General features: G+C 72.7%; 426 protein-coding genes, 3 pseudogenes and 1 riboswitch (1 of these 430 only partly in view). Of the genes and pseudogenes, 234 read left to right on the forward strand and 195 right to left on the reverse strand.

The window, feature by feature from the left end:
* Nucleotides 1-203, forward strand: a 203-nt coding sequence (locus ACGF3J_RS20045; RefSeq protein ID WP_393854427.1) for a glycerophosphodiester phosphodiesterase, incomplete at its 5' end; no start/stop codon positions are given.
* Between the two features lie 128 nt (nt 204-331).
* Nucleotides 332-676: a hypothetical protein gene (locus ACGF3J_RS20050; RefSeq protein ID WP_161331627.1), complete on the forward strand. Its 345-nt coding sequence runs from the start codon at nt 332-334 to the stop codon at nt 674-676.
* Nucleotides 677-692: 16 nt separating this feature from the next.
* Here ACGF3J_RS20050 and ACGF3J_RS20055 read toward each other — a convergent pair whose 3' ends face one another.
* Genes ACGF3J_RS20055 through ACGF3J_RS20080 form a run of 6 tightly spaced genes read right to left on the reverse strand, consistent with a single transcriptional unit; the run spans nt 693 to nt 6,958 of the window.
* Nucleotides 693-1,415 (reverse strand): sulfite exporter TauE/SafE family protein, encoded by a 723-nt coding sequence (locus ACGF3J_RS20055; protein WP_393854428.1) that lies wholly within the window; start codon nt 1,413-1,415, stop codon nt 693-695.
* Nucleotides 1,406-2,449: an ABC transporter ATP-binding protein gene (locus tag ACGF3J_RS20060; protein ID WP_161330970.1), complete on the reverse strand. Its 1,044-nt coding sequence runs from the start codon at nt 2,447-2,449 to the stop codon at nt 1,406-1,408. Before ACGF3J_RS20060 ends, ACGF3J_RS20055 begins: the two co-directional genes overlap by 10 nt.
* Nucleotides 2,442-3,455: an ABC transporter ATP-binding protein gene (locus ACGF3J_RS20065; protein ID WP_161330971.1), complete on the reverse strand. Its 1,014-nt coding sequence runs from the start codon at nt 3,453-3,455 to the stop codon at nt 2,442-2,444. The genes ACGF3J_RS20060 and ACGF3J_RS20065 overlap by 8 nt, the downstream gene beginning before the upstream one ends.
* A complete protein-coding gene (locus ACGF3J_RS20070; RefSeq protein ID WP_161330972.1) occupies nt 3,452-4,420 on the reverse strand; it encodes an ABC transporter permease in 969 nt (322 codons plus the stop codon). Before ACGF3J_RS20070 ends, ACGF3J_RS20065 begins: the two co-directional genes overlap by 4 nt.
* A gap of 14 nt (nt 4,421-4,434) precedes the next feature.
* A complete protein-coding gene (locus tag ACGF3J_RS20075; RefSeq protein WP_161330973.1) occupies nt 4,435-5,364 on the reverse strand; it encodes an ABC transporter permease in 930 nt (309 codons plus the stop codon).
* Between the two features lies 1 nt (nt 5,365).
* Nucleotides 5,366-6,958: an ABC transporter substrate-binding protein gene (locus ACGF3J_RS20080; protein WP_161330974.1), complete on the reverse strand. Its 1,593-nt coding sequence runs from the start codon at nt 6,956-6,958 to the stop codon at nt 5,366-5,368.
* 209 nt (nt 6,959-7,167) lie between these two features.
* On the opposite strand from ACGF3J_RS20080, the gene ACGF3J_RS20085 reads away from it, so the two are divergent.
* From ACGF3J_RS20085 to ACGF3J_RS20100, 4 genes are all read left to right on the forward strand, one after another.
* On the forward strand, nt 7,168-8,148 hold the full coding sequence (locus ACGF3J_RS20085; RefSeq protein WP_393854429.1) for a 2-hydroxyacid dehydrogenase: 981 nt from the start codon (nt 7,168-7,170) through the stop codon (nt 8,146-8,148).
* Between the two features lie 64 nt (nt 8,149-8,212).
* Entirely contained in the window at nt 8,213-9,496 is a 1,284-nt protein-coding gene (locus ACGF3J_RS20090) for a glucarate dehydratase family protein (protein WP_393854430.1), read from the forward strand.
* 16 nt (nt 9,497-9,512) lie between these two features.
* Nucleotides 9,513-10,535, forward strand: a complete 1,023-nt coding sequence (locus ACGF3J_RS20095) for a 2-hydroxyacid dehydrogenase (RefSeq protein ID WP_393854522.1) — start codon at nt 9,513-9,515, stop codon at nt 10,533-10,535.
* 10 nt (nt 10,536-10,545) lie between these two features.
* A complete protein-coding gene (locus ACGF3J_RS20100) occupies nt 10,546-11,454 on the forward strand; it encodes a 5-dehydro-4-deoxyglucarate dehydratase (RefSeq protein ID WP_161327295.1) in 909 nt (302 codons plus the stop codon).
* On the opposite strand, the gene ACGF3J_RS20105 is transcribed toward ACGF3J_RS20100, so the two are convergent.
* The 6 genes from ACGF3J_RS20105 to ACGF3J_RS20130 are packed head-to-tail and all read right to left on the reverse strand — an operon-like array spanning nt 11,451 to nt 17,897.
* Entirely contained in the window at nt 11,451-12,416 is a 966-nt protein-coding gene (locus ACGF3J_RS20105) for a formylglycine-generating enzyme family protein (RefSeq protein ID WP_393854431.1), read from the reverse strand. The genes ACGF3J_RS20100 and ACGF3J_RS20105 overlap by 4 nt on opposite strands.
* 26 nt (nt 12,417-12,442) lie before the next feature.
* Entirely contained in the window at nt 12,443-13,951 is a 1,509-nt protein-coding gene (locus ACGF3J_RS20110; RefSeq protein WP_161326512.1) for a sulfatase-like hydrolase/transferase, read from the reverse strand.
* Nucleotides 13,948-14,949, reverse strand: coding sequence for an aliphatic sulfonate ABC transporter substrate-binding protein (locus ACGF3J_RS20115; RefSeq protein ID WP_161326511.1), 1,002 nt, complete (start codon nt 14,947-14,949; stop codon nt 13,948-13,950). The genes ACGF3J_RS20110 and ACGF3J_RS20115 overlap by 4 nt, the downstream gene beginning before the upstream one ends.
* A gap of 20 nt (nt 14,950-14,969) precedes the next feature.
* Nucleotides 14,970-15,782 carry an ABC transporter ATP-binding protein gene (locus ACGF3J_RS20120; protein ID WP_161326510.1) on the reverse strand — a complete coding sequence of 271 codons (813 nt, stop codon included), beginning with the start codon at nt 15,780-15,782 and terminating at the stop codon, nt 14,970-14,972.
* Nucleotides 15,779-16,645, reverse strand: coding sequence for an ABC transporter permease (locus tag ACGF3J_RS20125; RefSeq protein WP_202557529.1), 867 nt, complete (start codon nt 16,643-16,645; stop codon nt 15,779-15,781). The genes ACGF3J_RS20120 and ACGF3J_RS20125 overlap by 4 nt, the downstream gene beginning before the upstream one ends.
* Nucleotides 16,632-17,897 carry an ROK family transcriptional regulator gene (locus ACGF3J_RS20130; protein WP_393854432.1) on the reverse strand — a complete coding sequence of 422 codons (1,266 nt, stop codon included), beginning with the start codon at nt 17,895-17,897 and terminating at the stop codon, nt 16,632-16,634. Before ACGF3J_RS20130 ends, ACGF3J_RS20125 begins: the two co-directional genes overlap by 14 nt.
* Nucleotides 17,898-18,099: 202 nt before the next feature.
* Between ACGF3J_RS20130 and ACGF3J_RS20135 the strand changes: the two genes are divergently transcribed.
* The 4 genes from ACGF3J_RS20135 to ACGF3J_RS20150 all read left to right on the forward strand — a co-directional run bounded on the left by ACGF3J_RS20135 (nt 18,100) and on the right by ACGF3J_RS20150 (nt 23,224).
* Complete coding sequence (locus ACGF3J_RS20135) at nt 18,100-19,440, forward strand: family 43 glycosylhydrolase (protein WP_393854433.1); 1,341 nt, start codon at nt 18,100-18,102, stop codon at nt 19,438-19,440.
* A 110-nt stretch (nt 19,441-19,550) separates the two neighbouring features.
* On the forward strand, nt 19,551-21,623 hold the full coding sequence (locus ACGF3J_RS20140) for a SpoIIE family protein phosphatase (protein WP_393854434.1): 2,073 nt from the start codon (nt 19,551-19,553) through the stop codon (nt 21,621-21,623).
* 94 nt (nt 21,624-21,717) lie between these two features.
* Complete coding sequence (locus ACGF3J_RS20145; protein ID WP_161331451.1) at nt 21,718-22,389, forward strand: CBS domain-containing protein; 672 nt, start codon at nt 21,718-21,720, stop codon at nt 22,387-22,389.
* Nucleotides 22,390-22,480: 91 nt separating this feature from the next.
* Nucleotides 22,481-23,224: a TetR/AcrR family transcriptional regulator gene (locus ACGF3J_RS20150; RefSeq protein WP_161331452.1), complete on the forward strand. Its 744-nt coding sequence runs from the start codon at nt 22,481-22,483 to the stop codon at nt 23,222-23,224.
* A 19-nt stretch (nt 23,225-23,243) separates the two neighbouring features.
* Here ACGF3J_RS20150 and ACGF3J_RS20155 read toward each other — a convergent pair whose 3' ends face one another.
* Nucleotides 23,244-24,185 carry a LysR substrate-binding domain-containing protein gene (locus tag ACGF3J_RS20155; protein WP_161331453.1) on the reverse strand — a complete coding sequence of 314 codons (942 nt, stop codon included), beginning with the start codon at nt 24,183-24,185 and terminating at the stop codon, nt 23,244-23,246.
* An 84-nt stretch (nt 24,186-24,269) separates the two neighbouring features.
* Here ACGF3J_RS20155 and ACGF3J_RS20160 point away from each other — a divergent pair, with 84 nt between their 5' ends.
* On the forward strand, nt 24,270-25,583 hold the full coding sequence (locus ACGF3J_RS20160; RefSeq protein ID WP_393854435.1) for an aspartate aminotransferase family protein: 1,314 nt from the start codon (nt 24,270-24,272) through the stop codon (nt 25,581-25,583).
* A 73-nt stretch (nt 25,584-25,656) separates the two neighbouring features.
* On the opposite strand, the gene ACGF3J_RS20165 is transcribed toward ACGF3J_RS20160, so the two are convergent.
* The 3 genes from ACGF3J_RS20165 to ACGF3J_RS20175 form a co-directional block, all read right to left on the reverse strand.
* The gene (locus tag ACGF3J_RS20165) at nt 25,657-27,876 is read right to left on the reverse strand and encodes an MMPL family transporter (protein ID WP_161326329.1); all 2,220 of its coding nucleotides are present in this window, start codon (nt 27,874-27,876) and stop codon (nt 25,657-25,659) included.
* 328 nt (nt 27,877-28,204) lie between these two features.
* Nucleotides 28,205-29,305 (reverse strand): winged helix DNA-binding domain-containing protein, encoded by a 1,101-nt coding sequence (locus ACGF3J_RS20170; protein ID WP_393854436.1) that lies wholly within the window; start codon nt 29,303-29,305, stop codon nt 28,205-28,207.
* Nucleotides 29,302-29,733: a VOC family protein gene (locus ACGF3J_RS20175; protein ID WP_393854437.1), complete on the reverse strand. Its 432-nt coding sequence runs from the start codon at nt 29,731-29,733 to the stop codon at nt 29,302-29,304. The genes ACGF3J_RS20170 and ACGF3J_RS20175 overlap by 4 nt, the downstream gene beginning before the upstream one ends.
* Nucleotides 29,734-29,875: 142 nt before the next feature.
* On the opposite strand from ACGF3J_RS20175, the gene ACGF3J_RS20180 reads away from it, so the two are divergent.
* Nucleotides 29,876-30,895, forward strand: a complete 1,020-nt coding sequence (locus tag ACGF3J_RS20180) for a helix-turn-helix transcriptional regulator (protein ID WP_393854438.1) — start codon at nt 29,876-29,878, stop codon at nt 30,893-30,895.
* A gap of 13 nt (nt 30,896-30,908) precedes the next feature.
* On the opposite strand, the gene ACGF3J_RS20185 is transcribed toward ACGF3J_RS20180, so the two are convergent.
* The 5 genes from ACGF3J_RS20185 to ACGF3J_RS20205 form a co-directional block, all read right to left on the reverse strand.
* Nucleotides 30,909-32,120, reverse strand: a complete 1,212-nt coding sequence (locus ACGF3J_RS20185) for a Cmx/CmrA family chloramphenicol efflux MFS transporter (RefSeq protein WP_161327759.1) — start codon at nt 32,118-32,120, stop codon at nt 30,909-30,911.
* 102 nt (nt 32,121-32,222) lie between these two features.
* Nucleotides 32,223-34,526 carry an FdhF/YdeP family oxidoreductase gene (locus ACGF3J_RS20190; protein WP_161327751.1) on the reverse strand — a complete coding sequence of 768 codons (2,304 nt, stop codon included), beginning with the start codon at nt 34,524-34,526 and terminating at the stop codon, nt 32,223-32,225.
* 46 nt (nt 34,527-34,572) lie between these two features.
* Complete coding sequence (locus ACGF3J_RS20195; RefSeq protein WP_161327752.1) at nt 34,573-35,091, reverse strand: SRPBCC family protein; 519 nt, start codon at nt 35,089-35,091, stop codon at nt 34,573-34,575.
* Nucleotides 35,088-37,604, reverse strand: coding sequence for an ATP-dependent Clp protease ATP-binding subunit (locus ACGF3J_RS20200; protein ID WP_161327753.1), 2,517 nt, complete (start codon nt 37,602-37,604; stop codon nt 35,088-35,090). Before ACGF3J_RS20200 ends, ACGF3J_RS20195 begins: the two co-directional genes overlap by 4 nt.
* A 129-nt stretch (nt 37,605-37,733) precedes the next feature.
* Nucleotides 37,734-38,384 carry a CatB-related O-acetyltransferase gene (locus tag ACGF3J_RS20205; RefSeq protein ID WP_161327754.1) on the reverse strand — a complete coding sequence of 217 codons (651 nt, stop codon included), beginning with the start codon at nt 38,382-38,384 and terminating at the stop codon, nt 37,734-37,736.
* Nucleotides 38,385-38,519: 135 nt separating this feature from the next.
* Between ACGF3J_RS20205 and ACGF3J_RS20210 the strand changes: the two genes are divergently transcribed.
* From ACGF3J_RS20210 to ACGF3J_RS20220, 3 genes are all read left to right on the forward strand, one after another.
* Complete coding sequence (locus tag ACGF3J_RS20210) at nt 38,520-39,728, forward strand: MFS transporter (protein ID WP_161327755.1); 1,209 nt, start codon at nt 38,520-38,522, stop codon at nt 39,726-39,728.
* Between the two features lie 84 nt (nt 39,729-39,812).
* Complete coding sequence (locus ACGF3J_RS20215) at nt 39,813-40,394, forward strand: sugar O-acetyltransferase (protein ID WP_161327756.1); 582 nt, start codon at nt 39,813-39,815, stop codon at nt 40,392-40,394.
* Nucleotides 40,395-40,404: 10 nt separating this feature from the next.
* Nucleotides 40,405-40,962 carry a TetR/AcrR family transcriptional regulator gene (locus ACGF3J_RS20220; protein ID WP_161327757.1) on the forward strand — a complete coding sequence of 186 codons (558 nt, stop codon included), beginning with the start codon at nt 40,405-40,407 and terminating at the stop codon, nt 40,960-40,962.
* 49 nt (nt 40,963-41,011) lie between these two features.
* On the opposite strand, the gene ACGF3J_RS20225 is transcribed toward ACGF3J_RS20220, so the two are convergent.
* From ACGF3J_RS20225 to ACGF3J_RS20250, 6 genes are all read right to left on the reverse strand, one after another.
* Nucleotides 41,012-42,310 carry a YeeE/YedE family protein gene (locus ACGF3J_RS20225; protein WP_393854439.1) on the reverse strand — a complete coding sequence of 433 codons (1,299 nt, stop codon included), beginning with the start codon at nt 42,308-42,310 and terminating at the stop codon, nt 41,012-41,014.
* Nucleotides 42,311-42,574: 264 nt separating this feature from the next.
* Nucleotides 42,575-44,476, reverse strand: a complete 1,902-nt coding sequence (gene htpG, locus ACGF3J_RS20230; protein WP_161326071.1) for a molecular chaperone HtpG — start codon at nt 44,474-44,476, stop codon at nt 42,575-42,577.
* A gap of 79 nt (nt 44,477-44,555) precedes the next feature.
* Nucleotides 44,556-45,095, reverse strand: coding sequence for a DUF4303 domain-containing protein (locus ACGF3J_RS20235; RefSeq protein ID WP_161326072.1), 540 nt, complete (start codon nt 45,093-45,095; stop codon nt 44,556-44,558).
* 99 nt (nt 45,096-45,194) lie between these two features.
* Nucleotides 45,195-46,175, reverse strand: a complete 981-nt coding sequence (locus tag ACGF3J_RS20240) for a TAXI family TRAP transporter solute-binding subunit (RefSeq protein ID WP_161326073.1) — start codon at nt 46,173-46,175, stop codon at nt 45,195-45,197.
* Nucleotides 46,176-46,281: 106 nt separating this feature from the next.
* Nucleotides 46,282-47,721, reverse strand: coding sequence for a sensor histidine kinase (locus tag ACGF3J_RS20245; RefSeq protein WP_393854440.1), 1,440 nt, complete (start codon nt 47,719-47,721; stop codon nt 46,282-46,284).
* A gap of 12 nt (nt 47,722-47,733) precedes the next feature.
* Nucleotides 47,734-48,393, reverse strand: a complete 660-nt coding sequence (locus tag ACGF3J_RS20250) for a response regulator transcription factor (protein ID WP_161328627.1) — start codon at nt 48,391-48,393, stop codon at nt 47,734-47,736.
* 246 nt (nt 48,394-48,639) lie between these two features.
* On the opposite strand from ACGF3J_RS20250, the gene ACGF3J_RS20255 reads away from it, so the two are divergent.
* The 3 genes from ACGF3J_RS20255 to ACGF3J_RS20265 are packed head-to-tail and all read left to right on the forward strand — an operon-like array spanning nt 48,640 to nt 51,983.
* Nucleotides 48,640-49,662, forward strand: a complete 1,023-nt coding sequence (locus ACGF3J_RS20255; RefSeq protein WP_161328628.1) for an amidohydrolase family protein — start codon at nt 48,640-48,642, stop codon at nt 49,660-49,662.
* 1 nt (nt 49,663) lies between these two features.
* Nucleotides 49,664-50,581 (forward strand): amidohydrolase family protein, encoded by a 918-nt coding sequence (locus ACGF3J_RS20260; RefSeq protein ID WP_393854441.1) that lies wholly within the window; start codon nt 49,664-49,666, stop codon nt 50,579-50,581.
* Between the two features lie 43 nt (nt 50,582-50,624).
* Nucleotides 50,625-51,983, forward strand: coding sequence for an MFS transporter (locus ACGF3J_RS20265; protein ID WP_161328630.1), 1,359 nt, complete (start codon nt 50,625-50,627; stop codon nt 51,981-51,983).
* Between the two features lie 7 nt (nt 51,984-51,990).
* Here ACGF3J_RS20265 and ACGF3J_RS20270 read toward each other — a convergent pair whose 3' ends face one another.
* Nucleotides 51,991-52,185 (reverse strand): hypothetical protein, encoded by a 195-nt coding sequence (locus ACGF3J_RS20270; protein WP_237552508.1) that lies wholly within the window; start codon nt 52,183-52,185, stop codon nt 51,991-51,993.
* A 161-nt stretch (nt 52,186-52,346) separates the two neighbouring features.
* On the opposite strand from ACGF3J_RS20270, the gene ACGF3J_RS20275 reads away from it, so the two are divergent.
* The 7 genes from ACGF3J_RS20275 to ACGF3J_RS20305 all read left to right on the forward strand — a co-directional run bounded on the left by ACGF3J_RS20275 (nt 52,347) and on the right by ACGF3J_RS20305 (nt 59,611).
* Nucleotides 52,347-53,222, forward strand: coding sequence for an SGNH/GDSL hydrolase family protein (locus ACGF3J_RS20275; protein ID WP_161328631.1), 876 nt, complete (start codon nt 52,347-52,349; stop codon nt 53,220-53,222).
* Nucleotides 53,223-53,252: 30 nt separating this feature from the next.
* Nucleotides 53,253-54,209, forward strand: a complete 957-nt coding sequence (locus ACGF3J_RS20280; protein ID WP_386928897.1) for a GlxA family transcriptional regulator — start codon at nt 53,253-53,255, stop codon at nt 54,207-54,209.
* 126 nt (nt 54,210-54,335) lie between these two features.
* Entirely contained in the window at nt 54,336-55,334 is a 999-nt protein-coding gene (gene gap, locus ACGF3J_RS20285) for a type I glyceraldehyde-3-phosphate dehydrogenase (protein ID WP_161331623.1), read from the forward strand.
* Nucleotides 55,335-55,383: 49 nt separating this feature from the next.
* Nucleotides 55,384-55,881, forward strand: a complete 498-nt coding sequence (locus ACGF3J_RS20290; protein ID WP_161331621.1) for a peptidylprolyl isomerase — start codon at nt 55,384-55,386, stop codon at nt 55,879-55,881.
* A gap of 142 nt (nt 55,882-56,023) precedes the next feature.
* On the forward strand, nt 56,024-57,502 hold the full coding sequence (locus tag ACGF3J_RS20295) for a glutamate-cysteine ligase family protein (RefSeq protein ID WP_161331620.1): 1,479 nt from the start codon (nt 56,024-56,026) through the stop codon (nt 57,500-57,502).
* Between the two features lie 23 nt (nt 57,503-57,525).
* The gene (locus ACGF3J_RS20300) at nt 57,526-58,368 is read left to right on the forward strand and encodes a class II glutamine amidotransferase (protein WP_161331618.1); all 843 of its coding nucleotides are present in this window, start codon (nt 57,526-57,528) and stop codon (nt 58,366-58,368) included.
* A 304-nt stretch (nt 58,369-58,672) separates the two neighbouring features.
* Nucleotides 58,673-59,611, forward strand: coding sequence for a TauD/TfdA dioxygenase family protein (locus ACGF3J_RS20305; RefSeq protein WP_393854442.1), 939 nt, complete (start codon nt 58,673-58,675; stop codon nt 59,609-59,611).
* 55 nt (nt 59,612-59,666) lie between these two features.
* Here the strand turns inward: ACGF3J_RS20305 and ACGF3J_RS20310 are convergent, their stop codons facing one another.
* The 4 genes from ACGF3J_RS20310 to ACGF3J_RS20325 form a co-directional block, all read right to left on the reverse strand.
* A complete protein-coding gene (locus tag ACGF3J_RS20310) occupies nt 59,667-61,490 on the reverse strand; it encodes a sugar-binding domain-containing protein (protein WP_161332867.1) in 1,824 nt (607 codons plus the stop codon).
* A 79-nt stretch (nt 61,491-61,569) separates the two neighbouring features.
* On the reverse strand, nt 61,570-62,469 hold the full coding sequence (locus ACGF3J_RS20315) for a carbohydrate ABC transporter permease (RefSeq protein WP_161332866.1): 900 nt from the start codon (nt 62,467-62,469) through the stop codon (nt 61,570-61,572).
* A 2-nt stretch (nt 62,470-62,471) separates the two neighbouring features.
* A complete protein-coding gene (locus tag ACGF3J_RS20320; protein WP_161332865.1) occupies nt 62,472-63,413 on the reverse strand; it encodes a carbohydrate ABC transporter permease in 942 nt (313 codons plus the stop codon).
* A gap of 22 nt (nt 63,414-63,435) precedes the next feature.
* Nucleotides 63,436-64,800: an extracellular solute-binding protein gene (locus ACGF3J_RS20325; protein WP_161332864.1), complete on the reverse strand. Its 1,365-nt coding sequence runs from the start codon at nt 64,798-64,800 to the stop codon at nt 63,436-63,438.
* 189 nt (nt 64,801-64,989) lie between these two features.
* Here ACGF3J_RS20325 and ACGF3J_RS20330 point away from each other — a divergent pair, with 189 nt between their 5' ends.
* Nucleotides 64,990-66,045 carry a LacI family DNA-binding transcriptional regulator gene (locus tag ACGF3J_RS20330; protein ID WP_161332863.1) on the forward strand — a complete coding sequence of 352 codons (1,056 nt, stop codon included), beginning with the start codon at nt 64,990-64,992 and terminating at the stop codon, nt 66,043-66,045.
* A 21-nt stretch (nt 66,046-66,066) separates the two neighbouring features.
* On the opposite strand, the gene ACGF3J_RS20335 is transcribed toward ACGF3J_RS20330, so the two are convergent.
* Nucleotides 66,067-67,551 (reverse strand): family 43 glycosylhydrolase, encoded by a 1,485-nt coding sequence (locus ACGF3J_RS20335; RefSeq protein WP_161332862.1) that lies wholly within the window; start codon nt 67,549-67,551, stop codon nt 66,067-66,069.
* A gap of 216 nt (nt 67,552-67,767) precedes the next feature.
* Between ACGF3J_RS20335 and ACGF3J_RS20340 the strand changes: the two genes are divergently transcribed.
* The 3 genes from ACGF3J_RS20340 (at nt 67,768) to ACGF3J_RS20350 (ending at nt 71,170) form a co-directional block, all read left to right on the forward strand.
* Nucleotides 67,768-69,255, forward strand: a complete 1,488-nt coding sequence (locus ACGF3J_RS20340) for an NCS1 family nucleobase:cation symporter-1 (RefSeq protein ID WP_393854443.1) — start codon at nt 67,768-67,770, stop codon at nt 69,253-69,255.
* Between the two features lie 387 nt (nt 69,256-69,642).
* Entirely contained in the window at nt 69,643-70,368 is a 726-nt protein-coding gene (locus ACGF3J_RS20345; protein ID WP_161332077.1) for an aspartate/glutamate racemase family protein, read from the forward strand.
* A gap of 127 nt (nt 70,369-70,495) precedes the next feature.
* Complete coding sequence (locus ACGF3J_RS20350) at nt 70,496-71,170, forward strand: GntR family transcriptional regulator (RefSeq protein ID WP_161332076.1); 675 nt, start codon at nt 70,496-70,498, stop codon at nt 71,168-71,170.
* 19 nt (nt 71,171-71,189) lie between these two features.
* Here ACGF3J_RS20350 and ACGF3J_RS20355 read toward each other — a convergent pair whose 3' ends face one another.
* Entirely contained in the window at nt 71,190-72,071 is an 882-nt protein-coding gene (locus ACGF3J_RS20355; RefSeq protein ID WP_161332075.1) for an MOSC N-terminal beta barrel domain-containing protein, read from the reverse strand.
* Between the two features lie 44 nt (nt 72,072-72,115).
* Entirely contained in the window at nt 72,116-73,066 is a 951-nt protein-coding gene (locus ACGF3J_RS20360; protein WP_161332074.1) for a LysR family transcriptional regulator, read from the reverse strand.
* 200 nt (nt 73,067-73,266) lie between these two features.
* Here ACGF3J_RS20360 and ACGF3J_RS20365 point away from each other — a divergent pair, with 200 nt between their 5' ends.
* A complete protein-coding gene (locus tag ACGF3J_RS20365; protein ID WP_161332073.1) occupies nt 73,267-73,653 on the forward strand; it encodes a hypothetical protein in 387 nt (128 codons plus the stop codon).
* Between the two features lie 49 nt (nt 73,654-73,702).
* Here ACGF3J_RS20365 and ACGF3J_RS20370 read toward each other — a convergent pair whose 3' ends face one another.
* Both ACGF3J_RS20370 and ACGF3J_RS20375 read right to left on the reverse strand, forming a co-directional pair.
* Nucleotides 73,703-74,749, reverse strand: coding sequence for a YihY/virulence factor BrkB family protein (locus ACGF3J_RS20370; RefSeq protein WP_161332078.1), 1,047 nt, complete (start codon nt 74,747-74,749; stop codon nt 73,703-73,705).
* A 200-nt stretch (nt 74,750-74,949) separates the two neighbouring features.
* Nucleotides 74,950-75,879 (reverse strand): GNAT family N-acetyltransferase, encoded by a 930-nt coding sequence (locus ACGF3J_RS20375; RefSeq protein ID WP_393854444.1) that lies wholly within the window; start codon nt 75,877-75,879, stop codon nt 74,950-74,952.
* 171 nt (nt 75,880-76,050) lie between these two features.
* On the opposite strand from ACGF3J_RS20375, the gene ACGF3J_RS20380 reads away from it, so the two are divergent.
* Complete coding sequence (locus ACGF3J_RS20380) at nt 76,051-76,485, forward strand: hypothetical protein (protein ID WP_161329012.1); 435 nt, start codon at nt 76,051-76,053, stop codon at nt 76,483-76,485.
* Between the two features lie 73 nt (nt 76,486-76,558).
* A riboswitch (cobalamin riboswitch) is annotated at nt 76,559-76,780 on the forward strand.
* Nucleotides 76,781-76,949: 169 nt separating this feature from the next.
* The gene (gene metE / locus ACGF3J_RS20385) at nt 76,950-79,268 is read left to right on the forward strand and encodes a 5-methyltetrahydropteroyltriglutamate--homocysteine S-methyltransferase (protein ID WP_161329011.1); all 2,319 of its coding nucleotides are present in this window, start codon (nt 76,950-76,952) and stop codon (nt 79,266-79,268) included.
* Nucleotides 79,269-79,333: 65 nt separating this feature from the next.
* Here metE and ACGF3J_RS20390 read toward each other — a convergent pair whose 3' ends face one another.
* Together ACGF3J_RS20390 and ACGF3J_RS20395 are read right to left on the reverse strand one after the other, a co-directional pair.
* Nucleotides 79,334-81,151 carry an RICIN domain-containing protein gene (locus ACGF3J_RS20390; RefSeq protein WP_393854523.1) on the reverse strand — a complete coding sequence of 606 codons (1,818 nt, stop codon included), beginning with the start codon at nt 81,149-81,151 and terminating at the stop codon, nt 79,334-79,336.
* A gap of 93 nt (nt 81,152-81,244) precedes the next feature.
* Nucleotides 81,245-83,044 (reverse strand): beta-galactosidase family protein, encoded by a 1,800-nt coding sequence (locus ACGF3J_RS20395; RefSeq protein ID WP_393854445.1) that lies wholly within the window; start codon nt 83,042-83,044, stop codon nt 81,245-81,247.
* Between the two features lie 202 nt (nt 83,045-83,246).
* Between ACGF3J_RS20395 and ACGF3J_RS20400 the strand changes: the two genes are divergently transcribed.
* Nucleotides 83,247-84,278, forward strand: coding sequence for a LacI family DNA-binding transcriptional regulator (locus ACGF3J_RS20400; RefSeq protein ID WP_161329877.1), 1,032 nt, complete (start codon nt 83,247-83,249; stop codon nt 84,276-84,278).
* Here the strand turns inward: ACGF3J_RS20400 and ACGF3J_RS20405 are convergent.
* The 4 genes from ACGF3J_RS20405 to ACGF3J_RS20420 are packed head-to-tail and all read right to left on the reverse strand — an operon-like array spanning nt 84,268 to nt 89,526.
* Nucleotides 84,268-86,202 carry a glycogen debranching N-terminal domain-containing protein gene (locus tag ACGF3J_RS20405; protein WP_393854446.1) on the reverse strand — a complete coding sequence of 645 codons (1,935 nt, stop codon included), beginning with the start codon at nt 86,200-86,202 and terminating at the stop codon, nt 84,268-84,270. The two genes, ACGF3J_RS20400 and ACGF3J_RS20405, sit on opposite strands and share 11 nt — an antisense overlap.
* Complete coding sequence (locus ACGF3J_RS20410) at nt 86,199-87,605, reverse strand: trehalase family glycosidase (RefSeq protein ID WP_393854447.1); 1,407 nt, start codon at nt 87,603-87,605, stop codon at nt 86,199-86,201. Before ACGF3J_RS20410 ends, ACGF3J_RS20405 begins: the two co-directional genes overlap by 4 nt.
* Nucleotides 87,602-88,402, reverse strand: a complete 801-nt coding sequence (locus ACGF3J_RS20415; protein WP_161331455.1) for a sugar phosphate isomerase/epimerase family protein — start codon at nt 88,400-88,402, stop codon at nt 87,602-87,604. Before ACGF3J_RS20415 ends, ACGF3J_RS20410 begins: the two co-directional genes overlap by 4 nt.
* Nucleotides 88,403-88,443: 41 nt before the next feature.
* Nucleotides 88,444-89,526: a zinc-binding alcohol dehydrogenase gene (locus ACGF3J_RS20420; protein WP_161331456.1), complete on the reverse strand. Its 1,083-nt coding sequence runs from the start codon at nt 89,524-89,526 to the stop codon at nt 88,444-88,446.
* Between the two features lie 134 nt (nt 89,527-89,660).
* Between ACGF3J_RS20420 and ACGF3J_RS20425 the strand changes: the two genes are divergently transcribed.
* From ACGF3J_RS20425 to ACGF3J_RS20445, 5 genes are all read left to right on the forward strand, one after another.
* The gene (locus ACGF3J_RS20425) at nt 89,661-91,064 is read left to right on the forward strand and encodes an ABC transporter substrate-binding protein (protein ID WP_161331457.1); all 1,404 of its coding nucleotides are present in this window, start codon (nt 89,661-89,663) and stop codon (nt 91,062-91,064) included.
* 30 nt (nt 91,065-91,094) lie between these two features.
* Complete coding sequence (locus ACGF3J_RS20430) at nt 91,095-92,114, forward strand: carbohydrate ABC transporter permease (RefSeq protein ID WP_161331458.1); 1,020 nt, start codon at nt 91,095-91,097, stop codon at nt 92,112-92,114.
* Complete coding sequence (locus tag ACGF3J_RS20435; protein WP_161331459.1) at nt 92,111-92,995, forward strand: carbohydrate ABC transporter permease; 885 nt, start codon at nt 92,111-92,113, stop codon at nt 92,993-92,995. The genes ACGF3J_RS20430 and ACGF3J_RS20435 overlap by 4 nt, the downstream gene beginning before the upstream one ends.
* An 18-nt stretch (nt 92,996-93,013) precedes the next feature.
* Nucleotides 93,014-94,213: an ROK family protein gene (locus tag ACGF3J_RS20440; RefSeq protein ID WP_393854524.1), complete on the forward strand. Its 1,200-nt coding sequence runs from the start codon at nt 93,014-93,016 to the stop codon at nt 94,211-94,213.
* Nucleotides 94,214-94,291: 78 nt separating this feature from the next.
* Nucleotides 94,292-95,185 (forward strand): Gfo/Idh/MocA family oxidoreductase, encoded by an 894-nt coding sequence (locus tag ACGF3J_RS20445; protein ID WP_161328210.1) that lies wholly within the window; start codon nt 94,292-94,294, stop codon nt 95,183-95,185.
* 28 nt (nt 95,186-95,213) lie between these two features.
* Here the strand turns inward: ACGF3J_RS20445 and ACGF3J_RS20450 are convergent, their stop codons facing one another.
* On the reverse strand, nt 95,214-95,621 hold the full coding sequence (locus ACGF3J_RS20450) for a RidA family protein (protein ID WP_161328211.1): 408 nt from the start codon (nt 95,619-95,621) through the stop codon (nt 95,214-95,216).
* Between the two features lie 118 nt (nt 95,622-95,739).
* Complete coding sequence (locus ACGF3J_RS20455; RefSeq protein WP_346346072.1) at nt 95,740-96,207, reverse strand: GtrA family protein; 468 nt, start codon at nt 96,205-96,207, stop codon at nt 95,740-95,742.
* Between the two features lie 194 nt (nt 96,208-96,401).
* Between ACGF3J_RS20455 and ACGF3J_RS20460 the strand changes: the two genes are divergently transcribed.
* The gene (locus tag ACGF3J_RS20460; protein WP_122617782.1) at nt 96,402-96,977 is read left to right on the forward strand and encodes a tellurite resistance TerB family protein; all 576 of its coding nucleotides are present in this window, start codon (nt 96,402-96,404) and stop codon (nt 96,975-96,977) included.
* A 90-nt stretch (nt 96,978-97,067) separates the two neighbouring features.
* The gene (locus ACGF3J_RS20465) at nt 97,068-97,991 is read left to right on the forward strand and encodes an aminoglycoside phosphotransferase family protein (RefSeq protein ID WP_161328212.1); all 924 of its coding nucleotides are present in this window, start codon (nt 97,068-97,070) and stop codon (nt 97,989-97,991) included.
* Here ACGF3J_RS20465 and ACGF3J_RS20470 read toward each other — a convergent pair.
* Nucleotides 97,988-99,451, reverse strand: a complete 1,464-nt coding sequence (locus ACGF3J_RS20470; RefSeq protein WP_161328213.1) for a S9 family peptidase — start codon at nt 99,449-99,451, stop codon at nt 97,988-97,990. The genes ACGF3J_RS20465 and ACGF3J_RS20470 overlap by 4 nt on opposite strands.
* A gap of 266 nt (nt 99,452-99,717) precedes the next feature.
* Between ACGF3J_RS20470 and ACGF3J_RS20475 the strand changes: the two genes are divergently transcribed.
* On the forward strand, nt 99,718-100,935 hold the full coding sequence (locus ACGF3J_RS20475; protein WP_161328214.1) for an alginate lyase family protein: 1,218 nt from the start codon (nt 99,718-99,720) through the stop codon (nt 100,933-100,935).
* Between the two features lie 22 nt (nt 100,936-100,957).
* On the opposite strand, the gene paaE is transcribed toward ACGF3J_RS20475, so the two are convergent.
* The 5 genes from paaE to paaA are packed head-to-tail and all read right to left on the reverse strand — an operon-like array spanning nt 100,958 to nt 104,689.
* Complete coding sequence (gene paaE, locus ACGF3J_RS20480; RefSeq protein WP_161328215.1) at nt 100,958-102,064, reverse strand: 1,2-phenylacetyl-CoA epoxidase subunit PaaE; 1,107 nt, start codon at nt 102,062-102,064, stop codon at nt 100,958-100,960.
* Nucleotides 102,064-102,573: a 1,2-phenylacetyl-CoA epoxidase subunit PaaD gene (paaD, locus tag ACGF3J_RS20485; protein ID WP_161328216.1), complete on the reverse strand. Its 510-nt coding sequence runs from the start codon at nt 102,571-102,573 to the stop codon at nt 102,064-102,066. The genes paaE and paaD overlap by 1 nt, the downstream gene beginning before the upstream one ends.
* Entirely contained in the window at nt 102,567-103,394 is an 828-nt protein-coding gene (paaC, locus tag ACGF3J_RS20490) for a 1,2-phenylacetyl-CoA epoxidase subunit PaaC (RefSeq protein WP_161328217.1), read from the reverse strand. The genes paaD and paaC overlap by 7 nt, the downstream gene beginning before the upstream one ends.
* A gap of 9 nt (nt 103,395-103,403) precedes the next feature.
* The gene (gene paaB, locus ACGF3J_RS20495) at nt 103,404-103,715 is read right to left on the reverse strand and encodes a 1,2-phenylacetyl-CoA epoxidase subunit PaaB (protein WP_161328218.1); all 312 of its coding nucleotides are present in this window, start codon (nt 103,713-103,715) and stop codon (nt 103,404-103,406) included.
* Nucleotides 103,712-104,689: a 1,2-phenylacetyl-CoA epoxidase subunit PaaA gene (gene paaA, locus ACGF3J_RS20500; RefSeq protein ID WP_161328219.1), complete on the reverse strand. Its 978-nt coding sequence runs from the start codon at nt 104,687-104,689 to the stop codon at nt 103,712-103,714. The genes paaB and paaA overlap by 4 nt, the downstream gene beginning before the upstream one ends.
* A gap of 176 nt (nt 104,690-104,865) precedes the next feature.
* Here paaA and paaI point away from each other — a divergent pair, with 176 nt between their 5' ends.
* From paaI to ACGF3J_RS20515, 3 genes are all read left to right on the forward strand, one after another.
* Complete coding sequence (gene paaI / locus ACGF3J_RS20505; protein WP_393854448.1) at nt 104,866-105,312, forward strand: hydroxyphenylacetyl-CoA thioesterase PaaI; 447 nt, start codon at nt 104,866-104,868, stop codon at nt 105,310-105,312.
* A complete protein-coding gene (gene paaK / locus ACGF3J_RS20510) occupies nt 105,312-106,658 on the forward strand; it encodes a phenylacetate--CoA ligase PaaK (RefSeq protein ID WP_161328221.1) in 1,347 nt (448 codons plus the stop codon). Before paaI ends, paaK begins: the two co-directional genes overlap by 1 nt.
* Nucleotides 106,659-106,770: 112 nt before the next feature.
* Entirely contained in the window at nt 106,771-108,069 is a 1,299-nt protein-coding gene (locus tag ACGF3J_RS20515; protein WP_393854449.1) for a flavin-containing monooxygenase, read from the forward strand.
* A 77-nt stretch (nt 108,070-108,146) separates the two neighbouring features.
* Here the strand turns inward: ACGF3J_RS20515 and ACGF3J_RS20520 are convergent, their stop codons facing one another.
* The 6 genes from ACGF3J_RS20520 to ACGF3J_RS20545 form a co-directional block, all read right to left on the reverse strand.
* Nucleotides 108,147-109,271 (reverse strand): tryptophan dimethylallyltransferase family protein, encoded by a 1,125-nt coding sequence (locus ACGF3J_RS20520; protein ID WP_393854450.1) that lies wholly within the window; start codon nt 109,269-109,271, stop codon nt 108,147-108,149.
* 207 nt (nt 109,272-109,478) lie between these two features.
* Nucleotides 109,479-110,825 (reverse strand): cytochrome P450, encoded by a 1,347-nt coding sequence (locus ACGF3J_RS20525; protein WP_161328002.1) that lies wholly within the window; start codon nt 110,823-110,825, stop codon nt 109,479-109,481.
* 15 nt (nt 110,826-110,840) lie between these two features.
* Nucleotides 110,841-111,434: an ATP/GTP-binding protein gene (locus tag ACGF3J_RS20530; protein WP_122617770.1), complete on the reverse strand. Its 594-nt coding sequence runs from the start codon at nt 111,432-111,434 to the stop codon at nt 110,841-110,843.
* The gene (locus ACGF3J_RS20535) at nt 111,409-111,786 is read right to left on the reverse strand and encodes a DUF742 domain-containing protein (protein ID WP_161328003.1); all 378 of its coding nucleotides are present in this window, start codon (nt 111,784-111,786) and stop codon (nt 111,409-111,411) included. Before ACGF3J_RS20535 ends, ACGF3J_RS20530 begins: the two co-directional genes overlap by 26 nt.
* Complete coding sequence (locus ACGF3J_RS20540) at nt 111,783-112,184, reverse strand: roadblock/LC7 domain-containing protein (RefSeq protein ID WP_161328004.1); 402 nt, start codon at nt 112,182-112,184, stop codon at nt 111,783-111,785. Before ACGF3J_RS20540 ends, ACGF3J_RS20535 begins: the two co-directional genes overlap by 4 nt.
* Nucleotides 112,181-113,344, reverse strand: coding sequence for a sensor histidine kinase KdpD (locus tag ACGF3J_RS20545; RefSeq protein WP_161328005.1), 1,164 nt, complete (start codon nt 113,342-113,344; stop codon nt 112,181-112,183). Before ACGF3J_RS20545 ends, ACGF3J_RS20540 begins: the two co-directional genes overlap by 4 nt.
* A gap of 331 nt (nt 113,345-113,675) precedes the next feature.
* Here ACGF3J_RS20545 and ACGF3J_RS20550 point away from each other — a divergent pair, with 331 nt between their 5' ends.
* From ACGF3J_RS20550 to ACGF3J_RS20585, 8 genes are all read left to right on the forward strand, one after another.
* Nucleotides 113,676-114,428 carry a sulfite exporter TauE/SafE family protein gene (locus ACGF3J_RS20550; protein WP_202557888.1) on the forward strand — a complete coding sequence of 251 codons (753 nt, stop codon included), beginning with the start codon at nt 113,676-113,678 and terminating at the stop codon, nt 114,426-114,428.
* 272 nt (nt 114,429-114,700) lie between these two features.
* Nucleotides 114,701-115,429 carry a trypsin-like serine protease gene (locus tag ACGF3J_RS20555; protein WP_161329910.1) on the forward strand — a complete coding sequence of 243 codons (729 nt, stop codon included), beginning with the start codon at nt 114,701-114,703 and terminating at the stop codon, nt 115,427-115,429.
* 268 nt (nt 115,430-115,697) lie between these two features.
* Nucleotides 115,698-116,537: an ABC transporter ATP-binding protein gene (locus ACGF3J_RS20560; RefSeq protein WP_161331844.1), complete on the forward strand. Its 840-nt coding sequence runs from the start codon at nt 115,698-115,700 to the stop codon at nt 116,535-116,537.
* Between the two features lie 87 nt (nt 116,538-116,624).
* Nucleotides 116,625-116,699, forward strand: a complete 75-nt coding sequence (locus ACGF3J_RS20565) for a putative leader peptide (RefSeq protein ID WP_356609822.1) — start codon at nt 116,625-116,627, stop codon at nt 116,697-116,699.
* Between the two features lie 48 nt (nt 116,700-116,747).
* On the forward strand, nt 116,748-117,821 hold the full coding sequence (locus ACGF3J_RS20570) for an ABC transporter substrate-binding protein (RefSeq protein ID WP_161331843.1): 1,074 nt from the start codon (nt 116,748-116,750) through the stop codon (nt 117,819-117,821).
* Nucleotides 117,818-118,675 (forward strand): ABC transporter permease, encoded by an 858-nt coding sequence (locus tag ACGF3J_RS20575; RefSeq protein ID WP_161331842.1) that lies wholly within the window; start codon nt 117,818-117,820, stop codon nt 118,673-118,675. Before ACGF3J_RS20570 ends, ACGF3J_RS20575 begins: the two co-directional genes overlap by 4 nt.
* Entirely contained in the window at nt 118,651-119,424 is a 774-nt protein-coding gene (locus tag ACGF3J_RS20580) for an ABC transporter ATP-binding protein (protein WP_161331841.1), read from the forward strand. The genes ACGF3J_RS20575 and ACGF3J_RS20580 overlap by 25 nt, the downstream gene beginning before the upstream one ends.
* Entirely contained in the window at nt 119,421-120,743 is a 1,323-nt protein-coding gene (locus ACGF3J_RS20585) for an LLM class flavin-dependent oxidoreductase (protein WP_393854451.1), read from the forward strand. Before ACGF3J_RS20580 ends, ACGF3J_RS20585 begins: the two co-directional genes overlap by 4 nt.
* 199 nt (nt 120,744-120,942) lie before the next feature.
* On the opposite strand, the gene ACGF3J_RS20590 is transcribed toward ACGF3J_RS20585, so the two are convergent.
* The 4 genes from ACGF3J_RS20590 to ACGF3J_RS20605 all read right to left on the reverse strand — a co-directional run bounded on the left by ACGF3J_RS20590 (nt 120,943) and on the right by ACGF3J_RS20605 (nt 124,871).
* A complete protein-coding gene (locus ACGF3J_RS20590; RefSeq protein ID WP_161330120.1) occupies nt 120,943-121,818 on the reverse strand; it encodes an oxygenase MpaB family protein in 876 nt (291 codons plus the stop codon).
* A gap of 80 nt (nt 121,819-121,898) precedes the next feature.
* A complete protein-coding gene (locus ACGF3J_RS20595) occupies nt 121,899-122,264 on the reverse strand; it encodes a transglycosylase family protein (RefSeq protein ID WP_161330119.1) in 366 nt (121 codons plus the stop codon).
* A gap of 99 nt (nt 122,265-122,363) precedes the next feature.
* Nucleotides 122,364-123,833 (reverse strand): sialate:H+ symport family MFS transporter, encoded by a 1,470-nt coding sequence (locus ACGF3J_RS20600; RefSeq protein WP_161330118.1) that lies wholly within the window; start codon nt 123,831-123,833, stop codon nt 122,364-122,366.
* Nucleotides 123,834-123,941: 108 nt separating this feature from the next.
* Complete coding sequence (locus ACGF3J_RS20605; protein WP_161330117.1) at nt 123,942-124,871, reverse strand: dihydrodipicolinate synthase family protein; 930 nt, start codon at nt 124,869-124,871, stop codon at nt 123,942-123,944.
* Between the two features lie 127 nt (nt 124,872-124,998).
* Between ACGF3J_RS20605 and ACGF3J_RS20610 the strand changes: the two genes are divergently transcribed.
* Both ACGF3J_RS20610 and ACGF3J_RS20615 read left to right on the forward strand, forming a co-directional pair.
* Complete coding sequence (locus ACGF3J_RS20610; protein WP_237552639.1) at nt 124,999-125,715, forward strand: FadR/GntR family transcriptional regulator; 717 nt, start codon at nt 124,999-125,001, stop codon at nt 125,713-125,715.
* 110 nt (nt 125,716-125,825) lie between these two features.
* Nucleotides 125,826-126,314, forward strand: coding sequence for a DUF5949 family protein (locus ACGF3J_RS20615; protein ID WP_161330116.1), 489 nt, complete (start codon nt 125,826-125,828; stop codon nt 126,312-126,314).
* 40 nt (nt 126,315-126,354) lie between these two features.
* On the opposite strand, the gene ACGF3J_RS20620 is transcribed toward ACGF3J_RS20615, so the two are convergent.
* Nucleotides 126,355-126,891, reverse strand: coding sequence for a cysteine hydrolase family protein (locus tag ACGF3J_RS20620; protein ID WP_125489705.1), 537 nt, complete (start codon nt 126,889-126,891; stop codon nt 126,355-126,357).
* An 82-nt stretch (nt 126,892-126,973) separates the two neighbouring features.
* Here ACGF3J_RS20620 and ACGF3J_RS20625 point away from each other — a divergent pair, with 82 nt between their 5' ends.
* Entirely contained in the window at nt 126,974-128,044 is a 1,071-nt protein-coding gene (locus ACGF3J_RS20625; RefSeq protein WP_161330115.1) for a nitrous oxide reductase family maturation protein NosD, read from the forward strand.
* Nucleotides 128,045-128,093: 49 nt separating this feature from the next.
* Complete coding sequence (locus ACGF3J_RS20630) at nt 128,094-129,122, forward strand: methyltransferase (protein WP_393854452.1); 1,029 nt, start codon at nt 128,094-128,096, stop codon at nt 129,120-129,122.
* A gap of 85 nt (nt 129,123-129,207) precedes the next feature.
* Here ACGF3J_RS20630 and ACGF3J_RS20635 read toward each other — a convergent pair whose 3' ends face one another.
* The 4 genes from ACGF3J_RS20635 to ACGF3J_RS20650 all read right to left on the reverse strand — a co-directional run bounded on the left by ACGF3J_RS20635 (nt 129,208) and on the right by ACGF3J_RS20650 (nt 132,622).
* Nucleotides 129,208-130,344, reverse strand: coding sequence for a SchA/CurD-like domain-containing protein (locus tag ACGF3J_RS20635; protein ID WP_393854453.1), 1,137 nt, complete (start codon nt 130,342-130,344; stop codon nt 129,208-129,210).
* A gap of 133 nt (nt 130,345-130,477) precedes the next feature.
* Nucleotides 130,478-131,191, reverse strand: coding sequence for a class F sortase (locus ACGF3J_RS20640; protein WP_161330045.1), 714 nt, complete (start codon nt 131,189-131,191; stop codon nt 130,478-130,480).
* Between the two features lie 112 nt (nt 131,192-131,303).
* Entirely contained in the window at nt 131,304-131,891 is a 588-nt protein-coding gene (locus tag ACGF3J_RS20645) for a hypothetical protein (protein ID WP_161330044.1), read from the reverse strand.
* A 263-nt stretch (nt 131,892-132,154) separates the two neighbouring features.
* Nucleotides 132,155-132,622: an ATP-binding protein gene (locus ACGF3J_RS20650; protein ID WP_161330042.1), complete on the reverse strand. Its 468-nt coding sequence runs from the start codon at nt 132,620-132,622 to the stop codon at nt 132,155-132,157.
* 120 nt (nt 132,623-132,742) lie between these two features.
* Between ACGF3J_RS20650 and ACGF3J_RS20655 the strand changes: the two genes are divergently transcribed.
* Nucleotides 132,743-133,705, forward strand: coding sequence for a LysR family transcriptional regulator (locus ACGF3J_RS20655; protein WP_346346172.1), 963 nt, complete (start codon nt 132,743-132,745; stop codon nt 133,703-133,705).
* A gap of 4 nt (nt 133,706-133,709) precedes the next feature.
* Here ACGF3J_RS20655 and pgm read toward each other — a convergent pair whose 3' ends face one another.
* The 3 genes from pgm to ACGF3J_RS20670 form a co-directional block, all read right to left on the reverse strand.
* Nucleotides 133,710-135,350: a phosphoglucomutase (alpha-D-glucose-1,6-bisphosphate-dependent) gene (pgm, locus tag ACGF3J_RS20660; protein ID WP_393854454.1), complete on the reverse strand. Its 1,641-nt coding sequence runs from the start codon at nt 135,348-135,350 to the stop codon at nt 133,710-133,712.
* A 103-nt stretch (nt 135,351-135,453) separates the two neighbouring features.
* Nucleotides 135,454-135,882, reverse strand: a complete 429-nt coding sequence (locus ACGF3J_RS20665; protein WP_260473973.1) for a hypothetical protein — start codon at nt 135,880-135,882, stop codon at nt 135,454-135,456.
* A 60-nt stretch (nt 135,883-135,942) separates the two neighbouring features.
* Nucleotides 135,943-136,878: a LysR family transcriptional regulator gene (locus ACGF3J_RS20670; RefSeq protein ID WP_125489714.1), complete on the reverse strand. Its 936-nt coding sequence runs from the start codon at nt 136,876-136,878 to the stop codon at nt 135,943-135,945.
* 94 nt (nt 136,879-136,972) lie between these two features.
* On the opposite strand from ACGF3J_RS20670, the gene mdlC reads away from it, so the two are divergent.
* From mdlC to ACGF3J_RS20685, 3 genes are all read left to right on the forward strand, one after another.
* A complete protein-coding gene (gene mdlC, locus ACGF3J_RS20675; RefSeq protein ID WP_161327631.1) occupies nt 136,973-138,553 on the forward strand; it encodes a benzoylformate decarboxylase in 1,581 nt (526 codons plus the stop codon).
* A gap of 60 nt (nt 138,554-138,613) precedes the next feature.
* Nucleotides 138,614-140,068, forward strand: a complete 1,455-nt coding sequence (locus ACGF3J_RS20680) for a benzaldehyde dehydrogenase (RefSeq protein WP_393854455.1) — start codon at nt 138,614-138,616, stop codon at nt 140,066-140,068.
* A 67-nt stretch (nt 140,069-140,135) separates the two neighbouring features.
* Complete coding sequence (locus tag ACGF3J_RS20685; protein WP_161332858.1) at nt 140,136-141,389, forward strand: aromatic acid/H+ symport family MFS transporter; 1,254 nt, start codon at nt 140,136-140,138, stop codon at nt 141,387-141,389.
* Between the two features lie 77 nt (nt 141,390-141,466).
* Here the strand turns inward: ACGF3J_RS20685 and ACGF3J_RS20690 are convergent, their stop codons facing one another.
* Together ACGF3J_RS20690 and ACGF3J_RS20695 are read right to left on the reverse strand one after the other, a co-directional pair.
* Complete coding sequence (locus tag ACGF3J_RS20690; protein WP_161332857.1) at nt 141,467-142,210, reverse strand: PepSY domain-containing protein; 744 nt, start codon at nt 142,208-142,210, stop codon at nt 141,467-141,469.
* Nucleotides 142,211-142,286: 76 nt separating this feature from the next.
* Nucleotides 142,287-143,273, reverse strand: coding sequence for a LysR family transcriptional regulator (locus ACGF3J_RS20695; RefSeq protein WP_161332856.1), 987 nt, complete (start codon nt 143,271-143,273; stop codon nt 142,287-142,289).
* A gap of 214 nt (nt 143,274-143,487) precedes the next feature.
* Between ACGF3J_RS20695 and snpA the strand changes: the two genes are divergently transcribed.
* Both snpA and ACGF3J_RS20705 read left to right on the forward strand, forming a co-directional pair.
* Entirely contained in the window at nt 143,488-144,171 is a 684-nt protein-coding gene (gene snpA, locus ACGF3J_RS20700; protein ID WP_161332855.1) for a snapalysin, read from the forward strand.
* A gap of 131 nt (nt 144,172-144,302) precedes the next feature.
* Nucleotides 144,303-144,563: a hypothetical protein gene (locus ACGF3J_RS20705; RefSeq protein ID WP_161332473.1), complete on the forward strand. Its 261-nt coding sequence runs from the start codon at nt 144,303-144,305 to the stop codon at nt 144,561-144,563.
* Nucleotides 144,564-144,575: 12 nt separating this feature from the next.
* On the opposite strand, the gene ACGF3J_RS20710 is transcribed toward ACGF3J_RS20705, so the two are convergent.
* Entirely contained in the window at nt 144,576-145,259 is a 684-nt protein-coding gene (locus ACGF3J_RS20710; RefSeq protein ID WP_393854456.1) for an adenosylcobinamide amidohydrolase, read from the reverse strand.
* 178 nt (nt 145,260-145,437) lie between these two features.
* On the opposite strand from ACGF3J_RS20710, the gene ACGF3J_RS20715 reads away from it, so the two are divergent.
* Nucleotides 145,438-145,788 carry a hypothetical protein gene (locus ACGF3J_RS20715; protein WP_161329015.1) on the forward strand — a complete coding sequence of 117 codons (351 nt, stop codon included), beginning with the start codon at nt 145,438-145,440 and terminating at the stop codon, nt 145,786-145,788.
* Between the two features lie 47 nt (nt 145,789-145,835).
* On the opposite strand, the gene ACGF3J_RS20720 is transcribed toward ACGF3J_RS20715, so the two are convergent.
* On the reverse strand, nt 145,836-147,032 hold the full coding sequence (locus ACGF3J_RS20720) for a globin domain-containing protein (RefSeq protein ID WP_161329016.1): 1,197 nt from the start codon (nt 147,030-147,032) through the stop codon (nt 145,836-145,838).
* A 72-nt stretch (nt 147,033-147,104) separates the two neighbouring features.
* Nucleotides 147,105-147,551 carry a nitric oxide-sensing transcriptional repressor NsrR gene (gene nsrR, locus ACGF3J_RS20725; RefSeq protein WP_393854457.1) on the reverse strand — a complete coding sequence of 149 codons (447 nt, stop codon included), beginning with the start codon at nt 147,549-147,551 and terminating at the stop codon, nt 147,105-147,107.
* 99 nt (nt 147,552-147,650) lie between these two features.
* Here nsrR and ACGF3J_RS20730 point away from each other — a divergent pair, with 99 nt between their 5' ends.
* Nucleotides 147,651-148,082 carry a hypothetical protein gene (locus ACGF3J_RS20730; protein ID WP_393854458.1) on the forward strand — a complete coding sequence of 144 codons (432 nt, stop codon included), beginning with the start codon at nt 147,651-147,653 and terminating at the stop codon, nt 148,080-148,082.
* A gap of 21 nt (nt 148,083-148,103) precedes the next feature.
* Here the strand turns inward: ACGF3J_RS20730 and ACGF3J_RS20735 are convergent, their stop codons facing one another.
* Entirely contained in the window at nt 148,104-149,840 is a 1,737-nt protein-coding gene (locus ACGF3J_RS20735; protein WP_161331838.1) for an MFS transporter, read from the reverse strand.
* 121 nt (nt 149,841-149,961) lie between these two features.
* Between ACGF3J_RS20735 and ACGF3J_RS20740 the strand changes: the two genes are divergently transcribed.
* From ACGF3J_RS20740 to ACGF3J_RS20780, 9 genes are all read left to right on the forward strand, one after another.
* A complete protein-coding gene (locus ACGF3J_RS20740; RefSeq protein WP_161331839.1) occupies nt 149,962-150,651 on the forward strand; it encodes a GAF and ANTAR domain-containing protein in 690 nt (229 codons plus the stop codon).
* Between the two features lie 165 nt (nt 150,652-150,816).
* A complete protein-coding gene (locus tag ACGF3J_RS20745; protein WP_393854459.1) occupies nt 150,817-152,796 on the forward strand; it encodes an ATP-binding protein in 1,980 nt (659 codons plus the stop codon).
* A complete protein-coding gene (locus ACGF3J_RS20750) occupies nt 152,793-153,200 on the forward strand; it encodes a roadblock/LC7 domain-containing protein (protein WP_161325856.1) in 408 nt (135 codons plus the stop codon). Before ACGF3J_RS20745 ends, ACGF3J_RS20750 begins: the two co-directional genes overlap by 4 nt.
* Nucleotides 153,197-153,544: a DUF742 domain-containing protein gene (locus tag ACGF3J_RS20755; RefSeq protein WP_161325855.1), complete on the forward strand. Its 348-nt coding sequence runs from the start codon at nt 153,197-153,199 to the stop codon at nt 153,542-153,544. Before ACGF3J_RS20750 ends, ACGF3J_RS20755 begins: the two co-directional genes overlap by 4 nt.
* The gene (locus ACGF3J_RS20760) at nt 153,525-154,142 is read left to right on the forward strand and encodes an ATP/GTP-binding protein (RefSeq protein WP_393854460.1); all 618 of its coding nucleotides are present in this window, start codon (nt 153,525-153,527) and stop codon (nt 154,140-154,142) included. The genes ACGF3J_RS20755 and ACGF3J_RS20760 overlap by 20 nt, the downstream gene beginning before the upstream one ends.
* Nucleotides 154,139-155,371 carry a cytochrome P450 gene (locus ACGF3J_RS20765; protein WP_161325854.1) on the forward strand — a complete coding sequence of 411 codons (1,233 nt, stop codon included), beginning with the start codon at nt 154,139-154,141 and terminating at the stop codon, nt 155,369-155,371. The genes ACGF3J_RS20760 and ACGF3J_RS20765 overlap by 4 nt, the downstream gene beginning before the upstream one ends.
* A complete protein-coding gene (locus tag ACGF3J_RS20770) occupies nt 155,368-156,591 on the forward strand; it encodes a cytochrome P450 (protein ID WP_161325853.1) in 1,224 nt (407 codons plus the stop codon). The genes ACGF3J_RS20765 and ACGF3J_RS20770 overlap by 4 nt, the downstream gene beginning before the upstream one ends.
* Before the next feature lie 121 nt (nt 156,592-156,712).
* On the forward strand, nt 156,713-157,111 hold the full coding sequence (locus ACGF3J_RS20775; RefSeq protein WP_161325852.1) for a hypothetical protein: 399 nt from the start codon (nt 156,713-156,715) through the stop codon (nt 157,109-157,111).
* A 117-nt stretch (nt 157,112-157,228) separates the two neighbouring features.
* Nucleotides 157,229-158,032 carry a ribonuclease BN gene (locus tag ACGF3J_RS20780; protein ID WP_161325851.1) on the forward strand — a complete coding sequence of 268 codons (804 nt, stop codon included), beginning with the start codon at nt 157,229-157,231 and terminating at the stop codon, nt 158,030-158,032.
* Nucleotides 158,033-158,056: 24 nt separating this feature from the next.
* On the opposite strand, the gene ACGF3J_RS20785 is transcribed toward ACGF3J_RS20780, so the two are convergent.
* Complete coding sequence (locus tag ACGF3J_RS20785) at nt 158,057-159,043, reverse strand: LacI family DNA-binding transcriptional regulator (RefSeq protein ID WP_161325850.1); 987 nt, start codon at nt 159,041-159,043, stop codon at nt 158,057-158,059.
* Between the two features lie 291 nt (nt 159,044-159,334).
* On the opposite strand from ACGF3J_RS20785, the gene ACGF3J_RS20790 reads away from it, so the two are divergent.
* The 6 genes from ACGF3J_RS20790 to ACGF3J_RS20815 all read left to right on the forward strand — a co-directional run bounded on the left by ACGF3J_RS20790 (nt 159,335) and on the right by ACGF3J_RS20815 (nt 166,413).
* Nucleotides 159,335-160,261 carry a carbohydrate ABC transporter permease gene (locus ACGF3J_RS20790; RefSeq protein WP_122617724.1) on the forward strand — a complete coding sequence of 309 codons (927 nt, stop codon included), beginning with the start codon at nt 159,335-159,337 and terminating at the stop codon, nt 160,259-160,261.
* Nucleotides 160,262-160,268: 7 nt separating this feature from the next.
* On the forward strand, nt 160,269-161,219 hold the full coding sequence (locus tag ACGF3J_RS20795; RefSeq protein ID WP_161325849.1) for a carbohydrate ABC transporter permease: 951 nt from the start codon (nt 160,269-160,271) through the stop codon (nt 161,217-161,219).
* A 73-nt stretch (nt 161,220-161,292) separates the two neighbouring features.
* Nucleotides 161,293-162,636, forward strand: a complete 1,344-nt coding sequence (locus tag ACGF3J_RS20800; protein ID WP_161325848.1) for an ABC transporter substrate-binding protein — start codon at nt 161,293-161,295, stop codon at nt 162,634-162,636.
* A gap of 37 nt (nt 162,637-162,673) precedes the next feature.
* Entirely contained in the window at nt 162,674-164,719 is a 2,046-nt protein-coding gene (locus tag ACGF3J_RS20805; RefSeq protein ID WP_161325847.1) for a beta-galactosidase, read from the forward strand.
* Nucleotides 164,720-164,875: 156 nt separating this feature from the next.
* A complete protein-coding gene (locus ACGF3J_RS20810; protein ID WP_161327583.1) occupies nt 164,876-165,511 on the forward strand; it encodes a sugar O-acetyltransferase in 636 nt (211 codons plus the stop codon).
* A gap of 110 nt (nt 165,512-165,621) precedes the next feature.
* On the forward strand, nt 165,622-166,413 hold the full coding sequence (locus ACGF3J_RS20815; RefSeq protein ID WP_161327582.1) for an SAM-dependent methyltransferase: 792 nt from the start codon (nt 165,622-165,624) through the stop codon (nt 166,411-166,413).
* A gap of 18 nt (nt 166,414-166,431) precedes the next feature.
* Here ACGF3J_RS20815 and ACGF3J_RS20820 read toward each other — a convergent pair whose 3' ends face one another.
* Nucleotides 166,432-166,608, reverse strand: a complete 177-nt coding sequence (locus ACGF3J_RS20820; protein WP_174532189.1) for a hypothetical protein — start codon at nt 166,606-166,608, stop codon at nt 166,432-166,434.
* Nucleotides 166,609-166,749: 141 nt separating this feature from the next.
* On the opposite strand from ACGF3J_RS20820, the gene ACGF3J_RS20825 reads away from it, so the two are divergent.
* The gene (locus tag ACGF3J_RS20825) at nt 166,750-167,928 is read left to right on the forward strand and encodes a spore photoproduct lyase family protein (protein WP_161327581.1); all 1,179 of its coding nucleotides are present in this window, start codon (nt 166,750-166,752) and stop codon (nt 167,926-167,928) included.
* 42 nt (nt 167,929-167,970) lie between these two features.
* Here the strand turns inward: ACGF3J_RS20825 and ACGF3J_RS20830 are convergent, their stop codons facing one another.
* The 4 genes from ACGF3J_RS20830 to ACGF3J_RS20845 all read right to left on the reverse strand — a co-directional run bounded on the left by ACGF3J_RS20830 (nt 167,971) and on the right by ACGF3J_RS20845 (nt 172,049).
* Complete coding sequence (locus ACGF3J_RS20830; protein WP_161327580.1) at nt 167,971-168,999, reverse strand: iron-siderophore ABC transporter substrate-binding protein; 1,029 nt, start codon at nt 168,997-168,999, stop codon at nt 167,971-167,973.
* A 53-nt stretch (nt 169,000-169,052) separates the two neighbouring features.
* On the reverse strand, nt 169,053-169,865 hold the full coding sequence (locus ACGF3J_RS20835) for an ABC transporter ATP-binding protein (RefSeq protein ID WP_161327579.1): 813 nt from the start codon (nt 169,863-169,865) through the stop codon (nt 169,053-169,055).
* 103 nt (nt 169,866-169,968) lie between these two features.
* Nucleotides 169,969-171,015, reverse strand: a complete 1,047-nt coding sequence (locus ACGF3J_RS20840; protein ID WP_346346015.1) for an iron chelate uptake ABC transporter family permease subunit — start codon at nt 171,013-171,015, stop codon at nt 169,969-169,971.
* Nucleotides 171,012-172,049 carry an iron ABC transporter permease gene (locus ACGF3J_RS20845; protein ID WP_161327578.1) on the reverse strand — a complete coding sequence of 346 codons (1,038 nt, stop codon included), beginning with the start codon at nt 172,047-172,049 and terminating at the stop codon, nt 171,012-171,014. The genes ACGF3J_RS20840 and ACGF3J_RS20845 overlap by 4 nt, the downstream gene beginning before the upstream one ends.
* 158 nt (nt 172,050-172,207) lie before the next feature.
* Here ACGF3J_RS20845 and ACGF3J_RS20850 point away from each other — a divergent pair, with 158 nt between their 5' ends.
* The 5 genes from ACGF3J_RS20850 to ACGF3J_RS20870 all read left to right on the forward strand — a co-directional run bounded on the left by ACGF3J_RS20850 (nt 172,208) and on the right by ACGF3J_RS20870 (nt 178,361).
* A complete protein-coding gene (locus tag ACGF3J_RS20850) occupies nt 172,208-172,771 on the forward strand; it encodes an MSMEG_1061 family FMN-dependent PPOX-type flavoprotein (RefSeq protein WP_161327577.1) in 564 nt (187 codons plus the stop codon).
* Nucleotides 172,772-172,873: 102 nt separating this feature from the next.
* Complete coding sequence (locus tag ACGF3J_RS20855) at nt 172,874-173,734, forward strand: ABC transporter ATP-binding protein (RefSeq protein WP_161327576.1); 861 nt, start codon at nt 172,874-172,876, stop codon at nt 173,732-173,734.
* Nucleotides 173,731-174,714 carry an iron-siderophore ABC transporter substrate-binding protein gene (locus ACGF3J_RS20860; protein WP_161327575.1) on the forward strand — a complete coding sequence of 328 codons (984 nt, stop codon included), beginning with the start codon at nt 173,731-173,733 and terminating at the stop codon, nt 174,712-174,714. Before ACGF3J_RS20855 ends, ACGF3J_RS20860 begins: the two co-directional genes overlap by 4 nt.
* A gap of 7 nt (nt 174,715-174,721) precedes the next feature.
* Complete coding sequence (locus ACGF3J_RS20865; RefSeq protein WP_393854461.1) at nt 174,722-176,791, forward strand: iron ABC transporter permease; 2,070 nt, start codon at nt 174,722-174,724, stop codon at nt 176,789-176,791.
* Nucleotides 176,792-177,014: 223 nt separating this feature from the next.
* Nucleotides 177,015-178,361 (forward strand): lipase family protein, encoded by a 1,347-nt coding sequence (locus tag ACGF3J_RS20870; RefSeq protein WP_161332399.1) that lies wholly within the window; start codon nt 177,015-177,017, stop codon nt 178,359-178,361.
* Between the two features lie 49 nt (nt 178,362-178,410).
* Here ACGF3J_RS20870 and ACGF3J_RS20875 read toward each other — a convergent pair whose 3' ends face one another.
* Complete coding sequence (locus ACGF3J_RS20875) at nt 178,411-179,376, reverse strand: DMT family transporter (RefSeq protein WP_237552842.1); 966 nt, start codon at nt 179,374-179,376, stop codon at nt 178,411-178,413.
* Nucleotides 179,377-179,588: 212 nt separating this feature from the next.
* Between ACGF3J_RS20875 and ACGF3J_RS20880 the strand changes: the two genes are divergently transcribed.
* Nucleotides 179,589-180,335 (forward strand): hypothetical protein, encoded by a 747-nt coding sequence (locus tag ACGF3J_RS20880; RefSeq protein WP_161332400.1) that lies wholly within the window; start codon nt 179,589-179,591, stop codon nt 180,333-180,335.
* A 16-nt stretch (nt 180,336-180,351) separates the two neighbouring features.
* Here the strand turns inward: ACGF3J_RS20880 and ACGF3J_RS20885 are convergent, their stop codons facing one another.
* The 4 genes from ACGF3J_RS20885 to ACGF3J_RS20900 are packed head-to-tail and all read right to left on the reverse strand — an operon-like array spanning nt 180,352 to nt 183,918.
* Nucleotides 180,352-180,840: an MSMEG_6728 family protein gene (locus ACGF3J_RS20885; protein WP_161332401.1), complete on the reverse strand. Its 489-nt coding sequence runs from the start codon at nt 180,838-180,840 to the stop codon at nt 180,352-180,354.
* A gap of 42 nt (nt 180,841-180,882) precedes the next feature.
* Nucleotides 180,883-181,764 carry an SDR family oxidoreductase gene (locus ACGF3J_RS20890; protein ID WP_161332402.1) on the reverse strand — a complete coding sequence of 294 codons (882 nt, stop codon included), beginning with the start codon at nt 181,762-181,764 and terminating at the stop codon, nt 180,883-180,885.
* A gap of 35 nt (nt 181,765-181,799) precedes the next feature.
* Entirely contained in the window at nt 181,800-183,419 is a 1,620-nt protein-coding gene (locus tag ACGF3J_RS20895; protein WP_161332403.1) for an NAD(P)/FAD-dependent oxidoreductase, read from the reverse strand.
* A complete protein-coding gene (locus ACGF3J_RS20900) occupies nt 183,412-183,918 on the reverse strand; it encodes an SRPBCC family protein (RefSeq protein WP_161332404.1) in 507 nt (168 codons plus the stop codon). Before ACGF3J_RS20900 ends, ACGF3J_RS20895 begins: the two co-directional genes overlap by 8 nt.
* A 207-nt stretch (nt 183,919-184,125) precedes the next feature.
* Between ACGF3J_RS20900 and ACGF3J_RS20905 the strand changes: the two genes are divergently transcribed.
* Complete coding sequence (locus ACGF3J_RS20905; protein WP_161332405.1) at nt 184,126-184,578, forward strand: hypothetical protein; 453 nt, start codon at nt 184,126-184,128, stop codon at nt 184,576-184,578.
* A 202-nt stretch (nt 184,579-184,780) separates the two neighbouring features.
* Nucleotides 184,781-185,941, forward strand: coding sequence for a S1 family peptidase (locus ACGF3J_RS20910; RefSeq protein ID WP_393854462.1), 1,161 nt, complete (start codon nt 184,781-184,783; stop codon nt 185,939-185,941).
* 87 nt (nt 185,942-186,028) lie between these two features.
* On the opposite strand, the gene ACGF3J_RS20915 is transcribed toward ACGF3J_RS20910, so the two are convergent.
* Nucleotides 186,029-186,466, reverse strand: a complete 438-nt coding sequence (locus tag ACGF3J_RS20915) for a hypothetical protein (protein WP_161332322.1) — start codon at nt 186,464-186,466, stop codon at nt 186,029-186,031.
* Nucleotides 186,467-186,664: 198 nt separating this feature from the next.
* Nucleotides 186,665-187,969 (reverse strand): cation:proton antiporter, encoded by a 1,305-nt coding sequence (locus tag ACGF3J_RS20920; protein ID WP_161332321.1) that lies wholly within the window; start codon nt 187,967-187,969, stop codon nt 186,665-186,667.
* A gap of 1,051 nt (nt 187,970-189,020) precedes the next feature.
* Between ACGF3J_RS20920 and ctaD the strand changes: the two genes are divergently transcribed.
* Both ctaD and ACGF3J_RS20930 read left to right on the forward strand, forming a co-directional pair.
* A complete protein-coding gene (ctaD, locus tag ACGF3J_RS20925; protein WP_202559020.1) occupies nt 189,021-190,709 on the forward strand; it encodes a cytochrome c oxidase subunit I in 1,689 nt (562 codons plus the stop codon).
* Nucleotides 190,710-190,805: 96 nt separating this feature from the next.
* On the forward strand, nt 190,806-191,180 hold the full coding sequence (locus tag ACGF3J_RS20930) for a peptidase M23 (RefSeq protein WP_161332319.1): 375 nt from the start codon (nt 190,806-190,808) through the stop codon (nt 191,178-191,180).
* A 57-nt stretch (nt 191,181-191,237) separates the two neighbouring features.
* Here ACGF3J_RS20930 and ACGF3J_RS20935 read toward each other — a convergent pair whose 3' ends face one another.
* Entirely contained in the window at nt 191,238-191,855 is a 618-nt protein-coding gene (locus ACGF3J_RS20935; RefSeq protein ID WP_161332318.1) for a hypothetical protein, read from the reverse strand.
* Nucleotides 191,856-192,063: 208 nt separating this feature from the next.
* On the opposite strand from ACGF3J_RS20935, the gene ACGF3J_RS20940 reads away from it, so the two are divergent.
* Complete coding sequence (locus tag ACGF3J_RS20940) at nt 192,064-193,245, forward strand: PP2C family protein-serine/threonine phosphatase (protein WP_346346320.1); 1,182 nt, start codon at nt 192,064-192,066, stop codon at nt 193,243-193,245.
* Nucleotides 193,246-193,272: 27 nt separating this feature from the next.
* Here ACGF3J_RS20940 and ACGF3J_RS20945 read toward each other — a convergent pair whose 3' ends face one another.
* The gene (locus tag ACGF3J_RS20945; RefSeq protein ID WP_161332317.1) at nt 193,273-193,584 is read right to left on the reverse strand and encodes a hypothetical protein; all 312 of its coding nucleotides are present in this window, start codon (nt 193,582-193,584) and stop codon (nt 193,273-193,275) included.
* A 141-nt stretch (nt 193,585-193,725) separates the two neighbouring features.
* Here ACGF3J_RS20945 and ACGF3J_RS20950 point away from each other — a divergent pair, with 141 nt between their 5' ends.
* From ACGF3J_RS20950 to ACGF3J_RS20960, 3 genes are read left to right on the forward strand one after another with little or no spacing between them, the layout of a single operon-like run.
* Entirely contained in the window at nt 193,726-194,448 is a 723-nt protein-coding gene (locus ACGF3J_RS20950) for a nucleotidyltransferase family protein (protein ID WP_161332316.1), read from the forward strand.
* Nucleotides 194,445-194,741 (forward strand): BON domain-containing protein, encoded by a 297-nt coding sequence (locus tag ACGF3J_RS20955; protein ID WP_161332315.1) that lies wholly within the window; start codon nt 194,445-194,447, stop codon nt 194,739-194,741. The genes ACGF3J_RS20950 and ACGF3J_RS20955 overlap by 4 nt, the downstream gene beginning before the upstream one ends.
* Complete coding sequence (locus ACGF3J_RS20960) at nt 194,741-195,466, forward strand: metallophosphoesterase (protein ID WP_161332314.1); 726 nt, start codon at nt 194,741-194,743, stop codon at nt 195,464-195,466. The genes ACGF3J_RS20955 and ACGF3J_RS20960 overlap by 1 nt, the downstream gene beginning before the upstream one ends.
* 23 nt (nt 195,467-195,489) lie before the next feature.
* Here ACGF3J_RS20960 and ACGF3J_RS20965 read toward each other — a convergent pair whose 3' ends face one another.
* The gene (locus ACGF3J_RS20965) at nt 195,490-196,125 is read right to left on the reverse strand and encodes a GNAT family N-acetyltransferase (RefSeq protein ID WP_202559018.1); all 636 of its coding nucleotides are present in this window, start codon (nt 196,123-196,125) and stop codon (nt 195,490-195,492) included.
* Nucleotides 196,126-196,248: 123 nt separating this feature from the next.
* Here ACGF3J_RS20965 and ACGF3J_RS20970 point away from each other — a divergent pair, with 123 nt between their 5' ends.
* Together ACGF3J_RS20970 and ACGF3J_RS20975 are read left to right on the forward strand one after the other, a co-directional pair.
* A complete protein-coding gene (locus ACGF3J_RS20970) occupies nt 196,249-196,782 on the forward strand; it encodes a DoxX family protein (RefSeq protein ID WP_161332313.1) in 534 nt (177 codons plus the stop codon).
* A 69-nt stretch (nt 196,783-196,851) separates the two neighbouring features.
* On the forward strand, nt 196,852-198,117 hold the full coding sequence (locus ACGF3J_RS20975) for an SLC13 family permease (protein WP_161332324.1): 1,266 nt from the start codon (nt 196,852-196,854) through the stop codon (nt 198,115-198,117).
* A 15-nt stretch (nt 198,118-198,132) separates the two neighbouring features.
* On the opposite strand, the gene ACGF3J_RS20980 is transcribed toward ACGF3J_RS20975, so the two are convergent.
* Both ACGF3J_RS20980 and ACGF3J_RS20985 read right to left on the reverse strand, forming a co-directional pair.
* Nucleotides 198,133-198,897 (reverse strand): maleylpyruvate isomerase family mycothiol-dependent enzyme, encoded by a 765-nt coding sequence (locus ACGF3J_RS20980; RefSeq protein ID WP_161332312.1) that lies wholly within the window; start codon nt 198,895-198,897, stop codon nt 198,133-198,135.
* 68 nt (nt 198,898-198,965) lie between these two features.
* The gene (locus ACGF3J_RS20985; RefSeq protein ID WP_125491581.1) at nt 198,966-199,289 is read right to left on the reverse strand and encodes a hypothetical protein; all 324 of its coding nucleotides are present in this window, start codon (nt 199,287-199,289) and stop codon (nt 198,966-198,968) included.
* 111 nt (nt 199,290-199,400) lie between these two features.
* Here ACGF3J_RS20985 and ACGF3J_RS20990 point away from each other — a divergent pair, with 111 nt between their 5' ends.
* From ACGF3J_RS20990 to ACGF3J_RS21005, 4 genes are all read left to right on the forward strand, one after another.
* A complete protein-coding gene (locus tag ACGF3J_RS20990; protein ID WP_393854463.1) occupies nt 199,401-200,258 on the forward strand; it encodes a fructosamine kinase family protein in 858 nt (285 codons plus the stop codon).
* A gap of 106 nt (nt 200,259-200,364) precedes the next feature.
* Entirely contained in the window at nt 200,365-201,045 is a 681-nt protein-coding gene (locus ACGF3J_RS20995; protein WP_185832274.1) for a TetR/AcrR family transcriptional regulator, read from the forward strand.
* Nucleotides 201,042-201,839, forward strand: coding sequence for an SDR family NAD(P)-dependent oxidoreductase (locus ACGF3J_RS21000; RefSeq protein ID WP_161327642.1), 798 nt, complete (start codon nt 201,042-201,044; stop codon nt 201,837-201,839). The genes ACGF3J_RS20995 and ACGF3J_RS21000 overlap by 4 nt, the downstream gene beginning before the upstream one ends.
* Before the next feature lie 43 nt (nt 201,840-201,882).
* On the forward strand, nt 201,883-202,923 hold the full coding sequence (locus tag ACGF3J_RS21005) for an NAD(P)-dependent alcohol dehydrogenase (protein ID WP_161327641.1): 1,041 nt from the start codon (nt 201,883-201,885) through the stop codon (nt 202,921-202,923).
* Nucleotides 202,924-203,073: 150 nt separating this feature from the next.
* On the opposite strand, the gene ACGF3J_RS21010 is transcribed toward ACGF3J_RS21005, so the two are convergent.
* On the reverse strand, nt 203,074-204,603 hold the full coding sequence (locus tag ACGF3J_RS21010; protein ID WP_393854464.1) for a helix-turn-helix domain-containing protein: 1,530 nt from the start codon (nt 204,601-204,603) through the stop codon (nt 203,074-203,076).
* Between the two features lie 160 nt (nt 204,604-204,763).
* Between ACGF3J_RS21010 and ACGF3J_RS21015 the strand changes: the two genes are divergently transcribed.
* Both ACGF3J_RS21015 and ACGF3J_RS21020 read left to right on the forward strand, forming a co-directional pair.
* Nucleotides 204,764-205,384 carry an L-threonylcarbamoyladenylate synthase gene (locus ACGF3J_RS21015; protein ID WP_161331483.1) on the forward strand — a complete coding sequence of 207 codons (621 nt, stop codon included), beginning with the start codon at nt 204,764-204,766 and terminating at the stop codon, nt 205,382-205,384.
* A gap of 94 nt (nt 205,385-205,478) precedes the next feature.
* Nucleotides 205,479-206,981 (forward strand): metallophosphoesterase family protein, encoded by a 1,503-nt coding sequence (locus ACGF3J_RS21020; RefSeq protein ID WP_393854465.1) that lies wholly within the window; start codon nt 205,479-205,481, stop codon nt 206,979-206,981.
* A gap of 8 nt (nt 206,982-206,989) precedes the next feature.
* Here the strand turns inward: ACGF3J_RS21020 and ACGF3J_RS21025 are convergent, their stop codons facing one another.
* Entirely contained in the window at nt 206,990-207,967 is a 978-nt protein-coding gene (locus ACGF3J_RS21025; RefSeq protein ID WP_161329228.1) for a TauD/TfdA family dioxygenase, read from the reverse strand.
* A 153-nt stretch (nt 207,968-208,120) separates the two neighbouring features.
* Here ACGF3J_RS21025 and ACGF3J_RS21030 point away from each other — a divergent pair, with 153 nt between their 5' ends.
* Both ACGF3J_RS21030 and ACGF3J_RS21035 read left to right on the forward strand, forming a co-directional pair.
* Nucleotides 208,121-208,951 carry an aldo/keto reductase gene (locus ACGF3J_RS21030; RefSeq protein ID WP_161329227.1) on the forward strand — a complete coding sequence of 277 codons (831 nt, stop codon included), beginning with the start codon at nt 208,121-208,123 and terminating at the stop codon, nt 208,949-208,951.
* Nucleotides 208,952-209,001: 50 nt separating this feature from the next.
* Entirely contained in the window at nt 209,002-209,619 is a 618-nt protein-coding gene (locus tag ACGF3J_RS21035) for a DNA polymerase ligase N-terminal domain-containing protein (protein ID WP_161329226.1), read from the forward strand.
* Between the two features lie 41 nt (nt 209,620-209,660).
* Here the strand turns inward: ACGF3J_RS21035 and ACGF3J_RS21040 are convergent, their stop codons facing one another.
* The 4 genes from ACGF3J_RS21040 to ACGF3J_RS21055 all read right to left on the reverse strand — a co-directional run bounded on the left by ACGF3J_RS21040 (nt 209,661) and on the right by ACGF3J_RS21055 (nt 213,639).
* Nucleotides 209,661-212,006 carry a SpoIIE family protein phosphatase gene (locus ACGF3J_RS21040; RefSeq protein ID WP_393854466.1) on the reverse strand — a complete coding sequence of 782 codons (2,346 nt, stop codon included), beginning with the start codon at nt 212,004-212,006 and terminating at the stop codon, nt 209,661-209,663.
* A gap of 60 nt (nt 212,007-212,066) precedes the next feature.
* Nucleotides 212,067-212,534, reverse strand: a complete 468-nt coding sequence (locus tag ACGF3J_RS21045; protein WP_161328877.1) for a peroxiredoxin — start codon at nt 212,532-212,534, stop codon at nt 212,067-212,069.
* Nucleotides 212,531-212,911, reverse strand: a complete 381-nt coding sequence (locus ACGF3J_RS21050; RefSeq protein ID WP_161328878.1) for a DoxX family protein — start codon at nt 212,909-212,911, stop codon at nt 212,531-212,533. The genes ACGF3J_RS21045 and ACGF3J_RS21050 overlap by 4 nt, the downstream gene beginning before the upstream one ends.
* A gap of 71 nt (nt 212,912-212,982) precedes the next feature.
* Nucleotides 212,983-213,639 (reverse strand): TetR/AcrR family transcriptional regulator, encoded by a 657-nt coding sequence (locus ACGF3J_RS21055; protein WP_393854467.1) that lies wholly within the window; start codon nt 213,637-213,639, stop codon nt 212,983-212,985.
* 230 nt (nt 213,640-213,869) lie between these two features.
* Here ACGF3J_RS21055 and ACGF3J_RS21060 point away from each other — a divergent pair, with 230 nt between their 5' ends.
* From ACGF3J_RS21060 to hemC, 4 genes are all read left to right on the forward strand, one after another.
* Nucleotides 213,870-215,324 carry an MFS transporter gene (locus ACGF3J_RS21060; protein WP_161328586.1) on the forward strand — a complete coding sequence of 485 codons (1,455 nt, stop codon included), beginning with the start codon at nt 213,870-213,872 and terminating at the stop codon, nt 215,322-215,324.
* A 98-nt stretch (nt 215,325-215,422) separates the two neighbouring features.
* Nucleotides 215,423-216,403 carry a non-homologous end-joining DNA ligase gene (gene ligD, locus ACGF3J_RS21065; RefSeq protein ID WP_161328585.1) on the forward strand — a complete coding sequence of 327 codons (981 nt, stop codon included), beginning with the start codon at nt 215,423-215,425 and terminating at the stop codon, nt 216,401-216,403.
* A 140-nt stretch (nt 216,404-216,543) separates the two neighbouring features.
* Nucleotides 216,544-217,320 (forward strand): NPP1 family protein, encoded by a 777-nt coding sequence (locus ACGF3J_RS21070; protein ID WP_161328584.1) that lies wholly within the window; start codon nt 216,544-216,546, stop codon nt 217,318-217,320.
* A gap of 101 nt (nt 217,321-217,421) precedes the next feature.
* Entirely contained in the window at nt 217,422-218,357 is a 936-nt protein-coding gene (gene hemC / locus ACGF3J_RS21075; RefSeq protein WP_161328583.1) for a hydroxymethylbilane synthase, read from the forward strand.
* A gap of 33 nt (nt 218,358-218,390) precedes the next feature.
* Here the strand turns inward: hemC and ACGF3J_RS21080 are convergent, their stop codons facing one another.
* On the reverse strand, nt 218,391-218,915 hold the full coding sequence (locus ACGF3J_RS21080) for a hypothetical protein (RefSeq protein ID WP_234959785.1): 525 nt from the start codon (nt 218,913-218,915) through the stop codon (nt 218,391-218,393).
* Nucleotides 218,916-219,216: 301 nt separating this feature from the next.
* On the opposite strand from ACGF3J_RS21080, the gene ACGF3J_RS21085 reads away from it, so the two are divergent.
* On the forward strand, nt 219,217-220,008 hold the full coding sequence (locus tag ACGF3J_RS21085) for a SigB/SigF/SigG family RNA polymerase sigma factor (RefSeq protein ID WP_161332874.1): 792 nt from the start codon (nt 219,217-219,219) through the stop codon (nt 220,006-220,008).
* A gap of 6 nt (nt 220,009-220,014) precedes the next feature.
* Here ACGF3J_RS21085 and ACGF3J_RS21090 read toward each other — a convergent pair whose 3' ends face one another.
* Complete coding sequence (locus ACGF3J_RS21090) at nt 220,015-220,335, reverse strand: ANTAR domain-containing protein (RefSeq protein ID WP_202559154.1); 321 nt, start codon at nt 220,333-220,335, stop codon at nt 220,015-220,017.
* A 227-nt stretch (nt 220,336-220,562) separates the two neighbouring features.
* On the opposite strand from ACGF3J_RS21090, the gene ACGF3J_RS21095 reads away from it, so the two are divergent.
* Nucleotides 220,563-221,366: a VOC family protein gene (locus tag ACGF3J_RS21095; protein ID WP_161332871.1), complete on the forward strand. Its 804-nt coding sequence runs from the start codon at nt 220,563-220,565 to the stop codon at nt 221,364-221,366.
* Between the two features lie 14 nt (nt 221,367-221,380).
* Here the strand turns inward: ACGF3J_RS21095 and glgX are convergent, their stop codons facing one another.
* A complete protein-coding gene (glgX, locus tag ACGF3J_RS21100) occupies nt 221,381-223,528 on the reverse strand; it encodes a glycogen debranching protein GlgX (protein ID WP_393854468.1) in 2,148 nt (715 codons plus the stop codon).
* Entirely contained in the window at nt 223,525-224,031 is a 507-nt protein-coding gene (locus tag ACGF3J_RS21105) for a pep a2 (protein WP_125494808.1), read from the reverse strand. The genes glgX and ACGF3J_RS21105 overlap by 4 nt, the downstream gene beginning before the upstream one ends.
* A 285-nt stretch (nt 224,032-224,316) precedes the next feature.
* On the opposite strand from ACGF3J_RS21105, the gene ACGF3J_RS21110 reads away from it, so the two are divergent.
* From ACGF3J_RS21110 to ACGF3J_RS21145, 8 genes are all read left to right on the forward strand, one after another.
* Nucleotides 224,317-224,589, forward strand: coding sequence for a DUF5133 domain-containing protein (locus ACGF3J_RS21110; protein ID WP_161330490.1), 273 nt, complete (start codon nt 224,317-224,319; stop codon nt 224,587-224,589).
* A gap of 51 nt (nt 224,590-224,640) precedes the next feature.
* Nucleotides 224,641-226,641, forward strand: a complete 2,001-nt coding sequence (locus tag ACGF3J_RS21115) for an alpha-1,4-glucan--maltose-1-phosphate maltosyltransferase (protein WP_393854469.1) — start codon at nt 224,641-224,643, stop codon at nt 226,639-226,641.
* Complete coding sequence (gene treS / locus ACGF3J_RS21120) at nt 226,638-228,356, forward strand: maltose alpha-D-glucosyltransferase (protein WP_393854470.1); 1,719 nt, start codon at nt 226,638-226,640, stop codon at nt 228,354-228,356. The genes ACGF3J_RS21115 and treS overlap by 4 nt, the downstream gene beginning before the upstream one ends.
* Before the next feature lie 28 nt (nt 228,357-228,384).
* Nucleotides 228,385-229,746, forward strand: coding sequence for a maltokinase (locus ACGF3J_RS21125; RefSeq protein WP_386929186.1), 1,362 nt, complete (start codon nt 228,385-228,387; stop codon nt 229,744-229,746).
* A gap of 3 nt (nt 229,747-229,749) precedes the next feature.
* Complete coding sequence (gene glgB / locus ACGF3J_RS21130) at nt 229,750-231,972, forward strand: 1,4-alpha-glucan branching protein GlgB (protein ID WP_161327990.1); 2,223 nt, start codon at nt 229,750-229,752, stop codon at nt 231,970-231,972.
* Between the two features lie 72 nt (nt 231,973-232,044).
* Nucleotides 232,045-233,136 (forward strand): glutamate--cysteine ligase, encoded by a 1,092-nt coding sequence (locus ACGF3J_RS21135; protein ID WP_161327989.1) that lies wholly within the window; start codon nt 232,045-232,047, stop codon nt 233,134-233,136.
* A 132-nt stretch (nt 233,137-233,268) separates the two neighbouring features.
* Nucleotides 233,269-235,179 (forward strand): long-chain fatty acid--CoA ligase, encoded by a 1,911-nt coding sequence (locus ACGF3J_RS21140; RefSeq protein WP_161327988.1) that lies wholly within the window; start codon nt 233,269-233,271, stop codon nt 235,177-235,179.
* 153 nt (nt 235,180-235,332) lie between these two features.
* On the forward strand, nt 235,333-235,767 hold the full coding sequence (locus tag ACGF3J_RS21145; protein ID WP_161327987.1) for an ATP-binding protein: 435 nt from the start codon (nt 235,333-235,335) through the stop codon (nt 235,765-235,767).
* 14 nt (nt 235,768-235,781) lie between these two features.
* Here the strand turns inward: ACGF3J_RS21145 and ACGF3J_RS21150 are convergent, their stop codons facing one another.
* Nucleotides 235,782-236,234 carry an ATP-binding protein gene (locus ACGF3J_RS21150; RefSeq protein ID WP_161327986.1) on the reverse strand — a complete coding sequence of 151 codons (453 nt, stop codon included), beginning with the start codon at nt 236,232-236,234 and terminating at the stop codon, nt 235,782-235,784.
* A gap of 51 nt (nt 236,235-236,285) precedes the next feature.
* Nucleotides 236,286-236,651, reverse strand: coding sequence for a PRC-barrel domain-containing protein (locus tag ACGF3J_RS21155; RefSeq protein ID WP_161327992.1), 366 nt, complete (start codon nt 236,649-236,651; stop codon nt 236,286-236,288).
* A gap of 310 nt (nt 236,652-236,961) precedes the next feature.
* Between ACGF3J_RS21155 and ACGF3J_RS21160 the strand changes: the two genes are divergently transcribed.
* The 10 genes from ACGF3J_RS21160 to ACGF3J_RS21205 all read left to right on the forward strand — a co-directional run bounded on the left by ACGF3J_RS21160 (nt 236,962) and on the right by ACGF3J_RS21205 (nt 252,697).
* On the forward strand, nt 236,962-240,960 hold the full coding sequence (locus tag ACGF3J_RS21160) for a HAMP domain-containing protein (RefSeq protein WP_393854471.1): 3,999 nt from the start codon (nt 236,962-236,964) through the stop codon (nt 240,958-240,960).
* Nucleotides 240,961-241,177: 217 nt separating this feature from the next.
* A complete protein-coding gene (locus ACGF3J_RS21165; protein WP_393854525.1) occupies nt 241,178-243,601 on the forward strand; it encodes a SpoIIE family protein phosphatase in 2,424 nt (807 codons plus the stop codon).
* Between the two features lie 115 nt (nt 243,602-243,716).
* Nucleotides 243,717-244,109: an STAS domain-containing protein gene (locus tag ACGF3J_RS21170; RefSeq protein WP_161329158.1), complete on the forward strand. Its 393-nt coding sequence runs from the start codon at nt 243,717-243,719 to the stop codon at nt 244,107-244,109.
* Nucleotides 244,110-244,260: 151 nt separating this feature from the next.
* Complete coding sequence (locus ACGF3J_RS21175; RefSeq protein ID WP_161329159.1) at nt 244,261-245,151, forward strand: STAS domain-containing protein; 891 nt, start codon at nt 244,261-244,263, stop codon at nt 245,149-245,151.
* Nucleotides 245,148-245,579, forward strand: coding sequence for an STAS domain-containing protein (locus tag ACGF3J_RS21180; protein WP_161329160.1), 432 nt, complete (start codon nt 245,148-245,150; stop codon nt 245,577-245,579). Before ACGF3J_RS21175 ends, ACGF3J_RS21180 begins: the two co-directional genes overlap by 4 nt.
* On the forward strand, nt 245,579-246,019 hold the full coding sequence (locus tag ACGF3J_RS21185) for an anti-sigma regulatory factor (RefSeq protein WP_161329161.1): 441 nt from the start codon (nt 245,579-245,581) through the stop codon (nt 246,017-246,019). Before ACGF3J_RS21180 ends, ACGF3J_RS21185 begins: the two co-directional genes overlap by 1 nt.
* A complete protein-coding gene (locus tag ACGF3J_RS21190; RefSeq protein ID WP_393854472.1) occupies nt 246,019-247,083 on the forward strand; it encodes an ATP-binding SpoIIE family protein phosphatase in 1,065 nt (354 codons plus the stop codon). The genes ACGF3J_RS21185 and ACGF3J_RS21190 overlap by 1 nt, the downstream gene beginning before the upstream one ends.
* Complete coding sequence (locus ACGF3J_RS21195) at nt 247,080-248,810, forward strand: PP2C family protein-serine/threonine phosphatase (protein ID WP_393854473.1); 1,731 nt, start codon at nt 247,080-247,082, stop codon at nt 248,808-248,810. Before ACGF3J_RS21190 ends, ACGF3J_RS21195 begins: the two co-directional genes overlap by 4 nt.
* 163 nt (nt 248,811-248,973) lie before the next feature.
* Nucleotides 248,974-250,350: an NAD(P)/FAD-dependent oxidoreductase gene (locus ACGF3J_RS21200; protein WP_161329384.1), complete on the forward strand. Its 1,377-nt coding sequence runs from the start codon at nt 248,974-248,976 to the stop codon at nt 250,348-250,350.
* A gap of 100 nt (nt 250,351-250,450) precedes the next feature.
* Nucleotides 250,451-252,697, forward strand: a complete 2,247-nt coding sequence (locus ACGF3J_RS21205; RefSeq protein ID WP_393854474.1) for an FUSC family protein — start codon at nt 250,451-250,453, stop codon at nt 252,695-252,697.
* A gap of 18 nt (nt 252,698-252,715) precedes the next feature.
* Here ACGF3J_RS21205 and ACGF3J_RS21210 read toward each other — a convergent pair whose 3' ends face one another.
* From ACGF3J_RS21210 to ACGF3J_RS21225, 4 genes are all read right to left on the reverse strand, one after another.
* Nucleotides 252,716-253,150, reverse strand: coding sequence for a hypothetical protein (locus ACGF3J_RS21210; protein ID WP_122618714.1), 435 nt, complete (start codon nt 253,148-253,150; stop codon nt 252,716-252,718).
* A 28-nt stretch (nt 253,151-253,178) separates the two neighbouring features.
* Entirely contained in the window at nt 253,179-254,012 is an 834-nt protein-coding gene (locus ACGF3J_RS21215) for a DUF1206 domain-containing protein (protein ID WP_161332457.1), read from the reverse strand.
* A gap of 101 nt (nt 254,013-254,113) precedes the next feature.
* Nucleotides 254,114-254,968 (reverse strand): SigB/SigF/SigG family RNA polymerase sigma factor, encoded by an 855-nt coding sequence (locus ACGF3J_RS21220; protein WP_161332456.1) that lies wholly within the window; start codon nt 254,966-254,968, stop codon nt 254,114-254,116.
* A 198-nt stretch (nt 254,969-255,166) separates the two neighbouring features.
* Nucleotides 255,167-255,601: an ATP-binding protein gene (locus tag ACGF3J_RS21225; RefSeq protein WP_393854475.1), complete on the reverse strand. Its 435-nt coding sequence runs from the start codon at nt 255,599-255,601 to the stop codon at nt 255,167-255,169.
* Nucleotides 255,602-255,769: 168 nt separating this feature from the next.
* Here ACGF3J_RS21225 and ACGF3J_RS21230 point away from each other — a divergent pair, with 168 nt between their 5' ends.
* Together ACGF3J_RS21230 and ACGF3J_RS21235 are read left to right on the forward strand one after the other, a co-directional pair.
* Complete coding sequence (locus ACGF3J_RS21230) at nt 255,770-255,985, forward strand: hypothetical protein (protein WP_161328881.1); 216 nt, start codon at nt 255,770-255,772, stop codon at nt 255,983-255,985.
* Between the two features lie 332 nt (nt 255,986-256,317).
* Nucleotides 256,318-256,773 (forward strand): cyclic nucleotide-binding domain-containing protein, encoded by a 456-nt coding sequence (locus tag ACGF3J_RS21235; RefSeq protein WP_161327463.1) that lies wholly within the window; start codon nt 256,318-256,320, stop codon nt 256,771-256,773.
* Between the two features lie 5 nt (nt 256,774-256,778).
* On the opposite strand, the gene ACGF3J_RS21240 is transcribed toward ACGF3J_RS21235, so the two are convergent.
* Both ACGF3J_RS21240 and ACGF3J_RS21245 read right to left on the reverse strand, forming a co-directional pair.
* Nucleotides 256,779-258,089 (reverse strand): MFS transporter, encoded by a 1,311-nt coding sequence (locus ACGF3J_RS21240; RefSeq protein ID WP_161327462.1) that lies wholly within the window; start codon nt 258,087-258,089, stop codon nt 256,779-256,781.
* Between the two features lie 70 nt (nt 258,090-258,159).
* Nucleotides 258,160-258,774 carry a LysE/ArgO family amino acid transporter gene (locus tag ACGF3J_RS21245; protein ID WP_161327461.1) on the reverse strand — a complete coding sequence of 205 codons (615 nt, stop codon included), beginning with the start codon at nt 258,772-258,774 and terminating at the stop codon, nt 258,160-258,162.
* 81 nt (nt 258,775-258,855) lie between these two features.
* Here ACGF3J_RS21245 and ACGF3J_RS21250 point away from each other — a divergent pair, with 81 nt between their 5' ends.
* The 3 genes from ACGF3J_RS21250 to ACGF3J_RS21260 all read left to right on the forward strand — a co-directional run bounded on the left by ACGF3J_RS21250 (nt 258,856) and on the right by ACGF3J_RS21260 (nt 260,480).
* Nucleotides 258,856-259,761: a LysR family transcriptional regulator ArgP gene (locus tag ACGF3J_RS21250; RefSeq protein ID WP_161327460.1), complete on the forward strand. Its 906-nt coding sequence runs from the start codon at nt 258,856-258,858 to the stop codon at nt 259,759-259,761.
* 114 nt (nt 259,762-259,875) lie between these two features.
* The gene (locus tag ACGF3J_RS21255) at nt 259,876-260,130 is read left to right on the forward strand and encodes a WhiB family transcriptional regulator (protein WP_114533654.1); all 255 of its coding nucleotides are present in this window, start codon (nt 259,876-259,878) and stop codon (nt 260,128-260,130) included.
* Entirely contained in the window at nt 260,127-260,480 is a 354-nt protein-coding gene (locus tag ACGF3J_RS21260) for a DUF488 family protein (RefSeq protein WP_161327459.1), read from the forward strand. The genes ACGF3J_RS21255 and ACGF3J_RS21260 overlap by 4 nt, the downstream gene beginning before the upstream one ends.
* Before the next feature lie 39 nt (nt 260,481-260,519).
* Here the strand turns inward: ACGF3J_RS21260 and ACGF3J_RS21265 are convergent, their stop codons facing one another.
* Together ACGF3J_RS21265 and ACGF3J_RS21270 are read right to left on the reverse strand one after the other, a co-directional pair.
* Complete coding sequence (locus ACGF3J_RS21265) at nt 260,520-262,193, reverse strand: FAD-binding dehydrogenase (protein ID WP_161327650.1); 1,674 nt, start codon at nt 262,191-262,193, stop codon at nt 260,520-260,522.
* A 34-nt stretch (nt 262,194-262,227) separates the two neighbouring features.
* Nucleotides 262,228-262,851, reverse strand: a complete 624-nt coding sequence (locus tag ACGF3J_RS21270) for a TetR/AcrR family transcriptional regulator (protein ID WP_393854476.1) — start codon at nt 262,849-262,851, stop codon at nt 262,228-262,230.
* A 126-nt stretch (nt 262,852-262,977) separates the two neighbouring features.
* On the opposite strand from ACGF3J_RS21270, the gene ACGF3J_RS21275 reads away from it, so the two are divergent.
* The 3 genes from ACGF3J_RS21275 to ACGF3J_RS21285 all read left to right on the forward strand — a co-directional run bounded on the left by ACGF3J_RS21275 (nt 262,978) and on the right by ACGF3J_RS21285 (nt 265,671).
* A complete protein-coding gene (locus ACGF3J_RS21275) occupies nt 262,978-263,607 on the forward strand; it encodes an alpha-ketoglutarate-dependent dioxygenase AlkB (protein WP_161326679.1) in 630 nt (209 codons plus the stop codon).
* A 75-nt stretch (nt 263,608-263,682) separates the two neighbouring features.
* Nucleotides 263,683-264,429, forward strand: a complete 747-nt coding sequence (locus ACGF3J_RS21280) for an MBL fold metallo-hydrolase (RefSeq protein WP_161326680.1) — start codon at nt 263,683-263,685, stop codon at nt 264,427-264,429.
* A gap of 9 nt (nt 264,430-264,438) precedes the next feature.
* Nucleotides 264,439-265,671 (forward strand): DUF4032 domain-containing protein, encoded by a 1,233-nt coding sequence (locus ACGF3J_RS21285; RefSeq protein ID WP_161326681.1) that lies wholly within the window; start codon nt 264,439-264,441, stop codon nt 265,669-265,671.
* Between the two features lie 28 nt (nt 265,672-265,699).
* On the opposite strand, the gene ACGF3J_RS21290 is transcribed toward ACGF3J_RS21285, so the two are convergent.
* On the reverse strand, nt 265,700-266,566 hold the full coding sequence (locus tag ACGF3J_RS21290) for a universal stress protein (protein ID WP_393854477.1): 867 nt from the start codon (nt 266,564-266,566) through the stop codon (nt 265,700-265,702).
* 61 nt (nt 266,567-266,627) lie between these two features.
* Between ACGF3J_RS21290 and ACGF3J_RS21295 the strand changes: the two genes are divergently transcribed.
* The 11 genes from ACGF3J_RS21295 (at nt 266,628) to ACGF3J_RS21345 (ending at nt 280,207) form a co-directional block, all read left to right on the forward strand.
* Entirely contained in the window at nt 266,628-266,996 is a 369-nt protein-coding gene (locus ACGF3J_RS21295; RefSeq protein ID WP_161325993.1) for a VOC family protein, read from the forward strand.
* Nucleotides 266,997-267,090: 94 nt separating this feature from the next.
* Nucleotides 267,091-268,767 carry an FAD-dependent oxidoreductase gene (locus tag ACGF3J_RS21300; RefSeq protein ID WP_161325994.1) on the forward strand — a complete coding sequence of 559 codons (1,677 nt, stop codon included), beginning with the start codon at nt 267,091-267,093 and terminating at the stop codon, nt 268,765-268,767.
* Nucleotides 268,768-268,778: 11 nt separating this feature from the next.
* On the forward strand, nt 268,779-270,236 hold the full coding sequence (locus ACGF3J_RS21305) for an ATP-binding protein (protein WP_202557381.1): 1,458 nt from the start codon (nt 268,779-268,781) through the stop codon (nt 270,234-270,236).
* Complete coding sequence (locus ACGF3J_RS21310; RefSeq protein ID WP_161325996.1) at nt 270,233-270,586, forward strand: UBP-type zinc finger domain-containing protein; 354 nt, start codon at nt 270,233-270,235, stop codon at nt 270,584-270,586. The genes ACGF3J_RS21305 and ACGF3J_RS21310 overlap by 4 nt, the downstream gene beginning before the upstream one ends.
* A gap of 88 nt (nt 270,587-270,674) precedes the next feature.
* A complete protein-coding gene (locus ACGF3J_RS21315; RefSeq protein ID WP_161325997.1) occupies nt 270,675-273,647 on the forward strand; it encodes an AAA family ATPase in 2,973 nt (990 codons plus the stop codon).
* Nucleotides 273,648-273,765: 118 nt separating this feature from the next.
* Nucleotides 273,766-275,070, forward strand: a complete 1,305-nt coding sequence (locus ACGF3J_RS21320) for a CAP domain-containing protein (RefSeq protein ID WP_393854478.1) — start codon at nt 273,766-273,768, stop codon at nt 275,068-275,070.
* Nucleotides 275,071-275,147: 77 nt separating this feature from the next.
* Entirely contained in the window at nt 275,148-275,825 is a 678-nt protein-coding gene (locus tag ACGF3J_RS21325; RefSeq protein WP_161332687.1) for an AIM24 family protein, read from the forward strand.
* 8 nt (nt 275,826-275,833) lie between these two features.
* Nucleotides 275,834-276,793 (forward strand): threonine/serine dehydratase, encoded by a 960-nt coding sequence (locus ACGF3J_RS21330; protein ID WP_161332689.1) that lies wholly within the window; start codon nt 275,834-275,836, stop codon nt 276,791-276,793.
* 309 nt (nt 276,794-277,102) lie between these two features.
* Nucleotides 277,103-278,695: a serine/threonine protein kinase gene (locus tag ACGF3J_RS21335; protein WP_393854479.1), complete on the forward strand. Its 1,593-nt coding sequence runs from the start codon at nt 277,103-277,105 to the stop codon at nt 278,693-278,695.
* 57 nt (nt 278,696-278,752) lie between these two features.
* The gene (locus tag ACGF3J_RS21340) at nt 278,753-279,745 is read left to right on the forward strand and encodes an LLM class F420-dependent oxidoreductase (RefSeq protein ID WP_161326698.1); all 993 of its coding nucleotides are present in this window, start codon (nt 278,753-278,755) and stop codon (nt 279,743-279,745) included.
* A gap of 36 nt (nt 279,746-279,781) precedes the next feature.
* Nucleotides 279,782-280,207: an SsgA family sporulation/cell division regulator gene (locus ACGF3J_RS21345; protein ID WP_161326699.1), complete on the forward strand. Its 426-nt coding sequence runs from the start codon at nt 279,782-279,784 to the stop codon at nt 280,205-280,207.
* Between the two features lie 7 nt (nt 280,208-280,214).
* Here the strand turns inward: ACGF3J_RS21345 and ACGF3J_RS21350 are convergent, their stop codons facing one another.
* A complete protein-coding gene (locus ACGF3J_RS21350) occupies nt 280,215-280,718 on the reverse strand; it encodes a DUF6328 family protein (protein ID WP_161326700.1) in 504 nt (167 codons plus the stop codon).
* 162 nt (nt 280,719-280,880) lie between these two features.
* On the opposite strand from ACGF3J_RS21350, the gene ACGF3J_RS21355 reads away from it, so the two are divergent.
* Nucleotides 280,881-281,222 (forward strand): hypothetical protein, encoded by a 342-nt coding sequence (locus ACGF3J_RS21355; protein WP_393854480.1) that lies wholly within the window; start codon nt 280,881-280,883, stop codon nt 281,220-281,222.
* Between the two features lie 16 nt (nt 281,223-281,238).
* On the opposite strand, the gene ACGF3J_RS21360 is transcribed toward ACGF3J_RS21355, so the two are convergent.
* From ACGF3J_RS21360 to ACGF3J_RS21380, 5 genes are all read right to left on the reverse strand, one after another.
* Complete coding sequence (locus ACGF3J_RS21360; protein ID WP_161328419.1) at nt 281,239-282,222, reverse strand: aldo/keto reductase; 984 nt, start codon at nt 282,220-282,222, stop codon at nt 281,239-281,241.
* A 4-nt stretch (nt 282,223-282,226) separates the two neighbouring features.
* A complete protein-coding gene (locus ACGF3J_RS21365) occupies nt 282,227-283,459 on the reverse strand; it encodes an FAD-dependent monooxygenase (RefSeq protein ID WP_161328420.1) in 1,233 nt (410 codons plus the stop codon).
* A gap of 92 nt (nt 283,460-283,551) precedes the next feature.
* The gene (locus ACGF3J_RS21370; RefSeq protein ID WP_161328421.1) at nt 283,552-284,253 is read right to left on the reverse strand and encodes a ribonuclease H; all 702 of its coding nucleotides are present in this window, start codon (nt 284,251-284,253) and stop codon (nt 283,552-283,554) included.
* A 31-nt stretch (nt 284,254-284,284) separates the two neighbouring features.
* Entirely contained in the window at nt 284,285-285,082 is a 798-nt protein-coding gene (locus ACGF3J_RS21375) for a VOC family protein (protein WP_161328422.1), read from the reverse strand.
* A gap of 99 nt (nt 285,083-285,181) precedes the next feature.
* Entirely contained in the window at nt 285,182-285,664 is a 483-nt protein-coding gene (locus ACGF3J_RS21380) for a VOC family protein (protein ID WP_161328423.1), read from the reverse strand.
* A gap of 210 nt (nt 285,665-285,874) precedes the next feature.
* Here ACGF3J_RS21380 and ACGF3J_RS21385 point away from each other — a divergent pair, with 210 nt between their 5' ends.
* Both ACGF3J_RS21385 and ACGF3J_RS21390 read left to right on the forward strand, forming a co-directional pair.
* On the forward strand, nt 285,875-286,528 hold the full coding sequence (locus ACGF3J_RS21385; protein ID WP_161328424.1) for an ATP-dependent Clp protease proteolytic subunit: 654 nt from the start codon (nt 285,875-285,877) through the stop codon (nt 286,526-286,528).
* A 1-nt stretch (nt 286,529) separates the two neighbouring features.
* Complete coding sequence (locus tag ACGF3J_RS21390; protein WP_125490397.1) at nt 286,530-287,132, forward strand: ClpP family protease; 603 nt, start codon at nt 286,530-286,532, stop codon at nt 287,130-287,132.
* A 44-nt stretch (nt 287,133-287,176) separates the two neighbouring features.
* Here ACGF3J_RS21390 and ACGF3J_RS21395 read toward each other — a convergent pair whose 3' ends face one another.
* On the reverse strand, nt 287,177-287,605 hold the full coding sequence (locus ACGF3J_RS21395) for a helix-turn-helix domain-containing protein (RefSeq protein ID WP_393854481.1): 429 nt from the start codon (nt 287,603-287,605) through the stop codon (nt 287,177-287,179).
* 257 nt (nt 287,606-287,862) lie between these two features.
* Between ACGF3J_RS21395 and ACGF3J_RS21400 the strand changes: the two genes are divergently transcribed.
* Complete coding sequence (locus ACGF3J_RS21400) at nt 287,863-288,750, forward strand: RNA polymerase sigma factor SigF (protein WP_161330463.1); 888 nt, start codon at nt 287,863-287,865, stop codon at nt 288,748-288,750.
* 59 nt (nt 288,751-288,809) lie between these two features.
* Here the strand turns inward: ACGF3J_RS21400 and ACGF3J_RS21405 are convergent, their stop codons facing one another.
* On the reverse strand, nt 288,810-289,265 hold the full coding sequence (locus ACGF3J_RS21405) for an ATP-binding protein (protein WP_161330461.1): 456 nt from the start codon (nt 289,263-289,265) through the stop codon (nt 288,810-288,812).
* 144 nt (nt 289,266-289,409) lie between these two features.
* Between ACGF3J_RS21405 and ACGF3J_RS21410 the strand changes: the two genes are divergently transcribed.
* The 3 genes from ACGF3J_RS21410 to ACGF3J_RS21420 all read left to right on the forward strand — a co-directional run bounded on the left by ACGF3J_RS21410 (nt 289,410) and on the right by ACGF3J_RS21420 (nt 291,786).
* Complete coding sequence (locus tag ACGF3J_RS21410; protein ID WP_393854482.1) at nt 289,410-289,994, forward strand: PRC-barrel domain-containing protein; 585 nt, start codon at nt 289,410-289,412, stop codon at nt 289,992-289,994.
* Entirely contained in the window at nt 289,991-290,410 is a 420-nt protein-coding gene (locus ACGF3J_RS21415; RefSeq protein ID WP_161331122.1) for a PRC-barrel domain-containing protein, read from the forward strand. The genes ACGF3J_RS21410 and ACGF3J_RS21415 overlap by 4 nt, the downstream gene beginning before the upstream one ends.
* 74 nt (nt 290,411-290,484) lie before the next feature.
* Complete coding sequence (locus tag ACGF3J_RS21420) at nt 290,485-291,786, forward strand: streptophobe family protein (protein ID WP_346346249.1); 1,302 nt, start codon at nt 290,485-290,487, stop codon at nt 291,784-291,786.
* 25 nt (nt 291,787-291,811) lie between these two features.
* On the opposite strand, the gene ACGF3J_RS21425 is transcribed toward ACGF3J_RS21420, so the two are convergent.
* Nucleotides 291,812-292,222, reverse strand: a complete 411-nt coding sequence (locus tag ACGF3J_RS21425; protein WP_161331111.1) for a hypothetical protein — start codon at nt 292,220-292,222, stop codon at nt 291,812-291,814.
* Between the two features lie 377 nt (nt 292,223-292,599).
* Here ACGF3J_RS21425 and ACGF3J_RS21430 point away from each other — a divergent pair, with 377 nt between their 5' ends.
* Complete coding sequence (locus ACGF3J_RS21430) at nt 292,600-292,986, forward strand: nuclear transport factor 2 family protein (protein ID WP_161331112.1); 387 nt, start codon at nt 292,600-292,602, stop codon at nt 292,984-292,986.
* 76 nt (nt 292,987-293,062) lie between these two features.
* Here the strand turns inward: ACGF3J_RS21430 and mgrA are convergent, their stop codons facing one another.
* Nucleotides 293,063-294,055 carry an L-glyceraldehyde 3-phosphate reductase gene (gene mgrA / locus ACGF3J_RS21435; protein ID WP_161331113.1) on the reverse strand — a complete coding sequence of 331 codons (993 nt, stop codon included), beginning with the start codon at nt 294,053-294,055 and terminating at the stop codon, nt 293,063-293,065.
* A 138-nt stretch (nt 294,056-294,193) separates the two neighbouring features.
* Here mgrA and ACGF3J_RS21440 point away from each other — a divergent pair, with 138 nt between their 5' ends.
* Both ACGF3J_RS21440 and ACGF3J_RS21445 read left to right on the forward strand, forming a co-directional pair.
* Nucleotides 294,194-295,078: a LysR family transcriptional regulator gene (locus ACGF3J_RS21440; protein ID WP_161331114.1), complete on the forward strand. Its 885-nt coding sequence runs from the start codon at nt 294,194-294,196 to the stop codon at nt 295,076-295,078.
* 25 nt (nt 295,079-295,103) lie between these two features.
* Entirely contained in the window at nt 295,104-295,616 is a 513-nt protein-coding gene (locus tag ACGF3J_RS21445; RefSeq protein WP_161331115.1) for a DinB family protein, read from the forward strand.
* Here the strand turns inward: ACGF3J_RS21445 and ACGF3J_RS21450 are convergent.
* The 3 genes from ACGF3J_RS21450 to ACGF3J_RS21460 all read right to left on the reverse strand — a co-directional run bounded on the left by ACGF3J_RS21450 (nt 295,601) and on the right by ACGF3J_RS21460 (nt 298,121).
* Nucleotides 295,601-296,677, reverse strand: a complete 1,077-nt coding sequence (locus ACGF3J_RS21450; RefSeq protein WP_161331116.1) for an adenosine deaminase — start codon at nt 296,675-296,677, stop codon at nt 295,601-295,603. The genes ACGF3J_RS21445 and ACGF3J_RS21450 overlap by 16 nt on opposite strands.
* 45 nt (nt 296,678-296,722) lie before the next feature.
* On the reverse strand, nt 296,723-297,115 hold the full coding sequence (locus ACGF3J_RS21455; protein WP_161331117.1) for a VOC family protein: 393 nt from the start codon (nt 297,113-297,115) through the stop codon (nt 296,723-296,725).
* A gap of 115 nt (nt 297,116-297,230) precedes the next feature.
* Nucleotides 297,231-298,121, reverse strand: coding sequence for a glycoside hydrolase family 19 protein (locus ACGF3J_RS21460; RefSeq protein WP_161331118.1), 891 nt, complete (start codon nt 298,119-298,121; stop codon nt 297,231-297,233).
* A gap of 256 nt (nt 298,122-298,377) precedes the next feature.
* On the opposite strand from ACGF3J_RS21460, the gene ACGF3J_RS21465 reads away from it, so the two are divergent.
* A complete protein-coding gene (locus ACGF3J_RS21465; protein ID WP_161331119.1) occupies nt 298,378-299,433 on the forward strand; it encodes an acyl-CoA dehydrogenase family protein in 1,056 nt (351 codons plus the stop codon).
* 28 nt (nt 299,434-299,461) lie between these two features.
* On the opposite strand, the gene ACGF3J_RS21470 is transcribed toward ACGF3J_RS21465, so the two are convergent.
* Nucleotides 299,462-300,622 (reverse strand): LLM class flavin-dependent oxidoreductase, encoded by a 1,161-nt coding sequence (locus ACGF3J_RS21470; protein ID WP_393854483.1) that lies wholly within the window; start codon nt 300,620-300,622, stop codon nt 299,462-299,464.
* Between the two features lie 92 nt (nt 300,623-300,714).
* On the reverse strand, nt 300,715-301,293 hold the full coding sequence (ssuE, locus tag ACGF3J_RS21475) for an NADPH-dependent FMN reductase (RefSeq protein WP_161326128.1): 579 nt from the start codon (nt 301,291-301,293) through the stop codon (nt 300,715-300,717).
* 512 nt (nt 301,294-301,805) lie between these two features.
* On the opposite strand from ssuE, the gene ACGF3J_RS21480 reads away from it, so the two are divergent.
* Both ACGF3J_RS21480 and ACGF3J_RS21485 read left to right on the forward strand, forming a co-directional pair.
* Nucleotides 301,806-302,246, forward strand: a complete 441-nt coding sequence (locus ACGF3J_RS21480; RefSeq protein ID WP_122618665.1) for an SPW repeat protein — start codon at nt 301,806-301,808, stop codon at nt 302,244-302,246.
* A 169-nt stretch (nt 302,247-302,415) separates the two neighbouring features.
* Nucleotides 302,416-302,685 carry a GlsB/YeaQ/YmgE family stress response membrane protein gene (locus ACGF3J_RS21485; protein WP_125490380.1) on the forward strand — a complete coding sequence of 90 codons (270 nt, stop codon included), beginning with the start codon at nt 302,416-302,418 and terminating at the stop codon, nt 302,683-302,685.
* Between the two features lie 11 nt (nt 302,686-302,696).
* Here ACGF3J_RS21485 and ACGF3J_RS21490 read toward each other — a convergent pair whose 3' ends face one another.
* Nucleotides 302,697-303,656 (reverse strand): NAD-dependent epimerase/dehydratase family protein, encoded by a 960-nt coding sequence (locus ACGF3J_RS21490; protein ID WP_161326129.1) that lies wholly within the window; start codon nt 303,654-303,656, stop codon nt 302,697-302,699.
* A gap of 155 nt (nt 303,657-303,811) precedes the next feature.
* Between ACGF3J_RS21490 and ACGF3J_RS21495 the strand changes: the two genes are divergently transcribed.
* Complete coding sequence (locus ACGF3J_RS21495) at nt 303,812-304,297, forward strand: nucleoside deaminase (protein WP_161326130.1); 486 nt, start codon at nt 303,812-303,814, stop codon at nt 304,295-304,297.
* Between the two features lie 75 nt (nt 304,298-304,372).
* Here ACGF3J_RS21495 and ACGF3J_RS21500 read toward each other — a convergent pair whose 3' ends face one another.
* Nucleotides 304,373-305,080, reverse strand: coding sequence for a chaplin (locus ACGF3J_RS21500; protein WP_393854484.1), 708 nt, complete (start codon nt 305,078-305,080; stop codon nt 304,373-304,375).
* Between the two features lie 257 nt (nt 305,081-305,337).
* On the opposite strand from ACGF3J_RS21500, the gene ACGF3J_RS21505 reads away from it, so the two are divergent.
* From ACGF3J_RS21505 to ACGF3J_RS21520, 4 genes are all read left to right on the forward strand, one after another.
* The gene (locus ACGF3J_RS21505; RefSeq protein WP_393854526.1) at nt 305,338-306,948 is read left to right on the forward strand and encodes an alpha/beta hydrolase; all 1,611 of its coding nucleotides are present in this window, start codon (nt 305,338-305,340) and stop codon (nt 306,946-306,948) included.
* Nucleotides 306,949-307,027: 79 nt separating this feature from the next.
* Nucleotides 307,028-308,122, forward strand: a complete 1,095-nt coding sequence (locus tag ACGF3J_RS21510) for a chemotaxis protein (RefSeq protein WP_161331599.1) — start codon at nt 307,028-307,030, stop codon at nt 308,120-308,122.
* A 124-nt stretch (nt 308,123-308,246) separates the two neighbouring features.
* A complete protein-coding gene (locus ACGF3J_RS21515) occupies nt 308,247-309,266 on the forward strand; it encodes a Gfo/Idh/MocA family protein (protein ID WP_393854485.1) in 1,020 nt (339 codons plus the stop codon).
* 271 nt (nt 309,267-309,537) lie between these two features.
* Nucleotides 309,538-310,866 carry a PP2C family protein-serine/threonine phosphatase gene (locus tag ACGF3J_RS21520; RefSeq protein WP_161327965.1) on the forward strand — a complete coding sequence of 443 codons (1,329 nt, stop codon included), beginning with the start codon at nt 309,538-309,540 and terminating at the stop codon, nt 310,864-310,866.
* Between the two features lie 15 nt (nt 310,867-310,881).
* Here ACGF3J_RS21520 and ACGF3J_RS21525 read toward each other — a convergent pair whose 3' ends face one another.
* Entirely contained in the window at nt 310,882-312,390 is a 1,509-nt protein-coding gene (locus ACGF3J_RS21525) for a hypothetical protein (RefSeq protein WP_161327966.1), read from the reverse strand.
* A 289-nt stretch (nt 312,391-312,679) separates the two neighbouring features.
* Here ACGF3J_RS21525 and ACGF3J_RS21530 point away from each other — a divergent pair, with 289 nt between their 5' ends.
* Nucleotides 312,680-313,825 (forward strand): aminoglycoside phosphotransferase family protein, encoded by a 1,146-nt coding sequence (locus ACGF3J_RS21530; RefSeq protein WP_161327967.1) that lies wholly within the window; start codon nt 312,680-312,682, stop codon nt 313,823-313,825.
* Between the two features lie 310 nt (nt 313,826-314,135).
* Complete coding sequence (locus ACGF3J_RS21535) at nt 314,136-316,022, forward strand: N-acetylmuramoyl-L-alanine amidase (protein ID WP_393854527.1); 1,887 nt, start codon at nt 314,136-314,138, stop codon at nt 316,020-316,022.
* A gap of 8 nt (nt 316,023-316,030) precedes the next feature.
* Here ACGF3J_RS21535 and ACGF3J_RS21540 read toward each other — a convergent pair whose 3' ends face one another.
* The 5 genes from ACGF3J_RS21540 to ACGF3J_RS21560 all read right to left on the reverse strand — a co-directional run bounded on the left by ACGF3J_RS21540 (nt 316,031) and on the right by ACGF3J_RS21560 (nt 320,106).
* Nucleotides 316,031-316,528 carry a hypothetical protein gene (locus ACGF3J_RS21540; RefSeq protein WP_234959260.1) on the reverse strand — a complete coding sequence of 166 codons (498 nt, stop codon included), beginning with the start codon at nt 316,526-316,528 and terminating at the stop codon, nt 316,031-316,033.
* Nucleotides 316,529-316,587: 59 nt separating this feature from the next.
* Entirely contained in the window at nt 316,588-317,187 is a 600-nt protein-coding gene (locus tag ACGF3J_RS21545) for a CGNR zinc finger domain-containing protein (RefSeq protein WP_393854486.1), read from the reverse strand.
* 83 nt (nt 317,188-317,270) lie between these two features.
* Complete coding sequence (locus ACGF3J_RS21550) at nt 317,271-318,173, reverse strand: universal stress protein (RefSeq protein ID WP_393854487.1); 903 nt, start codon at nt 318,171-318,173, stop codon at nt 317,271-317,273.
* Nucleotides 318,174-318,259: 86 nt separating this feature from the next.
* The gene (locus ACGF3J_RS21555) at nt 318,260-318,502 is read right to left on the reverse strand and encodes a DUF397 domain-containing protein (protein WP_122618732.1); all 243 of its coding nucleotides are present in this window, start codon (nt 318,500-318,502) and stop codon (nt 318,260-318,262) included.
* A 104-nt stretch (nt 318,503-318,606) separates the two neighbouring features.
* The gene (locus ACGF3J_RS21560; protein WP_161330024.1) at nt 318,607-320,106 is read right to left on the reverse strand and encodes an acyl-CoA synthetase; all 1,500 of its coding nucleotides are present in this window, start codon (nt 320,104-320,106) and stop codon (nt 318,607-318,609) included.
* Between the two features lie 160 nt (nt 320,107-320,266).
* On the opposite strand from ACGF3J_RS21560, the gene ACGF3J_RS21565 reads away from it, so the two are divergent.
* Complete coding sequence (locus ACGF3J_RS21565; RefSeq protein ID WP_393854488.1) at nt 320,267-322,042, forward strand: serine hydrolase; 1,776 nt, start codon at nt 320,267-320,269, stop codon at nt 322,040-322,042.
* Between the two features lie 26 nt (nt 322,043-322,068).
* Here the strand turns inward: ACGF3J_RS21565 and ACGF3J_RS21570 are convergent, their stop codons facing one another.
* From ACGF3J_RS21570 to ACGF3J_RS21580, 3 genes are all read right to left on the reverse strand, one after another.
* Nucleotides 322,069-322,803 carry a dienelactone hydrolase family protein gene (locus ACGF3J_RS21570; RefSeq protein WP_161326272.1) on the reverse strand — a complete coding sequence of 245 codons (735 nt, stop codon included), beginning with the start codon at nt 322,801-322,803 and terminating at the stop codon, nt 322,069-322,071.
* Between the two features lie 139 nt (nt 322,804-322,942).
* Nucleotides 322,943-323,866 (reverse strand): NADP-dependent oxidoreductase, encoded by a 924-nt coding sequence (locus tag ACGF3J_RS21575; protein WP_161326273.1) that lies wholly within the window; start codon nt 323,864-323,866, stop codon nt 322,943-322,945.
* Nucleotides 323,867-324,240: 374 nt separating this feature from the next.
* Nucleotides 324,241-325,311 carry a glycoside hydrolase family 5 protein gene (locus ACGF3J_RS21580; RefSeq protein ID WP_161326274.1) on the reverse strand — a complete coding sequence of 357 codons (1,071 nt, stop codon included), beginning with the start codon at nt 325,309-325,311 and terminating at the stop codon, nt 324,241-324,243.
* 271 nt (nt 325,312-325,582) lie between these two features.
* On the opposite strand from ACGF3J_RS21580, the gene ACGF3J_RS21585 reads away from it, so the two are divergent.
* Nucleotides 325,583-326,548: a nitrous oxide reductase family maturation protein NosD gene (locus ACGF3J_RS21585; RefSeq protein WP_161326275.1), complete on the forward strand. Its 966-nt coding sequence runs from the start codon at nt 325,583-325,585 to the stop codon at nt 326,546-326,548.
* Nucleotides 326,549-326,611: 63 nt separating this feature from the next.
* Here ACGF3J_RS21585 and ACGF3J_RS21590 read toward each other — a convergent pair whose 3' ends face one another.
* Nucleotides 326,612-327,823, reverse strand: coding sequence for an alginate lyase family protein (locus ACGF3J_RS21590; RefSeq protein WP_161326282.1), 1,212 nt, complete (start codon nt 327,821-327,823; stop codon nt 326,612-326,614).
* Between the two features lie 270 nt (nt 327,824-328,093).
* Here ACGF3J_RS21590 and ACGF3J_RS21595 point away from each other — a divergent pair, with 270 nt between their 5' ends.
* A complete protein-coding gene (locus tag ACGF3J_RS21595) occupies nt 328,094-328,480 on the forward strand; it encodes an SRPBCC family protein (protein ID WP_161326276.1) in 387 nt (128 codons plus the stop codon).
* Nucleotides 328,481-328,513: 33 nt separating this feature from the next.
* Here ACGF3J_RS21595 and ACGF3J_RS21600 read toward each other — a convergent pair whose 3' ends face one another.
* From ACGF3J_RS21600 to ACGF3J_RS21610, 3 genes and pseudogenes are all read right to left on the reverse strand, one after another.
* The gene (locus ACGF3J_RS21600; protein WP_346345941.1) at nt 328,514-328,969 is read right to left on the reverse strand and encodes a DUF427 domain-containing protein; all 456 of its coding nucleotides are present in this window, start codon (nt 328,967-328,969) and stop codon (nt 328,514-328,516) included.
* A gap of 60 nt (nt 328,970-329,029) precedes the next feature.
* A pseudogene (locus ACGF3J_RS21605) lies at nt 329,030-329,272 on the reverse strand (UBP-type zinc finger domain-containing protein); the annotation flags it as partial.
* A 265-nt stretch (nt 329,273-329,537) separates the two neighbouring features.
* Entirely contained in the window at nt 329,538-330,446 is a 909-nt protein-coding gene (locus tag ACGF3J_RS21610; protein ID WP_237552279.1) for an SDR family NAD(P)-dependent oxidoreductase, read from the reverse strand.
* Nucleotides 330,447-330,514: 68 nt separating this feature from the next.
* Between ACGF3J_RS21610 and ACGF3J_RS21615 the strand changes: the two genes are divergently transcribed.
* Complete coding sequence (locus ACGF3J_RS21615; protein ID WP_393854489.1) at nt 330,515-331,189, forward strand: TetR family transcriptional regulator; 675 nt, start codon at nt 330,515-330,517, stop codon at nt 331,187-331,189.
* 101 nt (nt 331,190-331,290) lie between these two features.
* Nucleotides 331,291-332,151, forward strand: a complete 861-nt coding sequence (locus tag ACGF3J_RS21620; RefSeq protein ID WP_161326279.1) for an alpha/beta hydrolase — start codon at nt 331,291-331,293, stop codon at nt 332,149-332,151.
* 70 nt (nt 332,152-332,221) lie between these two features.
* On the opposite strand, the gene ACGF3J_RS21625 is transcribed toward ACGF3J_RS21620, so the two are convergent.
* From ACGF3J_RS21625 to ACGF3J_RS21635, 3 genes are all read right to left on the reverse strand, one after another.
* Entirely contained in the window at nt 332,222-332,659 is a 438-nt protein-coding gene (locus ACGF3J_RS21625) for a hypothetical protein (protein ID WP_161326280.1), read from the reverse strand.
* Nucleotides 332,660-333,021: 362 nt separating this feature from the next.
* Nucleotides 333,022-334,596, reverse strand: a complete 1,575-nt coding sequence (locus ACGF3J_RS21630; protein ID WP_393854490.1) for a phytoene desaturase family protein — start codon at nt 334,594-334,596, stop codon at nt 333,022-333,024.
* Between the two features lie 43 nt (nt 334,597-334,639).
* Nucleotides 334,640-335,464 (reverse strand): Lrp/AsnC ligand binding domain-containing protein, encoded by an 825-nt coding sequence (locus tag ACGF3J_RS21635; protein ID WP_161327493.1) that lies wholly within the window; start codon nt 335,462-335,464, stop codon nt 334,640-334,642.
* Here ACGF3J_RS21635 and ACGF3J_RS21640 point away from each other — a divergent pair.
* Nucleotides 335,352-335,957 (forward strand): hypothetical protein, encoded by a 606-nt coding sequence (locus ACGF3J_RS21640; RefSeq protein WP_202557748.1) that lies wholly within the window; start codon nt 335,352-335,354, stop codon nt 335,955-335,957. The genes ACGF3J_RS21635 and ACGF3J_RS21640 overlap by 113 nt on opposite strands.
* 9 nt (nt 335,958-335,966) lie before the next feature.
* Here the strand turns inward: ACGF3J_RS21640 and ACGF3J_RS21645 are convergent, their stop codons facing one another.
* The 3 genes from ACGF3J_RS21645 to ACGF3J_RS21655 are packed head-to-tail and all read right to left on the reverse strand — an operon-like array spanning nt 335,967 to nt 339,442.
* Nucleotides 335,967-338,090, reverse strand: coding sequence for a tetratricopeptide repeat protein (locus tag ACGF3J_RS21645; protein ID WP_393854491.1), 2,124 nt, complete (start codon nt 338,088-338,090; stop codon nt 335,967-335,969).
* Nucleotides 338,091-338,148: 58 nt separating this feature from the next.
* Entirely contained in the window at nt 338,149-339,009 is an 861-nt protein-coding gene (locus ACGF3J_RS21650) for an oxygenase MpaB family protein (RefSeq protein WP_161329407.1), read from the reverse strand.
* A 55-nt stretch (nt 339,010-339,064) separates the two neighbouring features.
* A complete protein-coding gene (locus ACGF3J_RS21655; RefSeq protein WP_122618731.1) occupies nt 339,065-339,442 on the reverse strand; it encodes a four-helix bundle copper-binding protein in 378 nt (125 codons plus the stop codon).
* A 91-nt stretch (nt 339,443-339,533) separates the two neighbouring features.
* On the opposite strand from ACGF3J_RS21655, the gene ACGF3J_RS21660 reads away from it, so the two are divergent.
* Complete coding sequence (locus ACGF3J_RS21660) at nt 339,534-339,893, forward strand: DUF6479 family protein (RefSeq protein ID WP_161329408.1); 360 nt, start codon at nt 339,534-339,536, stop codon at nt 339,891-339,893.
* A gap of 9 nt (nt 339,894-339,902) precedes the next feature.
* Here ACGF3J_RS21660 and ACGF3J_RS21665 read toward each other — a convergent pair whose 3' ends face one another.
* From ACGF3J_RS21665 to ACGF3J_RS21675, 3 genes are read right to left on the reverse strand one after another with little or no spacing between them, the layout of a single operon-like run.
* A complete protein-coding gene (locus tag ACGF3J_RS21665) occupies nt 339,903-340,610 on the reverse strand; it encodes a hypothetical protein (RefSeq protein ID WP_393854492.1) in 708 nt (235 codons plus the stop codon).
* Nucleotides 340,607-342,118, reverse strand: a complete 1,512-nt coding sequence (locus ACGF3J_RS21670; protein ID WP_393854493.1) for an ATP-binding protein — start codon at nt 342,116-342,118, stop codon at nt 340,607-340,609. Before ACGF3J_RS21670 ends, ACGF3J_RS21665 begins: the two co-directional genes overlap by 4 nt.
* The gene (locus ACGF3J_RS21675; RefSeq protein ID WP_161330062.1) at nt 342,115-342,804 is read right to left on the reverse strand and encodes a response regulator transcription factor; all 690 of its coding nucleotides are present in this window, start codon (nt 342,802-342,804) and stop codon (nt 342,115-342,117) included. The genes ACGF3J_RS21670 and ACGF3J_RS21675 overlap by 4 nt, the downstream gene beginning before the upstream one ends.
* Before the next feature lie 113 nt (nt 342,805-342,917).
* Here ACGF3J_RS21675 and ACGF3J_RS21680 point away from each other — a divergent pair, with 113 nt between their 5' ends.
* Nucleotides 342,918-343,856, forward strand: a complete 939-nt coding sequence (locus ACGF3J_RS21680) for a DUF3152 domain-containing protein (protein ID WP_393854494.1) — start codon at nt 342,918-342,920, stop codon at nt 343,854-343,856.
* 52 nt (nt 343,857-343,908) lie between these two features.
* Here the strand turns inward: ACGF3J_RS21680 and ACGF3J_RS21685 are convergent, their stop codons facing one another.
* The 5 genes from ACGF3J_RS21685 to ACGF3J_RS21705 form a co-directional block, all read right to left on the reverse strand.
* Nucleotides 343,909-344,118, reverse strand: coding sequence for a hypothetical protein (locus ACGF3J_RS21685; RefSeq protein WP_161332245.1), 210 nt, complete (start codon nt 344,116-344,118; stop codon nt 343,909-343,911).
* A 73-nt stretch (nt 344,119-344,191) separates the two neighbouring features.
* On the reverse strand, nt 344,192-345,196 hold the full coding sequence (locus tag ACGF3J_RS21690; RefSeq protein WP_393854495.1) for a TerC family protein: 1,005 nt from the start codon (nt 345,194-345,196) through the stop codon (nt 344,192-344,194).
* A gap of 28 nt (nt 345,197-345,224) precedes the next feature.
* Complete coding sequence (locus ACGF3J_RS21695; RefSeq protein ID WP_393854496.1) at nt 345,225-346,271, reverse strand: SPFH domain-containing protein; 1,047 nt, start codon at nt 346,269-346,271, stop codon at nt 345,225-345,227.
* A 2-nt stretch (nt 346,272-346,273) separates the two neighbouring features.
* On the reverse strand, nt 346,274-346,705 hold the full coding sequence (locus ACGF3J_RS21700) for an NfeD family protein (RefSeq protein WP_125490356.1): 432 nt from the start codon (nt 346,703-346,705) through the stop codon (nt 346,274-346,276).
* A 121-nt stretch (nt 346,706-346,826) separates the two neighbouring features.
* Nucleotides 346,827-347,966 carry a winged helix DNA-binding domain-containing protein gene (locus tag ACGF3J_RS21705; protein WP_393854497.1) on the reverse strand — a complete coding sequence of 380 codons (1,140 nt, stop codon included), beginning with the start codon at nt 347,964-347,966 and terminating at the stop codon, nt 346,827-346,829.
* 113 nt (nt 347,967-348,079) lie between these two features.
* On the opposite strand from ACGF3J_RS21705, the gene ACGF3J_RS21710 reads away from it, so the two are divergent.
* A complete protein-coding gene (locus ACGF3J_RS21710; protein ID WP_393854498.1) occupies nt 348,080-348,934 on the forward strand; it encodes an alpha/beta fold hydrolase in 855 nt (284 codons plus the stop codon).
* On the opposite strand, the gene ACGF3J_RS21715 is transcribed toward ACGF3J_RS21710, so the two are convergent.
* The 3 genes from ACGF3J_RS21715 to ACGF3J_RS21725 all read right to left on the reverse strand — a co-directional run bounded on the left by ACGF3J_RS21715 (nt 348,931) and on the right by ACGF3J_RS21725 (nt 351,556).
* Nucleotides 348,931-349,506, reverse strand: a complete 576-nt coding sequence (locus tag ACGF3J_RS21715) for a dihydrofolate reductase family protein (protein WP_393854499.1) — start codon at nt 349,504-349,506, stop codon at nt 348,931-348,933. The two genes, ACGF3J_RS21710 and ACGF3J_RS21715, sit on opposite strands and share 4 nt — an antisense overlap.
* Before the next feature lie 95 nt (nt 349,507-349,601).
* Nucleotides 349,602-350,024, reverse strand: a complete 423-nt coding sequence (locus ACGF3J_RS21720; RefSeq protein WP_161332252.1) for a cupin domain-containing protein — start codon at nt 350,022-350,024, stop codon at nt 349,602-349,604.
* Nucleotides 350,021-351,556 (reverse strand): MFS transporter, encoded by a 1,536-nt coding sequence (locus tag ACGF3J_RS21725; protein WP_393854500.1) that lies wholly within the window; start codon nt 351,554-351,556, stop codon nt 350,021-350,023. Before ACGF3J_RS21725 ends, ACGF3J_RS21720 begins: the two co-directional genes overlap by 4 nt.
* 56 nt (nt 351,557-351,612) lie before the next feature.
* On the opposite strand from ACGF3J_RS21725, the gene ACGF3J_RS21730 reads away from it, so the two are divergent.
* The gene (locus tag ACGF3J_RS21730; protein ID WP_393854501.1) at nt 351,613-352,281 is read left to right on the forward strand and encodes a TetR/AcrR family transcriptional regulator; all 669 of its coding nucleotides are present in this window, start codon (nt 351,613-351,615) and stop codon (nt 352,279-352,281) included.
* A gap of 13 nt (nt 352,282-352,294) precedes the next feature.
* Here the strand turns inward: ACGF3J_RS21730 and ACGF3J_RS21735 are convergent, their stop codons facing one another.
* Nucleotides 352,295-353,194 carry a virginiamycin B lyase gene (locus tag ACGF3J_RS21735; protein WP_393854502.1) on the reverse strand — a complete coding sequence of 300 codons (900 nt, stop codon included), beginning with the start codon at nt 353,192-353,194 and terminating at the stop codon, nt 352,295-352,297.
* A gap of 320 nt (nt 353,195-353,514) precedes the next feature.
* Here ACGF3J_RS21735 and ACGF3J_RS21740 point away from each other — a divergent pair, with 320 nt between their 5' ends.
* The gene (locus tag ACGF3J_RS21740; RefSeq protein ID WP_237552740.1) at nt 353,515-354,657 is read left to right on the forward strand and encodes a phosphatidylserine/phosphatidylglycerophosphate/cardiolipin synthase family protein; all 1,143 of its coding nucleotides are present in this window, start codon (nt 353,515-353,517) and stop codon (nt 354,655-354,657) included.
* Between the two features lie 285 nt (nt 354,658-354,942).
* On the opposite strand, the gene ACGF3J_RS21745 is transcribed toward ACGF3J_RS21740, so the two are convergent.
* The 5 genes from ACGF3J_RS21745 to tsaD form a co-directional block, all read right to left on the reverse strand.
* Nucleotides 354,943-355,500 (reverse strand): dihydrofolate reductase family protein, encoded by a 558-nt coding sequence (locus ACGF3J_RS21745; protein WP_161331261.1) that lies wholly within the window; start codon nt 355,498-355,500, stop codon nt 354,943-354,945.
* Between the two features lie 118 nt (nt 355,501-355,618).
* A complete protein-coding gene (locus tag ACGF3J_RS21750) occupies nt 355,619-356,362 on the reverse strand; it encodes a hypothetical protein (protein WP_237552739.1) in 744 nt (247 codons plus the stop codon).
* Nucleotides 356,363-356,405: 43 nt separating this feature from the next.
* The gene (locus tag ACGF3J_RS21755) at nt 356,406-356,984 is read right to left on the reverse strand and encodes a dienelactone hydrolase family protein (protein ID WP_161331260.1); all 579 of its coding nucleotides are present in this window, start codon (nt 356,982-356,984) and stop codon (nt 356,406-356,408) included.
* A gap of 148 nt (nt 356,985-357,132) precedes the next feature.
* Entirely contained in the window at nt 357,133-359,778 is a 2,646-nt protein-coding gene (gene alaS / locus ACGF3J_RS21760) for an alanine--tRNA ligase (protein WP_161327413.1), read from the reverse strand.
* Between the two features lie 85 nt (nt 359,779-359,863).
* The gene (gene tsaD, locus ACGF3J_RS21765) at nt 359,864-360,934 is read right to left on the reverse strand and encodes a tRNA (adenosine(37)-N6)-threonylcarbamoyltransferase complex transferase subunit TsaD (RefSeq protein ID WP_202557728.1); all 1,071 of its coding nucleotides are present in this window, start codon (nt 360,932-360,934) and stop codon (nt 359,864-359,866) included.
* 201 nt (nt 360,935-361,135) lie between these two features.
* Here tsaD and ACGF3J_RS21770 point away from each other — a divergent pair, with 201 nt between their 5' ends.
* Complete coding sequence (locus ACGF3J_RS21770; RefSeq protein WP_346346004.1) at nt 361,136-362,104, forward strand: DUF3500 domain-containing protein; 969 nt, start codon at nt 361,136-361,138, stop codon at nt 362,102-362,104.
* A gap of 16 nt (nt 362,105-362,120) precedes the next feature.
* Here the strand turns inward: ACGF3J_RS21770 and ACGF3J_RS21775 are convergent, their stop codons facing one another.
* Nucleotides 362,121-362,546 carry a Rid family hydrolase gene (locus tag ACGF3J_RS21775; protein ID WP_161327411.1) on the reverse strand — a complete coding sequence of 142 codons (426 nt, stop codon included), beginning with the start codon at nt 362,544-362,546 and terminating at the stop codon, nt 362,121-362,123.
* 95 nt (nt 362,547-362,641) lie between these two features.
* Here ACGF3J_RS21775 and ACGF3J_RS21780 point away from each other — a divergent pair, with 95 nt between their 5' ends.
* Entirely contained in the window at nt 362,642-363,145 is a 504-nt protein-coding gene (locus tag ACGF3J_RS21780) for a MarR family winged helix-turn-helix transcriptional regulator (protein ID WP_161327410.1), read from the forward strand.
* Between the two features lie 13 nt (nt 363,146-363,158).
* Here ACGF3J_RS21780 and ACGF3J_RS21785 read toward each other — a convergent pair whose 3' ends face one another.
* From ACGF3J_RS21785 to ACGF3J_RS21795, 3 genes are all read right to left on the reverse strand, one after another.
* Complete coding sequence (locus tag ACGF3J_RS21785; protein ID WP_161327409.1) at nt 363,159-363,341, reverse strand: DUF6480 family protein; 183 nt, start codon at nt 363,339-363,341, stop codon at nt 363,159-363,161.
* A 148-nt stretch (nt 363,342-363,489) separates the two neighbouring features.
* Nucleotides 363,490-365,718: an MMPL family transporter gene (locus tag ACGF3J_RS21790; protein WP_161327408.1), complete on the reverse strand. Its 2,229-nt coding sequence runs from the start codon at nt 365,716-365,718 to the stop codon at nt 363,490-363,492.
* Nucleotides 365,719-365,891: 173 nt separating this feature from the next.
* Nucleotides 365,892-366,971, reverse strand: coding sequence for a DUF6215 domain-containing protein (locus ACGF3J_RS21795; RefSeq protein WP_161327407.1), 1,080 nt, complete (start codon nt 366,969-366,971; stop codon nt 365,892-365,894).
* A gap of 355 nt (nt 366,972-367,326) precedes the next feature.
* Here ACGF3J_RS21795 and ACGF3J_RS21800 point away from each other — a divergent pair, with 355 nt between their 5' ends.
* The 3 genes from ACGF3J_RS21800 to meaB are packed head-to-tail and all read left to right on the forward strand — an operon-like array spanning nt 367,327 to nt 372,344.
* Nucleotides 367,327-369,138 (forward strand): methylmalonyl-CoA mutase family protein, encoded by a 1,812-nt coding sequence (locus tag ACGF3J_RS21800; protein ID WP_393854503.1) that lies wholly within the window; start codon nt 367,327-367,329, stop codon nt 369,136-369,138.
* Nucleotides 369,138-371,318: a methylmalonyl-CoA mutase gene (gene scpA / locus ACGF3J_RS21805; RefSeq protein ID WP_393854504.1), complete on the forward strand. Its 2,181-nt coding sequence runs from the start codon at nt 369,138-369,140 to the stop codon at nt 371,316-371,318. Before ACGF3J_RS21800 ends, scpA begins: the two co-directional genes overlap by 1 nt.
* A gap of 12 nt (nt 371,319-371,330) precedes the next feature.
* Complete coding sequence (gene meaB, locus ACGF3J_RS21810; RefSeq protein WP_202558133.1) at nt 371,331-372,344, forward strand: methylmalonyl Co-A mutase-associated GTPase MeaB; 1,014 nt, start codon at nt 371,331-371,333, stop codon at nt 372,342-372,344.
* A gap of 123 nt (nt 372,345-372,467) precedes the next feature.
* On the opposite strand, the gene ACGF3J_RS21815 is transcribed toward meaB, so the two are convergent.
* Nucleotides 372,468-373,133 (reverse strand): TetR/AcrR family transcriptional regulator C-terminal domain-containing protein, encoded by a 666-nt coding sequence (locus ACGF3J_RS21815; RefSeq protein WP_202558132.1) that lies wholly within the window; start codon nt 373,131-373,133, stop codon nt 372,468-372,470.
* A 65-nt stretch (nt 373,134-373,198) separates the two neighbouring features.
* Here ACGF3J_RS21815 and ACGF3J_RS21820 point away from each other — a divergent pair, with 65 nt between their 5' ends.
* The gene (locus ACGF3J_RS21820) at nt 373,199-374,713 is read left to right on the forward strand and encodes a monooxygenase (protein ID WP_161328961.1); all 1,515 of its coding nucleotides are present in this window, start codon (nt 373,199-373,201) and stop codon (nt 374,711-374,713) included.
* 168 nt (nt 374,714-374,881) lie between these two features.
* Here the strand turns inward: ACGF3J_RS21820 and ACGF3J_RS21825 are convergent, their stop codons facing one another.
* Nucleotides 374,882-375,820, reverse strand: coding sequence for a LysR substrate-binding domain-containing protein (locus ACGF3J_RS21825; protein WP_161328960.1), 939 nt, complete (start codon nt 375,818-375,820; stop codon nt 374,882-374,884).
* A gap of 139 nt (nt 375,821-375,959) precedes the next feature.
* On the opposite strand from ACGF3J_RS21825, the gene ACGF3J_RS21830 reads away from it, so the two are divergent.
* Together ACGF3J_RS21830 and ACGF3J_RS21835 are read left to right on the forward strand one after the other, a co-directional pair.
* Nucleotides 375,960-376,970: an aldo/keto reductase gene (locus tag ACGF3J_RS21830; protein ID WP_161328959.1), complete on the forward strand. Its 1,011-nt coding sequence runs from the start codon at nt 375,960-375,962 to the stop codon at nt 376,968-376,970.
* Between the two features lie 28 nt (nt 376,971-376,998).
* The gene (locus ACGF3J_RS21835) at nt 376,999-377,418 is read left to right on the forward strand and encodes an SRPBCC family protein (protein WP_161328958.1); all 420 of its coding nucleotides are present in this window, start codon (nt 376,999-377,001) and stop codon (nt 377,416-377,418) included.
* Nucleotides 377,419-377,532: 114 nt separating this feature from the next.
* Here the strand turns inward: ACGF3J_RS21835 and ACGF3J_RS21840 are convergent, their stop codons facing one another.
* Entirely contained in the window at nt 377,533-379,422 is a 1,890-nt protein-coding gene (locus ACGF3J_RS21840; protein WP_161328957.1) for a right-handed parallel beta-helix repeat-containing protein, read from the reverse strand.
* Nucleotides 379,423-379,831: 409 nt separating this feature from the next.
* Here ACGF3J_RS21840 and ACGF3J_RS21845 point away from each other — a divergent pair, with 409 nt between their 5' ends.
* Nucleotides 379,832-381,007 carry a GntR family transcriptional regulator gene (locus ACGF3J_RS21845; protein ID WP_161328956.1) on the forward strand — a complete coding sequence of 392 codons (1,176 nt, stop codon included), beginning with the start codon at nt 379,832-379,834 and terminating at the stop codon, nt 381,005-381,007.
* Nucleotides 381,008-381,110: 103 nt separating this feature from the next.
* Here ACGF3J_RS21845 and ACGF3J_RS21850 read toward each other — a convergent pair whose 3' ends face one another.
* On the reverse strand, nt 381,111-381,893 hold the full coding sequence (locus ACGF3J_RS21850; protein ID WP_161328955.1) for an IclR family transcriptional regulator: 783 nt from the start codon (nt 381,891-381,893) through the stop codon (nt 381,111-381,113).
* Nucleotides 381,894-382,162: 269 nt separating this feature from the next.
* Between ACGF3J_RS21850 and ACGF3J_RS21855 the strand changes: the two genes are divergently transcribed.
* The 12 genes from ACGF3J_RS21855 to ACGF3J_RS21910 all read left to right on the forward strand — a co-directional run bounded on the left by ACGF3J_RS21855 (nt 382,163) and on the right by ACGF3J_RS21910 (nt 396,046).
* Nucleotides 382,163-383,014 carry a fumarylacetoacetate hydrolase family protein gene (locus tag ACGF3J_RS21855; protein WP_161328954.1) on the forward strand — a complete coding sequence of 284 codons (852 nt, stop codon included), beginning with the start codon at nt 382,163-382,165 and terminating at the stop codon, nt 383,012-383,014.
* Nucleotides 383,015-383,274: 260 nt separating this feature from the next.
* Nucleotides 383,275-384,525: a mandelate racemase/muconate lactonizing enzyme family protein gene (locus ACGF3J_RS21860; RefSeq protein WP_161328953.1), complete on the forward strand. Its 1,251-nt coding sequence runs from the start codon at nt 383,275-383,277 to the stop codon at nt 384,523-384,525.
* Nucleotides 384,522-385,541: a hydroxyacid dehydrogenase gene (locus ACGF3J_RS21865; RefSeq protein ID WP_393854505.1), complete on the forward strand. Its 1,020-nt coding sequence runs from the start codon at nt 384,522-384,524 to the stop codon at nt 385,539-385,541. Before ACGF3J_RS21860 ends, ACGF3J_RS21865 begins: the two co-directional genes overlap by 4 nt.
* Nucleotides 385,542-385,546: 5 nt before the next feature.
* Nucleotides 385,547-386,578: an aldo/keto reductase gene (locus tag ACGF3J_RS21870; RefSeq protein ID WP_393854506.1), complete on the forward strand. Its 1,032-nt coding sequence runs from the start codon at nt 385,547-385,549 to the stop codon at nt 386,576-386,578.
* Complete coding sequence (locus ACGF3J_RS21875) at nt 386,575-387,459, forward strand: amidohydrolase family protein (RefSeq protein ID WP_161332787.1); 885 nt, start codon at nt 386,575-386,577, stop codon at nt 387,457-387,459. The genes ACGF3J_RS21870 and ACGF3J_RS21875 overlap by 4 nt, the downstream gene beginning before the upstream one ends.
* A 25-nt stretch (nt 387,460-387,484) precedes the next feature.
* Nucleotides 387,485-388,930: a hypothetical protein gene (locus tag ACGF3J_RS21880; protein ID WP_161332786.1), complete on the forward strand. Its 1,446-nt coding sequence runs from the start codon at nt 387,485-387,487 to the stop codon at nt 388,928-388,930.
* 50 nt (nt 388,931-388,980) lie between these two features.
* Complete coding sequence (locus ACGF3J_RS21885; protein ID WP_161332788.1) at nt 388,981-390,249, forward strand: ABC transporter substrate-binding protein; 1,269 nt, start codon at nt 388,981-388,983, stop codon at nt 390,247-390,249.
* A 3-nt stretch (nt 390,250-390,252) separates the two neighbouring features.
* Nucleotides 390,253-391,164 carry a carbohydrate ABC transporter permease gene (locus tag ACGF3J_RS21890; RefSeq protein ID WP_161332785.1) on the forward strand — a complete coding sequence of 304 codons (912 nt, stop codon included), beginning with the start codon at nt 390,253-390,255 and terminating at the stop codon, nt 391,162-391,164.
* Nucleotides 391,161-392,003 (forward strand): carbohydrate ABC transporter permease, encoded by an 843-nt coding sequence (locus tag ACGF3J_RS21895; protein WP_161332784.1) that lies wholly within the window; start codon nt 391,161-391,163, stop codon nt 392,001-392,003. The genes ACGF3J_RS21890 and ACGF3J_RS21895 overlap by 4 nt, the downstream gene beginning before the upstream one ends.
* Nucleotides 392,004-392,131: 128 nt before the next feature.
* Nucleotides 392,132-392,473: an L-rhamnose mutarotase gene (locus ACGF3J_RS21900; protein ID WP_161332783.1), complete on the forward strand. Its 342-nt coding sequence runs from the start codon at nt 392,132-392,134 to the stop codon at nt 392,471-392,473.
* 27 nt (nt 392,474-392,500) lie between these two features.
* Nucleotides 392,501-393,292: an SDR family NAD(P)-dependent oxidoreductase gene (locus ACGF3J_RS21905; RefSeq protein WP_161332782.1), complete on the forward strand. Its 792-nt coding sequence runs from the start codon at nt 392,501-392,503 to the stop codon at nt 393,290-393,292.
* Nucleotides 393,293-393,394: 102 nt separating this feature from the next.
* Nucleotides 393,395-396,046: a right-handed parallel beta-helix repeat-containing protein gene (locus ACGF3J_RS21910; RefSeq protein WP_161332781.1), complete on the forward strand. Its 2,652-nt coding sequence runs from the start codon at nt 393,395-393,397 to the stop codon at nt 396,044-396,046.
* A 73-nt stretch (nt 396,047-396,119) separates the two neighbouring features.
* Here the strand turns inward: ACGF3J_RS21910 and ACGF3J_RS21915 are convergent, their stop codons facing one another.
* Nucleotides 396,120-396,869, reverse strand: coding sequence for a FadR/GntR family transcriptional regulator (locus ACGF3J_RS21915; protein ID WP_393854507.1), 750 nt, complete (start codon nt 396,867-396,869; stop codon nt 396,120-396,122).
* 126 nt (nt 396,870-396,995) lie between these two features.
* Here ACGF3J_RS21915 and ACGF3J_RS21920 point away from each other — a divergent pair, with 126 nt between their 5' ends.
* The gene (locus ACGF3J_RS21920) at nt 396,996-398,138 is read left to right on the forward strand and encodes a mandelate racemase/muconate lactonizing enzyme family protein (protein ID WP_161328801.1); all 1,143 of its coding nucleotides are present in this window, start codon (nt 396,996-396,998) and stop codon (nt 398,136-398,138) included.
* Nucleotides 398,139-398,195: 57 nt separating this feature from the next.
* A complete protein-coding gene (locus tag ACGF3J_RS21925) occupies nt 398,196-398,861 on the forward strand; it encodes a ThuA domain-containing protein (protein ID WP_161328800.1) in 666 nt (221 codons plus the stop codon).
* A gap of 62 nt (nt 398,862-398,923) precedes the next feature.
* On the opposite strand, the gene ACGF3J_RS21930 is transcribed toward ACGF3J_RS21925, so the two are convergent.
* Both ACGF3J_RS21930 and ACGF3J_RS21935 read right to left on the reverse strand, forming a co-directional pair.
* Nucleotides 398,924-399,967, reverse strand: a complete 1,044-nt coding sequence (locus ACGF3J_RS21930) for a LacI family DNA-binding transcriptional regulator (RefSeq protein WP_346346108.1) — start codon at nt 399,965-399,967, stop codon at nt 398,924-398,926.
* Between the two features lie 20 nt (nt 399,968-399,987).
* Nucleotides 399,988-401,160: a fumarylacetoacetate hydrolase family protein gene (locus ACGF3J_RS21935; protein WP_161328798.1), complete on the reverse strand. Its 1,173-nt coding sequence runs from the start codon at nt 401,158-401,160 to the stop codon at nt 399,988-399,990.
* A 242-nt stretch (nt 401,161-401,402) separates the two neighbouring features.
* Between ACGF3J_RS21935 and ACGF3J_RS21940 the strand changes: the two genes are divergently transcribed.
* From ACGF3J_RS21940 to ACGF3J_RS21965, 6 genes and pseudogenes are all read left to right on the forward strand, one after another.
* On the forward strand, nt 401,403-402,614 hold the full coding sequence (locus ACGF3J_RS21940) for a CaiB/BaiF CoA-transferase family protein (protein ID WP_161328797.1): 1,212 nt from the start codon (nt 401,403-401,405) through the stop codon (nt 402,612-402,614).
* Nucleotides 402,611-403,720: an ABC transporter substrate-binding protein gene (locus tag ACGF3J_RS21945; RefSeq protein ID WP_161328796.1), complete on the forward strand. Its 1,110-nt coding sequence runs from the start codon at nt 402,611-402,613 to the stop codon at nt 403,718-403,720. Before ACGF3J_RS21940 ends, ACGF3J_RS21945 begins: the two co-directional genes overlap by 4 nt.
* Nucleotides 403,717-404,523 (forward strand): enoyl-CoA hydratase/isomerase family protein, encoded by an 807-nt coding sequence (locus tag ACGF3J_RS21950; RefSeq protein ID WP_393854508.1) that lies wholly within the window; start codon nt 403,717-403,719, stop codon nt 404,521-404,523. Before ACGF3J_RS21945 ends, ACGF3J_RS21950 begins: the two co-directional genes overlap by 4 nt.
* A gap of 10 nt (nt 404,524-404,533) precedes the next feature.
* Entirely contained in the window at nt 404,534-405,280 is a 747-nt protein-coding gene (locus tag ACGF3J_RS21955; protein ID WP_161328794.1) for an SDR family NAD(P)-dependent oxidoreductase, read from the forward strand.
* Nucleotides 405,277-406,344 (forward strand): aldose 1-epimerase family protein, encoded by a 1,068-nt coding sequence (locus ACGF3J_RS21960; protein ID WP_161328793.1) that lies wholly within the window; start codon nt 405,277-405,279, stop codon nt 406,342-406,344. The genes ACGF3J_RS21955 and ACGF3J_RS21960 overlap by 4 nt, the downstream gene beginning before the upstream one ends.
* An 83-nt stretch (nt 406,345-406,427) precedes the next feature.
* A pseudogene (locus ACGF3J_RS21965) lies at nt 406,428-406,883 on the forward strand (SDR family oxidoreductase); the annotation flags it as partial.
* A gap of 12 nt (nt 406,884-406,895) precedes the next feature.
* Here the strand turns inward: ACGF3J_RS21965 and ACGF3J_RS21970 are convergent.
* On the reverse strand, nt 406,896-407,795 hold the full coding sequence (locus ACGF3J_RS21970) for a GAF and ANTAR domain-containing protein (protein ID WP_161328792.1): 900 nt from the start codon (nt 407,793-407,795) through the stop codon (nt 406,896-406,898).
* A 226-nt stretch (nt 407,796-408,021) separates the two neighbouring features.
* Here ACGF3J_RS21970 and ACGF3J_RS21975 point away from each other — a divergent pair, with 226 nt between their 5' ends.
* From ACGF3J_RS21975 to ACGF3J_RS21990, 4 genes and pseudogenes are all read left to right on the forward strand, one after another.
* Nucleotides 408,022-408,723 carry a maleylpyruvate isomerase family mycothiol-dependent enzyme gene (locus tag ACGF3J_RS21975; RefSeq protein WP_346346107.1) on the forward strand — a complete coding sequence of 234 codons (702 nt, stop codon included), beginning with the start codon at nt 408,022-408,024 and terminating at the stop codon, nt 408,721-408,723.
* Nucleotides 408,724-409,056: 333 nt separating this feature from the next.
* Nucleotides 409,057-409,899 carry an endonuclease/exonuclease/phosphatase family protein gene (locus ACGF3J_RS21980; protein ID WP_161328791.1) on the forward strand — a complete coding sequence of 281 codons (843 nt, stop codon included), beginning with the start codon at nt 409,057-409,059 and terminating at the stop codon, nt 409,897-409,899.
* Nucleotides 409,900-410,078: 179 nt separating this feature from the next.
* Nucleotides 410,079-411,011 (forward strand): serine hydrolase, encoded by a 933-nt coding sequence (locus ACGF3J_RS21985; RefSeq protein ID WP_202558088.1) that lies wholly within the window; start codon nt 410,079-410,081, stop codon nt 411,009-411,011.
* A 1-nt stretch (nt 411,012) separates the two neighbouring features.
* Nucleotides 411,013-411,381, forward strand: a pseudogene (locus tag ACGF3J_RS21990) (NmrA family transcriptional regulator); the annotation flags it as partial.
* A gap of 48 nt (nt 411,382-411,429) precedes the next feature.
* Here the strand turns inward: ACGF3J_RS21990 and ACGF3J_RS21995 are convergent.
* Complete coding sequence (locus ACGF3J_RS21995) at nt 411,430-413,049, reverse strand: cytochrome bc complex cytochrome b subunit (protein ID WP_161328789.1); 1,620 nt, start codon at nt 413,047-413,049, stop codon at nt 411,430-411,432.
* Nucleotides 413,050-413,598: 549 nt separating this feature from the next.
* Between ACGF3J_RS21995 and ACGF3J_RS22000 the strand changes: the two genes are divergently transcribed.
* The 3 genes from ACGF3J_RS22000 to ACGF3J_RS22010 are packed head-to-tail and all read left to right on the forward strand — an operon-like array spanning nt 413,599 to nt 414,606.
* A complete protein-coding gene (locus ACGF3J_RS22000; protein WP_161328788.1) occupies nt 413,599-413,925 on the forward strand; it encodes a PadR family transcriptional regulator in 327 nt (108 codons plus the stop codon).
* Complete coding sequence (locus tag ACGF3J_RS22005; RefSeq protein ID WP_161328787.1) at nt 413,922-414,278, forward strand: DUF1048 domain-containing protein; 357 nt, start codon at nt 413,922-413,924, stop codon at nt 414,276-414,278. Before ACGF3J_RS22000 ends, ACGF3J_RS22005 begins: the two co-directional genes overlap by 4 nt.
* Nucleotide 414,279: 1 nt before the next feature.
* On the forward strand, nt 414,280-414,606 hold the full coding sequence (locus ACGF3J_RS22010) for a DUF1048 domain-containing protein (RefSeq protein WP_161328786.1): 327 nt from the start codon (nt 414,280-414,282) through the stop codon (nt 414,604-414,606).
* Between the two features lie 55 nt (nt 414,607-414,661).
* Here ACGF3J_RS22010 and ACGF3J_RS22015 read toward each other — a convergent pair whose 3' ends face one another.
* The gene (locus ACGF3J_RS22015) at nt 414,662-415,123 is read right to left on the reverse strand and encodes a helix-turn-helix domain-containing protein (RefSeq protein WP_161328785.1); all 462 of its coding nucleotides are present in this window, start codon (nt 415,121-415,123) and stop codon (nt 414,662-414,664) included.
* A 77-nt stretch (nt 415,124-415,200) separates the two neighbouring features.
* Between ACGF3J_RS22015 and ACGF3J_RS22020 the strand changes: the two genes are divergently transcribed.
* The 6 genes from ACGF3J_RS22020 (at nt 415,201) to ACGF3J_RS22045 (ending at nt 420,973) form a co-directional block, all read left to right on the forward strand.
* A complete protein-coding gene (locus ACGF3J_RS22020; protein ID WP_393854509.1) occupies nt 415,201-415,899 on the forward strand; it encodes an SDR family oxidoreductase in 699 nt (232 codons plus the stop codon).
* Nucleotides 415,900-416,032: 133 nt separating this feature from the next.
* On the forward strand, nt 416,033-416,551 hold the full coding sequence (locus ACGF3J_RS22025) for a GNAT family N-acetyltransferase (protein ID WP_161328783.1): 519 nt from the start codon (nt 416,033-416,035) through the stop codon (nt 416,549-416,551).
* 396 nt (nt 416,552-416,947) lie between these two features.
* Nucleotides 416,948-418,363, forward strand: coding sequence for a cytosine permease (locus ACGF3J_RS22030; RefSeq protein ID WP_161328782.1), 1,416 nt, complete (start codon nt 416,948-416,950; stop codon nt 418,361-418,363).
* A gap of 565 nt (nt 418,364-418,928) precedes the next feature.
* Nucleotides 418,929-419,921, forward strand: a complete 993-nt coding sequence (gene dhaK / locus ACGF3J_RS22035; RefSeq protein ID WP_161328781.1) for a dihydroxyacetone kinase subunit DhaK — start codon at nt 418,929-418,931, stop codon at nt 419,919-419,921.
* Between the two features lie 49 nt (nt 419,922-419,970).
* Complete coding sequence (gene dhaL / locus ACGF3J_RS22040) at nt 419,971-420,570, forward strand: dihydroxyacetone kinase subunit DhaL (RefSeq protein ID WP_122614602.1); 600 nt, start codon at nt 419,971-419,973, stop codon at nt 420,568-420,570.
* Nucleotides 420,563-420,973, forward strand: coding sequence for a PTS fructose transporter subunit IIA (locus ACGF3J_RS22045; protein WP_161328780.1), 411 nt, complete (start codon nt 420,563-420,565; stop codon nt 420,971-420,973). The genes dhaL and ACGF3J_RS22045 overlap by 8 nt, the downstream gene beginning before the upstream one ends.
* A gap of 77 nt (nt 420,974-421,050) precedes the next feature.
* On the opposite strand, the gene ACGF3J_RS22050 is transcribed toward ACGF3J_RS22045, so the two are convergent.
* Nucleotides 421,051-421,902 carry a glycoside hydrolase family 75 protein gene (locus tag ACGF3J_RS22050; protein ID WP_393854510.1) on the reverse strand — a complete coding sequence of 284 codons (852 nt, stop codon included), beginning with the start codon at nt 421,900-421,902 and terminating at the stop codon, nt 421,051-421,053.
* Between the two features lie 384 nt (nt 421,903-422,286).
* On the opposite strand from ACGF3J_RS22050, the gene ACGF3J_RS22055 reads away from it, so the two are divergent.
* Together ACGF3J_RS22055 and ACGF3J_RS22060 are read left to right on the forward strand one after the other, a co-directional pair.
* A complete protein-coding gene (locus ACGF3J_RS22055) occupies nt 422,287-423,303 on the forward strand; it encodes a fibronectin type III domain-containing protein (protein ID WP_393854511.1) in 1,017 nt (338 codons plus the stop codon).
* 162 nt (nt 423,304-423,465) lie between these two features.
* Entirely contained in the window at nt 423,466-424,017 is a 552-nt protein-coding gene (locus ACGF3J_RS22060) for a hypothetical protein (RefSeq protein WP_161329737.1), read from the forward strand.
* Nucleotides 424,018-424,020: 3 nt separating this feature from the next.
* Here the strand turns inward: ACGF3J_RS22060 and ACGF3J_RS22065 are convergent, their stop codons facing one another.
* From ACGF3J_RS22065 to ACGF3J_RS22080, 4 genes are all read right to left on the reverse strand, one after another.
* A complete protein-coding gene (locus ACGF3J_RS22065; protein ID WP_161329736.1) occupies nt 424,021-424,584 on the reverse strand; it encodes a PadR family transcriptional regulator in 564 nt (187 codons plus the stop codon).
* A 40-nt stretch (nt 424,585-424,624) separates the two neighbouring features.
* Complete coding sequence (locus ACGF3J_RS22070) at nt 424,625-426,640, reverse strand: NADPH-dependent 2,4-dienoyl-CoA reductase (RefSeq protein WP_161329735.1); 2,016 nt, start codon at nt 426,638-426,640, stop codon at nt 424,625-424,627.
* Nucleotides 426,641-426,759: 119 nt separating this feature from the next.
* Nucleotides 426,760-427,131 (reverse strand): hypothetical protein, encoded by a 372-nt coding sequence (locus ACGF3J_RS22075; RefSeq protein ID WP_161329734.1) that lies wholly within the window; start codon nt 427,129-427,131, stop codon nt 426,760-426,762.
* A 56-nt stretch (nt 427,132-427,187) separates the two neighbouring features.
* Nucleotides 427,188-428,081, reverse strand: coding sequence for a hypothetical protein (locus ACGF3J_RS22080; RefSeq protein WP_161329733.1), 894 nt, complete (start codon nt 428,079-428,081; stop codon nt 427,188-427,190).
* A gap of 255 nt (nt 428,082-428,336) precedes the next feature.
* Between ACGF3J_RS22080 and ACGF3J_RS22085 the strand changes: the two genes are divergently transcribed.
* Entirely contained in the window at nt 428,337-430,415 is a 2,079-nt protein-coding gene (locus tag ACGF3J_RS22085; RefSeq protein WP_161328467.1) for a SpoIIE family protein phosphatase, read from the forward strand.
* Between the two features lie 54 nt (nt 430,416-430,469).
* On the opposite strand, the gene ACGF3J_RS22090 is transcribed toward ACGF3J_RS22085, so the two are convergent.
* Complete coding sequence (locus tag ACGF3J_RS22090; RefSeq protein ID WP_393854512.1) at nt 430,470-431,309, reverse strand: putative protein N(5)-glutamine methyltransferase; 840 nt, start codon at nt 431,307-431,309, stop codon at nt 430,470-430,472.
* Nucleotides 431,310-431,529: 220 nt separating this feature from the next.
* Between ACGF3J_RS22090 and ACGF3J_RS22095 the strand changes: the two genes are divergently transcribed.
* From ACGF3J_RS22095 to ACGF3J_RS22120, 6 genes are all read left to right on the forward strand, one after another.
* Nucleotides 431,530-432,012 carry a MarR family winged helix-turn-helix transcriptional regulator gene (locus ACGF3J_RS22095; protein WP_161332290.1) on the forward strand — a complete coding sequence of 161 codons (483 nt, stop codon included), beginning with the start codon at nt 431,530-431,532 and terminating at the stop codon, nt 432,010-432,012.
* Nucleotides 432,013-432,076: 64 nt separating this feature from the next.
* Nucleotides 432,077-432,682 (forward strand): sulfite oxidase-like oxidoreductase, encoded by a 606-nt coding sequence (locus ACGF3J_RS22100; protein WP_161332274.1) that lies wholly within the window; start codon nt 432,077-432,079, stop codon nt 432,680-432,682.
* The gene (locus ACGF3J_RS22105) at nt 432,675-433,451 is read left to right on the forward strand and encodes a ferredoxin reductase (protein ID WP_346346318.1); all 777 of its coding nucleotides are present in this window, start codon (nt 432,675-432,677) and stop codon (nt 433,449-433,451) included. Before ACGF3J_RS22100 ends, ACGF3J_RS22105 begins: the two co-directional genes overlap by 8 nt.
* Nucleotides 433,452-433,612: 161 nt before the next feature.
* Nucleotides 433,613-434,197, forward strand: coding sequence for a hypothetical protein (locus ACGF3J_RS22110; RefSeq protein WP_161332275.1), 585 nt, complete (start codon nt 433,613-433,615; stop codon nt 434,195-434,197).
* A 96-nt stretch (nt 434,198-434,293) separates the two neighbouring features.
* Nucleotides 434,294-435,262 (forward strand): acetylxylan esterase, encoded by a 969-nt coding sequence (locus ACGF3J_RS22115; RefSeq protein WP_161332276.1) that lies wholly within the window; start codon nt 434,294-434,296, stop codon nt 435,260-435,262.
* Nucleotides 435,263-435,457: 195 nt separating this feature from the next.
* Nucleotides 435,458-436,201 (forward strand): GntR family transcriptional regulator, encoded by a 744-nt coding sequence (locus ACGF3J_RS22120; RefSeq protein ID WP_161332277.1) that lies wholly within the window; start codon nt 435,458-435,460, stop codon nt 436,199-436,201.
* A gap of 9 nt (nt 436,202-436,210) precedes the next feature.
* Here ACGF3J_RS22120 and ACGF3J_RS22125 read toward each other — a convergent pair whose 3' ends face one another.
* Nucleotides 436,211-436,936, reverse strand: a complete 726-nt coding sequence (locus ACGF3J_RS22125) for a class I SAM-dependent methyltransferase (protein ID WP_161332278.1) — start codon at nt 436,934-436,936, stop codon at nt 436,211-436,213.
* A gap of 4 nt (nt 436,937-436,940) precedes the next feature.
* Nucleotides 436,941-437,543, reverse strand: coding sequence for a PadR family transcriptional regulator (locus tag ACGF3J_RS22130; protein ID WP_161332279.1), 603 nt, complete (start codon nt 437,541-437,543; stop codon nt 436,941-436,943).
* A 71-nt stretch (nt 437,544-437,614) separates the two neighbouring features.
* Here ACGF3J_RS22130 and ACGF3J_RS22135 point away from each other — a divergent pair, with 71 nt between their 5' ends.
* The 4 genes from ACGF3J_RS22135 (at nt 437,615) to ACGF3J_RS22150 (ending at nt 442,032) form a co-directional block, all read left to right on the forward strand.
* Nucleotides 437,615-438,025, forward strand: a complete 411-nt coding sequence (locus tag ACGF3J_RS22135; RefSeq protein ID WP_125490715.1) for a nuclear transport factor 2 family protein — start codon at nt 437,615-437,617, stop codon at nt 438,023-438,025.
* A gap of 376 nt (nt 438,026-438,401) precedes the next feature.
* Nucleotides 438,402-439,541, forward strand: coding sequence for a transcription termination factor Rho (rho, locus tag ACGF3J_RS22140; protein ID WP_161332280.1), 1,140 nt, complete (start codon nt 438,402-438,404; stop codon nt 439,539-439,541).
* A 144-nt stretch (nt 439,542-439,685) separates the two neighbouring features.
* Nucleotides 439,686-440,867 (forward strand): D-alanyl-D-alanine carboxypeptidase family protein, encoded by a 1,182-nt coding sequence (locus ACGF3J_RS22145; RefSeq protein ID WP_161332281.1) that lies wholly within the window; start codon nt 439,686-439,688, stop codon nt 440,865-440,867.
* Between the two features lie 106 nt (nt 440,868-440,973).
* Nucleotides 440,974-442,032 (forward strand): fatty acid desaturase family protein, encoded by a 1,059-nt coding sequence (locus tag ACGF3J_RS22150; protein ID WP_393854513.1) that lies wholly within the window; start codon nt 440,974-440,976, stop codon nt 442,030-442,032.
* 12 nt (nt 442,033-442,044) lie between these two features.
* On the opposite strand, the gene ACGF3J_RS22155 is transcribed toward ACGF3J_RS22150, so the two are convergent.
* From ACGF3J_RS22155 to ACGF3J_RS22170, 4 genes are read right to left on the reverse strand one after another with little or no spacing between them, the layout of a single operon-like run.
* On the reverse strand, nt 442,045-442,881 hold the full coding sequence (locus ACGF3J_RS22155) for an undecaprenyl-diphosphate phosphatase (protein WP_161332282.1): 837 nt from the start codon (nt 442,879-442,881) through the stop codon (nt 442,045-442,047).
* Between the two features lie 39 nt (nt 442,882-442,920).
* Entirely contained in the window at nt 442,921-443,295 is a 375-nt protein-coding gene (gene crcB / locus ACGF3J_RS22160) for a fluoride efflux transporter CrcB (RefSeq protein WP_161332283.1), read from the reverse strand.
* Nucleotides 443,292-443,711: a CrcB family protein gene (locus ACGF3J_RS22165; protein WP_161332284.1), complete on the reverse strand. Its 420-nt coding sequence runs from the start codon at nt 443,709-443,711 to the stop codon at nt 443,292-443,294. Before ACGF3J_RS22165 ends, crcB begins: the two co-directional genes overlap by 4 nt.
* 47 nt (nt 443,712-443,758) lie before the next feature.
* On the reverse strand, nt 443,759-444,046 hold the full coding sequence (locus ACGF3J_RS22170) for a helix-turn-helix domain-containing protein (protein WP_161332285.1): 288 nt from the start codon (nt 444,044-444,046) through the stop codon (nt 443,759-443,761).
* 181 nt (nt 444,047-444,227) lie between these two features.
* Here ACGF3J_RS22170 and ACGF3J_RS22175 point away from each other — a divergent pair, with 181 nt between their 5' ends.
* On the forward strand, nt 444,228-444,632 hold the full coding sequence (locus ACGF3J_RS22175) for a MarR family winged helix-turn-helix transcriptional regulator (protein WP_161332286.1): 405 nt from the start codon (nt 444,228-444,230) through the stop codon (nt 444,630-444,632).
* Between the two features lie 60 nt (nt 444,633-444,692).
* Here the strand turns inward: ACGF3J_RS22175 and ACGF3J_RS22180 are convergent, their stop codons facing one another.
* Both ACGF3J_RS22180 and ACGF3J_RS22185 read right to left on the reverse strand, forming a co-directional pair.
* Nucleotides 444,693-445,103 carry an SseB family protein gene (locus tag ACGF3J_RS22180; RefSeq protein WP_161332287.1) on the reverse strand — a complete coding sequence of 137 codons (411 nt, stop codon included), beginning with the start codon at nt 445,101-445,103 and terminating at the stop codon, nt 444,693-444,695.
* A gap of 116 nt (nt 445,104-445,219) precedes the next feature.
* Nucleotides 445,220-445,542: the 3' portion of an SRPBCC family protein gene (locus tag ACGF3J_RS22185; RefSeq protein WP_161332288.1), read on the reverse strand. Its footprint extends 148 nt past the window's final position; only the last 323 of its 471 coding nucleotides appear in the window; its start codon lies beyond the right edge, outside the window; the stop codon is at nt 445,220-445,222.

The raw sequence follows: 445,542 nt of genomic DNA on the forward strand, positions 1-445,542 counted from the left end.
AACTCCAGCAACTCAGCACATGGGCCGACCAGATCAACCCCCAGCACACCGTCACCGACCAGCCCCTCGTCGACCGCATCCACCAACTCGGCATGAACATCAACGTCTGGACCGTCGACGAACCCGGCGCCATCCGCAAAATGACCGGCCTCGGCGTCGACGGCATCATCACCGACTACCCCCAGACCCTCACCCAGCGCTGACCGGAGGCGGCCGGAAGCCGGTGCTTTGACACGCACCGGAATCGGGCGTTGACTGTCCGCACGGCGCAGAGCCATGCCGCTCCGGGGAATCCGGTGACCCACACGACCCAGGAAAGCGGCATACGATGATGTACGACCAGACGCGCGCACAGCAGCCGTCGGACCAGCCTCCGCGCCGCCCCGAGCACCACTCCACGGCACCGGACGCGCTGGTGCCGTCGGACGAGCGGGACGCGGTCCTGGCCCGCCTCCGCGTGGCGATCAACAGCTTCGCCGAGACTCCCCGCGAAGCGCTGGAGGAGGCGGAGGGTGCCTACGACGAGGCCGTCGCCCACCTCGTGGAGGCGCTGGCGGAGCGGCGCCGGGCCCTGCACGAGAGCTGGCAGGACCGGGACCCCGGGACGGGTTCGGAAGAACTCCGGGTCGCGTTGAGGCAGTACCGGGAGATCACCCAGCGTCTGCTCCGCACGTAGCGCGACGGCCCGGCGGTCAGACGAACTGCTGGAGGACGAGGGCCACGGCACCCGCGACCGCGAGTGCCGTGGCCGCCGCGCGGGTGCGCCGGACGTTCAGCCGCCGGGTCAGCGGCCCCGCGAGCAGCACCCCGGCCACGGCGGCGGGGGTGAGCAGGGCGGTGCCGCGCAGCGCGTGTGCGCCGACCGCGTCGGCCGCCGTCAGCGCGGCGAGGCTCATCAGGGAACCGGCGAGGAAGAACGCGCTCATCGTGGCGCGCAGTTCCGGTCCGCCGAGCCGCTGCCACACCATCGCCATGGGCGGCCCGCCGATGGAGGTCGCCGTGCCCATCAGGCCCGAGGCCATCCCGGCGAGGACCACCGAGGAGCGTCGTTGGCGCGGCACGTAGCCCGCCACGCTCACCGTGACGCCGGCGAGGACCACCGCGGCGACGAGCAGGGCCAGGTGGCGGGCGGGGAGGGCCACCACGAGCAGGGCGCCGGCCAGGACACCGGGCAGCCGGCCGGCCAGCGCCCAGCCGCAGCCGCGCAGGTCGGCCCGGCCCCGCTCGCGCACGAGCACCGCGGCGGTGACGCCGGTGGCGAGCAGCAGGACCGACGTGGGCGCGAGCGCCGGATCCACGAGGGAGAAGACCGGTGCGGCGATCATGCCGAGGCCGAAGCCGATGGAGACCTGGAGCAGGGCGCCGAGCCCCACCGTGACCGAGAGCAGGACGAACTCCGGGCCGGTCAGGCCCACGTCGTCGCCGCCTCCAGCGGGAAGTGGCACAGGGCCGTGTGGGGTTCGGCCCCGTCGGCCGTGTCCCGGGCCACGACGGGCGGCGCCTCGGTCGCGCACCGGTCCTCGGCCCGCCCGCACCGGGTGCGGAAGCGGCAGCCGGAGGGGATGTCGAAGGGCGAGGGGATCTCGCCCTGGAGCTGGATCTCCCGGCGGTGGGCGTCCCGGCCGGGGTCGAGGACGGGTGCCGCCGACAGCAGCGCGGCCGTGTAGGGGTGCTGGGGGTTCTCGAAGACGTCGTCCGTGGCCCCGTGTTCGACGACCTTGCCCAGGTACATGACCGACACCCAGTCGGAGATGTAGCGCACCACGGAGAGGTCGTGGGAGATGAACACGTAGGTGACGCCGAGGCGGGTCCGCAGGTCGGAGAGTACGTTCAGGACCTGCGCCTGCACCGACAGGTCGAGCGCGGACACGGGTTCGTCGCACACGATGAGGTCGGGGTCCAGGGCCAGCGCGCGTGCGATGCCGATGCGCTGGCGCTGTCCCCCGGAGAATTCGTTGGGGTAGCGGTGCGCGTCGCTCGCCCGCAGTCCCACCAGGGAGAGCAGCTCGCGGACCCGCCGCTCGCGGGCCTTGGCGTCCGGCACGACGTCCCGGTGGGTGCGCCAGGGTTCGCCGATCAGGTCGGCCGCCGACATGCGCGCGTTGAGCGAGGCGAAGGGGTCCTGGAAGACCATCTGCACCCGGCGCCGCCAGGCCAGCAGTTCCCTGCCGCGCAGGGCGAAGGGGTCGGTGCCGTCGAACCGGACGGTGCCCGCGTCCGGGCGCTCAAGGCCGAGCAGGACCCTGGCCAGGGTGGACTTGCCGCACCCCGACTCGCCGACGAGTCCGAGGGTCTGGCCCCGGCCGATCCGTACGTCCACCCCGTCCAGGGCGGTCAACCGGCGACGTCCGCTGCCGAAGGTCTTGGTGACCCCGAGTACCTCCAGCAGCGGCGCGTCCTCCTGCGGGGCGGGCCCGGGGGTGGCAGTGGTGGCGCGGGTGTCAGGCACGGTCGAGCTCCTCGGAGAAGTGGCAGGCGGCCGCGCGGCCCTCGCCGGTCGGGCGCAGGGACGGGCGTTCCCGGACGCAGCGCTCCCGTACCAGCGGGCAGCGGGCCTGGAAGACGCAGCCGGCGGGCACCGCGCTCAGCTCGGGCGGGCTGCCGGGGACGGCGGGCAGCGGCCGTCCGCGCACGCTGTCCTCGGGCACCGAGTCGAGCAGGCCCCGCGTGTAGGGGTGGCGGGGTGCGGCGAAGACGTCGCGCACGGGTCCGTTCTCGACGACCGTGCCCGCGTACATCACGACGACGTCGTCGGCGCGCTGGGCGACCACGGCGAGGTCGTGGGTGATCAGGACGACGGCCATGTCCCGTTCGTCCTGGAGGTCGCGCAGCAGCCGCATGATCTGGGCCTGCACGGTCACGTCGAGGGCCGTGGTGGGTTCGTCGGCGATGAGCACGTCGGGCGCGAGGGCGACGGCCATCGCGATGAGCAGCCGCTGCCGCATGCCGCCGGAGAACTGGTGGGGGTAGGACCGGGCCCGCTGCCTCGGTTCGGGGATGCCCACCCGGGTCATCAGCTCGATCGCCTTCTCCCGCGCCTGGCGGCGCGAGAGTTTCTGGTGGATGCGGAAGGGTTCGCCGATCTGGCGGCCCACGGGCTGCACCGGGTTGAGGGCGGTGAGGGCGTCCTGGAAGACGATGGAGAGCACGGGGCCGGCCAGCCTGCGGCGTTCCGCGGGGCTCATGCGGAGCGTGTCGTCGCCCCTGACGCGTACGGCGCCGCCGGTCACCGCCGCCGCCGGGTCCAGCAGTCCGACGACGGAGAGGGCGGTCATGGACTTGCCGCAGCCGGACTCGCCCAGCAGCGCCAGGGTGCGGCCGCGGTGGACGCTGAAGCTGACGCCGTCGACGGCCCGTACGGTGCCCGTGGGCGTGGTCAGGTCCACGCACAGGCCCTCGACGTCGAGGGCGGGGGTGCGGGTGCCGGTCGGTGCGGCGCTGGCGGTGGTCGTCACGGGATCATCTCCGGCGGTACGGGGGCCTGGACGGGGCGGCGCTTCCTGGGCAGCGTCAGCCGCCAGCGCTGGGCCGGGTCGGTGGCTATGCGGGCCCAGGCGGCGAGCACCGTCGCGGACACGGTCGTCAGGACGATGGCGAGGCCGGGCAGCACGGTGATCCACCAGGCGGTCTGTAGGTACTGCCGGCCCTGGGCCACCATGAGGCCCCAACTGACGTCCGGGGGCTGGATTCCGATGCCGAGGAAACTCAGCGACGACTCGGTGAGCATCACGAAGCAGAAGTCGAGGGTGGCCACGGTCAGCAGGGTGGGCAGGGCGATCGGCAGGACGTGCCGGTAGATGATCAGGTGGCTGGGGGTGCCGAAGGTCCGGGCGGCGTCGACGAACAGTCGGGTGCGCAGTTCGGCCGCCTCGGCCCGAGCGGTGCGCAGGTACACCGGGATGCGGGTCACGGCCAGGATCAGCACGAGGTTGAGCGCGCTGGGCGAGAAGACGTACAGCACCACCACCGCGATCAGCAGGGAGGGGAAGCTGAGGATCACGTCGGCGACCCGCATGGCGACGCTCTCGCGGCGGCCGCCGTGGTATCCGGCCCACAGTCCGAGGGCGGAGCCGATCGCGAGGGAGCACAGGACGGCGGGTACGGCGACGGACAGGGTGGTCGCCGCGGCCTCGATCAGCCGGGCCACCATGCTGCGGCCGAGGACGTCGGTGCCGAGCAGCCCGTACGCGCCGTCGCTCAGGGACGGCGGCCGCAGTGAGGCGTCGAGGTCCTGGCGCTGGGCGCGGTCGCCGATGACCAGCCGGCCGAAGAGGGCCACGAGGGCGACCAGGGTGAGGACGACGGCGCCGACGGCCGCGACCCGGTCCCGGCCCAGCATCCGCCAGGGACTGGGCCGGTGGTCGCGGGCCGAGGGCGTCTCGTCCGTGACGCCGGCGGCGTCGGTCTCTGCCTGGGTCATGGTGCTTCCTTCGCTCACGCCGGCACCGCCTGACGCACTCGGGGGTCGGTCAGCGCGTGACAGACGTCGACGAGGATGTTCAGCGCGAAGATCGTCACGGCGGTCGTCAGCACGGCCGCCTGGAGGACCGCGAAGTCGCGCTGGAGGATGGAGTCGATCATGAGCTTGCCGATTCCGGGCCAGCCGAAGATCGTCTCGACAATGACCGCGCCGTTGACCAGGCCCACCGCCAGGTCGCCGGCCACGGTCAGTACCGGCGTCACGGCGTTGCGCAGGGCGTGGCCGAAGACGACGCGCCGGGGGGTGGCGCCCTTGCCCCGGGCGATCTTGACGTAGGGCGCGGACAGTGCGGTGACCATGCTGCCGCGGACCACCTGGACCAGGACGCCGAACGGGCGGATGAGCAGGGTCGCGATGGGCAGCACCCATATCTCGGGGCCGCCGAGCGTGCCGGAGGTCGGGAGCAGGCCGAGGCTCACGCCGAAGACCAGGACGCCCATGATGGCGAACCAGAAGTCGGGGATGCTGGCGGCCGTCATGGACAGCAGGCTGGCGATCCTGTCGATCAGGGAGTTGGGGCGGTAGGCCGCGAGGCTGCCGACCAGGACGGCTCCGGTGAGGGCCAGCAGCATGGTGACGCCGGCGAGTTGCAGGGTGACGGGGAAGGCGTCGAGCACCATCGAGCCGGCCGGCTGTCCCGTCCGCAGGGAGGTGCCGAAGTCGAAGTGGGCGGCGTCGACGAGGTAGTTCCACAGTTGCGTGGGGACGGACAGGTCGAAGCCCTGCGCGGCGGAGAACTCCGCGCGCTGCTCGGGGGTGGCGCTCAGGGGGAGGTAGAGGTCGACGGGGTTGCCGGTCATCCGGGCCAGGAAGAACACGCCGAGGACGACGCAGACCAGGGGGACGGCGCTGGAGAGGATGCGTTTGCGCAGGAACGGGATCATGTCAGTGCTTCGCCCCCTCGGCCGGGCGGACCTCGGCCAGCCGGAGTTCGTCCCCGGTGGCGGAGTCGGGTCGGTAGCGGATCGACCGGGACAGGCCGAGCAGGCCGCTCATGTGGGCGAGATGGGCGTACTGGACGACGCTCTCGTTCTGCTCGGCGAGCAGGTCGGCGAAGGCCTTCTGCCGTGCGCCGCCGGACAGGGCGCCCGCGTCGGCGACGCGTTCGTCCAGCGCCGCGGTGCCGAACGTGGACTGGGGGCCGTCGGCGAGCAGGTACTGGCTGGTGGTGAAGCCCGCGTCACCGGCCTGGTTGCCGTGCATGATCAGCAGGGCGATCGGGCCGACGTCCTCGGGCAGCGGGCGGAGCTGGTACTGGAGGTGGGTGGCGGTGTCGGCCATGCGCACCTTCACGTTCAGCCCGATCCGCTGCATCTGGTACTGGAGCGCCTCGGCCGTCTCCGACACCCCTGAGAACATGCCGTTGCGGGCGACCAGGGTGATCTGCCGGTCGGTGGGCACTCCGTCGGCCGCCGCCTCGCCCACCAGGGCGCGGGCCTCGGTGACGTTCTGCCGGGTCGGTTCGATCGCGTCGTTGTGACCCACCACGCCGGGCGGCACGAGTTGGCCGGCCGGTTCGGCGAGTCCGCCGAGGAGCGCGTCGACGATGCCCTCGCGGTCCACGGCCAGGTCGATCGCCCGGCGCACCCGGATGTCGTCGAGCGGGGCCTCGCGACCGTCCAGCCGCAGCGCGGTCGTCTCGTTGTTGGGGTAGGCGGCGGTCGTGTCCTTCTCCGCTTCCATGGGGTCGAGGGCTACGGCGATCTCCGCCTCGCCCTTGTCGATCATCGCGGCGCGGACACTGGCGTCGCTGCGCCAGACGTAGCGGGCCCGCGCGAAGGCGGGGGCCTCGCCCCAGTAGCGGTCGTTGCGGTCGAGGGAGATGGCCGCCCCGGGCTTCCAGGACGTGACCGCGTAGGGGCCGGTGCCGACCGGGACGCGGACCTTGGCCTTCGGGTCGGTCGTGCGGGGCACCACCTCCACGAAGCTCAGGCGCAACGGCAGGATGGGGTCCGGCCGTTCGGTGGTGACGGTCAGTCTGCTGTCGTTCACCGCGTCCACTTCGAGGTCGTCGTCGCCGAAGACGTAGCCCTCGACGTTGCAGGCGAGGTCGGAGTTGACCGCCCGGTCGATGGAGAAGGCGGCGTCCTCGGAGGTGAAGGGCGCGCCGTTCTGGAAGGTCACCCCGGAGCGGATGTCGAAGGTCCAGGTCCGGGGGGCGGTCTGCTTCCAGCCGGTCGCCAGCAGGGGGTTCAGCTCACCGGAGGTGGGATCCCGTTCCACCAGCGGTTCGGTGATGTTGGACCGGACCACCACGCCGGTGCCGGTCAGTGATGCCTCGCAGGGTTCCAGGGTCGGCGGTTCCTGGGTGAGCACCACCCGCAGGGTGCGGCCGTCGGCGCGGCCGGTGTCGCCGCCCGCGCTGCCTGCCACGGCGCACCCGCTGGACAGGAGCACGACGCCCGCCAGCAGCAACGCGCTCTTCGTGCGGGGCCGCCTCGGTGCGGGGCGCCGGGTGGATGAAACGGAGGACTTCATCGTCGCGTGTCTCCGGGGAAGTGCTGATGTGTCACGTTCCGAACTCGGGGGTGTGGGGCGGACCTCCACGACTGTCTACACTTACGTACTCGGTCTGCATCTGTGAACGCGAAGCTAAACCGGTGCCGGGGCAGCGTCAAGACATGCGGAGGATCGGACATGCTCCGAGCGGCCCGCGTCCCGGCACCCCACCCGACGGGAGCGCCCCCTTGCCGAATTCCCCCACCCACCCCAGCACCCCGGACACCGTCCTGCAGGTGTCCCCGCTGCTCCCCGCCCTGGAGAGCGCGCTCGGCGAGCAGTTCCGCACGGTCCGCCTCTTCGAACTCCCTGACCCCGACGCGTACTTGCGCACGCACGGCGGCGAGGTCGCGGCCGCGGTGACGAGCGCGCGGACCGGGGTGGGCGACGCGCTGATGGACGCGTTGCCGCGCCTCGGGGCGATCGTCCACTTCGGCGTCGGCCACGAGACCACCGACGTGGTGCGCGCCCGCGCCCGGGGCATCGACGTGAGCAACACCCCGGACGTGCTCACCGACTGCGTGGCGGACCTCGCCGTCGGTGCGCTGATCGACGTCGTGCGGCGCCTGTCGGCGGCCGACCGGTACGTCCGCGCGGGGGCCTGGACGGCAGCGCCCTTCCCGCTGGCCGACCGGGTGAGCGGCAAGCGGGTGGGCATCCTGGGCCTCGGCCGGATCGGCCGGGCCGTCGCCCGCCGGCTCGAAGGCTTCGGCGCGGATCTCGCGTACTGCACGCGCACGCCGGTGCCCGGCGTCACCCACCGTCGTCTGCCGAGCGCCGAGGCGCTGGCCGAGGCGTGCGACGCCCTCGTCGTCACCGTCGCCGGGGGCCGGGGCACCCGGGGTCTGGTCTCGGCGAAGGTCCTGGACGCGCTCGGACCCGGGGGGTACCTGGTCAACGTCGCCCGGGGCAGCGTGGTCGACGAACCGGCGCTCGTGGCGGCCGTGACGGAGGGCCGGATCGCGGGGGCGGCGCTGGACGTCTTCGCCGACGAGCCCAACGTGCCGCCGGCGCTGCTGGCGTCGGACCGGGTGGTGCTGCTCCCCCACATCGCCAGCGCCACCCACGAGACCCGGGCGGCCATGGGCGACCTGGCGCTCCGCAACCTCCAGCGGTTCATGACGGAGGGCACCCTCCTCACGCCGGTCCCGGACCGGCCGGCCCATTGACACGGCCGTGGGGCCGTGCCTACAACTGGGTGTCCACACATGCGAACGCCGACTACATATGAGGATGAGAATGCGGGCAGGCACCTCCGAACGCATCGTCGACGTCACCGTGACCCCCGTGGCCTTCCGCGACCCTCCCCTGCTCAACTCGGTGGGCGTGCACGAGCCCTACGCCCTGCGCACCGTCGTGGAGATCACCACGGAGAGCGGCGTCAGCGGCATCGGGGAGACCTACGGCGGCACCCTGCACCTGGAACGGCTCCGCCGCACCGCCGGTGAACTGACCGGCATGGAGGTCTGGAGTCTCAACGACCTGATCGCCCGCACCACCCGGGCCCTGGGCACCGACACCGCGGGCGGCGACGGCATGGCCGGGATGGTCACCGGCAGCAGCACCGTGGACCGGGTCGTGTCGCCGTTCGACGTCGCGTGCCTGGACATCCAGGGCAAGCTCGTGGGCCGGCCGGTCAGCGACCTGCTGGGCGGCGCCGTACGCCCGGCGGTCCCCTACAGCGCGTACCTCTTCTACAAGTGGGCCGGACACCCCGGCCAGGAGGACGACGAGTGGGGGGCGGCGCTCGATCCGGCGGGCCTGGTCGAGCAGGCCCGCCGGATGATCGACACGTACGGCTTCTCCTCCATCAAACTCAAGGGCGGCGTCTTCCCACCGGACGAGGAGATCGCGGCGATCAGGGCGCTGCGCGCGGCCTTCCCGGACCATCCGCTGCGTCTGGACCCCAACGCCGTGTGGAGCCCGGAGACCTCGCTGCGCGTCGCCCGCGAACTGGACGGCGTCCTGCAGTACCTGGAGGACCCGACGGCCGGGATCGACGGCATGGCGTCGGTGGCGGCACGCACGGACACGCCGCTGGCGACCAACATGTGTGTGGTCTCCTTCGACGACCTGGCGCCGGCCGTGGCCCGGGACGCGGTGGGCATCGTGCTCTCCGACCACCACTTCTGGGGCGGCCTGCGGCGCTGCGGGCGGCTCTCCGCGATCTGCGACGCCTTCGGGCTCGGCCTGTCCATGCACTCCAACTCGCACCTCGGCATCAGCCTCGCCGCGATGACCCACCTCGCGGCGGCCACACCGCGGCTCACCTACGCGTGCGACACCCACTGGCCTTGGAAACGCCCCGACGAGGACGTGGTCGACCCGACGCCGCTGCGGTTCGCCGAGGGCTCACTCGCGGTGCCCACGGGTCCCGGCCTGGGCGTGGAGCTGGACCGGGACGCGCTCGCCCGGCTGCACCGCCAGTACCTCGACTGCGGACTGCGCGACCGGGACGACACGGGCTACATGCGCCGCGTCGACCCGTCCTTCTCGACCAAGAACCCCAGGTGGTGAACTCCTCGTGCGCATCATGCTCGCCCACCGCATCCTGAGCCGCTTCCACGAGCCCCTCAAAGCCCGTACCGAGGGCGGCCACGAGTGGCTCGACGCCTGCGACTGGGACGCGGCGCGGGTCTCCGAGGCCATACCGGAGGTGGAGGTGTTCGTCGGCTCCGGGCTGCGGGCCGAGGACGCCCGCCGGGCCGCCCGGCTGCGCCTTGTCCACGTGGTCGGCGCCGGCTACGACGGCATCGCGCTGGACGCGCTGGGCCCCGGCGTCACCGTCGCCACCACCCACCACCACGGCCGCTCCATAGCGGAGCACGTGCTGATGTCCGTCCTGATGCTCTCCCGCGACGTGCTCGGCGCCGACCGCGCCCTGCGCGCCGGGCGGTGGCGCAACGTGGCCGTGGACCCCGGGCTGCCGTTCGGACTCACGCTGAGGGGCCGCCGGGTGGGCATCGTCGGGTTCGGTGAGACGGGCACCGAGGTCGCCCGGCTGTGCCAGGCGGTGGGCCTGCGGGTGCGCGCCGTGCGACGCGATCCCTCGGCCCCGTTCCCCGACGACCTGCGGCCGGACTGGGTCGGCGGCCACGAGCGGCTGCCCGACCTGCTCGCCGAATCCGACGTCGTGGTGGTCACGGTGCCGCTCGGCCCCGCCACCCGCGGTCTGATCGGCGCGACCGAACTCGCCGCCATGGGCCCCGGATCGCTGCTGGTCAACGTGGCGCGAGGGCCCGTGGTGCGGGAAGAGGCGCTCTACGAGGCGCTGCGCGGCGGCACCATCGGCGGCGCGGCGCTGGACGTGTGGTGGTCCGGCCCGCCCGAGGCACCGAGCCGGCTGCCCTTCCACGAACTGCCCAACGTGCTCATGACCCCGCACCACTCGGGGCACACCGCCGACACCTTCGCCGCGCGTGCGGCGGAGATCGCCGACAACATCGGCCGGCTTCGCCGCGGGGAACCTCTCACGGGCGTCGTGCACCGGGGCGCCGACGCGGCCCCGGGCCCCGACCGCCCGGCAGACCGCTCCACCGACTCTCCGACCCGATAGGAAACCACTCGTGCTCGAAGGCGTTCTCTTCTTCCCCGTCACCCCCTTCACCGCCACCGGCGAGATCGACCTCGATGTCCTGCACCAGCACGTGGCGGCCGGTGTGGCCGCCGGGCCCGGCGGGGTGTTCGTCGCGTGCGGGACCGGCGAGTTCCACGCGCTGGACCGCGAGGAGTACGCGGCCGTCACCCGTACCGCCGTCGAGGCGGCCGCGGGACGCGTCCCGGTGTACGCCGGTGTGGGCGGCGCGCTGGGTCTCGCCCGGCAGTTCGCCCGCGACGCCGCCGAGGCCGGCGCGGACGGGCTGCTGCTCATGCCGCCCTACCTCGTCGAGTCGCCCGCCGCCGGACTCGTCGCCTACACCCGTGCCGTCGGCGGGGAGACGGACCTCCCGCTGATCGTCTACAGCCGGGCCAACGCCCGCTTCGACGAGCACGCGGCGGCCGAGGTCGCCCAGTTGCCGACCGTGACGGGTCTCAAGGACGGCACCGGCGACCTCGACCTGGTCGCGCGCATCGTCCCCGCCGTGCGCGCGGCGCTCGCCGGATCGGGCAAGGACTTCCAGTTCTTCAACGGCATGCCCACCGCCGAGGCCAGCCAACTCGCCTACCGCGCACTGGGCGTCGAGCTGTACTCGTCGGCCGCGTTCGCGTTCGCGCCGGATCTCTCCCTCGCCTTCCACCGCGCGGTCGAGGAGGGCGACACCGCGACGGTCGACACACTTCAGCGGACGTTCTTCCATCCCCTGGTGCGGCTGCGGCGGCGTGTTCCGGGGTACGCGGTGTCGCTGGTGAAGGCCGGGGTGACGCTGTCCGGGCTCAAGGCCGGTCCGGTCCGTCCGCCGCTGACCCCGCTCACCGCCGACGAGACCGAGGAGCTGGCGGCTCTCGTCGCCGGGGCGAGGGCGGCCATCGCCTAGGAGGACGGCGGGGCGCCGTCGTTGGCGCAGCGGAAGCCGAGGTTGCCGGACGAGGACTCCGGGGTGTTGGAGGACCGTGCGGCGACCCGGTAGCGGTTGCAGTAGGAGTCGTGGCACAGGTAGGAGCCGCCGCGCAGAACCCGCGTGGTCCCGGTCTCCGGGCCGTGCGGGTCCGACGCGGGCGACCGGGAGTAGTAGGCCGGCGAGAACCAGTCGGCGCACCACTCCCACACGTTGCCCGCGGTGTTCCACAGCCCGAAGCCGTTGGCCCGGTAGGACCTGACCGGGGCCGTGGTCAGGTGGCCGTCCTCCTCGGTGTTGACGTGCGGGAACCGGCCCTGCCAGATGTTGCAGCGCCAGTGGCCGCCGGGGGTCAGGTCGTCGCCCCAGGGATAGCGCCGGCCGGCCTGCCCGCCGCGCGCCGCGTACTCCCACTCGGCCTCGGTGGGCAGTCGTTTCCCGGCCCACCGGGCGTAGGCGGTGGCGTCGTTCCAGGAGATGTGGACGACGGGATGGTTCTGCCGGGTGCCGATGCCGGAGCGGGCGCCCTCGGGTCGGCGCCAGTGCGCGCCCCGCACGTTGATCCACCAGGGGGCTCCCGCGGCGTTGCCGAGCACGTCCGCGGACGCGGCGTCGACCACGAGGTGGAAGACCGCGGAGGAGCCGTGGTGTTCCGCGTCGGTCACGTACCCGGTCGCCTTGACGAAGGCGGCGAAGCGGGCGTTGGTGACGGCGGTCTCGTCGATGTGGAAGGGCCGCAGACGCACCGTGTGCACCGGTGTCTCGCCGTCGGCCGGATACCCCTCGCCGAACGCGTCCCCCATCGCGAAGCCACCGCCCGGCAGCAGCACCTGCCCTCGCGTCGAGCGCGCCCGGCCGGCCGGCCCGGACAGGGGCGGGGCGACCGGGGCGGCGGCGGGTGCCGCGGCAGGGGTGCAGCACGGGCGGTGATCGCTGGTCATGGTTCCTCGAAGGGGTCGCGGGCCCGCTAGGCCCGGTACGTGGACTCGTCGAGCCCGCTCAGGGTGGGGTCGTACCCGACCTCGCCGACGTCGTACATCGACGTCATCCAGTGGTGGAAGTTGTCACCGCGCTCGCGCAGGACGCCGTACAGCCGGCGCATCATGCGGGTGCGGACCTGCGCCTGCTCGGGATGGGCGTAGACGTTCTGGAGTTCGTCCGGGTCGGTGCGCAGGTCGTACAGCTCGTTGACGGAGTCGGGGTTGACGACGAGTTTGTACCGGTCCTCGCGCAGCATGCGCTGCGGATACGGGAAGTGGTGGCCGTGGAACTCGCAGACGACGTCCTCGTCCCAGTCCGGCGTCTCGCCCCGTACCAGGGGCAGCAGGCTGCGGGAGTCGACGGCGGGTTCCGGGTCGGCGCCCGCCAGTTCGAGGATGGTGGCGGTGCAGTCCAGGAGGCTGACGAACTCGTCGCGGACCTGGCCGCCGGGCGCGCCCGGCACCCGGACCAGGCCGGGGGTGCGGTAGATGTCCTCGTACATCGCCGGGCCCTTGTCGTGCAGCCGGTGGGAGCCGGTGAACTCCCCGTGGTCGCAGGTGAAGAAGACCGCGGTGTCGTCCACCAGCCCGAGCCGCTCCATGGCCGCCATGACGCGGCCGATCTCCATGTCGATGAGCGCCACGTAACCCCAGTAGACCGCGATGAGTTTGCGGGTGGTCTCGATCGGCATCGTGTCGAAGGTCCAGTGCGCGCTGTAGTTGCGCTGGACCGGGGGTTTGCCCTCGAACGTCTCGGCCACGGACCGCGGCAGCTCCACGTCGGCGGGGTCGACCAGGTCGAAGTACTCGTCCGGCAGGATGTACGGCAGGTGGGGGCCGAAGAAGTGCAGGGCGAGGAAGAACGGCCGGTCGTGTGCGCGGGTGTCCGCCGCGTACCGTTCCAGCGTCTCGATGGCGCGGGTGGCCAGGTAGTGCTCGAAGGTGGCCTCGACCGGCTGATGGAGCCGGGCCGCCAGCAGGTTGCCGGGGCCGCCGTTGGGCAGGGTGCCGCGGATCCGGTCGCCGATCTCGTACGGCGGCAGTCCGCGTTCGGCGAGGTACGCGAGGTAGTCGGGGTGGTCGACGGGATTGTGCCAGCCGGGGAGTTCGGGACCGTCGAAGCCGTAGTCGGCGGCGGTGCGCCGGCTGCCGGCGTGCCACTTGCCGATGAGACCGCAGTTGTAGCCCCGCTCGCGCAGCGCCCCGGAGAAGGTGAACTCCTCCTCGGCCAGGTCCTCCAGGTAGCCGACGTTGCGTTCGTGGTTGGCCAGGAGCTTGTGGCGGAAGGGTGCCTGGCCGGTCAGCAGACTGGCCCGGGCCGGGGTGCAGATCGCGGTGGGCGTGTACCAGCGGTCGAACCGGGTTCCCGTGGCGGCCAGTTCGTCCAGTACCGGGGTGTGCGCCAAAGGGTTGCCGTAGGCGCCGAGGGTGTCCGTCCGGTGCTGGTCGGTCATCAGGAAGAGGATGTTCTTCCGGGACGTGCCCGCCCGCGTCACTGGCCCGCTCCCGTGAAGAGGTCACCGGTGTAGTAGGTCTTCGGGTCGACGGGCTTCTTCAGCTTTCCGGTGCCGACGAAGTACTCGTTCATGCCCTCCAGCCAGGTGGCGACGGTGCCGTCCCGGGTCAGCCTGTCGAGTTCCGTGACGCCGAGCACCTTGTTGTTCGCGGCGTCGGCCTCGACCTGGTCGGCGGGGATCTTCAGTTTGTCCGCGGTGAGCCGGATCGCCTCGTCGGTGTGGTCGGCGCGGAAGGCCATGGCCTCGCGCAGCACCGCGAGGACCTTCTTGGTCCTGTCCGGCTCCTCGGCGACCAGCTTGTTGTTCGCCACGAACGCGGTGGGGAAGGAGATGTCCTGCTCGAAGTCGGCGTTCTTGGCGAGTTCGACCAGGTCGGGCACCTGCTTCTTGATGGTCGCGGCGGCGGGGTACCAGAAGCCCGCCGCGTCGACCTGCTTGGAGGAGAAGGCGGAGACGATGGTGGACGGGTCCATCGGGACGACCTTCACGTCCTTCTTGGTCATCCCGGCCTTCTCCAGGGCGAGGGAGAGGATCATGTCGCCGGAGGTGCCCTCGGGCACGGCGACGGTCTTGCCCTCGAGCTGTCGCATCGAGGTGATGCCCGGCTGGGCGAGGACCCGGTCGGAGTTGCCGAGCGTGTTGATGGCGACGACCTTGGCCTGGCCGGAGGCGGGCAGCCACATGGCGCCGGGGCCTATGTAGCCGAAGTCGAGGTTGTCCGTGCCGAGGGCCTGGATCTGGAGGGGTCCGTTGGTGAAGACCTTGCTCTCCGCGGACAGGCCGTGCTTCTTCCACAGGCCCTTGGCCTCGGCGATGGCGATCAGGCTGGCGCCGTTGAAGTCGTTGATGTAGCCGAAGCGGACCTTGTCGCCGGAGGCGCCGGAGGACGATCCGTCGCCGCACGCGGTGAGCAGCGCCAGCGCTGCCGCGCCGGCCAGGGCGGCGGTGAGGCGCCTGCGGGTGGGCGTGGTGGGCATGGAGGTGCGTCCCTTCCGGGTCATGACGTCGGGGAGTGGGTTCCGGAAACGGCGGCGGTGCGGCCTTCCTGGTGGTAGACGGAGTGCCACACCCGGTTGCGCAGTGCGGCGAACTCGGGGCTGAGCCGGAACGCCTCGTCGCGCACGAGGGCGGGGTCGACCTCGATGACGTCGTAGACCCGTCCGGGACGGGCTGCCATGACGATCACGCGGTTGGCCAGGAACACGGCCTCGTCGACGTCGTGGGTGATGAACAGCACCGTGCGCCGGTCCTGGCTCCAGGTCCGCAGCAGCTGCTCCTGGAGGGTGACCCGGGTGAGCGCGTCGAGGGCGCCGAAGGGTTCGTCCATCAGCAGGATCGAGGGGTCGACGGCGTAGGCGCGGGCGATGGCGCAGCGCTGGCGCATGCCTCCGGACAGCGTCTTGGGCAGGGCGTCGGCGAAGCGCTCCAAGCCGACCAGTTCGATGAAGTGCTCGGCGCGGGTGCGCCGTTCGCGTTTGGGGACGCCCGTGGTCCGGAGGCCGAACTCGACGTTCTGCCGCACGGTCAGCCAGGGGAAGAGGGCGTACTGCTGGAAGATGACCCCGCGTTCGGGTCCGGGCCCTGATACGGGCACCCCGTCGACCAGCGCGCGGCCCGCCGTGGGGGTCTCCAGACCGGCGAGGATGTTCATCAGGGTGCTCTTGCCGCAGCCCGAGGGGCCGACGACGGTGACGAACTCGTGGTCGGCGATGTCGATCGAGACGTCGTCGAGGGCGGTGAAGGTCTCCCGGCCCAGCGCGAAGGTCTTGGTGACGCCCTGGACGGATATCTTGGCCGGTTTGCTGGTCATCGGCGTTCCTGCCATCGGGTGAGCCTGCGTTCGGCGAGGAGGAGGACGCGGTCCATGAGGAGACCGAGGATCCCGATCGAGATGAGTCCGACGAAGATGGTCGGCAGGTCGTAGTAGAGCTGGGCGTTCTGCATGCGGTAACCGAGGCCCTGCTGGGCGGCGATGAGTTCCGCGGCGACCAGCGTGGCCCAGGCCGAGCCGAGGCCGACCCGCATGCCGACGAGGATGAAGGGCGTCGAGGCGGGCACGACGACGCGGGCGAAGATCGTGGCGTCCTTGGCGCCCAGCACCCGGGCGGCGTCGATCAGCGTGCGGTCGACGTTCACCACGCCCTGGAAGGTCGAGATCACACAGGCCAGGAACGCGGCGAGGAAGATGACGAAGATCTTCGGGGTCTCGTCGATGCCCATGGCGACCACGGCCAGCGGGATGATGGCCAGGGGCGGGATGGTGCGGAAGAACTGGATCCAGGGTTCGACCAGACCCCGCACGATCCCGTACCAGCCCATCAGGAAGCCCACGGGGACGGCCACGGCCGTGCCGAGGGCGAAGCCGGTCAGGACCCGGGTGAGGCTGGCCAGGGCGTCGTCGGCCAGGGTTCCGTCGCCGATCAGCGTCCCGGCCCGGGAGACGACCTCCGGCGGGGTGGGCAGTTTGAAGCCGGCCGACGCGGCGGCCCACCAGAGGGCGATGCCGGCCGCGACGGACACGGCGTTCAGGACGAGGGTCAGCCCGCGCCCGCCGGTCCGCGCACGTCCGGGCGCGGCCTCGGTGACCTTCCTGCCGGCGCCGGGCGGGGCTCCGGGCCGCTGCCCGGGCAGGGGGTGCCCCGGGTCGGCGCCCCGCTTGTCAAGGACGGACATGGGCGGCTGTTTCGGTGGCGGAGTCGGGTGCATCGGAACGGCCCTTCACTTCGGCGGTTTCGGGATACCTCGCCAGGAGGGGGGAGCTGTGGAAGACCGCCGCCAGCGCGCCCAGTGCGCCGTCGTCGTCCGACAGCCGCGCCGCGGCGACGACGGGACCGGCCGAGGCGGTCGGGAAGATCTCGGCGGCGAGGGTGGCGGCGACCTGTTCGACGATCACGGGCGCCAGCCGGGTGATCTCGCCGCCGACGACGACCTTCGCCGGGTTGAGCATCATGGTGGCGGCGCCGACGACCCGGCCCAGCGCGCCGGCGGCCTCCCGCAGCACCCGGTCCACGACCGGGTGGGCGCGGCGCACGGCGGCCGCCAGATCGTCGAGGTCCTCCAGCCGCAGGCCGAACTCCCAGCAGGCGGCGAGGATCCCGGGCACCGAGGCCACCGTCTCCAGACAGCCGCGCTTGCCGCACCGGCAGGGCCGGCCCGCCGGTTCCACGGTCACGTGTCCCAGCTCGCCGGCCAGCCCGGCGGAGCCGGTCACCAGCTGGCCGCCGACGACCAGGCCGCCGCCGACGCCGTCCGACAGACGGACGTACACCAGGTCGGCGACGCTGTCGGCGCCACTGATCGCCTCGGCGAGGGCGGCGAGCCGGGTGTTGTTGTCGACGATCACCGGTGCGTCGAAGCGTTCGGCGAAGGCCACGTCGACGCCCTCCGGGGCGGGCCGGAGCACCGTGGTGCCGGCGTTGGCGCCCGGCCATGCGGCCCCGTCGGGCGCCGGGTAGGGGCCCGGCACGCCGATGCCGATGCCCTGCAACGCGCCGTAGTGCACCCCGGCCTCGCTGCTCAGCCGGTCGACCAGCCCGAGGGCCAGCTCGGTCCGGGTACGCCAGGTCGCGGTGTCCTCGTACCGGACGGAGCCCGAGACCATGATCTCGTGCGAGGCGTCGGCGACGACGACGTGCACCCTCCGGTGCCCGAAGTCGACCCCCATGAACTGGGCCGACGCGGGATCGAGGGCGAGGCGCTCGGCCGGCCGCCCGCTGCCCTCGCGCCGGGAGGCGTCGGTGTCCACGACGACGATCGCCCCGCGTTGCAGGAGGTGTCCGGTGATCTCGGACAGGGTGGTGCGGGAGAGGCCCACGACCCGGGCGATCTCGCCGCGGCTCATGGCGCCGTTCTCCTGAAGCGCACGCATCACGCGCTCTTCGTGGGTCCGCCTGACCAGTGCGTGCACTCCGCTGGGCATCTGCATGCCGGTCAAGGTAGGGAGAGCCGATTATTCCGTCAACACTCCGACAGAAAGACGAAATGAAGCGTTCACAATGCCTGGTGGGGCAACTCCTGCACGGGCGCCGATTCCTTCGTCATTCGTCCGCACTGTTGACGTAAATGCGCGGACGTTCGCATGCTGTGCCGCACCCCTCGGACGGACACGACGAAGGAGAGCGCCACCGATGACCCATGCCGAGAACGGCCCGGACCGACGTTCCCTGCTGGCCGGCGCCGCCGGTCTCGGGGCGGCGTTCGCCCTGCCCGCCGGCGCCGCACGGGCGACCCCGGACACGGCGCACGGCGCGGCGCGGAGGTATCCGCCGAACTGGCCCGACCCCACGCCGTACGGCCTCGCGGACACCAGGGAGGACCTGTGGCCGCGGGAGGACAACTCGTTCGTCCTCCCGCTGGAGCTGCGGCCCCGCGACGAGGAGCGCGGCACGGTCTGGATGCGGGACACGTACGTCAACTGCTTCGTCGTGGGCGGCCGTACGGTCTACGTGGCCACCGGCACCACCCGGGTGCCCGGGCTCGAGGCCGCCGCCCCGTGGAACGACGGGATCTTCGTGTGGCTGGCGCCGTCCCTCAGGGGCCCGTGGCGCCTCGCCGACACGACCGGTATCCGGCCGGGCGCCGAGAAGGGCAAGGTGTGGTCGCCCGAGTTCGCCGGGGAGAACCGGCCCGGGCGCACCGTCGTGGCCCCGTGGCAGGAGTACTGGCACGACGACCGGTTCGGCAAGCGCGGCCAGGCCTGGGCCCCGGAGCTGCACCACTTCCGCGGTAGCTGGTACATCGTCGCCTGCATGGGCGACCACTCCCGCAAGGTCGGCTCGTTCATGCTGGTCAGCGAGGGTGGCGTGGAGGGCCCGTACCGGCTGGTCGAGGGCAATCGGGAGAAGCCCTTCGGCGACTCGTTCATCGGCGGCCCCTCGTTCATCGAGCCCGGCGCCTACCACCACATCGACGGCAGTCTCTACTCCGAGGGCGACGACGCGTGGCTCGTCCTCCACAACGACCTGTACGCCAGGTTCCGGGACGACATGGAGGACATCGTCCCGGCCACGGACCTGCCACGGTTCCGGCAGACGCCCTACTCCCCCGAGCCGTACCTCGAAGGCGCCTACGTGTTCAAGCACCGCGGCAGGTACTACCTGGTCCACGCCGCGTGGGACCGTACGTCGCGCAACCCCGACGGCAGCACGCGGTACGCCTACGACCCGCCCGGTACGGGGCGCACGCAGTACCAGTACGACGCGGTCGTCGCCGTCTCGGACCGCTTCGAGGGGCCGTACTCCGAGCGGTGGACCGCGGGGGTGGGCGCGGGGCACAACAACTTCTTCACCGACCGCCGCGGAGACCTGTGGGCGACGTTCTTCCGCAATCCCAACTTCGGGTACTGGGCCGACCCGTCGCGCGTCGACGACGCCGCCGTGCCCGGGGTGGTGCGCCTGGAGTGGACCGGGCCGAGGGACGGCCGCCTGTACGTGAAGCGCCGGTCCCGGGGGCACGGGCACGGCCACTGACCCTCTCGCATGCCGTCGCGCCGCTACGGGCGTAGTGTCCGTCATATGCGTGATGTGCGGTCCGGCCGGCGTCGGGCGGTCCCGCGGTGGTGGCGCCGGGCGGACGGCTGATGGACTCCGCGATGGCCGCCGTGGTGCGGGACAGCGGCGCCTACGGGGGGCTGCTGTACGTACTGCACCCGGGTGACGATGCCCTGTGGCAGGTCCTGGTGGCGGGGGTGCCCCGGGAGATGGCCGCTCCGTGGCGGCGGGTGGGACTGGCCGATCCGACGCCCGTGGCGGACGCCGTCCGCGAGCGCCGTCTGGTGTGGGGCAGCGGGCGGGAGGACATGGCCCGCCAGTACCCGCGGGTCGCCCTCGTCCTGCCCTACGACTTCGCGCTGGCGGCCGTCCCGCTCGTCTCGGAGAACGCCGTCCGGGGCGGGCTGGTGCTGCTGTGGCCCGGGGACCACGGCGCGCGGCTGACCGCGGGCGAACGCGAGGTCGTCGAGGAGGGCTGCCGTCGTCTGGGCCGCATCGTCCAGGAGGTGGTGGACCGTGACGGGCCGCTGGTGGCCGCGGACCGGCCCCGGGTGCTCCGGCCGCCCACTCCCCGCACCCCGGCCCCGTTCGAGGCGGCGGCGCGGTCCGCCTTCGTGGACCGCCTGCCGGGCGGGTCCTGCGCGCTGGACCTGGAGGGGCGCGTCACCTTCGTCACCCCGGGCGCGGCCGCGCTGCTCGGCGCCGACCGGGCCGACCTGGTGGGCGCCCTGCCGTGGGAGGCGCTGCCCTGGATGGACGTCCCTCACGTCGAGGACCGCTACCGGGCCGCGCTGGTCAGCCGCCTTCCGCAGGCCTTCACCGTGCTGCGGCCGCCGGACACCTGGCTGGCCTTCGAGCTGTACCCGGACGCCACCGGGCTCAGCGTCCGCGTCGTCCGGAGCGCCCCGGACGCCCCGGACGAGGAAGGCCCCACGGCCCGCTCGGTGCCGACCGCCGGGCCCAGCCGCTCCACTGTGCTCTACCACCTGATGCATCTGGCCTCCACCCTGACCGAGGCCGTGGCCGTGCAGGACGTGGTCGAGCAGACCGCGGACCAGTTGATGCCGGCGCTCGGCGCCCAGGCCATGGTGGTGATGGCCCCGGAGGACGGCCGGCTGAGGATCGTCGGCCAGCGCGGGTTCCGCGCCGAACTCCTGGAGCAGTACGACGCAGGCCCTCTCGACTCGGCCATCCCCGGCGTCGACGTCATGGCCACCGGCGTCCCGGGGTTCTGGACGACCTTCGACGAACTCCGCGAGGCCTACCCGGCCACCGTGCACGAGGACGGCATGGCCGCGTGGGCGGTACTGCCGCTGATCGCGTCCGGCCGCCCCATCGGGTCCCTGCTTCTCGCCTACGCGCGGCCGCACGTCTTCCCGCCCGCTGAACGGGCCGCGCTCACCTCGCTCGCGGGGCTGGTCGGCCAGGCCCTGGAGCGCGCCCGTCTCTACGACGCCAAGCACCACCTCGCCCACCGCCTCCAGTCCGCCCTGCTGCCGCACACCCTGCCCCGCGTGCCCCGGCTGAACGTCGCCGCCCGCTACCTTCCGGCCGCCAGTGGCCTGGGCGTCGGCGGCGACTTCTACGACCTCATCCGCCTCGACGAGCACACGGCGGCCGCCACCATCGGCGACGTGCAGGGCCACAACGTGGACGCCGCCGCGCTCATGGGACAGGTCCGCACGGCCGTGCACGCCAACGCCACCGCGGGGGTGCCCCCCGACGACGTACTGGCCCGCACCAACCGGCTGCTCACCGACCTGGACCCCGACCTGTTCACCAGCTGCGCCTACGTCCACCTCGATCTCGCCACGCACCGCGCCTGTGTGGCCCTGGCCGGTCACCCGCCGCCCCTCATACGCCACGCCGACGGGCGCATGGAAGCCCTTCGGGTGCCGCCGGGCCTGCTGCTGGGCATCGAGCCGGACACCCGCTACACGTCGCTGGAGTTCCCGCTCCCGCCGGGCAGCGTGCTCGCGCTCTACACGGACGGGCTCGTCGAGGCTCCGGGGGTCGACCTCGACGACGCGATAGCCGCCCTGGCCGGGCTCCTCGAGGCCGGTGACCCGGCCGACCTCGACGAGATGGCCGACACCCTCATACGGCACGCGCCGGCCCCCGACGACGACATCGCGCTGCTCCTGATCGGTCCCCGTGCCTGAGAGGAGGGCACTCGGGGGGCGGGCGGCACGTTCGCACAGGTAAGAAGGACGGACGCCGGCCGACTCGGGCCGGCAGCGGAGGAGAAGACCCTTCATGAAACACCAGAAGGTGCGCGACCTGATGAGCGACGCCGTGATCCGCGTCCAGCACGGCACACCGTTCAAGGAGATCGCCCACCTGCTGCTGGAGTACGACATCACGGCCGTCCCGGTGGTCGACGACGAGAACCGGCCCGTGGGGGTGGTGTCGGAGGCGGACCTCCTCCAGAAGATGTGGGGCACGGAACCCGACGGTTCCCCCGGCTACGAGGAGTGGTCCCGGTCGGCGGGGCGCAAGGCGTCCGCCACCGACGCGGCGGGGCTGATGACCTCTCCCCCGCTGTGCGCCCAGGAGGACTGGAGCGTCGTCGACGCCGCCCGGCTGATGGCGCGGCACGGCATCAAGCGGCTGCTGGTCGTCGACGCCGACGGGCGGCTGATCGGAGTGGTCAGCAGGAGTGACCTGCTGCGGGTCTTCCTGCGCGCGGACCGGGCCATCCGCACCGAGATCATCGAGGAGGCCCTGGTCAAGACGCTCGGTCTGGCCCCGTCGTCGGTGCAGGTGGACGTGGCTCACGGGCATGTCGTGCTCAGCGGCCGGCTGCCGGGCCATGTGTCCGCGCCGGCCCTCGAGGAGCACTGCAGGAGCGTCGACGGCGTCGTCGCCGTGGAGTTCCGGCCGGCCGGGGAGGCCGGGACCGAGGGGGCCGCCTCCACGGGCTCCTGAGGCCACGTCCGGGACCCGGAGGCCCGGGATCCCCCTGACAGTGTTCGAATTCTTGATGTGTCATCAGGTACCGGCGCCGTAGGGTCGCCCCATGCCCACAGAGCGACCCACACCGCCATCCCCCGCGCCCTCCCCCTCACTGCGCGAGCGGCGCCGGGCCGCGGCGGCCCGGGAGATCCTGGACGCCGCCGAGGAACACATCGGCCTGCACGGACCCGCGGCCCTGTCCCTGCGGGCGGTCGCCCGCAGTCTGGGGATGACGGTGCAGGCGCTCTACCACTACTTCCCGAACCGGGACGCCCTCGTGACGGCCCTCGTCACCAAGGCCTACGACGATCTGGCCGACGCGTTGCAGGCGGCCGCCGACAGCGAGGCCGAGGACCCGTCCACCCCGCGCCTGCTGCTGGTGACCGGGACGTACCGCGACTGGGGCATCGCCCATCCCGAGCGCTTCCAGCTCCTCTACGGGACGCCGCTCAGGTACTACGCCGCACCGGCCGAAGGACCGACCACCCGGGCCGTCCGCCGGATGGGCGCGATCTTCCAGCGCGAGCTGTTCGACGGCTTCACCACGGCGCAGCTGGCCGCGGCCGAGGTCCCGCCGCTCTCGGCCCCGTTCCAGGAGCGGCTGGCCCTCCTCCCCGCGGACGCCCAGGGGGGGCTGCCGCCCGCCGCGACGTCGCTCTTCCTGAGCGCGTGGGGCCACCTGCACGGCCTGGTCGTCCTGGAGGTGTTCGGGCACACCGGCTTCCTCGGCGAGCACCAGGCCGAGGTCTTCGAATCCTCGGTGCGGATGATGATCGAGGACATCCACCGGCGGATACCCGCCGCGTGACCGGGTGGGCGCGCGGCCTTCACGCTCGGCCGTCGCGCCGTTCGGGGACGGCTTGCGGGGCGGCGAGGGCGGGGATCTCGGGGTGGTCGCGGAGCGCGGCGATGACGGCGCCGACCGCCGCACGCCGGGGGGTGCCCCGGCGTACCACGACGACGACGTTGCGGTGCACCGCCGGGCTGAGCCGCCGGGTGAGCACGGCGTGTTCCGGTGTGACGGCCAGGGCGGGCAGCAGGGCGATCGATCCCGTCGTCTCGACGTGCCGCAGCAGCATCAGGTAGTTGCTGAAGCGGCAGGCCACCCGGGGTTCGAACCCCGCCTCGCGGCACAGCCGCAGCGTCAGGTCGGCCATGTACGACTGGGGCCGGTCGCACGCCCAGGTCTCCTCCTCGCAGGCCGCGAGGTTCACCGCCGCGCGGGAGGCCAGCGGGTGGCCCACGGGCAGGACCAGCACGACCGAGTCGCTGCCCAGCGAGACGATGTCGAGGTCCGCGCCCCAGGAGAGGCCGGTGTAGTCGGTGGTGGTGACGATGACGTCGGCGTCGCCCGAGCGCAGGGCGGGTCCGCTCTCGTGCGGCTCCATCTCGACGAGTTCGACGTGCAGGTGCGGGTGGGTGGTGGCCAGGCGGGCCGCCGCCGGGACCGCGAGGCTGTAGATCGCGCTCTGGAAGACGCCGAGCCGGACGGTGCCGATCGGCTCGTCGTTCAGCGCGCGCAGTTCCGCCTCGGCCTCGGCCATCCGGTCGAGGATCTCCCGGCCCCGGCGGGCCAGCAGGAGTCCGGCCGGTGTGAGCCGCACGCGCCGCCCGGTCCGCTCGATCAGCCGGCAGCGGGTCTCCGTTTCCAGCACCGCCAGCTGCTGGGAGACCGTCGACGCGCTCAGATGCAGTGTGTCGGCGACCGCGCGGACGGTACCGAGCGTGTCCAGCAGGCCGAGGAGGTGCAGCCGTCCCGAGTTGAGCACGCCGCGATTGTACGGGGATGACGTACAGCAGCGTCGAAACTGTGCGATGGACACGCGCAGTGCCGCGTCCCTACCGTCGGTCGCATGCCTTCCGAGACTCCCGGCACCGATCCGGGGCGCCACCTCATCCGCTACTCCGGCCACGCACCGTTCTCGCCGGAGGTCGTCGTCCGGGCCGCGGGCACCTCCGTCTTCACCGAGAGCGGTCGTGAACTGCTCGACTTCACCTCGGGCCAGATGAGTGCCATCCTCGGCCACTCCCATCCGGCGATCGTCTCGACCGTGCGCGAGCAGGTCGCCCACCTCGACCACCTGCACAGCGGCATGCTCAGCCGGCCGGTCGTCGAACTGGCCCGGCGGCTGGCGGGCACGCTGCCCGAGCCGTTGGACAAGGCGCTGCTCCTGACCACCGGGGCGGAGGCGAACGAGGCCGCCGTGCGGATGGCGAAGCTCGTCACCGGGCGGCACGAGATCGTCTCCTTCGCCCGGTCCTGGCACGGCATGACCCAGGCCGCCGCGAACGCCACCTACAGCGCCGGGCGCAAGGGCTACGGCCCCGCGGCGCCCGGCAACTTCGCGCTGCCGGTGCCGGACCGCCACCGCCCCTCCGTCGTCGGCTCGGACGGCGAGCTGGACTGGCGCCGCCAGCTCGACCTGGGATTCGAGATGATCGACGCCCAGTCGGTCGGGAGTCTCGCGGCGTGCCTGGTCGAGCCGATCCTCTCCTCGGGCGGCGTCGTCGAACTCCCGCCGGGCTATCTCGCCGCGCTGGCGGAGAAGTGCCGGGAGCGGGGCATGCTGCTGATCGTGGACGAGGCACAGACCGGGCTGTGCCGCACCGGCGACTGGTACGCCTTCCAGCACGACGGCGTGGTGCCGGACATCCTGACGCTGTCCAAGACGCTCGGCGCGGGGCTCCCGCTGGCCGCCGTGCTGACCGGCGCGGAGATCGAGCGGCGGGCGCACGAACGCGGGTTCCTGTTCTTCACCACCCACGTCAACGACCCGCTGCCGGCCGCCGTCGGCAACACCGTCCTCGACATCCTGGTGCGCGACCGGCTCGACGAGCGTGCGCGGCGGCTCGGCGGCGTACTGCGCGACGGCCTCGACGGGCTCGCCGAGCGCCACAAGGTGGTCGGCGACGTCCGCGGCCGGGGGCTGCTGCTCGGCATGGAACTGGTCGGGGACGACGTGCTCGGTGACGGCGGCGCCGACCGTCTCGGCGCCGCCGTCACCCGGCGCTGCTACGAGCTGGGGCTGCACATGAACATCGTCCAGCTCCCGGGAATGGGCGGCATCTTCCGTATCGCGCCGCCGCTGACCGCGAGCGACGAGGAGATCGCCCGCGGCGTGGCCGTCCTCGACGAGGCGCTCACCGACTCCGCCCGGGACCTCTGAGGCGACGCGAAGGCCCCGGTGCCCGAACCTCCGGGCACCGGGGCCGCACGCGTGAGGCGCGGGGCGCGCGGGGTCAGACCCCGGCCGTCTCCGGTTCGCGCGCGGGCTCCGCGGGCGGCGGGGTGTCGCCCAGTTCCTTGTGCAGCTTCTCGCCCTCCACGTCGACGTTCGGCAGGATGCGGTCCAGCCACTTGGGCAGCCACCACGCCTTGGTGCCGAGCAGGGCGAGCACCGCGGGCACGATGGCCATGCGGACCACGAAGGCGTCGAAGAGCACGGCGATGGCGAGGCCGAAGCCCATCATCTTGATCATGTCGTCGTTCTCCATGATGAAGCCGGAGAAGACGCTGATCATGATGATCGCGGCCGCCGCGACCACCCGGCCGCCGTGGGTGAAGCCGGTGGTGACGGAGTCGGCGGCGGACGATCCGTGGACGTACGCCTCCCGCATGCGGGTCACGAGGAAGACCTCGTAGTCCATGGCGAGGCCGAAGACCACGCCGATCATGAAGATGGGCATCATCGACATGATCGGGCCCGGCTGGTCCACCCCGAAGACGTCCGCGAGCCAGCCCCACTGGAAGACCGCGACCACCGCGCCGAGCGCCGCGGCGACCGACAGCAGGAAGCCCAGGGCGGCCTTGAGCGGGACGAGGATCGAGCGGAACACCAGCATCAGCAGCAGGAAGGCGAGTCCGACGACCAGCGCCAGGTACGGGATGAGCGCGTCGTCCAGGGTCTGCGAGAAGTCGATCGTCATCGCGGTCGCGCCGGTGACGAGCATGGTCGCGCCGGTGTCGGCCTTGATGTCGCCGGAGAGGGCGCGGATGTCCCGGACCAGCGACTCCGTGGCGGCGTCGCTCGGGCCGGTCTTGGGCACCACGGTGAGGACGGCGGTGTCGCCCTGCTCGTTGAACCTGGCCGGAGTGACGGCCGCGGCCTCGCCGAGGCCGGTGATCCGGTCCGCGACGCTGTCGGCGGCTGCCTTCGGGGCGTCGGCGTCCTTGGCGTCGACGGTGACCATCAGCGGACCGTTGAACCCGGCGCCGAACGAGTCGGACAGCATGTCGTACGCCTTGCGCTGCGTGGTGTCCGGTGCCGAACTGCCCTCGTCGGGCAGGCCCAGCTCCATGCCGGCGGCCGGCACGGCGATCACGCCGAGGCCGAGGACGGCGGTCAGCAGCACGGTCACCGGACGCCGCAGGACGAACCGGGCCCAGCGGGTGCCGAGCTTGGGCTTGGCGGGGGCGGTCCGCTCCGTGGCGGCCGCCTTGCGGTCCTTGCGGCTGAGCGCCCTGCGGCCGGCGAAGCCGAGCAGCGCCGGGGTGAGGGTGAGCGCGATCAGTACGGCGATGCCTACGGTGCCGGCGGCGGCCAGGCCCATCTTCGTGAGGATCGGGATGTTGACGACCGCGAGTCCGGCCAGGGCCACGACGACGGTGAGTCCGGCGAAGACCACGGCGGAACCCGCGGTGCCGACGGCGCGTCCCGCGGCGTCCTCGGGGGTGCGGCCCTCGGAGATCTCCGCGCGGTAGCGGGAGACGATGAACAGGGCGTAGTCGATGGCGACCGCGAGGCCGATCATCATGGCCAGCGTGGAGGTGGTGGCGGACAGCTCCAGCGTGCTGCCGAGCGCCCCGATGGCGGAGATGCCGATCCCGACCCCGATGATCGCCGAGAGCAGCGGCATGCCGGCCGCGACCAGTGAGCCGAAGGTCAGCAGGAGCACGATCGCGGCGACGCCGATGCCGATCAGTTCGGCGGTGCCGCCCATCTCCTGCTCCGCCATGACCGCGTCCCCGCCGGTCTCGACGGTGAACCCGCCCTCGCGCGCGTCGTCGGTGGCGGTGGTGAGCGCGTCCCGGGCCTCGTCGGTCAGCTCCATGGCGTTGACCTTGTAGGTCACGGAGGCGTACGCCGTGGTGCCGTCCTCGCTGACGGCGTTCGCCTTGAACGGATCGTCGACCGAGGCGACCTGCGGGCCGTTCCCGAGAGCGGCGACCAGTTCCTCGACCTGGTCCTTGCCGGCCGGGCCGGATATCTTCTCGCCGTCGGGGGCCCGGATCACGACCCGCGCGGTGGCGCCCTCGGCACTGGCGGCCGGGAACTGCTCGCCGAGCAGGTCGAACGCCTTCTGCGACTCGGTGCCGGGCATGGAGAAGGAGTCTTCGGGCGGGGCGGGCGCGGTGGACGCCGCGACACCGGCGCCCACGAGTATGGCCACCCACAGCAGGGCGACAAGGCCGCGGCGCCGGAACGCCCTTCGGCCGAGTCGATAGAGAAACGTAGCCACCTGAGACCAATCCGTCGGGTTACGAGCAGGACGAAGACCCGGCACATGGGGGGAAGGCCGAGGCGCTGACCGGGGTACTCATCCATGCTCGCCCGCAGATTTTCGAAATTGATCCGACCCTGGGGCTGGACCGGCGTACTGCGAGGGGTGTAGTGCTCCCCCGTTCTCCTCTCCCCCGGGTGTAGATCACGGCGGTCCGTGTACGCCGCATTCCGTTGCCGCGGGCAGCCGAAGTCCGTGACCGCCGAGGTGGCGGCGGCAGTCGACCCTCACCTCGGGGGGCCCACGGCACCGGTGGAGCCGGGGCGCGGCTTCGGCCGCCCGCCGTTCAGGGCGGTGCCGCGCCGACCCGGATCCGGTCGCCGTCCCCGTCGGAGAGGAAGGCAGCCAGGGCCCGCCCCTCCTCGGCGACCTCCGTGCGGTCCGCCCGGGAGAGGCGGCGCAGCGGGGTGACGCTCACCGTGCCTTCCTCGACGGTCCAGGTCGCGGAGACCCGGCCGTCGACCAGGACGACGCGGGCTCCGGCGACGGACAGGCCCCGGTGCTCGTCGTCGATGATCCGGCTCCGGTCCTGGTAGCCGAGGATCACGTTGTCGAACGCCGGGAGGAACCGCACCGGGGCGGGGGTGCCGGGGTCGGGGCGCGGGGCTTCGGGGAGGTCCAGCAGTTCCCGGCCCCGTTCGTCGCGGAAGGCGACCAGTTCCCCGCGTACGGCGGTGACCGCGGCCGGCAGTCCGGCGAGTCCGCACCAGGCGCGCAGGTCCGCCGAGGCGGCGGGGCCGAACGCGGCGAGGTAGCGCCGTACCAGCGTCTCCCCGACCGGGTCGGTGCCCGGCGGGGCCGGCGGGTCGGCGTCGCGGCCCAGCCAGGCGGTGAACGGGGCGTTGCGCACGCCCGCCCGGGTGCGCCACAGTCCCCGCGGGGGCAGCTGCACCATCGGGATCAGCGCGGCGACCAGCATCTCCCCCAGGGCCCGGGGTCCCGGTTCCGGCCAGCGGTCGGCGAGCGCCCGGGCCAGGTCACCCATCGAGCGGGGCTCGCCGTCGGACATCACGGCCCGCCCCGCCGCCGCCAGCTCGGCCAGGTCGACCCCTTCGAGTTCCCGGCGGTAGGTGCCGAGGACGCGGGCGCGCAGCATGGCGTCATGGCGGGGCCGCCAGGCAAGGGCGTCCTCGGCGGTGACGAGGTGGACGGTGCGGCGCATGAGGTGGGTGCGTACCACCCGACGTCCGGTCAGCAGGTCGGAGAGCTCCGCAGGCCGGAAGCCGCGCAGCCGCGACCAGAGCCCCACGAACGGTTCCTGCGGCTCCTGCGCCTGGAGGCCGCCGAGGTGCGCGACGGTGTCCAGGACGGGGGCGTCCGCGCGGTCGAGCAGCAGTTGCCGGGCGAGGGTCGCGCGGCCCAGTGCCCGGGCGTCGAGCACGCTCACGCCCGGTACTCGCCCGCGACGTCCAGGACCCAGGTGACGCCGAAGCGGTCGCGCAGCATGCCGTAGAGCGGCGCCCACTCGGCGGGTGCCAGGGGCCGCAGCACGGTCGCGCCCTCGGCCAGCTTCTCCCAGTACGCGCAGATCCCGTCGGCACCGTCGGGGCCGTCGCCCCGGAGCGAGACGAAGAAGGCGTTCTCGCCCTGGTTCCACGGCAGGCCGGAGGGCACGTCGTACGCCATCACACACGGGCCGTCGGCGGTGGACACCTGGCCCCACATCACCTGGTCCGCCTCGGCGGGGTCCTGGACGCTCCCGGCGTCCTTGTACGTCACCACGGCCACGTCGCCGCGGAACGCGGACGCGTAGAAGGTGAGGGCCTCGCGGGCGTCACCCCGGAAGTTGAGGTGGGTCACTGCTCTGACGGACACGATGGGCTCCTCGCCTGTCGCGGACACGGTCGGACACCCCACGCCGGTGGGCCGCCCGGGGGACCCGTTCGGACCCCGTGCCTCCCACTCTGGAGAACATAGCGGTCAGGATGTGGCCGCTACCTGCGGCAGCATGGCGGACATGCAGAAGACCTCGGCCCGGCTGCTCTCATTGCTCTCGCTGCTCCAGGCGCGCCGGGACTGGCCGGGGCCGCTGCTGGCGGAGCGGCTGGACATCAGCCCGCGCACCCTGCGCCGCGACGTGGACCGGCTCCGTGAGCTGGGCTACCCCGTCAGGGCGGTCAAGGGCCCCGACGGCGGCTACCGGCTGGACGCCGGCACCCGTCTGCCTCCGCTGCTGTTCGACGACGAACAGGCGGTCGCGCTCGTCGTCGCCCTGCGCACCGCCGCCGTCACGGGGGCCGGCATCGAGGAGGGTGCGGCACGCGCCCTCAACACCCTGCGCCAGATCATGCCGGAGCGGCTGCGGCACCGGATCGACGCCTTCCAGGTCACGGCCGTCGAGCGGTCCGCGACCGGGCCGGATCCCCGGGCGGGCACCGGGGTCCTCCTCGCGATCGGCGCCGCCGTGCGGGCCCGGGAGGTGCTGCGCTTCGACCACACCCCGGCGTACCCGGCCCACCCCGCGGACGCCGGAGACGCCGTGGTGGCGCCGCGCCGGGTGGAGCCCCACCACCTCGCCGTCCGCGGTGGCCGCTGGTACCTGGTCGCCTGGGACCTCGACCGGGACGACTGGCGCGTGTTCCGGGCCGACCGGATCACCCCGCGGACGCCCACCGGTCCCCGCTTCACACCGAGGCGGCTGCCCGGCGACGACGTGGCCGCGTTCCTGACGGGCAGGTTCCGGGGCTTGGAGACCTCCCCCGAGTGGCCCTGCCGGGGGGAGGCAGTCCTCCGCCTGCCCGCCTCCGCCGTGGTCCCCCACGTCGCCGAGGGCACCGTGGAGGAACTCGGCCCGGACCGCTGCCGGGTCGGCCTGGGATCCTGGTCGTGGCCCGCTCTCGCCGCCGCGTTCAGCGCCTTCGACGCGGACGTCGAGGCCGTCGGTCCGCCGGCGCTCCGGGCGGCGTTCGCCCGCCTCGCCGACCGCTGCGCACGGGCCGCGGACGATCCGGCGGTCCCACGGGAGGGGAACCCCTAGTCCACCCGGCGGGTCACGCCCGCTGCCGGCTCGGTTCCGCGCCCGCGGGCTCGGCGGTCGCGGAGCCCGCCACGATGCGCGACCTGCTGTGCAGGCGCAGCGAGACGGCGACGAAGCCGATCGCGACGACGGTCATGGCCGCGCCCGCCCAGGCGGTGGCGGCGTATCCGAAGTCGGCGTCGATCACGGTGCCGCCCAGCCAAGGACCACCGGTGTTGCCGAGGTTGAACGCGGCGGTGGTGGTCGCGCCCGCGAGGGTGGGTGCGGCGCCGGCGACGTTGAACATGCGCGCGTTGAGGGCCGGAGCCGTGTAGAACGCGGAGACGCCCAGCAGCAGCGACAGGACGATCACGACGGCCGGGCTGGACGCGAACAGGGCCAGCGCGGCCAGCAGTACGGTCGAGGCGGTGATGCCGGAGAGCAGGACGCCGAACAGGTGCGCGTCGGCGACCCGGCCGCCGATCGTGGTGCCGATCAGCGCGCCGACCCCGAACAGCGCCAGCACCGTGGGCACCCACCCCTCCGCCAGCCCGGCCACGTCGGTGAGCAGCGGCGACAGGTAGGAGAAGGCGCAGAACACGCCGCCGGCGGCGAGCGCGGTCACCACGATCGACAGCCAGACCTGACGGTCCCGGTAGATCGCCAGCTCACCCTTGAGCCGGGGGCGGCGCTCGGGCAGCGGGATGCGCGGGATGAGGGTCACCACACCGACGAGGGCGACGGCGGAGGCGGCGCCGACCGCCCAGAACGCGGACCGCCATCCGAGGTGCTCGCCGAGGAAGGCGCCCGCGGGGACGCCGAGGACGTTGGCGATCGACAGTCCGCCGATCATCACGGCCATCGCGCGGGCCCGGCTGGTGACCGGCACCATCGCGATGGCGACGGCGGCTCCCACGGCCCAGAAACCGGCGCAGGCGAGCGCGCTCACCACCCGGGAGACGAAGAGGATCTCGTACGACGTCGCGAGCGCGCCCGCGACCTGGCCGAGGCCGAACACCGAGATCAGCGCGACCAGCGTGGTCTTCCGGGGCAGCCGCAGGGTCGCGACCGCGAGCAGGGGCGCGCCGACCACCATGCCGATCGCGAACGCCGATATCAGCAGACCGGCCTGCGGGATCGACACGTCCATGTCGTCGGCGATGGGCGGCAGCAGCCCGGAAAGCATGAACTCGCTGGTGCCGAGCGCGAAGACGGAGAGGCCGAGGATGTAGACGGCGAGCGGCATGCGGGCGGCCGGGGTCCGTGCGGAAGATACGGGCATGACAGGTGCCAACGAAGCGGTCGATCATGTCATTCCCGCACGGGCGGCCGTCTCAGCATGCGGCGGTCAGGTCCCCGTGGGCGCCGCCCGTTCCAGTCTGACCAGGACCGCCTTGGAGGTGGGCTGGTTGCTGATGTCGGCCACGCTGTCCAGCGGGACGAGGACCTGGGTCTCCGGGTAGTACGCGGCGGCGGAGCCGCGTGCCGTCGGGTACGGGACCACCTCGAACCCCTCGGCGCGGCGCTCGGCGTCGTCGTGCCAGACGCTCACCAGGTCGACCCGGTCCTTCTCGGCCAGGCCGAGGGCGGTCAGGTCCGCCGGGTTGACGAGCACCACGCGGCGGCTGCCGTGAATGCCGCGGTAGCGGTCGTTGGGCGTGTAGGGGACGGTGTTCCACTGGTCGTGGGAGCGCAGGGTCTGCAGCAGCAGGTGGCCCTCGGGCACGTACGGCATCTGGCAGGCGTTGACGGTGAAGCGTGCCTTGCCGGTGCCGGTGCGGAACACGCCCTCGTTGACCGGGTTCGGCAGCCTGATGCCGCCGGGGCGTGCCACGCGCCGGTTGAAGTCGTGCAGGCCCGGCACGATCCGGGAGATCCGGTCGCGGACGGCGCCGTAGTCGGCCTCGAACTCCTGCCACGGCAGACCGGCGCGGCTCTCGTCGAGGGTGCGGCGGGCGAGCCGGCACAGGATCGCGACCTCGCTGAGCAGCAGCGGGGACGCGGGCTTCAGCCGTCCCCGGGAGGTGTGCACCTCGCTCATCGAGTTCTCCACGGTGACGAACTGCTCGCCGCCGGCCTGGTGGTCGCGTTCGGTCCGGCCGAGGGTCGGCAGGATGAGCGCGGTGTCGCCGCAGACCGCGTGGGACCGGTTGAGCTTGGTGGAGATGTGGGCGGTCAGGCGGCAGCGCCGCATCGCGTCCTCGGTGACCGCGCTGTCCGGGGCGGCGCGGACGAAGTTGCCGGCGACGCCCAGGAAGACCTTGACGCGGCCCTCGCGCATCGCCCTGATGGTGTTCACCGAGTCCAGGCCGTGGGCGCGCGGCGGGTCGAAGCCGAACTCGTCGCGCAGGGCGTCGAGGAAGGAGTCGGGCATCTGCTCCCAGATGCCCATGGTGCGGTCGCCCTGGACGTTGCTGTGGCCGCGCACCGGGCAGGCGCCGGCTCCGGCCCGGCCCAGGTTGCCGCGCAGGAGCAGGAAGTTGACGATCTCCCGGATGGTGGGAACGCCGTGCTTGTGCTGGGTGACGCCCATCGCCCAGCAGACGACGACCCGTTCGCTGCGCAGGACGTCGTCGCGGACGTCCTCGATCTCGCCGCGGGTCAGCCCGGTCGCGGTGAGCACGTCCGCCCAGGAGACGCCGCGCGCGTGCTCGGCGAACTCCTCGAAGCCGCTGGTGCTGTCGCGGATGAACTCGTGGTCGAGGATTTCGCCCGGTCGGGCGTCCTCGGCCTCCAGGAGCAGCCGGTTCAGCGCCTGGAAGAGGGCCAGGTCGCCGCCGGCGCGGATGTGGAGGAAGCGGTCGGCGATCTCGACGCCGCGTCCGATCACCCCGCTCGCCTTCTGCGGGTTCTTGAACCGCATCAGTCCGGCCTCGGGCAGCGTGTTCACGGCGACGACGCGGGCGCCGTTGCGCTTCGCCTCCTCCAGCGCGGACAGCTGCCGTGGGTGGTTGGTTCCGGGGTTCTGACCCACCAGGAAGATCAGATCGGCGTGGTGGAGGTCCTGGAGGCTGACCGTGCCCTTGCCGGTGCCGAGGGTCTCGTGCAGGGCGAAACCGCTGGACTCGTGGCACATGTTGGAGCAGTCGGGCAGGTTGTTGGTGCCGAAGGCGCGGGCGAACAACTGGAGGACGAAGGCGGCTTCGTTGCTGACCCGGCCCGAGGTGTAGAAGACCGCCTCGTCGGGGGTGCCGAGCTTCTTCAGCTCGTCGGCCAGCAGGCCGAGGGCGTCGAACCAGCTGATCGGCTCGTAGTGGTCGGATCCGGGCCGCTTGACCATCGGCTCGGTGAGGCGTCCCTGCTGGTTCAGCCACAGGTCGGAGCGGTCGGCCAGGTCGGAGACCGGGTGCTCGCGGAAGAACTCGGCGGTGATCCGCCGGGTCGTCGCCTCGTCGTTGATGTGCTTGGCACCGTTCTCGCAGTACTCGTTGCGGTGCCGGTGGCCCGGGGCGGGATCCGCCCAGGCGCAGCCCGGGCAGTCGATGCCGCCGACCTGGTTCATCGTCAGCAGGTCCACCGCGGTCTCCCGCGGGCCGGCCTGCTCCAGGGAGTACTCCAGCGCGTGCACCACGGCGGGGACACCCGCGGCCCACGTCTTGGGGGGCGTGACCTTCAGGTCGTCCCTGGGGTCTTCCCTGGGGGGCTTCTTCATCCGACGATCGCCTCTCGTTCCCTGTTCGTCCTGGGTCCTGCGACGTTCAGCCCACCGGCCAGCCCGCTACCCGGCTCCTGGGCGGCTCCGGCTCCTGCGGCCGGACCTGGCCGCCCCGGATGGTTCCCCGCCAGCCCCCGCCGGCCTGTCCGTGGCCCTCGATGAACGTCCCGAAGTTCGCCAGCTCCCGGCGCACCACCCGGCGCGCCGCCCCGGGCACGGCGGCGAGCAGGCCGAGGGGACCGCGCGGCTCGATCCACAGGCGCACCGTGATCGCCGTGCGCCCGTCACCGGCGGCCCGGAAGCGCACCTCGCCCCGGTGGCGGGGCCGGCGCCCGAGTCCGCGCCAGACGAGGTGCGAGTCGGGCACCTGCTCGACGATCTCGGTGGCGAACTCGCGGCGCACCGGCCCGCGGCCGACGACCCACTGGATGAGGGCGGGCCTGACCTGCTCGACCCGGAGCACGGTGGCCGTGAACCTCGGGAAGCTCTTGAACTGGGTCCACTGGTCGTAGGCGGCCCGCACCGGCACCGCCACCTCGATCGTCTCGTCGACGGCGGTCATGCCTCGTCCGCCTTCCCGGCCCCGGCGGCGTCGCCCTTGGTGACCGTGCAGTGGAGGGAGTCCTGGACGACATCGGCGACGATGGTGTCGCCGGGGTCGGCCTCGCCGCCCAGCAGCAGGTCGGCGATGCGGTTGTCCAGTTCGGTCTGGATGGTGCGGCGCAGCGGGCGGGCGCCGAACTCCGGCTGGTGGCCGTGGGCGATCAGCAGCTTCTTGGCGGCCTCCGTGACCTTCAGGGTCATGCCCTGCGCGTGCACCCGACGCTCGCTCTGGGCCAGCAGGTGGTCGACGATCCGGGAGAGGTCCTGCTCGGTGAGGCCGTGGAAGACGATGATGTCGTCGATGCGGTTGAGGAACTCCGGGAGGAACCTGGTCCGCAGCTCCTCCATCAGCTCGTCCTTGAGGTCGGAGACGTCGCCCTTGTGGTCGAGGATGCGGTGGGCGCCGATGTTGGAGGTCATGATGACGACGCAGTGCCGGAAGTCGACGGTGCGGCCCTGGGCGTCGGTGAGGCGCCCGTCGTCGAGGATCTGGAGCAGCGTGTTGAAGACGTCGGGGTGGGCCTTCTCGACCTCGTCGAACAGGACCACGCTGTAGGGCTGCCGGCGGACCTTCTCGGTGAGCTGGCCCGCCTCCTCGTAGCCGACGTATCCGGGGGGCGCGCCGACGAGGCGGGCGACGGTGTGCTTCTCCTGGAACTCGCTCATGTCGAAGCGGACCATGCGGCTCTCCTCGCCGAACAGCAGCTCGGCGAGGGTCTTGGCCAGCTCCGTCTTGCCCACGCCGGTGGGGCCGAGGAAGAGGAAGGAGCCCACGGGGCGGTTCGGGTCGCCCATGCCGGCCCGGTTGCGGCGCACGGCCCGGGAGACGGCGCCGACGGCCTCGTCCTGGCCGACGATCCGGGCGTGCATCTCCTCCTCCAGCTTGAGCAGCCGCTCCTTCTCGCCGGCCGTCAGCTGGGAGACGGGGATGCCGGTGCGCCGGGAGATCACGTCGGCGATGTCGTCGGCGGTGACCGAGACGACGCCCTCGCGCCGCTCCTCGATGCCGGCGAGTTCGCCCTGGGCCTCGGCGATCTCCTGCTTGAGGGTGCCCGCCCGGTCGTAGTCCTCGGCGGCGACGGCCTGTTCCTGTTCCCGGCGCAGTTCGGCGATGCGGTCCTCGCGGCCGACGACCTCGGTGGAGCGGGCGGCGCTGCGCAGCCGCACCCGGGCGCCCGCCTGGTCCATGACGTCGATGGCCTTGTCGGGCAGGAAGCGGTCGCTGACGTAGCGGTCGGAGAGTTCCGCCGCGGCCGCCAGGGCGCCGTCGGCGAAGCGGACCTGGTGGTGCGCCTCGTACGCGTCCCGCAGGCCCTCGAGGATCTGCACCGTCTCCTCGACGCTGGGCTCCGGCACCATCACGGGCTGGAAGCGGCGTTCGAGGGCCGCGTCCTTCTCGACGTACTTGCGGTACTCGTCGATGGTGGTCGCGCCCACCACGTGCAGCTCACCGCGCGCGAGGGCGGGCTTGAGCATGTTGCCGGCGTCCATCGAGCCCTCGCCGGTCGCGCCGGCCCCGACCACGGTGTGGAGTTCGTCGATGAACAGGATGATCTCGCCGCGGGCCTGCTGGACGTCCTCGATGACCTTCTTCAGGCGCTCCTCGAACTGTCCGCGGTACTGGGCGCCCGCCACCATGGCGGACAGGTCGAGCACGACGACCCGCTTGTCCTTGAGGGTGTCGGGGACCTCCCCGGCGACGATGCGCTGGGCGAGGCCCTCGACGATCGCGGTCTTGCCGACCCCGGGCTCCCCGATCAGCACGGGGTTGTTCTTGGAGCGCCGGGAGAGGATCTCGACGGTCTCCTCGATCTCCTCGGCCCGTCCGACGACCGGGTCGAGCTTCCCGGCCTTCGCCTCCTCCGTCAGGTCCCGCCCGAACTCGTCGAGCGTCGTGGCCGGCTGCCGGGCGCCGTTCTCGCCGGGGGCGGCCTCGGCGCGGCCGGCCTGCTCCGTCAGCCCCGCCAGTTTCGTGACGTCCTGGCCCTCCGCGCTCAGCAGCCGGGCCGCGCCGCTGTCGCCGCCGTCGAGCAGCGCGCCGAGGATGTGCTCGGGGCCGATGTAGGAGACGCCGGCCGCCTGGGAGCGGGCGTAGGCGGTGGCGAGGGTGCGTTTGGCGGCCGGGGTGAGGCCCGGTTCCGCGGAGGGCTCGACCGCCTCGCGGGGCAGCACCTCGGCGATCTGGGACCCGAGGGCGTCCGGGTCGGCGCCGGCCCGGGCGAGCAGGCCGCGGGCGGGCTCGACCTGCGTGGCCGCCCACAGCAGGTGCTCGGTGTCCAGGTCGGACGTCCCGTCCTCCAGGGCCCGCCGTCCGGCCAGGTTGAGCAGTTCCCGGGAGGACTCGGTCAGCAGCCGGCCGATCGGCACGCGCTGGACCGCCGGCGGCGACGAGGCGGGGGACATGCCGAAGAAGCGGTTCAGCAGGTCACTGAAGGGATCGGACGAGCCGAAACCGAACGACGACATCGACATGACAGCTCCCGGGACGGGCGACGCGACCACTCCACGGAAACCCGATGCCGGTACCTCCGCAAACGGAGCGGCGGCACCGGAGGGGCTGCCGGCCTGGTGCCGACCTGTTCGCGCGGGCGGGGCGCGCGGTCATCCACGCCTGCCGCGCGGAGCCGCCGCCTCCAGGTCCTCGATGGTGCCGGACATGATCGTCCGGACGTGCTCGGTGATGAGGGAGACGGGCCAGTCCCACCAGGCCACCGCGAGCAGCCGGGCCACGTCCTCGTCACTGAAGCGGGTACGCACCAGCCGGGCCGGGTTGCCGCCGACGATGCCGTAGTCGGGCACGTCCCGGGTGACCACGGAGCCCGCGCCGACGATCGCGCCGTGGCCGATGCGGACCCCGGGCATGACGGTGGCGCCGTGGCCGAACCAGACGTCGTTGCCGACGACGGTGTCCCCCCGGCCTGGCAGGCCGGTGAGCAGGTCGAAGTGCTCGGACCAGGAGCCGCCCATGCTGGGGAAGGGGAAGGTCGAGGGGCCGTCCATCCGGTGGTTGGCGCCGTTCATGAGGAACCGGGTGCCGGTGCCCAGCGCGCAGAACCTGCCGATCACGAGCTTCTCCGGGCCGTAGTGATAGAGCACGTTGCGGGTCTCGAAAGCCGTCGCGTCGTCGGGGTCGTCGTAGTAGGAGTACTCCCCCACCTCGATGAGCGGGGACTTCACCAGCGGTCTGAGGAGCACCACTCGCGGGTGCTCGGGCATCGGGTGGAGCACCGTCGGGTCTGCGGGCACGGGCATGGCGGTGGTTCCTCACGGTCGGGGCGGCATGGATCGGTCCCATGATCGCCGCGACGGCGCCGGCACGACATCGGTTTTCGGCAGGGACCCGGAGCAGAGTGTACGTTCGTACGCTCGCGCCTGTAGGCTCCGCGCATGACTGTCGACGTACTGCGCCGGGCCGCCCCGGCCGACCGGCGGGCCCGGGTGGCCGTCGCCGTGCTCTTCTTCACCAACGGGGCGCTCTTCGCCAACCTGCTGCCGCGCTATCCGCAGATCAAGGCGGACCTCGGGATCGGCAACGCCGCCTACGGGCTGGCCGTGGCCGCGTTCCCGGCGGGCGCGATCGCGGCCGGGCTCGCGGCCGGGATACTCGTCCGCCGGTTCGGCTCGGCGCGGGTGGCGGTCGGCGGCACGCTGCTGACCGGTGTGGGGATCCTGGCCGCCGGACTGGCGGAGTCGGTCGTGGTGTTCGCCGGGGCGCTGTTCCTGGCGGGCGCGATGGACGCGTTCACCGACGTCGCGCAGAACGCGCACGGCCTGCGGGTGCAGCGGCGCTACGGACGCTCCATCATCAACTCCTTCCACGCCATCTGGTCGATCGGCGCCGTCACGGGCGGTTCCATGGCCGCCGGCGCGATCGCGCTCGGCGTGCCCCGGGGCCAGCATCTGTTGTTCTCCGGCATGGTGTTCGCGGTGGCGGCCTGTGTGGCGCTGCGGTTCTGCCTGCCGGGCCCGGAGACCGAGACGGCCGAGGAGGAGGACGGCGGGGACGGGACGCGGCGGACGGCGCCGGCCCCGGCCACGGGCGCGCGGATCCACTACGCGCTGGCGGCGCTCGTCCTCATCGCCACGGCCGGCACACTGGTCGAGGACGCGGGCAGTTCGTGGGCCACCCTCTACCTCTCCGACTCGCTGCACTCGTCGGTGGCGCTGGCCGCCTCCGGCTATGTCGCCCTGGTCGGGGCGCAGTTCGTCGGCCGGCTGATCGGGGACCGGCTCGTGGACCGGTTCGGCCAGCGCGCCGTGGCCCGCTCCGGCGCGCTGATCGCCGCGGTCGGCATGGGTCTGGCGCTGGCCGTGCCCACGGTGCCCGGGACGGTGCTCGGGTTCGCCGCGGCCGGTTTCGGGGTGGCGACCCTGGTCCCTGCGGCGATGCACGAGGCCGACGAACTGCCCGGCCTGAAGCCCGGTTCGGGGCTGACGATCGTCTCCTGGCTGATGCGCCTGGGCTTCCTGCTCTCGCCGCCCGTCGTGGGCCTGGTCGCCGACGCGACGAGTCTGCGGGTGGGGCTGCTGGTCGTGCCGCTCGCCGGTCTCCTGGTGCTGCTGCTCGCCGGAGTGCTCCAGCCCCGGCGCCGCTGAGCGGCTCCGCCGTACGGGTCGGCCTCCGGGCTCCGCACCCGCCGAGAGTGTACGTTCGTACGCTTCAGGGGTAGGATCGTGCGCATGCCGACGGACCACTTCGCGGGCGACTCCCGCACGAACCTCGAACGCATGCAGGCGGGCGACCTCTACATCGCCGACGACCCGGAGATCGCCCGCAGGCAGCAGGAGGCCGTACGGCTGGCCGCCCGCTACCAGGCGGCGTACACGGAGGACGCCACGGCCGCCCGGCCGGTCCTCGCGGAGCTGCTCGGCTCGCTGGGCGCCGAGGCGCACGTACGGCCCCCGCTGTACGTCGACTACGGCAGCAACATCACGATCGGCGCGCGCACCTTCGTCAACTGCAACCTGACCGCGCTGGACGTCGCGGCGATCACCATCGGGGAGGACTGCCAGATCGGCCCGAGCGTGCAGTTGCTGACACCGACCCATCCGCTGGAGCCGGGCCCCCGGCGGGACAAGCTGGAGGCGGCGCGGCCCATCACCATCGGCGACAACGTGTGGCTGGGCGGCGGCGCCATCGTGCTGCCCGGCGTGACCATCGGGGACAACTCGGTCATCGGCGCGGGCGCGGTCGTCACCAAGGACGTGCCCGCGAACGTCGTCGCCGTCGGCAACCCCGCCCGGCCGGTGCGGAACGTGTAAGCCTGCTCCCATGGCTACCGGACACACGGACCCGCAGCGCCGCGAGCGCATCATCGCCGCCACCCTCGACCTGATCGCCGAGGAGGGCATCGCACGCGTCTCCCACCGGAAGATCGCGACGCGCGCGGGGGTCCCCCTGGGCTCGATGACGTACCACTTCAGCGGCATCGAGGAGCTGCTGCGGGAGGCGTTCGGCCGCTTCACGGACCACATCGTCGCCGTCTTCGACGCGTATCTCGGCGCCGCGGCCGACCGCGACGAGGCCCGCGCGGCGGTGGCCGACCTGGTGCACGAGCTGTCGGAGGGCAGCCAGCGGGACCTGATCCTCACCCAGGAGCTGTACACGCTCGCCGCGCGCCAGCCCGCCTACCGGGAGCTGACCCACGAGTGGATGCGGCGCAGCCGGGTGCACCTGGAGAAGCACTTCGACCCGGACACGGCCCGCCAGCTCGACGCGCTGATCGAGGGCCTGACACTGCACCGAGCCCTGGCCCGCGAGCCGCACGGCCGCGACCTCACCCTGGAGGCCGTCGCCCGCGTCACTACCACGGACCGGCACTCCTCTTAGCCGCCCGTGCGGCACAGGCCTGACCCCTGTGCCGCACGGGCTTTCCCGTTCAGCAGACGCCGTCGCCCGGCTTGGGGTTGCCCAGGCCGAACAGGGGGCGCAGCTTCAGACCCACCCAGGTGCCCGCCAGGGCGAAGGCACCCCACAGCCATCCGCTGAGGCTGCCCGAGGCGATGCCCGCCAGGTAGGCGCCGATGTTGCAGCCGCCGGCCAGCCGGGCGCCGACGCCCATCAGCAGGCCGCCGAGCACCGCGGCGAGGGCCGTGCGCCAGGGGATGCCCCGGTGCAGCGCCCAGGTGCCGCCGACCGCGGCGGCGACCGCCGCGCCGATCATGATGCCGATGTCGGTGAGGCTGGTCTTGTCGGCGAGGACCGGGCCCGCGAGCATCTCGGCGTTGCCGGGCTGCCGCCACCAGGTCCAGTTCTCCGGGTGCCCGCCGAGCGCGCCCACCAGTTCCGACCCCCACAGACTGAAGGCGCTGGTGACGCCCCAGGCGCCGCCGGAGACCAGCAGGACGCCCGCGCCGAGCACCGCCAGGGCGAGCGCACCGGCGGCCAGCGGCCAGGAGCCCCGGACGGCCCGCAGGGCGGCGCCGCGCGCCGAGGGCACGGTGCCCAGGGGCGGCGGGTTCCGGCGGGCCTGGACGCGCCGGGTGACCAGCACCACGAGGAGCAGCGCCCCGATGGTCACGGCCCAGGAGCCGAACCAGCCGATGTGGTCGGAGAGCACGACGGGTTCCCAGGCCGGGAGGTCCTTCCACAGGTCGAACTGCCAGGCGGCCAGCGTGGCGCCGGCGACGAAGCCGCCGAGGGTCAGCACGATCGACGTCTGTCCCGAGCCGACGGCGAAGAGGGTGCCCGAGGCGCAGGCGCCGCCGAGCTGCATGCCGATCGCGAAGAGCGCCGAGCCGGCGAACAGACCGACGCCGATCGGTCCGGCGGACGGGGCCGGCTGGGAGCCGAACAACCCGGTCCCGGTGCCGATGAGCAGGGCGAACAGGGTGGCCGTGGTGCCGAGCAGCAGGGCGTGGGCGCGCAGCCCGGCGCCGTTGCCGACGGCGACCAGCTGCCGCCAGGCCGACGTGAAGCCGAACCGGGAGTGGAAGAGGGCCACACCCAGGCCGAGGCCCAGCAGGAGCAGCACGCCCGGCTTGGCGCCGTGCGCGGACCACACGTAGGCCGTCAGGACGGTCGCGAGCAGCCCGGACACCACGAGGGGCGTTCGCCGCACCGGCGGCAGGGGCGGCGCCTCGGGCCGGTACGAGGAGGTGGGAGCGGGGGCGAAGAGGGAGGTGGACGCGCGCGGCGGCGCGGCCGGGGGCGACCCGGCAGGGGGTGCGGTGGTCACGGAAGATCTCCGGGGTGGTGCACGGGGACGGCGGACGGGCTGGCGGACCGGCGGCGCGGATCGCGCGGCCGGTCCGGTCTCAGCGGCGACAGAGGCCGTCGTCGACGCACCACGCCGAGCACGCGAAGAGCGCGAGGCACAGCAGCGGAGCCGGGGCAGACATGCGTGCGAATATACGGACCGGGGCGCTCCGGATGCCAGGCCGTCTCGCCATGCGGATGGCGGGCGGCAGGCGTGCCGAAGCGCCCCGGGCCGCGGGCGCCGCTAGACGGTGCGCTCCAGGCGGTCCGCCATCAGCTGCACGAAGCGGGCGGGTTCCTTCGGCCGGCCGCCCTCGGCCAGCACCGCGAGGGTGTGCAGCAGCTCCGCGGTCTCGGTGAGTTCCGTACGGTCCTGCCGGTCGGCGTAGGCCCGGTTGAGGGTCTTCACCAGCCGGTGCTCGGGGTTGAGTTCCAGGATCCGCTTGGCCTCGGGGACCTCCTGGCCCATCGCCCGGTACATGTTCTCCAGGGCGGGCGTGAGTTCGCCCGAGTCGGAGACGACGCAGGCCGGCGACACCGTCAGCCGGGAGGAGAGGCGGACCTCCTTGACGTCCTCGCCCAGGTGCTCCGTCATCCAGCCGAGCAGCCCGGCGTACTCCTCGCCCTGCTTCTCCTTCTCGGCCCCGCTCTTCTCCTCCTCGGTGCCGGACAGGTCGATGTCGCCCTTGGCGACCGAGCGCAGCGCCTTGCCCTCGTACTCCCCCACCGCGTCGACCCAGACCTCGTCGACGGGGTCGGTGAGCAGCAGGACCTCGACGCCCTTGGCCCGGAACGCCTCCATGTGCGGGGAGTTCTCGATGGCCCGCCGGGACTCGCCCGTCATGAAGTAGATGTCGTCCTGGCCGTCCTTCATCCGCTCCACGTAGCTCTTGAGCGTGGTCGGCGCGTCGGCGTCGTGCGTGGTCGCGAACGAGCAGGCGGCGAGGATCGCGTCCCGGTTCTCGGAGTCGGTGACCAGCCCCTCCTTCAGCACCGCGCCGAACTCCCGCCAGAACGTGGCGTAGCGGTCCGGCGCGGAGGTCCCGAGGTCCTTGACGGTGGCGAGCACCTTTTTGGTCAGCCGCCGCTGGATCATGCGGATGTGGCGGTCCTGCTGGAGGATCTCGCGCGAGACGTTGAGCGAGAGGTCCTGGGCGTCGACGACGCCCTTGACGAAGCGGAGGTAGGGCGGCAGCAGTTCCTCGCAGTCCTCCATGATGAAGACGCGCTTCACATAGAGCTGGACGCCGCGCTGGTAGCCCCGGCTGGACAGGTCGTGCGGGGCGTGCGAGGGGATGAAGAGGAGGGCCTGGTACTCGAAGGTGCCCTCGGCCTGGAGCCGGATCGTCTCCAGCGGGTCCCGCCAGTCGTGGCCGATGTGCTTGTACAGCTCGTGGTACTCCTCGTCGGAGACCTCGTCGCGCGGGCGCGCCCACAGGGCCTTCATCGAGTTGAGCGTCTCGGGCTCGCGGTCCTCGGCGGCGTCCTCGCCCGGCTCCGGCAGCAGGCGAACCGGCCAGGTGATGAAGTCCGAGTACCGCTTGACGATCTCCCTGATCTTCCAGGTGGAGGTGTAGTCGTGGAGCTGGTCGTCGGAGTCGGCCGGCTTGAGGTGCAGGGTGACGGCGGTCCCCTGCGGGGCCTCGTCGAGCCGCTCCAGGGTGTACGTGCCCTCGCCGCGCGAGGTCCACCGGGTGCCCTGGGTCTCACCGGCGTGCCGGGTGACCAGGGTGACCTCGTCCGCGACCATGAAGCCCGAGTAGAAGCCGACGCCGAACTGGCCGATCAGCCCGTCGGCCCCGGCGGCGTCCTGGGCGTCGCGCAGCTCTTGCAGGAACTTGGCGGTGCCCGAGTTGGCGATGGTGCCGATCAGCTGGGTGACCTCGTCGTACGACATGCCGATGCCGTTGTCCCGCACCGTCAGCGTGCGGGCGTCCTTGTCGATCTCCAACTCGACGTGCAGGTCGCTCACGTCGGCGCCGGGGGCGTCGTCGCGCAGCGCGGCGAGGCGCAGCTTGTCCAGCGCGTCCGAGGCGTTGGAGACGAGCTCGCGCAGGAAGACATCCTTGTTCGAGTAGACGGAGTGAATCATCAGCTGGAGGAGCTGACGTGCCTCTACCTGGAACTCAAACGTTTCGGTCGTCATGGCTGGTGAGTACCTCACAGGTCCGTCGTGCCACTGGCGGAAGTCACTCTAGAACAGGGCGGGATCGTGCCGGAGCCGGTCACACGTCCTCCGGCACCGCGGCCTCCTCGCGCCACTCCGTCAGGGCCTGGGGCGGGTTCAGCCGCAGCACCCGCTCGGCGTTGCCCGCTTCGGAGGGCACCTCGACGGTGACGACGACGGAGTGACGGTCGGCGCCCGTACCGAAGAGCCCTTCGGCGTCCAGCCGGGCCATGGCCGTCTCCATCGCCCGCAGCCGCAGGTCGAATTCCGCGTCCGCCTCGTCGTCGGGCAGGTCGAAGAGCTCGCCACGGGCCTCGAAGAGGGGGCGTACGGGCTCCAGGTGCCGTTCGCCGTAGCAGCAGAACGGGGAGTCGGCGTAGGACCACTTGAGGTCGAGCGGGGCGCAGCCCTGCCGTGCCGCCTCCGCCGCCAGGGCCTCCACGGACCATGCGGACAGCGCCGGGCCGTAGGCCTCCCCGGAGGTCACGAGGGTGCAGTAGTAGAACCGGTCGTCGGGGTGGTCCCGGAAGAGGTCGAGGAGGGCGGCGCGGGCCGCGCGGTGTACGGCGTCGGCGAGTTCGGCCTCGGTGGGCGGCATGGTGCGGCTCCCGGTTCGGAGGGTGCGAAGGGTGCGGGCGGCGGTGCGGGCGTGGCTCCGGGGAGCGTAACGACCGGCACCGACAACGGACCCGCGCCGTCAGCCGTGCATCGACCGGTACGCCGCCACCGCTCCCTCGTGCAGCGGCACACCCCCGGTGCCGATCAGGCTGCGCACGTCCAGGAACTGGGCGCCGACGGCGTGGTCGGGCACGAACTCGGGGGCGCGCCGGACCAGGAGGCGGGTGAGGGCGCCGGCCACGGCGGGGTCCAGGTCGGGGCGGCACACCAGGAGGTTGGAGACGCCGACGGTGGCGACGCCGGCCGAGGAGCGGTACGCGCTCTGCGGCAGGGTCACCTCCTCCAGACCCGAGGCGGCCATGCCGTCCCGGCCGCCGAGTCCGGGCAGGAGACCGGCGAGCGGGAGGAAGCGCAGGCCGGGGTCGCGGTCGAGGTCGGAGAGGGTGGGCAGCGGCACGCCACCGGCCACGAGCAGGCCGACGACGGAGCCGGTCCGCAGCGCCTCGGCCGCGTCGGCCAGCCGCAGGTGCCGTACCGGGACGTCGATGCCGGGCGACAGACCGGCGGCGCGGAGCAGACGGTCGCCGAGCAGGGCCGCGCCGGAGCCGACGGCGCCGAGCGAGACCGGGTGCCCGGCGAGGTCGGCCACCCCGCGCACCGGGGCGTCGGCGCGCACGGCCAGCTGGAGGTAGGTCTCGTAGACCCGGCCGATCGCCCTCAGGGGCACGGGGCGCGGGAAGAGACCGGTGCCCTGGGCGGCCCGCGCGGTGTCGGTCAGGACGAGGCCGAGGTCGGCGTGGCCGTCCCGGAGCAGTTCGATGTTGGTGACGCTCCCGGCGGTGGTGCGGACGCGGCAGCGCAGACCGGAGCCGGCCGCTTCCACCTGGGCGGCGAGGAGGCGGCCGAAGGCGGCGTAGAAGGCCGTCGGCTCACCCGTGGCCAGCCGCAGCACCCCCGTCGGACCGGACCCGCCGACCGCACCGTCCCCAGCGACCAGCCCACCGATCGCTCCGCCGGCGACCGCGCCGAGGGCGGCACGCAGGACGGCACGCCGGTTCATCGGGGACCTCCTTCGGACCGGGCGCGCGACGCGACGGCCCACGCCCGCGGCCGCCGGAGCCGCACGACCGCCGGCCCCGGACCGCCGCCCACCAGCGGTTCCCGGTTCACTGCGGGCCTCCTTCGGTGTCCGCCCGGGGCACGACCGCACGTGCCCGCAGCCCCCTGGGCTGGGCCGGGGTCAGTTCCAGCCGGCCGGTGCGGCCCGTGAGGAGCTGTTCGGCGATGGGGAGTCCGAGGCCCGTGCCGGATGTTCCGGTCTGCCGGGACGAGCGCCAGAAGCGGGTGGTGGCGTGGACGATCTCCTCGGCCCGCAGGCCGGGGCCGTCGTCCGTGACGGTGACGGCCGCGTACGGGTCCTGCGCGGCGCAGCGCAGCCGGACCCGGGCGCCGTCGCCCGCGTACTTGATCGCGTTGTCCAGCAGGATGTCCGTCACCTGGGCCAGCTCCCGGTCCGTGCAGGCCGCCGGCACGGATTCGGGGGCCTCGGCGGTCAGCCGGACCCCGGCGCGCCGTGCGACCGGCTCCCACAGCCGGTACTGGGTCAGCGTGACCTCGGCCGCGTCGCACCGGGCGCCCGAGCCGTCGGTCACGGTGAGTTCCCCGGCCCGGTGCTCGGCTGTGGCGAGGGCCAGCATGTCGTCGAGGAGGGTCTGCAGCCGGTCCAGTTCGGTGTTGACGCCGGTGTAGGTGCGCTCGCCCGAGGGCCGCAGGTGAGTGTGGAGGGCGTCGACCCGCAGCCGGAGCGCGGCCATGGGGTTGCGCATCTGGTGCGAGGTGTCGGCGACGAGCCGCCGTTGCTGTTCGAGGGCCGCGGTGACGGTGCGGGCCATGCGGTTGAATCCGGTCGCCAGCTGGCGCAGCTCGGGCGGTCCGCCGACGGAGGCGGAGCCGCGCCGGCCCGGCGGGGCCACGGGCGGGGTGTGCTCGGGTGGGAGTCCCGCGGCCAGTTCGCCGACGGCCCGGTCGAGGCGGCGCAGCGGGCTGACCACCCACCGGGTGGCGGCGCGGGCCAGGACCGTGCAGCCGAGGGCGACCAGCGCCGTACCGGCCAGCACGGCGGCCCAGCGCCGGGTGACGTCCTCCGCGGCCGTGGTGACGTCGGCGCGCAGTACGACGGCGCCGGAGACCTGGGTACCGGTCCCCGCCGGTTCCGCGAACATCCGGGGCGCCCGCGACCAGGGGCGCAGGGCGCCGCCCGGGTGGGCGGTCTGGTTGCGCAGGGCGGCGTCGATGAGCCGGGCCACGGTGGGGTCGGCGGCGTGCATGCCGCCGGTCTGCACGACGGGGTGCCCGCGGGTGTCGGTGACGACGAGGGGCTCGCCGTAGAGCCGGGTGTAGCGCACGGCCTCGGCGGTGATGGCCGAGGTGTCGCCGGTGCCCGCCGCCCGGTCCATGAGCGAGGCGAAGCGGTCCAGGTCGGAGCTGCGGGCGAGGACCAGCTGCTGGGTGCGGTCGGAGGCGGTGAACAGCAGCAGCGGCACGGCGAACGCGGCCACCGCGAGCACGCCGAACAGCAGCAGCACCGTCTGCACGCGGGTCCGCACGGGCCGGCCCGGTCAGTCGCCGAGCCGGAAGCCGAAGCCCCGGATCGTGCTGAGCAGCCGCGGGCGGCCGAGCTTGGCGCGCAGCTGGGTGAGGTGGACGTCCAGGGAACGGGAGACGGCGTGGTAGGCGTCGCCCCACACCTCGTCCAGGACCTGCTCCCGGCTGACCGCGGTCCCGGCCCGGCGGGCCAGTACGGCGAGGATGTCGAACTCCTTGGCGGTCAGCTCGACCTCCTCGCCGCCGACCCGGACCTGCCGGGCGTCGAGAGCGACCTCCAGGTCCCCGACGCGCACGGTCCTCGCGGCGGGTGGCGCCTGTGCGGCTGCGCGCCGCGTGACGGCCTCGATACGGGCGAGCAGCTCGGTCAGGCGCACCGGCTTGACGAGGTAGTCGTCGGCGCCGAGCCGCAGCCCGCGCACCACCGAGCGTTCGTCGCCGCGCGCGGTCAGCACCACCACGGACAGGTCGCTGACCGCCCGCAGCCTGCGCAGCACTTCCAGGCCGTCGACGTCGGGCAGGCCGAGGTCGAGGAGGAGCAGGTCGGAGCTGCGGTGGTAGGTCAGCACGTCATGGCCGCGGGTGACCCGCCGGGTGATGTGGCCGTGGTCGTACAGGACCTCCACGAGCGCGCCCGCGACCCCGTCGTCGTCCTCGGCCAGCAGTATGTGCATCCTGCCGTCTCCCTCCGGCGGCGTCGGCGCCGATGCCGCCCGCGTCCGGGAACTGGTGTCGGAATATCCCGGTCCGAATGTAGACCACGCCCGGCGGTGCGTTTCGCCTGGTCCGCAGGGTGGACGGCGGTGGCGTCCCGCTTTGTTAAGGCGAGGTTAGTTCTGTGTCCGGTCGTCTCCCGGCCCCCGCGCGGCCGGGGAGAGGCTGCCGCGGTCGACGACGACCCGACCCGGAGGACCCAGCCCATGATCATCGACTGTCACGGTCACTACACCACGGCCCCACCGGCGCCGGCCGCGTGGCGGGAGCGGCAGATCGCCGGTCTCGCCGACCCGGCGGCGCCCTCGCCCCCGGCCCCGCGGATCGGCGACGACGAACTGCGCGAGAGCGTCGGGCCGAACCAGTTGCGGACGATGGACGAGCGCGGCATCGACGTGACCGTCTTCTCCCCCAGGGCGTCGTTCATGGCGCACCACGTGGGTGACTTCCGCACGTCCGCCGCGTGGGCGGCGCTCTGCAACGAGCTGTGCCACCGCGTCGCCGCGCTCTATCCGGGGCGCTTCGCGCCCGCCGCCATGCTGCCGCAGTCGCCCGGCGTCGACCCGGCCACCTGCGTCCCCGAACTGACGCGCTGCGTCGAGGAGTACGGCGCGGTCGCGGTGAACCTCAACCCCGACCCGTCCGGCGGCCACTGGTCCGCTCCCCCGCTCACCGACCGCTCCTGGTACCCGCTCTACGAGAAGCTGGCCGAGTACGACGTACCGGCGATGATCCACGTCAGCACCAGCGTGAACCCGGCCTTCCACACCACCGGCGCGCACTATCTCAACGCGGACACCACGGCGTTCATGCAGCTGGTGCAGGGTGACCTGTTCCGGGACTTCCCGACCCTGAGGCTGGTGATCCCGCACGGCGGCGGGTCCGTGCCCTACCACTGGGGCCGGTTCCGGGGTCTGGCCATGGCGCTCGGCAAGCCGCCCCTGGAGGAGCACGTCCTCGGCAACGTCTTCTTCGACACCTGCGTCTACCACCAGGCGGGCATCGACCTGCTGTTGGACGTGGTGCCCGCCCGCAACGTGTTGTTCGCCTCCGAGATGATCGGCGCGGTGCGGGACGTCGACCCGCGCACCGGCCACCACTTCGACGACACCCGCCGCTACGTCGAGGCGTCCGCGCTGCCCGCGGAGCAGGTCGCCGCCGTCCAGGAGCACAACGCGCGTTCCGTCTACCCGCGCCTCGACGCGCTGCTGAAGCGGCAGGGGCGCTGACATGGCCGATCTCGCCCCGAAGACCCCGGGCTGGCTGGACTGGCACCCCGACCCGTCCGCGCCCGCCTTCCGGCTGCCGCCCGGCACGGTCGACGCGCACTGCCATGTCTTCGGCCCGCAGGCCGAGTTCCCCTTCGCCCCGGGCCGCAAGTACACCCCCTGCGACGCGGGCAAGGACCGGCTCTTCGCGCTCCGCGACCACCTGGGCATCGACCGTACGGTGATCGTGCAGGCCACCTGCCACGGCGCCGACAACAGCGCCATGCTGGACGCCGTGCGGGCGGGCGGCGGGCGGGCCCGCGGGGTCGCGACCGTCCGGCCGGACGTCGGGGACACCGAGTTGCGGGCGCTGCACGCGGCGGGCGTGCGCGGGGTGCGGTTCAACTTCGTGCGCCGCCTGGTCGACACCTCGCCGAAGGACGAGCTGCGCGCGATCGCACGGCGGATCGCCCCGCTGGGCTGGCACGTCGTCCTCTACTTCGAGGCCGCCGACCTGCCCGAGCTGGAGGGCTTCTTCGCGTCGCTGCCCACGCCGCTGGTGGTGGACCACATGGGCCGCCCGGACGTGACGCGGCCGGTGGACGGCCCCGGGTTCGCGCGCTTCCTCCGCTTCACCGAGCGCAACGACGTGTGGGTCAAGGTGTCCTGCCCGGAGCGGCTGAGCGTGACCGGGCCTCCCGCCCTCGACGGTGAGCGGGAGCCGTACGCCGACGTCGTGCCGCACGCCCGGCGTGTCGTCGAGGAGTTCGGCGACCGCGTGCTGTGGGGCACCGACTGGCCGCACCCGAACCTCACCGGCCACATGCCCGACGACGGGCTCCTCGTCGACCACGTCCGGCGGGTGGCCGTCACCGAGGAACAGCGGCACCGGCTGCTGGTCGACAACCCGACCCGCCTGTACTGGCCCGGCGAGCGGTGAACCGCCCGGTGCCCTCCCCGACCTCCTCGACAAGGACCCCGCCATGCGGCACGCCAACGCCCTGAACCGTCTGGACCGGCTGCCGATCTCCCGGTTCCACAAAGTCACCCTGCTCGCCGTGTCGTTCGCGTACTTCTTCGAGTTCGCGGACATCAACACCTTCGCCACGACCGCCCCGAAACTCGTCGACCTGTGGGGCATCACGGTCGACCAGATCGCCTACGTCACCTCGCTGTCGTTCGTCGGCATGTTCCTCGGCTCGGTCGTCGCCGGGGCCGTCGCCGACCGCCTGGGCCGGAAGCGGACCCTGCTGCTGACGACGCTGTTCTTCGGCGTCTTCTCCTTCGCCTCGGCGTTCGCCTGGGACCTGGTGTCGCTGACCGTCTTCCGGGTGCTGACCTCGGCCGGCCTGGCGGCGATGACCGTGGTCGCGGTCATCTACGTCAACGAGATGTACCCGTCGGCCGTCCGCGGCAAGTACCAGGCGTACGCCATCGTCATCGGCATCTGCGGCACCCCGGTCACCAATCTCGTCGCCAGCGCGGTGGTGCCGCTCGGCGACTGGACCTGGCGCCTGGTCTACCTGTGGGGTTCCCTCGGCATCCTGCTCGTCCTGTTCACCCGGCACCTGGCCGAGTCGCCCCGCTGGCTCGAGAGCCGGGGCGACCACGAGAGCGCGGAGGCGGTGCTGCGCGACATCGAGTCCCGGGTCGCCGCCGAGCACGGTCCGCTGCCCGAGCCCGAGCCCCCGGTCGAGGAGCAGCCGGTGACCAGGGCACCGCTGCGGCTGCTGCTCCAGCGCAGGTACCTGTACCCGACGCTGCTGCTCACGGTCCTGTGGGTCACCCAGACCATCGGCTTCTTCGGCTATTCGAGCTGGGCGCCGACCCTGCTGGCCAAGGAGGGCTTCAGCGTCGAGAAGTCCGTCTTCTACGTGGCGCTGACCACCGTCGGTGCCCCGCTCGGCTCCTATCTGGCGGCGCTGGTGACCGACCGGTTCGAACGCAAGTGGTGCCTGGCCGCCTTCGGCACGCTGATCGCGCTGTGCGGGCTGCTGTACGGCCTGACGTTCAACCCGGTGCTCATCATCGTGTTCGGCTTCCTGGTGAACCTCTTCGAACGCGGTTACACCGCCCTCGGGTACGCCTACTCGCCCGAGCTGTTCGACACGCGCGGCCGGTCGCTCGGGACGAGCGTCTCCTACGGCCTGGGCCGACTGTCGAATGCGGCGGGACCGCTGATCGTGGCGGCCCTCTACAACGCCCACGGCTACCGGAGCGTCTTCTACTTCATCGCCGGCACCTGGCTGGTCGGCGCCGTGGCGCTGAGCGTCTTCGGGCCGCGGACACGGCGGGCCCGGCTCGCGGCGCCGGAGCGGAAGCGGGACGCCGTGCCCGGCTGAGGCGGCGTCAGTCCATCGCGGCCATCTCGGTCTGCAACTGCGTGGCCCTACGCAGGAGGCCACGCATGACGACGACGAGCATCGCGAGGGCGGCAGCGATCCCCACGCCCACGACGGCGGCGCCCAGCGCGCCGATCAGCTCCATGCCGTCGTCGGGCGAGGGGATCTCGTCCATGGCCAGGTGGACGGCGGCCCGGTGCATAGGACGGGAAGAGTTCGACATCACCGAACGCCGGTTCTACTGCGAGAAGTTCTGTCAGCAACGTTGACTTGGAGTCAACGGCACTGCACATTACTTAAAAGTAGAACCGACCAGTAACCACCGGCCGCATCCCGCACCCCGCACTCCAGAAGAGGGAGCACATGCCGAAGCATGCTCTGCGCCGTGTCATGACCGCGACAATCGCTGCGGTCGGTGTGCTGGCCCTCGGCCTCGCCGACGCCAGCGCGCACGCCACCACCCCCACCCTCGACTACGTGGCCCTCGGCGACAGTTACAGCGCCGGCTCCGGGGTCCTGCCCATCGACCCCACCAACCTGCTCTGTCTGCGCTCCACGGCGAACTACCCCCACGTCATCGCCGACGCGACCGGCGCCCGCCTCAAGGACGTCACCTGCGGCGCCGCGCAGACCTCCCACTTCACCCAGGCCCAGTACCCCGGGGTCGCCCCCCAGGTGAACGCGCTGAGCGCCGGCACGGACCTGGTCACCCTGACCATCGGCGGCAACGACAACAGCACGTTCATCAACGCCATCACGGCCTGCGGCTCCGCGGGCGTCCTCAGCGGCGGCAAGGGCAGCCCCTGCAAGGACAAGAACGGCACGTCCTTCGACGACCAGATCGAGAACAACACCTACCCCGCGCTCAAGGCCGCCCTGCGCGAGGTGAGGGAGGCGGCACCGGGCGCCCGGGTGGCCGTCCTGGGTTACCCCTGGATCACACCGGCCGCCGCCGACCCGTCCTGCTTCGTGAAGCTGCCGATCGCCGCCGGCGACGTGCCCTACCTGCGGGGCATCCAGGCCCACCTCAACGACGTGGTCGAGCGCGCCGCCGAGGAGACCGGCGCGACCTTCGTCGACTTCGCCGCCGTCTCCGAGGGACACGACGCGTGCCAGGCCACCGGCACCCGGTGGATCGAGCCGCTCCTCTTCGGCCACAGCCTCGTCCCCGTGCACCCCAACGCGCTCGGTGAGCGGCGGATGGCCGAGCACACCATGGACGCCCTCGGCCTGGGCTGATTCCATCCGTGCCCCGCGTACGCTGGGCGCGTGCCGTCCTCCCGCCTGCGCCGCGTCGCCGTCCTCGTGCTCGAAGGCGCGAAGCCGCTCGACGTCGGCATCCCGGCGCAGGTGTTCACGACGCGCGCGAGCATGCCGTACGAGGTCCGGGTGTGCGGCGCGGCGCCCGGCCTCGTCACCGGCGGTGACGGCCTCTCGTACCACGTGGCCCACGGCCCGGACGCGCTGGCGTGGGCCGACGTGGTCTTCATCCCCGGCTACCGGTCCCCCGACCGCGACGACCCGCCGCCCGCCGTCGTCGAGGCGCTGACCGAGGCGCACGACGGGGGCGCGCGGCTGGCCGCCATCTCCACCGGCGCCTTCGCGCTGGCCGCCACCGGGCTGCTCGACGGCCGGCGTGCCACGACGCACTGGCACTACACACGGGCACTCGCCCGCAAGCATCCCCGGGTGCGGGTCGACGAGAACGTGCTCTTCGTGGACGAGGGCAGCGTGCTCACCTCGGCCGGCGCCGCCTCCGGCATCGACCTGTGCCTGCACATCCTGCGCGGCGACCTCGGAGTGGCCGCGTCGAACCACGCCGCCCGGCGCCTCGTCGCGGCCCCCTACCGCAGCGGCGGCCAGGCGCAGTACGTGCCGCGCAGCGTGCCCGAACCGCTGGGCGAGCGGTTCGCGGCGACCCGCGAGTGGGCGCTGCGCCGCCTCGGCGAGCCGCTCACCCTGGAGGCCCTGGCCCGGCACGCGGCGGTGTCGGCGCGCACGCTCTCCCGGCGCTTCGTCGAGGACACGGGCTACACGCCGATGCAGTGGGTGCTGCGGGCCCGCATCGACATGGCCCGTGAGCTGCTGGAACGCTCGGAGCGCGGGGTGGAGCAGATCGCCGTGGACGTCGGCCTCGGGACCGGCGCCAATCTGCGCCTGCACTTCCAGCACATCCTCGGCACCACCCCCAGCGAGTACCGGCGCACCTTCGCCCGCGGCGACTGACCGCCCCCGCGCACCGCCCGTGGCGCGATCCTTTCGAACCGTGGCACTCACGCCGCTGCCGTCGGCGGACGCGGCGCGCGAGCCTGGTGGCGAAGGACCTGGCCGCGCAACGAAGGGACAGCGCTCATGACGCGCATCGGCATCAACGGATTCGGCCGCATCGGACGGAACGTGCTGCGCGCACTGCTCGAACGCGACTCCAAGATCGAGGTCGTCGCCGTCAACGACCTCACGGAACCGGCCGCCCTGGCCCGGCTGCTCGCGTTCGACTCGACGTCCGGCCGGCTCGGGCGCCCCGTGAGCGTGGACGGGGACACCCTCGTCGTCGACGGCCGCCGGATCAAGGTGCTGGCCGAGCGCGAGCCCGCCCGGCTGCCGTGGGCCGAACTGGACGTCGACATCGTGCTGGAGGCCACCGGACGCTTCACCTCGGCCGCCGCCGCGGGCGGCCACCTCACGGCGGGCGCGAGGAAGGTCCTGGTCAGCGCGCCGTCGGACGGCGCCGACGTGACGCTCGCGTACGGCGTGAACACCGACGCGTACGACCCGGCCGCCCACACGGTCGTCTCGAACGCGTCCTGCACCACCAACGCCCTCGCGCCGCTGGCCGCGGTGCTCGACGAACTGGCCGGCATCGAGCACGGCTTCATGACGACGGTGCACGCCTACACGCAGGAGCAGAACCTCCAGGACGGCCCGCACCGCGACCCGCGCCGCGCCCGCGCTGCCGGGGTCAACATCGTGCCGACCACCACCGGTGCCGCCAAGGCGATCGGCCTGGTGCTGCCGAACCTGGACGGCAGGCTGTCGGGCGACTCGATCCGCGTCCCGGTCCCGGTGGGCTCCATCGTCGAGCTGAACACGACCGTAGCCCGCGACGTGACCCGCGAGGACGTGCTGGCCGCGTACCGCACCGCGGCCGAGGGACCGCTCGCGGGCGTCCTGGAGTACTCGGAGGACGCCCTGGTCTCCTCCGACATCACCGGCAACCCGGCCTCCTCGATCTTCGACTCGGCGCTGACCCGCGTCGACGGCCGGCACGTCAAGGTCGTCGCCTGGTACGACAACGAGTGGGGCTTCTCGAACCGCGTGATCGACACGCTGGAACTGCTCGCCACACGCTGAACGGGTAGCCGGTTCGGCATCACGGGGGCCCGCACGTCACAATGGTGGGATGAGCAATTCCAAGATTTACTTCGACATCGACATCGACGGCCAGGATGCGGGCCGCATCGTCTTCGAGCTCTTCGAGGACGTGACCCCCAAGACCGCCAAGAACTTCGTCGAGCTGGCCACCGGCGAGCACGGCTTCGGCTACGCGGGTTCCTCGTTCCACCGCGTGATCCCGCAGTTCATGCTGCAGGGCGGTGACTTCACCCGGGGCGACGGCACGGGCGGCAAGAGCATCTACGGCGAGAAGTTCGCGGACGAGAACTTCCAGCTGAAGCACACCGAGCCCTACCTGCTCTCCATGGCGAACGCGGGACCGAACACCAACGGCTCGCAGTTCTTCGTGACCACCGTGCCCACCCCGTGGCTGGACGGCAAGCACGTCGTCTTCGGCAAGGTCGTGGAGGGCACGGACGTGGTCGACAAGATCGAGGGCTACGGGTCGTCCCCGGCGGGCCGCACCTCCAAGAAGATCACGGTGCGGGCCTCGGGCCGCGTCTAGAACCGGTCGTCCGCGGCAGACCCGCGGCAACGGGGCCCACCGCGTACGCCGCGGTGGGCCCCGTCCCCGTCTGGTGGCGTGGGCCGGGTGGTGCGACTCTGGGGTGGAGAGGTGTCCGAGGACGGCAACCCCGGGAGGGCCGATGGGACGGGACGTCCCGGCGGTGGTCTTCACCCGCGAGGACCGCCGCCGGTACCGGATCAAGATGCAGGAGTGCCTGGAGGCCTTCGCGCAGATGCTGCGCGAGTCACGGTTCGAGACCGAGCGTCCCCAGGTGGGCCTGGAGATCGAGCTGAACCTGGTCGACGACCGGGGCGAGCCGGCGATGCGCAACAGCGACGCGCTCGAGGCGATCGCGGATCCCGCCTGGGCCACCGAGCTGGGCCGGTTCAACCTGGAGATCAACATCCCGCCGCGCAGGCTGACGGCGGGCGGCCCCGACGCCTGGGAGACCGAGATCCGGGCCGCCCTGAACCACGCCGAGGACCGCGCCGCGTCGGTCGGCGCCCACCTGATCATGATCGGCATCCTGCCCACGCTGCGCCAGTCGGACGTGGGCGAGGCGGCCCTGTCGGAGAACCCGCGCTACCGGCTGCTCAACGACCAGGTGTTCGCCGCCCGGGGCGAGGACCTGCACATCGAGGTGGACGGCGTGGACCGCCTGCGCACCTACGCGGACACCATCACGCCCGAGGCCGCCTGCACCAGCACGCAGTTCCACCTCCAGGTGGCGCCCGAGGAGTTCGCCGACTACTGGAACGCCGCCCAGGCGATCGCCGGGGTCCAGGTCGCCCTCGCGGCGAACTCGCCCTTCCTGCTCGGCAAGGAACTCTGGCACGAGAGCCGTATCCCCCTGTTCGAGCAGGCCACCGACACCCGGCCGCAGGAGATCAAGGCACAGGGCGTGCGGCCCCGGGTGTGGTTCGGGGAGCGGTGGATCAACAGCGTCTTCGACCTCTTCGAGGAGAACCTCCGCTACTTCCCGGCCCTGCTGCCGCTCTGCGACGACCAGAACCCCGCCGACACGCTGGACCGCGGCGACGTCCCCGACCTGGGCGAGCTGACCCTGCACAACGGCACCATCTACCGCTGGAACCGGCCCGTCTACGCCGTCGCCCACGACAAGCCGCACGTCCGGGTGGAGAACCGCGTCCTGCCCGCCGGCCCCACGGTGGCCGACACCCTCGCCAACGGTGCCTTCTACTACGGCCTGACCCGTGCCCTGGTGGAGGAGGAGCGGCCGGTGTGGTCGCGGATGTCCTTCTCGGTCGCCGAGGACAACCTGCACACCGCCGCCCGGCAGGGCATCGAGGCCCACCTCTACTGGCCCGGCATGGGCGAGGTCACCGTGCCCGAGCTGGTGCTGCGGCGGCTGCTGCCGCTGGCGCACCGGGGACTGGAGCTGTCCGGCATGGACTCGGCCTGGCGGGAGCCGCTGCTCGGCATCATCGAGCAGCGGTGCGTCACCGGCCGCAACGGCGCGGTGTGGCAGAAGGAGATGTTCCACCACATCGACGCCTCCGCCCGGCCGAGCCGTCACGAGGCGCTGCGCCGCATGACACAGCAGTACATGGACTACATGCATCTCAACGCCCCGGTCCACACCTGGCCGGTCGACTGACGACGCCAGGGAGGCGGCGGACGATGTGCCGATGGCTCGCCTACTCGGGGACCCCCGTGCTGCTGGAGACGATCCTCTACGAGCCGCAGCACTCGCTGATCGACCAGAGCCTGCACTCCCGGATGGGGGTGGAGACGACGAACGGCGACGGGTTCGGCGTCGGCTGGTTCGGCCCCGAGATGCGGACGCCCGCGATCGTCCGGGAGATCGGGCCCGCGTGGAGCAACCGCAATCTGCAGGAGATCGCCGGGCATGTCCGCTCGCCGCTGTTCTTCGCGCACATCCGGGCGTCGACGGGCAGCGCGGTACAGCAGACCAACTGCCACCCGTTCCGCCACGGACGCTGGATGTGGATGCACAACGGCGCGATCGCCGACTTCGGCAAGCTGCGCCGGGACCTGGCCCTGGCCGTCGCCCCGCGTCTCTATCCCGACATCGAGGGGTCGACGGACTCGGAGATGATGTTCTTCCTGGCCCTCACCTTCGGCCTGGAGGAGGACCCGCCGGGAGCCGTGGCGCGGATGGCGGGGCTGGTGGAGGAGGTCGGTCACGAGCACGGGGTGGAGTACCCGTTGCAGATGACGGTCGCGGTGACCGACGGGCGGCGCCTGTGGGCGTTCCGCTACTCCACCCAGGCCGAATCCCGTTCGCTCTACTACAGCTCACGGGTGGAGAGCGTGCGCGCCCTCCATCCCGACCTGCCGTTCCTGCGGGAGGCGTCCGACGAGACCCGACTGATCGTCTCGGAGCCCCTGGGCGACCTGCCGGGCGTCTGGAACAAGGTGCCCGAGGGCAGCTACGGCGTGGTCCGGCCCGAGGGCGACGGCATGCTCCCGTTCGTTCCCCGGCCGGTCCGGCGCCGTTGACAGGGACGAGCAGAGATCACACAATCGGCTCCATGACCACATACCGGTTCGGCACCACGGCGGAGTGTCCCCGCGTGCCCGAGCGAACCGGTTGTGAGCGCTCCGGCCGATAACGGCCGTCCCCCGCACCGCAGGCTCGACGCGCGACGCGTCAGGGCCCTGTCGGTTCTTCTTCCGGCGCGGCGTTCTCCGGCTGAACGGTGAAACGCTCCGGAACCCTCACATTTTTCCCGGCCGTCGGGCGACGACGTCGTACCGCCATGGCCCGGTACCGCCCAGACCACCGCACCAGGGGAGGACTCCCATGACCGTCACGGCCGCAGACCCGAGCACCGTCCTGCGCGAGACGCGCATCCCGGAGGACGGAATGTACGAGGGCCGGCGCGTCCTGCGCCGGCTGCCCGAGGGCTGGCGGGAGCGGCCCTACGAGCACTTCGAGGTCGTTCCGCAGGCGCGCACCATCGGCGCCGAGATCCGGGGCGTCGACCTCTCGCGCCCGCTCGGTGCCACCTTGCGCGAGGAGTTGAACCGCGCCCTGCTGGAGTGGAAGGTGCTCTTCTTCCGCGCCCAGCACCTCACCTCCGGCCAGCAGCGGGACTTCGCGGGACACTGGGGCGAGCTGGAGACCAATCCCCTGCTCAGCGCCGGTGCCAGTGCGGACGTCGTGCGGTTCGACAAGGGCGCCGGGGGTGCGCCGACGTACGAGAACGTCTGGCACACCGACGTCACCTTCCGTGAGCGGCCCGCGCTCGGCGCCGTGCTCCAGCTGCGCGAGGTCCCGCCGTTCGGCGGGGACACGATGTGGGCGGACATGGCGGCGGCCTACGACAACCTGCCGCCGGAGGTGAAGGAGCGCGTCGACGGCGCCCGCGCCGTGCACGACTTCATCCCCGGGTTCGCCAGGTTCTACGGGCCCGAGCGGCTGGCCCCGCACCAGGACCTCTTCCCGCCCGTGGAGCACCCCGTGGTGCGCACCCACCCCGAGACGGGGCGGCGCATGCTGTTCGTGAACACGTCGTTCACCACCCGCATCACCGGCATGGACCGGGCCGAGAGCGACCGGCTGCTGCGTCTCCTCTTCCAGCAGGCGCACGTGCCCGAGTACCAGGTGCGCTTCCGCTGGCAGGCCGGTGACGTCGCCTTCTGGGACAACCGGGCCACCCAGCACTACGCCGTGGGCGACTACGGCTCGGAGCGCCGGGTCGCCGAACGCGTCGCCATCGCGGGTGATCGGCCCTTCTGAGAAGAGGGGAAGGGGGCCGGAAGCGGTGTCCGCTCCCGACCCCCTTCGGGTCGCGCTACGCCTGGTCCTGCTCCTCGATCGCGGCCGGGCGGAGCTGCGCCTCCCGCACGCGGGAGACGTCGAGCTTCTCCCCGCGGTCGAACCGGTAGATGCCGTTCTGCTCCTGGAAGACGTCGGTCAACTGCGTGTAGCAGTAGCCGAACATGTCGCGGTCCTCCAGCAGCACCCCGGTGAGTCCGCTGAACCGCTCGTGGAACTCGTCCTCGTTGCGCACGCGTTCCCCGTAGCCCCAGGAGACCGTGCGGTCCTCGCCGGAGAGGTCGGCGGCGGCCTCGGGGTCCCACCAGATGCCGCCGAACTCGCTGACGAAGTACGGCTGTCCCCGGTAGGGCTGGGAGTAGGGCGCGCCGTTCTCGTAGGCGTTGACGAAGGGCGCGTCCTTGGCGAGGCCGGACATCAGCTCCCGGAAGGCGGCCGGGTCCTGCTCGTAGTTGTGGGAGTCGTAGATGTCGGTCTCGGCGACCCGGTGGGCGTAGCCGGACGCGTCCACGACCGGCCGGGTGGTGTCCATGGCCTTGGTCGCCAGGAACATCGCCCGGGTCACGTCGTCGAGTTGGGTCATCCGGTCGTGCAGCTTCTGGTAGGTCTCGTTCAGCGGGCACCAGCCGATGATCGAGGGGTGCGAGTAGTCGCGCTCCAGCGCCTCCAGCCACTGGGCGACGTAGGAGGCGTCGGGCTTCTGGTTGTCGCCCGAGGAACCGCCGGTCTCGCAGCCCCAGTCGCCGAACTCGCCCCAGACCAGGTAGCCGAGGCGGTCGGCGTGGTAGAGGAAGCGCTCCTCGAAGACCTTCTGGTGCAGGCGGGCCCCGTTGAAGCCGGCCGCCATGCCCAGCTCGATGTCCTTGACCAGCGCCTCGTCGGTCGGGGCGGTCATCAGCCCGTCCGGGTACCAGCCCTGGTCGAGGACGAGACGCTGGAAGAGTGGACGCCCGTTGATGAGGACGGCCTTGCCGCGCAGACCGACGGCGCGCAGACCGGCGTAGCTCCCGGCGCTGTCGACCACCTCGCCCGCCGCGTTGAGGAGTTCGAGACGCAGGTCGTACAGGTGCGGGTCGTCGGGGCCCCACTCGCGGCGCCGGTCGTCCGGCACCGGCAGGTGCAGGCGCGGGGCGAGGTCCAGGTCGGCGCGTGCCTCGGCGCGGCTCACCTCGCCGGCGGCGTCGCTGAGCACGGCGCGCACCTTGTGGCCGGGTCGGTTGCCGGAAAGGGGCAGTTCCAGGTGGAAGGCGGAGCCGGCCAGGTCGGGGGTGATCCGGGGGCGGCGCAGGTGGACGTCGGATACGGGCTCCAGCCAGACGGTCTGCCAGATGCCGGTCACCCGGGTGTAGTTGCAGTCGTGGTTGGCGTACTTGACGGCCTGCTTGCCCCGGGCCTGCGGACCGGACTTGGGGTCGCGGGCCCGGACGGTGATCACGACCTCCTCACCCGCCCCGGCGATGTCGCCGAGGTCGGCGGTGAAGGGGGTGAAGCCGCCGCGGTGCCGGACGACCTCCTTGCCGTCGGCCCACACGGTGGTGTCGTGGTCGACGGCGCCGAAGTGCAGCAGCACCCGGCGTCCCGCCCAGGCCGCGGGGAGGGTGAGGGCCTTCCGGTACCAGACGGCCTCCAGGAAGTCGGTGTCGCCGATGCCGGACAGCTCGGACTCGGGCGGGAAGGGGACGAGGATCTCGTCGCGCAGCTCGCGGTCGAGGAGCCCGCGGTCGAGGCCGCTGTCCCCCCGGTCGGTCTCGAACTGCCAGGCGCCGTTCAGGTTGAGCCAGTCGCGGCGCACGAACTGCGGTCGCGGGTACTCCGGGCGCGGTACGGAGTGAGTGGACACACATGCTCCAGTCGATCGGTGGGGCGGCGCTCGGACGCCGGACCCGGGTGTACAGCTGTGAGGGGATGAGAAAGGAGGGTCAGGAACCGCCGAGGCCGGTGGTGGCCACGGAGTTGACGATGCGGCGCTGGAAGAGGAGGAAGACGACGATCAGCGGCAGCGCCGCCAGCAGGGCGGACGCCATGGACTGCGCGTACTGGATGCCGTAGGCGTCCTTCACGGTGGCCAGCCCCACCGGGAGGGTCATCAGGTCGGGGTCGTTGGTGACGATGAACGGCCACATGAAGTTGTTCCAGGCCCCGATGAAGACGAAGATCGCGACCGCCGCCACGATCGGCCGCGACAGCGGCAGCACGATCGACCGGAAGACCCGGAACTCGGAGGCGCCGTCGATCCGGGCCGCCTCCTCCAGCTCCTTGGGGATGCCGTCGAAGAACCGCTTGAGGATGAACACCATCATCGGTGCGACGACCTGGGGCAGGATGACCGCCGCGTAGGTGTCGACCATGTTGAAAAGGAGCATCTGGTCGAACAGCGGCACGACGAGCAGCTGCGGCGGGATCATGATGGCGGCGACGGTGACGGCGAGCAGCGCACGCCGGCCGCGGAACGTGCCGCGCGAGAAGCCGTACGCGGCCAGCGTGGAGACCACCACGGTGATCAGGGTGACCAGCCCGGCGATCAGGAAGCTGTTGAAGGCCCAGACGGAGACGTTTCCGCGTTCCAGGATCTCCTGGTACGCGTCCAGGGTGAAGGCGCCCTTGAACGGGGACAGCCCGGTGCCGGCGACGTCCTTCTCGCTCTGCACGGAGGTGGCGATCGCCCACAGGAAGGGCACCAGCCAGACGACCGCGAGGACGACGAGCGCCGTGCCGGCCAGGACCCGGGGCAGCCGGCCGTGGCCGAGGAGCAGGGGGGCGCCGGAGGCTTCACGGGGTGGACGCCGCCGTGCGCGGACGGGGGTGGCGGTTGCGGACACGGTCAGTCCTCCCGGCGGAAGAGACGGAACTGCACGAGCGAGACGACGATGATCAGGGCGAAGAAGAGGTACGAGACGGCGGAGGCGTAGCCGAGGCGGTAGCCGGTGAAGCCGACGTCGTAGACGTACTCCAGGACGGGGCGAGTGGAGCCGTTGGGGCCGCCCTTGGTGAGGATGTAGATCTGGTCGAACACCTTGAGGGAGGCCAGGATCTGGAGCATGGCCACCAGCCCGGTGGTCCTGCGCAGTTGCGGCAGGGTGATGGACCACAGCCGCCGCCACGCGCCGGCCCCGTCGAGTGCCGCCGCCTCGTCGAAGGTCGTGGGCAGGGACTGGAGCGCGGCGAGGTAGAGCAGGAAGTTGAAGCCGACCGTCCACCAGACGGTGAGGGCGGCGATGGACCACATGGCGACGGACTCGTCGGACAGCCAGCCGACGGGCGCGATGCCGAAGCTGTCGAGGAGTTGGTTGCCCAGGCCCAGCTCCGGCTGGTAGAGCCAGGTCCAGATGAGGGTCACCACGGTGACCGGCAGCAGGTAGGGGGCGAAGAACGCCAGCCGCCACGCCCACTGTCCGGCGAGCCCGCTGTGCACGAGCAGCGCCATGGCCAGGGCGACCAGCACCAGCGGGACGCTGGAGATGGCGGTGAAGAAGACGGTGTTGCCGAGGCTGCTCCAGACGTCGGGATCGCCGAAGGCCTCGGTGTAGTTGTCGAAGCCGACGAAGCCGGTGTCGCGCAGGGCGAGCGAGGTGTCGGTGAAGCTCATCCAGAGCCCCTGCACGATCGGCCAGACCATGAAGAGGCCGAAGACGAGCAGGAAGGGCAGGACGAAGACGAATCCGCTGCCGGGGCGTATCCGGCGCAGGACGGCACGGCGGCCGTCCGCGGGGCCGGTGGCGGGGTCGGTCCGCTCTTCGGCGCCGAGCGGTGCGGTGGTGGTCACGTCGGTCACTCCTTCTGCTGGGTCAGGCCACCGGGTTGGGCTGCTGCAGCAGCGCGTCCGCCTCGCGGACCATCTGCCGCACCGCCTTCTCGGGGGAGGTGTTGCCCAGCAGCGCCGACTGGAGCGGCTGGCACATCCGGTTCTGGAAGTTCGAACCGGCTCCGACGAACCAGTTGGGCGGGTCGAGCACCGCCACCTTCGCGGCGTCGGCGTAGGACGACTGCGGTTCGAGGGCCGCGTACTCCGGCTCCGCGAGGACGGGCTGGTAGGCGGGGATGTGACCGGCGCTCGCCCAGGTGAGGCTCTGCTTGAGGATCGCCGCGATGTACCGGTGGGCCTCGCGGCGCCGTGCCGGGTCAGGGTCCTCCTGGTGCGGGAGGACGAAGCTGTGGCTGTCGGTGTAGACGGCCGGCTTGTCGAAGACCTGCGGGAAGGGCGCGGCACCCAGGTCGATGCCGGACTCCTTCAGCGTCGGCAGCTCCCATTCGCCGAGCATGGCCATGCCGCCGCGACCGCCGGTGAAGGCGGCCAGCGCGCCGTTGTAGTCCAGGTTGTTGGGGTTGGTCTTTCCGTCGAAGAGCCGCGTCATGAGGGTCACGACGCGGACGGCGGCGTCGACGTCGATCCGGGCGGGCCCGCCGTCCGGCAGGTCGAACTCCGCTCCGGTCTGCGCGTACAGGCCGGCGAACAGGCGCCAGTTCTGCGCGGTGTCGGTGACGTGGCCGAAGAGGATGCCGGACTGCCCGGTGGCCTTGGCCAGGGCCTTGCCCGCCTCCAGCAGGGCCTCGGGCGAGCCCATGGGGGCCAGGGCGCCGGAGGAGTCCAGGAGCCCGACCTTTTCCGCGGCCTTCTTGTCGTAGAAGACGATGAAGGGGTGCACGTCCAGCGGGATCGCGTAGACGGTGCCCTCGTGCCGCGTCCGCGACCACACCGCCGGCGTGAAGTCCTTCTCGGTGACACCGAACTCGGCGAGCAGGTCCAGGTCGACGGGGTCGACCAGGCCGCCGGGCGCGTAGCCCGCCAGCCGGGAGAGGTGCATGGCGGCCACGTCGGAGGCCCGGCCGCCGGCGGCGGACATGGCGAGCTTGGTGTAGTAGGACGGGCCCCAGTCCAGGATGGTGCGGTCGACGTCGAAGCCGTCGTCGCCCTTGGACACGGCGTCGATCATCTCGTCCATGAGCATGCCGTCGCCGCCCTGGAACAGGTCCCAGACGCTCAGGGCGGACGCCCCGGAGGCCGAGGCCGGTGAGGCGCAGCCGGACAGCGGCCCGGCGGCGAGCAGGGCTCCCGTCCCGGCCATGGCGTGGCGCAGCAGCCGTCGGCGGCTGAGGCGGCGTAGCGGGTCGGACACGGCCGGCACCCCCTGGAGGGGCGAACGAGAACTCATCGCGGACCTTTCGACGGCCGGAGCTCATGCGGTGGCTAGTTTTTACATCGATGTACATTGGCTGTAAAGAGCTGAGGCCGGGGAGCGGCGACCGAGACCGTGAGATCGGCGTCCCGGCGGCCCGTACGGAAACCGCCGGGGCCGCCGGGACATAGACTCATGCACCGCACGAGAGGCAGGGAGGTCTCGGTGGCACGGCCCAGGATCAAGGACGTCGCACGTCACGCGGGCGTTTCGGAGAAGACGGTGTCCAACGTCATCAACGACTACGCCCACGTCTCGGACCGGACGAGGCGGGTCGTGCGGGACTCCATCGAACAGCTCGGGTACCGGGTGAACCTGGCGGGCCGCCACTTGCGCAAGGGCCGGACCGGCATCATCGCGCTCGTCGTCCCGGAACTGGACATACCGTACTTCGCCGAACTGGCCCGGCACGTGATCCGCGAGGCGGAGGAGCGCTCGCTGACCGTCCTGATCCACCAGTCCGGTGCGGACCGCGCCCACGAGCTGGCGGCGCTGGCCGGGTTCGGCTCCACCTTCGTGGACGGGATCATCCTCAGCCCGCTCGCCCTGACCGCCGACGACCTGCGCGACCGCTCGGGCTTCCCGCCCACCGTCCTGCTCGGGGAGCTGCTGGAGGAGGGCGCCGACCACGTGGCCATCGACAACGAGGGTGCCGCGCGCGAGGCGACCCGCCATCTGATCGGCCTCGGCCGCCGCACCGTCCTGGCCGTCGGCGGGGTCGACGCCCCGGGCCTGGGCACGGCGGAGGCCCGCACCCGCGGCTACCGCGCCGCCCTGGCGGAAGCGGGCATCGCCTACGACCCGTCCCTGGTGATCCCGGTCGACTCCTTCCGGATGCCCGCCGGAGCGCGGGCGGTGGCGCGGCTGCTGCACGACGGGGTGCGGCCCGACGCGCTGCTCTGCCTCAACGACCAGTTGGCGCTGGGCGCGTTGCGCGCGCTGCACGAGCACGGGGTGGACGTGCCCGGGGAGGTCGCCGTGATCGGTTTCGACGACGTGGAGGGCGGGCGGTTCAGCGTGCCGACGCTGAGCACGGTGGCCCCGGACAAGGCGGCGGTGGCGAAGGTCGCCGTGGAGCTGCTGCAACGCCGCATCGAGGACGCGACCGGACCGGACGGCGTGCGGGCCGGCGCGGAGTCGGGGGTCCAGTCGCCCCAGGACCGCATCGTGGCCCACCGGCTCGTCCTGAGGGAGAGCACGGAGGGCCACGAGCGGCGCTGACGGGCGGTCGGCCCCGGCGGGTCAGTTCGTGTAGACCTCGGCGCGGTCGACGCTCACGAAGGACGCCCCGGACTGGGAGTTGTGCTCCCCCGTGACCCGGACGCGCAAGGTGTGCCTGCCGTTCGCGAGCCGTGGGCTGGTGTACTGCACCGCCTCACCGACGCGGATCGGGTTGTGGAAGTCCACCCGTTGTTCGGGACCGCCGTCGATGCTGACGGCCGCGTAGCCGTTGCCGGTGTCCTTGACCGAGAGCAGGGCGATGCGGGTGCCGGTGAAGGAGAAGGTGGCCGTGGCGCCGGCCCGGTCGCTCCAGTGGTCGTCGCTCCAGAAGCACTGCGTGGCGCAGCCCGAACCGGAGTTCCAGGCGCCGGTGTAGGTGACGCTCCCGGCGCCGCTGGAGCGGCCGTCGTCGTTGATCCAGTAGTTGCCCGAGCCGGGGTCGCCGGAGGGCAGGTTCTGGGTGGCGCCCATGGCGAGCGGACGGCCGAAGTCGGGGCTGCCGTCGGCGCGCCAGGTGAACTTCTGGGCCCGGGTGGTGCGGTTGCTGTACGTGTTCACCGACGTCGTCTTGGCGTGGTAGACGATCCAGTCCTCGGTCCCGTCCGGGGACTGGAAGAAGGCGTGGTGGCCCGGCCCGAACACGCCCCGGTCGTCGGCCCGGGAGAAGACCGCGCCCTGGTGCTGCCGCCAGTTGCCCGGCACCAGCGGGTCGGAGGTCAGCGGCATCGACATCATCCAGACCTGGTAGTCCGGCTTGCCCGTGTCACAGGCCGAGTACGTCATCCACACCCGCCCGTTGCGGTAGAGGAACTCCGGCCCCTCCCGCACCTCGGGGCAGCCGCCGGCCGCGTTGATCGCGACGGCGTCGCCGGAGACGGTGTACGGGTTGGACATCGGCGCGATGTTCAGCCCGTTGTGCTGGTACTGGTTGATGCCGCTGTAGGCGAGGTAGAGGCGCCCGCCGAGCTGGAGGATGCCGGCGTCGATGGCGAAGTCGTTCGCGTGGTTGGGCGGGGCGAGCTTGGCCTTGAAGTGGTACGGGCCGGTCGGGTCGTCGCGCTCCGACTCCAGGACGTACAGCCGGTGGTGCTCGTCGACGCCGTCGTCGGCGGTGTAGTAGAGGTACCAGCGGTCGCCGAAGCGGTAGAACTCCGGGGCCCAGATGTTGCGGTTGCGCGAGGGGTCGGTGTCCGTCCAGACGGTGACGGGGTCGGCCGCGGCCAGGGTGCCCAGGGACGGCGAGCGCCACATCTTGATGCTGCCACCCTGGGTGGTGGTCAGGTAGTAGTTGCCCTTCCAGCTGGTCATGAAGGGGTCCGGCCCGCTGTTGAGCGGGTTGCGGAAGGCGCCGGCCGCCGCGGCGGCGTCGGCACGGGGTTCGGGGGCGGACGGCGCGGCGCCGGCCTGGGCGGTGAGCCCGGGGAGCAGGCCGACGAGCAGCCCGAGGAGGGCGGCGACGAGCAGGCCGGCGTGCGCGCGGGGATGGCGTGAGGGGCTGGGGGGCACGGTGGGGTCCCTTTCCGCAGCTTTACATCGATGTAATGGCGGGGCGTCAGGTTAGGGAGACGCCGCAGGACTGTCAACAGGGCGAGAAATGGTATTCCATTTGCCGTAGACCTCTTGACGGTGCGGTTTGGCGAAAACTACGTTCTGTTCATCGGAAATCCGCTTCCACTTTGTGGAACTCTCCAACTCCCCGCATCCTGATCCCAGGAGTCCCGTATGACTGCCCTGGAAGACCGCCGCTCGTCCGCGGAGTCCAGCGACACCGCCACCAGCTCCGGCCTCTACACGTACGACCTGGCCCCGACCAAACGCGAAGGGCGCCGCTGGGGCGCGTACAACGTCTTCACCCTCTGGGCCAACGACGTGCACAGCCTGGGCAATTACGCCTTCGCCATCGGACTGTTCGCCCTCGGGCTCAACGTGTGGGGCATCCTCGCCGCCTTCGCGCTCGCCTCGGTCCTGCTCTTCCTCCTGCTCACCCTGTCCGGATTCATGGGTCACAAGACGGGCGTGCCGTTCCCGGTGATGAGCCGGATCGCGTTCGGCATCAAGGGGGCGAAGATTCCGGCGGTCGTCCGGGGCGCCGTGGCGATCGCCTGGTTTGGTATCCAGACCTATCTCGCGGCAGCGGTGCTGAGCGCCCTCCTGGTGGCCATGTTCCCCGGGCTGGCCCGCCTGGACACGAACTCCCTGCTCGGGCAGTCGACGCTCGGCTGGATCACCTTCCTGGTCCTGTGGGCGCTCCAGGTGCTCATCGTGAGCTACGGCATGCAGATGATCCGCCGGTACATGGCCTTCGCCGCGCCCACCACGCTGCTCACCATGTGCGCCCTCGCGGTGTGGATGTTCGTCCGGGCGGACGGCTCGATCTCCCTGTCCGTCGACGATCCGCTCACCGGCGGCGCGATGTGGCTCCAGGTGCTGCAGGCCGCCGCGCTGTGGGTGGTGATCTACGGGACGTTCGTGCTGAACTTCTGCGACTTCACCCGCTCCGCGCGCAGCCGGGGCTCGATCGTCCGCGGGAACGTGATCGGCATCCCGGTGAACATGCTCTTCTTCGCCGTGATCGTGGCGGTGCTCAGCGGCGCGCAGTTCAGCCTCGACGGGCACGTCATCACCAGCCCGACGGACATCGTGCGGACGATCCCCAACATGTTCCTGCTGGCCGTCGCCTCGCTCTGCCTGATCGCCCTCACGGTGGCGGTGAACCTGCTCGCCAACTTCGTCGCGCCGATCTACGCACTGGTCAACCTCTTCCCGCACCGGCTCGACTTCCGCCGCGCCGACCTGGTCAGCGCGGTGCTGGGCCTGGTGATCACGCCCTGGAACCTCTACAACAGCCCGGTCGTCGTCAACTACTTCCTCGGCGGGCTCGGCGCGCTGCTCGGCCCGCTGTTCGGCGTGATCATGGCGGACTACTGGCTGCTGCGGAAGTCCCGGGTGAACGTGCCGGCCCTCTACACGGAGGACGCGGGAGCCGAGTACCACTACCGCCGCGGCTACAACCCGCGCGCCGTCGCCGCGTTCGTCCCCAGTGCCGCCGTCGCCGTCGTGGTCGCCCTGGTCCCCTGGTTCCACGCCGCGGCCGGGTTCTCCTGGTTCGTCGGAGCGATCGTCGCCGCCGCGCTGTACGCGGTCATCGCGGACCGCGCCTCACCGATCCGCGACGTGGACGGCGAGGCCATCGCCGTGGCGGCGGAGTAGCCGCGGCACGGTCGGGGCGGGACGGGCCCGCGGTGGCGCCTCGTGTCCGCGGTCGCCGCGGGGCAGGCCCGCCGCGGGGCCGTCCGGCCCGCCGTCGCCGCCAACCGATGTCGCCGCACGGCAGCCACCCGCCCTCACCACGGAACACCCGCCGCAAGTCCACCGTCGCCGCGGAGCAACGCCGCCGTGGCGACACAGCCCCACCGTCGCCGCGAACCGCCGTCGCCGCACGGCAGCGCCCCGCCGTCAGCACGGAACACCCGCCGCAAGTCCCCCGCCGCCGCGGAGCAACGCCGCCGTGGCGACACAGTCCCACCGTCGCCGCGAGCCGGCCCCGCCACCGTGCGGCGGCCCGCGGAACCTCCCGCCCGAGCAGAAGGCCCACCCATGCGCATCCTCGTGGTCAACGTCAACACCACGCAGTCCATCACCGACGCGATCGGCAAGCAGGCCGCCGCCGCGGCCGCCGAGGGCACCGAGATCGTGCCGCTGACCCCGGCCTTCGGCGCGGAGTCCGTCGAGGGCAACTACGAGAGCTACCTGGCCGCCGTCGCCGTCATGGAGACCGTCCGGGCCCACCCGGAGCCGTTCGACGCGGTGATCCAGGCGGGCTACGGGGAGCACGGCCGCGAAGGGCTCCAGGAACTGCTCGACGTACCCGTCGTCGACATCACCGAGGCCGCGGCGAGCACCGCCCAGTTCCTGGGCCGCCGCTACTCCGTCGTCACCACTCTGGACCGTACGGTCCCGCTGATCGAGGAGCGGCTGGAGGTGGCGGGACTGAGCGCGCGGTGCGCCTCGGTGCGCGCCAGCGGGCTGCCGGTGCTCGAACTGGAGCGGGACGAGCAGGCCGCCGTGGACGCCATCACCGAACAGGCCGCCCGCGCGGTCGAGGACGACCGGGCCGAGGTGATCTGCCTGGGCTGCGGAGGCATGGCCGGGCTCGCCGAACGCGTGGTGGAGCGGACCGGCGTCCCCGTGGTCGACGGCGTCACGGCCGCCGTGACGGTCGCCGAGTCCCTGGTCCGCCTCGGCCTGTCCACGTCCAAGGTGCGCACCTACGCTCCTCCGCGCGCCAAGCGGATCGTCAACTGGCCCCCGCGGGTGGGCTGACCCCGCACCAAGTCCTCCCACGCCCCGGCCGGCGGCCGGCTCCGGGGTATTCTGACGGGCCGCCCGACCGCCGCTCCGCACGGCGCGGTCGTGCGGCTCGGAACGGGAAGAGGGACGAAGGACGGCGATGGCTGCGTCAGAGGGCTTCATGCCCGAGTCCGAGCGGGTCACGCGAAGGCTGCGGGACGAGATCGTGGACGGCGTGCGGCGACCGGGGAGCCGCCTGGTCGAGCGGGAGCTGGCCGAGGCACTCGGCGTGAGCCGGCTGCCCGTCAGGGAGGCCCTGAGGACGCTGGTGTCGGAGGGGCTGGTGACGCCGCGGCCGCGGTCCTGGGCGGTGGTGCGGGAGTTCACCACGAGCGACATCGCCGACCTCGACGAGGTCCGCTCGGGTCTGGAGACCCTGGCCTTCCGGCTCGCCGCCGGACGGCACACCCGCGACGGTCTCGAACGACTCCGTGCGACGGTGGACGCCGAACTCGACGCGGCCCGCGCCGACGATGCGGTGGGGGCCCGCCGGGCCGCCGCCGACTTCCACCAGACGGTGATCTCGCTGGCCGCCAACGAGTTGCTCAACGAACTCGAACGGGTCCTGCGCAGCCGCCTGCGCTGGCTCATGGGGCAGCACGACGACCTGATGGCGGTCGCCCTGGAGCACGAGGCCCTCTATCAGGCCATCGCGGAACGCGACGTGGAGCGCGTCCAGGACCTGGTCCTGCACCATCTGTCGACGAGCCGCAGCGCGGCCCTCGGCCACCACGCGCGGGAGCAGGCGCGGCGCGACGAGCGGCAGCAGAGCTAGCAACGCCGGCTCACCTTCGTCAGGGGTTCCACGGGCCGGCGTCGCCCCAGTCCCGGACGACCACCTCGTCGCCCACCGAGAGCTTCCCCGGCGTGATCACGGAGAACTTCGCGCCGAACACCACGCCGCCGCCCGCGGCCCGTCGGTAGCTCGCGAGTGTGCGCAGCGGCTCCGGCCCCCGCCTTGCTCCGGCCTCCTGCTCGACCAGGGTGACGGCACAGCGCACCGCGAGCTTGGCGAAGCCCAACTCGGCATCGCCGATGGTGATGCGGCGTGCGCGGTCCTCGGCGTGCGGTGAGGCGGACCGGTCGCCGCTGTCGTGGTCGTGACCGTCGTGGCTGTCGACGACGATGTTCGGGCGGAACCGGTTCATCGGCAGCATCGGGGCACCACGCTCGGCCATCCGCCGGTTGAGGAGGGCGAGGGAGGCGCGGGACAGCAGGTGCACCGCGCTGCTGTCGGCATAGCCGGTCGGGCCAGGGGTCAGGCCGTCGGCGATTCGGTCGTGCTCCGGCGGCACGCGGACCAGACGGCTGGGGGTGCCGAGGAACTCCGACAGCCAGGTGGCGGCTTCGTCACCCTGGTCGATCCCTTGGAAGGGGTTGCCGAACAGGTCGACGTCGCGGCGCGGCGCGGATGTCGTCACGTCGAGGCGCAGCGTGCCGAAGCGACCCGCGCCCTCGGCCGAGTCGAGGGTGAGCCAAGAGCCGTCGGTGCTGATGGCGGGCCGGATCAGGGCGAGTCGGGGCTGCCGGCGTTGCGTGCGGAAGATTCCGTCCTCGCCGATGACCATGAAGCTGCGGTCGTGGGCAAGGCCCGCCGGCGTCAGGAACGCATCGTTCACCGAGGTGCCCGCACACCCCTTGACGGGATAGCAGATCAGCTCCACGACGTTGGCCACGCGCCGCCCCCCCTAGGTCCGCGACCACCGTAGAACGTATGTCGTCATGAGGTGACGTCATCAGCCGTACAGCGCTCACCGAAGCCGCGTCTCGTGGCCTCCTGGGCAGCCAGCCGGACAGCCCTGACGGTGGCTTCGCCCCGCCGCACCCTCAGCCAGGCGAGGGCGGACGTGGAGGGTGCGAGGTCGGCCACGTCGACGTACTCGATGCCCGGCCGGGGGAAGTACTCACGAGCGGCGGCCGGCAGGAAACACATCGCTTCACCAGCGGCCACGGTGTGCAGCAACGATTCCATGTCGGTGACCACCGGACCGTAGCGCACGGGGCTGCCGTCGGGGCGCGGGTCGACCGCCCAGAAATCCCACCACAGGCGCGGTACCTGCCGCGGCATGTCGACCACCGGTACATCGGAGAGCCGGGCCAAGGTGAGACCGGGCAGGGCGGCCAAGGGGTGATCGGCGGCGAGACACGCCACTCGCGGCTCCGTGGCCAGGTGGTGCAGCTCGATGTCGTCGGTCACCGGAGGACGGAGGAAGACGACATCGGCCTCCTGCTGTGCCAGCGCGGCCAGATGATCGCCGAAACCCAGGTTGATCAGCTGCACGGTCATACCGGGGTGGCGACTCTGGAGCAGGCCGAGCACGGAGCGGGTGTGCTCCATGGATGCCTCGGCTCCCATGGTCCCCACGACGAGACGACCGGACGCCTGCCGCAGCTGGGCGTCGGCGACGCGCCTCAGCCGGTCCAGAGCCCCGATGGCCGCCCTGGCCTCGGGGAGTAGTGCCAGGCCCGCCTCCGTCAGGCGAACCGACCGGCCCGCGCGTTCCACCACGTCCACTCCCAAGCGCTTCTCCAGCTCCCTGATCTGCTGACTCAACGCCGGCTGCGTGATGAACGAACGCGCGGCGGCGCGCCCGAAATGCAGCTCCTCGCTCAGCGTGAGATACAGCCGAAGCTGATGAATGCTCGGCTCCCCCGCCCCGGACGCCTTCACGGGCCCCCTTCACCCCGTACGACCTGCACACATAACGTGCTCATTATCCATCGCAAGACATCATGCGTCCTCGGTTCGCTGACAGGCCCACATTGACCATGTGATAGTCGTCCCGCCCACCACGGGCTTGCCGACGGCACGTTGGGGTTCGCGGACGCCGGCCCGGCATCGTCGTTCAGACCATCCAAGGAGGACCGCACATGATTCGTTCGGTGAGAGCCGCCGCCGCGGCCATGGCTTCCACGGCCATCGCCGCCGCCGGACTCGTCTTCGGCACAGCGGGTTCTGCCCACGCGACGGGGCACGGCGAGGGCTACTACGGTGTCTGGGCCTCCGGCGTGAACGTCCGTGCCGGTGGTGGGGAGCAGTGCTATCTGTACCCGTCGGCCGCCAACTGCCCGTCTGTGCAGACGACGGTGAGCAGTCCGGCGCAGGTGTGGGTGTACTGCCAGCAGGAGGGCGCGCAGAGCGTCGGCGGCAACCCGTACTGGGTATGGGTGCTCACCCCGAGCGGCCATCGGGGCTACATGGCCAGTTACTACACCGACAACGCCACCAACTGGATCGACGGCGTGCCGAACTGCTGACGCGTCGCAGGGGCCGGGCAAGTCTGGGTCTCTCCCCCGGCGTACCGCACTACGAACCGCGGCGCGGCCTCCTCGCCGGCATCGTCGGCTGATCCCCGTCCCATCGCTGCCGGGGCAGTTGGCCGGTGGGGCCGGGCCCGGAACCTGGATCCGGGTGCACGGGCGCGGTGATGCCGGCTCGGGCGGCCTCCAGTTGGGCCGCGAAGGCCACGCCCAGGAAGAGCGCGACGCCGGCCAGGTTGGCCCAGAGGAACAGCGCCATCAGGGCGGTCAGCGGCCCGTACAGCGACCCGAAGGACCCGCTGTGCCCCACGTAGAGGGCCAGCAGCCAGGTCGCCGTGATCCACAGGAGGAGCTGTACGACGGACCCGAACACGAGCCAGGTGTAACCCGGTTGGTCGCGCCGGGGCGCCCATCGCAGGACGACGGCCGATGCCATGCAGGCGAGCGCCACGCCCACCGGGACCTTCCCCCAGTTCCACCAGCCGAGCAACGGTCCGGGCAGGCCGAACACCTCCGTTGCCGCGCTGCCCACCGCCCCGCCGGCCACCGTCACGAGAAATCCGAGCACCATCGGCCCGCCCGCACCGACCGCCAGCAGCAGGCTGCGGGCGTACTTCTCCCAGAACGGCCGGTCGCGCTCGATCCCGTAGATGCGGTTGCACCCCCGCTCGATCTGGCCCATGGCCGACGCCAGGTTCAGTACGGCGAAACCGAGGCCCAGCCACATGGCCAGGGTGCCCGCCGTGTCGGCACCGGCATGTGTGCGGGTCGCCAGCAGTCCCTCGCGCACGAGTTCGGCGCTGTCCGGCGGAACGATCTCGCGCAAGGTCAGTTCGATCAGTCGTCCGACGCTCTCCGTGTGGGTGGCCGCGGAGACCCCGACCAGGGCGATGGCGAGCGGGACCATCCCGATGACCAACTGGAAGGCGAGGGCACGCGCGAAACTGAATCCGTCCGCGTACCGAAAGCGCAGGAACGCGTCGGTCACCAGCCGGCGGCCCCCGTAGCGGCGCAGCGCGGTCCACGCTTCGTCTCCGGACAGCTCCTCACCGACCATGTCCCTTGTCTGCGGTACGTGCACCACGGTTCCCATGCAGGAGATGTGCTCCGCCAACCCGTTTCCATGCGGTCGGCGACTGCGTGCGCGGGGCGCTGTCCTCCGGAAAAGGGCAGTGGGGTCCGCGCCGCGATCTCGTGCAGCAACGGGGCGCTGCTCGGCGCGGTGACGGTCGCGATGGTGCTCTGACGTGCTCGGCCGACGGCACCGGCCGGCGGCCGGTGCCGTACCGGGCGTCAGCCGATGACGGCCTCCCAGGTGTCGACCGCGAAGTGGACGGTCATGCCGTTGCGGCCGTAGAGGCGCGGTGCGCCGGTGGCGTTGGCCGTGTCGACCCCGAGGCCCACCGTGTCCCGGCCCCGCGCGGCGAAGTGCGCGAAGGCGTGCCGCAGGAGGAATCCGCCCAGGCCCCTCCCCCGTGCCTCGCCCAGCACGCCGAGGGCGCGGATCCAGCCCATGGCCTCGCGGTCGTCCCGGGCCAGCAGGAAACCGGCGTCCCCCAGGTCGTCGGTGGCGGCGATCCACACCAGGGACCAGTCGAGCCCCTCGGCGTCGATGTCGCTGAGCCAGAGCCGGTAGGGGCGCGGCTGGAAGTCGAAGTGCCCGGCGAACGCCTGCTGGTACAGCTCGTGCACCCGGACCCGGTCCGCCTCCGTCGCGCAGGCGCGCACGCTCACCCCGGCCGGGGCACGCGGCGGCAGGTCGGCCGCGGGGTCCACCGCCCGGCGCAGGACGTGGTGGGACCGGACGACCCGCCAGCCCCGCTCCGCGAGGAGCGCGGTGTCGGTCGTGGGCCGGGCGTTGAGATGCAGGTGGACGACGGCCCGAGCGGCCCCGTTGGCCCGTGCCTTGGCAGGGGCGCGGTCCTCCATGGCGGCCAGCAGCCGCAGGCCGGTGTCCTGGTGGCCGGGGAGCACGTAGTGGTCGATGTCCACGCGCTCGCCGCCGGACTCGTCCCACAACAGCCCGTACGCCACCAGCAGGCCGCCGTCGAAGGCGAGCCACGAGTCCCGGCTCAGATCCGTCTCGGGATGCTTCAGGTCGGCCTCGACGGTGTGCTGGTCGGTCTCGGGGCGGCCGATCTCGATCCGGTCGATCTCGTTGAGGAGCTGGGTGATGGCGGGCGCGTCGGCAAGGGTGGCCGGCCGCAGTTCGGCGGTGGACATGAGAGCAGAATCGAGGGCGCCGGCGGGCGCCCGCAACGGAATTTCCGCCCTGCACGCCGCTGAGGACCGTCCGGACGCGGATGGGGCGCGACGGGTGGACGTAGGTCCGCGAACCGCGGGCATACGGGTGTCCTGAGGGCCTTCTCCGTCGCCGACCCACGGGAGTCTCCTGTGACACCGAGCCTGCGCACCGCACGCGGGTGCCGTGCCGCCGCCGTTCTCCTGCTCGCCGCCGCCTGGTACGGGGGCAGCCACCACCCCTGGCTCGCCCTGCCCGGGCTCTACGCCGCGGGGGTCATGGCCTGGTGCGCGGCCCGGGAGGGGGCCGAGCACCGGCGCAGGACCGTTCTGGCACGCCGGGCCGAACTCCTGGCCCGTCCGCCTCATCGGCAGCCGGTCGGTCTCGCCCCGTGCTGCGCCTTCTGGCGGCACTCCGACGGCGCCGTGCACGGCCCGGAGTGCACCCGCCCCGCCGCAGCCCGCGTCCCCGTGAGCGCCGACTGCTGCGAGGTGTGGTGGACCTCGCTGGGCTCGGCCCACGACACGGCCTGCCCGCGGCACGCCGTCGCGCCCGAGCGGGACCGCAGCGACTGGGCCCAGCAGTAGTCCGCCGGCGGTGTGTCCCGTCGCACCGTCCGCATGCCGGACGCGTCCGGCCGATTCCGGGGTGGTCCCCGGTAGGGTGAACGGTGCAGCTGGTTCGCCCCGTCCGCCAGGCGGGGTGTCGTAAGAGGGAACCCGGTGGGAATCCGGGACTGCCCCGCAGCGGTGAGCGGGAACGACCGCCGTCATACGCACTGGGTCCGACGTACCGGGCCCGGGAAGCGACGGCCAGTAGGTGTCCTCCGGACGGAGGGCGTGCCCGCGAGTCCGAAGACCTGCCAACTGCCCGCGTGCGGACCGTTCCGCGCGCGGACATCCCGGTGACCTCGAGGGCGGGTCGGCGTGCACCAGACGGAACGGCCGTGCCTTTGCCGCGCGGGGTCGTCACCGTCCGGCTGTCAGCCACACCTTCGCGCTCTCGTCCCGTCCCCGGGATCTCAGGGACTCATCTCGCGAAGGAGATCTCCGTGACAGCGAAGTCCGCAGCCGCGGCAGCACGGGCCACCGTGTACGGCTACCCCCGCCAGGGTCAGAACCGTGAACTGAAGAAGGCCGTCGAGGGCTACTGGAAGGGCCGCGTCACCGCCGACGCCCTCCACGCCACCGCCGCCGAACTCCGGCGCGACAACCGGCGGCAGCTCACCGACGCCGGCATCCACGAGGTGCCCACCGGTGATTTCTCGTACTACGACCACGTCCTCGACACCACCGTCATGGTCGGCGCGATTCCGGAACGGCACCGCGCCGCCGTCGTCGCCGACGCGACGGACGGCTACTTCGCGATGGCCCGCGGCACCCAGGACGTGGCGCCGCTGGAGATGACCAAGTGGTTCGACACGAACTACCACTACCTCGTCCCCGAACTCGGTCCCGGCACCGTCTTCACGGCCGACTCCACCAAGCAGGTCGCCGAGCTGAAGGAAGCCCTCGCCGAGGGCCTCACCGCCCGTCCGGTCCTGGTCGGCCCCGTCACGTACCTGCTGCTCGCCAAGCCCGCTCCCGGCGTGCCCGCGGACTTCGAGCCGCTCACGCTCCTGGACCGGCTGCTTCCCGTGTACGCCGAGGTCCTCGCCGACCTGCGTGCGGCCGGCGCCGAATGGGTCCAGCTCGACGAACCCGCCCTGGTCCAGGACCGCACCCCGGCCGAGCTGAATGCCGCGGAGCGCGCCTTCCGTGATCTCGGCGCCCTGTCCGACCGTCCGAAGCTGCTGGTCGCCTCGTACTTCGACCGGCTCGGCGACGCCCTGCCGATGCTGGCCAAGGCACCGGTGGACGGGCTGGCGCTGGACTTCACCGAGGCCGCCGCCGCCAACCTCGACGCGCTCGCCGCCGTCGGTGGACTGCCCGGCAAGCGCCTGGTCGCCGGTGTGGTCAACGGCCGCAACATCTGGATCAACGATCTGCAGAAGTCCCTGACCACACTCGGCACCCTGCTCGGGCTCGCCGACCGTGTAGACGTCTCCGCCTCCTGCTCCCTGCTGCACGTCCCGCTGGACGCGGCCCTCGAGCGGGACATCGACCCGCAGATCCTGCGCTGGCTCGCGTTCGCCCGGCAGAAGACCTCCGAGATCGCCACGCTCGCCAAGGGCCTCGCCCAGGGCACCGACGGCATCACCGGCGAACTCGCCGCCAACCGCGCCGACCTCGCCTCCCGGGCCACCTCACCCATCACCCGCGACCCTGCCGTCCGCTCCCGTGCGGAGGCCGTGACCAGCGCCGACACCCGCCGTTCCCAGCCGTACGCCGAACGGGCCGCGGCCCAGCGCGCCCACCTCCGGCTGCCCCTGCTGCCGACCACCACCATCGGCTCGTTCCCGCAGACCACCGAGCTGCGCACCGCACGCGCCGACCTGCGCGCCGGGCGCCTGGACGAGGCCGGTTACGAGGAGCGCATCAGGTCGGAGATCCAGGAGGTCATCTCCTTCCAGGAGAAGACCGGAATCGACGTCCTGGTGCACGGCGAGCCCGAGCGCAACGACATGGTCCAGTACTTCGCCGAGCAGCTGACCGGCTACCTCGCCACCCAGCACGGCTGGGTCCAGTCGTACGGCACCCGCTACGTCCGTCCGCCGGTCCTGGCCGGTGACATCTCCCGCCCGCAGCCGATGACGGTGCGCTGGACGAACTACGCCCAGTCCCTGAGCGACCGCCCGGTCAAGGGCATGCTCACCGGGCCGGTCACCATGCTCGCCTGGTCCTTCGTCCGCGACGACCAGCCCCTCGGCGACACCGCCCGGCAGGTCGCCCTCGCCCTGCGCGACGAGGTGAACGACCTGCAGGCCGCCGGCACCTCGGTCATCCAGGTGGACGAGCCCGCACTGCGCGAGACGCTGCCCCTGAGGGCCGCCGACCACGCCACCTATCTGGCGTGGGCGACCGAGGCGTTCCGGCTCAGCACGAGCGGGGTGCGTCCGGACACCCAGATCCACACCCACATGTGCTACGCGGAGTTCGGCGACATCGTCCAGGCCATCGACGACCTCGACGCCGACGTCATCAGTCTGGAGGCAGCCCGCAGCCACATGCAGGTCGCCCGGGAACTGGCCGCCCACGGCTACCCTCGCGAGGCCGGACCGGGCGTCTACGACATCCACTCCCCGCGTGTCCCGAGCGCCGACGAGGCCGCCGACCTCCTGCGTACGGGCCTGAAGGCCATCCCGGCCGAGCGGCTCTGGGTCAACCCCGACTGCGGACTGAAGACCCGTGGCTGGCCCGAGACCCGTGCGTCGCTGGAGAACCTGGTCGCCGCCGCCCGCACGGTCCGCGGTGAGCTGCCCGCCTCCTGACCGGAGCGGGCCGGCGCCGGGCCGGGACACCGCACGTGTCCCGGCCCGGCGCTCACCCCGTCACGTCAGCCGGCGCGCCCGCTCGGCGTCAGGGTGAGTGTCTGCTCGCCGGGGCCGCGCCGGCCGCCGACCCGGTCGCCGGTGCTGTCGGTCCAGGAGCGGACGGGCGTGGTCTCGGCGCGCCGGTGGGGGTTGCCGGAGACGCCGATCACCAGGCCGCTGTAGCGGTTGACCAGCCGGTACGTGCCGTTGGGGGTGCCGTCGGCGGAGGCTCCGGGGATCACGAACCACTGCTGTCCGACGGAGGGCCCGCCGCTGCCGGGGCGGGTGACGGTGGGCTTGGTGCCCCAGGCCCGGCCGGCCGTGGTGGTGGAGTCGACGCCGAGCAGCCCGCCGGTCGCGGCGTTGGCGATGCGGTAGGAGCCGTCGCCGTTGTCGGTGAAGTCCCACTCCGCCAGTCCGGACGGCTTCGAACCGCGCACCGACGTGGTGGCGGAGCCGTGCGCCGTCCGCTGGGCGAGGGCCCGGCCGTCCGCCCCGGTGATCCGGTAGGTCTTGTCCGTGTCGACCGGTGCCGCCGGATCGGAGGTGCCGATGCTGATGTCGACGTACTCGCTCGACGTGCCGCCCGAGCAGCCGAAGGAGCAGTACGAGCGGAACGACTTGCCGACGATGCCGGAGCCGGTCCTGTTCACACCGTCGAGGAACCAGCGGTACCAGGACGCGTTGGTGTGGTCGCCGGTGTCGCCGAGCGGGAACCACTTCTGCGTGGCGAGGTCGTCGGTGGCGTAGAACTGCTGCGGGGCGTCGCCGCTCTGGTCGACCGCCTGCGGCTCGCCCACGTACAGGCCCAGGTGGGCGTTGTAGGTGATGTCCATGACGAACAGGGGCGAGGTCGGGGGCATCTCGCCCGCGGCCACCTGCTCGTCGGCCTTGCCGGGCGTGGCCGGGTCGTACTCGTCCGCCACGGGTGTGTAGCCGGTGTCCCCGGAGCCGCCGACGGGCACCATGTTGCTCTCGCGGCCCCCGACGCCGGGCTCGGACCAGGCGCCGTCGTACCACTTCTGCCAGGTGCCGGGCGCCATCTTGCCGGACATCGGCGCCCGGGCCACGTGGGCGTGGAACGCCTTCCAGCTGCCGCCCTTGTCCACGATCCGCGAGCCGTAGTAGACGTAGAAGTACCCGGAGGCGGTGTCGGCGAACAGGCGGGGGTCGCCGTCGCCGTAGTGGTAGGTCTGCTGCGGGAACGCCCCGGTGTCACCGCGCTTCGTGCTGTACGGCGAGGTGATGACGTGGTCCTCGACGGACCAGGTCCGGCCCTGGTCGCGGGAGACCGCGTAGTCGATGCCGTCGTAGTGGAGGCCGTCGGCGAAGGGCTGCGGGGTGAACTCGTTGTGCACCAGGCCGTACCAGTCGCCGGTGTCCGGGTCCACCCACACACCGGCCAGGTCGCAGTAGTTCTTCTGCGCGTAGTGCGAGCCGGCGGGCGGGAAGGTGGACTCCTTGCCGGTCGGGCTGTTGTTGCACCGCCAGGTGGTGTCGTCGTTGCGGTCCCTGGGCTCGTCGGGGTCGACGGCGTCGCTGGTCGCGGACCGTTCGGCGGTGTCGAAGTCGGTGCCGGTGTAGAAGCTCCAGGCGCGGCTGTCCTCGGCGCCGTACAGCGCGTGGGCCTGCTGGTAGTAGAAGGTGCCGTCCTTGTCGATGTAGGTGGCTGCCGGGGTGTCGTCGGGCCGGGTCCAGGAGCCCTTGTCCCCGACCGTGACGGTGTAGGTGGTGCCGGGGCCGGACGCGGACGCGGGCGGGGACCCGAGGGACGCGCCGCCGGCGAGGGCGAGGGCGGTGGCGACGGCCGCGAGGGCGAGTCTGCTTCGGGGAGCGGTCAACCGTGACACGGGTACTCCTCAACTCGTGTTGCTGCCAGTGGGGGTTGGTGAACCGATTGCGGTGTGCGGGCCGGTGAGCTGGGTCGGGCGCGGTCAGTCGAAGGTCTCGACGTACTCCTCGGCCGGTCCGAGGTCGGGGCGGTCCACGAGGGCGACGTGGCCGCCGAGGCGTTCCAGCTCCAGGACGGTGAGTGTGTTGGGGCCCGGGCGGAGGAGGGGGCGGGGCAGGTACAGCGTGGTCTGCGGGCCCGCCTCCCAGTACCGCCCGAGCAGCATGTCGCCGACCCAGACGAAGCCCTTGGCGAATCCGGGGAGGGCGAGGAAGGTGTCGGCGGGTTCGGGGACGTCCAGCACGGCGGTGGCGAACCCGGCCGTGCCGCCGGGTCCGGCGGCCGACGTGGCGCGGGCGAGGTCGTGCGGGGACCATTCGTCCAGCGGGAGGGGGTGCATGGTCCAGCCGTGCACGAGCCGGCGCTCGATCCGTACGCCGCCGAGGATGCCCTTGCCCTGGCCGAGGAGCGGCCCGTAGTTGATCCGCCCCTGGTTCTCGACCAGCAGCTCCAGCCGGACGCGCGCGCCGGTGCCGGTCAGGGGGAAGGAGGCGGTCTCGCGGTCGAGTACGGCGACGGGCACGCCGTCGGCGAAGACCTGGGCCCGGTCGTGCAGTCCGCTGACGGTCACCTCGTGGCGGCCGGCGGGCAGCAGCGGGTGGGCCGTGTAGAGCACGAGGCCGGCGGACTGGCCGAGTTCGTCGAAGCCGAGCGGCACGGGCGCGTGCACGGGCTCGGCGGCGGCGCGCACTCCGTCCAGCAGGGCGGCCCGCCGGGTCACGGGCAGCGTCGCGGGCGGCAGCAGGGGCGGGTCGGCGGGCAGCGGCCGCGGGCGCGCAGGGACGCCGGGCACGGCGGCGAACCGCTCCCGCAGCGCGTGGAACTTGGGGGTGAGCGCGCCGTGTTCGGCCACCGGGGCGTCCGAGTCGTAGCTGGTGACCGTGGGCTGCAGGGACTCCCCGTCGTGGTTGGCGCCGGCCCACAGGCCGAAGTTGGTGCCGCCGTGCGCCATGTAGAGGCTGACCGAGCCGCCCGCGTCGAGGATGTCCCCGACGTCCCGGGCGGCGCTGTCCGAGGACCGCACGTGGTGCTTCTCGCCCCAGTGGTCGAACCAGCCGTTCCAGAACTCGGCGCAGAAGAAGGGTTCACCGGGCCGGCGTGCGCGCAGGAGCGCCGCCGCGTCCTCGGGCCGGGAGCCGAAGGTGGCGGCCGCCAGTTCGCCGGTCAGGCTCCCGCCGTCGAGCATGAGCGGGGTGGGGCCGTCGGCGGTGTAGAGAAGTTCGGTGATGCCGCGGCCGGTCAGGGCGTCCCGTACCCAGCGGACGTAGTCGTGGTCGTCGCCGTAGCTGCCGTACTCGTTCTCGATCTGCACGGCGACGACCGGTCCGCCGTGCGCGGCCTGGAGTTCGGCCAGGCGCGGGACGAGCACGTCGAACCAGCGGCCGACCGCTTCCAGGTAGGGGCCGTGGCTGGTGCGCAGCCGCATGCCGGGGGTGCCGGTGAGCCAGGCCGGCAACCCGCCGTTGTCCCACTCGGCGCAGATGTAGGGACCGGGCCGCACCATCACGTCGAGGCCCGTCCGCTGGGCCAGCCGGGCGAAGCGCGCGATGTCCCGCCAGCCGTCGAAGTCGGCCTCGCCGGGGCGGCGTTCGTGGAAGTTCCACGGGACGTAGGTGTCCACGGTGTTGAGCCCGAGGGCCGCCAGCCGGTCCAGGCGGTCGGCCCACTGCTCCGGGTGGACGCGGAAGTAGTGCAGCGAGCCGGACAGGACGCGGTGCGGGCGGCCGGCGCGCAGGAACGTGCCGTCGGCGTGGGTGAGTGCGGGCGTGCGCGGGAGGGTCACTCGACGGCTCCGGAGGTCGTGCCGGCCCCACCCCGTTTGTTATCGATCTCTGGGCGGAGGCGGGTGCTGTCCGGCATGACTATGGCAGAGAATGTTATCGATGCCAACAGGTTGGACGAGCGCGTCCCGAGGCCCTGGAAACAGCGGGTGGCTGCCCATGTCAGCGATACCATCGACCAGGAGGCATCCGAGGAAGGACCGCATGACGAAGCAACAGGGCGACGGCGGGCGACGGCCGCCGGGGATGACCGACGTGGCCCGCGCCGCCGGGGTGTCCGCGCAGACGGTGTCGCGGGTGCTCTCGGGCCATCCGCACGTGCGGGAGAAGACGCGGGCCGACGTCATGGCCGCGGTGGCCAGGCTCGGGTACCGGCGCAACAACGCGGCCCGCATGCTCTCCTCCGGGCGCAGCCGCACGATCGGCGTGGTCACCCTCCGCACCACGTTCTACTCACGCGCCCTGGTCACCTCGGGCATCGAGGGCGCCGCGCAGGCCGCCGGATACACGGTGAGCACCGCGACCACCGCCTCGCTGGACACCTCCGCCATCGAGGACGCGCTGTCCCGGCTCACCGACCAGGGCGTGGAGGGCATCATCCTGTCGGTGCCGCTGATCCACACGAGCCCGCGGCTCGAAGAGCTGACCCGTGCCACGCCCACGCTCACCATCGACGGTTCGCGCACCGACGCCACGGAGGTCGTCGCCGTGGACCAGTCCCTGGCGGCCCGGCTGGCCACCCGGCATCTCCTGGACCTGGGCCACGAGACCGTCTGGCACCTCGCGGGCCCGGAGCAGTGGCTGGAGGCCGCCAGCAGACGGGAGGGCTGGCGGACCACGCTGGAGGCCGCCGGGCGCGCGGTGCCACCACCCCTGGAGGGCGACTGGTCGCCCGCCTCGGGGTACCGGGGCGGCCTGGTCCTGGGCCGGATCCCGGACGCGACGGCGGTGTTCGTGGCGAGCGACGAGATGGCGTTCGGCGTCGTGCGGGCCCTGCGCGAACTGGGGCGGCGCGTCCCGGAGGACATCTCCGTGGTGGGCGTCGACGACATCGAGCTGGCGGAGTACTGCGCACCGCCCCTGACCACCGTCGCCCAGCCCTTCGCGCAGATGGGCGAACTCGCCGTCGCCCACCTGCTGCGCTACATCGCCGCCCCCGAGACGGTGCCCGAACCGGCGTCGGTGGAACCGCGCCTCGTCGTCCGCGCGAGCACGGCGGCGCCCGTCAGGGGCTGAGCGGCCCCTCTCCCAGCGCGGTCCGCAGGGCCAGCGGGGTGGCCGCCGCCCAGGCCTGCGGGGAGCAGGAGTGGGGGTACGGGACCGGTGCCGGGGTCGCGGCGCGGTCGTAGCCGGCCAGGACCTCGGGCAGCCGGTGGCCGTGGTGGGACGCCGCCGCGATCAGGCCGTCGGCGACGGTGCGCACCTCGTCCGCGAGTCCCTGGCGGGCCAGGCCCAGCGCGACGACCGCGTTGTCGTGCGGCCAGGCGCTGCCCCGGTGGTAGGAGAGCGGGTGGTACGGGCGCTGCCCGGCGGCCAGGGTGCGGATGGCCCAGCCGGAGAAGAAGTCCGGCTCCAGCAGCCGCCTGCCCACCCGGCGGGCGCGGTCCTCGTCGAGGATGCCGGACCACAGCAGATGCCCGGCGTCCGAGGCCAGCGCGTCGACCTGGCGGCCGTCGCCGTCCAGGGCGAGGGCCGGGAAGTCGGCGCCGGGCATCCAGAAGTCCGCAGCGAAGCGTGCGCGCAGCCCCGCGGCCGTCTCCCGCAGGCGGCGCGCGTAGGGTTCGTCGCCCCAGACGCCGGCGGCGAGTTCGGCGGTGCGCAGGAGCGCGTCGTAGGCGTAGCCCTGCGCCTCCGAGACCGCGATCGGCCCCCCTGCCTGGGTTCCGTCGGCGAAGCAGACGGCGCCCTCGGAGTCCTTCCAGTTCTGGTTGACGAGGCCGTTCGGGTCGGGGGTGTAGACGAGGTAGCCGTGCCGTTCGAGGCCGCCGTCGGTGAGCATCCAGTCGACGGCCCGCCGGGCGTGGTGCTCCAGGCGGACGGCGAGGGTGCGGTCGCCGGTCGTCTCGTGGTGGGCGTGGAGCAGCACCAAGAAGAGCGGGGTGGCGTCGACGGCGCCGTAGTAGCGGCCGTAGGGGACCTGCCGGAAGTGGGCGAGTTCGCCGTGCCGGGTCTCGTGGACGATGCGTCCGGGCTGCTCGCCGCTGAAGGCGTCGTGGCGCTCGCCCTGGACGGCGGCGAGCGCGCTCAGCACGGCGGCCGCCGTCGCGGGCCGGTACGGCAGCAGGAAGTACGAGGTCAGCAGCGAGTCGCGCCCGAACAGGGTCATGAACCACGGGATTCCCGCGGCGGGGACGCGTAGGTGCTCGCCGTCGACGCCGGTGACCGGGATGGTCAGCAGGTCGAGGTCGGCCAGTCCGCGTTCACAGGTGCGGGTGAGGTCGTCCGGCGCGGACGCCCGGTGGTGCGGGTGCCGTTGGCCGGTGGCGGGGGCGGAGGGGGTGGGCGCGGTGTGTCCGTGCGGGTGGGCACGGGCGGTCAGCCGCACCTCCGCCCGTCCGTGCGCGTCGAGCGGCAGCCGCCAGGACAGGGTCCGGACGGTGGCGTCCCCTTGCGGCTCGGCGGATCCGGCCGTGTCGGGTGCGGGGCGGCAGGTGAGTTCGGTACGGGCGTGCCATGCGTCCCGCCGGTAGGTGAAGACCGGCCCGTCGGCGCGGTCGTGGGTCTCGTACCCGGCGCCGGGCTTGGCGTAGTGGCGGTCGTCGGCGCGGAGTTCGAAGAGGTCGGCGAAGTCGGCGCCGACGGTCAGCTCGACGTGGGCGGTCACGGGGTCGGGGCGGTTGCTGACCAGGGTCAGATGCTCGGTGAACGCGCCCGCGGTGACGCTCTGCCGCCTGAAGACGGTGTAGGCGGGCGGGTGGTCCCGGGTGCCCTCGGGGGTCAGGACGCAGGCGGCCGTGTCGTCGCCGTCCGCCGTGGCGGGTACCAGGACGACCGGCTCGGTGCCGTCGACGGTGAGCCGCCAGCGGCTCAGGTGCCGGGCGTCCTGGAAGAACAGGCCGTCCGGGGCCGTGCCGCGGGTGCCGGTGATCCCGCCGTCGGTGCCGAGCCGTACGAAGGTGGCGTCGCGCACGAGTTGGACGCGGGTCTCGGCCGTGGTCATGACTGGGCCTCCGTCAGATCGTGTCCCGTCGGGTCGGACCCGGTCGGGTGGTCCGCCGCCGGGCCGGGGCTCAGCAGGTCGAGGGTGAGGGCGGCGGTCCAGGAGAAGTGCCGGGTGCCGCGGGCCGCGCCGGTGCCGGGGTCGACGTACTCGGCGAACCCCGAGTCTCCGGCCCGGGCGAGGAAGTCGGCGCGCAGCACCTCGGCGTCCTGCCGCAGGCCGTGGGTGCGCAGTCCCCGCTCGATCAGCCAGGCCGTGTTGAACCAGGCGGGGCCGCGCCAGTACCGGGTGGGGTCGAAGGCGGGGCCGGTCAGGTCGTAGCTCGGGACCAGCCGGGTGGCCGGGGCGCGGAAGTGCGGCCCGGTCAGCGTGGCGTGCAGGCTCCGGACGACGTCCTCGGGCAGGTGCGGGACGAGCAGCGGGACCAGGCCGCTGACGCTCCGCTCGTCGACGTGCGTGCCGGTGTGCAGGTCGCGGACGCGGAACAGCCCGGCCTCCGCGTCCCACAGCCGGTCCACGAGCGCCCGCGTCAGTGCGGCGGCCCGCTCCGTGTGCCGCTCCCCCGGCCGGCCCAGTTCGCGTGACATGGCGGCGAGCGCCAGTTCACTCACGGCCAGCAGCGCGTTGAAGGACGGGTCCTCCACGGCGAACCGGTGGGGTGCCGTCCGGTCGTCGTAGCCGGCCTCCCGGTACTCGGTGGCCAGCCGCACGTAGCGGCCGTAGTCGAGGTCGGTGGGCCGGTCGGCGGGGTGGCCGTGGTCGAGGTCGGCGCGCCGGAAGGTGCCGGGCGGGCTGGGCTCGATCCGCTGGAGCGCCCGGTCCCAGCAGGGGCTGTTGTCCATGCCGGGTTCCCACGGGTGCACGACGGCCGCGAGGCCGCCGCCGCCGAGGTCGCGGCGGTCGAGGAGGTAGTCGTGCCAGGCGGCGAGGCGCGGCTGGACGCGGGCGAGGAAGCCGCGGCGGCGGGACTCGTCCGGGTCGGCGCGGTGCACCAGCCAGGCCGCCAGGGCGTGCACGGGCGGCTGGACGATGCCCGAGGTCTCGGCGGCCGACGGTGCGCCCGCGGCGCGGCCGGCCCGGGAGGACTGCCAGAAGTCGGGGCTCGGGAAGTAGGCGTCGTGCGGCAGTGCGGGGTTGAAGACGATGTGCGGGACGCGGCCGTCCGCCCACTGCGCGGCCAGCAGGGACTCCAGTTCGCGCTGGGCGCGGCGCACCGACAGGTGGCGCAGCCCGATGGCGACGAAGGCGGAGTCCCAGCTCCACTGGTGCGGGTAGAGGGTGCGGGAGGGGACGGTGGACGCGCCGGTCCAGTTGTCGAGGAGGACCCGCGCCGCGCCGCGCCGCAGGGTCAGGTCTGCGGGCGCGGCGGGCGCGGGCCGGTCCAGGAGGTCGGGGGAGTTCACGCGCCGGACCTCGCGAGGAAGCCGGGGACGGAGCGCACGGCGTCCAGGGGGTCGCCGGTCAGCCGGCATTCGAGGGCGAGGTGGCCGTCGTAGCCGATGGTGTGCAGGGCGCCGAGCCAGGCGGGCCAGTCAAGGTGTCCGGCGCCGGGCTGGAAGCGGTTGGAGTCGGAGACCTGGGCGTGGCCGATGACGTCGGCGTGCGCGACGATCGCGGCGGCGGGGTCGGTCTCCTCGATGTTCATGTGGTAGCTGTCGATGCCGATCCGGACCGAGTCGAGGCCGACGGCGCGGATCAGGTCGGCGGCCTGGTCGAGCCGGTTGACCATGTGGTCCTCGTAGCGGTTGAGCGGCTCCAGGAAGAGCGTGACGCCCTCCTTGCGGGCGTGCTGGCCGAGTTCGGTGAGACCGGCGAGGAGCACCTCGCGGTCCTCCTCCTCGGTGCGCGGCGGCTCGAAGGGCGGCAGCCGGCGGGAGAACATGCCGTACGAGGCGGGCGTCTGGGCGCCCACGCCGCCGATCTCGGCGATGACGGTGAGCTGGGACTTCATCTGGGCGACGGCGTCGCGGCGGACGTCCTCGTCGAAGGCGCCCAGGAAGTGCAGCATGTCGACGCAGACGGTCGGCATGACGACACCGTCCTCGCGGGCCTGCTTCAGTTCACCGAGGCGGGAGGCGAAGTGGAAGTCGCCCTTGCCGCGCAGTTCGATCGCGTCGTATCCGGCCTGCCGGGCGAAGTCCCACTTGGCCTGGAGGGTGTCCCCGGGCAGCAGCTGTTCCTGGACGGCGGTCTTGAGCATGGGGGGCCTTTCGGAAAATACCGGTCGCGAAGGAGCGGGTCTCAGAATTCCAGGACGACCTGCAGCGCCTCGGCGGGCCGCTCGTCCAGCAGTACGTAGGCGTCGGCCGCGTCGGCGGCGGGGACGACGTGGCTCACCAGGGCGTCGACGTCGACCTGGCCCTCGGCGACCAGGCGCAGGAAGGTCTGCTGGAGGCGGTCGACGGTCCAGCGGTTGGAGAGCTGCGGCGGGACGCCGCCGATCTGGGAGCAGATCAGCTGGACCCGGTTGTGGTGAAACTCGTCGCCGAGCCGCAGGCCGATGCCGTCGCCCTGGTAGAAGCCGGAGGCCACCACCCGCCCGCCGGCGGCGACCGAGCGCAGCGCCTCGTGCAGGGCCGGGTAGGCGCCGCTGATCTCGATGGCGAGGTCGGCGCCGAGGCCGCCGGTGGCCTCGCGGACGCGTTCGGCGACGGCGTCGGTGCGGGCGTTGAGGGTGTGCTGGGCGCCGTACCGCTTCGCGGTCTCCAGGCGGCCGTCGAGGGCGTCCACGGCGGTGACACGGGCGCCGCTGAGCCGGGCGAGCCGGGTGGTGAGCAGGCCGATGACGCCCTGCCCGAAGACGGCGACGTCCTCGCCGAGGTGGATGTCACCGGCCAGGACGGCGTTGTAGGCGATGGCACCGACCCGGGCGAAGGCGCCGGCCAGGGGTTCGAGGCCGGCCGGGAGGGTGTGGCCGATCATGCGCTCGGCGGGCACGATGCCCTCGCTGCGGTGGCCCCAGATGCCCCACACCAGGTCGCCGGCGGTCGGCAGGCCGGGGGTGCCGGCCAGCTCCGGGGAGACCTCGACGACCTCGCCGACCTCGGAGTAGCCCCAGCCGGCCACCGGGTACTCGATGCCGGGCGCGCCGTCGCGGAAGAGCCGCGCCTCGGGGTCCCAGGTCCGGGTCAGATACGGGTTGGTGCCGCGGTAGGCGGTGAGTTCGGTGCCCGCCGAGATGCCCGAGTACCGGGTGCGGACCCGCAGGTGGCCGGGCGGCAGTTCGGCCCTGGCGTGCTCGGCGACCTCGACCTGGCGGGGGCCGGTGAACTGGACGACCCGCTCGGTGGACGGCACGGGCGACGCTGCGGACTTCGGTGACACGGATGACACGGAGGGCTCCGGAAGGGTTGCTGATGCTGTTGCGTCGACAATATCCGCAACTTATGTCTTGTCAACAAGCAAAAGTGATGCTGTGATGCGTGGCGAGCAGACATAAGCCGGAACGAGGACACTCAATGCGCATCAGGACCCTGCGGTCGAGGACGACCGCGGTCGGCGTCACGGCGGCCCTGGGAGTGGGGCTGCTCTCGGGCTGCGCGGGCAGCACCGGGCCCGGCAAGCCGGACCGTGAGATCACGGTCTGGACCCAGGAGAACCTCCCCGACCGTGTCGCGGCGACGCGGAAGGTCGTCGACGGCTTCGAGAAGAAGACCGGGATCAAGGTCGAACTCGTCGGGGTCGACGAGGCCCAGATGCCGCAGCTGATCATGTCGGCGGCGGCCTCGGGCACGCTGCCCGACGTCATCGGCGCCGCCCCCATGGGCCAGGTCTGGCAGATGTACACCAACGGCCTGCTGAACACCGACATCCCGAAGCGGATCGTCGGCGAACTCGGCCGGGACACCTTCAACGCCAACGCGCTGGAGCTGACCTCCGACGGCGCCACCAGCCTCGGTGTGCCCTCCGACGCCTGGCTGCAGTTGCTGGTCTACCGCAAGGACCAGCTGGCGCAGAAGGGCCTGCCGGCGCCCGACACGTACGCGAAGACGCTGGCCGCCGCCAAGGCGCTGACCACCAGGGGCCACGACGGCATCTCGGCGGCCACCGACCCCAGCGACGTCTTCACCTCGCAGAGCTTCGAGAGCGTCGCCCTCGCCAACGACTGCCAACTGGTCGACGACCGTCACGAGGTCGCCCTCGACTCCCCGCAGTGCGAGACCGCCTTCCGCACCTACGACCGACTGGCCCGCACCTACGGGGCGCCCGGCACCCAGACCGTGGACTCCACCCGGGCCACCTACTTCGCCGGCCGCTCCTCGATGGTCGTCTGGTCCTCGTTCCTGCTCGACGAACTGGCCGGCCTGCGCAAGGACGCCCTGCCGAGCTGCCCCCAGTGCGCGAAGGACCCCCAGTACCTGTCGGACAACAGCGGCATCGTCACCGCGATGAAGGGCCCCGACGCCGAGGAGGCGGCCCAGTTCGGCGAGATCACGTCCTGGGTGACCACCAAGACCGCCGAGACCGCGGCGTCCCGCGAGTTCATCGAGTACATGATGGGCACCGGCTACGAGTCCTGGTTCGGCATGGCGCCCGAGGGCAAGATCCCGGTCCGCAAGGGCACGGCCGCCGACCCTCGGCGCTACCTCGAATCGTGGCGCCACAGCGAGATCGGCGTCGACACCCGCAAGCCGCTGGACGAGGTCTTCCCCGACAGCCTGCTGGACCAGCTCGCCGACGGCGTCAGCAACATGCGCCGCTGGGGCATCTCCCAGGGCGAGGGAGCCCTCGTCGGGGCCACCAACGGCGAACTGCCCGTCCCGAAGGCGGTGGGCGCCATGACCAGCGGCCAGAGCTCGCCGTCCGAGGCGGCGCGCGACGCCGACGAAGAGGTCGCCGCCCTGAAGAAGTCCTTGCAGTAGCCGCCCGCCTGCACCTCACGAAGGTCCCACATGACTACAGCTCCAGCCGGCGCACCGCAGCGCCGGGACTCCAGCCCCCGGTCCACCGACCGGTCCGCCCCGTCGGGCCGCCGGCCGATGACCGCCAGCCGGCGGGCCAACCGGGCGGGACTCGCGTTCGTCTCCCCCACCTTCCTCGTCGTCCTCGTGGTGGTCGTGCTGCCCATCGCCTGGACCGTGCTGCTCGCCTTCCAGAAGGCCCGGCTCGTCGACATCCAGGGCATGAGCCTGTTCGGCAACTGGTCCCTGGACAACTTCGCGCAGGTCTTCGACTCGGCCGGCTTCTGGTCCAGCCTGGGCACCACCCTGCTGTACACGGCCGGCTCCACCGCCGGCTCCGTCGTCCTCGGCCTGATCGCCGCGCTCGCGCTGCGCAAGCCGTTCAAGGGACGCGGGCTGCTGCGCGCTGCGATGCTGCTGCCCTACGTCGCACCCGTGGTCGCCGTGGCCTTCGTCTGGGAGGTCGCGCTCAGCCCCCAGTACGGCGTGGTCAACGACTGGGGCAAGCGGTTGTTCGGCTGGGACGACCCGATCGCCTTCCTGTCCACCCGGGAGTACGAAGTCCACCTTCTGGGCCTGCACTTCGACATCCCGCTGGCGCTGCTGACCGTCATCGTCTTCGAGTGCTGGCGCTACTTCCCGTTCGCGTTCCTGTTCATCCTGGCGCGGCTGCAGGCGGTGCCCGACACCTTGGAAGAGGCCGCGCTGGTCGACGGGGCCACCCCGACCCAGCGGTTCCGGCACGTGCTGCTGCCCCAGCTGATGCCGGTCATCGCGCTGCTGTGCGTCCTGCGGTTCATCATGACGTTCAACAAGTTCGACGACGTGTACCTGCTCACCGGCGGCGGCGCCGGCACCGACGTGGCCGCCGTGCGCGTCTACGACTTCCTCACCGCCCGCTACGACGTGGGAGCCGCGGCCGCCCAGGCGCTCGTCCTGGCCGTCTCGCTGATGATCCTGCTGGGCTTCTACTTCAAGTTCTTCGGCAACAAGGTCCAGGAGGAAGCGTGACGCGCAAGGCGGCCCTGTCCCGGGCCCAGTTCGAGGAGCGGTTCTTCGGCGTACTGCGCTGGTTCGTCATCGCGTTCCTCGCGGTGATCACCCTGCTGCCGTTCTACTACATGGTGCTGCTGTCGCTGAAGCCCATCGACGCGCTCCTGCTCGACCCCGGATCCCTGTGGATCTCGGCGAAGGACTTCACCCTCTCCACCTACCAGGACGTGCTGCGCTCCAGCTCCGACGGCGGCCAGGGCTTCCTGAAGTTCCTGCGCAACTCCGCCCTGGTCTCCCTCGGCACGGTGGTGCTCACCCTGGTGGCGGCGGTGCCCGGCGCCTACGCGATCAGCCGCCTGAAGTTCTTCGGCCACCGCCAGGTCAGCGCGCTCTTCCTGGCCGTCTACCTGTTCCCGGCCACGCTGCTGGCGGTCCCGCTCTTCGTCATCTTCGCCCGGATCGGGCTCTCCTCCAGCCTGGTCGGCCTCGCCGTCGTCTACGTCGCCCAGACCGTGCCGGTGTCGATCTACATGCTGAAGAACTACCTCGTCACCATCCCGGCCTCGATCGAGGAGGCGGCGGCGCTCGACGGGTGCTCCCGGCTGCAGACCGTCCGCAAGGTGATCCTGCCGCTCGCGCTGCCCTCGCTGATGGCGACCGGGCTCTACGTCTTCATGATCGCCTGGAACGAGTTCCTGTTCGCGCTGCTGTTCCTGGCCGCCGACCCCGGCCAGTGGACCGTATCCCTGGGACTGGCGCAGCTGTCCAACGGCATCGAGGTGCCCAAGACCGTGCTGATGGCCGGTTCCGTGGTGCTGACGATCCCCGTGGTACTTCTGTTCTTCGCCGCCGAACGCCTGCTCACCGAGGGGCTGACCAGCGGCGCCGACAAGAGCTGAGCCGTGGGGGACTCCATGATGACGTCAAGTCAGGCCAGCGCGGGTGCGCTGCTGCAGCTGATCCGCAGCGGCCGCGCCAACACCCGCGCCGACCTCCAGCAGGCGACCGGGCTGTCCCGCTCCACCGTCGGACAGCGCCTCGACCTGCTCAACCGCGCGGGGTGGCTGCGCCACGCCACGGGCAGTTCCACCGGCGGCCGCCCCTCCCACCGGATCGTGTTCGAACCGGGCCACGCCTCGGTGATCGCCTTCGACCTGGAGACCCGGCACGCCCGGGCCGCCGTGCTCGACCTGGCGGGCACCATCCTGGCCGAGCACACCGCTCCGCTGGACGTCGCCGAAGGGCCCGAACACGTCCTGGACCGGCTGGCCGAGTGGTTCCCGGATCTCATCGCGGCGGCCGGGATCCCGGCCTCCCACGTGGCGGGCATCGGACTGTCGGTGCCGGGCCCGGTCGACTGGGAGTCCGGGCAGGTGATCGAGCCGCCGATCATGCCGGGCTGGGACCGGTACCCCATCAGGGAACGGCTCCAGAAGGCGTACGCCGCGAAGACGGGCCTGGACCCGGCGGCGCACGCGGTGCCGGTGCTCGTGGACAACGACGCCAACCTGATGGCGCTGGCCGAGTACCAGGCCAACCACCGGGACTGCGCCTCGTTCGTCCTGCTGAAGGTGTCCACCGGCATCGGCGCGGGGGTGGTCATCGGGGACAGCCTCTACCGCGGTATCGACGGCGGCGCCGGGGACATCGGGCACATCCGGCTGCACGACCGGTCCGACGCGCTGTGCATGTGCGGCTCCCACGGCTGCCTCGCGGCCGTCGCCAGTGGCCGGGCCATCGCCAAGGAGCTGTCCGCCCTCGGCCTCGACACCACGTCGGGCCGGGACGTGCGGCGGCTGCTCAACGAGGGGCATCCGGACGCGGTCCGGCTGGCCCGGGAGGCGGGACGCCGGGTGGGCGAGGTCCTGGTGACCGTCGTGACCCTGCTCAACCCCGGGGTGCTCATGATCGCCGGCGAGCTGTCCGGGGTGCCCTTCCTGACCGGGGTGCGGGAGCTGGTCTACCAGCGGGCCATGCCCCGCGCCACGGCCGGCCTCCAGGTCGTCACCTCGCGGCTCGGCGACCACGCGGGGCTCGTCGGGGCCGCCGCCATGGTCGTGGAGCACCTCTACTCCCCCGCCGGCGCCGACGCCCGGCTCGAACACCTCGCACCGTGAGCCCGGCGCCGTGACCACACCGCCGTGCCCCCGTGTGCCGTACTCCCGTGTGTCGTACCCCCCGAAGACAGGAACACCGTGAACGCTGTCCCCGCCCCCTGGACCGACCGGCCCGTCGAGGTCGGGCTCGTGGGCGCCGGCCCCTGGGCCCGCGCCATGCACGCCCGGGTACTGGCCGCCGGGCCGGAGACCCGGCTCGCCGCGGTCTGGGCCCGCCGCACCGAGGCGGCCCGTGAAGCCGCCGCACCCTACGCCGCCCATGTCGCCGCCGGTTTCGAGGAGTTGCTGGACCACTGCGAGGCCGTGGCGTTCGCCGTACCGCCCGCCGTCCAGGCCGAGCTGGCGCCCCTGGCGGCGAAGCGGGGCAAGGCGCTGCTGCTGGAGAAGCCGCTCGGCCCCGACCTGTCCGCGGCCCGCCGCGTCGCCGACGCCGTGGCCGACGCCGGTGTCGTCTCGCAGCTGGTGCTGACCAAGCGCTACCACCCGGCCACCCGCGCCTTCCTCGAGGCCGCGCGGTCCTTCGAGGCGACCGGGGCACGCTCCTGCTACCTCCACGGCGCCTTCCTGGGCGGCGAGTTCGCCACCGGCTGGCGCCTGGAGCACGGCGCCCTGCTCGACCTCGGCCCGCACCTCCTCGACCTGCTGGACGCCTCGGTCGGCCCCATCACGTCCATCCGCGCCACCGGCGACCCGCGTCGCTGGACCGAGTTGACCTGCACGCACGAGAACGGCGCCGTCAGCCAGGCCTCCCTGTCCGGCTCGGTGTCCGTCCCCCAAGCGCTCACCCGCGTCGAGCTGTTCGGGCCGGACCGGCCGCTGGTCTACGACACGGCAGGCATCGACCACGAGGAGTGCTGGCCGATCCTGCGCCACGACTTCGCCACCGCGGTCCGCACCGGCACACCGACTCCGGTGGACGCCCGGCGCGGGCTCTACTTGCAGGGGCTGATGGACCGGGTCACGTACGGCTGACCGGTCGCGTCACCCGTCCCGGTCCGCTTCAGTCGACGACCGCCGTGGCCTCCACCTCGACCAGGTGCTCGGGCACGTCCAGCGCCGCGACGCCCAGCAGGGTGGCCGGTGCGGCCGGGGTCGTGCCCAGTCTGGCGGCGGCGCGGGCGATGCCCTCGAGGAGCAGGGGCATCTTGTCGGGGGTCCAGTCGACGACGTGGACGTTCAGTTTCGCGACGTCGGCGAAGGTGGCGCCGGCCGCGGCGAGGGCGGTGCCGACGTTGACGTAGCACTGCTCGACCTGCGCGGCGAGGTCGCCCTCGCCGACGGTGGTGCCGTCGGCGTTCCAGGCGACCTGTCCGGCGACGAACACCAGCCTCGTGCCGGAGGCGACCGACACCTGCCGGTAGACGTCGACCTCCGGCAGGTCCGCGGGGTTCACCAGCGTGATGGCCATGGCTGCTCTCTCCTTGCCCGTGCTCTCCAGTGGTTACTCGGGAACCGTAGGAGAGTGACCCGTGACATGGAAGAACGCACTTTTTGGTGACCGGGGCACCTGTTGGTGACCCAGCAGGTCAGCGGCGGGCGCGGCCCCGGAAGACGGCGAGCCGCAGCACCAGGAAGCGCACCACGGTGACGACGACGGACGTGGCGGCGAGGACCGCGGTCTCCGCGGCGGGCGAGGCGGCCGGCTGCTCGTGCCGGAACCACAGCACGGCGCCGGACGTGACCAGGTAGCCGAGCAGGAAGAGCCCGCCGGCCCCCAGATGGGCACGGACCGGTCCGGCGTCGGCGTGCCGGAACGTCAGGCGTCGGTTGGCCTCCGTGTTGAGCACGGTGAGAACCAGCAGGGAGACCAGGTTGGCGACGGCCGGGGGCCACCACAGGCGCAGCGCCCAGTACAACGCCGCCTGTCCGGCGGTCGAGACGACGCCGATCGCGACGAACCAGCCGACCTCGCGCGACCACACCCTCCGCCGGGCGGCGGGAGCACGGGGCGGTCCGGCGGCCTCGGCGACCGGCGCCCCCTTCAGCCGAGCCACACTCACGCCTCCACCCGGCCGACCGAAACGGCAACTCCTGGTCGCGCAGCCTACTACGGCACCGGTAGGCTCTTTGCTCTGTCTTTGCCTTCCGGGAACCCTGTGGTCCCGGAAGGCGTTGATGCTGACGACCGCGAGAGATCGCGGCCGGGAACCATGACCGACAAGCAGCAACAGAAGCCGAGGTGGCACGAGTGGCGATGTGGGACAAGATCAAGGACCAGGCCAAGACCTTCCAGCAGTCCCAGGGCACTCGGGGAGCGACCGGATCGGGACACGGCGCGCAGGGGCACCAGCAGCCCGGCGGGACGGGCTCGTCCTCCGGCGGCTCCAAGGCCCAGCTGATGGGGCTGTTCAAGTCCCAGCTCGCCTCGGTCAAGACCGAACTCAAGAGCGGTTCCTACCGGGACGCGAGCATGGCCATGTGCGCGCTGGTCGCCGCGGCCGACGGCCAGGTGGAGCCGGCGGAGCGGCAGCGCGTGGAGGAGCTGATCGTCTCCAACGAGGTGCTGCAGAACTTCCCGGCGGACCAGCTCCGCCAGCGGTTCAACCAGCACGTGGACAAGCTTCTGGCCAACTTCCAGCTGGGCAAGACCGAGGCGCTCCAGGTGATCGCCAAGGCCGCCAAGAAGCCGCAGGAGGCGCGCGCGGTCGTCCAGACCGGCATGGTGGTGGCCGGGGCCGACGGCGTCTTCGAGCCGTCCGAGCAGCAGGCGATCCGCGAGGCGTGCACCGCGCTGGGCATCTCGCCGACGGAGTTCGGCGTCTGATTCACCTTCCGGGCCGGCGCCGGCAGCGCTGTCGGCACCGGCCCGGAAAGCGTTTGACGGCCGTCCGCGCCGAAGGGTCGGATGTGGCCCATGAGTTCAGGGCAGATGCACGTGGACGCGTACCCCCTCGACGAGCGTCTGGTGCGGCGGCTGGTCGACGGGCAGTTCCCGCACTGGGCGGGGCTGCCCGTCGAGCGCTTTCCGTCCGGTGGCACGGTCAACGCGATGTACCGGCTGGGCGGCGACATGGTCGTCCGACTGCCGCTCCTCGAGGGCGGCGTGGCGGACGTGACGGCCGAACGGCACTGGCTGCCCCGGCTGTCGCCCCTGCTCCCCGCCGCCGTGCCCGAGGTGCTCGGCCACGGTGAGCCCGCCGAGGGTTACCCGTGGCCGTGGTCGGTGTACCGGTGGCTGCCAGGGAAGATCCCGGAGGCGGGGGCGCTGACCGATCCCGTGGCGCTGGCGGGTGATCTGGCCGGGTTCGTCTCGGCGATGCGCACCGTCTCCCTGTCCGGCGCTCCCGGGGCACACCGCGGCGGCCCGCTCGCCACGCTGGACGCGGCGACGCGGACCGCCCTTGATGATCTGCGCGGCCTGCCCGAGGAGGACGTCGACTGCGACGCGCTGGCAGCCGTGTGGCAGGACGCGCTGCGGGCGCCGGCCTGGGACGGGCCGCCCGTCTGGCTGCACGCCGACCTGATGCCCGGCAACCTGCTGGTCGAGGGCGGCCGACTCACCGCGGTCATCGACTTCGGGTGCGCGGGAGTGGGCGATCCGGCCTGCGACCTGTTCCCGGCGTGGAACCTGCTGCCCGCGGGCGCCCGGGAGGTCTTCCGGGAGACGCTCGGCGTCGACGACGCGACCTGGCGGCGCGGCCGGGGCCGGACCCTCTCCCAGGCACTGATCGCGCTGCCGTACTACCGGAAGACCAACCCGGCGATGGCGGGCAACGCCCGCCACGTGATCCGCGCGGTGCTGACGGAGCGGGGGCAGGTCCCCCGGGGCGGGGCCTAGGGGGCGATCCCCACACCGTCGATCCTGCTCCACGCCCGCTCCTGGCCCGCGGTCATGGCGGGCCAGTGGAGTCCGCCGGGCCGGGGACGCACCCGGGAGGCGTACGGCGACGGGCGGAAGCCGGGGTCGTAGAAGCAGCCCTCGCCGTAGGTCGCGTCGAAGGTGGCGCAGGAGGCCGCGATCGAGCGCGCGCCGGGCTTGCGGCCCGTGCGTGCCCAGGTGTCCAGCGCGGCGATGGAGCCGGCGTACTCGGAGTCGCTCAGCGAACTGTGCTCGGACTCCTTCGTGAAGGTCTGGACGAGGTTCCCGCCCCGGCCGGCGCCCCGGAGAGTGGCCCGGTAGGCCGCCTCGTGCTCCACGAAGGCCGTCGGGTCGTCGATGGCGTGCAGGGTGAGGACGGGCAGGTCGACGCGGCCGGTGAGGTCGCTGTCGTAGGAGAGGTCGCGGCGTGCGGCGGGGTCGGCCGAGAAGCGTTCCACACCCGCGTTGAGCGCCTTGTCGTCGTGCGAACCGGAGTACCGCACACCGCGGTTGCCCCACGGGTTCCGCCCGTCGAGCCGGTTCGACACGATGTCCCGGAACGTGAACGTGGCGAACTTCAGATGCGACTCCAGGGTGCGCTCGGGGATGCGGGTGACGGCGAGGATGTCGTCGAGGTTGCGCTGCTGGAGGGCGGTCCGGTCGGCCGGGGCGGACTCGTGGCCGGTGCACTCCTGGAGACGGGCGGCGAGCCCGGCGCTCGTCATCGTGGAGCCGGGGCGCAGGCCCTGCCACAACGGGTACTGCGGCTCGGTCGGGCGCGGGTGGTTGTGGCAGTAGTACTGGTAGATGACCCGCAGGTCCACGCGGTAGTCGTAGCCGCGCGAACCGCCGCCGAGGACGCCGTTGGTGAGCAGCACCCCGTCGTACACGCCATGCCGCCGGCCGTAGGTCTCCGCGACCTTGGCGGCGACGTTGCCGCCCCAGGACTGGCCGTGCAGGTAGGTCCGTTCCGGCCGGCCGAACTCCTCGGTGAACAGGCGGCGTACGTTCTCGGTGTCCGCGGCGGCCATCCGGGCGCCGTAGCCGCCGCGCCGGTAGGCGGACGCGGCCCACGCGTACCCCTCGTCGACCATCACCGCCCACCGCTCCAGGTCCTCGGTGCTGCGGGCCGGGTCGGAGGCGTCGCCGAGGTCGGGGCCGCCGTGCGCGTGCACGACGAGGGAGCCGTTCCAGTCCTTCGGCACGGCCATCGTGTAGTACGCCCCGTTGGCGTCCCGGCCGGTGTAGCACGACGCCTTCTCGGCCAGGGCGGGCGGGCAGTCGGCGGCCACGGGCCGTTCGGCCGCCCGCGCGGGGGCGGCCGACACGTTGCCGAGGGTGCCGAGGAGGACGGCCGTGAGGGCGGCCGCCACCACCGCCGGACGGCTTCGGCGGTGCGCCGTCCGGGTGACGAGCGGGGGAGCGTCGGATCTGGTCAAGGTGCGGCTCCTGTACGTGCTGCGTGCCGGCGCGAAGTTGCGCTGCGAGCCGGGATGCTAGGAATCCGCCGCGGCCGGGGCCACCCCTTCGATCATTGCGTTCATAGTGTTCGCCCCACGCCACCGGTTCGGCGTCGGCCGGCGGTCCTCCAGGACTCCCTGCGCGGCCCCTTGACGACCCATTGGTCTCTACCTATCGTCACCGCGCAGTCGAACGTTCAGAACAACACTCAGCGTTCACATAGACGAACGGATGGACCCCCCACATGTCCTCTGCTTCCACACCTCGCCACCGCAGATCCCGAGCCGTCCTCCTCACGGCCCTCACCGCCGCGCTGGCCGGCACCCTCCTGGCGGGACCCGGCCCGGCCGCTCCTCGCGCGCAGGCCGCACCGGCCGCGTTCACCCACCCCGGAGTCACCGTCTCCGAGGGCCAGCTCGACTTCGCCCGCGCCAAGGTGCAGGCCGGAGCCCAGCCCTGGAAGGGCGCGTTCGACCAGATGATGAGGAGCAGGTACGCCGACCTGAACCGCGTGCCCAAGCCCCGCGCGGTGGTCGAGTGCGGTTCCTACTCGAACCCCAACATCGGCTGCACCGACGAGCGCGAGGACGCGATCGCGGCCTACACCAACGCGCTGGCCTGGTACCTGACCCGCGACGAGCGCTACGCCCGCAAGGCGATCGAGCTGATGGACGCCTGGTCCGCGGTGATCCGGGACCACACCAACAGCAACGCCCCGCTCCAGACCGGCTGGGCCGGCTCGTCCTGGCCCAAGGCCGCGGAGATCATCAAGTACACGTACACCGGCTCGTGGGCCAACTCCGGCCGCTTCGCCACCATGCTCCGCAACGTCTATCTGCCCGAGATCATCAACGGCTCCAACTCCAACGGCAACTGGGAGCTGACGATGATGGAGGCCGCCGTCGGCATCTCCGTCTTCCTGGAGGACAAGGCGTCGTACGACAAGGCCATGGCCAAGTTCCGCACCCGCACGGCCGCGTACGTGTACCTGGCCTCCGACGGGGACCTGCCCAAGACCGTGCCGAGCCAGAACCTCAACACGCGGGACAAGGTCGTCAAGTACTGGCAGGGCCAGTCCACCTTCGTCACCGGCCTCACCCAGGAGACCTGCCGGGACTTCACCCACACCGGGTACGGCATCTCGTCCATCGCGCACGTCGCCGAGACCAGCCGGATCCAGGGGCAGGACCTGTACGGCACCGACGTGGGCGAGCGGCTGCGGCACGCCCTCGGCTTCCAGGCCAAGTACGAGCAGGGCGCCGCGGTCCCGGGCTCGCTGTGCGGGGGCTCCGTGCACCTGGGGCTCGGCCCGGTCACCGAGGTCGGCTACAACGCCCTGCACAACCGCCTCGGCCACGCCATGGACAACACCCAGGCCCTGACCGAGCGCACCCGCCCGTCCGGATCGAACAACCTCTTCGTCGCCTGGGAGACCCTCACCCACGGCGACAACCCGGCGTGACGGGGCACCGGGTGACCGCGGCTCAGCTGTCGTAGTCCACGGTCAGCTTCTCGGAGACCGGGTACGACTGGCAGGTCAGCACGTACCCGGCGTCGACCTCGGCGTCCTCCAGGGCGTAGTTGCGGCGCATGTCCGCCTTGCCGTCGGTGACCAGGGCGCGGCAGGTGCCGCAGACCCCGCCCTTGCAGGCGAAGGGCAGGTCGGGCCGGGTCTGCTGGGCTCCGTCGAGGAGGGTCCGCCCGCGGGACAGGGAGGAGGTGGTGGACCGGCCGTCCAGGGTGATGGTGACCTCGCTGACGGGTCCCTGCGGGCCGGTCTCCTCGTGGCGGACCTCCCGCACGGGCTCGTCGTCGGCGAAGAACAGCTCCCGGTGGACGCGGTCCGCCGGGACGCCGAGGCCGGCCAGGACCTGCTGGGCGTCGGCGACCATGCCCTGCGGGCCGCACAGCCACCAGTGGTCGGCGGCCGCCACGTCCACCAGCGAGCCGATGAGCGCCGAGAGCCGCCCGGCGTCCAGCCGGCCGGAGAGCACCTCGGCCTCGCGGGGTTCACGGGAGAGCACGTGGGCCAGGTGGAAGCGGGTCGGGTGGAGGTCCTTCAGGTCGGCCAGGTCGTCGGCGAACATGACCGTGTCCGTGCGGCGGTTGCCGTAGAACAGGGTGACGGACGACCGGTCGTCGGCGGCCAGCACCGACTCGGCGATGGACACCATGGGCGTGATGCCCGACCCGGCCGCGATCAGCACGTGGTGGCCGGGAACGGTCAGGTCGGGGGTGAACAGCCCGGTGGGCGCCATGACCTCGACGGTGTCGCCGGGCCGCACCTCCTCGACCAGCCAAGAGGAGAACACCCCGCCGGGCACCACCCGGACCCCGATGCGCGGCACCGAACCGGCCGGTGCGCAGATCGAGTACGAGCGCCGCTCGTCCCGGCCCTCCACCTCGCGCCGCAGCGTCAGCGACTGGCCGGGCGCGAAGGCGAACTCCCCGGCCAGCTCGTCCGGGATCTCGAAGCTCACGGCCACCGCGTCCGCGCACAGCCGCTCGACGGCGGCCACGCGCAGACGGTGGAAGGCGGGCCGGCGGCGGACACGCACGGGCGCTGCCGGGACGGGGGCGGTCGGGGGCATCAGATCTCCTTGACGTACTCGAACGGCTCGCGGCAGGCCCGGCAGCGCCACAGGGCCTTGCAGGACGTGGCGGCGAAGCGGGAGGTCTCCTCGGTGTCCGCCGAGCCGCAGCGGGGACACGCCACCGCCGCCCGGGTGGGTGACAGCACGAGAGGAACCGGCCCGCCACGGGGTGCGGGGCCGGGCGGGGCGATGCCGTGCTCGGCGAGCTTGCGGCGGCCGGACTCGGTGATCCAGTCACTGGTCCAGGGCGGGTCGAGGACCGTGCGGATCTCCACGCGCTCGTATCCGGCGTCCCGCAGCCGGGCGGCGACGTCCGCGCGCATCTCGGCCATGGCCGGGCAGCCCGAGTAGGTGGGGGTCAGGCTCGCCACCACGGTGCCGTCCGCGCCGACCTCGACGCCGCGCAGCACCCCGAGGTCGGCGAGGGTCAGCATGGGCAGCTCGGGGTCCGGCACCCGCTCGGCGACGCGGCGGGCGCGGTCGGTGTCCGGGAGCACGGTCACCATGTCGCCTCCGGGTGGGCGCGGGCGACGCCCTGCAACTCGGTGAGCAGCGGCGCCAGATGCTCGGTGTGCTCGCCGGCGCGGCCGGAGCCGGGCAGCGGACGGTACACCGGCAGGGGCAGGCCGGCCGCCTCGGTGACCTGGCGCAGCACGTCGGCGACCTCGTCCCGTACGTCGTACGCCGTGTGCAGCTCGCCCAGGTACGGGGCGACCGCGTCCAGTGCCGCGTGCGTCCTGCGCCGCGACTCGTCGGTGCCGTCGCCCAGGCGGACGGCCCACTCGGCGGCGTACTGACGGTGGTAGGACAGTTCCTTGACGCCCTTGGCCGCGACCGCCGCGAGGACCGGGTCGGGGTGGTCCACCAGCCGCTGGAAGTGGGCCAGCCGCCAACTGGAGAGCACCAGCAGCCGCACCACGGCGAACGCGAAGTCGCCTCGCGGGAGTTCGGCCAGGGTCACGTTGCGGAAGTCGCCGGCGTCGCGGAAGTAGGCGAAGGCGTCCTCGTCGCGGCCGGTGCCGTCGGCCTGCCCGGCGCGCGCGTACAGCAGGCGGGCCTGGCCGAGGAGGTCGAGGCCGATGTTGGCCAGCGCCACCTCCTCCTCCAGCTCCGGGGCGCGGGTGACCCACTCGGCGAGCCGCTGGGCGCTGATCAGGGCGTCGTCGGCCAGCGCCACGCAGTCCGCGGCCAGTCCGGCCGCGTCGACGCCCTCGGGCACGGTGGTGTCGACGCCGTGCAGCGGGTCCTCGAAGCCGGTGCCGTAGGCCCAGCGGGTGTCGTCCTCGTGTCCCTCGGCCAGGGTGAGGTAGACGTGGTCGTCGCTCATGCCCGGCTCCTAGATGTGGGGGACGTCGTCGGGGATGTCGTAGAAGGTCGGGTGGCGGTACACCTTGTCCGCGCTGGGGGCGAAGAAGGGGTCCTTCTCGTCGCGGGTGGAGGCGGCGATGTGCTCGGAGCGGACCACCCAGATGCTCACGCCCTCGTTGCGCCGGGTGTAGAGGTCGCGGGCGTGGGTGAGGGCCATGGCGTCGTCGGCCGCGTGCAGCGAGCCGACGTGCACGTGGTTGAGGCCGCGCTTGCCGCGCACGAAGACCTCGTATAGAGGCCAGCCCTGCTTCTCGGGCTTCTCGCTCTTCTCGGCGGTCATGCCACCGCTCCCTTCGCCGCGCGGGCGGCCTGCTTGACGGCGTGCGCGGTGGCCGCCTCGCGCACCCAGGCGCCCTCTTCGTGGGCGGTCCGCCGCCGCTCGCTCCGCTGTGCGTTGCACGGGCCGTCGCCCTTGATGACCCGCATCAGCTCGTCCCAGTCCGGGGTGCCGAAGTCGTGGTGCCCCGCCTCCTCGTTCCACCGCAGCTCCGGGTCGGGCAGGGTGACGCCGAGCTTCTCCGCCTGCGGAACGGTCATGTCGACGAAGCGGCGGCGCAGCTCGTCGTTGCTGTGCCGCTTGATCTTCCAGGCCATCGACTGCGCCGAGTTGGGCGAGGCGTCGTCGGGCGGGCCGAACATCATCAGGGACGGCCACCACCAGCGGTCCACCGCGTCCTGGACCATCTCGCGCTGGGCCGCTGTGCCGCGCATCATCGTCATCAGCAGCTCGTAGCCCTGCCGCTGGTGGAACGACTCCTCCTTGCAGATGCGCACCATCGCGCGCGCGTACGGGCCGTACGAGCTGCGGCACAGCGGTACCTGGTTGCAGATGGCCGCGCCGTCCACGAACCAGCCGATCACGCCGACGTCGGCGAAGCTGAGGGTCGGGTAGTTGAAGATCGACGAGTACTTCTGCCGGCCCTCGATCAGGCGCTCGGTGAGGTCGTCGCGGTCGGCCCCGAGGGTCTCGGCCGCCGAGTACAGGTACAGGCCGTGGCCGGCCTCGTCCTGCACCTTGGCGAAGAGGATCGCCTTGCGGCGCAGCGACGGTGCCCGGGTGATCCACTCGCCCTCCGGCTGCATGCCGATGATCTCCGAGTGCGCGTGCTGGGCGATCTGCCGGATCAGCGTCTTCCGGTAGCCCTCGGGCATCCAGTCGCGCGGCTCGATGCGCTGGTCGTGCGCGATCGTCGCGTCGAAGTGCTCCTGGAGACCGTCCGGGGGCGGCGCCTCGGCGGCGTGTGTCGTGGTCATCGTCACCAGCTTCCCAACCGACCATTCGTTCGGTACCAGTGTGACGGGTTTCCGGGCGCCGGGCAAGACCCGGGACCCGCCGCTCACACTCTTGACAGGGCGCCCGCGCGGCTGGATTACTGGGCCGTGCCGCGAGCTAACCGAATGGTCGGTCGGGACAGAAGGTGGTGGGAAGGATGTCGCAGGCCACTGGGCCGACACCCACGGAGACGATGTTCTCCGCGGACGAGGCCTCCCGGGGGCTGGGCATCGAGCTGGTCGAGCACGGCGAGGGGGCCGCCGTGCTCCGGATGACCGTGACCCCGTCGATGGTGAACGGACACAGGATCGCCCACGGCGGCTTCCTCTTCCTGCTCGCCGACACCGCCTTCGCCTGCGCCTGCAACAGCCACGGTCCGGTGACCGTCGCGGCCGGTGCCGACATCGTCTTCGTCGCCCCCGCCCGCGAGGGCGACGTCCTCGTGGCCCGCGCCGAGGAACGGGCCCGGTTCGGCCGCAGCGGCGTGTACGACGTGAGCGTACGGCGCGGCGACGAGGTGATCGCGGAGTTCCGCGGGCGCAGCCGCAGCATGCGGGACACCACCGGGAGCCGGACGCCGGGCACGACGACGAAGGAGCCGTGATGAGCAGCGAGCCGACGACCGGGGCGGCCCCGGCACCCCGCCCGGGTGAGCCACTCCCCCACGACCTGCTGGACGACGCCGAGCGCCTGTCCCGGGAGCAGCTCGCCGAGCTCCAGCTGGACCGGCTGCGCGCGACCCTGCGGCACGCCTACGAGAACGTGGAGCTGTACCGTAAGAAGTTCGACGCCGCCGGAGTCACCCCGGACGACTGCCGCAGCCTGGCGGACCTCTCCAGGTTCCCCTTCACCACCAAGGCGGACCTGCGGGACACCTACCCCTTCGGCATGTTCGCCGTCCCGATGGAGGACGTGCGGCGGGTGCACGCCTCCAGCGGCACCACCGGCCGCGCCACCGTCGTCGGGTACACGGACAACGACCTCTCCATGTGGGCGGACGTCGTCGCCCGTTCGATCCGGGCCGCGGGCGGGCGCCCCGGCCACAAGGTGCACATCTCCTACGGCTACGGCCTGTTCACCGGCGGCCTCGGCGCGCACTACGGCGCCGAACGCGCCGGATGCACGGTGATCCCGGCCTCCGGCGGCATGACCGCACGCCAGGTGCAGATCATCCAGGACTTCAAGCCCGAGATCATCATGGTCACCCCCTCCTACATGCTCACCCTGCTCGACGAGTTCGAGCGCCAGGGCGTCGACCCGCGCTCCACCTCGCTGAGGGTCGGCATCTTCGGCGCCGAGCCGTGGACCGAGGAGATGCGCCGCGAGATCGAGGAGCGGATGGACATCCACGCCGTGGACATATACGGCCTGTCCGAGGTGATCGGCCCGGGTGTGGCGCAGGAGTGCGTCGAGACCAAGGACGGGCTGCACGTGTGGGAGGACCACTTCTACCCGGAGGTGGTGGACCCGCTCACGGACGCCGTCCTCCCGGAGGGCGAGGAGGGCGAGATCGTCTTCACCTCACTCACCAAGGAGGCGCTGCCGGTCGTCCGCTACCGCACGCGCGACCTGTCGCGGCTGCTGCCGGGCACCGCCCGGCCGGCCTTCCGCCGGATGCAGAAGGTGACCGGCCGCTGCGACGACATGATCATCCTGCGTGGGGTGAACGTCTTCCCCACCCAGATCGAGGAGATCGTGCTGCGCACTCCCGGGGTCGCCCCGCACTTCCAGATCCAGCTCTCCGAGCGCGGCCGGATGGACCACATGACCGTGCGGGTCGAGGCCCGTCCCGACGCCGGTCCCGGGCAGCGCGAGGCCGCCGCCCGGACGATCGTCCAGGGCGTCAAGGACGGCGTGGGCGTCACGGTCGAGGTGGAGGTCGTCGCGCCGGAGACCCTGGAGCGCTCCCTCGGCAAGATCCGCCGGGTCCAGGATCTGCGCGGCGCGTGAAACGTGAGGACGAACACGTCTGTTCGTTCCTCGTGCTGGTGTGCCGCGTGATGCGGATGGGCAGTCAATGCGTGATCGGGGGAGGTCTGGTCCGTCCTGGGGGGGAAATCCCGTGCGCGTGTGTGTGATCGGTGCAGGTCTGTCGGGATTGGCGGTGGCGCACTCCCTCAAGGAGCGGGACATCGGCTTCGTCTGCCTGGAGAGGGCGCCCGACGTCGGCGGGATCTGGCGGCAGCCGGAGGCCGGTGAGCGGGGGCCGGGCTACCTGTCGCTGCACCTGAACACCGCGAAGCAGCTGACCGGTTACGCCGGTTTCCCCATGCCGTCCTCGTATCCGCTCTACCCCCGGCACAGCCAGGTCGCCGCGTATCTGCGCTCCTTCGCCGAGTGGGCGGGCCTGCTCGACCACGTCGAGCTGCGCACCGAGGTGGTCGCCGTATGGCAGGCCCCGGACGGCACGTGGACGGTGGTCAGCCGCGACGCGGACGGCACCGAGTCCGCCCGCCGCTTCGAGCAGGTGATCGTCGCCTCCGGGCACCACACCGAACCCGCCCTGCCCAACCCTCTCCCGCCCGGCGCCGACTCCTTCGGTGGAACGATTCTGCACTCCCTCGACTACCGTGACGGCGCCGACTTCGACGGACGCCGGGTCGTCGTCGTCGGGCTCGGGGCGTCCGCCGTGGACATCGCAGCCGACCTCTCGCGGCACGCCGAGGAGACCGTGCTGTCGGTGCGGCGGGGACTGCACATCGTGCCCAAGCAGCTCTTCGGGATGTCGGTCGACGAGATCGCCGAGGCGCCCTGGTGGACCGAGATGTCCTTCGCCGAGCAACGCGGTTGGGTGGAGCGGTCGCTGCTCGTCGCACGCGGCAGACTGTCCGACTACGGCCTTCCCGAGCCCGACCACCCGGTCTTCTCCTCCGCCGTGACCCTCTCGGACGAGATCCTCAGCCGGATCCGGCACGGCGCCGTGACCCCGAAGCCCGCGATCGCCTCCTTCGACGGCGACCGGGTCGTCTTCACCGACGGCACCTCCACGACCGCGGACGCCGTCGTGTACTGCACCGGCTTCCACATGACCTTCCCCTTCCTGCCGGCCGGCTGCCCGGTCGCGGCGGACGGTTCGGTCGAGCTGTACCGACGGGTCGTCCCGGCCGGGCGGCCGGGTCTCTACTTCGTCGGGCTGGTCCGGCCCGTGGGCGCGATCACCCGGCTGGTGGAGGCGCAGGCGGAGTGGGTGGCGCGGATCATCGACGGCGAGGCCGAACTGCCGGCGGCGGAGGCGATGCGCGAGGAGATCGGCGCCTACCTCACCTCCGTGGCCCAGCGCTACGGCCGGCCCGAGGGCGCCTCGATCCAGGTCGACGTGGGACCGTATCTGGCGGAGTTCCGGGAGTCGCTGCCCGTGTGACCGCCCCGCCGGCCGTCGTGCCCAGGGGCTCCCGGTGACTTCGGCCGGGAGCCCTTGTGGTGTGCGGGGCGGCCGGCTCAGCACACCGCGACCGGATGCCGGACCGGCACCGCGGCGGGCGGCCGGACGGCGTACGCCTCCGAGGAGAGGTAGGCCGTCACCCGCGGCGGCCGGCCCCGCTGGAGGGCCAGTGCCAGGTAGGCGATGAGCCCGGCCCCGTCCTCAGGCCGCCGGTCGGTGACGGCGGCCAGCGCCCGGACCAGCACCGAGGCGTCCATGCCGTGCCGGCGCAGCAGCCGCGACGCCCGGGCCAGTGCCTCCCCGTCGTGCGGGGCGTAGTCCCTGACCGGGATGTGCAGGGTGAACCCGCTGGGCCGGGGGTCCGCCGGGCCGGTGAAGGAGTGGCAGGACAGGCCGGGCAGCCCGTCGAGTCCCGTCGCCCCGGGCCCGGCGCCCGCGACCGTGCGGAAGAAGCCTTCGACCTCGGCCGGAACCGGTTCCGGGATCATGCGGGACAGTCTCCCGGCGCGGGCGGAGGTCAGGCTGTCGTGGCGTACGTAGACCTTCACCCGGGGTTCCTCCCAGTCCCCCAGGTCCAGGGCGAGGAACGGATGGCCGCTGCCCGGGGGCAGGTTGGCGTAGGCCCGCCCGAGCCCCAGTCGGCGCAGCGCCTCCCGCACCGTCGCGCCGGAAAGGCCGTCCCCGTTGGCGGCGGGGTTCAGGTAGACCTTGACCTTGGGCACACCGCCGGGTGTCAGCTCCAGCGCGCACCACAGGGCCAGGGGGCCGTGCGGAGCGGACGGCAGGAAGAGGTCCGTCACCTCGTCGAGGGGGCCGGTGCCGAACCGCCACCGGCGCGCCATCTCCCGGACCGTCTCCAGTCCGACGCGGCCGTTGTGAGCCAGGCTGTCTGCGCCGCAGCCCGGTTCGATGAGCACCCGCAGAACGGGGGCGGCGTCCGGCCGGAAGGAGAGGGAGAACTCGACGGGGGTGTGGTCGTCGGAGAGGAAGGTGCGGTAGGGCGGCGGCAGGTGGAGCGGCCGTCCGGCCACCGGTCCCAGGGAGTCCGTCAGGACCCGGGCGTAGGTCTCGATGTCCGCTCCGGCGAGGCCGGCGACCGCGGCGAGTCTTCGCAGCTGGCCGCCGGTGAAGGCGCCGAGTGTCGGGATGCCCCGCGGGTCGGTGCCCGTCGGCGCGGTCACCGGCCCGTCCCCGGCCGGGGCCGCACAGAGTGATACCCGCCTGGAGAGGCGGGTATCGGGGGTTTCGGCGGCGGGAAAGCGGCGTTCGTGGATATGTGGTCCACGACACCTCCTTTTACTCGTAAGCAACTTGAATGCCGCGTTGCTCACTACCCGTGCCGTTCAACCTTCATGCGGAAGGGGCTGGTTGGGAGGGTGTTGCGCAGATCACCGTGTGAGCCAGTTGAGGAACTGGCTCCACATGCCGCTGCGTTCGGCCGGCCGGGCCGGGGTGGCGACCTCGGGCTCCGCCGCGCCCGGGGCGGGCCGCGGTTCGGCACCGCGTCCGGTGCGGGCCGGGGTGAAGCGGGCCGGCAGGGTGGCCAGGGCCCGGTTGAAGGGGCCCGGACGCCAGGTCAGGCTGTCCTCCGGGACGGCGAGTTCGACGTCGGGCAGCTCGTTGAAGAGGTGCTCGATGGCGGTGACCGTGATGTGCCGGGCCGGTTCCTTGGACGGGCAGGCGTGCGGTCCGGCGCTCCAGGCGAGGTGTGCGCGGTTGCTGCCTGCCTGGCGGGAGGCCCTGAGGGCCGGGCCGGTGTTGGCCGCGGCGAAGCTGACCAGCACGAGATCGCCCGCCTGGAGGTGCTGTCCGGCGAGTTCCGTGTCGGCGGCCGGGTAGTGCGGCGCGTAGTTCGCCATGGGCGGGTTCTCCCACAGCGTGTCGTCCAGCGCCTCGTCGATCAGGCCGCCCTCGCGCGCGTACCGCTCGTGGGTGAGGAGGCGGTGCAGCGTGTTGCCGATCAGGTTGCGCAGGGGCTCGGCGCCCGCGCCGAGGAGCAGGGCGAGCTGGTGGACCATCTCCTCGTCGCTGAGGCCCGCCTCGTGCCGCATCAGCCAGGAGGTGACGTCGTCGCCGGGCTTGCTCCGCTTGAGCGCGACGAGCTCCCCCACCGCCTGGAAGAGCACCTCGGTGGCCTTCTCGGCGTTGACGCCGTCGAACATGCCGGAGATGCCGAACAGCACCCGGTCGCCGATGTCGGCGGGGCAGCCGAAGAGTTCGTTGAACACGAACAGCGGCAGCTGCTTGGCGTAGTCGCCGAGCAGGTCGGCGGAGCCGCGGGCGGCGAACTGGGAGATGAGGTAGCCGGAGATCTGCTCCGTGCTCCGGCTCAGCCTCCGGGTGTCCACCCGCGCCATGCTGTCGGTGACGGCCTGGCGGAGCCTGAGGTGGTCGGCGCCGTCGGCGAACATGCAGTTGGGCCGGTAGGCGAGCAGGGGCGCGACCGGGCTGTCCGGGCCGACCTTGCCCTCGTTGAAGGCCCGCCAGCGCCGAGCGTCCTTGCGGAAGGACCCGGAGTCCTGGAGCAGCTGGAGGGCGGCGGCGTAGTCCGTGACCAGGGTCGCCTCGACGCCCGGGGCCAGTTCGACCGGCGCCGCGGCACCGTAGTGGCGCAGGTACTCGTAGTACGCCTGCGGGTCGGCGGCGAACTCCGGTCCGTGCAGCGGCACTCGGGCGCCGGAGCCGTGGGCCGGGCACCCGGGCGGCGGCACCGGGGCCGTGTCGTGAGCGTTCATGTCTGCTCCCAGCTCCTAGCGGGTGCGGTCCAGCAAGTAGCGGACGAGGGTGGTCAGTGCGGCCGCGGAGGACTTCTCGTCGCGGGCGTCGCAGGTGACGACGGGGGTGTCGTCGAGCAGGTCGAGCGCCTCGCGCAGCGCGTGTTCGTCGCGCAGCGGGGTGCCGTCGAAGTGGTTGACGGCGATGGCGTAGTCGAGCCCGTAGTGCTCGATGAGGTCGATGACGGGGAAGGAGTCCGCCAGCCGTTCGGGGTCGACCAGCACCAGGGCACCGAGGGCGCCGCGTGCCATGTCCTCCCACATCTGGACGAAGCGCTGCTGGCCGGGGGTGCCGAAGAGGTAGAGGACGACGCGGTCGCTGATGGTGAGGCGGCCGAAGTCCATGGCGACCGTGGTGGTGGTCTTGCCCTGGACGCCGCCCAGGTCGTCGACCGACTCGGCGGCCTGCGTCATCGTCTCTTCGGTGGACAGCGGCTCGATCTCCGAGATGGAGCCGATGAGGGTGGTCTTGCCCACCGCGAAGTGCCCGACGACGAGGATCTTGACCGCGGTCTGGGTCGCCCCGCCGCGTACGTAGTCCCGCTCATCCAAACTTGGCGCGGAGCCCATTGAGCACCTCCTCCAGGATTTCCCGGTCCGCGAGCCGGGCGCGGGCCACCGGCGGGCGGGTCATGAGGTGGCCGCCCTCCATCAGGGAGGCCAGCAGGATCCGCACCACGCCGAGCGGGAAGTGGGTGTGTCCGGCGATCTCGGCGACCGAGAGGTAGCCGGCCGAGCAGAGGTCCAGCAGGCTCTGCTCTTCGGGGGACAGCCGCAGCGGCCGCCGGGTGTCCTCGGCGGAGGCTGTGACGAGGGTGATGAGGGAGAGGTGGTCCTCGTCGGGCAGGCCGCGGCCCTTGGTGATGACGTACGGCCGTACTAACTCCGGCGCCTCGGGCTCCCAGCCGTCGTGGCCGGTCATGAGCGGACGCCGAGGTTCTCGCGCGGCGGTGTCGTCAGCCGTTTGCCGAGCTGGGCGACGAGCTGCTGCATCCGGAAGGTGATGTCGGCCATGTCCACCTCGGGGGAGGCGGAGACACCGAGGTAGGCGCCCTCGCCGGCGGAGATCAGGAAGACCCAGCCGCCGTCGAACTCGACCAGGGTCTGGCGCCAGGACTGGCTGGGGTCCTCACAGAAGAAGGCGAGGGTGCGGCTGAGCGACTGCACCCCGCTCATCGCGGCGGCGACCCGGTCCGCGTCGTCCTTGTCGAAGTCCTGCGTCCGGGCCATCAGCAGGCCGTCGGCGGATATCAGGACGGCGTGCAGGGCACCCGGAATCTCCAGGGCGCTGTCGAGCATCCATGACAGATCGTCGTTCACGAGACCTCATGTCCTTCGCTGCTGGCACCAGGTGTTCTGCGCGTCCGGTCGGTGCCCTCGGGGTCGGTGACCCGGCCGGACCGCGTTCCGCGCTGGAAGGCACCCATGACCTGTGCCTGCTCGGAGTCGGAGCGGCCCGCCGGGCGGGGGGTGGACTCGTTGCCCGGCACGATGGCCATCGGCCGCTTGCGGCGCCGCCGGGGCAGACCGTCGTCGGTCCGGGACGAGACGGGCGCGGCCTCGGGGCCGCCGTCCCGGACCGGCCGGGCGGTGGCGGGGGCGGGAGTCTTCTTCTCCGGCATGCCGGTGAGCAGTTCGTGCGGCAGGAGGACCACCGCCCGTACACCTCCGTAGGGGGACGAGGAGTCCACCGACACCTCGAAGCCGAATCGTTCGCACAGCAGGCCGATGACGGCGAAGCCGAACTGCGGCGGATTGCCGAGCCCGGCCACGCCCGAGGCGCGCTCGGTGGCGAGCAGCCGGTCGGCGCGGGCGCGCTCCTCGTCGCTCATGCCCACACCGGCGTCGTCGACGACCACGCAGATGCCCTTGGGCACGGTCCGGAGGTTGATCTCGACGACGGTGTCGGGGCTGGAGTAGCTGGTGGCGTTGTCGAGCAGTTCGGCGAGGGCGAGGGCGACGGGCTCCACGGCCCGGCTGGTGATGCCGAAGTCGACCTGGGAGAGGATGTCCACCCTGCGGAAGTGCCGGATGCGCCCCTGCGCGCTGCGCACCACGTCGTACACCGAGGCGGTGTCGCGCCGCCCGCCGAGCCAGCCGTCGCAGAGCACGGCGATGGACTGGGCCCGCCGGCCGAACTGCGAGTTGGTGTGGTCGATCTCCAGCAGGTCCTGGAGGAGGGCCGAGTCGCCGTACTTGGTCTGCAGGCGGGAGAGGACCAGCTGCTGTTCCGCGGCGAGGCCCTGAAGGGTCCGCATGGCGGACTTCAGGACGGTCTTGGTCTCGTCCTCGGCCCGCTCCTGGGCGGCCTGTACGGATTTTCCGTAATCGTTCTCCAGCTCGGTGTAGTGGTCCTTGAGTCCCTGCACCTGCTGCCGCAACGCCCGGGCCGCCCTGCGCTGGCGGCTGATGAGCACGGCGGCGGCCACGAGGGCGACTAGGGCCACCCAGAGCAAGGGGTTCCCTGTGTATTCCGTCATAAGACTCTCTTCAGGCGACTGACGGCCGGCTTGCTGAGTTCCCGTCTACGCGGACGGCCGGTGGACCGCCCGCACCGGGGTAGCTGTCCGGGCTGTCCCTGAAGTCGGGGATGCCGTCTTTCACCCATCCGCCCGCTCCGCAAACGCGGTGATCGTATCACCGCATGATCAGGTGAATTAACGTCAAGAAGCGTCCATCCAGGACCGGTTGGGTACCACGGGACGTACCACTTCTGCCGGTGGGTACAGTCGGCCCCGTGAAAGATGCACCAGACACCTTCCGGCCGGCCCGCGGCGCGGCCTCGGACGGCCCGGGGTGACGCCCGAGGCCATGGCCGCGGTGTTCGCGGCCGGCGTCGGGGCGGGCGCCATCAACAGCGTGGTCGGCTCCGGCACCCTGATCACCTTTCCCGTGCTGCTGGCCACGGGCCTGTCACCGGTCACCGCCACCGTCTCCAACGCCCTCGGCCTCATCCCCGGCTCCATCAGCGGCGCCATCGGCTACCGCGAGGAACTGCGCGGCCAGCGGCGGCGGGTCCTCAAGCTGAGCGTCGGCGCCCTGATGGGCGGTCTCGCGGGCGCCACACTGCTGCTCGCGCTCCCGGAGGACGCCTTCGAGACGATCGTGCCGGTCCTGGTGGGCCTTGCCCTGGTGCTGGTGGCGCTGCAGCCCCAGATCGGCAAGTGGGTGCAGCGCCGCCGTGCGCGCACCGGCGCCTCCCCGCGCCGGGACGGCGGTCCGCTGCTGTTCACCGGCCTGACCCTGGCCAGCGTCTACGGCGGCTACTTCACGGCCGCCCAGGGGATCATCTACCTGTCCCTGATGGGCATGCTCCTCGACGAGCCGCTGCAACGCCTCAACGCCGTCAAGAACGTCCTCGCCGCCGTCGTCAACACCGTCGCCGCGCTCTTCTTCCTCTTCGCCGCGGACTTCGACTGGACCGCCGTCGGCCTGCTGGCGGTCGGCTCGGCCCTCGGCGGGTACGGCGGGGCCAAGGTGGGCCGCCGGTTCAAGCCCGTCGTCCTGCGGACGCTGGTGGTGACGGTCGGCACCGTCGCACTCGTGCAACTCCTGCTGCGCTGACCCACGGGATCCGGGCCTTGTCGCCGACGGTCCGGCTCGGGGACGCCGCCCGCCCGGGCCGCCGGAGGCCACGAGCCGCGGCGACGTCGTGACCGTCTCCGTCCGCACGGCCGCGGACACGGGCGGCGCGCACCGCCGGCCGGGCCGCCCCGCGGCATAACACCGCGTTATGGGAAGCCGGGAGTGCCGGTGCCGCGGCCGGGCCCGGGATGCTGGGCGCCCCCACAGACCGAACACGCGCCCCGACGCGTGTCCGTCGGAATCGAGGAGCCTTGCGAACCTCCAGACTCGTCCCCACCCTGACGGCCGCACTCACGGCCACGCTGCTGTCCGCCCTCGCGCTCGCTCCGCAGGCCTCGGCGGCGGAGCCCCGCCCCGGTGACGGCGGACCCCAGCCGATCATCGGCGGCGGCTACGCGCAGAACGCCCCCTGGGCGGCCCGGCTGTTCTCCAACGGCGCCCAGACGTGCAGCTCGACCATCATCTCGCCCACCTGGATCCTGACGGCCAAGCACTGCGTCACAGGCGGCGGCCTGTCCTTCCGTATCGGCAGCCTCGACCAGGGCTCGGGCGGCACGGTGGCGAACGGAGCGCAGACCACCACGCATCCCTCGGCGGACCTCGCGCTGGTCCGGCTCGACCGCTCCGTCTCCGCCTCCTACGCGCCGCTCGGACAGCCGGGCACGGTGCGCGTGGGCCAGACCGTCCAGGTCTACGGCTGGGGCGCCACCTCACGGTGCGGTTCGGAGATCAACTGCCAGTCCCGGTACCTCAAGGTCGCCAACCTGAGCGTCACCAGCGGGTGCTACGACGCCTACAACGGCCGGGCGATATGCGCCCGCCCCGGCGACGGCATCACCGCGGGCGGCGACTCGGGCGGCCCGATGATGGCCGGAGGCGTCCAGGTCGGCGTCGCCTCGACCAGCGACCGGCAGTCCACCACGGCGTACACGAACGTGACCGCCTACCGGTCGTGGATCCAGTCGGTGGCGGGCGTCTGACCCTTCCCCTCCCGCCCGGGGAACCCGACCGGTTCCGGCCTGCCCCCGTCACGGCGGGGGCAGGCCGCCGTGTTCGGGGCGGACGGCGACGGGGGCGGCGTCACCGCCCTTCGGGTTCCCAGCCGGCGTGCGTGCCGCGAAGGAGTCCGCGGTCCGGTCGCCACCTCCGTCGGGTTCCGTCCAGGAACCGGACGGTCCAGCAGGCGCATGGTGAGTACATCTACTGTGTCGGGGGTACGGCACACGTCCCGCGCGAAGGAGACACGGCATGACCGGGCGCACGACCGGCTCGCAGGACAACGAGCGGGAGGCGGCGGTGCTCCGGCTCCGGGACGTGCACGTCCGGCGCCTCACCACCGACCAGCTGATCCTCGACGGCATCGACTGGACCGTCCGGCCGGGCGAGCACTGGGCCCTGCTGGGTGCCAACGGCGCCGGGAAGACCACCCTGCTGCGGCTGCTCGGCGCGCTGATGCACCCCACCACCGGGACGGTCGAGGTTCTCGGCAGCCGGCTCGGCCGGGTCGACGTGCGCGAGCTGCGGGCGCAGATCGGCCATGTCAACGCCGCCCAGCGGGTGCCGCAGGACCTCACCGCCCACGCGGTCGTGCTCACCGGCCACAGCGGCACCGTGCAGCCCCTGTGGCGGACGTACGACGACGAGGTCCGGGACCGGGCCCGCGACCTCCTGTCCGAGCTGGGCGTCAAGGAGCTGGCCGACCGGCCGTACGGGGTCTGCTCGGGCGGTCAGCGGGCGCGCGTCCTCATCGCGCGGGCGCTGATGGCCGACCCGGCGCTGCTCCTCCTCGACGAGCCGTTCAACGCCCTCGACCTGCCCTCCCGCGAGGACCTCGTCGAGGCCATGCACCAACTGGCCGAGGGCCGTCCGCACCTGGCCACCGTGACGGTCACCCACCATCTGGAGGAGCTGTTCCCGGCCGTCAGCCACGCCCTGCTGCTGCGCGAGGGCAGGATCCTCGCCTCCGGTCCCGTCGAGGGTGTCCTGACCGACTCGCGGCTGACCGCCTGCTTCGGCCGCGACATCACGGTGGCCAGGCGAGAGGGCCGCTGGTCCGCCTATTCGGGCCGCCGCGTTTCCGGAACATGACACGCCGACGAAGGCGTCGTTGCAGTCCCGGCGGAGCCGGCCGGTAGCCCTTGACCGGGTTTCAACCCCCTGGCTAGCGTCCACGGCATGCGGAAATTCCGGCAGTTCACGAAGCGACGGGCCATCGATCTGATGCGCGTCGCCACCGCGGTGTGTAGCTGAACCCCACCGCCCGCTGCCCTCTTTCCTCCGCTCCCCGTGAAGGCCGTGATGACCTCTCGCACACCCCTGCCCGGATTCCGGCGCTTTCCCGCCCTGGCCGCACTGGCCCTCTCCCTCACCGTCACCGGCTGTGTGGCCCCGGCGCAGACCGCGACCAGCGAGGACGTCTCGGACCAGAGGATCCCGGCCGCGGTCGCCCGGGACACCACGCTCACCGTCGGAGCGCCCGACCTCAAGGTCGCCCTGGAGCTGTCCGGACAGATCGACCAACTGCCCTTCAAGGTGAAGTGGGCCAACATCAGCGGCGGCCCCCAGTGCTCGGAGGCCTTCCGGGCCGGCGCACTCGACGTCTGCTCGGCCGCCGACATCCCGTCGATCAACGCCCACTGGACGGGTCTCGACACGAAGCTCGTGGCGGTCAGGTTCCGCGCGGACCCGTACAAGAACCCCATCTACGAGCTGGGCACCGCCCCGGGCTCCGGCATCAGGACCCTCGCCGACCTGCGGGGCAAGAAGATCGCCTACAGCCCGGGGCAGGCCCAGGGCGCTCTCGTCCTGCGCATTCTCAAGAAGGCCGGTCTCACCCAGCAGGACGTCGAACTCGTCGAACTCGCGAGCACCGGCGACGTCTATCCCACCGCGCTCGGAAACCACCAGGTGGACGCCGCGCCCATCGCGGACGTCAACATCAAGCGGTACCTGGCCAATTACGGCAAGGACGGCGGCGCGACGGTCAGGCACGGGCTCCGGGACGACCCGGCACACCTGTGGGCGCTGACCGAATCCGTCGCCGACGCGCAGAAGTCGGCCGCCCTCCGGGAACTCGTGAAGTTCTGGGCCCGGGCGCAGATATGGATCGACAGGCATCCCGAGGAATGGGTGGCGGGCTACTACGTCGAGGACCAGGGACTCAGCAAGGAGGACGGCGAATACCTGGTCCGGCGCATCGGCCACCCGGACCTTCCGGCGGACTGGACCGACGCCGTCCACCGGCAGCAGCAGACCATCGACCTGCTGGCGAAGGAGCAGGACCGCGAGCCGTTCGACGCGGAGCTCCTCTTCGACCGCCGCTACGAGCCGGTGGCCGCCGAGGCCGTTGCCGGTGAAGGGACGTCGCCATGAGCACCACGATCTTCGACAAGCGGGCGCTCCCGGCCGCCGAGGCCCCACCGGACCGGGTGCGTGCGCGCGGGCCACGACGACACCGCCCGGGCCCCGGCAAACCCGTGCGGTACGGCTGGGCGATCGGCCCGGCACTGCTGCTCGTGCTCTGGGCGGCGGGTTCCGGACTGGGCGTCTTCGACGTCCGCAGCCTTCCCGCCCCCTGGACCGTCGCGGGCACCGCGGGCGACCTCATCGACGACGGCAAGCTCCAGTCCCACCTCGCCACCTCCGCGCAACGCGCCCTACTGGGGCTGCTGTTCGGGGTCGCGGCCGGTCTGGTCCTCGCCCTCGTCTCCGGGCTCAGCCGGCTCGGCGAGGCCGTGATCGACGGCCCGGTGCAGATCAAGCGGTCGATCCCCTCGCTGGCCTTGATCCCGCTGCTGATCCTCTGGTTCGGCATCGGCGAGACGATGAAGGTGATCACGATCGCGCTCGGTGTCCTCGTGCCGGTCTACATCCACACGCACAACGGACTGCGCGCCATAGACAACCGCTACGCCGAGCTGGCGGAGACCGTGCGCCTGGGCAGGCTCGGCTTCGTCCGGCACGTCGTGCTGCCCGGCGCGCTGCCCGGCTTCCTGCTCGGCATGCGCTTCGCGGTGACCGGCGCCTGGCTGGCCCTCGTCGTGGTCGAGCAGGTCAACGCCACCAGCGGCATCGGCTACATGATGGAACTGGCCCGGACGTACGGGCAGACCGACGTCATCATCGTCGGCCTCGTGGTGTACGGCCTGCTCGGTCTGGTCTCCGACGCCCTCGTGCGTCTGGTGGAGAGGAGGGCCCTGTCATGGCGGCGGACGCTGGCGGGCTGAACACGGCGGACCACACGACGGTCCGCATCGAGAACCTGGTGCGTTCCTTCGGTGAGCGAAGGGTGCTGAACGGGCTCGAGCTGTCCATCGCGCCCGGGGAGTTCGTGGCACTGCTGGGGCGCAGCGGCTCCGGCAAGAGCACGCTGCTGCGCGCCCTGGCCGGCCTCGACCACGAGGTGGCGGGCAGCGGTGGACTGACCGCACCCGACCATGTGTCCGTCGTCTTCCAGGACGCGCGGCTGCTGCCCTGGAAGCGGCTGCTCGACAACGTCGTACTCGGTCTGAGCGGGCCCTTCGCCGAGGACCGGGGCCGGGCCGCCCTCGCCGAGGTCGGCCTCGCCGGACGCGAACGGGCCTGGCCGGTGGAACTGTCGGGCGGCGAACAGCAACGTGTCTCGCTGGCGAGGTCCCTGGTACGCGAACCTCGGCTGCTGCTGGCGGACGAACCGTTCGGCGCGCTCGACGCCCTGACCCGGATCAGGATGCACGCCCTGCTGCGGCGGCTGTGCGAACGGCACCGGCCGGCCGTACTCCTGGTGACGCACGACGTCGACGAGGCCATCGCGCTCGCGGACCGGGTGGTGGTGCTGGACCGGGGCCGGATCGCGGCCGACCTGCCCGTGCGGCTCCCGGCACCGCGGGACCACGCGGGCGCCGAGTACACCGCCCTGCGCGACCGGCTGCTGGCCCGCCTGGGCGTGCGGAACTCCGAGAGCGCCGGGCCGACCGAGGAGGAGACCGCGGCATGAGCGCCCGCACCCTGCACCTGAACCTGTTCGTCTATCCGGGCGGCCACCACGAGGCCGCCTGGCGGCACCACGGCACCGACCCCGGCCGCATTCTCGACATCGGCTTCTACCAGGAGCTGGCCCGCCGGGCCGAGGCAGCCACGTTCGACGCCGTGTTCTTCGCCGACGGCCCGTCGCTGGCCGACAACGTCCGCTACGCGAGCCGCTTCCGGCTCGAACCGTTCACCTGGTTGTCGGCGATCGCCGCGGCCACCGAACGCATCGGCCTGATCGCGACGGCCTCGACCACGTACACCGAGCCGTACAATCTGGCGCGCCTGTTCGCCTCGCTGGACCACCTCAGCAAGGGCCGGGCCGGCTGGAACATCGTCACCACCGGCGCCCCGCAGGCCGCGGAGAACTTCGGCCTCGACGGACATCCGGTGCACGCCGAACGGTACGACCGTGCGCGGGAGTTCGTCGACGTGGTGACGAAGCTCTGGGACAGCTGGGAGGACGAGGCACTGGTCGTCGACCAGAAGACCGGCGTGTTCGCCGACACCGACCGCATCCACGAGATCGGCCACTCGGGCCGCCACCTGAAGGTGCGCGGCCCACTGAATCTCCCCCGCTCCCCGCAGGGGCGCCCGGTGTACGTCCAGGCCGGGTCCTCCGAGGACGGCCGCTCCTTCGCCGCGGCCTACGCGGAGGCGGTGTTCACCGCGCACCAGACGCTGCGGAGCGGGCAGGAGTTCTACGCCGACCTCAAGGCGAGGGCCGCGGTCCTCGGCCGTGACCCCGGACGGCTGCTCGTCCTGCCGGGCATCAGCCCCTTCATCGGTGCGACCGAGGCCGAGGCACGGGCACTGCACGCGGAGTTCGACGAACTCACCCAGCCCGAGTACTCGCTCCAGCTGCTCCGGCGTCTGCTGGGTCTCGACCTCACCGCGGAGCAGCTGGACGGGCCGGTGCCGCGCCGGCTCATCGAGACCCGGGGCGAACGCGGCAACGGCAGCCGGTTCCAGCTCGTCCTGGACATCATCGACCGCGAACAGCCCACGGTGCGCGGGCTCATGCACCGCCTCGCGGGCGCGCGCGGCCACCGTGTGGTGGCCGGCACGCCCGAGCAGGTGGCCGACCAGATCCAGGAGTGGTTCGAGCAGGGAGCCGCCGACGGTTTCAACGTCATGCCGCCGTGGCTGCCGGGCGGCTTCGACCTCTTCGCCGACCAGGTGGTCCCGCTCCTGCGGGCGCGCGGTCTGTTCCGCACGGCGTACGAAGCGGCGACATTGCGCGGGCACTACGGACTGCCGCGGCCCGCGGCGGCGGCGCTCCGCTGAGGCAGTGAGGCACTGAGGGCCAGAGGCCGGCCCCGGACGGGTCCGCGTACCGGACGTCCGGGGCCGCCCCTCTGCTCCCCCGCCGGGGACTGCCCGTCCCCCGCCGCGGGGAAACACCGGGCGGCCACGACCGGGCACAGGTGCACACCCACGGGCTACCCCGGTCAACACGGCGTACCGTTCGGCCGGCCCCGCGTCCCTACGCGGCGTCCCGGGGTGGCGTCATCGCCCAACGGATGCCCGCGGTCACGGCCGACCCGAGCGGGCGCACGCACACGCCCTCGGCCGGGGGTACGCGCGGCAGCCCCAGGGCGCGTGAGGCCCAGACCGGCAGCAGGGACACCGCGTTTGCGGCGAGCAACCCGTAGGGCAGCCGCGCGAGCAGCGGGATGGGCGGCCTGAGCAGCAGGAAGCGGGCGGTGCTGCGCGCCTCGGCGGTCGCACGCAGTTCGCCGCGGTACGCGGCGATCCGTTCGGTGAGTCCGGCGCGGTCGACGGGCGGATCCGGCACGCCGAGCGCGGTGGCGATGCGCGCCATGTCGGCCACGTAGCCGTCGCACCCGTCGTCGTCCAGGGGGTGGGCGCCGTACCGCTGGTGGGCGCGCAGGAAGCTGTCGGCCTCCGCGACGTGCACCCAGCACAGCAGGTGCGGGTCGGCGGCGGCGTACTCCTCACCCTCGGCCGTGACGCCCCGCACTCTATCGTGCACGGCCCGTACCCGCTCGCACGCCTCCTGCGCACTGTCCGCCGTTCCGTAGGTGGTGACCGCGAGGAAGGTGCTGGTGCGCTGGAGCCGGCCCCAGGGGTCGCCGCGGAAACCGGAGTGCGCGGCGACCGCGGCCATGGCCAGCGGGTGGAGCGACTGGAGCAGCAGGGCGGACAGGCCGCCGATGAACATGGAGGCGTCCCCGTGCACCCGCCGGATCGGCCGCTCCGGGCCGAACCAGCGCGGGCCCGGTGTGTCGTGGATGCGGGCACGGTTGCCCGGACCCTCCGGGCCCGCCACGCGAGAGAAGATCATCTCTCCCAGCCGTGCGCGCGGGTCGGGGCGGCGGTCACCTGGGAGACGTGTCATGTCTGCCGAGCCCTCCTTCGCCCTCCTGCGGCCGGGCGGCTCACACCCCTACGTCTGCCCAGGACCGCCGGGCGGGAACATCAGGCGCAGCCCCAGGCGTTCATCCCCTGAATCCGGGCCAGGCGCTTGGCGACGGCGATCTGCTCGACGCGGCTGGCGAGGTCCGCGCGCGGGGCGTACTTGAGACCGCCGGCCGCGATCCAGCTCGACGTCTTGAACTGCAGTCCGCCGTAGTAGCCGTTGCCGGTGTTCGCGTTCCAGTCGCCGCCCGACTCGCAGGCGGCGATGGCGTCCCAGTCGGTGCGCAGGGGGACGGACGGTGCGGCGGTCGCTTCGGTGGCGGCACCCAGCGCGGTCGTGGCGAGCAGCGCCGCCACGGCGATCCGGACCCCACGGCGGTGCGCGCCGCACACGTCACTCCGATGAGCATTTCGTCTACAGATCATACTGGGACTGTTACCGCACGTGAGGATCCGACGACGCACCGTCCGACCTCTCCTTACGCCGGTCGGAGCAGGCGAACCACCCTCCGGCCGGCGTCCGCCTCACTTCGCCGTCGGTACGGACGGCGGGCTCTCCACCGCCGCCTCGGTGGCCAGGTAGTCCGGCACGGCCTCGGGGTCGACGAGACGGTTGAGCCGGCTCGGGACGTCGAAGCCGATCAGCAGGATGACCACCAGGGTCAGCGAGAAGGTGAGCACCGCGAGCGACTGTCCCAGCGACATGCTCGACGCCAGCCGGGCACCGAGCACGGGGGCGACGGCGCCGCCCAGCGCGCCGACGTTGTAGGTGAAGCCCAGGGACGCCGCGCGGGTCTCGGTCGGGAAGTGTCCGGCGATGTACTTCGGCAGCAGTCCGGAGATGCCCTGCATGCAGGCGAGCATGAGGAACAGCAGGATGCCCAGGCCGAGTTGGCTGTCGCGGATCGCGAAGACGGGGAAGACGAAGGCGATGCCGACGGCCAGGGTGCAGGCGTACGCCCTGCGGGTGCCGAACCGGTCCCCGAGGAAGCCGGTGACGATGCAGCCGGCCATCGTGCCGAACCCGGCGTAGTAGAGCGCGTCGCTGACCTGCGCGGGGGTGAAGCCGAGTTCGCTCTTGAGGTAGGTGGGCAGCAGGGCCTGGACCGGCCAGCTGTAGAGGAAGGCGCAGAAGACGGTGACGCAGAGCGCCACGAACAGCAGCCAGCGCTTGCGCCCGCCCAGCTGCACGGCGAAGGCGAGGAGACAGGCCGTGGCCACGACGGAGAGGACGGGCACCGCTCCCGCACCGAGGGGGGTGAAGACCGCGAACAGCGCTCCCGTCGCGACGACCGCGAGCACCGTGTTGACCGTCGCCCGGCGCCGGCCCGCGAACAGCGGCCGGAAGGGGTTGGGCCGCTCGCCGGTGGCGCCCACCCGGGCCTCCCAGTCGTCGGCCTCGGGCAGCGCCCGCCGCACCCACAGCGCGACGACCACCGGGAACAGGCCGATGTAGAACAGCCAGCGCCAGCCGTGCCCCGGCACCACGTGCTCGTAGACCTCGGCCGCCAGGACGCCGCCCAGGGAGAAGCCGGAGATGAGGAATCCGGAGGCGCGGTTGCGCAGCCGGGCGGGCCAGCTCTCCAGTACGTAGGTGGCGCTGGCGCTGTACTCACCGGCCATGCCCATGCCGATCAGCAGACGGGCGGTGAACAGGCTGGTGTAGTCCCAGGCGAAGCCGCAGGCGAAGGTGCCGACCGAGTACAGCAGGATGCTGGCCACCATGGCGCTCTTGCGGCCGAAGCGGTCGCCGAGCGCGCCGAGCACGGCGCCGCCGAGCCAGCGGGTGATGAAGGCCCCGGAGACCAGGCTCGCGGACTCGACGGTGGACAGCCCGAAGTCGTCGGCGATCTCGGTCAGCACGAGGGTGATGAGCACGAAGTCGAAGCCGTCGAGGAGGTAGCCGATCCAGGCGGCGAAGAAGGACTTCCACTTCTCCCGGGTGATCTCGCGGTACCAGGGCGGGGCGGTCGGGGTGGGGCGCGCAGATGACATGACGGATCCAATGCGGGTGGGAAGACGCGCGTGGGGGGACGGGCAGCGGGACGGAACGGGAGGTGCGGGGGTGGGACCGGGGCCGGACCGGCGGCCCCGGTCCGGGGATCACAGGAGTCCGGCCTCGGTGAGCCGGGTGCGGACGCGGGCCACGGCCGCCTCGTCGAGCGGCACCTGCGGTGCCGCGGTGGCCGCGCAGTCGATGAGGCCCAGCAGCCGGGCGGCGGCCTTGAAGGCGCCGAGCGCGCTGGAGCTGGGGCCCATCAGGGCGGGGTCGCCCGCGTCGGTGAGGGCGAACAGGGCCGCGAGCCGGTCCTGCTCCGCCCTGGCGGCGGCCCAGTCACCCGCCCGGGCGGCCGCGTAGAGGCGTACGTAGCCGTGCGCGTCGACGTTGCCGAGGCCGGGCACGACGCCGTCCGCGCCGGCGAGGAGCGCGCCGTCCACGGTGAGTTCGGAGCCGGTGAGCACCGAGAAGTCCGGGGTGTGCGGGCGCAGTTCGACCAGCAGCCGGCGCAGCGAGCCCTCGTCGCCGCTGGAGTCCTTCAGCCCGGCGAGGGTGCCGTCGGCGGCCAGGCCGAGGACCACGTCGCGGGGCAGTTTGGTGTGCACGGCGACCGGGATGTCGTAGGCGAACAGCGGCAGGTCCGCGCCCTCGCGGATCCGCCGGAAGTGGCCGGCGATCTCCACCGGGTGGGTGCGGGTGTAGAAGGGCGCCGTGGCCACGAGTGCGTCGGCGCCGGCCCGGACCGCGTCGGCCGCCCGGTCCAGGACGCGGGCCGTGGTGGTCTCGATGACCCCGGCGAGCACGGGGACGCGGCCGGCGGCGGCGTCCACGGCGGTTTCGAGCGCGGTCAGCCGCTGGGCGTCCGTGAGGTAGGCGGTCTCGCCGCTGGACCCCAGCAGGAACAGACCGTGCACACCGGCCGTGATCAGGTGCTCGGTCAGTCGGCGCACCGATCCGGTGTCGACCTCCCCTGCCGGGGTGAGCGGGGTGATGACCGGGGGGATGACGCCGTGCAGCGGCGTGGGGATGGGCATGCGGTGACTCCAGGTCTTGCCGTGTTTCCTTCTCGGGGGCAGGGGGCGGCAGCGCGCCCGGACTCCCGGAACCCGAGGACGTAGGACGTCCTACGTCCTGTTAGAGTGACACATGACGGAGCAGGGGATGTCAAGGGTCGAGAGGGGACGCCACATGGGCTCGGTCGCCGCCGACGCCGAGGAGCGGATCAAGGAGCTGATCGTCGAGGAGGGCCTCGGCCCCGGCGACCCGCTGCCCACCGAGACGGAGCTGATGGAGCGGTTCGGCGTCAGCCGTAACTCGCTGCGCGAGGCACTCAAGTCCCTGCAGGCCATGCACATCGTGGAGATCCGGCGCGGCTTCGGGACCTATGTCGGCACCATGTCGCTGGAGCCGATGACCGAGGCCATGGCGTTTCGCACCGTGGTCGGACACCGACGGGGCCAGGGCAGCCTGCTCGAACTGCTGCAGCTGCGCGAAGCGCTGGAGGCGGGGCTCATGCACCGGCTGGCGGGCCGGCTGCCCGACGCCGACCTGGCGGAGCTGGACGCGCTGGTCGAGACGATGCACACCGAGGTGCGCGAGGCGGGCGAGATCGCGGCCCGCACCGACCGCGCCTTCCACCGCGTGCTGCACCGCTCCCTGGACAACGAACTGCTCAGCGAACTCCTCGACGCCTTCTGGAACGCCTTCCACCGGGTGCGCACCCAGGCCCAGGGGCTGGGCGCGGCGGCCGACGGCGAGGAACTGGCGCGGATGCACGCCAGGATCGTCGACGCCGTGCGCGGGGGTGACGCGGAGGCCGCGGAGCGGGCGGTGCACCGGCACTTCGACGACATCCGCAGCCGACTGTCGCGGCGGTGAGCGGACCACTCGTCCGGCAGACTCCTCGTTCGTGTGAAGAAGGGCGCGGACGTCGTCCGGTCGGGTGACGGCCGTCCGGGGGCGCCCCGGCGCGCGCTTACGGTTTCGCGATGACCTCGATCTCTACCGACCCGCGTCCCCTGCGAACCGCCGACCTCGGCACGCTCGTCATCATGTCCTGGAGCCGTGAGACACCCGACGGCGACGTCCCCTTCCTCCTCGCCTGCTCCCTCGGCGACGGCGAGGGCGGCCCGGAGGCGACCCCGGCCGCCGTCGAGGGGCTGCTGAGCCGCTCCGGGATCGCCGTGGGCGACGGCGTGCTCGACGCCACCGGCCTGCCCGACCTGCCGGTCCGCCTGCTCGTCGTGCCCGGTGCGGCGGCGCTCACCATGCCGGGCGTCAACGCCCAGTTCGTGCCCACGCCGCAATGGCGCGAGGCGGTGGACGAGCGCGGCTACGCCTGCCTCGTCTTCGCCACCCGCCCGTGGTCCGGCGGCGAGCCCGGCGAGGCCGGGGCGGTCGCCGCCTTCGCCAACCACGAGGACACCCTGCGCACGGCGGCGCAGCTCGTCCTGCCCGTGCGCAGCCTGCGGACCTGACAGCGGCCGGCTCTCCCGGCGCGCCGCGCCGCGGATCGCCTCAGGTCCACAACTCGTCGCTGTCGCACACCCGGGCACCCATGTTGCGCTCCATCATGCGCAGGGCGGCGTCCGCGAGATCGGCGTGGATGTGGGCGACCGCGTCGCGCGGGACGATGACCTGGAGATGGCGGATGTGGGCGTCGAGCGCCGAGTAGAGCACACACTGCTCGGTCACCTGCCCGCACAGCACGAGCCGGTCGATCCCCTGCTGGTGGAGGAGATAGGTCAGCGGGGTCTCGAAGAAGATCGAGTGGCGTGCCTTGACCACGAAGAGGGACGACTCGTCGGGCCGCAGCGGCTCGACGAGTCCCGCGTGCGGTCCCGAGAGTGCCTTGTCGAGGATCTCGCCGTGGTGCGAGCGCCACTCCCCGAAGTTGTCGTTGACGTAGATCACGGGGACGTGGTGGCGCCGCGCCCGCTCCAGCAGCCCGGTCAGCTGCGGCAGTACCGACTCCGCGGCCGGGATCAGCGCTTCGGCGTCCTGATGGTCGTAGGTGTTGATCATGTCGATGACGATCAGTGCGGTCTTGCCCATGCCGCTCAGGTTGCCATCCTGACACGCCGTCGGATGGCTCATCCCGGCCGCGCCAGAATATGTCCGGCATATCTTTCCGAATATGAAGAAATGCCATGTCGTGTACCTGGTGTGCACCGCAGCGATGATCGGCACGGGACTCGGAGCGGCTCCGGCGTCCTCCGTCCCCATGACCCACGTGGTCAAGCCCGGAGAGTCGATCCAGAAGGCGGTGGACGCCGCCGAATCGGGGGACACGGTCCTCGTCACTCCCGGCACCTACCACGAGAGCGTCGACGTGAGCACCCCCGGGCTCACCCTGCGCGGCATGGGCCGCGAGACGATCCTCAAGCCCGGCACGGAGAAGGCTGCCGCCGGCACCTGTGCCAAGGGCGGCAACGGGATCTGCGTGACCGGCACCAAGGGCAAGAACGTCAAGGGCGTCACCGTCGCCGACCTGACGGTGACCGGCTTCACCCGCGCCGGCGTGTACTCGACGGCCACCGACGGGCTGACGGTCCGGAACGTGACGGCCGTCAAGAACGGCGTCTGGGGCATCGCCCAGGAGCAGTCGGTCCACGGCATCTTCCGCGGCAACGCCGCCCTCGACAACGGCGACGCGGGCATTTTCCTCGCCAACACGGTCACGGCCGAGAAGGGCGCGGCCGACACCGAGGGAACCCTCGTCGCGCGCAACCTCCTCGAGGGCAACCGGATCGGCGTCACGGTCCGGCGGCTGCGCAACCTCGCCGTCGCGGCCAACACCATCACCGGCAACTGCGCCGGCGTGTTCGTCGTCGGCGACGAGAACAAGCCCAAGGCCGGTGACCTGGTCGTGCGCGACAACCACGTCGTGGCCAACAACAAGTCCTGCCCGAAGACCGAGCGCCTCGACGCCCTCCAGGGCTCCGGCATCGTCCTGACCGGCACCGAGAAGGTGCTGGTCGCGGACAACACGGTGCGGGGGAACTCGGGCAAGTCCCCGCTGTCGGGCGGCATCGTCCTGTTCAAGAGCTTCGTGGGCGTCACCAGCGAGAAGAACGAGGTCAAGGGCAACTCGCTGCGCGACAACTCCCCCGCCGACCTGGTCGACACGGAGACGGCGGCCACCGGGAAGAACAACACCTTCGAGGGCAACACCTGCGGCGCGTCCAAGCCCGCGGGACTGTGCTGACCGGCCGGCCACAGCCACTCGTGTACCGAAGAAGGAAGGAAAGCGGCACATGACGACCGCCCAGACCGCCCCACCCCCGCCCATGCGGCTGAGGGAGCTCGTGTTCGGCGCGGCATGTGCCGCCGCCCTCCGCACGGCCGCCCGGCTCGGAGTCGCCGACGCCCTCGGGGACACCCCCATGACCGTGGACGACCTCGCGACCGCGGTGAAGGCCGAGCCCAAGCCGCTGCGCCGGCTACTGCGCGCCCTGACCTGCTACGGCGTCTTCACCGAGCAGAAGAACGGGACGTTCGCGCACACCGACATGTCCCGGCTGCTGCGCGAGGACGACCCGCACAGCCTGCGCTACATCACCCTGTGGTGCACCGAACCGTGGACCTGGGACGCGTGGCCCCTGCTCGACGAGGCGGTGCGCAGCGGCCGCAACGTCGTCGAGGGCCTGTACGGCAAGGAGTTCTTCACCTACCTCAACGAGGACGCTCCCCAGTCGGCCGAGGTCTTCAACCGCGCCATGACGACCTCCAGCCGGCAGTCGGCGGAGGACGTCGCGGCCCTCCTCGACCTGTCCGGCAGCTCGTCGGTCGCCGACATCGGCGGCGGCCAGGGGCACGTGGTGGCGAGTCTGCTGGAGAAGTACCCGTCCATGCACGGCACCCTGCTCGACCTGCCCAAGGTCGTGGAGAACGCCGACCCCCGGCTGCGCGAGGGCGGTTCACTCGCGGACCGAGTGCGGATCGTGCCCGGGGACTGCCGCGAGGACGTCCCCGTACGGGCCGACGTGTACGTCATCAAGAACATCCTGGAGTGGGACGACGACAGCACCGCCCGCGCCCTGCGGGGCGTCATGCGGGCGGGCGGGCCCGGGGCCCGGGTCGTGGTCATCGAGAACCTCGTCGACGACACCCCGTCGATGCGGTTCAGCACCGCGATGGACCTGCTGCTGCTCCTCAACGTCGGCGGTGCGAAGCACACCACCGACAGCATGGTCGGCCGGCTGACCGAGGCCGGCCTCGTCATCGACGACATCCGTCCGGTCAACCCCTATCTGCACGCCTTCGACTGCACCGTCCCCGAGTGAACTGACGCCCGGGCAGACGGCGACGGCCGCCGGACCGCGACATGCGGTCCGGCGGCCGTCGCGTGTCCGCGGCGTCCGGCGAGGTTCAGGCGTCGGGCGCGCACCGGTCGGTGACCGGTTCCATCCGGGCGCCCTCCAGGGCCCGGGCGAGTGCGTCGCCCGGCCGGTCCGGACCGTCCAGCAGGGTGGTCAGTTCGGTGACCGCGGTGGGGTCGGGGAGGCCGAGGGTGACCGCGGGGTCGCCGGCCCGGAGGTCGCCGCGCACATCGATCAGCCGCACCACGATCTCGTCGCGCTGGAAGATGGTGCTGCTCAGCACCGGGCTGCGCGGGTCGTCGGCCGCCGCCTCGTCGCGCTCGGCGAGGAGTTGCGCCAGCCGCATGCCCTGCCCCGGCCGGGCCGGGTAGGACAGCGCGTGGCGCTGTGCCGCCGGGTCCCGCTCCGCCGCCGTCACATGGTGCACGGCGGGCAGCGCCGCCCGCGTGTAGAACACCCGCGCGGACTCCGGGTCGCCGAGGTCCCGGTCCTGTTCCAGATAGGGGTTGAGGGCCTCCTCGACCGCTCGCACCTCGGGCTGGGCGGCCACGTGCCGCAGGGCCGCGAGCAGGTCGCCGCGCACCTCGATGGCCCGCACCACCCGGTTGCCGTGCAGGAACAGGGACGTACGGCACAGGCGCGTGGTGTCGTCGACGCGCGGCTCGGGCGAGGCGTAGTCGGCGAGGATCCCGGCGACCGTCTCCTCGCTGCCGGGCTTCACCGTGAAGGTGAGGGCGTGCCGGATCACGCCGTCACCGATCCGGGGGGCCGACTGGAGCCCGCCCCGGCCGGGTTCGGCGCCCGCCGCCGGCCGGCCGGTCTCCCGGACCACGTGGAAACGGAGCGACCGGGTGTGCCGGACACACTTGTGCAGCGGCTTGACCATCCGCACGTGTTCCTCACTGCTCACCCAGTTCAGGAACGGCGGTGCGCTCTCCCACTCGCTGGTGACGAGCCACTGCGAGGGGTTCTCGATGGACTGGCACAACTGCTCGCCGATGTGCCCCGGGACGGACTCGACGTGGCTGCGCAGGTTCTCGTACGTCTCCAGGAACTGCTGCTGGGCCCCGTCGTAGACCTCCACCAGCAGGACCACCCGGAGGCGGGAGCCGTCGAACACGGACTGGGAGACCTGGTGCGACACCTGACGTGCCGACGGGTCGGAAACAGGGGTGGTGATGGTCATCCTGCGCACTCTCCTTCGCGGAGGCGGAACTGAACGTCGCGAGTGCTGCTGCGACGCCGGCGTGTCTGACGATCTTCCGCCCGGCCCCGACGGCGCGCGACTCGTGTGCACTGCGCGGGTGACCCGCGCGGGCTCAGGTGAGGTGGGCGAAGACGACCAGGTTGTCCGTGTAGTCCTTGGCCTTGCGGTCGTAGTCTCCCGCGCAGGTGATGAGCCGTACCTCGGAGCGGTCGGTGTCCCCGTACACACGCTTGCTGGGGAACTCGTCCTTGGCGAAGGTCTCCACGCCGTCGACCTCGAAGGACGCCTTGCGTCCGTCGGCCCGCCGGACGTGGAAGACGTCTCCCTCGTCCAGTTGGCCCAGGCGGGCGAAGACCGCGGCGGACGTCTTGGTGTCCACGTGCCCCGCGATGATCGAGGTGCCCCGCTCCCCGGGGGAGACGCCCTTGGCGTACCAGCCGACGAGGTTGGTGTCGGCGGCCGGCGGGGGCTCCAGCTGTCCGCCCGCGCCGATGGCGAGGTCGGTGAAGGGGGCGTCGACGGAGATCTCCGGGATCAGCAGCCGCACCGGCTTCGACCGGGGCAGCACCGGTCCGGCCGGGCGGGTGCGGGACGGGCCGGTCGCGGACTGCCCGGTCGCGGACGGGCCGGCCTTGGGCGAGGCCGACGTCGCGGGCTGTGCGGGCAGTGGGGGGCGCGACGAGTCGGTCGACGTGTCGTTGCCGCCGATCAGGCTGACCGCCAGGATCAGCAGGGCCACGCCGCACAGCACCATCAGGCCGGGGCGGGATCCCTGCCCGGTCGGCGGCTTCTCGTCGTCGGCGGGGGTCGAAGGAGGGACTGTCATCGAGGACCACCTCGGTAGGGCACGGCGGCAGGGCGGACACGGAGGGGGAAAGCGAGCCGGGCCGCCACGGGGTTCCTGGTGGCGGCCCGGCCGCTATCGCGCCCGGCACGGCTCAGGCCATTCCGTTGACCGACTTCTTGCGTCGGACGGCGTACAGGCCGGCGCCGGCCACGCCCAGGACGGCGAGGCCGCCCGCGGTGGTGGTCGGCGTGTCGAGGCCACCGCCGCCGGTGTGCATACCGCCGTGCGGCTTCTCGTGGCCGCCGCCCCAGGACTTCTCGCCCTCGTCCTGCTTGTACTCGGAGCCCTCGTCCTTCTTGGACTCGCCGCCGTCCCAGCCGCCGTCGTCCTTCTTGGACTCGCCGCCGTCCCATTCGTTCACCGCGGTCAGCGCGCCGCCGCCGGTGTGCATACCGCCGTGCGGCTTCTCGTGCTTGCCGCCCTCCCAGGACTTCTCGCCCTCGTCCTTCTTGGACTCGCCGCCGTCCCAGTCACCCTCGTTCACCGCGGTCAGCGCGCCGCCACCCGTGTGCATACCGCCGTGCGGCTTCTCGTGCTTGCTTCCGTTGTCGTGCTCCTTGCTGTAGGAAGAGTCGTCGTGGTCCCAGTCGCCCGCGGAGGCCGCGTAGGCGCCGGGGGCACCGAGGACGATGACGGCCGACGCGGCCGCCGTGGTCAGGAGCATGCGAGCAGAACGCATCTCTGGTTCCTTCCGTCACGGCCGGGCAGCTGGTGCTTCGTCAGCTGAGTTGACCCGGCCCCGACGTGAATTACCGTCAGCCAGCCGTCCGACTCGCACCACTCAAGGCGCTCAGCCGGGTGAACGCCGGCCTCTCGCGAGAGCCCGCCGGAGCATGCAAGGCGCCCCGGACGTACGGCAGTTGATGGGCTTTCCGGTCCCGGTGACATGACGTCACCCGCGAGGGCTACTCCGCCGGGCCGACACGCTCACGGGGCGGCGGCTCAGGAGGTGTGTCCGAGGGCGGTGCCGTTCAGGTCGTCGGTGAGCATCAGTGCGGCCCGCATGCGCTTGCCGACGGGTTCCCGGTGCACCTCGAAGCTGTGGCACACGGCCATGACGATCTCGAGCCCGTGCCGGCCGACGCGCCCGGGGTCGGTGGCCTCGGCGACGGGCAGCACGGGTTCGCTGTCCCACACGGTGACCTCGACCAGGTCGTCGGCCAGCTCCAGGTCGACCAGCGAGGGGCCGGGCGCGTACTTGCAGGCGTTCGTCAGCAACTCGCTGACCACGAGCTGCAGCAGGTCGGACGCGCGGTCGGACACCGCGCGGTCCTGCACGGCCCGCACCCGGGCGAGAAATCTCCGGGCCAGCTCGCGGCCCCGGGCGATGTCGCCGGGAATGCCCTCGTACTCCGCCGAAACCTTGACCGGCTCACTTCGCCGGTCCTCATGCCGGGCAGCCCCGTCCATCCGATCCGCCCTCTTCCTGAGCCTTGACCGCTACGCCAGCCCGTCTACCCAGGAAACCGTGAAACATCACCGGCCGCAGCGACCACAAGGTGGCGGCGCCACGCTCGTACGATGGCCGTCGTGGATCTCAGCGCCGTACGCACCTTCGTCGCCGTCGCCGAGGCGGGGCAGTTCCAGGTCGCCGCCGCCCGGCTGGCCGTCACCCAGCAGGGGGTGTCCAAGCGGGTCGCCGCGCTGGAGAAGGAGCTGGGGGTGACGTTGTTCACCCGGACCGCGCGAGGGGCCCGGCTCACGATCGACGGGCAGGCGTTCCTGCCGCACGCCCGTGCGCTGCTCGACGCCGAGGAGCGCGCCGTCGCCTCGGTGCGGCCGGGACGCCGTGCGCTGCGGGTGGACGTGATCGGCAGACGGGCCGCGACGGCCGGTCTGCTGCGTGACTTCCACCGGGCCCGTCCCGACGTCGACCTCGACGTGGTCACCCTCCCCGACGCGCACACCGCCGTGGCCGCCATCGCGTCCGGGGCCATCGACGCGTCGTTCCGCTGCGTCACCATGCCGGGGCAGCGGCTGCCCGACGGGATCGAGGCCACGCCGGTCTTCGACGAGCCGCTGCAGTTGTTCACCGGGCCCGCCCACCCGTTCGCGAAGGCTCGGGCGGTGACCTCGGGGCAGCTCGCCGGGCAGCGTGTCTGGATGCCCGGGAACGTCCCGGGCACCGAGTGGTCGGCCTACTACGACGCGTTCGCGGCCGAGTTCGGGTTCACGGTGGACGCGGTCGGCCCGAACTTCGGCGTCGAGGCGCTCCTGGACACCATCTCCGAGTCGTCGACGGTGTCGACCTTCCTCAGCGAGCACACGCCCCTGGTCTGGCCGGCCGGCCACGACCTGCGGCGCATCCCGGTGCGCGATCCGGTGCCGGTCTATCCGCACTCCCTGCTCCGGCACGCCGACAACGCGCATCCGGGGCTGGCCGCGCTGCACGCGTACCTCGTCTCACGCCCGGCCGTCCGGCTCGACACGGAGGTCTGGTCGCCGGTCTGGGCCCTGCGCCGCGGGGCGCAGGGCGAAGCCGGCCGGAGGTGAGGTCTCAGCCGCCCAGGGCGCCGAGGACGACGAGCTTGGCCTCGTCCTGCACCTGCCGGAGATGGTCGGCGCCGAGGAACGACTCACCGTAGATCTTGTAGACGTCCTCGGTGCCGGAGGGGCGGGCCGCGAACCACGCGTTCTCGGTGGTCACCTTGATGCCGCCGATGGGCGCGCCGTTGCCCGGTGCCTCGGTGAGGACGGCGGTCACGGGCTCGCCGGCGAGGGTGTCGGCGGTGACCTCGGCCGGGGACAGCCGGGCCAGCCGGGCCTTCTCCTCGCGGGTGGCGGGGGCGTCGATGCGGGCGTAGGCGGGTTCGCCGAAGCGGGCGGTGAGCGCGGCGTAGTGCTCGGAGGGGCTCCGGCCGGTGACGGCGGTGATCTCGGAGGCGAGCAGGGCGAGGATGATGCCGTCCTTGTCGGTGGTCCACACCGAGCCGTCCCGGCGCAGGAAGGACGCGCCCGCGGACTCCTCGCCGCCGAAACCGAGGGAGCCGTCGAGGAGACCGCCGACGAACCACTTGAAGCCCACCGGGACCTCGACCAGCCGCCGGCCGAGATCGCCGGCGACCCGGTCGATCATGCCGGAGGAGACCAGCGTCTTGCCCACGCCGGCGTCGGCGGGCCACTCGGTGCGGTGGGCGTAGAGGTAGGCGATGGCGGTGGCGAGGTAGTGGTTGGGGTTCATCAGGCCGCCGTCGGGGGTGACGATGCCGTGCCGGTCGGCGTCGGCGTCGTTGCCGGTGGCGATGGCGAAGCGGTCGCGCTTCTCGATCAGGGAGGCCATCGCGTGGGGCGACGAGCAGTCCATGCGGATCTTGCCGTCCCAGTCCAGCGTCATGAACCGCCAGGTCGGGTCGGTCAGCGGATTGACCACGGTCAGGTCGAGGCGGTGGTGCTCGGCGATCCGGCCCCAGTACGCGACGGAGGCGCCGCCCAGCGGGTCGGCGCCGAACCGTACGCCGGCCGAGCGGATCGCGTCGAGGTCGAGGACGGCCGGCAGGTCGGAGACGTAGCGGTCGAGGAAGTCGTAGCGTCCGGTGCCGGGGGCGGCGAGCGCCCGGGCGTAGGGGATGCGCCGTACGTCCTTCAGGCCGGCCGCGATGATCTCGTTGGCCCGGTCCTGGATCCAGGAGGTGGCGTCCGAACCGGCCGGTCCGCCGTTCGGCGGGTTGTACTTGAAACCGCCGTCGGCGGGCGGGTTGTGCGAGGGGGTGACGACCACGCCGTCCGCGAGGCCCGAGTCGCGGCCCCGGTTGTGGGTGAGGATGGCGTGCGACACCGCGGGGGTGGGGGTGTAGCCGTCGCCGGTGTCGATGAGGACGGTGACGTCGTTGGCGGCGAACACCTCCAGCGCGGTGACCCTGGCGGGCTCGGACAGGGCGTGTGTGTCGGCGCCCAGGAAGAGCGGGCCGTCGGTGCCCTGTGCGGAGCGGTACTCGCAGATGGCCTGGCTGGTGGCGGCGATGTGGTCCTCGTTGAACGCCGTCGCGAGGGACGACCCCCGGTGCCCGGACGTGCCGAAGGCCACGCGCTGGGCGGGCTCCGACGGGTCTGGGTGCAGGGCGTAGTACGCCGTCACCAGCCGGGCGACGTCGATCAGGTCCTCGGGGCCGGCCGGCTTCCCGGCTCGGTCGTGCTGCATGCGCCCACTCCTCCGCATCGGTCGGGACTTCGCTCGCGGTCCCATCTTCCCCTGTCCGGGGAGCGGCGCTGTGGCTTCCGGCCGGGGCCGTCCGGTAACGGCGTCAGATCCGGCCGCCGGTCATGCGGGTGAGGGGCCCCTGCGCGTGGCGGCCCGACCGCCGGCCCACCGCGTACGAGGCCGCGCTCAGGGCGGTGATGCCGGCGCCGACGCCCGCGGCGACGAGCTTGCGGTGGGCGATGACCGTCCAGGCGGTCTTCGCCCCGGCAACGACCTGGCCCGAGGTGGTGATGACGGCCTGACGGCCCGCCTCGACACCCTTGGCCGCGGTCTGCACGGCACCGTTCGCGGCCTGGGCGGAACGCTGGGCGCCGGCCTTGGCGGCCGACGTGGCGTCACCCGCCTTGTCGGCGGCGGCCCGTGTCGCCCGGGAGGCGGGGGCGGTCGCCTTCTTGGCGGCGCTCTCGGCCTTGGCCTCGGCGGTCCGCGTAGTGGTGGGCTTCTTGTTCGTGTCCTTGTTCGGATCGCTCATGGACACCGCATTGCCCCTCACCGCGACCGCAAACACCCGTAGTTCGCGCGGCCTCAGGTCTCAGCGGGCGGCGGTGGGCGGCAGTTGGGCCGGGCTCACCTGTTCGCCCAGTACCTCCGCCATGAACTGGACCAGCCAGCGCTGCGCGGGAGCGCGCGAGGACTCGTGCCGTGCGTACAGGGCGATCTCGATCGGCTCGGTCTCGAACGGCAGGCGCACCAGGCGCACCCGGTGCGAGGCGGTGAAGACCTCGCCGACGAACTCGGGGACGATCGCGACGAGATCGGTCTGCTCCAGCAGGTAGGGCAGCATCGAGAAGCGGGTGGCGTCCACGGCGACCCGTTCCAGGAGTCCGTGCGCGGCCAGCACCGCCCGGGGCGCGACGTGCCCGCTCGGCCCGAACACCGTCGCGTGGTGCTCGGCGGCGAGGTCGGCCAGCGTGGCCGCGTCGCCCCGGATGCGCGGATGGTCCGCGGCGACCATGAGGACGTAGCGCTCCCGGAAGAGCGGGACCCGCACGGTCAGGTGCGAGGTGATCACCGGGGTGGCCACGAACACGTCGAGGTCGCCGCGGCGCAGCTGGCTCTCGGCGTCCTCCACGTCGAAGGGCCGGACGGTGAACGACACGCCCGGCGCCCGCTCGCGCGCGGCGGCGAGGAGCCTCGGCAGGAGCGTCGCCTCGCCGAGGTCGGACAGCGCGATGGTGAAGCGCCCGGACATGGTGGCGGGGTCGAACACGTCGCCCTGCCGGACCGTCCCGTCGATCTCCGCCAGGGCGCGCTGGAGCGGCTCGTACAGCCGCCGGGCGCCTGCGGTGGGCGTCAGCCCGCGCCCGTTGCGGCGGAACAGCTCGTCGTCGAAGTGGCGCCGGAGCTTGCCCAGGCTGTAGCTGACGGTGGGCTGAGTGACGTGCAGCGTCTCGGCGGTGGCCGTGACGCTGCCGGTCTCGTACAGGAGCACGAAGACCCGGGCGAGGTTGAGATCGAAGGTGCCCATATCGATGGACTCTATATCGCGGCACCGAAACATCTATTGGTGCCCATGTCGCGGGGTGCCTAGCGTGTCGGACGTCACTTCGAAAGGAACGTCCGTGTCATCCGTGCGTCGTGTCTCCCACGATTTCCTGGAGCGCCAGGGACTCACCACCGTCTTCGGCAATCCGGGCTCCAACGAGCTGCCGTTCCTCGCCGGACTGCCGGACGGATTCCGCTACGTCCTCGGCCTGCACGAGGGCGCCGTCGTCGGGATGGCCGACGGGTACGCCCAGGCGACCGGGCGACCGGTCCTGGTCAACCTGCACGCGGCCTCCGGTTCCGGCAACGCGATGGGCGCGCTGACGAACGCGGTGGCCGCGCGCACCCCGCTGGTGGTGCTGGCCGGCCAGCAGGTCAGGCCCGCGATCGGCCCGGAGGCCAACCTGGCCAGCGTGGACGCCCCCGCCCTGATGAAGCCGCTGGTGGGCTGGGCGGCGGAACCGGCGTGCGCCGAGGACGTGCCGCGCGCCCTCGCCCAGGCCGTCTTCGAGGCGCGGCTCCAGCGGCGGCCGACGTACCTCTCGGTGCCGTACGACGACTGGTCGGCCGAGGCCGGCGACAACGCGAAGGCGGTACTGGACCGGTGGGTCGAGCTGGCCGCCGTGCCCGGCGCCGGGCAGAGTCAGCGGCTCGTCGAGCGGGTCGCCGCCGCCCGTCGCCCCGCCCTCGTGCTGGGCGGCGACATCGACTCCGACGGCCTCTTCGACGACGCGGTCCGGCTGGCCGAGCGTCTCGGCGCTCCGGTGTGGGCGGCCCCCTCGCTGTTCCGGCTGCCCTTTCCCAACCGGCACCCGCAGTTCCAGGGGGTGCTGCCCGCCGGGATCGCACCCGTCTCGGCGGCGTTCGAGGGCCACGACCTCGTGCTCGTGCTGGGCGCGCCGGTCTTCCGCTACCACGAGCACCTACCCGGCCCCTACCTTCCCGAGGGCACCCGGCTGATCCAGGTGACCGGGGACGCGTCGGCCGCCGCGCGGGCGCCGATGGGCGAGGCCCTGGTCGCGGACCCCTCGGCCGTCGTCGAGCTGCTCCTGAAGTCGCTGGACGCGCCCGCGAGGCCCCCGGCGCCCTACCGGCCGGCGCCCGCACCGCTCACCACCGAGGGTCCCGGTCTCCACCCCGAGCAGGTCTTCGCCGCCCTGCGCGACGAACTGCCCGAGGACACGGCGTACGTCGTCGAGTCGACGTCGACCAACGCGGCCTGGTGGCGCCAGATGGATCTGCGCCGGCCCGGCTCCTACTACTTCCCGGCAGCCGGCGGCCTCGGCTTCGGCCTGCCCGGCGCGGTGGGGGTCGCGATGGCCCGGCCCGACCGCCCGGTCGTGGCGGTGGTCGGCGACGGCTCGGCCAACTACGGCATCACCGCCCTGTGGACGGCGGCGCAGCACCGGGTTCCGCTGACCGTCGTACTGCTGCGCAACGGCACGTACGGGGCGCTGCGCTGGTTCGGCGGGCTGCTCGGCGTGCCGGACGCCCCCGGCCTCGACATCCCGGGGCTGGACTTCACCCGTATCGCGGAGGGCTACGGCGTCGCCGCCCGGCACGCCGAGGGCGCCGAGGAACTGCGCGCCGTCCTCGCCGAGCCGACGGCCGGGCCCCGGCTGATCCAGGTGGACACGGCGCTCACCACGCCCTCCTGACCGCACGGGCGTTCCGGGCATCCCGAGAACGCGCACGAAGAGCACGAGGAAAGGGACACGATGACACTCCTGGACAGCGACGTCTGGGGCCGGAAGTTCTACAGCGACGGCTGGCGGGACTCCCCGGTCGCGCATCCGGTGACCGAGCCGGCCACCGGCGACCGGCTCGGCGCGGTCGGGCTGGCCACGGCCGAGGACGTGGGCCGTGCCGCCACCCGGGCCGCCGAGGCCCAGCGCGCCTGGGCGGCGACCGGGCCGCAGGAGCGGGCCGCCGTGCTGCGGCGCGCGGGTGAGCTGTTCACCGAGCACGCCGCCGAGATCGAGGACTGGCTGGTGCGCGAGGGCGGCTCGGTGCGGTCCAAGGCCGCCTTCGAGGTGGGGCTCGCGATCGGCGAGTGCTTCGAGTGCGCGGGTCTGCCGACGCACCCGCAGGGCGAGGTGCTCACCTCGCAGGAGGCCCGCTGGTCGCTCGCCCGCCGCCGCCCGGCCGGTGTCGTGAGCGTGATCGCGCCCTTCAACTTCCCGCTCATCCTGGGTCTGCGCTCCGTCGCGCCGGCGCTGGCCCTGGGCAACGCCGTGCTGCTCAAGCCCGACCCGCGGACCGCGGTCGGCGGCGGTGTGGTCATCGCCCGGATCTTCGAGGAGGCCGGGCTGCCCGCCGGTGTCCTGCACCTGCTGCCCGGCGACGGCGAGGTCGGACAGGCGGTCGTCGAGGCGCCGGAGGTGCGGGTCGTCTCCTTCACCGGCTCCACGCCGGTCGGGCGGGCGATCGGTGAGCGGGCCGGACGGCTCCTGAAGCGGGCCCACCTGGAACTCGGCGGGAACAACGCGCTGGTCGTGCTGCCCGGCGCGGACGTGCCGAGGGCGGCCTCGGCGGGCGCGTTCGGGTCCTACCTGCACCAGGGGCAGATCTGCATGACGACCGGCCGGCACATCGTGCACGAGTCGCTGGTGGAGGAGTACACCGCCGCGCTCGCCGCGAAGGCCGACGCCCTGCCGGTCGGCGACCCGGCCCGCGAGGACGTGGCGCTCGGCCCGCTGATCGACCGCCGTCAGCTGGAGCGCGTGCACGGCATCGTCACCGACAGCGTCGCGGCCGGCGCGAAGGTCGCCGCGGGCGGCCGGCCCGACGGTGCCGGTTACCGCGCCACCGTCCTCACCGGTCTGACGACCGACATGCCCGCGTGGCGCGAGGAGATCTTCGGCCCCGTCGCGCCGGTCATCGCCTTCTCCACGCTGGAGGAGGCCGCGCGCATCGTCGACGACTGCGAGTTCGGGCTGTCGGTGGGCATCCTCGGCGACGTCGGTACGGCGATGAAGCTGGCCGACCGGATCGACTCCGGCAAGGTGCACATCAACGAGCAGACCGTGAGCGACGAGCCCAACGCCCCCTTCGGCGGGGTCAAGTCCTCGGGCACCGGCTCCCGCTTCGGCGGCGCCGCGGCCAACGTCGAGGCGTTCACGGAGACCCAGTGGGTGACGGTCCGCCCGGACATCGCCGACTACCCGTTCTGATCCCTCCGGCCATCCCGGCCGTTCCGGCTCCGCTCACTCACACCCGTCCCCCGGGGGGAGAGTCACCATGGCTTCCACCACCACGTCCGACGCGCCCGCACAGGCCGGCCGCGCCGGCAACAGCTCCTGGACGGTGGTCCTCTGCTGGATCACCGTCCTGCTGGAGGGTTACGACCTCGTCGTCCTCGGCGCCATCATCCCCACCCTGCTCAAGACGCATCACCTCGGCATGACCGCGGGTGACGCGACCACCATCGCGACGCTGTCGCTCGTCGGCGTCGCCATCGGCGCGGTCTGCGTCGGTCCGCTGGCCGACCGGCTGGGCCGCCGCCGGCTGCTCATCGGCTCGGTCGTGCTCTTCTCGGTCCTCACCGTCGTCGTGCCGCTGGCGGACTCCGTCGCGATGTTCGCCGCGCTGCGCCTCCTCGCCGGTCTGGGCCTGGGCGCCTGCATGCCGGTCTCGCTGACGATGATGGCCGAGCACATGCCCGCCGACCGGCGTGCCCGGGCCAGCACCCTGACGATGACCGGCTACCACACGGGTGCGGTGATCACTTCGTTGCTGGCCCTCCAGGTGGCCGACGACTGGGAGGTCCTCTTCTACCTGCTCGGCGTCGTCGGCCTCGTGATCGCCGTCGTCCAGTGGTTCAAGCTGCCGGAGTCGGAGGCGTTCGTCCGGGCCAGGCAGGACGGCGCCCGGCGGCTGCCGTTCACCGAGCTGCTCAAACCGGCCCACCTGCGCGCCGGCGTCGGCATCTGGGTCGCGTCGTTCATGGGCCTGCTGCTGGTCTACGGCCTCAACACCTGGCTGCCGAAGCTGATGAACGACGCCGGCTACCCCGTGCCGACCGCCGTCACCCAGCTCCTCGTGCTCAACGTCGGCGGTGTCGTCGGCCTGGTCCTCGGCGGGTTCGTCGCCGACCGGCGGGGCATCAAGGGCACCACGATGGTCTGGTTCGCGGTCTCGGTGGTGATGCTGGGGTGTCTGAGCATCCGCATGGAGAGCGACCTGATGCTCAACGTCGTCGTCTTCCTCACCGGCGTGTTCGTCTTCTCGGCCATGGTGCTCGTCTACGCCTACGTGACGAGCTTCTACCCGGCGTCCGTGCGGAGCACCGCGCTCGGTTCCGCGTCCGGGATCGGCCGGATCGGCTCGATCGTCGGCCCGTCGATCACCGGCGCGCTGGTCGCCTCGGGGATCGGTCACCCGTGGGGCTTCTACTTCTTCGCCGCGGTCGCGGTCCTCGGCTTCCTGGCCGTCATGACGCTGCCCCGCGTCCGCGGGAACGACCCGGCTCGGGCCGCCGCGCCCTCGGGGTGACGGCGCGCACGGCACGCGGAACGGGAGCAGTGGGTCCGGTGACCCGCTGCTCCCGTCGGCGTCCGGGGTTCGGTGACTCAGTCGTTGTCGACGTCCTCGGTCAGGACCTTGCCGTTGGCCGCGTCGACACCGACGGTGGTCTTGTTCCAGTTGTCGGTGGAGACCACGTCGACGGCCCACACGACCTGCTGGTTGTCGTTGTCGCCCAGTTCGACGTGGGTGACGGTGCCCTTGGCCGCGCCGGTGGCCGCCTTGACCGCCTGCTGCGGTGACTGCTTGGCCTGGCCCAGCCAGTCGGCCGTCTGCTGCTTGTCGTCGGCGTCCTGGTCCGGATCGGCCTGGACGCGGAAGACCTTTCCGCTGACCGCGTCGATGTCGACGCGGTGCACGGTGCCGTCGGTCTCGGCGACCTTGGCCTCCCATTCCGGCGCGCCCTGACTGGGCGCCGGGTTCGGCATGCTGGGGCTCGGGGAGCCGGTCGGCGACGCGGTGGCGTCGGCCTCGGTGCGCTTGAGTTCGAGGTCCACGAGCTTGCCCTCGGGAACCTCCTTGACAGCGGTGTCGGCGGCCTTGTCCCAGGTGACCTTGGTCGCCGAGACGAGGTCCTTCCGCTCGGTCTGGTCCTCGTTCAGCGAGGGAGACCCGGAGGGGGACGCGGTGGAGGAATCGGTCGCGGTCGGAGACGCGGTCTGGGCCGCCTCCGCGACGCTCGAACGTGTCGTATCGGCGTTCGTGCAGGCGGTCAGCAACAGAACGGAAGTGCCCAGGGCACCCATCACGGCCAGCGAACGCAGCGGCGGAAGTCGTCGTGCAGAGCTCATGATGCTCTCCGTAACCCCTCCGTCACCCGGACACACCGACCCGTAGGAAAATCACTCCATCGGACGGATCGCGGGCTCAGCGGGCCCGGACGAACTCGACCCGGTCGGTGCCGCCCCCGGTCAGCGGGCGCCGGGGCAGCATCCGGATCCCCGCGCCCTCCAGCCACTCCCGGTACGCGGTGGACTGGCGGGCCACCTCCCAGTACGCCTCCTCCAGCGCCGGGAAGACGGCGTCCAGCTCGGCCCGGGTGCGCGCGGCCAGCAGCAGGCGTACGCCGATGGGGTCGCCGTACAGGCGCCGCACCGCCATGTCGGGACGGGACTGGGAGCTGGGCTGGCAGACGGTCACGACCTCGCCGGTGGCGACGAGGGACGCGGCGGTGTGGTAGTCGCCGTGCAGGACACGCGGGTTGAGGCCGACGGCGCGCAGCATGCGGTGCACGCCGTCCCACTCGCCGTCGACGGTGGGATCGACCATCCAGCGGTCGTCGGCCAGGTCGGCGAGCCGGACGACCGGGCGGGTGGCCGCGGGGTGGTCGGCGGGCAACATGACGAACTGGGGTTCCCGCTCGACGAGGACGCGCAGGCGCAGCCCCTCGGGGACGTGCAGGGTGCTGCCCTCGACCTCGTGCACGAAGGCGACGTCGAGCTGTCCCTCGGTCACCCGGCGCAGCAGCGCGTTGGCGGAGACGTCCATCTGGAGGGTGGGCTCCAGGCCCGGGCGTCTGAGCCGGCGCAGCCAGCCCGCCAGGGCGCGGCTGGCGGTGGAGCCGACCCGCAGCCTGCTGTCGCCGCCGGCCGCGGCGGCGCGGGCCTCCCGTACCAGGGTGCTCATGTCGGTCAGCAGCGGACGGGCCCGGCCGAGGACGGAGCGGCCGAGCGGGGTCGGACGGCAGCCGGTGCGTTCGCGGACGAACAGGGGGCCGCCCAGGGCCTGTTCGATGCGGCTCAACTGGGTGCTCAACGTGGGCTGGCTGACACCGAGTTGGCGCGCCGCCCGGTGCAGGCTGCCGGCGTCGGCGATGGCGCACAGCGCGCGTAGGTGCCTCACCTCGAGCTCCATGCTGGGAGCGTAAGGCGGAACAGTTGGTTGCGCCAGGTGAACAAAACGCGGCGGATCAGGGCGAGTTCTGCACTCCGGCCCAAGCGGCACCCAAGTCGCGGTGAACGGTGATAGCCCCGGCCTATCACCGGTTGCCATCATCACAGCGGGCTCCTGGGCGCTCCACACTCACCGGTGACGACTTCTCCCCACTCCCCCACTCTAGGAGTCATCGATGCGCATCAGCATGCCCCTCCTGTCCACCGCGGCCGGTCTCGGCCTGACGGCGGCCCTGCTCGGCAGCGCTCCCGCCGCGACGGCAGCCACTCCCCAGGAGCCGTCGCACGCCGCTCACCTGGGCTTCGAGCCCTCGGCCGGCTCGGGCGAGGACGCGGCGGCGAACCGGGCGTTCTTCGAAGCGGTCATCAAGTCCGTGGCCGAGAAGCGCGCCGCCAGTCCGTCGTCGGCGGCTGCCGTCACCGTCTACTACAGCGCCGCCAACGCGCCGAGCTTCCGCTCGCAGATATCCCGCTCCACCCAGATCTGGAACGGCTCGGTGTCCAACGTGCGGCTCGCGGAGAGAAGTTCCGGCGCCGACTTCGCGTACTACGAGGGCAACGACTCCCGCGGCTCGTACGCCTCGACGGACGGTCACGGCAACGGGTACATCTTCCTCGACTACCGGCAGAACCAGCAGTACGACTCGACGCGGGTGACCGCGCACGAGACCGGGCACGTGCTCGGCCTGCCCGACCACTACTCGGGGCCGTGCAGCGAGCTGATGTCCGGCGGCGGTCCCGGCCCGTCGTGCACCAACGCCTACCCGAACGCCGCCGAGCGCAGCCGGGTGAACCAGCTGTGGGTCAACGGCTTCAAGGCGGCCCTCGACAAGGCGCTGGAGAAGACCTCCGCGCGCTGACGGCCCGACGACACACGCGGGGGCGGCCCGGCCGGGGCCGCCCCCGCGTGCGCGTACGCCCGGCCCGCTTGCCCAAGCCCATCGCGGGTAACCGGAGTTCACATCTCTACGACCTCCGTGAGGAGTCCGACATGGACGAGCGGCAGACGCCCGCCGGCAGCGATCTCGGCGACCTGGAACCGGGCACACGGCAGCGCGCCCAGTTGCGCACCCGCCTGTCCGACATCGCCTGGACCGCGCTGTGCGTCGTGCTCGCCCTGTGGGCTGTGTGGACCGTCGTCGATCTCGCCCGGGGCGCGACCGCGTGGGCGTACAGCGCCGTGGCCTGGGTGCTGCTGGCCGCTGCGCTGGTCCTGCGGACGATGGCGATGCGGCGCAGGACGTCGTTGTAGCGGGGCGCCTGCTCACCCGAGGGCGGGCAGTGCCGCCCCTACGGCCCGGTGGACGGCGCGCGCCAGCCGCGCGCCCCATTCGGAACGGGGACCGGCGAAGGAGTGCGTGACCTCGGCACCGTGCGGCGCGCGGGCGGCGACGCACACGGCGTCCGTGGGGGTTCCCGAGCAGTCGAGTCCCGCGTCCAGCAGCGCCTGCACCTTGGCCTCGGTCGCCGTCATCACCGCGTTCACCAGTGCGGCGTCGCTCAGCGCGACCGGCACCGCGGCGACGATGTTGATCGTCCCGGGCGGGGCGGCGGCCGGGACGCCCTCCTCCGGCGAGGCGGCCCAGCCGCGTACCGAGATACCGGCGGTCACGACGGCTTCGGCCCCGCCGTCGCGCGCGCGGGCGAAGGCAGACACGTCGGCGGCCGTCATCAGCCCCACACCGGGCCCCCGGGCGCCGGCGGCGTGGGCGAGGTCCGTCAGGTGGCGGGCGGGGTCGGTGCGCCGGTACCCGTGGGCGACCTGGGCGTTGAGCACCCACGCGCGCTCGGCGATCCCGCCGCCCAGCACGGCGCTGCTGGCCATCCGCCAGCCGGGGCCCGGACGCCAGAGCAGGGCGTGCAGCCGTTCGCCGTCCTCCAGCCGCGTCAGGTGCTCCAAGGCCGGCAGTCGGTGCCCGGTGCGGGGCGGGGGCAGCAGGGCGGGCACGGGTCGGGGCTCCTCGGGGTGGCCGACGGGGGTCCTGGCGGACCGGACGATCGTACTCAGTGGCGGCGCGCCCCAAGCGGTGCCGGGTGCGTCGTGGTCCCGGGGTGCGTTGCGGACCCGGTTCCGGGGACCTTCACTGAACACAACTTCGCCACCAGGCGACGGATCGGAGGCCGCGATGCTGTCCCACACCCTGGAGCATGGGGTCCTGGTCATCACGGTGGACCGGGACCCGGGAATCGACGGGCGGGCCACGCTGACCACGCACATCACCAACCTGGTCGACGCCCATCAGCCGACCCCCGTCGTCATCGTGCTGACCGACGGTGCCGACGGCCACGCGGCGGTCAGTGCCGTACTCCGGGCCCATCAGTGGTGCGGCCGGCTCGGTGTCCTGATGTCCGTGGTCACCCACAGCGCGCCGGTCCGGCGGCTGCTGGAGAGCAACGCGGACACCTCGGGTACCCGGCTGGTGGTGCACGCCCGCGTCGACACCGCCATCACGACCGCGTTCACCGCTGCGGCCTAACGTCCGCGCGCGATTCCAACGTGCCGGTGCGCGTGGGGCGGCGCCCGCTACGAGCGTCCGAGCCAGAGGTCGGGCCCGAAGACCTCGTAGTGGACGGCCTCGGCGGGCACGCCCCGGCGCAGCAGGTCGCCGCGGACGGCGCGCATGAACGGCACCGGGCCGCACAGGTAGGCCGTGAGCCCCGGGGGCAGTTCGACTCCGGCGAGGTCGACGCGACCGGCCGTCGCCTCCGGTGCCGCCTCGCCGGGCTCCTCGTAGAACAGGTGCAGCCGGGCACCGGGCAGCGCGCGGACCAGGTCGCGCTGTTCCCGCCGGTGCGCGTGGTGGGCGGGGGCGCGGTCGGCGTGCACGACGGTGACCGGCCGGGTGGCGCCGGTGGCGGCCAGGTGGTCGAGCATGGCCAGCACGGGGGTGACGCCGATGCCGGCGGAGGCCAGCAGCAGCGGTCCGTCGTCCTCCGCGAGGGCGAGGTCGCCGAAGGGCGCGGAGACGGTGAGCACGTCGCCCTCGCGGGCGTGGGCGTGCAGCCAGGAGGAGACCTCGCCGTCGGGCCGTCCGTCGCCGTGCACGTGTTTGACGGTGACGCGCAGGTCGGTGCGGCCGGGTGCGGCGGAGAGGCTGTACTGGCGGATCTGGTGGGAGCCGTCGGGCAGTTCGGAGCGGACGCTGACGTACTGGCCCGGGCGGAAGGGAGCCGCGGGGCGGTCGTCGGCGGGCCGCAGGACGAGGCTGAGCGCGTCGGGGCTCTCCTCGCACCGTTCGACGATCTCCATCCGGCGCCACACGTCGCCCTCGGCCACGCCCGCCTCCGCGTAGAGACGGGCCTCGACGGCTGTCAGCGCGTTGGCCATCAGCCAGTAGACCTCGTCCCAGGCGGCGGCGACCTCGGGGGTCACGGCGTCGCCGAGGACGTCGCCGATCGCGGCGAACAGATGGCGGTGGACGGTCTTGTACTGGTCGGAGGTGATGCCGAGGGAGGCGTGCTTGTGCGCGATCCGGGACAGCATCACGTCGGGCCGGGTGTCGGGCCTCTCCAGCAGCAGGCCGGCGAACGCGGCGATGGAGCCGGCCAGGGCCCGCTGCTGCTCCCCGCTCGCCTGGTTGCCGCGGTTGAACAGGTCCCGGAGCAGCTCGGGATGGGCGTCGAACAGCTTCCGGTAGAACAGCTCGGTGATGTCGCCGATGGCCGCTCGGACGGCGGGCAGGGTCGCGCGGACCACGGGGACGGACTGTTCGGAGAGCACGGCGGCTCCTTAATTGGTAGTTGATATTCGTGTTTTAGGCCGCGGGTACCCGCGGCCGCGGGCGCGCGCCCGTCAGCCGGAGGGGCGGTCCGAGAGGCCGACGAGCAGCGGGCCGGTGGGCGAGGCGACCAGGTCGGCGACGGTCAGCGGGTCGAGGGCGGCGTAGAACGCCTCCTGGGCGTCGCGGAGCGCGGCCCGCAGGCGGCAGGCCGACCGCAGCGGGCACGGCGGGTCGCCTTCGCAGGCGACGACCTCACCGTCGCCTTCGAGCTCCCGCACCAGCCGGCCGACCGAGGCGTCGCGCCCCGCGCCGGTCAGCGCCAGCCCGCCGCCACGACCGCGCCGCGCCTCGACCACTCCGAGGTGCTGGAGCCGGGTGACGGCCTTCGCCGCGTGTGTGTACGGCACGCCCATCGCGTCGGCCACCTCGCGGGTGGTCAGCGGGTCGTCACCGTCTCTCACGACCGCCAGGCGCATGACGGAACGCAGCGCCAGGTCGGTGAACTTCGTCAGCCGCACAGCCGTGACGCTATCAAATACGCATAATGGATTCGTGTTTATTGACGGCTATGACCCTGTGGCACGCGTCACCGGGCGCGGAAGGCGCGGTGACCGCTGATGACAGGGCACGAAGACGGCTCCCCCGCACCGGCACCCGGCCCTCCCCTCCCCCGGGTCCTGTGCGACACGGCGCGACTGCTGTCGCCCGGCGACGAGGGGGCCACCGGCGCCCTGTGGCGACTGGCGGAACCCGGGCGGCAACTCGACGCCAACGTCGTCCGCATCCCCGCGGCCGGGCGGGTCGGCACGCACACCGAACCGGACCTCGACGTCCTGCTGCTCGTCCTCGACGGCGCGGCCTCCCTGGTCGGCGCCGACGGCGACCGCCCCCTGCACAAGGGCGTCCTGACCTGGCTGCCCCACGGTTCCGCCCGGGGTGTCCTCGCCGGCCCGGACGGGGTGACGTACCTGACCGTGCACCGGCGGCGTCCCGGCATGCGCGTGCAGCCGCCGGGCGCCGCCGAACGGCTCCGGCCCGGCGGAGACTGACCCCGGGCCGGCCGCACGGGCTCAGGCCCCGGCGCGCAGTTCCGTGAGGGACCGCGCGGTCAGGGGGCGCGGGGCGTCGTCCGGGTCGACGAGGACCACGGTGCAGGTGGCGGCGTGGGTGAGGGCGCTGGTGAAACTGCCGTCGGCGAACTGCTCCAGCGGCCCGCGCGGTGAACGGCCGACGGCGACCGTACGGGCCCGGGCCTCGGCCGCGTGCCGGGCCAGGGCGCGACCGGCGGCGGCGTGGTCGCCGACGCCGCCCAGGACCTGGCCGGTGGCGGCGACACCGAGGGCGCCCAGGCGGTCGAGGTGGGCGGTGACCGCGCGCCGGGCCTGCTCCTCGGTCTCGGTGTCGACGGCCTGTCCCTCCACGACGGCGGTCAGCCGCACGTGGACGACCTCCAGCGGACTGCCGGTGTCGCGGGCGAGGCGGGCCGCGCTGTCGACGATGACACCGGCCCGGTCGTGGGCGCCGACGGCGACGATGACGGGGTGCGCGGCGGCCGGGGTGCCGGACCCCACGGGGGTGAGCGACGGGGCCACCGCTTCGCCGTCGCCGGCGCCCGCCTCGGCCTCGCGCAGCAGCCGGTGGCCGCAGGCCAGGACCGGGATGGCGAGGAGGAAGGTGGCGGCACCGAGGTAGAACGGGACGCCGAGGTCGGTGGCGTCGGCGAGCTTCCCGGCGGCGTAGGGCGCCAGGCCGCCGCCGATGAAGCGGAGGAAGCCGTACGCGGAGGAGGCCACGGGGCGCTCGACGGGCGAGACGAGCATGACGGCCTGAGTGGTCAGGGTGTTGTTGATGCCGATGAACGCCCCGCTGACGATGACCGCGACGACGACGGTGGCGGGACTGGTGACGCCGGCCGCGATGACGGCCATCACGACGCCGAGACCGAGCAGGTTGGCGTACAGGACCGGTGCGGTGCCGAACCGGGCCTGCAGGCGCGGGGCGAAGAAGACGCTGAAGGCGGCGACCAGCAGGCCCCAGGCGGTGAAGACCAGTCCGAGCCGGTGGGCGTCCAGCTCCATCGGGTACGGGGCGTAGCCGAGCATGGTGAAGAAGCCCCAGTTGTACAGCAGGGCCATGATGCCCATGGTGAGCAGGCCGCGGTGGCGCAGCGCACGCAGCGGCGCCATGGGTGAGGTGCGCCGTGCGGGCCTGGGCAGGTCGGGGACGAGGGCCAGGGTGGCGACGAGCGCGACGGCCATGAGGACGGCGACGCCGAAGAAGGGGCCGCGCCAGCTGATGGCGCCGAGTTCGCCGCCGAGCAGCGGGCCGACGGCGATGCCGAGGCCCAGGGCGGTCTCGTAGAGGATGATCGCGCCGCCGAAGCCGCCGCTCGCGGAGGCCACGATGACCGCGAGGGAGGTGGCGATGAACAGGGCGTTGCCCAGTCCCCAGCCGGCGCGGAAGCCGACGATGCCGTTGATGGAGTCGGTGGCGCCCGCCAGGGCCGCGAAGACGACGATGATCGCCAGGCCGGTGACCAGGGTGCGTTTGGCTCCGATACGGCTGGACACCCAGCCGACGAAGAGCATGGCGACGGCGGTGACGATCAGGTAGCTGCTGAACAGCAGGCTGACCTGGCTCGGCGTGGCGTCCAGGCTGTCGGCCAGCGCGGGCAGGATCGGATCGACCAGACCGATGCCCATGAACGAGATGACGCAGGCGAAGGCGACGGCCCAGACGGCCCGGGGCTGGCGGAACGGGCCACCGGACCTGCCGGGTTCGCCGTCCTTGGCTCGCGATGGGTCCATGTGCGCATGATGCATTTAGATGTAACGTGAATCAAGATGTGTGCGGGCCGACTTCCGCTGTTGCTTCCCCGCTTCTGCGGGCACTCGCTCCCGGAAGCGAGGAAGCGAGGGAGGTGACGGCATGGACTGGCGCGGGTTCGCGCAACAGATGGCGTCCTTGGCCCGCGATCTGCTGGCACAGGAATCGGTGAACGACACCCTGGAGCGGATCACCGGCTCGGCCACGGAACTGGTGGACGGCTGCGACGCCGCGGGCATCCTCATCCTGCGTGGGCGCCGGGTGCGGTCACTCGCCCCCACCGACCAGGTGGTCGAGGAGAGCGACGCGCTCCAGGAACGTATGGGTGAGGGGCCGTGCTTCGACGCCGCGCGCACCACGGACGGGCAGCGGCAGTACCGGATCGCCGACTTCCGCGACGAGGCACGACGCTGGCCCAAGTACGTCCCCGAGGCCCGCAGGCTGAACCTCGGCAGCATGATGGGTTTCCTGCTCTTCACCGAGGACGAGAATCTCGGGGCCCTGAACCTCTACTCCTATCGCCCCGGCGCCTTCACCGAGGCCGACGAGACGGCGGGCTGGCTGCTGGCCTCGCACGCGGCGGTCGCCTTCTCCACCGCCCGTACGCACGCCCAGCTCCAGGAGGCCATCGGGACCCGGCACACCATCGGCGAGGCCATGGGCATCCTCATGGGCAGCCACCACCTCACCGAGGAGCAGGCCTTCGCCGCACTGCGCCGGTACTCGCAGGACAACAACGTCAAACTGCGCGATCTCGCGGCCCGCGTCTGCGAGTTGGGGCGCCTGCCCTGAGCGTCGTGCGCACGCATGAGCAAAGATTGACCGACTTCCTCTCGTTTCGATCACGAACTCTCGTATAGTGATCGTCCGTTGAGTGGCGTGTGACTACCTCCTGCTCGCACGCGCCCCGTTGGACGACACGAGGGCCGCTCCGGCGGCCTGGCGAGGACCCGATTGATGACCGCGCCCGCCCGCCCCGGCGACCGATCCGCTCCCCGCACCCTGGTGGCCGTGGCCCTGCCCTGCGCCGTGGTGTCGGCGCTCGCCGTCGGCGGCGCCGTCGCCGCGGCCCCCTCCTCGGTTCGCCTTCCACTCGGCCTGGGCGCGAGCGCGGCGGCGATCCTGCTCTGTGTCGCCGTGACGGTGGCCGTGCACGCCGTCCGCCGGGAACGGGCCACGCGCCGGCTGCTGGACGCCGCCCGCGCGGAGGCGGGAGCCCTCGCCCAGGAGCGCGGGCAGCTGTCCGAGCGCGCCCGGCAGGAGCGGGAGCGGCTGCGGGCGGAGGCCGACCGCGAGCAGGCCGACCTCGTCGCCCAGGCCGACCGGGAACGCAGCGGCCTGCTGGACGGGTTCGACCGCGAGCGGGAACAACTCGCCGCCGGTTTCGAGCAGGAGCGGATCCGGCTGGCCGAGCAGCACGCGCAGGAGGTCGCGCGGCTCGCCGAGGAGACCGGCCGGCTGCGGTCGCGGCTGGACCGGGCGCGCGGCGAACGTGCCGCCGCCGTCTCCGCGACCGCCAACGCGGCCGGCCGGATGCAGGCGCTGGCCACCGGGATGCTCGCGGACCTGCGCGCGATGGAGGAGCGGCACGCCGACGAGGACGTCCTCGCCGACCTGCTCCACCTCGACCACCGCACCGCGCAGGCGGGCCGGCTCGCGGACTCCGTCGCCGTCCTCACGGGGGCGCGCTCCGGACGCCGTTGGGCGCGGCCCATCGGCATGGAGTCCATTCTCCGCGGCGCGATGGGACGCATCGCCGGGTACCAGCGGGTGCGGGTGCACTCCGCCAGTGACGCCGCGGTCGCCGGGCACGCCGCCGAGGGCGTCATGCACGCCCTGGCCGAACTCCTCGACAACGCGGCGAACTTCTCGCCGCCCACCGCCGAGGTCCATGTCTACGTGGAGGCGGTGCCGGCCGGGGCGATCGTCTCCGTGGAGGACAGCGGTCTCGTCATGGGCGACGTGCAACTGCGCCGGGCCCAGCAGGCGGTGGCCGGTGAGACCGCCGGGCTCGGTGGTCTGACCGGCACCCGGCTCGGCCTCGCGGTCGTGGGCCGGCTGTCGGCCAAGTACGGCCTGAAGGTGTCCTTCCGGCCGTCGGCGCGCGGTGGCACGGGCGTGCTGATGCTCATCCCCCAGGACATTCTGAGCGGCCCCGGCGCTTCCGGCGGTCCGGCGGCCCCGCCGGTGGCGGCCCCGGCCGAGCGGCCGCGCGGCTCCGCGCCGACCGCGTCCGCTCCCGCGCGGGAACCGAGTCCCGGGGCGGACGCTGCCGAGGCCGCGCCCCTCCCGGAGACCGCATCCGTGGAGCCCGCGAGCGGACGGGAGACCGGGACCGCCCCTGCCGCGCACGAAGCGGATGCCGGGACCGCCCCGGTAGCGTCCGGCCCGGAAGCCGGGGCCGCCCCTGCCGCGCGCGAAGCGGATGCCGGGGCCGCCCCGGTAGCGTCCGGCCCGGAAGCCGGGACCGCCCCGGTGGCGTCCGGCCCGGGGACCGGGACCGCCCCGCGCGCCGCGCAGCCGGGGTCCGCCCCCGGCACCCCCACCCCGGAATCCGGGTCCGCCCCCGCCGCTTCCGAACCGCCGCCCACGCACGACCTGGCGGACTCGGAGCAGGACGACGGCGTCGCCGGGCTGCCCAAACGCCGCCGGGGCAGGACCCTCGCCGCGGCCGAACGTGCCCGGGCCACCGCCCGGGCCGCCGAACCGCGCCCCGCGCCGGCGCCCGACGACGCGAAGGTGCGCGCGGCCCGCTTCAGCAGCTTCCGCCAGGCCGTGCGCTCCGCCGACACCGGCGCCTCACGGACCGGCGACAACCCGATGCCGGACGGCACCAGCTCCACGCGGGGCGCGGCCGCCCCGCCCGCACCGGACGAGACCACCCCCGACCACTCCTCCCACTCGCACGCGCACCCGGAAGGCGACACCACTTCATGACCGGCTCGACCACCGCCGACGAGAAGCTCACCTGGCTCATCGAGGGCCTGCTGGAGCGCACGCCGGGCGCGCGGCACGCGCTCGTGCTCTCCCGCGACGGCCTCAAGCTGTGCCGCACCCCGGAACTCTCCGTCGACCAGGCCGACCAGCTGGCCGCGATCGCCGCCGGCATCCAGTCGCTGTCCCAGGGCGCCTCCGTGGAGTTCGGCGACGGCAGCGGCGGGGTGCGCTCGGCCATGACCGAGTTCTACGGCGGCATCCTGTTCATCGTCGAGGCCGGAGAGGGCGCGCACCTCGCCGTGGTCACCGCGGAGGACGCGGACGCGGGGCTGGTCGGACACAACATGAGCGAGCTGATCGAGCAGCTCGGGGAGCACCTCACCGCGCAGCCCCGCACGTCATGAGCCGCCCCGGCAGGGACGACTCCCCCGACCGGCTGTACACCGTCACCCAGGGGCGCAGCCGGTCCGCCTCCGACAACCCCTTCGACCTGGTCACCCTGGTGGTCGCGGAGTGCGAGCCGACGCGCGGCATGCAGTCGGAGCACACGGCGATACTGCGGCTGACCCAGGCGCCCACGGCCGTCGTGGAGATCGCCGCCGAACTGCGGCTGCCCGTGAGCATCACCAAGATCCTGCTCTCCGACCTGCACGCCGCGGGCCGGGTGAGCGCCCGCCATCCGTACACGGCAGCCGTCCCCGATCCCGACATCCTGGAGCAGGTGCTCGTTGGACTCCGCAATCTCTGACGCCCGCACCCCGCTGGGTGCGTCCGCCGACAACGGCCTCAAGATCGTGGTCGTGGGCGGGTTCGGCGTCGGCAAGACGACCCTGGTCCGCTCGGTCAGCGAGATACGTCCCCTCAACACCGAGGAGACGATGACGCAGGCCGGCGAGACGGTCGACGACATCAGCGAGGTGCGCGGCAAGACCGCGACGACCGTGGCCTTCGACTTCGGCCGCATCACCCTCGACGCGCGCAACGTGCTGTACCTGTTCGGCGCGCCCGGCCAGGAGCGGTTCTGGTTCCTGTGGGACCGGCTGTTCTCCGGCACGCTCGGCGCGGTGGTCCTCGTCGACACCCGGCGCATCGACGACTCCTGGTACGCCATCGACCGGCTGGAGCACCACGGCACGCCGTTCATCGTCGCGTGCAACGACTTCGGCGGCCCGCGGCACTCGCCCGAGTCGGTGCGCGAGGCACTGGACCTGGACCCGGGGGTGCCGCTGGTGTTCTGCGACGCCCGGTCCCGCGAGTCCAGCAAGCAGGTACTGATCGCGCTGGTCGAGCACCTGAGTGCCCGTTACGCCGGCCATGCCGCCCCGCCCCGACAGGAGTTCGTGTGAGCACCGACGCCACCGACGCCGTACCGCTCAGCGGCCCCCGCTTCCAGACCGAGCCCGCGCTGCTGTACCGGCAGATGCGGCGCGACCACGGTGCCGTCACCCCGGTGCTGCTGGACGGGGACGTCCCGGCCTGGCTGGTGGTCGGCTATCGCGAGCTGCACCAGGTGACCGGCGATCCGGTGCTGTTCAGCCGGGACTCGGAGCTGTGGAACCAGTGGGAGAACATCCCGGAGGACTGGCCGCTGCTGCCGATGATCGGCCGCAGGCAGCCGTCGATCCTCTACACGGTCGGCGAGCGGCACCGGGAGCGCGCGGCCATGATCAGCGACGCGCTGGAGGCCGTCGACCCGCACGTCCTGCGCGGCCACGCCGAGCGGTTCGCCGACGAACTCGTCGACCGGCTCTGCGCCAAGGGCGAGGCGGACCTGGTCGCCGACTACGCCATGCTGCTGCCCGTACGCGTCCTGGCCCGGCTGTACGGGTTCTCCGACGAGCAGGGACCGGCACTGGTCACCGCCCTCAACGACATGATCGACGGCAGGGAGCGGGCCATCGCGGGCCAGACGCACCTCGGTACGTCGATGGCGCGGCTCCTCGCCGACCGGAAGACGGCGCCCGCCGACGACGTCGCCTCCCGGATGCTGGCCGACGAGAGCGGCTTCACCGAGGAGGAGGTCGCCCAGGACCTGATGGTGATGATGGCCGCGGGCCACCAGCCGACGGCGGACTGGATCGGCAACTCGCTGCGCCTGATGCTCACCGACGAGCGGTTCGCGGCCTCGCTGTTCGGCGGCCGCAACAGCGTCGCCGAGGCCATGAACGAGGTGCTCTGGGAGGACACTCCGACGCAGAACGTGGCCGGCCGCTGGGCCTCCCGCGACACCCGGCTCGGCGACCGCCGGATCCGCGCCGGCGACCTGGTGCTGCTCGGCCTCCAGGGCGCCAACTCCGACCCGCAGGTGCGCACCGACGGCTCCGCCCTCACCGGCGGCAACAACGCGCACTTCTCCTTCGGCCACGGCGAGCACCGCTGCCCCTTCCCCGCGCAGGAGGTCGCCGAGGTCATCGCGCGCACCGGCATCGAGGTGGTCCTCGACCGGCTGCCGGACATCGACCTGGCGGTACCCGCCGCGTCCCTCACCCGTCGCCCCTCGCCCTGGCTGCGGGGGCTGACCGAGTTGCCCGTGCGGTTCACCCCGACCACTGCCCTGGGAGGCACGTCAGCATGACGACCGGCACCGAAGAAGCCCGCATACCGCTGGACCCGTTCGTCACCGACCTCGACGGCGAGGGCGCGCGGCTGCGCGCGGCCGGACCGCTCGCCGCCGTGGAGCTGCCCGGCGGGGTCCCCGTCTGGGCGGTCACGCACCACGCCGAGGCCAAGTCCCTGCTGACGGACCCCCGGCTGGTCAAGGACATCAACGTGTGGGGCGCCTGGCAGCGCGGGGAGATCCCCGCCGACTGGCCGCTGATCGGGCTGGCCAACCCCGGCCGTTCGATGCTCACGGTGGACGGCGCCGAGCACCGGCGGCTGCGGATGCTCGTGGCGCAGGCGCTCACGGTGCGCCGGGTGGAGCACATGCGGGAGCGGATCACGGAGCTGACCGGGCGGCTGCTCGACGACTTCCCCGAGGACGGCGGCGTGGTCGACCTCAAGTCCGTCTTCGCCTACCCGCTGCCCATGTACGTCGTCGCCGACCTGATGGGCATCGAGGAGGCGCGCCTGCCGCGCCTGAAGGTGCTGTTCGAGAAGTTCTTCTCCACCCAGACGCCGCCCGAGGAGGTCCTCGCGACCCTCACCGAGCTGGCCTCGATCATGGCGGAGACGGTCGCGGCGAAGCGGGCCGCTCCCGGTGACGACCTGACCAGCGCGCTGATCGAGGCGTCCGAGAACGGCGACCACCTCACCGACGAGGAGATCGTCTCCACGCTCCAGCTGATGGTGGCCGCCGGCCACGAGACCACCATCTCCCTGATCGTGAACTCGGTGGTCAACCTGTCCACCCATCCCGAGCAGCGGGACCTGGTGCTCTCCGGGAAGGCGGAATGGTCGGCGGTGATCGAGGAGACGCTGCGCTGGTCGACCCCGACCTCGCACGTCCTGATCCGCTTCGCGACCGAGGACGTGCCGGTCGGCGACCGGGTGATCCCCGCCGGGGACGCGCTGATCGTGTCGTACGGCGCGCTGGGCCGGGACGAGCGGGCGCACGGTCCGACGGCCGGGGCGTTCGATATCACCCGCACCTCGGAGAACCGGCACATCTCGTTCGGGCACGGCCCGCACGTGTGCCCCGGCGCCGCCCTGTCCCGGCTGGAGGCCGGCGTGGCGCTTCCCGCCCTCTACGCCCGCTTCCCGGATCTGGACCTCGCGGTGCCCGCCGCCGAGCTGCGCAACAAGCCGGTGGTCACGCAGAACGACCTGTTCGAGCTGCCGGTCAAGCTGGCCTGACGCACTCGACGGCCCGCGGGGCGTTTGCTTCCCGCCCCGCGGGCAACTCCGACATTCCGGACGTCGACCCCGTTCCGGCAACCGGCGTCGACACTGCTGTGTGGCACCCCCGGGAGTCGCCATGTGGAAGCGCAAGGGCAGGAAGGACCGGACCCCGCGGCCGGTCCCGATGGAGCTGTGCGACCTGTGCGCCAGGGTCTTCCCCCAGGACGAGTCCGTGACCGGCTACGTGCCGGACTCCTCCGCGGTGCAGGCCGCCCATGAACGGTTCGACGGGCTTCGGCTCATCACCGCGTGCTCGGACGACCACTTCGACGTGATCAAGGAGGGCTACTCGCACCGGCCCTTCGTCGAGGAGGAGCTGTGGGCCGCCAAGCTCACCCGCGCCCTGACGCAGGGCCCGTCGGCTCTCTCCATGGACCAGCTCGGCTCCCGGACCGGTCTCCAGGAGCCGCAGATACGCGCCGCCATCGCCTGGCACAACGACTGGCTGCGTGAGCAGCAGGGCATGGACCCCTGACACCGCGGTGACCCGTGCCCAGGGGGCCGTCCGGGTGGCGCGACGTTTGCCCGGACGTCCCCGGGGTCACTCAGTTCCCCGTCGGCGAGCCATCGAAAGGACGCCCGAGGAGCACCCGTGAACCGGTTGTGGCGGCCGTTCCACCGTGTGTGGGACCGGCTGGCCGCGTCGTCCCTCGTCCGGCGCGGCCGGGACCTGGAACTGATGCACAGGGCGATGGGCTTCGCCACGCTCGCCCTGGTCACGCTGGCACCGCTGCTGATCGTGGTGGCCGCCGCGGACCCGCTGGGCCGCGGCGGCTTCGCATCCTGGCTGGCGGACGGGATGGGGCTGTCGGGGCGCTCCGCCAAGGTGCTGACCGACATCATCAGTCCCCCCACCAAGGTCGTGGGCACCACGAGCGTCTGGGGCGGCATCCTGCTCGCCGTCTTCGGCGTGTCCTTCGCGGCGAGCGTCCAGAACGGCTACGAACGCATCTGGGAGCTGCCCTCCGGCCCGTGGCACCGCGTCTGGCGCCAGGCGACCTGGGTGATCGCGCTGACCGCGTACCTCTACCAGGAGGTGCAGACGCGGACCGCGCTGCACGGATCGGCCCGGATCGCGCTGTCCACGGCCACCGGCATGCTGTTCTTCTGGTGGGGCCAGCACTTCCTGCTCGGCAGCCAGATCCGCTGGCGCGACCTGCTGCCGGGGGCGGTCGCGACCATGGTGGGCCTGATCGGGCTGCGTGGTTTCTCGTACCTGTTCTTCACGCCGCTGATCCTGGACAACGCGATCAGCTACGGCACGGTCGGCATCGTGCTGGTGGTGGAGTCCTGGCTGATCGGGGTGGGGTTCGTCGTCTTCGGGGGTGCGATGGTCGGGCACTGGTTCTGCGAGCACCACTGGTGGACCCGGAACATCGACCGGCAGCCGGACTGACCCCGCACCGGCGACCGGGCGCGGCTACCCCGGCGGTGGCGCCGTGCTCGCGCGGGTCACCAGCCGGGTCGGTACGAGCGTCGTGCCCCGCTCCGGGGCGGCCTCGCGCATCTTGCGGAGCACGGCCCGCACGCAGAGCCGCCCCACCTCGGCGAAGTCCTGGTGGACGGTGGTCAGCGGGGGCAGGAAGGAGCCCGCCTCGGCGATGTCGTCGAAGCCGATGACGCTGACGTCCCGGGGCACGCCGCGGCCGTTTTCGTGCAGGGCCCGCATCAGACCGAGGGCCATCTGGTCGTTGGCCGCGAAGACGGCCGTGCACTCCGGGCGGGCGGCCAGCTCCAGGCCGGCCCGGTACCCGGACTCCGCCGACCAGTCGCCCCGCACGAGCGGCGGCACGGCACGGCCGGCCTCGGTGAGCGTGTGCCGCCAGGCGTCGGTGCGGCGCTGCGCGGCGAAGGAACCCTCGGGGCCGCCCAGGTGCCACACCGTGTCGTGCCCGAGGTCCAGCAGGTGCCGCACGGCGGTGCGGGAGCCGCCGGCCTGGTCGGTGTCGACGACCGTGTAGTGGTCGCCCGCGTCGGAGTCGACCACGACGACCTGGACGTGGGGCGGCAGGGTGAGGCTCGCCGCGTCCAGGAGGTGCACCTCCATGATGACGATCACGGCGTCGACGGCCAGTTCCTCCAGCCGGGAGAACGCGCCCCGCACCTCGTCCTGGGTCGGCACGGCGACCGGCAGCAGCGTCACCGCGTAGCCCTCGCTCGCCGCGGAGGTGGCGATGGCCTCCAGGGTGCGCACGTTGCCCGTGGTGGCCAGCGTGAAGGTGATGACGCCGATGGTGCGGAACTCGCCCCGCTTGAGGGCCCGGGCCGCACTGTTGGGCCGGTACCCCAGCTCCTTCATGGCCGCCAGCACCTGCCGCCGGGTCTCCTCGGTCACTCCGGCATAGCCGTTGGAGACGCGGGAGACGGTCTGCGAGGAGACCCCCGCCAGCCGGGCCACGTCCGCCATGGACGCCGTCGGTACCCGGCCGCCGCGCCGGCGCCGCGGAACCGTGTTCGCGGCCTCTCTCGCGTCCGCGGCCCCCTCAGCGGTGTCCACTGCGTTCCGCCACCTCTCCGCACTCTTCCGGTCCCCGGCCCCGAAGGACCCTTGACCGTCGTCCTCGGGGCAGTGTAGACATGCCGCCATCAAATGTTTACGTAAACATAACAGCAATCCTCCGGCCGGACCGCCTTCCGCGCCACCCGATGTTTACGCAAACACGCCAGGGCTCCGGGACGTGGACGAGCGAGGACCGACATGACGACGCTGCAACCGCCGGCCATCGCCGAGCCGCGGCCCGCCCCGCCCCCGGCGCGGCGCGACCGCCGCTCCTGGACGGGGTGGGGGTTCCTCGGCCCCTTCGTGGCCGTGTTCGCCCTGGTGTTCCTCGCACCGATCGCCTACTCGGTCTACCTCAGCCTCTTCCGCGACCAGCTCATCGGCGGGACCACCTTCGTCGGTCTGGACAACTACGGTCAGGCCCTGACGGACGACCGCTTCTGGGCCTCGCTCGGCCGGGTCTCGCTCTTCCTCGCCGTACAGGTGCCGATCATGCTGGGCATCGCGCTGCTGGTGGCGCTGGCGCTGGACAGCGGGCGCCTCTACGGCCGGGACTTCTTCCGCGTCTCGATCTTCCTGCCGTACGCCGTGCCCGCCGTGGTGGCCACGCTGATGTGGGGCTTCATGTACGGCACCCGCTTCGGCCTGGTCGGGGACATCAACGGCGCGCTGGGCGTCTCGCTGCCCGACCCGCTCTCCCCCGACCTGGTGCTCGCCTCCATAGGCAACATCGTGACCTGGGAGTTCGTCGGCTACAACATGCTGATCTTCTACGCGGCCCTGCGGGTCGTCCCGCACTCGCTGTACGAGGCCGCACAGATCGACGGGGCGGGCCAGATCCGTGTGATCACCGCCATCAAGCTCCCGGCGATCCGGGGCGCCCTGGTGATCGCCACGATCTTCTCCATCATCGGCAGCTTCCAGCTCTTCAACGAGCCCAGCATCCTCCAGCCGCTGGCGCCCAACGCCATCACCACCGACTACACGCCGAACTCCTACACCTACGCGCTCTCCTTCAACGGACAGCAGCACAACTACTCCGCGACGGTCGCCATCGTGATGGGGCTGATCACCATGGCCATCGCCTACGTCGTCCAGCTGCGCGGCATGCGCAAGGGAGTGTGATCCGGCGATGACCAGTCCCGCCGCCACCGCCGTCGACCGCTCCGCGCCCGTGCCGTCCGGCCCGTCCGGCTCAGCGCCCCGGCTGCGTACGTCCCGGCGCCGGCACTCCCCGGACCGGCCCCGGCGCAGCGTCCTGCTGACGGTGCTCACCGGTCTCGTGCTGCTGTACAGCCTGGTACCGCTGATCTGGCTGGCCGTCAGCGCCACCAAGACCCAGGAGGGGCTGTCGCGTTCGTTCGGCCTCTGGTTCGACGGCGACTTCGCGCTCTGGGACAACATCGGCGAGACGTTCACCTACGACGACGGTGTCTTCACCCGCTGGCTGCTCAACACTCTGCTGTACGTGGGGCTGGGCGCGGGCGGCGCCACCCTCCTCGCCGTGCTCGGCGGATACGCGCTCGCCAAGTTCCGCTTCCCCGGCCGGCGCGCGGTCTTCGCCGTCGTCATCGGCGCGGTGGCCGTACCGGGGACCGCCCTGGCGGTGCCGACCTTCCTGATGTTCAGCGAGATGGGGCTCACCAACACCCCCTGGGCGGTGATCATCCCGTCCCTGATCTCACCGTTCGGCCTCTATCTGATGTGGGTCTTCGCGAGCGAGGCGATCCCCACCGAACTGATGGAGGCCGCCCGGATCGACGGCGCCGGCGAGGTGCGCACCTTCTTCCGGGTCGCGCTGCCGCTGCTGGCTCCGGGCATCGTCACCGTCCTGCTCTTCACCATGGTGGCGACCTGGAACAACTACTTCCTGCCGCTGGTCATGCTCAAGGACCCCGACTGGTATCCGCTGACGCTGGGCCTGAACAGCTGGAACGCCCAGGCCGCGACCGCCGGCGGCGAGGCCGTCTTCAACCTGGTCGTCACCGGGTCGCTCATCACGATCCTCCCGCTGATCGCGGCGTTCCTGCTGCTCCAGCGCTACTGGCAGTCCGGCCTGGCCGCCGGAAGCGTCAAGGAATGACCCCCGCACGTCCCTCCTCCCCTCCAACCATCGACGGTGCCGGTCACGGCCACGAAGAAGTGGAAGCACACCCATGCCCAAGCACTCGCGCCGCCTGCTGAGCGGTATAGGTCTCGTCTGCGCCCTCGCCCTGACGGCGACCGCATGCGGCGACTCCGACGACGGCGGATCGAGCCAGAAGCCGGTCTCCCAGGACGACGTCCGAGCCGCCCTGGAGAAGGGCGGCACGATCACGGTCTGGGCGTGGGAGCCCACGCTCGAGAAGGTGGCCACGGACTTCGAGAAGAAGTACCCGGGCGTCAAGGTCAACCTCGTCAACGCCGGCACCAACAACGACCAGTACACCGCCCTGCAGAACGCCGTGTCGGCGAAGAAGGGCGTCCCGGACGTCGCCCAGATCGAGTACTACGCGATGGGCCAGTACGCCCTCACCAAGCAGCTCACCGACCTCACGGCGTTCGGCGCCGACAAGCTCTCCGCACAGTTCTCCCCCGGACCGTGGAACGGGGTGAAGGCCGGCTCGGACGGCGTCTGGGCGCTGCCCATGGACTCCGGCCCGATGGCGCTCTTCTACAACAAGAAGGTCTTCGACAAGTACGACATCGAGGTGCCCGCCACCTGGGACGAGTACCTGGACGCCGCGCGCGAACTGCACAAGGCCGACCCGAAGGCGTACATCACCGCCGACACCGGCGACGCCGGGCTCACCACCAGCATGCTCTGGCAGGCCGGTTCGCGCCCCTACACGGTGAACGGCACCAAGGTGAGGATCGACTTCTCCGACCGGGGCGCCAAGACGTACACCGACACCTGGCAGAAGCTGATCGACGAGAAGCTCCTCACCTCCGTCAACCCCTGGACCGACGAGTGGTACAAGGGTCTCGGCGACGGCACCATCGCGACCCTCGCCACCGGCGCCTGGATGCCCGCGAACCTCGCCTCCGGCGTGAAGGAGGCGGCCGGCGACTGGCGTGCCGCCCCGCTGCCGCAGTGGACCGCGGGCGGGAAGGCGAGCGCGGAGAACGGCGGCAGTGCCCTGGCGCTGCCGGAACTCGGCAAGAACGAGGCGCTGGCGTACGCCTTCGTCGAGTACGCGAACGCGGGCGACGGCGTGGGGACCCGCCTGGAGGGCGGCGCCTTCCCGGCGACCACCGCGGAGTTGCAGTCCACGGCGTTCCAGGACACCGCGTTCCCCTACTTCGGCGGCCAGAAGGCCAACAAGGTCTTCGCCGAGTCGGCCGCGAACGTCGCCGACGACTGGTCGTACCTGCCCTACCAGGTGTACGCGAACTCGGTCTTCAACGACACCGCGGGCAAGGCCTACGTCTCCGGCACCCCGCTCGCCGAGGGGCTGAAGTCCTGGCAGGAGGCCTCCGTCAAGTACGGCGAGGAGCAGGGCTTCACCGTCGAGAAGTAGCGCCCGGCACCACACGCACCACACCGGAAGGACCGCCATGATCTCCACCTTCGCGTCCCGCCTCCACCGCGGGCCGGACGGTGCCCCGACCCCCCGGCTCGCCTTCGGCGCCGACTACAACCCCGAGCAGTGGCCGAGGGAGGTGTGGGAGGAGGACGTACGGCTGATGCGCGAGGCCGGCGTCACCATCGTGTCGCTCGGCATCTTCTCCTGGGCCCGCCTTCAGCCCGGCCCCGGCACCTGGGACTTCGGCTGGCTCGACGACGTGATGGACCTGCTGCACGAGCACGGCGTCGGCGTCGACCTGGCCACCGCCACCGCCTCCCCGCCGCCCTGGCTGACCACGGCGCACCCGGAGATCCTTCCGGTGACGGACCGCGGCGAGACGCTGTCGCCGGGCGCGCGCCAGCACTGGCGGCCGACCTCGCCCGTCTTCCGCGAGCACGCCCTGCGCCTGGTCCGGGAGATGGCGACCCGGTACGCCGGACACCCGGCGCTGGTCGCCTGGCACGTCAACAACGAGCTGGGCTGCCACAACGTGTACGACTACTCGGACGACGCGACCCGTGCCTTCCGGGACTGGCTGCGCGCCCGGTACGGCACGCTCGACGCGCTCAACCACGCCTGGGGCACGGCGTTCTGGTCGCAGCGCTACAGCGACTGGGAGCAGATCCTGCCGCCGCGGCTGGCCGCCTCCCACCCCAATCCGACCCAGCAGCTGGACTTCAAGCGGTTCTCCTCGGACGCGCTCAAGGAGCACCTGCGGGCGGAGCGCGACCTCCTGCGGGAACTCACCCCCGGCGTCCCCGTGACCACCAACTTCATGGTGATGCCCGGCACCAAGGGCATGAACTACGCGGACTGGGCCGCCGAGGTCGACTTCGTCGCCAACGACCACTACGTGGTGCCGAGCGGCCGCGAGCGGGACGAGCTGTCGTTCTCGGCGAACCTCACCAGCGGTATCGCGGGCGGCCGGCCGTGGTTCCTGATGGAGCACTCCACCAGCGCGGTGAACTGGCAGCCCGTCAACCTGGCCAAGCGGCCGGGCGAGCTGGCCCGGGACTCACTGACGCACGTGGCGCACGGCGCCGACGCGGTCTGCTTCTTCCAGTGGCGCCAATCGGCGGCGGGTGCCGAGAAGTACCACTCGGCGATGGTCCCGCACGCCGGCCCGGACAGTGACGTGTTCCGGGCGGTCACGGCGCTCGGCGGCACGCTGGGGGCGCTCGCGCCGGTCGCCGGGAGCGAGCGGGAGCCCGCGGAGGTGGGCATCCTCTTCGACTGGGAGTCCTGGTGGGCGAGCGAGCAGGACTCGCACCCGACCTCCCTGCTCGACTACCACCGGGAGGCGCTCGACTGGTACTCGGCGCTGCTCTCCCTCGGCGTCCGCGCCGACGTCGTCACCACCGGCGCCGACCTGAGCCGGCACCGGGTGCTGATCGCACCGGTGCTGCACATGGTCCCGGCCAGGACGGCCAAGGACCTCACCCGGTACGCCGAGCAGGGCGGGCACCTGGTCACCACCTACTTCTCCGGAGTCGTCGACGAGAACGACCACGTCTGGCTCGGCGGCTACCCGGGCGCCCTGCGGGACCTGCTCGGCATCCGCGTCGAGGAGTTCGGCCCGCTGCCCGCCGGGGAGCGCGTGGAGCTGGACGACGCGAGCAACGGCGACCTGTGGACCGACCAGATCACCGTGACCGCGCCGGAGACCGAGGTCCTGGTCCGCTACCGCACCGGCACGCACGCGGGCCGCCCGGCCGTCACCCGGCGCCCCACCGGGAGCGGTTCGGCCGCCTACGTGTCCACCCGGCTCGGTGCGGCCGGGCTCGCCTCACTGCTGCCGCGGCTGCTGGAGCCGGCCGGTGTCGCGAGCGACCTGCCCGCCGAGGTGCGCGGGGCGGTCGAGGCCACCGTGCGGCGCGGACCCGGCGGCCGGTTCCTGTTCCTGGTCAACCGGACCGACGCGGCGGTGACCGTTCCCGGACTCGCCGGAGAGGCCCTGGTCGGCGACTTGGACACCGACGGCACTCTCGTCCTCGCACCCAGGGACGTCGCCGTGGTGCGCACGTCCACCGACTGAGCCGCAGCGACCACACCGACGCACGAGGGTGCCGCCGTCACCACGTGGCCGCCCAACTCCGGTCCCAACCAGCGCTGGACGCTGACGGACGCGTCCGCCGGCTGAGCCCCTCCCCTTCCCCTCCCCCTCCTCCCCCGAGAGACCGAAGGAGACGGCATGACCATCGACCCCCGCGAGCGCGAGGTGCGCCGCAGGATGGCGGCCCGGGAGCTGTACTCCGACGGCGCCCCGGGGCTGGAGGGGCTGGCGGAGGAGCGGCTGCGTGGCAAGGAACTGGCGGACGCCTACAACCGGACCGGGGCGCGGGACGAGGAGGGGCGCCGGGCGATCCTGAAGGAGATGTTCGCGGCCGTGGGCACCGGCGTGTGGATCGAGCCTCCGCTGCACGTGGCCTACGGCAACCGCGTGCACCTGGGTGACGACGTGTACGCCAACTTCGGCCTCACCCTCGTCGACGACGTGGAGGTCTTCGTCGGGGACCGGGTGATGTTCGCGCCGCACGTCACCATCAGCACCACCGGGCACCCCGTCCACCCCGGGCTGCGGCGGGACGGCACGCAGTTCTCGGCGCCGGTGACCGTCGAGGACGACGTGTGGATCGGGGCCGGCGCGCTGGTCATGCCGGGGGTCACCGTCGGCCGCGGCTCGGTGGTCGGCGCGGGCAGCGTCGTGACGGCGCACGTCCCGGCGATGACCGTCGTCGCCGGGACCCCGGCCCGCGTGCTGCGCGCGATCACCGACGCGGACCGGGAGTGGACCTACTCTCCGCCCCGCACCCTGGGCCCGGTCTGATCGACAACTTCCGCCGCGCGCCCCGGACATGGCGCGGAGCGCGGGGCGAGGGGCAGTACGATGATCGAAATTTACGGCGGAGCGTCACCTCCCGAACCACGGAGCCTGCCATGACGACGGACCATTCCCAGCCTCCCCAGATCGACACCGGCCGGGCACACCCCGCGCGGGTCTACGACTGGCTGCTGGGCGGCAAGGACAACTACCCCGTCGACGAGGCGGTGGGCGAGACCCTGCCGCCCGAGGCGCGGGACGCGGCGCGGCAGAACCGCGCGTTCATGAACCGCGCGGCGGCCCACCTCGCCGCGCAGGGCGTCGACCAGTTCCTGGACATCGGCACGGGCATCCCGACCGAGCCCAACCTGCACCAGATCGTGCAGCGGACGGTCCCGGCGGCCAGGGTCGTCTACGCCGACAACGACCCGATCGTGCTGCGGCACGCGGAGGCCCTGCTGGTCAGCAGCCCGGAAGGGGCCACGGACTACATCCAGGCCGATGTCCGCGAGCCGGAGCAGATCGTGCGGCACGCCCGCGAGGTCCTCGACTTCGACCGGCCGATCGCCCTGTCGCTGATCGCCCTGATGCACTTCATCACGGACGACCAGGATGCCCACGGGATAGTCCGCGGGCTGGTGGAGACCCTGCCCTCCGGCAGCCACCTGGTCCTCTCGCACGCCTCGATCGACCTCTTCCCCGAGCTGTCGGAGCAGGTGATCGCCCAGTACGCCAAGGGCGGCATCCGCCTCGGCTTCCGCACCCGTGCGGAGGTGACCCGCTTCTTCGACGGGCTGGAACTGGTCGGGCCCGGCCTGGTCACGGCCACCGAGTGGTACGGCGAGGGCCAGGAGCCGCCGGCGCCGGAGGACAGCGGCATCTACGCGGCCGTGGCGCGCATCCCCTGACGGGGAGGCGCGCACGGCTCAGCGGCGACGCCCGCGTGCCGCCCAGCCGCTGCCGATGCCGGCGACGTGCAGGGCGAGCAGGGCGAGACCGACGAGCATGACGTTGGTGGAGGTGAAGACGTCGTTGGTCGACACCTCCGCCGCGTTGATCAGCCAGGCGATGAGGAACAGAACCGCCGCGATGATGGCGAGCACGGTGTAATCCCTTCGGATCGGTGGCACCGGACCGGTGCCGTGTCACGCGTATGCCCCGGACGGGGGGCGTGACACGGCGAAGGGTCCCCGTGCTTCGTACAGTGGGGCCGGCCCGTCCCTCACTCTCGCCCCGGAGCACGCATGCACGATCCGTCCGCCGCACCGGACGACGGCTCCGGCACCCTGTTCGGCCTCGACGCCCTGACGCCGGGCGGGCCGGCCGCCGAGCCCTCCGGGCCGCGCTTCCGTGACTCCGCCGCCGCCCGCCGTCTGCTGCCGGTCCGGGAGATCCACGCCGAGCCGGCGGCGGCCGCCTCCCCGCGCGGCCGGCAGGTGCTCGCCCGGTTCCCCGAGGCGCGCGTGGTGGAGGTGGACTCGCACTGGCGCATCCCGGGCCTGCACGGCAACGAGGGCAACGTCGACCGCTGGGTGCGGATCAAGGGCGAGACCCTCGTCCTGGGTGAGCGCAAGACCCTGACCACCCGCCCCAACGGCCGCTCCGCGGACTGGATCGCGCCCGGCGCCTCCAACGGCTGCGCCATGGCCTGCGCCTACTGCTACGTGCCCCGGCGCAAGGGGTACGCCAACCCCGTCACCGTCTTCACCAACATCGACGGGATCATCGGCCACCTCGGCCGGCACATCGCCCGGCAGGGGCCGAAGCCCGAGCCGAACCAGTGCGACGCCGAGGCGTGGGTGTACGACGTGGGCGAGAACGGCGACTGCTCGGTGGACGCCCTGATCTGCGACAACACCGCGGACCTGGTGCACGCGTTCCGGCAGTGGCCGACGGCCAAGGCGTCCTTCGCCACCAAGTTCGTCAACCCCGACCTGCTCACCCTCGACCCGCGCGGCCGCACCCGGATCCGGTTCTCCCTGATGCCGCCGGACGACTCACGGCTGCTGGACGTGCGCACCTCGCCGGTGGCCGAGCGGATCGCCGCGGCGGCCGACTTCCTCGACGCCGGGTACGAGGTGCACTTCAACCTCTCCCCCGTGGTGGTGCGGCCGGGCTGGGAGGAGGCCTGGGCGGAGCTGCTGCGCCACCTCGGCGACGTCCTGCCGGAGCGGGTCAGGCGGCAGGCCGCCGCCGAGGTGATCATGCTGACGCACAACCGCGAGCTGCACGGGGTCAACCTGGGCTGGCATCCGCGCGCCGAGGAGGTGCTGTGGCGGCCGGAGTTGCAGGAGGCCAAGCGCTCCGAGAACGGCGCGCTCAACGTGCGCTACCGCGCCGGGGTCAAGGCCGACGCGGTGGCCCGGCTGCGCGCGCTGGTCGCCGCCCACGCGCCGTGGCTGCGCGTGCGGTACGCCTTCTGACCGCCCGCGCGTGTCACCTCACCTTCTGACCGCCCGCGCGCGTCACTTCACCGCGTCGGCGAACAGGGGCACCACCTTCTCGATGGCGTAACCGACGGACAGCACGGAGTTGGTGGCGAAGGCCTGGCTGATGTTCTGGTCGTCGAAGACGACGGAGTGGCCCTGCTCGACCGCGGGGAGCGTCCTGAAGAGGGGGTCGGTGGAGATCTTCTTCGCGTCGACGCCGATGGGCGACATGACGACCAGGTCGGCGTCCAGCATCTGGAGGTTCTCCTCGGAGACCTTGACGGAGAACCCGGCACCGGCCTCGGCGTCGACCTTCGGATTGTTGCGGAAGCCGAGCTGCTGGACGAAGTTGACCCGGTCCGTGCCCTTCACGTACGCGCCCCAGCCGGCGGAGGTGCGGGAACCGACGGTGACGGTCCGGTCCTTGAACTCGGGGTGCGCCTCGGCGGCGGCGGTGAACTTCCGCTGCGTGTCGGCGATCAGCTTCTCGCCCTTGTCGGCGACGCCGAGGGCGGTGGAGATCATGGTGGTCTGCCGCTGCCAGGCGATCTTGTACTGGTCGCCGCCCTCGGGCACCCCGACGGTCGGGGCGATCTTGCTGAGGGTGTCGTAACGGGTCTGGTCGCCGCTGGACTTGACGTCGAGGATCAGGTCCGGCTTCAGCGCGGCGATCTTCTCGTACTCGGGCTCCAGGGTGCCGATCTTCTGCGGGCTCTCGTCGTAGAGCCCCTTCGCCCAGGGGCCGACGCCGTCGCCGCCGAAGGCCAGCCAGTCGCTCTGTCCGACCGGCTGGACGCCGAGGGCGAGGGCGGTCTCGGCGTCGCCCCAGCCGAGGGCGACCACGCGCTGCGGCTTCGACTCGACGGTGACCTCGCCGAACTTGGTCTTCACCTTCGCCGGGAAGGCGCCGGACGCCCCGGCGGCGGAGCCGGAGCCGCCGGAGTCCTCGGCGGAGGAACCGGAGCCGCAGGCGGTGAGGGCGCCGAGCAGGAGCGCGGCGAGGGCGGCGGCCCACAGGCGCCGGGTGCGGCGGCCGGTGCGGGCGGGAGGGCGGTGCGCGGACATGGGGGCTCTTTCCTTCGGTACGGGCTTCAAGCGGTGCAGGGCGTGCACGGGCTTCAGGGGTTCGGGGAGGTGACGTGGTGCCGGCCGAGGGGGACGATCATCGGGGTGCCGGACGCGGGGTCCGGGATCACCGTCGAGCGCAGTCCGAACACGTCCCGGACCAGGGACTCGGTGACGATGTCCGAGGGCGCGCCCTCGGCCACGACGCGGCCGTCCTTCATGGCGATCAGGTGATCGGCGTAGCGGCAGGCCAGGTTCAGGTCGTGCAGGACGACGGCGAGGGTGACGCCGCGGTCCCGGTTGAGGTCGGTGAGCAGGTCGAGGACGTCCAGCTGATGGCTGATGTCGAGGTAGGTGGTGGGCTCGTCGAGCAGGAGGATGTCGGTCTCCTGGGCGAGCGCCATGGCGATCCAGACGCGCTGGCGCTGTCCGCCGGAGAGTTCGTCCACGGAGCGGTCCGCCAGGTCGAGCACGTCGGTGGCGAGCATCGCCGCGGCGACCCCCGCGCTGTCGGCGGCGGTCCAGCGGCGGAACCAGCCCTGGTGCGGGTAGCGGCCCCGGCCGACGAGGTCCGCGACGGTGATGGCATCGGGAGCGACCGGAGTCTGCGGCAGCATGCCGAGGGCGGCGGCGACCTGCTTGGTCGAGGTGGCGTGGATGTCCCGGCCGTCCAGGAGCACGGTGCCGGCGGTCGGGGTCAGCAGCCGTGCCATGGCGCGCAGCAGCGTGGACTTGCCGCAGGCGTTGGGGCCGACGACGACGGTGAGGCGGCCGGGCGGCAGGTCGACGTCGAGACCCGAGATGATCTCGCGCTCTCCGTAGCCGAGCCCGAGGCCGCGGGTCTGAAGGGCGTGCTGGGCCGTCACCGTGCTCTCCTCGCTGTCACTGCACTGTCGCTGGTGTCGCCGCCGTGGCTCTCTGTCGCCGCGGTGGCCGCTGTCGCCGTCGTCTCCTGTGCGGGCATGGTCATCAGCCGCCCCGTCCGGCCCGGCCCGCGCGGGCGAGCAGCCACAGCAGGTAGGGGGCACCGACCACACTGGTCACCACGCCCACCGGCAACTGGGTGTCCGGCAGCAGGTGCTGGGCGGTGAAGTCGGCCGCGCAGACCAGCGCCGCGCCGGTCAGGGCGGACGGGACCAGGGCGGCGCCCTGGCCGGGCAGCAGACGCCGGGCGATCGGCGGGCTGACGAAGGCGACGAAGCCGATGGGGCCCGCGGCCGCCGTCGCCACGCCCACCAGTGCGGTGGCGCAGGCCAGCAGGGCGAGGCGGCCCCGCTCCACCCGGGCGCCCAGCCCGCCGGCCGCCTCGTCGCCGAGCTGCAGCGCGGTCAGGCTCCGGGACGCGGCCAGGGTGAGGGGGACGAGCAGCGCGGCGCAGCCCAGCAGCGGCCACAGGTGGTCCCAGGAGCGGCCGTTGAGGCTGCCGGCCAGCCAGACGAACGCGTTCTGGGCCTCGGTGACCTCCGCCCGCGTCATCAGGTAGGAGCGCAGGCTGACCAGTCCGGCGGCGACGCCGATGCCGACGAGCACGAACCGTCCGCCGCTGACGCCGCCGCGCCAGGCCAGCAGATAGATGACGGTGCCGGCGAGGAGTGCACCGGCCAGGGCGCCGCCGGACAGAGCGAGGCCGCCGAGGCCGAACGCCAGGGACGTGAGCACGGCGGCGGCGCTCGCGCCGGCGCTGACGCCGATGATGTCGGGGCTGGCGAGGGGGTTGCGCAGCAGCGCCTGGAAGACGGCGCCGGAGAGCCCGAAGCAGAGGCCGACGGTCAGGGCCAGCAGTGCGCGGGGCAGCCGCAGTTCGTGCACGACGAAGCGGCTGCCCGGGTCGCCGCCCCCGGTGAGGACGGCCCACACGTCGGCGAGCGGTGCATCGATGTCGCCGACGGTGAGGGACAGCAGCAGTGCGGCGAGCGCCGCCAGGAGCAGGGCTGCGCAGACCAGGGCGAAGCGGGTGCGGCGGGCGTGCCGGAGCCGCTCGACGCGGGTGGCGGCCTCGGCGGTGGGCGTCTTCACAGTGCGGCCTTCCCACGCCGGCGGACCAGGAGGATGAACGGCACACAGCCGACGGCGGCGGTGACGACGCCGACCTGGACCTCGCCGGGCGGGGCCACGACCCGTCCGATGACGTCGGCGACCAGGAGCAGGACGGGCGCGAGCAGGGCGCTGTAGGGCAGGATCCAGCGGTGGTCGGGCCCAGTGATCACGCGGACCGCGTGCGGAACGGCGAGGCCGACGAAGGCGATGGGGCCGGCCACGGCGGTGGCCGCCCCGCACAGCAGCACGGTGCTCGCGGCCCCGGCGAGCCGGGCGACGGCGACGCGCTGGCCGAGAGCGCGGGCGACGTCGTCTCCGAGGGCCAGCCCGTTGAGCCGGGGACCGAGGCCGAGGGCGAGGACGGCGCCGGCGACGACGAAGGGCAGCGCCTGGAGGAGGACATCGGTCTCGCGGCCGTCGAGGGCGCCCACCTGCCAGAACCGGAACTGGTCGTAGGTCCGGCTGTCGGTGAGCAGGATGGTGTCGGTGACGGAGACCAGCAGCGCGGTGGCGGCGGCTCCGGCGAGGGCGAGCTTGACGGGCGTGGCGCCCTCGCGTCCGAAGCTCGCGACGCCGTAGACGAGGACCGCCGCCAGGCAGGCGCCCAGGAACCCGAACCAGATGTACTGCCCGGGCTCGGTGAGGGACAGCACGCTCATGGCGAAGACGACGGCGACCGCCGCGCCCGCGTTGATGCCGAGCAGGCCGGGGTCGGCGAGCGGGTTGCGGGTGACGCCCTGCATCACGGTGCCGGCCAGGCCCAGGGCGACACCGGCCAGCAGTCCGGCCAGGGTGCGGGGTATCCGCACCTCCCGGACGACGAGTTGGCCGCGCACGGAGCGGTCCGGGTCGAGGAGGCCGTGCACGAGGTCGTGCGCGGAGACGTCGCCCGAACCGACCGCGAGGCTGAGGGCGGTGGCCGCGAGCAGCAGCACGGCCAGCCCGCAGAGTCCCACGGTGAGGGCCGCGCGCCGGGGTGCGCGGCGCGTTCGGGCAGGTGGGGCTGGGGGCATCTGCGGGTTCCTCGGGAGGGCAGGGGGGAGCCCGAACTCACCGGAGTGGTCACTACCGGCCGTTAGGTAAGGCGAACCTAACATCAGATAATGTTCTATGTGCAACCACCCAGCCGGAAGCACCTGCCTCCGGCCAGCACACACCCGGGGAGCCGGCCTTGCCACACACGATCGACGCGACCGGAGACCGGCCGGACACCGCCAAGGAGGACGGCTGGGTCGAACTGGACTCCCCCGCCGAGCTGCGCGAGCTGCTGGGCGAGCCCTGGCCCGTCGTCATCGACAAGGTGCACGAGCGGCTCACGGACGACGACGTGGACATCCTGGCCCGCTCCCCGTTCTGCCTGCTGGCCACCTCCGACCCGCGGGGCAACTGCGACGTGTCGCCGCGCGGTGACGCGCCGGGCTTCACCCGGGTCCTGGACCCCGGAACCATCGCCCTGCCGGACCGGCCGGGCAACCGGCGGGGGGACAGCTTCCACAACATCCTCGGCAATCCGCACGCCGGCCTGCTCTATCTGATCCCCGGCGGCAAGCAGGTACTGCGGATCAACGGCCGGGCCCGCATCCTCACCGACGCGCCCTTCTTCGACGCGATGGCCCGCGACGGCAGGCGTCCGGACCTCGCCCTGGTCCTGGAGATCGACGAGATCTATCTGCACTGCCCGGCGTCACTGAATCGGGCGGGGCTGTGGAAATCCCCCTCCCCCAAAGGGAGTTGAGCGCGCCTTCCGAGCCAGTGCGCGGGGCGGGGCCGGAGCCGGGACGACCGGTGTGAGCCCCGCCTCTACCAGCAGTTTTTAGGTTAGGCTAACCTTCGCCACGTGAGATCTGGTGAAGACACGGCCGGCACCCGACGCCTGCGCGGTCATCGGCTGTCGGCGACGGGTGTGACCGTCGCGTACGACGGCGTCGATGTCGTGCACGGCGCGGAGGTCACCCTCCGGCCCGGCGAAGTGACCGTTCTGGTGGGCCCGAACGGCAGCGGGAAGTCGACGCTGCTGCGCACCGTCGCCCGCCTGCAGCGGGCCCGGAGCGGGGCGATCGGCATCGACGACGACACCGACGGCCTGGCGCTGACGCCCCGTGAGTTCTCGCGGTACGTCGCCCTGCTGACGCAGGGCCGTCCGACACCGGGCGGGCTGACCGTGCGGGACGTCGTCGAGTTCGGCCGCTATCCGTACCGGGGCCGCTGGGGGCGGCCCGACCCGGACGGTCCGGCCGCGGTCGACCGGGCGCTCGCGCTCACCGGCGTCGACGGCTTCGCCGACCGCGGCGCCGACCACCTCTCCGGCGGCCAGTTGCAGCGGGTGTGGCTCGCGAGCTGCCTGGCCCAGGAGACCGGCGTGCTGCTGCTGGACGAACCCACCACCTACCTCGACCTCCGCTACCAGGTCGAACTCCTCGACCTCATCCGCGACCTGGCCGACGTCCACGGGATCGCCGTCGGCGTCGTGCTGCACGACCTCGACCAGGCGGCGGCCGTCGCCGACCGGATCACGCTCCTCGAAGCGGGCCGGATCGTCGCCGACGGCCCGCCCGAGGACGTACTGACGCCGGAACGGCTGAGTGCCGTCTACGGCATCCGGATCGACGTCGACACCGACCCCCTCACCGGCCGGCTGCGCACCCGCCCGATCGGCCGCCACCACATACGAACCGAAAGGCTCGGCACCACCTCATGAGACGCCTCCTGCTCACCGCGGCCGCCACCACCGCCGCGGCGCTCACCCTCGCCGCCTGCGGCACCACCGAACCGGCCGCCGACAAGTCCGAGAAGAAGGCCTCCGAGGCCATCACGCTCAAGGACGGCAAGGGCACCGAGGTGAAGCTCGACGGCCCGGCCACCAAGGTCGTCGCCACCGAGTGGAACGTCGTCGAGAGCCTGGTCTCCCTGGGCGTGGACCCGGTCGGCGTCGCGGACGTCAAGGGCTACAAGACCTGGGACAGCGCCGTGCCGCTGAAGAACGAGCCCAAGGACATCGGCACCCGCGGCGAGCCGAGCATGGACACCGTCGCCTCCCTCGCCCCCGACCTCATCGTGGCCACCACGGACCTCACCCCGGCCGCGGTGAAGCAGCTGCGCGAGGTCGCCCCGGTCATCGAGGTCACCTCCGCCGACGGCACCGGTCAGATCGACCAGATGCTGGAGAACATCGACCTCATCGCCAAGGCCACCGGAAAGACGGACGAGGCGAAGACGCTGCGCACCGGCTTCGAGGCCAAGGTCGCCGAGGGCAAGAAGGCCCTGGCCGACGCCGGGATCGCCGGCCGGAACTACGCCTTCGCGGACGGCTACGTCGCCTCCAACCAGGTCTCGATCCGCCCCTACACCGCGACCTCCCTCATCGGTGAGGTCAACGAGGCGATCGGTCTGAAGAACGCCTGGACGGTGAAGGGCGACCCCGCCTACGGTCTCGGCACCACCGACGTCGAGGGTCTCACCAAGCTGCCCGAGGACACGCAGTTCGCCTACATCGGCAACGAGGACGACCCGTCCGCCACCCCGTTCACCGGTGAGCTGGCCAAGAACTCGGTGTGGAAGTCCCTGCCGTTCGTGAAGTCCGGCGACGTGCACCGGCTGGACGACGGCATCTGGATGTTCGGTGGTCCCGGGTCGATGGAGGCGTACATCGACGCCGTCGTCGGCGCGCTGACGAAGTAGCGAGGCCATGGCCGTCACCGCAACCGAACCCGCGACCCGTCCGTCGACGGTCCCCACGTCCCGGTCGGGCGCGGCCGCGGTGACGGCCGGGATCGTCCTGCTGGTCGTCGTCCTCGCCGTCGTCGACATCACGCAGGGCACCGCCGCCGTCGGACCGTCCGAGGTCTTCAAGGCCCTCACCGGCCGGGCCGACCCGGACGACGCGTCGGTCGTCGTCGCCTCGCGGCTGCCCCGGATGGCCGCCGGCCTGCTGGTCGGCGTCGTCCTCGGGATGGCCGGCGCCGTGCTCCAGTCGGTCAGCCGCAACGTGCTGGCCTCCCCCGACACCCTGGCCGTCAACGCGGGCGCGTACCTGGCCCTCGGGGTGGCCGGCGCCACCGGCCTCTCGCTGCCGATGATCGCCTCCTCCGGCGTCGCCTTCGTGGGCGGCCTGGCGGCGGCGGCCGTCGTACTCGGACTGTCCGGCCTCGGCACCGGCACCGTCCGTCTGGTGCTGGCCGGTACCGCGCTCATGCTGGGCCTGCATTCCATGACGGAGGGACTGCTCCTGCTCTTCCCCGAGCAGACCGAGGGCCTCTACGCGTGGAACCAGGGCAGCATCTCCCAGAACGGCTTCGACGGCGTAGTCCAAATGCTGCCGATCGCGCTGGCCGGGCTGGTGGGCCTGATGCTGACCGCCCGTCGGGTGGACGCGCTGGCGCTCGGCGACGACGCCGCGCGCGGGGTCGGCGTGCCGGTCCGGGCGACCCGGGTCACGGTCGTCGTGCTGGCGGCGATGCTGTCCGCGGCGGCCGTCACGCTCGCCGGTCCGATCGGCTTCGTCGGCCTGTGCGCACCCGCCCTGGTCCGCCCGCTGGCCCGCCGCTTCCGCGGCTTCGCCCGCTCCCGTACGTCGATGCCGGCGGCCGGGCTCACCGGCGCGGCCCTGGTGCTCGGTTCGGACGTGCTGCTGCGCACCCTGGTGCCGGCGAACCGCGCGGTGGGCGTGCCCACGGGCGTGGTCACCAGCCTCGTCGGGGCCGTGTTCCTCGTCGTCATGGCGATGCGGCTGCGGGACACCGCCGGGGCCGGCGCCCCGGACCGGCTGCGCATCCCGAGCCGGGCGGTGTTCCTGGCCACGGTCGCCGTCCTGGTGGCCGCTCTGGTGGGCCTGGTCGTCGCCTCGGTGCTGATCGGCGACAGCAAGCTGCTCCTCGGCGACGTCGTCAACTGGGCGCAGGGCAGGGCCGGCCGGACCGTGTCCTTCGTGCTGGACACCCGGGTGCCCCGGGTGCTCGCCGCGCTCGGCGCGGGTGCGGCGCTCGCCCTGGCCGGCACGCTCGTGCAGGCCGTGACGCGCAACCCGCTCGCGGAACCGAACGTCCTCGGCGTCACCGGCGGTGGCGCGCTGGGCGCGGTGATCCTGGTGACCACCGTGCCGGCCGCCGGGACGTGGGGCGTCGCCGGCGCCGCGTTCGCCGGGTCCGCCGTCACCGCGGTCCTCGTCTTCGGGCTGGCCGCCCGGGGCGGCTACCGGCAGAACCGGCTGGTCCTCGTCGGCATCGGCGTGGCCTCGGGGACGGCGGCCATGATCAGCCTGCTGATCGTGCTCACCGACCCGTTCAACGCGAACAAGGCGCTGACCTGGCTGTCGGGTTCGACCTACGGGCGGACCATGCCGGACGTCGTGCCGGTCGCCCTAGCGCTGGCCGTCGGCATCGGCGTGGCGGTCGCGCGGCGCACCGAGCTGGACCTGATCTCGCTGGACGAGGACACGCCGCGGCTGCTGGGCCTGCGGCTGGCGCCGGGGCGGCTCGGGTTCCTCGTGCTGAGCGTCGTACTCAGCTCCAGCGCGGTGGCCTGTGCGGGCACCATCGGGTTCGTGGGGCTGGTCGCCCCGCACGCGGCACGGGCCCTGGTGGGCCGACGGCACGTCCGGGTCGTGCCGGTCTCCATCCTGCTGGGCGCCGCCCTGGTCTGCGCGGCCGACCTGATCGGCCGCACGGTGATCGCCCCGGCCCAGCTCGGCGCGGGACTCATGACGGCCGTGATCGGAACGCCGTACTTCCTGTACCTGCTGGTACGCGGCCGCCGGTAGCGACGGCCCGGTCCGGCGGGGGCGTGGATCCCGCCGGACCGACACCTTGCCCGGCGCAGCTTGTTAGACGCAGCGTCAAGTTACTGAACCGTAATAAGCATGGTGCTACCCCCGGTAACTCCTGTCCGGGTACGGTCCCGTCACCCCACAGGAGCAGTGCGGCCCGGTCCTCCCCCAACGGACCGCGGACGACCGGTTCCGGCCCTTCCCCAGGAGGTTCGCCATGCCCGCACGTCCCCGCATGCTCGCCGCGGCGATCACCGCCGCGCTCGCCCTCGGCGCCCAGGCGGTGCCCGCCGCCGCGGCCGGCACCGCCGGCGACACGGCCAACGGCCCCGCCTCGGAAGTGTCCCGCGGCGTGGAGATACCCGCCTTCTACACGCCGCCGGCCGAACTCCCGTCCGCCGACGGCACACTGATCCGCAGCGAGCACCTGCCGCTCGCCCTGAGCCTGCCCGGCCTCGACGGTCCCCTCCCCGGGCGGGCGACCCGCCTGATGTACAAGTCCACCGACGCGAACGGCCAGGCGGTCGCCGTCACCGGCGCCTACATCGAACCCGCCGCGAAGTGGCGCGGCGACGGACCGCGGCCCCTGGTCGCCGTCGCCCCCGGCACCATGGGGCAGGGCGACCAGTGCGCCGCCTCCATGGCCCTGGAGAACCCGCTGCGGCTGGGCGACGGAACGGTCTCGGTGGGATACGAGAACCTGTCGGTCTACCGGCTGCTGCTGCGCGGCGTCGCCGTCGTCGTCACCGACTACGTCGGCCTGGGCACCACCGACCGGCTGCACACCTACGTCAACCGCGTCGACGGAGCCCACGCCGTACTGGACGCCGTACGCGCCGCGCGCTCGCTCGGCTCGGCCTCGGTCACCGCCGGCTCCCGGGTCGGCCTGTTCGGATACAGCCAGGGCGGCGGCGCCACGGCGGCCGCGGCCGAACTCCAGCCGGCCTACGCCCCGGACGTTCCGCTGGCGGGCACCTACGCGGGGGCGCCGCCCGCGGACCTGACCGAGGTGACCGAGGCGATCGACGGCGGCGACCTGGCGGGCGCGCTGGGCTGGTCGCTCAACGGCTTCCTGCAGACGGAGCCCGCCCTGCGTCCCATCGCCGACCGGTACATCAACGCGGAGGGCCGGGAGGCGCTCAAGGAGCTGTCGACCATGTGCGTCGGCGACGCCCTCTTCGGGTACGGCGGCGCGAGCAGCGAGGACTGGACGACGACCGGGCAGTCCATCAGCGACATCATCCGCGCCGAGCCCGTACTGCGGGACTTCCTCGCCGAGCAGCGCATCGGCTCGCTGAAGCCCGGCAGCCCGGTCCGCGTGGCGACCGGCGTCAGCGACGACCTGGTCCCCCACGGCCAGTCCCGTCAACTCGCCGTCGACTGGTGCCGCAAGGGCGCCACAGTCACCTACGCCCCCGTCCTGCTGCCGGGCGTCGGAAGCGGCCTGCTCAACCACTTCGCCCCGCTCCTCGCCGACCAGGGCAGTGCCATCTCCTGGCTCACCGACCGGCTCTCCGGGGAGCAGGCCCGTTCCAACTGCGGCAGCATGCCCCTGCAGCCCTGAGCCACCGGGCCCGCCCGCGGGCGGGCGGCCTCTCCGGCTCCGAGGGCATCTACAGCTTCTCGGCCGGGCGGGACTCGAAGGACCTCTGCCGCGCCGTCCGGGCCTCACCCGGGCGGGCGGACGGGGGACCGCCCCGGCGGGCGAAGGAGAGCGACACCCCCGACCCGACGGCGACCCCCGCGCAGACCAGGACGCTGCCCACGGCCTGCGCGGCGCCGTAGGAACCGGTGCCGACCAGGGGCGCGGTGCAGGCCGCCGCGACCGGGATCAGGCCGGAGAACAGGGTGGCGCGCTCCGCCCCGATCCGCTGCATGCCCATGTACCAGCAGACGAAGCCGACGACGGTGACCACCGCCGCCTGCCACAGCAGCGCGCCCGCCTCCACCGCGTCCGGCGCCCGCAGCCAGCCCGCGCCGTCGGCCAGGACACCCGCCACCGCCGACTGGAGCGCCGCGATCCCGCACACCGTGGTGGACAGCAACCGCGGGCCCAGGGGCCGCAGGACGGGCACGGCCAGGACCGCGAAGCCGACCTCGCCCAGCAGCGCGCACACGGAGAACGCGATGCCCGCGCCGTCGGTCCGCCCCCAGCCCTGGACGGTGAAGGCGCCCGCGGCCACCAGCGACGCCCCGTGGAGCACGGCCCGTCGCGGCCGGCGTCCGTCGAGGAGCGGCACGAGGACGGCGACCACGACCGGCGCGCAGCCCACGAAGACGCCGGGGACGGCCGGTTCCGCGGTGCGCTCCGCGGCGAGGACGGCCAGGTTGAAGCCGACCATGCCGACGGCGGCCAGCAGGGCCAGACGCAGCCACGGGCCGGGGCCCAGCGCGCGCAGCCGGGCCGTCGCGCCGGGCCCGGCGAGGGGGACGAGCAGCAGGAAGGCCAGCCCGTAGCGCAGGAACTGGCCCCCTGCGTACGGGTAGTCGCCGAGGAGGCTGTTGGCGGTGAAGGATCCTCCGACGAGGACGCAGGCGAGGGCGGCGAGCAGGGAGCCGCGTGCGGTGGTCGCGTTCATGGAACCGACGTTAGGAAGCCGGCCGGTCTCTCACGGGGTCCACTTCCCAAGCGGTATGGGGGACCAATCGGTACCGTGACGGCCGCACGGGCGCCACCGGTCCCCCGTCGGGTGCGGGGCGCGGAAATCGGGGTATTCGGAACGTCCGGCACCAACAGGCCGGTAGGACACGTGACTTGACGGTTTCGAACGGACACGGGAAGGAACTGCCAGTGCGCACCCGCAATGTGACAACCGCCGTGGCGACCGCGAGCGCCTCCGTCGCACTGCTGGCCGGTTGCGGCGGCGGCTCCGGTGACGGGAGCAAGCCCTTCGAGGGCCAGAGCGCCGACTCGGTCGCGGCGAAGGCGGTCGAGGCCACCCGGGAAGCGAAGTCCATGCACGTGAAGGGGGACACCCGCCAGGAGGGCGGCTCCACGGTCACCATCGACGTCTCGGTCGACCGGGCGAAGAACTGCGAGGGCACCATCGGCGCCGGCGACACCGAGGCCGAGGTCCGCTACACCGGCTCGACCCTGTACCTGCGCGGCGACCGGCAGTACTGGGAGAACGCCCTGAAGCAACAGCCCGACGAGGCAAAGGAGATGGTGCCCAAGCTGTCGGACAAGTGGGTGCGGATGCCGGGAAACGACGCCACGACCGCCGGGGTCTGCGACAAGCAGGGCTTCGTCGCGGCGATGGACGAGGACAAGTCCCAGCGCCAGGGCATGAAGCGCGGCGAGACCTCCGAGGTGAACGGCGAGGAGGCGCTCAAGCTCACCAAGGAGGGCGACGGCGGCGAGACGCTCGCGATGTACGTGGCCACGGAGGGCGAGCCCTACATCCTCAGGACCACCACGGAGGGCGGCGAGAACCCGGGCAGCGTCACCTTCAGCGACTACGGCGAGCCGGTCAACCCCGAACAGCCCCCGGCCGGCGAGACGGTGGACCTGAAGGGGCTCGGCGCGCGGAGCTCCTGACGCCGCCCATGACCTGCTACGTGCCGCTCGCCGGCTCCACTCCCGACCGGTCCGAGGCCGGCCACACATAGGGAAGGTCGTCCGGCACGCCGCGGAACAGCCCGCCGTAGGCTTCGGGGTCCTTGCGCAGCAGTGCCGACCTGTGGCTGCGGTGGAAGGCCTCGTCACCGAGCCACGGCGGCAGCTCCCCCGCGCGGGCCAGGGCGGTCTGGTCCCGTACGGGCTCGTGCGGGCGGCGGGCGGCCAGGCCGGCCACGAGCGAGGCGGCGCAGCTGTCCTGGTGGCCCTGGTCGCGCCAGACCCGGCACACCTCGAGGCCGTACCGCACCAGTGCCTCCTCGTAGCCGGCCCACATGCGCACCGCCGGGTGCCGGCGCCAGCCGTAGCCGGGCACGGTCAGGCCGCGCAGTACCTGGAGCGCCTCGACCCGCTGCTTGCCCAGCCGGCGGCGGTCCAGCGTGAGCGCCGACTCCCGGAACCCGGGGAGGGGGAGAAACGTCTGCATGCCGTCCTCTCAGCAGCGGAACCGGTGTCCGGGCCCGGTGGACTACGCACCCGGCTCCGGCCCGTCCCGGTCGGCCAGTCCGCCCGCGCCGAGCGGGCCGGTGGCGCGCAGGGGTCCGTCGGCCTCCAGCCGGGGCAGCTCGTGGCGGGAGAGCCGCAGGACCACGGGCGGCAGCATGGTGCGCCCCAGTTGGGCCAGGCGCAGCCAGCCGGGGACGTAGACCGCGGTACGGCGGCGCTCCACGGCGCGGACCAGCCGGGCGGCGACCTCGTCCGCCGGGAAGGTGCGGCGGGCCGGCGGCGGCATGTGCCCGCGGAGCTCGCGCAGGACCGGGTGCTGGTCGGCGTCACGGATCATGTCGGTGTCGACCCAGTTCAGGTAGGCGATGCCCACGGCGACGCCGTGGTGGGCCACCTCGGCGCGCAGCGAGTGGTTGAACGCCTCGACGCCCGCCTTTGAGGCGCAGTAGGCGCTCATCATGGGGGCGGCGCCGAGCGAGGCCAGCGAGGCGATCTGGAGGTGATAGCCGGCGGTGCGCAGCAGGTCCGGCAGGAAGGCGCGGGCCGTGTGGGCGCTGCCGGTCAGGTTGACGTCGACGACGCGGCGCCACAGGGCGGGGTCCGAGGTGACGAACGGTCCGCCCTCCGCGATGCCCGCGTTGGCCACCACGACCGAGGGCGGGCCCAGGCCCCGGCGCACCGCACCGGCCGCCTCGGCCAGTGCGGCGGGGTCGGTGACGTCGGCCTCGACGGCGAGCGCCTCGGTGGGCAGCTGGGACGCCACCGTCCGCAGGTGCGACCTCTCACGACCGAGCAGGGCGACCCGGGCGCCGCGGCGGGCGAAGGCGTGGGCCAGGGCGGCGCCGAGTCCGCGGGCGGCACCCGTCACCACGACGGTGCGGTTCTGAAGGGGGCTGTCTGTCACCGGTCGGGCCTTTCCTCTGGGGGCTGCGCGGAGGGTCACCGTCTGTCGCCGGTCCGGTCGCGGCGGGCCAGGGCCCGTTGCACCCGGGTGAGGCCCGCGAAGCGGTGCCGGCGCAGTGCGGCGTGGGCGGCGTTGGCGCCGGGGGCGCCGTGCACGCCGCCGCCGGGATGGGCGGCGGCGGAGGCGAGGTAGAGCCCGGCCACGGGGGTCTCCGGCCGCCCGGTGCCGGGCACGGGCCGGAAGACCAGTTGCTGGTGCATGGCGGCGGTTCCGCCGTTGATGGCGCCGCCCGTCAGGTTGGCGTCCAGTGCCTGGAGCGTCGGCGGGGCCAGCACCCGGCGGGCCCGGATCAGGGCACGGAAGCCGGGCGCGAAGCGTTCCACCTGGCGTTCGACCCGGTCTGCCATCAGCTCCCGCTCCCCTGCGTCCCAGCTCCCGGTGATGCCCGCGTCGCCCGCGTCGCCCCGGACGTCGTGGGGGACGTGGGTGTAGGCCCAGGCGGACTCGGTGCCGCGGGGGGAGCGGGTCGGGTCGGACGTCGTCATCTGGCCGAACAGGGAGAAGGGGCGGTCGGGGACGCGGCCCATGGCGATCTGGGCGGCGAACCGGGTCAGTTCGTCGAGACCGTCGGCCAGGTGCACGGTCCCGGCTCCCGCCGCCTGCGCGCACCGCCAGGGCACGGGTCCGTCCAGCGCCCAGTCCACCTTGAAGGTGGCGAAGTCCCACTCGAAGCGCCGCAGGTCGGCGAGGACCTGTTCGGGAAGGTCCTCGGGGGAGACCAGGCCGCCGTACAGGGCGGACACGGAGACGTCGGCGAGGACGGCGCGGCGCGCGGGGATCAGCTCCCCGCCGGCCGTGCGGACGCCGACCGCGCGCCGGTCGCGGACCACGACTTGCTCGACCCGGTGCCCGCAGCTCACGGTGGCGCCACGGGAGCGCAGCCGGTGGACCAGGGCCGCGGTGAGCGCTCCGGCGCCGCCGACGGGCACGGGGAAGCCGTAGGTCTGCCCGAGCATCGACATCAGCCAGCCGAAGCCGCCGCTGCCGGCGGCCTCGGGCGCGAGGTCGGCGTGCAGGGCGTTGCCGGCCAGGAGCAGTCTGCCGCCCTCGCCCCGGAACTCCTCCGCTCCCATGCGGCGCACCGGCAGCACCAGGGTGCGGGCCAGCCTGAGCCCGCCCGCGCCGCGCAGCCGCAGGGCCAGCCGGGCACCTGCGCGGACCGGCGGGAAGGGGGTGAACAGGAGGTCCAGGATGTCGGTCCGGTAGCGGTCCCACACGTCGTACAGGCACTCCCAGGCGGCACCGTCCCCGGCCGCGAAGGTGTCGAGGGAGGCGGCGGTGACGGCGACGTCGCGGTCGAGGACGGCGCACGTGCCGTCGCCCAGCGGGTGGGCCAGCACGTGGGGGGCGTGGGCCCAGCGCAGTCCGTGGTCCTCGAGCCGCATCCCGGCGAGCACCGGGGAGGCTGCGGCGAGCGGGTAGAAGGAGCTGAAGAGGTCGCTGACGAAACCGGGGGCGACCCCGGAGTCGTGACGTACCGCGCCGCCCGGCTCGGACTGCTCCTCCAGGACCCGCACGCTCCAGCCGGCGTCCGCCAGCAGGTTGGCCGCGACGAGTCCGTTGGGGCCGGACCCGATCACGACGGCGTCAGGCATGGCCGGTTCCCGGACGGTACTCCACGGACCCGGCCGTGTCCGGCGGATCGGGGCGGCACCGCTCACCGGCCCGGGACTCGCACAGCCTGGCCAGCCGGGCCAGCATCGCGCGGTGCCGCACCTGGATCAGCGCCTCGACGCCGGTGTTGTGCAGGATGCCGCCGGGGCCGCGCAGCGGGTGCTCGTCCACGATGACCAGGCACTGCTCGCCCCACGGGCGCAGTTCGACGGAGATCCGGGCGGTGCCGAGCCGGCCCGCCTTCGCCTCGATCTCCAGCAGGCGGCCGTCGGCCTTGTGCCGGACGACGGACTCGTTGTCGAGCCGCAGGGGCCCCAGCCGCACCTCGTAGGCGATGGTGGCGCCGACCTCCGGCCAGTGTCCGGACTTGGGGGTGGAGTCCGAGGGCCCCACCACCCACTCCACGTACAGGTCGCCGTCCGCCAGGACGTCCCACACGGCCTGCGGGGTCGCCTGGATCAACCGATGCCGAACCGCCACGCCTGCCTCCTGGTTCCGGTCGTCACTGCACGACGCAGCACTGAGTGCCCCGTCCGCGGGCGGCCAACCGGGGCGGAAGGATCCCCACCGCCCTGACACCTCTCAGGTACCGGGCACCGCGAGGCCCGCCTAACGTCGCCGGCGGGGGTGGTCGCCGGTCCGGCTCACCGCCGACACAGTCGTCGCCGACACAGGAAACGAGGGCTCATGAGCCGTCGATCATCGCTCACCACTCTGCTGGCCGCGGGAGGCACAGCCGCCGCGCTGGCGCTGTCCGCCGTACCGGCCCAGGCCGCACCGCACTCGGGCGGGAACTACGGCGCCTACGGCATGGAGGGGCAGTACCCGACCGTGTCCAGCTGCGCGGGGACGTTCCGGCAGGTCGGCGCCACCCGGTACGCGGAGGGCATGGCGCTGAAGTACTTCTACTCCTCCCGCTGCGGTTCGTTCGCCCGGATCGAGAACTCCCGGGCCAACTGCGCCGCCGTGCTGGAACGCTCGAACTCGGGCGCCGGGCGGGCCGACGGCTGGGTCTCGGAGACCGTCGACCCGGGCATCAACTACGCCTACTCGAAGATCGGCAGCAATCTGAACGGCCGCGTCTCCCGCGCCCTGCTCACCTGCGACGGCCACGTCTGGGCGCAGACCGGCTGGTACTGACCGACACGTCACGCACACCGTGCCGGCCGCCCCGCCCGGAGTGGCCGGCACGGCGCTGTCCGACGCCGGCTCCGCGGAAAGGCCGTGCATTGGCATGGACCTGATAACGCTGGCTGGCTAAGCTCGAAGCAACCCGATGAGAGCGCTCTCAGCACGCGGCTGTTCCACCCCCACCTTGCTGGAACGACGAAGGGCAACTCCTGTGAGACGCAGCAGACTCAGGCACCTCGGCCTGGCCGGCCTCCTCGTACTCGGCAGCCTCACCGCGGTCGGCACCCTGCCGGCCGCGGCGGCCGACGCCCCCTCCCCCGCCACCGATCAGCCGGCCTCCGCCGGCCTCCTGGACGCCATGCAGCGGGACTTCGGTCTCACCCGGGCCGAGGCCGAGGACCGGCTCGCGGCCGAACGCCGGGCCGGCGACCTCGCGCCCGAGGCACGAAGGGCCGCCGGAAAGGCCTTCGGCGGCTCGTGGTTCGACGCCGCCTCCGGACGGCTGACCGTCGCCGTCACCTCGGACGCGGCACCGTCCACGGCGGCGGCGGTCCGCGCCACCGGCGCGCAGGTGCGCACCGTCGAACACAGCGCCAGAACGCTCGACGCGGCCAAGGCGCGCGTCGACCGCCTCGACGCGCCCGCCGGGGTGAGCAGTTGGCGCGTCGACACGGCGGCGAACACCGTGGTCGTCGACGTGGTCCGGTCCGAGCGGGCTGACAACGATGTCCAGCGCTTCGTGAAGCAGGCCCGCGAGGCCGGTCCGGTCACGGTGCGGACGGTGGCCTCGGCCCCGCAGACCTTCGCGGCGGGCACCGTCGGCGGCGACCCCTACTACACGGGCAACGTCCGCTGCTCCATCGGCTTCTCCGTGCACGGCGGGTTCGTCACCGCCGGGCACTGCGGCGGGACGGGCGCCGGGGTGAGCGGCTGGGACCGGTCGTACATCGGCACGTTCCAGGGCTCGTCGTTCCCCGGCAACGACTACGCCTGGGTCAGCGTGGGCAGCGGCTGGTGGACCGTGCCGGTCGTGCTCGGCTGGGGCACCGTCTCCGACCAGCTGGTGCGCGGCTCCAACGAGGCACCCGTCGGCGCCTCGATCTGCCGCTCCGGCTCCACGACCCACTGGCACTGCGGCACCGTGCTCGCCAAGAACGAGACGGTCAACTACAGCCAGGGCGCGGTGCACCAGATGACCAAGACCAGCGTGTGCGCCGAGGGCGGCGACTCCGGCGGTTCCTTCATCAGTGGCGACCAGGCGCAGGGCGTCACCTCGGGCGGCTGGGGCAACTGCTCCAGCGGCGGGGAGACCTGGTTCCAGCCCGTCAACGAGATCCTGAACCGCTACGGGCTGACGCTGCACACGGCCTGACCCCGTGACAGGTGGGGAGGGCCGCGCCGGGTGTCCGGCGGGCCCTTCCCGGACCACCGTCCGGACGCGGGGCGGCGGTCGGGACGGTCAGCAGTCGCCGGGGCCCGGTTCCGGCGACTCGGGCCCCGTGGCCGCGCCGAGCCGTCGGTAGGCGGCCCGCGCGTGCACCACGCGGGCCAGCGCCGTGCCGACGAGGGCGGCGCCGAGCAGGCAGGCGAGCCACAGCGCGTCCCGCCGGCCGGTCCACGTCAGGACGCCGGCCGGCGGGATCGCGAAACCGTTGAGGGACAGCCAGCACAGCACGGCCGTCCCGGGAGCGGCGGTGAAGCGGGCGCAGAGCCCGAGCAGCGCCGCCAGCACGGAGAGCACGAGGAGGGCGAGTCCGGGACGGCCGGAACCCACCGTGCCGTTGAGGAGTGCCACCAGGGCGAGGGCGCCGCCGAAGGCTCCCGCCCACACCAGGGGAGCCGCGATCGGCCGGGGAACGGGTCTCGCACCGCTGGCCAGGGGCACCCACTCGATCATGCTGACGGCTCCTTCCGGTCCCGGACGGCTCCGACCACGGCGTCGGACACCGGCCCTGTGGGCAGATTGTCCCACCGGAAGGAAGGGGACCGTGCCGGGCGGGTGACCGACCGGGGAGCACGGCGGCGGCCCGATCGCCGTACAGCGCCCGCCCCGTGAGCCGGATCCCGCGCTTCTGCCTGCGGTCACGGGCCCGGCCTAGCGTTCGGCCTCCGTGCGCTCCGAGGCGGGCGGGGACGAGGCCGCCCCCGAAGACAGCGCCACGGACTCCGACGGCCCGTCCTCGCCCTTCCCCTCCCCCGGCGCCGCGGCCGGTGAACTGGTCCCGGGCAGCAGCCCGGCGGCCGTCCGCAGGGCACCGGCGAGCAGGTGCGCCCGCGCCGCCACGATGGGACCGAGGACGGCGAGCACGAGGACGTACCCGGCGATGAAGGGGGCGAGCCGCTCGTCGAGTCCGGCGCCCGCGGCCATCGCGGCGAGGATCAGCGCGAACTCCCCGCGGGCGACCAGGGTGGTGGCGATCTCCGCGGCGGGCTGCGCGCCGTAGGTGTACAGCCGGGCGACGCAGAGTCCGGCGGCGATGTTCATGACGACGGTCAGGACGGCCGCCGCGGCGACCGGACCGGCGACGGAGGCGATGTCACCGGGGTCGATGGCGAGACCGAACGCGAAGAAGAAGATGGCCGCGAAGGCGTCACGGAGCGGGTGCACCAACTCGCGTATCCGGGGCCCGGAAGGGGTGCCCGCCAGGATCAGGCCGACCATGAAGGCGCCGATGGCGTCCGCCACCCCGAGGACCTCGGAGACGCCGGCGACCAGCACGGCCGCGCCGAGGAAGCTGATGACGAGGAGTTCGTTGTCCCGGGTCTCGATCAGGCGGCCGACCAGCCGGGTGCCGTAGCGGGCCGCGGCGGCCAGCACCAGCAGGAAGCCGAAGGCCTTGCCGGCCTGCAGGGCGATCTCCGCGAAGCCCTGGGCGCCCGCGATGATCGGTTGCAGGGCGGCCAGGTACAGCGCGAGGAAGATGTCCTCCACCACGATGACGCCCAGGATCAGACGTGTCTCGGGGCGGCCGATCCGGCCCAGGTCGATGAGGATCTTGGTGACGATCGCGGAGGAGGAGATGCCGAGCACCCCCGCCAGCACCAGCGCCTCACGCAGCCCCCAGCCGAGGACGAACCCGAAGCCGAGCCCGGCCCCGACGTTGAGGAGCAGATAGATGCCGCCCGCGGCGAGCAGCCGCCTGCCGCCGGTCCTGAGGTCGTCGAGATGGAACTCCAGGCCCAGGTAGAACAGCAGCAGCACCAGTCCGAGCGCCGAGAGCATCTCGAAGTCGTGCGCGTCCTCGACCAGGACGAAGCCGGGGGTGTGCGGGCCGAGCAGGATGCCGGCGAGCATGAACAGGGGAATCGTCGGAAGTCCGATCCTGCCGCCGAGGCGCGCGAGGAACGCGGCGGCGAGGAAGGCGCCGCCCATGGCGAGCAGGGTGTCAGCGTGTCCCACGGGTCACCGCCTTCCGCCGTGCGGAGAGTGGGGAGGGCTTCACTTGACGGGGATGGATGCGGGTTCTCCTTCATCTGTGGTGCGTCGTCCGTGGTGCGTCGTCGTCGGGCGGACGGCCGGACGCCGCCGACCGGCGCCGGTGCCGTGACACCGCTCCCGGAACCGAACGGGGCACCGGCCGCCCCGGCTACTCGGGGTGCGAACGGCACACCCGGAACGGACCACGCGGCAACGCCCGCGAACGGGCTGAATGAGGCTTCCCTGCAACGTCCCCCGGCCCCCGAAAAGGCCCCCGGGCGCGGCGTCGGTCCACGGTCACACGCCGGGGGGCGGCGCCGCCATCGGGGACGACACCCAAATGTTCCGGTGGCCGACACCCATCCACGGGCGATGCGGCGGGGGCCTGCGCGCGGTGCGAGGAGGATGCGCCGCGGCCGACTCGGGGATCCCGGCCGCGGCGCGTCCCACCGCCCCGGACGCGGGAGGACGTCGCGCCCCGGGGCATGCTCGGCGAATTCCCCCGGACCCCGTCATGACACTGCCCCGACCGGGTGATCGTCGGCCGACGGCCCCGGGCACGGGAAAGCCGTCCGCCCCGCCGCGTGGAGCGACGGGGCGGACGGCTCGCGGACGGTCCGTCAGCACGGTGAGGTTGCCATCAGCTTCTCGAAGGAAGCCATGCAGTCCGGGCAGTGACGTGCCCGTTCACCGTCGGATGCCTCGATACGTTCGCGGAGCTGCTGTCCGCACAGCGTGGCCGCGGCCTGTTTGGCCAACACGTGCCACACCAACGCTCCGCCCGCCTTCTCCGGGCCCACGCACATTTCGTACATGATCGGCCTCCCAGCCTGGACGCCGCTGACACCCTCAAGGAGACACCGGTTCGGCCGTGACCAGTAGCGCGCGGGGGCCATTCGGGTGACGGCCGCTTCGGCCGCCCGGGGCGCCGGCCCACCCGGACGGCTACAAACGATCAGCCAACCGGCCGTACCTCGGTGGTTGCGTGACGTGGCATCGACGCGGGCAGGCGGGGCTCGGTTGCCCTGGTCGGATGGTGACAGAGACCGGACCCACCGAACCGACCCGAACGACCGCCGCGGTCCCGGCGGCGGAACGCCACGGCAGGGGGCGGGTGCTGGTCTCCTGGCTCACCACGACCGACCACAAGCGGATCGGTCATCTGTACCTCGTCACGTCGTTCGCGTTCTTCCTGATCGCCGGGGCGCTGGCGATGCTGCTGCGGGCCGAGTTGGCCCGGCCCGGCATCCAGGTGCTCTCCCACGAGCAGTACAACCAGGCGTTCACGATGCACGGCACCGTCATGCTGCTGCTGTTCGCCACCCCGACGTTCGCGGGGTTCACGAACGCCGTCATGCCGTTGCAGATCGGCGCGCCGGACGTGGCGTTCCCGCGCCTCAACATGCTGGCGTACTGGCTGTTCCTGTTCGGCGGGCTCATCGTGCTCGGCGGATTCCTCACGCCGCAGGGCGCGGCCGACTTCGGCTGGACCGCCTACACGCCGCTCAGCGGCCCGTTGCGCGCCCCCTACCTCGGCGGCGACCTGTGGATCATGGGGCTGGCGCTGTCCGGGTTCGGCACCATTCTGGGCGCGGTCAACTTCATCACCACGATCGTCTGCATGCGCGCTCCCGGACTGACCATCTTCCGCATGCCGATCTTCGTCTGGAACGTGCTGCTGACCTCGGTCCTGGTGCTGCTGGCCTTCCCGGTGCTGGCGGCCGCGCTGCTGGTGCTGGAGGCCGACCGGCACTTCGGCGCCCACGTGTTCGACGCCGAGAACGGCGGGGCGCTCCTGTGGCAGCACCTGTTCTGGTTCTTCGGCCACCCCGAGGTGTACATCCTCGCGCTGCCGTTCTTCGGGGTGGTCACCGAGATCATCCCGGTCTTCGCCCGCAAGCCGGTCTTCGGCTACACGGGGCTGGTGGGCGCCACCATCGCCATCGCGGGGCTCTCGGCCACCGTGTGGGCGCATCACATGTTCGCCACCGGTGCCGTACTGCTGCCGTTCTTCTCGTTCCTGACGTATCTCATCGCCGTCCCCACCGGAGTGAAGTTCTTCAACTGGATCGGCACGATGTGGCGGGGTTCGCTGTCCTTCGAGCCGCCGATGCTGTGGGCGGCCGGCTTCCTGGTGACGTTCCTCCTCGGCGGACTGACCGGGGTGATCCTCGGCTCGCCGCCGCTGGACTGGCACGTCACCGACTCGTACTTCGTCGTCGCCCACTTCCACTACGTGCTGTTCGGCACGATCGTGTTCGCGATGTTCGGCGGATTCAGCTTCTGGTGGCCGAAGATGACCGGCCGCATGCTCGACCACCGCCTGGAGAAGGTGCACTTCTGGACGCTGTTCGCCGGCTTCCACACCACGTTCCTGGTGCAGCACTGGCTCGGCGTGGAGGGCATGCCCCGCCGGTACGCCGACTACCTGGCGGCGGACGGCTTCACGGCGCTCAACACCGTCTCCTCCGTCGGCGCCTTCCTGCTCGGTCTGTCGACGCTGCCGTTCCTGTACAACGTGTGGAAGACCGCGAAGTACGGGCGTCCGGTGGAGGTCGACGACCCCTGGGGCTACGGGCGTTCCCTGGAGTGGGCCACGTCCTGTCCCCCGCCGCGGCACAACTTCCACGCGCTGCCGCGCGTACGCTCCGAGTCGCCGGCCTTCGACCTCCACCACCCCGAACTCGTCGCGCTCGAGGAAGCGGTGCGCACCGGTCCCTGACACTTGTCAGGGACCCCCGGGCCCTGAGCGTCCCTAGAGTGCCGAGTGCGGGCCGGGTGCCGCCCGGCCGCGGATCGGCACAGGGGGAAATCACACATGCAGCGACTGATGCGTCACTCCGTCACCGCGCTGGCGGCGGCCGCGTTCGCCGTGGGCGGGCTCGCCGGCACGGCCCAGGCCGCCCCGGCGGCGCCGAGCGGCGGTGACCCGGCCCTCACCGACGTCTACATCTGGGCGACAGGCGTCAACCTGCGCCAGCACCCCACCAGGAACTCCAACGTGCTCGCGGTCCGCTCCACCTACTGGCTGGACGCGGTCTGCCAGAAGCGGGGCGAGTACGTGAACGACCCGGCGGTGGGCGGCAACAGCTGGTGGACCGCCGTGCAGGAGTTCTCGGGCAGCGACATCGCCTGGGTCAACAACCTGTATCTGAGGGGCGGCGAGAAGATCGCGGGCGTTCCGGACTGCTGACCGGCGCCGGGGCACACCGCGGGGGCGGGCCGGAGCACCGGCCCGCCCCCCGTGCGTTCAGTTCAGCTTGTCGACGGCCGTGACGGTGGTGGCCCTGAAGTCGGCCACCTGCGCGTGCTCGAAGGTGCCCATCTGGCCCCACTGCACGACGGTCACGGTCCTGCCGTCCCGGCCGACCGAGAACAGGCCGATGTCGGAGGCGCCCCACTCGGCCACCGTGTGGACGCCGTAGACGTGGGCGCCCTCCTCCACGTCGAGGCGGCCGTAGTACTTCTGTGTGGCGGTGATGTCGGGATACCGCTCCATCACCTCACGCGCGCAGTCGGCCAGGTCCTCTCGCAGCAGCGCGGCGAGCTTCACGGCGTGCCGTGCGCTGCGCTCGACGACCGTGACCTGGAGGGCGCCGGTGTCGTACTCCGTCCAGTACCGGCGGTGGGAGGCGGTGGACGGCAGCGCGTCACCGACGCACATGGGCAGCGGGTCGGGCTGCCCGGCGGTGACGGGTCCGGCGTACCAGTCGGAGGAGGGGTGCGGCGGCAGTTCGGCCGGCTTCAGGAAGGCGGGCGAGGCGGATCGCGGTGGTGCGGCGTTCGCCGGGACGACGGTCACGGCCAGCGCGGCGCCGGCCGCCAGCGCGGTCGCCACGACACGGACCCCTCGGGCGCGGACGTACATGTTTCCCCCATGTCGGATCATCTGAGTGTGTGTCGGTCTCGGTACTGCTTGTCCAGTACGACTCGTTACGGCCGCGATGGGTTGCACGCCTTGGCCGTCCGTGTCGGCCGGTCGCCCTTGTCCGCCCGACGGGCGGGGCCGGGCACGCGGTGCCAGACTGCTGCGCAACGTCCCCGCCGCCGCGGGACCGCCGACGAGAGGAGCCGAGGTGTCCACGTCGGAGCCGGGCGAGGCCACGCTCCAGGAGTTCCTCGCCGATCCGGCCCACCTCACCCTGGACCTGCCCACCTCGGTGGCCCGCTGCTCCCACGCCCTCGGACTGCGGCACACCGTGGTCTACCTCGTCGACCTCCAGCAGCGGCACCTCGTCCCGCAGACCGGTATGGCCTCGGCCCTCCCCGTCGACGGGTCGCTGGCCGGATGGGCGTACCGCACCCAGGCGCTGCGCGTGGAGGAGTCGGGGGCGGACGGTGTCACCGCCTGGTTCCCGCTGCTGGACGGCGCGGAGCGGCTCGGCGTGCTGGCCGTGAACGACACCGCGCTCACCTCGTCGTCGCTCACCCGGGGCCGGGCGCTCGCCTCGCTGACCGCCATGATGATCACCTCGAAGCGGGCCTACGAGGACTCCTACGTCCGCAGCACCCGCACCGAACGGATGCAGTTGCCCGCCGAGATGCTCCGCGCCTTCCTGCCGCCGCGCACCATCGGCAACGCGCAGGTCGTGTCGACGGCCGTCCTGGAGCCGGCGTACGAGATCGGCGGCGATGCCTTCGACCACTCGCTCACCGAGACGACCCTGCACGTGGCCGTCATGGACGCCATGGGGCACGACCTGGCCTCCGGGCTCACCAGCGCGGTCGCCCTGGCCGCCTGCCGCAACGCCCGGCGCACGGGCGCGGAGCTGCCCGAACTGGTGACGGCCGTGGACGAGGCGCTGTCCGCCTGGCTGCCGGACCAGTTCTGCACGGCGGTCGTCTGCCAGCTCGACCTGGCCACGGGGGTGCTGCGCTGGGCCAACTGCGGTCACCCCGCGCCCATCCTCATCCGCGACCAGCGGTTGGTGATCGACGCCATGGAGCGCGAGGCCGATCCACCGATGGGCCTCCCGGCGCAGCTCACCGCACGGCCGCGCCGGACCCACGAGATCTCGCTGGAGCCCGGGGACCGGGTGCTGATGTACACCGACGGTGTCGTGGAGGCGCGGACCCCGGAGGCGACCCTCCTCGGCCTGGAGCGGTTCGCCGACTACGTCATCCGGGCCACGGCCGGCGGCGAGCTGGCGCCGGAGTCGCTGCGCCGGCTGATCCACTCGATCCTGGCCGTGCAGGAGGACCGGCTGCGGGACGACGCGACACTGCTCATGTTCGAGTGGCGGCCCCCGTCCGGCTGACGTCGCGCGGAGGGGCCGGTCATCCCGTCACACGCGGTGTCCCCGTGCGCGCAGCCAGGCGTGCACGGTGTCCTTGTCCGACGGCGTGATCCGGACGGGGCCCGCCACGTAGGGGCCCTCGTCCTCGGTGAATCCGGTGTCGGTGATCCGGGCGGTGACCCAGGTGGCCAGGTCCTGGGCGGCCGGTTCGGAGAGGGTGCCCCTTTCCCATCCGGTGCGGGCCTCGTCGGCCGCGCCGGCGTCGTGCCGTTCGGTCTCCGCCAGCCACGCCGCCACCAGCCGTTCCACGGTCCGGCGGTCCTCGGGGGCGGTCCGCTGTCGCATCCGCTTGTCGTTCATGCCGTCCGAGTGCCCGCGATCCCCCGGCCCCACCTCGGGGGGCGCCGCGGTGTCGCGGGGAGCGCGCCGGGTACCCGCGTTCGCAGGGGAGGGCCGGTCCGCTCCGGTCCGACGACGGTGACCGCCCGGAAAGGGACGACGATGAGGCAGTCCGCCGACGAGAACGCTTTCGAACAGCGCGCCGGCGTTTCCGAGCTCCGTCCGGCGACGGGGGACCCCGGGCCGGCACCTCCGAGCGAGCCGGGCCACGAGGATCTGCCGGTCGACCGCAACCAGGCGATCCTCCAGGCCGCCAAGCAGGTCGGTTCGACCCTCAAGAAGGCGGAGCACCCGTTCGCGCTGGCCGGCAGTGTCGCCGTGTACGCGCACGGCGGCACCCAGAACCTCCAGCACGACGTGGACTTCTGCATCCGGCCCGACGACGCGGACGCCGTCGCCGCGACGCTGCGGGCGGCGGGCCTGGTGGTGTACACGCCGCCCGAGGACTGGCTGCTGAAGGCGAGCTGCCTGGGCCAGCAGGTCGACCTGATCTTCGAGCTGGCGCACGAGCCGGTCACGACGGAGCTGCTGGACCGGGCACAGGACCTCTCCGTGGACTCGGTGCTGATGCCGGTCCTGTCCCCCACCGACCTGCTGCGCGGCCTGCTGGCGGCCTTCTCCGAGCACCACTGCGACTTCGGTGCGGTGCTGCCGATCGCCCGCACACTGCGCGAGAAGATCGACTGGGCGGAATTGCGCCGCGACTGCGCGGACGCCCCGATGCCGGCCGCGTTCTTCTTCATCCTGGAACGGCTGGAGATCATCCCGCCGGCCGGCCACCCTGCGGACGCACCGCCCGCCCCCGCGAAGGAGGAGCAGCCATGAGCGAGCCCACGCCCCACGGGCCGCCGGCGCCCGGCAGCGGTTCCCCGGCGGGCGAGAACATCGAATACCGCATCGCCCACCTGCACGACCGGCTCGCCGCGGAGGAACTGGGCGAGCTGGGCGTACGTGCCGAGGTCCGGGCCGACGCCGTCGCGATCACCGGCACGGTGCCGTCCGCACGCTGCCGCGAGACGCTGCTGCGGATCGCCCGTCAGGAACTGGCCGGGCTCACCGTGCACGCGGACGTCGTGGTGGTGGAGACCGCCGGCCCCGACCACGCCGAGGAGCTGTGATGATCCGCGTCGCCGCCGTCGGGGACATCCACATGGGGCCCGACAGCCAGGGGCTGCTGCGGCCCGCCTTCGAGACCCTGCCCGACTGCGCCGACCTGCTGCTGCTGGCCGGCGACCTCACCCGGCACGGCACTCCGGAGGAGGCGCGGGTGGTCGCCGAGGAGGTGCGCGGTCTGCCGGTGCCGGTCGTGGCCGTCCTCGGCAACCACGACCACCACGACGAGCGGCCCGACAAGGTCGCCGCGCTCCTGCGGGACGCCGGCGTGACCGTGCTGGAGGGTGAGGGCGTGGTCGTGGAGTGCGCCGGGGCCAGGGTCGGCATCGCCGGGGCCAAGGGCTTCTGCGGGGGCTTCGTGGGCCGCAGCGCCGGGGAGTTCGGCGAGCCGCTGATGAAGGAGTTCGTCCGCACCACCCGCCGCTCGGCGGACAGTCTGCGCCGCGCCCTGGAGGAACTGGCCGGCCGGGACTGCGCCGTGCGGATCGCGCTCACCCACTTCTCCCCCGTCGCCGACACGCTCGCCGGTGAACCGCTGGAGATCTACCCGTTCCTCGGCAGCTACCTGCTCGCCGAGGCGATCGACACGGCCGGCGCGGACCTCGCCGTCCACGGCCACGCCCACCTGGGGACGGAGCACGGTATGACGGCGGGCGGGGTACGGGTGCGCAACGTCGCCCAGCCGGTGATCCGCCGCGCCTTCAACGTCTACCAGCTGAACGCGGCCTGACGCGCCGACCGGACCGGGCGTCGTCAGGCGTCGTCCTCCGTCGCCCGTCCCAGGCAGGTGACGTCCGCGGGATCCATGCCCGCCACCTCGATCTCCTGGAAGCCCATCCGGTCGTAGAAGGCCCTGGCCTGCGTGTTGGCGGTGGCCATGACCAGGTGGACGGCCGGTACGCCGCGCTCCCGCAGCGCCCGCCAGAACTCCCGCATCAGCGCCCGGCCGTACCCGCGCCCCTGCCAGCCGGGCAGCAGGTCGATGTGCAGATGCGCCGGGTAGGCGGCCAGTTCGGGGACGATCATCCGCTCGGGATCGTGCAGCAGCCCGGCCATCACCGCGTCCGGGCCGTCGGGCGGACCCTGCGGCGCCGGATAGCGGTCCGCGACCCGCGGCAGCCACGTGGAGCGGAACTCCGCGGCGAAGCGCGGTGTGTCCGCCGTACCGAGGATGTAGCCGACCGCCCGCCCCTCCCCGTCGTCCAGCACGAAGGCCAGGCCGGGGTCCAGATGGACGTACGGGGCGGCGAAGATTGCGGGCAGTACGGAGGGGTCGGCGTACACGGGCCGGCTGTCGCGGCCGTTGTGCGCGGTGCGGACGCAGATGTCGTCGAGCGCGGCGGCGTCGGCGGGACGGTAGGGACGTACGGCGGCAGTCTGGATCACCATGCCATTCTCCCGCCCTGGGAGCGCTCCCACAAGTAGTGGCCGAATGGCGCCGGACGAACCGGGCATTCGATGATCTGAGTGAGCGACACCTTGCGACACCCTCGAAGAGAGCGAGAACGCGTCATGAGTCTTCTGCGTACGGCCGGCCGCCCGATGCTCGCCTCGATGTTCGTCGCGGGCGGTCTGCATTCCCTGCGCAGGCCCCAGGACGTCGCACCGGCGGCCGAGCCGGTCGTGCGGCCGGTGACCGAGCGGGTGTCGGCGCTGCCGGACGGCACCGAACAACTCGTACGGCTCAACGGGGCCGTGCACGTCGTGGGCGGGATCATGCTGGGGCTGGGCCGCTGCCCCCGGGTGGCCGCGCTGGCCCTGGCCGCGACGCTGGTGCCCACCACGCTGGCGGGGCACCGCTTCTGGGAGGCGGAGGACCCGGGGGACCGTGCGCAGCAGCGCATCCACTTCCTCAAGAACCTCGCCATGATGGGCGGCCTGCTGATCGCGGCCGACGACACCGCGGGCCGGCCGTCCCTCCTGTGGCGGGGGCGGCACGCCACCAAGGGGGTGCGGCACGACGCCCACCTGGTCCAGCGTTCGGTGCGGGCCACGGCCCGCCCGGCCGCGACCGTGGGCGGCGTCCGGGCGAAGCTGGGCCACTGACAGAATCGGCAGCTCCAGCCAGGCCGCACCGGCCGCAGAGGCCGTCGCGGGCATCCGAGGAGAGAAGTCCTGAGTACCACCGTCCTCTCCGAGGCCGTCCCCCTCGTCCTGCTGCTGGGCGTCCTGGCCTTCGCCGTGCTGCGTCCGCGCGGGCTGCCGGAGGCGGTGGCCGCCGTACCCGCCGCCGTGTTCGCCGTGGCGCTCGGCTTGGTGACCCCGCAGCAGGCGTGGGAGGAGACACGCACGCTGCTGCCGGTGGTCGTCTTCCTCGCGCTGGTGCTGATGCTGGCCTACCTGTGCGCGAAGGAGGGCCTGTTCGAGGCCGTCGGCGCGGCCGTGGCCCGCCGCTGCGGGGGCAGCCCGCGGCGTCTGCTGACCGGCGTGTTCGGCGTGGCCTGCGCGGTCACGGCCGTGCTGAGCCTGGACGCCACCGCGGTCCTGCTCACCCCCGTGGTCCTCGCCACCGCGTCCCGGGCGGGTGCCCGCGCCCGCCCGCACGTGTACGCCACGGCGCACCTGTCGAACTCCGCCTCGCTGCTGCTGCCGGTCTCGAACCTGACCAACCTGCTGGCGTTCACGGCCAGCGGCCTGAGCTTCACCCGGTTCGCCGCGCTGATGACGCTGCCCTGGCTGGCCGCGATCGCCGTGGAGTACGCCGTCTTCCGTCGCTTCTTCCGCGCGGACCTGAACGAGCCGGCGGCCGCGCCGGGGGCGGCCGCCAGTGTCACGCCGACAGTCCCCCGGTTCACCGTCGTCGTCGTGGCCCTGACCCTGGCGGGGTTCGCCCTCTCCTCCCCCGTCGGGCTCGACCCCGCGTGGGCGGCCCTGGGCGGCGTTCTGGTGCTCGGTCTGCGGGCGCTGGCCCGACGGCATGTCACGCCGCGGGAGATGGTGGGCGCCGCGTCGCCGCTGTTCTGCGTGTTCGTGCTGGCCCTCGGTGTCGTGGTGGAGGCGGTGGTGACGGGCGGCCCGGCGTCCGGGCTCGGGCGGCTGCTGCCGGACGGGGACTCGCTGCCGGCGCTGCTCGGGGTGGCGGCGGTGGCCGCGGTGCTGGCCAACGTCGTCAACAACCTGCCGGCCGTCCTCGCCCTGCTCCCGCTGGCCGCGCCCGCCGGTCCGGCGCACGTGCTCGCGGTGCTGATCGGCGTGAACCTGGGCCCGAATCTCACCTACGTAGGCTCGCTCGCCACCCTGCTCTGGCGGCGGATCCTGCACCGGCACGGCATCGAGGTGAGCCTCGCCCGGTTCACGCTGCTGGGGCTGCTCACCGTGCCGGCCACGGTCGCGGCGTCGACCGTGGCCCTGTGGGGGGCGCTGCGCCTCATCGGCACCTGACGCCGCCCCCGGGTCTCACTGGGTCGCGACGACGATGCAGCGCCGCAGTTCCTCGACGGCCTCGGGAGCGCCCTCGACGCGCACGCCGTCGTCGTCCTGGGTGCCCGTCCGGTTCCAGAGCCGGCGCAATACCGCCTCCGGGGCGCCGCTCAGCGTCACGTCGGCCGTGCCGTCACCGGCGCCGTCCGTCACGGCGAACTCCCCCGGCCCGGTGCGCACCCGCCAGACCGCGTCACCGGCCCGCACGAGGAACGTGCGACCCGGTGAGCCGTCCAGGATCCCGGTGAAGTACTCGGCCCACTCGGCGACGGCGAACGAGACGAAGACCTTGAGCAGTTCGTCGATCCCGTCGACGGCGAGGTCGTCCGGTACGGGGGTGACGGGCCGGCCGGTGGCGAGTTCGGCGTCGATGCGGTGGACGACGGTCTCCTGGGCCATCCGCCGGATCCAGAAGCCGACGCTCTGGTCGGGGCCGTACCAGCCGGCGGCCGCGTCCCCGGGGGCGCGAGTGGCGAACTCGGCGCGCAGCGCCGTGTATCCCCGGTCGAGCAGCGCGGCCGGCTCCTCCTCGGCGAACTCCTTCGGCGGCCAGGGCTCGGGCTCGACGCCCTCGCGCATGGCGACGGTCTTGTGCAGGTAGACCTCGCCGACGTGGCGGGTCAGATCGGCGACCGTCCAGCCGGGGCAGGTCGGCACCGCGGCGTCGGCGTCGGTCCCGACGACGGTCCGCATACGGTCGTAGTCGGCCGCGAGGCAGTCGAGGAAGCGCGTGAACTCCATGCCGCAGAGCCAAACACATGTTCAGGAGCGCGGTACGGTCTTTTGGTTGCCCGGGTGCGCTCCGGTGTTCACCAGGCCCCGGTGGGCAGCGCGGGGCGGCGGACGGCCTCGGCGGCGTCCCGCAGGTGCAGCGCGACGGTGATCAGGGCGCGCAGCGCGGAGGGGCGCAGGCTCTGGGCGCTCTCGGCGGCCAGCACCAGCAGGCAGCCCGCGGCCTGCTCGACGACCGGCACCGAGAACGCGAAGTCGTCGCCGTCGGCGGTGCGGAAGGCACGCCAGGGCGTCGCGGCACCGTCGATGGCCTTCTGCACCGCGTGTTCGAGGTGCTGTGCGGCCTGCCGGCACACGGGGGCGGGCAGGATGATGGTGCGTTGGAACGCTGAACTGGTCATAGTCCCACTGCTCCCCCGCCCCGCCCGTCTTCGATCGGCGTACCGCGCGTTTTTCACCGGGTCGGCGGCAGTCGGGGGCGGGCAGGGCGGAGCGGCCCTAGGCTGGCGGCCGTGGGCTCCGACTCCTCGTACTCGGACGTCGCGGCGCGGTTCACCGGCCGGCCGGCGACCGCGGAGCGCCGGCTGTCCGGTTCGCTCGGCGAGGTCGTCCTGGACGACGGCCGCACGGTGGTGGTCAAGGTCGTGGACGGCCCGGGTGCCGTGCGGGCCGAGGCCGCCGGGCTGCGCTGGCTGGCAGCGGCCGGTGCGGCGCGGGTCCCGGTGGTGCACGGGCACGACGAGCGCCGGCTGGTCGTCGACCGGGTGGCGCAGGGCCCGCCGGGGGTGGCGGCGGCGGACCGGTTCGGCCGGGAGCTGGCCGCCCTGCACGCCGCCGGTGCGCCCGCGTTCGGGGCCGCCCCGCCCGGCGGGCCCGAGGAGGCGTACATCGGGCTCGCCCCGATGCGCAACGCCGTCGGGAGCGACTGGCCGTCCTGGTACGCCGAGCACCGCGTCCTGCCGTATCTGCGCCGTGCGGTGGACGACGGCACCGTCACGGGGGACGAAGCGGCCGATGTCGAGCGGGTCTGCGAGCGGCTGCCCGGCCTCGCGGGTCCCGCGGAGCCGCCGGCCCGGCTGCACGGCGACCTGTGGAACGGCAACGTGCTCTGGGGCGAGGACGGGCACGTCCACCTGATCGACCCGGCGGCGCACGGCGGGCACCGGGAGACCGACCTGGCGATGCTGCGCCTGTTCGGCTGCCCGCACCTGGAGCGCATCACGGCGGCGTACGAGGAGAGCGCGCCGCTCGCCGACGGCTGGGCCGGCCGCGTCGGCCTGCACCAGTTGTTCCCGCTGCTGGTGCACGCCGTCCTGTTCGGACGCGGGTACGCCGAACAGGCCCTCGCGGTGGCACGCGCGGCGGGCTGAGGGCCGGGCGGATCCGGCGCTCCTGGACCTGTCATGTCTCGCCGGGTCACGTGTCCCGCTGAGCCAAATGTCCCAATGGGACATTACTGGGTGTACGCTCGAACGCATGACGGCAACGAAGCCCTCCCCCGCCACCGAGGACCGACGGCAGCGCAAGGCCCGGCAGACCCGGGACGCGCTGGCCACCGCCGCCTGCGACCTGCTCCTGGAGCGCGGTTCGGCGGCGACCACGGTGGAGGCCATCGCCGAGCGCGCGGACGTCACGCGCCGCACGTTCAGCCGGCACTTCGCCGGGAAGGAGGACGCAGCCCTCGACTTCGTCCGCCGGGACGGCGCCCGCATCAACGAGCTGCTGCGCGCCCGCCCCGCCGACGAGCCGCCGCTGCTCGCCTACCGCCGGGCGGTGCGCGACTGGCTGGCCGACGGGGAGGACCCGGCCTGGCACGTCCGCCCCCGGATGCGCCGGCTGGTGGCCCTGGCCGACACCGAGCCCGACCTGTTCGCCGCCTACCAGCGCATCCGGGTCGACGCCCAGGAGGAGTCGATCCGCATCGTCGCCGAAAGACTCGGCACCGACGACGCCCGGGACGTGCGCCCGGCCGCCCTCGTCGACGCCGCCGCCGGAGTCCTGATCGCCGCCCTGCGCCTGTGGGCGCGCGGTGACGCGCCGGACTCGGGAGCCGCAGACCTCGCCGCCCTCGTGGAGCGGGCCTACGACGCCCTGATCTCGGAGGCCGCGGCCGCGACCCCCGCCAGCACAGAGGAAGACAGAGAACAAGCACCATGAGCACCACCGGCACCACCACCGCGACACCGCCCACCGGCTCCGCCCCCGAGTTCGCCGGCCGCACCGCCCTCGTCACCGGCGCCGCCTCAGGCATCGGCCTGGCCACCGCCCACCGCCTCGGCGCGGCCGGCGCCCGCGTCGTCGTCGCCGACCACAACGCCGAGGGCGCCCGCAAGGCCGTCGCCGAACTGACCGCGGAGGGCGTCGAGGCCGCCGCCGTCGAACTGGACGTGACCAGCCCGGAGTCCGTCGAGGCCGCCGTGCGGTTCACCGTCGACACGTTCGGCACCCTGGACCTGGCCGTGAACAACGCGGGCATCGGCGGCCCGAGCGCCCCGACCGGCGCGTACGACGTCGACGCCTACCAGCGGGTCGTCCGCACCAACCTGGACGGCGTCTTCTACTCGATGCGCTACGAACTGCCCGTCATGGAGGCCGCGGGCAGGGGCGGCGCCATCGTCAACGTCGCCTCCATCCTCGGTTCCGTCGGCTTCGCGGGCTCTCCCGCCTACGTCGCCGCCAAGCACGGCGTCGTCGGGCTGACCAGGACCGCCGGCGCCGAATACGCCGCCAAGGGCATCCGGGTCAACGCGGTCGGCCCCGGCTTCATCGACACGCCGCTGCTGAAGTCCATGGACGAGGCCGCCTACGAGGGCCTGGTCGCCCTGCACCCGGCCGGGCGGCTCGGGCGTTCCGAGGAGGTCGCCGAGCTGATCGCCTTCCTGCTGTCGGACCGGGCGTCCTTCGTGGCGGGCGGCTACCACCTGGTCGACGGCGCCTACACGGCCGTCTGAGCGTCCGTCACACAACCCGGGGGGAGAGAGAAGGAGTTCGACCATGAGGGCACTGCAGTACCGCACCATCGGGGCACCGCCCGAGGTCGTCACGGTCCCCGACCCGGAACCCGGCCCCGGCCAGGTGCTGCTGAAGGTGACCGCGGCCGGCGTCTGCCACTCCGACATCGCGGTGATGGGCTGGCCTGCCGAGGCCTTCCCCTACGAGCTTCCCCTCACCCTCGGCCACGAGGGCGTCGGCACGGTGGCCGCGCTCGGCGCCGGGGTGACCGGGCTGACCGAGGGCGACGCGGTGGCCGTGTACGGGCCCTGGGGCTGCGGCAGCTGCGCCAAGTGCGCGGAGGGCAAGGAGAACTACTGCCTGCGGGCCGACGCACTGGGCATCCGCCCGCCGGGACTGGGGCGGCCGGGGTCGATGGCCGAGTATCTGCTGGTCGACGACGCCCGGCACCTGGTGCCCCTGGACGGGCTCGACCCCGTCGCGGCCGTTCCGCTGACCGACGCCGGGCTGACGCCGTACCACGCGATCAAGCGGTCGCTGCCCAAGCTGGTGCCCGGCTCGACCGCGGTGGTCATCGGGGCCGGCGGTCTCGGTCACGTCGCCGTCCAGCTGCTGCGGGCGCTGACGTCCGCCCGGGTCGTCGCCCTCGACGTCGGCGAGGACAAGCTGCGCCTCGCCCGCGAGGTGGGCGCCCACGAGGTGGTGCTGTCGGACGCGAAGGCCGCGGACGCGGTGCGCGAACTGACCGGCGGTCTGGGCGCGGAGGCCGTGTTCGACTTCGTCGGTGTGGCGCCGACCGTGCGGACCGCGGGCGCCGTCGCCGCCGTCGAGGGCGATGTCACGCTGGTCGGCATCGGCGGCGGCACGCTCCCCGTCGGGTTCGGCGTGCTGCCGTTCGAGGTGTCGGTCACCGCGCCCTACTGGGGCAGCCGGAGCGAACTGATCGAGGTGCTGGACCTGGCCCGCTCGGGCGCCGTGTCGGTGCACACCGAGACGTACACGCTGGACGACGCGCCCCTCGCGTACGAGCGGCTGCACGCGGGCGAGGTCAACGGCCGCGCGGTGATCCTGCCGCACGGCTGACCGGCCCCCCCCGGTACCCGGCCGTCCGCGCGACGGGGTCGGGGGCGCGACCGGTCCCCCGTTCCGGTCGTGCCCCCGGTGCGGTCGAACCTACGTGAACGGCTCCGGCGTTGTGAATCGTGCCGGTGCCCGCTGGCGGGCCCGGAGGACTCACCCGTGCACAGGTGAGTCCGGATGGCCCGGTTTCGTCCCGGGCAGCGGCGGTCCGCCGAGGTCTCCCTCGGCGAGGTGGGCCAGTACGACCTCGTACAGGTCGCTGCCGGCGGCGAGCAGCTGGCGTTCGAGAACCGGCTCCGCGCTGCGGACGTGCTCGCGGACGGTCTGGGCGTGCATCCCGAGCCGCTGGGCGGCCCGCTCGGCGTTGCCGCCGACCGCGATCCAGGTGCGCAGCGTGCGCCGCAGGTCCCGGCCGTCCGGCGCCAGGCGGCCGAGCAGGTCCGCGGCCCAGGTACGCAGCGCGGGCCCGGACAGCAGGTCGGTGAGGCCCGCCCCGGGCCGTTCGGGGGCGGTCCCATCCGGCGGCTCGGCGAGGCCGACCTGCGAGTTCAGGGCGAGGTGGACGGCGGCGCGGACGGTCAGGTCGGTGAAGTCGGTGCGCAGCAGACCCTCGACGCGGTCCATGCGGGCCCGGACCGTGTTGCGGCTGACCCCGAGGATCTTCGCCGTGTTGACGGCGGTGAACTCCAGGCCGAGCCGGGTGGTGGCCAGCAGTTCGGCTCGGGTGTGGTGCGGCAGGCCGTCGAGCGGGCTCAGCACCCGGGCCGTCCAGCCGTACAGGGAGGCGGGCTCCATGAGCAGCTCGGGGCGGGTCCGCTCGGCGTACACGGCCGTCTGCTCCGGCCGGAACCGGGCGACGGCCAGGGCGCTCACCGCCTGCCCGTACGCGGCGGCGGTGCGGGCGAGCCCCTGCCGGGCACTTCCCCCGAGGAACACGCCGGGCAGCCCGCCGACGAGCGTGCGCAGCTCCCGGCCGGCCGAGTCCCGGGGGGCGAGGACGATGACGTGTCCGTCCATCGCCGGGCAGCGCACGACCAGCGCCCCTTCCGCCGTCGCCGACACGCACTCCTCGGCCAGGCGGTCCCGCTCCCCGGGGCTGCTCTCCACTACGTACACACAGGCCGTGTCGGTGTCGAGGAGGCCGGGCCAGAGTCCGGCGGCCACCCGGCGGGCGGAGACGGTGTCCTCCACCATCAGCAGTTGCAGGATGGCCAGGCGCAGGTCGGAGGTGGCCCGCCGCAGCCGGTGTCCGGCCGCGGCCGACTCGTTCCCGGCCAGCAGCAGCTCCAGTACCTGGGCGGTGTGCGTGACGATGTCGGAGGCCCGCCGGTCGAAGGGGGTCTCGCGGGCGACGGCGAGGACGGCGTCGGGCGCCGGGTGGGAGCGGGCCACGCGGACGAGCCGCATCCGGCGGCCCGCGTCCTCCAGGGCGGCGGAAGCGATGCGGCCGCCGGTGATGTCCGCGACCAGGCCCTCGTCCAGCGGGAGCCGGGCGCCGGCCAGCAGGCGGCCGGTGCCGTCCTGGAGCGAGACGGCGGCGTCCACGGCGCCGGCCAGCCAGGTCATGACCCTGTCCGGGTCGCGGCCGGCCGGCCGCAGGTGGTCGAGGAGTTCCTCGGCCCATCCCGCGTGCTCGGCGGCTCCCGCCGCCCGCTGTCCCGTCCCGTCCGCTCGGCCCGCCACGTCGGCCTTCTCCTCGTCCTCGCCTCGCCCTCGGCCCAGGCCGGGGACGTTACCTCATGGCCCCGCACGCGGGCCCGGTGCGAGGCCCCGCGGAAGGTTCGGGCGGGGCGGCCGACCGGGCCTGTCGGCCGTGGCACGCGGACGGGCATAAGCTCGGTGAATGGCGAAGTACTTCGACGTGCACCCCGAGAACCCCCAGCCGCGCAGCATCGCGCAGGTCGCCGACAGCGTCCGGTCCGACGCGCTGATCGCGTATCCGACGGACTCCTGCTACGCGCTGGGCTGCCGACTGGGCAGCCGCGACGGCATCGACCGCATCCGGTCGATCCGGCAACTGGACAACCGGCACCACTTCACCCTGGTGTGCCAGGACTTCGCGCAGCTCGGCCAGTTCGTGCAGATCGACAACGACGTGTTCCGGGCGATCAAGGCGTCCACCCCGGGCAGCTACACCTTCATCCTGCCGGCGACGCGTGAGGTGCCGCGCATGCTCCAGCACCCCAAGAAGAAGACCGTGGGCGTGCGCATCCCCGACCACGTCGTCACCCAGGCCCTGCTCACCGAACTGGGCGAGCCCCTGCTGTCCAGCACGCTGCTGCTGCCCGGCGAGGAGGAGCCGATGACGCAGGGCTGGGAGATCAAGGACCGGCTCGACCACGTGGTGGACGCGGTGATCGACTCCGGGGACTGCGGTACCGAACCGACGACGGTCGTCGACTTCTCCGGGGGCGAGGCGGAGATCGTGCGGTACGGCGCCGGAGACACCTCCCGCTTCGAGTAGGAGCGGGCGGCCGCCGAAGCGACCCGTCCGACAACGGAGTTGGGCGGGACTCCCCTCGTCGCGCCGCGGCTCGGGGCGTTGTTACCGTGCCGGGGTGTCTGACTCCTCACGCGATACCGCCGAAGGCGCCGGCTGGGGCTCCGCCGAGCCCGGCGCCTACCGAGACCTCATGCCGCGGCACACCGAGAAGCTGTCCTGGCTCGACCCGAGAACCCTGTGGGCCGCCCGCAACGGCGTGCTGGCCTCCTGGTTCGGGGACCCCACCGGCCGCACCCGGGACCGCTGGGTGGCGCAGCGGACGGCGGCCGGGGTGCCAGCCGACAAGGTGATCCGGCGGACGGACCCGGACCGGTTCTCGTTCCTCGTCATCGGCGACACCGGAGAGGGCGACGACCCCCAGTACGCCGTCGTGCCCGGCCTGCTGAAGGCCGGTCAGGACACCCGCTTCGCCGTCCTCGCCAGCGACGTGATCTACCCGGTGGGCAGCGCCGACGACTACGGCACGAAGTTCTTCCGCCCGTACCGCGACTACCCGGCGCCGATCTACGCGATACCGGGCAACCACGACTGGTACGAGGACCTGGGCGGCTTCATGCGGGTCTTCTGCGACGACGCGTCGCCCCCGCCGCCCGCTCCGGGGCCCCGTCCGCTCACCCCGGCGTGGCTGCGGTCGCTGCTGTGGCACCGGGCCGACCCGGACGACGGACGGCACCTGGACGAGGCGCGCAAGCTGCGGTCCGCGCCCGAACAGTGGGCCGACCAGCCCGGACCGTACTGGGCGATCGACGCCGGACCGGTGCGGATCGTCGGCATCGACACCGGGCTGCTCGGCACGGTCGACGCCGCGCAGGGCGCCTGGCTGCGGGAGGTGTCCGCGGGGCCCCGGCCGAAGATCCTGGTGACCGGCTCGCCGCTCTACGTCGACGGCGAGCGGCAGCCCTGCGCCATCGAGGGCGGCGGCACGGTCGACGACATCGTCCGCGACCCGGCCCACCACTACGTCGCGGCGATCGGCGGCGACATCCACAACTACCAGCGCTACCCCGTCGACGTGGACGGCCGCACCATCCAGTACGTCGTCGCGGGCGGCGGCGGCGCGTTCATGCACGCCACCCACACGATCCCGCGCGTCTCGGTGGGCGGCGTCACCGAGGACGACTTCCGCTCCTACCCGCTGCGCGGCGACTCGCTGGCCTTCTACAGCGCGCTCTACGGGCGCCGGCTGCGGATGCGCCGCTTCTTCACGCTCACGGAGGCCGAGGCGACGGCCGTGATCGCCGAACGCCTCGGCATCCGCACGGGCCGCGCCCCGGGCGAGGGCGCACGCGTCACCCGGCGCACCCGGCTGGTCGCCGGGCTGCTCGGCACCGCACGGCGGCCGGAGCACAAGAAGCGGTTCCGGCTGCCGGTTCGCAAGGTCTACACGCAGGTGTTCTCACCGGGTTCGGCGACCTACAGCCCGCCGTTCTTCAAGTGCTTCCTGCGCCTGGACGTCTCCCCGGAGGCGGTGCGGCTGCGCTGCCACGCCGCCACCGGCAACCGGGCGCAGGAGCTGGACCCGCCGGTGGAGGACGAGGTGACGATCCCGCTCGTCTGACCCGAGGGTCACCAGCGGCCCGGTTCGCTGCCGGTGAGGGGCTCGGACGGGGTGCCGTCGACCCCGGCGGGCACGTCTCCGGCGAGCATCACGCGGTGCATGGTCCTGGGGTGGTCGAGGTGGGCGTTGTCGCTCGGGGCCAGGTGGATGGTGGCCCGGTTGTCCCAGAAGGCGACGCTGCCGGGCTCCCAGCGGAAGCGGACCGTGTACTCGGGGCGGGTGGCCTGTTCGAGGAGCAGGTCCAGGACGGCGGCGCTCTCGGGCCGGGAAAGTCCGGTGATCTGCTCGACGTAGTAGCCGTTGACGAACAGCACCCGCTCGCCCGTCTCCGGATGGACGCGGACCAGCGGGTGCACGGTCGCCGTCTGGTGGTCGAGCAGGTGCCGGACGTAGGCGTCGTCGCCGGGCCGGGGCTGGTAGCCGACGCCGAGGCGGTGTTCGGCGCGCAGGGTGTCGGCGAAGGCGCGCATCGGGGCGGACAGTCCGGCGTAGGCGGCGGCGAGGTTCGCCCAAGTGGTGTCGCCGCCGTACGGCGGTACCGTCTCGGCCCGCAGGATCGTCGCGGCCGGGGGGTCGACGCGGGCTCCGTGGTCGCAGTGCCAGCCGCGCAGCAGGGTGTGGCGCCGGCGGCGCAGCCACTCGTCGTGCTCCATGCCGAACCGTCCGCCCAGCTCCAGCCGGTCGGCGGTCGTCTCGATCTCCGGGAATCCGGCCGGTGACGCCTTGCCGCGCCGGGGCAGGACGACCGGCTCGCCGAAGAGGCGCGCGAGGGCGACGTGGCCGGCGTGGTCGAGGCGCTGGTCCCGGAAGAACACCACCTTCCAGCGCAGCACCGCCGCCCGGACCGCGGCGACCTGCGCCGCGTCGAGGCCGGCCGCCAGGTCGACGCCGTGGATCTCGGCGCCGATGTGCCCCGCGACGGGCTTCACCTCGACTTGCCCCGCCCCTGCCGTCGCGCGGTCCGCCGTCGTCCTGTCCGTCGTCATGCGTGCTCCGTTGGTCGGTGTGGTCCGTCCGTTCCGGCTTCGGCACCGATCGTGGCAGACCCGCCCGCACGCCGTCCGGTTGATCACCGGTCCCCCGGTGGGCGAGGCTGGACGGGTGGCAACCGCCGCGCACGGTCGAGGGAAGGTCTCACGGTGATCAGCATCCCGGCGTACACGCTCAACGACGGCACCACGCTCCCCGCACTGGGCCTCGGCACCTGGCCGATGAAGGACGACGAGGCCGAGGAGGCGGTCCGTACGGCCCTGGAGACGGGGTACCGGCTGATCGACACGGCGACGAACTACCGCAACGAGATCGGCGTCGGCCGCGGGGTGGCCGCCGGCGGGGTCCCCCGCGAGGAGATCGTCGTGACGACCAAGCTGCCCGGCCGGCACCACGGCTACGAGGAGACGCTCGCCTCGTTCGAGGAGTCCCGGGCCCGGCTGGGCCTGGAGTACGTCGACCTGTACCTGATCCACTGGCCGCTGCCGCGGGTGGACAAGTACGTCGACTCCTGGAAGGCCATGATCAAGCTGCGCGAGGACGGCCTGGTGCGCTCCGTGGGCGTCTCCAACTTCACCGCGGAGCACATCGAGCGGCTGGAGAAGGAGACCGGCGTCCTGCCGTCCGTCAACCAGATCGAGCTGCACCCGCTGTTCCCGCAGGACGAGCTGCGCGCCTTCCACGAGCGCAAGGGCATCCGCACCGAGAGCTGGAGCCCGCTGGGCCGCGGCAGCGACCTGCTGGACGACCCCGCCGTCGCCGCGGTCGCCGACGCGCACGGGGTGACGCCGGCCCAGGCCGTCCTGCGGTGGCACACCCAGCTGGGCGCGGTGCCCATCCCGAAGTCGGGCGACCCGGCGCGGCAGCGGGCCAACCTGGACGTCTTCGGCTTCGAACTGGACGCGGAGCAGATGCGGGCCGTGGCCGACCGGGCGCGCCGGCGGATCGGCGGCGACCCGGAGGTGCACGAGGAGTTCTGACCGGGGTACCCGGTCCCGGTCGGTGTCGGTCTCCCGGGAAGGAGCGGCAGGTGGGCGACGCGAACGGGCTGCGGGAGTACCGCGGCAAACGGGACTTCGGCCGGACCGGTGAGCCCGCGGGGCGCGGAGCGGCCGCCGGGGACGGGCGGCCGCGCTTCGTCGTGCAGATCCACGACGCGAGCACCCTCCACTTCGACTTCCGGCTGCAGGTGGGCGACGTACTGAAGTCCTGGTCGGTACCGAAGGGCCCGCCGGCGGATCCGAGCGACAAACGGCTCGCGGTGCCGACCGAGGACCACCCGCTGGAGTACGAGGAGTTCGAGGGCGTGATCCCGGCGGGCGAGTACGGGGGCGGCACGGTCATCGTGTGGGACCGCGGCGGCTACGAGCCGCTGAGCCACGACCGCCGGGGCCGGCCGGTCGACTTCGCCGAGTCGCTGGCGCACGGCCACGCCAGGTTCCGGCTGCACGGCTCGAAGCTGCGCGGGGAGTACGCGCTGACCCGGTTCCGCGGCGGGCCGGACGGTGGCGCGGGCGACGGGGAGGTGGCGTGGCTGCTGGTGCGGACGGCCGGCGGCGGGCGCGGGCGAGGAGCCCCGGATCCCCGGCGGGCCCGGTCCGCGCGCACCGGCCGCACACTGGCCCGGGTCGCGGCCGAGGACGGGTAGGCGGCGGCGCGTTCCGGCCGCCGGGGCGGGTGCCGGGCGGGTCACCGCGCGGGCAGGGGCTGTTCCGCCCAGATGGTCTTGCCGGTGTCCGTCTGCCGGCTGCCCCAGCGCTGGGTGAGCTGGGCGACCAGGAGCAGGCCCCGGCCGCCCTCGTCGTAGGCGTGGGCCCGGCGCAGGTGGGGGGAGGTGGAACTGGCGTCGGAGACCTCGCAGATGAGCGCGGTGTGCCGGATGAGGCGCAGCTGGATGGGGGGTTCGCCGTAGCGGATGGCGTTGGTGACCAGTTCGCTGACGACGAGTTCGGTGACGAAGGCCGTCTCGTCGAGCCCCCACTCCGTCAGCTGCTCGATGACGGAGCGCCGGGTCGCCGCGACGTGGGCGGGGTCGGGGTGGACGTCCCAGGTGCGGATCCGGTCCTCGCCCAGGGCCCGGGTGCGCGCCAGCAGCAGCGCGACGTCGTCGGCGGGCTCCTCGGGCAGCACGGCCTTGAGCACGCCGTCGCACAGGGCGTCGAGGGAGTGCGCGGGCGCGGCCAGGGCTCGGCACAGTTCCGCCGTGGCGTGGTCGACGTCGCGGTCGCGTTCCCGGTCCTCGACCAGACCGTCGGTGTAGAGGGCGACCACGGAGCCCTCGGGCAGTTCCAGCTCGGTCGCCTCGAAGGGCAGCCCGCCGACGCCGAGCGGTGGTCCGGCGCTCACGGGGACGAGCCGCGTGGTGCCGTCGGGCAGCAGGATCGCGGGCGCGGGGTGGCCGGCGGCCGCGAGGGCCAGGCGGCGGGAGACGGGGTCGTAGACGGCGTAGAGGCAGGTGGCGCCGAGTTCGGCGACCTCGCCGCCGTCGTCCGTCTCACGGACGGCCGCGAGGTGGGTCACCAGGTCGTCGAGGTGGGTGAGGAGCTCGTCGGGCGGCAGGTCCACGTCGGCGAGGGTGCGGACGGCCGTGCACAGGCGGCCCATCGTCGCCGTGGACGGGATGCCGTGGCCCACGACGTCGCCGACGACGAGGCCGACGCGGGTGCCGGACAGCGGGATCACGTCGAACCAGTCGCCGCCGATGCCGGCCGCCGACGCGGTGGGGAGATAGCGGTGGGCCACCTCGACCGCCGCCTGACCGGGCAGGCCCCGGGGCAGCAGGCTGCGCTGGATCGCCAGGGCGGTGGCGCGTTCGCGGGCGAAGCGGCGGGCGTTGTCCACGGAGACGGCCGCCCGGCCGACCAGTTCCTCGGCCAGTACGGCGTCCTCGGCGGCGTACGGCTCCCTGGGCGCGGTCCGGGCGGCGACGGCCACGCCGAGTGTGGTGCCGCGGGCCCGCAGCGGGACGGACAGCAGCGAGCAGACGGCTTCGCGGAACGGCCGGTTGTGCGGGGCCTCGGCCGCGCGCGTCCGCATCCAGCGGTCGAAGTCGGGGTCGCCGGGCCCGCTGAGGACGACGCGGCCCTCCCGCATCGCGCGGGCGGGCGGGGCGTAGGGCGGGTAGACCTCGTTTCCGCCCAGGTGCACGGCGGGGGTGGGGAAGCCCTCGGTCGCCCAGGCGTGGGCCACCCGGCGCAGCTCACCGTCCTCGGTGGCCACCGCGACGGGCTCGTCGCTGCCGAGGGTCCAGTCGAGCAGGTCGACGGTGGCGAAGCCGGCGAACCGCGGGACGAGCAGGTTGACGAGCTCCTCGGCGGTGCGCACGACGTCGAGGGTGCTGCCGACCGCGCCGGCGGCGTTGAGCAGCGCCAGCCGCTCCCGCGCCCGGTGCTGCTCGGTGCTCTCCAGCGCGGCCACGGCGACGGCGGCGAGCGCGCCGGACGCGTCGTGGACCGGCCAGATCTCGACGGTCCAGGCGTGCGGGCGGGTGCCGGCGGGGGCCCGCGAGTAGCTCTCGTACTGGACGGGCCGGCCGCGCTCGGCGGCGAGCCGCAGGTGGTGCAGGAAGGTCCCCCGGCCGGTCCCGGACCGGGCCAGGGTCTCGGGGAGGCTGCGGCCGATCAGCTCTTCGGCGGGGCGGCCCATCATGCGGCACGTGGTGTCGTTGGCGTGCAGGAAGCGCAGCTCGAGGTCGAGGACGGCCATCGAAACGGACGCCTGCTGGACGGCCTGTTCGATCAGGCCGTGCCCCGGGCCCTCGGGGGCGGCGGTCACGGCGTGGCCGAGCGGTTCGCCGCCGGCGCCCAGCAGCGGGCAGGAGCGCAGCCGCAGGAGCACCGTGCAGCCGTCCCGGTGCCGGATCTCGGCGGTGCCGGACAGGGTGCCGCCGGGGGGCACGTCCCGCGCGAGCAGCTCCCGCGCGGCGCGTCCCACGACCTCTTCGGCCCGGTACCCCGTGAGCCGCCGCGCGCCGTCGCTCCACCCCGTCACCCTTCCGCGGGCGTCGACGGTCATCGCGGCGGAGAGTTCCTCCATCCGTCCAGGATCATCCCTGGACGGAGCGGTATCAACCGGGACGGGGTGTGACCGGCCCCGTCAGGCCCCGTGCGCCCGGAGGGCGGCGAGGGCGCGGTCGGCGTGCGTGTTCATCCTGATCTCGCTGCGCACGACCTCCAGCAGGGTGCGGTCCCGGCCGATCACGAAGGTGACCCGCTTGGTCGGGGCCATGCTGAACCCCCGCTTCACCCCGAACCGCTCGCGGACGGCGCCGTCGGTGTCGGAGAGCAGCGGCATCCCGAGGGTGTGGCGTCCGGTGAATTCCTGCTGCTTCTCGACGGTGTCGCCGCTGACGCCGACGGGGCGGGCGCCGACGGCCGCGAACTCGGCGGCGAGATCGCGGAAGTGACAGGCTTCCGCGGTGCAGCCGGCGGTCAGGGCGGCGGGATAGAAGAAGAGGACGACCGGGCCGTCGGCGAGCAGTTCGGACAGGCTGCGCGGTGTGCCGGTCTCGTCGGGCAGCGTGAAGTCCTCGACGGTGTCGCCGACGGCGGGCGTACGGCTCATGACCGGCCCTCGCTGCTCTTGGCGACGCTGCGGGCCCACAGCACCAGCGGCACCTGCACGGGGAGCCGGCCGTAGGCGGCGGCCCTCAGGGGTGCGGGGCGGTGCCGCCAGTCCCAGGCCATCTTGGCGTTGGCGGGGAACACCCCGACGAAGAAGGCGGCCGCGGTCAGCGCGGCCGCCTTGCGGGTGCGCGGGAGGGCGACACCGGCGGCCAGCGCGAGTTCGGCGACGCCGCTGGCGTACGTCCACGCCCGGGGCGAGCCGGGCAGGGAGCGCGGGACGATCGCGTCGAAGGTGCGGGGCTGGGCGAAGTGGGCGGCGCCCGCGGTGGCCAGCAGACCGGCGAGCAGCAGGGGTGAGCGTTCGGACCGGGACACGGTTCCTCCTCTGGGGGCCTGCCGCGGGATATTACTCGACGGTAAGGAGCGGCGGCGAGGCCGACCGCCGGTCATGCCCCGCCGCGGGGCGTGACGGGCGCCAGCCACATGCCCACGATCGCGTCGACCAGCCCGTCGGCGGCCTCCTGCCAGCCGGCCCGCGGCGTGGGGCGCCCCTCGGCGAGGGCGCGTTCCCGCTCGGCCGCCACGTGCACGATGAGATGGCGCGCCATGTCGCCCCGCTCGGCGCGAACCTCGTCCGGCAGCGCGGGCATGCAGCGGTTGCGTCCGGCGATGATCTCGCGCAGCGAGGGGGAGGCGCGGGACTCCTCGACCAGGATCTCCCGCAGCGCCGGGTCGGTCATGACCTGGGCGCAGAACCGCGCGTACCAGGTGGGGCCGCCCAGTGCCGCGAGGTGGTCGAACTGCGGCCGGACCAGGCAGTCCACCCAGTCGCGCAGGTCCGTCGAGTCGCCGAGGGCGGCGAGCTGGCGGGCCCGCAGTTCCTCGACGCGGGCCGAGTGGCGCTTGGCCACCGCGCGGACGAGGTCGGACTTGGTGCCGAAGTGGTAGCCGACCGCGGCGTTGTTGCCCTGGCCCGCGGCCTCGCTGACCTGCCGGTTGGAGACGGCGTAGACGCCGTGTTCAGCGAACAGCCGCTCGGCGGTGGTCAGGATCAGCTCCCGGGTCGCGCTGACCTGTTCCGTCCGGACCGTTCTGCCCGCCATGATCACCACCGCGCCGGGACTCTCCTTACGGCCGGCGGCGACCGGTCCCTCGAGTCGTCGCAGGTCCGCCGCCGTGCGGCGCGTTCTGACGGAAGCCTACGGGGCGCCGGCGCCGGGCCGTCGCGCGACCTGGACGGGCGGGCCCTCTCTCCACCGCGTACGATACTTCAAGCGACTGACTTAAAACATCGCTCCCAGGCTCTCGCGCTCATCGCCCGAAAGGCTCATCCATGCCCGCTTCCCCCGCCGCACCGCGGCCGAACGCCGTGGTGGCGGTGCTGGCGCTGGCCGGCATCGTCGTCTCGCTCATGCAGACGCTGGTCATCCCGATCGTCCCGGAGCTGCCCAAGCTGCTGGACGCACCCGCCTCGGACGCGGCCTGGGCGGTGACCGCCACGCTGCTCGCCGCCGCGGTGGCCACCCCGGTCGTCGGGCGGCTCGGCGACATGGCGGGCAAGCGGCGCATGCTGCTGCTCAGCCTGGTGCTGCTGATCGCCGGCTCGGCCGTCTGCGGACTGAGCGACACCCTGGTCCCGATGGTCGTCGGACGCGCCATGCAGGGACTCTCCGCCGCCGTGATCCCGCTGGGCATCAGCATCATGCGCGACGAACTGCCCGCCGAGCGGCTGGCCGGCGCCACGGCCCTGATGAGCGCCTCGCTCGGGGTGGGCGGCGCGCTCGGCCTGCCCGCCGCCGCGCTGATCGCGGACAACCTCGACTGGCACATGCTGTTCTGGGTCTCCGGCGCGCTCGGCGCCGTCGCCCTGGTGCTGGTGCTGGCCCTGGTTCCGGAGTCGGCGGTGCGCACCGGCGGCCGCTTCGACGTGCCCGGCGCCATCGGCATGGCGGCCGGTCTGGTCTGCCTGCTGCTGGCGATCTCCAAGGGCGCCGACTGGGGCTGGAGCAGCGGCACCACCCTCGGCCTGTTCGCGGCGGCCGTGGTGATCCTGCTGGTGTGGGGCCGGTGGGAGCTGCGCACCCCGCGACCGCTGGTCGACCTGCGCACCACCGCTCGCCGCCAGGTGCTGTTCACCAACCTGGCGTCGATAGCCGTCGGCTTCTCCATGTTCGCGATGTCCCTGGTGCTTCCGCAGCTCCTCCAGTTGCCCGAGGCCACCGGTTACGGTCTGGGCCGGTCCCTGCTGACCGCGGGCCTGGTGATGGCGCCGTCCGGGCTGGTGATGATGGCGTTCGCCCCGGTCTCCGCGAAGGTCTCCAAGTCCCGGGGCCCCAAGGTGACCCTGATGATCGGCGCCCTGATCGTCGCGGGCGGCTACGGGCTCAACATCGTGCTGATGTCCGAGGTCTGGCACCTGGTGCTGGTCTCCTGCGTCATCGGCGCGGGCATCGGCTTCACCTACGGCGCCATGCCGGCCCTGATCATGGGTGCGGTGCCGGCCAGTGAGACGGCCGCCGCGAACAGCCTCAACACGCTCATGCGGTCCATCGGCACCTCGGTGGCCAGCGCCATCGCCGGCGTGATCCTGGCCCAGCTGACGGTCTCCGTCGGCGGCTTCGCCCTGCCCTCCGAGAACGCGTTCAAGGTGGTCATGGGCATCGGCGCGGGCGCCGCCGTGCTCGCCTTCGCGCTCGCGTCGTTCATCCCCCGCCACCGCTCCTCCGCCGGGTCGGCGCACCCGGCACCGGCCGACGGGGCCGCGGCGCGGGTCGCCTCCGCCCACTGACGGCGACGGCGCCGGCCCCGCCGTGGGGACCGGCGCCGTTCAGGCGAACCTGGCGGGCGGGGCGCGTGACGGCGGCCCGGCGCGTCGAGAACTGACCCGTGGAGCTGCCTCGGATCCCGCCCATGCTCGCCACCCCCGGCGTCCTGCCGCCCGCCGCGCTGGACGGGCGCTGGGCCTACGAGACGAAGCAGGACGGCCAGCGGGTGCTGGTCTACCTGCCCGGCGACGGCAGCCTGCTGCTGCGCGCCCGCTCCGGCCACGACATCACCGCCGCCTATCCCGAACTGGCACCGCTCGCCACCGCCCTCGGTGCCACCCCCGCGATCCTGGACGGCGAGGTGCTGGCCCTGGACGAACAGGGCCGCGCGGACTTCCAGTTGCTCCAGTCCCGGATGGGCCTCGCACACGCCCCCGCACGAGCGGCGCACCGGGCGGCCAGGGTCCCCGTCCACCTGGTGCTGTTCGACGCGCTGCACCTGGCGGGCGAGTCCCTGCTGCGCCTGCCCTACACCGGCCGCCGCGAGCGGCTGACGGACCTCGGCCTGGCCGGTCCCGCCTGGTCCACCCCCGCCGCCCTGGTCGGCCACGGCGCACAGGCCCTGCGCGCCACCCGCGAGCACGGCCTGGAGGGGCTGGTGTGCAAGCGGCTGGACTCGGTGTACGAACCGGGGATCCGCTCCCGTGCCTGGATCAAGATCCGCAACATGCGCAGCGAGGACGTCGTGGTCGGCGGCTGGCTGCCCGGCAAGGGGCACCTCACGGGCCTGCCCGGCGCCCTCCTGGTCGGCCAGCGCGCCGGGGGCCGGCTGCGCTACGTCGGCGGCGTCGGCACCGGCTGGAGCGCGGCCGAGCGTGCCGAACTGGCGGCCCTGCTCGGGGCGGCGGCCACGGACGTCTGCCCCTTCGACCCGGTGCCGGCGGTGCCGGGAGCCCGCTGGGTCGTTCCCCGGCTGGTCGGCGAGGTCCGCTACAGCACCCGCACCCGGGACGGCATGCTGCGCCAGCCGTCCTGGCTCAGGCTCCGCCCGGACCTGGCACCCGAGGAGTCGGCGGCCGACATTCCGGACGACCCGGGATGAACGCGTGACGGAGCATCATCCATTGGGCAGCACTTCACCGCGGTGACGCCCGGGCGCCCTTGGCGCGGGAGTGAAAAGACGGGACCCTGAACGCCCCTTCCCCCCACAGCCGTTGGGCTGCGCCCGCAGAGGAGAACGCGATGCCCTCGCGTACCGCCACCCCCCGTCGCCTGAGATGGCTCACCGCGCCGCTCGGCGCCCTCGCCCTCGTCGTCGCCTTCCCCACCAGCGCGTTCGCCGCCCCGCCGCCCGGACTGCCCGCCAACGCGGACGGCCCGGAACAGACGTACCAGCCGGCCTACGACTACGACACCGACGGCTGCTACCCCACGCCGGCCATCGGCGCCGACGGCACGGTCAACGGCGGGCTCAACCCGACCGGGGCGCTCAACGGCAACTGCCGGGACGCCGCCGACCTGGACAACACCAACGGCTACTCGCGCGCCAAGTGCAACAACGGGTGGTGCGCCTACATGTACGGCCTGTACTTCGAGAAGGACCAGGCACTGCCCGGCAGCAGCCTCGGCGGCCACCGGCACGACTGGGAGCACGTCGTGGTGTGGGTGCGGGACGGCGTGGCGCAGTACGTCTCGACCTCCAACCACGGCTCGTTCAGCGTGCACGCGCGTGAGGCGGTCCGCTTCGACGGCACCCACCCGAAGATCGTCTACCACAAGGACGGCATCAGCACCCACTGCTTCCGCCTGGCGACCGCTGGCGACGAGCCGCCGGAGAACCACGAGGGCGGCTGGCAGTACCCGGCGCTGGTGGGCTGGAACGGCTATCCGGCGGGTGTGCGCGACAAGTTGGCCTCCCACGACTTCGGCAGTGCCCACTTCGGCCTGAAGGACGGCAGCTTCGCCTCCCACCTGGCGGCCGCCAAGCCCTCCGGCATCCCCTTCGACCCGAACGCCTGACGGACGGACACCCGAACGGGACGCCCAAGGAGACGGACGGCACCCGGCCGGCCGGGCGAACCACGCGACCCGGGCACCCCGGTGAGCACTATCGTGTCCGCATGTCCGATGCCGAACTGATCCGTATCGTCTCGCGCGACTCCCCCATGGCCCTCGCTCAGGTCGAGCGCGTCCGGGGGGAGCTGGCGGCCCTCCACCCCGGCGTGCGCACCGAGGTCGTCCCGGTGAAGACCACCGGCGACAAGTGGCTCGGCGACCTGTCGCTGGTGGAGGGCAAGGGCGCGTTCACCAAGGAGGTGGACGCCGCCCTGCTGTCGGGCGAGGCCGATCTCGCCGTGCACTGCGTCAAGGACGTACCCGCCGACCGGCCCCTGCCCGCCGGCACGGTGTTCGCCGCCTTCCTGGAGCGCGACGACATCAGGGACGCGCTCGTCCACCCGGAGGGGCTCACCCTGGACGAGTTGCCGGCCGGTACCCGGGTCGGCACCTCCTCGGTGCGCCGCGTCGCGCAACTGGCCGCCACCCACCCGCAGCTGCGGTGCGTGCCGTTCCGGGGCAACGCCAACCGGCGGCTGGCGAAGCTCGCCGCCGGCGAGGCGGACGCGCTGCTGCTCGCGGTCTCCGGCCTGGAGCGCATCGGCCGCCGGGACGTGGTCAGCGAGGTCCTCTCCCCCGAGACGATGATGCCGCCGATCGGCGCGGGCATCCTCGCCCTCCAGTGCCGCGAGGACGACACCGCGCTGATCGACGCGGTCAGCGGCCTGGGCCATCCGCGAACGCACCGGGAGGCGACGGCGGAGCGCATGTTCCTGCACGTTCTCCAGGGGCACTGCAACAGCCCGATCGCCGGGTACGCCCGCGTGGACCGGAGCGGGGAACTCTCGCTGCGGGCCTGTGTGTTCACCCCGGACGGCAAGACGCGGCTGAACGCCCACGAGTGGGCCGGCCGGCTCGACCCGGCCACCCTGGGCACCTCGGTCGCCGTGGCGCTGCTGCGTCAGGGCGCCCGCGAGATCATCGACGGCATCGCGCACTGAGGCGCCGCGGCCCGGCCGCGCCCGCCCCGCGGATCAGGCGGAGCCCTCCTCCGCCTGCCCCCGCAGGAAGGCGCTCACCTGGTGCGCCAGCTCCTCGCCCCGCACCGCGCCCGGGGCCGCCCCGGCGGCCGGGTCGGGCAGACCGAGGCCGCCGCTCCACAGCCGGCGGTCGGCCCACTCCTCGTCCACCCGCAGCTGGACCTGGACGTCCACCTGCCCGAGGCTCGGCTCCGGGCCGGCCGCGTACAGCACGGCGGTGGCCCGGCGCAGCGGGTAGACGTCGAAGCCCTCGATGAACTGGGAGTTGCGCCAGTCCAGGAAGGCGCTCTCACCGTCGGGGCCGATCCGGACGTCGATCTGGCCGTCCTCCAGGTGGATGCCGAGGTGCCCGGCGCCCCGGTTCTCGACGGTCACCCGGACACAGAAGTACGTCAGCCCCTCGGCGGCGTCGTCGCGCCCACGCGGCGGCTCGGCCGGCTCAAGACGGTGGACACGGACCCGCAGGCCGGCGTGCTCGTCGTACTCCTGCCAGTCCCCGACCACGTTCGGCTCGTACACGGTGCCCCTCTCGACCTCTCGACGCTGCTTCCTATCTGTGCGCTCAGTGCACTGTCAAATGAGCGGAATGCGCTGTGGCCAGGGATTTCGTGCCTTTTGATCGGTGATCAAGCGCTGCCCAGGAAGGATCCGCCGGGGCCCGCGCCGGACGATCACGGGGAGCGTGCCGCACATCACTTCCGGCCCGTCCGCCGCGCCGATCACCGGCCCGCGGCCGTTCGAGTGGCCGTTCGGCCCAATCGCGCTCAGTATCCATATGTACGAGGACTTGCCAGCACCCCTGCCGAGGGAGGTGCGCGTGATGCGTGTCGCCGGCCGTACCAAGCCCCACCCGCACGACGACGCCCCCGACACCGCCGCCGCGTTCGACCGGCTCGCCGGGCTGCCCGAGGGACCCGAGCGCCGGGCGCTGCGGGACGAACTGATCCGGAGCTGGCTCCCGATGGCGGAGCGGATCGCCGTACGCTTCCGGGGCCGCGGCGAGAATCTGGAGGACCTCTACCAGGTGGCCGCCCTCGGGCTGGTCAAGGCCGTGGACCACTACGACCCGGAACGCGGCCACGCCTTCGAGGCGTACGCCGTGCCGACCGTGACCGGCGAGATCAAGCGGCACTTCCGCGACCACATGTGGACCCTGCACGTGCCGCGGCGGATCCAGGACCTGCGCAACCGGGTGCGCCGCTCGGCCAAGGAGCTGGCGCAGACCACGCCGGGCCGCGCGCCGACGGTGGAGGAGATCGCCGAGCACGCGCAGCTGACCGTGGTCGAGGTCAGGACCGGCATGGAGGCCCTGGAGTGCTTCACCGCCCTGTCGCTGGAGGCGGAGATGCCCGGCACCGACGGGTACGCCCTCGGGGACGCGCTCGGCGGTCCCGATCCGGCGTTCGACGCGGTGGTGGACCGGGTGGCCGTCCGGCCGTGCCTTGAGGCGCTGCCCGAGCGCGAGCGCACCATCCTCTACCTGCGCTTCTTCGGCGGGATGACCCAGAGCCGCATCGCGCAGCAGCTCGGCATCTCCCAGATGCACGTCTCCCGGCTGCTCACCGGCTGCTTCGACCGGATCCGCGAGGAGATCCTGACGGAGGCCCGCTGAGGGGTGTCAGCGCTCCGGCGGGGCGCCGGGGACACGCGTGGGGCACTGGCGGTCCAGGGTGTCCTCCAGCGCGGCCCGTATCCGCGGCGGCATCACTCCGGTGCGTCCCCAGACGAGGATCGTCTCCGCGACGTCGCGGAGTTTGACGTTCGTGTGCTGGGACACCTCGCGCAGGATGATCCACCCCTGGTCGGGTGCCACCCGGCCCAGGACGACGATCATCCCGATGGCCTGGTCCACGACGGCGTGCGAGACGACCGCCTCCTTCAGCTGCCGGACCTGCTCCTGCAGCTGGAAGACCTGGTCCGAGCCCGTGTCCGTGGACATGGTCACCTCCGGATCCGGCGGGTCACCGCCGCCTGTGCCGCGCGGGACCGCTGCGCCGCCTCTATCGTCGCGACCCCCGGGGCGTCCCGCCACTGGGCCGTACGGGGCTCCCCCGCCACCGTTTCGGCGTCGCCGCCGGGGTACTCGGCAGGCGCCCGCCGCACTCCCGGCCGGACACTGGTGTGGAGCCGGTGGCTGCCGGTGGACGAGACCAGGACGCGACTGCCATGAACCACGACATGACCCACCCCGCCGGCGCGGAGAGCCTGATGTCCACGCGCTCCGTGTACGGGGCGCCCTGCTGGGTGAGTCTCACCAGCCGTGACCTGAAGGCCACCGAGGAGTTCTACTCCGCCGTGCTGGGCTGGCAGTGGCGGCCGGGCAAGCTGGGCGAGCCCTTCCGCATCGCGCTGGCCGACGACGTGCCGGTCGCAGGGATCGCCGCGGTGGCCGCGATGTGGCAGATGGCGGTGGCGTGGACGCCGTACTTCGCCGTGCGCAGCGCGGACGAGGCCGTGTCGCGGGCGCAGGAGCGCGGCGGGACCGCCGCGGTCGGGCCGATCTCCCTGCCGCCCGGGCGGGCGGCGCTGCTCGCCGACCGGGACGGCGCGACCTTCGGGATCTGGGAGGGCGAGCTGCTCACCGACTGGGACGCCTGGCGCAGGTCGCGCCCCGCGTTCATCCGGCTGCACACGCGTGACGCCTTCGACGCCGCCATCTTCTACGGCGAGATCTTCGACTGGGCGTCGGGCGAGGGCTGCTGCGAGGTCCGGTACGAGGGCGACGAGGTGGTCCTGCGCCATCAGGGCGAGGTCGTGGCCCTGATCGAGTCCGGCGCCCTGGAAGCGGCCCCGGACCCGGCCGTGCGGCCGCACTGGCAGATCCACTTCGCGGTGGACGACGTCGGGGCGTGCGCCCGGGCGGCGGAGCTGCACGGCGGCAGCGTGCTCTCCCTGAGCGGCGACGAGGGCGTGCTCCGGGACGCCGACGGCGCGCAGTTCACGGTGACCGCGCGCCGCCTCGGCAACTGACCCCACCGGCCGGCTCACCGGCCGGTGCGGGACGGCCGGGAGAGCAGCACCAGACTGCGCTGCTCCACGGTCACCACCGTGGCCGCCTTGTGCTCCGCCTCGTCGGGGACGCCCTCGGGGTCGGCGGTGTCGACCAGGGCCGTCCAGCGCTCCCCGTAGGCCGCGCCGGGCAGCCTGAAGTCGGCGGCCTCCCAGTGGCTGTTGAACAGCAGCAGGAAGGAGTCGTCGACCACCGGCCGTCCGCACGGGTCGGGTTCGGCGATGGCGTCGCCGTTGAGGAAGACGCCGACGGCGTGCGCGTCGGAGCGCTGCCAGTCGGCACCGGTCATCTCCGTGGCGTCCGGCCGCAGCCAGACCAGGTCGGGCAGCGGCTGGTCCGCGCGGGTGACCGTGTCGCCGAGGAAGAACCGGCGCCGGCGCAGCACGGGGTGGTCGGCGCGCAGCGCGATGACCCGCCGGGAGAAGTCCAGGAGGGCGCGCTGCTCGTCGTCCAGCCGCCAGTCGATCCAGGAGATCTCGTTGTCCTGGCAGTAGGCGTTGTTGTTGCCGTGCTGGGTGCGGCCCAGTTCGTCGCCGTGGCAGAGCATCGGGATGCCCTGGGAGAACAGCAGTGTGGCGAGGAAGTTGCGCTGCTGGCGGCCGCGCAGTTCCCGGACGGCCGGGTCCTTGGTCGCGCCCTCCGCCCCGCAGTTCCAGGACCGGTTGTGGCTCTCGCCGTCCTGGTTGTCCTCGCCGTTGGCCTCGTTGTGCTTGTCGTTGTAGGAGACGAGGTCGCGCAGGGTGAACCCGTCGTGCGCGGTGACGAAGTTGACGCTGGCGCGGGGGCGGCGCCGGCTGTGCTGGTACAGGTCGGACGAGCCGGTCAGCCGGGAGGCGAACTCGCCGAGGGTGTGTTCCTCGGAGCGCCAGAAGTCCCGTACGGCGTCACGGTACTTGCCGTTCCACTCCGACCACAGCGACGGGAAGTTGCCGACCTGGTAGCCGCCCTCGCCGACGTCCCAGGGCTCGGCGATCAGTTTGACGCGGCTGATCACCGGGTCCTGCTGGATGAGGTCGAAGAACGCCGACAGCCGGTCCACCTCGTGGAACTGCCGGGCCAGGGTGGCCGCGAGGTCGAAGCGGAAGCCGTCGACGTGCATCTCGGTCACCCAGTAGCGCAGCGAGTCCATGATGAGCTGGAGGACGTAGGGGTGCCGCATCAGCAGGCTGTTGCCGGTGCCGGTGGTGTCGTAGTAGTGCTGCCAGTCGCCGTCCACCAGGCGGTAGTACGAGGCGTTGTCGATGCCCCGGAAGGAGAGGCTGGGGCCCTGCTCGTTGCCCTCGGCGGTGTGGTTGTAGACCACGTCGAGGATCACTTCGAGGCCGGCCTCGTGCAGCGCCTTGACCATCGACTTGAACTCGGTGACCTGCTGGCCGCGGGTGCCGAGGGCGGCGTAGCCGTTGTGGGGCGCGAAGAAGCCGATGGTGTTGTAGCCCCAGTAGTTGGACAGGCCCCGGTCCTGGAGCACTCCGTCGTGCACGAACTGGTGCACCGGCATCAGCTCCACGGCGGTCACGCCGAGGGACGTCAGGTGCTCCACGACCGCCGGGTGCGCCAGCCCGGCGTAGGTGCCGCGCAGTTCCGGCGGGACGTCGGGGTGGGTGCGGCTGATCCCGCGGACGTGCGCCTCGTAGATCACGGACTCCGCGTACCGGCGCCTGGGCGGGCGGTCGTCGCCCCAGTCGAAGAAGGGGTCGGTGACGACGCCGAGCATGGTGTGCCCGGCGCTGTCGCCCGGGTCGGCCCTGCCCTGTGCCCGCTCGAAGAGGGAGGCGTGGTTGTCCACCCGCCCGTCCACCGCGCGGGTGTAGGGGTCGAGGAGGAGCTTCGCGGGGTTGCAGCGGTGACCGACGGCGGGGGCCCACGGACCGTGGACCCGGTAGCCGTACCGCTGCCCCGGGCCGACGCCGGGCAGGTAGCAGTGCCAGACGAAGCCGTCGACGTCGGGCAGCGCGATCGTGCTGTGGGTGCCGTCGTCGTCGACGAGCACCAGGTCGACGCGTTCGGCGACCTCGCTGAACAGCGCGAAGTTGGTGCCCTGTCCGTCGAAGGCGGCGCCCAGCGGATAGGGGAGCCCGCTCCACACGGGCGACCCCTTCCAGTCCGGCCTCGCGCGGGTCACCGGGCCTCCTCCAGTACGCCGGCCGCCGGGCGGGCCAGCCGGGCCACCGGCATGACCTCGCGCGGCACTTCCAGGCCCTCCTGGGTGATCGGCTCCGGTGACGTGGCCACCAGCGGGACGCGTTCGGCGGACCGGGCGCGCCGGGAGAACCAGATGACCTTCGCCCCGGTGTCGGTGGCGCAGCAGCCCCAGCCGTCGCTGTGCGCGGCGAGGTGCTGGAGGCAGGTGCGCAGGTCCTGGTCGGGGCGGAGGGCGTGGTCGTTGCCCGCTACGGCCGTGATGAGGTGCTGGTGGTTCCACCACATCTCGATCGACGTGTTCTTGTCGCTCGCGTGCTCGTCGATCGCCCGAAGCAGCATCTCGGCACCCGAACAGACGGGGTCGACGAGGTTCTCCAGGTTCCAGAACCGGAGGTGAGCGGCCAGGATGCGCCTGACCTGTCCGACCCGTTCGGGGCTCACTTCCACGTCGAGGTGGTAGTAGCAGGGCACTGCGGTCTTCATCGTCGTGGCTCCTCACCGCGAAGGCTCCCGCTCCTCCCGTCCCTTGGGGGACGGGCTCCCCGATCACGAAGCGTGAGCGCTGATCGCTTCTGAGTCACTCCAGAGTGGGAGCGGTAGTCCATTCGTGCAACACGAGCACCGAACCGCGGCAAACGGAGGGAAAGCGGAGCGTCGACGACCGAAGGGAAAGTTGAAGATCCAACAAGACGGCGCGTCACCACCCGTGCACCATGTGTGAAGAACTCGATCGTCCGTACCACCGGACCGTCCGGAAGGTGACCGGCCATGCTGCTCCCCGCGAAGAGCGAAGTCGCCCGGCAGCTGCGGCATTACCGCGCCTGGGAACGCTCGATGCTGGTGTCCCCCTCGGACGTCACGGTCCGCACCACCTTCGAGGACTCCGGCTACACCCTCTGCGTGCTGATGGGAAAGCGGTGCGCGCGCGAGGCCGCCGACGCCGCCGAGAGGTATCTGCGGACGAACCTGGTCACCCATGCGCAGGAGCAGCCGGAACGTTTCGCCCCGTCGGGGCCGATGACCCCCTCCGGCGCGGCCTGACCCATCGGCCGGGCACACGCCCGGCCCCGAGCACGGCGGAGGTGAGAACGGATGACTACGACCGTGGGCATCGGACGTATCCCGGTACGGGACGTCCACCCGGTGGTGGAGCACGGCAGGCGGCCGGCGAAGGCGGTGACGGGGGAGACGTTCGAGGTCTCCGCCTCCGTGTTCCGGGAGGGACACGACGCGGTCGCCGCCAACGTCGTGCTGAAGGACCCGGAGGGACGGCCGGGCCCGTGGACGCCGATGCGGGAGCTGGCGCCCGGCACCGACCGCTGGGGCGCCGAGGTCACCCCGGGCGCACCGGGCAACTGGACCTACCGGGTGGAGGCGTGGAGCGACCCCGTCTCCACCTGGCGGCACCACGCGCGCATCAAGATCCCGGCCGGCATCGACGCCGGCCTCGTGCTCGAGGAGGGGGCCGAGCTGTACCGGCGGGCCGCGGCGGGCGTGCCGGGGACCTCGGGGCGCTCGGTGCTGCTGGCCGCCTCGGAGGCCCTGCTCGACGACACGCTGCCCGTGGCCACCCGGCTGGCGGCGGCGTTGACGCCGGAGGTGGACGCGGTGCTGGCCCGCCATCCGCTGCGGGAACTGGTCACCTCCTCCGACCCGCTGCCCCTGCTGGTCGAACGCGAACGCGCCCTGTACGGCGCCTGGTACGAGTTCTTCCCCCGCTCCGAGGGCACCCCCGAGCAGCCCCACGGCACCTTCCGCACCGCCGCCCGCCGGCTGCCCGCCATCGCCGCGATGGGCTTCGACGTCGTCTACCTCCCCCCGGTCCACCCGATCGGCACCACCTACCGCAAGGGCCGCAACAACACCCTCTCCGCCACCCCCGACGACGTCGGCGTCCCCTGGGCCATCGGCTCCCCCGAGGGCGGCCACGACAGCATCCACCCCGCCCTGGGCACCCTCGACGACTTCGACCACTTCGTACGCACCGCCGCCCAGCACGGCCTCGAAGTCGCCCTCGACTTCGCCCTCCAGTGCTCCCCCGACCACCCCTGGGTCCACAAACACCCCGACTGGTTCCACCACCGCCCCGACGGCACCATCGCCTACGCCGAGAACCCGCCCAAGAAGTACCAGGACATCTACCCCGTCGCCTTCGACGCCGACCTCGACGGCCTGATCACCGAGACGGTCCGCGTCCTGCGCCTGTGGATGGACCACGGGGTGCGCATCTTCCGCGTCGACAACCCCCACACCAAACCCGTCGTGTTCTGGGAACGCGTCATCGGCGAGATCAACCGCGCCGACCCCGACGTCATCTTCCTGGCCGAGGCCTTCACCCGCCCCGCGATGATGCACACCCTCGCCCAGATCGGCTTCCAGCAGTCCTACACCTACTTCACCTGGCGCAACACCAAGCAGGAACTGACCGAGTACCTCACCGAACTGACGGGGGACGCCGCCTCCTACATGCGGCCCAACTTCTTCGCCAACACCCCCGACATCCTGCACGCCTACCTCCAGACCGGCGGCCGCCCCGCCTTCGAGGTCCGCGCCGTCCTCGCCGCCACCCTCTCCCCCACCTGGGGTATCTACAGCGGCTACGAACTGTGCGAGCACACCCCCCTGCGCGAGGGCAGCGAGGAGTACCTCGACTCCGAGAAGTACCAGCTCAAACCCCGCGACTGGGCCGCCGCCGCCCGCGAGGGCCGCACCATCGCCCCCCTCATCACCAAGCTCAACACCATCCGGCGCGACCATCCCGCGCTGCACCGGCTGCGCAACCTCCGCTTCCACCGGACCGACAACGACGCGCTGATCGCGTACAGCAAGCGCCTGGGGTCCGACGCCGTCCTGGTGGTCGCCAATCTCGATCCACATCGCACCCAGGAGGCCACGATCTCCCTCGACATGCCGCAGCTCGGCCTGGACTGGCACGAGACCGTGCCCGTCCACGACGAACTCACGGGTCGGACCTACCACTGGGGCCGGACGAACTACGTGCGCCTGGAGCCCGGCGGGGCTCCCGCCCACGTCTTCCACGTCCGCCTGCCGTCCACCGCCGCGCCCCAGAACGGAGGGTCAGGAGCCTCATGACCGTCAACGAGCCCGTGCCGGACACCTTCGAGGACACCCCGGCCAAGGACCGCGACCCCGACTGGTTCAAGCGAGCCGTCTTCTACGAGGTCCTCGTCCGCTCCTTCCAGGACAGCAACGGCGACGGCGTCGGCGACCTCAAGGGCCTCACCGCCAAGCTGGACTACCTGCAATGGCTGGGCGTGGACTGCCTCTGGCTCCCGCCCTTCTTCAAGTCGCCCCTGCGCGACGGCGGCTACGACGTCTCGGACTACACCGCGGTGCTCCCCGAGTTCGGCGACCTCGCCGACTTCGTGGAGTTCGTCGACGCCGCCCACCAGCGCGGCATGCGCGTCATCATCGACTTCGTCATGAACCACACCAGCGACCAGCACCCGTGGTTCCAGGAGTCCCGCAAGAACCCCGACGGCCCCTACGGCGACTACTACGTCTGGGCCGACGACGACACCCAGTACGCGGACGCCCGCATCATCTTCGTCGACACCGAGGCGTCCAACTGGACCTACGACCCGGTGCGCGGCCAGTACTTCTGGCACCGGTTCTTCTCCCACCAGCCGGACCTCAACTACGAGAACCCGGCCGTGCAGGAGGAGATGCTGGCCGCGCTGAAGTTCTGGCTCGACCTGGGCGTCGACGGCTACCGCCTCGACGCCGTTCCCTATCTGTACGCCGAAGAGGGCACCAACTGCGAGAACCTGCCCGCCTCGCACGCCTTCCTCAAGCGCGTCCGCCGCGAGATCGACGCCCAGTACCCGGACACCGTCCTGCTGGCCGAGGCCAACCAGTGGCCCGAGGACGTGGTCGACTACTTCGGCGACTACTCCGCGGGCGGCGACGAGTGCCACATGGCGTTCCACTTCCCGGTCATGCCGCGCATCTTCATGGCGGTGCGCCGCGAGTCCCGCTACCCGGTCTCCGAGATCCTCGCCAAGACCCCGGCCATCCCGTCGGGCTGCCAGTGGGGCATCTTCCTGCGCAACCACGACGAGCTGACCCTCGAGATGGTCACCGACGAAGAGCGCGACTACATGTACGCGGAGTACGCCAAGGACCCGCGGATGCGCGCCAACATCGGCATCCGGCGGCGGCTCGCGACCCTGCTGGACAACGACCGCGACCAGATCGAGCTGTTCACCGCGCTGCTGCTCGCCCTCCCGGGCTCGCCGATCCTCTACTACGGCGACGAGATCGGCATGGGCGACAACATCTGGCTCGGCGACCGCGACGCCGTGCGCACCCCCATGCAGTGGACCCCGGACCGCAACGCCGGCTTCTCGACCTGTGACCCCGGGCGCCTCTACCTGCCGACGATCATGGACCCGGTCCACGGCTACCAGGTGACGAACGTCGAGGCGGCCATGGCCTCGCCCTCGTCGCTGCTGCACTGGACCCGGCGCATGATCGAGATCCGCAAGCAGAACCCGGCCTTCGGCCTGGGCACCTACACGGAACTGCCCTCCTCCAACCCCGCGGTACTCGCCTTCCTGCGGGAGTACGAGGACGACCTGGTGCTGTGCGTGAACAACTTCGCGCGGTTCGCGCAGCCCACCGAACTGGACCTGCGGGAGTTCGCCGGACGCCACCCGGTCGAGCTGTTCGGCGAAGTCCGCTTCCCCGCCATCGGCGAGCTGCCGTACCTGCTGACCCTCGGGGGCCACGGCTTCTACTGGTTCCGGCTCACCCGAGTCGCATCCCGCATCGGCCGCCGCGCTTGAGCCTGGGCCGAGGAAAGGACGCGTCACCATGCCGAAGACCGCACCCCTGCGCCCGAGACGCAGGCAACTCGCCGAGCCCATGGCGTCGCTCGGCGAGCTGCTGCGGGAGTGGCTGCCGCACCAGCGCTGGTTCGCCGGCAAGGACCGGCCCGTCGCCGAGCTGGGTCTGCTGTCGATGACCGAGCTGTTCCCGGGCTGTCTGCACCTCCTGGTGCACACCGGGCAGGGCTCCGTGCCCGCCCCGGGCGGCGCCCCCTCGGCCGGGGACTGCTACCAACTGCTGCTCGGCGTGCGCGAGCAGCCCTCGCCGCGTCTGGGCCGGGCGATCATCGGTCAGGTGCGGGACGGCCCGCTGGCCGGGCGCACGGTCTACGACGCCCTGCACGATCCGCGCACCGCACAGCTCCTCCTGGAACGGCTGCGGCACCCCGGCAAGGCGGGACCGCTGCGCTTCGAGTCCGACCCCGCGCGGCCGGTGCCCGGCGGACTCGCACCCCGCCTCCTGGACGCCGAGCAGTCCAACTCCTCGCTGATCTACGGCGACGAGTTCATCCTCAAGCTCTTCCGGCGCGTCCAGCCGGGCGTCAACCCCGACCTCGAGGTGCCGGACGCGCTGGCCCGCCAGGGCTGCGGGCGGGTCCCGGCGCCGGTGGCGTGGATGCGCACGACGCATCCCTACGAGGCAACCCTCGGTGTGCTCCAGCCGTTCCTGCACGACGCCTCCGACGGCTGGACCCTCTCCCTGGACGCGCTCGCGGCCGGGGACGACTTCACCGTGCAGGCCCACGAGCTGGGACAGGCCATGGGGGACGTGCACCTGGCGCTGGCCTCCGCCTTCCCGGCCGGGGCGCCCGGGGAGAACGGCCGCACCGCGGCGGCGATGACCGAGCGGCTGACGGCCGCCGCGCACTGCGTCCCGGCGCTCCAGCCCTTCGTCCCGGGACTGCGGGCCGCCTTCGCCGCGCTGTCCACCTGCGACTCCGGACCGCCCGCCCAGCGGATCCACGGCGACCTGCACCTCGGGCAGGTGCTGCGGGCCGGCCGGGACTGGTTCGTCATCGACTTCGAGGGCGAACCGTCCCGCCCCCTGGCCGAACGGCGCAGCGCCCACTCCCCCGTGCGGGACATCGCGGGCATGCTGCGCTCCTTCGACTACGCCGCCCGGCAGCGGCGCCCCTGGCGCCCCGAGTGGGCGCGCCGCTGCCGGGAGGCGTTCTGCGCGGGCTACGCCGCCCGCGCGGGCTGGGACCCCCGTAAGAAGCACGGCCTGCTGCGCGCCTACGAGACGGACCGGGCCGTGTACGAGGTGCTGTACGAGGCGCGGCACCGCCCCGACTGGCTTCCCGTACCCATGGCGGCGATCGAACGACTCGCCGTGAGAGGAGACTGACCCGTGGCACTCCGCGACACCTCACTCCCCGAGCCGTCCGCTCCCGTCCCGCCCACCCCCGGGGCGTGCGGTACCGCCCCGCCGCTGGACCCCGCCGACCGGGGGCGCCTGCTGGCGGGCGCCCACCACGATCCGCACGCCCTGCTCGGTGCCCACCCGGTCCCCGGCGGGGTCGCCTTCCGGGCGTTGCGGCCCTTCGCCCGCGAGGTGAGCGTGGTCGTGGACGGCGAGCGCCACGCCCTCGTCTCGGAGGAGGACGGCCTCTTCTCCGGTGTGCTGCCGACGGCCTCGATCCCGGCGTACACCCTCGTCGTGGCGTACGAGGAGGGGGAGCACGAGGTCCACGACCCGTACCGCTTCCTGCCCGCCCTCGGCGAGCTGGACCTGCACCTGATCGCGGAGGGCCGGCACGAGGAGCTGTGGCGGGCGCTCGGTGCGGAGCCGATGAGCCACGAGGGCGTCACCGGCACCCGGTTCACGGTGTGGGCGCCGAACGCCCAGGGCGTGCGGGTCGCCACCGACTTCACGCACTGGGACGGCACCGCGTTCCCGATGCGCTCACTGGGCTCGTCCGGGGTGTGGGAGCTGTTCCTGCCGGGCGTCGGTGAGGGCACCAGGTACAAGTTCGAGATCCACTCGCGCCACGGCCACCGGTTCCTCAAGGCCGACCCGATGGCCCGCGCGGCCGAGGAGCCGCCGAACACCGCGTCCGTGGTGACCGCCTCGCGGTACGAGTGGGGTGACGCGGAGTGGATGCGCACCCGGGCCGCCACCCCGGTGCACGAGGCGCCCTTCTCCGTGTACGAAGTGCACCTGGCGTCCTGGCGGCCGGGGCTCACGTACCGCGAGCTGGCCGAGGAGCTGCCCGCGTACGTCAAGGACCTGGGCTTCACCCATGTGGAGCTGATGCCGGTCGCCGAGCACCCCTACGGCCCGTCGTGGGGCTACCAGGTCACCGGCTTCTACGCGCCGACCGCGCGCCTCGGCTCCCCCGACGACTTCCGCTTCCTGGTCGACGCGCTGCACCGGGCCGGCCTCGGTGTGATCATGGACTGGGTGCCGGCGCACTTCCCGAAGGACGACTGGGCGCTGGGCCGCTTCGACGGGGAACCGCTGTACGAGCCCGGGGACTCCCGGCGCGCGGAGCACCCGGACTGGGGGACGTACACCTTCGACTTCGCCCGGACCGAGGTGCGCAACTTCCTCGTGGCGAACGCGGTGTACTGGTGCGAGGAGTTCCACATCGACGGGCTGCGGGTGGACGCGGTCGCCTCGATGCTCTACCTGGACTACTCGCGCGACTCCGGGCAGTGGGAGCCCAACCAGTACGGGGGCCGTGAGGACCTGGCGGCCATGGCGTTCCTCCAGGAGATGAACGCGACCGTCTACCGGCGCTGCCCCGGTGTGGTGACCATCGCCGAGGAGTCGACGGCATGGGGCGGGGTGACCCGGCCCACCGACACCGGCGGGCTCGGCTTCGGCCTGAAGTGGAACATGGGCTGGATGCACGACTCGCTGGAGTACGCCGCGCACGAGCCGGTGCACCGCAAGTACCACCACCACGAGATGACGTTCTCGATGGTGTACGCGTACAGCGAGAACTACGTCCTGCCGATCTCCCACGACGAGGTCGTGCACGGCAAGCAGGCGCTGGTGTCGAAGATGCCCGGCGACTGGTGGCAGCGGCGGGCCAACGTGCGGGCCTACCTCGGCTTCATGTGGGCCCACCCCGGCAAGCAGCTGCTGTTCATGGGCCAGGAGTTCGCGCAGGGCGCCGAGTGGTCGGAGAAGCACGGGCCGGAGTGGTGGCTGCTGGACGAGGGGTACCACTCGGCGGCCGACCACCGCGGCGTCCAGGACCTGGTCCGCGAGCTCAACACCCGCTACGCGCGCACCCCGGCCCTGTGGCAGCGCGACACCGACCCGGCCGGTTTCCGGTGGGTCGCGGTGGACGCGGCCGAGGACAACGTCTTCGCGTTCCTCCGGTTCGACGCGGCGGGCGCCCCGCTGCTGGCGGTGTCGAACTTCTCCCCCGTGGTGCGGCACGAGTACCGGCTGGCCGTCCCGGACGAGCCCGTCGCCTGGCAGGAAGTGCTCAACACCGACGCCGAGGCGTTCGGCGGCAGCGGGGTGACCAACCCCGACCCCGTCAAGCCCGAGGACGGCGGCATCCGCCTCACCCTGCCGCCGCTCGCCACGGTCTGGCTGGCGCCGTACGCGCTGTGAGACGACCAGGTGTCCGACCGGCTGCCCGGGGCAGTCGGTTGGTCCCGGGAGTTCACAGAGAGGCGGCACCAGGTGCGCACCGTCGGAGTGGAGGAGGAACTCCTCCTGGTCGACCCCGTGTCCGGAGAGCCACGGGCGCTGTCCGCCGCCGTGCTGGCCAGGGCGTCGCTCGACGACGCCGAACAGGACGTCTTCGAGAAGGAACTGCACGAGCAGATGCTCGAGTTCGCCACCCATCCGCAGGCGGACATGGGGCGGCTGCACACGGAGATCGTCCGCTGCCGTGAGGAGGCGGGCCGGCACGCCGGGAGCATCGGGTGCGCGGTCGCCGCGCTCGCCTCGTCGCCGCTGCCGGTCACCCCGTCGATCGGCGTGAACCGCCGCTACGAGTGGATGGCCGACCAGTACGGCGTCGTCGTCCAGGAGCAGCTGGTCCTCGGCTGCCACGTGCACGTCTCGGTCGGCTCCGACGAGGAGGGCGTCGCGGTCATAGACCGGGTGCGGCCCTGGCTGCCGCTGCTGACCGCGCTGAGCGCGAACTCCCCGTACTGGCAGGGGGAGGACTCCTCGTACAGCAGCTACCGCAGCCGGGTCTGGCAGCGGTGGCCGTCGGCCGGTCCGACGGAGCTGTTCGGTTCGGCCGAGCGCTACCACCGCCGGGTGGCGGACATGCTCGCCACGGGCACGATCCTCGACGACGGGATGGTCTACTTCGACGTCCGGCTCTCCCGGCGCTATCCGACGGTCGAGTTCCGGGTGGCGGACGTCTGCCTGGACGCGGGGACCGCGGTCGTCGTCGCCGCCCTGGCCCGCGCGCTGGTCGAGACGGCCGCCCGTCAGTGGCGCGCGGGCACCGAGCCGGACGGGCACAGCGTGAGCCTGCTCCGCCTGGCGGCCTGGCGGGCGGCCCGCTCCGGGCTGACGGAGGAGCTGCTGCACCCCGCGACGATGCGACGGATGCCCGCCGCGGTGGCCGTACGGGCGCTGGTGGAGCACGTCGAGGAGGCGCTGGCCGACCACGGCGACCTCGACCGGGTGCGCGAGGGCGTCGAGACGCTGCTGCGGCACGGCAACGGCGCCCGGGTGCAGCGCGAGCTCTTCGAGCGCACGGGCAGTCTGCGCGAGGTCGTCACCGCGTGCGTGCGCCGGACCCAGGCGGCCTGAACCGAGATCACCGCGCGGACACACTTCTGCCGTCCCGGCCCCCCGCAGCCTGCGGCTCGGCTAGATTCCGAGCACCGCCGGCCACGGTACTCGTGGGTGGTGTCACCGTCCGTACACGTCAGGAGCCAGCGTATGCGCGACCTCGCTCCCGCTCCCCGGGCCGCCGGGCCGCTGACCGGCGGGCTCGCCGACAGCCTCTTCGACACGGCCGCCCGCACGCCGACCCTGCCCATGCTCGCGCGCCGCCGCGGCCCCGACTCCGCGGTCTGGGACGAGGTGACGGCTGTGGAGGTCCGCGACGAGGTCGTCGACCTGGCCAAGGGGCTGATAGCGAGCGGGATCCAGCCGGGCGACCGGGTGGCGATCCTGGCCCGTACCCGGTACGAGTGGACGGTCTTCAGCCACGCCCTGTGGACGGTGGGCGCCGAGGTCGTGCCGATCTATCCGACCTCCTCGCGCGACCAGGTCGAGTACATCCTGCGAGACGCCGGCTGCGTGGGTGTGCTGGTCGAGGACGAGCAGAGCGTGATGACCGTCGGCTCGGTGTGCGCGTCACTGCCGGCCCTGCGGCACGTCTGGCAACTGGACGCGGGGGCGCTGGACGCGCTCGTGGCGCGCGGCGAGTACCTCCCGTTCGCCACCGTCGACTCCATGCGCCGCATCGTGCTGCCCGACTCCACGGCGGTCGTCGCCTACACCTCGGGGACGTCGGGCCGGGCCATGGGCTGTGCGCTCAGCCACCGCGGGCTGGCCCTCCCGTGCGACACGCTGATCGCGGGCTGGGGCCACACGGTGGCGCCGGAGGGGGAGCAGGGCGCGGTCCTCGCCTACCTCCCCTTCTCGCACGTGTACGGGCTGATGATCCAGACCCTGTGTGTGCGGGGCGGGCTCCTGATGGCCCACGAACCCGCGATGACCGGCGAGGCGCTCTCCTCGGCCCTGCGTTCCTTCCGTCCGACGTATCTGTACGCCGTCCCGTCGGTCCTGGAGAAGATCTACAAGAATTTCCTGCGCGCGGCCCAGCAGGCGGGGCGCGGGGCACTGTTCGAGCGGGCCGCCGGCACGGCGCGGGACTTCGCCGGGGCGCTGGAGCGCCAGCGGCTGGGCAGGGGGCCGGGGCCCGGCTTCGACCTGCGGCTCCAGCACGCCCTGTACGAGCGGACGGTGTACCGCCGGCTGCGGAACGCGCTGGGGGGCCGGGTGCTGCGGGCGACGTCCGGCGGTTCGCCGCTCAGCCGCGAGCTGTCCCTCTTCTGGGAAGGCATCGGGGTCTACGTCCACGACGGCTACGGTCTGACGGAGACGAGCGGCGGACTGACGATGCAGCCGCTGGGCCGGGAGAAGTCCGGCACCGTCGGGCAGCCGTTGCCCGGCATGGAGATCCGGCTGGCCGACGACGGGGAGATCCTGGTGCGCGGGCCGTCGCTGTTCCAGGGGTACGTCGGTGACGAGGCCGCCACCCGCCAGGTGATGCGCGGGGGCTGGCTGGCCACCGGCGACCTCGGGCACCTGGACGACGAGAACTATCTGGCGATCACCGGCCGCAAGAAGGACATCATCATCACCAGCGGCGGCAAGAGTGTCGCCCCGGCCGCCCTGGAGCAGCGGCTGCGGATGCACCCGCTGGTGCACCAGGCGGTGGTGGTCGGCGACAACCGGCCCTGTGTCGGTGCCCTGATCACGCTGGACCCGGAGTTCCTGACGCACTGGCGGGCGGCGCTGGCCGCGCAGGGCGACACCGCGGCCCGTGAGGCACGCGAGGAGAACGCGCTGCGGGAGGAGGTCGCGCGGGCCGTGGCCGCCGCCAACAGCGCGGTGTCCCGCTCGGAGTCCATCCGGGTCTTCCGCGTGCTGCCGGAGCCCTTCGACGTGGCCAACGGGCTGCTCACCCCGTCGATGAAGCTGCGGCGGGACGAGATCGTGCGGACCTACGCCCTGGAGATCGACGCGATGTACGAGGCGCGGTCGCACCGCCGGCCGCCGCAGCCGCCGCCCGAGGAGCCGGCCGGCTGGGAGGAGTCGGACAGCGTCTTCCTCCGCTGAACCGCGCCCGGGGTGACGGGACCGTCACCCCGGGTCGCACCGCGAGGGCCGGGCATACCGGCGCGACTAGCCTCGGCCGTCTCGGGAACTAACAAACGAAGGGAATGCGAAGGAAGGACGAGGCCCGGCCGGTGCCGGGCCGGGGAAGGCGAGATGGCAGCCGAGTCGCGTTGGGACAGGACACTGGCTTCCGAGGAGATCACGAACCGCACGGCAAGCTTCACCGGCGAACTGCACAACGTGACCGGTGCGCGGCTGGTCGCGGAGGAGTTCCTCTACGACCTGGCCCGTGCGGCGCCTCCCGCGGCGCCCGAGCACTGGGACGACATCCTTCTCGTGGTCACCGAACTGGCGGCGAACGCCGTGCAGTACGCCCCCGGGCCGTTCCAGCTGCGGCTGCGCCGTACCTTCGACGGCGTGCACGTGGTCATGCACGACACCAGCGCGACCGAGCCCGCACCGCGTCCCTTCCATCCGAGCCAGGGCGGCGGCGGCATCGGCTGGCATCTGATCCACACCTTGTCCGACCAGGTGAGCGTCGTCACCGGTGAGCGGGGCAAGGACATCCACGTCTTCCTGCCCTGGTGACCTCGCCGGCCGGGTCAGGTGCTCACGGGGCGCAGGGGCACCAGCACGCTGATCGTCTTGCCGCCGCCCTCCCGCAGGTCCACGGCGATGTCCCGGGCCAGCCGGGCGACCAGCGGCCAGCCGTAGCCGCCTCCGGGGTGCGTGGTGGGGAAGGCGTACACGGCCCGCGGCACCACCGCACTGTGGTCGTGCACGGCGATCCGCAGCCCCTCGGGCGTCGGCCGCACCTCGAAGCCGGCCAGTCCGTCACCGTGCCGGATCGCGTTGGTGACCAGCTCCGAGACCACCAGCAGCAGGTCGACGACGTCCTCGTCGCGGACCGTGCGGCCGGGGCCGCCCCACTGGGCGCGCGCCACCGACTCGGCGTACGCGCGTGCCGTCGCCGCGCTGTCCACCACGGCCGGCGCCTGCACCCCCGGGGGCGCGACGCCGGACGAGACCGTGATGGTCCCTTCGCTTGGTTCCATGTCCTGGGTCCCCGTTTTCAGCGTGTTCCGTGTGCTCTCTCCGGCGCCCGGTCAGGTCGCGGGAGTCTCCCGCGGTGGCAGCCGATGGTAGTAGTCGCCGACGGACGCCAGGTACGCGCGGTCCATCGTCTCGCTGTCGGTCCGGAACCGCGGCGCGGCCTTCACCTCGGCCCTGGCGCAGGTCAGCGTGACCGTGCGGGACTCGGGGTCGATGGAGCGGACCACGCCGACCGGCACCAGCACACTCCGGCCGAACACCCAGACTCCGGTGTCGACGACCAGGTGCTGCATGCCGAAGTGCTCGGCCTGCCGGTCCACGTGCCCGATGGTTCCGTCGTCGGCGACGACGGTGCAGCCCGTCAGGTCCTGTCCCTCCACGTGACCGCTGTCCGCCGCGTACGACCAGATGCTCTCCATCGGCACGCTGTCCCTTCCCTCCCGTTTCGGCGACCTCGCGGAGCCGGTCCGGCCCCACAGCAGCAGATACCCGGCCGGGGCCGCCGCATTCGGGCCGGCGGTCCGATCGGGGGTGGCGAAATGCCGCCGCGCACGGGGGCGGCCCCGCTTTGTCCGCACCCCGCACCTGGGTTAATCTCGGGCGTATTTTCTCATCGTGCGGATCCGTGAACAGCGGAAATGCCACGCAACAGCCCGGACCCACCCAATCGGTCCGGAGGGGGTCCGAGTCCTCGCTCCGAGGGCTCCTGGGGAGCGGAACGAGGGTGCAATGACCAACGACAGCGCCGGGGCCGTCGACGCGGTTCCGGCCGATCAGGAGTTGCGCCGCCTCCTGGCCGGCCTGACGGCCGTGCGGGACGGCGACTTCGGCACCCGTCTGCCGGACGACGCGGACGGCCTGATGGGCGACATCGCCAAGGTCTTCAACGGCATGGTCGACCAGTTGTCCGTGTTCACCTCCGAGGTCACCCGGGTGTCCCGCGAGGTCGGCACGGAGGGCACCCTCGGCGGACAGGCGAAGGTGCCGGGGGTCTCGGGCACCTGGGCCGACCTGACGGACTCGGTCAACGCGATGGCGGGCAACCTGACGACGCAGGTGCGTGACATCGCCCAGGTGGCCACCGCGGTGGCCAAGGGCGACCTCTCCCAGAAGATCGACGTCGACGCCCGCGGCGAGATCCTCGAACTCAAGAACACCATCAACACGATGGTCGACCAGCTCTCCGCCTTCGCCGACGAGGTCACCCGCGTCGCCCGCGAGGTCGGCACCGACGGACGCCTCGGCGGCCAGGCCGACGTCCAGGGCGTCAAGGGCACCTGGCGCGACCTCACCGACTCGGTGAACTTCATGGCGGGCAACCTGACCAACCAGGTCCGCAACGTCGCCCAGGTGGCCACCGCGGTGGCCAAGGGCGACCTCTCCCAGAAGATCACCGTGGACGCCCGCGGCGAGATCCTCGAACTCAAGAACACCATCAACACGATGGTCGACCAGCTCTCCGCCTTCGCCGACGAGGTCACCCGCGTCGCCCGCGAGGTCGGCACGGCCGGGAACCTGGGCGGCCAGGCCCGGGTGCGCGGGGTCTCGGGCACCTGGAAGGACCTCACCGACAACGTCAACGTGATGGCGTCGAACCTGACCGGTCAGGTCCGCTCCATCGCCCAGGTCGCCACCGCCGTGGCCCGGGGCGACCTGTCGCAGCGGATCACCGTCGACGCCAAGGGCGAGGTCGCGGCGCTGGCCGACGTCATCAACACGATGGTCGACACCCTGTCCGCCTTCGCCGACGAGGTCACCCGCGTCGCCCGCGAGGTCGGCACCGACGGACGCCTCGGCGGCCAGGCCAACGTGCCGAACGTAGCGGGCACCTGGAAGGACCTCACCGACAACGTCAACTCGATGGCCAACAACCTCACCGGCCAGGTGCGCAACATCGCGCTGGTGACGACCGCGGTGGCCCGGGGCGACCTGTCGAAGAAGATCGACGTCGACGCGCGCGGCGAGATCCTCGAACTGAAGACGACGATCAACACGATGGTCGACCAGCTGTCCGCCTTCGCCGACGAGGTCACCCGCGTCGCCCGCGAGGTCGGCACCGAGGGCCGCCTCGGCGGTCAGGCCGAGGTGGAGGGCGTCTCCGGCACCTGGAAGCGCCTCACGGAGAACGTCAACGAGCTGGCGGGCAACCTCACCCGCCAGGTCCGCTCGATCGCCCAGGTCACCTCCGCCGTCGCCGAGGGCGATCTGACCCGCTCCATCAACGTGGAGGCGTCCGGCGAGGTCGCCGAGCTCAAGGACAACATCAACTCCATGGTGGAGTCCCTGCGGCAGACCACCCGGGCCAACCAGGAGCAGGACTGGCTCAAGACCAACCTGGCCCGCATCTCCGGCCTGATGCAGGGCCACCGGGACCTGCCCGTGGTCGCCGAGCTGATCATGGACGAGCTGGTGCCGCTGGTGTCGGCACAGTACGGCGCGTTCTACCTGGCCGAGGACGGGGACCAGGGTCCCGAGCTGCGGCTGGTCGGCTCCTACGGCTACCCGGAGAACACGGCCAGGCCCACCCGCTTCGCCTTCGGCCGCACCCTGGTCGGCCAGGCGGCGCGCAGCCGGCGCACCATCCTGGTGGACGACCTGCCGGCCGGCTACCTGACCGTCTCCTCGGGGCTCGGCGAGATCGTGCCGACGGCCCTGGTACTGCTGCCCATCGTGGTCGAGGGACAGGTCCTCGGCGTCATCGAACTCGCCTCGGTCGCCCCGTTCACGCAGATCAACCAGGACTTCCTGCAAATGCTGATGGAGACCATCGGCGTGAACGTCAACACGATCGTGGCCAACGCCCGTACCGATGAACTCCTGGCCGAGTCGCAGCGCCTCACCGGCGAGCTCCAGGCCCGCTCGGCGGAGCTGCAGGCTCAGCAGGAGGAACTCCAGCACTCCAACGCCGAGCTGGAGGACAAGGCGTCCCTGCTGGCGACGCAGAACCGGGACATCGAGGCGAAGAACCTCCAGATCGAGCAGGCCCGGCAGGAGCTGGAGGCACGGGCCCAGCAGCTGTCGCTGGCCTCGAAGTACAAGTCCGAGTTCCTGGCCAACATGAGCCACGAACTGCGCACCCCGCTCAACAGCCTGCTGATCCTCGCCCAGTTGCTCGCCCAGAACCCCTCGCGCAACCTCACCCCGAAGCAGGTCGAGTACGCGGGCATCATCCACTCCGCCGGCTCGGACCTGCTCCAGTTGATCAACGACATCCTGGACCTGTCGAAGGTCGAGGCGGGGAAGATGGACGTCGCCCCGGAGCGGGTGACGCTGCGGCAGCTCATCGAGTACGTCGAGGCCACCTTCCGGCCCATGACGACGCAGAAGGGCCTGGAGTTCACGGTGGCGACGGCCGCCGGTGCGCCCGCGGACCTGCTGACCGACGACTCCCGGCTGCGTCAGGTGCTGCGCAACCTGCTGTCCAACGCGGTGAAGTTCACCGAGCGGGGCGGTGTGGAGCTGGCCGTCGAACCGGCACCGGACGACGAGGTGCCCGCGGGCGTGGTCCGGGGCGGTGCCGTGGTGGCCTTCCGGGTGAAGGACACGGGCATCGGCATCCCCGAGCAGAACCTGGAGTCGATCTTCGGAGCGTTCCAGCAGGCGGACGGCACGACGAGCCGCAAGTACGGCGGCACCGGGCTCGGCCTGTCCATCACGCGGGAGATCGCCCAGCTGCTCGGCGGCGCGGTCACCGTGGACAGCACGCCCGACCGGGGCAGCACCTTCACGCTGTTCCTGCCCGTGACCCGGCCCGACTTCGAGGAACTGCATCTCCGGGGCCCGGATCGGGTGCCGGACGAGGCGTCCGTCGACGTGCTCGACCGGCCGGCACCGGTGCCCGAGCTGACGAGCGGCGGTCACCGGCCGCGTCCGCGGCGGCTGCTGGTCGTGGAGGAGCGCCCGCGCGGTCTGCTCACCCTCGTCGCGGAGAGCGTGATCGCCGATCTGACGCACGGGCGGGACGAGGCGGGCGACCGGCCCCCGCTCGACGTGATCACCGCCGTGGGGGCGCAGGAGGCGGCGGGCGCGCTGGCGGCCGAGCCGTGCCACTGCGTCGTCCTGGAGCTGGGCATGCCGGACGAGGAGGCGTCGCGGTTCCTGCACGCGCTGCGGGGCGACTCCGCGCTGGCGAGCGTGCCCGTGCTGGTGCACAGCGGTCACCGCGCGGACGCGGCCCTGGAGGAGAACCTGCGCTCCGGCGCGGCGGGCGGGGTGCTGGAGTTCCTGTCCAGCCTCGACGAGCTGCGCGAGCGCATCGCCCTGCACCTCGCCGCCGAGGAGCCCGGGGACGTACTGACCCTGGTCCGGCCGGAGGAGCCCCGGCGCGCGAGTGCGTACCTCGGGGAGGACTCCCCCACCGGGCGCACCGTTCTCGTCGTCGACGACGACGCGCGCAACCTCTTCGCGCTCAGCGGGATCCTGGAACTGCACGGTTTCCGTGTCCTGCACGCGGAGAACGGCCGCCGGGGCATCGAGAAGCTGACGCACCACCCGGAGATCGCGCTGGTCCTGATGGACGTGATGATGCCGGAGATGGACGGCTACACGGCGACGGCGGAGATCCGCCGGATGCCCGAGTACGCCGAGCTGCCGATCATCGCGGTCACCGCCAAGGCGATGCCCGGCGACCGGGAGAAGAGCCTCGCCTCGGGCGCCAGCGACTACGTCACCAAGCCCGTCGACACCCAGGACCTCATCGCCTGCGTCCGACGGTGGCTGCCCGCATGACCACACCGGCCCCCGTCCCGTACCAGGGTGGGCCGGACGGAGCGCGGCGCGGCCCGTCGCGCTCCGTGGCCCTCGCCAGCCGAGGAGCGTCCCCGTCGTGAGCAAGTCCGAGCAGTCCCGCGAACCGGCCGCCGCCGCACCGCGGGAGGCGTCCGCCGCACCGCCCCCGGCACCCGGGCCGCCGCAGTCCTGCGCGCTCGACGGACCGGCCGTCGGCATGCGCGCCCTGACGCCGCTGTCGCCCGTGGGCCGGCTGGCGGCCACCGTCGACCGGCTCAGCAGCGAGGTACGGGCCGCCCAGGCGGAGGCCGAGGGCCGGGCCCTGATCGAGCTGGCCAAGGGCATCCTGGTGGCGCGGCTCGGCTGCGGTCCGGCCCAGGCGGCGCGGCAGCTCGCCGAACTGGCCGGACAGTCCCGGGTGACGCCGCTGGAGTTCGCGGTCGACGTCATCAACCAGGCGGCACGGGACCGGATGTCGGAGGTGACGGACGCCTTCCTCGCGGCGACCGCCGCCGTGCGCTCCGAGCCCGACCGGGACCCCGGGACCGACACGGACGGCCGGTACGGCGGGGACTCCCGGCGGGACGGGCGGCCCGGGGAGGCGGGGGCCGACTCCGCCGCCGTACGCCTGCGGGCCGCCGAGAGCGGGGCGCTGGCCGCGGGCGACACCCAGGCCGTGGCCGACTCACTGCTGGAGCAGGCGCTGCGCCCGCTCGGCGCGGTCGCGGTGGCCATCTGGGCGGCCGGGTACGACGGGTCGCTCACCCTGGCCGGCAGCGCGGGGTTCTCCCCGGCCGAGGCCACCCGCTGGCGCTACGTGCCGCCGGACGTGGCGACGGTCGCCCGGTCCGGACTGACCGAGCGGGCCGGGCAGTGGATCACGTCGCTGGCGGATACGGGGCTGCCCAGCGTGGGCCGGCACCAGTATCCGGACGGCGGCAGGGTCGCCGTGCCCGCCGGTACCGGAGGACGCCTGCACGGCGTGCTGGAGATCGCCTGGCCGGCGCCGCTGATGCCGCAGCCGCCGCAGGTGGTGCGCCAGGTGGAGGCCCTGGCGGAGCTGTGCGCCCACACCCTGGAGTCGTACACGCCGCCGAACGGCGCCGGGCAGCAGCCGAGGGTCCTGCCGGACGCGGTCGAGCTGATGGACCTGGCCGACGGACTGTACGACCCCGCCCTGGTGCTGGTGCCGCACCTGGACGCCGACGGCCACCTGGCGGACTTCCGCATCCAGCACGTGAACGAGAGCTTCATGGACCCCGCCGGACGGCCGCGTGCCGTGGTGAGCGGCGCCCTGCTGCTGGAGGCGTACCCGCTGGCCGCCGGGGACAGCGAGCTGTTCCGGCACGTCGAGCGGGTGTACGCGACGGGCGAGCCGTTCCGGGCCCGGCGGATGAACCTGACCGCGCTGGTGGACCAGGTGGCGCTGTCGGCGGTCGCGGACATAAGCGTCAGCCGGCACGGCAACGCCGTCCTGCTCATCTGGCGGATCGAGGACGAGACGGCCCGGCTGGCCAGCCTCCTCCAGCACGCCCAGCGCCTGGGCCGCATCGGCGGTTTCGAGGAGAACCTGCTGACCGGCGAGATCACCTGGAACGGGCAGCTCTTCGACCTCTACGGACGTCCGCGGACGAGCACCCCGGTACGGCTGGAGGAGCTGGCCGCCCACGCCCATCCGGACGACGCGGTGGCCATCGGACGCTTCCTGCGCACGCTGCTGCACCACCGGCGGCCGGCGTCGGCGGCGTTCCGGCTGCAGCGGCCGGACGGTGTGACCCGGCACGTGCGGGTGGTGGCCGAGCCGGTCCTGGACACCGACGACCGCCTGCTCGTCGTACGGGGGGCCTATCAGGACATCTCCGCCCAGCACTGGACCGAGGTGGCGCTCGCCGCGACGCGCGACCAGCTGGCCCACACCGAGCAGCAGGCCATCGAGCGCAACCGGCTGACCCTGCAGTTGCAGCACGCCATCATGCCGCCGGCGCAGACCCCGCTGAAGATGCCGGAACTCCAGGTGGCCGTCCGCTACCGGCCCGCGGAGACGGAACAGTTGGTCGGCGGCGACTGGTACGACGCCGTGAGGCTGCCGAACGGTCTTGTGCTGCTGTGCGTCGGCGACGTGGCCGGACACGGCATAGAGGCGGCGACCAGCATGGTGGTGCTGCGCAACGCGCTGCGCGGCCTGGCGGTGACCGGGGCCGGTCCGGGCCAGCTGCTGTCCTGGCTCAACATCGTCGCGCACCACCTGACGGGCGGTGTCACCGCGACCGCGGTGTGCGGGCTGTACGACCCGGCGCGGCGCACCCTGCGCTGGGCCAGGGCGGGCCATCTGCCGCCGGTGCTCGTGCGCGGCGTACGGGCGGAGCGGCTGCCGCTGGTCAGGGGGATGCTGCTGGGCGCGGTCGCGGAGGCGGCGTACGAGGAGGCCGAGGTGCAGCTGGCCGGCGAGGACACGCTGCTCATGTACACCGACGGCCTGATCGAGCGCCGGGACCGCTCCGTGGAGGAGGCGCTGGACCAGTTGCTGACCACTGTCAGCCCGACGCCGACCACCCTGGACCAGCATCTGGACCGGCTGCTCACCTACAGCCGCTCGGACACCGACGACGACACCTGTCTCGTGGGTATCCGGGTCGGCTGAACGGCGGTCCGCGAACCCGTCCCGGCGGCTGTGCATGGGACCGGGATTCGGGGGTAATCGCCGGGCGCGGCGGATCACCACGGTCCGCCGCGACGCCGCGTTGTTGGAGGTACACGTGCCCATCGCCCAGAACCCGTTGTCCGTCGAGGTGACGCTGCCGCGGGAGGAGATCGCGCTGCTGAAGGTGGCGGGCTACCTGGACGTCGACACCGCGACCGAACTGCAGCATCACCTGGCCAACCAGCTCCACCACGGCCGGCGGCACTTCCTGCTGGACCTGTCGGAGGTCCCGTTCATGGACTCCTCCGGTATGAACATCATCCTGCGGGTCTACCAGGAGGCCCGGGAGCTGCCGGGCAGTGTGCACATCATCGCCCCCGCCCCGGCGGTGCGGCGCGTCCTGGACCTGACCGGGGTGAGCATCACCGTGCCGGTCTCGGAGAGCACCGAGGAGGCGCTCTCCCGCGTCGACGCGCAGCCGGAGGGTCCCGACCTGCCGCAGGCCTGAGACCCCGGCCCCTCCGCGCGGACACCGGTCGCGCGGGAGCAGGTGTCGTACGAGGTCGGAGGGTGGTTACAGTTGTCGCCCGGCAGAGTCACATCACCGCCGCACCGCTTAGCGCGCTGCGGGCGGCAGGAGCGGATGAGGAGTGGAACAGGTGCCGGAAGAGGGAACCGCGGGATCGCCCACGCTTGAGATCAGGGACTTTCTGCGGCGCCGCCGGGAGCAGATCGCCCAGCGCTGGGCGGACGAGCCCCTGTTCCGCGCCGTGTTCACCGTCTCGCGCGACGAGGCGGTCGAGGCGGGCAAGGCCGTGGTCGACGCGCTGGCTCAAGTGGCGGACGCGGAACGGGTGGAGGATCCGGACGCCGCGGGATTCACGACAGTGCGCGAGCAGTTGGCGCGGATGGGCGCGGCCCGCTCCCGGGCGGGCCTGAGCAGCGCGCAGGTGTCGGGAGAACTGGCCACGCTGCGTACGCCGGTGGAGAACCTGCTCATTGCCGATCTGCCCGACGACTCCGTCGAGCACACCCGCTCCTGTCTCGCCACGCTGGGTGTGCTGATGGGCACCCTGCGCGTCGTGGTGATGCAGACGGCGCTCAGCGAGGGCCAGGCACTCATCGACCGGCAGCGGCTGCAGCTGATGGAGGTCGCCACTCCCGTCATCAAGCTGTGGGACGGCGTCGTGGCCGTGCCGCTGATCGGCACGCTGGACAGCGCCCGCAGCCAGGTGGTGATGGAGACGCTGCTGGAATCCATCGTGGAGCAGCAGGCGCGCTTCGCGATCCTGGACATCACCGGGGTCCCGACGGTCGATTCACTGGTGGCCCAGCACCTGATGAAGACGGTCGCGGCGGCCCGGCTGATGGGCGCCGAGTGCCTGGTCTCCGGCATCCGGCCGGCGATCGCGCAGACCATGGTCCACCTCGGTCTCGACCTGGGCAACGTGCCCACCCGTGCGAGCCTCGCCGACGCGCTGGCGTACGTGCTGCACCAGCTCGGGGTGGGCATCGTGGCGCCCGGCGCGAACGGAGCGGTCACGCGGTGAACGAGGGATTCCCGGGACCCGGCGGGGCTCCCCCGGCGGGTCGTCTTCCGGTCCTGCGGCTCGGTGACGTCCTGCTGGTCACCCTGCAGGGAGACCTGCACGACAGCACGGCGCAGCAGCTCCAGGAGGATCTCGCCGAGACCATCGTGGGCAGTGGCGCCACGGGTGTGATCATCGACATCTCCGGTGTGGAGATCGTCGACTCCTTCCTCGGCCGGGTGCTGGCCGAGATCGCCGGGCAGAGCGGCCTGCTCGCCGCCCGGACCGTCGTGGTCGGCATGCGGCCCGCGGTCGCCATCACGCTGGTGGAGCTGGGTCTGACGCTGCCGGGCATGCGGACGGCGCTCAACACCGAGGCGGCCATGGAGTTCCTCACGGGGCAGACCCCGTCGTCCCGCTCCGGCGGCCTGCGCCGGGAGACTTTGTGATGCACACTGCCGCGGGCTCCCAGGCCCGCCTGCCGATCCGTTCGGACATGGATCTGGTGTGGGTGCGACAGCATGTGCGACAGGCCGCCGCCCAGACCGGCTTCGGCCTGGTGGACCAGACCAAACTGGTCACGGCGGCCAGCGAACTGGCACGCAACACGCTCGTGTACGGCGGTGGCGGCACGATGGAGACGGAGCAGCTGACCGACGGGGGCACCCGGGGGCTGCGGCTCACCTTCGCCGACGAGGGACCGGGCATCGCGGATCTGGAGCAGGCGCTCAGCGACGGCTTCACCTCCGGTGAGGGACTGGGCCTGGGGCTGGGCGGGGCCCGGCGGCTCGTGCACGAGTTCGCGATCGAGAGCGCCCCGGGCACGGGCACGACGGTGCGGGTGACCTCCTGGGTGGGCAGACCGCCGCGCCCGCGCGAGGAGTCCTGATGCCACGCGTGTGGGACGTGCCGGTGCACGACTCGACCCGGGTGCGTGACGTCAGGGTGGCCGCGGAACAGGCGGCGGCGCTGGCCGGACTGGACGAGCGGCGCACCGCCACCGCGGCGCTGGTGGCGACCGAGCTGGCCACCAACCTGCTCAAGCACGCCGGGGGCGGCCGGGTCCTCATCGACGTGGTCGCTCCGCCCGTCCTCGCCGACGGCCGGGACGGAGCCCGGCTCGTGCAGGTCACCACGGTGGACCACGGCCCCGGGATCGCCGACGTGCCGGCCGCCCTGGGGGACGGCTTCACCACCACGCGCTCCCTCGGTGCCGGTCTGGGCACCTGTGCGCGTCTCTCGGACCACTTCGACCTGCACAGCGTTTCGGGACGGGGCACGGTGGTGGCCGCCCGGATCGGCGCCGTACCCGACGGCCCGGCCGGCGAGCCGGGCCCGGCGGACCGGGTGCGGGCCGGCGGCGTCAACCTCCCCTTCGGCGGAGCGGAGTACTCCGGCGACGCCTGGGCCTGGGTGCGCGCGGGCGACCTGGTCACGCTGATGCTGGCCGACGGTCTGGGCCACGGCCCGGAGGCGGCCCGTGCCTCGACCGCCGCCGTCGACGCCCTGCGCGACGCGGCCCACGTCACCCCCGCGGACGCGCTGCGGCGGCTGGACCGGGCGCTGACCGGCACCCGCGGCGCGGCGGTCGCGGTGGCCCAGGTCGACACGCGGGCCGGCGTGCTCAGGTTCGCCGGCGTCGGCAACATCGGGGCGCGGCTGTGCGAGGGCGGCACCTGGCGCCACCTGGTGTCCCGGCCCGGCATCATCGGCACCCACCGGCCCACGACCCTGCGTGAGGAGACGGCGGACTGGGCGGACGACCGGGTGCTGGTGCTGCACAGCGACGGTCTGCCGAGCCGCTGGACGCCGACGTCGGAGACCTGCCGTGCGACGGTCGACCCCGCGGTGACCGCCGCCGTCACCCTCCGCGACGCCAGCAGCCCGGCCCGCCCGGTGCGGGACGACACCGCGGTCGCCGTGCTGGCCCCCGTCCCGGCGGACCGCCCATGACCCGTACCTGGCAGATCAGCGACCTCACCGACGCGGCCCGCGCGCGCGTCGCCACCGCGCGGCTGGCCGCGGCCTGCGGCGTGCCGCCGCTGGAGCGCACCCGTCTGACGGCCGCGGTCGGCGCGCAGCTGCGGCTGTGCCTGACCAAGGGCGGCACCTGGCGGCTGACCCTCACGACCGGCCCCGCGGGCCGCGCAGCGGCGGGGACCGGGGCGGGCGCCCTGCACGCCGTGGTGACCTCGCCGGACGCCGCTGCCGCGGGCGAGCCGCCGTGGCAGGTCACGGTGGCCTGCCCCGAGCCGGCCACGGATCCCGGGGACGTCCCCGTGCCGGACGACGCGGCCGGGCTGGCGGAGGCCCTGCTCGGTGCCGACGAGGACACGGCGCTGGTCCTGGAGCGGCTCGGCGAGCAGGAGGACCTGGTCGACTTCCACCGCGAGGAGTTGCAGCAGACCAACCAGGGCGTCGTGGCGCTGCACGCGGAGCTGGACGCCGCCGGGCGGGCCCAGCGGGAGGCGTTCGCCGCCGAACGCAAGGCGCGCACGGAGGCGGAGAACGCCCGGCGCCGGCTGACCTTCCTGGCGGACGCGAGCGCGGTGCTCACGGCGTCCCTGGACCACCACGAGATCGTGCGGCGGCTGCCGGAGCTGCTGGTGCCCGAGTACGCTGCGAGCGTCGACGTCTGGCTGTTCGAGCAGGACGACGGGCGGCCGGGGCAGGCGCATCCGGCGGCGGCCGTGGTCGCGGCCCGCACCGGACGGGCGCAGTACGCCGCCACGCGCCCGGGGCACCTGCCCGGCGTCCAGGACCAGCCGCCCTCGGCGCTGGACCCGGACCGGCCCGCGCTGTGCATCCCGCTGCCGACCCGGCAGGCCCCCCAGGGCGTGGTGACCCTGTCACCGCCCGGGGAGCAGTGGGACCCGGACGACGCCGTCATGCTGGTGGAGCTGACCCGGCGGGCGAGCATCGCGATCGACCACGCCCGGCGCTACCAGCACAACCGCGACATCGCGGAGACGCTCCAGCGGGCCCTGCTGACGGAGCTGCCCTCCCCGGCGGGCCTCGGGCTGGCCGCCCGCTACCTGCCGGCCACCCACGGGCTGAACATCGGCGGCGACTGGTACGACGCCTTCCGCCAGCCCGACGGCGGGGTCATCACCGTGGTCGGCGACGTCACCGGGCACGGGCTGCGCGCCGCCGTGATGATGAGCCAGCTGCGTACCGCGCTGCGGGCGTACGCCGTGGACGGCGGCAGCCCGGGGCGGCTGCTGACCCGGCTGCACACGTTCCTGCACCACCTGCAGCCCGACCTGTTCGCCACCGCCGTCATCGCGCGTTTCCACCCCGACGACCCGACCCTGACGTGGGCCGCCGCCGGCCATCCGCCGCCGGTGCTGCGGACCCCGGACGGGCAGGTGCGGATCCTGGACGACAAGCCCGGCGCGATGCTCGGCATCCCGCTCCGCCAGGAGATCGCCGACCACACGGTGCCGCTGGCGCCCGGCTCCACGCTCGCGCTGTACACCGACGGTCTGGTGGAGCGCCGCGCCCAGGGCATAGACCCGGGCATCGGGCGACTGGCCGACGCGCTGGGCTCGTTCGCGCCGGCGGAGCTGGAGACGGACCTGGAGGGTGCGGCGGACGGGCTCCTGGATCCGCTGCTCAGCGACTCCGAGCGGGACGACGACGTGTGCCTGCTGCTCTGCCACCTCCGCGGCCCGGCCTGACCGGAGGCACCACTCCCCCGGCCGCGCCCGCCCGGCCGCACCCGCCTGCCGCACCCGGCTGGCCGCACCGGCGTGGGCGCGATGGGATTGTCGAGGTGCGAAGCAGCGATCCAGGGGCAGGCGAAGGGCGTTCGCGGCGGAACGTCCGACGCCGCAGAAAGGGATGAACACCGTGACACGACCCAGGATTCTGGTGGTCGGCGCAGGTTTCGCCGGCGTCGAGTGCGTCCGCCGACTGGAGCGGAAGCTCGCCCCCCGAGAAGCCGACGTCACCCTGGTGACACCGTTCTCCTACCAGCTCTACCTGCCGCTGCTGCCGCAGGTCGCCTCCGGGGTGCTGACCCCCCAGTCCATCGCGCTCTCCCTGCGCCGCAGCAGCCGCTACCGCACCCGGATCATCCCGGGCGGCGCCATCGGCGTGGACCTCAAGGCGAAGGTGTGCGTGGTGCGCACCATCACCGACCAGATCGTCAACGAGCCGTACGACTACATCGTCCTCGCGCCCGGAAGCATCACCCGCACGTTCGACATCCCGGGGCTCACCGACAACGCGTTCGGCATGAAGACGCTGGCGGAGGCCGCGTACGTCCGCGACCACGTCATCTCCCAGCTGGATCTCGCCGACGCCAGCCAGGATCCGGTCGAGCGCGCCTCCCGGCTGCAGTTCGTGGTCGTGGGCGGCGGCTACGCCGGTACCGAGACCGCGGCCTGCCTCCAGCGGCTCACGCACGCGGCCGTCAAGCGCTACAACCGGCTCGACCCGAGTCTGATCAAGTGGCACCTGATCGACATCGCTCCCAAGCTGATGCCCGAGCTGGGCGAGAAGCTCGGCCGCGACGCGCAGGAGGTCCTCGCCCGGCGCGGCATCGAGATCTCCCTGGGCGTGTCCATCGACAAGGCCGGTCCCGAGGAGGTCACCTTCACGGACGGCCGGGTGGTGCCGACCCGCACGCTGATCTGGACGGCGGGCGTGGTGGCGAGCCCGCTGATGGCCACGCTCGGCGCGGAGACGGTCAAGGGGCGGCTCGCGGTCACCGCCGAGATGTGCCTGCCGGACCACGACGGGGTGTTCGCGCTGGGCGACTCCGCCGCCGTGCCCGACCTCGCCAAGGGGCAGGACGGCGCGGTGTGCCCGCCCACCGCCCAGCACGCGATGCGACAGGGCCGGCACGTGGCCGAGAACCTCATCGCCACCCTGCGCAACCAGCCGATGCGGCCGTACGTGCACAAGGACCTCGGTCTGGTCGTGGACCTCGGCGGCACCGACGCGGTCTCCAAGCCGCTCGGCATCGAGCTCAAGGGTTTGCCGGCGCAGGCCGTGGCCCGCGGCTACCACTGGTCGGCGCTGCGCACGGGCGTGGCCAAGGCCCGGGTGGCGGCCAACTGGGCGATCAACGCGGTGGCCGGCGACGATTTCGTCCGCACCGGCTTCCAGGCCCGCAAACCGGCCAAGCTGAAGGACTTCGAGTACACCGACGCCTATCTGACCCCGGAGCAGGTGCGAGAGCGGGTCGAGGGGGCGGGTCTGAAGGAGCGGTGACCCCGCGGCCGGTTCCGGCCCGCGGCATGGCATGCTGAGAAGTGGATCTCGGCGTGAACCGGCCGGGAATCGGCTGTGAATCGGGAGAGTGTACGGCGGCGTGAAGGCAGCGGGGCGCTCGGTGCGGACACGGCTGCGGGACAGCGTCGCCGCGTCCGACCCCGGGCTGTTGCGGCTGACGGCGGGTCTGCGGACGGTGGGCGCCATCGCACTGACGCTGGGCGTGCTCGCCGCGTTCGGCGTGGACGTCAAGCATCTGGTGGCGGGCGCCATGGCGGCGATGGTCGCCACGTTCGCCATCCGGGAGAAGGAGCTGGGCCCGCAGGCCGTGACGCTGGCGCTGGGCCTGCCCGTCGCCCTGGCCTCGGTGTCGCTCAGCGCGCTGCTCACCTCGCGGGTGGTCATCGGCGACGCGATCTTCGTCGTTCTGATCTTCTGCGCGGTCTTCGTCCGCCGGTTCGGCGACCGCGGCACCGCGCTGGGGCTGATCGGGTTCCAGGTCTACTTCGTGTCGCTGTTCGTCGGCGCGAAGATGTCGGGGCTGCCGGCCCTGTGGGCCGCCTTCGCGGTGGCGTTCGCGTCCAGCGCGGTGGTGCGCTTCGGGATCGTACCGGCGACGCCGGCGCGGATCCTGCAACGGCTGCGGCAGGCGTTCCGGGCCCGTCTGGCGCAGCTGATCGCCACGCAGGCCGAGCTGCTGGACGCCGGTCCCGACGACATCGAAAAGACCCTGGAGCGGCTGCGGGAGGGCACCGCGCGGCTGCACGAGACGGCCCTGATGATCCAGTCCCGGCTGGAGGAGGGCACGCCCGACGAGTCCACCGCGCGGCTGGTGCAGCGGCGCATCGCGGACGCCGAGATCGCCGCCGAACGGCTGGGCCTGCTGCTGCTGACCGCGCGCAGCGCCGAGCGGGCGGACACCCTGACGCTGCATCTGCCGGGGGCGCCCGCGCCCTCGGTGGGCCACTCGCCGGCGCCCGGTGAGGCGACGGAGATACTGCGCCGGGACCTGGCGGCGCTGCGCACGCTGGTGCTGAAGCCGCCGGCCGAGGCGCGCGGGACCGCGCTGTCCCAGCTGCGCAACCGGCTCCTGGGCTACCGCGACGAGGAGAACCTGCCCGAGGCGACCCCGGCCGTCCAGGACGTGTTCCGCGGTATCGGTGAGAGCGCGCGGGCGGTCATGGGTCTGCGGATCGCGCTGGACGGCCCGCAGGACGAGTCGGACGACTCACCGGCGACGGCCCGTTCCCGGGAGGAGCTGGACGCCGAGGACGCGGCGATCGACGCGGGCGAGGAGGCGGCGGCCGAGGACGAGCCGACCGGGCTCAGGCGGCCCACGACGCGGGCCGCGGTGCAGGTGGCGGTGGGGTCGTCGCTGGCCATCGTGGGCGGTGAGTTCCTGTCGACGCAGCGCTGGTACTGGGCGGTGCTCACCTGCTGGATCGTCTTCATCAACACCGCGTCCACCGGCGAGATCCTGGTCAAGGGCTACCGCCGGCTGCTGGGCACCGTGCTGGGCGTGGTGGCCGGCATCGTGCTGGCCGGTCTGGTCGGCAACCACACCTGGACCGCGTTCGGGCTGGTGCTGGTGCTGATCTTCGCGATGTTCTACACGGCCCCGCTGTCGTACACCCTCATGTCGTTCTTCGTCACGGCGATGCTGGGGCTGCTGTACACCCTGCTGCACACGTACAGCATGTCGGTGCTGCTGCTGCGGGTGGAGGAGACGGCGCTGGGCGCGGCGTGCGGGATCGTCGCGGCGGCGCTGGTGCTGCCGATACGGACCGACCGGCGGACGAACGAACTGCTCGGCACGGTGCTGGAGCGGCTCACCGACGTCACCGAGGGCGCCGTCGACCAGCTCAGCGGCGGTCCCGCGGCCGACCTGCTGGACACGGCCCGGGAGCTGGACCAGGCGCTGGGCGATCTGCGGGCCGCCGTACAGCCGCTCACCCACCCGATCACGCCGCTGCGCTCGCGGCGCAACACGGCGCAGTACGTGGTTGCGCTGCTGGAGACCTGCGCCTACCACGCGCGGTCGCTGGCCGCGACGGCCGAGCTGCTGCCCACCCACCCCTCGATCGCGGCCGACCCGAGGCTGCGCGGGGCGGTGCGGCGCACGGTGCGCAACATCGAGGCGATCGCCGCCCACGTCGAGGACGAGGACACCGTGACCGAGGTGGAGACCGGCCCCAGCATCGCCTCGCTGCTGGAGCCGGACGCCGCCGGGACGCCCCGGTACGGCAGGATCACCGGCCGGGTACTGCGGCACCTGGAGCGGCTCGACGAGGCCGTGGTCGGCCTCGCCCGGCCACTGGGTGTGGCCGTGCGGACTCCGCAGCGCTGAGCTGCCGGAGGCGGGCGGTCAGAAGTCGCTGGGCAGACCGCTCGCCTCGGCGATGCCGCGCAGTTCCTCGTTCTGCCGGTGGCGTTCCTTGAGGTAGTCGGCTATCTCGCCGAGGCGTTCGGGGTCGGCGGCGGTGGTCGCGTCGGTGACGACCCGGACCGGGCCGGTCTCGTCGGTGCTGATCTCGACGACTTCGTTGTCCAGCCGCCCGGTCACCGCGGTGGCGATGACCAGGGCGGCCTCGTCCCTGATCTCCTGGGGCAGTGCCTCGGCGTTGTCGCCGTCCAGGGAGAAGTCGATGGTCGGCATCTGCTGCTCGTCGATCGCCTGGAGGACCGGTTCCACCACGCTGAGCAGCAGCTGGTAGTCGTCGTTCGGCATGCGGACGCGCAGAAGGTCGAGGTAGACGTCCACGGGACGTCCGTCCGGCGGAGGAATCTCGTGTTCGTTCATTCGCCCCGTGTTCCCCGTGCCGCCCGGCTCAGACGCGGCGCCAGCGTGCCAGCGCGAAGGAGAAGACCCCGAACAGCACCAGACCGGCGGCCACGAGGGCCAGCAGCCAGGGGCCGAGGGGCGTGTCGGCGAAGGAGCGGAGGGTGTCGTCGAGGCCCTTGGCCTGATCGGGCTTGTAGTCCACCGCGGCCCGCACCGCGAAGGCGCCCGCCGCCGCGAAGACGGCTCCGCGGGCCACTCCCCCGCCGACGCCGGTGACGTCGAGCAGCGTCCGGGCCCGGGAGCCGAGGGCGCCGAGCTTCAGCTTCTTGTGGTAACTGCGGCGGATGGCCTGTACGGCGATCACCACTCCGGCGACGACGATGCCGGCTCCGGCCAGTCCCACGATCCACTGCCCGGCGGGCATCTCCATGACCTTGGCCGTGACGTCCCGGGACTGCTGGTCGCTCGAGCCGCTGCCGCCCGCGCCGGCCGCGAAGGCCAGGACGGAGTAGGCGACGAAGGCGTAGAAGACGCAGCGGGCCGCGGCCGGCAGCCGCTTCTTGGCCTTGTGACCGTCCTTGCCGGTGGCGCCGAAGGCCGCCTCGGACAGCCGCCACAGCGCCATGCCGACGAGCCCGATGCCCAGCGCCCACAGCAGGACGGCGCCGAACGGCTTGTCCGCCAGCTCCTCCAGGGCGCCGCCGCGGTCCGCCTGCCGGCTTCCGGAGCCGAAGGCGATCTGCAGGGCCAGGATGCCGACCAGCAGGTAGATGACTCCGCGAGCGCTGAGCCCCGCCCTGGCGGCCCCCTCGGCGGCCGATCCGTTCGCGGCCCTCCGGGCGCTGCCGCGGCCTGTGCTTGCCATGACTCGTGCGTTCATGTGGACCTCCCCTCCGGGACACCGCATGCCCCGGCATCGGCCCCGCACGCACGGACCGGCCCGTACACCGCCCAGCGGTGTACGGGCCGGAGTTCACGCCGTCAGAGCTGCGGGGGACGGCCGCCGGCCGTCCGCTCGCCGAGCGCCTCGTCGCGCACCCGGGCGCAGCTGCGGCTGATGAGCCGTGAGACGTGCATCTGCGAGATGCCCAGCTTGTCGGCTATCCGGCTCTGCGTCATGTCCTCGAAGAAGCGCATGTAGAGGATGGCGCGTTCGCGTTCGGGCAGCCGGCGCAGGCCCGTCTTGGCGGACTCGCGGTCGATCACGGTGTCGTACGAGCCGTCCGCCGCGCCGAGGGTGTCCGCGAGGCTGTAGCCGTCGTCGCCGGCCGACAGCTCGGCGTCCAGTGACAGGGTGCTGAAGCTCTCCAGCGCCTCCATGCCGGCGCTCACCTCGTCCTCGGTGAGGCCGGTGTGCGCGGCGAGAGCGGTGAGCGAGGGTTCGGGACTGCCCGGACTCTGGGTGAGTTCGCGGCGCGCCACCCGCACCTTGTTCCGCAGCTCCTGGACCCGGCGGGGGACCCGCAGCGCCCACATCCGGTCCCGGAAGTGGCGCTTGACCTCGCCGGTGATGGTGGGCACGGCGTAACTCTCGAAGGCACCGCGCTCCGGGTCGAAGCGGTCGATGGCCTTCACCAGGCCGAGGGCCGCCACCTGGCGCAGGTCCTCCAGGGACTCGCCGCGGTCCCGGAACCGGCCGGCGATCCGGTGGGCCATGGGCAGCCAGGCGGTGACGAGCTCGTCGCGCAGGGCGTCCCGCTCGGGGCCGTCCGGCAGGCCCGCGAGGCGGCCGAAGAGGGCCATGGTGTCGGGGGCGTCGTCGTGGCGACGGCGGTTGGCGGTCGCGTTGGAGGTTCCCGGGGCGTCGGGGCGGCCGGTGGGCGTTTCTACGAGCATGCGGATTCGCTCCTGAACGGTGGTGTCAGGGGACTTGCCGCGAGAACGGAACCGTCCGGTCCCGCCCCGGTCGCGATCCGTCGCGATCCGGAGGGGCCGGAGCGGCCATACCGCTCCCGCTGCTGCGCCTCCGGTCCGAAGCACGATTCTGCGACTGCCCCTGCCCCGGTAGAACAAACTCCGCTTTGCGAAATGTACTCAGGACAGCGGAACGAGGACCGTGATGCACTTGCCGCCGGCGGGAAGATCTGCCACGCGTACGTCGTGGGCCAGTCGGCAGACGATCGGCCAGCCCCGGCCGCCGACGCGGCGGCGGCCCTGGTCGTCGGTGGCCGGTACGGCCACCGGCAGGTCGTGGCTGCGGTCGCTGACCGACAGGCGTACGCCGGGTCCCACGACGTCGACCCGGAAGTCGGTGATGCCGCCGCCGTGCAGGATCGCGTTGGTGGTCAGCTCCGAGGCGACCAGCACGGCGTCCGAGAGGGCGCGCGCGTCGTACCGGGCGGGGCCATCGGCGCCCCGGCCGGTGACGGCACGTTCGACGGCTCTGCGGGCGTCGGCGGGCCGGCACGGGCCGGACCGGTCCGAGCCGTAATGATCCACGACGGTTTCGGTCGTGTGCCTGTCGCGCATACGTCCGCTCCCTGATCGGTGACATGAGCCTTCGGTCCGGGCCGCGCCCGCTGGTGGGCGCCGTACGGACCCGTCACTTCCGGCTGACCTGTGGCCGCACCGGCAAACGTCGCGCCCTCCTTATGGCCCAACGGCCATCCGGGCGCCCTGCGCGGGTACGCGGAGTACATGACGGATGTTGTGGACTCGGACGAACTGCTCCGCCGGATGCACCGGGCGAGGACCTGTGCGCTGGAGGAGACACGGAGCTGGCGGGACCGGAGCGCGGAGCTGCGGCCGACCGATCCGGAGGGATCCCGGGAGGCCGCCGTACGGGCGGTGGCGTACGAGGCCGTCCTGCGGGTGCTGGACGAGGTGCTGACCCCGGGGCGCCACCCGCAGTGAGCGGCGCCGGGACGGACCGGCGCCGCCGGGCATGCGTGAGTCCGGTCACGTACGGCCACCCCGGTTTCCCCGCACACCCCAAGATGGTTTAGCGTTCATCCATACGTGGCGACGGAGTCGATCGAAAAGTCCTCCGCGGTCACCGCCAACGGCCCTGGCCGGCCTCCCCCGTCCGGCCAGGGCTTTTTCATGTCCGCGCGCCGCCGTCCCCGGATTCCGCACCGAATCCGTACGGGATCCGCCGTCCGCCGAATGGCCCAGCGGGCCGACAACGACTGAAATGGGCATAGGGAAAGCCCCGGAACCGAATCGCCGGCGAGGAGCCCCGCGCCATGACCAAAGCGATCAAACTCCTGACCGCGCTTCCCCCGGCCCAGCGCGAGCGGCTGATGGCCCTCGCGCGGGAGATCTCGTTTCCGGAGGACGCCCGGATCTTCGAGGCGGGCGACCGGGCCGACCGCTTCTGGGTCATCCGCTCCGGCGCGGTCTCCCTGACCCAGCAGGTGACGTCCATGCAGAAGGTCACCGTCGCCAGCCTCGGCGTGGGCGACCTGCTCGGCTGGTCCTGGCTGTTCCCGCCCTACGAGTGGGACTTCGGCGCCGAGGCGTTCAGCCAGGTGCGCGCCTACGAGTTCGACGCGGCCACGGTGCTCGACCTGTGCGAGCAGGACCCGCACCTGGGCATCGTGCTGGTGCGGTCGGTCGCCGAGATCCTCGCGCACCGGCTGGAGACCACCAGGGGCCGGCTCATGGACCACTACGCGCTGCACGGGCGCGGGTCCCTGTAGGCGGCTCAGACGCGGTAGCGGCGCAGCGCCGGCACCGCGGCCGCCAGGGCCAGCATGACCACCACGACGAGCAGCCCGCCGCCCGTCACCGCCTCGCGCGCGCCGAAGGCGGAGCCCGTCGTGCCGTGCAGGACGTCGGCCAGCCGCGGACCGCCCGCCACGACGACGGTGAACACACCCTGCATCCGCCCGCGCATCTCGTCGGTCGCGGCGGACAGCAGGATCGCCCCGCGGAACACCATGGACACCATGTCGGCGACTCCCGCCACCGCCAGGAACGCCACCGCGAGCCACAGACTCCCGCTCAGTCCGAACCCGGCGATGGCGGCACCCCAGACGACGACCGCGCCGATCACCATCCAGCCGTGCCGCCGTGCCCGGGAGAAGGTGCCCGAGAAGAGCCCGCCGGCCACCGCGCCGACCGGGATCGCCGCGAACAGCAGCCCCAGGGCGAGCCCCTCGCCGTACGGGGCGTAGGTCTCGGCGGCGAGCTGCGGGAACAGCGCGCGGGGCATGCCCAGGACCATGGCGACGATGTCGGCCAGGAAGGACAGCAGCAGCACCTTGTGTCCGGCGATGTAGCGGAAGCCGGCCGCGATCTCGCGCACGCCCGCGCGCCGCACCGCCGTGCCCGCGAGCGGCGGGAGGGCGGGCAGCCGGTAGACCGCCCACACCGTGACGCACAGGGCCAGCGCGTCGATCAGGTACAGCTCGGGCAGCCCGATCACCGGGATGAGCGCACCGGCGAGCAGCGGACCGACCACCTGCCCGGTCTGCATCACGGTCGAGCCGAGCGCGTTGGCCGCGGGCAGTTCGCCCTCGGGCACCAGCCGGGCGATGGAGGCGTTGCGGGCCGGGGCGTTGAGGCCCCAGAAGGCCTGCTGGAGCGCGAGCAGCAGCATCAGGGCGGCCACCGACTCCAGGCCGGTGACCGCCTGCACCCAGAACAGCAGCGAGGTGACGGCGATGCCGGTGTTGGTGATCAGCAGCAGCTTGCGGCGGTCCATGGTGTCGGCGACGGCGCCGCCCCAGAGCGCGAACACGATCAGCGGCAGCAGACCGGCGAGACTGGCGGCGCCCACCCAGGCCGAGGAACCGGTGATGTCGTAGATCTGCTTGGGCACCGCGACCGCGGTGAGCTGGCTGCCGACGGCCGTGACGATGGTCGAGGACCACAGCCTGCGGTAGGCGGGGCGGCGCAGCGGGCGGGTGTCCATCGCCCAGCGGCGCCACCCGCGCTGCTCCCCCTCGTCCGGGGCGGGGGTCTTCGCCGTCCCCTTCTCGGTCCCGCTCTCGCTGCTCTCGCTGGTGTCCACGCGCTTCCTACGTGCTCGATACATCTTTCGGCTGCGGAGATCAGTGTCGCAGCTCCGTCCGAGCGGGCGGTCAGGCGTCGGCGATGAGGCTGACGCCGAGGACGATCATGGTGGCGGCGACCAGTCCGTCCAGCACCCGCCAGGCCGCGGGCCGGGCCAGGAAGCGGCCGAGGTGGCGGGCGCCGAAGCCGAGGACCGCGAACCAGACCAGGCTGGCCGCGGCGGCGCCCAGACCGAAGGTCCAGCGCAGCGGGCCCCGGTCGGCGGCCACCGAGCCCAGCAGGAACACGGTGTCGAGGTAGACGTGCGGGTTGAGCCAGGTCAGCGCCAGGCAGGTGAGCACCGCCCGGCGGCGGGAGCCCGCGGTGTCGCCCTCCGCCCGCAGCGCGCCGGCCGGGCGGAACACGCGCCGGGCGGCGAGGGCGCCGTAGCAGAGCAGGAAGGCGCCGCCGATCCAGCCGACCACGGTCAGCGCGTCCGGCCACGCCACCACCACCGCGCCGACCCCGCCGACGCCCAGGGCGATGAGCAGGGCGTCGGACAGGGCGCAGATGCCGACCACGGCGAGGACCGCGTCGCGACGGATCCCCTGCCGCAGGACGAAGGCGTTCTGGGCGCCGATGGCGACGATGAGCGAGAGTCCGGTTCCGAAGCCGGCGGCCGCGGCGGTGAGGGCGTTGGTCATGCTCTCGACGCTAAGCGGACGATCACCGCAGGTACAGCTAAAGATTCTTACGTATCCTTAGCGCTTGTGATGACGGACCGGATGACGGAGCGGACCGCGGATCTGCCGCTCGACCAGGTGCGCACCCTGCTGGCCGTGGTGGACGAGGGCACCTTCGACGCGGCCGCCGCTGCGCTGCACGTGACGCCGTCCGCGGTCAGTCAGCGGGTGAAGGCCCTGGAACAGCGCACCGGCCGGGTCCTGCTGCTGCGCACCAAGCCGGTGCGGCCGACGGAGTCCGGCGCGGTGCTGGTGCGCCTCGCCCGCCAGGTCGCCCGGCTGGAGCGGGACGCCTACGGCGAGCTGGGGCTGAGCGGGGCGGCCGGCGAGCCCACCCGGGTGTCGGTCGCCGTCAACGCGGACTCGCTCGCCACCTGGTTCCTCGGCGCGCTCACCGAGTTGCCGCCGGAGCCCCGGCTCTGCTTCGAACTGCGGCGCGAGGACGAGGCCCACACGGCGGCCCTGCTGCGGGAGGGCGTGGTGATGGCCGCGGTGACCTCCTCGCCCGATCCCGTCCCGGGCTGCGCCGTCCGCTTCCTGGGACGGATGCGCTACCTGCCCTGCGCGGGGCCCGGATTCGCCGCGCGGCATCTGGGCGGGCCGCTGCGCAAGACGCTGGGAGTGGCACCCGTGGTGGTCTTCGACCGGCGGGACGACTTCCAGGACGGCTTCGCCCGGCGGTTCGGGCACGGCGGCGCGAGCAGCGCGCGGCACTACGTGCCCACCTCGGAGGGTTTCGTGGAGGCCGTCGCCGCCGGCCTCGGCTGGGGCATGGTGCCCGAGCCGCAGGCGGGGCCGCTGCTGCGCGCCGGGAGGCTGGTCGACTTCGCGCCGGACTCGCCGGTGGACGTCCCGCTCCACTGGCAGCAGTGGAAACTCGACTCCCCCGCGCTGGCCATGGTGGCCGACGCGGTGACGGCGGCGGCCCGGCGGGCACTGCGACGCTAGACACATCGCCGGGTCCGTGGCGTCGAGCCGGTTTCGGCCCGCCGCCGACAGGTCACCCGCATCGGAGCAATCCATGCACGAGGGCGCGAACGAAACCGATCGCAGGTGACTTTGATGGACAACTGGCGAGAGCACGCCGCGTGCCGTACGGAGGATCCCGACCTCTTCTTCCCCATCGGCACCACCGGCCCGGCCGCTTTGCAGACCGAGCAGGCGAAGGCGGTCTGCCGCGGCTGTCCGGTCCAGGAGCAGTGTCTGCGATGGGCGCTCGACACCGGGCAGTCCATCGGCGTCTGGGGCGGGACCGACGAGCTGGAACGCCGTGCGCTCAAGCGGCGCGAGGCCGTGCGCAGAAGGTCGGGCGCGTGACCGTCCGGGTGCGCCGCGTCTACGACCCGCCCGAGCCCGGCGACGGGGTGCGGGTCCTGGTGGACCGGCTGTGGCCGCGGGGCGTGTCGAAGGACGCGGCGCGGGTGGACGAGTGGCCCAAGGGCCTCACCCCGTCGACCGGGCTGCGCCGCTGGTACCACGCGGGCGAGGGCTCCTTCGCGGAGTTCACCGAGCGGTACGAGGCCGAGCTGGCCGCACCCGAGGAGGCGGAACTCCTCGACCACGTGCGGGAACTGGCGAGCGCGGGGGACGTGACGCTGCTGACCGCGTCCAAGTCGCCCGGGGAGAGCCACGCCGCCGTGCTGCTCCGCCTCCTCGACGGGAAGTGAGGAGGCGGAGCAGCACGCGGGCGGCCGCCGCCGGTCCGGTCAGGAGGTGCGGCGCGCCGCGTCGCGGCCCGCGGCCCGCCCGGAGAACAGGCAGCCGCCCAGGAAGGTGCCCTCCAGCGCGTTGTACCCGTGCACCCCTCCCCCGCCGAAGCCGGCCACCTCACCGGCCGCGTACAGCCCCTCGACGGGCGTGCCGTCGGCGGTCAGGGCGCGTGAGTCGAGGTCGGTCTGGACGCCGCCGAGGGTCTTGCGGGTGAGGATGTGCAGCTTGACGCCGATCAGCGGGCCCGCCGCGGGGTCGAGGATGCGGTGCGGTCCGGCGACCCGGCCGAGCCGGTCGCCGATGTAGCGGCGGGCGTTGCGGATGCCCTGGACCTGGGCGTCCTTGGCGTACGGGTTGGCCATCTGGAGGTCCCGGGCCTCGATCTGGCGCCGGATCAGGGCCGCGTCCAGGAGCGGCTTGTCGGTCAGCCCGTTCATCCTCTCGACCAGTTGCTCCAGGTTCGGAGCCGTGACGAAGTCGGCGCCCTTCCGCAGGAAGGCGTCCACCGGGGCCGGGGCGCCCTTGCCGAGGACGCGTTCGCGCAGGAAGCCGGCCCGGTCCTTGGCGGTGATGTCGGGGTTCTGCTCGGAGCCGGAGAGCGCGAACTCCTTCTCGATGATCTTCTGGGTGAGGATGAACCAGGAGTGGTCGTGCTCGGCGAGACCGTCCGCGGTGCGCAGGTGCCGCAGGGTGCCCAGGGTGTCGTAGCCGGGCAGGCAGGGCTCGGGCAGCCGGCGGCCGAGGGCGTCGAACCACAGGGACGAGGGTCCGGGCAGGATGCGGATGCCGTGGCCGGGCCAGATCGGGTCCCAGTTGCGCAGGCCCTCGGTGTAGTGCCACATGCGGTCGCGGTTGACCAGGCGGGCGCCGGCGTCGGCGCTGATGCCGAGCATCCGTCCGTCGACGTAGGCGGGGACGCCGGTGACCATCTCGGCGGGCGGGGTGCCGAGACGCTCGGGCCAGTGGCTGCGGACGATGTCGTGGTCGCCGCCGATGCCCCCGGAGGTGACGATCACGGCCTGGGCGGTGAGTTCGAACTCGCCGGTCGCGTCACGGTTGGAGGCGACTCCGCGGGGCGAGTCGTCCTCGGCGAGGACCGTGCCGCGCACGCCGCGCGCGGTGCCGTCCTCGACGATCAGGTGGTCGACGCGGTGGCGGTGGTGGAAGGTGAGCAGTCCGTCGCGCGCGGCCTGCTGTGCGTACCGCACGAAGGGCTCGACCACGCCCGTGCCGGTGCCCCAGGCGATGTGGAAACGGGGCACCGAGTTGCCGTGTCCGCCGGCCCTCAGGTCGCCGCGCTCGGCCCAGCCGACGGTGGGCAGGAAGGTGATGCCGTGCCCGGCGAGCCAGGACCGCTTCTCCCCCGCCGCCCACTCCACGTAGGCCCGGGCCCAGCGCACCGCCCAGGAGTCCTCGTCCTCGGTCCGGTCGAAGCCGGCGCTGCCCTGCCAGTCGTTCCAGGCCAGGTCGAAGGAGTCCTTGACGCCCAGGCGGCGCTGCTCCGGGGAGTCGACGAGGAAGAGACCGCCGAAGGACCAGAAGGCCTGGCCGCCGAGGTTGGCCGCGTTCTCCTGGTCGAGCAGGGCGACCTTCCGGCCCCGGCTGGTCAGCTCGTGGGCCGCGACCAGGCCCGCCAGGCCCGCTCCGACCACGATGACGTCGGCATCCATGACGACCGTCCCTTCCTTGTCCACAGTGGCTCTGTCATTGACGAACGCTGCCGTCCGTGAGCAGCGCGGTGAGCAGTTGTCCCAGCCAGACCCGGGCGTGCTCGACGTCCCGGTCGAGGAGGAGCTGGGTGGTGACCCCGTCGTACGCGGCCACCACGGCGTGCGCGGCGCCCTCGGCGTCGCCCAGCACGGCGGGCAGGGCGGTGTGTCCGCGGGCCCGGGCAAGCCGGTCGGCGATCGCGCGCCGGAGACGGGCCCGGTGCTCCAGCAGGGCCCCGGCGACCTCCGGGTCGCGGGCGGCGTGCACCAGGAAGTCGGTCTTCACCAGGAGCCAGTCCCGGTCCAGGAGCAGCACCTCGGTGACGCGGTCCACGGCGGCGGGCACGTCCAGGCCGGGCCCGTCCTGGGCGAGGGCGCCGGCCACCTGCTCCGCGATCAGGTCGGCCCGGTCCCGGTAGAGGGCGAAGAACAGCTCGTCGAGGCTGTCGAAGTTGGAGTAGAACGCGCCCCGGCTGTACCCGGCCGCCTCGCAGACCTCCTCGATCGACACCCGGCCGAACCCCTTGGCCGCGAACACCGCGAACGCCGCGTCCAGGAGGTTCGCGCGGGTGCGCACGCGCCGCCTGGTCACCCGCCCGGTCGTCGCCCTCACCGCCATCGGCCCGGTCCCTTCCGCCGTTCGATGCGTGAATGTATCGGATACAGCGGTGTATCCGACAGCCCCAGGACGCCGGGACGCCAACACGCTTAGAACGTACATTCGAATAGGGGCTACGCTGGTCCCATGACCACGCACCTCCAGGGCTCGCTCTTCGACCAGACCGACGAGGTCCGGCTCGGCCCGCTGGACGGACTGCGCCGTACCCACCTCGGGGCGGGTGCCTGGATCGACCTGCTCCCGGGCTGGCTGCACGGCGCCGACGCGCTGTTCGAGCACCTGGCCACCGAGGTCCCGTGGCGCGCGGAGCGGCGCGCCATGTACGAGCGGGTCGTCGACGTACCCCGGCTGCTCGCCTTCTACGGAGCCGGCGACCCGCTGCCGCACCCCCTCCTGACCGAGGCCCGCGACGCCCTGTCCGCGCACTACGCCGGCGAGCTGGGCGAGCCGTTCACCACGGCCGGGCTGTGCCACTACCGCGACGGCCGGGACAGCGTCGCCTGGCACGGCGACCGGATCGGACGCGGCGCGCGCCAGGACACGATGGTCGCCATCCTCTCGGTCGGCGCACCCCGGGACCTGCTGCTTCGCCCGGCGGGCGGTGGCGGCGGGACCGTGCGCCGCCCGCTCGGCCACGGCGACCTGATCGTGATGGGCGGCTCCTGCCAGCGCACCTGGGAGCACTGCGTCCCGAAGAGCACCCGTGCCGCGGGCCCACGCATCAGCGTCCAGTTCCGTCCGCACGGCGTGCGCTGAGGGGCGGACGGCCGTCACCGTGCCGGATCTGCTTGGCTGGTGCGGGCAGAGCGGAAACGGAACGCGGGAGACCCCATGGGCGCGGACGTACGACAAGTGGCCGACGGCACCTACCTGGTGCACGGTTCGAACACCAACTGGGTGATCCTCACCGACGGCGACGCGGTGACCCTCGTCGACACCGGCTACCCCGGCGACCGGCGGCTGCTGCTCGACTCCCTGGCAGCGGTGGGCAGTTCGCCCGAGGCCGTGACGGCCGTACTGATCACCCACGCGCACAACGACCACCTGGGCTCCGCCGAGTACCTGCGCGCCGCCCACGGCACCCCGGTCCTGCTGCACGAGGCCGAAGTGCCGCACGCCCGGCGGGACTTCCTCCAGCAGGTGTCGGTCGGCACGGTCCTGCGCAACGCCTGGCGGCCGGGCGTGCTGCCCTGGATGGTGCACGTGCTGCGCTCCGGCGGCACCGAGCAGCATCCGGTGACCGCGCCCGCGCCCTTCCCGTCGGACGGCGCCCTGGACCTGCCCGGGCGCCCGGTACCGGTACACACCCCCGGACACACGGACGGGCACTGCGCCTACCACCTCCCGGACGCCGGGGTGGTCATCTCCGGGGACGCCCTGGTCAGCGGGCACGCCATCGGCAGGACCCGGGGGCCGCAGCTGCTGCCCGACATGTTCCACCACGACCGGGCCGGCACCCTGGCCTCCCTCGAGATCCTCGCCGGACTAGACGGCGACGTCCTGCTCCCCGGGCACGGGCCCGTCCACCGCGGCCCCGTCAAGGAAGCCGCGCTACTGGCCCGGGAACGTGCCGCTTAGAGTCTTGGCATGGCCTTGCAGATCAGCGCCACCAATCCGGAGCACCCCGCGCTCCTGCTCGAACTGCCGTGGCAGCTGCCGCTGGAGCAGTGGCCCGAGGAGTACCTCGTGCCGCTGCCGCGCGGCATCTCCCGCCACGTCGTCCGCTACGCCCGCGCCGGGGACGAGGTCATCGCCGTCAAGGAGCTGGCCGAACGGCCCGCGCTGCGCGAGTACCAGCTGCTGCGCGACCTGGACCGGCTCGCCATCCCCGCGGTGGACGCGCTGGCCGTGGTGACCGGCCGCACCGGCACCGCCGGCGAGGAGCTGGAGCCGGTGCTCGTCACCCGGCACCTCGGCGGCTCGCTGCCGTACCGGTCGATGTTCGAGACCACGCTGCGTCCGGCGACCATGCACCGTCTGATGGACGCCCTGGCCGTCCTGCTGGTGCGGCTGCACCTGGCGGGGTTCGCCTGGGGCGACTGCTCGCTGTCCAACACGCTCTTCCGGCGCGACGCGGGCGCCTACGCCGCGTACCTGGTCGACGCCGAGACCGGCGACCTGCACCCGCGGCTCAGCCCCGGTCAGCGCGACTACGACCTCGACCTGGCCCGGGTGAACATCAGCGGCGAGCTGCTCGACCTGGAGGCCTCCGGGGCGCTGCACCCGTCCGTCGACCCGATCGACTTCGGCACCGAGATCTGCGCCCGCTACCGGACGCTGTGGGAGGAACTGACCCGCACCTCGGTGTACCCGGCGGGCAAGTACCACTACATCGAGCGCCGGATCCGGCGCCTGAACGACCTCGGTTTCGACGTGGCCGAGATGCAGATAGAGCACGCCTCCAACGGCGACACGGTCACCTTCGTGCCCAAGGTCGTCGACGCCGGCCACCACCAGCGCCAGCTGCTGCGGCTGACCGGCCTGGACGCCGAGGAGAACCAGGCCAGGCGGCTGCTGAACGACCTGGAGAGCTGGATGGCCACCCAGGACGACTACGCCCCGGGCGACCCCCTCGGCGCCCGCCCGGAAGTCCTCGCCCACCGCTGGGTGCGCGAGGTCTTCCGGCCCACCGTGCGCGCCGTGCCGCCGGACCTGCGGGGCTCGATGGACCCGGCCGAGATCTACCACGAGCTGCTCGAGCACCGCTGGTACCTCTCCGAGCGGGCCCAGCACGACATCGGCCTGGACACGGTCGTCGAGGACTACCTCGTCAACATCCTGCCCAAGGCCCGGGAGACCCTTCAGCCGATGTCGGACTGACCTCCCGGGCCGCCCCGCGCGTGCGGTCTCAGGCGTGCGGGACCACCGCCACGGGGCAGTCGGCGTGGTGCAGCACACCGTGCGCCACCGAGCCGATCCGGGCACCGACGGCCGTACGGCGGGCGCGGCGGCCCACGACCATCAGCTGGGCGTTCGCCGCAACCGACAGCAGCACCTGGCCGGCGCTGCCCATCTCCACGTGCTCCACCACGGGCACGTCCGGGAAGCGCTCGCGCCAGGGACCGAGCGCCTCGCCGAGCGCCTTCCGCTCGTACTGCTCCAGCCCGCCGGCCTCGTCGGCCAGCGCCATCGAGCCGGGGCTGTAGGTGAAGACCGTCGGCAGGGCCCAGGCCCGCACGGCGCGCACGGTGGCGCCGCGCGCGGCGGCCGCCTCGAAGGCGTACCCGATCACGTCGGCGCTGTCCTCGGGCTCGCCCTGCTGGCCGACGACGACCTCACGGCCGGCGGCCTCGCCCGCGGGTCCGTCGCCGGCGCGCACGAGGACGACGGGCCGGGTCGCCTCGGCGATCACCTGGCGGCCGACGGAGCCGAGCAGGAAACCGACGACCGCCCCGTGGCCGCGCGAGCCGAGCACCAGCGTTTCGGCGTCGGCCGCGGCGGCGAGCAGTACGGCGACGGGGTCGTCGGCCTCGCGGACCTCCGTGGACACGGTCAGCTCCGGGTGCCGCCCGGTGATCGCCCGGACCGGCTCGGCGACCGCGTCCCGCACCCACCGCTCCTGCGCGTCCCGGTCCCCCTCGCCGCCGTCCCTGACCTGCCAGGCGTGCACGACGTGCAGCGCCGCCTCCCGGCGGACCGCCTCCCTCGCGGCCCAGTCCAGTGCGGCCAGGCTCTCCTCCGAACCGTCCACGCCTGCCGTGATCGGGCGCGTCATACGGGTCCCTCCCTGTGTCGCGGTGACGTCCATGGGGCCCAGTCTTCCCTACGATGTCCGCATGCCATTGGAGTGGGAGCAGGTGGTGGTCGACTCGGCCGACCCCGGGGCCCTCGGGCGCTGGTGGGCCCGGGCGCTGGGCTGGGTGGTGGTCGACGACTCGTCCGACGAGTACGAGATCCGTCCGGAGCCGGACCGGCTGCCGGGACTGCTGTTCGGCCGGGTGCCGGAGGGCAGGGCCGGGAAGAACCGGCTGCACCTCGACTTCCGGCCCGTGGACCAGGCGGCGGAGGTGGCCCGTCTGCTGGAGCTGGGGGCGCGCCACGCCGACGTGGGCCAGGGCGAGGACGTCCCGTGGGTGGTGCTGGCCGACCCGGAGGGCAACGAGTTCTGCGTGCTGGGCCCCCGCGGCGGGAGCCCGGCTGCCTGAGCGCGGTGCGGCGATCGAACATACGATGGGCTGCAGGCCGGTGCGGTGACGGGGACGCCGTGCCGTGAATCCGGCCGCTCGACGTGGGGGACGCATGGCACAGGACGACGGGGCGACGCGGACCGTCATCATGACCGTGGACGACGATCCGGGGGTCTCCCGTGCCGTCGCCCGTGACCTGCGGCGGCGCTACGGCGCCACGTACCGCATCGTGCGCGCGGAGTCCGGCGAGTCGGCCCTCCAGGCGCTGCGGGAGCTGAAGCTGCGCGGCGACCTGGTGGCGGTGCTCCTCGCCGACTACCGGATGCCGCAGATGAACGGCATCGAGTTCCTGGAGCAGGCCCTGGACATCTATCCGGGCGCCCGGCGGGTGCTGCTGACGGCGTACGCGGACACCGGCGCGGCCATCGACGCGATCAACGTGGTCGACCTGGACCACTATCTGCTCAAGCCGTGGGACCCGCCCGAGGAGAAGCTGTACCCGGTCGTGGACGACCTGCTCCAGGCCTGGCGCACCGGCGACCACCGGCCGGTGCCCAGCACCAAGGTCGTCGGGCACCGCTGGTCGGCCCGGTCCTCGGAGGTCCGCGAGTTCCTGGCCCGCAACCAGGTGCCCTACCGCTGGTACGCGTCCGACACCCCGGAGGGGCGCCGCCTGCTGTCGGCGGCCGGGCAGGACGGGCAGCGGCTGCCGGTGGTGATCACGCCGGACGGGACGCCGCTGGTGGAGCCGGAGGCGCCCGACCTCGCCGCGCACGTGGGTCTGGCGACGACCCCGACCTCGGACTTCTACGACCTGGTGGTGATCGGCGGGGGCCCGGCCGGGCTGGGAGCGGCCGTGTACGGGGCCTCGGAGGGACTGCGGACGGTGCTGGTGGAGCGGTCGGCGACCGGCGGCCAGGCCGGGCAGAGCTCCCGCATCGAGAACTACCTCGGCTTTCCCGACGGTGTCTCCGGCGGGCAGCTCACCGAGCGGGCCCGGCGGCAGGCGGCGAAGTTCGGCGCCGAGATCCTGACCGCGCGGGAGGTGACCGGCCTGGAGGCCAACGGGGCCGCGCGGGTCGTGCGCTTCTCGGACGGCTCGGCGATCGCCGCGCACAGCGTGATCCTGGCGACCGGCGTGTCCTACCGGCAGCTCGCGGCGCCGGGCACGGACGAACTGACCGGCTGCGGCGTGTTCTACGGTTCGGCGCTGACCGAGGCCGCCTCCTGCCAGGGCCACGACGTGTACATCGTCGGCGGCGCCAACTCGGCCGGGCAGGCGGCGATGTACCTCGCGCGGGGTGCCAAGTCGGTGACGCTGCTGGTGCGCGGCGGCTCCCTGGCGGCGTCGATGTCGCACTACCTGGTCCAGCAGATCGAGGAGACGCCCAACATCCACGTGCGCTGCGGCACCGTGGTCGAGGGCGCGCGGGGCGACGGCCGGCTGGAGCGGCTGACACTGCGCGACGCGGAGGCCGGCGGCACCGAAGAGGTCGACGCGCAGTGGCTGTTCGTGTTCATCGGCGCGGCGCCGCTGACCGACTGGCTGGACGGGACGGTGCTGCGGGACGAGCGCGGGTTCATCCTCGCCGGGCCCGACCTCACCGTGGACGGGCGGCCGCCGGCGCGGTGGGAGCTGGACCGCCCGCCGTACCACCTGGAGACCAGCGTCCCGGGCGTGTTCGTGGCGGGCGACGCCCGCGCCGAGTCCGCGAAACGGGTCGCGTCCGCCGTCGGAGAGGGAGCCATGGCCGTGATGCTCGTCCACCGGTACCTGGAGCAGTCGTGAGCGGGCGGCCGATGCCGTGCGCCCCCGAGGAGATCGGGAAGCTCTTCCTGTTCGAGAAGCTGTCCCCCGAGCAGCTGGGACGGCTGTGCGCCGAGGGGCGGGTCGAGTTGTTCGAGCCCGGCCCGGTGTACACCGAGGGCGAGGACGCGACGTGCTTCTACGTGATGATCGAGGGGTCGGTCGTGCTCTCCCGCCGGGTCGGCGGGGACGACGTGGAGACCAACCGCACCTCGCAGCGCGGCGTGTACGCGGGTGCGATGCAGGCGTACGTCGGTGACCGGCTGCCGCAGGTCTACAACAACTCGATGCGGGTCACCGAGCCGACCCGGTTCTTCGTGCTGCCCGCGGCGACGTTCGCGGCCGTCATGCGGGAGTGGTTCCCGATGGCGGTGCATCTGCTGGAGGGGCTCTTCTTCGGGTCCAAGAGCACACAGCGGGCGGTCGGGCAGCGCGAGCGGCTGCTGGCCCTGGGCTCGCTGTCGGCCGGTCTCACGCACGAGCTGAACAACCCTGCGGCCGCCGCGGTGCGGGCCACGTCGACGCTGCGGGAGCGGGTGGCGAAGATGCGGCACAAGCTGGCCGTGATCGCCGAGGGCCCGTTCTCCCGGGACGCGCTGGCGGGGCTCATCGAGATCCAGGAGCGCACGGCCGAGCGGGTCGCCAAGGCGCCGTCGCTCAGCCCGCTGGAGGCCTCGGACCGGGAGGACGCCCTCACCGACTGGCTGGAGGACCACGGCATCGACCACGGCTGGCAGCTCGCCCCGACCTTCGTGCAGGCCGGTCTGGACACCGACTGGCTGGAGCAGGTCGCGGCGGCGGTGGACGAGGAGATCCTCGCGGGAGCGGTCGGCTGGCTCAACTACACCATCGAGACCGAGCTGCTGATGAACGAGATCGCGGACTCCACCGCCCGGGTCTCCCACCTCGTCGACGCCGCCAAGCAGTACGCGCAGCTCGACCGGGCGCCCTACCGCACCGTCGACGTCCACGAACTCCTGGACAGCACCCTGCTGATGCTGTCCGGCAAGATCGGCCCCCGGATCGAGGTCGTCAAGGAGTACGACCGCACAGTGCCGGAGGTGCCGGCGTACCCGGCGGAGCTGAACCAGGTGTGGACCAACCTGATCGACAACGCCGTCGCCGCGGTGAACGGCGCGGGCGGCGCCGGCACACTGACGGTGCGGACCGCCCTCCATCACGACCGGCTGCTCGTGGAGTTCCGCGACACCGGCACCGGGATCGCCCCGGAGATCCGGGAGCGCATCTTCGACCCGTTCTTCACCACCAAGCCGGTGGGCGAGGGCACCGGGCTCGGCCTGGACATCTCCTGGCGGATCGTGGTCAACAAGCACCACGGCGCGCTCCAGGTGGAGTCCGAGCCGGGCGACACCCGCTTCCAGGTGCTCCTTCCGCTCACCGCCGCCGAGCCCGATCCGACCGAGGAGACGGCACGAGAGGAGACGGCATGACCAGCGACACCGGAATCGACCCCACCGTCCCGCCGAGCGGCAGCGGCTGCGCCGAGTGCGACGCGGCCGGCGGCTGGTGGTTCCACCTGCGGCGCTGCGCGAGCTGCGGCCACGTCGGGTGCTGCGACAGCTCGCCGGGGCAGCACGCGACCGGGCACTACACGGCCACCGGGCACCCCTGGGTGCAGAGCTTCGAGCCGGGCGAGGAGTGGTACTGGGACTACGCGGCCGGCGAGGTGCGCGAGTCCGGTCCCGGTCTCGCCCCGCCGGCCAGCCACCCCGAGGACCAGCCGGCGCCGGGACCGGCCGGCCGGGTCCCGGCGGACTGGGCCGCCACCCTGCGGCGCTGACCGCCCGCGGGCCGGTCCGGCGGGCCCGGGAGGACGGAGCGATTCCGGCCCCACGGGACGGGAGGCGCTGTCGGACCCCCGTGTCAGGATGGGCGGCGTGCCGCAGACCTCACTCACCAGCCCACTCGTCGGCCGCGAGGACGAACTCGCGCGTCTCACCGGCGTCCTGGAGCGCGCCCGTGCCGGGGAGGCCCGCGCGGTGCTCGTCGCCGGGGACGCCGGGGTGGGCAAGACCCGGACCCTGGACGAGGTCGCCGCCCGGGCCGCCGCGGCCGGGACCACCGTGCTCACCGGGCACTGCGTGGACCTGGGCGACGTCGGTCTGCCCTATCTGCCGTTCACCGAGATCCTCGGCGCGCTGGCCGCCGACGAGCGGTTCGCCGCCGTGCTGGCCGCCCACCCGGTGGCCGACCGGCTGCTCGGCGGCGGCCCCGAGGACCGGGGCACGGCGGACCGGTCGCGGCTGCGCCTCTTCGAGGGCGTGGGCGCACTGCTCACCGACCTGACGGACGTGGCGCCGCTGCTGCTGGTCCTGGAGGACCTGCACTGGGCCGACCAGTCCTCCCGGGACCTGCTGAGGTTCCTGCTCAGCCGGGGCGTGCTCCAGCGGCCGGCCGGCGGGGCCCCGGGCCACCGTCTCGCGGTGCTCGCCTCGTACCGGGCGGACGACCTGCACCGCCGTCACCCGCTGCGTCCCCTGCTGGCCGAGCTGGTGCGGCTGCCCTCCGTGGAGCGTCTCGAGCTGCGTCCCCTGCCGGACGCCGACGTCGCCCGGCTGGTCCGCGCGCTGCGGGACCGCCCGCTGCCGGACACCACCGTGCACCGGATCGTCGAACGCGCCGAGGGCAACGCCTTCTACGCCGAGGAGCTGGTGGCGGCCACGGACACGTCCGCGGGCGGCGTGCCCAGCGGTCTGGCCGACGTGCTGCTCATCCGCTTCGAGCAGCTGTCGGAGACGGCGCAGCAGGTCCTGCGCACCGCCGCGGTCGCCGGACGGCGGGTGGGGCACGATCTGCTGCGGGACGCCGTGGGGCTGCCCGAGGAGGAGCTGGAGTCGGCACTGCGCGAGGCCGTGGAGCGGCAGTTGCTCGTCTCCGGCGACGGGGACACGTACTCGTTCCGGCACGCCCTGGCCCGGGAGGCGGTCTACGCCGATCTGCTGCCCGGGGAACGGGCCCGGCTGCACGGCGGGTTCGCCCGGCTGCTCGCCGGCCCGGACCGCCGCTCGGACAGCGCGGCCGAGCGCGCCCACCACTACCGCGAGAGCCACGACCTGCCCGAGGCGCTGGCCGCGTCCCTGGAGGCCGCCGACCACGCGCAGCGTGTCGGCGCACCCGCCGAGGAGCTGCGGCACGTGGAGGCGGCCCTCGACCTGTGGTCGGCGGTCGACGCCGCCGCGCGGCCCGCGGGACCCGACGCGGTGACGCTGACGCTGCGCGCCTCGGCGGCCGCCGCGCACGCCGGGGAGGTGCACCGGGCGGTCTCCCTCACCCGCTCCGCGCTGGCCGGCCTCGGCCAGGACGCCGACCTGGAACTGGCGGCCCGCGTGCGCTACACGCTCGCCGGGAACCTGCTCAGCGTCGACAACCAGTCGGCGGCGTACGCCCACAGCAGCGAGGCGCTCGGCCTGATCCCCGCCGAGCCGCCGTCGGCGACCTGGCTGTGGGCCGCGGCGACCCATGTGATGGCGGCCCGCCAGGTCGGGGAGAACGGGACGGCACTGCACGTGGCCCGCCGGGCCCTCGAAGTGGCGGAGGAGCTGGACATCACCGACGCCCGCGCCGACCTCCTGATCTCCCTGACCAGTCTGGAGGGCGGCAACCGGAGCACGCCGCAGGGCCGCGAGCGCCTGCTCGAGGCGCGGGAGCTGGCACGGCGGGCGGGCAACGCGCCGGTGGAGCTGCGCGCCCTGTTCAACCTGGCCATCGGCGGCTTCGAGTCCGGCGACCTGGAGGAGTGCCTGACCCGGGCATCGGAGGGACTGGACCGGGCCCGCCGCTCCGGGCTGCTGTCGTCGCCGTATCCGCGGGAGATGCGGTATCTCCGGCTGCTGGTGCAGTACACGCTGGGGCACTGGGACGAGTGCGTACGCGACTCCGAGGAGCACAGCGGGACACTCCCCGCCTGGGGTGGCCACACCCTCGGTCCGGGGCTGTACGTGGCTCTGGCGCGCGGCGATGCGGGGGCCGCCGACCGCGCGCGGGGGCTGCTGAAGGGGCCGTTCGACTGGATGGCCCGGCTCGTCGGGGGCATCGTGCTGACCGACGACGCGGCCCTGCGCGGGGACGCCGCGGACGCCGTGCGGTCGATGCGGTCCACCGTCGAGGCGCTCAGCGACGACGCGGGCACACCGCCCCTCGCGACCGTCAGGCTCGCCGCCCTCGCCCTCTCCGCGGTCGCCGACACCGTGGTGGAGCTGCGCAGGACCGGGGACGAGGCCGGCGTCGCCCGCTGGCCGGAGACCGCGGCCGAGCTGGTGGCGCAGGCGCGGTCGTCCGCCGGGTACGGGGAGGACGGAACGCCCCAGGGCCCGGAGGGGCAGGCCTGGCTGGCGCGGGCGGAGGCGGAGTTGATCCGGACCACCGGTTCCGAGCCGGACCCGGCGTCCTGGGAGAGGACGGTGGCCGCGTTCGCCTTTGGCGACACCTACGAGCGCGCCCGGTGCCGGCTGCGCCTCGCGGAGGCCCTGCTGGCGGCCGGCCGCCGCGAGGAGGCGGCCACGGAGGCCGAAGCGGTACGCCGGGAGGCCGACCGGCTCGGCGCCACGGTGCTGCGCGAGCGGCTGGACGACCTGACCCGCCGCGGCCGGCTCACGGACGCGGCGCCCGCCGGCGGGCCGGGTGCCGCGGTGCTCACCGCCCGGGAGCGGGACGTGCTGCGGCTGCTCGCGCGGGGACACAGCAACCGCCGGATCGGCGAGGAGCTGTTCATCAGCGCCAAGACGGCGAGCGTCCACGTCTCCAACATCCTCGGCAAGCTGCACGCGGCCGGCCGCACCGAGGCGGTCGCCATCGCCTACCGGCAGGGTCTGATCGTCCCGGAGCCGGCGTCGTCGGACTGAGCGGACGGGCACGGGCGCCGGGAACCCCCGCCGCCCGGCGGACGTTGACCCGGCACCGACACCCGTACGCGTACCCCTACCCGCGCCCGGAGCGCACACGACGAAACAGGGCGGCACGATGAGCGAGTTGGTCCCCGGGGGGAACGTCCCTCTGCCCGCCGGCCCCGTGCAGGTACGGGTGCCCGGCCCCTTCGACGTGTCGGCGCTCGTCACGGACGACGGCGGAAGGGTCGGCGGTGACGGGGACTTCGTCTTCTACAACCAGCCGCAGGCACCCGGCGCCCGGCTCCTGGGCGGCACGCTCACCGTCGATCCGGCCCGGCTGCGGCCCGGTGCGAGCCGGGTCACGGTGGTGGTCAGCCCGTCGGACCCGGGGACCGCGCTGAGCGCGCTTCCCTCCCCCGCCCTCCACGTCACCGACACCGCCGGCCGGACCCTGGCCCGGTTCACCCCCGCGCGCCCCGGGCAGGAGACCGTGCTGCTGCTCGCGGAGCTGTACCGGCGAGGTGAGCGCTGGAAGCTGCGCGCCCTGGGCCAGGGATACGCCGACGGTCTCGCCGGACTCGCCCGGGACTTCGGCGTGGACGTGATCGACGACGCCCCCGAGCCGCACGGGACACCGGCCCCGTCACCCGTGCCGGCCGCCGACGCCGACGGCTTCCTCGGCCTGGTCAACTCCGCCCGGACGGCGGCCGGTTCCCCACCGCTCACCGCGGACGCCCGACTGATCTCCGCGGCCGGGGCGCACGCCGCCGCGATGGCCACCGCGGGCACGCTGAGCGTCGAGACCCGGGACGGCGTCTCCGTCCATCAGCGCGTCGTCTCCGCCGGGTTCGCCTACCTCACCGTCGGCGAGCACCTGGTCTCCGGCCCGCGCACCCCCGCCGAGTTCGTCTCGTACTGCCTGGGCACCGAACGCACCCGGCGCACGCTGCACGACAGCGCCTTCACGCACGCCGGCTGGGGCCACGCCACCGGCGGGCCCTCGGGCGACACGTACTGGACGGCGCTGTGGGCGGTGCCGCTCACCCCGGACGGGCTGGACCGCACCACGGCGGAGGTCGTCGCCCTCACCAACCGGGAGCGGGCCGGGGCGGGGCTGCGTCCGCTGGCGGTCGACGCCGCCCTGACCCGGGCCGCGCAGGCGCACAGCGCGGACATGGTGGCCCGGGACTTCTACGCCCACACGGACCCCGACGGCGGGAAGCCCTGGGACCGGGCCGCCGCCGCGGGAGCCGACCGGCGCACGGTCGGCGAGAACATAGCCTGCGGGCAGCGCTCGGCGGCCGACGTGGTCGAGGGCTGGATGAACAGCCCCGGACACCGCGCCAACATCCTCAAGGCCGACTTCACCCACATCGGGGTCGGCCTGGCCGGGGGCGGACGGGCGGGCACCTACTGGACCCAGCTCTTCGGCGGCTGATCACCCCGGCCGGACACCTGCGACGGACTCGGCACGCGATCTTGGCGGAACGGCACTCTCCGGGACAGGATGCCCGTATGAAGGGTGACCTCTTTTCCAGTGAGCACATGGTGCAGCCCGCCTCCGCGCCGGGCATGACCGTCGAGAACTCCAAGTGCATCCGCTATTCGGTCAACGGTGAGATGCTCGCACGGCAGGGCGCGATGATCGCCTACCGCGGCCAGCTCCAGTTCGAACGCAAGGGCCAGGGCGTGGGCGGCATGCTCAAGCGCGCGGTCACCGGCGAGGGGCTGCCGCTGATGGCGGTGCGCGGGCAGGGCGAGGCATGGTTCGCGCACGAGGCGCAGAACTGCTTCATCGTGGAGGTCGAGCCCGGCGACGAGTTCACGGTGAACGGGCGCAACGTCCTGTGCTTCGACGCCTCGTTGTCGTACCGCATCTCCACCGTGAAGGGCTCGGGCATCGCCGGCGGCGGGCTGTTCAACAGTGTCTTCACGGGACACGGCAGGCTGGGGCTGGTGTGCGAGGGCAGCCCGCTGGTCATCCCGGTCTCGCCGCAGTACCCGGTCTACGTCGACACGGACGCGATCGTCGGCTGGTCGGCGGGGCTCGAGACCTCCCTGCACCGTTCGCAGTCCATGGGTTCGATGCTGCGCGGCGGCTCCGGGGAGGCGGTCCAGCTGCTGCTCCAGGGCGAGGGCTTCGTCGTCGTCCGGCCGAGCGAAGCGACACCGCAGAAGGCGCAGCAGCACTGATGACCGCATTGATCGGGATCACGGAGATCGAAGCCGCGGCCGAGCGGATCGCCGGACATGTCGTCCGCACCCCGACCGTGCCCAGCCCCGGGCTGTCCGCACTGCTCGGGGTTCCGGTCACCGCGAAGCTCGAGCTGCTCCAGCGCACCGGCTCGTTCAAGGCGCGGGGCGCGACTGCGAAGCTGCTGTCGCTGACCGAGGCCGAGCGGGCCGCCGGGGTCGTCGCGGTCAGCGGCGGCAACCACGGCATCGCCGTGGCGGTGATGGCCGCGGCCCTGGACGTGAAGGCGACGGTGGTCATGCCGCGCACGGCACCGGCCCGTTCCGTCGAGATCGCCGAGGAGGCGGGCGCGCTGGTGCGGCTCACCGACGGCATGGACAGCGCCTTCGCGCTCGTGACGCGCCTGCGCGAGGAGGGGCTGACCCTGGTCCACCCCTTCGACGACCCGGTGGTGATCGCCGGTCAGGGCACCGTCGGGCTGGAGTTCGAGGAGGACGCCGGGGTCCTCACCGACGTGCTGGTGAGCATCGGGGGCGGCGGTCTGATCGCGGGCGTGGCCGCGGCGCTGCGGGCGCGGCGGCCGGAGCTGCGGGTGTGGGGTGTGGAGACCGAGGGCGCCGAGGCGATGTCCCGGGCGCTGGCGGCGGGCGGGCCGCTGCCCGTCGCCCTGTCGTCGATCGTCACCACGCTCAGCGCGCCGGCCGTCTCGCAGGTGACGTACGAGCATGTGTCGGCGCTGGTCACCGAGGTGCTGGTGGTGCCGGACCGGGAGGCCGTCGAGGGGTCGCTGGCGCTCGCCGAGCACGCCAAGGTGTGGACCGAGCCGGCGGCCGGCTGTCTGCTGCCGGCCGCCCGGCGGGTGGTGGAGCGGGTGGGGAACGGCGCCCGGCTCGGTCTGGTGGTGTGCGGCGGCAACGCCACGACCGCCGACATGGCGTCGTGGGCGGACCGGTTCGGGTTGCGCTGACACCGATTACTGGCACCGATTTCCGGCACCGGATCGGTATTTACCGCCGGTTACCCCCAGGTGGGCATCGGAATTCCGGTGCCGGGCGGTCCGGTGGCGGAATTCGGGACGGACGGGCCGTGCGGGACCACCCAGTTCAGGGCTGGTCCATACCGGCTCGGTCGCCTTTCCCGCATACATCGTCGCGCAGGTGTTCGGCGCTTTTTGAAGAAGGGTCAGAAAGGGGCCCGGATCGCGCATTCGTTGAACGCGGCCGGGCCCGCTCACCGTATCCCTGGACAAGCTGAGAGCCAGCGGTGCGAACGAGGGATGGCCATGGGCTGGGCGCACGTCTCCACACACGAGTTGGTCGCCGGGCGGTACCGCCTGCTGGAGGTCGTCCACGAGGAGACGAACCGCGTCTGCTGGTCCGGGGAGGACACCGGGACGGGCCGTCCGTGCCTGGTCACGCGGATCGCGCTCCCGGCGGAACAGGCCGGCGACAGTGCCCGCCGGGCCACCGGGCGGGTGGTCCGCACCTGCGAGACCGTGGAGCGGCTGTGCCCCGGGCGGATCGTCCCGGTGGTCGACGCGACCTTCGCGGACGGCGCCCTGTGGACGGTGACCGACTGGGTCGGCGGGGTGCCGCTCGGCGATCTCCTGGACCGGCAGGGCACGTTCAACTACGTGCGCGCCGCACGCATCGGGCTGGAGCTGCTGGCCGTGCTGGACGCGGCGCACGGCGAGGGCATCACCCACGGCGAGCTGAGCCCGGGCCAGGTCTTCGTGCGCGAGGACGGCTCGGTCGCCGTCACCGGGTTCGGTCTGGCCGGCGCCACCCTCGCCCCGCGGCTCACCGCGCCCTCGTACGCCTCGCCCGAGCAGGCCCGCGACGAGCGGATCGGCCCCGCGGCGGACCTGTGGACGCTGGGCGCGATCCTCTACACCATGGTCGAGGGGCGTCCGCCCTTCCGCGACCGGGGCCGGCCCGAGGCGACGCTGAAGGGCGTGGACCGGCTGCCGCTGCGCACCCCGGCGCGCACCGGTCCACTCACCCAGGCCGTGCTGGGACTGCTGCGCAAGGACTCCCGCGAGCGGCTGACCCGCCCGGTCGTCCGCGAGGCGCTCACCCGGGTGCTGACGGAGGATCCCGACACGGCCGTGCGCGAGGTTCCGGGCCCCCGGCTGCGCGGTGTGTACGCCGCCGCCCTGGGCGCGAGCCGGGCGTGGAGCAGGCGCGGCACGGTCCTGGGTACCGCCCTCGCGCTGGTCACGGTCACGGTCGCCGTCGTCGCCGTCACCCAGGGGCTGCCCGGCACCGACGACGGTTCCGGCACGGACGCCCGGCAGCGCCCCTCGGCCCCCGCCGCCCCCTCCCCCGAGGACTCCGCCCCCGCCTCGCCGACTCCCCCGCCTAGCGCGCGTCCGTCGCCGTCGAAACCGGCCGGCGGAACGCTGCCCGCCGGATTCAGCCGCTACGACGCGCCGGAGGGCTTCTCCGTGGCCCTGCCCGGGAACTGGCGGCGTCTGGACACCTCTCGGGTGCCGGACGGGGCCTACCGGGTCGTCTTCGGCGCGTCCGGCGACCCGCGCACCCTCGCGGTCACCTACAGCGAGCGCGCGGGCGCGGACCCGGTCGCGGTGTGGCGCGACGACGTCGAGCCGGGACTGGAACGCTCGGGCGGCTACCGGCGGATCGGCGAGATCCGGGCCACGACGTACCGGGGGCGGGAGGCTGCCGACATGCAGTGGGTGGCCGTCGACGACGGCGACCGGCTCCGCACCTTCGGCCGCGGGTTCCTGCTCGGCGGCGGGCGCAGCTTCTCGCTGCGCTGGACGACCCCGGCCGCCGACTGGGACGACCGCGAGAACGAACGGGCGCTCGCCACGTTGCTCGGAAGCTTCCGGGAGGACACGGCCTGACCGCTTCCCTACCCTTTACGGCGGTTTTCCCTCCGGCCGGGCGGGGACCCGGACGCCATGGCACACATCGGATACACGATGATGACCGAGCAGGCCGGCCCGCGTGAACTCGTCGGCCATGTGGTGCGGGCGGAGGAGGTGGGGTTCGACTTCTCGGTGACCTCGGACCACTACTTCCCCTGGCTGCGCTCGCAGGGCCACTCCCCGTACGCGTGGAGCGTGCTCGGCGCCGCGGCGCAGGCGACCTCCCGCATCCCGCTGATGACGTACGTGACGTGCCCGACCTTCCGCTACCACCCGGCGGTGGTGGCGCAGAAGGCGGCGACCCTGCAACTGCTCTCCGAGGGCCGGTTCCGGCTGGGTCTCGGCTCGGGCGAGAACCTCAACGAGCACGTGGTGGGCGGCGGCTGGCCGTCCGTCGACGTGCGGCACGAGATGCTCCGGGAGGCCGTGGAGATCATCCGGGCGCTCTTCGACGGCGGTCACGTGAACCACCGCGGCACCCACTTCGACGTGGAGTCGGCGCGACTGTGGGACCTGCCGGAGAGCGCACCGCCGATCGGGATCGCCGTCTCCGGCGACCGCTCCTGCGCACTGGCCGGCGAGTTCGCCGACCTCGTGATCGCCACCGAGCCCAAGGCGGAACTGCTGGCGGCCTTCGACCGGCACGGCGGCGCCGGCAAGCCGCGCGTGGGCCAGCTGCCGGTGTGCTACGACCCCGACCGGGACGCGGCGGTGGAGCGCGCCCACGCCCAGTTCCGCTGGTTCGGCAGCGGCTGGAAGGTCAACTCGGAGCTGCCCCACCCGGACTCCTTCGCGGCGGCCACCCAGTTCGTCACCCCTGAGGACGTCGCCGCGTCCATTCCCTGCGGCGACGACCCGGACGCCTTCGTGGCGGCCGTGCGCCCGTACGTGGAGGCCGGGTTCACCGAGATCGCCCTGGTGCAGATCGGCGGCGAGACCCAGCACGCCTTCCTGGACTGGTCGGAGAAGACCCTGCTGCCCGCACTCCGCGAGGCGCTGGGCGATAGCCGGCCGACCGCGGGGTAGGAGAGTGCTCTACGTCCGTCCCGCTGGAGGTCACTCGTGAACACCGCCGTGCACAGGACCCTCGTCGTGCAGATCCGGACGGGCGACACCGACCGTTTCCCCGTACTCGCGCACTTCTCCTACGACGCGCTGGACCCGTTCGCGCTCACCGTGGTGTTCAGCCACGACGGCCGCGTCCTCGCCCGCTGGACACTGGACCGGCAGATGGTGGGCGAGGGGCTGACCCGGCCGGTCGGCGTCGGCGACGTACGGATTCGGCCCCAGTCGCGCGGCGTGTGGGACGAGCTCCGCATCGAACTGCTGGGCGACGACCGGTCCGACGGGGACCGCCACCGCGCCGTGGTGTTCGTCTGGGCCGCGGCCGTCGAGGCGCTGCTGCGCGAGACGCACGCCGTGGTCCGGCCGGGCACGGAGCAGGTGCGCGTCGACGACTTCCTCGCGGAACTGACGGCCGAGGGCTGACCCCGCCTCAGTCGGCGGTGTGCCGGTGCCGGGTCCACATCGGGATCCCGAACCAGCAGATCAGGTACCAGAGCACGACACCGGTCACGACGTAGGGCACGAACCCGTTGTGGGTCGCGACGCGCAGGATCAGCAGGAGCGAGCAGGCCATGGTGGCGAGCAGCAGCACCAGGCCGAGCACGGTCAGCCGCGACGCCCACCGCACCGCCTGGGGTTTCACCCGTCGCCCGGACACCAGACGGTGCAGGGACACCGGACCGATCAGGGCGCCGGTGGTCACGGCGCCGAGCACCACCGTCACCAGGTAGATCCGCTGGTCGGTGGTGGAGAGTTCCTCGTACTTGGACTGGAATACGACGGTGAGCAGGAAGCCGAACAGGATCTGCACGCCCATCTGCGCGACGCGTACCTCCTGGATCAGCTCCGACCACATCCGGTCGGCCCGCTCCTCCTCGGTCTCGTTGCGGCCTCTGCGCCGCCCCCCGCCGTCGGCCGTGCCCGAGTCGCTCACGGTTCCTCCCGCTCGCCGTCGCCCCTGTGTTCACCTTTCACGTCTCTGTTCCCGCGATCCCCGCACTCAGGCGCCGGGCCGGGGCGAGGACCCCCGGTTTGAGGGAACGGCGGACGGTTACACGAGCCGGACCAACCGGCACACAGGGAGGAAGTGCGAAGGATGTCCGACACTCAGCTCACCGTGACGCTCAGCGGCGGCGGCCTCGACGACGCGCGGGCCGTCGTGCGGGCGCTGGAGGACGTCTTCGGGGCACCCGACGGCCGTCCGGCCGACGAGCGGGCGACGGTGCGCACCGCGACCTTCGATTCCCCGCCCTCGCCTCAGGCCGCCCCGTCACCGGCGCGGGCCACGCTCTCCGCGCCGGTGACGGTCACCGTTCAGGGCACTCCGCAGGCCGTCGAGGCGGCGAGCACGACGCTGTCGCACGCCTTCAGCACGCGCGACGAAGGAGCGGCCGCCGGCGACCAGGAACGCGAACGGCAGCTGCTCCTGGTGCCGTGAGGCAGCGGCGCACCGGCTACCAGCGGCCCTCGACCTGGTCCTTGATCCGCCGGTCGTAGAGGTCGCGGACCGCCGCGAGGGTCCGGTCGGACAGTTCCGGGAGCCGGGCGGCGTCGGTGTTGGCGCGCGCCTGCTCCGGCGAACGGGCTCCCGGGATCACCGTGGTCACGCCGGGCTGCTGGACGACCCAGCGCAGGGCCAGCTGGGCCGGGGTGTATCCCTCGGGGGTGAGCGCGGCGAACTCCGCGGCGGCTTCGACACCGGTGGCGAAGTCGACGCCGGAGAAGGTCTCGCCCTGGTCGAAGGCCTCGCCGTGCCGGTTGAAGTTCCGGTGGTCGTTCGCCGCGAAGACGGTGTCCTTGGTGTACTTGCCGGACAGCAGTCCGGAGGCGAGCGGCACCCGGGCGATGATGCCGACGCCCGCCTCCCGGGCCGCGGGCAGGACCTCGGTCAGGGGCTTCATGCGGAACGGGTTGAGGATGATCTGCACGCTCGCCACGTTCGGCCGGGCGATCGCGGTCAGCGCCTCCTCGCAGGTCTCCACGCTCACGCCGTAGGCGGCGACGCGCTCCTCCTCGACCAGCGTGTCCAGGGCGTCGAAGACCTCGTCGCTGGAGTAGACGGGCGTGGGCGGGCAGTGCAGCTGCACCAGGTCGACGACGTCGACGCCGAGGTTGCGGCGCGACCGGTCGTTCCACTCGCGGAAGTTGTCGAGGACGTAGTTCTGCGGGATCTGCTCGACCCGGCGGCCCATCTTGGTGGCGACCAGCACGTGCAGGTCGGGCCTGCCACGCAGGAACGTGGCGATGGTCTCCTCGCTGCGGCCGTCGCCGTAGACGTCGGCGGTGTCGAAGAAGGTCACCCCCGACTCGGCCGCCGCCTCCAGCACCGTGAGGGCCTTCTTGTCGTCGACGTCCCCCCAGTCGGCACCCAGTTGCCAGGTGCCGAGGCCGACGACCGACGCGTGCTGATCCGACCTGCCGAAAGTGCGCTCGTCCATGGCGTCAGTCTGTCATCCGCCGGGTGCCCGCGAGTCTGCGGGCCTGCGCGGCCCGCGCCAGCCGCGGTCCCAGCCAGCGCTTGAACCGGCGCAGCGCCTCCAGGCGCCCCGCCGCCCGGTCGAGGCGGTAGTAGAGACCGGGCGGGACGTGCGGCAGCAGGGGCGAGTGGCGCTGCCCGAGCAGGGCGAACATCTGCTCCGGGGGCAGCCGGAGATAACGGGGCAGGTTCTCGTACCACTGGGCGCTGAGGCGGGCGGCGCTCTGCACCGGCAGCAGGGCGGCCCTGCGTTCGCGCTCGTACCGGGTGAGCGCGTCGGGAAGACGGTCGTGCCCGCGCAGCGCCGCGGCCAGGGCCATGGCGTCCTCCAGGGCGAGCGTGGTGCCGGCGCCGATGGAGTAGTGCGTGGTGTGGGCGGCGTCGCCGAGCAGGACGAGGTTGCCCCGGGACCAGGTGCGGTTGGTGAGGGTGCGGAAGGCGGGCCAGACGACTGCGGTGCGACCGCCGCCCGAGCGAGCGCTGAGCGGGTGTCCGTCCAGGACGTCGGCGAAGAGCTTCTCCAGCAGGACCAGTGCCTCACCCTCGTCGGCCCGGTCGAGCCCCAGACCGGCCCAGGTCTCGGGCGCGCACTCGACGACGCAGGTGCTGCCGCCGGGGCCGAACCCGTACCCGTAGGCCCAGACCCAGCCGTGGTCGGTCTCGGTGAAGGCGAAGGTGAAGGCGTCGAAGACCTTCGTGGTGCCGAGCCAGACGTAGCGGTTGCGGCCGGAGGTGATCTCGCTGCCGAAGTGCGCGGCGTGGTGGGTCCGCAGCGCGCTGCCCACGCCGTCCGCCGCCACCACGAGGTCGGCGGCGGGCGGGTTCGCGCCGGTGATCTCGTGGTCGAACTCCAGGCGCACGCCGAGGGAGCGGGCGCGGGCGGCGAGGATCTCCAGGAGCCGGTGGCGGCCGATGCCGAAGCCCTCGTCGCCCTGGTGCCGGGTGGAGAGGTCGCCGACGTGGGCGACGCCGTCGCGCCAGCGCACGGAGTGCTCCTCGACGGCGCGCGCCGACTCGGGGTCGTGCTCCCGGAGCCGGTCGAGCAGTCCGCGCCAGTAGGTGACGCCCCAGCCGTAGGTGGAGCCCTCCGGGTCACGTTCGTAGACGGTGATGTCGTGGGACGGGTCCTGCAGCTTCAGCAGGATGGACAGATACAGTCCGGCGGGCCCGCCGCCGACGCAGGCGACCTTCACACACACCCCTGGTATGCACTCGTCGCGGTCATGGGGACACGCACAGTAGCAAGGCGGGGAGGTAAAACGGCGTCACACGGCCGAGGGGTCCGCGCGGATCAGCCGGCGGTCGCCGTGCGGCACTCCGGGTGGCCCCAGCCCTGGTCGTTCTTGGCGATGGACTCCCCCGCCGTGTACGCGCGTCCGCACAGGCAGCGGCCCGGGAACTTCGCCTTGATGGTGCGCGCCGCGGAGCCGTTGCTCTTGCGGGCTGTGCCCGGCTTGCGGCGCGACGGCTTCCCCGCCGCCGGGACGTCGGGGGCGGGCGGCGGCTCCGGGGAGCCGAGGCCGCTGCCCGCGGGCTCCTGGACCACCGCGGCCTGGCTGGCGGCGCGGTCGGCGAAGTCGTTGAGGCGGTCGCCGTCGACCTGGTGGGCGGGGACGTAGCGGAAGTCCACCGAGCGGCCGGCGAGCAGCTCGTCGATGCGCACGACGAGCTCCTGGTTGGCGACCGGCTTGCCGGCCGACGTCTTCCAGCCGTTGCGCTTCCAGCCGGGCAGCCAGGTGGTGACGGCCTTCATGGCGTACTGCGAGTCCATGCGGACCTCGAGCGGCACGCCCGGGTCGGTCGACGCCAGCAGGCGTTCCAGCGCCGTGAGTTCGGCGACGTTGTTGGTGGCCCTGCCGAGCGGGCCGGCCTCCCAGCGGACCGGACTCTCCGACGCGTCGGCCACCACCCAGGCCCAGCCGGCCGGACCCGGGTTTCCCTTCGACGCCCCGTCGCACGCGGCCACCACACGTTCACCCATGCGCCCGATCATGCCATGGCGCGACGGGGCGCCCGGACGGGGCTCAGGCGACGTCGGTGATCTTCGGCATCTCCCCCTCGGTGGTGGTGATGTCGAGCACCGAGAAGGCCGCGCCCTGCGGGTCGCTCAGCGCCGCGAACCTGCCGAACGGGGTGTCCATCGGCCCGAACCGCAGGACGCCGCCGCGTTCCGTGGCGCGGGCCACGGCCGCGTCGCAGTCGGGGACGGTGAAGTAGACGTTGATGTAGGGGGGAACCTCGGGCGGGAAGTCGTCCCCCATGGCCATGCGGCCCAGGACGGTGCGGTCGCCGAGGTCGAAGAGACGGAAGTCCACCCCGTCGTCGTCCATCTGCTTTGCCTTGTAGGAGAAGACCTGGGGGAAGAAGGCGTCCGACTTGCCGGGTTCGCGGGTGAAGACCTCGGCCCAGCAGTACGCGCCGGGCTCGGCCATCGCCTCGAAGCCCTCGTGGGTGCCCGCCTGCCAGACGCCGAAGACGACGCCGCTCGGGTCTCGGGCCAGGCACATGGTGCCGTAGTCGGCGACCTGCATCGGCTCCATCACCACCTCGCCGCCGGCCTCCCGGATCCGGGCCGCGGTCGCGGCGGCGTCCCGGGACGCGAGGTAGAGGCACCACTGCGCGGGGCCCTCCTGGCCGGGCATGGGCGGGACCACGGCCGCCACCGCCTTGCCGTTCGCATACGCCTGGGTGTAGTGGCCGTACTCCGACGAGGACTCGCCGAAGGTCCAGCCGAGGACGTCGCCGTAGAAGCTCTTGGCTGCCTCGACGTCGCCGAACATCGCGTCGGCCCAGCAGGGGGCCCCTTCAGGTTGCACGGCCATGGTGCCGCCTCCCGTGCGCATGAATGGTCCGGACGGCAGGGGCCGTCCGCTTTCTCACGCTAGTCACCCCCGGCCCGCCCCGCGCGCCGGAGGCACGCCTCACTTCCCGGCGTACGCGAGCTCCAGTGCGGCGATGTCGAGCTTGCGCATCGCCATCATGGCCTTGTTGGCGCGCGCGACCTTCTCGGGGTCCGGGTCGCGGAACATCTCCTCCAGCCGGATCGGGACGACCTGCCAGGACACGCCGAACCGGTCCTTGAGCCAGCCGCAGGGTCCCTCCTCGCCACCGCCCTCGGTCAGCTTCGCCCAGTAGTGGTCGACCTCGTCCTGGGTCTCGCAGGGGATCTGGAAGGAGACCGCCTCGTTGAACCGGAACTGCGGGCCGCCGTTGAGAGCGACGAACTTCTGGCCGTTGGCGGTGAACTCGACGGTGAGGACGGTGCCGGCCGGCTGGTACGACCCCTCGGGGTAGTGGGTGACGGGGCCGATGCGGGAGTTCTTGAAGAGGGAGACGTAGAAGTGGGCGGCCTCCTCGGCCGTGCCGTCGAACCAGAGACACGTGGTGAATCCGTCGGTGCTCATGACTGCCTCCTGGGCGTGGAACTCGGTCACCACTGTCGACCGGCGCGGACCGCGAAAGTAATCGCTCTGCTCGTGGCGAATCTGCCGCGGGCAGAGAACGCGCCGCCCGGGGCCACGGCGGGCCGAGAGTGAACGAGTGAGGGAACGCGGCGCCGCGAGCCGCGTACCACCCACCCTCCAGGACCGTCCACGACTCGACAAGGAGCGCCGATGTTCCCACTCATCGCAGGCCCCGGCCCGGCCGCACGGCCCCGCGCGGAGGAGGGCGACACCCCCTCGACCCGGTTCGACGAACAGCTCGCCGCGCAGTTGCTCGACCAGCGGATCGTGCTGCTGGGCACGCAGGTCGACGAGGTCTCCGCGAACCGGGTCTGCGCCCAGTTGCTGATCCTGTCCGCGCAGGACCCGCGCGCCGACATCAGCCTGTTCATCAACAGCCCCGGCGGCTCCGTGCACGCGGGGCTCGCCGTCTACGACACGATGCGGCTGATCCCCAACGATGTGTCGACGCTCGCCATGGGCTTCGCCGCCAGCATGGGTCAGTTCCTGCTGAGTGTCGGGACGGCCGGCAAGCGCTACGCGCTGCCGAACGCGCGGGTCATGATGCACCAGCCCTCCGCGGGCATCGGCGGCACCACCGCCGACATCGAGATCCAGGCCGACAACCTGGAGTTCACCAAGCGGACCATCGAGCGGATCACCGCCGAGCACACGGGCCAGACCCCTCAGACGATCTCCCGGGACGGCGACCGCGACCGCTGGTTCACGGCCGAGGAGGCCAAGGAGTACGGAATGGTGGACCGGGTCGTCGAGTCCTTCGCGGACGTGCGCCCGGCCGCCCCCGCCCGACGGATGGGACTGTGACATGGGGAGCTACACGATTCCGAACGTCGTCGAGCGCACGCCACAGGGCGAGCGGTCCTACGACGTGTTCAGCCGGCTGCTGTCGGAGCGGATCATCTTCCTGGGCACCGAGATCGACGACGGCGTGGCCAACGTCGTGATCGCGCAGCTCCTGCACCTGGAGTCGTCGGCCCCGGAGACCGAGATCGCCGTCTACATCAACTCCCCGGGCGGCTCGTTCACCTCGCTGATGGCGATCTACGACACGATGACGTTCGTGCAGGCACCGATCTCGACGTTCTGCGTCGGGCAGGCGGCGTCCACGGCGGCCGTGCTGCTGGCCGGCGGGGACCCGGGGCGGCGGTTCGTGCTGGAGCACGCGCGGGTCCTGCTGGGACAGCCGGCCAGCGGGGGCCGGCAGGGCACCGTCTCCGACCTGGCGCTGCAGGCCAAGGAGATGGTCCGGATCCGCTCCCAGGTCGAGGAGGTGCTGGCCCGGCACACCCGCCACGACGTGGCGACCCTGCGCGCCGACATGGACCGCGACAAGGTGTTCACCGCCGAGGAGGCGGTGGCGTACGGGCTGGCCGACGAGGTGCTCGCCCGGCGCCTGGCGCGGGTGTGAGGAACCGGGCCGGCGCCGCACGGGGCGCCGGCCCGGACGGCCGCTCAGGCGGCCAGGCACATGCCGTCGTACCGCGCACCGGAGGCGCCCCGGCCGGCGCCCGCGCCGGTGTGCCGCGAGGTGAGGCGGACCAGCTCTCCGTGGGCCCGGGCCAGCAGGTCGCCCAGGGAGAGCCCGAGGGCGCCCGCGGCGGCGGCGAGCACTTCCGACGACGCCTCCTTGCGCCCGCGCTCCACCTCCGACAGGTACGGCATGGAGATCCGGGCGGCCTCCGACACCTCCTTCAGGGTCCGCTCCTGGGCGAGGCGTTCGCCGCGCAGGACGCCGCCGACCAGATCGCGCCAGAGCGGCTCGCGGGCGGTGGGCGTCCTCCGCTCCGGGGGCACCGGCGCGACGGCGGGGCGGGCTGCCGGGCGCAGGGCCTGCGGGCGCAGCGGAATGACGCGGGCTTCGTTCGGCACGTGGCTGGTCACCTCCTCAGCCTAGGAGCCCGGCCGCGTCACGGAAGGGCCCGGCGTTCCGCCCTGAGGGAAATCCGCGGGTGACGGGGGCAACCCGCGGGATTACGCTGGGACGGCAGACATCACCCCGCGACGACGTGGCGGCGGCAACCGTTTTCCGCCACCCGTGAGAACGGGGGGCATGTGCTGCCGTTACCCGGGTACCCGCAGGCGGGAAAACCTAGGGAACCTAGGGAGACGTCTGAACCGTGACTTTCGTGGGAGAGGTAATGGAGACCGCCGTGGTCCGGCCGAAAGCGCAGGTTGTCGGGAAGACCGCCGGGGGCGGGACGGGTGACGGAACCCTGCCCGGGGTCGTGGACCCCCGCACCGTGGCGCCGCGTGACGCGCGGCAGTTGTCCCGCCAGTTCTTCCAGCGCCTGACGGAGCTCGAAGAGGGCACGCACGAGTACCAGTACGCGCGCAACACCCTGATCGAGATGAACATGTCGCTCGTGCGGTTCGCCGCCGGCCGTTTCCGCGGTCGCGGCGACGACATGGAGGACATCGTCCAGACCGGCATGATCGGCCTGATCAAGGCCATCGACCGGTTCGAGCTGTCGCGCGAGGTCGAGTTCACGTCGTTCGCGCTGCCGTACATCGTCGGCGAGATCAAGCGCTTCTTCCGGGACACCACGTGGGCGGTGCACGTGCCCCGCCGGCTCCAGGAGCTGCGGGTGGAACTGGCGAAGGCCCGCGAGGAGCTCTCGTCCCGCCTGGACCGCGAACCCACCGTGGCCGAACTCGCCACGCTGATGAACATCGGCGAGAACGAGGTGATCGAGGGCCAGATCGCGTCCAACGGCTACAACTCGTCCTCGCTGGACGCGGCGCTGACCGGCGACGGCCCGGAGAGCGGCGAGTCGGTGCTGGCCGACTTCATCGGTGTGGAGGAGGACGGGCTGCGGCTCGTCGAGGACTTCCACTCGCTCGCACCGCTGATGGCCGAGCTGAGCGAGCGCGACCGCCGGATCATCCACATGCGGTTCGTCGAGGAGGCCACCCAGGCCGAGATCGGCGCGGAGCTCGGCTGCTCGCAGATGCACGTGTCCCGGCTGATCAAGCGGATCATCACGCGGCTGCGCGAGGGCATGCTGGGCGAACTCGGCTGCGCCTGACCCGGCGGTGCCCGTGGTCCTTCGTGGTGCTCCTCACGTGAGGGGCACCACGCTCGTGTTCACGCCTGGGTGAGCGGGACCACGGCACGTACCCGCTTGCCGACCGGGACGGGTTCGACGACGACGGCCTCCGCCAGGGCGTGCACGATCTCCAGGCCGTGGTGCCCCACCCGTTCGGGGTCCTTGGGGAACCGCTCGGGCACCGCGCCGCTGCTGTCGTAGACGGTCACCGCCACCGAGGCTCCGGTGCCCTCCAGCTCCAGGATGTACGGGCCCTTGCTGTGGCGGTCGGCGTTGGTCACGAGTTCACTCACCACCAGCAGGACCGCGCCGTCGGAGCGGGCGCCGATCGTGGCGCACCACTCGGTCCTCAGCTCGTCGAGGAAGAGCGCGGCGAAGCGTCGCGCCCGCGCTATGCATCCCGGCTCACCGGAGTAGTGTGCCGCCCGCCTCAGCGGTTCCACGGGGACGTCGAAACCAGTAGGTATCACTGCCCCGTCCAGGTGCTCGGTCATGCGTGTCTCTCTCGGAAGCCGGACTGGCCGGACGCTGCTGCACCCGTCCTCGTACCCCGAGCCGCGCGAGGCAGTCCCCGTCTTCTCGTAGTGCGGGCATCGTCACAGTGGAGCGGGGAACCCGAGAAGGCGGGAAGGGGTGCGATGAACGAGCTGATGGCCGCGCGAAGCATCACCACCCGGCCGGTGGTGACCCTCGGCGGCGACGCCGTCGCCCACGTCAAGGACACCGTATGCGACGCCGCCGCGTCCCGGATCACCGGTTTCACTCTGACCGGGCGAGGGCTGCTGTCCGGCCCCCTGAAGGACGGCCTGCCCTGGGCGGCCGTGTCCGCGCTGGGCCACGACGCCGTGATGATCCGGGACCGGCGGGGCCTGGTGAACGCGGCGGCCATGACGGCGCGGCAGCAGCCCCTGCGGGCCCGGCTGCTGGGCGCGCGCGTGCTGACCGAGGCGGGCGCCGAGGTCGGCACGGTGCTCGACGTCGTCGTGGAGGGCGGCACCGCGGGGCGGGTCGTCGGCTTCCGGGTGGCGGCGAGCCGCCGGTTCGTGCCGGGGCCGGGCCGGCACCGGCGGCGGGTGTACGTGCCGCGCGGCGGGACGCTCTCGGTCGCCGGTCGCTCCCTCGTCCTGCCCGAGGACGCCGTCCGGCACGTCGCCGACGACCTGCCGGGCTTCAGCTCCCTGGTGGGCGGTGTGCCCGGCCCGTGGCGGGGCTCGCTGCCGTGATGCTGTTCACCGAGGCGCGGGGGCTGCCGGTGGTGCCGTCGGCCGCCGGGGCGGGTCCGCTCGGCACCGTGGTGTCCCTGACCGTCGACATCGCCTCCGGCACCGTGAGCCACGTCCGGTTCCGCGGCGGGCGCCTGCGCCGGGAGTCGGCGCTGGCCTGGGACGCGGTGGACACGATCGGGCCGAGCGCCGTCCGGGTGCGGTCCACGGCGTCCGCCGAGCCGGCCGCGCCCCACCACGACCTGCTGGGGCACCGGGTCCTGACCGAGGCCGGCAGCGCGCACGGCACGGTGCTGGACGCCGCCTTCGACACGTCGACGGGCCGCGTCCTGGCTGTCTTCACCACCCGGGGCGAGGTGGCGCCCGAGCGGCTGCTGGGGATCGGCGACCACGCCCTGGTCGTCCGCGCCGCCTGACCGGGGACGGCGGGCCTCCGCGCGGACGGCCCAGTCGGCGGGCGGGCCCGGCGGGGCCTGCTTAGCGTGGCAGCGTGAGTGCGCGAAACCCCTCCGGGACGCCCGGCCGGACCTCATCCCCCGGCCGGGCGGTCGCCCGGCACGGCTGGGCGCAGGCCCTGGTCACCGTACTGGCGGCCCTGGTGGCCATGGGCGTCGTGGCGGCGCTCGGACTGTGGGCGGCCGGGGCCGCGAACCTGCCCGACAACGCCTTTCCCCGGGTGGTCGTGGCGACCGTCGTCACCGCCCTGGGCGGCGCGCTGGAACTGGCCGGGGACGCCGGGGAGTTCGCCGACACCGACGCGGGACTGACCGTGATGCCGCTGTCCGTCACCCTGACCGGTGCGCTGGCGATCGCCCACGGCTTCCTGCGGCCGCTGCGCCACCGCGCCGTCGCCGGCGCCCCCGAGCTGGCCGGCTGGGCGGGGCGGATCGCGTTCCTGTGGCTGATCGCCCTCCTCGGGCTGTCCTTCGCCGCGCGCCAGACCTTCGAGGTGTCCCTGGGCGAGGGTGTGCTGAGCGACCTCGGTGACCTGTTCGGCGTCCGGCCGACCGTCGGATTCACCGCGGACGTGCCGCTGACCGTGCTCTTCGGGCTGCTGTGGCTGGCGGGCGTGCTGGTGCTGGCCCTGCTGGTCTCCCGCGGGGCGCCGCTGCCGGGCCGGCTGCTGCGCCTGCACACGGCGGTGCGGCCGGCGGCGTACGCGATGGTCGCGCTGCTGCTGGCCTACGTCGTCATCGGCGTCGTCGTCGGCCTGGTCGTCGCCGGGACACGCGGCCACCCGGCGGACACCTTCGCCGTACTGCTGCTCGGCCTGCCCAACCTGGCCTGGCCGGCGCTGACGATCGGCCTGGGCGCGACCTGGAACGGGCGGGTCGAGGGGCCGTTCGGGCTGCCGATGCCGCGGGTGGTGGACGAGGTGCTGCGCACCGAGGACGTCTCGACCGTGAACCTGGGCACGCTCACGGAGCAGGACGGGCGGATGTGGTGGCTGCTGGTCGCCGCGGCGGTCCTGGTCGTGGCGGCCGGGTTCGTCATGGTGCTCCGCTCGCCGGCCCGGATGCCGGTCTGGCTGCACGCGGTGCACCTGGCGGTGGCCCTGGCGCTGACGGTGCTGATGATCGGCCTCGTCGGCCGCGTCTTCGCCCACTACGGGCTGTCCGTGCTCGGCATCGGCGACCTGGGCGGCGGCCTGTCCGGCCGGCTCTTCCTGCGGCCGCAACTGTGGAGTGCGGTGGGGCTCGCCCTGCTGTGGGGGCTGGTCGCGGGGGCGCTCGGCGCGCTGCTCGCACGGTGGGCGAGGCGGCGGGCGGGGCGGGCTCCGACGGGCACCTAGGGCGGTCCCGCGGGTCTTCGGAGGGTCAGGCCACCGGGACGACGAGGGGCGTGGAGGCCCGTTGCATGCGGAGTGCGTCCACGGACTCCGCCATCAGCTCGTACTCGGTGGTGTCGTCGCTGGTCGCGATCCGCACCAGGCGGCCCGCGGCCAGTTCGTCGGCGACCAGTTCCTGCTGGAGGTCGTCGGCGCACCAGGTGCGCAGCACGCGCGGCACGTCGGGCGCGTCGTCGGCGACGGGGGTCAGGGCGGCGCGCGGTAAGTGGGGGGTGTCGGGCTGCGGGTCCAGCCGCTCGGCCATCCAGGAGGCGCGGTCGCGCAGCCACCACAGGGCCAGGGCGAGGGTGGGAGCCCGGTAGGTACCGAGCGGGACACCGATGCGCCGGCCGTCACAGACGCCGTAGGCGGTGACGTGGCACAGGAACTCGTCGTGCACTGCTACCCTCCCCCGTCACCCACCGCCTGCCGGGTCGGGCAGGGCGTCCGTGCGGCTCGTGTGCTGTGCGTGAGGGCGCTGTCGCATGGTGTGAGAGGCCCTAGTGGTGAGTATGTTCACCGATGAACCACTGTCACCATGAATTTCCGGCCAGTCTCCTGGCATATTCACGGCCGTTGTTGGCCGAAAGCCGACCCGTGGCCGTCGGCCGTCCCGATTCCGGGCGGGCGCTGTGCCGGCGGCTGCGCGGGGCGCCGCCATGACCCCGGGGGTAATCGACGGTGCGCGCGGGTGCGGGCATGGTTGCGGTACCGGGTCGCCGAGACCGGGATCCGGTCCCTGACCAGCGCACACGACCTCGATGGAGGCTGATCGCCATGTCCGCATCCGCACCCGCCCGCCGCTACGACGACGCCGTCGCCCGCTACTTCGAGGCGTGGAACGCGGCGCCGGAGACGCGGGCCAAGGCGGTCGCCGCGGCCTGGACCAATGACGGCGGCTACACCGATCCCCTGGCCGACGTCCGCGGCCACGAGCAGATCGCGGCGGTGATCGCGGCGGCGCACGAGCAGTTCCCCGGCTTCGTGTTCCGGCTGTCCGGTGCCGTGGACGGGCACCACGACACGGCGCGCTTCTCCTGGGAGCTGGTGAGCGAGGCCGACGGCTCCGCACCGGTGGCCGGGTTCGACGTGGTCAGGCTGGACGACGAGGACCGGATCAGCGCCGTGTTCGGCTTCCTGGACCGGGTGCCCGCCGGGGCGTGAGGGCGCCCCGGCGAACGGCCCCGGGTCCCGGCGGCGGTGACCCGCCTCCGAGACCCGGGTGTCGGGCGGCCGCGCCCTACTTGTTGACGATCTTGTCGATGCGGGCCAGTTCGTCGGAGCCGAAATCGAGGTTCCTGGTGGCCGAGACGCTGTCCTCCAGCTGCTGCGGGCTGCTCGCGCCGACCAGCGCCGAGGTCACGCGGCCGCCGCGCAGCACCCACGCGAGAGCCATCTGGGCCAGCGACTGGCCGCGGGACTTCGCGATCTCGTCCAGCGAGCGCAGCCGGCCGACCAGTTCCTCGGTGACCGCCTCGGACTTGAGGAACGGGCTGTCGCTCGCGGCGCGCGAGCCCTCCGGGATGCCGTCGAGGTAGCGGCCGGTGAGCAGGCCCTGCTCCAGCGGGGAGTAGGCGATGGAACCGACCTGCAGCTCGTCGAGCGCGTCCAGCAGGCCGCCGGTCTCGGGGCGGCGGTCGAGCATGGAGTAGCGCGGCTGGTGGATCAGCAGCGGGGTGCCCAGCTCACCGAGGATGCGGGCGGCCTCGCGGGTCTGCTCGGCGGAGTAGTTCGAGACGCCCACGTAGAGCGCCTTGCCCTGCTGCACCGCCGAGTGCAGGGCGCCCATCGTCTCCTCCAGGGGAGTCTCCGGGTCGGGGCGGTGCGAGTAGAAGATGTCGACGTAGTCCAGGCCCATGCGGGTCAGGCTCTGGTCGAGGGAGGACAGGACCGACTTGCGCGAGCCCCACTCGCCGTACGGGCCGGGCCACATCAGGTAGCCCGCCTTGGTGGAGACGACCAGCTCGTCGCGGTACGGCCCGAAGTCCGCCTTCAGCGCCTCGCCCAGCGCGGACTCGGCGGAGCCGGGCGGCGGGCCGTAGTTGTTGGCGAGGTCGAAGTGGGTGACGCCGAGGTCGAAGGCGCGGCGCAGGATCGCGCGCTGGGTCTCGGCGGGACGGTCCGGGCCGAAGTTGTGCCACAGGCCGAGCGAGAGCGCGGGGAGTTTCAGGCCGCTGCGTCCGGTGCGCCGGTAGGGCAGGTCCGCGTAGCGGTCGGGGTGTGCGGTGTACAACGCGACTCCAGAGGGGGTTGGGCACCCGGGTACGGGTAGGGGTGGATCCGGCTGGAACCGCCCCCCACTCTGGCCTGACCTGCGTGCAGTGGTCCAACAGAAGAATCCGATGGGATTGCGCGGTTACGCTTCTCAATCATGGAACTGCGTCATCTTCAGCATTTCGTGGCGGTCGCCGAGGACCAGCACTTCACCCGTGCGGCGGAGCGGCTGCTGGTGTCCCAGTCGGGCCTGTCGGCGTCGATCCGGGCGCTGGAGCGGGAGCTGCGGGCGCCGCTCTTCGTGCGGACCACCCGCCGGGTGACGCTGACGGAGGCCGGGCGGGCGCTGCTGGGCGAGGCGGAGCGGATCCTCGCCCAGGTGCGGTCGGCGCACGAGGCGGTGGCCGCCGTGCAGGGGGTACTGCGCGGCACGCTGTCGCTCGGCGCCGAGCAGTGCATCGCCGGGGTGCCGGTCGCGAAGCTGCTGGCCTCCTTCCGGCGGCTCCACCCGGACGTGGAGATCCGGCTGCGGCAGGCGGGCTCCGGCGAGCTGGCCGAGGAGGTGGCGGCCGGGCGGCTCGACCTGGCCTTCGCCTACCGCACCCAGGCCGACACCGAACAGCTGCGCTCGGTCCCGCTGTCCGGCGAGCCGATGACGGTGCTGTGCCACCCCGGCCACCGGCTCGCGGCGGACGGCGCGGTGCTCACCCCGCACGATCTCGCCGACGAGGTCTTCGTCGACTTCCACCCGGACTGGGGTCCGCGCCGCGTCACCGACGCCGTCTTCGCCTCGGCGGGCGTACGGCGGACCGTGCCGCTGGAGGTGAACGACGTGCACGGGCTGCTCGACCTGATCGACGAGAACCTCGGTATCGCGGTGGTGCCGCGGCACTTCCGGCACAAGCGGGCCGCCCTCACGTCGCTGCCGCTGAAGGACGCGGACGGGACGGAGTACGAGACCATCGCGCTGCTGCCGCCCGCCCAGGCGACCAGCCCCGCGGCGCGGGCGCTGATGGGGCTGCTGGAGACGGGGAGCGGGTGAGGGCCGACTGCGCGATGGTGGACGTATGCATGCGAAGGACATCCTCATCGAGGGCTACGCCCGTATCCAGGAAGAAGTCCACGCCGCCGTCGAGGGCCTGAACCCCGACGGCCTGAACGCCCGCCCCGCCGACGAAGCCAACTCGGTCGCCTGGCTCGTCTGGCATCTCACCCGCGTCCAGGACGACCACGTCGCGGACGCCTTCGGTCTCGGCCAGGTGTGGCTGACCGGCGAGTGGGAGGAGCGCTTCGCCCTCGGCCTGCCCCGCCGGGACACCGGGTACGGCCACAGTCCCGCCGAGGTCGCGAAGGTGCGCGTCGACTCGGGCGACCTGCTGACCGCCTACTACGACGCCGTGCACGCGCAGACGCTCGGGGCCCTGCGCTCCCTGGCCGCCAAGGACCTGGAGCGGATCGTGGACGACAACTGGGACCCGCCGGTCACCCTGGGCGCGCGGCTGGTCAGCGTCCTGTCCGACGATCTCCAGCACGTCGGACAGGCCGCCTATGTGCGCGGTCTCGTTCAGAGCGCCGCGTAACCCGGCAGGACGACGTCCTCGATCAGCGCGTTGCGCTCGTCGAAGGGGATGAAGGCGCTCTTGAGGGCGTTCACCGTCACCGTGCGCAGGTCCTCGGCGCTCCAGCCGGCCTGCTCGACGAGCAGCGACATCTCGCGGGTCATCGTGGTGCCCGAGACGAGGCGGTTGTCCGTGTTCAGGGTGACGCGGAAGCCGAGGTCCTTCAGCGCGGTGATGGGGTGCTCGGCGATCGAGGTGGCGGCACCGGTCTGGAGGTTGGAGGTCGGGCACATCTCCAGGGCGATCCGGCGGTCGCGGACCCAGCCCGCGAGGCGGCCCAGCTTGCCGGAGGCGAGGTCGGGGATGTCGTCGGTGATGCGCACGCCGTGGCCGATGCGCTGGGCGCCGCACACCTGGAGGGCCTGGTGGATGCTGGGCAGGCCGTGCGCCTCGCCGGCGTGGATGGTGAAGGGCACGTTCTCGCGGCGCAGGTGCTCGAAGGCGTCGAGGTGGTCGGCGGGCGGGAAGCCGTCCTCGGCGCCGGCGATGTCGAAGCCGACGACCCCGGCGTCCCGGAAGGCGACCGCGAGGTCGGCGGTGGCGCGGGTGCGGTCGAACATCCGCATGCCGCACAGCAGGGTGCCGACCCGGACCGGGGTGCCGGCCGCGGCGGCCTTGGCCATCCCGGCGGCCAGGCCCTCCTGGACGGTCTCGACGACCTCGGCGAGGGTCAGACCGCCGCCGGTCATCAGCTCGGGGGCGTAGCGGACCTCGCCGTAGACGACGCCGTCGGCGGCGAGGTCGAGGACGTACTCCTCGGCGGTGCGCAGCAGGCCCTCGCGGTTCTGCATCACGGCGAGGGTGTGCTCGAAGGTGGCGATGTAGCGCACCAGGTCACCGGAGTTGGCGGCCTCGTAGTACCAGGCGGCCAGCTCGTCGGGGTCGGTGGTGGGCAGGGTGTGCCCGACGGCCGCGGCCAGTTCCACGACGGTCGCGGGGCGCAGGCCGCCGTCGAGGTGGTCGTGCAGCACGGCCTTGGGGAGGCGGCGGAGGGTTTCGGCGTCTATGCGCGTAGATGACATGTGCGGTGGTTCCTCGGCGGGGTCTGAGCGGACGATCGGGAGGGTTCAGGCGGCGGGCTGGAGCAGGTCCCAGCGGTTGCCGTAGAGGTCCTGGAAGACGGCTACCGAGCCGTAGGGCTCGTGCCGGGGCTCCTCCAGGAAGGTCACGCCGGCGGCGGTCATGCGGGCGTGGTCGCGGGCGAAGTCGTCGGTGTGCAGGAAGAAGCCGACCCGCCCGCCGGTCTGGTCGCCGATCCGGGAGCGCTGGGCCTCGCCCTTGGCGCGGGCCAGCAGCAGCGCGGTGCCCTGTCCGGGGGTGCCGGGTTCGACGACCACCCAGCGGGAACCGTCGGGCCGGGGCGCGTCCTCGGCCAGCCGGAAACCGAGGGCCTCGGTGTAGAAGCGGATGGCCTCGTCGTAGTCGTCGACGACGAGGGCGACCAGGGCGATACGTGTCATCGGGACCCTTCCGGACGGACGATTGACGGGAGAGGTTATACGTAAAACTCCCTCACGCCAAGTCGGCCGCGTCCTGCCGGAGCGGGACGCGGCCGACGGGTGGCCCCGGGGCGGGTCAGCAGTACAGGTTGCCACCCGGGGAGACGCCGAGGATCTGACTGAACTGCTGGTACTTGGTGACGCGGCTCTGGACCTGCGCCGGGTTCCTTCCGTCGCACTCCAGGGAGCCGTTGATGGAGCGGATCGTCTGGCCGAAGCCCGCGCCGTTGACCATGGCGTTGTGCGGGGTCATGCTGCCCGGTCCGGACTGGGTGTTCCAGTACCACAGGGCGGTCTTCCAGGCGACGGCCGCGTCGTTCTGGACCAGCCAGGGGTTGCCCAGCAGGTTGATGCCGAGCGCGTCGCCCGCGGCCTTGTAGTTGAAGTTCCAGCTGAGCTGGATCGGCCCGCGCCCGTAGTAGGCGGCCTGGCCGGCCGGACAGCCGTAGGGCTGGTTCCAGTCGCAGTAGTGCGGGTAGTTGGCGGTGTTCTGCTCGACGACGTGCACGAGTCCGCCGGTCTCGTGGCTGACGTTGGCGAGGAAGGCGGCGGCCTCCTGCTTCTTGGTGGCGTCGCCGCCGGTGTTGGCGAAGCCCGGGTAGGCGCTGAGGGCGGCGGTGAGGCCGCTGTAGGTGTAGAAGGAGTTCCGGCCCGGGAACATCTGGTTGAACTGGGCCTCGCTCACCACGAAGTTGCCGACCGGCGTACCCGGGCCGCCGCTGCAGGCGTACGGCTCCCAGTACCAGGTGCTGATCACCGGGTCGTAGCCCGGGTTGGCGTGCTCGGCGATGTACGCCTTGCCGTCGGTGTAGCGGACGATGTCGCCGGCGTTGTAGTTCTTGCCCGCCGTCCAGGCCGGGTAGCTCGAACACGTGGCGGCGGACGCCTCGGTGGCGGGCAGGAGGGTGGGCACGGCGCCCGCGAGGGCGAGTACGGCCACCAGGGCGGAGATTCGGCGCCTCGACACAGGACTTCCTCCTTTGACGGGCACGGCCGCTCCCGCACAAGGCAGGCCGGGGCGATGCCTTGCGCGCACGCGCCGGCCTTGCCGGTCACGGCGTCGGGGGCGGCCGTAGTGGGGGGTGTGACGCACACTCAACCGCGTTGGTCTGTACCAGTCAAGGGTGTAGACCAGTCGGACTCGGGCCGGTTTCCGGCCCGGCGGGGACTCGCCGTACCGTGCCCGCTCGCCACCGTCCGGATCCGGTCGGGAGAATCGAGGTATGACCACCACGGCCCATCCGCTCGTCACCGAGGCGCACCGGCTCGCCGACGACCTGCTCGCCCCGTCCGCCCAGCGCGTCGACCAGGACGTCGTGCCCAGCAGTCACATCGAGGCGGTCCGGCGCTCCGGGCTGCTCGGGGTGAGCGCGCCCGGGGAGTCCGGCGGGGCCGGTGCCCCGGACCGGGTCGCCAGGGAGGTCGCCGAGATCCTGGCCGGGGCGTGCTGCTCCACGTGGTTCGTGCAGACCCAGCACCACACGCCGGTGCGCATGCTGGCGCGGGCGGCGCCCGGACTCGCTGTCCGCGAACGCCTGTTGCGTCCGCTCGCCACCGGCGAACTGCTCGCGGGCATCGCCTACGCGCACGTCCGCGCCCACCCCCGGGTCCCGGTGCGGGCCACCGCCGAGCGGGGCGGGGTGCGCTTCGACGGCACCGTGCCCTGGTACACGGGCTGGGGCCTGAACGACCTGATGCTGCTCGCCGGCGTGACGGACTCCGACGAGGTGGTGTTCGCCTTCGCCGATGCCCGGGAACAGCCGGGTCTGCGGGCTTCGCCGCCGATGCGGCTGGTGGCGCTGACGGCGGCCCGCACGGTGTCGCTGACGCTGGACGGCCTGTGGGTGCCGGAGGAGTCGGTCGTACTGCGCACCCCGCGCGAGGAGTTCGCCCGCGTCGACGTCCCCCGCAGCACCAACACGTCCCCGGCCGTCTTCGGCCTCGGGTACGCCGCGCTGGACCTGCTCGGCGCCGCGCCCGCCGGGCGCGGCGCGGCCGACGCCCTGCGCGCGCGGCTGGACGAGGTGCGGGAGCGGGCGTACGCGCTCGCCGACCACCCCGTCCCGCACGAGCACGTCGAGGAGCGCCTGGCGCTGCGGACGCGGGCGTACGAGCTGCTGCGGGCCGCGACGACCGCCGCGGTCGTGGCCGGGGGCGGGCGGGCCACGAGTGTGGACAGCCCGGCCCAACGGATCGCACGGGAGGCGGTGTTCCTGTTGATCCAGGGCCAGACGGCCACGGTCCGTGAGGCCCACCTGGCCGCGCTGGCCTCGGTCTAGAGACCTGGACACCTGGCCGCCCGGACGGTTAGACGGCGACCGGCAGCACCGCCTCTTCGGCACCGGCACCGGCACCGGCACCCGCGTGCTCGGGGTGGCGCCACAGTCCCCGGGCGGCGAGGCGTGGCAGGACGCCCTCGCCGAACCAGTACGCCTCCTCCAGGTGCGGATACCCGGAGAGGACGAACTCGTCGATGCCGAGGGCGTGGTACTCGGCGATCCGCTCGGCGACCTCGTCGTGGCCGCCGACCAGGGCGGTGCCCGCCCCGCCGCGCACCAGGCCGATCCCGGCCCACAGGTTGGGGTGGATCTCCAGGGCGTCGCGGGAGCCGCCGTGCAGGGCGAGCATGCGCCGCTGCCCCTCGGACTCGCTGCGGGCGAGGTTGGCCTGCGCCTCCCGTACGGTGTCCGGGTCGAAGCCGTCGAGCAGCCGGTGGGCCTCGGCCCAGGCGTCCGCCGCGGTGTCGCGCGTGATGACGTGCAGCCGGATGCCGAAGCGCAGGGTACGGCCCTGGCGCGCGGCCGCCTCCCGCAGCCGGGCGATCTTGCCGGCGACCTGCGCGGGCGGCTCGCCCCAGGTGAGGTACACGTCGGCGTGGCGAGCGGCGACCTCGACCGCGGCGGGCGAGGAGCCGCCGAAGTACACCTCGGGCACGGGGTCGGGCACCCGCGTGAGCCGCGCCTGCTCCACCCGCAGGTGCTCCCCGTCCAGGTCGACCGTGCAGCCCTGCCACAACTCCCTTACGACGTGAAGGAACTCGCCGGTGCGCCGGTAGCGGGCGTCCTTGTCCAGGAAGTCGCCGTAGGCCCGCTGTTCGCGGCTCTCGCCGCCCGTGACGACGTTGAGCAGCAGCCGTCCGCCGGTCTGCCGCTGGTACGTGGACGCCATCTGCGCGGCGAGCGTGGGTGAGACGAAGCCGGGGCGGAAGGCGACCAGGAACTTCAGGCGCTCGGTGGCCTGGGAGACCATCGCGGTGGTCAGCCACGCGTCCTCGCACCAGGCACCGGTGGGTGTGAGCGCGCCGACGAAGCCCAGGCTCTCGGCGGCGCGCGCGATCTGCCCGAGATAGGCCACTGTCGGCGGCCGGCGGCGCCCGGCGCCGGTGTCCGGGGCGCCGTGGCCGCCGCCGACGACGTCGCGGCTGTCGCCGCTGGTGGGCAGGAACCAGTGGAAGGTGAGGGACGACACGGGGATCTCCGTTCGGGGACGTCCGGCCACGGCGTGCGGGCGCCGGGCGGGGAAGCGGAAGGACGAAGCGGCGTACGGTCGCGGCGTGCCGGTCAGACGGCGGCGGCCAGCGCGGGCGGGGCCGGCACGGGCGCCGCCACCGGAGTGCCCAGGGCCACCGAGAACTGGTCGACCACCTGGGCGAGTGCCTCCGCCGAGCCCGGCGCGACGCCGACCGACCCGTCCTCGTGCGCCGTGATGTCCCGGTCCAGCGTGAACCAGCCCTGCACGATGTGTGCGGCGCCCATGGAGTTCAGCACCGGGCGGAGCGCGTAGTCGATCGCCAGGACGTGGGCGGTGGAGCCGCCGGTGGCGAGCGGCAGCACCGTCTTCCCGGTGAGGGCGTACTGCGGAAGCAGGTCGAGCAGCGCCTTCAGTACGCCGGAGTAGGACGCCTTGTAGACGGGGGTGCCGACGACGACGCCGTCGGCACGGGCGAAGAGCGCGGCGGCCTCGGTGATGGCGGGGTGTTCGAAGTCCGCGCCGAGCAGCGCTTCGGCGGGGACGGTGCGGACGTCGAGCGGGATCACGTCGTGGCCCTGCGCGGTCAGCCGCTCGTCGAGGTGGCGCAGCAGCCGGTGGGTGCGGGAGGAGGCGGACGGGCTGCCGGAGACGGACAGGACGGTGGCCATGGGTCCTCTTTCGGGAAGGCGAGGGCGGGGCGCGCCTTCCGGCCGGGGCGCGCGGCGGAATTCCCGGACCGTCCTGCGCTCGGGGAGCCGCTGGACCGGGACATGGGAAACACCGGGCCCGGACGGGAGCCTGGGCGGCCACCGGTTCGGGCGGTGTGGGGAGTCGCTCGCAGGGCGGTGCCGGGCCGGTGCGGCGGGGTGGGAAGGGGGCGGCGGATCGGCGGGATCAGGCCGCGGTGCGACAGGAGGCGCTGAAGACGCGCGCGAGGTCGACGTGACGTCGCCGCGTGAGATCCGGTCGCGTTGGCATGCCGTCGATCGTGGCAGCCGCCGTCGAACAGGGTCAAGGAGATCAGGGCCGGTCTCGTCCCCCGAACGCGGATTTCACACGGGCGTGACAGAGGGGGTTCCCGACTACACATAAGGGAAAAATAAGAGCAGAATACCCATATGCGGCGCTACCGCACACCGCAACCGAAGCGGTTGGCCCTGCAAGTCGAAGGAGACGACTCATGGCCCACGTCTCGCACTCCAGAAGTGACATCACCAGCCACCCCGACGCCCCGGAAATGCAGGAACGCTACGCGCGCATGCTCGGTGGTCGTGACGTGGCGCTCGTGGACGGGCCGGTGTTCCTGCTCGGCCTCTACTGCGCCGTGTCCCCGTGGATACTCCACTTCACCACCAGCCAGCCGTCGCTCGTGGCCCACAACCTGATCGTGGGCATCGCCATCGGTCTGCTGGCCCTCGGATTCACCCGCGCCCCGGAGCGCATGTACGGCCTGAGCTGGGCCATGTGCGCGATGGGCGTCTGGATGATCATCTCGCCGTGGATCGTGGGCTCGAGCCCGGACGCCGGCGTCATCTGGAACAACATCATCATCGGCGCACTCGCCCTGGTCCTGGGCATGGTCTGCGCCGGTACGGCGGCGCGGAGCGCCCCCAAGAGTTAGACACCCGGGAAGGAGCCGCACGGCCGGCCCGCTCACCGGCGGGCCGGCCCGCCCGCGCCCGAAGAGGTAGTCCACGCCCCGGCCCGGGGCAGGCCGGAGCGTGGCGGAGTGCGTCTGTCCGCAGCGGGCAGAAGCACTACAGCGGGGGACCTGACGAAGTGGGGTGGAGATGGAGATCGACGGCGTCATCAGCGCCATCGTGATCGGTATCGTCATCGGCGTCCTGGGCCGCCTCGTGGTCCCCGGTCGCCAGCGCATCGGCGTCCTGTGGACGATCGCCGTCGGCATCCTGGCCGCGCTGCTCGGATCGGCGGTCGCCTCGGCGTTCGACGTGGCCGACACCGACGGCGTGGACTGGATCGAATGGCTCATCCAGATCGGGCTGGCCGCGGTCGGCGTGGCCGCACTGGACCGGTCCCGGTCGCGACCCGGCCGCTGAGGCGTTGACCGTCACCGGGCGGCGAGCCACGCCTCGTACCAGGTGACGGTCGCGTCCAGGGTGTCCGCGAGCGGCGTGGGGGCCACCGCGAAGAACCGCTCGAAGGCACCGGAGTCCACGATCTGCGGCTCCGTGTGCTGGTAGAACATCTCCTCGTACTCGGCCATGAACTGCTCGTCGAACGGCCCGAAGGCGCGGGGCCGGTCGAGCAGCACGACGTTCAGCGGGCGGCCCACCCGCTTCTCGATCATCGTGTGGATCTCGCGCGTGGTCACGGCCGGCGCGGTGGGCAGGTGCCAGACCCGGCCGTCGCCCTCCGGGCGTTCGCCGAGGGTCGCGAGACCGGCCGCCACGTCCGCGATGCCGGTGTAGCTGTGCGGCAGGTCGATGTCGCCAAAGCCCACGACCTCCTTGCCGGTGAGCGCGCCGGGGAAGACGGCCGCGCCGAGGGACGAGTTGAGTACACCCGGGCCGACGAAGTCGGCACTGCGGCCCAGGACGACACGGGCCCGGCCGGCGCGGTGTGCGGCGAGGTACCGCTCGTCCAGTTCGGCGCGCATCCGGCCCTTGCGGCTCGTCGCCTGCCAGGGGCTGTCCTCGGTCATCACCGCTCCCCCGGTCTCGCCGTACGGGTAGAGCGTGTCGAGCACGACGAGGCGGGCGCCGGTCTCCTCGACCGCGGCCAGAACGGCCTCCTGGACGCGGGGCATCACCTCGACCTGGAGGTGATAGGCGACGTTGACACAGTGGTACACGACGGCCGCGCCGGCTATGGCGGCCCGGGCGCCTTCGACCGTGCCGACGTCGGCGGCGAACCGCTCGACGCCCTCGACCGCGGGGCCCTCGCCCCGCCGGTCCACCAGGCGGACGGTGTGCCCCCTGCGTGCCAGTTCACGGGCGAGCGCGGTCCCGGCGGGGCCGGATCCGAGGACGGTGTGCGGGGCGTGCGACTGCGGGGTGACATCGGACATGGGGCGCTCCTCTTCCAGTGCGTTGCCTTGCGTTGCTATCGCTACTCGCGTTCGTTAGAGACTGTAACTCTCACGAGTGGCGATAGCAAGAACGCCGGAAGCCGGGCGGACTTAGGCTGACGGACGGGGCCACGTCGCGAGGAAGGCCGTACGCCATGGTCGTGAAGGACGTCGAACTACCGCATCTGCGCCGTTGTGTGGAGCTGGCGTCGCGGGCACTGGAGGCCGGCGACGAGCCGTTCGGGTCGGTGCTGGCCGGCGCGGACGGCAAGGTACTGGCCGAGGACCGCAACCGGGTGGCCGGCGGCGACCGCACCCGTCATCCGGAGTTCGAGCTGGCCCGCTGGTCCGCCGCCCACCTCACCCCCGGCGAGCGGGCCGCGGCCACGGTGTACACGTCTGGGGAGCACTGTCCGATGTGCGCCGCCGCGCACGCCTGGGTGGGTTTGGGGCGCATCGTGTACGTCGCCTCGTCCGAGCAGCTGGGCGACTGGCTGGCGGAACTGGGCGTCCCGGCCCCGCCGGTGCGGCCGCTGGCGGTGCGGGAGGTGGCGCCCGGCGTGACCGTGGACGGGCCGGTACCGGAACTCACCGAGGAGATCCGCGCGTTGCACCGGCGGTTTCACGAAGGTCGCGGCTGAGCGCGCGGGCCACGTGAACGGACGGGGCGCCCCTCCGGACGGAAGGGCGCCCCGGAATGTACGACCGGACCCCGGTCAGCTCTCGGCACCCGGGCGGAAACGCCGGTAGAGGACGGCGCCGCCGAGGACGAGCACCGCGCCGCCCGCGAGCACGGGCAGGGTCTGGTCCGCCCCGGTGTGGGCGAGGGCCGCCGACTCGCGCGGCGGTGCGGCGTGCGGCGCCGGCTCCGGCTGCGCGCGCTCCTTCTCGGGCGCGGACGGCTCGGGTTCGGCGGGCGCCTGCGGCGGGGGCTCGGGGTCGTCGTCGGAGCCGTTCGTCGACTCGTTGCCGACGGCCGGGTTGCCGATGCCGACCACATTGACGCTGTTGCCGCTGACATTGACCGGGAGATGCACCGGCAACTGGACGCCGTTGCCGGACAGCACGCCCGGTGAATCCTTTCCGCTCCCCTCGGCGTGCGCGCCGCCCGACGTGCCGGCGGCGCCCGTCCCCTTGTGTGCCGTGTCCGACTCGTGGGACGCGCCGCCCTTCCCGGTGTTGGCGCAGCCGTTGCCCGCGGCCGGGTTGAGGAGCCCCGCCACGTTCACGGTGTTGCCGCACACGTTGACCGGTACGTCCACCGGGAGCTGGACGGTGTTGCCGGAGATCAGACCCGGCGAACCGGCCGAGGAGCCGTCGGCGGTGGCACCGTCGGACGCGAACGCCGCGTACGCCGGCATCGTCACCGCCAGCGCGCCGGAGGCGGCGACGGCGAGCACACCGTTTCGGGTAACCCTTCTCATGCGGTTCCCTGCCTTCCAGACATGGTCGCGGGCAGTCGCCCGCACCGGTTAAAACGCGGGCGCACCATCCGAGTTATGGCTAATCGGCCTTTCACCCCATCGAGTGGACGGTTCATCGAACAAACGGGGTGGTGTTCCGGACGCCCGCGCGGGGCCCCGCCGGCCGTCCGCGCCCGGAGGCGCCGGGTGCGAGGCCCGCTTATGGTGATCGAGTGGCGCCGACCACGGGTCCGCGACAGGGCGCCCGGGAGGCATCGATGCAGGCCAAGCCGTCGACTCGGCCCTCGGTCCGGCGCTGCGCGGTCAGCGGGGCGCTCGGCCTGACCCTGCTGGGCGCGGGGCTCCCCGCGGCGGCCGCACGGGACACCGGACCGGATCTGTCCCGGTTCTACGACCAGAAGGTCACCTGGTCGGCGTGCGAGGGCATGGAGATGCCGAAGGATCTCCAGTGCGGGAAGGTCACCGTCCCCCTCGACTACGCCCGGCCGAAGGGCGAGACCCTGGACCTGGCGCTGGCCCGGTACCGGGCGACCGGCGACTCGCGCGGCTCGGTGCTGCTGAACTTCGGCGGTCCCGGCGGCTCGGGGGTGAGCGAACTCTCCTTCGGCGGCAAGGACTTCATGCATCTCACCAATGGCTACGACGTGGTCACCTTCGACCCCCGCGGAGTCGGCCGCTCCTCCCCCGTGACCTGCGGCCCGGCCACCCTGAAGATCATCGAGGCGACCGGCGGGGACGAGCCGGTCACCGACCCCGACGACGTGCTCGGGCGGCTGCGGGACGCGGCGGCCGAGTGCGCGAAGTACTCCGGACCCGTGCTGCACCACATGGGCACGGTCGACGCCGCCCGCGACATGGACGTGATGCGCAGCGCGCTGGGCGACCGCCGGCTCAACTACCTGGGCTTCTCCTACGGCACCCGGCTGGGCGCGGTCTACGCCGCCCGGTTCCCGGACAAGGTGGGCCGGATGGTGCTGGACGGTGTGGACACGCTGACCGAACCGCTGGCCGAGCAGGGGCTGGCGGGTGCGCGGGGCCAGCAGACCGCGCTGGAGAACTTCCTCGACTGGTGCGTGGAGGACATCGCCTGTCCGTTCGGCCAGGACGCCCGGGCCGCCCGGGAGCAGGTGGAGCGGCTCGTCGCCTCGCTCGACGCCGATCCGGTGCCGTCGGCCTTCGGGGAGCCCTTCTCCGGTCAGGATCTGGTGGGCGCCATAGGCCAGGCGCTGTACAGCCAGGAGCTGTGGCCCTCGCTGCAGCGGGCGCTGGCGCAGTTGCTGGACGACGGCGACACCCGGGGCCTGGAGGGCTTCTTCTCCGGCGGCGTCACCTTCCCGGTCCGTGCGGGGGCGGCCGCGGCGGGCCGGGAGCCCGCGGGCGCCGGTCTCACGGACGAGGAGGAGATACCCATGGACAACCTCCCGGCCGCCCTGATGGCGGTCAACTGCGCCGACGACCCCGACCGCCCCTCGGCCGCCGAGGTCACCGGGTCCCTGGACCGGCTGCGCGCGCGGTACGAGGAGGTGTCGCCGGTCTTCGGCCGGTACCGCCTCACCCAGGTGCTCATGTGCCACGGACGCCCCCGGGGCACCGACTACATCCGCGACGACGTGAAGGACCTCGACACCGCCAGGATGCTGCTCGTCGGCACCCGGGGCGACCCGGCCACGCCGTACCGCTGGACCACGGAGACCGCCGAGCGGCTGGGGTCCTCGGCCGTGGTCCTCGACAACCGGGACGAGGGGCACACCGGCTACGCGTCCTCCGAGTGCGTGCACCGCAAGGTCGACGACTTCCTGCTCTACGGCTCCCTGCCGCCCGACGGCAGCTCCTGCGGACCGGAGGACGGAGAGGGCGAGACCGGCTGAGCGCCCGGCCGCACCGGCCGCACCGGCTGTCCGATGTGATCGATATGCCCTATCCGTCCAACGGTCCTATCGTGCTGACATGGAGCACGATCTGAGTCCCGCCACCCTCGCCGAGCTGCGGCGCCCCCGGCCGTATCCGGCCGTGTCCGTGCTGACGCCGACCCACCGCCGCGAACCGGACAACGCCCAGGACCGGGTCCGGCTGCGCAACGTGGTCGCCGCGGCCAAGAAACAGCTGGAGGACGATCCCGCGGTCACCCGAGAGCGCCGTACCGACGTCTCACGGGAACTCGACCGGGCCCTCGCCGAGGTCGACCTGACCTACGCCGAGGACGGCCTGGCGATCTTCGCCGCTCCGGGTGAGCACCAGGTCTGGACGCTGGCCCGTTCCGTGCCCGAGCGCGTGGTCGTCTCGGACACCTTCCTGACCCGCAACCTCGTCGCCGCGCAGGCCGCCGAGCGGCCGTTCTGGGTGCTGTCGGTCGCCGCCGACCGCGTCAAGCTGTGGAGCGGCGGCGCGGACCGGGTCGTCGAGGAACACCTCGGCGGCTTCCCGTTCGACCGCCCCGCCGAGGACTTCGACCCCGAGCGCCAGGAGCGGATCGGCGACGCGCCGAGCACCTTCCGCGACGAGGGCACCCGCCGGTTCCTGCGGGACGCCGACACCGCGATGGGCAAGATCCTGCGCACCCACCCCCGGCCGCTGTACGTCACCGGGCCCGAGCCCGCGCTGTCCCTGTTCGACGAGGCGGGCACCCTCGCCGCGGGCGCGGTGCTGGTCCCGCACGGCGGCCTCGCGCACGGCACGCCCGAGGCCGTGTGGCAGGCCGTGCGGCAGGTGCTCGACGACGAGGCGAAGGGGTCCGTGGCGGCGGTGGCCAGGGAGCTGGACGCGGCCCGCGGGCGCAAGGACTTCGCGGCCGGGGTCGACGAGCTGTGGGAGAGCGCCCACACCGGCAGGGTCCGGCTGCTCGCCGTCGAGGAGAACTTCAAGGTCACGATGCGCGACGACGGGGAGCACCTGCTCCCGGCGTTCGACGGGGACCTCGACGCCCGCGAGGACATCGTGGACGAGATCGTGGAGCAGTGCCTGGAGACCGGTGCCGACGTCCGCTTCGTGCCGGACGGCGCGCTCGCGGACGCGGACGGCATCGCGGCGGTGCTGCGCTACTGACGCCGGCGCTCGCGCCTCGCGGGCCGTCCCCTCTTGACGACGGTGACGACCATGAAACCCTGTTCGCCGTACACGCACCCGCCGTCCGCGGGTGCGTGGCGGACGGGGAAGGAGCCGGCGGAGCGTGAGCGAACTTCTGGGTGTGGCGGTCCTGGGCGCGGGACACATGGGTGCCGACCACGTACGGCGCCTCGACGCGGTGGTGAGCGGCGCCAGGGTCGCCGCGGTCGCGGACCCCGACGCGGAACGGGCGAAGGAGGCCGTGGGTGGCATCGACGGAGTCTCCGTGCACACGGACGCCGTCGCCGCGCTCGACGCACCGGGCGTCCGGGCGGTTCTGATCGCCTCGCCCGGCGAGGCGCACGAGGAGGCGCTGCTGGCCGCGTTCGAGCGGGGGCTGCCGGTGCTGTGCGAGAAGCCGATGGTGCCGGACTCCGCGGGCGCGCTGCGCGTGGTGGAGGCGGAGGCGCGGCTCGGCAGGCGGCTGACGCAGGTCGGGTTCATGCGCCGGTACGACACCGAGTACCGGCAGCTGAAGTCGCTGCTGGACGGCGGGCGGCTGGGCCGGCCCCTGATGCTGCACTGCGTCCACCGCAACGTCTCCTCGCCGCCGCACTTCACCTCGGCGATGCTGGTCAACAGCTCCGTCTCGCACGAGATCGACGCGTCCCGCTGGCTGCTGGGACAGGAGCTGAGCGCGGTGACCGTGCTCCGGCCGCGGCCGTCGGCGGGGGCGCCCGAGGGCCTGCTCGATCCGCAGCTGGTGCTGTTCGAGACCGACGGCGGCGCGCTCGTGGACGTGGAGGTCTTCGTCAACTGCGGCTTCGGCTACGAGGTGCGCTGCGAGGCCGTCTGCGAAGCCGGCGGCGCCCGGATCGGCGAGGCGCACGGCATGCTGGTGACGGCGGCGGGCGGCGCCCGGGAGGAGGTGCCGCAGGACTACCTCGTACGGTTCGCCGACGCCTACGACCGCCAGGTCCAGGCCTGGGTGGACGCCACCCGCCACGGCCGGGTCACCGGTCCCGGCGCCTGGGACGGGTACGCCGCCTCCGCGGTCGCAGAGGCCGGGGTGCGGGCGCTGGAGACGGGTGAGCGCACGCCGGTCGAACTGGCACCGCGGCCGGCCCTCCACGACCCGGCATAGAACAAGGGTCCACCGAACACCAGGGCGACGACACCTCCGGCGCAGGCCACCCGTCAAGTCCCTTAGGGGCTCTACGACTTGAGCTCCGACGCACGTACGCCGCGTACGTACCCACATCACTCCGCCAAGACGCTGGCATATGCCGGAAGCACCACCGTATCGTGTGTCGCCGAATCCCTTACGAGCCGTCGCGGGCTGTGCAACAGTCGTAACGGTCCTTCCGCCGGCCCCGTTTCACCCAGGTCGTACCGTCTGCACATCGGAGTGCGTCATGTCGCCCCATCTCTCCGCGGACCACCCCGCCGCCCAGCCGCCGGGACGCGGCTCGGTCGAGTCGCTCATATCGCAGGCGCGGCGGCTGCGGGGCGACGTGGACGCGGTGCGGCGGGACACCCAGGGTGAGGCGGCGGACCCCCGGGGACGGTGGCAACGCGCGCTGTACGACCTGGCGCTGCACCAACTCACCGACCTGGACGCCCACCTGGCGCAGCTCCGGGACGGCCCGGCGCCCGCGCCACGGCCCGGTTCGCTGCTCAGCCGGGTCGGCAGCGCGGAGTGGAACCTGCTGACGGACGAGGCCGACTGGTCCGGGGAACTGTTCCAGATCCTCGGCCGCGACCCCGCCTCCACCCCGCTCAGCCTCGACGAACTCCCTTCCCTCGTCCCCACCGAGGACCGACCGAAGCTGACCGCGATGGTCACGGACTGTCTCGTCGACGGCCGGCCCATCGACGGGGAGTTCCGCGTCGTGCGCCCCGACGGCACCGTGCGCACCGTGCACATGATGGGCGAGCCCGTGCTCGACGCCGACGGCAGCACCGCCTCGATGTGGGCGGTGCTGCGGGACGTCAGCGAACTGCGTCGCAGCCAGCGGGCGGTGAGCGAGACCCGTGACTCGCTCCGTCACCGCCCGCCGCCCGCGGACACCGGGGCACGGGCCGCGGTCGAACCGCGGGAGGCCGCATCCGCGCCCTGGCACGGCCTCCTGCGGTTCCCGCACCAGGGACGGCCGGGCCTCGACCTGGCCGCCGGGTACCTGCCCTCGTCGGACCACGCGCCCCGGCACAGCGCCTGGTACGACGCGTGCCCGCTCACCGGCGACGAGACCCTCTTCGCCGCCGGCGACCTCCCCGGCGTGGACACCGACGGGGCGCAGGGCCCGGTGATGCTGATCGGCGCCCTGCGGGGCCTGGCGCTGGCGGGGACCCGTCCCCAGCAACTCCCCGACCGGCTGGCCGGGTTACTCGAAGCCACCGCCCTGCCGCCCGTGCGCTCCGCCGTGTACTGCGGCTACGCGCCCCGCACCCGAGCCCTGACCTGGGCCGGGTCCGGACACCGCATCGCGCCGCTGCTGTTCCGCGCGGGAGCGGGACGTGCGCTGACCGGACAGGGCGAGGCGACCCTCGAACCGGGCGACCTGCTGCTCCTCCACACCGGCGCGACGGAGCCCGCGGCCGTGGCACACCTCCTCTCCCTGGCCCCCCGGCTGACCGGGTCGGACTCGGCGCGGGACGGCGTAGGGATCGCGGCCGGTGAACTCGCCGCGTCCCCGGCGCCGATGGACGACGCCTGTGTGCTGGTGGCCCGGGTCACACCCTGATCGACCCGTCGCCCGCTACGCCGGTGCGACGCTGCCGCCCTTCCCCTTCCCCCTGGCCGACTTGCCTTTGGGCAGCGCCAGTTCGATCTCCTCGCGCAGTTCCTGGATCTTCGGGTATCCGGCGTACTCGGCGGTGAGCCGGTACATCTGCCGCAGCCGGTCCCACGTCCGCTGCGAGGAGTTGGACCCCATCGACACCAGGGCCAGGCGCGCGTACCGGTCCGCCTGTTCGGGGTCGTCGGCGATGAAGCAGGCGGAGGCCATGGACAGATAGTCGAAGATCTTCGACCGCTGCCGGCCGTCGATCCTCAGGGCCAGCGCCTTCTCCGCGTAGTGCTGGGCGTGCGCGGCCGCCCCCGGCTCGAAGTCGGCCAGCGTCCGGTAGGCGAGGGCCTGCATGCCGTACAGGTCCTCCTCCTTGAACGTCTGCATCCAGTCCGGCGGCGGCACGTCGGCCTTGTCGGAGACGAAGAGGTCCTCGGCCCGCCCGAGGGTGCGGCGCATGGCCTGGCCCTTGCCCATGGACGCCTGTGCCCAGGCCTCGATGGTGTAGAGCATGGCCTGGGTACGCGGCAGCACCTGCTCGCCGGAACCGGACTTGGCGAGCTTCATCAGGTCGAGCGCGTCGTCGGGCCGGCCCAGGTGCACCATCTGGCGGGCCGCCCGGGAGAGCGCCTCCCCGGCCCGGGGCCGGTCGCCGCCCTCGCGCGCGGCGTGGGCGGCGATGACGAAGTACTTCTGGGCCGTGGGTTCCAGGCCGACGTCGTGCGACATCCAGCCCGCGAGGACGGCGAGGTTGGCGGCGACGCCCCACAGGCGCCGCTGGAGATGGGGTGGGTGGTGGTAGGCGAGCATGCCGCCCACCTCGTTGAGCTGGCCCACCACGGCCTTGCGCTGGAGCCCGCCGCCCCGGGCGGCGTCCCAGGCGCGGAACACCTCGACCGAGCGCTCCAGTTCCTCCACTTCCTGCGACCCGATGGGGGCGGCCTCGTAGCGGTCGTACCCGGCGGGGTCGGCGTGCAGGGGTTGGCGGAGGTCGGGGGCGTCGGCCGCGAGGGCCGGGTCGGTGTGCAGCCAGTCGTGCATGGCGCTGCTGAGTGCGGAGCCCGCGGCGAGCGCGGCGCCCGCGCCCACCAAGCCGCGTCGGTTGAGCATGAGGTCCATTCCCGTGAATTCGGTGAGGACCGCCGCAGTCCGCTCGGGCGCCCACGGCACTCCGTCGGGATGTCCTTCGCTCCCGCCGCCCTGCCGTTTCCCCGCGCGCCCGTGCCGGACCAGACCGAGGTCCTCGATGGTCACGACACGGCCGAGTCGCTCGGTGAACAGAACCGCCAGCACCCGCGGCACGGGATCGCGCGGGATCTCTCCCATGTCGATCCACCGCCGCACCCGCGAGGTGTCGGTCGCCAGCTGGGGGTGGCCCATGGCCGCCGCCTGCCGGTTCACCAGCCTCGCGAGCTCGCCCTTGGACCAGCCGGCCAGGCCGAACAGGTCCGACAGACGGGTGTTGGGTTCTCCGCTCACGTCAAGCCCCCAGGTTCTCGGCTGAGTTGACAGTAGCCCGGTGCGGGTTGCCGGGCGACTATTCGCCACCGTTCGCCAGGGTGCGCCAGATGGTGTGCCAGGGGCGGCCGGGTGTCAGGTAGGAATGCGCCACCCCGACCCGGTTGCCGTGGAGTTACTCCCCAGGGTGACCCCGGGCGGCCGGTCGGGCGGCGCGACGGCTTACGGAAGACGCGCTCCTCCGGACACCACGGACGGGCACCGGTCTTCAGGCAGGCACAGCAGGCACACGAAGGGATCTGTCTCGCCCATGTACGCAGCATCGTCCTCCGTGTCCGCCCCGCAGCGCTCGCTGCACCCCCGCCCGGCGGCGGGCGGCGGCCCCTATCTCGCCCCCGCGCGTCCGGCGGCCCCGGTGCTCGGGGCAGGCAGGGCGCGGCGCGGCGCGGGGCCCGGCACGCAGCCGCTCAGCGGAAGAATCGACCTGTCCGGCCCCCAGGGGGCCCAACTGCGCACGGCGATCGCCTCCGTGCACCGCATCTGCCCGGAGTTCTCCCCCGTGCAGGTCCTGCGGCGCAGCGGGCGGTCCGTGCTCCTGGTCGGTACGACCGGCCGCAGTACGGCGGTCGCCAAGTGCTTACTGGATCACTCACCGGTGTGGTCGGAGCGGATCCGGCACGAGATAGGGGCATACCGCTCGTTCGTCCGGCAGCGCCCTCCGGTGCGGGTGCCGAGGCTGATCGCGGCGGATCCGGACAACGGCACGCTGGTCATCGAGCGGATGCCGGGGCGGGTGGCGGCCCTGCAGCGGCATCCGGTGGAGGCGCCGCCGCGCGCGGACATCAGGGCGGCGCTGGGCGCGGTCTGCCGGCTGAACGCATGGCGGCCGCCGGCCGGGGCGTTCGACGCCCCGCTGGACTACGCGGCCCGGATCTCCCGGTACCACGAGCTGGGGCTGCTCACCGACCGGGACCTGGGCGACCTGCAGAAGCTGCTGCACGGCATCGCCCACGCGAGCGGACGCCAGGGCATGGGGCAGTTCTGCCACGGTGACGCGCTGCTGTCCAACATCCTCATGTCACCCGCCGGCCCGGTCCTGGTGGACTGGGAGCACGCCGGCTGGTACCTGCCCGGCTACGACCTGGCGACGCTGTGGGCGGTCCTCGGCAACGCCCCGGTGGCCCGCCGTCAGATCAGCCAGATCGCCCAGTCGACGGGCACCGCGGCGCGCGACGCCTTCCTGGTGAACCTGATGCTCGTACTGACCAGGGAGATCCGTACCTACGAGACGGCCGTGCAGCGTTCGATGCACGACTCGGCCCCGGCCCCGTCGGCCGCGCCGGCCCACCCCGGTGCCACGCCGACCGGCGAGGAGCAGCGGCTGCTGCTGCGCCGGCTGCACGACGACTGCCAGATGGCCCGCCGGGCCGTGCGGGCGGCGGTCGGCACGCGCTGACGGGAAGGACGAGGTCCGCGGTGTGCCCCTCGGGGCGCACCGCGGATTTTGTGTGTCCGGGTACATGCAGGGGCCATTGGTGTACGCCACTGACGCCGCGCAGGCCGGTGCCCCGCAGCCACGAAACTCGCCGGGCACCGTGCTGACGTGGGAAATCGCCGCCATGACGGCATGATTGACGGATCATCGGACCGCCGGGTAACACTGACCCACGCCCGGCCCCGCACGTCCCCCACACGTCCGACCGTCACAGGAGGCCGCTTTGCGAAGGTCCCCCCTGGTGCCCGCCCTGGCCGGCACCGCGCTGCTGATGCCACTGCTCGGCGCGGCACCGTCCGCCGCCGGTCCCTCCGACGCGCCGCCCGCCACGGACCGCCTCCAGCGGGCGTTCGCCACCGCGGCGGCCGAGTACCGGGTGCCGCAGAGCGTCCTGCTCGGCGTCTCCTACCTCCAGTCCCGCTGGGACGCGCACGGCGGTGCGCCCAGCGTGACCGGCGGCTACGGCCCGCTGCACCTGACCGACGCCCGCACGGCCCTGGCAGGAACCTCGCACCACGACGAGGGCACCGAGGACCCGCGCGGCGACGACGCCCGCGCCCCGCTGCACCCGAAGGCCAGGGCCACACGCGCCGCCGCCCTGCCGGACCGGCTGACGACGCTGCCGAAGGCGGCCGAGCTGACCGGACTGAGCCCCGAGGCCCTGCGCACCGACGCGGCGGCGAACGTGTCCGGCGGTGCCGCGCTGCTGGCCGCCGCCCAGCGGGACCTGGGTGAGCCGCTCAGCTCCGACCCCGCGGACTGGTACGGGGCGGTGGCCCGCTTCTCGGGCGCGGAGGACGCGGCGACGGCCGCGGCGTACGCGAACGACGTGTTCGAGGTGATCCGCGCGGGCGAGCGACGGACCACGGACGCCGGGCAGACCGTCACCCTGGCCGCCCGCCCGGGCGTGGCCCCCGACACGGGGCAGCTGGGCGACGCGGGCCTGCGCACTTCCTCGGCGGCCGGCACCGAGTGCCCGAAGTCGGTGTCCTGCGAGTGGATCCCGGCGCCGTACGAGGAGTTCGGCGACGGCGACTACGGCAACCACGACCTGGGGAACCGGCCCGCCTCGCAGCGCATCCGGTACATCGTCGTGCACGACACGGAAGGCGCCTGGGACGGCGTCCTCAACATGGTCCAGGACCCCACCTACGTCTCCTGGAACTACACGCTCCGCTCCACCGACGGGCACATCGCCCAGCACGTGAAGGCGAAGGACGTCGCCTGGCACGCGGGCAACTGGTACGTCAACGCCAAGTCGATCGGACTGGAGCACGAGGGCTTCCTGGCCGAGCCGGACGCCTGGTACACGGAGGCCATGTACCGCTCCTCGGCGCGGCTGGTGAAGTACCTGGCGGGGAAGTACGACATCCCGCTGGACCGGCAGCACATCCTGGGCCACGACACCGTCCCGGGCACCACCACCGCGACGATCCCGGGCATGCACACCGACCCGGGCCCGTACTGGGACTGGCGGCACTACTTCCGGCTGCTCGGCCGCCCCCTGGAGCCGACCGCGGGCCGGACGTCCGGCCTGGTGACGATCCGCCCCGACTACTCCGCCAACCGCCCGGAGTACACCGGCTGCGAGAAGGCGGGCGAGCCCTGTACGACGCACGGCTCCAGCGCGGTGCGGCTCTACTCCGACCATGACGTGAACGCGCCCCTGATCAAGGACATCGGCCTCGGCTCGGCCCCGACGACGGGCGTGAACGACCTGTCCTCCCGGGTCTCCACGGGGCAGCAGTTCGCGGTGGCCGACCGGTGGCGGGACTGGACGGCCATCTGGTATCTGGGCCAGAAGGCCTGGTTCCAGGACCCCGCGAAGAACCCGGCGGCGGTGCCCGCGTCGGGCCGGGTGATCACCCCGAGGAAGGGGCTGGACAGCGTCCCCGTGTACGGACGGGCGTACCCGGAGAAGGCCGCCTACCCCGCGGACGTGCCCGCCCAGACCGTGTCGCCGCTGCCGTACACGCTGGGCAAGGGGCAGAAGTACGTCGTCGGGGAGAAGGTTCCCGGCGAGTACTACTACGCGGTCGGGTTCGACTCGGCCTCCCACCGGGTGGTGCGGGGCGAGGACCAGTACTACGAGATCCAGTACGGCCACCGGGTCGGGTACGTGCGCGCCGCCGACGTCACGCTCTCGACCGTGCGGTAGCCGCCGGGTCAGCCCTGCTGGAAAAGCTCCGCCGGAAGCGGCTTCAGCAGGGCGTACAGGTCGTCGGTGATCGGGCGGTCCCAGGCGGCGATGGTCACCAGCACGCCGTCGCTGCGGTCGAACTGCACGCAGGAGATCCGGCCCTCGGAGAGCTTGAGGCGGCGCACGATGAGCAGGTTGTCGCCCTGCATCACCGGCACGTCCTCGGCGCCGACGACCGTGATCTCCTCGTCGTTCTCCAGCGCGAGCAGCAGCTGGGCCACCTCGAAGGGGATCTCGCCGTCGGGGACCTCGCGGGCCGGGGAACCGGCCGGCAGGTTGCCGATGATCATCGCGGGGCCGCGGCCCCCGAACAGGTCGTAGCGCAGGAAGACGCCCTGACAGCTGCCGTCGGGCGCGGGCAGCAGGCCGGCGCCCAGGTTGCCGGGCCAGTCGCCCGGGTCCATGGCCAGTACGTCGAAGTCGGGCCCGGCGGGCGTGGCGCTGCGGCGGCGGAGGAACGACATGCCGCCATGGTACGTGGCCGGACCCCGCGGACGGCGTGCGGGCGGGCGGCCGTATCGCCCTACGGCCGGGGCTCGGCGGTCCGTCGCTGCCGCTGCTGGTGGCGGGCGACCCGGGCCCGGTTGCCGCAGGACGGTTTGCACCACTCCTGGCGGGGGTGGTCCTTGAGGAAGTACCGCACGCAGCGCGGTGCGTGGCAGGCCCGCAGCCGCTGCCGGTCGGGTCCCGCGAGGAAGCCGATCACGGCCTGGGCGAGCGCGGCGGCGAGGTCGGGCCGGGCGCCGGGCGCGGGCGCGGCGCGGACGACGGGGGCCCCGGCGTCGGCCCAGTGCAGGACGGGGACGGTGGGGGTGCGGGCGGCGGCCTCGTTCAGGCGCCGCAGGGCTTCGGGGACGGGCAGCAGCCGGGCGGCGTCGGCCGGGCTCGGCTCGCCCGGACGCACGGCGCGGGCGAAGAGGGCGCGGGCTGCGGCCCGCACGTCCCGGACGGCGGCCGGGTCGGCGGCCTCGGCCTGCGCCCCGAGGTCGGGGTGGGCCCGTACCCAGGCGGTGAGCCCGGCGGGATCGGCGAGGTCGTCGGCGACCCCGCCGTGCCCGTCGTGCCGGACGGTCAGGGCGAGGTCGAGGGCGATCAGGGCGTCCCTGCTGGGTGAGTCCTGCATGGGGCCGATGATAGGCAGGGCAGGTGTGCCGGGGGCGCGGCCTCGTCCTCGTACGGGAGGGCGCACGACGGAGCGTCTCCCCCTCAGTCCTCCGGTGGGGCCGGTGGTACGACCGCGACCGGGCACGCCGCGTGGAGCAGGACCGCGTGGGTGACCGAGCCCATCATGCGGGCGGGGGCCAGCAGGCGGCGGCGGTGGCGGCCGACGACGACCAGCTGGGCGTCGCGGGAGGTGGCGACGAGGTGGCCGGCGGCGTCGCCGGGCGCGACGTACGGCTCGGCCCGGACGTCGGGGTGACGTTCGCGGTACGGGGCCAGGAAGCCGTCGGCCAGGACCCGGGTCTCGCTCTCGATGGAGACCTCGTCGATCACCGGGGGCATGATCTGCCCGGCGGCGGCCCAGGTCTGCACCGGCCACGGGTAGGCGGCGACGACCTGGAGGCGGGCGCCGCGCAGCTCGGCCTCGGCGAAGGCGAAGGAGAGGGTGGCTTCGTCGGGACTGTCCACGTGCAGTCCGACGACCACCCGAGGGCCCTCCTCGGCCGGCGCCTCGCCGTGCACCTCGCGTCCGGGGCGGGGCACCACGACGACGGGGCACTCGGCGTCGCGGGCGGCGGCCATGCCGTTGGAGCCGAGCAGCAGGCCGACGAAGCCGCCGCGGCCCCGGGAGCCGAGCACCAGCAGCTGGGAGTCGGCGCCCAGTTCCGGCAGCGCGGCCCCGGGCACGCCCTCCATGCCGACGTACTCCGTCGCCACGGCGTAGGCACGCCCCTGGAGGTGTGCGCGGGCCTGGTCGAGTACCGGGTCGTCGCCGGTGTCCGGCTCGCCCGCGACCAGGATGTCGGTCTGGGCCCAGGTGGCGTACTGGCGCACATGCACCACCCGCAGGGGCGCTCCGCGCCGGTGCGCCGCGTCGAGAGCCCAGTCCAGGGCGCGCAGGCTGTCGTCGGAACCGTCGACGGCCGCGATGACCGGCAGGGTGCTCATGGGGCCTCACCTCCGGAGTACGGCCTTCCCCCCGGCACGGGACGGGACACCCCGGTTCGGCCGGTCGGCTCACCGCATCCGGCGGGTCAGGTGAGGTCGAACTCCCCTTCCCGCGCCCCCGACACGAACGCGCCCCATTCCGCGGGGGTGAAGATCAGGGAGGGGCTTTCCGGGCTGCCGCTGTTGCGCATGGCGATGAACCCCTCGACAAAGGCGATCTGGACATCCCCCAGGCCCCGGCTGCTCGACTGCCACTGCGCGTCGCTGAGGTCCAGCTCCGGCTTGTCCCAGCCCATGATCGGGCGCTGGTGGGTGGTGCTCTCGGCCACGTCCGTGCTCCTCCCGGTCTCGTCGTTCGCGGCCAGCCTAGCGATCGGCTCCGACCGCCGACAGGCCATGTGGGGCGGCGACTCGTTGGCCGGGAGGACGAGGGCTAGGACCCGGCGAAGCGGTCGCGCAGTTCGCGCTTGAGGATCTTCCCGCTGGCGTTCCGCGGCAGCGCGTCCACGAACCGCACACTCTTGGGCGCCTTGAAGGCCGTGAGCCGGTCCCGGGCGTGGGCGATCAGCGCGTCCTCGGTGACCTGGCCGCGCGGGACGACGACGGCCGTGACGGCCTCGATCCAGCGTTCGTCGGGCAGGCCGATCACGGCGACCTCGGCGACCCCGTCGTGCGTGTAGAGGGCGTCCTCGACCTGGCGGGAGGCGACCAGGACGCCGCCGGAGTTGATGACGTCCTTCACGCGGTCGACGATCGTGTAGTAGCCGTCCGCGTCCCGCACGGCGAGGTCGCCGGAGTGGAACCACCCGTCGCGGAAGGCGGCTTCGGTCTCCTCGGGCTTGTCCCAGTAGCCCTCGCACAGCTGCGGCGAGCGGTAGACGACCTCTCCGGGCGTGCCGTCGGGCACGTCCGCGCCGTCCTCGTCGACCACGCGCGCGTCGACGAAGAGGACGGGCCGCCCGCAGGAGTCCATCCGGCCCTCGTGCTCGTCCGGGCCGAGGACGGTGGCGAGGGGGCCGATCTCGCTCTGGCCGAAGCAGTTGTAGAAGGAGAGTGCGGGCAGGCGCTCGCGCAGCCGCTCCAGGACGGGCACGGGCATGATCGACGCCCCGTAGTAGGCCTTGCGCAGGCCGCCGAGGTCGCGGGTGGCGAAGTCGGCGCGGTTCGCGAGGCCGATCCACACGGTGGGCGGCGCGAAGACGCTGTCCACGCGGCCGGCTTCGACGAGGTCGAAGAGCCGGTCGCCGTCCGGGGCGTCGAGGATGATGTTCGTGGCGCCGACGGCGAGGTAGGGCAGCAGGAAGACGTGGGTCTGCGCCGAGTGGTAGAGCGGCAGCGCGTGCACTGGGCGGTCGCCGGCACTGAGGTCGAGGGCGGTGATGGCGCTGAGGTACTCGTGCACCAGGGCCCGGTGGGTCATCATCGCGCCCTTGGGCAGGGCGGTGGTGCCGGAGGTGTAGAGGAGCTGCACCAGGTCGTCGGCGGCCGGCTCGGGGCCGTCGTACGCGGCCGCCGCGGCGAGGCGGGTGAGGAGCGAGTCGTCGGCGTCGCGCAGCGCGAGGACGCGGGTGCCGTCCGGCAGCCGGCCGGCGAGGCCGGGGTCGGCGAGGACCAGGGAGCTGCCGGACTGGCCGACGAGGTAGGCGAGGTCGTCGCCGGTGAGGTTCTGGTTGACCGGGACGTGCACCAGCCCGGCCCGGGCGCAGGCGAGGAAGGCGATCAGGTAGGCGTCGGAGTTGTGGCCGTAGGCGCCGACCCGGTCGCCGGGGGACAGTCCCTCGGCCAGCAGGACGCGGGCCGCGCGGGAGACCGCGTCGTCGAGTTCCCCGTACGTCCAGGTGCGGTCGTGGTACTCGACCGCGACGCGTGCCGGAGTGCGTCGGGCGCTGCGCCGCAGCACCCCGTCGACCGTGCTGCCGTGTCCGGGCTTCATGGCCTGATCCTCGGCCGCCCGCCGGGGCGGGTCAAGCGGCGTGCGTCCGGTCCGCGACCGCGCACGCCCCATTGACACGACCCCATCATGACAGGAAAGTTTCACTCCGCACGGCGATCCGGGAAAGATACTTTCAGCTTCGGTGGCGGGAGACTCTTCGATGGCCGGACAGGCGACCAGCGGATTCACACGGCGTCAACTGGGCGCCGGCGCCCTGGCCCTGGGCGGTGCCCTGGCCATCGCCCCGTTCGCCGCCGGTCCGGCCGAGGCGGTCGCGGAGGGGGGCCGCCGGCCCACCCTCCGACGCGGCTCCGCCGAACGGGCGGGGCTGCTCCCGGGTCATCTGCGACGGCTCGTCAGCGACGCGGAGACCTACCTCGGGCCCTCTCCCCAGCACCCGTGGTACGCGGGCGCCGTGCTGCTGGCCGGCCGGGGCGGCACGGTCGCGCTGCACGAGCCGATCGGCATGGCGGTGCGCTACCGGGCGTACGACGAGGCGACCGACACCGGCGTCGAGTTCCCGGCCGCGGAGCAGATCCCGATGGCCGGCGACACCGTGTTCGATCTCGCGTCCATCTCCAAACTGTTCACCTCGATCCTCGCCGTGCAGCAGCTGGAGCGGGGTGCGCTGGAGCTGGAGGCGCCGGTCGCGTCGTACCTGCCGGACTTCGGGCGGGCCGGGAAGCAGGACGTGACGGTCCGCCAGCTGCTCACGCACACCTCCGGGTTCCGGGCGTGGATCCCGCTGTTCAACGCGCCCACCTACGAGGAGAAGGTGCGGCTCATCTACGACGAGGTCCCGGTCGGCGCGCCGGGTACGGCGTACCTGTACTCGGACCTGAACATGATCTCGCTCCAGCTGGTGCTGGAGAAGGTCACCGGCCGCGCGCTGGACGTCCTGCTGCGCGACGAGATCACCCGCCCTCTGGGCCTGCGCCGCACCCGCTACAACCCGCCCGCGTCCTGGCGTCCGTCCATCGCGGCCACCGAGGACGCCCGGCTGCCCTGGTCCGGCCTCGACCGCGGTCTGGTGTGGGGCGAGGTGCACGACGAGAACGCGTTCAGCCTCGGCGGCGTCGCCGGTCACGCCGGGGTGTTCTCCTGCGCGTGGGACCTGGCGGTACTCGGCCGCACCCTGCTCAACGGCGGTTCCTACGGCCGGGCCCGCGTCCTGCGGCCGGAGTCGGTGGAGCTGATGTTCACCGACTTCAACACGGACTTCCCGGGGGACGCGCACGGCCTGGGCTTCGAGCTGTACCAGCACTGGTACATGGGTGCCATGGCGACGCCGCGCACGGCCGGGCACACCGGGTTCACGGGCACCTCGCTGGTGCTCGACCCGACGACGGACTCGTTCCTGATCGTGCTCGGCAACTCGGTTCACCCGGTGCGCAGTTGGCGCTCGGGGTCCGCGCCCCGGGTGGCGGCCGGCACCCACCTGGCGCGGGCGGTGGCGGTCCGGCCCGCGCACGGGCGCACGGCGTGGTTCTCGGGCACGGCGAATTCCGCGACGGCCACGCTCACGCTGCCCGCGCTCGACACGTCGGCCGGGCGGGCGCGGCTGGGCTGCGACCTGTGGTGGGACACCGAACCCGGGTCGGACGCCCTCGTCCTGGAGGCCTCGACGGACGGCGGCGCCGCCTGGCAGCCCGTCCCGTTCACGACCACGCGGCGCGGAGACGGGCCCGTGGCGCACGAGGACGGCTCGGTCACCGGCTGGTCGGGGCGTGTCTGGCACCGGCTGACGGCGGCACTCCCGGCCGCCCGCGCGCTGACGCTGCGCTGGCGGTACACCACCGACCGGCTGTACGTGGGCCGCGGCGCGTACGTCGACGGGCTGCGGGCGGAGGCGGCGGGCGACGTCCTGTTCCACGACGCGCGCCCGGCGGACGCGGCGCGCGTCGAGACGGCGGGGTGGACGGCGTCGGCGGACTAGACGCCGGCCCCGCCGCTTCCGGAGCCTCAGTTCTGGGGCAGCGTGCGGCCCAAGAGGGGCAGCAGGCGGTCCCAGTGGCGCTGGAGGGCCGCGGGGTTGAAGGCGTCGGTGTCCGACATGGTGAAGCCGTGGACGGTGCCGGGGTAGATCTCCGAGGTGTAGTCGACTCCCGACGCGTCCAGGGCCCGGTTGAGCTCGCCGAGGGCCTCGGGCGTCAAGTCGCCCTCGGCGTGGCCGAAGTGGGTCTCGGCGGTGAGCTTGGCGAGGCCGTCCGGCCCGTCCGCTCCCACCGGCGCGTGGAACGCGGCGAGGGCGGCCACCTCGTCCGGGTGGGCCACGGCGGTGCGCGCCGCCAGGAGGCCGCCGAAGCAGTAGCCGGTCACCGCGACCGGTCCGCCGTCGGCCTCGGGCCGGGACCTGAGGAAGTCGAGGTAGGCGTCGGCGTCACTCAGGGCGCGCTCCGCGGTGTGGGCCTCGATCATGGGCATCAACTGGGCGAAGAGCGCGGTCCGGTGCTCGTCGCGGATGTGCTCGGGAAGTTCGACCACCGGCGTCTCGCCGTGCCGGTAGAAGATGTTGGGGACGAGCACGTAGTACCCGTGCCCGGCCAGGTACCCGGCCATCTCCCGCAGGACGGGACGGATTCCGAACGCGTCCGGGTACATCAGCACCCCCGGATGCCGCCCGCCGCTGTCGGGGAAGGCGGCGAAGGCGTCGGCCTGACCGTCCGCGGTGGTGATCCGCAGCGTCTTGATGGGCATCAAATCTCCTGTCGTGGATGTCCACAACGTAGTTCACCCGATGAGACGGACGGCAACCCGAAGGAGCCGGACCCGCGTAGGAGAACCGGTCCTCGGGGATCAGCAGCACGCCGACAGGCTGGGCGCACAGCACGCACGCTCAGTCCGCGGCGGCGACGCGGATGATCGTTTTGCCGGGGGTGCGCTTGGCGGGTGAGAAGGCGGAGACCGCCTCGGAGAGGGGCTGGACGGCACCGACGATCGGCTTGAGGCGCCCGTCCCGCAGTCGTTGGGCCAGGTCGGCCAGGCGGTTCCGGTCGGGTTCCACGACGAAGAAGACGGCGCGCCCGTCGCGGGGGTGGACGGTGACGGGCTCGGCGACGGTGACCAGGGTGCCGCCCGGCCGGACCAGTGCGGTGGAGCGTTCGAGGATCTCACCGCCGATCACGTCGAAGACCACGTCGACCTCGCCGACGCCCTCCAGCTTCTCGGACTCGAGGTCGAGGAACGCGTCCGCACCGAGGCCGAGGGCGGTGTCGCGGTCACCCGACCGGCCGGTGCCGATCACTCGGGCGCCCGCCTCGTGGGCCAGCTGCACGGCGATGGAGCCGACACCGCCCGCGGCTCCGTGGATGAGCACGCTCTGGCCGGTGGTCAGGCGGGCGTGGTCGAACAGGGCCTGGTAGGAGGTGAGTCCGGAGATCGGCAACGCGGCCGCCGTGACGTGGTCGACGTCGGCCGGGAGGGGCGCGAGGTTGCGGGCCTCGACCGCCGTGTACTCGGCCAGTGAACCGTTGCGGGCCCAGTCGGTCAGGCCGAACACCCGCTGCCCCACCGTGAGGCCGGTGGTGCCGTAGCCGAGTTCGGTGACCACGCCGGACAGCTCGTGGCCGGGCACGCTCGGCGCCCGGTCATGGCCGGCCCGGTCGGTCCAGGTGCTGGGCCAGTCCAGCTCGCCCGGAGTGAATCCGGCGGCGTGGACCTCCACGAGGACATCGTTCTCGGCGACGTGCGGGTGGGGCAGCTCGGAGTGGGTCAGACCGCCGACACCGGCGTCGCGGTCCTGGATGGTGATCGCTTGCATGAGGGGTTCCGCCTCTGTGTGCGAGAGGTTCGGGAAGCCGGCCACAGGACGCCTGACCAGCCCCGTTGTCCATCGGACTCCAAGCCTACGAAGCAGGAGGACCAAGTGCCTGGGCCAATCGCGCTCACTGCCGGTGGGCCACTTGCGCCGATCGGAGCGCGAACGCCGGAAGGCGAACGTCGCAGCGCGCTCGCGCGGCGGCCGCGACGGTGGGACCGGATGTGTCGCGAAGCCGCCCCCGGTGGTGATTCCGTCGGCGGCACCGGGGGCGGCGAGGGTTCCGAGGAGAGCCCCTCGACCCGTCCTTCCGCTGCCACGCGGAGGACGGATGCAGCTTCCCGGCCCGGTGACCGTGAGCGGCGCGGCTCGGTGGATCAGCGGGCCGGGAAGGCGTCGGGAGAACGGACGCGGTCACGGATCCAGGCTCCGGCGGGCTTCAGCGAGGAGGTGCCGGTCCACGGCCCGTTCCGGTCGCAGGTGCCGGTCTTGAAGACGGCACCGGAGCGCTGGTCGTCGGAGAAGTTCCAGTTCACCCAGCTGATCTTCTTGCTCGCCATGAGGTCGAGGTAGCGCTGGGACATGGCGAAGTCGTTGCTGCCCTCACCGGCGTAGTTCTGCGTGCCGAACTCGGTGACGAAGACCGGGACGGCGTCGGCGGCCCGGGACAGGGTCGCCAGGTACTCGTCACGGTGCGAGTACGCGTAGAAGTGGAACGTGTACATGATGTTGGCGGCGCGGACGGGGTTGTTGACCACCTCCGACTCGTCGGCGCCCTCGGAGACGCCGAACGAGGACCACGCGCGCGTGCCGACCAGGACCGGGGCGTCGGCGTCGACGGCGCGGATGGTCGGGATGATCTGCTCGGCGTAGCTCTTGACGCGGGACCAGCTCACGCCGCTGGGCTCGTTGGCGATCTCGTAGATGATGTTGTTCTTGTTCTTGTTGCGGTTGGCGATCTCGGTGAAGAACTGCCGGGCCTTGCTCAGGTTGGCGTGCGGGTCTCCCGGTGTGAGCATGTGCCAGTCGACGATCACGTACATGCCGCGGTCGGTCGCCTGCTGGACGAGGGAGTTCGCCAGGTCGGTGAAGCGCTTCGGGTCGGTTTCGTAGCCGCCCTCCTGCACATAGGTCGACACGCGCAGGACGTCCGCCTTCCAGTCCTGGGCGAGGGCGTCGAGCGAACCGCCGGTCAGGCAGTGCGGGTACCACTGGGTGCCGTGGCTGCTCATGCCGCGCAACTGGACGGGGTTGCCGCGGCTGTTGCACAGCTTGGTGCCGCAGACCCTGAGCTGGCCGTTGGCACCGACAGGGGTTTCCGCGGTGGGCGCGGCCGGCACCTGCCGTGCGGTGGTGGCACCGGCGCCGGGGGCCACGCCCAGGAGCAGGGCGCTGCCTACGACGCCTGCCGCCACAGTGGATCGCCATGAGGTGCGGTGTGCGTGCATACGTACTCCGTTCATGGGACTGTCTGATAGGAAACTTTCCTAACCACAGGGAAGCAAGCACCGCCCCTCCCATCAAGAGTGCCGACGACATCCGGCCGACACTTCATTCACAGCGCCCTGTGAATGAGACGCATCCACGGGAGGGCGCCTCGACCCGTCTTGACGCCCGGAGGGAGCGGCTCTACCTTCCCGTCAATCGGATTCACATCAGTAAGTCTTGGTCACACATGTGAATCACCATGAACCACGTCCAGGACACAGGAGGTCCCCCATGCGCACGCGCTCCCGCTCGCTGCTCACCTCCCTGCTCGCCGTGACCGGCGGGCTGGCCCTGCTCCCCACGCCGGCCCCGGCCCTCGGGTCGGCGGCCGTCATCGAGGTCTCCACCGCCGCCCAGTTGAAGTCGGCGCTCGCGGCGGCCGCGCCCGGCGACACGATCCGGCTCGCCGACGGCACGTACACGGGCAACTTCAAGGCCACCCGGGCCGCCACCGCGGGTTCCCGCATCACGCTCACCGGCTCGTCCAGGGCGGTGCTCACCGCCGGCGGCGGCTACGGCCTCCACCTGAACGCGGCCTCCTACTGGACGGTCCGCGGGGTGACGGTGACCGGCGGCCAGAAGGGCATCGTGATCGACGCCGCGCGCGGGGTGGTCGTCGACGGCGTGACGGTCCACGGCCTGGACATGGAGGGCGTCCACTTCCGCAAGTCCAGCGCGGACGGCGTCATCCGAGACTCACGCATCCACGACACCGGCAACGACGGGCGCGGCATGGGTGAGGGCGTGTACGTCGGCTCGGCGAACACGCTCTCCGACCGGAGCGACAACGTGCAGATACTGAACAACACCATCGGGCCCGACGTCGGCGGCGAGAACATCGACGTCAAGGAGGGCACCACCGGGACCCGGATCATCGGGAACACCTTCGACGGCGGCGGCCTCACCGGCGTCCACTACGACGACTCGTGGGTGGACGTGAAGGGCAACGACGTCCTGGTGGAGAACAACACCGGCACCCGGACCACGAACGACGGCTACCAGACGCACACCCAGCAGCCGGGCTGGGGCTGCGGCACGGTCTTCCGCAACAACAGGTCCGACCTGAGCGGCGCCGGCGGGTCCACCAGGCTGGCCGTCAACGTCACGAACTCCGGCTCCGGTTGCCGTACCACGGTGTACGCGAGCAACACCGTGACCGGCGGCCGGGGGCTGACCAACGTCGCCGTGACGCCGTGACACCGGCACCATGAGGGGGTGGCGCGGACCCCCTCATGGTGCTTCGCCCGGGGGCGGGCCAGGTCAGCCCGCTATGGAGTCCAGTTGCTCGGCGGCGGGGCGAAGTGCCCACAGATCGCCGCCGGGTGGCGTCTCCAGCAGGGGCAGGGCGCGCCGGGCGGCGCTGTCGCCGGCGTCCGCGGCCGCGTGCACGACGTCGCTCGCCGCGAACCGGTGGAACTCGAGCTCGGGGTGTGGCCAGGCCTCGCTGCCCGTCGCGGCGGGCAGCAGGTACCGCACCGCCGCGAACAGGCTCTGCCCCTCTGGTCCCCGGTGCGCCCACAGATCCACCCCGGCGTTCTCGCCGATCGCCGCGAGCCGGGTGTAGGCGACGAGGTCGAAGGTGGAGTAGTGCCAGCTCCTGGTCCTGGCGAGCTCCAGCGGCTGGCTGCCGTCCGCCGCGATCTGCTCGTCCACGCGCCTGGCGGCGGCCTCCCGCACGGTACGGCGGGCCAGTTCGCGGTCGCCCGTGGCGTACGCGAGTCCGGCCACCAGCATGTCGTAGAAGGTGCCGTGGTTGTTGGCGGCCGCGGCCTCCTGCTGTCCGAAGTCGCTGTTCCGCAGCCAGCCCAGGAAGTCGCTGTTCCACTCCCCCATCGCCTCCCGGTCCGCGCGCGTCCACGACGGCGCGCCCGTCTCCAGGAGGGCCACGGCGTCGACGACGGAGGTGTAGGACTGGGAGAAGTCGATGATGCCGATGGCCCGGCCGTCGTACTTGCAGGGGATGAACTGGGCGTGGTCCAGGTTGGGGTTCATCCGGGTGTCCGGGGAGAGGAACCAGGTCCGCAGGACGTCCGCCGCCTTCCGCGCGTACTGCCGCTCGCCGGTGTAGTACCAGGCGAGTGCCAGGTCGTACGAGGAGTCGAAGACCTTCTCCAGGTCCTGGCGGTCGGTCCCCGAGTCCACCTCGGGGTTCCGCTCGCCGTCGCGCTGGACGTACGGGCAGCCCCACGGGTTGCCGGCGGTCGGGGTCTGACTGGGCCACCAGTAGGGAGCCTGGCTCAGATAGTCGTGGACGTCACCGCCGGGTGCCGGTCGGGGCTTGTCGACGACGGTCCAGGGGCCCTGGTCGAGCCACCGGTCCGCCCTACGGGTCAACTGCCTTACGGCGGCACGCAGTTCACGGTCCCCGAGCGCGAGCCGGATCTTGGTGTACCGCATGCGTTCACCCGGCAGGACGGCGGTCCTGGGAGCGCGGGCCACCGCGTGGACCTCGGAGACCGCCTGCCCGGACATGACCGGCCGCGCGGACACGGCCGGGGCGGCCGGCCCGACGAGTATCACCGCCGCCAGCAGGGCCGTGATCGGTCGGAGTCGTCTACCAATCGCTCTCCGTTCATGAACATGAATGAGGTTCACGATTAAGGACGACGAGAGACTAGGTGCACCTTTCGGGTTTGGCAATGCGTCGCGCGTCGGGGCCGGTTCGGCCCGTGGTGGTGGCGCTTGTGACCGGATCAGCCGCCGGCCGTGCCGCGGCCCCGCGAAGTCGGGTACTCGTGAGTCATGGCCAGCCTGACCATCCACGCGGTGGGACCGATCGACGCCGACACGGCGTGGCGGCGGTATGCCCGGCTCGACGAGTGGGCCGCGTGGGCACCGCAGATCAGGTGTGTGCACGCGGACCGCCGCCTGCTCGTTCCAGGGCTCACCGGTCGGGTGGAGTCGGTGGCCGGGATCAAGGTTCCCTTCCGGGTCGAGGCGGTCGACGACGTCAGGCGTACGTGGTCCTGGCGGGTCCGGGTGGGGCCGGTGCGGATCCGGCTGCATCACGGGGTGCACGCCTGCGAGGGCGGCTGCCGCACCGACCTCACCATGAACGGGCCCGGGCTGGTACTGGCCGCCTACGCGCCACTCGCCCGCTTCGCCCTGCGACGGCTGGTGCGACGGTGAGGCAGGAGGTGCCGACGGCGCTGCGGCACTCCGTCACCACATGCCGGTCCCCGGCGCGCCCTTGAAGGGCCCCCGCACCTCAGCGGTGATCCAGCCACCGTAGAAGTCTCCCCTCTGCACGCCGACCACTTGGTCGCCTACCGTGCAACGGTCCATCCGCCCGGGGTAGAAGGCGAGGAAGCCGGCGATGCGCTCGTAACCCGGTGCAGGAGTGGGATAGCTCCATGCCGCACTGGAACGCCGGTCGTTCTCCACCAGAACGTCCCAGTACGTCGCCTCGCCCTTCCACTCGCACCAGGTGGGCGCCGTGGCCGCGGGGCGCAGGAGGTCGGTGGCCACGTCCGAGGGCGGTATGTAGAAGACCGGGGGGTGACTCGTTTCCAGTACCTGGACGGCCTGTCGCGTTTCGGCGACCACGAGCCCCGCGCACTCGACGCGGACCACACGACCGTCCTCCCGGAGTGCGGGCGGCCTGGGATAGTCCCACACGGACTCGGGTTCCAGGGAGGCGGAGGGGGCCGGACCTCCTCCGGGCGACGGATCCAGGTAGACCTGGTCCTCGTAGCACCACGCCCACTCCTCGCCGGGCGCCAGGGAACGCACCACCGGATGACCGCTGTCGTCGAAGTGCGCACTGGCGTGAGCGCCGGGCGAGCTGTCGCTGCACCCGACGTGTCCGCAGGTCAGACACTGCCGGAGGCCGATCCGGTGCCGCCCGCGCGCCGCGCACGGCAGGCACACCTCGCTGAGGGGGGCCGGCTCCGGGAACGCCGTTCGGGTGTGGGCGCACACACGGCCGTCCGGGCGGCCGCCGTCCTGACGGGGCTCCCACCGCGGCTCCGTCTCCGCCTGGCGCTGTGCCGTCGCCGCCTCCGTCCGATGCGGTCGGTTCCGGCTTTCCATCTCCGCTCCTTCCGACCGGGTCATCCCGGCTCACCGCTGCCCTCCCCCTGCTTCGCCTCTGCTCGCCGTGCCGGATGCGGTCGGCGGTCAACCACGACCGGCCGTCGCGCCTACGACGTCGTGGTCACCCGGCGCGGGGCCCCGCGGGGCGCCCTCAGGGCAGGGCCACGGGGTAGGGCTCGCCGAAGTCCGCCGAACGGCTGACCTCCTCCCAGGCTGCCGCCTCGGCCGTGCGGCGGCGGGAGTGGTCCAGGGCCATCGTCGCCGCGTTCACGCCGAGGGGAAGGTGGCCGGGGACCTCCTCGCGGCGGACGGTACGCACGATGATCTCGGCGGCCCGCCGAGGGTCCCCCGCCGCGCCGTCCGTGCTCCGGCGCACCCGGCGGTTCATCTCGCCGACGGTGGCGTCGTACGCCTGCGGGATGTCGTGGACCGTCATCGACGAGCCGGCCCAGTCGGTGGCGAAGCCGCTCGGCTCGACGACCATCACCCGCACGCCGAACGGCGCCGTCTCCGCGGCCAGGACGCGGCTGAAACCGTCGACCGCGAACTTGGCCGCCTGGTAGGAGGCGATGCCGGGGGATCCTCCGACCCTGCCGCCGATCGACGAGAACTGCACGACCGTGCCCGCCCCCTGGCGGCGCAGGGTGGGCAGGGCGGCCTTGGTGACGTTGTAGACGCCCCAGAAGTTGGTTTCGAACTGGGCGCGGAAGTCGGCGTCGTCCGAGGTCTCGATCGGCGACACGTTCGCGTACCCGGCGTTGTTCACGAGCACGTCGATCCGCCCGAAGCGGTCCACGGCCGCGTCGACCGCGCGGCGCGCGGCCTCGGGGTCGGTGACATCGAGGGCCAGGGGCAGCACGCGCTCGCCGTACGCGCCGAAGGTCTCGGTGAGGGCCTCGGGGCGGCGAGCGGTGGCCACGACCAGGTCACCCGCTTCCAGGGCGGCGGTGGCCAGCGCGCGGCCGAAGCCACGGGAGGAGCCGGTGATGAACCAGACCCGCCGCTCGCCGCCGGCCGTCGTCACGCTGCTGTTCATGGAGGTGTTCGCGTCATCACTCATACCCTTAGTGAAACACCGTTGCGGTATTAACGCAACATCGTTTCACTATCGGCTCCTATGATGGGCACATGACTGATCAGGCCGCCTTCCAGCGGGCCCGCAGCGTCCAGGCGAAGCAGGCCCGGGAGACCGCGATCCTCGAGGCGGCCCGCGCCCTCGGATCCCGGCGCGGCATCCGGGAGGTCACGCTCACCGACGTCGCCGCCGAGGTCGGCATGCACAAGTCGGCGCTGCTGCGCTACTTCGAGACGCGGGAGCAGATCTTCCTCGACCTCACCGCGGAGGGCTGGCGCGAATGGTCCGCCGCGCTGCGGGCGTGCCTCACGGCAAGTGAGCGGGCCGCGCCGACGGCGGTCGCCGAGGCCTTCGCCGCCACCCTGTCGGCACGGCCCCTCTTCTGCGACCTGCTGGCCCAGGCCCCGCTCAACCTGGAGCGGAACGTGTCCCTCGAAGCCGTTCGCACCTTCAAGCTCGGCACACTGGAGGAGGTCGCGCAGATCGGCGCCGAACTGGACCGGCTGCTCGGCCTGAGCGAGGAGCAGGCCGTCGACACGGTCGCGACCGCGACCTCCATGGCCGGGGCCCTGTGGCAGATGGCCACGCCCCGAGCGGCCCTGCGGGAGCTCTACGAGAGTGAACCGCAGCTGGGCCACGCGATCGTCGAGGTGGAGCCCCGGCTGCGCCGCGTCCTCACCGCCCTGCTCATCGGCATGAGCGACGACAGCGGCACCCGCACGAACTGATCCGCCGTCGTGGTCCGGAGGCGGCCCTTCGAGAACCCGGATCGGGGCAGGCTAAATGCCGAGGGCCGGGGCCGAGCCCCCATCGCGGAAAGGGGCCTGCCGTGTTCGAGGAGTTCGCCACCGAGACCGTGGACGTCGGTGAGGCATCCGTCTTCGTGCGATACGGAGGAGATGGGCCGCCCCTGCTGTTGTTGCACGGCCATCCCCGTACTTCTGCGACCTGGCACCGCGTCGCGCCCCTCCTGGTCCGGCGCGGCTTCACCGTGGTCTGCCCCGACCTGCGCGGCTACGGCCGTTCCCGCGGCCCCGCCCCCGCCGCCGACCACGCTCCGCACTCCAAGCGTGCCGTGGCCGGGGACATGACCGAGGTCATGCGAGCACTGGGGCACCGGCGCTTCGGGCTCGCCGGCCATGACCGCGGGGTGCCGGTGGCGCTCCGCCTCGTGCTGGACCACCCGGAGGCGGTGACCCGGGTGGCGTTCCTGGACGGGATACCCCTGAGCGAGCATCTGGCCCGCGCCGACGCACGGTTCGCCACCGCGTGGTGGCACTGGTTCTTCTTCGCCCAGCCGGAGATCCCCGAACGCGTCATCAACGCCGACCCGGACGCCTGGTACCGCGGCGACGCAGAGGTCATGGGGCAGGAGAACCACGACGAGTGGCGGTCCGCCACGAGGAACCCGGATGTCGTCCGCGCGATGCTGGAGGACTACCGTGCCGGGCTCACCGTGGACCGCCGCCACGAGGAGGAGGACCGGGCCCGGGGCACACGGATCCAGTGCCCGGTCCTTGTTCTGTGGTCACTCCGGGACGACCTGGAGGACCTGTACGGGGACCCGCGCGCCATCTGGCGCGACTGGGCCGAGGACGTGCGCGGCCAGGGCATCGACGCGGGGCACCACGTGGCCGAGGAAGCCCCCGGCCCGCTCTCCGCCGCCCTGGGTGACTTCTTCGACCGCTGATCCCTGGGGCCCGGCCTGCCACTCGACGCGGCCCGGACACTGTGATCAGCGTGTCCTGGCCGCCGTGCCCTCAGCAGATGTCGAGGCGATTGAAGTCGTAAGTGGCCTCGTCCGGAATCAGTTTGATCCGGCCGTCCGCGGGGATCTTGACGTCGAACCTGGGTCCCCAGAAGTGGACCTGGGCCCGATCCGTCTGGTTGTTGCGCACGGCGAGCGCGTCGATGAAGTTCGACAGCGACCGCGTGTCGCATTTGAACAGGTGGAAGACGCTGTGCCTGCCGTCGCCCTGCCCCACCGACACACAGGCGATTCCATCCGCCACGGAGCACGTGACCAGCGCCGCGTTGCGGTCGGCGCTCGCCACGTTCCGCTGTACCCACTCACCCGAGAACAGCGGGTAGATCTGCGGTGTCCACGCGGCCGTTCCGGCCTCGCCGTTCGACGCCGCCTGCGCCGGTACCTGCGCGGCCAGCGGAACAAGGGCCGTGGCGATCACCGTCGCGGCCATCGCGGCCGCCCTTGGCCTGAGACCTCTCGACTTCATGTGCCCTCCTCGTGCAGTCGCAATCGATGCGGCCGCTGCGACGGCGAGACGCGGTCACCGCGGCTGCTGCTCTTGTCCGCCCGGAGCGCACACCTGCCCTGCTTCGACTGCCATGACGGCCAGGAACTCCCCCGAGTCGGCGCCTCGAAGCGTAGACCGCGCCGGCGGCGTCGCGGCCCTGACAATTGCCAGGGTGGAGCGCGCGGCGGCCGCTGGTGGTGGTGCGGTGACGGTGCGCGGGGACCCTTTCGGACGGATTCCAGCGGTGGGCCGAGGGCCCGGCACGGCGCCCTCCCCGCGCAGGCGCACCGAGCCCCGGGCACCCGTCAGCGGTCCGCTTCCAGTACCGCCATCGCCGCGTTGTGTCCCGGCACGCCGCTCACTCCTCCCCCGCGCACCGCGCCCGCCCCGCACAGCAGGACGTTGGCCTGTGCGGTCTCCACGCCCCAGCGGCCGGTGCCGTCCTGGGTGTGCGGCCAGGACAGCTCGCGATGGAAGATGTTGCCGCCGGGCAGGCGCAGGTCGCGCTCCAGGTCGAGCGGCGTCCTGGCCTCGATGCAGGGCCTCCCGTCGGCATCCGTGGCCAGGCAGTCGGCGATCGGCTCGGCGAGGTGGGCGTCGAGCTGGGCGAGGGTCGACTTCAGCAGGTCCTCGCGTACGGCGTCGTTGTCCCCGGCGAAGAGCCGGGCGGGGGTGTGCAGGCCGAAGAGGGTGAGGGTGTGCAGGCCCCGGCCCGCCAGGCCGGGGCCGAGGATGGTGGGGTCGGTGAGGGAGTGGCAGTAGATCTCGGAGGGCGGGGCGGCTGGGAGTGAGCCCGCGGACGCCTGGGCGTGGGCGGCGGCCAACTGCTCGTACCCCTCGGCGATGTGGAAGGTCCCGGCGAACGCCTCGCGCGGGTCGGCGTCGGGGTCGCGCAGCGCGGGGAGCCGGTCGAGCAGCATGTTGACCTTGAGCTGGGCGCCCTCGGCGGGCGGCGGCGCGGGGGTGCCGGTCAGGGCGGCCAACTCCCGCGGGGAGGCGTTCACCAGGACGTGCCGTGCGGCGGCGACGTGCTCGCCGTCGGCGGACCGGTAGGTGACCTCGGCCGAGCGTCCGTCGGTGTCGATCCGCACCGCCTCGTGGCCGGTGGCGAGTTCGGCGCCGGCGGCGCGCGCCGCGCCGGCCAGGGCGTCGGTGAGGGCGCCCATGCCACCGACCGGCACGTCCCAGGCGCCGGTGCCGCCGCCGATCACGTGGTACAGGAAGCACCGGTTCTGGCTCAGCGAGGGGTCGTGGGCGTCGGCGAAGGTGCCGATGAGGGCGTCGGTGAGGGCGACGCCGCGGACGGTGTCGTCGGCGAAGTGCTCCTCGATCGCGACGCCGACCGGTTCCTCGAACAGGGCCCGCCAGGCCGCCTCGTCGTCGATCCGGCGGCGCAGCTCGTCGCGGGTGGGCAGGGGCTCGGTGAGGGTCGGGAAGACGCGTTCGGCGACGTGGCCGGTCATGGCGTAGAACCGCTGCCAGGCCGCGTACTCCCGGTCCGACCCGGTGAGCCGGGCGAACGACTCCCGGGTCCGCCGCTCGCCGCCGCCGACGAGGAGCCCGGTGGGGCGGCCGTCGCGCTCGACGGGCGTGTACGAGGAGACGGTGCGCCCGCGGACCCGGAAGTCCAGGTCCAGGTCCCGCACGATCTTCTCCGGCAACAGGCTGACCAGGTACGAGTACCGGGACAGCCGGGCGTCGACCCCGGCGAACGGCCGGGTGGAGACGGCCGCGCCGCCCGTGTGGTCCAGCCGTTCCAGTACCAGCACGGAGCGGCCGGCGCGGGCCAGGTAGGCGGCCGCGACCAGGCCGTTGTGGCCGCCGCCGACGATCACGGCGTCGTAGGTGCGGGAGGCGGGGGGTGTGCCGGTCTGGGTCATGGCTCTTGGTAACACGGGGTGGTCCGGGGCGGCCAGGGGTGGCTCACGGAGCCGGCCGGTGGAAGAGTCTGCCGGTGACCGGGCCGCCCGCGACGCCCACCGGACGTCCGGCCCGCCGGTAGGTGCGCATCAGCAGGGCGGTGCGCACCTCGCGCAGCCCGGGGAGACCGGCGAAGGCGCGGGCGTCGAAGTCGTGCATCTCGCCCGCGGAGGCGTGGCTGGCGTACCCCAGCACGTTGGAGCGGCCGGTGGTGACGACCAGGTGCCGGACGGAGGGTTCGCCCGCCAGCCGGCGCAGCGCGTCGTCCAGGCTGCCGTGCCGCACCTCCAGCTGGAAGCGGGTCTCCACGGGGTACCCGAGCACGGCCGGTTCCGCGAACAGGCGCAGGTGGAAGACGTGCGAGGACATCAGGCGGCCCAGCCGGCGGCGCACCGTCGACTCGCCCAGGCGGAGCCGGCCGGCCAGCGTGCTCATCGGCATCCGGGCGTCCTCGCCCAGCAGGTGCACCAGTTCCCGGTCCACGGCGTCGACGGTGATGGGCGGCGGTGACGGCCTGCCCTCGACGGCGAGGCGGCGCAGGGGTGAGGGTTCGGGGTCGTAGGGCGCCCAGTCGACCGCGGTGAGCAGCAGGCGGAGTACGACGGCGGAGTGGATGTCGAGGACTCCGGGCATCCGGCCGACGGTGCGGTCGATCAGCTCGATGAGTTCGGCCTCGTCCGCGACGGCCATCTCGGCCGGCACCTGGAGGTCGCCGGTGGCCACCTCCACGGAACGGGCCTGGGGGCGGGCCGCGACGGCACGCGCGACCTCCTCCAGTCGGCCCGGGGCGCAGCGCACGGCCAGTTCGACGGCCGTGCCCTCGCCCAGGTACTCGTTGGTGGTGACCGCGGACTACGACTGCCGCGCGGAGACCGCCGAGGACCTCGCCGCGCTCCAGGCCCGTGTCCGTGCCTGCTTCGAGGCGGGCGCCCTGGCCACCGGGGCGGAGCTGGCACTGGAGGCCGCCGGCAACGACTACGCCGATCTGCGGCAGGACCTGGAGATGTGCGGCGTCTACCGGGACAGCGCCCGGGAGCTGGGCCGTTCGGCGGACGCGCCCGACCTCGGCATGCGGGGCGGCTCCACCGACATGGGCAACGTCTCGCACCTGGTGCCGACCATCCATCCGAGCACCGGCTACGACTGCGGGGACACGATCATGCACAACCCCGAGTTCACCCGGTACGGGACGAGCGCGGGTGCGGACCGCGCGGTGCTCGACGGCGGGCTGGCCATGGCGTGGACGGCGATCACCCTGGCCTCGGACGACGGGCACCGGGCCCGGCTCCTGGCGCGGCTCGCCGAACGCCGGGCCGGCTGAGCACCCCGCTCAGTGCGCCGCCGCCCGGTGTGGTGCCGCGACCCGGTGGCAGGGCTCCGCGGCCTCGGTGGCGCGGCCGAGCTGTGCCAGGCAGTGCGCCTCGTCTTCGCGGGCGGTGCGGGTGCCTGGATGGTCGGCGCCCAGGACGCGGGTGCGGGCGTCGGCGACCAGGCGGTACTCGGTGAGGGCGGCGGACCAGCGGCCGAGCCGGCACAGCGCGACGGCGACCTCACGGCGGCTGACCAGGGTGTCCGGGTGGTCGGCGCCCAGCACCCGGGCGCGGACCGCGCACACCTCGCGGGACTCTGCGAGGGCCTCCGCCCAGCGGCCGAGCCTGCCGAGGTTGACGCCCAGGCCGTGCCGGGCGCGCAGGGTCTCCGGATGCTCGGCCCCCTGGGCGCGGGTGCGGTCGGCGATCAGGTCCGCGTACAGCGCCAGCGCTTCGGTGCTGCGGCCGAGGCGGCCCAGGGCGATGCCGGTCTCGTGGCGGGCGGCGAGGGTGTCGGGGTGGTCGGGGCCCAGGGCCCTGCCGCGGGCCGCGGCAACTCCCCGGTAGGTCGCCAGGGCTTCCGGCCAGCGGCCCAGCCGCCCGAGTTCGTAGGCCACCTCGTAGCGGGTGACGAGGGTGTCGGGATGGTCGGGGCCGAGCACGCGGGCGCGCGCGGCGGCCACCTCGCGGGCCAGGCGGTGGGCATCCTCGGTGCGCCCGAGGCGGCCGAGGTTGAAGGCCAGGTTGTGGCGGCAGCGCAGGGTGTCGGGGTGCTCGGCGCCCATGGTGCGCTCCCGCGCGGCCAGCACCGCCGTGTAGACCTGGTGGGCGTCGGTGTGCCGGCCCAGCCGTCCCAGGGCGTAGGCCATCTCCTGGCGGGCGGCGAGGGTGTCCGCGTGGTCGGCGCCCAGCACCCGGATCCTGGCCTCGGCGACGCGCTTGTACGCGCGCAGCGCGGCGGCGGCGTGCCCGGTGCGGCCGAGGACGAAGGCGGCCTCGTAGCGGCTGGCGAGCGTGTCGGGGTGGTCGGGGCCGAGCAGGTACTCGCGCTCGGCGGCCACCGCGCGGTGCACCTCGCCGGCCTCCTCCCAGCGGCCGAGCCGCCCCAGGCTCAGGCCCGCGTGGTGCCGTGCGGCCAGGGCGGCGACTCTCCCGGTGCGGTCGGGCGGCGTGGTGCCGGCCGGCGCGTGTCCGGCGGCCGGGCCCCGGGTCCAGGAGGGTGGCGTGGTGCGGGCCCCGACCGGCAGGGGTGCCCGCGGCGGAGGCGCCGCCGGGGCCGGCCCGTGCGCCGGTGCCGTGCGGCCGGCGGTGATCCGGCGGACCAGTTCCCGGGCGTCGTCGGGGCGTTGCTCGGGCCGCTTGGCCAGCAGGTCCAGGATGATGCGGTCCAGGTAGCCGGGCAGGTCGGCGCGGTGGCCGCGGGGCGGCTCGGGCTCGGTGTCGCGGTGGCCGACGAGGACCGCCCAGGTGTCGTCGAGGTCGAACGGCGGGGCGCCGGTGGCGACCTCGTACAGCACGCAGCCCAGCGAGTACAGGTCGCTGCGCCCGTCGACGTCGTCGCCGCCGATCTGCTCCGGCGACATGTAGTGCGGGGTGCCCATGGCGATGCCCGTACCGGTGAGCCGGGCGGTGAACCCGACGTCGTCGCCCAGCCGGGCGATGCCGAAGTCGCAGATCTTCACGGTGCCGTCGGTGAGCCGGACGATGTTCGCGGGCTTGAGGTCGCGGTGCACGATGCCCCGCTCGTGGGTGTGGGCGAGGGCCTGGGCGACCTGTTCGGCGATGTCGACGATGTCGGGGACCGGCAGCGGGCGGTGGCCGTTGTCCTTGAGGAGCCGGCTCAGGTCGCGGCCCTCCAGCAGCTCCATGACCAGGAAGAGCACGCCGTCGCACTCGCCGAAGTCGTGGACGACGGTGACCCCGCGGTGCTGGAGCGCGGCGGCCACCCGGGCCTCGCGCCGGAACCGCTCCCGCATCGCGCGGGTGAGCGACTGGTCGTGCCGGGTGCCCAGCGGTTTGAGGCACTTGACGGCGACGCGACGGTCCAGTGACTCGTCCTTCGCCCGCCAGACCTCGCCCATGCCGCCGCGCCCGATCCGCTCCAGCAGCCGGTACCGGCCCTGGAGCAGCGTGGTGTCCCCCATCTCGCTGCCCGCCCCCGTAGCAGTCCGCGCCCTCCCCTGGCCGGTCCAGTATGGCGGCTTATCGTCCGAGTTTGTACGGTGCCGGGCGCGCGGCCGGGCCGAGCCGTGCCATCGCGCCCAGGATGTGTTTGGGCGGCAGTTGCCAGCGCAGACGTGCGGGAATCGCGCGCAGCAGGGTGCCCGTGGCGCGCAGCCGCCGGGTGACGGTGGCGGGTGGGGGAGCCGGTCTGCCGTACAACTCGTGCGCGTACGGCGGTAGGGAGTCGTACGCCAGATGCGCGACCCGCCGCCACAGCAGTGCGCGGGTCGGGACCAGCAGGGGCGGGACGGGCGGGTTGCGCAGGAAGTCGTCCACCTCGTGTGCCTCGGCGCCGGCGGCCAGCTCGGGCCGTACCCGGTCGAAGTAGGCGGCCAGCGCGGACCGGTCGGCGGGTACGGCTTCGGGGTCCAGGCCGACGAGGCGGGCGCTGTGCCGGTGCTCGGCGAGGTAGCGGTCGGCGTGGGTGTCGGTGAGGGGGTAGCCGGAGCGGCGCAGGACGTGCAGGTAGGAGCCGATCTCGGCACAGTGCACCCACATCAGCAGCGCGGGTTCGTCCACGCCGTACCGCTCCCCCGTGCCGGGGTCGGTCGCGCCGAGCATGGTGTGGATCTTCCGGACCCGGGCGCCCGCCCGCTCGGCGGCCTCCGTGGTGCCGTACGTGGTGGTGCCGACGAATCCGGCGGTGCGCATCAGGCGGCCCCAGGCGTCGCGCCGGAAGTCGCTGTTCTGCGTCACACCCCGGACGGCGCGGGGGTGCAGGGCCTGGAGGTAGAGGGCGCGGATGCCGGCGATCCACATCATCGGGTCGCCGTGCGCCTGCCAGGTCACCGAGTCCGGGCCGAACAGCCCCGGATCCGCGCTCGAACGCGTCGCCGCCATGGAGCGAGGCTAACGCCCCGCGCGGCCGGATCCCAGGGGTGACCGCGCCCGGGCGTCAGTGCAGGGTGTCCAGGAACTCTCCGCAGGCCCGGGCGCAGTCGCGGCACGCCTGCGCGCTCTCCTCGGCGCCCGGGTGGGCGTCGAAGACGTGGGCGCTCTCCAGGCACACCTGCCGGCACCACTCCAGCTGGACGCGGATGGCGTCCTCGTCCACCTGGTTCTGTTCGGACAGCACCCGGCAGGTCGCGTCGCAGACCTCCGCGCACATGATGCCCCGGCGCCGTACGAGTTCCTGGTTCTCGGTCCCGTCCGGGTCCACGAGGCTCGCCCGCAGCGCGCAGGCCCTGGCGCACTCCGTGCACGCCTGTGCGCACGCGAAGCGGTCCTCGAGGAAGCGGAACAGCTCCTGCTGGGAAGTCGTCGTCGATGTCACACCGGGCGGGTTGCCGCCGCGAGCGACGGCAAACCGGCGGGGCCCGGGTGTTTCCCGGGGTTCTGGCGTGATTTCCGGGTACCCGCCCGCCATGAACGACACAGGGATGGACCTGGCCGCGGGCGCGGGCGGGCTCGGCATCGGACTGATCGTGGCCGCCGTCGTGGTGGCGGCCCTGCTGATCGGCGCGTTCGCCTTCGGCAGCCGTCTGAAGCGCCGCGAGTCTCCGCCGCCGCTGCCGGAGGAGCAGCCCCGTCTGCCCGACGACGGGCCCGTGCGCGAGGTACGGGAGCAGCGGGAGCCGGACGAGATGCCGCAGAGCGACGAACGGACGCTGCCGCACGACCTGGGCCACCAGGGCAGCCGCACCGCCGCCGGGCAGGAGCGGCCCCGCTGGGACGAGGGCGGCAGCGGTGCGTTCGGCAGCGGAGGGCCGGGCGGGCGACGCTGACGCGGGTTCTCAGCCGCCACCACCGGTGCCACCGGACGGTCCGGGAGCACCGGTTCCGCTGTCCCCGGGCGCACCGGTTCCGCTTGTGCTGGGCACGGCGGTTCCGGTGCCGGTCGTTTCGGTGCCGGGCGTTTCGGTCCGGGCCGGTTCCGCCCCGGCCGGGCAGTCGTCGCTGGAGCGGCCCGCGAGCCGGCCGCCGGGCTGTTCCACGGTCACCTGTGCCCGGTCCAGCACCGGGTCCTGACGCAGCCGGGCGGCGGCGACCGTGCAGGCCAGCTGGTCCACGGCCGTGTCGCTGAGGCTGCCGGTGCCGCGCGGCAGGAGCACGGTGACCGACGCCCCGTCGACGCGGACGGTGGGCGCGGCGACGGCGAGCGGCAGCTCGGTCGTCAGTCCCCTTTCCCGCTCCTGCTCGTCCGGGCCCTTGAACAGCATGAGGACGACCGTGCCGGGATCGGTGGCGCCGGGCACCGCCCGGGTCACGGACACCAGGGCGCCGTCCTCGACGAAGAAGAGCGGCACGGCGGCGACGGGCACCGGCGTGGGCTGTGCCCGGGACGGGCTGGGGGCGGTGCCCGGATCCAGGACGCCGGTAGCCGGTTCACCCGCCTCGACCACGCCGGTCTCGGGGATGCCGCAGCCGGCCAGCGGGAGCAGCGCCGCGAGCAGGAGCGGGAGGGCCCGTCCGGCGGTCCGTGGTGTCGTCGACGGTTTCATGCCCGGTCCTCCTCGGCCGCGTCCGTCGCCCCGTCCGGTGCCCCGTCGCGCGGCAGGGGCAGGACCACCGTGAAGACCGCGCCTCCGTCCGGGCCGTTGGCCGCCCGGACGGTGCCGCCGTGCAGGCGTACGTTCTCCGCGGTGATGGCCAGCCCGAGGCCGCTGCCCTCGCTGCGGGTGCGGGCGGCGTCCGACTTGTAGAAGCGGTCGAAGACGTGCGGCAGGACGCTCTCGGGGATGCCGTCGCCCCGGTCGCGGACCGTGAGGACCGCCTCTTCCCCGGCGCGGGTCCCGCCTCCCGCGCTCAGGCCGACGTGGACCGGTGGCGCGCCGTGCCGCAGGGCGTTGCCGACGAGGTTCGCGACGACGACGTCGAGGCGGCGCGGGTCGACCCGGCCGCGCAGCTCGCCCGGTCCGGGCAGGCCGGCGGTCACCGAGTCCAGCCAGCCGCGGGAGGCGAGCGTGCGCCGTACGGACTCCGCCAGGTCGATCTCGTCCAGGTGAAGGGCGGCGGCGCCCGCGTCGAACCGGGAGATCTCCATCAGGTCGTCCACGAGGGCGGCCAGCTTGGTGGTCTCCTCGCTGATGAGGCGCACCGCCGTCGCCGTGTCCTCGTCCAGTCCGGCGGCGTCCTCGTCGAGTACGTCCGTCACCGCCGACATCGCCGCGAGCGGGGTGCGCAGTTCGTGCGAGACGTCCGCGGCGAAACGGCGAGCGCCGGCCTCCATGCGCCGCAGCTCCGCCACCGAGCCCTCCAGGGCGGCGGCGGTCTCGTTGAAGGTGTGGGACAGGTCGGCGAGCTCGTCGGATCCCTGCACCGCGAGCCGGGTGTCCAGGCGGCCCTCGGCGATGCTGCGGGTGGCCCGGCGCAGTGCCCGCACGGGCCGCAGCACCCCGCGCGCGGCCAGCAGCGCGATCAGCACGGCCAGCGCGAGCGCCGGCACGGTGGCCCGTTCGATGGCGGTGACCAGGGCGTCGACGTAGCCCTGTTCCTCCTGCTGGGGCACGGTCAGGTAGACCTCCAGGCCGGAGGCGCGCTCCCCGGCGGCGTACGGGCCGGTGAAGGTGACCGGCATGCCGACGACGAGTGCGGACCGGCCGTCGTGGGACACCCGCTGGAACACGGTGGCCCGGCGGGAGCGCACGGACTCGCGCATCTCCGGGGACAGTTCGCGGAAGGCGTCCCCGGGGCGCGAGGTGGCGTCGGCGTCCCGGTAGGCGGCGAGCACCCGCCAGGTCTGGGACCGGCCGCTGCGCGCCACGTCGGCGGCGAACGCCTGGAGATCGGCCCCGTCGGGCGGGAAGCGGTAATTGGGGACCAGGGTGTTGACCCGGTGCCGGAAGTCCTCGATCACGGTGTCCTGGCTCTGCTGGAGGACCCCGTTGCGTGCCTCGCGGAAGGTCAGCGCGCCGGTGGTCACGGTGGCCACGACGGCGACGAGGGTGAAGGCCACCACCAGCCGCACGCGCAGCCCGTTCAGCGCGCGCAGCGCCCGCGGAACCCTCACCGGGCCCCGAACCGGTAGCCGAAGCCGCGGACGGTGTGGACGTGGCGGGGGCTCCCCGCGGGCTCGCCGATCTTGGCCCGCAGTCGCTTGACGCAGGCGTCCACGAGGCGGGCGTCTCCGTGGTAGCTGTGCTCCCACACGGCTTCCAGGAGCTGTTGGCGGCTGAACACCTGGCCCGCCGACGCGGACAGTGTGAGGAGCAGCCGCAGTTCCGAGGGGCCGAGGGCGACGGGCCGGCCCTGGTGGGTGACGGTCAGTCCGGCGCGGTCGATGACCAGGTCGCCGTGGTGTTCCGGGCGCGGGGTGCCCTGGTCGTCCGAGGTGCCGCCGGCGCGGCGCAGCACCGCGCGGATGCGTGCGTCCAGGACCCGGGCGCGGACCGGCTTGACCACGTAGTCGTCGGCTCCGGCCTCCAGGCCGACGACGATGTCCGTGTCGTCGCCGCGGGCGGTGGCCATGATGATCGGCACCTGGTCGTGGGCGCGTGCGCGGCGGCACACCTCCAGGCCCGACATGCCCGGCAGCATCAGGTCGAGTACGACGGCGTCGGGCCGGAACGACCGCAGCAGCTCCAGCCCTTCCTCGCCCGTCGCGGCGGCGGCGACCTCGTGCCCCTGGCGGCGCAGGGCGAGGCGCAGGCCGTCGCGGACGGCGCGGTCGTCTTCGATGATCAGGACCCGTGGCATGGGTCTCAGTATGCGTATGAAAGGGCGGGCTTCCCCGCGCGGGTGACGGCTGTTACACAGCGGTCCAACAGCGGTCCACGGGCGATCACACCGTCGCGGCACGCTTCGTGATCATGAACGAGCGCCGATCGACCCCTTCGTCTTCCTCCGCGACGGACCGGCGGCACGGCCGCGGGTCCCGCGGCCGCCGTGGCGGCGGCGCGCGCCGCCGCCGGGGCGTCCGGTCGCGTCTGCTGTGGCCTGGGCTCGCGGCAGGGGCGGTGCTGGTGCTCGCGGGCGGTCTCGCCCTGCGGGAGGGCGGGGAAGCAGCCGCGGACCGCTCCGCGGGCGCCACCGGCCCGGCGGGCCTGCCGGCCCCTTCCGCGTCGCCCACCGCGTCCGCCCGGCCCGGGCCGCGCGACGCCGTCGAGACGGAGAAGGCGGAGGCGACGGAGAAGGCCGACGGAACGGAGGGGACGGAGAAGGACCTCGACCCCGCCTCGATCCCGTCGTCCGGACCGGGAACGTTCGCCACCGCGGGCGGCGGCGGTGAACGGGTCGGCGGGAGCGGACGGACGCTGACGTACATGGTCCAGGTAGAAGACGGCATAGGGATACGGGCCGGGGACGTCGCGGCCGAGGTCGAGCGGATCCTCGCCGACGAGCGGGGCTGGACGGCGGACGGAATCGTGGGGTTCCGGCGGGTGCCGGGCGGCGCCTCCGACTTCCGGGTTCGGCTCGCCACGGCGGGGACGGTGGACACGATCTGCGGCCGGTGCGGCCTGGACACCGGGGGCGAGGTCAACTGCAACGTCGGTCAGGACGTCATGGTCAACCTCAAGCGGTGGCTGCTGGCCACGCGGTACTACGCGGACGACGTGACGTCGTACCGGGCGCTCATCGTCAACCACGAGGTCGGGCACTTCCTGGGCCACGGCCACGAGGGGTGCCCCGGGGCGGGGCGGCCGGCGCCGGTGATGATGCAGCAGATCAAGGGGCTGCACGGCTGCCGCACCAACGTCTGGCCCTACGACGCCGAGGGCAGGCCCGTCACGGGGCCCGCCGTCGGCTGAGCCCGGGCGGGCGCCGGGCCCCTCGGCGCCGCGTGCCGGTGGCGGAGCAGTGTCAGTGGCGGGGGCCGGCCGCGTCGGTGCCGCAGTCGGGGTTGTGGCAGGTGCCCGGCCCCCAGACCGGGACGTAGATCCCGAGGGTCTTGTGTCGGGTGATCTCCGCCGGGACGGAGTGACCGCAGGTGGGGCAGACGTCGTGACGCTGCGAGTCGGCCTGCCGGGGTGCGGTGCGGGTCTGTTTCGTCTGCTGCGTGTGACTGCTCATGGTTCTCACGTCCGCACTGGGAACGGATTGGGGGGACTTGGGGAACTTAGGGGGCTTCGGAAGGACTTTACCCCTATTTTACGTTCTTATGTTCGGGTGAGGTCAGGACTTCCTCACCGGGTCCGCCCGTGTCCCCGTCGTCCGTGTCGGGTGGGCGCCGCAGGCTCAGGATGACCGATGCCGCCAGCACCACGACGATGACCGCCAGGCTCACGGGCGACGGGATCTCCGGTACGGAGGGGCTGACTGTCTTGTGGGTCGCCTGGAGGATGAGCTTGAGGCCGATGAACCCCAGGATGATCGCCAGTCCCTTGCTCAGGTAGTGGAAGCGGTCGAGCAGCCCGGAGAGCATGAAGTACAGGGCACGCAGGCCGAGGATGGCGAAGGCGTTGCTGGTGTAGACGATGAAGGTGTCGTCACTGACCGCGAGCACCGCGGGCACACTGTCCACGGCGAAGATCAGGTCCGCCGCCTCGATCGCCGCGACGACGGCGAGCAGCGGCGTCGCCACGTGCTTGCCGGCCTCCTTCACGAAGAACTTCGGACCCGCGTAGGTGTCCCGCACCGGGATGATCTTGCGCAGCAGCCGGACGGCGAAGCTCTTGCCGGGGTCGAAGCTCTCCTCCTCGCCCTTGAGGATCTTGTAGACGCTCCAGAAGAGGATGGCCGCGAAGGCGAACAGCACGGCGGTGAAGCGGTTGACCACGGCCACGCCCGCGGCGAGGAAGACGCCACGGAACACCAGCGCGCCGATGACGCCGAAGAAGAGGACGCGGTGCTGGTAGGCGCGTGGCACCTTGAAGTAGGCGAAGATCAGGGCGAAGACGAAGAGGTTGTCGACCGAGAGACTCTTCTCCAGCAGCCACGCCGTGGTGTACTCCGTGCCCGCGGTCGGGCCGAGGACGAGGAAGACGACCGCCCCGAAGACGAGCGCCAGGCCCACCCACAGGCCGCTCCAGGCGGCCGCCTCCTTGAATCCGATGACGTGTGCGCTGCGGTGGGCCAGGAGGTCGACGGCGAGTGACACGACGACGGTGGCGGCGAAGGCTATCCAGAGCCAGAAGGGCACATCGAACATGGGGGCCTCGCATGGACGGGCGGGGTACTCATCGGTCCTCGGTCACGGGGGTGGCGCGCATCGCCTCGGAGGTCACCCGGTCGGCCCGGGCGGCGTCGGCGAGGGCCTCGGCGGCGGCCTCGGCTGCCTGGGCCGTGTCGTTGGCGGCCTGGGCGGCGCCGTCGTCGGAGCGGCTGTCGCGGGTGGCGGGTGACTGGGGCAGCGCTTCGGTGAAGGCGCGGGAGACGCCCTGGAGCGCGGAGGTGACCTCGCTGGGGATGACCCAGAAGGTACTGCCCGAACCCTGGGCGAGCTGCGGCAGCACCTGGAGGTACTGGTAGGCCAGGAGCTTGGGGTCGGGGTCGTTGCGGTGCACGGCCTGGAAGACCTCGTCGATGGCCCGGGACTGCCCCTCGGCCTTGAGGATCTCGGCGGTGCGGTTGCCCTCCGCGCGCAGTACGGCGGCCTGCTTGTCGCCCTCGGCGGTGAGGATCTGCGACTGGCGCTGGCCCTCCGCGCCGAGGATCGCGGCCCGCTTGTCGCGCTCGGCCCGCATCTGCTTCTGCATCGCGTCCTTGATGGACTGAGGCGGGTCGATGGCCTTGATCTCCACCCGGTTCACGCGCAGCCCCCATTTACCGGTGGCCTCGTCCAGTACGCCGCGGAGCTGGCTGTTGATGGTGTCGCGCGAGGTGAGGGTCTTCTCCAGGTCCATCGAACCCACGACGTTGCGCAGGGTGGTGACGGTGAGCTGCTCGACCGCCTGGAGGAAATTCGCTATCTCGTAGAAGGCCGCGCGTGGATCGGTCACCTGGAAATACAGGACGGTGTCGATCTCGACGACCAGGTTGTCCTCGGTGATGACCGGCTGGGGCTTGAAGGAGACGACCTGTTCGCGCAGGTCTATCACCGGATAGACCCGGTCGATGTAGGGGATGACGAGGTTGAGCCCCGGTTTCAGCGTGCGATGGTAGCGGCCGAGCCGTTCGACATTGCGGGCACGAGCCTGGGGCACGATGCGAACCGCCCGCACCACGGTGAATACCGCGAGAAGCGCGACGATCACACCGGCGATCAGGAAAGCCGAGACTTCCATGGTCACTCCCGGGGATAGACGAATGCGGTGGTGCCGCTGATCTCCAGTACGTCGACGGTCGCCCCGCGGGGTATCACCAGCGTCTCGTCGTAGGAACGGGCGCTCCATTCCTCACCACCGATACGGACCCTGCCCTCCATGCCCGTCACCTCGGAGACGACGTACGCCGCCTTGCCGACCAGCGCCTCCACGCCGAACCGCTCGGTCTGGGGCTGCAGGAGATGGCGTACGGCGACGGGGCGCACGAACAGCAGGGTGACCGTGGCGACGACGGTGAACAGCAGGAACTGGAAAGGCGGCGAAAGGCCGGCGGCGGCGGATCCCGCCGTGATCAGCGCGGCCGCACCCAGCATTCCGAGCGCGGCGGTAAGAGTGAAGATCTCCGCCACGATCAGGACCGCCGAAACGATCAACCAGATCAGCCACGGATCCATGGCGACCCCTCCCGGACGACGCGAAAAGAGCGGTCTGTTGATCAAGTAATGATCAAGGCACCACAAAGGCGCCTTTGGAGTAATTTTACCTGGTTCCCGTGAAATCCGACCCCGCCCGGGATCAGCCCTTCACGGTCACGTGCTCGGCACCCGGGAGCCCCTTTTCCCACCAGTGTCCGTAGCGCCGGTACACGGCCGGATCGCGGTCGGCGAGCAGCGCCGAAAGCTTCTCCGCCTCCTCGGTCACCGCGCGCCACGCGGCCTTGCCGAGTTTGTGGAAGGCGGTCAGCTCCAGTCCTCCGTCTACCGCGCGCCACACCCCGGCGACCCGGCCGTCGACCAGCAGGCAGGGCAGCACGTCACCGTTGCGGCGGACGACCGCCGGGCGGTACTCGGGAGGCAGGAACCGTCCCGGTACGACATGCGCGAGCAGGGTGCTGTCCCACATCGGCAGCAGCCGGGGCGGGGCCTCGGTGTCCTCGGCCGGCACGGTGGCGTCCGTCAGGTCGAACAGGGCGGCGCGGCCCCGGCCCGCCACCGGCACCACCCGGTCGCCGAGTTCGTGCAGCGCCCCGTCGACGGCGCCGCGTGTCAGCAGAGTGAAGCGGGCGAAGTCCTGGGCCGTGGCGGGCCCGAACGCCCGCAGGTAGGAGAGCAGCAGCCGCCGCACCCCCGCGGCCGCCACCCCCGGGCCGTTCTCGGCGTCCGCCGGGGCGGCCAGGTAGGCGTTGCGCGCGGTGAACGACCAGGGCCCGCCGGTCGGCCCGTGATGTATCGGCGCGTAGGTGCGCAGCGCCCACCACACGCGGTGCGCGTCCTCGCCGAAGCGCGCGGTGACCTCCTTCTCCACCTCGGCGCCGGTACGGGGCCGGTCGAGGAACCCGGCGAGTTCCGGGAGCAGACCGTCGGCGTCGGCGGGGGTCAGCGATGTCGAGGTGAAACGGCGGTCGTACAGCCGGGAGGCGCGCAGGGTGCTCAGCATGGCCGCGCGGTAGGGCGCGTAGTCCTCGGCGTGCACGGCGTGCAGGGTGATCCGCATCAGGCTCGCCTTGACGATCCGGCGCTCCGCGAACGCCGCGTCGAGGTCCTCCGGCGCGAAGTCCCGCACCCGGTTCCACAGCGCCAGGTACGGCGACGCCGGTGACTGCGCCTGCAGCGCGCAGACCCGGCGCACCGCCTCCGCCACGTCCAGGCGCTCGCGTTCGAGCAGGAGTTGCCGGTCCAGAGTGGCCAGGGCGAGGCGTCGCGGCGTGAGAGTCACGCACGGATTATGGCCTCCCCCGGCCTGCGCAGGGAGACGTGGGCGTGCCGACCCCTCCCCCGCCCTCGCCCGTCGGACCGGCCGGTTCGCTCGGCGCCCGATACGGTGGTCCGATGAGTACCGTCAACGCCAACGGGGTGACCCTGGGCGTCGAGTCGTTCGGTGACGACGACGCGCCCCTCGTGCTGCTCGCAGGCGGGACGACGATGCTGTCCTGGCCCGACGCGCTCTGCGAGCGGCTGGCCGCCGGCGGTCGGCACGTGGTGCGCTACGACCTGCGCGACAGCGGCGAGTCGACGACGGCGGATCCGCAGGCGCCCGCCTACACCCTGCGGGACCTCGCCTCGGACGCGGCGGCGCTCGCGCACGCCCTGGGCGGCGAGCCCGCGCACCTCGCGGGAATCGGCGTCGGCGGGATGGTCGCCCAGGTGGCCGCCCTCGATCATCCGCAGGCGTTCTCCGCACTCACGTTGGCCGGCACCCGCGCGGTCGCCCCCGGCCCGCCCGACGACGACCTCCCCGACCACGACGCGGCGACGATGAGCCGCCTGTTCGCGCATCCCATGCCGGACTGGACCGACCGGGAGGCGGTGGCGGAGTTCGCCGCCGCCGGTGCGGCGATCCTCGGCGACGACCCCGACGCCGCGCGCACGACGGCCGCGCGCGTCTGGGACCGCACGCCCGGCACCGCACCTCCCGTGCAGCTGGCCAACCAACTCGGCATGGTCTTCTCCGCGCTCGACTGCGCGCCCCGCTGGCGGGAGCGGCTGCCCGGGATCGCGATCCCCACGCTCGTCGTCCACGGCCGCCGCGACCCGTTCTTCCCGGTCGGCAACGCCGAGGCGATCGCGCGCGAGATCCCCGGCGCCCGGCTGCTCGTCCTGGAGGACGCGGCAACCGCGATCCCCGGCAAGGCGGCCGACGAGGTCGCCGGGGCGATGCTCGCGCTCGGCACGGGCCCGTCCTAGTCGCCGGCGCCGGGCGGCCCGTCGAGCACCCTGGGGACGTACTCCAGCAACTGGAGCCCGCCGTCGAACGTGCGGTGTTCGACCATGTCGAGGGCGAGGTCGGGGTAGCCGTCGAAGATGCGGTCCTTCCCGGTGGCGCCGGTGATGACCGGGAAGACGACCACCCGGAAGCGGTCGACCACGCCCGCCGCGATGAGCGACCGGCACAGGGTGAGGCTGCCGAGGGTGCGCAGCGGGCGCCCGTCCCGCTTCATCTCCCGTACGGCAGCCACGGGCTCCTCCCGGTTCAGCTCCGAAGCGGTCCACGACAGCGGCGCCTCCAGGGTCGAGGAGAACACCACCTTGGGCGACGCGGCCAGGAGCGCCATCCCCGGGTCGTCGGGCATCTGGGCGGCGAACCCCGACATGAGCCGGTACGTCGTGGCGCCCATGAGGGTCGTGTACTCCTTCCGCGAGTCCTCCTCCAGCCAGGCGAGGTACTCGGGCCCCTCCATGCCCCAGAAGCCCGGCCATCCCTCCGCGGCCCCGTAGCCGTCGAGCGAGATGATGAAGTCCACCATGAGGCTTGACATGGGTCTCTCCTCCTTGCCGCACGTGTACGTAGGAGTACTGACCGGCGGCGGGCCGGAAAGTCATCGGCGCGGGCGGCGCGACGCGTGGCACGGGCTCAGTGGACCGGCGGGTCACCGGCGGGGCCGGTGCGCTTCTCCAGGCGGGTGCCGGCGCGCAGCGTGATGGACATCAGGTCACTGGGGGCGTCCAGTTCGAGGCGGTGCCAGTGTCCCCGCGGGACGATCACGGCGGTGCCCGGCCGCAGCCGGACCGTCTCCTCGACGGCCTCCGGCCCGGTGGGCCGCAGGTGGAGGCGGACACCGCCGGCCAGGCAGCACACCGCCTCGTCGGCCTCCGGATGCATCTCCCAGTGGTCTGCGTGCACGTCGGCGTCGCTCTCCACGTGGAACGTGGCGACCTGCCAGGCGCCGGCCCCGCCGCTCGCCATCCGCCGCTCACCGGCTCGGACCTCGCCGCCGGGGCCGATGTGCAGGGCGGAGGTGAACAGGTCGAGGGGTGAGAGGGCCGTCGTGGTCATGATGGGGTTCCTTCCAGTTCGTCATCGGCTTCGTCATCGGTGCGGTGCTTCGACGCGGTGCGTCGGCTCGGTGCCTCGGTGCTGTTCTTCACCGCGCGCTCCGCCTCGTTCGCCGCGGTGGGCTCGGAGCGCGGGCCGGGTGGCGCCGCGCGGCCGCCGGGCAGCACGCGGATCGCCACGACGGCCGCGATCAGGAAGAGAAGTGCGGCGCCTGCCAGGCCGAGCGCGTAGCCGTCGTTGAGCGCGGTGAGTCCGGTCGCCGTGCCGGTGCGGTGCTGGGCGAGGGTGGCCAGGACCGCCAGCCCGATGCAGCCACCGAGCTGGCGGGAGCTGTTCATGAGACCGGAGGCCATGCCGGCCTCGTGCGGGGCCACCCCGGTCGTCGCGGCGGCGACGATGGGGGCGATGACCAGACCGACGCCGAACCCGGTGACGAGGCAGGGACCGAGCACGTCGGTGAGGAAGCCGCCGTCGGGGCTGATGAACGCGAACCAGGCCAGCCCGGCGGCGGCCAGCAGGGAGCCGGGCACCAGGGACGTCCGTGGGGTGCGCGCGGAGGTGATCCGGGTCGCGACCAGGGTGCCCGCGACCAGGCTCACGGAGAAGGGGACGAACGCGGCGCCGGTGGCCGCGGCGCCCATGCCCAGGACCTGCTGCATGTACAGGGACACGAAGTAGAACGCCGCGAACTGACCGGCCGTGGAGAAGAACACCAGCACGTTGGCGCCGGCGACCCAGCGGCCGCGCAGCAGACCGAGGCGGAGCAGCGGTGCGGACGTCCGGCCCTCGGTGCGGACGAAGGCGGCCAGGAGTGCGGCCCCGGCGACGAGCATCACCCAGGTGACGGGTGCTCCCCACCCCTCGGCGTCGGTGCGGACGACACCGAGCACCAGCAGCGTCACTCCGCAGGTGGCGAGGACGGCGCCGAGCACATCGAGCCTGTCGCGACGGGCGGGCCGCGCGTCGGCCGGGACTCCGGCGGGAACCAGCGCGAGGGCCACGGCCACGATCGGCAGGTTGACCAGCATCACCCAGCGCCAGCCCGCGTACTCCGTGAGCAAGCCGCCCACCAGCACGCCCAGTGCGCCGCCCGCGGCGTTCACCGCGCTCCACACTCCCAGCGCGCGCACCCGGCGCGGGCCTTCGGCGAACGTGGTGGTCAGCATCGCCAGGGCGGCGGGGGCGGCCGCGGCGGCGCCCAGTCCCTGACCGGCGCGCGCGGCGATCAACTGCCAGGGTGCCTGGGCCACCCCGCCCGCCAGCGAGCACAGTCCGAAGACGGCCAGGCCCAGCACGAAGAGCCGGCGTCGGCCGAACAGGTCGGCGGCGCGGCCGCCCAGCAGAAGGAACCCGCCGAGCGTCAGCGCGTAGGCGTGCACGACCCAGGACAGTCCGAGCGGCGCGAAGCCCAGCGCGCCGCGCATGGCGGGCAGCGCGACGTTGACCACGGACAGGTCCAGGGCGACCGCGAACTGGGCCACGGCCACCGCCGCCAGGATCCTCCCGGGATGACCTCTCGAGTTTCTATACATGTAAGAAAACTATAGCGGACGGCAGTCGCTGTCGACACCTGAGGGATGATGAGGGCATGCCGCAACCGTCCGCACCGCGCAAAACCCCAGGCCGGCCACCCCGTATCTCCCGGGAGGAGGTCGTCGCCGCGGCCCGCCGGATCGTGGACGCCGACGGCGTGGACCGGCTGACCATGCGCCGGCTGGCCACCGAGATCGGCAGTACACCGATGGCGCTCTACCACCACGTACGCAACAAGGAAGAGCTGCTCGTCCTGCTCCTGGACGACTACGCCGCGCGGACGCTGCACCGGCCCGAGCTGCCCGCCGAGCCCCGCGAGCGCGTCGTCGCCTGCGCCGCCGCGATCCACGAGGCGCTCGCCGCCTGCCCCTGGATCGTGGAGGTACTGACCGCCGACGACCTGCTGTCCACCTCCGCGCTGTGGTTCGTGGAGCAGATCGTGGACGGGCTCGTGGCCTGCGGCCTGTCTCCCGAGCGGGCCGTGCACGGCTACCGGGCGATCTGGTACTACACCACGGGAGAGATCGTGGTCCGGACGACGGCGGCCCGGCGACGCACGGGCGACGGCCGTCCGACATACCGGGAGCAGGTCTTCGACGGCCTCGACGCGGACGAACTGCCCCGCTTGACCGAGGTCGCCGGCCGCTGGGCGTCACTGACCGCCGAGGACACCTATCCGGACGGCCTCCGGGCCCTGGTGGACGGGTTGACGGCCCGGCGCTGAACCGGCCCTTCGGTCAGAGTGCCGTCAGGCGGGCGATCGTCCCGTTCTCCAGGGCGGTCCAGATCGCGCCGTCCGGTCCCTGGACGATGCCGTGGGGTTCCGAGGCCGGGGTGGGGAGGTCGTACTCGTCGATCTCGCCGTCGGGGGTGATCCGCCCGACCCGGTTGGCTCCCCACTCGGTGAACCAGCAACTGTCGTCGGGGCCGGCGGCGATGGCGTGCGGCCGGGACTCGCGGTCGGGCAGGGCGAACTCGTCGATCGCGCCGTCCGGGGTGATCCGCCCGATCCGCCCGGCGCCGATCTCGACGAACCACATGGCGCCGTCGGCCCCGGCCGCGATGCCGACGGGGGCGGCGCCCGGAGTCGGCAGCGGATGGACGTCGACGGCGCCGTCGAGAGCGATGGCACCGATCGCGTTCGCCTGGTTCATCGTGAACCACAGCCGGTCGTCCCGGCCGACGGCGATACCCGAGGGGAAAGCACCCGAGACGGGGAGGGAAAACTCGCTGACCCGACCGCCGGTCGTGACGCGGCCGATGCGGTCGGCGCTCGCCTCCGTGAACCACAGCGCGTCGTCCGGGCCCGCCACGATCCCGAACGGCCCGGCGTCCGGCGTGGGCAGCGGGAACGACGTGACCTCGCCGGCCGTGGTGATGCGGCCGATCCGGTGGCCGCGGAACTCGGTGAACCACAGCGCGCCGTCGGGCCCCGCCGTGATGGTCGACGGTCCGCCGGAGGCGGGTTCCAGGGCGTGGGAGTCGGTGGCGCCGTCGGGGGTGACGCGCCCGATCCGCCCGTGGTGGACCATGGTGAACCACACCGCGCCGTCGGGTCCGGCGGTGATTCCGTAGGGGCCTGCCTCGGGGCCGGAGACGGAGAACTCCGCGATCGAAACGGTCGGGCGGCGCGACATGGGCGTTTCCTTGATCGGTCGGCGGCGGTCGGCGGGGGGGGGGAGCCCGGCTGCGGATGCTAGCCGTGCCGCGGCCACCACGCCTCCGATTATTCCGGCGGCCCGGCCGGCAGCGACGCCTCACGGGACGGCGCGCATGCACGGCGGCGGACAGGGCAGAAGCAGCGTCGTCGGCGTCGGCCGACGGCTCAGGGGCGGGTTCACCGGGAACTGTCGCTTCCCCTTGCGCGCTTCGAAAGGAAACAGGGATGACGAGTGTCCAGGAGGTCCCGTCGGCCGCCGCCCGCGCGGCGGACGACGGTGCGGTGACGGAACGGGCCATGCGGATACGGCGCCGCCTGGAGCGCCTGATAGGCATCGCGGCGACCGAGGGCAACGCGCTGCTTCCGCTGCGCAACGGGGACGAGATCTTCCCGGCCATGCTCGACGCCATCCGCTCCGCCGAGCACACCGTGGACATGATGACGTTCGTGTACTGGAAGGGCGAGATCGCGCGCGAATTCGCGCACGCCCTTGCGGAGCGGGCCCGGGCCGGGGTGCGCGTGCGGCTACTCCTCGACGGCTTCGGCAGCCGGCTCATCGACACCGACCTGCTCGCCGAGATGGACCGGGTCGGCGTCCAGGTGGCATGGTTCCGCAAGCCCGCACACCTGTCGCCGCTCAAGCAGAACCACCGCTGCCACCGCAAGGTCCTGGTCGTGGACGAGCAGGTGGCCTTCACCGGCGGCGTGGGAATCGCCGAGGAGTGGTGCGGCGACGCCCGCAACCCCGGCGAGTGGCGGGACACCCACGTCCAGGTGCGGGGACCGGCCGTGGACGGCATCGCGGCCGCGTTCGCGCAGAACTGGGCCGAGTGCCACGACGAGCTCTTCGACGACCGCGACCGCTTCACCCCCCACCACCCCCACGGCGACGCGGTGGTGCAGGTGGTGCGCGGCTCGGCCAGCTTCGGCTGGCAGGACATGCAGACCCTGATCCGGGTCATGATCGAGTCCGCCGAGGAGCGTTTCCGGCTGACCACCGCCTACTTCTCGCCGGACCGCTACTTCATCGAACTCCTGTGCGCCGCCGCACGGCGCGGCGTGGAGGTGGAGATCCTGCTGCCCGGCCCGCACACCGACAAGCGCGTCTGCCGGCTGGCCGGACAGCACTACTACGACGATCTCCTCGCCTGCGGGGTGAGGGTCTACGAGTACCAGCCGACCATGATGCACGCCAAGGTGATCACCGTGGACCGTACGGCGGCCCTCGTCGGGTCGACCAACTTCAACCGGCGCTCCCTCGACCACGACGAGGAAGTCATGCTGGCCGTCCTGGACGAGGAGTTCACCGCCACCCTGGACGCCCACTTCGACGCCGACAAGGCGGCGGCCGAGCCGATCCGCAAGGGTGCCTGGAAGCGGCGTTCGGTGCTCCAGCGCGCCCGCGAGGCAGCCGTCCAGCCCATCCGCCGGTTCCTGTGACGGTGACGGTGACCGTCGGCACGGCGGTCGACGCGGGCCGGGCCCTGATCAGCGCAGTGCCCGCGCCTGCGGCCCGATGAACCGCGAGGAGACGCAGCCGGTCGTGGCTCTCGCTGCCCGGGACCGCCGTGTAGACGAGCAGTCGGTGTGACTGGCAGGTCTCCGAGGAACTCGTGGGCGCCCACGCCTGGCGGTAGGCAGGGCACCGGGTCAGACCGCGGCACCGGCGGATCGTACGACCGCCCGACCTGCCGCAGAACGGCCACGGCGCCCTGCCGGTGCGGTTCAGCGGGTCCGGTAGCGCGCGTAGATCAGTCCGCTGTCGAAGGCACGCTGCTCGACCATTTCCAGATCGAGGCGCACGCCGTCCGGGAAGAACCGCTTGCCGCCGCCGACCACGCTGGTGGTGACGAACAGGTGGTACTCGTCCACCAGACCGGCCGCGATCGCCTGGGCCGCGAGGTTGGGGCCGTCGACGGTGAGGTCGGCCTCGGCCTCGGCCTTGAGCCGGCGCACCGCCTCCGGGTCGAAGGTCCGCTCGATTCTTGTCTTCGCGCTGGACACCGACTCGAGCGTCGTGGAGTACACGACCTTCTCGGCGGCCTGCCAGTCGCGGGCGTACTGCAGGATGTGCGGCGGCTGGCCGGGCTCGGTGTGCGCGGTCTCCCAATAGACCATGGTCTCGTACATCCGCCGGCCGTAGAGGTAGGTGCCGACGGGGCGGAAGAGGTCGTTGATGAAGGTGTGCACCTCCGGGTCCTCGGCCCCGGTGCCGAGGTCGCCCTCGGCCGCCTCGGCGTAGCCGTCGAGCGAGGTGACCATCGAGTAGATGAGCTTTGCCATGCCTCTCCTTCGGTACGGGCGCGCAAGTCTGCCGGCGGTCCTGCGAACCATGACTCCGGCAGGGCCCGGAACTCATCGATCGGCCGCCGGCGTCCGGCCCGTCCGAGGCCGCTCCGCCCTACAGAGGTTCGGCGGTCTCGCGGGGGTCATCGGCGGTGATCAGACCGATGAATCGCCGGGCCTGTTCCCCCGCCGGTTCGTGCCGCGTGACAGGCAGGTCGAAGGCGAATTCAGCGCGGTACGCCCCGGCATCCCGGCGACGCCCGAAGTACACCTCCACCCCTTCGGGCACCTCCCGCCGGGGCTCCACCCGTTCCACCGCGCAGTCCCAGCGTTCGAACCATCCGCTCTTCCCGAACTCCCGGGTCAGCAGGCGCGCGACCGTGTCCACGGGCTCCTCCCAACTGGTGTCGGCAACGGCGCGCGCCAATTCGGCGTCGTACTGAGCCGCGTCGAAACGGACATCCGCGGGCACCGGCACCCGGATGTCATGGGTGTTCTGCCAGGCCGACCACACCACCAGGTCACCCTGGCGGTGGATGGTGACGAAGACTCCCCCGCAACAGCCCGTGCAGCAGTCGTTGTTGGACAGCTCGATCCGGCGAGGCTCCTCCAGCGCCGCCAGTGGCCACTCCTCGGCCGGCCCGAACCACTCACGGCGTGAGCAGCTCGACACCCCTGCGGGATGGATCGCTGCCAGCACGTCCCGGCCGTCGATCAGCGGGCGCACCTCCGCCCACTGCTCGATCGCGAGGGGATGCGGTATCGCGTGCCTCAGGGAAAGGCGACTGATGGGCGCAGGGCGGTTCATGCGATCAATGATCACTGTGAGCGGGGTGTGCGGAAAGCGCTTATCGAACATCACGTCGATGTCGTCCCGGCTCGAGGGGTGGTCGCCACGCCTCCTACTTGAGGCGGTCGAGGAAGCCGAGCACCCGGTGGGTGACCTGCTCCGCGGCCCGTTCGTCGTAGGAGGGCAGGCTGCTGTCGGTGAACAGGTGCCGGTCGCCCGGATAGAGGAACAGCTCGCCGTCCGTCGCCGTCTCCACGAGCGCGCGGGCGGCGTCCACGTCGCCCTCCCCGGCGAAGTAGGGATCCGCGTCCATGCCGTGGACCTGGACCGGGACGTCCCGGGGCCAGGCGCCGCCGAACTCGGTGACCGGGACGCACGACTCGAGCAGCACCGCGCCCTTCGCGCCGGGGCGGGTCTGGGTCAGCTTCTGGGCCGGCAGGACGCCGAGTGAGAACCCGACATGGACCAGCTCCGGCGGCAGCTGCTCGGCGGCGGCGATTCCGCGAGCGGTGATCGTGCCGAAGCCGGTGTTCCCGGCGTAGGCGATGCCCTCCTCGAGGGTGTCGAACACCTGTCCCTCGTACAGGTCCGGGGCGTGGACGGTGTGTCCGGCGCGCCGCAACCGCTCCGCGAACTCGCGGACGCCGGTGGTCAGCCCGTGTCCGTGGTGGAAGACCAGCACCTCAGCCATGTCGCTCCCCTCGTGCCGCGGTGCCCGGGTGGCGCCGCGGCACGAGTATGGCCGGGAGCACTGACATCCGGTCCGGCTCGGCGCTCACCCGCTTCGGCAGGTGCCGGGAGGGGCCCGGCACTGTGCCGGGCCGGGCCCTCCCCCGGTGTCAGTGTCCGGCGACGAGCCGGGGAAGGGTGGCGAGGACGCCGGTGACCCGGTCGGCGGGCAGGCCGCCGCCCTGGGCGAGTTCGGGGGAGCCGCCACCACGGCCGTCGAGAAGCGCCTTGACCAGCGTGGCCGCGTTCAGCCCGGCCTCCCGGGCCTTCTTGTTGAGGGCCACGACCACCGCGCCCTGGCCCGTTCCCACGGCGACGGCTCCGGGCGTGTTGGTGGGCAGGCGGTCGCGTACCGCCATGGCCAGGGCGCGGGCCTCGTCGGCGCCGCCCTCGGCGATGGTGGTGACGACGAGTGTGCCGCCGGTGTCGACGGCCTGCCCGGCGAGTTCGCCGGCACGGGCCGTGGTGGCCCGGCTCTTCAGGCGGGCGTTCTCCCGGTCGGCGGCCTTGAGCCGGTCCAGCAGGGCGGCGATCCGGTCGGGGAGTTCGGCGCGGGGTGCGTTCAGCTGTTCCGCGATGCGGCTCACCAGGTCGCGTTCGCGCGCGAGGTAGCCGAAGCCCTCGATGCCGACCGCGGCCTCCAGCCGGCGCATTCCGGCGCCGACGGAGGACTCGCCGGTGAGGGCGACGGTGCCGATCTGCGCGGCGTGCTCGACGTGGGTGCCGCCGCACAGCTCGCGCGACCAGGCGCCGCCGATCTCGACGACGCGGACCTGCTCGCCGTACGTCTCGTCGAACAGGGCGAGCGCGCCGAGTTCCCTGGCCTCGGGGAGGGTCATCCAGCGGACGTCCACCGCGAGGTCGCGGCGCAGGGCGCGGTTGGCGGCCTCCTCGATCTCGCCGCGGACGGCCGGGGAGAGGGCGCCGCGCCAGGGGAAGTCGAGGCGGAGGTGACCGGGACGGTTGTAGGAGCCGGACTGCAGGGCGTTCGGGCCGAGGATCTCGCGCAGCGCGGCGTGCAGGACGTGGGTGCCGGAGTGGGCCTGGCGGGCGCCGAGCCGCCACTCGGCGTCGACGGCGGCCACGACCGCGTCTCCGGTGGCCAGTTCACCCGCCGTGACGCGGACGCGGTGGACGACCAGGCCGGGCAGGGGGCGCTGGACGTCGATGACCTCGGCCTCGCCGGAGGCGCCGGAGATCCGCCCGGCGTCGCTGTCCTGGCCGCCGGACTCGGCGTAGAACGGGGAGCGGTCGAGGACGACGGTGGCGAGCTCGCCCTCCCGGGCCACCGGGGTGGTCCCGTTCGCGCCCAGAACGGCGAGGACGGTGGACTCGGTCGACAGGGTGTCCCAGGCCCGCCAGTCGGTCGGCCCGTGGGCGTCCAGGACGCCGCGGAGTGCGGCGGTGTCGGCCGCGCCGCCGGACTTGCGGGCCCGGGCGTCGGCGCGGGCGCGCTCGCGCTGCTCGTTCATCAGGGCGGTGAAGCCGTCGCGGTCGACCTCGACTCCCTGTTCGGCGGCCATCTCCAGGGTGAGGTCGATGGGGAAGCCGTAGGTGTCGTGGAGCAGGAACGCCTGCGCGCCGGGCAGGGAATTGCCGCCTTCCTCCTTGACCTTGGTGACGGCCGTGTCCAGGACGGTGGTGCCCTGCTTGAGGGTGGTGCGGAAGGCGTCCTCCTCCCCGTACGCCTGGTCGGCGATCCGGGCGAACGCTTCGGTGACCTCCGGGTAGGAGGGGGCCATGCAGTCGCGCGCGACCGGCAGCAGTTCGGGCAGGACGGGATCCTGGAAGCCGAGCTGGCGCATGGAGCGGACCGAGCGGCGCAGGATGCGGCGCAGGACGTAGCCGCGGCCCTCGTTGCCGGGGGTGGTGCCGTCGGCGAGCAGCATGAGGGCGGTGCGGACGTGGTCGGCGACCACGCGCAGGCGGACGTCCGCCTGCGGGCCGGCGCCGTAGCGGACGCCGGCCAGGTCGGCGGCCCGGTCGAGGACGGGCCGGGTCTCGTCGATCTCGTACAGGTTGTCCTTGCCCTGGAGGAGGGTGGCCATCCGCTCCAGGCCCATGCCGGTGTCGATGTTGCGGCGGGGCAGTTCGCCGAGGATCGGGTAGCCGGACTTGCCGGTGCCCTCGCCGCGCTCGTACTGCATGAAGACGAGGTTCCAGAACTCCATGTACCGGTCCTCGTCGACCGCCGGTCCGCCCTCGCGGCCGAGGGCCGGACCCCGGTCGTAGTACAGCTCCGAGCAGGGGCCGCAGGGGCCGGGCACGCCCATGGACCAGAAGTTGTCCTCGTCCCCCCGGGCGACGATCCGCTCGTCCGGCAGACCCGCGGCCTCGCGCCAGATGGCGCGGGCGTCGGTGTCGGAGTGGTGGACGGTCACCCAGATCTTCTCCGGGTCCAGCCCGTAGCCGCCCTCGGCCGGCGTCCGCGTCGACAGCTCCCAGGCGAGGGCGATGGCCTCCTCCTTGAAGTAGTCGCCGAAGGAGAAGTTGCCGTTCATCTGGAAGAAGGAGCCGTGCCGGGTGGTCCTGCCGACCTCTTCGATGTCGAGCGTGCGGATGCACTTCTGCACGCTCGTGGCCCGGGGGTACGGCGCGGCCTGTTCGCCGGTCAGGTAGGGCTTGAACGGCACCATGCCGGCGTTGACGAACAGCAGCGTCGGATCGGGGGTGGGCAGCGGCGCGCTGGGCACCACGGTGTGGCCGCGCGCGGCGAAGAAGTCGAGGAAGCGCTGGCGGATGTCGGCGGTACGCAAGGGTCTCACTGCTCCGGTCGAGGGGTCGGAAGGGGCGCGGCCGGGTGGGCGGCGGGCCGGGTGTCGGGTGCGGCGTCGGCCGGCATCAGGCGGTCTGCGGCGAGAGGGCCGGGAGCGGCGTCAGGGAGGCGTACTCCAGCGGCGCCGACGGATCGATGGACACCTCCAGTGGCGCGGGCTCGGCGCCGGCGCGGACGAGGAGGTCACCGACGGCCGCGATCATGGCGCCGTTGTCCGTGCACAGCGTCATGGGCGGCACTCGCAGCTCGATCCCGGCCGCGGCGCAGCGTTCCTCGGCCAGGCCCCGGACCCGGGAGTTCGCGGCCACGCCGCCGACCACGATCAGTGTCCGCACGTCGTGGGCACGGCAGGCGGCGAGCGCCTTGCGGGTCAGCACGTCCGCGACGGCCTCCTGCAGGGCGGCGGCACCGTCGGCCACCGGCACCTCCTCGCCGCGCAGCCGCTGCTTCTCGACCCATCGGGCCGCGGCCGTCTTGAGCCCCGAGAAGGAGAAGGCGTACGGGTCGTCGCCGGGGCGCGTGAGGGGGCGGGGGAAGTCGACGGCGCGGGGGTCGCCCTCCCGTGCCGCGCGGTCGATCGCGGGCCCGCCCGGATAGGGCAGGCCGAGGATGCGGGCGACCTTGTCGAAGCACTCCCCCGCCGCGTCGTCGAGGGTGTCCCCGAGGTGCAGGATCGGCTCACGTACCAGGTCCCGTACGAGGAGCAGCGAGGTGTGTCCGCCGGAGACGATCAGCACGACGCACGGGGTGGGCAGCGGCCCGTGCTCCAGCGTGTCCGCGGCGACGTGTCCGGCCAGGTGATGCACCCCGTACAGCGGCACCCCCGCCCCGTAGGCGAGCGACTTGGCTCCGGCGAGGCCGACCTGGAGGGCGCCGGAGAGCCCCGGGCCGGTCGTGACGGCGACGGCGTCGATCCGGCCGAGTCCGAGCCCTGCCCGGTCGAGGGCCTCACGCACGACCGGGGTGAACGCCTCGAGATGCGCCCGGGCGGCGATCTCGGGCACGACCCCGCCGAAGCGGGCGTACTCGTCCATGCTCGACGCCACGACGTGGGCGAGCAGCCTTCCGTCCTGGACGATCCCGGCTCCGGTCTCGTCGCACGAGGACTCGATCCCGAGTACCACTGGTCCGCCCATCGGGCACATCTCCTTCTGCACATGGTCCGCAACTGCAATATATGTGCAATAGGTGCGGGCAGAAACGTCCGGTCCGTCCGAGGGCGACGGCGAGCGCGTGCACGCCGAGCGCCGCCTGACCGCGAAGCCATGCGGGTACGGGATTCCGCGCGCAGAATGAGACCCGCCGCCGGCCGAGTGGCCGTAGGCGGGAGGAGAGGCGTGGGCGAGACTCCGTCGAAGCACATCGCCTCCGGGATGCGGGAGGCGGCTCGTGCGCTGCTGGCCGCCCTGGAGCCGGAGCAGGTGCGTGAACTGCGCTCGGGGCCCGTCCGGTTGGACGCGCCGGAGCTGCGTGAGTGGACGTACCTGCCGGGCCCGCGCCCCGGGCTCTCCACCGAGGGGCTCGACGCCCGGCAGCGCGAGGCGGTCGACGCGCTCCTGGCCACGGCGCACAGCGCGCCGGGAGCGGAGCTGGCGCGCGGGGCGATCGAGGTGGAACGGCATCGCCGCGCCCGGCAGGGGTCCGTGGGCGCGGACCGCTACTGGGTGCGACTGCTCGGCGACCCGGGCGGCGACGAACCGTGGGGCTGGCGGATGAACGGCCACCACCTCGCGGTGCACGTCCTGGTCACGGCGGCCGGGATCCGGGTGACGCCGCACTTCGTCGGCTCGGAACCGGCCCGCGTCGACAGCGGCCCTCATGCCGGTCTCCGGCTCCTGGGCCCGGAGGAGGACCTGGCCAGAGAGCTGATCACGGGCCTGGACGGCGGTGCGCGGGCCGAGGCGGTCTTCGCCGCCACACCCCCGGACGACATCCTGACCCGGGACGATCCGTTCGCCGATCCGTCCGTCCTGCCGGACGGCCTGACCCACGACCGCATGACGCCAGGTCAGCAGCGCCTCCTGGAGTCCCTGGTGCGCCGCTACCTCGACCGCGCGCCCGCGGCGTACGCGCGGGAGTGCTGGTCGGACGCCGTGACCAACGGACTGGGGTCGGTCTCCTTCGCCTGGGCCGGCGGCCTCGCCCCCGGGGACCGGCACTACTACTGCGTCCGGGCCCCGGATTTCCTCATCGAGTACGACAACACCCAGGACGACGGCAACCACGCCCACTCGGTCTGGCGCCACATCCGCCACGACTGGGGAACGGATCTGCTCCGGAGGCACTACACGGAGCAGCACGCTTGACGCGGTGGCCCACCGTTCAGCTCCCGGATCCGACGACGGCGGTGACGCGGATCTCCACACGCATGGCGGCGAGGCCGAGGACCGTGACGCCGGTCTCGGTCCAGATCGGCGCGCGGCCGCCGAGGCGACGGCGGAACTGCTCGGCCATCACCCTGTTGTGGTCGTCGCCGATGACGTCGTCCCCCGGCGCGACCTTGTGGTACGAGTTGACGTGGATGACGTCCTTCCACGTCGCGCCCACCGTGGCGAGCGTGCGCTCCACGTTGTCGAAGGCCTGGACGATCTCGTCCTCCAGCGCGTCGGGGATGACCAGATCGTCGTCCACCCCGGCCTGGCCGGAGATCTCCACCCGGTCGCCGACGCGGACGGCTCCGCTGTAGCCGAGGGCCTCGTGGAGCTTCTCGCCGAAGCCCGGGGTGACGCCGAAAGTGACGGTGCTCATGATGATCCCGCTTCCTGTCCGTAGGGCCGCGTTTCCCATGACATGACTTCACGCGTAAAGTGAGACTAGCAAGCGATGACTTCAAGCGCAAAGTGATGGCGGGAGGGCCCGTGAGCGGCACCGGAGAACACGAGGACGACCAGGAGCCGCGATGGCTCGACGAGCAGGAGAAGGCGGCGTGGACGGGGCTGATCTCCCTCGTCCTGCTGCTGCCCGGCAAGCTGGAGTCACCGCTGCGGCAGGAGCACGGCCTCACCCTGTTCGAGTACCTCGTACTCAGCCACCTCTCCGAGGCTCCGCAGCGCAAGCTGCGCATGGGAGAGCTGGCCTTCCTCGCCAGCGGCTCGCTCTCCCGCCTGTCCAACGTCGTCAAACGCTGTGAACAGCGGGGCTGGATCGTACGGACCCCCGACCCGGCCGACGGCCGCTACACGCTCGCCGAGCTCACCGACACCGGCTTCGACACCGTGCACCAGGCAGCCCCCACCCACCTGCGCTCCGTACGCCGGGTCGTCCTCGACTCGCTCAACACCACCGACCAGAAGGCACTCGCGCGCATCGCACAGCGGCTCCGCATCGTCCCCGACGACTTCGGCTGACGGACGGAGCCGGTCACATCAGGGACACGGCGCGGGCGACGAAGAAGGCAGCGAAGATCACCGCGCCGATGAGGATGATCCACGTCCAGACGCGGGGGTGCTCCCAGATGCCGCCGTCGGGGCGCTCCTCGTGGGCCTCGGCCGTGGAGCCTTCGACGGGAGGGGTCTCTCCGGGGGGCACGAGCGGTTCTGTCATGTTTCCAGGTTCCTGCAGACACCCGGGGTACGCATCCGCTGCCCGCACGCACCCCGCGGACGCGGAAGCGGAGGACGAAGGTCCCGGCAGTGACACGACTGTCACTGCCGGGACCGGGCGCCCGCCGGGGTGATCACCGTCGCCGGGATCAGACTCCCGTGGGGTCCTTCTCGTGCGTCCGCCGCGCCCGGGGCGCCGGCTCGTGGCCGCCCTCGCTGAGGCCGAAGCGGTCGTGCGCCCTGCGCAGGAGCGGTGGCGCGTACCAGGCCGAGCGGCCGAGCACGCGCATCGCGGCAGGCACGAGTACGCCGCGGACGGCGACGGCGTCGATGAGGATGGCCAGTCCGCTGCCCAGACCGAACATCTGCATGTAGCTGATGCCTGCCGTCCCGAAGGCGAAGAAGCTCACCGCCAGCAGGCAGGCCGCCGCGCTGACGATGCGTCCCGTGTGCCCGAGCCCGTCGACCACCGCGGTCTCGTTGTCCGCGCCCTCGTCGTGCAGCTCCTTGATCCGGCTGGTGACGAACACCTCGTAGTCCATCGAGAGGCCGAAGGCGATGCAGAACATCAGCAGCGTCATGGACACCTCCATCGGCTGCGGCGTGAAGCCGAACAGGCCGGAGAGGTGGCCGTCCTGGAACATCCACGTCATGACGCCGAGGGCCGCTCCCAGGCTGACGATGTTGAGCACCAGCGCCCGCAGCGGCTGCACCACGCTGCCGGTGAACAGGAACAGCAGGATGAGGGTGGTGAGCGCGATCAGCCCGCCGGCCAGGGGAATCAGGCCGCTGATGGAGTCCTTGGAGTCGACCAGTGCGGCGTCCCTGCCGCCCGCCAAGGGGTCCGTCCCCTCCGGCGCTTCGACCGCTCGCACGTCCTTGACCAGGTCCTGGGCGGCGTCCGACATCGGTGTCAGGTCGCTCACCACGTCGATCCGCTGCGCCTCGGGGCGGCCCAGCGCGGCGTTGCGCGGACCGGGCGCCGCGGCCCGACCGTCGGTGTAGGTCCCGGTGGACGCCTCGACGCGGACCACGCCGTCGAGCTGCGAGAGCCTGCCCGCGTAGGAGTCCAGCGGTGTCCTGTCGACCGCCTTGTCCATGACCACGTGGATGGCCGCCGCGTCGCTGCCGTTGAAGTTCTTCTCCAGTTCGGCCGAGACCTGGCGGCTCCTGGCGTCCTCGGGCAGGGAGCGCTCGTCGGCGATACCGATGGTGACGCCCAGCAGCGGACTCGCCGCCAGCAGCAGCACCGCGAGCACCGGCAGCGCGGTGAGGGCGGGACGCCGCATGGCCGTACGGGCCAGCCGGCCCCAGAAGGGGACCCCGGAGTCCTGCCGCCTCGCGTTCCTCACCCACGGCAGCTGCCCCTTGTTGACCCGGTGCCCCAGGACCTTGAGCAGGGCCGGCATCACGAACAGGGTGCTGATGGCGGCGATGGCGACCACACCGACCCCGGCGTATCCGAACGAGCGCAGGAAGTACTGCGGGAACACCAGCAGAGCGGCGAGCGCGACCGCCACCGTGGCGGCGGAGAAGGCGACGGTGCGGCCCGCGGTGTGCACGGTGTGCCGGACGGCGTCGTCCACGCTCGCACCCTTCGCGAGCCGTTCGCGGAACCGGCTGACCATCAGCAGGGCGTAGTCGATGCCGAGGCCGAGTCCCAGGGCCGTGGTCAGGTTGGTGGCGGTGATGGAGATGCTGGTGACGCTGCCGAGGAGGAAGAGTTCCGCGAACGTGCCCACGATCGCGATGAGCCCGATGACCAGCGGCAGCAGGGCCGAGACCACACTGCCGAAGACGAGGAGGAGCAGCAGGAGGGTCAGGGGCAGCGCGATCGCCTCGGCGAGGACGAGGTCCTCGGAGGAGTAGGTCCCCATGTCGTCGCCCACGGCAGCGCTGCCGCCGGCCTCGACGGTGAGCCCGGCGCCCTTCGCACCGGTGTACTCGTCGATGATCTCCTTGGCGTTCTCCCGCTCCTCCGTGTCACCGCCCTTCACATGGGCGAGCACCATCGCCTGGTCGCCGTCCCTGGATCGGAGGTCCGGGTTGCCCGTGTCCCAGTACGAGACGACGTTCGCGACCGTGTCCTCCTTCCTCAGGTCGGCCGCCAGTTCCGTGCCCTGCCGCTTGACGGCCTCGGTGTCGACGCCGCCCTCCGGGGCCCGGACCAGCAGGACCAGGTTGGACTCCCCGCCGAACTTGTCGCTGATGACCGCCTTGGCCCTGCTGGACTGGGAGGACGGGTCGTCGAAGCCACCGGGCAGGAGCTTGCCGAACGCGCCGGCGCCCAGAACTCCCATGAGGACCACGGCCACGGCGGTGATGACGAGTACCAGCCGGGACCGGCGGACCGCCAATTCGGCTATGCGTTCAAACACGCACTTCTCCTTGCATTCTGACGGCGTGAACCCTGGGCCCGCGCGGGTGGCGGGGGTGTGGCCCTGAAGGTAGCCAGGCAGCAAGGGGCTTTGGCAGTGCGAGATTTACTTGACACTGTCAGGTGTTTCTCACACCTTGAATTCGGGTGGCAGATGCGATCCCCGACCGCCTCTCACACACTCCGTTCGGGGATCGCCGGGAGGATCTTCTCGGCGATGCCGACGAGGGCGCCGTCGTCCGGGAGGGCTCCGGTCGCGCTCCACACGGTGATGTCGAAGTAGCCGCCCCGGTCCTTCGCGTCGAAGGCCACGGACAGCGTTCTGGCCGGCGGGCCCTGCTCTACCGGTCCGCCGGAACCGCCGCTCCCGAGATCGATCTCGATCTTCATGGTGTGATCCGAGGCGAGGACCGCGGGCCGGCCGAGGACCGCGGGCCGGCCGAGGACCGCGGGCCGGCCGAGGACCTCGAGCCTCCTGACGTCCGTCTCCTGCCCGTACTTCATCAGATTCACGTACTGGTCGATCGACAGCTTGTTGTACGTGGCCGAGACGTGCACGGTGTAGGTGTCGAACTGGACCTGGGCCTCCGGCTGGGCGACCCTCCCGTCGGTCAGGGGCGCGGTGTTGCTCGTGCCGGACGCCGCGGTGGCGGTCTCGGCGGGTGTTCCCAGGAGCTGGGCCAGGCCGGGCATGTTGAGCGCCTCGCACAGCTCGTCGCCGGTCACCGCCTCGCGGTTCTTCGCGTAGGCGCTCGGCAGTTCCTCGCCCTCCCCGCTCGAACACGAGGCGGCCTGCGGCGTGCTGTCGTTCTCGGAGGCCTGCAGACGCGGGCCGAGCCACACTGCGCCACCGAGCGCCGCGAACACGGCCACGGCCGCGACGGCCTGGGCCCACGCGTTGGGTTCCTTCTCCGGCACGGACGGGGTGGGACGCTGCACCGCCGGCGCGTGAATCGGCGCCTGAGTCGGCGCCTGCGTGGGCGCCTGCGCCCGGACAGGGGCGGCGGACGTTGCCCCGTCCGCCGAGTCCACCGGGGCCGCCGGGCCCGGGTTCCGGCGGGCGCGCAGTGCACGGACCACCGTGCGGACGCGCACCGCGGTGAACACCAGGAACACCGCGCCGATCCCGGCCGGCACCCATGTGTCGTCGCGGAGGGCGAGATGCACGAGGCGTACGCCGAACACGGCCCCGACCACGATGAACAGCGGCTCGCGGACCCAGAAGGGCAGGAGCCGGAGGAGGAAACCGAGCATCCGGCAATCTCACCAGGCCAAGATCGCAATGGCTGTGGTGGAAGCCATAGTTCCGGCTCGGACCGCGGGTGCCGTCCGGGTGATGGTCGCCGGCGGCGCACGTGGCACCGGTTCGAGGGCGGCGCCGCCCCGTTGACGCGGCGCATCGCTGTGGACGACCATCCCCGCCGGAGGGAAGAGGACCGTCACCCGCGCGACCCGGGGCCGGGCGCCGGCACCGCACTGCCGGACCGTCCTGACGCTGCCCGCTCCGGACGACCGAGCGCGTGAGCGGCTCATGTCACACACACGGAGAGAACAAGGTCACAACCGCTCCCTCTGCTGCTCGTCTGCCCGCCTGACCTAACATCCGAGCATGACGCTCCTGCCTGACGACGGACTCGACCTCGCAGCCGAGTTCCCTCACGCGACACATGAGCAGTGGCAGCACCTGGTGGCGGGCGTGCTGCGCAAGTCGGGCAGGGAGGTGCCGGACGACGAGGCGGAGGACGCCCTGTCCACCGCGCTCGAGGACGGCCTGCGGGTACGCCCCCTGTACACCGCGCGCGACGCCGCCCCCGACCCCGGTCTGCCGGGCCTCGCGCCCTTCGTACGCGGTGGCCGCGCCCAGGCCGCCCGCATCGGCGGCTGGGACGTGCGACAGCGGCACACGATGGCCGACGGGGCATCGGTCATGACCGACCTCGAGAACGGCGTCACCTCCCTGTGGCTGGTCGTCGGCGAGTCCGCCGGCATCCCGGTCGCCGCGCTCGACCGCGCCCTCGACGGCGTCTACCTCGACCTGGCTCCCGTCGTCCTGGAGGCGGGCGACGCCTTCGAGCCGGCCGCCCGTGCCCTGTTGCGCCTGCACGAGGAGAGGGGCGTCCCGGCGGACGCCGTGCGGGGCAACCTCGGCGCCGACCCGCTGGGCCACGAGGCCCGTACCGGCACGTCGTACGAGACCGAGCCCGTGGCCGAGCTGGCCCGGCTGTGCGCCGCACGCCACCCCGGCCTGCGGGCCCTGACCGTGGACGCGCTGCCCTACCACGAGGCCGGTGGCTCGGCGGCGCAGGAGCTGGGCTGTTCCCTGGCGACGGGCCTGGCCTACCTGCGCGACCTGACCGCGGCCGGACTGGACCCGGCCCAGGCGCTGACCCAGCTGGAGTTCCGGTACGCCGCGACCGCCGACCAGTTCCTGACCATCGCCAAGCTGCGTGCCGCACGCCGGCTGTGGGCGCGGGTGGCGGAGGTCTGCGGCGCGCCGCGGCAGGGCGCGCAGCTGCAGCACGCGGTGACCTCGCCGGTGATGATGACGCGCCGCGACCCGTGGGTGAACATGCTGCGCACCACGGTCGCCGCCCTGGCCGCCGGGACGGGCGGCGCCGACGCCGTGACCGTCCTGCCCTTCGACCACGCGCTCGGTCTGCCGGACGCGTTCGCGCGCCGGATCGCCCGCAACACCTCCACCGTCCTGATCGAGGAGTCGCACCTGACCCGGGTGATCGACCCGGCGGGCGGTTCCTGGTACGTGGAACGGCTGACCGACGAACTGGCCCACGCCGCCTGGACGTTCTTCCAGGACATCGAGCGGGCGGGCGGGCAGGCGGCCGCCCTGCGCTCCGGGACGGTCGGCGAACGGCTGGCGGACACCTGGGCCGTGCGCAGCGCGAAGCTGGCGAAGCGGCGGGAGCCGGTCACCGGGGTCAGCGAGTTCCCGCACCTGGCCGAGAAACCCGTCGTGCGCGAGCCCGCGCCCGAACCTCCGTCCGGGGGCCTGCCCCGGGTGCGGCGGGACGAGGCGTTCGAGGCGCTGCGCGCCCGCTCGGACGCCCACCTGGCCGCGACCGGCGCCCGGCCCCGTGTCCACCTGACCGCACTCGGCCCGGCCGCCGCCCACACCGCCCGGCTCACCTTCGCCGCCAACCTCTTCCAGGCCGGCGGCATCGAAACCGTCACCGAAGGGGACTTCGGTGAGAGCGGGGCGCGGGAGGTGTGCCTGTGCTCCAGCGACGCGCTGTACGGGGAGCAGGCCGAGTCCACCGCCGCCGCGTTGCGCGAGGCGGGCGCCGAGCACGTGTTCCTCGCGGGCCGTCCGGGGCCGTACCCGGGCGTGGACACCTACGTCTTCGCGGGCTGCGACGCCGTCGCCTTGCTGTCCGCCACCCTCGACCGCATGGGAGTGTCCTGATGTCCATCCCCGACTTCTCCGCGATCGGGCTGGGGACTCCGACCGCCGACGCCGACGGCTTCGACGAGTGGCGTGCGGCCGTGAAGAAGGCCGCCGACGGCGACGACCTCCTCTGGGAGACGCCGGAGCAGATCACGGTCAAGCCGCTGTACACCGGGCAGGACCTGGAGGGTCTGGACTTCCTGGACACCTTCCCGGGCGTCGCCCCGTACCTGCGCGGCCCGTATCCGACGATGTACGTCAACCAGCCGTGGACGATCCGTCAGTACGCGGGTTTCTCCACGGCCGAGGAGTCCAACGCGTTCTACCGCCGCAACCTGGCGGCAGGGCAGAAGGGCCTGTCGGTCGCCTTCGACCTGCCCACCCACCGCGGCTACGACAGTGACCACCCTCGGGTGACCGGCGACGTCGGCATGGCGGGCGTGGCGATCGACTCGATCTACGACATGCGGCAGCTGTTCGACGGCATCCCGCTGGACCGCATGACGGTGTCGATGACGATGAACGGCGCCGTGCTGCCGGTGCTCGCGCTGTACATCGTGGCGGCGGAGGAACAGGGCGTGCCGCCCGAGAAGCTGGCCGGGACCATCCAGAACGACATCCTCAAGGAGTTCATGGTCCGCAACACCTACATCTATCCGCCGAAGCCGTCGATGCGGATCATCTCCGACATCTTCGCGTACACGTCCCAGCGGATGCCCCGCTACAACTCGATCTCCATCTCCGGCTACCACATCCAGGAGGCGGGCGCGACGGCCGACCTGGAGCTGGCGTACACCCTCGCGGACGGGGTGGAGTACATCCGGGCCGGGCGTGAGGCGGGCCTGGACGTCGACGCCTTCGCGCCCCGGCTGTCGTTCTTCTGGGCGATCGGCATGAACTTCTTCATGGAGATCGCCAAGTTGCGGGCGGCCCGGCTGCTGTGGGCCAAGCTGGTCAAGCAGTTCGACCCGCAGAACGCCAAGTCGCTGTCCCTGCGTACGCATTCGCAGACCTCCGGCTGGTCGCTGACCGCCCAGGACGTGTTCAACAACGTCACCCGCACCTGCGTGGAGGCGATGGCCGCCACCCAGGGCCACACCCAGTCGCTGCACACCAACGCCCTCGACGAGGCGCTCGCGCTGCCCACCGACTTCTCCGCGCGCATCGCCCGCAACACCCAGCTGCTGCTCCAGCAGGAGTCCGGCACGACCCGCGTGATCGACCCGTGGGGCGGCAGCGCCTACGTGGAGAAGCTGACGTACGACCTGGCGCGCCGCGCCTGGCAGCACATCCAGGAGGTCGAGCGGGCGGGCGGCATGGCGCAGGCCATCGACGCGGGCATCCCCAAGCTGCGGGTGGAGGAGGCCGCCGCCCGCACCCAGGCGCGGATCGACTCCGGGCGGCAGCCGGTGATCGGCGTGAACAAGTACCGGGTGGACTCGGACGAGCAGATCGAGGTGCTCAAGGTCGACAACTCCTCGGTGCGCGACCGGCAGATCGCCAAGCTGCGGCGGCTGCGCGAGGAGCGGGACGAGATCGCGTGCCGGGACGCGCTGGACGCGCTCACGCGGGCGGCCGGCGGCGAGGGCAACCTGCTGGAGCTGGCGGTGCGCGCGGCTCGTGCGAAGGCGACCGTGGGAGAGATCAGCGACGCCCTGGAGAAGGTGTACGGGCGGCACGCGGGCCAGATCCGTACGATCTCCGGTGTGTACCGCAACGAGACGGGCGAGTCGCCGGCCGTGGAACGCACCCGGGCCGTGGTGGACGCCTTCGCCGACGCCGAGGGCCGTCGGCCGCGCATCCTGGTCGCCAAGATGGGCCAGGACGGCCACGACCGCGGCCAGAAGGTCATCGCCACCGCCTTCGCCGACCTCGGCTTCGACGTGGACGTCGGCCCGCTGTTCCAGACCCCGGCCGAGGTGGCCCGCCAGGCGGTCGAGGCGGACGTCCACATCGTCGGGGTGTCGTCCCTGGCCGCCGGTCACCTCACCCTCGTCCCGGCGCTGCGCGAGGCGCTCGCCGAGGAGGGGCGGGAGGACATCATGGTCGTCGTCGGCGGGGTGATCCCGCCGCAGGACGTGCCGACCCTGCTGGAGATGGGCGCGGCGGCCGTGTTCCCGCCCGGCACGGTGATCCCGGACGCGGCCCGTGACCTGGTGGGACGGCTGGCGGCCGGTCTCGGGCACGGCGAGCTGTGAGCCGGTGACGTGATGGCCCTCGAACTCGACGCGTACGTCAAGGGCGTCCTGGACGGCAAGCGCGCGGTCGTCGCCCGCGCGATCACCCTCGTCGAGTCCACCCGCCCCCAGCACCGTACGCTCGCACAGCAATTGCTGACCGAGCTGCTGCCGCACAGCGGCACGGCCCGGCGGATCGGGATCAGCGGCGTGCCGGGCGTGGGCAAGTCGACGTTCATCGACGCCTTCGGCACGATGCTGACCGGGCTCGGCCACCGGGTCGCCGTCCTCGCCGTCGACCCGTCCTCGAGCCGGACCGGCGGATCGATCCTCGGCGACAAGACCCGGATGGAGCGCCTGGCCGTCGACCCGGCGGCGTTCGTCCGCCCCTCCCCCACCGCGGGGACGCTCGGCGGGGTCGCGAAGGCGACCCGCGAGTCGATCGTGGTGATGGAGGCCGCCGGCTACGACGTGGTGCTGGTGGAGACCGTCGGCGTGGGCCAGTCCGAGACGGCCGTCGCCGACATGGTCGACTCCTTCCTGCTGCTCACCCTGGCCCGCACCGGCGACCAGTTGCAGGGCATCAAGAAGGGCGTGCTCGAACTCGCGGACGTGATCGCCGTCAACAAGGCGGACGGCCCGCACGAACGCGACGCCCGCACCGCGGCACGTGAACTGGCGGGCGCCCTGCGGCTCATGCACGGCAAGGACGCCTTCTGGACGCCGCCGGTGCTCAGTTGCAGCGCACGCGAGTCGACCGCTCTCGACACCGTCTGGGAGCGCCTGGAGCAGCACCGCACCCTGCTGGACTCCACCGGGCGCCTCGCCGCCAAGCGCCGCACCCAGCAGGTCGACTGGGTCTGGAGCATGGTCCGCGACGAACTGCTGGGCCGACTGCACGCCGACCCGGCCGTCCGGTCGCTGGCTCCGCAGCTCGAACAGCAGGTGAGGGAGGGCGGACTGACGGCGACACTGGCGGCGGAACACATCCTGGACGCGTTCACGAACGACACAGCCGCCCCTGAACCACCCGCCGCTTCTCAGTGACCGTCCCGGGCATCGGCGGCTCCCCGCCGACGCCCGGCCATCGTCGGCCTGCTGCCGAAGCGGCAGTCCGGACGCCGAGTCGTCCCTTTCCGGAGACGTCCCGCGCGGTCACCGCCGCCGGCCTCACCGCCGGACGGCACGCAGTCCGTCCAGGAGAAGCCGCAGGCCGAACTCGAAGTGTGCCGTGAAGTCCGTGCCAGTGAGCACCGGCAGGGTGGCAGCGAGGTGCGGATACGTCTCCGTCACCACCGCCTCGCGCAGGACGCCCGCATCGGTGGGCCCGCCGTCCCCGGGCCGGAGGGCGGCCTGTTCCTCCAGGGTGTGTCCGACGGTGAAGTTCGTGACCGCGTAGAGCGCCCGCGCCGCCTCGACGTCACCGAAGCCCGCCTCGCGCAGCTCGCCGACGAAGCCGTCGGCGAAGCCCAGGGTGTTGGGGCCGGTCGAGTGCGTACCGGCGAAGACGCGTGCGCCGTCGCGATGGGCGAGCAGGGCCGTGCGCAGCGCGCGGGCGAGGCGCGCCGCTCTCTCGTTCCAGTCGCCGTCCCCCACCGGCCCGGCGGCGTCGGCGACCCCGTCGATCATGCGCTCGGCCATCGCGGTGAGCAGGTCCTGTTTGGTCGCGAAGTAGCGGTACAGCGCACCGGCCCGGACGCCCATCGCATCGGCGAGCCGCCGCATGGTCAGCGCGTCGAGACCGGACTCGTTCAGCAGGTCGAGGGCGGTGTGGACGGTGCGGGCCTGGTCGAGCCGGGCGGGCCGGCCCCTGGTCGGGCTTGACGGGGAGCTCATACACCTCACTATAGTGAACGCCGTTCACGTGAACAACGTTCACTAAATAGGGGAGGACATCTCCGATGAGCACTGATGTGATCGTCGTGGGCGCGGGCCCGACCGGGCTGATGCTCGCCTGCGAGCTGGCACTGGCGGGCGTACGGACCCGGATCGTGGAGCGCCGCACCGAACGGCAGCGCGATTCGCGGGCGCTGAGCCTGCACCCGCGCAGTGTGGAACTGCTGGACCAGCGGGGGCTGCTCGACCGGTTCCTCCCGCTCGGCCGGACCGTGCCGGGCTGGCACTTCGCCGGGCTGCGGACCCGGCTGGACTTCCGCGCTCTCGACTCCCGGCACACCTACACCCTCTTCCTGGCCCAGGCGCGCACCGAGGCGCTCCTGGAGGAGCGGGCGCACGAGCTGGGTGTGGCGATCAGCCGCGGATACGAGGCCCTCGGCGTGAGCCAGAACGGCGACGGGGTCGTGCTGGAAGTGCGCGGCCCGGGGGGCGGCACCGAGACCGTGCGCGCCGGGTACGTGGTCGGGTGCGACGGTGGCAGGAGTGTCGTACGGCAGGCCGCGGGGATCGGCTTCCCCGGCACCGACGAGACGCTGACCGGGGTACTCGGGGACGTCGCGGTCATCGACCCACGGCCCGGCGTCCTCGACGTCGCACGGGCCCGAGGCGTGCTCGTCGCGCCCCTGGAGGGCGGGCTCACCCGGCTCGTCTACCTGGATCCGGAGCGGATGCGGGTGCCGGCCGGCGAGCCCGTGACGCTGCAGGAGTTCCGTGCGTCGCTCACCCGGATCACCGGATCCGACTGCGGCGTCGCCGAGCCCCGCTGGCTGTCGCGCTTCGGCAACGCCACCCGGCTCGCGGAGCGGTACCGTTCGGGACGCATCCTGCTGGCGGGGGACGCCGCCCACATCCACTTCCCCGCGGCGGGCCAGGGCCTCAACACCGGTCTCCAGGACGCCATGAACCTCGGCTGGAAGCTCGCGGCCGTAGTCAACGGCTGGGCGCCACCTGGGCTGCTCGACAGCTACGACGCGGAGCGCCGGCCGGTCGGCCAGTCGGTCACCGAGAACACCGAGGTCCAGACTCTGCTGGCGGAGCTGGCACTCGTCGAGCAGTACCGGCGCCCGGCCGCGGCCCTGCGCAAGCTCCTCGATCGGCTGCTGGGCTTGGCGGAGGTCAACCGCCTGCTCGCCGCCCAGGTCTCCGCGCTCGACACCGGATATCCACCGTCGGCCCCGGACGCCGATCCGCTGGCGGGGCGGCGCATGCCCGACCTCGGGCTGACCGCCACCGGTTCGCGGGCGACGCGGGTCTACGAACTGCTCCCCCCGGGCCGCTTCGTTCTCCTGTCCCTGACCGGTGACCCGGCCCTCGGGGAGGCCGTCGATGCGGGCTGGGGCTCACGGGTCACGGCCGTCACCGTCACCCGGCACGACGAGCACGCGGACCTCGACGGGGTGAACGAGGTTCTCGTACGCCCCGACGGTCACATCGCGTGGACCACCCGCGCCACCGACGCCGGCGCGCGCGGCACCGAGCGCGCTCAGGCGCTGGCGGGCTGGGCGGGCAGGTCTTCCTGAAGGGAGCGGATCACCCCTCAACGGCCCGGCCTCGCCGTCGGGGCAAGGAGGCGGGGTGGAGGCCACGGCCTTGCTTCGAGACCCTTGGTCAGCAGCCTCCCGGCATGAGTCAGGAGACGCGCCCTTGGCGACCCAGCTCGTCCGCGGAAGCGAGCTCCCCTGCTGATCTCACGCCCCGGGGGCGAGGCCTCCGGCCGGCACCACCGCGTCCGTCTCCCGTTCGTGCGACAGCACGGTCTCACGGAACGAGGCGACGACCGGCCGCAGATCGACGTGGTGCCAGACCGCCCACAGTTGGACGCACGCCTCGTACCAGGGCAGGGCGCGCACGGCCACGCCCTCGGTGGCGCCGCGCACCATGCTCTTCTGCACCAGCGCGAGACCGAGGCCGGAGGCCACCAGGCCGAGTGCCGTCAGGGGATCCGCGGCGTCCAGCCGGATGTCGGGAGTGAAGCCCGAGGCCACGCACGAGGCGACGAACGCGTCCCGCCACGCCGGGTCACCCGGCTCCTCGACCGCGATCCACGGCTGCCCGTCCAGATCCTTCGCCGAGATCGTCTCGCTCGCGGCCAGCGGGTGACCCGCCGGAAGGGCCAGCAGCAGCGGGTCCTCCAGCAGCGTCGCGGCCCTCAGCAGGGGGTCCTCGCGGTCCGGTGGCTCCCGCACCAGAGCGATGTCCAGGCTGCGCTGACGCAGTCCCTCGAACTGCTCGGCCGCGGCCATGCTGTACAGCGCGACATGGATGCCGGGGCTCTCCTCCTGGAGCCGGCGCAGCGCGCCCGGGAGCACCCCGGTGTGCATGGCGTCGGCCACGTAGCCGATGCAGAGGCCGCCCTCCTCGCCCCTGCCCAGCCGGCGGCCGAGGTTCTCCAGCCGGTCGGCGTGGCGCAGCAGCGCCTGGGCCTCGCCGAGGAAGGTCGCGCCGTCGCGGGTGAGCCGGATGCGCTGCTGGCTCCGCTCGAACAGGGTCAGGCCGAGGTTCTTCTCCAGCTGCGCGATCTGCCGGCTGAGGGGTGACTGGGAGATATGGAGTTGCTCGGCGGCGCGTCCGACGTGTTCGATCTCGGCCACGGCGACGAAGTAGCGCAGTTGTCGCAGGTCAAGCATGTTAGACCTCCAAGGACTCAAGTATATCCAAGAGAGTCTTGGACAGTCTGAAGTTCCGATCCTAACGTCGAAGGCGAACGAACGGCGGACCGGCCGAAGGCCATGAGTCCGCTCCTTCCCCCCTCCGCGAGGACGCTTCATGACCATCACATCTCTGCTCCCGGGCCGCCTCGGACTGGGCACGGCCCCGCTGGGCAGCATGTTCCGCGACGTCTCCGACGAGGAGGCCGCCGCGACCGTCGACGCCGCGTGGGACCACGGCATCCGCTACTACGACACCGCCCCCTTCTACGGCGCGGGCCTGGCGGAGATACGCCTCGGCGACGCGCTCGCCGGGCGCCCCCGCGACAGCTACGTGCTCAGCACCAAGGTGGGCCGCGTCATCCTCGACGAGGTCGAGAACCCCGCCGCCCGTGAACTCGGCGAGAAGGGCGGCCTGTTCGAGCACGGCCGTCCCAACAAGCTCGTGCACGACTGGACGGCCGACGCCACCAAGCGGTCCATCGAGGACAGCCTGCGGCGTCTGCGCACCGACCGGCTCGACATCGTCTGGGTCCATGACGTGGCCCAGGACTTCCACGGTGACGAGTGGCTCGCCGTCTACGAGAGTGCTCGTACCGGTGCCTTCCGCGTCCTTCAGCAGCTGCGCAACGAGGGCGTGATCAAGGCGTGGGGGCTCGGCGTCAACCGCGTCGAACCCATCGAGCTCACTCTCGAACTGGACGAGCCGAAGCCGGACGCCTTCCTGCTCGCCGGGCGCTACACCCTGCTGGACCACGACCGGGCCCTGCAGCGCCTGCTTCCCACGGCGGCCGGCCAGGAAGTCAGCCTCGTCGTCGGCGGCCCCTACAGCTCCGGCATCCTCGCGGGCGGCACCCACTTCGAGTACCAGGACGCGCCCGCGCACATCATCGAGAAGGTGGCGCACATCAGGGAGCTCGCCGAGCGGCACGGCGTCAGCATCAAGGCTGCCGCCCTGCAGTTCTCCCTGGCCCACCCGGCGGCCGCCGCCGTGATCCCGGGCGCGACCCGGCCCAGCCGTATCGCCGAGGACGTCGCGGCCCTCGACGAGACCGTCCCCGCGGCGTTCTGGGCCGACCTCCGCGAGGCCGGGCTGGTCTCCCCCCTGGCACCCCTGCCCACCGCCTGACACTCCCACCCAGGACAGGAGCATTTCCGTGGCCTCCACCACCGCTACCCTCGACGTGGCCGTACCCCCCGATCGGGTGTGGCAGCTCATCGGCGGCTTCGACGCGCTGCCCGACTGGCTGCCATACATCTCCGAGAGCGTCGCCGCCGAGGGCGGCCGCGTCCGCCGGCTGCGCAATGAGGAGGGCGGCGTGATCGTCGAGCGGCTCGTGGCCTTCGACGACGCGGCACGCTCGTACAGCTACGCCATCCTCGAGGCGCCGTTCCCGGTGACCGACTACCTCTCCACGCTGCGCGTGCGCGAGGTCCCCGGCCGGTCGGACACGTCGCGCGTCGAATGGTCCGGGACGTTCACCCCCGCCGGCGTCAGCGCCGACGAAGCCGTCGCGCTGTTCCACGGCATCTACGCCGACGGGCTCGCCGCCCTGCACAACACCCTGTCAGGGTGAACGGGACGTTCCGTCCGGACAACGGGCTCGGTCCGCTCCCACCCGTGCCCCGGGCAGCGGCGCGCGGTACGCTGCCCGGGGCCTCGTCGGACGCGACGACCGGTCAGAGATCGCTCACTGGGTGTCCCCGTCGGGCAGCGGGTAGGGGAAGTCGGCGGTGACGCCGATCTTGTCGTACTCCATCTTGGAGGCGTCGTACCCGTCCTCCCAGTTGGCGTTCTCGACCTCGTTGCACTGGTAGCTCTGGTACGACTGGTCGGTGGTCTTGCCGACCTCGATGTCCTCGAAGGTGAAGCCGCAGCCGCCGGCGTCCATGTGGATGCCGCGGGTGCCGCTGTCCGGCATCGACTCGTCCGGGATCACGTCGCCGATGACCATCTGGCGGACGTGGTTGTCCATCGGGTACGGCTCGACGTTGTTGACGCCGTAGGTGTAGAAGGCGCCCATGTCGCCGCTGTCCAGACCGGCTTCGTCGATGCGCAGGTACTCGAAGGTGTTGCCGCGGGCGTAGTTGTCCTTGAGGGCGACTTCCGGGCGCACCTCGAGGCTGATGCCGTAACGGGCGCTGTGCTTGACGTGGCTGTGGCTGACCGTGTTGTGCCCGGTGTTCATCAGCTCGATGCCGGAGGCGTCACCGGGGTTCAGTTCGCCGTAGTGGGTGATGTAGTTGTCGGTGAGCAGGTGGCCGTTGGAGGTGTTCCCCTCGCCCGGGTAGGGGCCCTCGACCTTGATGCCGTCGGCGCCGATGTTCTCCAGCAGGCTGTCGCGGACCGTCAGGTGGTCGTTGGCGGCGAGTGCGTAGACGGCGTGGTAGCCCGTGTCGGAGATCTTCAGCCGGGACAGGGTGATGTCCTTGCTGTTGGTGACGGAGACGGCTCCGAAGCGGTTGCGCGGCATCTCGATCTGCCGGTCGTACTCCGGGTACTTGTGCACCTCGCCGGAGTCGCCGTCGCTGATCCATCCGTTGCGGTACCAGTCGACGAAGTCGGTGTACTGCAGGGCGAGTCCGTCCAGGGTGATGTCCTGCGCCCGCCGGTCCGGTGCGGTGCCGGCCAGGTCGAACAGGGTCTTGACCGTGGGGCGCAGCACGGTGACGTCGTCGATGTCGCCGCGGGGCTTGTAGTAGAGCTGACCCTTCTTGAAGTCCAGGTAGTACTCGCCCGCCTGGTCCAGGAAGTCGAGGGAGCTCTGGAGGAAGTACCGCGAGCCGCCGCCGGAGTTGTTGAGGGCGTACCGGGTCCAGTACTTGAGCGTCATCTGGTTCTTGGCGGGGTTCCAGTCACGGATCGGCACCGTGTCGGTGAACCAGCTCCAGCTGCCGCCCGACCAGACCACCGCCTGGGCGTTGCTGAGGTCCCACGAGGCGTCCCAGTCACCCGGGTTGGAGTACAGCCACTGGTGGACGGCCTCCTTCTCCGGCTCCGGCAGGGTGGACGTGAGGTACGGGGCCCACTCGTCCTCGGACTTGCGGTTGGGGTAGCGGGCGGTGGTGGCGCGGGTGCCGTCCTCGAAGAGGGTGTAGAAGGGGTTGTCCGTGCCGACGTCGGCACGGTAGATGCCGTCCTTGTACTCCTCCCAGCCGGTCACCGGCTCGGCGCCCGTCACGCGTGCCTTGCCGGGGCCGTCGTAGGAGCGGTAGACCACCTGGTGGCCGCCGGCGCCCGAGTCGCGGTCGTCGAGTTCGACGGTCCGGTCCAGCGGGTAGTCGCCGGCACGCAGGTTGACGTGGATGTCGCACCGCATCCTGCCGGGCCGGTTGAGTCCCTTGTCGCGGATGTGGTCGCGGGCCTTCTCGATGGTCTTGAAGGGCTTGCTCTTCGTGCCCTTGGCCTTGTCCTTCCCGTCCGGGGAGACGAACAGCTCGGTGGCCTTGCAGCCCGCCGACTGGGCGCTCGCGTCGGGAGTGCTCAGGGTGGCGCCGCCGACCAGCAGGGCCCCGGCCGCGAGCAGGAGGGGCAGTCTTCTGGTCCTTCGTCGTACGGGTCGTACCTGGGTGGTTGGCACGGGTTCTCCTTGCGCGTGGAGGTGGAGTGCGTGTGGGTGCGTGTGGTGTCGTGGTCCGGCCGCATGGGCCGGACGGTGCGTTCCGTGCCGTCACGGACGGCGGGCCGCGCGGGTCGTGTGTCGGGCGCGGGGCTTCGCACCCTCCGGCGGGGGCGAGCCGGCCGCCGACGGACCCGGCGTCCGGAGCGGCATGGGGGGCGGGGTCCGCCCCTGCGGTGCCCGTTCCGGCAGAGGGCCGGCACGGCATGTCGTACGCGATTAGTGGGTCACTGATCGAGCAACGATAGTTAATATGTTCGCGCCGTGGGGTCGTCAATACGCAGGGCCGAACCTGAAATTGATGACCTGAGAGGCGGCCGGCTCACGGCCCGTGAGCCATAAGTCCATGCAGCCCAGGAAGAACGGTGTCATGACCGATCCCGACCTGCCGGCCTTTCCCCAGCTCAGTGCGGAGGACCGGGAGGCCCTCGCGGACCTCGCCCGGCGGCAGCAGGCCGGGCTCCGGATGCGCGGCCGGATCGTCCTGGCCTGCGCCGACCAACTGACCAACACGGAGGTCGCCCAGCAGCTCGGGGTCGCGCCCGCCACGGTGGCCAAGTGGCGCGAGCGCTATCTGCGGCGCGGCGTCGCCGGTCTGCACGACGCGCCCCGCTCCGGGCGGCCCCGCAGCACCGGCCGGCAGGAGGCGGAGGCCCGGGTCGCGGCGGTGCTGGAACAGGCCCGCGCCGGTGCCCCGGTGCCCTCGACGCGCTCGCTCTCCGACACCCTGGGCCTGTCGCAGTCCACGATCGCCCGGATCTGGCGGGAGCAGCAGGCCGTGCTCCCCGATCCGCCGGACGTGCGGCCGGGAGGGCCGCAGCGGGAGGCGGGCGGGGAGGCGGCCCGGACCGTGGCCGCTCCCGTGCCGAGTCCTCCCCGCCTGCCGCGGCAGTTGCTCTCCGACCACGTGTACACGCTGCTGCGGGACTGGATCGTCGGCGGCCGTCTGGCGCCCGGACAGCGCCTGGTCGAGTCCGAGATCGCGCGTGATTTCGGTACCAGTCAGGCCCCGCCCCGCGAGGCGATCAAACGCCTCGCCTACGAGGGCCTTGTCATCTCCCAGCCGCATCGCGGCACGTATGTCGCGCGGGTCTCCGAACGGCAGGCCCAGGACGTCCGTGACATCCGGGTGATGTTCGAGGAGTACGCGGCCCGCCGGGCGGCCGGCGGCCTGGACGCCGAGCACACGCGGCTGCTCACCGAGGACGTGAACCGGCTGCGCCGGGCCGCGGCCGAGGACGACATCGGCGCCTTCCGCGACGCAGACATGTCATTTCACCGGCATGTCTGCGAAGCTGCCCGCAACGCGGCGCTGATCCGCCTGTGGCGCATGATCGAGTCCAGTCTGTGGGACCTGCACGTCCTGGGCGACCCGCGCTACGCGGGCAGTTGGGGCGCGATGGCCGAGCACCACGCGGAACTCCTGGACGTCCTGCGCTCCGGTGACCCCGATGTCGCCGGACCCATGTTCGCCGACCATGCCGCGGGCGAGGCCGCCCGCTACCTCCCCGACACCGCCGGGCCCGCCGCAGCGCCCGAGCGGTGAGGCGAGCGCCGACCGTACTGTTCGGCACCGACCCCACCGCCTACCTGCCCGTTGTCCGCACCCGACGGTCAACGGGGGCGCACAGTGGAGACGCCGTCGGCGCTCAGGCCACCGCGCCCATCCTGCGCACGACGTCCTTGATGAGTGCGGCGAGCGCCGCCACCCGCTCGGCCGTGGCCTGGGACTTGAGCAGGGAGGAGCTGACGGCGAAGGGGCGGCCGCCCGGTGGCGGTCCGGGGACGGCCGCCGCTACGCACACGATGCCCTCGGCGGCCTCCTGGTCGTCGACGGCGTGACCGGCCGAGCGGACGCCGCGGACGTCCGCGAGCAGCGCGTCGAGCGTCGTGACCGACCAGGGGGTGCGTGCCTCGAACGGCTCCCGGTCCGCGAGCAGTTCACGCACTCTGGTGTCGTCCAGGCCGGCCAGCATGGCCTTGCCCAGCGCCGTGCAGGTGACCGGGAGCCTGGCCCCCGCACGGCTGGTCAGGCGCATCAGGACGGTGCCCTCGTGCACCGCCAGGTAGACGACGTCCGTGCCGTCCAGGGTGGCCAGTTGGAGGGTCTCCTCCCGGTCGCCCAGGCGGCTCACCTGCTCCCGGAAGCTGCGGACGGGGTCGAAGGCGTCGAGGTAGGACTGGGCCAGGCGGAGCAGGCCCGGCCCGAGGGCGAAGCCGCCGTCCACGGCCCTGACCAGTTCCCGTTCGTGCAGCGCCGCGCAGATGTTGACCACGGAGGCGCGCGGTATGCCGCCCGCCGCGGTGGCCAGTTGGGCGGGCGTCAGCGCCCGGCCACGGGCGTCCGCCAGCGCGTCGAGGATCGCGCCCGCCCGCAGCACGGCCGGTGCCGGTGCGGCACTGGCCCATACCGATCCGTCCCGAGTACTCATGGCGCCACACCCTAGTTGTCAGCCAGTTGACAGTAAAGCAATCCATTGACAACTAGTGGTGCCGTACACCGATACTGAGCCCGCAAGCCCTGGAGCGGCGGTGCCGGCCGGCACCGAGCTGGGCGGACGCCCCGTATGACCGGGTTCGGCTCCCGTCGTCTCACGGCGACGGCCGGCTTCTCCCTTCCCCCGCCCTGCGGCCGGGACGGACGCGTCCGGCGCGACCGGCGGCCCCGGCAGGCACGGCCCCCGACCAAGGAAAGCGGCACATGAGACTCGTACGGCTCGGAGACCCCGGGCGGGAACGCCCCGCCGTCATCGACGACCGGGGCGTCACCCGGGACCTCTCCTCCCTGACCCCCGACATCGACGGCGCCTTCCTCGCCGCGGACGGCATCGCCCGCACCCGCCGGGCCCTGGCCGACGGCACGCTTCCCGAGCTGGAGTCCGCGGGGCTGCGCTTCGGACCGCCGGTCGCGCGACCCGGCGCGGTGGTCTGCGTCGGCCAGAACTACGCGGCCCACGCGGCGGAGTCCGGCAGCACGCCGCCCACCCGTCCGGTGATCTTCTTCAAGCCCCCGAACACGGTGGTCGGACCGCACGACGAGGTGGAGATCCCGCGCGGCTCGGCCAGGACCGACTGGGAGGTCGAACTCGCCGTCGTCATCGGCCGGACGGCCCGGTACCTGGACTCACCCGAGCAGGCCCTGGAACACGTGGCCGGGTACGCCGTGTCGAACGACGTCTCCGAGCGCGACTTCCAGCTGGAGCACTCCGGGGGCCAGTGGTCCAAGGGCAAGTCCTGCGCCACGTTCAACCCGCTCGGCCCCTTCCTCGTACCGGCCGACGAGGTGCCCGACGTCCAGGACCTGCGGCTGCGGTCCTTCGTGAACGGGGAGCCGCGACAAGACTCCCGCACCGCGGACATGATCTTCTCCGTCGCACAGATCGTGTACGACCTGAGCCAGTACCTGGTGCTGGACCCCGGGGACGTCGTCAACACCGGCACTCCGGAGGGCGTCGCCCTGTCCGGCCGCTTCCCCTATCTGCGCCCCGGCGACGTCATGGAGATCGAGATCGAGGGGCTGGGCCGTCAACGCCAGTCCCTCGGCGCCGCCTGACGACCGCCGCTCCCGCCGGGCGGGCCCGGCGGGAACCTCCCCGAACCGGTGACCGAGACCTCTTCTCAGTCATCACTTGTATGATACGTTACGACTCGATGAGGGCATGGTTTCGGGATTGCTTCCCGACAGCCGCACACGCCCGCTCTCCCGGCCCGGCGGCACGCTCCCCCACCTTCCGCGCCCCCTCGGATTTCCCCGGCGCGGGGTGGGTGGGCCGGCGGGCGGGACGGCGAGGAGAGCACGAAGAGGGGGAGCAGTTGAAGATCACCGGATTCCGGAGCCTGACGACCCTGCACCGCTGGGGGCGTCCCGTCGGCGACGCCAACGGCTTCGTCGCCCAAGGGGTCACCGAGGTCCCGGTCCTGCTGGTCGAGACCGACGGCGGCCTCACCGGAGTGGGCCTCGGCGCGCACGGCGACGCCTCGCGGATCTTCCCCGCACTCGACGGACAGGACCCACGGTCCGTCACCGCGCTCTACGACCGGATGCTGGCCCACACCTTCAAGAGCGGCCACGCCGGCGCGGCCTTCGGCACCATCGGCGCCTTCGACATGGCGCTGTGGGACCTCAAGGCGAAGATGGCCGGCGAGCCGCTGTGGCGCACCCTCGGCGCGGCGGACCGGTTCGTGCCCGGCTACGCGTCGGGGCTCGACATCGCGCTGGACGACGACGAGTTGGTCGCGCTGTACTCCGGCTGGGCCGCGCGCGGCTTCACCGGCGCCAAACTCAAGGGCGGCCTGGACACCGAACGCGACATCGCCAGGCTGCGCACGGTCGCCGGAGTACTGGGAGCCAACACCCGCTCCCCCGCCCTGATGCTCGACGTCAACGAGTCCTGGGGCAGGCACCAGGCCGTGCGGCTGCTCGCCCGGATCGAGGACCGCGTCGAACTCGCCTGGATCGAGGAACCGGTGCGCCGCTGGGACGCGCGGGGGCACCGGGCCGTGGGCCGGGCCTCCCGCACCGCCGTGGCCGGCGGCGAGAACCTGACGGGCCTGGAGCAGTTCCGGCCCCACCTCGCGGCCGACGCACTCCAGGTCGTGCAGACCGCCTGCGTCTGGGGCATCACCCACTTCCTGCGGGTCGCGACCCTCGCCCACGGCCACGATCTCCCGGTCAGCCCGGTCGGCTACCACGCCAACCCTCTGGCGCACGCGGCCGCCGCCGTACCCAACCACCTGGTCACCGAGGTCCAGGACACCGGCACACCGGAGGGGCTGCGCGTGGACCAGGCCATCGAGGACGGCGGCATCGTCCTCGGCGACACGCCGGGACTGGGCATCACCGTCGACGAGACCGCACTCGCCGCCCCGGACCGGCACGCCGGCTGGGCCCGTCCCGACGGCCCCCATGTCCGCCCCCGCGACGCGGGCCTGCGGCTGGTGCCCGACCCCGGCCCCCCGGGCCCCGGCCCCCGCACCCCCGCGGGTACCGCCCCGCCCGCCGTCCCCGGCCCCGTCCACCGCCCCGCGCGCAGTGAGCGCACCGAGAGGGAGAGCACGCCGTGACGCGACCACGTGCCGTCTTCGCCATGAACCCCCGGCTGGTCCGCAGCGTCTTCGACGAGGACGCCCTGGCCCGGCTGCGCCGCGCCGCCGACATCGACACCTCCCTGGTCCTCGGGGAGCTGGACTCCGACCGCTCGCGCGACGCGCTGGCCGGTGCCGAGATCCTCGTCGCGGGCTGGGACGCGCCACTCGTTCGAGCCGAGCACCTGGACCTCACCGAGCGGCTCCGGGCCGTGGTGTACGCGGGCGGGGTCGCCGCGACCTGCCTGGAGGACCCGGCCGTCTTCGCCGCCCGCGGCGTGGTCGCGGCCAACGCCCGGGCCGCCAACTCCGGGCCCGTGGCCGAGTACGCGCTCGCCATGATCCTGCTGGCCAACAAGCGGATCCTGCCCGAGGAGCGCCGCTACCGCGCCGCGCGGACCCTGCCGGACCACTTCGGCGGATACGCCGGGCGGGGCAACTACCGGCAGACGGTGGGCATCGTGGGCGCCTCCACCGTGGGCCGTGCGGTGCTCGCCCTGTTGCGCCCCTTCGACCTGGACGTCCTCCTGTACGACCCGACCGTCACGGCGGAGCAGGCCGCCGCCCTCGGCGCGCGCCTGGTGCCGCTCGACGAACTGATGGCGCACAGCCGGGTGGTGTCCCTGCACCAGCCGCTGACCCCCGGAACCCGCGGGCAGATCGACGCGGGACGGCTGGCGCTGATGCCGGACGGCGCGACGCTCGTCAACACCGCGCGCGGCGCCGTCGTCGACCAGGACGCCCTGCTGGCCGAGGTGCGCACCGGCCGCATCGACGCCGTCCTGGACGTCACCGACCCGGAGCCGCCCGACACCGCGAGCGAGCTGTGGACGCTGGACAACGTCGTGCTCACTCCGCACCTGGCGGGTTCGCTCGGCGGCGAGCTGCACCGGATCGGTGACACCGTCGTCGACGAGGTCGAGCGGTTCGCGGCGGGCCGGCCCTTCGCCCACCCGGAGGACCTCGCGGCCTCCGCACGGACGAGGGTGTGGTGAGACCGATGCGTTCCCGTACCCTCGCCCGCGGCCCGCAGTTGACCGAACTCGGTCTGGGAGCAGCCCAGTTGGGAAACCTGGCCCGCGAAACCAGCGAAACGGACGCGCAGGGCGCCGTCGACGCGGCCTGGGACAGCGGCGTCCGCTACTTCGACACCGCCCCGCACTACGGACTCGGGCTGTCGGAGCGCCGCCTCGGCGCCGCCCTCGCCCGGCGTCCGCGGTCCGAGTACACCGTGTCCACCAAGGTGGGCCGGCTGCTGGTGCCCAGCCCCGAGACCGCGCACCGCCAGGACGACGGCGGATTCGCGGTGCCCGCCGCCTTCCGCCGCGACTGGGACTTCTCCAGGGACGGGATCCTGCGCTCCCTGGAGGGCAGCCTGACCCGGCTCGGCCTCGACCACGTCGACATCGTCTACCTGCACGACCCCGACGACCACTGGCAGGAGGCCGCCACGACCGGCGTCGACACCCTCGTCGAACTGCGCGGCCAAGGGGTGGTGAAGGCGGTGGGCGTGGGCATGAACCAGGCCGCGATGCTGACCGAGTTCGTCCGCCGCTCGGACGTCGACCTGGTCATGGTCGCCGGGCGCCACACCCTGCTCGACCAGTCGGCGCGGGAGGAGCTGCTGCCGCTCGCCCGGGAGCGCGGGGTGGGGGTCGTCGCCGCCGCCGTCTACAACTCCGGTCTGCTCGCCGCCGACCGTCCGCCGGCCGACGCCACCTACGACTACCTGCCCGCGCCCGGTGAGCTGATCGCCCGGGCTGGTGCGCTCGCCGGCGTCTGCGAGCGCCACGGAGTCACCCTGCCGGAGGCCGCGATCGCCTACCCACTGCGGGATCCGGCGGTCGTGTCGGTGGTGCTCGGCGCCCGCGACGCGCGGCAGTCCCGTACGAACGCGAGGCGGCTCGCGGCCCGCGTGCCCGACGCGCTCTGGGTGGAGCTGGCCGAACTCGGCCTGGTCCCGGACGGCCCGGGCGCACAGCCCGCGCCAACCACGCCGACCCCGCCGACCCCGCAAGGGGAGCGGCCATGACCGTCCTCGACGCCCATCTGCATGTGTGGGACCCCGAGCAGGCCCCCTACGACTGGCTGGGGCCCGCGCTGTCGCCCGTCGACCGCGCCATGCGCTTCCGCGACGTACGTCCGGTCCTGCGCACGGCCGGCGTCACGGCGGCCGTGCTCGTCCAGGCCGCCGACAACGACGCGGACACCGACCTGATGCTGGCGACCGCCGCCGCGCACCCCGAGGTCGTCGGCGTCGTGGCCTGGGTCCCGCTGGACGACCCGGGCCGGGCCCGGGACCGGCTCGCCGAGCTCCGCCGCGACCCGCACGTGGTCGGCGTACGCACGCTGCTCCATGAGCGGTCCGACCCGGACTGGATCGCGGGCCCCGACGCGGAGGCGGGCCTCGCGCTGCTCGCCGGAGCCGGTCTCCCCTTCGACTACCCGACCGCCTCGCCCGCCGCGCTGCGCCACCTGCCCGGGCTGGCGGTCCGGCACCCCGCCCTGCGCCTGGTCGTCGACCACCTCGGCAAGCCGCCCGTCGGCGGCGGCCGCGAGGACCGGGCCGAGTGGCGCCGCCTGATCGCGGCCGCCGCGAAGCACCCCGGCGTCCACGCCAAGGTCTCCGGGCTCTACCCGGCCTCGGGAGCACTCGACGCGTGGTCCACGGACGAGGTCCGGCCGTTCGTCGAGGACGCGCTGGAGCTGTTCGGCCCCGAGCGGCTGATGTACGGCGGCGACTGGCCGATCTCCCTGCTGGCCGGGGGCTACGCGCGCACCTGGGAGTCCGTGTGCGCGCTCCTCGCCCCGCTGGCCCCCGACGAGCGTGCCGCCGTCCTCGGCGGCACCGCCGCCCGCTTCTACCGACTCGACCCCGCCCTGCTGGACGCCGCGCGCGACGCGGCCGTGTGATCGCTCCGGAAGGAACGCCAACACCATGGACCACCAGACCACCACCCCGGACACGGCCGCGCTGGCCGGCTGGCTGCACAGCTGGGTGACGGACGAAGGAGCGGTCAACGGCTTCCACAACCACAGCGTGTGGGGCACCAACCCGGCCACCTTCCTGGACTTCACCAGCGGGCACACCACGTTCGCGGGCCCGGCCGTCGGCGCCTTCGCGCAGGCGCTTGCCGCGCGGCCGGACGAGCGGGGCGTCGCCCTGCTGCGGCGGCTGCTGCGCTACCAGTGCTCCGAGGTGCAGTCCGACGGGCAGTACGCGCACATCGGTTTCCAGGTCGGCGAGTCGGCGACCAGCGGCCTCATCCACAACGCCGTCGGCAGCCTCGGCATGCTGCTCGCGGTGCGCCACGCCGGTCGTCTGCTGCCCGCCGAGGAGGTGGCCGCCGTGCTGACCGCCGTACGCCGCAACCTGGACGCCTGCGAGGTCTACGGCGGCGGGCGCCCCGGCGAGGACGGCACCTGCAACCAGGAGTACGCCCGGGTCTGGGTCAAGCAGCTCTACACGGAGCTGGGCGACGACAAGACCTACGCCGACGAGATCCCCGATGACCTCGCGGAGCTGGTCCGGCTCTTCCACCACCGCGGGGTGCCGGACGCGGACAGCGCGGGCACGTTCCGCACCGTGCGCGACCGCGCCGAGGGCGGCATCCTGGAGCCCGCCGAGTACTACGGGCTCATGATCGTGCCGCTGGTGCTGGGCTACCGCGCCCAGGGCGACCCCGAACTGCTCGCCGAGGCACGGCGGCTGTGCCGGCACGTGGCCCGCTCGGCCTGGACCGACGAGACCGGCGCCACCCGCTACCACCGCTACTGGTACGTCCAGGGCGAGCGCTCCCTGAAGACGGACACGCCGATGCTCATCGCGGGCATGGGACTGACCCTGTACGGCATCCACGAGGTGCTGGCCGAGGGCCCGGACGCCGAGCTGGAGGCGTTCACCGAGGCCTGCCTGGCCACCTACGCCCGCTACCAGACACCGGCCGGCTACTTCGCCTCGGCGAGCGGCTGGCACAACGAGGCCGACATCGCGCCCAGTACCGCCTGGCACGCGCACGACCTGCTGTTCCTGATGGCCCGGTACGGCCCGGACGACGACTTCTGGGACCGGGTGACCGCACCCCGCGAACGGCAGTCGGTGCTGGTCAGCGATCGTGCGTACTGGGCCGAGTCCGGCGTCCACTGGTCCGTGCGCAGCCCGCTGACCGCGGGCGACCTGCACCTGTACGGCCGCAAGGACCGGGCTGTCTTCGCCCGGGAGTTCTTCGCCTGGACGGACCGCGAGCCGCTGCCCGAGGAGCTGCGCCACCCGGACGTCCCCGAGTTCTTCGTCGCCGACGACGGCATCTACCGCGTCGACCGCGGCGAGGCCCCCACCGACATCACGGCCGTCGGCCCCCTGCCCTACCGGGGGCGGCTGTGACCACCGAACGACACCGCCGGCTTTCCCCACCGAGGAAAAGAGAGATGACAATGACGTCGACCAACAGAGGGAGCAAGGCGCGCGGTGCCGCGCTTGCCGCCGTGGTTCCGCTGCTCCTCGTCGCGGCCTGTTCGTCGGGCTCCGGCTCGGCGGGCGGCGAGGACGGCGAGATCCGGATGATGGTGAACCTCACCGACAACCTCAACCAGGCCTACTGGGAGAAGCTGGTCAAGCCCTTCGAGGACGAGACCGGCCTGAAGGTGAAGATAGAGGGCCCGACCGGCAAGTCCGTCGCCGAGTCCTTCCCGCAGCAACTGGCCGCGGGCACCGCGCCCGACGTCATCCAGTCGATCTTCCCCGACGACGACACGGCGCCCGAACTGATCGACCTCGGTGGTGAGGCCTGGGCCAAGGACACGCCGATGTTCGACGAGTACGCCATGGGCGACGCGCACTACGCGGTCGGCGTCGGCACCCAGACGCAGTCGCTGGTCTACTACAACAAGACCGCCTTCGAGAAGGCGGGGATCAGCAAGCCGCCGACCACGTGGGACGAGCTGACCGAGGATCTCGGCGACCTGAAGAAGGCCGGTTACACGCCGATGCAGACGGCCGGCGACTTCCAGACCGGCCTGCAGCTCCAGCAGATCTACCACCCGACGCTCAACCAGTTGCACCCCAAGTGGCAGACCGCGGTGTCCGACGAGAAGCTCACAGTCTCGGACGCCTACGAGCCCGCGTTCCAGATGTACGCCGACTGGATCAAGGCCGGGTACATCGACAAGAGCGACGTCGGGCTCAGCCCCTCCCAGGCGGACGGCAACTTCACCGCGGGCAAGGTGGGCCTCTACACCAACGGCAGCTGGTTCGCGGCCACCCTGAACAAGGCCGGAGACCTGCCCTTCGAGGTGGGGGTGTTCTCGCCCCCGGCCGCGGACGGACAGGCGTACCCGGGCCCGCAGGGCGCCACGATGGCCAACCCTTACATGATCCGCAAGGGCATCGGCGACGAGGACGGTGCCAAGCAGCTGGTGGAGTACCTGGTCACCGACGCCAAGGCCATCGAGGCGCAGCTCGGCTCGGACGGGGTGTTCCGCAAGGGCTCCGAGGCCAAGCAGACCCCGGTCGACGCGCAGATCCAGACGATCCTCGACGACGCCCCCGCGCTCGTCGCCGTGGGCGAGGGCCAGGGCAACGTCCGGCTGCCCGTCACCGGGTTCAACCCGAAGTTCACCGAGGTCGCGCAGAGCCTGTACACCGGGGCGGGTCCGGCGGACGCCGCCAAGAGCATCGACCAGTGGGTCGACGAGAACCGCTGACCCATGGAATGGACATCTGCCTCGAAGCCGCGGGCGTGGCGCGACCTGGGCGCCCGCGTCAGCATGGTCGTGCCCGCGGTGCTCGTCTACGTCGCCCTGCTGGTCGTGCCGGTGATCTACGCGATCTACTACAGCTTCACCGAGTACAACGGATTCCCCAACCGCGTCCCCGAGTTCGTGGGTCTCGACAACTACCGGACCATGTTCGAGTCCGACGACATCACGGGCACCATGGTGGTCACCGCCGTGGTGGCCGTGGTGGGCGCGGTCGCGGTCAACCTGGCCGCGCTCGGTCTCGCGCTGCTGCTGCAGCGCACCAACCGGTTCAACACCTTCGGCCGGGTGGTCATGTTCTACCCGCACGTGCTCAGCGCGCTGGTCGTGGGTTTCCTGTGGCAGGCCATCCTCGGCCCGCAGGGCGTGGCCAACACCATGCTGGAGAAGGTCGGAACCGACAGCCTGCCCTTCCTCAGCGATCCCGACTGGGCGCTGTGGTCGATGATCCTGGTCATCGTCTGGTCGCTCTTCGGCGTCCAGCTGATCCTCTACCTGGCGGGTCTTCAGGCGGTGCCGGCCGACCTGCTGGAGGCGGCCCGGATCGACGGGGCGAGCAGGTGGCAGACCTTCCGTGCCGTCACCTGGCCCTCCCTGGCGTCCACCGTGACGGTCGCCGTCATCACCTCGGGCATCTCGCTGCTGAAGACGTACGACGTGGTGGTGTCGCTGACCGGGGGCGGTCCGGCGGGATCGACCAAGACCCTCGCCTACTCGATCCTCGCAGTCTCCTTCCCGCAGCGGGACATCGGCGTCGCCTCGGCCCAGGCCGTGCTGCTGATCGTCGCCGCGGCGGTCCTGGCCATCACAGTCCTCGTCCTGCGCAGGCGCGCCGAGGACGACGCGGAGTCCATCGGATGAAGAAAACACTCACCTCGGCCGCCACCGTCCGGGTCGCGTTCGTCTCCCTGGTGTCCCTCGGCATGCTCGTGCCGATGTACCTCCTGGTGGTCAACGCCTTCAAGAGCCAGCAGGAGATCCTCGCCAACCCGTTCTCGCCGAGCTTCGGCACGGCGACGTTCCGGTACCTCTCGGACGCCTGGAACAACCCCGACTTCAGCATCCTGAAGGGCTACGGCGTCACCATCGCCCTGGTGCTCTGTGTGAACGCCCTGGCCATGGCGGTGTGCGCGCCGGCGGCGTACGTGCTGGCCCGCACGCCCAAGCTGATCTCGCGGCTGCTGCTGTTCTTCTTCATCGCGGGGATGTTCATCCCCACCCAGGTGATCCTGGTGCCGGTGATCTTCGTGCTGCGGGGGATCGGCCTGATGGGGACGCTGCCGGGGCTCATCCTGTTCATGACGGCGACCACCATCCCGTTCACGCTGTTCGTCTTCTTCGGCTACATCCGCGTGCTGCCCAGGTCGTTGGACGAGGCCGCGGCCATCGACGGAGCCGGCCGGTACCACACGCTCTGGCGGATCATCCTGCCGTTGATGCGGCCGATCGTCGCCACGGTCTTCATCCTCAACTCGCTCAGCGTCTGGAACGACTTCGCGAGCCCGCAGATGATCCTCGGTCCCGGCAGCGGCGTCTACACCGTCACCACGGGGGTGTACGCGGCCGTCGGCCAGTACTCCACGGACTACACCAAGGTGTTCCCGACCCTGCTGCTCGCGGTGATCCCGATCCTGGTGATCTTCATCGTGATGCAGCGGCACATCATGAGCGGGCTCGCGGCGGGAGCGGTCAAGGGCTGACCGGCCCCCTGGCACCGCACTGTCCTACGCCCCGCTCCCCTGCGTCGCGCGGCCCCGCGCCCAACGCCCCGCCCGGCCGGGAAGCGCCCCACCGATCAGTGACCCGTTCCGCGAAGGAGTGACCAGCCATGCCCGCACCCCGCACACCCCGCCGGGTCGCGTCAGTGATCCTACTGCGGCCCGAACACGTCGATAAATACCGGGAGTTGCACGCGGCCGTGCCGCAGCCGGTGCTGGACACCCTCTCGCGGGCCCACATCACCGACTACTCCATCTTCCTGCGCGACCACACCCTCTTCGCCTACTTCGAGTACACCGGCGACGACTACGAGGCCGACATGGCCGCCATCGCCGCCGACCCCCAGACCCAGCAGTGGTGGACCCTCACCGATCCCTGTCAGCAGCCCCTGGACTCCGCACAGCCAGGGGAGCGGTGGGTGACCGGCGAGGAACTCTTCCACCTGGACTGACCACCACCCATGCGAAGGACACCCGCCATGCCGCACACCCCCACTCCCCCGGCCCCCGAACTCGACGGTCTCGCGGCCGTCGTCACGGGCGGCGCGTCGGGGATCGGGCTCGCCACCGCCAGGCTGCTGGCCCGCCGCGGCGCCCGGGTCGCCGTCCTCGACCTCGCCCCGGACATCCTCCCGGCCACCGACCACGAGGTGCTGCTCCCCGTCCGGTGCGACGTCACCGACGACGCCTCGGTCCGGGCCGGCGTCGCCCGGGCGGTGGACCTCCTGGGCGGCCTCGACATCCTGGTGAACAACGCGGGCATCGGCGCCCAGGGGACGGTCGCGGACAACGACGACGCCGAGTGGCGGCACGTCCTGGACGTCAACGTCCTCGGCATCGTGCGGACCACCCGGGCCGCGCTGCCCCACCTGAGGGCCTCCCCGCACGCGGCGGTGGTCAGCACCTGCTCGGTCGCGGCCACCGCGGGGCTGCCCCGGCGTGCGCTGTACAGCGCGAGCAAGGGCGCCGTGCAGTCCCTGACCCTGGCGATGGCCGCCGACCACGTCCGGGAGGGCATACGGGTCAACTGCGTCAACCCCGGTACGGCGGACACCCCGTGGATCGACCGGCTGCTGTCGAGCGCCGACGACCCGGCGGCCGAGCGCACCGCGCTCAACGCCCGCCAGCCCACCGGCCGCCTGGTGAGCGCCGAGGAGGTCGCCGCGGCCATCGTGTACCTGGCGTCCCCGGCGGCGGCTTCCGTCACCGGCACGGCGCTCGCGGTCGACGGCGGCATGCAGGGGCTGCGGCTGCGCCCCGAGGGCAGCTGACCCCGCTCCCGCCCCCCGTGTCACACCCCACGTCAGTCACTTGAGAACCGACGAAAGGGCACCTCCATGCAGAAATCCCGGCGACCAGCGTCGTGGACACCGATGGCAGCGTCGCGGACCCTGCCGGCCGCGGTCGCCCTGGCGCTGACGGCCGGCGTCGGCGGACCGGCCGCGGGTGCCGCCGCCGCGGCCGGCCCTGCCACCGCCCCCGGCAGGCTGACGGTCTACGTCTCCGCCACCGACGGGGACGACGCCAACAGCGGCGGCCGCAAGGACCCCCTCCGGACGATCGCCGCGGCCCGGGACGCCCTGGCCGGCCGGACGTCGGCCGAGGCCCGCGGCACGGTGCTGATCCGGGGCGGCACCTACGTCCTGGACGACACCGTGGAGCTGAAGGGCGCCGCGCACTCCTGGGTCACCTATGCGCCGTACCGGAACGAGAAGGTGACGGTCACCGGATCGCACGAGCTGCCCGCCGAGGGGTGGAAGCGGCTCACCGACCTGCCCGCCGAGACCCTCGCCCAGCCGCAGTATTCCTCCAACTCACGGCTGAACACGCCGGCATTGCGCGAGGGTGTGTGGGTCCACGACCTCGGTGCCCAGGGCATCGACCCGGGCACCCTCTACAAGAACGGCTTCAACTGGGTGCAGGACCCCTTCGCCCCCGAACTCGTCGTCGGCGGCGCCACCCAGGTCCTGGCCGAGTATCCCAACGGGAACACCTGCGCCACGAAGGAGACCGACTGCCACCTGTGGGGCACAGGCGACAAGTGGGACGCGGAGGGACCGCGGGACCTCATGAACGTGGACCTCGACGCCCGCTTCGGCCTGCAGGACGACTGGAACTCCTCCGGCACGACCCCGCGGGCCCAGTTCGAGGACAAGAAGCAGCAGCTCGGCGACCCGGAGCAGCGCGACACCTGGTCGCCGGAGGAGATGCGGCGCATGACACCGCAGATCTTCACGGTCGGGGGCCGGGCGCTCGGCGAGGACCGCTACAGGAACTGGGCGCCGGAGGCGGTGCCGACCGTGGACGACCTCGGCACCCGCGGCCTGGGCGAGTACTCCGACGTCCCGGTGCAGCTCGACCCGCGGTGGATCGAGGACATCGACAACACCAGGGCCGAGACCGAGGGCTGGCTGTCGGGGTACTTCGGCAACAACTACGCCAACGACATGGTGCGGATCCTGTCGTGGAGTGACGACCGGCTCTACACCAAGTACCCGTCGATGTACATTCCGCAGGACGCGTGGACCAAGGTCAAGGTCCTCAACGTCCTGTCGGAGATGGACACGGCCGGCGAGTACTACATCGACCGCTACCACGACAACGACGTCCTCTACTACCGGCCCGAGGGCGGGACGATCGAGGGCAAGGACACCACGCTCCAGACCTTCGACAAGAACTTCTTCCTGCTCGACGGGACCGAGGGCGTCACCCTGCGGGGCCTGGCCATGACCGGGTCGCTCGTCAGCGGCGTGCAACTGCTGGACGCCGTCGGCACGCTCGTCGACGGCGTCGACATCTCCAACGTGAGCATGGACGCGATCCGCATCGGGCGGACCACCGACACCATCACGAGCATGCCCGACTACGAGACGCTCCAGGGCGGCCACGACAACGTCGTGCGGAACTCCTACCTGCACGACCTGGGCGGCGGCGGGGTCCTGCTCGGCGGCGGCGACCGGGCCACGCTGCAACGGGGGAACAACGTCGCCCGCCACAACGAGATCGCGCGCTTCTCGAAGCTGGCCACCTACACGCCGGCCGGGTACCTGTACGGGGTCGGCAACTCCTTCGAGTACAACTACGTCCACGACGCACCGCACATGGCCGTGCAGATCATGGGCAACGACATGCGGGTCAACCACAACCACTTCTACGACGTGGTGAAGAACGCCGGGGACATGGGCGCGGTCTACGCGGGCCGGGACTTCACGTATCTGGGCAACGAGGTGGCGTACAACCACTTCGAGGAGATCGGCGGTTCGAACGACGCGCTGTACATGGACGACGGCGCGTCGGGCGTGCGCTTCCACCACAACGTGGTCAACGGCTCGAACTCCGCGGTCAACCTCAACTCCGGGCACGGCAACACCGCGAACGACAACGTGTTCATCGGTGTGAAGCACGTGGGGCACGGCGGCATCTACCACCAGAAGGGCGAGACGCGGCTGCCGCTGGACAACAGCTGGGTGCTGCAGAGCAGGTTCAACGCGTTCCTCGACGTCCGCGAGGGCGAGAAGTACAGCGCCACCCCCGAGACCGTGGCGGCCTGGCACGAGCACTACACGGACGGGAAGGCGAGGTACTCCGACGGGAAGCCGATCGCGTACCCGCAGGTCGAACGGTGGTATGTGCCGCGAGTGACGGCGACGGGCAAGGACTGCGCGGCGGCGGACTACTCGACGGCGGGCTCGAACGGCTGCAGCCGGGCGACGGTGTGGGACGACGCGGACTCGCTCTACGTGCCGTCCGGTGTGGAGATCGACCACGCGGTGGTGGTCGGGGGCGGTTCGGGGTTCGTGGAGACGACCGCGGCGTTCACGGAGCCCGCTGCCGAGTACAAGCTCTCGCGCTGGAGCGACAAGGTGAACACCCGCTCCGTCGCGGCCGGTTCGGTGGCGGAAACGGGACTGGACCTCGGCACGCTGAAGTTCTCGCGGTCCGGTGCGGTGGCCGAGGCGTACGGTGCGGCGTGGGTCGCGGAGTGGAACCGGCGCGTCACGGCGGAGGGGATCGGCCGGCCGTGACCGGCTGAACCCGACGAGGCGGCCGGGGGACCCGTCCGGCTTCGGGTCCCCCGGCCGCCTCGTCCTGACCGCCCTACGCCTCCGGCGCGTCGGCCGGACGGCGGCGGGCCCACGAGGACGTGATGTGCTCGCGCATCGCCTCGGCGGCCGCGTCGCCGTCCCCCGCGAGCACGGCGGCGGCGACCCGGGCGTGCGCCTCGTGCGTCAGCTCGATGTCCTCGCGGGAAGGGTCCCCGCTGTACTGCGGCGAGCGCACGGCCTTGCCCTGGATGCTGGAGACGATGGCCCGCCCGAACGCGTCCCTGGAGGCGCGGTGGATGATCTCGTGGAACTCGATGTCCGCGCGCGAGTACGCCTCGGGGTCGTCGATCAGGCCCGCCAGCTGGTCGAGCTTGGCCGAGAGCGCCGCCGTCTGCTCCGCGTCGATGCACCCCGCGGCGCGGGCCGCCATCGCGCACTCCAGGGTGGTCCTGATCTCGATCAGGTTGTCCAGGTACACCAGGCGGTCCTCGCGCTGGAACAGCGCGTCCAGGACCAGCGGGTCGAGCAGGCTCCACTGGTCCTGGCCCAGGACGACGGTCCCCCAGCCCTGACGGGTCGCCACCAGTCCCTTCTCGGCGAGCGTCGTCGTCGCCTCCCGGATCACGGTCCGGCTCACCTCGTACTCCTCGCAGAGCTCACCCGCCGACGGCAGCGCGGTGCCCGGCGGGTACTCCCCCAGCACGATGGCCGTCGCGAGGCTCTGGACGACGGCCGCGGCGAGCGGCGGCCGTCGTCGTTGAGGTCGGGACACGGCGGTGGTGTCCGCGGATGGCTTGATCATCTGGTCAGAGACTCCCAATGTTCGTGCAGGTTCGCCCGGCCCCCGCTGTCCAATGACCCCAGGTTAGCGGAACATGCTAAGGTCATCACTCGTATCACAAGTTACGACTCAGCCGTGGGAGACGCGATGCGCATCACCGGATACCGGTCCCTTGCCACGGTCCACGAGTGGGGCCGGCCGGTGGGCGACGTGAACGGCGTCGTGACCGCCGGCGTCACCGAGGTGCCGGTCCTGCTGCTGGAGACCGACGAGGGCCTGACCGGTGTGGGTCTCGGCGGCCACACCGACGTGGAGCGGGTCTTCCCCGCCCTGGAGGGCCAGGACCCCCGGGCGGTCACCTCGCTCTACGACCGGATGCTCGCCCACGTCTTCAAGTCCGGGCACGGAGGGCAGGTGTTCGGCACCATCGGTGCCCTCGACATGGCGCTGTGGGACCTCAAGGCGAAGCTCGCCCAGGAGCCGCTGTGGCGGACGCTGGGCGCCGCCGACCGCTTCGTGCCGGGCTACGCCTCGGGCCTGGACTACGCGCTGACCGACGACGAACTCGTCGCGTTCCACGAGCGCTGGGCGCGGCGCGGGTTCACCGGTGCCAAGGTCAAGGGCGGCCTCGACGTGGACCGGGACGTGCGGCGGCTTGCGGCGGTGCGCGACGTGTTCCGGGTCAACAGCGACCGCCCCGCGCTCATGTACGACGTCAACGAGTCCTGGGGACGGCACCAGGCGGTGCGCCTGGCCCGGCAGGTCGAGGAGCGGGTCGACCTCACCTGGATCGAGGAACCGGTCCGGCGCTGGGACGTGGCGGGGCACCGTGCGGTCGCGACCGGCATCCGCGCCGCCGTAGCGACCGGGGAGAACCTCACGGGCCTGGAACACTTCCGGCCGCTGCTCGCCGCGGACGCCGTGGGGGTCGTGCAGACCGGCGCCGTATGGGGCATCACCCACTTCCTGCGCGTCTCGACGCTGGCCTTCGGGCACGGAGTGCCGGTCAGTCCGGTCGGGTACAACGCCAACCCGGTCGCGCACGCGGCGGCCGCCGTGCCCAACCATCTGGTGACCGAGGTGCAGGACCTGTCCTTCCCGGTCGGGCTGCGGGTGGACCAGGAGATCGCGGACGGCGGGATCGTCCTCGGCGACACCCCGGGCCTGGGCATCGAGGTCGACGAGGAGCGGATCGGCGCCCGGGCCGCGTCGGGCGGGTGGTCCCTGCCGTCCGGACCGCACGTCCGTCCGGCGGACGCCGGCCTCAGACTCGTGCCGCAGGCGCGATGACGGTGTGTTGACGGCGCCATTGGCGCGCCGAGGACGCTTCGGAGGAGGGAGCACGACATGAGGACGCGAAAGGCCCTGGTGGTCCGCGGCGGGTGGGAGGGCCACGACCCGGTCGGCTGCACCGAGGAGGTGCTGCCCGCACTGGAGCGCGCGGGCTTCGAAACCGAGGTCGCCGAGGACCTGGGGGTGTACGAGGACGCCGGGCTGCTCGCCGCCACCGACCTCGTCGTGCACTCCTGGTCGGCGGGCGGGCTGACGGCGGCCCAGGAGGCGACCCTGGTCGACGCCGTGGAGGCGGGCACCGGCTTCGCCGGCTGGCACGGGGGCGTGGTCGCCACGAACGTCGCCAACCCCCGCTACCTGCGGATGGTCGGTGGCCGTTTCCTGTGGCACCCCGACGGCTTCCAGGAGTTCACCGTGCGGATCGCCTCCGCTCCGGACCGGGACGGCGGGATCACCGAGGGCCTCACGGACTACGCCGTGGAGACCGAGCACTACTGGGTGCTCACCGACGCCCTCAACACCGTCCTGGCCACGTCCGTGCTCACCCCGGGCGCGGCCGATCCGTGGGACGCGCCCGTCGAGTTCCCCGTGGTGTGGACGCGCCGCTGGGGAGCGGGGCGGGTCTTCGTCTGCACCCTCGGGCACCGGGTCGAGGACCTGCGGGTGCCGCAGACGGCGGCGATCGTGGCCCGCGGGCTCGTGTGGGCGGCGCGCGCGTGACGCCCCGGTGTGCCGGGCCCGCGAGGCGCTTTCGCCCCCGCCGGCCCGGTACGCCCCGCCCGTCAGGTGCTCTCGCGCGCGACGACCCGGAACCCCACGTCCCGGTGCGGTACTTCGACCGGTGCGCCGCGCATCCGCGTGAGCAGCAGCTCGGCGCTCAACTCCCCGATCCGCGCGCTCGGTACGGCCACCGTCGTGAGCGCCGGGACCAGGTGCCGGGCCAGTTCGAAGTCGCCGAAACCGGCCAGGGCGAGCGTGCCCGGCACGTCGATGCCGCGCCGTACGCAGGCCTGGAGGGCGCCGGCCGCGAAGACGTCGCTGGAGAACATCACGGCGTCGGAGTCCGGGTACTTCGCCAGCACCAGGTCCAGCAGGGCGACACCGGTGTCCATGGTGACCGGTTCGGGACCGGCGTCCACGGTGCGCGGCCCGGCACCGAGCAGGTCACGGACGGCGCCGGTGTAGCCGTCGAGGCGTTCCGCCGCGCGGGGGTCGCCCGAGGTGTGCCGTCCGGCGAAGGTGATCCGCCGCCGGCCGCGCTCGACGAGATGCCCCACCGTCGCCGCTGCCGCCGCCGCGTTGGAGAAGCCGACCAGCAGGTCCACCGGGTCCTCGGACCAGCCCCACGTCTCCACGACCGGCACCCCGGCCGCCTCGAGGAGCGTCAGCGTGCCCGGGGTGTGGCGGGTGCCCACCATCAGCAGTCCGTCCGGCCGCCGGCCCAGGAAGCTGCGCAGCACCTCCTCCTCGTGCTCGGGCCGGTAGTCGGTGGTCCCGACAAAGATCTGGTAGCCGTGGGCCGCCAGGGCCGCGGAGAAGGCGTGCACGGTGTCGGCGAAGACCGACGCGTTGATCTGCGGCACCAGGGCGGCGACCGTGCGGCTGCGGTTCGACGCCAGGTTGCTCGCGGCCAGGTTGGGCACGTAGCCGGTGGCGGTGAGGGCCGCCTGGACCCGGGCGCGGGTCTCGTCGGGCACCGACCGGGGGTCGCGGACGACCCGGGAGACCGTCTGTGCCGACACCCCGGCGGCCGCCGCGACGTCGGACAGGGTCACCGAACGGGTCGCGGAGCGCTTGCGGGGACGGCGGGGCGGCGGCTGGGTCACGCCGGAAACGATATCGGGCGTCACAGTGCTCCCCGGGCCACCAGTGCCCGCATCAGGTCCGCGATGCCGAACGTCCACGGCACGCACGCGTCGCTCGGCCGGATCCGGTTGACGAGCGTGCCGAGCTTCGGGGTGGCGATGGCGACGAGGTCGCCGTCGTGATGCGTGAAGCCCTGTCCGGGCGCATCGCGGTCCTCGACGGGCGCGAACATCGTGCCGAGGTACAGCACCGCGCCGTCGGGATACTGGTGGTGCGGGCCCAGCAACTGCGCCACGAGGTCCAGGGGGTCGCGGCTGATGGCGGCCATCGAGGACTCGGCGTCCAGGCGGTAGCCGTCGACGCCCTCGACGGTCAGGGTCACGGTGGCCCGCCGTACGTCGTCGATGCGGAAGCCCGGTTCGAACAGCCGCAGGAACGGTCCGAGGGCGGCCGAGGCGTTGTTGTCCTTGGCCTGGGGCAGCAGCAGCGCGGAACGACCCTCCACGTCACGCAGGTTGACGTCGTTGCCGAGCGTCGCGCCGACCACCGCCCCGGTGGAGGACACGGCCAGCACCACCTCCGGCTCGGGGTTGTTCCAGCGCGAGGCGGCGTGCACCCCGGCGTCGGCGCCGCTGCCCACGGCGGCGAGTACGGGCGCCTTGGTGAAGATCTCGGCGTCGGGGCCGATGCCGACCTCCAGGTACTGGCTCCACGCCCCCTGCGCGACCAGGATCTCCTTGAGCGCCGCGGCCTCCCGCGAGCCGGGCCGCAGGGAGGCGATGTCGTCGCCGACGAGAGCGCCGATCCGCTCCCGGGCCTCCGCGGCACCCGCCGCGTCACCGCGGACGCGTTCCTCGATCACCCGCTCCAGCATGGACACCACGAAGGTGACCCCGGCCGCCTTCACGGCCTGCAGGTCGACCGGTGCGAGCAGCCAGGGCCGGCGCGGGTCCCGGACCTCGACGGGCATGTTGGCCAGGACCTCGTCGAGACCGGCGATCCGCTCGCCGCGGGCGGCGCGCAGCCGGGCGGCCGGGTCCGGGGTCTCGCACAGGTCGCGCACGGTCGGGAAGTCGGCCGTGACGTCGTGCAGGCCGTCCTCGCGCACGGCCACGACGGACGGGCCGAGTCCGGGGCGCCAGACCCGGCCGACGAGCGCGCCGTCGGTGCCGTCGGCGGGCAGGGTGGTCTCGGCGTCCGGCCAGTGGTTCATCGGAGTCCCTTCGTGGACGTCCCGGCCTGCTCCCAGCGGGAGCGACGCGGTCCGGGCAGGGGCGTTGACACTGCGAGCGACGCCCGCCTAGCGTGCATGTTAGCGCTATCGCTAGCGCTAACAACAGACTCCGGGCGCTGACCGCCCCCGATCACCTCGCCGTGGTGCCGCGGACCGGCCCGCGTCCTCCCCGCCCGGCGCCCGGTCCGCGCCGAGCGCCGCCCGCCCCTCCAAGGAGCCCCATGACCTCGCGCGACACACCCGGCGTCCTCGCCGGGTACCGGGTCCTCGACTGTTCCATCGCCATGGCCGGCCCGTTCGCCGCCCAGCGCCTCGGCGATCTCGGCGCCGACGTCGTCAAGGTCGAACCGGTCACGGGTGAGTGGCAGCGCCACGCCGCGGCGGGAGGGGCGGCGGGCAACCGGATCAACGTCTCCTTCCTCTCCCTGAACCGCAACAAGCGGTCCCTGGCCGTCGACCTCAAGGACCCGGCGGGCAAGGAGGTCCTGCGCCGCCTCGTCGCGGGCGCCGACGTCTTCCTCCAGAACTACCGCCCCGGCGTCGCCGACCGGCTCGGCGTCGACTACGCCTCCCTGGCCGCGATCAACCCTTCCCTCGTGTACGTCTCCATCTCCGGGTACGGCGAGGACGGCCCCTACGCCCAGCGACCGGGCCAGGACCTGCTGTTGCAGGCGATGTCGGGGGCGATGCTGTCCAGCGGCCGCTCGGGGGAGGCACCGCGGGCGGCGGGCCAGTACCTCGTGGACGCCGTCACCGCCTCCACCGCCTTCGAGGGGGTGCTCGCCGCACTGCTGCACCGCGAACGCACCGGCGAGGGCCAGCTGGTGACGGTGAACATGCTCGACGCCGTCACCACCCTCCAGATGCAGGAGCTCTCGGTCCACACCGTGGGCGGACTGCCCCAGACCCGCTCCGCCGAGCCGCATGCCCACGTGTACATCCGCTCGCCCTACGGCGCCTTCCAGACCGCCGACGGCTATCTGGTCCTCGCCTTCCCGCCGTTGAAGAAGCTCGGCGAGATCCTCGGCGAGGACGGCTTCCTGTCCATGGAGGACGAGGAGCACGGCTGGACCCACCGGGACGAGATCTTCGCCCGCACCGCCGCCCGGCTGCTGACCCGGCCCTCGCGGCACTGGCTCGACGCCTTCGCCGCCGCCGGCATCTGGGCGGGCCCGGTCTACGGCTACGCCGACCTGGTCCAGGACCCCCAGATCCGCCACAACGGCACCTTCGTCACCTACGACCATCCCACCGAGGGCCGCGTGACCGTGCCCGGCTTCCCCTACAAGTTCTCCGCCACCCCGCCCCGCATCGACCGCGGCGCCCCGCTCGTCGGGGAGCACACCCGTGAGGTGCTGACCGAAGCGGGCCTCGCGCAGCGGGAGATCGAGGAACTGTTCGCCACCGGTGCCGTGGCGGAGACGGCCTCATGACGTACACCGGCTCGGCCTACCGCGGACTCACCTGGGACCACCCCCGCGGCCACGACGCCCTCGCCGCCTGCGCGGGCGACCTCGTCCACTGGGACGTGCAGCCACTGGAGGGCTTCGAGTCCCACCCGATCGACGAGTTGTGCGCACGCTACGACCTCGTCGTCCTCGACCACCCGCACCTCGGCGAGGCACTGCGCACCGGGTGCCTGCGGCCGCTCGACGACCTGTTCACCCCGGCGGAACTGGCCCGCTGGGACGCCGGCTCCATCGGGCCCACCATGCGCTCGTACGCCATGGACGGCCGTCAGTGGGCGCTGCCGCTGGACGCCGCCACCCAGGTCGCGGCCACCCGGACCGACCTCGTCGGCGCGCCCCCCGCCAACTGGGACGAGGTCCGCGCACTGGCCCGCCGGGCCCCCGTGGCCCTGTCCCTCGCCGGACCGCACGCCTTCCTCACCTTCGCCTCCGTCGCGGTCGCCCTGGGCGAGGAACCGGCCGCCGACCCCGACGAGTTGGTCGGCGACGACACGGGGCTCGCGGTGCTGGACCTGATGGCCGACCTCGACGCCACCGCACCGCCCGGGACCCGCACACTCAACCCGATCGGGCTGCTGGAACTCATGAGCGGCACGGACGGGCTCGCACACTGCCCGCTGGTGTACGGCTACGTCACCTACGCCGACCGCCTGACCTTCAGCGACGCGCCCACCGCGCGCTCGGGCGGACGCCCGGGCTCCACCCTCGGCGGCACCGGCATCGCGCTGAGCGCCCGCTGCGCGCCGTCCCCGGAACTCCTCGCCCACGTGCGCTGGCTGATGTCGCCCGAGGCACAGGACGACTTCCTGCCCCGGCACAGCGGGCAGCCCAGCGCCCGCAGCGCCTGGGCCTCCCCCGGGACCGTCGCCGCCGACTTCTACCGACGCACCGCCGCCACCTGCGAGCAGGCATGGGTGCGCCCCCGGCACGCCGGCTACATCGGCTTCCAGACCGCCGCGTCGGCCGTCGTGCGCGCCGCGCTCGCCGGTGAGACCGGCCACCGTCACGCACTCGCCCGGATGCGCGCCCTGTACCGGGCGAGCCGGACACCAGAGGAACGAGAGTCATGACCCGCCGCCAGCCCCTCGGACCGCCCCCGCTCGGCACCGAGCACGTCCTGCTGGACGTCTCGGACCGCGTCGCCACCCTGACCCTCGACCGGCCCGCCAAACTCAACGCCGTCACCCCCGAGATGTCCCGTGCCCTGGTGCGCGCGATCGAGTGGTGCGACACCACGGACGACGTCAGGGCGTTGGTCGTCACCGGCGCCGGCGAGCGCTCCTTCAGCGTCGGCTCCGACATCGGCGAACTCGACCGTTACGCCACCCCGTGGGACTTCCGCAACCGCGTCGACTACTGCGACGCCATCCGCGCCGCCCGCACCCCCACCATCGCCGCGATCGGCGGCTACGCACTGGGCGGAGGCCTGGAGACCGCCCTGTCCTGCGACATCCGGCTCGCCGCGGACACGGCGTCCTTCGGCGCGCCGGAGATCACGCTCGGCTGGATCGGGGGCGGCGGCATGGCCGCCTTCCTCAGCCGGGCGGCCGGACCGGGCAACGCGGCGCTGATGCTGCTGACGGGAGAACGCATCGACGCCGAGCGGGCGCTGGCCTGGCATCTGGTGAGCGAGGTCGTGCCCCGCGCCGAACTGCTCGACCGGGCCCGCGCCCTCGCCACCGTGATCGCCTCGCGCGCCCCCGTGGCGGCCGAGACCGCGAAGCTCAACCTGCGGGCCGCCGGGAACCTGCCCGAGAACCAGGCACTCGCCTACGAGCGCGACCTGCAGACCATCTGCTTCGCCACCGAGGACGCCGCGGAGGGCCGCCGCGCGTTCGCCGAGAAGCGCACCCCCGTCTTCCGCAAGCGCTGAGAGGAACTCCATGAAACAACCCCGAGCCGCACTCGTGACCGGAGCCGGCGGCGCCCTCGGCCGGGCCACCGCCGTCCGGCTGGCCGCCGACGGGCACGACGTCGCCGTACTCGACCGCGACACCGAGTCCCTGGAGGCCACCGCCGCGCTGGTGGAGAAGACCGGCGCGGCCGCCCTCCCACTCACCGTCGACCTGCGCGACGCGCGGGCGATCGAGGAGGCCGTCGGACGGACCGTCGCCGAGCTGGGTGCCCCGCGCGTCCTGGTCAACAACGCGGCCGTGTACCCGAGCCGGGCCTTCCTCGACGTACCGCTCGCCGAGTACGAGGAGGTCGTGGCGGTCAATCAGCGCGCGTACTGGGTCGCCGCCCAGGCCGTCGCGCGGCACATGACACGGACGGGCGGTGGCGCGATCGTAAACGTCGCCTCCATCACCCTGCACGGCGGCTGGGACTCCCTGGCGGCCTACGTCTCCACCAAGGGGGCCGCCGTGGCCCTGACCCGGGCCCTCGCCCGGGAACTGGGTCCCGCCGAGATCCGCGTCAACTGCGTCTCCCCCGGCGCCTTTCCGACCGCGGCCGAGGACATCCACGAGGACCCCGGGGCCTACCGGCGGCACGTGCTCGACCACCAGGCTCTCAAGCGGCGCGGACGGCCGGAGGAACTGGCCTCGGTGGTGTCCTTCCTCACCGGCCCGGACGCCTCGTTCGTCACGGGTCAGTGCGTGGAGGTCAACGGAGGGTGGGTGATGGCGTGAAGCTGTACGGACGTTCCCACGACCGGCGGTCCCTCGCCCGGCACGCGGGCGATCTGAGTGCGGCGGGCGGGGTGCGGTCCGTCGTCCTGGACGACGGGTCGGAGCGCGGGATCCGCACGCTGGAGTTCAGGACCGGCGCCGGGCTGTCGTTCGACGTGCTCGTGGACCGGGCGATGGACCTGGGCGGCGCCGAGTTCGAGGGCCGGGGCTTCGGCTGGCGCTCGGCGACCGGCTTCCGCCACCCCGGACTGCACGAGTACCGCGACGACGACGGCCTGTCCATGATGCGCAGCTTCTCGGGTCTGCTGCTCACCGCGGGCCTCGACCACACGCTCTTCGGCGCCGAGGTGGACGCATCGCAGTACCGCTACCCACCGCGGAGCACGGCCGTGCACGCCCTGCACGGGCGGGTCGCCAACCTGCCGGCCCGGCTCACCGGGTACGGCGAGCGGTGGCAGGACGACGGCCGCTGCGTGCTGTGGGCCGAGGGCGAGGTGCGCCAGGCCGCGATCTTCGGCGAGCACCTGCGGCTCACCCGGCGGATCGAGGCCGACCTCGGGGGCAGCGAGATCCGCCTGACCGACCGGGTGCGCAACGCCGGTTTCGACCCGACGCCGCACATGTACCTGTACCACGTCAACGTCGGCTGGCCCTTCCTGGACGAGGGCGCCCGCTACGAGCTGCCGCCGCACCGCACCCTGTGGCGCAGCGACAGCGTCGCCGAGCAGGGCGTGTCCCACACCGAGATGCCCGCCCCGCTGCCGGGTTTCGTCGAGCAGGTCTACGAGCACGAGCTGGAGCCCGGCGCCTCGGGCCTGGTCCGGCCCCGCCTGGTCAACGAACGCCTCGGCGTCTACTTCGAGCTGGAGTTCGACACGGGCCAGTTCCCGTCCTTCTTCCAGTGGCTGCACCTGCGCGAGGGCGCCTACGCGGTCGGTTTCGAACCGTCCACGCACCACGTGCAGGGCGAGGCCGCCGCCCGGGAGGACGGGTCCATGACGTTCCTGGCCCCGGGTGAGGAGCGCGAGTACACGACCGTGTTCCGGGTGGGCAACCTGGACTGACCACCTGATCCCGCCGTGCGCACGCGGGGGCCCGCAGCCGTGCCGGGCCCCCTTGCACGCGGCCGCGCCGAGGATCACTGAAGGTCGCGCGGGGCGGCGCCGGCGTCGTCATCTCCAGCATGGCCGGCCACCTGCTCCCCGCCCCGATGAGGCCGGAGCAGGAGCAGGCTCTCGCGGGCACCCCCGCCGACGAACTGCCGGCCCTGCCCTTCGTCACCGGCGGCGGCCTCGGACCGGCCAAGTACGGCAACCGCCTGAGGGTGCAGGCCGCGAGCATCACCTGAGGGCGTCGCGGAGCAAGGATCGACTCGATCAGCCCCGGCGTCATCGCCACTCGCACGGGGCAGCAGGATCTGGTGGGGGCCGGCGGTGCCACCATGCGAGCGATGATCGCCGCATCGGTCACCGGCCGCGTGGGCACCCCCGACGACATCGCCGCCGCGGTGGAGTTTCTGCTGGGCCCCGGCGCCACCTTCGTCACCGGCACCGACCTGCTGGTCGACGGCGGTGTCGTGGCAGTCGTCCACGCAGGCCGGCTCCACAGGGACCGCTCAGGCCCCCGGCGGGAATCGACAGGACGGGCGCCGCAGTGCGGTCGGGGTGGCGGTGGCGTGGAGGCGTTCCAGTGCGTCCAGGACGACGGTGTTCCAGTGCCAGGACAGCCAGCGACCGGTGTGGGCGCCGGTCTGCTGGAAGGCCGCGAGCTGGGCTGCGGTGAAGTCGGCCACGGGGCGTTCGTGGTGGGAGGAGACCATGCCCAGGATCGCGCCGCTGCCACTGGTGAGGGGGACGCTGTGGGCGGCCCGGCTACCCGCTTGCAGGATCGCGTGGCGGGACGCCTCGTCGAAGACCTCCGCGGTCGCCACGTCTCCCACGGTGACCTGTCTGCGTTGGCTCGCCGCCTGGGCGCAGGCGGTGGTGGAGCCGTCGACGAAGGCGAAGAATTCGGTGAAGTATCTGTTCAGTCCCGCGTGGCGGGCCAGGTGCAGCCGGTCGCCGTCCAGGAGTTGGACGTTGCCCATCGGCGTCTGGGCGATCGACAGCACCCGGTGCAGTACCGCCTTCAGCACGGCACCCTGAGCGCCGCGAGAACCGGGCTCCAGCGACAGCCCGGGCAGGCGTGGCGGGTCGTGGCGTCGCCGCGCGGGGAACCACAACCGCGCGTCACGATCCGGAGCGGGCACCCGGACCACGGCGTCCGCCAGCGTGTGCAGCTTGACGTTGCACTGCTGCGACACCGTCCTCAACAGCTCGAACCCGTCCCGGGACTCGTCCAGTCGGTACCGCTTGACCAGCAGATCCTGCGCGGCCGCCACTCCCTCGTGAGCCAGCCGGCGGTTACGGGTGCCGAGCTCTTCCAGCGACTGGTACACGACACGAGACCCGGGTGCGGAGTCCGGCGGTCCGTACTGAGCAGTCACCTCTTCCGGGCGGCAGAGGAACTGGTCCATGGAAGCTCCGATCCTGGACGCGAGCAGTGGGCATGCCGCAATCCGCGCCCCTGAAGGCGCTCTGCGGGCAGCACCTACTTCCCAAGCGCTCCGGGTCCGACTCTAACCAGAGTCGGATGTCCGGAGGACCCCGCTCTCTGCTCAACGGCAGGAAGCGGGCGCGGCCGATGAGTTCGGGCTCCGACGGGAGTCTCATCGTGGACACCCGATCTCTGGAGGCTCGCCAGTGGCTGAACCGCACGTTCTGGAAACACGGAAAGCCCTCGAAAGGGCGATCCACGTCGAGCGGTCCGCGCTCGCTCAAGACCTGGCCGAGCTCAGCGAGGCGCAGTGGGCGACAGCTTCTCTGTGTGAGCGCTGGACCGTGGAGGAGGTAGTGGCCCATCTGACGGCAGGTGCCGGCACGGGGATGTGGCGCTGGCTGCTGAGCATGCTGGCCGCCCGGTTCGACCCCGATCTGCACAACGACCGACGACTCGCGCAGCACCGCGGGGCCACGCCTGAAGAGACCTTGCGGCGCTTTCGCGAAGTGGTCACCGGGCCGGCCGGGCCGACAGGCCATACCGCGGCCTGGCTGGGCGAGATCGTCGTCCACGGTGAGGACATCCGTCGGCCACTGGGTCTGGTGCGGACACCTCCGGTGGCCACGACCACTGCCGTGGCCCGGTTCTTCGCCGGCCGGGACTTCACGGTCGCGAGCAGGACTGTCATCGCGGGCCTGCGGGTCGAGGCCACGGACGGACCGTTCACCACCGGCGCGGGGGATCTGCTCCGGGGACCGACCCTCTCGCTGGTGACGGTGATGGCAGGCCGTACGGCGGCCTGCGACGACCTGGAGGGTGACGGTGCCGCGATCCTGCGCGCCCGACTGCTCTCCGCGTCCGCGGATCGGCTGCGTCGGCACCGCGGCACCGGCCGAGCACGCTGAGGCGCGGATCACCGGGGCGGCGGAGCGTGCTCGCCCTCCAGCCGACCCGGCCCAGTCCGTAAGCGTTCTCCTGTCAGCGAGGGCGTCAGGACCGGCGTCGTGATCCCTGTCGCGGCCTCGGGTAAGGAACTGATCCCGAGGGAGAGCCGGTCGGCGAACGGCCGTGAAGACTCGGCGGTACTCGGCCTGCGCCGTGAGGGCGGCACCCACACGATCCAGTCCTCGCGACCGACCAAGCGTGCGTTTCACCAAACTTCATACTGCAGTCGATGGCACGTCAGCGGTCCGATTCAGGATCCGGATGGTCAGTGAACCTGCTCCAGGAGGCCCTCCATGATCCGCCGGACCCTGTCCGTCCTCGCCGCCGCCGTCGCGCTCGCGGCCGCCGCCGGTCCCGTCACCGCCGAGGAGATGTCCGCCGACCGGCTGCCCGGTCCCCGCGTCCTGGACGTCATGACGTTCAACATCCATCACGCCGAGGGCACCGACGGCGTCCTCGACCTGCGGCGCGTGGCGAACGTCATCCGCAAGAGCGGCGCGGACGTGGTCGGCCTTCAGGAGGTCGACAACCACTACTCGTCGCGCAGCGACTGGGCGGACCAGCCTGCCGAGCTGGCGGAACTGCTCGGATACCACGTGGTCTTCGGCGCCAACATCGACAACAGCCCGCCTGCGCCCGGCGGCCACCGCGTCCAGTACGGCACCGCGATCCTCTCCCGCTACCCCGTCACCGCCTCGGACAACACCTGGCTCTACAAGTCGCCGGGCCAGGAGCAGCGCGGTCTGCTGCACGCCACGCTCGACGTCCACGGCAGGAAGGTGGAGTTCTACAACACGCATCTGGCCGCCGGCTCGCAGGCCGACCGCCTGCGGCAGACGGCGCAGGTGGTGGATCTGATCGGCGCGACGAAGCCCGGGATCCTCGTGGGCGACTTCAACGCACTGCCCGCCGCACCCGAGTCGCAGCCGCTGCAGAAGGCGTTCACGGACGCATGGGCCAAGTCCCCGCACCCGCGCGGTGACGGGGCGACCTACCCCGCGGAGTCGCCGACGGAGCGCATCGACCTCATCTACGCGACCCGTATGGTGACGCCGCTGGCCACCCGGGTGCTCAACGACGACCCGACGGCATCGGACCACCGCCCGCTCCTCAGCAAGGTGCTCGTCACGCCGTAGGGGCCTGCCGCAGGGAGGTCACCAGGTGTACGTCGCCGGCGGTCACGGTCGGGAATCACCCGGTGACCTCGAACTTCGATTCGATTACCATCTCCCCCGTGCATGAGAACCCACCTGTTCGGCGACGCGGCCGCTCCCGCCGGGAGCAACGACGTCGCCGCCGGGCCAGGCGACGCCGCATGACGTGGGCCGTGACGTCGGTCGTGATCCTCGTCGGCGGCGCCACCTACGCCGTCACCTGGAGCGACTCCGGTGGCTCGTCCGCGGCCGACCGGGCGAAGGCTCCGTCCCCGACGGCCGTCTCGGCCCGGGCGAAGGCGGGCGAGGCACCCGCGGACGCACCGAAGTCGCTGCCGTCGCCCACCCCGTCACAGAAGTCGTTCGATCTCGGGCCGGCTCTGGCTCCGGTGACCGCGCTCTTCGGCGACAACCGGATGGCCGTGGCGATGCTGGATGTCGAGAGCGGTGCCATGGCGACGTACGGGCATGACGCCTTCGACACCGCCAGCGTCGTGAAGGTGGACATCCTGGCGACCCTCCTGCTCCAGGCCCAGGACCAGGGGCGGAGGTTGAGCACCGAGGAGCGCGCCCAGTCCGCGGCCATGATCCAGAAGAGCGACAACGACTCCACCAGTGCCCTGTGGACCCGGATAGGCAGCGCCCCGGGTCTCGACGCGGCCAACGAACGGCTCGGCCTGCTCCAGACGCGGGGCGGTCAGGGGACCGTGTGGGGCATCACGCAAACCACGGCGGAAGACCAGATACGCCTGCTCCAGTGCGTGTTCGGCGACAAGTCGCCCCTGAGCGAGGCGTCGCGCACCTACATCCAGGACCTGATGCTGCACGTCGTGGGAAGCCAGACCTGGGGCGTGTCGGCAGCGTCCGACTCGGGGACGACCGCCCTGAAGAACGGGTGGCTCAAGCGGACCCAGACCAAGAAGTGGGACGTCAACAGCATCGGCCGGATAGAGCATGAGGGCCGCGTCTACCTGATGGCGGTACTTCTCAACGGCTGTAGCACCCAGGAGGTCGGCATCAGCATCGTGGAGCAGGCGTCGCGCGCGTCCGTGACGGCGTTCTCCCGAAAGCTCGGTGAGACGTCCGCCGGCTGACGACCTCTGGAAACTCTCCGCCTTCGCGGACGACGCGGTCAAGGAGTTCTTCCGCGTCTCGACGTCCCACCTCCTCAAGGCCGAGGCGGAGGCCGGTGTCGCCCACCACGTGGCGCTCTTCGTCGTGGGTACCGACGCCACGTAGTTTTTCGAGTTCGCGAAGTCCCTGGCGGACCCGGCGACGGAGGGCGACACCGTGAGCGTCGCCCCCATCAAGGTCCAGCCCATCTTCTCGGGCGACGTGGCCGCGGCCGTGGGGCGCACGGCCGTCGGCACGCCCGTCAACGGCACGGTCGAGGTCGCGGGCCCCGACGTGTTCAGCCTGGAGGACTTCATCCGCAAGTGCCTCGCCGTCCTGCGTCCTGACCGATTCGGCCGAGCCCCTGACGGCACACCCGTAAGGCCTCGGTCCCACCCGTCAGGAACCGCTCTCGGCGATCTGGCGGTATTCGTCCTCGGTCGGTTTGGGGATCTGCGTGTTCGGGCCGTAGAACGCACGACTGAGGCGGCTGCGAAGCCGCCGGATGCTCCCCCGGGCGGCGCTCTCGCCCTCGCGCGCCGGTACCGCCTCCAGCGGCCAGTACTGCTTGTGCGCGGTCAGGGCATACAGCCGCGCCTGGCTGAGCGGCTCGTGCACCTCGATGTACTCGCCGTGCCCCTGACGCTTGACCACCCCGGTCTCGCGACCGTGCAGGACCTTGTCGCGGTCGCGGCGCTGCAGCCCCAGGGCGCAGCGTTTGGCGACCACGAAAGCCAGTACGGGGACCGCGAAGAGAGCGATGCGCACGGTCCAGGTCACGGCGTTGACGGAGACGTGCAGATGAGTGGCGATCAGGTCGTTGGCAGCGCCGATCAACGCCACGAGATAGACACTGAGCCATGCCACGCCCACGGCCGTACGCACCGGACGGTTGCGTGGGCGGTCCAGAAGGTGCTGGTCGTCGTCGTCATCGGTCACCCACGCCTCCAGGAAGGGGTAGGCGCCGAGCGCGAGGAAGAGCAGTACGCCCACCAGCAGCGGCAGGAAGTTGTCCAGCGCGAGGGTGTGTCCCCAGAAGTCGATCTCCCAGCCGGGCATCACGCGCAGGAAGCCGTCGGCGACGCCCATGTACCAGTCGGGCTGGGAATCGGCGGAGACCTGGTCGGGGCGGAAGGGCCCGTAGGCCCACACGGGGTTGATCTGGGCAAGCCCCGCGATGAGGAAGATCACGCCGCACACGAGGAAGAAGTAGGCCCCGGCCTTGACGGCGTACACCCGCAACGGCATGCCCACGAGGTTGGCATTGGTGCGTCCGGGCCCGGGGTACTGGGTGTGCCGGTGGCGCACCGCGAGGACGAGGTGCAGGACGATCAGGGCCACCATCAGGCCGGGGATGATCAGGATGTGGATGGTGTTGAACCGGGCGATCAGGTCGTCCCCCGGGAACTCACCGCCGAAGAGAAAGAACGACAGGTACGTGCCCACCAGCGGAATCGAGAGGATCGTGCCGTTGACGACCTGAAGCCCCGTCCCTGACAACAGGTCGTCGGGCAGGTCATACCCCGTGAGACCGCCGAACATGGCGATGACCAGCAGAAGGAACCCGAAGACCCAGTTCAGTTCACGAGGCTTGCGGAACGCTCCCGTGAAGAACACCCGCATCATGTGCACGAAGATCGAGGCCACGAGGATCAGAGCGGCCCAGTGATGGGCCTGGCGCACAAGCAGCCCGCCGCGCACGTCGAAGGAGATGTGCAGGGTCGAGTCGAACGCCTGCGACACCAGGCGCCCCCGCAGGGGTGCGTAGCTGCCCTGGTACACCAGCAGGTCCGACGAGGGATGGAAGAAGAAGCTGAGGAAGACGCCGGTGATCAGCAGGACGACGAAGCTGTAGAGCGCGATCTCGCCGAGCATGAAGGACCAGTGGTCGGGAAAGACGAGGCGCCTGGCGGAGCGGGTCAGGCGACGGTGGCCCAGCCGGGCGTCCATCCACCGCACAATCCTCTCCCCCGTGCTGTCGTGCTCGCGCTCGGTCGACGGCAGGCTCTCCTCGACCATCTCTTCACCATTCGTCCGTGCTCCACGCGACCGCCGACGCCGTGCGCGATCGACCGTCCGACTACAGTCGACCTTGTCAAGTTTCGACCTGTATGTCCCCTCCGGTGCGCTTCGGCACGCCGCATGACCCCCGGTTCGCCCGGAGAAGCTGGCCTGCGTCGGGCGCGCCGCCGATGCCTGCCGCCTGCCGCCTGCCGCCTGCCGCCTGCGGAACGGGACGGGCGCGCACCTGTCCGGCCGGACCGACGGGCGCCGAGTGAGCCCTCCGCACACTCCCGTCGGGACTGGCGACCTCCGCGGCCGACGCGCGCGGAGGACTCCAGCTCGCCAGGTCGCTGGACGGGATCACACTGCTGGACGTGGAGGACGCCTGGCGTCAGGCGCCGGCCGACCAGACCGGGCTGCGCGTTCGGCGGGTCCCGGTTGCCCACCGATCGACTCGGGCCCGGGATTCCGCTCACCGGGAGCGGCACTTCCCCACTACTCGGTGATACCGTATAGCGGTACTCGGTAGCACGTAGTACCGAGGAGAGCTGAGGAGCACCCGCGATGGACGACCTGACGGAGATGTTGAAGGGCACGCTCGAAGGGTGCGTGCTCGAAATCATCGGCAGCGACGAGACCTACGGGTACGCCATCACTCGCCGGCTGAACGAGCTCGGCTTCTCCGACGTCGTCGAGGGGACCGTGTACACGATCTTGCTGCGACTGGAGAGAAACGGGCTCGTCCAGGTGACGAAACGTCCCTCCGAGGTCGGCCCGCCGCGCAAGTTCTACGCGCTCAACGACGCCGGGCGCGAGGAACTCGCAAGGTTCTGGGCGAAATGGCAGTACCTCTCATCACGCATCGACACGCTTAAGAGGGGCGGGAGATGAACTTCTGGGAGAAGGTCACAGGCAGCGATCTCACCAGGGACTGGCAGGCGTTCGGAGCCCGGGTCGCGGCTCTGCCGGAGGACTACAGGGAGGCGTGGGACCAGATCGTCGCCCACCTCTTCCCTTACGGCGACTTCACCGGCCGCAACCTGACTCCGATCCTCGACTCCGCCCTGGGGCTGCTGGAAGTGTCGGCAGCGGACGGGCAGAGCATCCACGAGGTGCTCGGCGACGACATTCCGGGCTTCTGCACGGCGCTCGCCGGCGGAGCCGGGGCCCGGACTCATCGCGACCGGTGGCGCGAGCAGTTGAACAGGAACGTCGCACGGAAATTGAGCCGGCTGGGAGGCTGACGTGAGCATCCAGGACATCATCGAAGGGAAGAAGCAGTGGCGGGCGCATGCCGCCCGGGTCAGGGCGCTCCCACCGGACTACCGGATTGTGTACAAGGAGCTGCAGAAGTACCTGTTCAAGGTCGGACCGGTCATTCTCTCCGACGGACCCCTCCTCCCTGAGATCGTCGCCTTCTTCGAGGAGGGCGTCGCGGAGGGAAAGGGCGTCTTGGAACTCATCGGCACCGACGTTGCCGCGTTCTGCGACGACCTGATCAAGGACTCTCCCACCTACGCGGATGCCTACCAGGAATCCATGAGCGGGGAACGCGGCGCGGCCACAGAGTGACAGCCGGCCGGCTCACGGCGGTCCCGCCACGGTCACGCACGGCAGGAGCGGACGCTCAGTCGCTGCGGCTGGGATAGGCGGCGGTCCGCACCAGCTCTACGCGGCCTTCCTCGACCTCTACCCCCTGATCGTCGATGAAGCCGACGTGGACAGGCCGCTCGGTCCCTTCGACCTGGCGCAGGATGCTGGGGCCCTCGGGCCACGGCAGGTACTTGTCGCCCCATTGCTGTAGCGCGAGCAGTACGACGAGCAGCTCGCGACCCGCGTCGGTGAGGAGGTAGGAGGAGCGCGCCCGCTCCCCCGGCTCCTGGTAGGGCACCTTCTCCAACACCTTGTATTCGACCAGCGTGTTCAGGCGCGAGGTGAGCACGTCCGGGGCGACGCCGAGCCCGCTGCGGAACTGCGAGAAGCGGCTCGCACCCGAGACCGCTTCGCGGAGGATCAAGAGGGTCCAGCGCTCGCCCAGCACTCCCAGACTGCGCGCGATGGCGCAGCTGTCGTTCGGAACTTTGCTCATACCTCCATGCTACCTGAGTTGGCTCACCGAACTCAGGTAGGCTAAGTTGGAATCCACAACCTAGCTGGGAGCTCGCCATGAAGATCGAAGGACAGACCGCCCTGGTCACCGGAGCCAACCGCGGCCTTGGACGCCACCTGGCCATGCAGTTGCGCGACCGCGGCGCGACGGTCTACGCCGCCGCCCGCAACCCGGCCTCCGTCGACCTGGCCGGGGTGAAGCCCCTCGCGCTCGACGTGACCGACTCGGCCTCGATCGCCGCGGCGGTGGAAGCCGCAGGAAACGTCTCGATCCTGGTCAACAACGCCGGCTCCGCCACGTACGCCTCGCTGCTGACCGGAGACCTGGCCGACATCCGCCTGGAGATGGACACCCACTTCCTCGGGACCCTCGCGGTGACCAGGGCGTTCGCACCGACGCTCGGAGCGCACGACAGCAGCGCGGTGCTGAACATCCTCTCGGCCACCTCGTGGCTCAACATCCCCGATTTCGGCGCGTACTGCGCCGCGAAGTCCGCCGCCTGGTCGATGACCAACGGGCTGCGCCAGGAGCTCGCCCCGCAGGGCACCCGCGTCTCGGGGCTGCACGTGGGCTACATGGACACCGACATGACCGCCGGCCTCGACGCACCGAAGGCCGACCCCGCCGACGTCGCCCGTATCGCTCTCGACGGCATCGCTGCCGGAACCGCCGAGATCGTCGCCGACGAGACGAGCAGAACGGTGCTCGCGGGCCTGTCCGCGGGTGTCGGCGCGCTGTACCCGCAGTTCGCCTGACCAAGGCTGTCCACCCTGGGGCACGCCTGGTCGCCGCTACTTGCGTCCGGCACGCGCCACCGGGCCACCGGGGTACGCGTTCATGCCCCGGGCCCTCGCGGAGCATGCAGCCGCTCCACGAAAGGCGTTCGCCATGGCGGCATCCGCCCACCCCACACCTCACCTCCGCCCCCTGGGCGAGGCCGGAGATCGCGAGCGGCTGAGGGCCTTGTGCCCCCGCCTGTCCCCGCGCAGTCGCCACCTGCGCTTCCAGGGAGCCGTCAACGAACTCAGAGACAGCCTCCTGGACCAACTTCTGGACCTCGATCACCTGCAGCGCGAAGCGCTGATCGCGATGGCCGACGACCAGATCCTCGGCGTTGCGCGCTACGCCACGGGCGACGACCCCCGTCGGGCCGAGGTAGCCATCGTGGTTGCCGACGAGTGGCAACGTCGAGGCATCGCAGCGCAGTTGGTGACCAGGCTCGCCGGCACCGCGATGGAGCACGGCATCCGGACCTTCACCGCATCAGTCCTCCGTGACAACGTTGAGGCCCGCCGACTGATCGGTGCCGTCGCCCCGCAACACCATCTGGCGAACGCGCCGGACAACCTGCGGTTCTCCTGGGACATCGCGAGTGGGCTCCAGCGCGCCCCGGCATCCTACGAGTAGACCTACGCACACCGGGGCGACGCCCCCCCCGCCGAAGTCCGATGAGCCGCACCGCAACGATCAGGCCCCACAGACCCCAGGCCGGGAGGCCGCACTGGCGTGCGCCACCAGGCATGCCGACAACACTCCTGCCGCAGGTACCCCGACCGCGGTCGGACGTCGTCAGCCACTGCGTCCACGGATTCTGTCGGAGCGACGACCTGATCCGCCGAGCGTCGCGGCGCCGTGCGTGAAGTCGTTGCCGGGCCTGCCTCGTCCCGCCGTCACCCCAGATCCCACGTCGCTCCGGATCAGCGGGAGGGCATTGACAATCTATTCACCCATCCTATTCAGTCGTCTTGGCTCCGCATACTTCCATACAGCACGTCGCCGTAACCACCGGACAAGAGGCTCCCCATGACCCAACTCGTCGAGCTGCGCTCGATCGACGTCGTCCCCGACGACGAACGGCACGGCAGCGCCTTCTCCCAGTTCACCCTGTGGCTGGGCGCCAACCTGCACATCACGGCCGTCGTCACGGGCGCCCTGGCGGTCGTCTTCGGCGGGGATGTCGTCTGGTCGCTGGTCGGGCTGCTGCTGGGCAACCTGCTCGGCGGCGCGGTCATGGCCCTGCACTCCGCGCAGGGCCCGAAGCTGGGCCTGCCGCAGATGATCCAGTCCCGTGCCCAGTTCGGGGTGCGCGGCGCGGTCGTCCCGCTGCTGCTCGTGGTGGTCATGTACGTCGGCTTCTTCGCCAGCGGCACGGTGCTGGCCGGGCAGGCGGTCGGCGAGCTGACGCACACCGACGACACGACCGGCATCATCGCCTTCGCACTGGTCACCGGGGTCATGGCGACCGTCGGCTACCGGATCATCCACGCCCTGGGCCGCATCGCGAGCGTCGTCTGCGCACTCGCGTTCGTCTACCTGGGCGTCCGGCTGCTGGAGCGCGCCGACCTCGGTGCGCTGCTCGGCGACGCGCACTTCTCACTGCCGATGTTCCTGCTCGCGATGTCGCTGTCGGCCTCCTGGCAGCTGGCGTTCGGCCCGTACGTGGCGGACTACTCCCGCTATCTGCCGCGCACGACGTCCACGCGGGCGACGTTCTGGTGGACGCTGTCAGGCTCGGCGCTCGGTTCGCAGTGGTCGATGGCGTTCGGGGTGCTGGCCGCGGCGACGGCGGGCGAGGCGTTCCTGGACAGCCAGGTGGGCTATGTGGTGGGCCTGGGCGGTACAGGCGTCATGGCCTCGTTCCTCTACTTCGTGATCGCACTCGGCAAACTGACCGTCAACGTCCTCAACACCTACGGCGGCTTCATGTCACTGGTCACGGGTGTCACCGGTTTCCGGGAGCGGCAGGTGCTCTCGCAGCGGGGCAGGACGGCGTACATCGCGCTGATCATGGTGGCGGGGACGGTGGTCGCGCTGGCCGGCAAGGACAGCTTCCTCACCTCGTTCAAGGACTTCTTGCTCTTCCTGCTGACCTTCTTCACTCCGTGGTCGGCGATCAACCTGGTCGACTACTACCTGATCTCCAAGGAGCGCTACGACATCCCGGCACTGTTCGATGCGAGCGGCCGGTACGGGGCCTGGCGCTGGGACGCGTTGACGGTGTACGCGGTGGGACTGCTGGCGCAACTGCCGTTCCTGGTGACCGGCTTCTACACCGGTCCGCTGGTGGCACCGCTGGGCGGGGCGGACGTGTCGTGGATCGTGGGGCTGGTGGTGCCTGCGCTGCTGTACTGGTGGCTGGCCCGGCGCACCCCGGTTCTCGGTGCCCCCACCCCGAAGACGGGGACAGTCCCCAGTGCGGCGGGCACCCGCGCTCCGTAGCGTCGATGCGGAGAGCGGCCGCGCTCTCGACCACCGGATCGAGCACGGAATCTGGGGCGAGATGACAGAGCGCGAACGGCGGGCCCCCCTGCGAGACGACGCCCTCTGACCACGCCCTGGCGCCACCTGCTCGAGGCCGCCCGATCGGAGCACGACCGACTCGCGCGCCCCGACGAAGCACGGGCTGTCTCCTCATGGCATTCGACGGCCTCCGTGCCGCGCGGGGCAGCGGCACCCCCGGGAACTTCCCTTACCGCGCGTTCAGGTCTTGCGCTTGGCCATGTCTGCCAGATCGGTAGTACCTGAGCGCTCTGGACGTTGCCGCGCGTGACGTTCGCGGTCGCAAGGTCAATACTGCCCCTGTGTGCCCCGTGGCAGTCTGCGGTCCTCGTGCCGGGAGTACCTGACTACGCGTCACCGAAGTCAGCAGTGAGTCAGCATCAGTAACCGCCGGAACCCGCCGACGACCGTCATGGAGCGCCAAGATCACGAAACCCGCACTTCCATTCTGACCAGCGAAAACGCAGGTCGCAGGCCTGTCTGCTAATCAACTTAGGAGATACCCGTGAAGATGCTCATCAACGTCCCCGAGACCGTGGTCGCGGACGCGTTGCGCGGTATGGCGGCCGCCCATCCCGAGCTGGCCGTGGATGTCGAGAACCGTGTGATCGTGCGGCGGGACGCGCCCGTGGCCGGGCAGGTGGCGTTGGTGTCGGGGGGCGGGTCCGGGCACGAGCCGCTGCACGGCGGGTTCGTGGGGCCCGGGATGCTCGCGGCGGCCTGTCCGGGTGAGGTGTTCACCTCGCCGGTGCCGGACCAGATGGTGCGGGCCGCGGCGGCTGTGGACAGCGGGGCCGGGGTGTTGTTCGTCGTCAAGAACTACACCGGTGACGTGCTCAACTTCGACATGGCCGCCGAGCTGGCCGAGGACGAGGGCATCCAGGTCGCGAAGGTGCTGGTCAACGACGACGTCGCGGTGACGGACAGTCTCTACACGGCCGGGCGGCGCGGCACGGGGGCGACGCTGTTCGTGGAGAAGATCGCCGGGGCCGCCGCGCAGGAGGGACGCCCGCTGGAGCAGGTGGAATCGCTCGCCCGGCGGGTCAACGACAGCTCCCGCAGCTTCGGCTTCGCGCTCAGCGCCGTCACCACGCCCGCCAAGGGTTCCCCCACCTTCGACCTCCCGGCGGGTGAACTGGAACTGGGCATCGGCATCCACGGGGAGCCCGGCCGTGAGCGGCGTCCCATGATGACCTCGGGCGAGATCGCCGAGGCCGCCGTGGACGCGGTCCTCACCGACCTCGCTCCGCGCAACCCGGTCCTCGTACTGGTCAACGGCATGGGCGCGACGCCGCTCCTCGAGCTGTACGGCTTCAACGCCGAGGTGCAGCGCATCCTCCGCGGGCGCGGGGTCGCCGTCGCCCGTACGCTCGTCGGCAACTACGTCACCTCGCTCGACATGGCGGGCGCCTCCGTCACCCTGTGCGAGATCGACGAGGAGCTGCTCGGGCTGTGGGACGCGCCGGTGAGTACCCCCGGACTGAGGTGGGGCATGTGACGGTGGACGGGGAAGGCATCGCAACGTACCTACCAGGCAAGGAGACACCGTGCTCGACGCCGACTTCTTCCGCCGCTGGATGACGGTCACCACCGCGTCCGTCGACCGCGAGGCGGAACGGCTCACCGCCCTCGACTCTCCCATCGGCGACGCCGACCACGGCAGCAACCTCCAGCGGGGGTTCAGGGACGTGGCGGCCGCGCTGGAGAAGGAGGCGCCGGACACTCCCGGCGCGGTCCTGATCCTCGCCGGGCGCCGGCTCATCTCCACAGTCGGCGGCGCCTCGGGGCCGTTGTACGGGACGCTGCTGCGCCGTACCGGCAAGTCACTCGGGGACGCGCCCGAGGTCAGCCGGGAGCAGTTGGCGGAGGCGTTCCGGACGGGCGTGGACGCCGTCATGACGCTCGGGGGTGCCGCGCCGGGCGACAAGACGATGATCGACGCCCTGGTGCCCGCCGTGGACGCCCTCGGTGACTCGTTCGCCGCGGCGCGCACGGCGGCCGAGGAGGGGGCCGAGGCGACCACACCGTTGCAGGCCCGCAAGGGCAGGGCGAGCTACCTCGGCGAGCGCAGCATCGGGCACCAGGATCCCGGTGCCACCTCGGCGGCACTGCTCGTCGCGGCACTCCAGGAGGCGGCCGGTGAGTGAGGAGAAGCTGGTCGGGATCGTGCTGGTGTCGCACAGCGCCGCGGTCGCCGCGTCCGTGGCGGAGCTGGCCAAGGCACTGTCGGGCGGTGGCGCGGCCGTCCCCGTGGCCCCGGCGGGCGGGACCGCGTCCGGCGAGTTCGGCACCAGCTCCGAGCTGGTGTCGGCGGCCGCCGCGTCCGTGGACCGGGGTGCGGGCGTCGCCGTCCTCACCGACCTCGGCAGCGCGGTGCTCACGGTCAAGGCGCTGCTCGCCGAGGGCGACGAACTCCCGGCCCACACCCGTCTGGTGGACGCGCCGTTCGTCGAGGGCGCGGTGGCCGCCGTGGTGACGGCCTCGACGGGCGCCGACCTGGCGGCCGTGGAGGCGGCCGCCGCCGAGGCGTACTCCTACCGGAAGGCCTAGGCAGGGCCTGCTCCGGGGCGGCCGGGTGAGCCCGGCCGCCTCGGTGCGCGGCGGCGCGGCCCTCGGTCGTCCCGGTCTCAGTCGTCGGCCATGAACTTCCGCACCAGCCGCTCCCCCTCCTTCTCCGCGGCCTCCCGGTCTTCGATGGGCTCGACCTCGCTGCCCTTGAAGACGATGTACGTCACGTCGGACGCCGCACCGCCGCCGTGCGGGTCGGCCGGGACGCCGAGCGCCTCCGCGGCGGCGTAGGACGCCTCGCCGATGAGGTCGCGCGGGCCGACGTCGCCGACGACCGCGTACCGCACCCGGTCCCCGTGGACGAGGGCGGCGAGCGATCCGCCGCGCACGTCGTCCGCGCGGTGGTCCCAGATGTCGCTCGGCTCGGGCACCACGACGTAGGGCAGGCGTTCGGCGTCCAGCGGGCGGCCGTCCGACCGGGTGAACGCGGTGGCGGGGCTGAAGTGCGGGTCACTGCCGCTGTTGCACCGGTCGCCGGGCACCCCGTCGCAGTCGACGTCCAGGTCGGCCTTCCAGTACACGGCATCGCGCTTGCCGCAGACCGGGATGTCCGCCGGTGCCCCGGAGTCCTTGCGGTAGCGCCCGCGCGAGACGGGTGTGCAGTCGCGCACCTCGGCCAGCAGGTCGGCGGCGCGGACCGGCGCCTCTCGCCCGTCCCCCTTCGGACGGGCAGCCGCCCCGGGGTCCGGCCCGACCCGGGACGGGGGCCCGGGCGGCCCGGCCGAGCGGTCCGGGACCGGTCCGATCCGGACTCCGGACCGGTTCGCACGTCCCAGGGCGTCCTGGGACCGGCCGTCGGCCAGGAGGCGCGCCGGGAGGTCGGCGCGGAGCGGGTGCGGAGCGTCGGGGAACGTCGTGGGAGCGATCAGGGCGGCACTGGCCGCGACCAGCGACAGCGACTGGACACGCACGATGTGGCCTCTCCTGGGGGACATGGGCGGGCACTCGTTCCCATCTGTCCCCGATTCGGCCGCGCGGCCACCTTTCACAGGGCCAGACGGTGCACGCCCGGTCCCGCGCGCCCGTCCCAGGAGCGCGACCGGGGGCGGGCGGGCCGGGACCGGTTACGGTTTCCGGCGCGCCCGGCCACCCGCGCCGGCGCGGGAACTGCGACGACAGCGGTCCGCGCCTGGGTCCCGAACACGCCTGAATTCTCGCGGAGTTCGACCCTGAGGTGATTCAGCATACGCAACCAGGCGACGACCCTCTTGATGTGATCGCGTCACGGGCGTCATATTGGTCCGGACCATTGCCGTCGCATCGAATCGGGCCGACGCCCCACCGGAGGCTGAGCCGTGCGAGACGTACCCGCTCCCGCTGTCCCCGCTCCCGCCGCCCCCGGCGTGTTCCTGCGCCGGTGCGCCCTGCCGCTGCTCTGCGGCGCGGTCGTCCTGCTGACCTCCTGCGGCACGGGCGCGGGCGGGGAGGGGGAGGACGGCGGGCTGCCCGGCGTGCCCATGGGCGTCACCGCCGAGGCGGGCAGTGCGACGACCGTGCACGTGATGTGGAACGCGCTGGACAGGGCCGAGACCTACGAGGTGTACCGCGGCGGCACGTTGGTCAAGAAGGTACCGGCGTCCGACCGCATGGTGGACGTCACCCGGCTGCGCCCCTCGACGGCGTACGCCTTCACCGTGCGGGCGCGCGACGCCGACGGGCGGCTCGGGCCGCGCAGCCGGGAGGTGCGGGCCACCACGCCGGCCGCCGTCACCGACGCCTCCGCCCCCACCCGCCCGGAGGGCGCCGAGGGCCGGGCGGCGGGCCCCCGGGCCGTGCAGCTCACCTGGTCGGCCGCGAAGGACGACCGCAAGGTGGTGTCGTACGACGTCTACCAGGGCGGCACGAAGGTGCACAGCGTCGGCGGCGCCCAGACGGCGGCCGTGGTCACGGGGCTGCGGCCGGGCACCCGTTACACCTTCACGGTGCGGGCGCGGGACGCCGCCGACAACCTCTCCCCCGCCAGTGCCGCCGTCCGGCTCTCCACCCCGGGGTCCGACAACGGCCGCGCCTCCGCGCCCACCGGTCTGCGCGCGGCCTCCCATCTCGCCGACGGGGCGTACTACCTCGACCTGACCTGGGTCCCGCCGCGGACGGACGGCCCGGTCGCCGAGTACCAGATCCACCTGGACGGCCGTCCGGCGACCTCCCTGGTCTACGGCGCCGAAGCCCCGCGCGACCTGGCCGAGTACAGCTTCTACGCGGGACGTGAGGCCGGTGTCACGCACCGGGTGCGGGTCCGGGCCAGGCTGGCCGACGGCACCTGGGGCGGCTTCTCGGAGGAACGGAAGGTGACGCTGGGCGCGGGCGGCTGACCTCGGTGCGGCTCCGGCCGGCCGGCACGTCACCTGGGCGGTCGCGCTCGGCATGCGGGCGCGGCCGCCGCACTGTTGGCTGCCACTGAGGGAGCACGGGCGTTCCCGATCTCGGCGACGCAAGGGATGTGCCGCCGACCGTGCCGCCGGAGGGCAGTCCACATGCGCATCTCTTCGCCGTATCTCCGCTCCGGCCTGACCGTGGCAGCCGCTGCCGCGCTGCCCGTCGCCCTGGCCGCCGGGCCGGCTCTCGCGGGGCCGGGCATCTCGGTGAGCACCACCGGGACCACGGTGTCGGTCACCACCACGGCCTGCGCCCAGCTCAACGGCAGTTGGGGCACCGCCTCGCTGCTCACCAGCAGCCAGCGCGACTTCGCGCAGGGGCGCCAAGTGGCGCTGTCCGGCACCGGTTCCGGGCAGTCGGCGGCCTGGTCGGGCATCTCGCCGGGCACCTACACGGTGATCGTCATGTGCTCGAACAACAGCACCGCGGGCACCCAGACGGTCATCGTCTCCAGCGCGCCCACCCCGTCCCCGAGCCGCTCGGCCACACCCTCGCCGTCCGCGTCGCCGCGCGGGGTCATGGGCGGCCTGGGCGGGGCGATCCAGGACTACGGCACCGCGACCCTGGTGGCAGGCGGCGCGCTGGTGGGGGCCGGTGTCATCGGCGCGGCCTGGTTCCTGCGCCGCCGCGCGAAGCCCTACCGGTTCTGAGCCCTACCGGTCCTGAGCCCCGGCCCCCTCGGCTGGCAGCTCGGCGAACTCCGCCAGCGCGTGCCTGAGCCATCCCGTCCAGAAGGTCTCCAGGTCGATGCCGGCCCGCAGCACCAGGTGCCGCAGCCGGTCCTCGGCACTGTCCCTGCCGGGCGGGAAGTCGCGCTCCTCGATCGCCCGGTACTCCGCCAACTGCTGCTCGTGCAGGTCCAGATGGCGGCGCAGGTCCTCCTCGACACCGGCTGTTCCGACCACCGCGGCGGCCCGCAGGCGCAGCAGCATCGTGTCCCGCAGGGGCTTGGGGTCCTGGGGTACGGCGGTCCAGCGGGCCAGCTCCTCGCGGCCGGCCGGCAGCACCTCGTAGGACTTCTTCTGCCCGCGGGCCGGCTGCCGCCCGGGCAGCTCGCGGATCAGCCCCTCGCCCTCCAGCTTGCCCAGCTCGCGATAGATCTGCTGATGCGTCGCCGACCAGAAGTAGCCGATCGACCGGTCGAACCGGCGGGTCAGCTCCAGTCCGGACGACGGCTTTTCGACCAGCGCGGTGAGGATCGCGTGCGGGAGGGACATGGGCTCATCCTAGGGATGCCGTGGGCCGCCCGGACGGCCGCTACAGCGCCGCCGCCAGTTCGGTGCCCTGTTTGATGGCGCGCTTGGCGTCCAGTTCGGCGGCCACGTCGGCGCCGCCGATGAGGTGCGCGCTTCGACCGGCGGCGACCAGGTCGTCGTACAGGCCGCGGCTGGGCTCCTGGCCGGTGCAGAGCACGACCGTGTCGACCTCGAGGACGGTGGACTCGTCACCGATGGTGACGTGCAGTCCGGCGTCGTCGATCCGGTCGTAGCGCACGCCCGGGACCATGGTGACGCCGCGCTGCCTCAGCTCGGTGCGGTGGATCCAGCCGGTGGTCTTCCCGAGCCCGGCGCCGACCTTGGAGCTCTTGCGCTGGAGCAGGTGGACGGCGCGCGGCGGCGCGGGGCGCTCGGGCGCGGTGAGGCCACCGGCGGTGGCGTAGTCCATGTCGACACCCCAGAGGCGGAAGTACGTCGACGGGTCCTCGTGCGCCTTGTCGCCGCCGTCGGTGAGGTATTCGGCGACGTCGAAGCCGATGCCGCCGGCGCCGAGGACGGCGACGCGGTCGCCGACGGGGGCGCCGTCGCGGAGCACGTCGAGGTAGCCGACGACGCTCGGGTGGTCGATGCCGGGGATGTCCGGTGTGCGGGGCGTGACGCCGGTGGCGACGACGACCTCGTCGTGGCCGGTGAGGTCGTCGGCAGCGACCCGCGTGTTGAGGCGTACGTCGACGCCGTGCGCGGTCAGTTGGGCGCGGTAGTAGCGCAGCGTCTCGTCGAACTCCTGCTTGCCGGGGACCTTGCGGGCCACGTTGAGCTGGCCGCCGATCTCGCCGGCGGCGTCGAAGAGGGTGACCTCGTGGCCGCGTTCGGCCGCGCTGACCGCGCAGGCGAGCCCGGCGGGTCCGGCGCCGACGACCGCGACGCGCTTGCGCCGCCGGGTCGGGGTGAGGACCAGCTCGGTCTCGTGGCAGGCGCGGGGGTTGACCAGGCAGGAGGTGATCCGGCCGCTGAAGGTGTGGTCGAGGCATGCCTGGTTGCAGCCGATGCAGGTGTTGATGGCCTCGGGGCGGCCGGCGGCGGCCTTGGCGACGAAGTCGGGGTCGGCGAGCATCGGGCGGGCCATCGAGACCATGTCGGCGGTGCCCTCGGCGAGCAGCCGCTCGGCGACCTCGGGGGTGTTGATGCGGTTGGTGGTGACGAGCGGCACCGTCACCTCGCCCATCAGGCGCCTGGTCACCCAGGTGTAGGCGCCGCGCGGCACGGAGGTGGCGATGGTGGGGATGCGGGCCTCGTGCCAGCCGATGCCGGTGTTGATGATGGTCGCTCCGGCGGCCTCGACGGCCTTGGCGAGGGTGACGACCTCGTCGAGGGTGGAGCCGCCGGGCACCAGGTCGAGCATGGACAGGCGGTAGACGACGATGAAGTCCTCGCCGACCGCCTCGCGCACCCGGCGGACGATCTCGACGGGGAAGCGCGTCCGGTTCTCGTACGAGCCGCCCCAGCGGTCGGTGCGGTGGTTGGTCCGCGCGGCGATGAACTCGTTGATCAGATAGCCCTCGGAGCCCATGATCTCGACGCCGTCGTACCCGGCCCCGCGGGCCAGCCGGGCGGTGCGGACGTAGTCGTCGATGGTGCGCTCGATCTCGGCGTCGGTCAGCTCGCGGGGCAGGTGCGGGCTGATCGGGGCCTGGAGCGCGCTCGGGGCGACCAGGTCGGCGTGGTAGGCGTAGCGGCCGAAGTGCAGGATCTGCAGGGCGATGCGGCCGCCCTCGCGGTGCACGGCGTCGGTGACCACGCGGTGCTGCGCGGCCTCGTCCTCGGTGGTGAGCCTGGCACCGCCCGGGTAGGGGCGGCCCTCGTCGTTGGGGGCGATGCCGCCGGTGACGATCAGGCCCACTCCCCCGCGGGCCCGCTCGGCGTAGAAGGCCGCCATCCGCTCGAAGCCGTTCTCCGCCTCCTCCAGGCCGACGTGCATGGAGCCCATCAGGACCCGGTTGGGGAGCGTCGTGAAGCCCAGGTCGAGCGGGCTCAGCAGGTGGGGGTAGCGGCTCATCGGGGCGCCTCCGTGCGGGGTGTGGTGCCTCCGTTGTAGAGGAAGGCCGCCCCTTTGTGCAACTAGTTGCACAAAGAGGCGGCGCACACCACACCGCGCACCGGCGGGTCCCGGCCGGCTCAGCGGCTCTCGAGCCGTACGTGCAGCTCGCGCTCCTGGTCCCCGGAGGCCGTGCTCAGGTCGCGCACGGTGAACAGGGAGTCAAGGGTGGTGCGGAACCTCTCGATCGCCCAGTAGCCGCCCTGTACGTCGGCCTCCACGGACTCCCGGAGCCTGGCGGGGTCGCACTCGCCCCGGTGCGCGTCGGCCACGTCGAAGGTGCCGAGCCACACGGTCGGGCGGACCTCGTGGTACTCCCGGGTCACGTCGCCCGCGTGCCGGTCCGACCCGTAGCACGCGCACAGCGCGTCGAACACGGTCCGGGCGTCCTCCTTGCTGCACCCGCTCAGCTCCACGGAGACGGATTCCGGATGCAGTCGCTCAGCGTCCATGGTGATCGCTCCTCTCGCGGCCATACCACCAGAAAAGCACCACCTGGTGCCGGGCACTACCGGGTGAAGCGGTAGGTCTTGCTGTCGGTCAGCACGCAGAATCCCGGCGAGACGACGATCACGCGCAGGGTGCCGGTGCGGCGGTCGTAGTCGATGCCCTCCGTCTCGAAGTCGCCGGAGCAGGCGCTGCGCAGGGGCAGCTGCCGCAGGGCGGTGACGTGGCCGGTGACGTCCGCGGCGCCGTTGGGCGCGGCGGACAGGTCGATCCGCAGCAGGGGCTTGGTGATGCCGAAGAGGGTGCCCGCCGGGTCGTCCGAGGAGCACAGCAGGGTGGTCGCGTCGAGGAAGTCGCAGCCCTGGACGTCGCGCACGGCGTGGTCCAGACGCACGGTGGCCGCCTGGGGGAGGTTCGCGGACGGCGAGGTGGCCGGGTTGACGCCGGGTGTCGGGAAGACCAGCAGCCGGTTCATGGTGCCCCACTCTCCGGAGAGCATCCACTGACCGTCCGGCGAGACGGCGGACCAGGAGTTGTTCCGCGCCTCACCGGGGCCGAGCGTGTGCACGTACTCCGCCCAGCTTCCGTCGGGCTCCCGTACGCGGAACATCTTCGTGTCGCCGTCGTCGCGCTGGTACGGCTCGATGTAGTGGCCGTCGTAGGAGGCGTCGGGGTCGCCGACGTGGTTCCAGCCGCGGGTGCCGAGGCTCAGCGGGATGGTGCCGATGCCGGTGTAGCGGTTGGGGCTGCCGGCCGGGACCTCGACCGAGGCCAGGCCCTGACTCTCGGTGAGCGGGTCGGCGCGGTCGGAGCCTACCTCGGTCCAGGTGTCGGCCGCGGAGGACTCGGGCAAGGAGTCGACGGCGGCCGCGGGGCCCGCGAGGCCGGCGGAGAGGGCGAGGGCGGCGAGTCCGGTCAGGACGGCGCGACAACGTTGCCGGGCGCGCAGGGGCATGGAGGCTCCTCTGTGGGGGGGGGCGGGCGGCAAGGACGGGGCGTGCGCGTTCGGCGCACAGTCTGGACCGCCCGTCCGGGCATGTACAGACCAACTCCGGTCGCCTTCGTGCGGCGGTCACCGCCGGGCCGGGAGATGCTGGAAGAAGTCCGCGGAGCCGCTCGGAATCGGCCCTGTGCGCGGCGGAACGCGGTAGAACAAGGGAGTCGGCATCAGGAAGGCGTGCCGCGCGGAACGGTGAAGGCGGGGCGTGGGATGAGTACATCCGGGTCTGCCGGGTTCGAGGGCGACGCGTCGCCGCGCGGCCCCGTGCGGCCCAGCGGACTGCTCGACCTGCTCAGCGTGGCCTCGATCGTGCTGGACGACGAGGGCCGGATCGTGCTGTGGAGTCCGCAGGCGGAGGAGCTGTTCGGATACTCCGCGCAGGAGGCGCTGGGACAGTACGCCGCCCGCATCATGGTCCACGAACGCCACCTCGACCTGGTCGTCAAGCTGTTCTCCGACGTCATGCGGACCGGCCGCAGCTGGGCCGGTGCCTTCCCGGTCCGGCACAAGGACGGCGGCACCCGGCTGGTGGAGTTCCGCAACATGCGCCTGCTGGACGACCGCGGCGACGTCTACGCGCTGGGGCTCGCGGCCGACCAGTCGACGGTGCGGCGGCTGGAGCGCGACCTGGCGCTGTCCTCACGGGTGATCACACAGTCACCGGTCGGACTGGCGGTGCTGGACACCGACCTGCGGTACGTCTCGGTCAACCCGGCCCTCGAACGGATCAACGGCATCCCGGCCGACGACCACATCGGCCGGAGGACTCACGAGCTGCTGCCGCAGGTGGACGCGGCCCGGATGGAGGCCGCGGCGCGAGAGGTGCTGGAGACCGGGCAGCCGGTGATCGACAAGCCCACCACCGGGCGGACGCCCGCCGACCCGGACGAGGACCACGCCTGGTCCGTCTCGCTGTACCGGCTGGACGACGCGCTGGGCACGGTCCTGGGCGTGGCCGTCTCGGTCGTGGACGTCACCGAGCAGTACCGGGTGAGCGCCGAGGCCGAGGCCGCGCGGCGCCGGCTGGCCTCGGTGGCGGACGCCTCCGCCCGGATCGGCACCACGCTGGAACTGGACCGCACCGCGCACGAGCTGGCCGACGTGGCCGTGCCCGGCCTCGCCGACGTCGCCGCCGTGGATCTCCTCCAGGCCGTGGTGGAGGGCCGGCGCAGCAACCTGGGCCCGGCCGAACCCGCCGTGATGAGGGCGCTGGCCGTGCACGCGGACGACGCCCCCGACGCGCTCACGGCGGCCGACCGGCCCGGCCAGGTGGCCCGGTACGGACCGGACCGTCTGGTCACCGAGTGCGTACGCAGCGGGCGGCCGGTGTGGGTGCCCCGGGTGACCGGGAAGGACCTGGAGCGCATCGCCCGTTCACCGGAGGCGGCGGAGCTGCTGCGCCGGGCGGGCGTGCACTCGTACCTGGCCGTCCCGCTGATCGCGCGGGGCGAGGTGCTCGGCGCCCTGGACCTGAAGCGGACCGCCAACCCGCTCCCGTTCGGCAAGGACGACCTGCTGCTGGCCAAGGAACTGGCCGCGCGGGCCGCGCTGCAGATCGACAACGCCCGCTGGTACCAGAACGCCCGCACCACCGCCCTGACCCTCCAGCGCAGCCTGCTGCCGAGCCATCCGCCGGTGACCGGTGGCCTGGAGGTCGCCTCGCGCTACCAGCCGGCCGGGGCCACCAGCGAGGTCGGCGGCGACTGGTTCGACGTGATCGAGCTGGAGGGGTGCAAGACCGCGCTCGTGGTGGGGGACGTGATGGGCAGCGGCATCGCGGCGGCGGCCTCGATGGGGCGGCTGCGGACCGCGACGAACACCCTGGCCGCCCTCGACCTGGATCCCGCGCTGCTCATGGAGCACCTGGACCGCACCACGGCGGGCCTGGACCAGGCCATCGCGACCTGCGTCTACGCCGTGCACGACCCGCACGAGAGGCGCTGCCTGATCGCCAACGCGGGGCACCTGCCGCCGGTGCGGCTGCGGGCCGGGCACCCACCGGAGCTGCTGGACCTGCCCACCGGGGTGCCGCTCGGGGTGGGCGGCGTCCCGTTCTCCACGACCGCCGTCGCCCTGGAGCCCGGCGACCGGCTGGTGCTGTACACCGACGGCCTCGTCGAGACCCGCCGGCACCCCCTGGACGAGCGGCTGAACGCCCTCCTGGCCCTGCTGGACGGCCCGGACCGTCCCCTGGAGGAGGTCTGCGACCAGCTCCTGCGCACCCTGCACGAGCCGGAGAACTCCGACGACGTGGCCCTGCTGATCGCCCGCGCCACGCCGCCCGCCTAGGTCCTGTCGTCAGACGGGAGTCTGACGACAGGGCCCAGGCGGTGCCGTACCGCGCTAGTCCCGTACGCCCGTCACCACATGGGCGTACAGCTCCTCCGAGACCGCGACGCGGGTCGTCATTCCGGCGCGGGTGAAGGCGGCGACCGCGGCGGGCGTCTGGGCCTCGCTCGTCTCGACCAAGAGGCAGCCGCCGGGCGCCAGCCAGCGGGGCGCCTCGGCCGCGACGCGGCGCAGTACGTCGAGTCCGTCGGCGCCCCCGTCGAGGGCGACCAGCGGTTCGTGGTCGCGGGCCTCGGCCGGCAGCAGGGCCACCTCGGCGCTGGGGACGTAGGGCACGTTGGCCGCAAGGATGTCCACGCGGCCTCGCAGGACCTCGGGCAGCGCGTCGAACAGGTCACCGGCGTACACCCGGCCGCCCGCGTCGGCGAGGTTGCCGCGGGCGCAGCGCACGGCGGCGGGGTCGACGTCGGCGGCGTGCACCTCGGGCCGGTCCAGGGCGGCGGCCAGGGCCGCGCCGACGGCGCCGGAGCCGCAGCACAGGTCCACGACGACGGACGCGTGCGGCGCGTGGGCGAGGGCCTCGTCGACGAGGAACTCGGTGCGGCGGCGGGGGACGAAGACGCCGGGGGCGACGGCGACCCGCAGACCGCGGAACTCGGCCCAGCCGAGGACGAGTTCAAGGGGCAGCCCGGAGACCCGGCGGTCGATCAGGGCGGTGAGTTCCCCGGCGGTGCGGGCGGCGGCCATCAGCAGCGCCGCCTCGTCCTCGGCGAAGACGCAGCCCGCGGTGCGGAGCGCGGCGACGACGGAGTCGCGCGACGGACAGGGCGCGGAGGGCAGGGGGGAAGGCGAGGAAGCGGAGAGCGAGGGGCGTGCGGGAGGGGACGAGGCCATGGAAGCCGAGAGCCTTTCGGGAACCGAAGGGCGCTCTCGCGGTCAGCCGTTGGCGGTGACCGTGCTGCCGTGAGGGGAGAGCACCCGGGTCGACACAGCAGTAATGGGTCTCACCTCCCAGGTGTCCGGCGGCCGGGACGATCCGCGGCCGACGGTCACAGTACCGCAAGTTGTACTCTGCAACCAGCGATGCGAGGGAGGACCTGTGACGGCTGCCGAGATGCCCGGTACCGCGGCGGACGCGGCCGTGGAGACCGTGCAGCGCGAGATGACGGCCTTCGCCCGCCGCGCCCGCGCCTCGGCGGGGCGTATGCATCCGGAGCTGTCGCTGGTGTCGTACACCCTCCTCGGCCACCTCGAGGAGCGGGACGGCTGCCGGGCCACCGACCTGGCGGCCCACTACGCCCTCGACAAGTCCACGGTCAGCCGCCAGGTGTCCGCGCTGGAGCGGGCCGGGCTGATCGAGCGGCGTCCGGACCCCGAGGACCAGCGTGTGCAGGTCCTGCACCTGACGCGGGCCGGGCGGCGCATCCTGGCGCAGGTCACCGAGAGCCGCCGGGCGGCCTTCCGGGAGCGGCTCGCCGACTGGCCCGACGAGGACCTGATCCGCTTCGCCGCGTATCTGGAGCGGTACAACGCGTGGCGGGGTGGTCCGCGGGGCGAGGACCCGGACCGGGGAACGCCGGCGGGCACGTACCGTTGACGGCGTACGCACTGATCACGCAGGCCGCGAGCACCTCCCGCAGCGGCCCGAAAGGCCCCACCGCATGAACACCACCCGAGGCTTCGCCGGGCGCCCGCGCGCCGACCGGCCGGGGCTGCCGCCCGGCCAGTACGACGCGGGCGACGACTGGCCCGTGCTGTCCGCCGAGGTCACGCCCGACCTCGCACCCGCCGACTGGACCTTCCGGGTCGGCGGTCTCGTGGCCGAGGAGCGCACCTGGGACCTGGCCGGGGCGCGCCGGCTGCCCGCCTCGGCGTACGAGGGCGACATCCACTGCGTGACCGGCTGGTCGAAGTTCGGCGTGCGGTTCGGGGGCGTGTCCCTGGACGCCTTCCTGGAGGCGGTCCGTCCGCTGCCGTCCGCCACACACGCCGTCGCCTACGCGCACACCGGCTACACCGCGAACCTGCCGCTGGCCGACCTGACCGGCGGCCGGGCCTGGATCGCCTGGGAGTACGAGGGGCGCCCGCTCGCCCCCGAGCACGGCGGCCCGGTGCGGCTGGTGGTGCCGCACCTGTACTTCTGGAAGAGCGTGAAGTGGCTCGCGGGCCTCGAGCTGCTCGACCACGACCGGCCGGGCTTCTGGGAGCAGAACGGCTACCACGCGCGCGGCAACCCCTGGGAGGAGCAGCGGTACTCCGGTGACTGAGACGGCCACCCACACGGCGGGGGCCCACACGCCCCCCACGCGGTTCGCCGTGCCCGGACGTATCGAGGTGAACGGCCTGGTGGCCGCCACCTGGCAGCCGGCCACGCTCACGGAGATCCGCCGCGAGACCCCCCGCGCGTCCACCTTCCGGTTCGCGGTGCCCGGCTGGGCGGGCCATCTGCCGGGCCAGCACCTGATGGTCCGGCTCACCGCCGAGGACGGGTACGTGGCCCAGCGTCACTACTCGCTGGCGTCCGCGCCGGACGGCTCCGGGCACATCGAGCTGACCCTCGACCACGTGTCGGAAGGGGAGGTGTCGGGCTGGTTCCACACGGTGGCGCGGCCCGGCGACCGGATCGAGGTGCGCGGCCCGCTGAGCGGCTTCTTCGCCTGGCCGGGCGACCGTCCCGCCCTGCTGCTGGGCGCGGGCTCCGGCGTCGTTCCGCTGATGTCCATGGTCCGGCACCACCGGGCGCGGGGGCTGACGGTGCCGCTGCGGATGCTGGTGTCCGCGCGCGGCCCCGGGGAGTTGATCTACGCGGACGAGTTCGGCCCGGAGACCACCCCCGTCTTCACCCGGAGCGCCCCGGCCGGGACGCCCGTGGGCCGGCTGACCGCCGCGCACCTGGCCCCGCTGCTGTCCGAGCCGCCCGCCGGGGGCTGGGAGGCCTACGTGTGCGGGTCGAACTCGTTCGCCGAGCACGCGTCACGGCTGCTGGTGGCCGGGGGTCAGCCGGTGGAGCGCATCCGGATCGAGCGCTTCGGCTGACCCGGGGCGGAACTTCGCCGCGAGGGTGGGCGAGGCCCGCCGGACTGGGTACCTGTCCAGTACGGGCACTCGCACACTGGCGCGACCTCGAGGCGCGGGGGCTTCCGCCCGTCATGGCCGTCCGTCCGCCTTCGGGTCGCGGTGATCGCGGGGAGGTCGACATGCGAACCCGGGTGCGCGGCTGGCGCTGGCGGCACAATCCGCTGCGCCGCCGGTCGGACGTCGTCGAGTCCTGGACCCTGCTGGCCGTCGCCCTGCTGCTGTTCGTGGGCGCCCCCCTGCTCGGAGCGGCCACCGCCTGGTGGGGCTACGGCCAGGCGAAGGCGATCGTCGCGGAGCAGCGGGCGGACCGGCAGCGCGTGAGCGCCGAGGTGGCCGGCGACACCGGCGGCACCCTGCCGTCCGCCCAGCTAGACGGGCAGCACTCGTACCGCACGACTGTCCGCTGGAGCACGCCGGACGGTACGGAGCGGAGCACCACGGCGCGGGTCCCGGCCGACGCCCGGCGCGGTGACCGGGTCGACGTGTGGCTGGACGCGCGGGGGCGGAGCGTGCCGCCGCCGTCGGACGGCTCCCAGATCTGGCAGCACAGCGCCACCGTGGGCTCCTTCACCGCGATCGGCACCGGCCTCACGGTGCTGCTGCTGCACCGCGCGGTGCGCGGGGTGGCCCTCAGGCGCCGGATGAACGAGTGGGACCGCGACTGGGCCCGCACCGAACCCCAGTGGACGCACCGCGGGGCCTGACGGCCTCCCGCCCGCGACCTGGTCCGCCTCCCGGCACCTCACGTACGGTGTGATCATCCGTACGTCCGGCACGTGCTCCCGCAAAGGCGGTTCCCGATGGCCCTGTTCGATCTTCCGCTCGACGAACTGCGGGCGTACCGGAGCGCGTCGGCTGAGCCGCAGGACTTCGACGCGTTCTGGACCAAGACGCTCCGGGAGGCCCGCGAGCACGACGTGGACGCACGCTTCGAGCCGGTCGACACGGGCCTGTCCACGGTGCGGGTGTACGACGTGACGTTCGCCGGGTTCGGCGGTCACCCGGTGAAGGGCTGGCTGACGCTGCCGGCCGCGGCGGACGAACCGCTCCCGCTGGTCGTGGAGTTCGTCGGGTACGGCGGCGGGCGCGGGCTGCCGCACGAGCACCTGCTGTGGGCGTCCACGGGCCGGGCCCACTTCGTGATGGACACCCGGGGCCAGGGCAGCGGCTGGGGCGGCGGTGGCGGCACCGCGGACCCGGTGGGCGGCGCACCCGCGTACCCGGGCTTCCTGACCCGTGGCCTGGACGCCCCCGAGAACTACTACTACCGCCGGGTCTTCACCGACGCCGTGCGCGCCGTCGAGGCGGCCCGTTCCCACCCGCTGACCGACCCGGCACGCACGGTCGCGCTCGGCGGGAGCCAGGGCGGCGGGATATCGCTCGCGGTGGGCGGCCTGGTGCCCGACCTGGTGGCGGTCGCCCCGGACGTGCCGTTCCTGTGCGACTTCCCGCGCGCGACCACGATCACCGACCGGCATCCCTACCGCGAGGTCGGCCTGTACCTGAAGACGCACCGCGGCCGGACCGAGGACGCGCTGCGCACGCTGTCCTACTTCGACGGCGTGCACTTCGCGGCGCGGGGCCGGGCGCCGGCGCTGTTCTCGGCGGCGCTGGAGGACCAGACCTGCCCCCCGTCGACCGTCTTCGCGGCCTTCAACGCCTGGGCGCACGAGGACAAGGCGATCGAGGTGTACGACTTCAACGACCACGAGGGCGGCGGACCGTTCCAGCAGGCCGCCAAGGTGCGCTGGCTGCGCTCGTACACCTGAGCCGCCGCGGTCCCGGGTGCGGACGGCGCGGTTTCGGACACGGCGGTCGCGGCGGAGGCCGTACGCCGCCGGGGGCGCGGGTGATGTTTCGGCCGAACCGGCGGACCGGCCTTCCCTGCTGGTTTAGACCAGTGGTACTCCTGGTGGCGCACCGAGCCCGCACGGCTACCGTACGTCACCCTCAGGAGGCGCGGCATGGACCGCACCACCCCGCACGACGACCCTCTCGCCGACGACCGGCCGCTGTACTGGCGGGTGGCGGCACGACTGCTCGGCGAACTGCACGACGGCAGCGTCCCGCCGGGCGAACGACTGCCCGGCGAGCGCCGGCTGGCGGAACACTTCGGCGTGAGCCGGGAGACCGTCCGGCAGGCCCTGGACGTGCTGCGCCGGGACGGTCTGCTGACCACCGACCGCCGGGGCAGTCACGCCGCCCTGCCGGGACCGCCGGCCGGGAGTCCGGCGCCGCTCGCCTTCCCGGTGGGCGCCCGTCCGGCCGAGCCCCGCACCGGCGACCGCGCCACCGTCACCTGGGAGGCGCCGCCGCCCGAGCACGCCGCGGCGCTGGGGCTGGTGCCGGGCCGTCCGACGCTGGTGCACCGGTACGCGTCGGCGACCGCCGACGGAAGCGGGCGGCGGACGGCCGTGACCTCGTTCTCGGCCGTCGCGCTCGCCGAGGTCGAGGAGCTGGCCCGCTACCGCGACCGTGCCGACGGCGTCGCCTCGGCCCAGTTGCGGCGGGCCTACGACTGGATGCGCAGGGCGGGCCTGACCCTGCACCACCGGGACACCATCACGCCGCTCACGGACGCGGCCTCGGTCCGGGTGGTGCGCCGGGTGCACGACCAGCACGACCGGCCGCTGGAGATCACGGAGCTTCTGGTGGACGCCCGACAGGACGCCCTGGTCTACGAGTTCACGCTGCCGGCCGCGGGGTGAACCCCGCCGCTACGCCGTACGCCGGGCCGTGACCAGCCGGACGCGCGGGCTGCCGTCGGACCGCCGGCCGAACTCGGGCAGGTCGTGCAGTTCCGCCCGGAAGCCCGCGCGCGCGAGTTCCCGGCCGACGTCCCCGAGGCGGAACGTCCGGTAGTACATGACGAACGGCGGCCGCCACAGCGCGTTGCGCACCCGCATCGCGGCGTCGAAGCCGAGCAGCGTCCAGTACCCCGCAGAGCCGGGGCGGGGCGGCGCGACCACGGGGAAGGCGAAACGGCCGCCCGGCCGGAGCACGGACCGCACCTGGCCGAACAGGCCCGGCAGCTCCCGGGGCAGGAAGTGCCCGAACGCGCCGAAGCTCACCACGAGGTCGAACTCGGCACCGAACGGCAGCGCACGGGCGTCCGCGCGCACCCAGGAGACCTCGGGGCCCGGAGGCGCGGGGCGCCGACGGGCGACCTCCAGCATGCCCGCGCTGAAGTCGACCCCCGTCACCCTGTCCCGGCACACCCGGGCCAGTACGTCCACGCCCGCACCGGTGCCGCAGCACAGGTCGAGCCCGGCGCCGAACGGTCCCATCGGCGCCAGCGCCGAGGCCACGGCGTCGAGCACCCGGTCCGGCGTCCGGTAGGGGGTGTGGTCGAACTTCGGGGCGAGCAGGTCGTAGCCTCGCTCGACCGACGACAGTGCCTGGACGGCGAGTTCGCGCAGGGTGGGGCCTTCGGGGCTGAACATCGGCTCAGCCTAGGTCAGACAGGCCCGAGGACTGCCCGGCGGGCCCGGCCGGGGCACGCCGTTCGTCGAGCACGGTGAGGACGCGCTCGCACCAGCGGGCGTTGTCCCGTTCGAAGGTGATGCCGGCGAGCAGGGTGAGGTAGGGCCCGACGCGGTCGGCCTCGCGGAGGTGCCGCTCCTCCGTGCGTCCGCCCAGCAGGCGTTCTCGTACCCGCTCGTAGCGGGCGAGCTTGCCCAGGGCCCAGGCCCTGCGCTCCTCGACCAGCGCGCGGACGGCGTCGGGGTCGGCGCCGTCCATCGCCTGCATCTTGATCAGGAACTCGTCGCGGACGGCGGTGGGGCGCCGGGTCGGCTCGACGGCGAAGGCGCCCAGCCGCTCCCGTCCGGCCTCGGTGAGCGAGAACAGCCTTTTGGTGGGCCTGCGTTCCTGCTGCACCGTCCGTGCCTCGATCAGCCCGTCGCCAGCCAGGCGCTCCAGCTCCCGGTAGAGCTGCTGCGGCGTGGCGGGCCAGAAGTTGGCGAGCGACACGTCGAACACCTTGGACAGTTCGTAGCCCGAGGCCTCCCCCTCCAGGAGAGCGGCCAGGACGGCGTACTTGAGAGACATGTCGACACGCTAGCAACCACGGACTAATCTACTCCGCACCTATTCAATTATTTTACTAGGAGGTGGCTGCGATGCAGGCATTCCGCGCGGCGGTCGAGGCGCACGACATCGACGCCGTCGAAGCACTGCTGGCCGAGGACGTGGTCTTCACCAGCCCCGTCGTGTTCAAGCCCTACCGGGGCAAGGCGATCACAGCGGCGATCCTGCGCGCGGTCGAGCGCGTCTTCGAGGACTTCCGCTACGAGCGCGTCATCGGCGAGGAGGGCGGCCGCGACCACGCACTGGTCTTCTCGGCACGAGTGGGCGACCGGGAGATCGGCGGCTGCGACTTCCTGCACCTGGACGAGTCGGGCCGGATCGACGAGCTGACGGTGATGGTGCGTCCGCTGTCGGGCGCCCAGGCGCTCCAGGCGGCCATGGCCGCGCAGTTCGAGCGGATCGCCCAGGAGGCGCAGGAGGCGCAGGCGGGTACGGCCGGCTGAGTCCGGCCCGGCACATGCGGAACACGGAATCACGGAAGCCGGAATAGGTACCGCACCGGCGGCGTTGACGGGTGTGGGACGCAGGTTCGTCCCATTCCCGTGCCCCTCCCACCACGTCCCGTGGTACGGTGCGGTCAGCACTTGTGTACGCCCCGCTGGGGCGCCGGTGCCAGTTTCCTTCGGTTCGCCGACCCGCCCGTCGCGATGCGACCGGCGCGTCCGCTTCTCAGCACAACCTCGTGAGCAGGGTCTTCGTACCCGCAGTCACCGAGGTGCTGTTCCCGCCGTCCGGAGGCGTGTCGTCCGACCCCTCGCACGGCCTTCCCCTTCCTTCCGCATGTCCCATGCCCAGGTGTCCTCGAAAGGACCGACCACCATGACCACCACACTCGAACACCCCCCTGTACAGCAGCCCCCGGCCGAGATCGCGAGCGGCGTCCTCGACATCGAGACGGGCGGGAAGGGCCGCCTGCGGGGCGCGAGCCTCCAGCCCGGGCCGGACGACCTCGCCCTCTCCCCCGCCCTGATCCGCCGGCACGGCCTGCGCAAGGGCGACCTGGTCGAGGGCGTGCGCGGCGACCGGCGCACCCTGACCGACGTCGTGCGCGTCAACGGCCGTACGCCCGACGGCCGGGACGGCCGCCGGCACTTCCACGACCTGACCCCGCTGCACCCGCACGAGCGGCTGCGGCTTGAACACCGCGCGGCCGGTCTGACCGGGCGCGTCACCGATCTGCTCGCACCGGTCGGCAAGGGCCAGCGCGGCCTGATCGTCGCCCCGCCCAAGACCGGCAAGACCGTCCTGCTCCAGCAGCTCGCCGCCGCGGTGACCGGCAACCACCCCGAGTCCCGGCTGATGGTGGTGCTGCTCGACGAACGGCCCGAGGAGGTCACCGACATGCGCAGGTCGGTGCGGGGCGAGGTGTACGCCTCGACCTTCGACCAGAGCGCCAAGCAGCACATCGCGCTCGCCGAACTCGTCATCGAGCGCGCCAAGCGGCTCGTCGAGGCCGGTGAGGACGTCGTCATCCTGCTCGACTCCCTCACGCGGCTGTGCAGGGCGCACAACAACGCCTCCTCCTCGGGCGGCCGTACCCTCAGCGGCGGCGTCGACGCCGGGGCGCTGCTCGGCCCCAAGCGGTTCTTCGGCGCGGCCCGCAAGGCGGAGGAGGGCGGCTCCCTCACCATCCTCGCCACCGCCCTGGTGGAGACCGGCTCGCGCGCCGACGACTTCTACTTCGAGGAGCTGAAGAGCACCGGCAACATGGAGCTGCGGCTGAGCCGGGAACTCGCCGCCCGCCGGGTGTTCCCGGCCGTGGACATGGCCGGTTCGGGCACCCGGCGCGAGGAACTCCTGCTGTCCGCCCCCGAGGCCTCCGCCGCGCGCGGGCTGCGGCGGGCGCTGGCGGCCCGCGACGGGCAGACCGGCCTGGAGACGCTGCTGGAGCGGATGCGCCAGACCCCGGACAACGCCACGTTCCTGCGACAGGTCCAGCCCACCCTGCCGGCCGGCTGACCGTATCTGGCCCACCGGGCCACCCGGTCCCGCCGAGGCACCCGGCCACGCCGAGGAACCCGGCCTTACGGCAAACGGGTGCATGCGCGCCCGACTCGCCCCGGGCAGCGCGGCGGTTCGGGCGTCCGTTCCTACGTTTGCGGTATGACTATCGGATTCTCATCTCGGGCGGCTCGATCCACTTGCGTGCTCTGCGTGGCGGGCCTGCTGACGCTCATGCCCGCCGCCGCGGCCGCCCGTACGGGACAGCCGGACCCCGGGCCACCGGGTGCGCCCGGCCCGATGGCGGGGCCCGCGGCGCTGTACGGCTCCGGAACGCAGGTCCGGCCCGGCCCCGAGGCCCCGGGGGTTCCCCATGTCTCCGCGCTGTCCTGGGTGGTCGCCGACGCCGGGAGCGGCGACGTGCTGGCCGCCCACGACGCGCACCGTCCGCTGCCTCCGGCCAGCACCCTCAAGACGCTGTTCGCCCTCACCGTGCTGCCGGTCCTGCCGGGTGGCGTCCGCCATGAGGTGAGCGCGGAGGAGTTGTCCGGCATCGGTTCGGGCAGCAGCCTGGTCGGTGTCGTCGAGGGCCACACCTACCGCGTCTCCGACCTGTGGAACGGGGTCTTCCTCAACTCCGGCAACGACGCCGTGCACGTCCTCGCCTCGCTCACCGGCGGCTGGAGCGCCACGGTCGCCCGGATGCAGGCCGAGGCCCGTGCCCTCGGCGCCCTCGACACCCAGGTGCGCTCACCCGACGGCTACGACGCGCCGGGCCAGGTGTCGTCGGCGTACGACCTGGCGGTCTTCGGACGGGCGGGGCTGCACAACCCGGACTTCGCGCGGTACTGCGGCAAGGTCGACGCGCTCTTCCCCGGCCGGGACGGGGAGGCATACGGAATCATGAACACCAACCGCCTGCTCACCGGGGCGGACGGTGTGGAGCCCTACCCGGGGCTCATCGGTGTCAAGAACGGCTACACCAGCAACGCCGGCAACACGCTGATCGCGGCGGCCCACCGCGACGGGCGCACCCTGGTGGTCAGCGTGATGAACCCGCAGGAGGGCGGCGGCCACGCCGTGTACGAGGAGGCCCGTTCGCTGCTCGACTGGGGCTTCGAGGCGTCCGGTCTGGTCGAGCCGGTGGGCTCGCTCACGCCCCCGGACGAGCGGCCCCAGCCGGGCTCGGAGGCGGCGGCGCCCGTGGCGGTCGCCTCGACGCGGGCCACCGGGCACGAGCCGGGCTGGCCGGAGACCGGCGCCATCCTCGGCGTCGCCGGGCTCGGCGCGGGCGTCATGGCGCTGGCGCTGCGGCTCAAGCTCGTCCGCGACGACGGGAGTTGACGAGGAGCGGGAGGAGGACCCCCGGGGCGGGGTGGTGCTGGCCACACCCCTGTTCCGGGGGCGGACGCCATTCTGCGGCAGGTAGCGCGTTCACATACTGAACCGCATGGCCAATCCAACGATGCTCATCGAGAACTCCCCCGCGCACGGAGAGGAACAGCGACGCGAGAAGGGCAGCGACTTCTCCGAACTCTCACGGCGCATGGCCGACGCGGACCTGCTCCGGCGCCGCCCGCTGTACTACACGGTGCGCTTCGGTGCCGTCGCCCTCGCGCTCGCGGGCGGTGTCGCCGCCTTCGTCACCCTGGGGGACAGTTGGAGCCAGCTGGTGGTCGCGGCGGCGCTGGCCGTCGTCTTCGGCCAGCTCGGACTGGCCGCCCACGACCTCGCCCACCGCCAGGTCTTCACCCGCCGGCGTCCCAGCGAGGCGGGCGGACTGCTGGTGGCCAACCTGCTGCTCGGCATGAGCTACGGCTGGTGGATGAACAAGCACACCCGCCACCACGCCAATCCCAACCACGAGGAGAAGGACCCGGACGTCTCCCCCGACATCCTCGTGTGGTCCCGGGGCCAGGCGAGCAGGGCGAAGGGGCTGCCGCGCTTCGTCGGGAAGCACCAGGCGGCCCTGTTCTTCCCGCTGCTGACGCTGGAAGGTCTCAACCTGAGTTTCAACAGCTTCAAGGCGCTGCGCAGCCCGTCCATGAAGCGGCCGGTGGTGGAGGGGTCGCTGCTCGTCGCGCACTTCGTCCTGTACTTCGGCGGACTGTTCACGCTGCTGTCCCCCGGCAAGGCGCTCGCCTTCATCGCCGTGCACCAGGGCCTGTTCGGGATCTACCTCGGCTCGGTCTTCGCACCCAACCACAAGGGCATGCCGATGATCGAGGAGGGCACGCGGCTGGACTTCCTGCGCCGCCAGGTCCTCACCTCCCGCAACGTACGCGGCGGTGTGTTCGTCGACGCCTTCATGGGCGGCCTCAACTACCAGATCGAGCACCACCTCTTCCCCAGCATGCCGACCCCCGCGCTGGCCAGGGCCCAGGTCATCACCGAGCGGTACTGCGCCGAGCTGGGCGTCCCGTACCACCAGACGGGGCTGCTCGCCTCGCACCGCGAAGCCCTGCGGCACATGCGGAGCGTCGGGGAACCGCTGCGCGCCTCCCGCTGAGCGCGATGGCGGTCAGCTCTGCAGCACGCCCGCGCCCAGCAGCCCGAACAGCAGGACGCCGACCGCGATCCGGTAGACGACGAAGGCGTTGAAGGAGTGCTTGGCGACGAACTGCAGCAGCCAGGCGATGGAGGCGTAGGCCACCACGAAGGAGACGAGGGTGCCGACCAGCAGGGGCGCGGCACCCGCTCCCGCGCCCAGCGCGTCCTTCAGTTCGTACAGACCGGCGCCGGTCAGGGCCGGGATGCCGAGGAAGAAGGAGAGCCGGGTGGCGGCGACCCGGTCGAGGTCGAGCATCAGGGCGGTGGACATGGTGGCGCCGGAGCGGGAGAAGCCGGGGAACAGGAGCGCGAGGATCTGCGAGCCGCCGACCAGCATGGCGTCCTTGAACGAGGTGTCGTCCTCGCCCCGCTTGTGCCGGCCGGTGCGGTCCGCCACCCACATGACCCCGCTGCCGACGATCAGTGAGCCGGCCACCACCCACAGGGAGGCGAGCGGGCCCTTGATCAGCGGCTTGGCGGCCAGGCCCACCAGGACGATCGGGATCGTCGCGCAGATGACCCACCACGCGAACTTGTAGTCGTGGTGGTACCGCTCCTCCCGGTCCCGCAGCCCGCGCACCCACGCGGAGAGGATCCGGGCGATGTCCTTGTGGAAGTAGACGAGCACGGCGGCGATCGCGCCGACCTGGATGACCGCCGAGAAGCCGATGACGGAGTGGTCGTCCACGGGGATGCCCATCAGCCCCTCGGCGATCTTGAGGTGGCCGGTGGAGGAGACGGGCAGGAACTCGGTGACCCCCTCGACGGCTCCGAGGACGATGGCCTGACCGATGCTGATGGCGCTCATGAGACCCACTTCCTACTACACGCGGGCGAGCACCTCCCGTCACACTCGGAGCGCGTCGGCGAGTGTCACCCCCGCGAACACCGCCGCGAGGCCGGCCGCCACGCTCGCCGTCACGTTCACCGCGGCCGGGAGGCGGGAGCCCGTCCCGGTGAGGCGGAGCGTCTCGTAGGAGAAGGTCGAGTACGTCGTGAGGGCGCCGCACAGCCCGGTCCCGAGCAGGAGGCGCAGGTCGGATCCCACGGCTCCGGCCAGCGTGGCACCGGTGACCAGTCCCAGGACCAGAGAGCCGAGGACGTTCACGGTGAAGGTGCCCCAGGGGAAGTCCGAGCCGTGCCGGGACTGCACCGCGCGGTCGGTGAGGTAGCGCAGGGGCGCTCCGGCCATGCCGCCCACGACGACCAGCAGCCAGTTCATCCGGGGCTCCGCCTCCGCTTCAGTGTCCGGCGGGCCGCCCACGAGGCGAACCACACCGCGGTGAGCGCGGCGAACGGGGTGGCGGCGAGATAGGCCAGACCGGCGCCGGGGTGGCCGTCCGCGAGCAGCCCGCGGATGTCCGCCGCGTAGGTGGAGAAGGTGGTGAAACCGCCGAGCACGCCGGTGCCGAGGAAGGGCCGGACCAGGCGGTGGGCGTCCCACACCTCGGTCACGGCCACCATGAGCACGCCCATGGCGGCGCAGCCTGCCACGTTGACCCAGAAGGTCGTCCAGGGGAATCCGCCGATCCGCGTCGGCCACCACAGGGCGGCGGCGTAGCGGGCCGCGGCGCCCGCACCACCGCCGAGGGCCACGACCGCGACTACGGGTGCCTGGACACGCCACCCCTGCGTCATCGTCGTACGCCTCCCGCTCGCTCTACGGCGGGGCCAGGGTAGCCCGGCTACCAGCCCTTCTCGAACATCCGGGCCACCTCAGCGATGCGCACCTCGTCGCGCCGGTAGTACGTCCGCCCGCGGATCCTGCGGGTGCGCAGCAGGCCGAGGCGGGTGAGCAGGGCCAGGTGGGTCTCGGCCACCCGGCGGGGCACACCGAGCTTCGCGGCGACCGGGCCGGATGCGACGCCGTGCGCGGCAGCGTCCACACGGCGCTGCGGCGGGAAGTGCGCGACCGGGTCCCTGAGCCATTCCAGGATGTCGAGACGCGTGCCGTGCGCGGGGGTCCTCGGCATCTCGCCCTCCCTCCGGGCCCGCCCGTCCCTGCCCGTCCACTGTCCCGCAGCCGGGGTGCCGCTGTCCGGGAGTCCCCTTCCTTGTCCGGTACCCGACCCGCCGGAGCCCGGCTTGCTTGTTTCTTGCACGCGCACTAGTTGCACACTCAACGAACGGGCTTTCCGGTGCTACCGTGCAGGTATGGCAGTCAGGACGGCCGGTCTGCGGCTCGAGGAACGGTGGCGGGAGATCCTCGCCGTACACGCGCGCACCATGTGCGAAATCGACCGCGCGCTGCATCCGCACGGTCTGGGGGCGAGCGACTTCGAGGTGCTCGACCTCCTCGTGACCGAAGGCCCTCAGGAGGGCGCCCAGTGCCGGGTGCAGAACCTGGTCGGCCGGGTCCATCTGAGCCAGAGCGCGCTGTCCCGGCTCATCGCCCGGCTGGAGAAGGACGGGTTGGTCGAGCGCACGATGTGCGCGGAGGACCGGCGCGGTGTGTACGTCACCCTCACCCACCGGGGCCGCGAGCTGCACGGCGAGGTACTGCCGCTGCAGCGGGCCGTACTGTCCCGCATGCTCGGCGACGACGAGCCGCGCCCCTGACCGGAGCCGGCTTAACCGTCGCGGCGGGGCGGGACGGCACGGACCCCCACCAAGAGCGGCTCAGGGGCGCGCCAGCAGGCTGCGTACGCCGTCCGACGTCAGGGTGAGCCGGTGCTCGGATCCGGCGTCGATGGACAGCGACAGGTCGTCGGCGGGCCACTGCGCGGCGAGGGCGCCCAGCGGCACCATCCGGTAGCGGGAGACGTACGGAAGCAGGTCCGCCATCTCCAGCTCCGAGGTGAACACGGGCACCACCTGACGGCCGCCCTGCTGTTCCAGCACCGGCAGTGCCAGCATGCCGGGGTCGGCGGCCTCCTGGTCGTTCGTGTCGTCGGGCACGGGGACGAGAACGTCGCTGCTCGCGAGCGTGTCGAGCGCCGCGGTGTCCTCGGGGTTCCCGGGGTTCTCGGCCAGTGTGTCCAGGGCACGCTGGGCGGGCGTCACGGGGTGGTCGTTCGCGGGTGTCTCCATGGCAGATTCCCTGATAGCGGCGGTCTACGGCCCGCGCGGACGATGGGCACGGACGCGGTCCAGACTCGCGTACCCGATCACCCCCGGCGCAATCATGTGCGCCGCGGGTGCCGGACTCAGTCCTTCCGCTCGGCCGCCTCCACCAGCGCGGCCAGCTTCGCCAGGGCCATCCGCGTACCCGTCTCGTTGTCGGCGGCCGGCACCGCGTCGGGCAGCCCGTCGTGGGCGAAGGCCACCTCCGTGCCACCGCCCGCGTCGGTGAGCGTCGTGGTCATGGTCATCCGGCCCTGGAACGCGGGGTCGGCGGACTCGAACTCCAGCACCTCCACGACCTGCTCGTCGGGCACGAGGCGGGCGAAGTGCCCGTGGTAGGTGTCGGTGTGCGCGGCCGACTTGCCCGTGCCCGCAGGCGTCTCGTAGGTGAGTGAGACGCGGAAGG

This window comes from Streptomyces sp. NPDC048171, assembly GCF_043202655.1.
In the GTDB taxonomy this organism is placed as follows: Bacteria; Actinomycetota; Actinomycetes; order Streptomycetales; family Streptomycetaceae; genus Streptomyces.

What these genes read in the sequence shown, in the direction of transcription:
- ACGF3J_RS20050 (WP_161331627.1), top strand. Translation starts at nt 332, where the DNA reads ATGTACGACCAGACGCGCGCACAGCAGCCGTCGGACCAGCCTCCGCGC.
- ACGF3J_RS20070 (WP_161330972.1), bottom strand. Translation starts at nt 4,420, where the DNA reads ATGACCCAGGCAGAGACCGACGCCGCCGGCGTCACGGACGAGACGCCC.
- ACGF3J_RS20075 (WP_161330973.1), bottom strand. Translation starts at nt 5,364, where the DNA reads ATGATCCCGTTCCTGCGCAAACGCATCCTCTCCAGCGCCGTCCCCCTG.
- ACGF3J_RS20080 (WP_161330974.1), bottom strand. Translation starts at nt 6,958, where the DNA reads ATGAAGTCCTCCGTTTCATCCACCCGGCGCCCCGCACCGAGGCGGCCC.
- ACGF3J_RS20090 (WP_393854430.1), top strand. Translation starts at nt 8,213, where the DNA reads ATGAGAATGCGGGCAGGCACCTCCGAACGCATCGTCGACGTCACCGTG.
- ACGF3J_RS20095 (WP_393854522.1), top strand. Translation starts at nt 9,513, where the DNA reads ATGCTCGCCCACCGCATCCTGAGCCGCTTCCACGAGCCCCTCAAAGCC.
- ACGF3J_RS20105 (WP_393854431.1), bottom strand. Translation starts at nt 12,416, where the DNA reads ATGACCAGCGATCACCGCCCGTGCTGCACCCCTGCCGCGGCACCCGCC.
- ACGF3J_RS20115 (WP_161326511.1), bottom strand. Translation starts at nt 14,949, where the DNA reads ATGCCCACCACGCCCACCCGCAGGCGCCTCACCGCCGCCCTGGCCGGC.
- ACGF3J_RS20120 (WP_161326510.1), bottom strand. Translation starts at nt 15,782, where the DNA reads ATGACCAGCAAACCGGCCAAGATATCCGTCCAGGGCGTCACCAAGACC.
- ACGF3J_RS20125 (WP_202557529.1), bottom strand. Translation starts at nt 16,645, where the DNA reads ATGTCCGTCCTTGACAAGCGGGGCGCCGACCCGGGGCACCCCCTGCCC.
- ACGF3J_RS20130 (WP_393854432.1), bottom strand. Translation starts at nt 17,897, where the DNA reads ATGCAGATGCCCAGCGGAGTGCACGCACTGGTCAGGCGGACCCACGAA.
- ACGF3J_RS20135 (WP_393854433.1), top strand. Translation starts at nt 18,100, where the DNA reads ATGACCCATGCCGAGAACGGCCCGGACCGACGTTCCCTGCTGGCCGGC.
- ACGF3J_RS20140 (WP_393854434.1), top strand. Translation starts at nt 19,551, where the DNA reads ATGGACTCCGCGATGGCCGCCGTGGTGCGGGACAGCGGCGCCTACGGG.
- ACGF3J_RS20145 (WP_161331451.1), top strand. Translation starts at nt 21,718, where the DNA reads ATGAAACACCAGAAGGTGCGCGACCTGATGAGCGACGCCGTGATCCGC.
- ACGF3J_RS20150 (WP_161331452.1), top strand. Translation starts at nt 22,481, where the DNA reads ATGCCCACAGAGCGACCCACACCGCCATCCCCCGCGCCCTCCCCCTCA.
- ACGF3J_RS20160 (WP_393854435.1), top strand. Translation starts at nt 24,270, where the DNA reads ATGCCTTCCGAGACTCCCGGCACCGATCCGGGGCGCCACCTCATCCGC.
- ACGF3J_RS20180 (WP_393854438.1), top strand. Translation starts at nt 29,876, where the DNA reads ATGCAGAAGACCTCGGCCCGGCTGCTCTCATTGCTCTCGCTGCTCCAG.
- ACGF3J_RS20185 (WP_161327759.1), bottom strand. Translation starts at nt 32,120, where the DNA reads ATGCCGCTCGCCGTCTACATCCTCGGCCTCTCCGTCTTCGCGCTCGGC.
- ACGF3J_RS20190 (WP_161327751.1), bottom strand. Translation starts at nt 34,526, where the DNA reads ATGAAGAAGCCCCCCAGGGAAGACCCCAGGGACGACCTGAAGGTCACG.
- ACGF3J_RS20195 (WP_161327752.1), bottom strand. Translation starts at nt 35,091, where the DNA reads ATGACCGCCGTCGACGAGACGATCGAGGTGGCGGTGCCGGTGCGGGCC.
- ACGF3J_RS20200 (WP_161327753.1), bottom strand. Translation starts at nt 37,604, where the DNA reads ATGTCGATGTCGTCGTTCGGTTTCGGCTCGTCCGATCCCTTCAGTGAC.
- ACGF3J_RS20205 (WP_161327754.1), bottom strand. Translation starts at nt 38,384, where the DNA reads ATGCCCGTGCCCGCAGACCCGACGGTGCTCCACCCGATGCCCGAGCAC.
- ACGF3J_RS20210 (WP_161327755.1), top strand. Translation starts at nt 38,520, where the DNA reads ATGACTGTCGACGTACTGCGCCGGGCCGCCCCGGCCGACCGGCGGGCC.
- ACGF3J_RS20215 (WP_161327756.1), top strand. Translation starts at nt 39,813, where the DNA reads ATGCCGACGGACCACTTCGCGGGCGACTCCCGCACGAACCTCGAACGC.
- ACGF3J_RS20220 (WP_161327757.1), top strand. Translation starts at nt 40,405, where the DNA reads ATGGCTACCGGACACACGGACCCGCAGCGCCGCGAGCGCATCATCGCC.
- htpG (WP_161326071.1), bottom strand. Translation starts at nt 44,476, where the DNA reads ATGACGACCGAAACGTTTGAGTTCCAGGTAGAGGCACGTCAGCTCCTC.
- ACGF3J_RS20235 (WP_161326072.1), bottom strand. Translation starts at nt 45,095, where the DNA reads ATGCCGCCCACCGAGGCCGAACTCGCCGACGCCGTACACCGCGCGGCC.
- ACGF3J_RS20240 (WP_161326073.1), bottom strand. Translation starts at nt 46,175, where the DNA reads ATGAACCGGCGTGCCGTCCTGCGTGCCGCCCTCGGCGCGGTCGCCGGC.
- ACGF3J_RS20250 (WP_161328627.1), bottom strand. Translation starts at nt 48,393, where the DNA reads ATGCACATACTGCTGGCCGAGGACGACGACGGGGTCGCGGGCGCGCTC.
- ACGF3J_RS20255 (WP_161328628.1), top strand. Translation starts at nt 48,640, where the DNA reads ATGATCATCGACTGTCACGGTCACTACACCACGGCCCCACCGGCGCCG.
- ACGF3J_RS20260 (WP_393854441.1), top strand. Translation starts at nt 49,664, where the DNA reads ATGGCCGATCTCGCCCCGAAGACCCCGGGCTGGCTGGACTGGCACCCC.
- ACGF3J_RS20265 (WP_161328630.1), top strand. Translation starts at nt 50,625, where the DNA reads ATGCGGCACGCCAACGCCCTGAACCGTCTGGACCGGCTGCCGATCTCC.
- ACGF3J_RS20270 (WP_237552508.1), bottom strand. Translation starts at nt 52,185, where the DNA reads ATGCACCGGGCCGCCGTCCACCTGGCCATGGACGAGATCCCCTCGCCC.
- ACGF3J_RS20275 (WP_161328631.1), top strand. Translation starts at nt 52,347, where the DNA reads ATGCCGAAGCATGCTCTGCGCCGTGTCATGACCGCGACAATCGCTGCG.
- gap (WP_161331623.1), top strand. Translation starts at nt 54,336, where the DNA reads ATGACGCGCATCGGCATCAACGGATTCGGCCGCATCGGACGGAACGTG.
- ACGF3J_RS20290 (WP_161331621.1), top strand. Translation starts at nt 55,384, where the DNA reads ATGAGCAATTCCAAGATTTACTTCGACATCGACATCGACGGCCAGGAT.
- ACGF3J_RS20295 (WP_161331620.1), top strand. Translation starts at nt 56,024, where the DNA reads ATGGGACGGGACGTCCCGGCGGTGGTCTTCACCCGCGAGGACCGCCGC.
- ACGF3J_RS20300 (WP_161331618.1), top strand. Translation starts at nt 57,526, where the DNA reads ATGTGCCGATGGCTCGCCTACTCGGGGACCCCCGTGCTGCTGGAGACG.
- ACGF3J_RS20305 (WP_393854442.1), top strand. Translation starts at nt 58,673, where the DNA reads ATGACCGTCACGGCCGCAGACCCGAGCACCGTCCTGCGCGAGACGCGC.
- ACGF3J_RS20325 (WP_161332864.1), bottom strand. Translation starts at nt 64,800, where the DNA reads ATGAGTTCTCGTTCGCCCCTCCAGGGGGTGCCGGCCGTGTCCGACCCG.
- ACGF3J_RS20340 (WP_393854443.1), top strand. Translation starts at nt 67,768, where the DNA reads ATGACTGCCCTGGAAGACCGCCGCTCGTCCGCGGAGTCCAGCGACACC.
- ACGF3J_RS20345 (WP_161332077.1), top strand. Translation starts at nt 69,643, where the DNA reads ATGCGCATCCTCGTGGTCAACGTCAACACCACGCAGTCCATCACCGAC.
- ACGF3J_RS20350 (WP_161332076.1), top strand. Translation starts at nt 70,496, where the DNA reads ATGGCTGCGTCAGAGGGCTTCATGCCCGAGTCCGAGCGGGTCACGCGA.
- ACGF3J_RS20365 (WP_161332073.1), top strand. Translation starts at nt 73,267, where the DNA reads ATGATTCGTTCGGTGAGAGCCGCCGCCGCGGCCATGGCTTCCACGGCC.
- ACGF3J_RS20370 (WP_161332078.1), bottom strand. Translation starts at nt 74,749, where the DNA reads ATGGGAACCGTGGTGCACGTACCGCAGACAAGGGACATGGTCGGTGAG.
- ACGF3J_RS20375 (WP_393854444.1), bottom strand. Translation starts at nt 75,879, where the DNA reads ATGTCCACCGCCGAACTGCGGCCGGCCACCCTTGCCGACGCGCCCGCC.
- ACGF3J_RS20400 (WP_161329877.1), top strand. Translation starts at nt 83,247, where the DNA reads ATGACGAAGCAACAGGGCGACGGCGGGCGACGGCCGCCGGGGATGACC.
- ACGF3J_RS20405 (WP_393854446.1), bottom strand. Translation starts at nt 86,202, where the DNA reads ATGACCACGGCCGAGACCCGCGTCCAACTCGTGCGCGACGCCACCTTC.
- ACGF3J_RS20415 (WP_161331455.1), bottom strand. Translation starts at nt 88,402, where the DNA reads ATGCTCAAGACCGCCGTCCAGGAACAGCTGCTGCCCGGGGACACCCTC.
- ACGF3J_RS20425 (WP_161331457.1), top strand. Translation starts at nt 89,661, where the DNA reads ATGCGCATCAGGACCCTGCGGTCGAGGACGACCGCGGTCGGCGTCACG.
- ACGF3J_RS20430 (WP_161331458.1), top strand. Translation starts at nt 91,095, where the DNA reads ATGACTACAGCTCCAGCCGGCGCACCGCAGCGCCGGGACTCCAGCCCC.
- ACGF3J_RS20440 (WP_393854524.1), top strand. Translation starts at nt 93,014, where the DNA reads ATGACGTCAAGTCAGGCCAGCGCGGGTGCGCTGCTGCAGCTGATCCGC.
- ACGF3J_RS20450 (WP_161328211.1), bottom strand. Translation starts at nt 95,621, where the DNA reads ATGGCCATCACGCTGGTGAACCCCGCGGACCTGCCGGAGGTCGACGTC.
- ACGF3J_RS20465 (WP_161328212.1), top strand. Translation starts at nt 97,068, where the DNA reads ATGAGTTCAGGGCAGATGCACGTGGACGCGTACCCCCTCGACGAGCGT.
- ACGF3J_RS20475 (WP_161328214.1), top strand. Translation starts at nt 99,718, where the DNA reads ATGTCCTCTGCTTCCACACCTCGCCACCGCAGATCCCGAGCCGTCCTC.
- paaE (WP_161328215.1), bottom strand. Translation starts at nt 102,064, where the DNA reads ATGCCCCCGACCGCCCCCGTCCCGGCAGCGCCCGTGCGTGTCCGCCGC.
- paaD (WP_161328216.1), bottom strand. Translation starts at nt 102,573, where the DNA reads ATGGTGACCGTGCTCCCGGACACCGACCGCGCCCGCCGCGTCGCCGAG.
- paaC (WP_161328217.1), bottom strand. Translation starts at nt 103,394, where the DNA reads ATGAGCGACGACCACGTCTACCTCACCCTGGCCGAGGGACACGAGGAC.
- paaB (WP_161328218.1), bottom strand. Translation starts at nt 103,715, where the DNA reads ATGACCGCCGAGAAGAGCGAGAAGCCCGAGAAGCAGGGCTGGCCTCTA.
- paaA (WP_161328219.1), bottom strand. Translation starts at nt 104,689, where the DNA reads ATGACCACGACACACGCCGCCGAGGCGCCGCCCCCGGACGGTCTCCAG.
- paaI (WP_393854448.1), top strand. Translation starts at nt 104,866, where the DNA reads ATGTCGCAGGCCACTGGGCCGACACCCACGGAGACGATGTTCTCCGCG.
- paaK (WP_161328221.1), top strand. Translation starts at nt 105,312, where the DNA reads ATGAGCAGCGAGCCGACGACCGGGGCGGCCCCGGCACCCCGCCCGGGT.
- ACGF3J_RS20525 (WP_161328002.1), bottom strand. Translation starts at nt 110,825, where the DNA reads ATGAACGCTCACGACACGGCCCCGGTGCCGCCGCCCGGGTGCCCGGCC.
- ACGF3J_RS20530 (WP_122617770.1), bottom strand. Translation starts at nt 111,434, where the DNA reads ATGGGCTCCGCGCCAAGTTTGGATGAGCGGGACTACGTACGCGGCGGG.
- ACGF3J_RS20535 (WP_161328003.1), bottom strand. Translation starts at nt 111,786, where the DNA reads ATGACCGGCCACGACGGCTGGGAGCCCGAGGCGCCGGAGTTAGTACGG.
- ACGF3J_RS20545 (WP_161328005.1), bottom strand. Translation starts at nt 113,344, where the DNA reads ATGACGGAATACACAGGGAACCCCTTGCTCTGGGTGGCCCTAGTCGCC.
- ACGF3J_RS20550 (WP_202557888.1), top strand. Translation starts at nt 113,676, where the DNA reads ATGGCCGCGGTGTTCGCGGCCGGCGTCGGGGCGGGCGCCATCAACAGC.
- ACGF3J_RS20560 (WP_161331844.1), top strand. Translation starts at nt 115,698, where the DNA reads ATGACCGGGCGCACGACCGGCTCGCAGGACAACGAGCGGGAGGCGGCG.
- ACGF3J_RS20570 (WP_161331843.1), top strand. Translation starts at nt 116,748, where the DNA reads ATGACCTCTCGCACACCCCTGCCCGGATTCCGGCGCTTTCCCGCCCTG.
- ACGF3J_RS20575 (WP_161331842.1), top strand. Translation starts at nt 117,818, where the DNA reads ATGAGCACCACGATCTTCGACAAGCGGGCGCTCCCGGCCGCCGAGGCC.
- ACGF3J_RS20580 (WP_161331841.1), top strand. Translation starts at nt 118,651, where the DNA reads ATGGCGGCGGACGCTGGCGGGCTGAACACGGCGGACCACACGACGGTC.
- ACGF3J_RS20585 (WP_393854451.1), top strand. Translation starts at nt 119,421, where the DNA reads ATGAGCGCCCGCACCCTGCACCTGAACCTGTTCGTCTATCCGGGCGGC.
- ACGF3J_RS20590 (WP_161330120.1), bottom strand. Translation starts at nt 121,818, where the DNA reads ATGACACGTCTCCCAGGTGACCGCCGCCCCGACCCGCGCGCACGGCTG.
- ACGF3J_RS20595 (WP_161330119.1), bottom strand. Translation starts at nt 122,264, where the DNA reads ATGATCTGTAGACGAAATGCTCATCGGAGTGACGTGTGCGGCGCGCAC.
- ACGF3J_RS20600 (WP_161330118.1), bottom strand. Translation starts at nt 123,833, where the DNA reads ATGTCATCTGCGCGCCCCACCCCGACCGCCCCGCCCTGGTACCGCGAG.
- ACGF3J_RS20605 (WP_161330117.1), bottom strand. Translation starts at nt 124,871, where the DNA reads ATGCCCATCCCCACGCCGCTGCACGGCGTCATCCCCCCGGTCATCACC.
- ACGF3J_RS20610 (WP_237552639.1), top strand. Translation starts at nt 124,999, where the DNA reads ATGTCAAGGGTCGAGAGGGGACGCCACATGGGCTCGGTCGCCGCCGAC.
- ACGF3J_RS20615 (WP_161330116.1), top strand. Translation starts at nt 125,826, where the DNA reads ATGACCTCGATCTCTACCGACCCGCGTCCCCTGCGAACCGCCGACCTC.
- ACGF3J_RS20620 (WP_125489705.1), bottom strand. Translation starts at nt 126,891, where the DNA reads ATGGGCAAGACCGCACTGATCGTCATCGACATGATCAACACCTACGAC.
- ACGF3J_RS20625 (WP_161330115.1), top strand. Translation starts at nt 126,974, where the DNA reads ATGAAGAAATGCCATGTCGTGTACCTGGTGTGCACCGCAGCGATGATC.
- ACGF3J_RS20630 (WP_393854452.1), top strand. Translation starts at nt 128,094, where the DNA reads ATGACGACCGCCCAGACCGCCCCACCCCCGCCCATGCGGCTGAGGGAG.
- ACGF3J_RS20635 (WP_393854453.1), bottom strand. Translation starts at nt 130,344, where the DNA reads ATGACCATCACCACCCCTGTTTCCGACCCGTCGGCACGTCAGGTGTCG.
- ACGF3J_RS20640 (WP_161330045.1), bottom strand. Translation starts at nt 131,191, where the DNA reads ATGACAGTCCCTCCTTCGACCCCCGCCGACGACGAGAAGCCGCCGACC.
- ACGF3J_RS20645 (WP_161330044.1), bottom strand. Translation starts at nt 131,891, where the DNA reads ATGCGTTCTGCTCGCATGCTCCTGACCACGGCGGCCGCGTCGGCCGTC.
- ACGF3J_RS20650 (WP_161330042.1), bottom strand. Translation starts at nt 132,622, where the DNA reads ATGGACGGGGCTGCCCGGCATGAGGACCGGCGAAGTGAGCCGGTCAAG.
- pgm (WP_393854454.1), bottom strand. Translation starts at nt 135,350, where the DNA reads ATGCAGCACGACCGAGCCGGGAAGCCGGCCGGCCCCGAGGACCTGATC.
- ACGF3J_RS20665 (WP_260473973.1), bottom strand. Translation starts at nt 135,882, where the DNA reads ATGAGCGATCCGAACAAGGACACGAACAAGAAGCCCACCACTACGCGG.
- ACGF3J_RS20670 (WP_125489714.1), bottom strand. Translation starts at nt 136,878, where the DNA reads ATGGGCACCTTCGATCTCAACCTCGCCCGGGTCTTCGTGCTCCTGTAC.
- ACGF3J_RS20680 (WP_393854455.1), top strand. Translation starts at nt 138,614, where the DNA reads ATGACACTCCTGGACAGCGACGTCTGGGGCCGGAAGTTCTACAGCGAC.
- ACGF3J_RS20685 (WP_161332858.1), top strand. Translation starts at nt 140,136, where the DNA reads ATGGCTTCCACCACCACGTCCGACGCGCCCGCACAGGCCGGCCGCGCC.
- ACGF3J_RS20690 (WP_161332857.1), bottom strand. Translation starts at nt 142,210, where the DNA reads ATGAGCTCTGCACGACGACTTCCGCCGCTGCGTTCGCTGGCCGTGATG.
- ACGF3J_RS20695 (WP_161332856.1), bottom strand. Translation starts at nt 143,273, where the DNA reads ATGGAGCTCGAGGTGAGGCACCTACGCGCGCTGTGCGCCATCGCCGAC.
- snpA (WP_161332855.1), top strand. Translation starts at nt 143,488, where the DNA reads ATGCGCATCAGCATGCCCCTCCTGTCCACCGCGGCCGGTCTCGGCCTG.
- ACGF3J_RS20705 (WP_161332473.1), top strand. Translation starts at nt 144,303, where the DNA reads ATGGACGAGCGGCAGACGCCCGCCGGCAGCGATCTCGGCGACCTGGAA.
- ACGF3J_RS20715 (WP_161329015.1), top strand. Translation starts at nt 145,438, where the DNA reads ATGCTGTCCCACACCCTGGAGCATGGGGTCCTGGTCATCACGGTGGAC.
- ACGF3J_RS20730 (WP_393854458.1), top strand. Translation starts at nt 147,651, where the DNA reads ATGACAGGGCACGAAGACGGCTCCCCCGCACCGGCACCCGGCCCTCCC.
- ACGF3J_RS20735 (WP_161331838.1), bottom strand. Translation starts at nt 149,840, where the DNA reads ATGGACCCATCGCGAGCCAAGGACGGCGAACCCGGCAGGTCCGGTGGC.
- ACGF3J_RS20740 (WP_161331839.1), top strand. Translation starts at nt 149,962, where the DNA reads ATGGACTGGCGCGGGTTCGCGCAACAGATGGCGTCCTTGGCCCGCGAT.
- ACGF3J_RS20745 (WP_393854459.1), top strand. Translation starts at nt 150,817, where the DNA reads ATGACCGCGCCCGCCCGCCCCGGCGACCGATCCGCTCCCCGCACCCTG.
- ACGF3J_RS20750 (WP_161325856.1), top strand. Translation starts at nt 152,793, where the DNA reads ATGACCGGCTCGACCACCGCCGACGAGAAGCTCACCTGGCTCATCGAG.
- ACGF3J_RS20755 (WP_161325855.1), top strand. Translation starts at nt 153,197, where the DNA reads ATGAGCCGCCCCGGCAGGGACGACTCCCCCGACCGGCTGTACACCGTC.
- ACGF3J_RS20770 (WP_161325853.1), top strand. Translation starts at nt 155,368, where the DNA reads ATGACGACCGGCACCGAAGAAGCCCGCATACCGCTGGACCCGTTCGTC.
- ACGF3J_RS20775 (WP_161325852.1), top strand. Translation starts at nt 156,713, where the DNA reads ATGTGGAAGCGCAAGGGCAGGAAGGACCGGACCCCGCGGCCGGTCCCG.
- ACGF3J_RS20785 (WP_161325850.1), bottom strand. Translation starts at nt 159,043, where the DNA reads ATGGCGGACGTGGCCCGGCTGGCGGGGGTCTCCTCGCAGACCGTCTCC.
- ACGF3J_RS20790 (WP_122617724.1), top strand. Translation starts at nt 159,335, where the DNA reads ATGACGACGCTGCAACCGCCGGCCATCGCCGAGCCGCGGCCCGCCCCG.
- ACGF3J_RS20795 (WP_161325849.1), top strand. Translation starts at nt 160,269, where the DNA reads ATGACCAGTCCCGCCGCCACCGCCGTCGACCGCTCCGCGCCCGTGCCG.
- ACGF3J_RS20800 (WP_161325848.1), top strand. Translation starts at nt 161,293, where the DNA reads ATGCCCAAGCACTCGCGCCGCCTGCTGAGCGGTATAGGTCTCGTCTGC.
- ACGF3J_RS20805 (WP_161325847.1), top strand. Translation starts at nt 162,674, where the DNA reads ATGATCTCCACCTTCGCGTCCCGCCTCCACCGCGGGCCGGACGGTGCC.
- ACGF3J_RS20810 (WP_161327583.1), top strand. Translation starts at nt 164,876, where the DNA reads ATGACCATCGACCCCCGCGAGCGCGAGGTGCGCCGCAGGATGGCGGCC.
- ACGF3J_RS20815 (WP_161327582.1), top strand. Translation starts at nt 165,622, where the DNA reads ATGACGACGGACCATTCCCAGCCTCCCCAGATCGACACCGGCCGGGCA.
- ACGF3J_RS20825 (WP_161327581.1), top strand. Translation starts at nt 166,750, where the DNA reads ATGCACGATCCGTCCGCCGCACCGGACGACGGCTCCGGCACCCTGTTC.
- ACGF3J_RS20830 (WP_161327580.1), bottom strand. Translation starts at nt 168,999, where the DNA reads ATGTCCGCGCACCGCCCTCCCGCCCGCACCGGCCGCCGCACCCGGCGC.
- ACGF3J_RS20845 (WP_161327578.1), bottom strand. Translation starts at nt 172,049, where the DNA reads ATGCCCCCAGCCCCACCTGCCCGAACGCGCCGCGCACCCCGGCGCGCG.
- ACGF3J_RS20860 (WP_161327575.1), top strand. Translation starts at nt 173,731, where the DNA reads ATGAGACGCCTCCTGCTCACCGCGGCCGCCACCACCGCCGCGGCGCTC.
- ACGF3J_RS20865 (WP_393854461.1), top strand. Translation starts at nt 174,722, where the DNA reads ATGGCCGTCACCGCAACCGAACCCGCGACCCGTCCGTCGACGGTCCCC.
- ACGF3J_RS20870 (WP_161332399.1), top strand. Translation starts at nt 177,015, where the DNA reads ATGCCCGCACGTCCCCGCATGCTCGCCGCGGCGATCACCGCCGCGCTC.
- ACGF3J_RS20875 (WP_237552842.1), bottom strand. Translation starts at nt 179,376, where the DNA reads ATGAACGCGACCACCGCACGCGGCTCCCTGCTCGCCGCCCTCGCCTGC.
- ACGF3J_RS20885 (WP_161332401.1), bottom strand. Translation starts at nt 180,840, where the DNA reads ATGCAGACGTTTCTCCCCCTCCCCGGGTTCCGGGAGTCGGCGCTCACG.
- ACGF3J_RS20895 (WP_161332403.1), bottom strand. Translation starts at nt 183,419, where the DNA reads ATGCCTGACGCCGTCGTGATCGGGTCCGGCCCCAACGGACTCGTCGCG.
- ACGF3J_RS20905 (WP_161332405.1), top strand. Translation starts at nt 184,126, where the DNA reads ATGAGCCGTCGATCATCGCTCACCACTCTGCTGGCCGCGGGAGGCACA.
- ACGF3J_RS20915 (WP_161332322.1), bottom strand. Translation starts at nt 186,466, where the DNA reads ATGATCGAGTGGGTGCCCCTGGCCAGCGGTGCGAGACCCGTTCCCCGG.
- ctaD (WP_202559020.1), top strand. Translation starts at nt 189,021, where the DNA reads ATGGTGACAGAGACCGGACCCACCGAACCGACCCGAACGACCGCCGCG.
- ACGF3J_RS20930 (WP_161332319.1), top strand. Translation starts at nt 190,806, where the DNA reads ATGCAGCGACTGATGCGTCACTCCGTCACCGCGCTGGCGGCGGCCGCG.
- ACGF3J_RS20935 (WP_161332318.1), bottom strand. Translation starts at nt 191,855, where the DNA reads ATGTACGTCCGCGCCCGAGGGGTCCGTGTCGTGGCGACCGCGCTGGCG.
- ACGF3J_RS20945 (WP_161332317.1), bottom strand. Translation starts at nt 193,584, where the DNA reads ATGAACGACAAGCGGATGCGACAGCGGACCGCCCCCGAGGACCGCCGG.
- ACGF3J_RS20950 (WP_161332316.1), top strand. Translation starts at nt 193,726, where the DNA reads ATGAGGCAGTCCGCCGACGAGAACGCTTTCGAACAGCGCGCCGGCGTT.
- ACGF3J_RS20955 (WP_161332315.1), top strand. Translation starts at nt 194,445, where the DNA reads ATGAGCGAGCCCACGCCCCACGGGCCGCCGGCGCCCGGCAGCGGTTCC.
- ACGF3J_RS20960 (WP_161332314.1), top strand. Translation starts at nt 194,741, where the DNA reads ATGATCCGCGTCGCCGCCGTCGGGGACATCCACATGGGGCCCGACAGC.
- ACGF3J_RS20965 (WP_202559018.1), bottom strand. Translation starts at nt 196,125, where the DNA reads ATGGTGATCCAGACTGCCGCCGTACGTCCCTACCGTCCCGCCGACGCC.
- ACGF3J_RS20970 (WP_161332313.1), top strand. Translation starts at nt 196,249, where the DNA reads ATGAGTCTTCTGCGTACGGCCGGCCGCCCGATGCTCGCCTCGATGTTC.
- ACGF3J_RS20980 (WP_161332312.1), bottom strand. Translation starts at nt 198,897, where the DNA reads ATGGAGTTCACGCGCTTCCTCGACTGCCTCGCGGCCGACTACGACCGT.
- ACGF3J_RS20985 (WP_125491581.1), bottom strand. Translation starts at nt 199,289, where the DNA reads ATGACCAGTTCAGCGTTCCAACGCACCATCATCCTGCCCGCCCCCGTG.
- ACGF3J_RS20995 (WP_185832274.1), top strand. Translation starts at nt 200,365, where the DNA reads ATGACGGCAACGAAGCCCTCCCCCGCCACCGAGGACCGACGGCAGCGC.
- ACGF3J_RS21000 (WP_161327642.1), top strand. Translation starts at nt 201,042, where the DNA reads ATGAGCACCACCGGCACCACCACCGCGACACCGCCCACCGGCTCCGCC.
- ACGF3J_RS21005 (WP_161327641.1), top strand. Translation starts at nt 201,883, where the DNA reads ATGAGGGCACTGCAGTACCGCACCATCGGGGCACCGCCCGAGGTCGTC.
- ACGF3J_RS21015 (WP_161331483.1), top strand. Translation starts at nt 204,764, where the DNA reads ATGGCGAAGTACTTCGACGTGCACCCCGAGAACCCCCAGCCGCGCAGC.
- ACGF3J_RS21025 (WP_161329228.1), bottom strand. Translation starts at nt 207,967, where the DNA reads ATGACGACGGACAGGACGACGGCGGACCGCGCGACGGCAGGGGCGGGG.
- ACGF3J_RS21040 (WP_393854466.1), bottom strand. Translation starts at nt 212,006, where the DNA reads ATGGAGGAACTCTCCGCCGCGATGACCGTCGACGCCCGCGGAAGGGTG.
- ACGF3J_RS21045 (WP_161328877.1), bottom strand. Translation starts at nt 212,534, where the DNA reads ATGAGCCGTACGCCCGCCGTCGGCGACACCGTCGAGGACTTCACGCTG.
- ACGF3J_RS21055 (WP_393854467.1), bottom strand. Translation starts at nt 213,639, where the DNA reads ATGGCGGGCAGAACGGTCCGGACGGAACAGGTCAGCGCGACCCGGGAG.
- ACGF3J_RS21060 (WP_161328586.1), top strand. Translation starts at nt 213,870, where the DNA reads ATGCCCGCTTCCCCCGCCGCACCGCGGCCGAACGCCGTGGTGGCGGTG.
- ACGF3J_RS21070 (WP_161328584.1), top strand. Translation starts at nt 216,544, where the DNA reads ATGCCCTCGCGTACCGCCACCCCCCGTCGCCTGAGATGGCTCACCGCG.
- hemC (WP_161328583.1), top strand. Translation starts at nt 217,422, where the DNA reads ATGTCCGATGCCGAACTGATCCGTATCGTCTCGCGCGACTCCCCCATG.
- ACGF3J_RS21085 (WP_161332874.1), top strand. Translation starts at nt 219,217, where the DNA reads ATGCGTGTCGCCGGCCGTACCAAGCCCCACCCGCACGACGACGCCCCC.
- ACGF3J_RS21090 (WP_202559154.1), bottom strand. Translation starts at nt 220,335, where the DNA reads ATGTCCACGGACACGGGCTCGGACCAGGTCTTCCAGCTGCAGGAGCAG.
- ACGF3J_RS21095 (WP_161332871.1), top strand. Translation starts at nt 220,563, where the DNA reads ATGAACCACGACATGACCCACCCCGCCGGCGCGGAGAGCCTGATGTCC.
- ACGF3J_RS21105 (WP_125494808.1), bottom strand. Translation starts at nt 224,031, where the DNA reads ATGAAGACCGCAGTGCCCTGCTACTACCACCTCGACGTGGAAGTGAGC.
- ACGF3J_RS21110 (WP_161330490.1), top strand. Translation starts at nt 224,317, where the DNA reads ATGCTGCTCCCCGCGAAGAGCGAAGTCGCCCGGCAGCTGCGGCATTAC.
- ACGF3J_RS21115 (WP_393854469.1), top strand. Translation starts at nt 224,641, where the DNA reads ATGACTACGACCGTGGGCATCGGACGTATCCCGGTACGGGACGTCCAC.
- treS (WP_393854470.1), top strand. Translation starts at nt 226,638, where the DNA reads ATGACCGTCAACGAGCCCGTGCCGGACACCTTCGAGGACACCCCGGCC.
- ACGF3J_RS21125 (WP_386929186.1), top strand. Translation starts at nt 228,385, where the DNA reads ATGCCGAAGACCGCACCCCTGCGCCCGAGACGCAGGCAACTCGCCGAG.
- ACGF3J_RS21140 (WP_161327988.1), top strand. Translation starts at nt 233,269, where the DNA reads ATGCGCGACCTCGCTCCCGCTCCCCGGGCCGCCGGGCCGCTGACCGGC.
- ACGF3J_RS21145 (WP_161327987.1), top strand. Translation starts at nt 235,333, where the DNA reads ATGGCAGCCGAGTCGCGTTGGGACAGGACACTGGCTTCCGAGGAGATC.
- ACGF3J_RS21150 (WP_161327986.1), bottom strand. Translation starts at nt 236,234, where the DNA reads ATGGAACCAAGCGAAGGGACCATCACGGTCTCGTCCGGCGTCGCGCCC.
- ACGF3J_RS21155 (WP_161327992.1), bottom strand. Translation starts at nt 236,651, where the DNA reads ATGGAGAGCATCTGGTCGTACGCGGCGGACAGCGGTCACGTGGAGGGA.
- ACGF3J_RS21160 (WP_393854471.1), top strand. Translation starts at nt 236,962, where the DNA reads ATGACCAACGACAGCGCCGGGGCCGTCGACGCGGTTCCGGCCGATCAG.
- ACGF3J_RS21165 (WP_393854525.1), top strand. Translation starts at nt 241,178, where the DNA reads ATGCGCGCCCTGACGCCGCTGTCGCCCGTGGGCCGGCTGGCGGCCACC.
- ACGF3J_RS21185 (WP_161329161.1), top strand. Translation starts at nt 245,579, where the DNA reads ATGCACACTGCCGCGGGCTCCCAGGCCCGCCTGCCGATCCGTTCGGAC.
- ACGF3J_RS21190 (WP_393854472.1), top strand. Translation starts at nt 246,019, where the DNA reads ATGCCACGCGTGTGGGACGTGCCGGTGCACGACTCGACCCGGGTGCGT.
- ACGF3J_RS21195 (WP_393854473.1), top strand. Translation starts at nt 247,080, where the DNA reads ATGACCCGTACCTGGCAGATCAGCGACCTCACCGACGCGGCCCGCGCG.
- ACGF3J_RS21200 (WP_161329384.1), top strand. Translation starts at nt 248,974, where the DNA reads ATGAACACCGTGACACGACCCAGGATTCTGGTGGTCGGCGCAGGTTTC.
- ACGF3J_RS21210 (WP_122618714.1), bottom strand. Translation starts at nt 253,150, where the DNA reads ATGAACGAACACGAGATTCCTCCGCCGGACGGACGTCCCGTGGACGTC.
- ACGF3J_RS21215 (WP_161332457.1), bottom strand. Translation starts at nt 254,012, where the DNA reads ATGAACGCACGAGTCATGGCAAGCACAGGCCGCGGCAGCGCCCGGAGG.
- ACGF3J_RS21220 (WP_161332456.1), bottom strand. Translation starts at nt 254,968, where the DNA reads ATGCTCGTAGAAACGCCCACCGGCCGCCCCGACGCCCCGGGAACCTCC.
- ACGF3J_RS21225 (WP_393854475.1), bottom strand. Translation starts at nt 255,601, where the DNA reads ATGCGCGACAGGCACACGACCGAAACCGTCGTGGATCATTACGGCTCG.
- ACGF3J_RS21230 (WP_161328881.1), top strand. Translation starts at nt 255,770, where the DNA reads ATGACGGATGTTGTGGACTCGGACGAACTGCTCCGCCGGATGCACCGG.
- ACGF3J_RS21235 (WP_161327463.1), top strand. Translation starts at nt 256,318, where the DNA reads ATGACCAAAGCGATCAAACTCCTGACCGCGCTTCCCCCGGCCCAGCGC.
- ACGF3J_RS21245 (WP_161327461.1), bottom strand. Translation starts at nt 258,774, where the DNA reads ATGACCAACGCCCTCACCGCCGCGGCCGCCGGCTTCGGAACCGGACTC.
- ACGF3J_RS21250 (WP_161327460.1), top strand. Translation starts at nt 258,856, where the DNA reads ATGACGGAGCGGACCGCGGATCTGCCGCTCGACCAGGTGCGCACCCTG.
- ACGF3J_RS21255 (WP_114533654.1), top strand. Translation starts at nt 259,876, where the DNA reads ATGGACAACTGGCGAGAGCACGCCGCGTGCCGTACGGAGGATCCCGAC.
- ACGF3J_RS21265 (WP_161327650.1), bottom strand. Translation starts at nt 262,193, where the DNA reads ATGGATGCCGACGTCATCGTGGTCGGAGCGGGCCTGGCGGGCCTGGTC.
- ACGF3J_RS21270 (WP_393854476.1), bottom strand. Translation starts at nt 262,851, where the DNA reads ATGGCGGTGAGGGCGACGACCGGGCGGGTGACCAGGCGGCGCGTGCGC.
- ACGF3J_RS21275 (WP_161326679.1), top strand. Translation starts at nt 262,978, where the DNA reads ATGACCACGCACCTCCAGGGCTCGCTCTTCGACCAGACCGACGAGGTC.
- ACGF3J_RS21280 (WP_161326680.1), top strand. Translation starts at nt 263,683, where the DNA reads ATGGGCGCGGACGTACGACAAGTGGCCGACGGCACCTACCTGGTGCAC.
- ACGF3J_RS21285 (WP_161326681.1), top strand. Translation starts at nt 264,439, where the DNA reads ATGGCCTTGCAGATCAGCGCCACCAATCCGGAGCACCCCGCGCTCCTG.
- ACGF3J_RS21290 (WP_393854477.1), bottom strand. Translation starts at nt 266,566, where the DNA reads ATGACGCGCCCGATCACGGCAGGCGTGGACGGTTCGGAGGAGAGCCTG.
- ACGF3J_RS21295 (WP_161325993.1), top strand. Translation starts at nt 266,628, where the DNA reads ATGCCATTGGAGTGGGAGCAGGTGGTGGTCGACTCGGCCGACCCCGGG.
- ACGF3J_RS21300 (WP_161325994.1), top strand. Translation starts at nt 267,091, where the DNA reads ATGGCACAGGACGACGGGGCGACGCGGACCGTCATCATGACCGTGGAC.
- ACGF3J_RS21305 (WP_202557381.1), top strand. Translation starts at nt 268,779, where the DNA reads ATGCCGTGCGCCCCCGAGGAGATCGGGAAGCTCTTCCTGTTCGAGAAG.
- ACGF3J_RS21310 (WP_161325996.1), top strand. Translation starts at nt 270,233, where the DNA reads ATGACCAGCGACACCGGAATCGACCCCACCGTCCCGCCGAGCGGCAGC.
- ACGF3J_RS21315 (WP_161325997.1), top strand. Translation starts at nt 270,675, where the DNA reads ATGGGCGGCGTGCCGCAGACCTCACTCACCAGCCCACTCGTCGGCCGC.
- ACGF3J_RS21320 (WP_393854478.1), top strand. Translation starts at nt 273,766, where the DNA reads ATGAGCGAGTTGGTCCCCGGGGGGAACGTCCCTCTGCCCGCCGGCCCC.
- ACGF3J_RS21325 (WP_161332687.1), top strand. Translation starts at nt 275,148, where the DNA reads ATGAAGGGTGACCTCTTTTCCAGTGAGCACATGGTGCAGCCCGCCTCC.
- ACGF3J_RS21335 (WP_393854479.1), top strand. Translation starts at nt 277,103, where the DNA reads ATGGCCATGGGCTGGGCGCACGTCTCCACACACGAGTTGGTCGCCGGG.
- ACGF3J_RS21340 (WP_161326698.1), top strand. Translation starts at nt 278,753, where the DNA reads ATGGCACACATCGGATACACGATGATGACCGAGCAGGCCGGCCCGCGT.
- ACGF3J_RS21355 (WP_393854480.1), top strand. Translation starts at nt 280,881, where the DNA reads ATGTCCGACACTCAGCTCACCGTGACGCTCAGCGGCGGCGGCCTCGAC.
- ACGF3J_RS21360 (WP_161328419.1), bottom strand. Translation starts at nt 282,222, where the DNA reads ATGGACGAGCGCACTTTCGGCAGGTCGGATCAGCACGCGTCGGTCGTC.
- ACGF3J_RS21370 (WP_161328421.1), bottom strand. Translation starts at nt 284,253, where the DNA reads ATGATCGGGCGCATGGGTGAACGTGTGGTGGCCGCGTGCGACGGGGCG.
- ACGF3J_RS21375 (WP_161328422.1), bottom strand. Translation starts at nt 285,082, where the DNA reads ATGGCCGTGCAACCTGAAGGGGCCCCCTGCTGGGCCGACGCGATGTTC.
- ACGF3J_RS21380 (WP_161328423.1), bottom strand. Translation starts at nt 285,664, where the DNA reads ATGAGCACCGACGGATTCACCACGTGTCTCTGGTTCGACGGCACGGCC.
- ACGF3J_RS21385 (WP_161328424.1), top strand. Translation starts at nt 285,875, where the DNA reads ATGTTCCCACTCATCGCAGGCCCCGGCCCGGCCGCACGGCCCCGCGCG.
- ACGF3J_RS21390 (WP_125490397.1), top strand. Translation starts at nt 286,530, where the DNA reads ATGGGGAGCTACACGATTCCGAACGTCGTCGAGCGCACGCCACAGGGC.
- ACGF3J_RS21400 (WP_161330463.1), top strand. Translation starts at nt 287,863, where the DNA reads ATGGAGACCGCCGTGGTCCGGCCGAAAGCGCAGGTTGTCGGGAAGACC.
- ACGF3J_RS21405 (WP_161330461.1), bottom strand. Translation starts at nt 289,265, where the DNA reads ATGACCGAGCACCTGGACGGGGCAGTGATACCTACTGGTTTCGACGTC.
- ACGF3J_RS21410 (WP_393854482.1), top strand. Translation starts at nt 289,410, where the DNA reads ATGAACGAGCTGATGGCCGCGCGAAGCATCACCACCCGGCCGGTGGTG.
- ACGF3J_RS21430 (WP_161331112.1), top strand. Translation starts at nt 292,600, where the DNA reads ATGTCCGCATCCGCACCCGCCCGCCGCTACGACGACGCCGTCGCCCGC.
- ACGF3J_RS21440 (WP_161331114.1), top strand. Translation starts at nt 294,194, where the DNA reads ATGGAACTGCGTCATCTTCAGCATTTCGTGGCGGTCGCCGAGGACCAG.
- ACGF3J_RS21445 (WP_161331115.1), top strand. Translation starts at nt 295,104, where the DNA reads ATGCATGCGAAGGACATCCTCATCGAGGGCTACGCCCGTATCCAGGAA.
- ACGF3J_RS21450 (WP_161331116.1), bottom strand. Translation starts at nt 296,677, where the DNA reads ATGTCATCTACGCGCATAGACGCCGAAACCCTCCGCCGCCTCCCCAAG.
- ACGF3J_RS21455 (WP_161331117.1), bottom strand. Translation starts at nt 297,115, where the DNA reads ATGACACGTATCGCCCTGGTCGCCCTCGTCGTCGACGACTACGACGAG.
- ACGF3J_RS21465 (WP_161331119.1), top strand. Translation starts at nt 298,378, where the DNA reads ATGACCACCACGGCCCATCCGCTCGTCACCGAGGCGCACCGGCTCGCC.
- ssuE (WP_161326128.1), bottom strand. Translation starts at nt 301,293, where the DNA reads ATGGCCACCGTCCTGTCCGTCTCCGGCAGCCCGTCCGCCTCCTCCCGC.
- ACGF3J_RS21480 (WP_122618665.1), top strand. Translation starts at nt 301,806, where the DNA reads ATGGCCCACGTCTCGCACTCCAGAAGTGACATCACCAGCCACCCCGAC.
- ACGF3J_RS21485 (WP_125490380.1), top strand. Translation starts at nt 302,416, where the DNA reads ATGGAGATCGACGGCGTCATCAGCGCCATCGTGATCGGTATCGTCATC.
- ACGF3J_RS21490 (WP_161326129.1), bottom strand. Translation starts at nt 303,656, where the DNA reads ATGTCCGATGTCACCCCGCAGTCGCACGCCCCGCACACCGTCCTCGGA.
- ACGF3J_RS21495 (WP_161326130.1), top strand. Translation starts at nt 303,812, where the DNA reads ATGGTCGTGAAGGACGTCGAACTACCGCATCTGCGCCGTTGTGTGGAG.
- ACGF3J_RS21500 (WP_393854484.1), bottom strand. Translation starts at nt 305,080, where the DNA reads ATGAGAAGGGTTACCCGAAACGGTGTGCTCGCCGTCGCCGCCTCCGGC.
- ACGF3J_RS21505 (WP_393854526.1), top strand. Translation starts at nt 305,338, where the DNA reads ATGCAGGCCAAGCCGTCGACTCGGCCCTCGGTCCGGCGCTGCGCGGTC.
- ACGF3J_RS21510 (WP_161331599.1), top strand. Translation starts at nt 307,028, where the DNA reads ATGGAGCACGATCTGAGTCCCGCCACCCTCGCCGAGCTGCGGCGCCCC.
- ACGF3J_RS21520 (WP_161327965.1), top strand. Translation starts at nt 309,538, where the DNA reads ATGTCGCCCCATCTCTCCGCGGACCACCCCGCCGCCCAGCCGCCGGGA.
- ACGF3J_RS21530 (WP_161327967.1), top strand. Translation starts at nt 312,680, where the DNA reads ATGTACGCAGCATCGTCCTCCGTGTCCGCCCCGCAGCGCTCGCTGCAC.
- ACGF3J_RS21535 (WP_393854527.1), top strand. Translation starts at nt 314,136, where the DNA reads ATGCCACTGCTCGGCGCGGCACCGTCCGCCGCCGGTCCCTCCGACGCG.
- ACGF3J_RS21540 (WP_234959260.1), bottom strand. Translation starts at nt 316,528, where the DNA reads ATGTCGTTCCTCCGCCGCCGCAGCGCCACGCCCGCCGGGCCCGACTTC.
- ACGF3J_RS21545 (WP_393854486.1), bottom strand. Translation starts at nt 317,187, where the DNA reads ATGCAGGACTCACCCAGCAGGGACGCCCTGATCGCCCTCGACCTCGCC.
- ACGF3J_RS21550 (WP_393854487.1), bottom strand. Translation starts at nt 318,173, where the DNA reads ATGAGCACCCTGCCGGTCATCGCGGCCGTCGACGGTTCCGACGACAGC.
- ACGF3J_RS21560 (WP_161330024.1), bottom strand. Translation starts at nt 320,106, where the DNA reads ATGAAGCCCGGACACGGCAGCACGGTCGACGGGGTGCTGCGGCGCAGC.
- ACGF3J_RS21565 (WP_393854488.1), top strand. Translation starts at nt 320,267, where the DNA reads ATGGCCGGACAGGCGACCAGCGGATTCACACGGCGTCAACTGGGCGCC.
- ACGF3J_RS21570 (WP_161326272.1), bottom strand. Translation starts at nt 322,803, where the DNA reads ATGCCCATCAAGACGCTGCGGATCACCACCGCGGACGGTCAGGCCGAC.
- ACGF3J_RS21575 (WP_161326273.1), bottom strand. Translation starts at nt 323,866, where the DNA reads ATGCAAGCGATCACCATCCAGGACCGCGACGCCGGTGTCGGCGGTCTG.
- ACGF3J_RS21580 (WP_161326274.1), bottom strand. Translation starts at nt 325,311, where the DNA reads ATGCACGCACACCGCACCTCATGGCGATCCACTGTGGCGGCAGGCGTC.
- ACGF3J_RS21585 (WP_161326275.1), top strand. Translation starts at nt 325,583, where the DNA reads ATGCGCACGCGCTCCCGCTCGCTGCTCACCTCCCTGCTCGCCGTGACC.
- ACGF3J_RS21590 (WP_161326282.1), bottom strand. Translation starts at nt 327,823, where the DNA reads ATGTCCGGGCAGGCGGTCTCCGAGGTCCACGCGGTGGCCCGCGCTCCC.
- ACGF3J_RS21595 (WP_161326276.1), top strand. Translation starts at nt 328,094, where the DNA reads ATGGCCAGCCTGACCATCCACGCGGTGGGACCGATCGACGCCGACACG.
- ACGF3J_RS21610 (WP_237552279.1), bottom strand. Translation starts at nt 330,446, where the DNA reads ATGAGTGATGACGCGAACACCTCCATGAACAGCAGCGTGACGACGGCC.
- ACGF3J_RS21615 (WP_393854489.1), top strand. Translation starts at nt 330,515, where the DNA reads ATGACTGATCAGGCCGCCTTCCAGCGGGCCCGCAGCGTCCAGGCGAAG.
- ACGF3J_RS21625 (WP_161326280.1), bottom strand. Translation starts at nt 332,659, where the DNA reads ATGGCCGCGACGGTGATCGCCACGGCCCTTGTTCCGCTGGCCGCGCAG.
- ACGF3J_RS21630 (WP_393854490.1), bottom strand. Translation starts at nt 334,596, where the DNA reads ATGACCCAGACCGGCACACCCCCCGCCTCCCGCACCTACGACGCCGTG.
- ACGF3J_RS21645 (WP_393854491.1), bottom strand. Translation starts at nt 338,090, where the DNA reads ATGGGGGACACCACGCTGCTCCAGGGCCGGTACCGGCTGCTGGAGCGG.
- ACGF3J_RS21650 (WP_161329407.1), bottom strand. Translation starts at nt 339,009, where the DNA reads ATGGCGGCGACGCGTTCGAGCGCGGATCCGGGGCTGTTCGGCCCGGAC.
- ACGF3J_RS21660 (WP_161329408.1), top strand. Translation starts at nt 339,534, where the DNA reads ATGAACGACACAGGGATGGACCTGGCCGCGGGCGCGGGCGGGCTCGGC.
- ACGF3J_RS21665 (WP_393854492.1), bottom strand. Translation starts at nt 340,610, where the DNA reads ATGAAACCGTCGACGACACCACGGACCGCCGGACGGGCCCTCCCGCTC.
- ACGF3J_RS21675 (WP_161330062.1), bottom strand. Translation starts at nt 342,804, where the DNA reads ATGCCACGGGTCCTGATCATCGAAGACGACCGCGCCGTCCGCGACGGC.
- ACGF3J_RS21680 (WP_393854494.1), top strand. Translation starts at nt 342,918, where the DNA reads ATGAACGAGCGCCGATCGACCCCTTCGTCTTCCTCCGCGACGGACCGG.
- ACGF3J_RS21685 (WP_161332245.1), bottom strand. Translation starts at nt 344,118, where the DNA reads ATGAGCAGTCACACGCAGCAGACGAAACAGACCCGCACCGCACCCCGG.
- ACGF3J_RS21690 (WP_393854495.1), bottom strand. Translation starts at nt 345,196, where the DNA reads ATGTTCGATGTGCCCTTCTGGCTCTGGATAGCCTTCGCCGCCACCGTC.
- ACGF3J_RS21695 (WP_393854496.1), bottom strand. Translation starts at nt 346,271, where the DNA reads ATGGAAGTCTCGGCTTTCCTGATCGCCGGTGTGATCGTCGCGCTTCTC.
- ACGF3J_RS21700 (WP_125490356.1), bottom strand. Translation starts at nt 346,705, where the DNA reads ATGGATCCGTGGCTGATCTGGTTGATCGTTTCGGCGGTCCTGATCGTG.
- ACGF3J_RS21710 (WP_393854498.1), top strand. Translation starts at nt 348,080, where the DNA reads ATGAGTACCGTCAACGCCAACGGGGTGACCCTGGGCGTCGAGTCGTTC.
- ACGF3J_RS21715 (WP_393854499.1), bottom strand. Translation starts at nt 349,506, where the DNA reads ATGTCAAGCCTCATGGTGGACTTCATCATCTCGCTCGACGGCTACGGG.
- ACGF3J_RS21720 (WP_161332252.1), bottom strand. Translation starts at nt 350,024, where the DNA reads ATGACCACGACGGCCCTCTCACCCCTCGACCTGTTCACCTCCGCCCTG.
- ACGF3J_RS21725 (WP_393854500.1), bottom strand. Translation starts at nt 351,556, where the DNA reads ATGTATAGAAACTCGAGAGGTCATCCCGGGAGGATCCTGGCGGCGGTG.
- ACGF3J_RS21730 (WP_393854501.1), top strand. Translation starts at nt 351,613, where the DNA reads ATGCCGCAACCGTCCGCACCGCGCAAAACCCCAGGCCGGCCACCCCGT.
- ACGF3J_RS21735 (WP_393854502.1), bottom strand. Translation starts at nt 353,194, where the DNA reads ATGTCGCGCCGCCCGACCGTTTCGATCGCGGAGTTCTCCGTCTCCGGC.
- ACGF3J_RS21740 (WP_237552740.1), top strand. Translation starts at nt 353,515, where the DNA reads ATGCGGATACGGCGCCGCCTGGAGCGCCTGATAGGCATCGCGGCGACC.
- ACGF3J_RS21745 (WP_161331261.1), bottom strand. Translation starts at nt 355,500, where the DNA reads ATGGCAAAGCTCATCTACTCGATGGTCACCTCGCTCGACGGCTACGCC.
- ACGF3J_RS21750 (WP_237552739.1), bottom strand. Translation starts at nt 356,362, where the DNA reads ATGTTCGATAAGCGCTTTCCGCACACCCCGCTCACAGTGATCATTGAT.
- ACGF3J_RS21755 (WP_161331260.1), bottom strand. Translation starts at nt 356,984, where the DNA reads ATGGCTGAGGTGCTGGTCTTCCACCACGGACACGGGCTGACCACCGGC.
- tsaD (WP_202557728.1), bottom strand. Translation starts at nt 360,934, where the DNA reads ATGGGCGGACCAGTGGTACTCGGGATCGAGTCCTCGTGCGACGAGACC.
- ACGF3J_RS21775 (WP_161327411.1), bottom strand. Translation starts at nt 362,546, where the DNA reads ATGAGCACCGTCACTTTCGGCGTCACCCCGGGCTTCGGCGAGAAGCTC.
- ACGF3J_RS21780 (WP_161327410.1), top strand. Translation starts at nt 362,642, where the DNA reads ATGGCGGGAGGGCCCGTGAGCGGCACCGGAGAACACGAGGACGACCAG.
- ACGF3J_RS21785 (WP_161327409.1), bottom strand. Translation starts at nt 363,341, where the DNA reads ATGACAGAACCGCTCGTGCCCCCCGGAGAGACCCCTCCCGTCGAAGGC.
- ACGF3J_RS21795 (WP_161327407.1), bottom strand. Translation starts at nt 366,971, where the DNA reads ATGCTCGGTTTCCTCCTCCGGCTCCTGCCCTTCTGGGTCCGCGAGCCG.
- ACGF3J_RS21800 (WP_393854503.1), top strand. Translation starts at nt 367,327, where the DNA reads ATGACGCTCCTGCCTGACGACGGACTCGACCTCGCAGCCGAGTTCCCT.
- scpA (WP_393854504.1), top strand. Translation starts at nt 369,138, where the DNA reads ATGTCCATCCCCGACTTCTCCGCGATCGGGCTGGGGACTCCGACCGCC.
- meaB (WP_202558133.1), top strand. Translation starts at nt 371,331, where the DNA reads ATGGCCCTCGAACTCGACGCGTACGTCAAGGGCGTCCTGGACGGCAAG.
- ACGF3J_RS21815 (WP_202558132.1), bottom strand. Translation starts at nt 373,133, where the DNA reads ATGAGCTCCCCGTCAAGCCCGACCAGGGGCCGGCCCGCCCGGCTCGAC.
- ACGF3J_RS21820 (WP_161328961.1), top strand. Translation starts at nt 373,199, where the DNA reads ATGAGCACTGATGTGATCGTCGTGGGCGCGGGCCCGACCGGGCTGATG.
- ACGF3J_RS21825 (WP_161328960.1), bottom strand. Translation starts at nt 375,820, where the DNA reads ATGCTTGACCTGCGACAACTGCGCTACTTCGTCGCCGTGGCCGAGATC.
- ACGF3J_RS21830 (WP_161328959.1), top strand. Translation starts at nt 375,960, where the DNA reads ATGACCATCACATCTCTGCTCCCGGGCCGCCTCGGACTGGGCACGGCC.
- ACGF3J_RS21845 (WP_161328956.1), top strand. Translation starts at nt 379,832, where the DNA reads ATGACCGATCCCGACCTGCCGGCCTTTCCCCAGCTCAGTGCGGAGGAC.
- ACGF3J_RS21850 (WP_161328955.1), bottom strand. Translation starts at nt 381,893, where the DNA reads ATGAGTACTCGGGACGGATCGGTATGGGCCAGTGCCGCACCGGCACCG.
- ACGF3J_RS21855 (WP_161328954.1), top strand. Translation starts at nt 382,163, where the DNA reads ATGAGACTCGTACGGCTCGGAGACCCCGGGCGGGAACGCCCCGCCGTC.
- ACGF3J_RS21870 (WP_393854506.1), top strand. Translation starts at nt 385,547, where the DNA reads ATGCGTTCCCGTACCCTCGCCCGCGGCCCGCAGTTGACCGAACTCGGT.
- ACGF3J_RS21875 (WP_161332787.1), top strand. Translation starts at nt 386,575, where the DNA reads ATGACCGTCCTCGACGCCCATCTGCATGTGTGGGACCCCGAGCAGGCC.
- ACGF3J_RS21880 (WP_161332786.1), top strand. Translation starts at nt 387,485, where the DNA reads ATGGACCACCAGACCACCACCCCGGACACGGCCGCGCTGGCCGGCTGG.
- ACGF3J_RS21885 (WP_161332788.1), top strand. Translation starts at nt 388,981, where the DNA reads ATGACGTCGACCAACAGAGGGAGCAAGGCGCGCGGTGCCGCGCTTGCC.
- ACGF3J_RS21890 (WP_161332785.1), top strand. Translation starts at nt 390,253, where the DNA reads ATGGAATGGACATCTGCCTCGAAGCCGCGGGCGTGGCGCGACCTGGGC.
- ACGF3J_RS21895 (WP_161332784.1), top strand. Translation starts at nt 391,161, where the DNA reads ATGAAGAAAACACTCACCTCGGCCGCCACCGTCCGGGTCGCGTTCGTC.
- ACGF3J_RS21900 (WP_161332783.1), top strand. Translation starts at nt 392,132, where the DNA reads ATGCCCGCACCCCGCACACCCCGCCGGGTCGCGTCAGTGATCCTACTG.
- ACGF3J_RS21905 (WP_161332782.1), top strand. Translation starts at nt 392,501, where the DNA reads ATGCCGCACACCCCCACTCCCCCGGCCCCCGAACTCGACGGTCTCGCG.
- ACGF3J_RS21910 (WP_161332781.1), top strand. Translation starts at nt 393,395, where the DNA reads ATGGCAGCGTCGCGGACCCTGCCGGCCGCGGTCGCCCTGGCGCTGACG.
- ACGF3J_RS21915 (WP_393854507.1), bottom strand. Translation starts at nt 396,869, where the DNA reads ATGATCAAGCCATCCGCGGACACCACCGCCGTGTCCCGACCTCAACGA.
- ACGF3J_RS21920 (WP_161328801.1), top strand. Translation starts at nt 396,996, where the DNA reads ATGCGCATCACCGGATACCGGTCCCTTGCCACGGTCCACGAGTGGGGC.
- ACGF3J_RS21925 (WP_161328800.1), top strand. Translation starts at nt 398,196, where the DNA reads ATGAGGACGCGAAAGGCCCTGGTGGTCCGCGGCGGGTGGGAGGGCCAC.
- ACGF3J_RS21935 (WP_161328798.1), bottom strand. Translation starts at nt 401,160, where the DNA reads ATGAACCACTGGCCGGACGCCGAGACCACCCTGCCCGCCGACGGCACC.
- ACGF3J_RS21940 (WP_161328797.1), top strand. Translation starts at nt 401,403, where the DNA reads ATGACCTCGCGCGACACACCCGGCGTCCTCGCCGGGTACCGGGTCCTC.
- ACGF3J_RS21945 (WP_161328796.1), top strand. Translation starts at nt 402,611, where the DNA reads ATGACGTACACCGGCTCGGCCTACCGCGGACTCACCTGGGACCACCCC.
- ACGF3J_RS21950 (WP_393854508.1), top strand. Translation starts at nt 403,717, where the DNA reads ATGACCCGCCGCCAGCCCCTCGGACCGCCCCCGCTCGGCACCGAGCAC.
- ACGF3J_RS21955 (WP_161328794.1), top strand. Translation starts at nt 404,534, where the DNA reads ATGAAACAACCCCGAGCCGCACTCGTGACCGGAGCCGGCGGCGCCCTC.
- ACGF3J_RS21970 (WP_161328792.1), bottom strand. Translation starts at nt 407,795, where the DNA reads ATGGACCAGTTCCTCTGCCGCCCGGAAGAGGTGACTGCTCAGTACGGA.
- ACGF3J_RS21980 (WP_161328791.1), top strand. Translation starts at nt 409,057, where the DNA reads ATGATCCGCCGGACCCTGTCCGTCCTCGCCGCCGCCGTCGCGCTCGCG.
- ACGF3J_RS21985 (WP_202558088.1), top strand. Translation starts at nt 410,079, where the DNA reads ATGACGTGGGCCGTGACGTCGGTCGTGATCCTCGTCGGCGGCGCCACC.
- ACGF3J_RS21995 (WP_161328789.1), bottom strand. Translation starts at nt 413,049, where the DNA reads ATGGTCGAGGAGAGCCTGCCGTCGACCGAGCGCGAGCACGACAGCACG.
- ACGF3J_RS22000 (WP_161328788.1), top strand. Translation starts at nt 413,599, where the DNA reads ATGGACGACCTGACGGAGATGTTGAAGGGCACGCTCGAAGGGTGCGTG.
- ACGF3J_RS22005 (WP_161328787.1), top strand. Translation starts at nt 413,922, where the DNA reads ATGAACTTCTGGGAGAAGGTCACAGGCAGCGATCTCACCAGGGACTGG.
- ACGF3J_RS22015 (WP_161328785.1), bottom strand. Translation starts at nt 415,123, where the DNA reads ATGAGCAAAGTTCCGAACGACAGCTGCGCCATCGCGCGCAGTCTGGGA.
- ACGF3J_RS22020 (WP_393854509.1), top strand. Translation starts at nt 415,201, where the DNA reads ATGAAGATCGAAGGACAGACCGCCCTGGTCACCGGAGCCAACCGCGGC.
- ACGF3J_RS22025 (WP_161328783.1), top strand. Translation starts at nt 416,033, where the DNA reads ATGGCGGCATCCGCCCACCCCACACCTCACCTCCGCCCCCTGGGCGAG.
- ACGF3J_RS22030 (WP_161328782.1), top strand. Translation starts at nt 416,948, where the DNA reads ATGACCCAACTCGTCGAGCTGCGCTCGATCGACGTCGTCCCCGACGAC.
- ACGF3J_RS22060 (WP_161329737.1), top strand. Translation starts at nt 423,466, where the DNA reads ATGCGCATCTCTTCGCCGTATCTCCGCTCCGGCCTGACCGTGGCAGCC.
- ACGF3J_RS22065 (WP_161329736.1), bottom strand. Translation starts at nt 424,584, where the DNA reads ATGTCCCTCCCGCACGCGATCCTCACCGCGCTGGTCGAAAAGCCGTCG.
- ACGF3J_RS22070 (WP_161329735.1), bottom strand. Translation starts at nt 426,640, where the DNA reads ATGAGCCGCTACCCCCACCTGCTGAGCCCGCTCGACCTGGGCTTCACG.
- ACGF3J_RS22075 (WP_161329734.1), bottom strand. Translation starts at nt 427,131, where the DNA reads ATGGACGCTGAGCGACTGCATCCGGAATCCGTCTCCGTGGAGCTGAGC.
- ACGF3J_RS22080 (WP_161329733.1), bottom strand. Translation starts at nt 428,081, where the DNA reads ATGCCCCTGCGCGCCCGGCAACGTTGTCGCGCCGTCCTGACCGGACTC.
- ACGF3J_RS22085 (WP_161328467.1), top strand. Translation starts at nt 428,337, where the DNA reads ATGAGTACATCCGGGTCTGCCGGGTTCGAGGGCGACGCGTCGCCGCGC.
- ACGF3J_RS22090 (WP_393854512.1), bottom strand. Translation starts at nt 431,309, where the DNA reads ATGGCCTCGTCCCCTCCCGCACGCCCCTCGCTCTCCGCTTCCTCGCCT.
- ACGF3J_RS22095 (WP_161332290.1), top strand. Translation starts at nt 431,530, where the DNA reads ATGCCCGGTACCGCGGCGGACGCGGCCGTGGAGACCGTGCAGCGCGAG.
- ACGF3J_RS22100 (WP_161332274.1), top strand. Translation starts at nt 432,077, where the DNA reads ATGAACACCACCCGAGGCTTCGCCGGGCGCCCGCGCGCCGACCGGCCG.
- ACGF3J_RS22110 (WP_161332275.1), top strand. Translation starts at nt 433,613, where the DNA reads ATGCGAACCCGGGTGCGCGGCTGGCGCTGGCGGCACAATCCGCTGCGC.
- ACGF3J_RS22115 (WP_161332276.1), top strand. Translation starts at nt 434,294, where the DNA reads ATGGCCCTGTTCGATCTTCCGCTCGACGAACTGCGGGCGTACCGGAGC.
- ACGF3J_RS22120 (WP_161332277.1), top strand. Translation starts at nt 435,458, where the DNA reads ATGGACCGCACCACCCCGCACGACGACCCTCTCGCCGACGACCGGCCG.
- ACGF3J_RS22125 (WP_161332278.1), bottom strand. Translation starts at nt 436,936, where the DNA reads ATGTTCAGCCCCGAAGGCCCCACCCTGCGCGAACTCGCCGTCCAGGCA.
- ACGF3J_RS22130 (WP_161332279.1), bottom strand. Translation starts at nt 437,543, where the DNA reads ATGTCTCTCAAGTACGCCGTCCTGGCCGCTCTCCTGGAGGGGGAGGCC.
- ACGF3J_RS22135 (WP_125490715.1), top strand. Translation starts at nt 437,615, where the DNA reads ATGCAGGCATTCCGCGCGGCGGTCGAGGCGCACGACATCGACGCCGTC.
- rho (WP_161332280.1), top strand. Translation starts at nt 438,402, where the DNA reads ATGACCACCACACTCGAACACCCCCCTGTACAGCAGCCCCCGGCCGAG.
- ACGF3J_RS22145 (WP_161332281.1), top strand. Translation starts at nt 439,686, where the DNA reads ATGACTATCGGATTCTCATCTCGGGCGGCTCGATCCACTTGCGTGCTC.
- ACGF3J_RS22150 (WP_393854513.1), top strand. Translation starts at nt 440,974, where the DNA reads ATGGCCAATCCAACGATGCTCATCGAGAACTCCCCCGCGCACGGAGAG.
- ACGF3J_RS22155 (WP_161332282.1), bottom strand. Translation starts at nt 442,881, where the DNA reads ATGAGCGCCATCAGCATCGGTCAGGCCATCGTCCTCGGAGCCGTCGAG.
- crcB (WP_161332283.1), bottom strand. Translation starts at nt 443,295, where the DNA reads ATGAACTGGCTGCTGGTCGTCGTGGGCGGCATGGCCGGAGCGCCCCTG.
- ACGF3J_RS22165 (WP_161332284.1), bottom strand. Translation starts at nt 443,711, where the DNA reads ATGACGCAGGGGTGGCGTGTCCAGGCACCCGTAGTCGCGGTCGTGGCC.
- ACGF3J_RS22170 (WP_161332285.1), bottom strand. Translation starts at nt 444,046, where the DNA reads ATGCCGAGGACCCCCGCGCACGGCACGCGTCTCGACATCCTGGAATGG.
- ACGF3J_RS22175 (WP_161332286.1), top strand. Translation starts at nt 444,228, where the DNA reads ATGGCAGTCAGGACGGCCGGTCTGCGGCTCGAGGAACGGTGGCGGGAG.
- ACGF3J_RS22180 (WP_161332287.1), bottom strand. Translation starts at nt 445,103, where the DNA reads ATGGAGACACCCGCGAACGACCACCCCGTGACGCCCGCCCAGCGTGCC.